Source organism: Erythrobacter neustonensis, from assembly GCF_001663175.1.
GTDB lineage: Bacteria > Pseudomonadota > Alphaproteobacteria > Sphingomonadales > Sphingomonadaceae > Erythrobacter > Erythrobacter neustonensis.
Genome location: NZ_CP016033.1, coordinates 905,427 through 1,356,564, shown reverse-complemented (window position 1 = coordinate 1,356,564; position 451,138 = coordinate 905,427). Strand labels below are relative to the sequence as shown.

At 66.2% G+C, this 451,138-nt stretch carries 435 protein-coding genes, 4 tRNA genes and 2 pseudogenes (2 of these 441 only partly in view); 212 read left to right on the top strand and 229 right to left on the bottom strand.

Annotated elements, in window-relative coordinates; translation table 11 throughout:
- On the top strand, positions 1-699 hold the 3' end of the coding sequence (locus A9D12_RS06415; RefSeq protein WP_068350550.1) for a hybrid sensor histidine kinase/response regulator. It extends 1,500 nt beyond the left edge of the window; the window shows 699 of its 2,199 coding nt (coding positions 1,501-2,199); its start codon lies beyond the left edge, outside the window; it ends in the stop codon at positions 697-699.
- Here the strand turns inward: A9D12_RS06415 and A9D12_RS06410 are convergent, their stop codons facing one another.
- The 4 genes from A9D12_RS06410 to pedF form a co-directional block, all read right to left on the bottom strand.
- A complete protein-coding gene (locus A9D12_RS06410; RefSeq protein ID WP_082925426.1) occupies positions 700-1,353 on the bottom strand; it encodes a response regulator in 654 nt (217 codons plus the stop codon).
- Positions 1,354-1,429: 76 nt separating this feature from the next.
- On the bottom strand, positions 1,430-3,175 hold the full coding sequence (locus A9D12_RS06405) for a methanol/ethanol family PQQ-dependent dehydrogenase (RefSeq protein WP_068353839.1): 1,746 nt from the start codon (positions 3,173-3,175) through the stop codon (positions 1,430-1,432).
- A 134-nt stretch (positions 3,176-3,309) separates the two neighbouring features.
- Positions 3,310-4,182 (bottom strand): substrate-binding periplasmic protein, encoded by an 873-nt coding sequence (locus tag A9D12_RS06400; RefSeq protein ID WP_068350549.1) that lies wholly within the window; start codon positions 4,180-4,182, stop codon positions 3,310-3,312.
- A gap of 1 nt (position 4,183) precedes the next feature.
- Complete coding sequence (gene pedF / locus A9D12_RS06395; RefSeq protein ID WP_082925624.1) at positions 4,184-4,594, bottom strand: cytochrome c-550 PedF; 411 nt, start codon at positions 4,592-4,594, stop codon at positions 4,184-4,186.
- Between the two features lie 171 nt (positions 4,595-4,765).
- Here pedF and A9D12_RS06390 point away from each other — a divergent pair, with 171 nt between their 5' ends.
- From A9D12_RS06390 to A9D12_RS06380, 3 genes are all read left to right on the top strand, one after another.
- The gene (locus tag A9D12_RS06390; RefSeq protein WP_068350547.1) at positions 4,766-5,734 is read left to right on the top strand and encodes a PQQ-dependent catabolism-associated beta-propeller protein; all 969 of its coding nucleotides are present in this window, start codon (positions 4,766-4,768) and stop codon (positions 5,732-5,734) included.
- Between the two features lie 51 nt (positions 5,735-5,785).
- Positions 5,786-8,119 carry a TonB-dependent receptor gene (locus A9D12_RS06385; RefSeq protein WP_068350546.1) on the top strand — a complete coding sequence of 778 codons (2,334 nt, stop codon included), beginning with the start codon at positions 5,786-5,788 and terminating at the stop codon, positions 8,117-8,119.
- 84 nt (positions 8,120-8,203) lie between these two features.
- Positions 8,204-8,599 carry a c-type cytochrome gene (locus A9D12_RS06380; RefSeq protein WP_068350545.1) on the top strand — a complete coding sequence of 132 codons (396 nt, stop codon included), beginning with the start codon at positions 8,204-8,206 and terminating at the stop codon, positions 8,597-8,599.
- Between the two features lie 61 nt (positions 8,600-8,660).
- Here A9D12_RS06380 and A9D12_RS06375 read toward each other — a convergent pair whose 3' ends face one another.
- Positions 8,661-8,954: an EthD family reductase gene (locus A9D12_RS06375; RefSeq protein ID WP_068350544.1), complete on the bottom strand. Its 294-nt coding sequence runs from the start codon at positions 8,952-8,954 to the stop codon at positions 8,661-8,663.
- A 1-nt stretch (position 8,955) separates the two neighbouring features.
- Positions 8,956-9,540, bottom strand: coding sequence for a rhodanese-like domain-containing protein (locus A9D12_RS06370; RefSeq protein WP_068350543.1), 585 nt, complete (start codon positions 9,538-9,540; stop codon positions 8,956-8,958).
- 68 nt (positions 9,541-9,608) lie between these two features.
- On the opposite strand from A9D12_RS06370, the gene A9D12_RS06365 reads away from it, so the two are divergent.
- The 5 genes from A9D12_RS06365 (at position 9,609) to A9D12_RS06345 (ending at position 15,620) form a co-directional block, all read left to right on the top strand.
- Positions 9,609-10,403, top strand: coding sequence for a quinoprotein dehydrogenase-associated SoxYZ-like carrier (locus A9D12_RS06365; protein WP_156522810.1), 795 nt, complete (start codon positions 9,609-9,611; stop codon positions 10,401-10,403).
- Positions 10,400-11,341 (top strand): quinoprotein relay system zinc metallohydrolase 1, encoded by a 942-nt coding sequence (locus A9D12_RS06360; protein WP_068350542.1) that lies wholly within the window; start codon positions 10,400-10,402, stop codon positions 11,339-11,341. The genes A9D12_RS06365 and A9D12_RS06360 overlap by 4 nt, the downstream gene beginning before the upstream one ends.
- A gap of 133 nt (positions 11,342-11,474) precedes the next feature.
- The gene (locus tag A9D12_RS06355; RefSeq protein WP_068350541.1) at positions 11,475-12,905 is read left to right on the top strand and encodes a porin family protein; all 1,431 of its coding nucleotides are present in this window, start codon (positions 11,475-11,477) and stop codon (positions 12,903-12,905) included.
- A 119-nt stretch (positions 12,906-13,024) separates the two neighbouring features.
- Positions 13,025-13,549 (top strand): cytochrome b, encoded by a 525-nt coding sequence (locus A9D12_RS06350; RefSeq protein ID WP_068353828.1) that lies wholly within the window; start codon positions 13,025-13,027, stop codon positions 13,547-13,549.
- Positions 13,550-13,586: 37 nt separating this feature from the next.
- Positions 13,587-15,620, top strand: coding sequence for a TonB-dependent receptor (locus A9D12_RS06345; RefSeq protein WP_068350540.1), 2,034 nt, complete (start codon positions 13,587-13,589; stop codon positions 15,618-15,620).
- Positions 15,621-15,876: 256 nt separating this feature from the next.
- Here the strand turns inward: A9D12_RS06345 and A9D12_RS06340 are convergent, their stop codons facing one another.
- Positions 15,877-17,127 carry an RsmB/NOP family class I SAM-dependent RNA methyltransferase gene (locus tag A9D12_RS06340; protein ID WP_068350539.1) on the bottom strand — a complete coding sequence of 417 codons (1,251 nt, stop codon included), beginning with the start codon at positions 17,125-17,127 and terminating at the stop codon, positions 15,877-15,879.
- Between the two features lie 56 nt (positions 17,128-17,183).
- On the opposite strand from A9D12_RS06340, the gene A9D12_RS06335 reads away from it, so the two are divergent.
- The gene (locus A9D12_RS06335; RefSeq protein WP_068350538.1) at positions 17,184-17,345 is read left to right on the top strand and encodes a DUF1674 domain-containing protein; all 162 of its coding nucleotides are present in this window, start codon (positions 17,184-17,186) and stop codon (positions 17,343-17,345) included.
- Between the two features lie 150 nt (positions 17,346-17,495).
- Here A9D12_RS06335 and A9D12_RS06330 read toward each other — a convergent pair whose 3' ends face one another.
- The 4 genes from A9D12_RS06330 to A9D12_RS06315 form a co-directional block, all read right to left on the bottom strand.
- Positions 17,496-18,899: a cytochrome P450 gene (locus tag A9D12_RS06330; RefSeq protein ID WP_068350537.1), complete on the bottom strand. Its 1,404-nt coding sequence runs from the start codon at positions 18,897-18,899 to the stop codon at positions 17,496-17,498.
- A 129-nt stretch (positions 18,900-19,028) separates the two neighbouring features.
- The gene (gene hemH, locus A9D12_RS06325) at positions 19,029-20,063 is read right to left on the bottom strand and encodes a ferrochelatase (protein WP_068350536.1); all 1,035 of its coding nucleotides are present in this window, start codon (positions 20,061-20,063) and stop codon (positions 19,029-19,031) included.
- Between the two features lie 79 nt (positions 20,064-20,142).
- Positions 20,143-22,416: a molybdopterin cofactor-binding domain-containing protein gene (locus tag A9D12_RS06320; protein ID WP_068350535.1), complete on the bottom strand. Its 2,274-nt coding sequence runs from the start codon at positions 22,414-22,416 to the stop codon at positions 20,143-20,145.
- Positions 22,417-22,420: 4 nt separating this feature from the next.
- Complete coding sequence (locus tag A9D12_RS06315; protein ID WP_068350534.1) at positions 22,421-23,428, bottom strand: Mrp/NBP35 family ATP-binding protein; 1,008 nt, start codon at positions 23,426-23,428, stop codon at positions 22,421-22,423.
- 75 nt (positions 23,429-23,503) lie between these two features.
- Between A9D12_RS06315 and hflK the strand changes: the two genes are divergently transcribed.
- From hflK to A9D12_RS06300, 3 genes are all read left to right on the top strand, one after another.
- Positions 23,504-24,667, top strand: a complete 1,164-nt coding sequence (hflK, locus tag A9D12_RS06310; RefSeq protein WP_231889712.1) for a protease modulator HflK — start codon at positions 23,504-23,506, stop codon at positions 24,665-24,667.
- Positions 24,668-24,671: 4 nt separating this feature from the next.
- Complete coding sequence (gene hflC / locus A9D12_RS06305) at positions 24,672-25,517, top strand: protease modulator HflC (protein WP_068350532.1); 846 nt, start codon at positions 24,672-24,674, stop codon at positions 25,515-25,517.
- A 177-nt stretch (positions 25,518-25,694) separates the two neighbouring features.
- Positions 25,695-27,248: a Do family serine endopeptidase gene (locus A9D12_RS06300; RefSeq protein WP_197489885.1), complete on the top strand. Its 1,554-nt coding sequence runs from the start codon at positions 25,695-25,697 to the stop codon at positions 27,246-27,248.
- 101 nt (positions 27,249-27,349) lie between these two features.
- Here the strand turns inward: A9D12_RS06300 and A9D12_RS06295 are convergent, their stop codons facing one another.
- The 4 genes from A9D12_RS06295 to A9D12_RS06280 form a co-directional block, all read right to left on the bottom strand.
- A complete protein-coding gene (locus A9D12_RS06295; protein ID WP_068350531.1) occupies positions 27,350-29,494 on the bottom strand; it encodes a transglycosylase domain-containing protein in 2,145 nt (714 codons plus the stop codon).
- 151 nt (positions 29,495-29,645) lie between these two features.
- A complete protein-coding gene (gene msrB, locus A9D12_RS06290) occupies positions 29,646-30,053 on the bottom strand; it encodes a peptide-methionine (R)-S-oxide reductase MsrB (RefSeq protein ID WP_068350530.1) in 408 nt (135 codons plus the stop codon).
- A 97-nt stretch (positions 30,054-30,150) separates the two neighbouring features.
- Positions 30,151-30,819: a glutathione S-transferase family protein gene (locus A9D12_RS06285; RefSeq protein WP_068353823.1), complete on the bottom strand. Its 669-nt coding sequence runs from the start codon at positions 30,817-30,819 to the stop codon at positions 30,151-30,153.
- 69 nt (positions 30,820-30,888) lie between these two features.
- Positions 30,889-31,254 carry a hypothetical protein gene (locus A9D12_RS06280; protein ID WP_068353819.1) on the bottom strand — a complete coding sequence of 122 codons (366 nt, stop codon included), beginning with the start codon at positions 31,252-31,254 and terminating at the stop codon, positions 30,889-30,891.
- A gap of 110 nt (positions 31,255-31,364) precedes the next feature.
- Here A9D12_RS06280 and A9D12_RS06275 point away from each other — a divergent pair, with 110 nt between their 5' ends.
- Positions 31,365-31,757, top strand: a complete 393-nt coding sequence (locus tag A9D12_RS06275) for a VOC family protein (protein ID WP_068350529.1) — start codon at positions 31,365-31,367, stop codon at positions 31,755-31,757.
- A 2-nt stretch (positions 31,758-31,759) separates the two neighbouring features.
- On the opposite strand, the gene metW is transcribed toward A9D12_RS06275, so the two are convergent.
- Positions 31,760-32,350, bottom strand: coding sequence for a methionine biosynthesis protein MetW (gene metW / locus A9D12_RS06270; protein WP_068350528.1), 591 nt, complete (start codon positions 32,348-32,350; stop codon positions 31,760-31,762).
- The gene (gene metX, locus A9D12_RS06265) at positions 32,347-33,444 is read right to left on the bottom strand and encodes a homoserine O-acetyltransferase MetX (RefSeq protein ID WP_068350527.1); all 1,098 of its coding nucleotides are present in this window, start codon (positions 33,442-33,444) and stop codon (positions 32,347-32,349) included. Before metX ends, metW begins: the two co-directional genes overlap by 4 nt.
- A gap of 106 nt (positions 33,445-33,550) precedes the next feature.
- Here metX and A9D12_RS06260 point away from each other — a divergent pair, with 106 nt between their 5' ends.
- The 3 genes from A9D12_RS06260 (at position 33,551) to A9D12_RS06250 (ending at position 37,779) form a co-directional block, all read left to right on the top strand.
- Positions 33,551-34,648, top strand: coding sequence for a pyridoxal phosphate-dependent aminotransferase (locus tag A9D12_RS06260; RefSeq protein ID WP_068353815.1), 1,098 nt, complete (start codon positions 33,551-33,553; stop codon positions 34,646-34,648).
- Complete coding sequence (locus tag A9D12_RS06255; protein WP_068350526.1) at positions 34,645-35,553, top strand: prephenate/arogenate dehydrogenase family protein; 909 nt, start codon at positions 34,645-34,647, stop codon at positions 35,551-35,553. The genes A9D12_RS06260 and A9D12_RS06255 overlap by 4 nt, the downstream gene beginning before the upstream one ends.
- A 207-nt stretch (positions 35,554-35,760) precedes the next feature.
- Positions 35,761-37,779: a putative bifunctional diguanylate cyclase/phosphodiesterase gene (locus tag A9D12_RS06250; protein WP_156522809.1), complete on the top strand. Its 2,019-nt coding sequence runs from the start codon at positions 35,761-35,763 to the stop codon at positions 37,777-37,779.
- 45 nt (positions 37,780-37,824) lie between these two features.
- Here A9D12_RS06250 and A9D12_RS06245 read toward each other — a convergent pair whose 3' ends face one another.
- From A9D12_RS06245 to ftsE, 4 genes are read right to left on the bottom strand one after another with little or no spacing between them, the layout of a single operon-like run.
- Positions 37,825-38,517 (bottom strand): lysophospholipid acyltransferase family protein, encoded by a 693-nt coding sequence (locus tag A9D12_RS06245; protein WP_068350524.1) that lies wholly within the window; start codon positions 38,515-38,517, stop codon positions 37,825-37,827.
- Positions 38,514-39,044, bottom strand: a complete 531-nt coding sequence (locus A9D12_RS06240; protein ID WP_068350523.1) for a YdcF family protein — start codon at positions 39,042-39,044, stop codon at positions 38,514-38,516. Before A9D12_RS06240 ends, A9D12_RS06245 begins: the two co-directional genes overlap by 4 nt.
- 11 nt (positions 39,045-39,055) lie before the next feature.
- Positions 39,056-39,997: a cell division protein FtsX gene (locus A9D12_RS06235; protein WP_082925423.1), complete on the bottom strand. Its 942-nt coding sequence runs from the start codon at positions 39,995-39,997 to the stop codon at positions 39,056-39,058.
- Positions 39,994-40,725, bottom strand: coding sequence for a cell division ATP-binding protein FtsE (ftsE, locus tag A9D12_RS06230; protein ID WP_068350522.1), 732 nt, complete (start codon positions 40,723-40,725; stop codon positions 39,994-39,996). The genes A9D12_RS06235 and ftsE overlap by 4 nt, the downstream gene beginning before the upstream one ends.
- A 167-nt stretch (positions 40,726-40,892) precedes the next feature.
- Between ftsE and A9D12_RS14990 the strand changes: the two are divergent.
- The 10 genes and pseudogenes from A9D12_RS14990 to A9D12_RS14450 all read left to right on the top strand — a co-directional run.
- Positions 40,893-40,949, top strand: a pseudogene (locus tag A9D12_RS14990) (zinc-ribbon domain-containing protein); the annotation flags it as partial.
- Between the two features lie 225 nt (positions 40,950-41,174).
- On the top strand, positions 41,175-41,948 hold the full coding sequence (locus A9D12_RS14860; protein ID WP_197489930.1) for a thioredoxin: 774 nt from the start codon (positions 41,175-41,177) through the stop codon (positions 41,946-41,948).
- A gap of 108 nt (positions 41,949-42,056) precedes the next feature.
- Positions 42,057-42,143 (top strand) — tRNA-Leu (locus A9D12_RS06220).
- A 485-nt stretch (positions 42,144-42,628) separates the two neighbouring features.
- Positions 42,629-43,153, top strand: coding sequence for a hypothetical protein (locus tag A9D12_RS06215; RefSeq protein ID WP_068350520.1), 525 nt, complete (start codon positions 42,629-42,631; stop codon positions 43,151-43,153).
- 179 nt (positions 43,154-43,332) lie between these two features.
- Positions 43,333-44,100: a hypothetical protein gene (locus A9D12_RS06210; RefSeq protein ID WP_082925422.1), complete on the top strand. Its 768-nt coding sequence runs from the start codon at positions 43,333-43,335 to the stop codon at positions 44,098-44,100.
- A 93-nt stretch (positions 44,101-44,193) separates the two neighbouring features.
- Positions 44,194-45,054, top strand: coding sequence for a hypothetical protein (locus A9D12_RS06205; RefSeq protein ID WP_156522808.1), 861 nt, complete (start codon positions 44,194-44,196; stop codon positions 45,052-45,054).
- 94 nt (positions 45,055-45,148) lie between these two features.
- Positions 45,149-45,943, top strand: coding sequence for a fimbrial biogenesis chaperone (locus A9D12_RS06200; RefSeq protein WP_231889711.1), 795 nt, complete (start codon positions 45,149-45,151; stop codon positions 45,941-45,943).
- Positions 45,940-48,579, top strand: a complete 2,640-nt coding sequence (locus A9D12_RS06195; protein ID WP_231889710.1) for a fimbria/pilus outer membrane usher protein — start codon at positions 45,940-45,942, stop codon at positions 48,577-48,579. Before A9D12_RS06200 ends, A9D12_RS06195 begins: the two co-directional genes overlap by 4 nt.
- Before the next feature lie 8 nt (positions 48,580-48,587).
- Entirely contained in the window at positions 48,588-49,547 is a 960-nt protein-coding gene (locus A9D12_RS14985; RefSeq protein WP_231889709.1) for a hypothetical protein, read from the top strand.
- Between the two features lie 136 nt (positions 49,548-49,683).
- Positions 49,684-50,043 carry a hypothetical protein gene (locus A9D12_RS14450; RefSeq protein ID WP_082925622.1) on the top strand — a complete coding sequence of 120 codons (360 nt, stop codon included), beginning with the start codon at positions 49,684-49,686 and terminating at the stop codon, positions 50,041-50,043.
- A gap of 234 nt (positions 50,044-50,277) precedes the next feature.
- Here A9D12_RS14450 and A9D12_RS06185 read toward each other — a convergent pair whose 3' ends face one another.
- Positions 50,278-51,372, bottom strand: a complete 1,095-nt coding sequence (locus tag A9D12_RS06185) for an aldose epimerase family protein (RefSeq protein WP_068350515.1) — start codon at positions 51,370-51,372, stop codon at positions 50,278-50,280.
- Between the two features lie 163 nt (positions 51,373-51,535).
- Here A9D12_RS06185 and A9D12_RS06180 point away from each other — a divergent pair, with 163 nt between their 5' ends.
- Positions 51,536-53,719, top strand: a complete 2,184-nt coding sequence (locus tag A9D12_RS06180) for a putative bifunctional diguanylate cyclase/phosphodiesterase (protein WP_156522807.1) — start codon at positions 51,536-51,538, stop codon at positions 53,717-53,719.
- A gap of 1 nt (position 53,720) precedes the next feature.
- Here A9D12_RS06180 and A9D12_RS06175 read toward each other — a convergent pair whose 3' ends face one another.
- A complete protein-coding gene (locus A9D12_RS06175) occupies positions 53,721-54,239 on the bottom strand; it encodes a DUF6702 family protein (protein ID WP_068350513.1) in 519 nt (172 codons plus the stop codon).
- Positions 54,236-56,662, bottom strand: coding sequence for a M1 family metallopeptidase (locus A9D12_RS06170; protein ID WP_231889743.1), 2,427 nt, complete (start codon positions 56,660-56,662; stop codon positions 54,236-54,238). Before A9D12_RS06170 ends, A9D12_RS06175 begins: the two co-directional genes overlap by 4 nt.
- A 145-nt stretch (positions 56,663-56,807) precedes the next feature.
- On the opposite strand from A9D12_RS06170, the gene A9D12_RS06165 reads away from it, so the two are divergent.
- The 5 genes from A9D12_RS06165 (at position 56,808) to A9D12_RS06145 (ending at position 61,726) form a co-directional block, all read left to right on the top strand.
- On the top strand, positions 56,808-56,993 hold the full coding sequence (locus tag A9D12_RS06165) for a DUF5522 domain-containing protein (RefSeq protein ID WP_231889708.1): 186 nt from the start codon (positions 56,808-56,810) through the stop codon (positions 56,991-56,993).
- A 19-nt stretch (positions 56,994-57,012) separates the two neighbouring features.
- Positions 57,013-58,125 (top strand): S-(hydroxymethyl)glutathione dehydrogenase/class III alcohol dehydrogenase, encoded by a 1,113-nt coding sequence (locus A9D12_RS06160; protein ID WP_068350512.1) that lies wholly within the window; start codon positions 57,013-57,015, stop codon positions 58,123-58,125.
- A gap of 89 nt (positions 58,126-58,214) precedes the next feature.
- Positions 58,215-59,279 (top strand): GNAT family N-acetyltransferase, encoded by a 1,065-nt coding sequence (locus tag A9D12_RS06155; protein WP_068350511.1) that lies wholly within the window; start codon positions 58,215-58,217, stop codon positions 59,277-59,279.
- The gene (locus tag A9D12_RS06150; protein ID WP_068350510.1) at positions 59,272-60,792 is read left to right on the top strand and encodes a lipopolysaccharide biosynthesis protein; all 1,521 of its coding nucleotides are present in this window, start codon (positions 59,272-59,274) and stop codon (positions 60,790-60,792) included. Before A9D12_RS06155 ends, A9D12_RS06150 begins: the two co-directional genes overlap by 8 nt.
- A 58-nt stretch (positions 60,793-60,850) precedes the next feature.
- A complete protein-coding gene (locus A9D12_RS06145; RefSeq protein WP_068350509.1) occupies positions 60,851-61,726 on the top strand; it encodes an alpha/beta fold hydrolase in 876 nt (291 codons plus the stop codon).
- A 42-nt stretch (positions 61,727-61,768) separates the two neighbouring features.
- Here A9D12_RS06145 and A9D12_RS06140 read toward each other — a convergent pair whose 3' ends face one another.
- From A9D12_RS06140 to A9D12_RS06055, 18 genes are read right to left on the bottom strand one after another with little or no spacing between them, the layout of a single operon-like run.
- Positions 61,769-62,137 (bottom strand): flagellar export chaperone FliS, encoded by a 369-nt coding sequence (locus tag A9D12_RS06140; RefSeq protein ID WP_197489883.1) that lies wholly within the window; start codon positions 62,135-62,137, stop codon positions 61,769-61,771.
- A 9-nt stretch (positions 62,138-62,146) separates the two neighbouring features.
- Positions 62,147-63,580 (bottom strand): flagellar filament capping protein FliD, encoded by a 1,434-nt coding sequence (gene fliD, locus A9D12_RS06135; RefSeq protein ID WP_068350507.1) that lies wholly within the window; start codon positions 63,578-63,580, stop codon positions 62,147-62,149.
- Between the two features lie 30 nt (positions 63,581-63,610).
- Positions 63,611-64,750, bottom strand: a complete 1,140-nt coding sequence (locus A9D12_RS06130; RefSeq protein ID WP_068350506.1) for an EscU/YscU/HrcU family type III secretion system export apparatus switch protein — start codon at positions 64,748-64,750, stop codon at positions 63,611-63,613.
- A 1-nt stretch (position 64,751) separates the two neighbouring features.
- Positions 64,752-65,546, bottom strand: a complete 795-nt coding sequence (locus tag A9D12_RS06125; RefSeq protein ID WP_068350505.1) for a flagellar biosynthetic protein FliR — start codon at positions 65,544-65,546, stop codon at positions 64,752-64,754.
- A gap of 13 nt (positions 65,547-65,559) precedes the next feature.
- On the bottom strand, positions 65,560-65,832 hold the full coding sequence (locus A9D12_RS06120; RefSeq protein ID WP_068350504.1) for a flagellar biosynthetic protein FliQ: 273 nt from the start codon (positions 65,830-65,832) through the stop codon (positions 65,560-65,562).
- Positions 65,832-66,647 carry a flagellar type III secretion system pore protein FliP gene (gene fliP, locus A9D12_RS06115; RefSeq protein WP_068350503.1) on the bottom strand — a complete coding sequence of 272 codons (816 nt, stop codon included), beginning with the start codon at positions 66,645-66,647 and terminating at the stop codon, positions 65,832-65,834. The genes A9D12_RS06120 and fliP overlap by 1 nt, the downstream gene beginning before the upstream one ends.
- Positions 66,647-66,952, bottom strand: a complete 306-nt coding sequence (locus A9D12_RS06110) for a flagellar biosynthetic protein FliO (protein ID WP_068350502.1) — start codon at positions 66,950-66,952, stop codon at positions 66,647-66,649. Before A9D12_RS06110 ends, fliP begins: the two co-directional genes overlap by 1 nt.
- A gap of 21 nt (positions 66,953-66,973) precedes the next feature.
- Complete coding sequence (locus tag A9D12_RS06105; protein ID WP_068350501.1) at positions 66,974-67,318, bottom strand: FliM/FliN family flagellar motor switch protein; 345 nt, start codon at positions 67,316-67,318, stop codon at positions 66,974-66,976.
- Complete coding sequence (locus A9D12_RS06100; RefSeq protein ID WP_082925420.1) at positions 67,315-68,289, bottom strand: flagellar motor switch protein FliM; 975 nt, start codon at positions 68,287-68,289, stop codon at positions 67,315-67,317. The genes A9D12_RS06105 and A9D12_RS06100 overlap by 4 nt, the downstream gene beginning before the upstream one ends.
- Positions 68,286-68,882, bottom strand: coding sequence for a flagellar basal body-associated FliL family protein (locus A9D12_RS06095; protein ID WP_068350499.1), 597 nt, complete (start codon positions 68,880-68,882; stop codon positions 68,286-68,288). The genes A9D12_RS06100 and A9D12_RS06095 overlap by 4 nt, the downstream gene beginning before the upstream one ends.
- Before the next feature lie 35 nt (positions 68,883-68,917).
- Positions 68,918-70,531, bottom strand: a complete 1,614-nt coding sequence (locus A9D12_RS06090; protein ID WP_156522806.1) for a hypothetical protein — start codon at positions 70,529-70,531, stop codon at positions 68,918-68,920.
- Positions 70,532-70,541: 10 nt separating this feature from the next.
- Positions 70,542-70,982 (bottom strand): hypothetical protein, encoded by a 441-nt coding sequence (locus tag A9D12_RS06085; RefSeq protein WP_068350497.1) that lies wholly within the window; start codon positions 70,980-70,982, stop codon positions 70,542-70,544.
- Entirely contained in the window at positions 70,972-72,339 is a 1,368-nt protein-coding gene (locus A9D12_RS06080) for a FliI/YscN family ATPase (RefSeq protein ID WP_418251575.1), read from the bottom strand. The genes A9D12_RS06085 and A9D12_RS06080 overlap by 11 nt, the downstream gene beginning before the upstream one ends.
- Positions 72,303-72,956: a FliH/SctL family protein gene (locus A9D12_RS06075; RefSeq protein WP_068350496.1), complete on the bottom strand. Its 654-nt coding sequence runs from the start codon at positions 72,954-72,956 to the stop codon at positions 72,303-72,305. Before A9D12_RS06075 ends, A9D12_RS06080 begins: the two co-directional genes overlap by 37 nt.
- Positions 72,949-73,989: a flagellar motor switch protein FliG gene (locus tag A9D12_RS06070; RefSeq protein WP_082925419.1), complete on the bottom strand. Its 1,041-nt coding sequence runs from the start codon at positions 73,987-73,989 to the stop codon at positions 72,949-72,951. Before A9D12_RS06070 ends, A9D12_RS06075 begins: the two co-directional genes overlap by 8 nt.
- Positions 73,986-75,662: a flagellar basal-body MS-ring/collar protein FliF gene (gene fliF / locus A9D12_RS06065; RefSeq protein WP_068350495.1), complete on the bottom strand. Its 1,677-nt coding sequence runs from the start codon at positions 75,660-75,662 to the stop codon at positions 73,986-73,988. Before fliF ends, A9D12_RS06070 begins: the two co-directional genes overlap by 4 nt.
- A 3-nt stretch (positions 75,663-75,665) precedes the next feature.
- A complete protein-coding gene (gene fliE / locus A9D12_RS06060; RefSeq protein WP_068350494.1) occupies positions 75,666-76,028 on the bottom strand; it encodes a flagellar hook-basal body complex protein FliE in 363 nt (120 codons plus the stop codon).
- A complete protein-coding gene (locus tag A9D12_RS06055; protein WP_231889707.1) occupies positions 76,025-77,374 on the bottom strand; it encodes a sigma-54 interaction domain-containing protein in 1,350 nt (449 codons plus the stop codon). Before A9D12_RS06055 ends, fliE begins: the two co-directional genes overlap by 4 nt.
- Positions 77,375-77,647: 273 nt before the next feature.
- Here A9D12_RS06055 and A9D12_RS06050 point away from each other — a divergent pair, with 273 nt between their 5' ends.
- Together A9D12_RS06050 and A9D12_RS06045 are read left to right on the top strand one after the other, a co-directional pair.
- Positions 77,648-78,469: a flagellin N-terminal helical domain-containing protein gene (locus A9D12_RS06050; protein ID WP_068350492.1), complete on the top strand. Its 822-nt coding sequence runs from the start codon at positions 77,648-77,650 to the stop codon at positions 78,467-78,469.
- 198 nt (positions 78,470-78,667) lie between these two features.
- Positions 78,668-79,903 carry a cation:proton antiporter gene (locus A9D12_RS06045; RefSeq protein ID WP_068350491.1) on the top strand — a complete coding sequence of 412 codons (1,236 nt, stop codon included), beginning with the start codon at positions 78,668-78,670 and terminating at the stop codon, positions 79,901-79,903.
- A 19-nt stretch (positions 79,904-79,922) separates the two neighbouring features.
- Here A9D12_RS06045 and A9D12_RS06040 read toward each other — a convergent pair whose 3' ends face one another.
- The 13 genes from A9D12_RS06040 to flgB are packed head-to-tail and all read right to left on the bottom strand — an operon-like array spanning position 79,923 to position 89,606.
- Positions 79,923-80,858: a flagellar motor protein MotB gene (locus tag A9D12_RS06040; RefSeq protein ID WP_082925418.1), complete on the bottom strand. Its 936-nt coding sequence runs from the start codon at positions 80,856-80,858 to the stop codon at positions 79,923-79,925.
- 1 nt (position 80,859) lies between these two features.
- Positions 80,860-81,723: a flagellar motor stator protein MotA gene (motA, locus tag A9D12_RS06035; RefSeq protein ID WP_068350490.1), complete on the bottom strand. Its 864-nt coding sequence runs from the start codon at positions 81,721-81,723 to the stop codon at positions 80,860-80,862.
- 13 nt (positions 81,724-81,736) lie between these two features.
- Complete coding sequence (locus tag A9D12_RS06030; RefSeq protein ID WP_068350489.1) at positions 81,737-82,657, bottom strand: flagellin N-terminal helical domain-containing protein; 921 nt, start codon at positions 82,655-82,657, stop codon at positions 81,737-81,739.
- Between the two features lie 15 nt (positions 82,658-82,672).
- Positions 82,673-84,013 (bottom strand): flagellar hook-associated protein FlgK, encoded by a 1,341-nt coding sequence (gene flgK / locus A9D12_RS06025; protein WP_068350488.1) that lies wholly within the window; start codon positions 84,011-84,013, stop codon positions 82,673-82,675.
- Positions 84,013-84,312: a rod-binding protein gene (locus A9D12_RS06020; RefSeq protein ID WP_068350487.1), complete on the bottom strand. Its 300-nt coding sequence runs from the start codon at positions 84,310-84,312 to the stop codon at positions 84,013-84,015. The genes flgK and A9D12_RS06020 overlap by 1 nt, the downstream gene beginning before the upstream one ends.
- Positions 84,309-85,424: a flagellar basal body P-ring protein FlgI gene (locus A9D12_RS06015; protein WP_068350486.1), complete on the bottom strand. Its 1,116-nt coding sequence runs from the start codon at positions 85,422-85,424 to the stop codon at positions 84,309-84,311. The genes A9D12_RS06020 and A9D12_RS06015 overlap by 4 nt, the downstream gene beginning before the upstream one ends.
- Positions 85,425-85,441: 17 nt before the next feature.
- Entirely contained in the window at positions 85,442-86,152 is a 711-nt protein-coding gene (locus A9D12_RS06010) for a flagellar basal body L-ring protein FlgH (protein WP_068350485.1), read from the bottom strand.
- An 8-nt stretch (positions 86,153-86,160) separates the two neighbouring features.
- Complete coding sequence (gene flgG / locus A9D12_RS06005) at positions 86,161-86,952, bottom strand: flagellar basal-body rod protein FlgG (RefSeq protein ID WP_068350484.1); 792 nt, start codon at positions 86,950-86,952, stop codon at positions 86,161-86,163.
- 18 nt (positions 86,953-86,970) lie between these two features.
- Positions 86,971-87,729 carry a flagellar basal body rod protein FlgF gene (locus A9D12_RS06000; RefSeq protein ID WP_068350483.1) on the bottom strand — a complete coding sequence of 253 codons (759 nt, stop codon included), beginning with the start codon at positions 87,727-87,729 and terminating at the stop codon, positions 86,971-86,973.
- A gap of 4 nt (positions 87,730-87,733) precedes the next feature.
- Positions 87,734-88,543 carry a flagellar hook-basal body complex protein gene (locus tag A9D12_RS05995; protein WP_068350482.1) on the bottom strand — a complete coding sequence of 270 codons (810 nt, stop codon included), beginning with the start codon at positions 88,541-88,543 and terminating at the stop codon, positions 87,734-87,736.
- 30 nt (positions 88,544-88,573) lie between these two features.
- Positions 88,574-88,894, bottom strand: coding sequence for a flagellar hook assembly protein FlgD (locus tag A9D12_RS05990; RefSeq protein WP_068350481.1), 321 nt, complete (start codon positions 88,892-88,894; stop codon positions 88,574-88,576).
- Positions 88,894-89,304, bottom strand: a complete 411-nt coding sequence (flgC, locus tag A9D12_RS05985) for a flagellar basal body rod protein FlgC (protein ID WP_068350480.1) — start codon at positions 89,302-89,304, stop codon at positions 88,894-88,896. The genes A9D12_RS05990 and flgC overlap by 1 nt, the downstream gene beginning before the upstream one ends.
- A 5-nt stretch (positions 89,305-89,309) precedes the next feature.
- Positions 89,310-89,606 carry a flagellar basal body rod protein FlgB gene (gene flgB / locus A9D12_RS05980; RefSeq protein WP_068350479.1) on the bottom strand — a complete coding sequence of 99 codons (297 nt, stop codon included), beginning with the start codon at positions 89,604-89,606 and terminating at the stop codon, positions 89,310-89,312.
- A 291-nt stretch (positions 89,607-89,897) separates the two neighbouring features.
- Between flgB and A9D12_RS05975 the strand changes: the two genes are divergently transcribed.
- Positions 89,898-90,572, top strand: coding sequence for a MotA/TolQ/ExbB proton channel family protein (locus tag A9D12_RS05975; RefSeq protein ID WP_156522805.1), 675 nt, complete (start codon positions 89,898-89,900; stop codon positions 90,570-90,572).
- Entirely contained in the window at positions 90,569-91,060 is a 492-nt protein-coding gene (locus A9D12_RS05970; protein WP_068350477.1) for a hypothetical protein, read from the top strand. Before A9D12_RS05975 ends, A9D12_RS05970 begins: the two co-directional genes overlap by 4 nt.
- 13 nt (positions 91,061-91,073) lie before the next feature.
- Here A9D12_RS05970 and A9D12_RS05965 read toward each other — a convergent pair whose 3' ends face one another.
- Entirely contained in the window at positions 91,074-92,150 is a 1,077-nt protein-coding gene (locus tag A9D12_RS05965; RefSeq protein ID WP_082925415.1) for a GGDEF domain-containing protein, read from the bottom strand.
- Positions 92,151-92,319: 169 nt separating this feature from the next.
- Between A9D12_RS05965 and A9D12_RS14855 the strand changes: the two genes are divergently transcribed.
- From A9D12_RS14855 to A9D12_RS05935, 6 genes are all read left to right on the top strand, one after another.
- Positions 92,320-92,868 carry a flagella basal body P-ring formation protein FlgA gene (locus tag A9D12_RS14855; protein ID WP_197489882.1) on the top strand — a complete coding sequence of 183 codons (549 nt, stop codon included), beginning with the start codon at positions 92,320-92,322 and terminating at the stop codon, positions 92,866-92,868.
- Positions 92,869-92,935: 67 nt separating this feature from the next.
- Positions 92,936-93,238: a flagellar biosynthesis anti-sigma factor FlgM gene (locus A9D12_RS05955; RefSeq protein ID WP_068350476.1), complete on the top strand. Its 303-nt coding sequence runs from the start codon at positions 92,936-92,938 to the stop codon at positions 93,236-93,238.
- A gap of 4 nt (positions 93,239-93,242) precedes the next feature.
- Positions 93,243-93,632, top strand: a complete 390-nt coding sequence (locus tag A9D12_RS05950; RefSeq protein WP_231889706.1) for a flagellar protein FlgN — start codon at positions 93,243-93,245, stop codon at positions 93,630-93,632.
- 106 nt (positions 93,633-93,738) lie between these two features.
- Positions 93,739-94,767, top strand: coding sequence for a transglycosylase SLT domain-containing protein (locus A9D12_RS05945; RefSeq protein WP_082925414.1), 1,029 nt, complete (start codon positions 93,739-93,741; stop codon positions 94,765-94,767).
- 98 nt (positions 94,768-94,865) lie between these two features.
- Entirely contained in the window at positions 94,866-96,899 is a 2,034-nt protein-coding gene (locus A9D12_RS05940) for a flagellar biosynthesis protein FlhA (protein WP_231889741.1), read from the top strand.
- Positions 96,896-97,648 carry a sigma-70 family RNA polymerase sigma factor gene (locus A9D12_RS05935; protein ID WP_068350475.1) on the top strand — a complete coding sequence of 251 codons (753 nt, stop codon included), beginning with the start codon at positions 96,896-96,898 and terminating at the stop codon, positions 97,646-97,648. The genes A9D12_RS05940 and A9D12_RS05935 overlap by 4 nt, the downstream gene beginning before the upstream one ends.
- 116 nt (positions 97,649-97,764) lie before the next feature.
- Here the strand turns inward: A9D12_RS05935 and A9D12_RS05930 are convergent, their stop codons facing one another.
- The gene (locus tag A9D12_RS05930; protein WP_068350474.1) at positions 97,765-100,548 is read right to left on the bottom strand and encodes a DUF3857 domain-containing protein; all 2,784 of its coding nucleotides are present in this window, start codon (positions 100,546-100,548) and stop codon (positions 97,765-97,767) included.
- Positions 100,549-100,626: 78 nt separating this feature from the next.
- On the opposite strand from A9D12_RS05930, the gene A9D12_RS05925 reads away from it, so the two are divergent.
- Positions 100,627-101,589 carry a bile acid:sodium symporter family protein gene (locus A9D12_RS05925; RefSeq protein WP_068350473.1) on the top strand — a complete coding sequence of 321 codons (963 nt, stop codon included), beginning with the start codon at positions 100,627-100,629 and terminating at the stop codon, positions 101,587-101,589.
- Here A9D12_RS05925 and A9D12_RS05920 read toward each other — a convergent pair.
- From A9D12_RS05920 to A9D12_RS05910, 3 genes are read right to left on the bottom strand one after another with little or no spacing between them, the layout of a single operon-like run.
- Positions 101,586-102,872: an acyl-CoA dehydrogenase family protein gene (locus A9D12_RS05920; protein WP_068350472.1), complete on the bottom strand. Its 1,287-nt coding sequence runs from the start codon at positions 102,870-102,872 to the stop codon at positions 101,586-101,588. The genes A9D12_RS05925 and A9D12_RS05920 overlap by 4 nt on opposite strands.
- Positions 102,872-104,215, bottom strand: a complete 1,344-nt coding sequence (locus A9D12_RS05915) for a phosphotransferase family protein (protein ID WP_068350471.1) — start codon at positions 104,213-104,215, stop codon at positions 102,872-102,874. Before A9D12_RS05915 ends, A9D12_RS05920 begins: the two co-directional genes overlap by 1 nt.
- A gap of 11 nt (positions 104,216-104,226) precedes the next feature.
- Positions 104,227-105,654 (bottom strand): aldehyde dehydrogenase family protein, encoded by a 1,428-nt coding sequence (locus A9D12_RS05910; protein WP_068350470.1) that lies wholly within the window; start codon positions 105,652-105,654, stop codon positions 104,227-104,229.
- A gap of 141 nt (positions 105,655-105,795) precedes the next feature.
- Between A9D12_RS05910 and A9D12_RS05905 the strand changes: the two genes are divergently transcribed.
- From A9D12_RS05905 to A9D12_RS05895, 3 genes are all read left to right on the top strand, one after another.
- On the top strand, positions 105,796-106,500 hold the full coding sequence (locus A9D12_RS05905; protein ID WP_068350469.1) for a glutathione S-transferase family protein: 705 nt from the start codon (positions 105,796-105,798) through the stop codon (positions 106,498-106,500).
- Positions 106,501-106,532: 32 nt separating this feature from the next.
- A complete protein-coding gene (gene mtnP, locus A9D12_RS05900; protein ID WP_068350468.1) occupies positions 106,533-107,399 on the top strand; it encodes an S-methyl-5'-thioadenosine phosphorylase in 867 nt (288 codons plus the stop codon).
- A gap of 248 nt (positions 107,400-107,647) precedes the next feature.
- Complete coding sequence (locus A9D12_RS05895; RefSeq protein ID WP_054118497.1) at positions 107,648-108,043, top strand: VOC family protein; 396 nt, start codon at positions 107,648-107,650, stop codon at positions 108,041-108,043.
- A gap of 154 nt (positions 108,044-108,197) precedes the next feature.
- Here A9D12_RS05895 and A9D12_RS05890 read toward each other — a convergent pair whose 3' ends face one another.
- Positions 108,198-108,935, bottom strand: coding sequence for an endonuclease/exonuclease/phosphatase family protein (locus A9D12_RS05890; RefSeq protein ID WP_068350467.1), 738 nt, complete (start codon positions 108,933-108,935; stop codon positions 108,198-108,200).
- Positions 108,936-108,984: 49 nt separating this feature from the next.
- Positions 108,985-112,113: a bifunctional proline dehydrogenase/L-glutamate gamma-semialdehyde dehydrogenase PutA gene (putA, locus tag A9D12_RS05885; protein WP_068350466.1), complete on the bottom strand. Its 3,129-nt coding sequence runs from the start codon at positions 112,111-112,113 to the stop codon at positions 108,985-108,987.
- Positions 112,114-112,266: 153 nt separating this feature from the next.
- Here putA and A9D12_RS05880 point away from each other — a divergent pair, with 153 nt between their 5' ends.
- Positions 112,267-112,554 carry a YciI family protein gene (locus A9D12_RS05880; protein WP_231889705.1) on the top strand — a complete coding sequence of 96 codons (288 nt, stop codon included), beginning with the start codon at positions 112,267-112,269 and terminating at the stop codon, positions 112,552-112,554.
- On the opposite strand, the gene A9D12_RS05875 is transcribed toward A9D12_RS05880, so the two are convergent.
- The 7 genes from A9D12_RS05875 to argB form a co-directional block, all read right to left on the bottom strand.
- Positions 112,551-112,847 (bottom strand): hypothetical protein, encoded by a 297-nt coding sequence (locus tag A9D12_RS05875; RefSeq protein WP_156522804.1) that lies wholly within the window; start codon positions 112,845-112,847, stop codon positions 112,551-112,553. The two genes, A9D12_RS05880 and A9D12_RS05875, sit on opposite strands and share 4 nt — an antisense overlap.
- Positions 112,844-113,896 carry a DUF475 domain-containing protein gene (locus tag A9D12_RS05870; protein ID WP_082925412.1) on the bottom strand — a complete coding sequence of 351 codons (1,053 nt, stop codon included), beginning with the start codon at positions 113,894-113,896 and terminating at the stop codon, positions 112,844-112,846. Before A9D12_RS05870 ends, A9D12_RS05875 begins: the two co-directional genes overlap by 4 nt.
- A 54-nt stretch (positions 113,897-113,950) precedes the next feature.
- Positions 113,951-114,574 carry a MarC family protein gene (locus A9D12_RS05865; RefSeq protein ID WP_068353786.1) on the bottom strand — a complete coding sequence of 208 codons (624 nt, stop codon included), beginning with the start codon at positions 114,572-114,574 and terminating at the stop codon, positions 113,951-113,953.
- Positions 114,575-114,616: 42 nt separating this feature from the next.
- Entirely contained in the window at positions 114,617-115,399 is a 783-nt protein-coding gene (locus tag A9D12_RS05860) for a Cif family virulence factor (protein ID WP_068350463.1), read from the bottom strand.
- Between the two features lie 27 nt (positions 115,400-115,426).
- Entirely contained in the window at positions 115,427-116,338 is a 912-nt protein-coding gene (gene folD, locus A9D12_RS05855; protein ID WP_068350462.1) for a bifunctional methylenetetrahydrofolate dehydrogenase/methenyltetrahydrofolate cyclohydrolase FolD, read from the bottom strand.
- Positions 116,338-116,619 carry a YggT family protein gene (locus A9D12_RS05850; RefSeq protein WP_068350461.1) on the bottom strand — a complete coding sequence of 94 codons (282 nt, stop codon included), beginning with the start codon at positions 116,617-116,619 and terminating at the stop codon, positions 116,338-116,340. The genes folD and A9D12_RS05850 overlap by 1 nt, the downstream gene beginning before the upstream one ends.
- Before the next feature lie 133 nt (positions 116,620-116,752).
- On the bottom strand, positions 116,753-117,676 hold the full coding sequence (gene argB / locus A9D12_RS05845; RefSeq protein WP_068353784.1) for an acetylglutamate kinase: 924 nt from the start codon (positions 117,674-117,676) through the stop codon (positions 116,753-116,755).
- A 152-nt stretch (positions 117,677-117,828) separates the two neighbouring features.
- Here argB and A9D12_RS14640 point away from each other — a divergent pair, with 152 nt between their 5' ends.
- Positions 117,829-117,999 (top strand): hypothetical protein, encoded by a 171-nt coding sequence (locus A9D12_RS14640; protein WP_156522803.1) that lies wholly within the window; start codon positions 117,829-117,831, stop codon positions 117,997-117,999.
- 54 nt (positions 118,000-118,053) lie between these two features.
- On the opposite strand, the gene A9D12_RS05840 is transcribed toward A9D12_RS14640, so the two are convergent.
- Positions 118,054-118,302: a YdcH family protein gene (locus tag A9D12_RS05840; protein ID WP_068350460.1), complete on the bottom strand. Its 249-nt coding sequence runs from the start codon at positions 118,300-118,302 to the stop codon at positions 118,054-118,056.
- A 108-nt stretch (positions 118,303-118,410) separates the two neighbouring features.
- Between A9D12_RS05840 and A9D12_RS05835 the strand changes: the two genes are divergently transcribed.
- The gene (locus A9D12_RS05835) at positions 118,411-119,061 is read left to right on the top strand and encodes a hypothetical protein (protein ID WP_068350459.1); all 651 of its coding nucleotides are present in this window, start codon (positions 118,411-118,413) and stop codon (positions 119,059-119,061) included.
- Positions 119,062-119,074: 13 nt separating this feature from the next.
- Here the strand turns inward: A9D12_RS05835 and A9D12_RS05830 are convergent, their stop codons facing one another.
- From A9D12_RS05830 to A9D12_RS05815, 5 genes are all read right to left on the bottom strand, one after another.
- On the bottom strand, positions 119,075-119,446 hold the full coding sequence (locus A9D12_RS05830; RefSeq protein ID WP_068350458.1) for a DUF1294 domain-containing protein: 372 nt from the start codon (positions 119,444-119,446) through the stop codon (positions 119,075-119,077).
- A 135-nt stretch (positions 119,447-119,581) separates the two neighbouring features.
- Positions 119,582-120,859, bottom strand: coding sequence for an ATP-binding protein (locus tag A9D12_RS05825; RefSeq protein ID WP_068350457.1), 1,278 nt, complete (start codon positions 120,857-120,859; stop codon positions 119,582-119,584).
- The gene (locus tag A9D12_RS05820) at positions 120,856-121,902 is read right to left on the bottom strand and encodes a ribonucleotide-diphosphate reductase subunit beta (RefSeq protein ID WP_068350456.1); all 1,047 of its coding nucleotides are present in this window, start codon (positions 121,900-121,902) and stop codon (positions 120,856-120,858) included. The genes A9D12_RS05825 and A9D12_RS05820 overlap by 4 nt, the downstream gene beginning before the upstream one ends.
- Before the next feature lie 73 nt (positions 121,903-121,975).
- On the bottom strand, positions 121,976-122,164 hold the full coding sequence (locus A9D12_RS14635; protein WP_156522802.1) for a hypothetical protein: 189 nt from the start codon (positions 122,162-122,164) through the stop codon (positions 121,976-121,978).
- 78 nt (positions 122,165-122,242) lie between these two features.
- Positions 122,243-124,276: a ribonucleoside-diphosphate reductase subunit alpha gene (locus tag A9D12_RS05815; RefSeq protein WP_068350455.1), complete on the bottom strand. Its 2,034-nt coding sequence runs from the start codon at positions 124,274-124,276 to the stop codon at positions 122,243-122,245.
- A 616-nt stretch (positions 124,277-124,892) separates the two neighbouring features.
- Here A9D12_RS05815 and A9D12_RS05810 point away from each other — a divergent pair.
- Positions 124,893-125,372, top strand: coding sequence for a MarR family winged helix-turn-helix transcriptional regulator (locus A9D12_RS05810; RefSeq protein WP_082925619.1), 480 nt, complete (start codon positions 124,893-124,895; stop codon positions 125,370-125,372).
- A complete protein-coding gene (locus tag A9D12_RS05805; protein WP_068350453.1) occupies positions 125,369-126,304 on the top strand; it encodes a CPBP family intramembrane glutamic endopeptidase in 936 nt (311 codons plus the stop codon). The genes A9D12_RS05810 and A9D12_RS05805 overlap by 4 nt, the downstream gene beginning before the upstream one ends.
- A gap of 55 nt (positions 126,305-126,359) precedes the next feature.
- On the opposite strand, the gene A9D12_RS05800 is transcribed toward A9D12_RS05805, so the two are convergent.
- The gene (locus tag A9D12_RS05800) at positions 126,360-127,967 is read right to left on the bottom strand and encodes an AMP-binding protein (RefSeq protein WP_068350452.1); all 1,608 of its coding nucleotides are present in this window, start codon (positions 127,965-127,967) and stop codon (positions 126,360-126,362) included.
- Positions 127,968-128,101: 134 nt separating this feature from the next.
- On the opposite strand from A9D12_RS05800, the gene A9D12_RS05795 reads away from it, so the two are divergent.
- Positions 128,102-128,911 (top strand): helix-turn-helix transcriptional regulator, encoded by an 810-nt coding sequence (locus tag A9D12_RS05795; RefSeq protein ID WP_068350451.1) that lies wholly within the window; start codon positions 128,102-128,104, stop codon positions 128,909-128,911.
- Between the two features lie 234 nt (positions 128,912-129,145).
- Here A9D12_RS05795 and A9D12_RS05790 read toward each other — a convergent pair whose 3' ends face one another.
- Complete coding sequence (locus A9D12_RS05790; RefSeq protein ID WP_068350450.1) at positions 129,146-129,679, bottom strand: VOC family protein; 534 nt, start codon at positions 129,677-129,679, stop codon at positions 129,146-129,148.
- A gap of 94 nt (positions 129,680-129,773) precedes the next feature.
- On the opposite strand from A9D12_RS05790, the gene A9D12_RS05785 reads away from it, so the two are divergent.
- From A9D12_RS05785 to A9D12_RS05755, 7 genes are all read left to right on the top strand, one after another.
- A complete protein-coding gene (locus A9D12_RS05785) occupies positions 129,774-131,201 on the top strand; it encodes an aromatic ring-hydroxylating oxygenase subunit alpha (RefSeq protein ID WP_068350449.1) in 1,428 nt (475 codons plus the stop codon).
- A gap of 6 nt (positions 131,202-131,207) precedes the next feature.
- Positions 131,208-131,960, top strand: coding sequence for an SDR family NAD(P)-dependent oxidoreductase (locus tag A9D12_RS05780; protein ID WP_068350448.1), 753 nt, complete (start codon positions 131,208-131,210; stop codon positions 131,958-131,960).
- Positions 131,961-132,115: 155 nt separating this feature from the next.
- Positions 132,116-133,057, top strand: coding sequence for a hypothetical protein (locus tag A9D12_RS05775; RefSeq protein WP_082925411.1), 942 nt, complete (start codon positions 132,116-132,118; stop codon positions 133,055-133,057).
- Positions 133,054-133,929 (top strand): HesA/MoeB/ThiF family protein, encoded by an 876-nt coding sequence (locus A9D12_RS05770; protein ID WP_068350446.1) that lies wholly within the window; start codon positions 133,054-133,056, stop codon positions 133,927-133,929. The genes A9D12_RS05775 and A9D12_RS05770 overlap by 4 nt, the downstream gene beginning before the upstream one ends.
- Positions 133,926-135,068, top strand: coding sequence for a hypothetical protein (locus A9D12_RS05765; protein ID WP_068350445.1), 1,143 nt, complete (start codon positions 133,926-133,928; stop codon positions 135,066-135,068). The genes A9D12_RS05770 and A9D12_RS05765 overlap by 4 nt, the downstream gene beginning before the upstream one ends.
- The gene (locus tag A9D12_RS05760; RefSeq protein WP_068350444.1) at positions 135,065-136,156 is read left to right on the top strand and encodes a GNAT family N-acetyltransferase; all 1,092 of its coding nucleotides are present in this window, start codon (positions 135,065-135,067) and stop codon (positions 136,154-136,156) included. Before A9D12_RS05765 ends, A9D12_RS05760 begins: the two co-directional genes overlap by 4 nt.
- Entirely contained in the window at positions 136,153-137,130 is a 978-nt protein-coding gene (locus A9D12_RS05755; protein WP_068350443.1) for a hypothetical protein, read from the top strand. Before A9D12_RS05760 ends, A9D12_RS05755 begins: the two co-directional genes overlap by 4 nt.
- Here A9D12_RS05755 and A9D12_RS15125 read toward each other — a convergent pair.
- From A9D12_RS15125 to A9D12_RS05730, 5 genes are all read right to left on the bottom strand, one after another.
- A complete protein-coding gene (locus tag A9D12_RS15125) occupies positions 137,127-138,731 on the bottom strand; it encodes a c-type cytochrome (RefSeq protein WP_068350442.1) in 1,605 nt (534 codons plus the stop codon). The two genes, A9D12_RS05755 and A9D12_RS15125, sit on opposite strands and share 4 nt — an antisense overlap.
- Positions 138,728-139,639, bottom strand: coding sequence for an alpha/beta fold hydrolase (locus tag A9D12_RS05745; protein ID WP_068350441.1), 912 nt, complete (start codon positions 139,637-139,639; stop codon positions 138,728-138,730). Before A9D12_RS05745 ends, A9D12_RS15125 begins: the two co-directional genes overlap by 4 nt.
- 33 nt (positions 139,640-139,672) lie before the next feature.
- Positions 139,673-140,605, bottom strand: a complete 933-nt coding sequence (locus A9D12_RS05740; protein ID WP_068353782.1) for a TraB/GumN family protein — start codon at positions 140,603-140,605, stop codon at positions 139,673-139,675.
- Positions 140,606-140,681: 76 nt separating this feature from the next.
- On the bottom strand, positions 140,682-142,289 hold the full coding sequence (gene nadB / locus A9D12_RS05735) for an L-aspartate oxidase (RefSeq protein WP_231889704.1): 1,608 nt from the start codon (positions 142,287-142,289) through the stop codon (positions 140,682-140,684).
- A 409-nt stretch (positions 142,290-142,698) separates the two neighbouring features.
- Complete coding sequence (locus tag A9D12_RS05730; protein ID WP_068350440.1) at positions 142,699-143,652, bottom strand: ABC transporter ATP-binding protein; 954 nt, start codon at positions 143,650-143,652, stop codon at positions 142,699-142,701.
- A 253-nt stretch (positions 143,653-143,905) separates the two neighbouring features.
- On the opposite strand from A9D12_RS05730, the gene A9D12_RS05725 reads away from it, so the two are divergent.
- Positions 143,906-144,160, top strand: coding sequence for a zinc-finger domain-containing protein (locus A9D12_RS05725; RefSeq protein ID WP_068350439.1), 255 nt, complete (start codon positions 143,906-143,908; stop codon positions 144,158-144,160).
- 76 nt (positions 144,161-144,236) lie between these two features.
- Entirely contained in the window at positions 144,237-144,725 is a 489-nt protein-coding gene (locus A9D12_RS05720) for a hypothetical protein (RefSeq protein WP_068350438.1), read from the top strand.
- Here the strand turns inward: A9D12_RS05720 and A9D12_RS05715 are convergent.
- From A9D12_RS05715 to guaA, 4 genes are all read right to left on the bottom strand, one after another.
- Complete coding sequence (locus tag A9D12_RS05715) at positions 144,683-145,201, bottom strand: hypothetical protein (protein ID WP_068350437.1); 519 nt, start codon at positions 145,199-145,201, stop codon at positions 144,683-144,685. The genes A9D12_RS05720 and A9D12_RS05715 overlap by 43 nt on opposite strands.
- Before the next feature lie 188 nt (positions 145,202-145,389).
- A complete protein-coding gene (locus A9D12_RS05710; protein WP_257737052.1) occupies positions 145,390-146,409 on the bottom strand; it encodes an NAD(P)H-dependent flavin oxidoreductase in 1,020 nt (339 codons plus the stop codon).
- 119 nt (positions 146,410-146,528) lie between these two features.
- Complete coding sequence (locus A9D12_RS05705) at positions 146,529-147,059, bottom strand: YceI family protein (protein ID WP_231889703.1); 531 nt, start codon at positions 147,057-147,059, stop codon at positions 146,529-146,531.
- A gap of 175 nt (positions 147,060-147,234) precedes the next feature.
- Positions 147,235-148,836 carry a glutamine-hydrolyzing GMP synthase gene (gene guaA, locus A9D12_RS05700; protein WP_068350435.1) on the bottom strand — a complete coding sequence of 534 codons (1,602 nt, stop codon included), beginning with the start codon at positions 148,834-148,836 and terminating at the stop codon, positions 147,235-147,237.
- A 268-nt stretch (positions 148,837-149,104) separates the two neighbouring features.
- On the opposite strand from guaA, the gene A9D12_RS05695 reads away from it, so the two are divergent.
- Complete coding sequence (locus tag A9D12_RS05695; protein ID WP_068350434.1) at positions 149,105-149,416, top strand: UrcA family protein; 312 nt, start codon at positions 149,105-149,107, stop codon at positions 149,414-149,416.
- A gap of 598 nt (positions 149,417-150,014) precedes the next feature.
- Here A9D12_RS05695 and A9D12_RS05690 read toward each other — a convergent pair.
- Together A9D12_RS05690 and A9D12_RS05685 are read right to left on the bottom strand one after the other, a co-directional pair.
- A complete protein-coding gene (locus A9D12_RS05690) occupies positions 150,015-151,565 on the bottom strand; it encodes a class I adenylate-forming enzyme family protein (RefSeq protein WP_068350433.1) in 1,551 nt (516 codons plus the stop codon).
- Between the two features lie 38 nt (positions 151,566-151,603).
- Positions 151,604-152,308, bottom strand: coding sequence for a ZIP family metal transporter (locus A9D12_RS05685; protein ID WP_068350432.1), 705 nt, complete (start codon positions 152,306-152,308; stop codon positions 151,604-151,606).
- Between the two features lie 81 nt (positions 152,309-152,389).
- Between A9D12_RS05685 and A9D12_RS05680 the strand changes: the two genes are divergently transcribed.
- The 4 genes from A9D12_RS05680 to A9D12_RS05665 all read left to right on the top strand — a co-directional run bounded on the left by A9D12_RS05680 (position 152,390) and on the right by A9D12_RS05665 (position 157,762).
- A complete protein-coding gene (locus tag A9D12_RS05680; RefSeq protein ID WP_068350431.1) occupies positions 152,390-153,139 on the top strand; it encodes a PIG-L family deacetylase in 750 nt (249 codons plus the stop codon).
- Between the two features lie 96 nt (positions 153,140-153,235).
- Positions 153,236-155,812 (top strand): DNA topoisomerase (ATP-hydrolyzing) subunit B, encoded by a 2,577-nt coding sequence (gene gyrB, locus A9D12_RS05675; protein ID WP_068350430.1) that lies wholly within the window; start codon positions 153,236-153,238, stop codon positions 155,810-155,812.
- Between the two features lie 19 nt (positions 155,813-155,831).
- Positions 155,832-156,971, top strand: a complete 1,140-nt coding sequence (locus A9D12_RS05670) for an AI-2E family transporter (protein WP_082925409.1) — start codon at positions 155,832-155,834, stop codon at positions 156,969-156,971.
- A 2-nt stretch (positions 156,972-156,973) separates the two neighbouring features.
- Complete coding sequence (locus A9D12_RS05665; RefSeq protein WP_068350429.1) at positions 156,974-157,762, top strand: M50 family metallopeptidase; 789 nt, start codon at positions 156,974-156,976, stop codon at positions 157,760-157,762.
- A 27-nt stretch (positions 157,763-157,789) separates the two neighbouring features.
- Here the strand turns inward: A9D12_RS05665 and A9D12_RS05660 are convergent, their stop codons facing one another.
- The 7 genes from A9D12_RS05660 to A9D12_RS05630 form a co-directional block, all read right to left on the bottom strand.
- Complete coding sequence (locus A9D12_RS05660) at positions 157,790-158,428, bottom strand: hypothetical protein (RefSeq protein WP_068353765.1); 639 nt, start codon at positions 158,426-158,428, stop codon at positions 157,790-157,792.
- A 128-nt stretch (positions 158,429-158,556) separates the two neighbouring features.
- The gene (locus A9D12_RS05655) at positions 158,557-159,354 is read right to left on the bottom strand and encodes a DUF1295 domain-containing protein (RefSeq protein WP_068350428.1); all 798 of its coding nucleotides are present in this window, start codon (positions 159,352-159,354) and stop codon (positions 158,557-158,559) included.
- A complete protein-coding gene (locus A9D12_RS05650) occupies positions 159,347-159,982 on the bottom strand; it encodes a 1-acyl-sn-glycerol-3-phosphate acyltransferase (protein ID WP_068350427.1) in 636 nt (211 codons plus the stop codon). The genes A9D12_RS05655 and A9D12_RS05650 overlap by 8 nt, the downstream gene beginning before the upstream one ends.
- 91 nt (positions 159,983-160,073) lie before the next feature.
- Complete coding sequence (locus A9D12_RS05645) at positions 160,074-161,681, bottom strand: carboxyl transferase domain-containing protein (RefSeq protein WP_068350426.1); 1,608 nt, start codon at positions 161,679-161,681, stop codon at positions 160,074-160,076.
- 10 nt (positions 161,682-161,691) lie between these two features.
- The gene (locus A9D12_RS05640; protein WP_068350425.1) at positions 161,692-161,997 is read right to left on the bottom strand and encodes an alkylphosphonate utilization protein; all 306 of its coding nucleotides are present in this window, start codon (positions 161,995-161,997) and stop codon (positions 161,692-161,694) included.
- 28 nt (positions 161,998-162,025) lie between these two features.
- The gene (locus tag A9D12_RS05635; RefSeq protein ID WP_068353763.1) at positions 162,026-162,430 is read right to left on the bottom strand and encodes a hypothetical protein; all 405 of its coding nucleotides are present in this window, start codon (positions 162,428-162,430) and stop codon (positions 162,026-162,028) included.
- 38 nt (positions 162,431-162,468) lie between these two features.
- A complete protein-coding gene (locus A9D12_RS05630) occupies positions 162,469-163,635 on the bottom strand; it encodes an isovaleryl-CoA dehydrogenase (RefSeq protein WP_068350424.1) in 1,167 nt (388 codons plus the stop codon).
- Positions 163,636-163,751: 116 nt separating this feature from the next.
- Between A9D12_RS05630 and A9D12_RS05625 the strand changes: the two genes are divergently transcribed.
- A complete protein-coding gene (locus A9D12_RS05625; protein ID WP_068350423.1) occupies positions 163,752-164,522 on the top strand; it encodes an ATP-binding cassette domain-containing protein in 771 nt (256 codons plus the stop codon).
- Positions 164,519-166,057, top strand: coding sequence for an ABC transporter permease/substrate-binding protein (locus tag A9D12_RS05620; protein WP_068350422.1), 1,539 nt, complete (start codon positions 164,519-164,521; stop codon positions 166,055-166,057). The genes A9D12_RS05625 and A9D12_RS05620 overlap by 4 nt, the downstream gene beginning before the upstream one ends.
- A 15-nt stretch (positions 166,058-166,072) precedes the next feature.
- Here A9D12_RS05620 and A9D12_RS05615 read toward each other — a convergent pair whose 3' ends face one another.
- From A9D12_RS05615 to lgt, 3 genes are read right to left on the bottom strand one after another with little or no spacing between them, the layout of a single operon-like run.
- Positions 166,073-166,501 (bottom strand): DUF2147 domain-containing protein, encoded by a 429-nt coding sequence (locus A9D12_RS05615; RefSeq protein ID WP_068353755.1) that lies wholly within the window; start codon positions 166,499-166,501, stop codon positions 166,073-166,075.
- Positions 166,502-166,506: 5 nt separating this feature from the next.
- Positions 166,507-168,663, bottom strand: a complete 2,157-nt coding sequence (locus A9D12_RS15150; RefSeq protein ID WP_335645790.1) for a class I SAM-dependent methyltransferase — start codon at positions 168,661-168,663, stop codon at positions 166,507-166,509.
- Positions 168,567-169,448, bottom strand: coding sequence for a prolipoprotein diacylglyceryl transferase (gene lgt / locus A9D12_RS05605; protein WP_068350421.1), 882 nt, complete (start codon positions 169,446-169,448; stop codon positions 168,567-168,569). The genes A9D12_RS15150 and lgt overlap by 97 nt, the downstream gene beginning before the upstream one ends.
- A 179-nt stretch (positions 169,449-169,627) precedes the next feature.
- Between lgt and A9D12_RS05600 the strand changes: the two genes are divergently transcribed.
- The 3 genes from A9D12_RS05600 to A9D12_RS05590 all read left to right on the top strand — a co-directional run bounded on the left by A9D12_RS05600 (position 169,628) and on the right by A9D12_RS05590 (position 176,565).
- Entirely contained in the window at positions 169,628-171,343 is a 1,716-nt protein-coding gene (locus A9D12_RS05600; RefSeq protein ID WP_068350420.1) for a class I adenylate-forming enzyme family protein, read from the top strand.
- Positions 171,344-171,353: 10 nt separating this feature from the next.
- Positions 171,354-174,113 (top strand): [protein-PII] uridylyltransferase, encoded by a 2,760-nt coding sequence (locus tag A9D12_RS05595; RefSeq protein ID WP_068350419.1) that lies wholly within the window; start codon positions 171,354-171,356, stop codon positions 174,111-174,113.
- A gap of 115 nt (positions 174,114-174,228) precedes the next feature.
- The gene (locus A9D12_RS05590; protein ID WP_068350418.1) at positions 174,229-176,565 is read left to right on the top strand and encodes a TonB-dependent receptor; all 2,337 of its coding nucleotides are present in this window, start codon (positions 174,229-174,231) and stop codon (positions 176,563-176,565) included.
- A gap of 96 nt (positions 176,566-176,661) precedes the next feature.
- Here A9D12_RS05590 and A9D12_RS05585 read toward each other — a convergent pair whose 3' ends face one another.
- Positions 176,662-177,132, bottom strand: coding sequence for a hypothetical protein (locus A9D12_RS05585; RefSeq protein WP_068350417.1), 471 nt, complete (start codon positions 177,130-177,132; stop codon positions 176,662-176,664).
- Positions 177,129-177,794: a YggS family pyridoxal phosphate-dependent enzyme gene (locus A9D12_RS05580; protein ID WP_068350416.1), complete on the bottom strand. Its 666-nt coding sequence runs from the start codon at positions 177,792-177,794 to the stop codon at positions 177,129-177,131. Before A9D12_RS05580 ends, A9D12_RS05585 begins: the two co-directional genes overlap by 4 nt.
- On the opposite strand from A9D12_RS05580, the gene A9D12_RS05575 reads away from it, so the two are divergent.
- The 5 genes from A9D12_RS05575 (at position 177,793) to A9D12_RS05555 (ending at position 184,050) form a co-directional block, all read left to right on the top strand.
- Positions 177,793-178,350 carry a thiamine phosphate synthase gene (locus tag A9D12_RS05575; protein ID WP_068350415.1) on the top strand — a complete coding sequence of 186 codons (558 nt, stop codon included), beginning with the start codon at positions 177,793-177,795 and terminating at the stop codon, positions 178,348-178,350. The genes A9D12_RS05580 and A9D12_RS05575 overlap by 2 nt on opposite strands.
- An 84-nt stretch (positions 178,351-178,434) precedes the next feature.
- Positions 178,435-180,888 (top strand): DNA translocase FtsK, encoded by a 2,454-nt coding sequence (locus A9D12_RS05570; protein WP_068350414.1) that lies wholly within the window; start codon positions 178,435-178,437, stop codon positions 180,886-180,888.
- Positions 180,889-181,069: 181 nt separating this feature from the next.
- Complete coding sequence (locus tag A9D12_RS05565) at positions 181,070-181,972, top strand: hypothetical protein (protein ID WP_156522800.1); 903 nt, start codon at positions 181,070-181,072, stop codon at positions 181,970-181,972.
- Position 181,973: 1 nt separating this feature from the next.
- Positions 181,974-183,146 carry a 7TM domain-containing protein gene (locus A9D12_RS05560; RefSeq protein ID WP_068350412.1) on the top strand — a complete coding sequence of 391 codons (1,173 nt, stop codon included), beginning with the start codon at positions 181,974-181,976 and terminating at the stop codon, positions 183,144-183,146.
- Entirely contained in the window at positions 183,139-184,050 is a 912-nt protein-coding gene (locus A9D12_RS05555) for a sugar-transfer associated ATP-grasp domain-containing protein (RefSeq protein WP_068350411.1), read from the top strand. Before A9D12_RS05560 ends, A9D12_RS05555 begins: the two co-directional genes overlap by 8 nt.
- 1 nt (position 184,051) lies before the next feature.
- Here A9D12_RS05555 and A9D12_RS05550 read toward each other — a convergent pair whose 3' ends face one another.
- The 3 genes from A9D12_RS05550 to A9D12_RS05540 all read right to left on the bottom strand — a co-directional run bounded on the left by A9D12_RS05550 (position 184,052) and on the right by A9D12_RS05540 (position 186,940).
- Positions 184,052-184,609 carry a GDYXXLXY domain-containing protein gene (locus A9D12_RS05550; protein ID WP_068350410.1) on the bottom strand — a complete coding sequence of 186 codons (558 nt, stop codon included), beginning with the start codon at positions 184,607-184,609 and terminating at the stop codon, positions 184,052-184,054.
- A complete protein-coding gene (locus A9D12_RS05545) occupies positions 184,606-185,757 on the bottom strand; it encodes a DUF2157 domain-containing protein (RefSeq protein ID WP_068350409.1) in 1,152 nt (383 codons plus the stop codon). The genes A9D12_RS05550 and A9D12_RS05545 overlap by 4 nt, the downstream gene beginning before the upstream one ends.
- 118 nt (positions 185,758-185,875) lie before the next feature.
- Positions 185,876-186,940, bottom strand: a complete 1,065-nt coding sequence (locus A9D12_RS05540) for a substrate-binding domain-containing protein (RefSeq protein ID WP_068350408.1) — start codon at positions 186,938-186,940, stop codon at positions 185,876-185,878.
- A gap of 240 nt (positions 186,941-187,180) precedes the next feature.
- Here A9D12_RS05540 and A9D12_RS05535 point away from each other — a divergent pair, with 240 nt between their 5' ends.
- Positions 187,181-188,923: a sensor domain-containing diguanylate cyclase gene (locus A9D12_RS05535; RefSeq protein ID WP_068350407.1), complete on the top strand. Its 1,743-nt coding sequence runs from the start codon at positions 187,181-187,183 to the stop codon at positions 188,921-188,923.
- A gap of 120 nt (positions 188,924-189,043) precedes the next feature.
- On the opposite strand, the gene A9D12_RS05530 is transcribed toward A9D12_RS05535, so the two are convergent.
- Positions 189,044-189,436, bottom strand: coding sequence for an acyl-CoA thioesterase (locus A9D12_RS05530; RefSeq protein WP_068350406.1), 393 nt, complete (start codon positions 189,434-189,436; stop codon positions 189,044-189,046).
- 99 nt (positions 189,437-189,535) lie between these two features.
- On the opposite strand from A9D12_RS05530, the gene A9D12_RS05525 reads away from it, so the two are divergent.
- Positions 189,536-190,195, top strand: coding sequence for a hypothetical protein (locus tag A9D12_RS05525; protein ID WP_068350405.1), 660 nt, complete (start codon positions 189,536-189,538; stop codon positions 190,193-190,195).
- Here A9D12_RS05525 and A9D12_RS05520 read toward each other — a convergent pair.
- The gene (locus A9D12_RS05520) at positions 190,167-192,407 is read right to left on the bottom strand and encodes a S9 family peptidase (RefSeq protein ID WP_082925407.1); all 2,241 of its coding nucleotides are present in this window, start codon (positions 192,405-192,407) and stop codon (positions 190,167-190,169) included. The two genes, A9D12_RS05525 and A9D12_RS05520, sit on opposite strands and share 29 nt — an antisense overlap.
- Before the next feature lie 137 nt (positions 192,408-192,544).
- On the opposite strand from A9D12_RS05520, the gene A9D12_RS05515 reads away from it, so the two are divergent.
- Positions 192,545-194,365 carry an aminopeptidase P family protein gene (locus A9D12_RS05515; RefSeq protein WP_068353752.1) on the top strand — a complete coding sequence of 607 codons (1,821 nt, stop codon included), beginning with the start codon at positions 192,545-192,547 and terminating at the stop codon, positions 194,363-194,365.
- A gap of 81 nt (positions 194,366-194,446) precedes the next feature.
- Positions 194,447-194,839 carry a VOC family protein gene (locus A9D12_RS05510; protein ID WP_068353747.1) on the top strand — a complete coding sequence of 131 codons (393 nt, stop codon included), beginning with the start codon at positions 194,447-194,449 and terminating at the stop codon, positions 194,837-194,839.
- A 143-nt stretch (positions 194,840-194,982) separates the two neighbouring features.
- Here A9D12_RS05510 and A9D12_RS05505 read toward each other — a convergent pair whose 3' ends face one another.
- Complete coding sequence (locus tag A9D12_RS05505; RefSeq protein WP_068350404.1) at positions 194,983-196,521, bottom strand: helicase HerA-like domain-containing protein; 1,539 nt, start codon at positions 196,519-196,521, stop codon at positions 194,983-194,985.
- A gap of 280 nt (positions 196,522-196,801) precedes the next feature.
- Here A9D12_RS05505 and pabB point away from each other — a divergent pair, with 280 nt between their 5' ends.
- The 5 genes from pabB (at position 196,802) to A9D12_RS05480 (ending at position 200,786) form a co-directional block, all read left to right on the top strand.
- Entirely contained in the window at positions 196,802-198,616 is a 1,815-nt protein-coding gene (gene pabB, locus A9D12_RS05500; RefSeq protein WP_068350403.1) for an aminodeoxychorismate synthase component I, read from the top strand.
- 42 nt (positions 198,617-198,658) lie between these two features.
- Positions 198,659-199,321 (top strand): RluA family pseudouridine synthase, encoded by a 663-nt coding sequence (locus tag A9D12_RS05495; RefSeq protein WP_068350402.1) that lies wholly within the window; start codon positions 198,659-198,661, stop codon positions 199,319-199,321.
- On the top strand, positions 199,314-199,736 hold the full coding sequence (gene arfB / locus A9D12_RS05490) for an alternative ribosome rescue aminoacyl-tRNA hydrolase ArfB (RefSeq protein WP_068350401.1): 423 nt from the start codon (positions 199,314-199,316) through the stop codon (positions 199,734-199,736). Before A9D12_RS05495 ends, arfB begins: the two co-directional genes overlap by 8 nt.
- Positions 199,737-199,870: 134 nt before the next feature.
- Positions 199,871-200,038 carry a 50S ribosomal protein L33 gene (gene rpmG / locus A9D12_RS05485; protein WP_017664380.1) on the top strand — a complete coding sequence of 56 codons (168 nt, stop codon included), beginning with the start codon at positions 199,871-199,873 and terminating at the stop codon, positions 200,036-200,038.
- Between the two features lie 79 nt (positions 200,039-200,117).
- Complete coding sequence (locus A9D12_RS05480; RefSeq protein WP_068350400.1) at positions 200,118-200,786, top strand: LolA family protein; 669 nt, start codon at positions 200,118-200,120, stop codon at positions 200,784-200,786.
- A gap of 242 nt (positions 200,787-201,028) precedes the next feature.
- Here A9D12_RS05480 and A9D12_RS05475 read toward each other — a convergent pair whose 3' ends face one another.
- On the bottom strand, positions 201,029-202,456 hold the full coding sequence (locus A9D12_RS05475; protein ID WP_068350399.1) for an alkaline phosphatase: 1,428 nt from the start codon (positions 202,454-202,456) through the stop codon (positions 201,029-201,031).
- Positions 202,457-202,769: 313 nt separating this feature from the next.
- Between A9D12_RS05475 and A9D12_RS05470 the strand changes: the two genes are divergently transcribed.
- Positions 202,770-203,558, top strand: coding sequence for an exodeoxyribonuclease III (locus A9D12_RS05470; protein WP_068350398.1), 789 nt, complete (start codon positions 202,770-202,772; stop codon positions 203,556-203,558).
- Positions 203,559-203,593: 35 nt separating this feature from the next.
- A complete protein-coding gene (gene ribA, locus A9D12_RS05465) occupies positions 203,594-204,634 on the top strand; it encodes a GTP cyclohydrolase II (protein WP_082925406.1) in 1,041 nt (346 codons plus the stop codon).
- 159 nt (positions 204,635-204,793) lie between these two features.
- On the opposite strand, the gene A9D12_RS05460 is transcribed toward ribA, so the two are convergent.
- Positions 204,794-205,756, bottom strand: a complete 963-nt coding sequence (locus tag A9D12_RS05460) for a right-handed parallel beta-helix repeat-containing protein (protein WP_068350397.1) — start codon at positions 205,754-205,756, stop codon at positions 204,794-204,796.
- A 156-nt stretch (positions 205,757-205,912) separates the two neighbouring features.
- Here A9D12_RS05460 and A9D12_RS05455 point away from each other — a divergent pair, with 156 nt between their 5' ends.
- Genes A9D12_RS05455 through A9D12_RS05430 form a run of 6 tightly spaced genes read left to right on the top strand, consistent with a single transcriptional unit; the run spans position 205,913 to position 211,025 of the window.
- Positions 205,913-206,206, top strand: a complete 294-nt coding sequence (locus A9D12_RS05455; protein WP_068350396.1) for a hypothetical protein — start codon at positions 205,913-205,915, stop codon at positions 206,204-206,206.
- Positions 206,207-206,218: 12 nt separating this feature from the next.
- Positions 206,219-206,464: a hypothetical protein gene (locus A9D12_RS05450; protein WP_068350395.1), complete on the top strand. Its 246-nt coding sequence runs from the start codon at positions 206,219-206,221 to the stop codon at positions 206,462-206,464.
- Positions 206,465-206,502: 38 nt separating this feature from the next.
- Complete coding sequence (locus tag A9D12_RS05445) at positions 206,503-207,705, top strand: acyl-CoA dehydrogenase family protein (protein ID WP_068350394.1); 1,203 nt, start codon at positions 206,503-206,505, stop codon at positions 207,703-207,705.
- A complete protein-coding gene (locus A9D12_RS05440; protein ID WP_068350393.1) occupies positions 207,698-208,930 on the top strand; it encodes a CoA transferase in 1,233 nt (410 codons plus the stop codon). The genes A9D12_RS05445 and A9D12_RS05440 overlap by 8 nt, the downstream gene beginning before the upstream one ends.
- Positions 208,927-210,168 (top strand): acetyl-CoA C-acetyltransferase, encoded by a 1,242-nt coding sequence (locus tag A9D12_RS05435; RefSeq protein WP_068350392.1) that lies wholly within the window; start codon positions 208,927-208,929, stop codon positions 210,166-210,168. Before A9D12_RS05440 ends, A9D12_RS05435 begins: the two co-directional genes overlap by 4 nt.
- Positions 210,165-211,025: an HTD2 family dehydratase gene (locus A9D12_RS05430; protein WP_068350391.1), complete on the top strand. Its 861-nt coding sequence runs from the start codon at positions 210,165-210,167 to the stop codon at positions 211,023-211,025. Before A9D12_RS05435 ends, A9D12_RS05430 begins: the two co-directional genes overlap by 4 nt.
- Here A9D12_RS05430 and ppk2 read toward each other — a convergent pair.
- Positions 211,022-211,798, bottom strand: coding sequence for a polyphosphate kinase 2 (gene ppk2, locus A9D12_RS05425; protein ID WP_068350390.1), 777 nt, complete (start codon positions 211,796-211,798; stop codon positions 211,022-211,024). The two genes, A9D12_RS05430 and ppk2, sit on opposite strands and share 4 nt — an antisense overlap.
- A gap of 54 nt (positions 211,799-211,852) precedes the next feature.
- Between ppk2 and phhA the strand changes: the two genes are divergently transcribed.
- Positions 211,853-212,794 carry a phenylalanine 4-monooxygenase gene (gene phhA / locus A9D12_RS05420; protein WP_068350389.1) on the top strand — a complete coding sequence of 314 codons (942 nt, stop codon included), beginning with the start codon at positions 211,853-211,855 and terminating at the stop codon, positions 212,792-212,794.
- Positions 212,795-212,872: 78 nt separating this feature from the next.
- On the opposite strand, the gene A9D12_RS05415 is transcribed toward phhA, so the two are convergent.
- The 5 genes from A9D12_RS05415 to A9D12_RS05395 all read right to left on the bottom strand — a co-directional run bounded on the left by A9D12_RS05415 (position 212,873) and on the right by A9D12_RS05395 (position 218,629).
- Positions 212,873-213,154 (bottom strand): hypothetical protein, encoded by a 282-nt coding sequence (locus A9D12_RS05415; protein WP_068350388.1) that lies wholly within the window; start codon positions 213,152-213,154, stop codon positions 212,873-212,875.
- Positions 213,155-213,245: 91 nt separating this feature from the next.
- Positions 213,246-213,512, bottom strand: a complete 267-nt coding sequence (locus tag A9D12_RS05410; protein ID WP_068350387.1) for a hypothetical protein — start codon at positions 213,510-213,512, stop codon at positions 213,246-213,248.
- 120 nt (positions 213,513-213,632) lie between these two features.
- Complete coding sequence (locus tag A9D12_RS05405; RefSeq protein WP_068350386.1) at positions 213,633-214,436, bottom strand: undecaprenyl-diphosphate phosphatase; 804 nt, start codon at positions 214,434-214,436, stop codon at positions 213,633-213,635.
- Between the two features lie 80 nt (positions 214,437-214,516).
- Entirely contained in the window at positions 214,517-216,679 is a 2,163-nt protein-coding gene (locus A9D12_RS05400; RefSeq protein WP_068350385.1) for a M13 family metallopeptidase, read from the bottom strand.
- Between the two features lie 111 nt (positions 216,680-216,790).
- Positions 216,791-218,629, bottom strand: a complete 1,839-nt coding sequence (locus A9D12_RS05395) for an ABC transporter transmembrane domain-containing protein (RefSeq protein ID WP_418251574.1) — start codon at positions 218,627-218,629, stop codon at positions 216,791-216,793.
- A gap of 178 nt (positions 218,630-218,807) precedes the next feature.
- Between A9D12_RS05395 and A9D12_RS05390 the strand changes: the two genes are divergently transcribed.
- On the top strand, positions 218,808-220,046 hold the full coding sequence (locus A9D12_RS05390; RefSeq protein WP_068350384.1) for a polyhydroxyalkanoate depolymerase: 1,239 nt from the start codon (positions 218,808-218,810) through the stop codon (positions 220,044-220,046).
- 12 nt (positions 220,047-220,058) lie between these two features.
- Here A9D12_RS05390 and A9D12_RS05385 read toward each other — a convergent pair whose 3' ends face one another.
- Both A9D12_RS05385 and A9D12_RS05380 read right to left on the bottom strand, forming a co-directional pair.
- The gene (locus A9D12_RS05385; protein WP_068350383.1) at positions 220,059-220,670 is read right to left on the bottom strand and encodes an LON peptidase substrate-binding domain-containing protein; all 612 of its coding nucleotides are present in this window, start codon (positions 220,668-220,670) and stop codon (positions 220,059-220,061) included.
- Positions 220,667-221,599: a tetratricopeptide repeat protein gene (locus tag A9D12_RS05380; RefSeq protein WP_068350382.1), complete on the bottom strand. Its 933-nt coding sequence runs from the start codon at positions 221,597-221,599 to the stop codon at positions 220,667-220,669. Before A9D12_RS05380 ends, A9D12_RS05385 begins: the two co-directional genes overlap by 4 nt.
- A gap of 214 nt (positions 221,600-221,813) precedes the next feature.
- Between A9D12_RS05380 and A9D12_RS05375 the strand changes: the two genes are divergently transcribed.
- A tRNA-Gly gene (locus A9D12_RS05375) sits at positions 221,814-221,888 on the top strand.
- 154 nt (positions 221,889-222,042) lie between these two features.
- A complete protein-coding gene (locus A9D12_RS05370; RefSeq protein ID WP_335645789.1) occupies positions 222,043-224,268 on the top strand; it encodes a TonB-dependent receptor in 2,226 nt (741 codons plus the stop codon).
- 67 nt (positions 224,269-224,335) lie between these two features.
- Here A9D12_RS05370 and A9D12_RS05365 read toward each other — a convergent pair whose 3' ends face one another.
- The gene (locus tag A9D12_RS05365) at positions 224,336-225,511 is read right to left on the bottom strand and encodes a saccharopine dehydrogenase family protein (protein WP_068350381.1); all 1,176 of its coding nucleotides are present in this window, start codon (positions 225,509-225,511) and stop codon (positions 224,336-224,338) included.
- A 140-nt stretch (positions 225,512-225,651) separates the two neighbouring features.
- Here A9D12_RS05365 and A9D12_RS05360 point away from each other — a divergent pair, with 140 nt between their 5' ends.
- Positions 225,652-226,323: a ferredoxin reductase domain-containing protein gene (locus A9D12_RS05360; protein WP_068350380.1), complete on the top strand. Its 672-nt coding sequence runs from the start codon at positions 225,652-225,654 to the stop codon at positions 226,321-226,323.
- 7 nt (positions 226,324-226,330) lie between these two features.
- Here the strand turns inward: A9D12_RS05360 and dcd are convergent, their stop codons facing one another.
- From dcd to A9D12_RS05325, 7 genes are all read right to left on the bottom strand, one after another.
- Positions 226,331-226,885, bottom strand: coding sequence for a dCTP deaminase (gene dcd / locus A9D12_RS05355; RefSeq protein ID WP_068350379.1), 555 nt, complete (start codon positions 226,883-226,885; stop codon positions 226,331-226,333).
- A gap of 82 nt (positions 226,886-226,967) precedes the next feature.
- Positions 226,968-228,143 (bottom strand): L,D-transpeptidase family protein, encoded by a 1,176-nt coding sequence (locus A9D12_RS05350; RefSeq protein ID WP_082925405.1) that lies wholly within the window; start codon positions 228,141-228,143, stop codon positions 226,968-226,970.
- A gap of 130 nt (positions 228,144-228,273) precedes the next feature.
- Positions 228,274-228,792 carry a pyridoxamine 5'-phosphate oxidase family protein gene (locus A9D12_RS05345; protein ID WP_068350378.1) on the bottom strand — a complete coding sequence of 173 codons (519 nt, stop codon included), beginning with the start codon at positions 228,790-228,792 and terminating at the stop codon, positions 228,274-228,276.
- A gap of 161 nt (positions 228,793-228,953) precedes the next feature.
- Complete coding sequence (locus A9D12_RS05340; RefSeq protein WP_068350377.1) at positions 228,954-230,135, bottom strand: acetyl-CoA C-acyltransferase; 1,182 nt, start codon at positions 230,133-230,135, stop codon at positions 228,954-228,956.
- 69 nt (positions 230,136-230,204) lie between these two features.
- Positions 230,205-230,654, bottom strand: coding sequence for a MaoC family dehydratase (locus A9D12_RS05335; protein WP_068353728.1), 450 nt, complete (start codon positions 230,652-230,654; stop codon positions 230,205-230,207).
- A 114-nt stretch (positions 230,655-230,768) separates the two neighbouring features.
- Positions 230,769-232,166 carry a putative O-glycosylation ligase, exosortase A system-associated gene (locus tag A9D12_RS05330; protein ID WP_068350376.1) on the bottom strand — a complete coding sequence of 466 codons (1,398 nt, stop codon included), beginning with the start codon at positions 232,164-232,166 and terminating at the stop codon, positions 230,769-230,771.
- A complete protein-coding gene (locus A9D12_RS05325) occupies positions 232,163-232,390 on the bottom strand; it encodes a hypothetical protein (protein ID WP_068350375.1) in 228 nt (75 codons plus the stop codon). The genes A9D12_RS05330 and A9D12_RS05325 overlap by 4 nt, the downstream gene beginning before the upstream one ends.
- A 93-nt stretch (positions 232,391-232,483) precedes the next feature.
- Here A9D12_RS05325 and A9D12_RS05320 point away from each other — a divergent pair, with 93 nt between their 5' ends.
- From A9D12_RS05320 to A9D12_RS05305, 4 genes are all read left to right on the top strand, one after another.
- Positions 232,484-233,698, top strand: a complete 1,215-nt coding sequence (locus tag A9D12_RS05320; protein ID WP_068350374.1) for a TIGR04063 family PEP-CTERM/XrtA system glycosyltransferase — start codon at positions 232,484-232,486, stop codon at positions 233,696-233,698.
- Positions 233,699-233,746: 48 nt separating this feature from the next.
- Positions 233,747-234,709 (top strand): hypothetical protein, encoded by a 963-nt coding sequence (locus tag A9D12_RS05315; protein WP_068350373.1) that lies wholly within the window; start codon positions 233,747-233,749, stop codon positions 234,707-234,709.
- A gap of 278 nt (positions 234,710-234,987) precedes the next feature.
- Positions 234,988-239,628, top strand: a complete 4,641-nt coding sequence (gltB, locus tag A9D12_RS05310; RefSeq protein WP_068350372.1) for a glutamate synthase large subunit — start codon at positions 234,988-234,990, stop codon at positions 239,626-239,628.
- Between the two features lie 25 nt (positions 239,629-239,653).
- Entirely contained in the window at positions 239,654-241,090 is a 1,437-nt protein-coding gene (locus tag A9D12_RS05305) for a glutamate synthase subunit beta (RefSeq protein ID WP_068350371.1), read from the top strand.
- A gap of 51 nt (positions 241,091-241,141) precedes the next feature.
- Here A9D12_RS05305 and A9D12_RS05300 read toward each other — a convergent pair whose 3' ends face one another.
- Complete coding sequence (locus tag A9D12_RS05300; protein WP_068353720.1) at positions 241,142-242,749, bottom strand: phytoene desaturase family protein; 1,608 nt, start codon at positions 242,747-242,749, stop codon at positions 241,142-241,144.
- Positions 242,746-243,909 carry an aromatic ring-hydroxylating oxygenase subunit alpha gene (locus A9D12_RS05295; protein ID WP_068350370.1) on the bottom strand — a complete coding sequence of 388 codons (1,164 nt, stop codon included), beginning with the start codon at positions 243,907-243,909 and terminating at the stop codon, positions 242,746-242,748. Before A9D12_RS05295 ends, A9D12_RS05300 begins: the two co-directional genes overlap by 4 nt.
- A gap of 39 nt (positions 243,910-243,948) precedes the next feature.
- Between A9D12_RS05295 and A9D12_RS05290 the strand changes: the two genes are divergently transcribed.
- Positions 243,949-244,545, top strand: a complete 597-nt coding sequence (locus tag A9D12_RS05290) for a TetR family transcriptional regulator C-terminal domain-containing protein (RefSeq protein ID WP_068350369.1) — start codon at positions 243,949-243,951, stop codon at positions 244,543-244,545.
- Here A9D12_RS05290 and A9D12_RS05285 read toward each other — a convergent pair.
- The 3 genes from A9D12_RS05285 to A9D12_RS05275 form a co-directional block, all read right to left on the bottom strand.
- The gene (locus tag A9D12_RS05285; RefSeq protein WP_231889701.1) at positions 244,542-245,762 is read right to left on the bottom strand and encodes an amino acid permease; all 1,221 of its coding nucleotides are present in this window, start codon (positions 245,760-245,762) and stop codon (positions 244,542-244,544) included. The genes A9D12_RS05290 and A9D12_RS05285 overlap by 4 nt on opposite strands.
- 76 nt (positions 245,763-245,838) lie before the next feature.
- Complete coding sequence (locus tag A9D12_RS05280) at positions 245,839-248,220, bottom strand: TonB-dependent receptor (protein WP_068350367.1); 2,382 nt, start codon at positions 248,218-248,220, stop codon at positions 245,839-245,841.
- Positions 248,221-248,373: 153 nt separating this feature from the next.
- A complete protein-coding gene (locus A9D12_RS05275; RefSeq protein WP_068350366.1) occupies positions 248,374-250,173 on the bottom strand; it encodes a tetratricopeptide repeat-containing sulfotransferase family protein in 1,800 nt (599 codons plus the stop codon).
- Positions 250,174-250,273: 100 nt separating this feature from the next.
- On the opposite strand from A9D12_RS05275, the gene fghA reads away from it, so the two are divergent.
- Complete coding sequence (gene fghA, locus A9D12_RS05270; protein ID WP_068350365.1) at positions 250,274-251,110, top strand: S-formylglutathione hydrolase; 837 nt, start codon at positions 250,274-250,276, stop codon at positions 251,108-251,110.
- A 46-nt stretch (positions 251,111-251,156) separates the two neighbouring features.
- Here the strand turns inward: fghA and A9D12_RS05265 are convergent, their stop codons facing one another.
- The 4 genes from A9D12_RS05265 to A9D12_RS05250 all read right to left on the bottom strand — a co-directional run bounded on the left by A9D12_RS05265 (position 251,157) and on the right by A9D12_RS05250 (position 254,930).
- Entirely contained in the window at positions 251,157-253,280 is a 2,124-nt protein-coding gene (locus A9D12_RS05265) for a TonB-dependent receptor (RefSeq protein ID WP_068350364.1), read from the bottom strand.
- Between the two features lie 37 nt (positions 253,281-253,317).
- Positions 253,318-253,515 carry a hypothetical protein gene (locus A9D12_RS05260; RefSeq protein ID WP_068350363.1) on the bottom strand — a complete coding sequence of 66 codons (198 nt, stop codon included), beginning with the start codon at positions 253,513-253,515 and terminating at the stop codon, positions 253,318-253,320.
- Positions 253,512-254,648 (bottom strand): PepSY-associated TM helix domain-containing protein, encoded by a 1,137-nt coding sequence (locus tag A9D12_RS05255; protein WP_068353718.1) that lies wholly within the window; start codon positions 254,646-254,648, stop codon positions 253,512-253,514. Before A9D12_RS05255 ends, A9D12_RS05260 begins: the two co-directional genes overlap by 4 nt.
- A gap of 205 nt (positions 254,649-254,853) precedes the next feature.
- Positions 254,854-254,930 (bottom strand) — tRNA-Arg (locus tag A9D12_RS05250).
- A 157-nt stretch (positions 254,931-255,087) separates the two neighbouring features.
- Here A9D12_RS05250 and A9D12_RS05245 point away from each other — a divergent pair.
- The 13 genes from A9D12_RS05245 to A9D12_RS05185 all read left to right on the top strand — a co-directional run bounded on the left by A9D12_RS05245 (position 255,088) and on the right by A9D12_RS05185 (position 266,843).
- A complete protein-coding gene (locus A9D12_RS05245) occupies positions 255,088-255,465 on the top strand; it encodes a hypothetical protein (RefSeq protein ID WP_068350362.1) in 378 nt (125 codons plus the stop codon).
- A 55-nt stretch (positions 255,466-255,520) separates the two neighbouring features.
- Complete coding sequence (locus tag A9D12_RS05240) at positions 255,521-256,015, top strand: MmcB family DNA repair protein (RefSeq protein WP_068350361.1); 495 nt, start codon at positions 255,521-255,523, stop codon at positions 256,013-256,015.
- 47 nt (positions 256,016-256,062) lie between these two features.
- On the top strand, positions 256,063-256,836 hold the full coding sequence (locus A9D12_RS05235) for a sterol desaturase family protein (RefSeq protein ID WP_068350360.1): 774 nt from the start codon (positions 256,063-256,065) through the stop codon (positions 256,834-256,836).
- A 17-nt stretch (positions 256,837-256,853) separates the two neighbouring features.
- Entirely contained in the window at positions 256,854-257,279 is a 426-nt protein-coding gene (locus A9D12_RS05230) for a DUF2141 domain-containing protein (RefSeq protein ID WP_068353709.1), read from the top strand.
- Positions 257,280-257,411: 132 nt separating this feature from the next.
- Positions 257,412-259,361, top strand: coding sequence for a PAS domain-containing protein (locus A9D12_RS15190; RefSeq protein WP_068350359.1), 1,950 nt, complete (start codon positions 257,412-257,414; stop codon positions 259,359-259,361).
- Positions 259,362-259,426: 65 nt separating this feature from the next.
- On the top strand, positions 259,427-260,794 hold the full coding sequence (locus A9D12_RS05220; protein ID WP_068350358.1) for a M48 family metalloprotease: 1,368 nt from the start codon (positions 259,427-259,429) through the stop codon (positions 260,792-260,794).
- A gap of 50 nt (positions 260,795-260,844) precedes the next feature.
- Positions 260,845-261,558, top strand: a complete 714-nt coding sequence (locus A9D12_RS05215; protein ID WP_068350357.1) for a DsbA family protein — start codon at positions 260,845-260,847, stop codon at positions 261,556-261,558.
- Entirely contained in the window at positions 261,555-262,544 is a 990-nt protein-coding gene (locus tag A9D12_RS05210) for a M48 family metalloprotease (protein WP_231889700.1), read from the top strand. The genes A9D12_RS05215 and A9D12_RS05210 overlap by 4 nt, the downstream gene beginning before the upstream one ends.
- Positions 262,545-262,653: 109 nt before the next feature.
- Entirely contained in the window at positions 262,654-263,856 is a 1,203-nt protein-coding gene (locus A9D12_RS05205; RefSeq protein WP_068350356.1) for a sensor histidine kinase, read from the top strand.
- A complete protein-coding gene (locus tag A9D12_RS05200) occupies positions 263,853-264,659 on the top strand; it encodes a LytR/AlgR family response regulator transcription factor (protein ID WP_068350355.1) in 807 nt (268 codons plus the stop codon). Before A9D12_RS05205 ends, A9D12_RS05200 begins: the two co-directional genes overlap by 4 nt.
- 198 nt (positions 264,660-264,857) lie before the next feature.
- Positions 264,858-265,733, top strand: coding sequence for a carboxylating nicotinate-nucleotide diphosphorylase (gene nadC, locus A9D12_RS05195; protein WP_068350354.1), 876 nt, complete (start codon positions 264,858-264,860; stop codon positions 265,731-265,733).
- Positions 265,730-266,155, top strand: coding sequence for a hypothetical protein (locus tag A9D12_RS05190; RefSeq protein WP_068350353.1), 426 nt, complete (start codon positions 265,730-265,732; stop codon positions 266,153-266,155). Before nadC ends, A9D12_RS05190 begins: the two co-directional genes overlap by 4 nt.
- Before the next feature lie 64 nt (positions 266,156-266,219).
- Positions 266,220-266,843: a ribonuclease T2 family protein gene (locus A9D12_RS05185; RefSeq protein ID WP_231889699.1), complete on the top strand. Its 624-nt coding sequence runs from the start codon at positions 266,220-266,222 to the stop codon at positions 266,841-266,843.
- Positions 266,844-266,880: 37 nt separating this feature from the next.
- Here A9D12_RS05185 and A9D12_RS05180 read toward each other — a convergent pair whose 3' ends face one another.
- Positions 266,881-269,322, bottom strand: a complete 2,442-nt coding sequence (locus tag A9D12_RS05180; RefSeq protein WP_068353699.1) for a TonB-dependent receptor plug domain-containing protein — start codon at positions 269,320-269,322, stop codon at positions 266,881-266,883.
- A 260-nt stretch (positions 269,323-269,582) separates the two neighbouring features.
- On the opposite strand from A9D12_RS05180, the gene A9D12_RS05175 reads away from it, so the two are divergent.
- Entirely contained in the window at positions 269,583-270,011 is a 429-nt protein-coding gene (locus A9D12_RS05175; RefSeq protein ID WP_068350352.1) for an SPFH domain-containing protein, read from the top strand.
- Positions 270,012-270,148: 137 nt separating this feature from the next.
- Here the strand turns inward: A9D12_RS05175 and A9D12_RS05170 are convergent, their stop codons facing one another.
- Positions 270,149-270,604 carry a nucleoside deaminase gene (locus tag A9D12_RS05170; protein ID WP_068350351.1) on the bottom strand — a complete coding sequence of 152 codons (456 nt, stop codon included), beginning with the start codon at positions 270,602-270,604 and terminating at the stop codon, positions 270,149-270,151.
- 132 nt (positions 270,605-270,736) lie between these two features.
- On the opposite strand from A9D12_RS05170, the gene rpmB reads away from it, so the two are divergent.
- Positions 270,737-271,024: a 50S ribosomal protein L28 gene (gene rpmB, locus A9D12_RS05165; protein WP_068350350.1), complete on the top strand. Its 288-nt coding sequence runs from the start codon at positions 270,737-270,739 to the stop codon at positions 271,022-271,024.
- Between the two features lie 145 nt (positions 271,025-271,169).
- Here rpmB and A9D12_RS05160 read toward each other — a convergent pair whose 3' ends face one another.
- From A9D12_RS05160 to xseA, 3 genes are read right to left on the bottom strand one after another with little or no spacing between them, the layout of a single operon-like run.
- The gene (locus A9D12_RS05160; RefSeq protein ID WP_068350349.1) at positions 271,170-272,225 is read right to left on the bottom strand and encodes an esterase-like activity of phytase family protein; all 1,056 of its coding nucleotides are present in this window, start codon (positions 272,223-272,225) and stop codon (positions 271,170-271,172) included.
- 12 nt (positions 272,226-272,237) lie between these two features.
- On the bottom strand, positions 272,238-272,441 hold the full coding sequence (locus A9D12_RS05155; protein ID WP_068350348.1) for a DUF2093 domain-containing protein: 204 nt from the start codon (positions 272,439-272,441) through the stop codon (positions 272,238-272,240).
- 24 nt (positions 272,442-272,465) lie between these two features.
- Positions 272,466-273,971, bottom strand: coding sequence for an exodeoxyribonuclease VII large subunit (gene xseA, locus A9D12_RS05150; RefSeq protein ID WP_068350347.1), 1,506 nt, complete (start codon positions 273,969-273,971; stop codon positions 272,466-272,468).
- Between xseA and purD the strand changes: the two genes are divergently transcribed.
- Positions 273,970-275,244 carry a phosphoribosylamine--glycine ligase gene (gene purD, locus A9D12_RS05145; RefSeq protein WP_068350346.1) on the top strand — a complete coding sequence of 425 codons (1,275 nt, stop codon included), beginning with the start codon at positions 273,970-273,972 and terminating at the stop codon, positions 275,242-275,244. The genes xseA and purD overlap by 2 nt on opposite strands.
- A gap of 55 nt (positions 275,245-275,299) precedes the next feature.
- Here the strand turns inward: purD and A9D12_RS05140 are convergent, their stop codons facing one another.
- Positions 275,300-276,574 (bottom strand): potassium/proton antiporter, encoded by a 1,275-nt coding sequence (locus tag A9D12_RS05140; RefSeq protein ID WP_082925403.1) that lies wholly within the window; start codon positions 276,572-276,574, stop codon positions 275,300-275,302.
- A gap of 143 nt (positions 276,575-276,717) precedes the next feature.
- On the opposite strand from A9D12_RS05140, the gene A9D12_RS05135 reads away from it, so the two are divergent.
- The gene (locus A9D12_RS05135) at positions 276,718-277,110 is read left to right on the top strand and encodes a hypothetical protein (protein ID WP_068353696.1); all 393 of its coding nucleotides are present in this window, start codon (positions 276,718-276,720) and stop codon (positions 277,108-277,110) included.
- A gap of 419 nt (positions 277,111-277,529) precedes the next feature.
- On the opposite strand, the gene A9D12_RS05130 is transcribed toward A9D12_RS05135, so the two are convergent.
- The gene (locus A9D12_RS05130; protein ID WP_068350345.1) at positions 277,530-278,531 is read right to left on the bottom strand and encodes an adenosine kinase; all 1,002 of its coding nucleotides are present in this window, start codon (positions 278,529-278,531) and stop codon (positions 277,530-277,532) included.
- A 125-nt stretch (positions 278,532-278,656) separates the two neighbouring features.
- Here A9D12_RS05130 and A9D12_RS05125 point away from each other — a divergent pair, with 125 nt between their 5' ends.
- From A9D12_RS05125 to A9D12_RS05115, 3 genes are all read left to right on the top strand, one after another.
- Complete coding sequence (locus tag A9D12_RS05125) at positions 278,657-279,337, top strand: EI24 domain-containing protein (protein ID WP_068350344.1); 681 nt, start codon at positions 278,657-278,659, stop codon at positions 279,335-279,337.
- Complete coding sequence (locus A9D12_RS05120) at positions 279,334-279,729, top strand: hypothetical protein (RefSeq protein WP_231889698.1); 396 nt, start codon at positions 279,334-279,336, stop codon at positions 279,727-279,729. Before A9D12_RS05125 ends, A9D12_RS05120 begins: the two co-directional genes overlap by 4 nt.
- Positions 279,730-279,790: 61 nt before the next feature.
- Positions 279,791-280,735, top strand: a complete 945-nt coding sequence (locus A9D12_RS05115) for a hypothetical protein (RefSeq protein WP_068350343.1) — start codon at positions 279,791-279,793, stop codon at positions 280,733-280,735.
- 289 nt (positions 280,736-281,024) lie between these two features.
- Here the strand turns inward: A9D12_RS05115 and A9D12_RS05110 are convergent, their stop codons facing one another.
- From A9D12_RS05110 to A9D12_RS05055, 12 genes are all read right to left on the bottom strand, one after another.
- The gene (locus A9D12_RS05110; protein ID WP_068350342.1) at positions 281,025-281,390 is read right to left on the bottom strand and encodes a HesB/IscA family protein; all 366 of its coding nucleotides are present in this window, start codon (positions 281,388-281,390) and stop codon (positions 281,025-281,027) included.
- Entirely contained in the window at positions 281,387-281,881 is a 495-nt protein-coding gene (locus A9D12_RS05105; protein WP_068350341.1) for a GNAT family N-acetyltransferase, read from the bottom strand. Before A9D12_RS05105 ends, A9D12_RS05110 begins: the two co-directional genes overlap by 4 nt.
- Positions 281,878-282,339 carry an SUF system Fe-S cluster assembly protein gene (locus A9D12_RS05100; RefSeq protein WP_068350340.1) on the bottom strand — a complete coding sequence of 154 codons (462 nt, stop codon included), beginning with the start codon at positions 282,337-282,339 and terminating at the stop codon, positions 281,878-281,880. The genes A9D12_RS05105 and A9D12_RS05100 overlap by 4 nt, the downstream gene beginning before the upstream one ends.
- A gap of 5 nt (positions 282,340-282,344) precedes the next feature.
- Positions 282,345-283,571, bottom strand: coding sequence for an aminotransferase class V-fold PLP-dependent enzyme (locus A9D12_RS05095; protein WP_082925400.1), 1,227 nt, complete (start codon positions 283,569-283,571; stop codon positions 282,345-282,347).
- Positions 283,568-284,317, bottom strand: a complete 750-nt coding sequence (locus A9D12_RS05090) for a SufD family Fe-S cluster assembly protein (RefSeq protein WP_068350339.1) — start codon at positions 284,315-284,317, stop codon at positions 283,568-283,570. Before A9D12_RS05090 ends, A9D12_RS05095 begins: the two co-directional genes overlap by 4 nt.
- Positions 284,314-284,877, bottom strand: a complete 564-nt coding sequence (locus A9D12_RS05085) for a DUF7010 family protein (RefSeq protein WP_068350338.1) — start codon at positions 284,875-284,877, stop codon at positions 284,314-284,316. Before A9D12_RS05085 ends, A9D12_RS05090 begins: the two co-directional genes overlap by 4 nt.
- Entirely contained in the window at positions 284,874-285,617 is a 744-nt protein-coding gene (gene sufC, locus A9D12_RS05080) for a Fe-S cluster assembly ATPase SufC (protein WP_068350337.1), read from the bottom strand. The genes A9D12_RS05085 and sufC overlap by 4 nt, the downstream gene beginning before the upstream one ends.
- 1 nt (position 285,618) lies before the next feature.
- Positions 285,619-286,170 carry an endonuclease domain-containing protein gene (locus A9D12_RS05075; protein WP_068350336.1) on the bottom strand — a complete coding sequence of 184 codons (552 nt, stop codon included), beginning with the start codon at positions 286,168-286,170 and terminating at the stop codon, positions 285,619-285,621.
- Complete coding sequence (locus A9D12_RS05070; RefSeq protein WP_156522798.1) at positions 286,167-286,508, bottom strand: hypothetical protein; 342 nt, start codon at positions 286,506-286,508, stop codon at positions 286,167-286,169. Before A9D12_RS05070 ends, A9D12_RS05075 begins: the two co-directional genes overlap by 4 nt.
- Complete coding sequence (gene sufB, locus A9D12_RS05065) at positions 286,505-287,986, bottom strand: Fe-S cluster assembly protein SufB (protein ID WP_068350334.1); 1,482 nt, start codon at positions 287,984-287,986, stop codon at positions 286,505-286,507. Before sufB ends, A9D12_RS05070 begins: the two co-directional genes overlap by 4 nt.
- Positions 287,983-288,450: an RrF2 family transcriptional regulator gene (locus tag A9D12_RS05060; RefSeq protein ID WP_068350333.1), complete on the bottom strand. Its 468-nt coding sequence runs from the start codon at positions 288,448-288,450 to the stop codon at positions 287,983-287,985. The genes sufB and A9D12_RS05060 overlap by 4 nt, the downstream gene beginning before the upstream one ends.
- A gap of 88 nt (positions 288,451-288,538) precedes the next feature.
- A complete protein-coding gene (locus A9D12_RS05055; RefSeq protein WP_082925399.1) occupies positions 288,539-289,465 on the bottom strand; it encodes a helix-turn-helix domain-containing protein in 927 nt (308 codons plus the stop codon).
- 320 nt (positions 289,466-289,785) lie between these two features.
- Here A9D12_RS05055 and A9D12_RS05050 point away from each other — a divergent pair, with 320 nt between their 5' ends.
- From A9D12_RS05050 to A9D12_RS05040, 3 genes are all read left to right on the top strand, one after another.
- Positions 289,786-290,820 carry a quinone-dependent dihydroorotate dehydrogenase gene (locus A9D12_RS05050; protein WP_068350331.1) on the top strand — a complete coding sequence of 345 codons (1,035 nt, stop codon included), beginning with the start codon at positions 289,786-289,788 and terminating at the stop codon, positions 290,818-290,820.
- An 11-nt stretch (positions 290,821-290,831) separates the two neighbouring features.
- Positions 290,832-292,547, top strand: a complete 1,716-nt coding sequence (ggt, locus tag A9D12_RS05045) for a gamma-glutamyltransferase (protein ID WP_068350330.1) — start codon at positions 290,832-290,834, stop codon at positions 292,545-292,547.
- 167 nt (positions 292,548-292,714) lie between these two features.
- Positions 292,715-294,514 (top strand): AMP-dependent synthetase/ligase, encoded by a 1,800-nt coding sequence (locus A9D12_RS05040; protein ID WP_068353686.1) that lies wholly within the window; start codon positions 292,715-292,717, stop codon positions 294,512-294,514.
- Here the strand turns inward: A9D12_RS05040 and A9D12_RS05035 are convergent.
- On the bottom strand, positions 294,502-295,071 hold the full coding sequence (locus tag A9D12_RS05035) for a hypothetical protein (RefSeq protein ID WP_068350329.1): 570 nt from the start codon (positions 295,069-295,071) through the stop codon (positions 294,502-294,504). The two genes, A9D12_RS05040 and A9D12_RS05035, sit on opposite strands and share 13 nt — an antisense overlap.
- A gap of 187 nt (positions 295,072-295,258) precedes the next feature.
- Here A9D12_RS05035 and A9D12_RS05030 point away from each other — a divergent pair, with 187 nt between their 5' ends.
- Positions 295,259-296,032 carry a helix-turn-helix domain-containing protein gene (locus A9D12_RS05030; protein WP_068350328.1) on the top strand — a complete coding sequence of 258 codons (774 nt, stop codon included), beginning with the start codon at positions 295,259-295,261 and terminating at the stop codon, positions 296,030-296,032.
- 26 nt (positions 296,033-296,058) lie between these two features.
- Here A9D12_RS05030 and phbB read toward each other — a convergent pair whose 3' ends face one another.
- A complete protein-coding gene (gene phbB / locus A9D12_RS05025) occupies positions 296,059-296,781 on the bottom strand; it encodes an acetoacetyl-CoA reductase (protein ID WP_068350327.1) in 723 nt (240 codons plus the stop codon).
- A 230-nt stretch (positions 296,782-297,011) separates the two neighbouring features.
- Positions 297,012-297,734, bottom strand: a complete 723-nt coding sequence (locus A9D12_RS05020; RefSeq protein ID WP_231889697.1) for a hypothetical protein — start codon at positions 297,732-297,734, stop codon at positions 297,012-297,014.
- A gap of 478 nt (positions 297,735-298,212) precedes the next feature.
- Between A9D12_RS05020 and A9D12_RS05015 the strand changes: the two genes are divergently transcribed.
- From A9D12_RS05015 to A9D12_RS04995, 5 genes are all read left to right on the top strand, one after another.
- Positions 298,213-298,632, top strand: a complete 420-nt coding sequence (locus tag A9D12_RS05015; RefSeq protein ID WP_068350325.1) for a DUF3576 domain-containing protein — start codon at positions 298,213-298,215, stop codon at positions 298,630-298,632.
- A gap of 48 nt (positions 298,633-298,680) precedes the next feature.
- Positions 298,681-301,200, top strand: a complete 2,520-nt coding sequence (gene leuS / locus A9D12_RS05010) for a leucine--tRNA ligase (RefSeq protein WP_068350324.1) — start codon at positions 298,681-298,683, stop codon at positions 301,198-301,200.
- Positions 301,200-301,715 (top strand): LPS assembly lipoprotein LptE, encoded by a 516-nt coding sequence (gene lptE / locus A9D12_RS05005; protein WP_068350323.1) that lies wholly within the window; start codon positions 301,200-301,202, stop codon positions 301,713-301,715. Before leuS ends, lptE begins: the two co-directional genes overlap by 1 nt.
- Complete coding sequence (gene holA, locus A9D12_RS05000) at positions 301,712-302,776, top strand: DNA polymerase III subunit delta (protein WP_068350322.1); 1,065 nt, start codon at positions 301,712-301,714, stop codon at positions 302,774-302,776. The genes lptE and holA overlap by 4 nt, the downstream gene beginning before the upstream one ends.
- Positions 302,777-302,882: 106 nt before the next feature.
- Positions 302,883-304,286 carry an exopolysaccharide biosynthesis polyprenyl glycosylphosphotransferase gene (locus A9D12_RS04995; RefSeq protein ID WP_068350321.1) on the top strand — a complete coding sequence of 468 codons (1,404 nt, stop codon included), beginning with the start codon at positions 302,883-302,885 and terminating at the stop codon, positions 304,284-304,286.
- Between the two features lie 57 nt (positions 304,287-304,343).
- Here the strand turns inward: A9D12_RS04995 and A9D12_RS04990 are convergent, their stop codons facing one another.
- Genes A9D12_RS04990 through A9D12_RS04980 form a run of 3 tightly spaced genes read right to left on the bottom strand, consistent with a single transcriptional unit; the run spans position 304,344 to position 306,223 of the window.
- Entirely contained in the window at positions 304,344-304,913 is a 570-nt protein-coding gene (locus A9D12_RS04990) for an LptA/OstA family protein (RefSeq protein WP_068350320.1), read from the bottom strand.
- Positions 304,913-305,578, bottom strand: a complete 666-nt coding sequence (gene lptC / locus A9D12_RS04985) for an LPS export ABC transporter periplasmic protein LptC (RefSeq protein WP_068350319.1) — start codon at positions 305,576-305,578, stop codon at positions 304,913-304,915. The genes A9D12_RS04990 and lptC overlap by 1 nt, the downstream gene beginning before the upstream one ends.
- Before the next feature lie 24 nt (positions 305,579-305,602).
- Positions 305,603-306,223: a ribonuclease D gene (locus A9D12_RS04980; protein ID WP_068350318.1), complete on the bottom strand. Its 621-nt coding sequence runs from the start codon at positions 306,221-306,223 to the stop codon at positions 305,603-305,605.
- Positions 306,224-306,304: 81 nt separating this feature from the next.
- On the opposite strand from A9D12_RS04980, the gene ung reads away from it, so the two are divergent.
- Positions 306,305-307,024 carry a uracil-DNA glycosylase gene (gene ung / locus A9D12_RS04975; RefSeq protein ID WP_068350317.1) on the top strand — a complete coding sequence of 240 codons (720 nt, stop codon included), beginning with the start codon at positions 306,305-306,307 and terminating at the stop codon, positions 307,022-307,024.
- On the opposite strand, the gene A9D12_RS04970 is transcribed toward ung, so the two are convergent.
- The 3 genes from A9D12_RS04970 to ald form a co-directional block, all read right to left on the bottom strand.
- On the bottom strand, positions 307,025-307,984 hold the full coding sequence (locus tag A9D12_RS04970; protein WP_068350316.1) for a PAS domain-containing protein: 960 nt from the start codon (positions 307,982-307,984) through the stop codon (positions 307,025-307,027).
- 147 nt (positions 307,985-308,131) lie between these two features.
- Entirely contained in the window at positions 308,132-309,967 is a 1,836-nt protein-coding gene (locus A9D12_RS04965; protein ID WP_231889696.1) for a DUF885 domain-containing protein, read from the bottom strand.
- Between the two features lie 101 nt (positions 309,968-310,068).
- Positions 310,069-311,163, bottom strand: a complete 1,095-nt coding sequence (gene ald, locus A9D12_RS04960) for an alanine dehydrogenase (protein WP_068350315.1) — start codon at positions 311,161-311,163, stop codon at positions 310,069-310,071.
- Between the two features lie 136 nt (positions 311,164-311,299).
- Between ald and A9D12_RS04955 the strand changes: the two genes are divergently transcribed.
- From A9D12_RS04955 to A9D12_RS04945, 3 genes are all read left to right on the top strand, one after another.
- A complete protein-coding gene (locus tag A9D12_RS04955) occupies positions 311,300-311,740 on the top strand; it encodes an Lrp/AsnC family transcriptional regulator (RefSeq protein ID WP_068350314.1) in 441 nt (146 codons plus the stop codon).
- A gap of 116 nt (positions 311,741-311,856) precedes the next feature.
- Complete coding sequence (locus tag A9D12_RS04950; protein WP_068350313.1) at positions 311,857-312,891, top strand: diacylglycerol/lipid kinase family protein; 1,035 nt, start codon at positions 311,857-311,859, stop codon at positions 312,889-312,891.
- The gene (locus tag A9D12_RS04945; protein ID WP_068350312.1) at positions 312,888-313,799 is read left to right on the top strand and encodes a hypothetical protein; all 912 of its coding nucleotides are present in this window, start codon (positions 312,888-312,890) and stop codon (positions 313,797-313,799) included. The genes A9D12_RS04950 and A9D12_RS04945 overlap by 4 nt, the downstream gene beginning before the upstream one ends.
- Before the next feature lie 10 nt (positions 313,800-313,809).
- Here A9D12_RS04945 and A9D12_RS04940 read toward each other — a convergent pair whose 3' ends face one another.
- A complete protein-coding gene (locus tag A9D12_RS04940) occupies positions 313,810-314,340 on the bottom strand; it encodes a DUF2141 domain-containing protein (RefSeq protein ID WP_068350311.1) in 531 nt (176 codons plus the stop codon).
- Between the two features lie 240 nt (positions 314,341-314,580).
- On the opposite strand from A9D12_RS04940, the gene rpe reads away from it, so the two are divergent.
- The 8 genes from rpe (at position 314,581) to A9D12_RS04900 (ending at position 323,054) form a co-directional block, all read left to right on the top strand.
- Positions 314,581-315,243, top strand: coding sequence for a ribulose-phosphate 3-epimerase (rpe, locus tag A9D12_RS04935; RefSeq protein WP_068350310.1), 663 nt, complete (start codon positions 314,581-314,583; stop codon positions 315,241-315,243).
- Positions 315,243-317,120, top strand: a complete 1,878-nt coding sequence (locus A9D12_RS04930) for a heparinase II/III family protein (protein ID WP_068350309.1) — start codon at positions 315,243-315,245, stop codon at positions 317,118-317,120. Before rpe ends, A9D12_RS04930 begins: the two co-directional genes overlap by 1 nt.
- 8 nt (positions 317,121-317,128) lie before the next feature.
- On the top strand, positions 317,129-318,727 hold the full coding sequence (gene purH, locus A9D12_RS04925) for a bifunctional phosphoribosylaminoimidazolecarboxamide formyltransferase/IMP cyclohydrolase (RefSeq protein ID WP_068350308.1): 1,599 nt from the start codon (positions 317,129-317,131) through the stop codon (positions 318,725-318,727).
- Positions 318,728-319,184: 457 nt separating this feature from the next.
- The gene (locus A9D12_RS04920) at positions 319,185-319,385 is read left to right on the top strand and encodes a hypothetical protein (RefSeq protein ID WP_068350307.1); all 201 of its coding nucleotides are present in this window, start codon (positions 319,185-319,187) and stop codon (positions 319,383-319,385) included.
- Between the two features lie 6 nt (positions 319,386-319,391).
- Positions 319,392-320,075 (top strand): peptide-methionine (S)-S-oxide reductase MsrA, encoded by a 684-nt coding sequence (msrA, locus tag A9D12_RS04915; protein WP_068350306.1) that lies wholly within the window; start codon positions 319,392-319,394, stop codon positions 320,073-320,075.
- Between the two features lie 52 nt (positions 320,076-320,127).
- Positions 320,128-320,592 carry a Fur family transcriptional regulator gene (locus A9D12_RS04910; RefSeq protein ID WP_068350305.1) on the top strand — a complete coding sequence of 155 codons (465 nt, stop codon included), beginning with the start codon at positions 320,128-320,130 and terminating at the stop codon, positions 320,590-320,592.
- Positions 320,593-320,681: 89 nt separating this feature from the next.
- Positions 320,682-322,613 (top strand): 1-deoxy-D-xylulose-5-phosphate synthase, encoded by a 1,932-nt coding sequence (dxs, locus tag A9D12_RS04905; RefSeq protein WP_068350304.1) that lies wholly within the window; start codon positions 320,682-320,684, stop codon positions 322,611-322,613.
- 6 nt (positions 322,614-322,619) lie between these two features.
- Entirely contained in the window at positions 322,620-323,054 is a 435-nt protein-coding gene (locus A9D12_RS04900) for a hypothetical protein (RefSeq protein ID WP_068350303.1), read from the top strand.
- Here the strand turns inward: A9D12_RS04900 and A9D12_RS04895 are convergent.
- The gene (locus tag A9D12_RS04895) at positions 323,038-324,081 is read right to left on the bottom strand and encodes an MlaA family lipoprotein (protein ID WP_197489881.1); all 1,044 of its coding nucleotides are present in this window, start codon (positions 324,079-324,081) and stop codon (positions 323,038-323,040) included. The genes A9D12_RS04900 and A9D12_RS04895 overlap by 17 nt on opposite strands.
- Before the next feature lie 117 nt (positions 324,082-324,198).
- Here A9D12_RS04895 and A9D12_RS04890 point away from each other — a divergent pair, with 117 nt between their 5' ends.
- Positions 324,199-325,005, top strand: coding sequence for a crotonase/enoyl-CoA hydratase family protein (locus A9D12_RS04890; RefSeq protein WP_335645788.1), 807 nt, complete (start codon positions 324,199-324,201; stop codon positions 325,003-325,005).
- On the opposite strand, the gene A9D12_RS04885 is transcribed toward A9D12_RS04890, so the two are convergent.
- The 5 genes from A9D12_RS04885 to A9D12_RS04865 all read right to left on the bottom strand — a co-directional run bounded on the left by A9D12_RS04885 (position 325,006) and on the right by A9D12_RS04865 (position 330,640).
- Positions 325,006-325,683 (bottom strand): NnrU family protein, encoded by a 678-nt coding sequence (locus tag A9D12_RS04885; protein ID WP_068350301.1) that lies wholly within the window; start codon positions 325,681-325,683, stop codon positions 325,006-325,008.
- Between the two features lie 31 nt (positions 325,684-325,714).
- Positions 325,715-326,209 carry an FKBP-type peptidyl-prolyl cis-trans isomerase gene (locus A9D12_RS04880; protein WP_068353677.1) on the bottom strand — a complete coding sequence of 165 codons (495 nt, stop codon included), beginning with the start codon at positions 326,207-326,209 and terminating at the stop codon, positions 325,715-325,717.
- Between the two features lie 11 nt (positions 326,210-326,220).
- Entirely contained in the window at positions 326,221-327,567 is a 1,347-nt protein-coding gene (locus A9D12_RS04875; RefSeq protein WP_068350300.1) for an amidohydrolase family protein, read from the bottom strand.
- Complete coding sequence (locus tag A9D12_RS04870; RefSeq protein WP_068350299.1) at positions 327,564-328,985, bottom strand: amidohydrolase; 1,422 nt, start codon at positions 328,983-328,985, stop codon at positions 327,564-327,566. Before A9D12_RS04870 ends, A9D12_RS04875 begins: the two co-directional genes overlap by 4 nt.
- 89 nt (positions 328,986-329,074) lie before the next feature.
- A complete protein-coding gene (locus A9D12_RS04865; RefSeq protein WP_068353674.1) occupies positions 329,075-330,640 on the bottom strand; it encodes a peptide MFS transporter in 1,566 nt (521 codons plus the stop codon).
- A 156-nt stretch (positions 330,641-330,796) separates the two neighbouring features.
- On the opposite strand from A9D12_RS04865, the gene A9D12_RS04860 reads away from it, so the two are divergent.
- Entirely contained in the window at positions 330,797-331,135 is a 339-nt protein-coding gene (locus A9D12_RS04860) for a GntR family transcriptional regulator (protein WP_068350298.1), read from the top strand.
- Between the two features lie 210 nt (positions 331,136-331,345).
- Positions 331,346-331,624, top strand: a complete 279-nt coding sequence (locus tag A9D12_RS04855) for an integration host factor subunit beta (RefSeq protein WP_017664490.1) — start codon at positions 331,346-331,348, stop codon at positions 331,622-331,624.
- A gap of 248 nt (positions 331,625-331,872) precedes the next feature.
- Here the strand turns inward: A9D12_RS04855 and A9D12_RS04850 are convergent, their stop codons facing one another.
- Positions 331,873-333,555, bottom strand: a complete 1,683-nt coding sequence (locus A9D12_RS04850) for a cation:proton antiporter domain-containing protein (protein ID WP_231889695.1) — start codon at positions 333,553-333,555, stop codon at positions 331,873-331,875.
- Positions 333,556-333,667: 112 nt separating this feature from the next.
- On the opposite strand from A9D12_RS04850, the gene A9D12_RS04845 reads away from it, so the two are divergent.
- Together A9D12_RS04845 and A9D12_RS04840 are read left to right on the top strand one after the other, a co-directional pair.
- Positions 333,668-333,749: transfer RNA gene (locus A9D12_RS04845), tRNA-Leu, on the top strand.
- 168 nt (positions 333,750-333,917) lie between these two features.
- Complete coding sequence (locus A9D12_RS04840; RefSeq protein WP_068350297.1) at positions 333,918-334,571, top strand: PilZ domain-containing protein; 654 nt, start codon at positions 333,918-333,920, stop codon at positions 334,569-334,571.
- Here A9D12_RS04840 and msrB (A9D12_RS04835) read toward each other — a convergent pair.
- The 4 genes from msrB (A9D12_RS04835) to A9D12_RS04820 form a co-directional block, all read right to left on the bottom strand.
- Positions 334,568-335,056: a peptide-methionine (R)-S-oxide reductase MsrB gene (gene msrB / locus A9D12_RS04835; protein ID WP_068350296.1), complete on the bottom strand. Its 489-nt coding sequence runs from the start codon at positions 335,054-335,056 to the stop codon at positions 334,568-334,570. The two genes, A9D12_RS04840 and msrB (A9D12_RS04835), sit on opposite strands and share 4 nt — an antisense overlap.
- Positions 335,057-335,136: 80 nt before the next feature.
- Positions 335,137-336,492: a cytochrome P450 gene (locus A9D12_RS04830; RefSeq protein ID WP_068350295.1), complete on the bottom strand. Its 1,356-nt coding sequence runs from the start codon at positions 336,490-336,492 to the stop codon at positions 335,137-335,139.
- A gap of 106 nt (positions 336,493-336,598) precedes the next feature.
- Positions 336,599-337,852, bottom strand: a complete 1,254-nt coding sequence (locus tag A9D12_RS04825; protein WP_068350294.1) for an ABC transporter permease — start codon at positions 337,850-337,852, stop codon at positions 336,599-336,601.
- Positions 337,849-338,859, bottom strand: a complete 1,011-nt coding sequence (locus tag A9D12_RS04820; protein WP_068350293.1) for an ABC transporter ATP-binding protein — start codon at positions 338,857-338,859, stop codon at positions 337,849-337,851. Before A9D12_RS04820 ends, A9D12_RS04825 begins: the two co-directional genes overlap by 4 nt.
- Before the next feature lie 48 nt (positions 338,860-338,907).
- Between A9D12_RS04820 and queG the strand changes: the two genes are divergently transcribed.
- The gene (gene queG, locus A9D12_RS04815) at positions 338,908-339,963 is read left to right on the top strand and encodes a tRNA epoxyqueuosine(34) reductase QueG (protein ID WP_068350292.1); all 1,056 of its coding nucleotides are present in this window, start codon (positions 338,908-338,910) and stop codon (positions 339,961-339,963) included.
- Here queG and A9D12_RS04810 read toward each other — a convergent pair.
- From A9D12_RS04810 to A9D12_RS04790, 5 genes and pseudogenes are all read right to left on the bottom strand, one after another.
- Positions 339,947-341,182 carry an NAD(P)/FAD-dependent oxidoreductase gene (locus tag A9D12_RS04810; RefSeq protein WP_068350291.1) on the bottom strand — a complete coding sequence of 412 codons (1,236 nt, stop codon included), beginning with the start codon at positions 341,180-341,182 and terminating at the stop codon, positions 339,947-339,949. The genes queG and A9D12_RS04810 overlap by 17 nt on opposite strands.
- A 94-nt stretch (positions 341,183-341,276) precedes the next feature.
- Positions 341,277-345,998 (bottom strand): NAD-glutamate dehydrogenase, encoded by a 4,722-nt coding sequence (locus tag A9D12_RS04805; protein ID WP_068350289.1) that lies wholly within the window; start codon positions 345,996-345,998, stop codon positions 341,277-341,279.
- Positions 345,999-346,124: 126 nt separating this feature from the next.
- A pseudogene (locus tag A9D12_RS04800) lies at positions 346,125-347,128 on the bottom strand (LLM class flavin-dependent oxidoreductase).
- The gene (locus A9D12_RS04795; protein WP_231889694.1) at positions 347,125-348,024 is read right to left on the bottom strand and encodes a tetratricopeptide repeat protein; all 900 of its coding nucleotides are present in this window, start codon (positions 348,022-348,024) and stop codon (positions 347,125-347,127) included. Before A9D12_RS04795 ends, A9D12_RS04800 begins: the two are co-directional and overlap by 4 nt.
- Positions 348,025-348,029: 5 nt before the next feature.
- Positions 348,030-348,764: an alpha/beta fold hydrolase gene (locus A9D12_RS04790; RefSeq protein ID WP_068350287.1), complete on the bottom strand. Its 735-nt coding sequence runs from the start codon at positions 348,762-348,764 to the stop codon at positions 348,030-348,032.
- A 100-nt stretch (positions 348,765-348,864) separates the two neighbouring features.
- Here A9D12_RS04790 and A9D12_RS04785 point away from each other — a divergent pair, with 100 nt between their 5' ends.
- A complete protein-coding gene (locus A9D12_RS04785; RefSeq protein ID WP_068350285.1) occupies positions 348,865-350,523 on the top strand; it encodes an alkaline phosphatase D family protein in 1,659 nt (552 codons plus the stop codon).
- On the opposite strand, the gene A9D12_RS04780 is transcribed toward A9D12_RS04785, so the two are convergent.
- The 3 genes from A9D12_RS04780 to A9D12_RS14630 are packed head-to-tail and all read right to left on the bottom strand — an operon-like array spanning position 350,508 to position 351,297.
- Complete coding sequence (locus tag A9D12_RS04780; RefSeq protein ID WP_068350283.1) at positions 350,508-350,711, bottom strand: helix-turn-helix transcriptional regulator; 204 nt, start codon at positions 350,709-350,711, stop codon at positions 350,508-350,510. The two genes, A9D12_RS04785 and A9D12_RS04780, sit on opposite strands and share 16 nt — an antisense overlap.
- Complete coding sequence (locus tag A9D12_RS04775; RefSeq protein WP_068350281.1) at positions 350,708-351,127, bottom strand: hypothetical protein; 420 nt, start codon at positions 351,125-351,127, stop codon at positions 350,708-350,710. Before A9D12_RS04775 ends, A9D12_RS04780 begins: the two co-directional genes overlap by 4 nt.
- Before the next feature lie 5 nt (positions 351,128-351,132).
- A complete protein-coding gene (locus tag A9D12_RS14630; protein ID WP_156522797.1) occupies positions 351,133-351,297 on the bottom strand; it encodes a hypothetical protein in 165 nt (54 codons plus the stop codon).
- Positions 351,298-351,634: 337 nt separating this feature from the next.
- Here A9D12_RS14630 and thrS point away from each other — a divergent pair, with 337 nt between their 5' ends.
- The 3 genes from thrS to A9D12_RS04760 are packed head-to-tail and all read left to right on the top strand — an operon-like array spanning position 351,635 to position 354,787.
- Complete coding sequence (gene thrS, locus A9D12_RS04770) at positions 351,635-353,644, top strand: threonine--tRNA ligase (RefSeq protein ID WP_068350280.1); 2,010 nt, start codon at positions 351,635-351,637, stop codon at positions 353,642-353,644.
- The gene (copM, locus tag A9D12_RS04765) at positions 353,641-354,039 is read left to right on the top strand and encodes a CopM family metallochaperone (RefSeq protein WP_068350278.1); all 399 of its coding nucleotides are present in this window, start codon (positions 353,641-353,643) and stop codon (positions 354,037-354,039) included. Before thrS ends, copM begins: the two co-directional genes overlap by 4 nt.
- A gap of 7 nt (positions 354,040-354,046) precedes the next feature.
- Entirely contained in the window at positions 354,047-354,787 is a 741-nt protein-coding gene (locus A9D12_RS04760) for a sulfite exporter TauE/SafE family protein (RefSeq protein WP_068350276.1), read from the top strand.
- Positions 354,788-354,797: 10 nt separating this feature from the next.
- Here the strand turns inward: A9D12_RS04760 and A9D12_RS15090 are convergent, their stop codons facing one another.
- From A9D12_RS15090 to A9D12_RS04750, 3 genes are read right to left on the bottom strand one after another with little or no spacing between them, the layout of a single operon-like run.
- Positions 354,798-354,932 carry a hypothetical protein gene (locus A9D12_RS15090; RefSeq protein ID WP_257737051.1) on the bottom strand — a complete coding sequence of 45 codons (135 nt, stop codon included), beginning with the start codon at positions 354,930-354,932 and terminating at the stop codon, positions 354,798-354,800.
- Positions 354,933-354,967: 35 nt separating this feature from the next.
- Positions 354,968-355,948: an agmatine deiminase family protein gene (locus A9D12_RS04755; RefSeq protein ID WP_082925615.1), complete on the bottom strand. Its 981-nt coding sequence runs from the start codon at positions 355,946-355,948 to the stop codon at positions 354,968-354,970.
- An 8-nt stretch (positions 355,949-355,956) separates the two neighbouring features.
- Complete coding sequence (locus A9D12_RS04750; protein ID WP_068350272.1) at positions 355,957-357,660, bottom strand: M28 family metallopeptidase; 1,704 nt, start codon at positions 357,658-357,660, stop codon at positions 355,957-355,959.
- A gap of 122 nt (positions 357,661-357,782) precedes the next feature.
- Here A9D12_RS04750 and glnE point away from each other — a divergent pair, with 122 nt between their 5' ends.
- The 8 genes from glnE to A9D12_RS04710 all read left to right on the top strand — a co-directional run bounded on the left by glnE (position 357,783) and on the right by A9D12_RS04710 (position 368,338).
- Positions 357,783-360,542 carry a bifunctional [glutamate--ammonia ligase]-adenylyl-L-tyrosine phosphorylase/[glutamate--ammonia-ligase] adenylyltransferase gene (gene glnE, locus A9D12_RS04745; protein WP_068350270.1) on the top strand — a complete coding sequence of 920 codons (2,760 nt, stop codon included), beginning with the start codon at positions 357,783-357,785 and terminating at the stop codon, positions 360,540-360,542.
- Complete coding sequence (locus A9D12_RS04740; RefSeq protein WP_068350268.1) at positions 360,539-361,012, top strand: peroxiredoxin; 474 nt, start codon at positions 360,539-360,541, stop codon at positions 361,010-361,012. Before glnE ends, A9D12_RS04740 begins: the two co-directional genes overlap by 4 nt.
- A 10-nt stretch (positions 361,013-361,022) precedes the next feature.
- A complete protein-coding gene (locus A9D12_RS04735) occupies positions 361,023-361,814 on the top strand; it encodes a ferritin-like domain-containing protein (protein WP_068350266.1) in 792 nt (263 codons plus the stop codon).
- Between the two features lie 108 nt (positions 361,815-361,922).
- Positions 361,923-362,663 carry a M23 family metallopeptidase gene (locus tag A9D12_RS04730; protein ID WP_068350264.1) on the top strand — a complete coding sequence of 247 codons (741 nt, stop codon included), beginning with the start codon at positions 361,923-361,925 and terminating at the stop codon, positions 362,661-362,663.
- A gap of 269 nt (positions 362,664-362,932) precedes the next feature.
- Positions 362,933-364,474 (top strand): acyl-CoA synthetase, encoded by a 1,542-nt coding sequence (locus tag A9D12_RS04725; protein ID WP_197489911.1) that lies wholly within the window; start codon positions 362,933-362,935, stop codon positions 364,472-364,474.
- Positions 364,471-365,763 carry a cytochrome P450 gene (locus A9D12_RS04720; protein ID WP_068350260.1) on the top strand — a complete coding sequence of 431 codons (1,293 nt, stop codon included), beginning with the start codon at positions 364,471-364,473 and terminating at the stop codon, positions 365,761-365,763. Before A9D12_RS04725 ends, A9D12_RS04720 begins: the two co-directional genes overlap by 4 nt.
- 116 nt (positions 365,764-365,879) lie before the next feature.
- The gene (locus tag A9D12_RS04715) at positions 365,880-366,509 is read left to right on the top strand and encodes an OB-fold-containig protein (protein WP_068350258.1); all 630 of its coding nucleotides are present in this window, start codon (positions 365,880-365,882) and stop codon (positions 366,507-366,509) included.
- 14 nt (positions 366,510-366,523) lie between these two features.
- A complete protein-coding gene (locus A9D12_RS04710; RefSeq protein WP_082925396.1) occupies positions 366,524-368,338 on the top strand; it encodes a flotillin family protein in 1,815 nt (604 codons plus the stop codon).
- 50 nt (positions 368,339-368,388) lie between these two features.
- On the opposite strand, the gene A9D12_RS04705 is transcribed toward A9D12_RS04710, so the two are convergent.
- Positions 368,389-369,267 carry a UTP--glucose-1-phosphate uridylyltransferase gene (locus A9D12_RS04705; protein ID WP_068350257.1) on the bottom strand — a complete coding sequence of 293 codons (879 nt, stop codon included), beginning with the start codon at positions 369,265-369,267 and terminating at the stop codon, positions 368,389-368,391.
- A gap of 155 nt (positions 369,268-369,422) precedes the next feature.
- Here A9D12_RS04705 and murA point away from each other — a divergent pair, with 155 nt between their 5' ends.
- Entirely contained in the window at positions 369,423-370,703 is a 1,281-nt protein-coding gene (gene murA, locus A9D12_RS04700) for a UDP-N-acetylglucosamine 1-carboxyvinyltransferase (protein ID WP_068350255.1), read from the top strand.
- Between the two features lie 103 nt (positions 370,704-370,806).
- Here murA and A9D12_RS04695 read toward each other — a convergent pair whose 3' ends face one another.
- From A9D12_RS04695 to A9D12_RS04680, 4 genes are all read right to left on the bottom strand, one after another.
- A complete protein-coding gene (locus tag A9D12_RS04695; protein WP_068350253.1) occupies positions 370,807-371,067 on the bottom strand; it encodes a ribbon-helix-helix domain-containing protein in 261 nt (86 codons plus the stop codon).
- Between the two features lie 81 nt (positions 371,068-371,148).
- Complete coding sequence (locus A9D12_RS04690) at positions 371,149-371,661, bottom strand: hypothetical protein (protein WP_068350251.1); 513 nt, start codon at positions 371,659-371,661, stop codon at positions 371,149-371,151.
- A 69-nt stretch (positions 371,662-371,730) separates the two neighbouring features.
- Positions 371,731-372,708, bottom strand: a complete 978-nt coding sequence (gene thiS / locus A9D12_RS04685) for a sulfur carrier protein ThiS (protein WP_068350250.1) — start codon at positions 372,706-372,708, stop codon at positions 371,731-371,733.
- A gap of 49 nt (positions 372,709-372,757) precedes the next feature.
- Entirely contained in the window at positions 372,758-373,147 is a 390-nt protein-coding gene (locus A9D12_RS04680) for a MerC domain-containing protein (protein WP_068350248.1), read from the bottom strand.
- A gap of 121 nt (positions 373,148-373,268) precedes the next feature.
- Here A9D12_RS04680 and A9D12_RS04675 point away from each other — a divergent pair, with 121 nt between their 5' ends.
- The 3 genes from A9D12_RS04675 to rpsI all read left to right on the top strand — a co-directional run bounded on the left by A9D12_RS04675 (position 373,269) and on the right by rpsI (position 375,535).
- On the top strand, positions 373,269-374,372 hold the full coding sequence (locus A9D12_RS04675; protein ID WP_082925614.1) for a COX15/CtaA family protein: 1,104 nt from the start codon (positions 373,269-373,271) through the stop codon (positions 374,370-374,372).
- Between the two features lie 168 nt (positions 374,373-374,540).
- Positions 374,541-375,020 carry a 50S ribosomal protein L13 gene (rplM, locus tag A9D12_RS04670; RefSeq protein ID WP_068350245.1) on the top strand — a complete coding sequence of 160 codons (480 nt, stop codon included), beginning with the start codon at positions 374,541-374,543 and terminating at the stop codon, positions 375,018-375,020.
- The gene (rpsI, locus tag A9D12_RS04665) at positions 375,020-375,535 is read left to right on the top strand and encodes a 30S ribosomal protein S9 (RefSeq protein ID WP_068350243.1); all 516 of its coding nucleotides are present in this window, start codon (positions 375,020-375,022) and stop codon (positions 375,533-375,535) included. The genes rplM and rpsI overlap by 1 nt, the downstream gene beginning before the upstream one ends.
- Before the next feature lie 84 nt (positions 375,536-375,619).
- Here rpsI and A9D12_RS04660 read toward each other — a convergent pair whose 3' ends face one another.
- The 4 genes from A9D12_RS04660 to A9D12_RS04645 all read right to left on the bottom strand — a co-directional run bounded on the left by A9D12_RS04660 (position 375,620) and on the right by A9D12_RS04645 (position 378,022).
- Positions 375,620-375,811 (bottom strand): hypothetical protein, encoded by a 192-nt coding sequence (locus A9D12_RS04660; RefSeq protein ID WP_082925613.1) that lies wholly within the window; start codon positions 375,809-375,811, stop codon positions 375,620-375,622.
- A 190-nt stretch (positions 375,812-376,001) separates the two neighbouring features.
- Positions 376,002-376,865 carry a metallophosphoesterase family protein gene (locus tag A9D12_RS04655; RefSeq protein WP_068350241.1) on the bottom strand — a complete coding sequence of 288 codons (864 nt, stop codon included), beginning with the start codon at positions 376,863-376,865 and terminating at the stop codon, positions 376,002-376,004.
- Positions 376,855-377,715 (bottom strand): diacylglycerol/lipid kinase family protein, encoded by an 861-nt coding sequence (locus A9D12_RS04650; RefSeq protein WP_068350231.1) that lies wholly within the window; start codon positions 377,713-377,715, stop codon positions 376,855-376,857. Before A9D12_RS04650 ends, A9D12_RS04655 begins: the two co-directional genes overlap by 11 nt.
- A gap of 34 nt (positions 377,716-377,749) precedes the next feature.
- Positions 377,750-378,022, bottom strand: a complete 273-nt coding sequence (locus A9D12_RS04645; RefSeq protein WP_068350229.1) for a hypothetical protein — start codon at positions 378,020-378,022, stop codon at positions 377,750-377,752.
- Between the two features lie 227 nt (positions 378,023-378,249).
- Between A9D12_RS04645 and A9D12_RS04640 the strand changes: the two genes are divergently transcribed.
- Positions 378,250-378,588 (top strand): UrcA family protein, encoded by a 339-nt coding sequence (locus A9D12_RS04640; protein WP_068350228.1) that lies wholly within the window; start codon positions 378,250-378,252, stop codon positions 378,586-378,588.
- A 128-nt stretch (positions 378,589-378,716) separates the two neighbouring features.
- Here A9D12_RS04640 and A9D12_RS04635 read toward each other — a convergent pair whose 3' ends face one another.
- The 3 genes from A9D12_RS04635 to fumC form a co-directional block, all read right to left on the bottom strand.
- Positions 378,717-379,487: a LytR/AlgR family response regulator transcription factor gene (locus A9D12_RS04635; RefSeq protein ID WP_068350226.1), complete on the bottom strand. Its 771-nt coding sequence runs from the start codon at positions 379,485-379,487 to the stop codon at positions 378,717-378,719.
- A complete protein-coding gene (locus A9D12_RS04630) occupies positions 379,480-380,721 on the bottom strand; it encodes a sensor histidine kinase (protein WP_068350224.1) in 1,242 nt (413 codons plus the stop codon). The genes A9D12_RS04635 and A9D12_RS04630 overlap by 8 nt, the downstream gene beginning before the upstream one ends.
- Positions 380,722-380,891: 170 nt before the next feature.
- Positions 380,892-382,304: a class II fumarate hydratase gene (fumC, locus tag A9D12_RS04625; protein WP_418251573.1), complete on the bottom strand. Its 1,413-nt coding sequence runs from the start codon at positions 382,302-382,304 to the stop codon at positions 380,892-380,894.
- A 214-nt stretch (positions 382,305-382,518) separates the two neighbouring features.
- On the opposite strand from fumC, the gene A9D12_RS04620 reads away from it, so the two are divergent.
- The 5 genes from A9D12_RS04620 to A9D12_RS04600 are packed head-to-tail and all read left to right on the top strand — an operon-like array spanning position 382,519 to position 387,822.
- Positions 382,519-383,130 (top strand): protein-L-isoaspartate O-methyltransferase family protein, encoded by a 612-nt coding sequence (locus A9D12_RS04620; RefSeq protein WP_231889693.1) that lies wholly within the window; start codon positions 382,519-382,521, stop codon positions 383,128-383,130.
- Positions 383,127-384,647, top strand: coding sequence for a TolC family outer membrane protein (locus A9D12_RS04615; RefSeq protein WP_068350219.1), 1,521 nt, complete (start codon positions 383,127-383,129; stop codon positions 384,645-384,647). Before A9D12_RS04620 ends, A9D12_RS04615 begins: the two co-directional genes overlap by 4 nt.
- 55 nt (positions 384,648-384,702) lie before the next feature.
- Positions 384,703-385,197: a DUF2497 domain-containing protein gene (locus tag A9D12_RS04610; RefSeq protein WP_068353658.1), complete on the top strand. Its 495-nt coding sequence runs from the start codon at positions 384,703-384,705 to the stop codon at positions 385,195-385,197.
- 40 nt (positions 385,198-385,237) lie between these two features.
- On the top strand, positions 385,238-387,400 hold the full coding sequence (locus A9D12_RS04605; protein ID WP_068350217.1) for a dipeptidyl-peptidase 5: 2,163 nt from the start codon (positions 385,238-385,240) through the stop codon (positions 387,398-387,400).
- A 23-nt stretch (positions 387,401-387,423) separates the two neighbouring features.
- Positions 387,424-387,822, top strand: a complete 399-nt coding sequence (locus tag A9D12_RS04600; RefSeq protein ID WP_068353655.1) for a (2Fe-2S) ferredoxin domain-containing protein — start codon at positions 387,424-387,426, stop codon at positions 387,820-387,822.
- Positions 387,823-388,021: 199 nt separating this feature from the next.
- On the opposite strand, the gene A9D12_RS04595 is transcribed toward A9D12_RS04600, so the two are convergent.
- Complete coding sequence (locus A9D12_RS04595; RefSeq protein WP_068353652.1) at positions 388,022-388,333, bottom strand: hypothetical protein; 312 nt, start codon at positions 388,331-388,333, stop codon at positions 388,022-388,024.
- 140 nt (positions 388,334-388,473) lie between these two features.
- Between A9D12_RS04595 and A9D12_RS15145 the strand changes: the two genes are divergently transcribed.
- The 4 genes from A9D12_RS15145 to xth are packed head-to-tail and all read left to right on the top strand — an operon-like array spanning position 388,474 to position 390,110.
- Entirely contained in the window at positions 388,474-388,701 is a 228-nt protein-coding gene (locus A9D12_RS15145; protein WP_335645787.1) for a CBS domain-containing protein, read from the top strand.
- A complete protein-coding gene (locus A9D12_RS15140; RefSeq protein WP_335645786.1) occupies positions 388,698-388,904 on the top strand; it encodes a CBS domain-containing protein in 207 nt (68 codons plus the stop codon). Before A9D12_RS15145 ends, A9D12_RS15140 begins: the two co-directional genes overlap by 4 nt.
- 40 nt (positions 388,905-388,944) lie before the next feature.
- The gene (locus tag A9D12_RS04585) at positions 388,945-389,277 is read left to right on the top strand and encodes a HesB/IscA family protein (protein WP_068350215.1); all 333 of its coding nucleotides are present in this window, start codon (positions 388,945-388,947) and stop codon (positions 389,275-389,277) included.
- 38 nt (positions 389,278-389,315) lie between these two features.
- Positions 389,316-390,110 (top strand): exodeoxyribonuclease III, encoded by a 795-nt coding sequence (gene xth / locus A9D12_RS04580; protein ID WP_068350214.1) that lies wholly within the window; start codon positions 389,316-389,318, stop codon positions 390,108-390,110.
- Positions 390,111-390,231: 121 nt separating this feature from the next.
- Here the strand turns inward: xth and A9D12_RS04575 are convergent, their stop codons facing one another.
- The 10 genes from A9D12_RS04575 to A9D12_RS04530 all read right to left on the bottom strand — a co-directional run bounded on the left by A9D12_RS04575 (position 390,232) and on the right by A9D12_RS04530 (position 396,798).
- Complete coding sequence (locus A9D12_RS04575) at positions 390,232-390,888, bottom strand: cell wall hydrolase (protein ID WP_068350212.1); 657 nt, start codon at positions 390,886-390,888, stop codon at positions 390,232-390,234.
- A 190-nt stretch (positions 390,889-391,078) separates the two neighbouring features.
- Complete coding sequence (locus A9D12_RS04570; protein ID WP_068350210.1) at positions 391,079-391,420, bottom strand: DUF1491 family protein; 342 nt, start codon at positions 391,418-391,420, stop codon at positions 391,079-391,081.
- A gap of 3 nt (positions 391,421-391,423) precedes the next feature.
- Complete coding sequence (locus A9D12_RS04565) at positions 391,424-391,903, bottom strand: PaaI family thioesterase (RefSeq protein ID WP_068350208.1); 480 nt, start codon at positions 391,901-391,903, stop codon at positions 391,424-391,426.
- A gap of 15 nt (positions 391,904-391,918) precedes the next feature.
- A complete protein-coding gene (locus A9D12_RS04560) occupies positions 391,919-392,380 on the bottom strand; it encodes a PTS sugar transporter subunit IIA (RefSeq protein WP_068350206.1) in 462 nt (153 codons plus the stop codon).
- A 172-nt stretch (positions 392,381-392,552) separates the two neighbouring features.
- On the bottom strand, positions 392,553-393,119 hold the full coding sequence (hpf, locus tag A9D12_RS04555; protein ID WP_068350203.1) for a ribosome hibernation-promoting factor, HPF/YfiA family: 567 nt from the start codon (positions 393,117-393,119) through the stop codon (positions 392,553-392,555).
- Positions 393,120-393,179: 60 nt separating this feature from the next.
- Entirely contained in the window at positions 393,180-393,884 is a 705-nt protein-coding gene (gene dnaQ / locus A9D12_RS04550; protein ID WP_068350201.1) for a DNA polymerase III subunit epsilon, read from the bottom strand.
- A gap of 49 nt (positions 393,885-393,933) precedes the next feature.
- Complete coding sequence (coaE, locus tag A9D12_RS04545; RefSeq protein WP_068350199.1) at positions 393,934-394,518, bottom strand: dephospho-CoA kinase; 585 nt, start codon at positions 394,516-394,518, stop codon at positions 393,934-393,936.
- On the bottom strand, positions 394,515-395,372 hold the full coding sequence (aroE, locus tag A9D12_RS04540) for a shikimate dehydrogenase (RefSeq protein WP_068350197.1): 858 nt from the start codon (positions 395,370-395,372) through the stop codon (positions 394,515-394,517). Before aroE ends, coaE begins: the two co-directional genes overlap by 4 nt.
- Complete coding sequence (locus tag A9D12_RS04535; RefSeq protein WP_068350195.1) at positions 395,369-395,956, bottom strand: Maf family protein; 588 nt, start codon at positions 395,954-395,956, stop codon at positions 395,369-395,371. Before A9D12_RS04535 ends, aroE begins: the two co-directional genes overlap by 4 nt.
- The gene (locus A9D12_RS04530; RefSeq protein WP_068350194.1) at positions 395,953-396,798 is read right to left on the bottom strand and encodes a pyruvate, water dikinase regulatory protein; all 846 of its coding nucleotides are present in this window, start codon (positions 396,796-396,798) and stop codon (positions 395,953-395,955) included. Before A9D12_RS04530 ends, A9D12_RS04535 begins: the two co-directional genes overlap by 4 nt.
- Positions 396,799-397,110: 312 nt before the next feature.
- On the opposite strand from A9D12_RS04530, the gene hemE reads away from it, so the two are divergent.
- The 5 genes from hemE (at position 397,111) to A9D12_RS04505 (ending at position 401,066) form a co-directional block, all read left to right on the top strand.
- The gene (hemE, locus tag A9D12_RS04525) at positions 397,111-398,127 is read left to right on the top strand and encodes a uroporphyrinogen decarboxylase (protein ID WP_068350192.1); all 1,017 of its coding nucleotides are present in this window, start codon (positions 397,111-397,113) and stop codon (positions 398,125-398,127) included.
- Positions 398,128-398,131: 4 nt separating this feature from the next.
- Complete coding sequence (locus tag A9D12_RS04520) at positions 398,132-398,575, top strand: CopD family protein (RefSeq protein ID WP_068350190.1); 444 nt, start codon at positions 398,132-398,134, stop codon at positions 398,573-398,575.
- Positions 398,576-398,766: 191 nt separating this feature from the next.
- A complete protein-coding gene (gene rho, locus A9D12_RS04515) occupies positions 398,767-400,032 on the top strand; it encodes a transcription termination factor Rho (RefSeq protein ID WP_068350187.1) in 1,266 nt (421 codons plus the stop codon).
- A 49-nt stretch (positions 400,033-400,081) separates the two neighbouring features.
- Positions 400,082-400,474 (top strand): BLUF domain-containing protein, encoded by a 393-nt coding sequence (locus tag A9D12_RS04510; RefSeq protein WP_068350185.1) that lies wholly within the window; start codon positions 400,082-400,084, stop codon positions 400,472-400,474.
- A 115-nt stretch (positions 400,475-400,589) separates the two neighbouring features.
- A complete protein-coding gene (locus A9D12_RS04505) occupies positions 400,590-401,066 on the top strand; it encodes a BLUF domain-containing protein (RefSeq protein WP_068350183.1) in 477 nt (158 codons plus the stop codon).
- Here A9D12_RS04505 and A9D12_RS04500 read toward each other — a convergent pair.
- Both A9D12_RS04500 and A9D12_RS04495 read right to left on the bottom strand, forming a co-directional pair.
- Positions 401,005-401,415, bottom strand: coding sequence for a nuclear transport factor 2 family protein (locus A9D12_RS04500; RefSeq protein ID WP_068350181.1), 411 nt, complete (start codon positions 401,413-401,415; stop codon positions 401,005-401,007). The genes A9D12_RS04505 and A9D12_RS04500 overlap by 62 nt on opposite strands.
- Positions 401,416-401,432: 17 nt before the next feature.
- A complete protein-coding gene (locus A9D12_RS04495) occupies positions 401,433-402,131 on the bottom strand; it encodes a dienelactone hydrolase family protein (RefSeq protein ID WP_068350179.1) in 699 nt (232 codons plus the stop codon).
- A 109-nt stretch (positions 402,132-402,240) separates the two neighbouring features.
- On the opposite strand from A9D12_RS04495, the gene A9D12_RS04490 reads away from it, so the two are divergent.
- From A9D12_RS04490 to A9D12_RS04465, 6 genes are all read left to right on the top strand, one after another.
- The gene (locus tag A9D12_RS04490) at positions 402,241-402,492 is read left to right on the top strand and encodes a DUF6489 family protein (protein ID WP_197489880.1); all 252 of its coding nucleotides are present in this window, start codon (positions 402,241-402,243) and stop codon (positions 402,490-402,492) included.
- Positions 402,493-402,496: 4 nt separating this feature from the next.
- Positions 402,497-403,783 carry a tRNA uridine-5-carboxymethylaminomethyl(34) synthesis GTPase MnmE gene (gene mnmE, locus A9D12_RS04485; RefSeq protein ID WP_068350177.1) on the top strand — a complete coding sequence of 429 codons (1,287 nt, stop codon included), beginning with the start codon at positions 402,497-402,499 and terminating at the stop codon, positions 403,781-403,783.
- A gap of 201 nt (positions 403,784-403,984) precedes the next feature.
- Positions 403,985-405,835 carry a tRNA uridine-5-carboxymethylaminomethyl(34) synthesis enzyme MnmG gene (gene mnmG, locus A9D12_RS04480; RefSeq protein WP_068350176.1) on the top strand — a complete coding sequence of 617 codons (1,851 nt, stop codon included), beginning with the start codon at positions 403,985-403,987 and terminating at the stop codon, positions 405,833-405,835.
- Complete coding sequence (gene rsmG, locus A9D12_RS04475) at positions 405,832-406,473, top strand: 16S rRNA (guanine(527)-N(7))-methyltransferase RsmG (protein WP_335645785.1); 642 nt, start codon at positions 405,832-405,834, stop codon at positions 406,471-406,473. The genes mnmG and rsmG overlap by 4 nt, the downstream gene beginning before the upstream one ends.
- 43 nt (positions 406,474-406,516) lie before the next feature.
- Positions 406,517-407,293, top strand: a complete 777-nt coding sequence (locus A9D12_RS04470) for a ParA family protein (RefSeq protein ID WP_068350174.1) — start codon at positions 406,517-406,519, stop codon at positions 407,291-407,293.
- Positions 407,290-408,261 (top strand): ParB/RepB/Spo0J family partition protein, encoded by a 972-nt coding sequence (locus tag A9D12_RS04465; protein WP_068350169.1) that lies wholly within the window; start codon positions 407,290-407,292, stop codon positions 408,259-408,261. Before A9D12_RS04470 ends, A9D12_RS04465 begins: the two co-directional genes overlap by 4 nt.
- A gap of 90 nt (positions 408,262-408,351) precedes the next feature.
- Here A9D12_RS04465 and A9D12_RS04460 read toward each other — a convergent pair whose 3' ends face one another.
- On the bottom strand, positions 408,352-409,239 hold the full coding sequence (locus A9D12_RS04460; protein ID WP_068350167.1) for a hypothetical protein: 888 nt from the start codon (positions 409,237-409,239) through the stop codon (positions 408,352-408,354).
- Positions 409,240-409,306: 67 nt separating this feature from the next.
- Positions 409,307-409,852, bottom strand: a complete 546-nt coding sequence (locus tag A9D12_RS04455) for a GAF domain-containing protein (protein WP_068350165.1) — start codon at positions 409,850-409,852, stop codon at positions 409,307-409,309.
- Between the two features lie 58 nt (positions 409,853-409,910).
- Here A9D12_RS04455 and A9D12_RS04450 point away from each other — a divergent pair, with 58 nt between their 5' ends.
- Positions 409,911-411,386, top strand: coding sequence for a PQQ-dependent sugar dehydrogenase (locus tag A9D12_RS04450; RefSeq protein WP_068350163.1), 1,476 nt, complete (start codon positions 409,911-409,913; stop codon positions 411,384-411,386).
- Here A9D12_RS04450 and A9D12_RS04445 read toward each other — a convergent pair.
- Complete coding sequence (locus A9D12_RS04445; protein ID WP_068350161.1) at positions 411,379-412,194, bottom strand: DUF815 domain-containing protein; 816 nt, start codon at positions 412,192-412,194, stop codon at positions 411,379-411,381. The genes A9D12_RS04450 and A9D12_RS04445 overlap by 8 nt on opposite strands.
- Before the next feature lies 1 nt (position 412,195).
- Positions 412,196-413,938, bottom strand: coding sequence for an acyl-CoA dehydrogenase (locus A9D12_RS04440; RefSeq protein WP_068350159.1), 1,743 nt, complete (start codon positions 413,936-413,938; stop codon positions 412,196-412,198).
- Between the two features lie 74 nt (positions 413,939-414,012).
- Here A9D12_RS04440 and A9D12_RS04435 point away from each other — a divergent pair, with 74 nt between their 5' ends.
- On the top strand, positions 414,013-414,930 hold the full coding sequence (locus A9D12_RS04435; protein ID WP_068350157.1) for an L-threonylcarbamoyladenylate synthase: 918 nt from the start codon (positions 414,013-414,015) through the stop codon (positions 414,928-414,930).
- Here the strand turns inward: A9D12_RS04435 and A9D12_RS04430 are convergent.
- The 6 genes from A9D12_RS04430 to A9D12_RS04405 all read right to left on the bottom strand — a co-directional run bounded on the left by A9D12_RS04430 (position 414,927) and on the right by A9D12_RS04405 (position 420,529).
- Positions 414,927-415,247 (bottom strand): hypothetical protein, encoded by a 321-nt coding sequence (locus A9D12_RS04430; RefSeq protein WP_068350155.1) that lies wholly within the window; start codon positions 415,245-415,247, stop codon positions 414,927-414,929. The genes A9D12_RS04435 and A9D12_RS04430 overlap by 4 nt on opposite strands.
- 41 nt (positions 415,248-415,288) lie before the next feature.
- Positions 415,289-416,089: a GIN domain-containing protein gene (locus A9D12_RS04425; protein ID WP_068350149.1), complete on the bottom strand. Its 801-nt coding sequence runs from the start codon at positions 416,087-416,089 to the stop codon at positions 415,289-415,291.
- A gap of 124 nt (positions 416,090-416,213) precedes the next feature.
- A complete protein-coding gene (locus tag A9D12_RS04420) occupies positions 416,214-416,747 on the bottom strand; it encodes a CarD family transcriptional regulator (protein ID WP_068350148.1) in 534 nt (177 codons plus the stop codon).
- 275 nt (positions 416,748-417,022) lie between these two features.
- A complete protein-coding gene (fdxA, locus tag A9D12_RS04415; RefSeq protein WP_068350147.1) occupies positions 417,023-417,361 on the bottom strand; it encodes a ferredoxin FdxA in 339 nt (112 codons plus the stop codon).
- A gap of 10 nt (positions 417,362-417,371) precedes the next feature.
- Positions 417,372-417,752 carry an RNA-binding S4 domain-containing protein gene (locus A9D12_RS04410; protein ID WP_197489879.1) on the bottom strand — a complete coding sequence of 127 codons (381 nt, stop codon included), beginning with the start codon at positions 417,750-417,752 and terminating at the stop codon, positions 417,372-417,374.
- The gene (locus A9D12_RS04405) at positions 417,749-420,529 is read right to left on the bottom strand and encodes a helicase-related protein (RefSeq protein WP_418251572.1); all 2,781 of its coding nucleotides are present in this window, start codon (positions 420,527-420,529) and stop codon (positions 417,749-417,751) included. Before A9D12_RS04405 ends, A9D12_RS04410 begins: the two co-directional genes overlap by 4 nt.
- A gap of 283 nt (positions 420,530-420,812) precedes the next feature.
- On the opposite strand from A9D12_RS04405, the gene A9D12_RS04400 reads away from it, so the two are divergent.
- The 6 genes from A9D12_RS04400 to A9D12_RS04375 are packed head-to-tail and all read left to right on the top strand — an operon-like array spanning position 420,813 to position 427,589.
- Positions 420,813-422,549, top strand: coding sequence for a M23 family metallopeptidase (locus A9D12_RS04400; protein ID WP_231889692.1), 1,737 nt, complete (start codon positions 420,813-420,815; stop codon positions 422,547-422,549).
- Between the two features lie 45 nt (positions 422,550-422,594).
- Positions 422,595-423,590 (top strand): porphobilinogen synthase, encoded by a 996-nt coding sequence (hemB, locus tag A9D12_RS04395; protein ID WP_068350144.1) that lies wholly within the window; start codon positions 422,595-422,597, stop codon positions 423,588-423,590.
- Positions 423,583-424,158 (top strand): GNAT family N-acetyltransferase, encoded by a 576-nt coding sequence (locus tag A9D12_RS04390; RefSeq protein WP_068350143.1) that lies wholly within the window; start codon positions 423,583-423,585, stop codon positions 424,156-424,158. The genes hemB and A9D12_RS04390 overlap by 8 nt, the downstream gene beginning before the upstream one ends.
- Positions 424,155-424,718, top strand: a complete 564-nt coding sequence (locus A9D12_RS04385) for a GNAT family N-acetyltransferase (RefSeq protein ID WP_068353636.1) — start codon at positions 424,155-424,157, stop codon at positions 424,716-424,718. The genes A9D12_RS04390 and A9D12_RS04385 overlap by 4 nt, the downstream gene beginning before the upstream one ends.
- A 50-nt stretch (positions 424,719-424,768) precedes the next feature.
- Positions 424,769-427,003 (top strand): spermidine synthase, encoded by a 2,235-nt coding sequence (locus A9D12_RS04380; protein WP_231889691.1) that lies wholly within the window; start codon positions 424,769-424,771, stop codon positions 427,001-427,003.
- A gap of 13 nt (positions 427,004-427,016) precedes the next feature.
- The gene (locus tag A9D12_RS04375; protein WP_068350142.1) at positions 427,017-427,589 is read left to right on the top strand and encodes a gamma carbonic anhydrase family protein; all 573 of its coding nucleotides are present in this window, start codon (positions 427,017-427,019) and stop codon (positions 427,587-427,589) included.
- Here the strand turns inward: A9D12_RS04375 and A9D12_RS04370 are convergent.
- The 3 genes from A9D12_RS04370 to A9D12_RS04360 are packed head-to-tail and all read right to left on the bottom strand — an operon-like array spanning position 427,586 to position 430,113.
- On the bottom strand, positions 427,586-427,885 hold the full coding sequence (locus A9D12_RS04370; RefSeq protein WP_068350134.1) for a (2Fe-2S) ferredoxin domain-containing protein: 300 nt from the start codon (positions 427,883-427,885) through the stop codon (positions 427,586-427,588). The genes A9D12_RS04375 and A9D12_RS04370 overlap by 4 nt on opposite strands.
- 54 nt (positions 427,886-427,939) lie before the next feature.
- Positions 427,940-428,458: a DUF1993 domain-containing protein gene (locus A9D12_RS04365; RefSeq protein ID WP_068350131.1), complete on the bottom strand. Its 519-nt coding sequence runs from the start codon at positions 428,456-428,458 to the stop codon at positions 427,940-427,942.
- A 41-nt stretch (positions 428,459-428,499) separates the two neighbouring features.
- Positions 428,500-430,113, bottom strand: a complete 1,614-nt coding sequence (locus A9D12_RS04360; RefSeq protein WP_068350130.1) for a cisplatin damage response ATP-dependent DNA ligase — start codon at positions 430,111-430,113, stop codon at positions 428,500-428,502.
- A gap of 98 nt (positions 430,114-430,211) precedes the next feature.
- Here A9D12_RS04360 and A9D12_RS04355 point away from each other — a divergent pair, with 98 nt between their 5' ends.
- Positions 430,212-430,523 carry a hypothetical protein gene (locus A9D12_RS04355; RefSeq protein WP_068350128.1) on the top strand — a complete coding sequence of 104 codons (312 nt, stop codon included), beginning with the start codon at positions 430,212-430,214 and terminating at the stop codon, positions 430,521-430,523.
- Between the two features lie 28 nt (positions 430,524-430,551).
- On the opposite strand, the gene A9D12_RS04350 is transcribed toward A9D12_RS04355, so the two are convergent.
- The 3 genes from A9D12_RS04350 to A9D12_RS04340 all read right to left on the bottom strand — a co-directional run bounded on the left by A9D12_RS04350 (position 430,552) and on the right by A9D12_RS04340 (position 434,347).
- Positions 430,552-431,586 carry a ligase-associated DNA damage response exonuclease gene (locus tag A9D12_RS04350; RefSeq protein WP_068350125.1) on the bottom strand — a complete coding sequence of 345 codons (1,035 nt, stop codon included), beginning with the start codon at positions 431,584-431,586 and terminating at the stop codon, positions 430,552-430,554.
- Between the two features lie 69 nt (positions 431,587-431,655).
- Positions 431,656-434,013, bottom strand: a complete 2,358-nt coding sequence (gene clpA, locus A9D12_RS04345) for an ATP-dependent Clp protease ATP-binding subunit ClpA (protein WP_068350123.1) — start codon at positions 434,011-434,013, stop codon at positions 431,656-431,658.
- A 130-nt stretch (positions 434,014-434,143) separates the two neighbouring features.
- Positions 434,144-434,347 (bottom strand): DUF1192 domain-containing protein, encoded by a 204-nt coding sequence (locus A9D12_RS04340; RefSeq protein WP_068350122.1) that lies wholly within the window; start codon positions 434,345-434,347, stop codon positions 434,144-434,146.
- 136 nt (positions 434,348-434,483) lie between these two features.
- On the opposite strand from A9D12_RS04340, the gene A9D12_RS04335 reads away from it, so the two are divergent.
- The 5 genes from A9D12_RS04335 to A9D12_RS04315 all read left to right on the top strand — a co-directional run bounded on the left by A9D12_RS04335 (position 434,484) and on the right by A9D12_RS04315 (position 440,242).
- Positions 434,484-435,470 (top strand): NAD(P)H-quinone oxidoreductase, encoded by a 987-nt coding sequence (locus A9D12_RS04335; protein ID WP_068353631.1) that lies wholly within the window; start codon positions 434,484-434,486, stop codon positions 435,468-435,470.
- A gap of 150 nt (positions 435,471-435,620) precedes the next feature.
- Positions 435,621-436,487 (top strand): UDP-2,3-diacylglucosamine diphosphatase, encoded by an 867-nt coding sequence (locus A9D12_RS04330; protein WP_068353627.1) that lies wholly within the window; start codon positions 435,621-435,623, stop codon positions 436,485-436,487.
- A complete protein-coding gene (locus A9D12_RS04325; RefSeq protein ID WP_082925390.1) occupies positions 436,484-437,590 on the top strand; it encodes a glycosyltransferase family 4 protein in 1,107 nt (368 codons plus the stop codon). Before A9D12_RS04330 ends, A9D12_RS04325 begins: the two co-directional genes overlap by 4 nt.
- A 99-nt stretch (positions 437,591-437,689) precedes the next feature.
- A complete protein-coding gene (locus tag A9D12_RS04320; protein ID WP_068350121.1) occupies positions 437,690-438,427 on the top strand; it encodes a DUF1013 domain-containing protein in 738 nt (245 codons plus the stop codon).
- Between the two features lie 135 nt (positions 438,428-438,562).
- The gene (locus tag A9D12_RS04315; protein WP_068350119.1) at positions 438,563-440,242 is read left to right on the top strand and encodes a long-chain-fatty-acid--CoA ligase; all 1,680 of its coding nucleotides are present in this window, start codon (positions 438,563-438,565) and stop codon (positions 440,240-440,242) included.
- A gap of 141 nt (positions 440,243-440,383) precedes the next feature.
- Here A9D12_RS04315 and A9D12_RS04310 read toward each other — a convergent pair whose 3' ends face one another.
- Together A9D12_RS04310 and A9D12_RS04305 are read right to left on the bottom strand one after the other, a co-directional pair.
- Complete coding sequence (locus A9D12_RS04310; protein ID WP_068350117.1) at positions 440,384-440,746, bottom strand: bactofilin family protein; 363 nt, start codon at positions 440,744-440,746, stop codon at positions 440,384-440,386.
- A gap of 37 nt (positions 440,747-440,783) precedes the next feature.
- Positions 440,784-441,929 carry a M23 family metallopeptidase gene (locus tag A9D12_RS04305; RefSeq protein WP_335645784.1) on the bottom strand — a complete coding sequence of 382 codons (1,146 nt, stop codon included), beginning with the start codon at positions 441,927-441,929 and terminating at the stop codon, positions 440,784-440,786.
- A 213-nt stretch (positions 441,930-442,142) separates the two neighbouring features.
- Here A9D12_RS04305 and A9D12_RS04300 point away from each other — a divergent pair, with 213 nt between their 5' ends.
- The 9 genes from A9D12_RS04300 (at position 442,143) to A9D12_RS04260 (ending at position 449,614) form a co-directional block, all read left to right on the top strand.
- On the top strand, positions 442,143-443,423 hold the full coding sequence (locus tag A9D12_RS04300; RefSeq protein ID WP_068350113.1) for a glutamate-5-semialdehyde dehydrogenase: 1,281 nt from the start codon (positions 442,143-442,145) through the stop codon (positions 443,421-443,423).
- Positions 443,420-444,085, top strand: coding sequence for a nicotinate-nucleotide adenylyltransferase (locus A9D12_RS04295; protein WP_068353622.1), 666 nt, complete (start codon positions 443,420-443,422; stop codon positions 444,083-444,085). The genes A9D12_RS04300 and A9D12_RS04295 overlap by 4 nt, the downstream gene beginning before the upstream one ends.
- Before the next feature lie 171 nt (positions 444,086-444,256).
- Positions 444,257-444,610: a ribosome silencing factor gene (gene rsfS / locus A9D12_RS04290; RefSeq protein WP_156522912.1), complete on the top strand. Its 354-nt coding sequence runs from the start codon at positions 444,257-444,259 to the stop codon at positions 444,608-444,610.
- 142 nt (positions 444,611-444,752) lie between these two features.
- Positions 444,753-445,175: a 23S rRNA (pseudouridine(1915)-N(3))-methyltransferase RlmH gene (locus tag A9D12_RS04285; RefSeq protein WP_068353616.1), complete on the top strand. Its 423-nt coding sequence runs from the start codon at positions 444,753-444,755 to the stop codon at positions 445,173-445,175.
- A 7-nt stretch (positions 445,176-445,182) separates the two neighbouring features.
- Positions 445,183-446,418: a murein hydrolase activator EnvC family protein gene (locus A9D12_RS04280; protein ID WP_068350111.1), complete on the top strand. Its 1,236-nt coding sequence runs from the start codon at positions 445,183-445,185 to the stop codon at positions 446,416-446,418.
- 97 nt (positions 446,419-446,515) lie between these two features.
- Positions 446,516-447,880 (top strand): S41 family peptidase, encoded by a 1,365-nt coding sequence (locus tag A9D12_RS04275; protein WP_068350108.1) that lies wholly within the window; start codon positions 446,516-446,518, stop codon positions 447,878-447,880.
- A gap of 13 nt (positions 447,881-447,893) precedes the next feature.
- On the top strand, positions 447,894-448,346 hold the full coding sequence (locus tag A9D12_RS04270) for a disulfide bond formation protein B (protein ID WP_068350105.1): 453 nt from the start codon (positions 447,894-447,896) through the stop codon (positions 448,344-448,346).
- Between the two features lie 22 nt (positions 448,347-448,368).
- Positions 448,369-448,890 (top strand): demethoxyubiquinone hydroxylase family protein, encoded by a 522-nt coding sequence (locus A9D12_RS04265; protein ID WP_068350104.1) that lies wholly within the window; start codon positions 448,369-448,371, stop codon positions 448,888-448,890.
- A gap of 157 nt (positions 448,891-449,047) precedes the next feature.
- Positions 449,048-449,614 carry a hypothetical protein gene (locus A9D12_RS04260; RefSeq protein ID WP_068350103.1) on the top strand — a complete coding sequence of 189 codons (567 nt, stop codon included), beginning with the start codon at positions 449,048-449,050 and terminating at the stop codon, positions 449,612-449,614.
- 3 nt (positions 449,615-449,617) lie between these two features.
- Here the strand turns inward: A9D12_RS04260 and A9D12_RS04255 are convergent, their stop codons facing one another.
- Positions 449,618-450,631, bottom strand: coding sequence for an NAD-dependent epimerase/dehydratase family protein (locus A9D12_RS04255; RefSeq protein WP_068350102.1), 1,014 nt, complete (start codon positions 450,629-450,631; stop codon positions 449,618-449,620).
- 6 nt (positions 450,632-450,637) lie between these two features.
- A protein-coding gene (gene fabI, locus A9D12_RS04250) for an enoyl-ACP reductase FabI (RefSeq protein WP_068350100.1) crosses the window boundary here: on the bottom strand, positions 450,638-451,138 show its 3' portion. 306 nt of this gene lie beyond the right edge of the window; 501 of the gene's 807 nt are visible here — the last part of the coding sequence; the start codon falls outside the window, past its right edge; its stop codon occupies positions 450,638-450,640.

Genomic DNA, 451,138 nt, shown 5'->3' with positions numbered 1-451,138 from the left:
TACACCGCCGAAGGCAGCGTCACCGTGACCGCGCAGGCCGATGGCGGGCGGGTGACGGTCGCCGTGACCGACACCGGCCCCGGCATCGCCGCGCATGAACAGCGCGTGGTCTTCGAGGAGTTCCGCAGGCTCGATGCGACCCGCAATATCCCCGGCCACGGCCTCGGCCTTGCGATCGTGCGGCGCAGCTGTGCAAAGCTTGGGCACGGCGTGACGCTGGAATCGGTGCCGGGCCGCGGATCGACCTTTGCGATCACACTGCCCATCGCCGAAGCGCGCGAGGCTGCCACCGCCCCGCCCGGGCCGCGCCGGAGCAAGCCTGCGCAAGGCGGCGGGGCGATCCTCGTGATCGACAATGACGAGACGATCCTTGCCGGAATGCGCGCCCTGCTGGAAAACTGGGGCCATGCCGCCATCACCGCCGTCGGGCCAGATCACCCCGATGTGCGCGCTGCGGCCGCCGCAGGGCTATCGCTGATCCTGGCCGATTATCACCTCGCCGATGATCTCACCGGCGATCAGGCGGTGGCGCGAGTGCGGGCGCTGCACGGCGGCGATCTGCCTGCCGCGATCATCACCGCCGACCGCAGCGAGGATGTGCGGGGCCAGCTTGCTGCGGCAGGGCTGCCGGTGCTGACCAAGCCGGTGAAACCTGCTCAGCTGCGCGCGCTGCTGCGCCGGATTGCGGCGGCGAGCTAATCAGCCGTCAAAGCCAATCCGGTTGGCAAGGATCACCGCCTGTGTGCGGCTGAACACGTTCAATTTGCACAGGATTGCCGAAACATGCGCCTTCACGGTCGTCATCGAGATATCAAGTTCATGCGCGATCTGCTTGTTGAGCCGCCCGGCCACGACATGGCCCAGCACCACGCGCTGCTGCGGAGTGAGGCTGTCGATCAGCTTGCGGATCTTCTCGTCCTCTTCATCGGCGGCCGGATCGCTTTGCAGTTCGCCGGGGACATAGATTTCGCCAAGCATCACCTGCTGAATTGCATCGAGGATCGTCGCGCGGTCCAAGGTCTTGGGCAGGAACCCCGCCGCGCCCGCGGCCAGCGCATCGCGCACGGTGACGCGGTCATAGGAGCCCGAGACCATCACCACCGGCAGGCTCGGAAAATCGGCGCGCAGCTGTTCGAGCGCGGAAAACCGGGATGCATCGGGAATATTGAGATCGAGCAAGACCAGATCGGGATCGGGCCCGGCTTCAAGCTGGCCCAGCGCCTCGGCAAAACTGCCCGCTTCGGCAATGGCGCAGGCGGGAAAGGCAGACGACAGGATCGCGCGCAGGCCATCGCGGATCAACCCGTGATCATCGACGATGAGAACGCTTTCAAGCGGCGGTGCGTCGGTCATGGCGGTGTCCTAGCGCGGCTCACGGCAAAGAAAAAGACGGGCGGAGCGCCGTGGCTCCGCCCGTCCCTGTGCCTGCTTACTTGGGCAGCTTGAACACCCAGAGCGACCCGCCCTGACTGATCTCCTTGAAGGTCTTGGCAACCTCCCCGCCCCACAGCGGCACCGCACCGCCCCAGCCGGACATGACCGCGACATATTGCTCGCCGTCCTGTTCCCAGGTGACGGGCGATCCGACCACGCCTGACCCGGTCTGGAACTTCCACAGCTCCTTGCCGGTCTTGGCGTCGAAGGCCTTGAGGTAACCTTCGGGCGTGCCCGTGAAGACCAGATTGCCGCGGGTCGTCAGCACGCCGCCCCACAGCGGGGCCTTGTTCTTGTATTCCCACATGATCTTGCCGGTCTTGGGGTCAACCGCGCGCAGCGCGCCGATGTGATCCTCGGCAATCGGCTTGATGGTGAAGCCCGCGCCCAGATAGGCCGCGCCCTTCTTGTAGGCGATGGGTTCGTTCCAGATGTCCATGCCCCAGTCGTTGGAAGGGACGTAGAACATCTCGGTGTCGGGCGAATAGGCCATCGGCATCCAGTTCTTGCCGCCGAGGAAGCTCGGCGTGGCAAATACCGGCTTGCCCTTTTCCGCCGTGCCCGGCGCGCCGGGGCGGTTTTCGGCATTATAGACGGGCCTCCCGGTCTTGAGGTCGATCTTGCTCGCCCAGTTGGGCTGCATCACGAAGGGCGTGGCGTTCAAAAGCCTCCCGTTGGTGCGGTCGAGCACATAGAAATACCCGTTGCGATCCGCCTTGGCGCCCAGCTTCATCTTCTTGCCGCCGAAGGTGCCGTCGAAGGGGATAAATTCATTGACCCCGTCAAAGTCCCAGCCATCATTGGGCGTGGTCTGATAGTGCCACTTGATCACGCCCGTATCGGGGTCGATCGCCACGGTCGAAGCGGTGTAGAGGTTGTCGCCGGGGCGCAGGTGGCTGTTCCACGGGGCCGGGTTGCCGGTGCCGAAGAAGACGAGGTTGGTGTCAGGATCATAGGTGCCGCCCAGCCAGGTCGCCCCGCCACCGGTCTTCCACATGTCGCCCTGCCAGGTGGCATTGATCTTGCCGGTGAGGCCGTTGTCCTTGCCGTTCAAGGTGCCCATGTGGCCCTCGATCACGGGCCGGGTCCAGACCAGCTCGCCCGTGTCGACATTGCGCGCCTGCACTTCGCCCACCGCGCCAAATTCGCCGCCCGAATTGCCGGTGATGACGAGATTCTTGACGATGATCGGCGCTGCCGTGGCAGAATAGCCCGCCTTGTAGTCGGCGGTCATTTTGTTCCAGATCACCTTGCCAGTCTTGCGGTTCAAGGCGACGAGCCGCGCATCGAGCGTGGCGAAGATCACCTTGTCGCCATGGATCGCCGCCCCCCGGTTGACCACATCGCAGCAGGGCATGATGCCATCGGGCAAGCGGTGGTTATATTCCCACAGCTTCTCGCCATTGCGCGCATCGAAGGCGAACAGGCGCGAGTATGATCCGGTGACATAGATCACCCCGTCATAGACGATCGGCTGCGATTCCTGCCCGCGCTGCTTTTCGCCGCCAAGCGATGCAGCAAAGGCGGGCACCATCCGCGCGACGTTTTCGGTATTGATTGCAGCCAGCGGGCTGAAGCGCTGCTGCTGCGGCCCGATGCCGTAGGTGAGCACATCGCCGGTGGTGGCGGCGTCGTTCATCAGCTGGTCCATGCTCGGCCCGTCCTCGGCCAGAGCGGGCGCCGTCAGCGCAACAGCAACAAGCGCAGCGCCTGCGGCCAGAATGTTTTGCATGCCCTTCATCATACCCTCCTCGTCTTGTTCTTGTCCCCGACCGGCCGCTGCAGGCCGCTGGCGGGTCACGCCCCCATCAGGAAATGTGAACCTAGCCCTCGGGGCAGGGGCAACAATTGCACCTTGGAACTAGGTCGAAAGGCTCAGAGCACCTTGGTCGCAGCCGCCGCCTGCCAAGTGACGCCGTGGCGGGCGAACAGCGCGGCCATGCGGCCATCGCCGGCCATGTTCGTGACGATATCCTCGACCGCAAAACCCAGTGTGCGGCTGTCCTCGCGCACGGCCATGCCGATGTCCCAGCCGGATGAGGGCATCAGCGGCAGGGGGCTGGTGCGATGCTTGGCCGCGCTGCCGCTGCGATCAGCTGTGGCCGCCTCGATCTGCGCGCGGGTGGCGACCGCCATTTCGATCTCGCCATCATGCACTGCGAGTGCGGCGGCGTGGCCGGTGGGATAGTGCTCAACATCCCCGCGCAGCACCCCGCCAAAGCTGCCCATCAGGTAGAAATCGGGGATCGAATCAAGCTCCGCCCCCACCTTGCTGCCGACAAAGCGCTGCGGCGGCATGTTGCAATCGCGCGTTTGGGCAGAGCAGACGGCGGTGAATTCCTCGCGGTAATAGGGGGCCACGAACACCACCTGATCCTCGCGCGAGGACAATTGCATGTCGAAGGGCACGTGCAGCATCAGATCGCAGCGCCGGAACCCCAACAGCCCGCCGCGCCAGACAACGTTGCGCAGGTCATCGGACAGGTCTTCGTCAGCGGTGAACAGGGCGATTTCGTGCTTCACGCCCAGCTGGTCGGCAATGGCCATCGCCAGATCGACGTCAATCCCTGCCGGCACGCCGCCACCCTTGTCCCACGACCAAGGGCGGTTGTCGGCATAAAGCCCGACCCTGAGCAGGCCCAGCTCCCTTACCTTCGCCAGCGGCGCGGCCCCCAGCGGGCCGCCCAATGCCAAAGCCGCGCCCGCACCGGCAACACCGGCGAGGAACCCCCTGCGCGTGCCGGCCACCTTATTCTTCCGTGTACTTGGTTTCGAGGAAGGCGCGGATCGCCCAGCCCGCCTTCTGCCCCAGCACTTCGCCGAAAGCCGGCATATAGACCTTGCCGTCATGGCTCGACCCGTTGCGGAAACGCTCCATATACCACTGGTCGCCGGTTTCGCCGAGTTCGAGATAGCGCAGGTCAGGCGCGATGCCCCCGGAAATGGCTTCGAGCCCGTGGCAGCGCGCACAGTTCTGGTTGTAGGCAGACGTGCCGATCTCAATTGCCCGGGCATTGCCGCTGTAGGGGTTCTTTTCCAGCCAGGCCTCGCCGATGTCGGGCAGGCTGGAGGTATCAACCGCCTGCGGGGTCACATCGCCATGCGCCATGATCTGCGGCGCGGCGGTCATCGCCAGCGCGGCAATGGCAGCGCCCAGCATGATGCGTGCGGTGGTGGTGGTGTTCATGTCCTCAGCCCTCTGCTTGATGGGTGCGGCGCCGATGTCATGCGGCGGCAGTGCCCCTTGCGATCAAATTACGCCCAAGTGGCCGTTTACCCATTGCACTTTGGTACAATCGGCAGGCTGTGCGGTGTCTGTAGGATGCGGGCCATGAGATGTCGTCCCACCCTGGCCGCTACGTTATCAGCCCTTTGGCTGGCCGCCCCGGCCGCCGCGCAGACGGCCTATGTCAGCAATGAACGCGGCAATACCGTAAGCGTGATCGACCTTGCCAGCGGCGCGGTGGTGGATACCTTCGCCGTCGGCCAGCGCCCGCGCGGGATCCTGCTGAGCAAGGACGGCAAGCACCTCTACATCTGCGCCAGCATCGATAATGCGGTAGAGGTGCGCGACGCCCAGACCGGCGCGCTGGTCGCGGTGATGCCGGCGGGCAATGATCCTGAACAATTCTTCCTCTCCCCCGATGGCCGCTTCCTGTTCGTATCGAACGAGGATGATGCCGCCGCCACCGCCATCGACCTTGAAGCACGCAAGGTCGCCTGGCAGGTCGAAGTGGGCGAGGAGCCCGAAGGCATTGCCGTCAGCCCCGATGGCAAGTGGCTGCTGGTCGCGAGCGAAGAAGACAACTCGGTCAGCTGGATCGACCTTGCCACCCGCCAGACCATCGTCGAGATGGAAACCGACCCGCGGCCCCGGCATATCGAATTTACGCCCGATGGACGCCAGGTATGGATCGCGGCCGAAATCGGCCAGACCGTCCACGTGGTCGATGTGGCGTCTCGCGAAATCACCCGGACCATCGCCTTCGCTCCGCCGGGCGCGATGGGTTACAAGGTGCTGCCCTGCGGCATCCGCTTTACGCCCGATGGCAAGACCGCCGTGATCGCCCTCGGACGGGCGGATGCCATCGCGCTGGTCGATGTGGAGAGCGGGCAAGTGACGGGCTATGTCACCACCGGCGGGCGCCCCTGGCACCTTGCCATCACCGACGACGGGAGCCGCGCCGTGGTCGCCAATGGCACGAGCGATGATGTCGCAGTGGTCGATCTGGCAACGGGCAAGGTCACTGCAAGGATCCCCGCAGGCGCAGGCCCGTGGGGGGTCGTGCTGGCGGAATAGCACATGCAACAAGCGAGGGCCGCAGCAAGCGGCTTCGGCAGGAGGGGTTCAATGCGGCGACGGAAGGGCCTGCTGCTCGCAGGGGCGGCGCTGGCCGCACCTGTGGCGGTGCAGGCGGAAAATGCGGCGGCGCCGGGCGATGATCTGCGCGAAGCCATCATCGTCACCGCGCCGGGCGGCGACATCGACCTCGACGATGCCCTGACCCTTGAAAAGCGCGACATCAGCATCGCAGGCGCGCCTGACCTGCTTGCCGCGCTGACCCGCAATTTCGCGGGCGTCACCTTGCAGGACGCGCAGAACAACCCCTGGCAGCCCAACCTCGTCTATCGCGGCTATGTCGCCTCGCCGCTGGCAGGGCAGGCGCAGGGCATAGCCGCCTATGTCGACGGTGCGCGCTTCAACCAGCCTTTCGGCGATACAGTCAATTTCGAACTGATCCCCGATGCCGCGATCCGCAGCGCCACCTTGCGCGATGCGAGCCCGGTTTATGGCCTAAACACGCTGGGCGGCGCACTGGTGATCGAGACCGCAACGGGCCGGACCGAACAAGGCGTCGAGGCAACGACCGCAATCGGATCCTATGGCGAACGCGACCTTGCGCTTTCAGCGGGCGGGGCAAGCGGCGGGCTCAGCTGGTTCGGCGCGGTGCAATATCGCGAGGAGGAAGGCTGGCGCGATTTCAGCCCATCAGACCTTGTCAACGGCTTTGGCGATCTCGGTTATGATGGGGAACGCGGCGGAGTGCATGTCAAGTTCATCGGCGCCGACACCGACCTTACCGGCAACGGTGTCGCTCCGGTCGAGCTGCTGGCGGCGCGGCGGCAATCGGTGTTCACTTGGCCCGACAACCAGCGCAACAAATATGGTCGCATCAGCCTCCACCCCTGGCTGGCGATCACCGACGGCGTGCGTTTCGAGGCGACGCTCTACCGCCAGCGCCGCAAGGCCGCGCTGCTCAACGGCGATGCCGCCGATATCGAGGAGTGCGAGGACGATCCGGCGCTGGAAGACCTGCTGTGCCTCGAAAGCGTCGGCGATGACGGGGACGAGGAGCAGGCGCTGCTGATCGCAGCCAATGGCGATCCGTTGGGCGACGTGCTGGACGGCGGCGATTACGGCGTCTTCAACCGCGGCACGATCCGTTCGCGCTCGGAGGGCTTCCTCGCCCAGATGATCACCGAACAGGATATGGGTTCGCGCCGCAACCGCCTTGCCTTCGGGGTAAGTTACGACTCAAGCGAGAACGATTTTGCCGCTTCGACTGAACTCGGCGCGCTCACCGAAGACCGCAGCGTCGAGGGGCTGGGCTTCTTCATCGACCAGCCCGACAACGCCATCGCCCCGGTGGCGCTCAAGACCCGCTCGCGTTTCTGGGGCGTGTTCGCCAGCGACACCTTGCCGCTGACCGACACCCTGACCGCAGAGATCGGGCTGCGCTGGAACCATGCGCGAATCGTGCTCGAAGACCAGATCGGCACCGCGCTGAACGGCGATCACAGCTTTAGCCGCCTCAATCCGGGGGTCGAGTTCGACTGGGCGGTCACGCCCGAGGTGTCCTTGCGCGCCGGCTATGCCGAATCGAACCGCGTACCGACCGAGGCCGAGCTCTCCTGCGCGGACGAGAACGCGCCTTGCAGCCTCGCCAACTTCTTCGTCGCCGACCCGCCGCTCGAACAGGTGGTCGCCAAAACGTTCGAACTGGGTGCATCGGGACGCCATCGCAGCGGTGGATGGGCATTCGACTGGCTCGCCTCGGCCTACCGGGCGACCAACGTGAACGACATCCAGTTCGTCGCATCGAGCATCCGCGGGCGCGGGTTCTTCGAGAATATCGGGCGCACCCGGCGGCAGGGCTTCGAAGCCAGCGTGAGCGCACAGCGCGGGGGCTTCCGGCTCGGGGCAAGCTATGCCTTCATCGACGCGACCTTTCGCCTGCCCGCCACGCTCAGCAGTCCGGCCAACCCCGAGGCGAATGATGAAGGCGAGATCGACGTCGCAGCGGGCGACCGCCTGACAGGCATCCCGCGCCACAGCGCGGCGCTGACCGCGGATTACGAAGGCCGGATCGGTGCCCGCGTCTTCGCTATCGGCGGCGACATGATCGCGCGCTCCAGCCAGCGGCTGGTGGGCGACGAGGCGAACCAGAACCCGGCGGTGCCCGGCTATGTCATCTTCAACCTGCGCGGGCGGGTGGAGGTGGTAGAGGGCGTCTCGCTGTTCGGCGAGGTGCGCAATGCCTTCAATCGCGAATTCGCGACCTTCGGCACCTTCAGCGAAGTCGACGAGGTCGAGCTTGAAGAGGCCCCGAACGCCTCCGACCCGCGCGCCTTCGGCCCCGGCGCGCCGCGGCGGTTCACGGTGGGGATCGGGCTGCGGTTCTGACATCGTCCGAAGGTGCAATGTAGGGACGGCGGGAAAGCTGACATAGTCCTGCCCAACAAAAGGCATTTTTCAGGGAGGATCATCATGATAGTGCGAAAGCTCACCGTAGGCGGCACACTGGTGCTAGCCTTGGCTTTCGCGGCAGGCTCGCCGCCCGAACAAGCCGCGAGAGCCCAAGCCAGCGCCAGCGCGCCGCCTGCCGCCTATGCCCGCTGCGCCGTGTGCCACACTGCCGATAAGGGCGGTAAGGACAAGCTCGGTCCCAATCTCCATGGCGTGTTCGGCTCGGCTGCCGGTCAGGGCAAGTTCGCCTTTTCCGATGCGCTCAAGCGTTCGGGCCTGAAGTGGAACGAGGCAACGCTCCACAAGTGGCTGGAAAACCCCAAGGCGCTGGTGCCGGGCAACCGGATGAGCTTCCCCGGCATCAAGGACGCGGCCAAGCGGCAGGAAATCATAAACTATCTCAAGAAGCAGAAATAAGGGTCGCAAAGGCACGGGGTGCGCGGCGGCGGGTCTGACCTGCCGCCGCGCCTCTCCCGCTTCAGGCCGTGCGGTAGATGCTCGGCTGGATATTCGTGAAGTTGGCGATGTCGGCCATGACCGCGCCCGTCGCAGGCGAGCCCATCGCCGCGTCGATCGCGGCAGCATCGCTGAAGCGCAGCACCACCATCGCGGCAACCGGCTGGGCGTCGTCGGCGGGCCACAGGATCTCCGCCCCGGTCAGGCCGCTCGGCCCCCAGCTGGTCTCGACCAGCGGGATATGGGTGTCGCGGTAATAGTCCGCATCAAATGTTGCACCGTCGTGCAGCGGGTAGCTTACCACCAGATTGGCCATGTCAGTTTGTCTCCTCGATGATCGTTGAAGCCGGGACAGCGATGGGCACTGCCGCCACCAGTGAGCGCCCTGCACCATGCCAGCCATCGATGCCCTCGGCCAGCCAGCGGATATTGGCCATGCCGCGCATGGCGAGGCGGCGGGCGGCGTTCCAGCTCATCCAGCAATCAATGCGGCAGAACAGGATCACCGTGGTGCCCGGTGCCTTGGCCCGCGCGGCGATGATGCGGGCTTCGAGCGCGGCCCACAAATCGGCATCGACCGGCGCGCGGCCCGTCTCTGGCAGCCACACTGCGCCGGGAATGGTGAGATGCTCGGCCCCCAGCGTCCAGACCCCGCTTGCGGGATCGCGCACCCCGCCTTCTGCCGGCGTCACATCGATGAACAGCGCGTCTCGTTCAGGGTCGAGTGCCAGCGCGGCGGCGAGCCGAATCGTTTGGGCGGGCGCGGGATCGACCTTGACGGGCGCGCGGTAGCGGGCGCTGCGGTAACCCTCGGCGTCGAACAGGGCGGGGTCATTGGGCGCGGGCGCAGGCGCCATGCCGGTCAGCGCCGCCGCAGCGACCAATATCAGGGCAGCGCGCATCCCCTCTCCTTCTCGTTCCTTGGTCCAATATGCACACGTGCAGGCACGGGAATACATTGTCCCTTGGTATGATACGCAAACTCCTCAGCCTTGCGGCCCTCATCGTCCCTGCTGCCGCGCTTGCCGAAGCGCCGCCTGCTGATCCGCTGGGATCGCCCATGTGGGCGCATCACGCAGGCAAGCTGTTCGGCGGCGCGCCGGTGATGTTCGATCCGCAGGTGAAGGTGGACTTGCCAATGCTGGCCGAAAACCAGCATGTCCTGCCCGTCACCGTCGATGCCCGCGCGCTGGGCAAGGTCACGCGGATCGTGATCTTTGCCGACTTGAACCCCATTCCCATTGCGGTCGAATATACCCCGCTGGCCGCCCACGCCTTTGTGGCCACCCGCATCAAGCTCGATCAGCGCACCCCAGTGCGCGCGGCGGTGCTGACGGCGGATGGCGTTTGGCATGTGGCGGGCGCCTGGGTCGATGCGGCGGGCGGCGGGTGTTCGGCCCCGCCCCTGAGCCGCGTGCGCGGGGACTGGGCCGATCACCTCGGAGAATTGCGCGGCGCGGTGTGGCACGGGGCAGACGGCGCGCGGGTGCGCTTGAGCCTGCGCCACCCGATGGACACAGGGCTGGTCGAGAATATCGCGGCCTACAACATCGAACAGGTCACCATTGCCGATGCGCAAGGCGCGCTGCTGGCGCGGATGGTGGTGCATGGATCGGTGAGCGAAGACCCCGCCTTCACGCTGATGCTTGCGCCCGTGACCTCCGGCGATCTGGCGGTGCGAGCGCGCGATACGGGCGGAATGGAATTTTCAGGCAGCCTTTCTGCCGCCAGCGGCCCGAGGATTGCCGCCGCGACCCTGCGATGATCACGCGGCGGGGGGTTCTGGCGGGCGCGCTGGCGGTTCCCGTCATGGCCCGCGCGCAGGGCTTTGCCGGGACCTACGCGCCTGAGGCGACAGCCATCGGTGACGGCATCTGGATGGTGCCCGGCGCGGATGAGGCGCTGGAATTTCGCAATGGCGGCGCGATTGCCAACAGCGTCATCATGGCGAGCGATGCGGGGGCCATCGTGGTCGACAGCGGGCCCTCGCTCGGCTTCGGCACGGCGCTGGCGATGCTGGCGCAAAGGCTGACAGGCAGAGCGGCGGCGCGGGTCTATATTACCCACCTCCACCCCGATCACAGCTTCGGCAATGGCGCCTTTGCCGGGGCCGAGATCCACGCACTGCCCGGCACCCGCGCCGATCTGGAGCGTGACGGGGCGGGGTTTTCGGACGCCATGTACCGGATGCTGCACGGCTGGATGGCGGGGACCGAAGTTATCCTGCCCCAGGCCGCCGCTGCCGAGGGCGCGGTCTCCTTCGGCGGGCGCAGGCTCAGCCTCATGGCGCTTTCGGGTCACAGCGCGGGCGACTTGGCGATCCTCGATGAGGCGAGCGGCACGCTGATCGCAGGCGATCTCGTCTTCCACAACCGCGCGCCCGCCACGCCTCATGCCGATCTGGCCAGTTGGTACGCAGCATTGGACCGCCTCGCCGCCACGCCGCACCGGCAATGCGTCCCAGGCCACGGCCCGCTCGACCGGGGGGGCATCGCCATTTCCCAGACCCGCGATTGGCTCCGCTGGCTGGATGAGGCCTTGCGCGAAGCGGTCGCAGGCGGGCTCGACATGGCCGAGGCTGCCAACCTGCCGATACCCGCACGCTTTGCCGGGATAGCGCAGGCGCGATATGAGCTGACCCGTTCCGTCTCACATTTCTACCCCCGGCTTGAGGCGCAGCTGCTCCCCCGGATTGACGGGTAATCAGCCGTCATCGTGCAGCGCGTCTAAGACCAAGGAACGAGAACCAAAGTCCAATTTCGGTCGCACGCGCCAAGGCGCAGCATCCCCCTGCCGCACGGGTCGGCATAAAAAAAGCAAGACAAGGGGGAAGGACATGAAATCCCATTATCTGCTGCACGCAGCAGCCGCGGCGCTTGCCTTGGGGGCGTTGAGCGCGCCCGCCCATGCGCAAGCGACCGCAACCCAGCAACTTCTTCAGCGTTTGCACGAAAAGGGCATCCTCACTGACGAGGAATACGCCCAGATCATGGCTGAAACCAACGCCCCGGCACCGACGCCCGAGCCCCAGGCCTCTACGCAGGAGGCCAAGCAGGAGGCCGTCGCCGCCGCAATCGACATGAACCGGATCGTGCGCATGACCGAGAAGGGCATCGGCCTAGAGGTCGGCCCCGCGACTATCAAGTTCTCGGGCTCGATCAACGCCTATTACGTCAACGACAACCCCGATAGCCCGGGCCCCGGCAAGACCGTCGCGGGCGGGATCGCTTCAGTGGCTACGGATTCCTCGAACGCGGTGCGCAACGGACTGCTACCGGGATTCCTGCTGATCGACGTGACCACCAAGCAGGCCGGGCTCGATATCGGGGCGCATTTCGGGATGTATCCGGGGATCAACTCGGCCAATTATGGCGCTCTGGGGGCCAATAATGGCGGCCAGCCGACCGCGTTAGCGACTGCGGGGCTCGATTTCCGTCAAGTCTACATGACGATCGGAGGCAAGTTCGGCACGCTCAAGCTGGGGCGCGATATCGGTCTGTTCGGTTCCGAGGCGATCCTCAACGACATCACGCTGCTGGGTGCGGGCCCTCCGGGCGGCAATGTCGCCCCGGCCAACACCACACTGGGGCGGATCGGATCGGGCTATATCTACACCGATTTCCAGCCGCAGATCACCTACACCACCCCCAGTTTCGGCGGCTTCCAGGCATCGGCAGGGGTGTTCCAGCCGCTGAAGTCGCTCACCGCTCCGGCCCAAACCAACACCGCGCCGGGCTTCCAAGGCAAGCTGACCTTCGATCGGAAGTTCGGCGATGTCGGGCTGCGACTGTGGACCTCGGCTACCACCCAGCGCCACACCACTATCGGCGCGGGCACCGGGGGGCTCGTCTCCTACACCGGCCGCGGGATTGACGCCGGGGCGAAGGTTACCGCCGGGCCGATCACGGCCGTCGCCAACTGGTACACCGCCAAAGGGCTGGGCACCACCGTGCTTAACCTGCTCGACACCGATGCGCTGGGCCGCCCGCGCGGGAGCGACGGCTTCTACCTCCAAGCCCTTGCCACCTTCGGCAAGGTGTCGTTCGGCGGCAGCTATGGCGAAAGCAATCTTGATCGCACCGCCTTCGAGATCGCGGCGGGCAACACGCTGGTAGCCAAGAACTCCAGCTATGTCGGGCAGGTGCGCTATGGCCTCACCGACTGGGTTACGCTGCTGGCTGAATACAGCAAGGCGAAGAGCGAAGCCCATGGCGGCAATGCTGCCGACAGCGACAGCATCGCAGTGGGCGCGATTCTCTTCTTCTGAGCCGAGCGTGGCTACCGAAGACCGGAAAGGGGGCCGGTGGACGCGGGAGTATGATGCTGCCACGGACACCGGCTATGCTGGTCGCAGCAAACCGCTGGCAGGGAATGGGACCGAACGACATGACGGATACCGCTCAACGCTACAACCGCGTCGCCCGGGCGCTGCACTGGATCATTGCGGCGCTGATCATCGGCAATCTTGCTGGCGGCCTGCTGCACGATGCGCTGGAGGACGTGATCAACCTCATGCCGCTGCACAAGGCGAGCGGGATGACGGTGCTGGCGCTGTCGCTGGTCCGGATCGCATGGCGCGTCACCTGGCGCGCTCCGGCGCATCCGAAGGGCATGAGCGGACTGGAAGTGCTTGCCGCCAAGGCCACGCATCTGTTGTTCTACGGCCTGATGCTGGCAATGCCGGTGACGGGCTGGATCATGTCATCGGCGGGCAAGTATCCGCTCTCGTGGTTCGGCCTGTTCGATCTGCCCAAGCTACCGGTGACCCGCGATTCGGCGCTGTATAATATCGGGCATGAAGGCCACGAACTGCTCGGCTGGCTGTTTCTGGCGCTGGTGGTGCTCCATGTCGGCGCGGCGCTGCGGCACCATTTCCTACTTAAGGACAATGTCTTGCGGCGGATGGCCTGATAGCCTGCCCGGCCAAGCACGATACGAAAGTTTTCCGATGACCCTGATGCCCCGCCTTGCCGCCAGCAGCCTTGCCGTGATGCTGGCCGCGCCCCTTGCCGCGCAAGAGGCTGATCTCCCAGCCGACGCGGAGGAGGCATCGCCTGCCGAGGCCATAATCGTCACAGGGCGCGGGCTGGAACCGGCGCTTTCGACCGGGATCTACGCCACCTCGATCCTCGAACGCGAGGTGATCATCGCCAGCCCCTCGGGCCGGATCGAGGATGTGCTGCGGAATGTCGCGGGCTTCCAGCAGTTCCGCCGTTCGGACAGCCGCTCGTCCAACCCCACGGCGCAAGGCGTGACGCTGCGCGCATTGGGCGGCAATGCCACCAGCCGCGCTCTGGTGTTGCTGGACGGGGTGCCGATCGCCGATCCCTTCTTCGGCCACATCCCCCTGTCGGCCATCGCGCCCGAAACGCTGGGCATGATCCGGGTCACGCGCGGCGGCGGATCGGGGCCGTTCGGCGCAGGCGCGCTGGCGGGCACGATCGACATGGAAAGCGCCGAGCCGGGGCAGACCGCCGGGTTCCTCGGCAGCGCGGCCATCAACAACCGCGCCGAGACCGAGGCAAGCGGAGTGCTGACCCAGCGCCTCGGGCGCGGGTTTGCCGTGGCGAGCGGGCGCTGGGACCGGGGACAGGGCTTTTTCACCACACCTGCCGATCAGCGCGTCCCTGCCACCGCCCGCGCGGCCTTTAACAGCTGGAACGCCGCCCTGCGCGCGGTCGCGCCGCTGAATGACGAAGTCGAAGTGCAGGCCCGCGTCGCGGCCTTCCGCGATGATCGCACGCTGCGCTTTGCCGGCGCGGATTCCTTCAGCAACGGCGAGGAGGCCTCGATCCGCTTTGTCGGGCGCGGGGCATTGCAGTTCGATGCGCTGGCCTATGTGCAGGCGCGCGATTTCGGCAATGTCGTGATCTCCTCGACCCGCTTCACTCCGACGCTTGATCAGCGCCGCACGCCGTCCACCGGCATCGGCGGCAAGTTCGAACTGCGCCCGCCGCTGCTGGAAGGGCATGATATCCGCATCGGGGTGGATTATCGCCAGGCTGACGGGGAATTGCAGGAAGAGGCGCTGAACGCTGTTACCGGCGCGATCACCGAACGCCGCCGCGCGGGCGGAGCGACCAGCAATCTGGGCATTTTCCTTGAGGATGACTGGCAGATCGGCCCGCTGATCATCAACGGCGGCCTGCGCGCGGATCGCACCAGCATCACCGATGGCTTTTTCACCGCGGTCAATGCCGCAGGCGCGCCGCTGCGCAGCCTTGCAGCGCCCGACCGCAGCGACTGGGCGGTAAATTGGCGCACGGGCGCGCTGTTCTATGCCACCCGCCGCCTTGATCTGCGCGCGGCGGCCTATACCGGCCTGCGCCTGCCCACCCTCAATGAGCTGTACCGCCCCTTTGCGGTCTTCCCCGTAACCACCGAAGCCAACGCCAGTCTCGTCAATGAACGCCTGCGCGGTTACGAGATCGGGCTCGACTGGCAGCCGGTCAATGCGCTGGTGTTCTCGGTCACGGCCTTCGACAACAAGGTGAAGAACGCCATCGCCAACGTCACCATCACTCCCACCCTGCGCCGCCGGGCAAACCTGCCCGCGATCGACGCGCGCGGGATCGAGGCGAGTTTGGGGGCAAAACTGGGCCGTGTCAGCATCGACGGTTCGCTCGCATGGACCGATGCCGAGGTTGCCGCGCCCGGCACCGCGCTTGACGGCAACCGCCCGGCGCAGACGCCGAAATTTGCCGGCACCCTGACCCTCGCCTGGCGCCCGGTCGATGGCTGGCAGCTAGCAGGCACGCTGCGCCATGTCGCTGCCCAGTTCGAGGATGATCTGGAGACTGACATCCTCGCCCCTGCCACCACCATCGACGCCTTCATCGCCGCGCCGCTGTGGGGCAAGCTGTCGCTGGTGCTGCGCGCGGAAAACCTCACGGATGAAGCGATCATTACCCGCAATCAGGGCGGATCGATCGATTTGGGCGTGCCGCGCACGGTCTGGGCGGGGGTGCGTTACGGGTTCTGAGGACAATATCGGTTACCACTTCAGGCCAACCGGATGTCACAGGCCATTCGCGCCAAGTGCGCCTCAGCCTCCGTTTGAAAAGTCCGCAGCACTTGACGCAACCATCGACTTTGACGCGACAGGGCTACCAAAGCCGCCATTCCGAAAACCACCCACAAGCTGACATCTCAGCCCGGCGTAGCGATGCTTGAAAGCGGACGGGGCGATCAACGCAACTATGTGGCCGGACGCTGACGCAAACCCGAGGGTGGGGGGATCAGGGCTTCACCCAGCGCCCCACGAAGAATCCGTCCAGCCCGCCCTTGTCCGCCAGCATGCCGGGATGCGTGCGCAGCCAGCCTTCCGGCGTGGGGGCAAGGCCTGCGGGGAGTTCCTCTGCTGTGATCGGTGCGGGCGTCAGGCCGAGTTCGGCGTCGATCCACGCCGCCTGCTGCTCGCCCTCCTCGGCCTCCAGCGAGCACACCGCATAGACCAGCACCCCGCAGGGGTTCAGCAATTCGGCGGCCTTGGCGACAAGCGCGCGTTGCAGTTCGACCATTTCGGCGATCTGCCCCTTGCCGATCCGGTGGAGCACATCGGGGTGGCGGCGGCAGGTGCCTGTGGCGCTGCACGGCGCGTCGATCAGGATCGCGTCGAAGCGGTGCTTGGGCTCCCATTGAAGCGCATCGGCGCGCACGGGGCTGGCCTTCAATCCTGTGCGCTTCAGGTTGTCTTTCAGCAATTCGAGCCGCCGCTTGCTCATGTCGAGCGCGGTAACCTTCCACCCGGCGGCGGCCAGTTGCATCGTCTTGCCGCCGGGCGCTGCGCACAGATCGAGCGCGTTTTTGCCGGCCCCCTCACCCAGCATTCGCGCGGGGATCTGTGCGGCGAGATCCTGCACCCACCATGCGCCGTCCTTGAAATCGGCAAGGGTTTCGACCTGCGCGCCGCGTGGCAGGCGGATGTGCGACGGCGCAAGGCTCACCCCGCCCATCTGCACCGCGCGGGGCTGCGTCTCGCTCGCATCGCGCACAGCGAGATCAAGTTCGGGCGGGAACACCAGACCGGGCGCGATCGCGGCGGTCTTTGCCTCGCCCCAACGCGCCACCACCCGTTCGGGCATGGTCGGCACCTCGGGGAGCTTGGCCCCCTCCTTGTCGAGCGCGGAGAACACCCCGTGTGCCAGCCGGCGCGGCCCGCCTTCGAGCAGCGCAAGGCCGGTCGCGATCACCGCATGCGCAGGCGTTTCCAGCCGCAGCGCCTGCGCCAGCATCATCCGCAACACCATCCGCGCCTTGGCATCGTCGGGCAGGCGCTGTTTGGTCGCGCTGTCGATCAGCGCATCGATATCGGTCAGCCAGCGCAGGCTCTCGCTCGCAATCGCGCGGGCCAGCGCACGATCGGGCGCCTTGCGCATGTCCCTGATCGCGGCAGGTTCCGCCTGTTCGAGCGTCTCGCCGCGCCGCAGCACGGCATCGAGCAGGCGGAGCGCGGCGCGGCGCACGGAAAGTCCGGGGGGTAAAGCCATGGCCCCGCGCCTAACCTTTATTGAAACCAAGCGCCAGCGCGCGCATTTGGACAGGCATGACCAAAGAGAAGTCGGAAGCCGCCAAGGCCTTCAAGAAGCCCGCTCACTGGACCAACGATCCGGTGCCCGCCCCCAAGCCCGTCACCAACGACGAGAAACTGTCGCCCACCCGCTATGGCGACTGGGAACGCGGTGACGGGATCGCGGTCGATTTCTAAAGAAGCGTGCATTGAAATCAGACCGATCTTAGCCGCGCGCAGGAAGGTCCTGATTCGCTTCTGGTCCCTTTCAGACCCCCTCCAGCCCGGTTCAGACCCCCTCTTGCGGCGCGCAAATCCAATGTTTCACGTGAAACATCTGCGCCAGCACTACAGCGGGGTGAAGGTCACTTTCAGGCCGTCCTTGGGCTGCGGGATCGGCCAGTCCTGCCAGTCGGGGTTGTAACCCGCAGGCGCTTCGATCCGGTAACGCTGGAGCAGTTGGGCAAGCAGGATCTTCACCTGCATATAGGCAAAGTGGAGGCCAAGGCACATGTGCGCGCCGCCCCCGAAGGGCACCCAGGCATACTTGTGCCGCGCCTTTACCTTGTCGGGGGTGAAGCGCATCGGATCGAAGACATGGGGGTTGTCCCAGTATTCTTCCGAATGGTGGGTCCAGTAGATATTGATCCCCACCATCGCGCCGGCCGGAATGCGGTATCCGCCATATTCGAATTCCCTGAGCGCCCGGCGCGGCATCGACGGCACCGGCGGGATCATCCGCAGCGATTCCTTGAACGCCATTTCAGTGAGATCGAGCTTGGCCAGATCGTCGTAATCGAGGGGGCGCGGATTGCCCTCTCCATCCGGGCCGCCGGTCACCGCGAAAATCTCCGCGCGCAGCTTTTCCTGCCACTCGGGATTGGTCGCAAGGTGATAGATCAGCGAGGTCGCCGAGGAGGTGATGGTGTCGTGCGCGGCCATCATCAGGAAGTTCATGTGATCGACCACCTCGTCGACCGGCAGCAGGCTGCCGTCCTCACGCGTCGCGGTGGCGAACTGGCTGAACATGTCCTGCCCGCCGCCTTCCGCACGGCGGCGCAGCGTTTCCCTGGTGAAATAGTCGACGAGGAAGGCGCGGCCATCCACGCCCTTCTTCATCTTGGTGAAGGGCAGCGGCTTGCGCACCGGCGCGACCGAGGCCTGCACCATGTCGACGAAGGCCTCGTTGATCCTGTCCGCTTCCGGCCCCCAAGGCAGGCCGATAAAGCTGTCTGCGGCCAGATCGAGCGTGAGCTTCTTGATCGCGGGATAGAACTCCTGCGGGCCTGCCCATCCGGCGACTTCGCGCGCGATCCCGCGATTGAGCGCGCCCGAATAGTGCCGCATCGGTTCAGGCTTGAACGCGATCGACAGCGCGCGGCGGTCGATCCGGTGATGGTCGAAATCCATCAGCATCAAGCCGCGCGGGAACAGCTGGTCGAGCACCGGCCCCCAGCCTTGCTCTGACGAAAAGATCTTGTCCTTGTTGAACAGGAGAAGCTCGTTCGCCTCTGCCCCGATCAGCGCGATCTGCCAGCCGCCAAAGGCGCGGTTCTTGTAGACCTTGCCGTGGGTCTTGATCATCCGCTCGGCAAAGGCGTGGGGGTTGGCGAGCATCGTAAAGGTGTTGCCAACCACCGGCCAGCCCGCATCGCCCGGGATATGCGCCAGATCGGCGTCGGTCAGGCGCCCCTCGCCCCAGTGCGCGGGCGGCGCGGCAGGTTCGGTCGGGCGTTGCGCGAGGGTGGCCATGGTATCGGGATGCTCCGGGCGAAGGTTCGGATTCGCAACTGACTCTGGTGTAAACAGGCCCTGCGGTCAATTCCGGCAAGCGCCGGATAGCATCATTGATACGGGGCGGTTGCGCGCCCCCGCCTCTGCCTAAATCCAGCCGCCCAGTTCGCGGCGCAACATCGCGTCGATCATCGCAAGGCCCGCATCCGAGGTGTCGAGGCAATCGAGCACCGCGTAATCCTCGCCCCCCGCCTCGCAGAATTCCTCGCGCCCTTCGATCGCGAGTTCTTCCAGCGTCTCGACACAGTCCGCGGCAAAGCCCGGCGCTGCGACCACCAGCCGCTTGGTGCCCTTGCCGCCTTCGGCAATCAGCGTCGTGTCGGTGGACGGCTCAAGCCACGCCGCCGGGCCGAAGCGCGACTGGAAGGTCGTCTCGAACCGCACGCCTTCGAATTCGGGACGACGCCCGAGTTCCTCGCGCAGCAGCCGCGCGGTTTTCATGCAGTGGCAGTAATAGGGATCGCCCTTTTCGAGCGTCTGCTGCGGCATCCCGTGGAAGCTGAGCAGCATCACTTCGGGCCGGAACGTGAGCCCGCGCACCTGGCGGGTAAGATCGTCCGCCAGCGCCTCCAGATAATTGGGATCGTCGTGATAGGGCGGCACGAAGCGCAGCGCGGGCTGCCAGCGCATCTTGCCAAGCACGCGCGCGATCTCGTCGAACACGGTCGCGGTGGTCGCGGCGCAATATTGCGGATACATCGGCGCGATCAGGATGCGGTCGCAGCCGTCGGCCATCATCGCCTTCAGCCGGCTTTCGATCGACGGGTTGCCGTAACGCATCGCCCAGTCGACGTGAACCTTCTCGCCGAACCGCCCCACCATCGCCTCGGCCTGCCGCGCGGTGATGTCGGCCAGCGGCGAGCCGCGGTCGGTCCAGATCTTCTGGTAGGCCTTGGCGCTTTTCTGGGGGCGCGTGTTGAGGATGATCCCGCGCAGGATCAGCTGCCAAGCGATGGGCGGAATTTCGACCACCCGCGTGTCCGACAGGAACTGCTTGAGATAGCGTTTGACGCTGTCCGGATCAGGCCCGTCGGGCGTGCCGAGGTTGATCAGCAGCACGCCGATCTTGCCGCTCGTAACAGGAGGATGGTCGCCCGGAAGGCGCTGGGTCTGCCAGGTCATAGCCCGCCTAACGATTGGCAGCGGTTTCGTTTCCGCACCACGGAACAAGCCGGGCGATTATGTTGCAAAAATGTCGGGATCATATGCCGTCCGAAAGTAGCGGGAGGCGGCGCAGGCGCAAGCCCGTGGCCGAAAACAGTGCATTGGCGATTGCCGGCGGGGCGACCACCGCGCCAAGCTCGCCCGGGTCGGCGGGGGCGGCATCGCTGGCGATGAATTCGATCCGCATATCGGGGCATTCGGCGAGCGTGGGCAGGCCCATTGCGGTGTCGTCCGCCATCTCGGGCAGGCCGGCGCGCAAGGCCACGCGGTTGCCCAGCGCGATGCCGACCCCGAACACGAGGCCGCCTTCGATCTGCTGGCGCGCGATGTCGTGGTTGACGATCCGCCCGATATCGACCGCAGCGGACAGCGCGACCACGCGCACCCCGCCCTCACCCTGCCGCGCGGTGGCGACACAGGCGATCCGCGGCGCATCGGGATCATCGCCCAGCCGCGCGCAGGCAAGCCCCTGTCCGCTCTGGTCGGCGCCCCCGTCCCATCCGGCCAGTTGCACCGCGCGCTGGAGACAGGCGGCGAGCCGCACGTCGCCCCCCAGCATCGCCATCCGGAACGAGAACGGCTCGCGCTTGGCCTTGGCGGCGATCTCGTCGATGAAGCTTTCGATCGCGAAGATCGTGGGGCCATAGGCATTGCCGCGCACCCGGCCCACCGGCAGGCCGATTTCGACCGGCACATGCTCGACCAGCACCGCCGGCACTTGATAGGGCGGCACCGCACCCTGGCAGGCGAGCGGATCGGGTTGCCCGGCGGTCTCGCGCATCGCGGCTTCGGGGGTGAGGTTGCCGAACAATCGCTGGCCGAATTCGCGCGCGGCCGGCGGGGCGGCGATCCGCACGCGCATCGCCTCGATCGCGCCGTCGCCGCGCTTGGCAAGCTGCGCGCCGAGCAGCATCCATGCCGGCGCACGCGGGCGGGCGCGGATCAGCTCGTCACGGCGCGGCCAGGTCAGCTGCACCGGACGCCCGAGAGCGCGCGCGATCAGCGCGATCTCGATCGCGTGGTCGTGTTCGAGCCGTGCATCGAAACTGCCGCCCGCAGGCACCGGGTAGAGCGCGACATTTTCGGTCGAAATGCCGATCGCCCGCGCCGCCGCGATGCGCGCCTGTTCGGGGGCCTGCGTGGCGATCCACAGGTCGAGCCGGCCATCGACGAAATGCGCGGTCGCGGTCGCGGTTTCGGCAGGTGCGGCGTAGGCCGCCTCGACCTCGTAACGCCGCCCGATATCGACCCGCGTCAAGGCCGCGCCGCCGAATCCGGTTTCCGCGATCGTGTGCGCCTGCCCCGACGTCAGCACCGCATCGAGCCGCGCGGACAGATCGGCACTGTTCACCGGCGCGGCGGTGGCGAAGCGCGGTTTCATCGCCGCAAGCGCGCTGTCGGCGCTCCACCACGTGTCTGCGGCGACTGCGAGCCAGCGCTTGCTCTCGACGATCCCGGCCAGTCCGCGAATTCCGGCAGCGGCCTTGGTATCGAACCCGGTCAGCTGCGAGCCGTCGACCGGCCCGTGGCGGATCGAGGCGAAGACCATGCCCGGCAGCCGCACGTCTCCGGCGAAGCGATAGGAACCATCGACCTTGGAGGGCAGATCGATCCGCGGATAGGCGGGGGCGGCATCGAGATCGGCGGGCAGCGGCTTTTCGCGCATCGGCTCGGGTCGCAGCGGTGCCGGATCGGGCGGGGTGCGCGATGCCGCAGCCTCGGCCAGTTCGCCGAAGCTGGCGCGGTTGCCGCCATGCGTCACCAACCCGTTCTCGACCTCGCACGCCTCCCACGCCACGCCCCAGCGCGATGCGGCCTCCTGGGCAAGCATCGCGCGCGCGGTGGCGGCAGCTTCGCGGCAGGGGCGTTCATAGGCGGCAAGCGAAGTGCCGCCTGCGGTCGCGTTGAACCGGCGGCGCTGGGCGAACCGCAAGGCGAGCAGATCGTCGCTCGACCGCGAGATACCAGCAAAGCTTGCATCCCAGATACCCATCCACGCCTTGGCGAGCGGGATATTGGCATAGGCCCCCGAAAGCGGCGCAGGCTCGACCGCGATCTGCCGCCAGTCCGCGCCCAGTTCGTGCGCGACGATCTGCGGCAGGAGTGTGGTGATCCCCTGCCCCATTTCGAGCTGCGGCACCGCCACGCTGACCACCCCGTCGGCGGCGATCTTGAGGTATGCACCGAATACGTGTTCGGCGCGCGCGGGCACCAGCGGCGAACGATAGCTGCGCGGCATCAGCCACCAGGCGACCACCAGCCCCCCGCCGGCCGCCCCGCCCGCCAGCAATCCGCGCCGGGTGATCGCCATCGGGTCAGATCGCCCCGGTATCGAGCCAGCGCGCCAGCTTCTGCGCGATTCCGTGGAACGGCGCGGCCGTGTCATCGTCCTGCGCAGCGGGCGGCTCGCCCCGGTCGCCCGCCACCCGCGTCGCCAGCGTCAGCGGCACCCGGCCCATGAAGGGAATGTCGAGCGCGCCCGCAAACCGTTCCACCCCGCCGCTGCCGAAGGGATCGCTTACCTCGCCGCAATGCGGGCAGGCGTATCCCGCCATGTTCTCGACCAGCCCGATGATCGGCACATCGCCCTGTTCGAACAATTGCCCAGCGCGCGCGGCATCGATCAGCGCCAGATCCTGCGGGGTCGATACCAGTACCGCGCCATCGGGCTTGTGCGCCGACAGCATCGACAATTGCACGTCCCCCGTGCCCGGCGGAAGATCGATCAGCAGCACCTCGGTATCGCCCCAGTCGGCATCGATCAGCTGGGTCAGCGCCTTGCCCGTCATCGGCCCGCGCCATGCCAGCGCCTTGCCCGGCGCAACGATGTGACCCATCGACAGGACTTTTACTCCATAGGGACTGTCGATCGCAATCAGCTTTGCCCCGTCGGCGGTCGCGGCAGGCTTGATGTTCTCGGTCTTGAGCAGCTTGGGCTGCGAGGGGCCATAGATATCGCCGTCGATCACGCCCACCCGGCGGCCCGTCTTTGCCAGCGCGACTGCGAGATTAGTGGTCAGCGTCGACTTGCCCACCCCGCCCTTGCCGCTGCCCACCGCGATCAGCCGGCGGCGGCGGCGCTCACCGGTCAAGGCGACGCGCACTTCGGTAACCTGCGGCAGTGCGCCAAGCTTTGCGGCGATCTCCGCCTCAAGCTCGGCCCGCGCGGCCTCGGACAGATCGCCGGCTTCGGCGATGATCACCGCGCGGCCGTCGGTTATCCGCGCCGAGCGCAGCCGCTGGTTGATTTCGGCGGTCAGCGCGGAGCGGATCAGCGCCTCGTCAGCGGGGCTTTGGCTCGGGGTGTCGGAAGGGTTGTCCATTGCGCCACGCCTCTAACACCAAATTCACGCAGCGAACCCCTGTTTTTCGCAGGAACCCGTGCCTATACATGAGCCATGCAGAGAACGGATGGCTGGAAATATCGCCTTGGCGCAGGTCTCAAGGGCCTCGCTATGGCCGGCAAGAACCCCTGGGGCGGCACGGGCGGCAACGAAGCGCCGGGGGGAGACGGACCATCCAGCGATGGCGGCGGGAACGAACCGCGCGGCCCGCGCAATCCTTGGCTCCCCGGCAGCGGGGCCGAACCCGGAAAGCGGCGTTCGGCCAGCATCGAGGACATCTTCAAGGGCCGCGGTCCCGAAGGCCCGCGCCGGACCGGCGGCAACGGCGGCGGTGGCGGGCCCGGTTTCCGCCTGCCCGAACGCGCCGACGGCAAAAGCTGGGTGCCGTTCATCATCGGCGGGGTTGCGCTGCTGTGGGTCGGCGTCACCAGCTTCCATCTGATCCAGCCCGGCGAACAGGCCGTGGTGACCTGGATGGGCGGCAAGTATTCGGGCACGCTCGACAGCGGGCTCCAGATCACTGCGCCTTGGCCGCTGCAGATGGTTGAAAAGGAAAACGTCACGCAGGTCCGGCTCGAGGAAGTGCCCGGCACCAAGACCGAAAAACTGATCCTGACGGGCGACCAGAACCTGGTCGATCTCTCCTATCTCATCCGCTGGAACATCTCGGACCTGGCGCTCTACAAGTATCAGCTCAACGATCCGCGCAATGCCCTGCTCGAAATCGGCGAGGCCGCGATGCGGGCCGCCGTGGCGCGGCAAAATCTGGACTCGGTACTGACCGGGGCCGGCCGCGCCGAAGTCGAACAGGACGTACGCGCCGCGATGCAGGCGCGGCTCGATGCCTATCGTTCGGGCATCAGTGTGCAGGGGATCGAAATCAACAAGGTCGACCCGCCCTCACGCGTGGAAGAAGCGTTCAAGGACGTATCCAGCGCCCAGCAGGACGCCGATGCCAACCTCAACCGCGCGCGCGCGGTTGCGCAGCAGGTGCTTGCCCGCGCGCAGGGCGATGCGAGCGAATTCAACGACATCTACGAGGAATACCGGATGGCGCCCGAAGTGACCCGCCGCCGGCTCTATTACGAGACCATGGAGCAGATCCTGTCCAAGACCGACAAGACGATTGTCGAATCCGGCAATGTCACGCCTTATCTCCCGCTTCCCGAACTCAAGCGGCGGGCCGAAGCCCAGCCCACCCAGCAGCAGGGGCAGTAAGGACATGAACCGCGTGCTTCAGAATCCGCGCAACCTCGTCATCGGTGCCGTCGCAGTGGCGGCCGCCTTGCTGGCAAGCATGGTGATCGTGCCCGAAACGCATCAGGCGGTAGTGATCGCTGCCGGTAAGCCGGTACGCACCTTCAACCAGTTCCGGCCCGAAGTGCCTTATGGCCAGACCGGTGCGGGGATCAATTTCCGCATTCCCGTCTACGAACAGGTGCGGATGATCGACCGCCGCGTGCTCGACATCGACATGGAGCGCACACAGGTGCTTTCGGCCGACCAGCAGCGCCTTCAGGTCGATGCCTATGCGCGTTATCGCATCATCGATCCGGTCAAGCTGGTCGAACGCGCTGGAACCGAGCGGCAGTTCGAAGCGCAATTGCTGCCGATCCTCACCTCGGTGCTGCGGCAGGAACTGGGCCGCATCCCCTTTGCCACGCTGATCAACGCAGAACGCGGCACCGCGATGACTAACATCACCGCCACGCTCGACCGGCAGGCGCGCAATTATGGCGCGCAGGTGCTCGACGTGCGGATCAAGGCGGCCGATCTTCCCGAGGGCAGCCCGCTCGATGCCGCCTTCACGCGGATGGAAACCGATCGCCAGGAACAGGCGGCCACGATCCGTGCGGCAGGCCAGCGCGACGCGCAGATCATCCAGGCCGAAGCCAGCGCGCAGGCCGCCAAGATCTATGCCGACGCTTATGGCAAAGACCCGCAGTTCTATGACTTCTACCGCGCGATGCAGAGCTACCGGCAGACCTTCCTTGCCGGCGAAGGCCAGAGCACGATGGTGCTTTCGGACGACAGCGAATATTTCCGCCAGTTCAAGGGCGAACGCTGAGCCATCGACCAAGTGACGATCCGGGGCGACCGGTGCGGCGTGTGTTCAATCGCCGTTAAGCCCCGGAAAGGCCATTTGGGGGGTGCTGACCGGGCCTTGTGGCCCGCAGCGCAAAGGGTTTTTCGGAACGCCGCAGGCCTCCTGCGCATTCCACCACAGGATAAGGACCAAGAGGACGTGAACAACGTGCGATACGTGTATGGACTCTCGAGTGCGCTGCTGGTGGGCGGTGCTGCGATCTCGCTGATCACCGGCTCGCCGCTCGGCGCGCAGGTGGCGCAGAACGATGGCGCGGTGATGAACCGCGTGGTGCCCGTGCAGGGCGCGCCGGCAAGCTTTGCCGATCTCACCGCGCAGCTCCAGCCTGCCGTGGTCAACATCGCCACCCGTCAGCGGGTCGAAGTGCAGAACAACCCCTTTGCCGGCACGCCCTTTGCCGAATTGTTCAACCGCCGTCAGGGCAACGCGCAAGGCGGCAACAACGCCCAGCCGCAGACCCGCGAGGCGCAGTCGCTGGGTTCGGGCTTCCTGATCTCGGCTGACGGGATCGTGGTGACCAACAATCACGTCATCAACCCGCCCGACACCCGCGCGAAGCTTGAATCGATCACGGTCACGCTGGCCGATGGCACCGAATACGAAGCCGACGTGGTCGGATCGGACGCGGCATCGGACCTGGCCGTGCTCAAGATCCGCTCGAACAAGACTTTTCCCTTCGTGCGCTTCGGCGATTCGGCAGCCACGCGCGTGGGCGACTGGGTGGTTGCGATCGGCAATCCCTTCGGGCTTGGCGGCACGGTGACCGCAGGGATCATCTCGGCGGTCTATCGCAATACCGGACAGGGCGGCGCCTATGACCGCTACCTCCAGACCGATGCCAGCATCAACCGCGGCAATTCGGGCGGCCCGCTGTTCGACATGCGCGGCAACGTGATCGGCATTAATAACGCGATCTTCTCGCCTTCGGGTGGCAGCGTCGGGATCGGCTTTGCGATCCCCGCCGAAATCGCCGCGCCGATCGTCGAAAAGCTGCGCGCGGGCCAGGAAATCCAGCGCGGCTATCTGGGTGTCCGCTTGCAGCCGCTCGACGAGGATCTGGCGCTGTCGCTCGGCCTGCCCAAGCGCCGCGGCGAATTGGCGCAGGTGGTCGAGGAAACCAGCCCCGCCGCGCGCGCGGGCCTGCGTTCGGGCGACATTCTCACCAAGGTCAACGGCAAGGACGTGACGGCGGATCAGACCGTCTCCTTCCTCGTCGCCAACCTGCAACCCGGCACCACCGTGCCGGTGGAGGTGCTGCGCGAAGGCAAGCGGCTTGCGATCAATGTCACGCTGGGCAAGCGCCCGAGCGAGCAGGAATTGCAGGCGCAGGTGCAGAACTTCGATCCCGATGCCGAGCAGCCGATGGCGCCGGGCACGTCGGACCAGACGATCGAGCAGAAGCTCGGGATGCAGGTCATGCCGATGAGCGCGGATATCGCGCGTTCGCTCGGCGTGCCGGTCGAAACCAAGGGCGTGGTGATCGCCGCGGTCGATCCCAACGGCGACGCCGCTGCCAAGGGTCTGCGGCGCGGGGACATCATTCTGTCGGCCAATTACCAGCCCACCGCTTCGGTCGAGGCGCTTCTGGCACAGGTCACCGCGGCATCGAACGAACGGCGCGAGGCAATCCTGCTGCGGGTGCAGCGCCGCAACACGCCGCCGGCCTTCATCGCGGTTCGCCTGCGTTCCTGATCGCCTCGGGCATATGATCGATTAAAAACGGCGCCGGGAGCAACCCCGGCGCCGTTTTTTTATGGTCGCTTTCAGCAGCAGCCTTGCCGCTCACCTGCGGCTCAATATTCGGGTGGTCGCAAGGCAGGCAGCGGCGGGGCCTTACGATATTCGCGCTGTGGCCGCTGGTTCTGCGGCAGCGCTCCTCCGGTGGCCTCTTCGAGGAAATCGTCGCTTGCCGCAGCCGGGTCCTCGGGTTCGGGCAGGGCCTGGTCGGGGTCGCGCCGTCCGGGCTCGACCATGTTGCCCTGCTCGTCGATGTAGTAATAGTCCTCGGGCTCGCCGAACATCGCCTCCTCGTCAGGCTCGAGCTGCCATTCGGGCAGGTTCAGCGTGGTGTCGAACTGTTCGACCGGGCGATCCTTCACCGCATAGCGCATATAGGCGGCGAAGGCCTGCGCAGGCGCACGCCCGCCCTGAAGGCCCGGCACCGCCTTCGCATCGTCGCGGCCCATCCACACCCCGGTGGTGACGCCGGACGAGAAGCCGATGAACCAGCCGTCCTTGTTCGACGAGGTGGTGCCGGTCTTGCCGGCCACCGGGCGCCCGATATCTGCCGCGCGCCCGGTCCCGGTCTGGACCGCGGCCTGCAGCAGATCGGTGATTCCGGCGACGACGTGATCGGGCAGCCCCGGCAACGGACGCGGCGCTTCGCGGCGATAGAGCACTTCGCCGCTCGCGCCGGTCACCTTGGTGATGCCATAGGGCGTCAGCGGCGTTCCGCGCGCGGCAACCCCGGCAAAGGCCTGCGTCATCTCGATCACGCGCATCTCGGATGATCCCAGCACCATCGAGGGGTTGGTGTTGATCTTCGAATTGATCCCGAACCGCCGCGCCATCGACGCCACCGTGCCGAAGCCGACTTCGTTGCCGAGCTGCGCTGCGACGGTGTTGATCGAATAGGCAAAGGCGGTGCGCAAGGATGTTTCGCCGACATTGCGCCCGTTCGAATTGCGCGGGCTCCAGCCATCGATCGTGACCGGGGTATCAACCACCTTGTCTTCGGGCGTGTAACCCGCTTCGAGCGCGGCGAGATAGACGAACAGCTTCCACGCCGAACCCGGCTGCCGCAGCGCGGATGTCGCGCGGTTGTAGTTGCTGGCGACATAATCGGTGCCGCCGACCATCGCGAGGATTGCGCCGTCGCGGTCGAGGCTGACCAGCGCGCCTTGCGCGCCGCCCGGCGTATTGGCCTCGATCGCGGCGGTGGCCGCACGCTGCATCCCGACATCGAGCGTCGTCCACACCTCGATCGGTTCGTAGGTTTCGGGCAGGATGATATCGAGCTGCGGCAGCACCCAGTCGGTGAAATAGCGCACTGAATTCTGCCCGTCCTGCTGCTTGAGCTGCACCGCGCTGACATCGACCTGCGCTTCGTCCGCGGTGATGTAACCTTGTTCGCGCATCAGCCCGAGCACCACCTGCGCACGGTCGACCGCGGCCTGGACGTCGGCGGTCGGCGAATAGGAGCTGGGCGCCTTGACCAGCCCCGCGATGATCGCCGCTTCGCCGACGCTGAGCTCGCTCGCGGGGTGGCTGAAGAACTTGCGCGCGGCGGAATCGATCCCGTACGCGCCCCCGCCGAAATAGACCTTGTTGAGATAGAGCTCGAGGATCTGCTCCTTCGAGAATTTCCATTCGAGCGCCAGCGCCAAGACCGCCTCGCGCGCCTTGCGGTCGAGCGAACGGTTGTTGTTGAGGAACAGGTTGCGCGCCAGCTGCTGGGTGATGGTCGACGTGCCGCCAACGCGTGCGCGGCTGCCGGTGACGCCTTCGACCAGCGCGCCGGTCATCCGGACGGGATCGACACCCCAGTGCGAGCGGAACCGCTTGTCTTCCACCGCGATCATCGCGTTGGTCATGGTGTCGGGAATGTCGCCGTAGCGCATCCATTCGCCGAAGCTCGGCCCGACTTCGACCAGCTCGCGCCCGTCACGGGCCCGGATCACGATGGTCTGTCCGGGCTGCGTCGCCTTCAGCGTGGCGTAATCGGGGAGCGACGAGGCGGCAAATGCAACCGCAAAGCCGAGGAACACCAGCGCCAGCGCCAGCAGCGCGGCGCTCCACACGATCACCCGCTTCAACCAGCGGCGCCCGCGCGAGGGCGCTGACGGCTCACCGCCACCCTGCCCCCCCGAACGCCCGCCTGCCGACCGGCTTTGCGCGCGCGCGCTCTTGTTTTGCAACTGCTCACCCCTTCTCGACATGACCTGCGCCCATCTGATACCGGACCCGCACCTTCACGCCGGAACCCTTGCACGTGTGCATAGGCAAGTTGTTAGCGCAGGTGAACCGGCTTTGCATGGCCCGGCCCCGCGGCGCGGACAACCCGCCGCATCGGTCCGCTATTTAAGGGCGTCAATCCGTATCGGGGGTGAACACCAGCGCGGCCGAATTGATGCAGTACCGCAAACCGCCCTGCTCGGGCGGGCCATCGGGGAACACATGGCCAAGATGGCTGCCGCACTTGCCGCAGCGCACTTCGGTGCGCACCATGCCGTAGCTGACATCGCGGTGCTCTTCGATCACGTCGTCATCGGCAGGCCTGGTGAAGGCCGGCCAGCCGCAACCCGAATTGTATTTCGCGGTCGAATAGAACAGCTGTGTCCCGCACGCGGCGCAGTGGTATTCGCCTTCGTCGTAGAACTTGTCGTATTCACCGGTGAAGGCGCGTTCGGTGCCCGCTTCGCGCAGGATGTGGTATTGTTCAGGGCTCAGCCGTTCGCGCCATTCGGCATCGGTCAGGCTGCGGGGATCGTCGGTCATGGAGCTTCCTCTCTGGCTGGCGCCAATATCGGGTCAGCCCCTGCGATCCGCAAGCCCGCCGGGCCGCGGTGCCTGTGCCGCAGGCTGATCTGCTGCCTTACCCGTCCAGAAGCGCGTAGTGTGCGGGCGGCTTGATCACATCCATCCGCTCGGTCAGCAGCGGACGGAAGCTTGGCCGGCTCTTGAACACCGCATACCAGCCGCGCGTCTGCTCGTGTCCGGTCCAGTCGATCCCGCCAAGGTAATCCGCGACCGAAATCTGCGCCGCGGCGGCCAGATCGGCAAGGCTCATCGTCGAACCGGCAACCCACGGGCGGTTGTCGATCAGCCAGTCGAGATAGTCGAGATGGCCATGCGCCATCTTCATCGCGTTGCGCAGCGCGCCGCTGTCCGGCGGCTGGCGCAGAATCCGCTTCTTCATCCGTTCGGACAACAGCGGCGCGGTGACATCGGTGTAGAAATTCTCGTCGAACAGCGCGACCAACCGCCGGATCTCGGCGCGCTGCGCGGCGCTGCCGTTGATCATCGGATTGCGATCGACCGTTTCCTCGAAATATTCGGCGATCGCGCGGCTGTCGGGGATGGTGAGATGCTTGTCCTGATTGACGATCACCGGCGTGCGCCCCGCCGGGTTGAGATTGTAGAACAGATCGGACCCCACCCACGGGTCTTCGCGCATCAGCTCGAAGGGGATGTTCTTCTCGCTCAGAAGCAGCCGGATCTTGCGGCTGAACGGGCACAGCGGGAATTGGTAAAGGAGCCACATAGGCGCAAAGCTGTGCCGCAAGTCGCGCATGAAATCCAGCACCGCGCGCGCGCGGCGGGGGACGAATTGCTAGAGCTTTGCCGCCTCGAGCATCAGCAGACATGACGGCATGATCCGCGGCACATCGCCGGACGCAGCCAGCGCCTGCGCCTCGCTGTTGGCGAGTGCGGCGATTGCCACCCGGTCGCGCCCGGTCTCGTCCATCAACTGCGCGAGCGCGCGGACAAAGAATTCGCGGCCGCGCACTGTCAGATCGGGCCATCCCTTGGCCTCTGCCTCGCCTTGCGTCTGCGCGCGTGCGACAAGCGCAAACGCCGAAGCACAGCGGAGCAGCGCGCGGTTGTCCTGCGACAGCGGCGCGGGTTCGGGAAGCGGCGCAGGCGCGGCAGGGGCAGCTTGCAGCGCCATGGCGGCGGACAGGATCGCGGTGAGCATGGCCCGCTTTATGGCGCGCCACCTGAACCGCTGGCTACCGAAATCGACATTGCCGCCTGTCGCCATCCGTCCTAATCCGCAACCGGTCTTATGAGAGGAGACGCATTTCCATGTTCAGTCACGTAATGGTCGGCACCAACGACTTCGACCGCGCCAAGGCGTTCTACGATGCGGTGCTCGCCACTTTGGGCGCAGGTCCGGGCAACATCAACGAAGCCTCAACCGGCCACAAGCGCGCGTTCTGGTTCCATAATGGCGGGATCTTCGCGATCAGCCAGCCGATCAACGATGAGCCTGCGGCCTGCGCCAATGGTGCCACGATCGGTTTTGCCTGCGACAGCCTCGAACAGGTGCAGGCGTTTCACGATGCGGCCGTGGCTGCGGGCGGCAAGTCGATCGAAGACCCGCCGGGTCCGCGCACCGGCGCGATGGGCACGCTGAACCTCGGTTATGTGCTCGACCTCGACGGTCACAAGCTCTGCATGCTGCACCGCGCGGGCTGATCTTACCGGCTTAATTGGAACACCGCGAATTCGGCGCGCCAGTTTGCCGCTGGCGCGCCGATCTGTTTCTCGTTCGAAAAGAACCACGCGCGTTCCACCTTCGCGCCCTTGATCCGCGCAAGTTCGCGAAAATCCTCGACCGTGACGTGGTGGATGTTTTCGGTTTCGTACCAGCTCACCGGCAGCGCGCGGGTCACTGGCATCCGCCCGCCGAACATCAGCGCGGCGCGGGTGCGCCAATGTGCGAAATTGGGGAAGGAGACGAAGGCACGGCGGCCCACACGAAGCAATTCATCGAGGATCAGGTCGGGCCGGGTCGCGGTCTGCAAGGTCTGGCTGAGGATCGCGTAATCGAACGCCTTGTCAGGGTAATTGGCCAGATCGAGATTGGCATCGCCCTGCACCACGCTGAGGCCGCGCGACACGCAGCGTTCGACCAGCGCGCCGTCCAGCTCCATCCCGCGCGCGTCGCAACCGCTGGCGCTTTCCAGCTCCGCCATCAACGCCCCGTCACCGCAGCCGATATCGAGCACGCGGCTACCCGGCACGACATGCGCAGCGATCGCGGCGAGATCGGGGCGCAGTGTGCTCACTCCACGAAACCCTTTACCACCCGGTCGAGCTGGTCGTGGGGTAGCAGGAAGCTGTCATGGCCATGCGGCGCGCTCAATTCGACAAAGCTGACCTTGGCGCCCGCCGCGTTCAGCGCGTGGACGATATGGCGGCTTTCGGCGGTAGGATAGAGCCAGTCGGTATCGAAGCTGACCAGGCAGAACCGCGCGCTCGTCCCGGCAAAGGCATCGGCGAGTTTGCCCCCGTGTTCTTCGGCGATGTCGTAATAATCCATCGCCCGGGTGATGTAGAGATAGGAGTTGGCATCGAACCGGCGGGTGAAGCCGCTGCCCTGATACCTGAGATAGCTTTCGACCTGAAATTCAGCATCGAAGCCAAACCCCTTGGCTTCGCGGTCCTGCAGGCGGCGGCCGAATTTCTCGGTCAGCCCCGCTTCGGACAGGTAGGTGATGTGCGCCGCCATCCGCGCCACCGCGAGGCCGTTGTCGGGCTTGGCATCGAGCGCATAGTAATCGCCCCCGGCCCACGCGGGATCGGCCATGATCGCCTGCCGCCCGACTTCGTGAAAGGCGATGTTCTGCGCCGAGTGGCGCGCGGTCGACGCGATCACCAGCACCCGCGCCGCGCGCTCCGGCCAGTTGGCGGCAAGGCTCAGTGCCTGCATTCCGCCCATCGATCCGCCCACCACCGCATGCAGCCGCGCAATCCCCATCCCGTCGAGCAGCGCGACCAGCCCGCGGACCATGTCGCGGATGGTGATTACGGGAAACCGCATCGCATAGGGCGCGCCATCGGGTGCAATGCTCACCGGGCCGGTCGATCCCATGCAGCTGCCGATGACATTGGCGCAGATCACGAAATGGCGATTCGTGTCGATCGGCTTGCCCGGCCCCACCATCCGCTCCCACCAGCCCGGCTTGCCGGTGATCGGATGCGGGCTCGCAAGATACTGGTCGCCGGTCAGCGCATGACACACCAGCACCGCGTTCGATGCGTCCGCCGCAAGCGTGCCGTAAGTCTCATAGCCGATTTCGCCGCCTTCGAGCACCTGCCCGCTGTCGAGCGTCAAGGGCGCAGGGATGCAAAAGACCTTGGAGAGCGGGGCGGCGTTCATCGGGCTTGCGAATTGGGCGAGGGCCGTCGGCATGTCAATCGCCGCACGCTTGCTGCGCTTTTTCGCGCTGTATTCGTGGGCGCAAACTGGTTATCGCGCCACGCACATGAACAAGCCCCAACCCAAGCCCTGGATCGCCGAGATCCATGCCTATGTCCCCGGCAAGTCGCGGTCGGCTAGCGGCGCGCCGCTGACCAAGCTTTCGGCAAACGAGAACCCGCTCGGCTCGAGCCCGGCGGCGCTCGCCGCTCTGGCACAAGCGCACGTGGCGGCGGACTATCCCGATCCCGATGCGCGGCTGCTGCGCGAGAAGATCGCCGAGGTCCACGGGCTCGACCCGGCGCTGATCGTGTGCGGCACCGGTTCGGGTGAATTGCTGCATTGCGCGGTGCAGGCGCTGTGCGGTCCGGGCGACGAGGTGCTGGCCTCGCGCTATTCCTTCTCGCTCTATCCGCTGCTCGCGCAAAAGGTCGGCGCGGTGCCGGTGTTTGCCGAGCCCGACGGTTACGGTGCGAGCGTCGACAACCTGCTTGCCGCCGTCACGGACCGCACCCGCGTGGTGCTGCTCGACAATCCGAACAACCCGGTCGGCACTTTCCTGCCCCCGTCCGAGGTCGCGCGCCTGCATGCAGGCTTGCCGTCGGACGTGCTGCTGGTGATTGACGAGGCTTATGGCGAATATGTCGATCCCGCCTTCCAGAGCGAGGCTTTCGCGCTCGCTGCGGCGCATGACAACGTGCTGGTCAGCCGGACTTTCTCCAAGGCCTATGGTCTTGCCGCCGAAAGGGTCGGCTGGGTAACGGGCGCGGCGCACCTGATCGATCTGATCAACCGGTTGCGTGGCGCGTTCAACGTGTCGGTCAGCGGCCAGAAGGCGGCGATCGCGGCGCTGGGCGATCAGGAATTTGTCGCCGCCAGCCGCGCGCACAACACCCGTGAACGCGCGCGGTTGGCCCGGGCCATCGCGATGCTCGGCAACCACGGGATCGCGGCCTGCCCGAGCGAGGCCAATTTCCTGCTGGTCGATTTCAGCGGCGCGGTGACCGCGGTGGCGGCGCTCGATGCGCTTTCCGATGCGGGCTATGCGGTGCGTCACCTGCCCTCGCAGGGCCTGCCCAATGCCTTGCGCATCACGATCGGCAAGACCGACGACATGACCCGCGTGATCGCTTGCCTGCGGACATTGTGCGGAGAAGCCGCGTGAGCGTGCGCTCGGTCGCGATCATTGGCCTCGGCCTGCTGGGCGGGTCGATCGGGCTGGCGATCGGCGCGCGCGGCCTGCCGATCACAACCACGGGTTGGGACCGCGACCCTGCCGTCCGCGCCCGCGCCGCGCAGCGCGGACTGGTGGCGACGGTGTGCGACACCGCCGAGGCTGCGGTCAGCGGCGCGGATCTGGTCATCCTGTGCGTGCCCGTGGGGGCGATGGGCGATGCCGCACGCGCGATCGCGCCCGGCCTTGCCCCGCACGCGATCGTCAGCGACGTCGGCTCGTCCAAAGCCGCGGTCGCCGATGCGCTTTCGCAGGCGCTTCCGGACGCGTGCATCATCCCTGCGCATCCAGTCGCCGGGACCGAGCAGAGCGGGCCGGACGCAGGCTTTGCCACGCTGTTTGCCGGACGCTGGTGCATCATCACGCCGCCCGAAGGCTGCGACGCGGGCGCATTGCAAGCTCTCTCGGAATTCTGGACTGCGCTCGGCTCGAAGGTCGAGCTGATGGACGCAGGGCACCACGACCTCGTGCTGGCGGTCACCAGCCATATCCCGCATCTCATCGCCTACACCATCGTCGGCACTGCCAGCGATCTCGAGGATGTCACCCAGGGCGAGGTCATCAAGTATTCCGCCGGGGGTTTCCGCGATTTCACCCGCATCGCCGCCTCCGATCCGGTGATGTGGCGCGATGTGTTTCTCAGCAACAAGGGCGCGGTGCTCGAAATGCTTGGCCGCTTTACCGAAGACCTGACCGCGATGCAGCGCGCGATCCGGTCGGCCGATGGCGAGGCGCTGTTCGACCTGTTCACCCGAACCCGCGCGATCCGCCGCGCCGTCATCGAACAGGGGCAGGATGACGGGCGGCCCGATTTCGGGCGCGAACACGGGGATTGACCATCCGTGCGTGCATTCGCCCGCAGCAATCGGCCAGATCATGGTCAATCCCGCCCACGGCGATGCCACGTGGGCGCCGCTTAACGCTTCATTTGCCCGGCGCAGGTTAGACTTTCGGTTCCCGCAGACAGGCAACCGGAGCTTCCTGTGTCGAACGACAAGGCAAGATCTTCCAACGCCGCGCACTCTGTCGAAACGCGGTCCGGCATGCCGTGGCTGCGCCGCGAAATCTGGGCCTTTTCCGACGATCCCGATGTGCTGATTGGGCAATACGCCAATCTCAAGCGGCAGGTGCCGCTGCTGTATCTCCTGCTCATCATAATCGCGCTCGCCAGCTTCTGTCTGATGGTGGGCAATGTTCCACTCTTGCTGGTCGGCGGGGTGTCGGCGGCCTTTGTGGTAATCGGCACATTCAGGATCGTCTCCTGGCTGTTTTTCCTGCCCGAACCAGACCGGATCAGCGTCGCCGAGGCCCGCAACCTGCTTCATCGCACGACGCTGGCGGTGATCCCGATCTGCCTCTCCTATCTGGCTTACTCGTTCCTGCTCGATGCCTATGGCGACCCGTCACAGCGCGCCGGTGTGGCGATCTGTCTGGTGATGACCGCAATTGGCTGCATGTTCTGCCTGATGCATCTGCCGCAGGCCGCCTTTCTGGTGAATCTGCTGACCATGGTGCCTTATGCAACCTACCAGCTGCTCACCGGCAATGAGACATTTCTGATCGTCGCTGTGATCGCCGGGACGGTAACCACGCTGATGATCCGGGTGTCGCTCAACGCTCACGAGGCATTCACCGAACTGATCACATCGCGCGCCGAGCTTGCGGTCCAGCGCGGCGAGGCCGAGCGGTTGGCGGGCGAGAATGCGAGCCTTGCGATGACCGATGCCCTGACCGGGATGCCCAACCGGCGATTGTTCCTCGGGCAACTGGCCGACCGGGTGCGGAACAATGCGCAAACCGGAAGGCCGTTCGTCGTCGGCATCCTCGATCTCGACCGGTTCAAGCCGGTCAATGACATTTACGGCCACGCCACCGGCGATCAGCTGCTGATCGATATCGCGCGGCAGCTGCGCGCGATGACCAACGACAGCCTGCTGATCGCCCGGCTGGGGGGCGACGAATTCGGGCTGCTGGTGGATGGCGATGCGGCCGAAGCTGCTGCGGTCGGCAATCAACTGATAGCGCTGCTCGATCAGCCGTTCGCGATCGACGGCCATCAATTGTCGCTTGGCTGCTCGATCGGATTTGCTGCGTTCCCCTATGAGGGTGCGACTGCAACGTCGATCTTCGACCGGGCGGATTATGCCCTTTATCATGTCAAGGCGGACAGCCGAGGTGCCTTTGCCTTCTTCACCAGCGATCTCGAAACCCGCCTGCGCACCGAAACCGAACTTGAAACCGCATTGCTGTCGGCCGGACTTGCCAGCGAGCTGCGGGTCGAATTGCAACCGATCATCTGCCTTGCCACAGCGCAGGTTCGCGGGGTCGAGGCGCTGGCGCGCTGGAACAACGCAGGCATCGGTGCGATCGATCCGGCCCGGTTCATCGACGCGGCCGAACGGCTCAATCTCATGGGCAGCATCACCACCACGCTGTTTGCCAAAGCCGTCGCGCACATGAAGGCGCTGCCATCGGGGATCGGTCTGTCGTTCAACCTGTCGACCTGCGATATCGTTACACCCAGCACCATCGACATGCTGATCGGCACGATCATCGAGCAGCAGATCGCGCCCAGACGGGTGACCTTCGAAATTACCGAAACCGCGCTGATGAAGGATTATGGCCGCGCGATCGCGCATATCGAGCGGCTGCGCGCGATGGGCGTATCGATCGCGCTCGACGATTTCGGCACCGGATTTTCGAGCCTGAGCTACCTCAGCCGCCTGCCGATCGACAAGATCAAGATCGACCGCAGTTTTGTCGCGAACCTTGCCGAACCGGGGGTGCGCAAGATTGTCGCCGCCATTCTGTCGATGTGCGACACGCTCGGGGTGGAATGCATCGCCGAGGGCGTCGAAACCACCGAGGACTGCCTCACCTTGCGCACCCTGGGTTGCACGCTTGCACAAGGATATGTCTTTGCCCGGCCGATGGGCATTCGCCGTTTTCGCGAATGGCTCGAAACCAACCGCGAGATCGGCGGAACGGCAGGCTTGCGATCCGGGCTCAAGATGCTTCCCGCCTTTGCCGAATTGCGGAAACGCTACCCCCACCGCGCCTGAATGCGGCAAGATTGAGCCGGCCTCCCGCGGGCAGCCGTCGCAGCGTCAGGCGTTGAGCGCGTTGATCGCGGCGTGCACGCGGGCCTCGACTTCGGGGCGCGGCAGGCCTGCCGGAATCGTTTCTCCGACCTTGTAGGTGATGTGTCCGGGACGTTTGATGACGTGGTGATAGGTCGCGCCGCTATCGACCGCGATCGGCACCACCGGCAGCCGCAGCAACTTGTAGAGCCCGGCAAAGCCCGCCTGCAGCGGAGGCCGTCTGCCATGGGCGACCCGGGTGCCTTCAGGGAAGATCACCAGCGCGCGCCCCTCGTCGACCCGCTGTTTGGCAAGCGCGAGCATGTGGCGCAGCGTTTTTGCGCCGTCTCCGCGGGCGACCGGGATCAGCCCGTAAACCAGCGCCGAATGGCCCCAGCCCGGAATACGGAACAATTCCTGCTTGGCAAAGACCGCCGGCGCAGTGAACAGGCGCGGGGTGTCGATCGCTTCGAAAAAGCTTTCATGCTTGACCGCGATCAGCACCGGCCCCGTGGGCAGAACGCCATCGAGCACCACCTTGATGCCGAGCAGGTGTTCGACGCACCACAAATGCCAGTGGCCCCATCGCGCCACCACGGCGCGCAATGCACTGGGGCGGGCGATCACCGCGATCACCGAAGCCAGCACCAGCACCGTGCTGCCGCCATAGAACAGGACATAGAACGCGAGCGATCGCAGCACGGCGACAAGCGTGCTCAAAGATCCGCCAATCCTGCCGCGCGGCTCGCGATCAGCTTGTGGTATTCGAGAAACAGCGTGCCGAGGTCGGGCTGCGACGGCACCGCATCGCGGATCACGGTGACATGGCCGGGCAGCATCCGGTCAAGCTCTCCCGCGGCGCGGCGCATGTGCCAGTCGGTGGTGACGAGGCGCAGCGAACGCACCTCGTTCTGCGCCACCCATTTGGCGGTTTCGGCAGCGTTCGACCTCGTGTCGACAGCGACAAAGCCCAGCGTCACGCAGCAGGCCATCCGCCGCGCGGACACGCCGAATTCGGCGGCGAATTCGCGCGGGCGAACCTCGGGATCGACCCCGCTCACCAGCATCTTGCCCGCCTGCCCGCTGTCGAGGACCTGCAGACCGCGCGCGATCCGTCCAGGTCCGCCGGTGGGGACGATCACCGCATCGGTTCGCACGCCATCGGCCGGTCGCGGCAGCGCGACGACAAACCACAGGAACCCGATGGCCCACACCAGAACAGCCAGAGAGATTGCACGCCGCACCATATCCCCAAGGCCTAAAGCATGGCCTTGAGGGCATAGGCAATGGTGATCCTTGCCGTCACCATTGCCAAAATCACACCAGCCAGCGGAATTGCGGCAATTATCAGCCAATCGGTCAGCAACAGCCCGCCACCACTCACCATCCCGCTGCCGAGCGCGGCAAACTGTTCGCCGAGCAGCCATACCGCTGCCACGCCCAGCCCAGCCCCCAGCAATGCACCCGCCGCAGCTTCGCGCAGCACATCGCGCAGGAACACTGCCGCAATCTGGCGCTCGCTCGCGCCGAGCAGGTGCATGATCTCGACTGTGTCGCGCGCGCCGGCAAAGGCATTGCGCGCGGCCAGCCACACCGCCGCCGCGGTCGCCAGCGCGACGAGCACTGCCAGCCCCAGCGCGAGCCACTGCAACGCTGCAAGCGCATCGCCGACTGGCTGCAGGAAATCACCCTGCGCGTCGACCCGGCTGCCCGGCACCTTTGCCGCAAGTGCAGTCCTGATACCGGCGATCTCGTCCGGACCTGCGGTGCGCGACAGTTCGACATCGATCAGTGCCGGGATCGGCACGTCCCCGCTGCGCGCCGCGTCACCCAGCCACGGCTCGAGCATGGCGACCAGTTCAGCCTCGGGAACGACACGCACCGAAGTCACCCCGTCGAGCGCGGTCAGAACCCCGACTGCGGCGTCGCTGCGCGCGGTGCGAAGATCGGGGTTCGGCTCGATCACCTGCACGCTTACCGCGCTGGCCAATTCTCCTGCTGCGGTCGTGGCAAGATTGCGCAGCGCGAGGCCCCCTGCTGCTGCCAGCACCACCAGCGCGATCAGGATGGCGATCACCCACGGGATCGGCCCGGTCAGGCGTGCGGGCGGCAGCAGCCGTGCTGCCGCGCGGCCGCGGGGACGTTCGGGCTCGGCTTCGGCGCCGTCGGTCTCGGCCGGAAGCGGGGGCAAGGTCGTCACAGACTGCCACCGCTACCGGCGCGCGGGGGATAGCGCAGTGCCCCGGTCGGATCGGACAGCTGGCCCTTGTGCAGCCGCATGATCAGCGAATCCGGCACCTTCTTGAGCAGGTGGACATCGTGGGTTGCCACCACGACGGTGGTGCCCACGCGGTTGTTCAACGCCTCGAACAGGCGCAGCAGCTTCAAGGCCATATCGGGGTCGACATTGCCGGTGGGCTCGTCCGCGATGAGCATTTTGGGCCGCGCAATCACCGCACGCGCAATCGCGACGCGCTGCTGTTCACCGCCCGACAGGCTCGGCGGGACGGCATGTGCGCGGTGCGACAACCCCACCCAATCGAGCATGTCGCCCACCGCGCGCTGCACCTTCTTCTCGTCGGTCCCCGCCAAACGCAGCGGCAACGCGACGTTGTCGAAGGCGGTGAGATAGGGCACCAGCCGGAAATTCTGGAACACCACCCCCAGCCGGCGGCGCAGTTCGGGCAGGCGGCTTTGCGGCATCGTCACCAGGTCGTGCCCGAACATCCGGATCGCCCCGCGCGACGGGGCCTGCGACAGGTAAAGCATCTTGAGAAGGCTGGTCTTGCCCGCCCCGCTCGCACCGGTCAAAAAATAGAAACTGCCCGGGTACAGCGTGAAACTCAGATTGCTCAGCACCTCGGGGTCGGTGCCATAGCGCAGCCCGACATTGTCGAATTTTACCTGGCCGGCCACAACATCGTTCATCACGTCGACCTAACAGCGGGGTGCGCAGCGGAAAAGCCGCCGGATGCCGCCAATGCCCCACAAAGCCCGATTTTCTGCGACGGAATGTGGAAAACAGCAGGTAAATAGACGCCGCGCGAATACTTGCTCTTGTGTGCTTGCACGCGAAAGCTATTGCAAAATGCGATATGATCATCGCTTGCCCAGCCTGCGGCACACGTTACGCGGTCCCCGATGCGGCCATCGGCGGGGAGGGGCGCACCGTGCGCTGCGCCAAGTGCAAGCACAGCTGGTTCCAAGATGCATCGGAACCCGCCGGGACCGCGCCCGCTGCGCCGGCACCCGCCTTGCACAGTCATCGCGAAGATACTCCGTCACCTCAGGCAAGATCGGCTCCGCCCGCGTCCGTGCGCCCACCAGCGCCGCAGCCAGCCTCCCCTGCTGCCACGCGCGAACAGGCCGCCGCGCGCATGGCGCCGCGCGTGCCGTCCGCCGATCAGTCAGCTGCGGGCCCATCGATCAGTCACTGGCGCACCCCCGAGGCTGCGCCGGATGCAACGCTGGCGCAGGATAGCGCGGCCCTCAACGACAGCGCCGCAATCGCAGCCCGCGCGCTGCGCCGCGGCCGCGGGCCGGAAGGCGATGCGCTGCCACAAGCCGATGCTCCGGTGCAGTCGCCCGTGCGCCCCGCTCCCGTCCCTTCCTCGCTCCCTTCCGATCATCCGGCCACGCCATCCTTCGATGATGACGTTTCCTATACCGATGCGGATGACGATGGCGGATCGCAGTTCGATTACCGCGCTCCCTTCACCCGGCGGCGCAACCCGCTCAGGATGTGGACATTGGCGGCGGTTCTGTTCGCGCTGCTTGCGACGGGAACGGCTGTGGCGGTCAATTATTACGGCCTGCCCGAATGGCTGCCCTTGCAGCGCCCCACCTTCGGCGTCGGCCAGCCCGGCCTGACGCTCGATTTCCCCAAATCCGAGCAGCGCAAGGAACCGCTTGAAAACGGCGAAGTGATTTTCCGCGTGCGCGGCACGATCACCAACACCGCGAGCGAAAGTCTCGATGTCCCCAATCTGCTGGTGGTTTTCAGCGACCGCCGCGATCGCAACATCGGTGACTGGGTGATCCAGCCCGCCAAGCGGCGATTGGCCCCTGGCGAGACAGTGACCGTTACCGAAGCGATCGCCAACATCCCCGCCAATGCTGCGGGAGCGGCGCTGGGATGGGCACCGCGCTGAAAGCTTTTTGATGTCGTGCGTCAAAGGGGTTGCACGCTACCGAACCCCTTGCTAGGGGCGCGCTCCTACCGCGGGAGCAGCAAGCTGGCTGCCCCGACAAACCCGAGTGCGGTCGTGGCGGAATTGGTAGACGCGCAACGTTGAGGTCGTTGTGGGCGAAAGCCCGTGGAAGTTCGAGTCTTCTCGACCGCACCATTTGAGAGTTTCGAGATTTCTGTCTCGCACCCTTCCGGCCTCGCGGTCTGTTAACCGCGCTCTAATCTCTCTTACCGCTTGTCACGCTGATGGCTTTCCTGCCAGCTTTTGCTGCTGCGCCGGCTTTTCGGATTGGCGACTGATCCATCGCGGAAAGAATATCAGTGCATAAGTTGGTCGACTTCGTCACGATTGCGTTCCGCAATCGATAGCGCAAAAGCCTTCGATGGCTTCCGAGACGCTCGCTCCGGTGCGCTTTGGCCGTGAACCAGGCCGAGAAGGCGCCTTTGTAACAGTTCATCCTTCGCGAGATGATAAGAGGGCCGCCCCCGAACGTTTCGTTTTGAAACGCTCACGCGGCCCCTCCCTCGACAAAAAATTTCCCAATGGTTAGTGAGTTGTTAACCGGACGACAAAGGCTCCAACGATTCGCCGATGTCGCCATGGCCAGGTCATGCGAAGGCCTTTTCAAATGGGGGGGAATAATGCGTCTGCTTGCCGGACTACTTGCTGCCGCGTGCCTTGCATCGCCTGCTGCTGCTGACGAAATCGACAACGCACGTACCGTCCAGATTGCGGTCGATGGCTCGATCCCCCAGCGCTGCTCAATGGGCAGCATCCCCAACATCGACTTTGGCGATCTCAACCGCGGCAATCTTTCGATGCGTGCAAGGGTCGCATTGGATTGCAACGTGCCCTTCACGATGGTCGTCTCCGGCTCGACCGGCGGATTGACGCACACCACGATGCCACTGGGCCAAGGCCCTTATTCGGGTGTCGTGCCCTACGCGCTGGGCATTTCCATGGCGGTTCGCCACCCTTCCGTTGAAACCGTCAACCGAGTCTTTGATAGCCGCGAGTTGCGGAGCGGGGGCACGCTCTCCTCCAATGGCGGCATCGCGACTGATGGCATGATGCTGTCGATCGAACTTGGCACGCCTTCAGGCGAAGCCGGGCTTCTCGCCGGCAACTACGCAGAAACAATCACCATCACGGTGTCCCCGATGTAGCGCGGGCAGAATTCTCTTGCGTCGAAGGACGGTCGATTGAGCGGCATCGCGGATGCCAAGCCGGCCAGAATTCATCCGATTGCGAGACAATAAAAGATGCGAGGCACCGACGCATCTGGGTTGCGAATATCGGTGCAAACGCAAAGCCCAAGGGCATATTTGAAAGAGGGAATACTACTATGAAGAGCGCACTTTATCTCGTTGCAGCCACCGCAGCCCTGATCGCTACCGGCGCCCAGGCCCAGTCGCACACCTCGACGCGCGTTCAGTTCAACAACCCTGTGCTCGGTGCGACGAACATCGATACGCCTTTCACCTTTGGCGAAGCTCTCGCCGGGGCAGCGAACAACGGCCTGCTGTTGTTCAACATCGGCACTCGAATCACCACGACTTCGACCGCTGCCGACGATACCGAAGCGGCCACCCCCACCGTGGCGAACACCTTCACGCTGACGGGCACCGTGAACCGTGACTGCTCGTTCTACGCCGGCAACACCGCTGCTGCGCGCTCGATCGACTTTGGCGTTATCGGCGTTCGCACCGGCAACAACGAGAACGTCAATGCCGCATTCGAAATGGCCGGCCCGGCAACTGCCAACGTCCAGACGCTGACCGCAGGCTGCAACACCAACAACGCCGTCGAAGTCAGCAAGGATGACATCCGCGGCATGGTCAACGCCAATCCGGGCGGCTACGACACCGACGAATTCCAAGCGAACATCCCTTACTCGGTGACCGCAACCTGGACCGGCGTGGGCCTCAACGCCGTGACCGCCGGTACGTCGCAGACATTGACCGTGGCTGGCAACGCAAACGCCGGTTCGCTGCAGCAGGGCGCATGGCGTTCGGCGATGAACATCGCCTTCAACGCACCCGCCATCACCGATCGCGGCCTGGTCGCCGGCACCTACACCGGCACGACCACCGTCACGCTGCGCGCACTCTAAGTACCCCGACGGAATGGGCGGTGCCAGCGCGCACCGCCCATGACATTTCCGAAAACGGCAGCGGGTGCTGCCACATCACGGGGGGGCATATTCATGAAACTCGTTCTCAAGACTTTAACTGCAACTACCGCTCTGATTGTTTTTTCAAGCACGGCCTATGCGCAGACGCACAGCATCATCAGTCCGGTGAATGAAAGCGTCACCATTCCCGTGACGACCACCAACACGATCACCACGATCGTCTCTCAACGTCCGAACCCTTCTTTCAATCAGGGTCAGAACAACCAGCCGCAGTTTACTACTAACGGTTGTCCATCAAACCCCAATTGCGTTGCTACGCCTGTTACAACCACGACGACGACAACAACGAATGTGGTGCAGACGTCTTTCACGATTTCCGGCTCGGCAGCAGATGACACCGAGGCGGCCACCCCCACCGTCACAAACAGCTTCACCCTGACAGGCACCGTGAACCGTGACTGCTCGTTCTACGCCGGCAACACCGCTGCTGCGCGCTCGATCGACTTTGGCGTTATCGGCGTTCGCACCGGCAACAACGAGAACGTCAATGCCGCATTCGAAATGGCCGGCCCGGCAACTGCCAACGTCCAGACGCTGACCGCAGGCTGCAACACCAACAACGCCGTCGAAGTCAGCAAGGATGACATCCGCGGCATGGTCAACGCCAATCCGGGCGGCTACGACACCGACGAATTCCAAGCGAACATCCCTTACTCGGTGACCGCAACCTGGACCGGCGTGGGTCTCAACGCCGTGACCGCCGGTACGTCGCAGACATTGACCGTGGCTGGCAACGCAAACGCCGGTTCGCTGCAGCAGGGCGCATGGCGTTCGGCGATGAACATCGCCTTCAACGCACCCGCCATCACCGATCGCGGCCTGGTCGCCGGCACCTACACCGGCACGACCACCGTCACGCTGCGCGCACTTTAAGCCATCAGCCAGAAGGAAGGGGAAAGCGCAATCTTTCCCCTTTTTTCACGTCTGATGCGCATGCTCGAATTTCAACAAACGAACGGGACTGCAGATGTTGACAAAATTCTGGCGTCGTAGCGCGGCAACTTTGGCAGCCTTGGCGCTGGTGTTGGGCCCGATGCCCGCATCTGCCATGCGGGTATCTCCGATGGTCGTTGAGATGGAATCGCAAGCGGGTGCTGCAGTCGCCCGGATCGAGGTTCAGAACATCAACAAAGGCGGCTTGGCGTTCGAAACGCGCATCTATCGTATGACGCTGGATGCGGACGGCAAGATTTCGGAAGTACCTGCTGACGAGGATTTTCTCGTGTTCCCGCCTCAGGGTGTCTTATCGCCGGGCGCACGGCAGGTCGTGCGGCTGCAATGGGCCGGGGCGCCGGACATCGCCGCTTCGCAGGCATATTATGTTTCCGTCAATCAGCTGCCGATCAAATTTGCCCCCACCGATGCAGGCAGCCTCGCCGCGCAAGTGCAGGTTGTTTACAACATGCGAGCACTTGTGGTTGTCGCGCCCCCCGGGGCGACACCCAATGTCAGTTCCAAAGCGGTGCGACCAGTAACCTACACGCCCGAAAGCCCGGTGGGATCAACCGAAGTGGCGCAAAGTGTGCGTGGACTGGAAGTCACTCTCACCAATTCCGGTCGGCGTCATGCGATGATGTCGGGCTACAACTGGCGTTTCGAAGGGACCGACCTTGAAGGCAAGCCCATGCGCGTCGATGTTTCGACTGAAGAGCTTAATCGCGCTGTAGGTACGGGTTATGTTCCCGCTCTGGGCCAACGCACGTTCCGGATACCTGTGCTTGGATTTTCGGATCAACCTGTCCGCCTAACGTTCTTCCAGTGACGCGCCTGATCATTTTATCGGCCGCAGTGCCGCTAATCTTCGCTTCGGGCGTCGGGGCTCAGGTCGTCGTGCCGCTTCCACGTTCAACGCCGGCCTCGCCGTCCGAAGGCGACACTGTCCCCCCCTTGCCGGTGTCTGTTGGCGAACCCGACGGTATCGCCGTCCCTTTGCCGGGAGCTCAGCCACCCGACGAAACAATTCAGCCAGATTTGCCCATCGGTCCGCACGGACGTCCGGATATCAATCCCTACGACCGTGATATCGATATGACGGTGCCGCTGACTTTCCTTACCCGCTCGCTGGGCGACATTCCCATGCGATTGACAGCGGATGATCGTTTCCAGCTCGAGTCAGAGACATTTCTCCGTCTCATGCGCACTGTCCTCAACGACGAAGCGCATGCCGAACTTTCGGCAACTCTTGCACCGCTACGCACTTTTGGACCAGACGATTTGGCAGAGACGGGCGTCAGTCTTACCTATGATCCAGCGTCGCTTGCTGTCGTGGTCGTTCAGGTCCGTCCCGATCAAAGAGCAGTGGAAGATTTGTTCGCCCCACCGCGCGATGACCTTAACGACGTCAATTTGGCGCCAGCGGCTTTATCTGCCTATGTTAACGTTAACGCATCACAGACGTATCTGTGGGGCGCGGAGGATCAACAGCGCCCGACAATCAATCTGGACGGGGCGATACGTTTCAAGAAAATCGTATTCGAAGCTGACGCTTCGCTCGGCGAAGAGTTCGGCTTGCAGGACACAAACTATCGGTTCGCACGCAATTATGCCCGGCTCGTCTATGATGAACCTGAGAAATATCGCCGGTGGTTTGCCGGAGACCTTGATCCGGAAGTACGCGGCCAGCAATCGTTCGTGCAGATGGGCGGGGTCGGCGTTGCTCGCCAGCAACGTCGGTTCAACACTTTTCGTGCCGCCGTTCTTCAAGGCAATCGCCAGCTAGTCGTCCAACGCGAATCCACGGTCAGGTTTTTTCGCAACGGCAGCCTGTATCGCGAATTGCGTTTGCAGCCCGGTCGCTACGATTTCAGCTCGCTTCCACTTCTTGCCGGCAGCAACGATGTTCGGGTGCAGGTGCAGGACACCACAGGCAGCGTGCAAGACTTGTCCTATTCGCAATATCTCGACCCAATCGACCTCGATCCGGGCGATTATGAATACGGGGCCTATCTTGGCGTAACGAGTCAGCAACTTGGGCGTGCACCGGATTATCGCGGCTCGCCGGCGTTCACGGGATTCTTCCGTAAAGCTTTTTTCAATCGGCCCGCCATCGGCATCGGCTTTCAGGCAAGCGAGGAAGTGCAGGCTCTCACGGGACAGACACAGTTCGTCCTGCGCGACGGTGCGCGCCTGCTGATCGACGCCGGGGCCAGCCGATCCAACTTCGCGGGAGCCGGCTATGCCGCCGGCGTTGCGTACGACAGGTTCTTTGATCGCGGGGGTCTTGCAGACAATTTCTCGATCAGGGCCGACTATGTGTCGCCCGATTTTTCAAACCTTTCCAATCCCGAAGGGTTCAATCTCACAGCGATTTCGATGACTGGCCAATATACCCGGCAATTCAGTCAAAATGTGCTCGCGACAGTAAGCGGTTCCTATCTCAAGGGAAGGCAGGACACCGGCGATACCTATCGCATCGGTGTGACCGCATTTTATCGCATCAGCGAACGTTGGACGGTACGTGCCGGTGCCGATTACGCCGGTTTCCCCAGTAATTTTGCCATCGGCAGCGGTTTCAGCGCCAATATCGGCTTGGTGTTCCAACCGGATTATCGCCGCCGTGCCGAAGCTCGCTATGAGTCCCGGGATAACCTTGCGGAACTTTCCTACGTTCAGAGCGGGCTCAACGAACTTGACAGCGTTGGCTTTGGCGGTGTCCTTACGCGCCGCGATGATGCCGTCCAAGCGCAAGGCTTCGCCAGTTATTCGGGTAACCGGTTCGACGCATCGCTAAGCCATGCTGCGTTCGGCCCATCGCTCTCCTCGATCGATCAGTTGCAAGCAACATCGGTTCGAGTCGGAACCACGATCGCATTTGCCGATGGTATCGTGGGCGTCGGACGACGTATCAACGACAGCTTCGCGCTGGTTCATGCCCACAAAACCCTGGGCGATCGTTCGGTGGTGGCAGGTGCGTCACTCGCGAAAAACAATTATCTCGGCAAGAGTGGTGCACTCGGCGCAGCGGTGAACAATTTCCTCGCGTCCTACGTGACGCAATCAGTGCAATACGACGTGGAAAATCCCCCGACGGGGTATGACATTGGTGCAGGCGTTGTTCGGGTCAGGCCTCCGTATCGCAGTGGCTATGCCCTGCGTGTAGGTACCGATGCATTTATCAGCGCCACCGGAACGCTGCTGCGAGGCGGAGAACCGGTCTCGTTGGCTGGTGGGCGCGTGACGCTTCTCGATCTGCGCGATGGCGAAAACCCGCAGCCGCTACCGTTCTTCACCAACTCCGTTGGCCGATTTGCGATTTCCTCGTTGATCCCCGGGCGCCGATATCGGGTGGAAACCTACGGTAACAATGGCACGATTGATCGCGGCTTCGAATTCACTGTTCCTGCCGATAACTCCGGACTTGTTGACCTTGGCAGCGTGGCTGCTGGTTCAACCCGATAAAAGGATCCATGATGGTGCGTCTCACGCAATTAGCCTTTGTCGTCGCGCTCGCGGTATCCGGTTGCATTGCTCCTGCCACGGCGCAATCCGTGCCGCGAGGAGACGGCTCCAATGGAAAGCCCCAAGTCACTCCGGCTGCCGATTGCCGGTTGCGGATCAACGCCACGCCGACGGCATGGATCATCAGAGGGTACGACCCATACGAGACGGTTCCACCCGAAGCCATTTTCAGCGCCACGTTCGTCAACGATGGCACCGCCGAATGTCGGTTCACGCCAATATTCGAGTTGGCCCAGCCACCTTTCGGTCTTTCGTCCGGCAAGGGAAAGCCGATCGGCTACGCGCTCATCAACCTTTCCGATTCGCAGGATGCAACACCGAGAGCGGGACGGTCGGTTCGCAATTCTTCCGAGCAACGCACAATCGAACTGGCCGCGAACGAAAGGCGCACGGTCACCTATCGCCTCGTCGCGTCGCCCGACGAGGTGAATAGTTCGGGAACCTTCACCCAGGACGTAATCCTCGAAGCGCGGGATCAGACCATGCGCACGCTTGGCGGAGCGCGGATCGTCCTCGGCCTTGAAGTTCTTCCTTCGGCGCGGATCGGACTGGCCGGCGCCTATCGCATTTCGGATGGACAGGCGATTGTTAGCCTGGGCGAATTGCGCGAGGGTCCGGCCCCCGTTCCTTTGCAATTGCGGGTCAGCAGTACAGGGCGGTATGACCTTAACGTCACTTCGCTGAACTCCGGCAAACTGCGACTGAATGGCACTGAATGGACAGTGCCTTACTCGCTGACCATTGGCGGAAATGCGGTAAATCTGTCAGGAATGGATCGTTTGCAGGGGCCATCGGAAAATGGTTTGATCCGCGCCGTCCTGCCGATCCAGTTTTATATTGGCGACGTTTCGCGCAAACGGGCGGGCACCTATTCCGATCTTATCTCGATCTCGGTCACCGCGCGATAGCAGGCGGCTTAACCAATCGAAAAACATTACGCACTAATGTCATCGTCACTGAGCCAATTCAAATGGTGGGGTGAAGGTGATACAGGCAACAAGAGCGATCTGCGCCGTTAGTTTGTTGGCAACGGCTGCGCCGGCGATGAGCACGGATGCGCGGTTCAATCTTCGTGCAGTGGTGCCAGTCTATTGCCAGTTGCAGCAGCGAGGCCCCGGCATACTTGAGGGGGAGAACGGCTCTTTCTCGCTTGGCACTTTTCGCGAGTATTGCAACGCACCAAGCGGATACACGCTCACCATTCGCTACGCCCCGGGTACATTGGAAGGCACGGTGATTACCGCCGGGCCCGATCGCGTGGTTCTGGATGGGTCAGGACGAACTGTCCTCAGCCGCTCACAAGGCCCCCGCTTTCGCAACCGGGATTTTTTTGCCACGCCCGGTGAACGAGGTTTCGATACCGACAGGATAACGTTCGACCTTGTTCCGACCTCCATCGGTTGAACTGGTCTTCACAGGCCATTTGGCGCCGAACCGCCAAATGCAGTGAACACCCGAAACCGGCGGATCCGGCTACTTGGCAAGATAAGTTAGAGCCGTGTTGCGCATCATAGCTCTGGTCGATCACCGCGCGAGTTATGTATTGCCGCGCTTGAATCCTTCAGACGTTGGGGCTGCACCGCCGACTCTCGCGTCCCTCTCGCTCGGACAACCTGCAATTGCGGAAACTTTGCGGGGTCACGTCGACCGCAGCGCAAAGATGATCCGGTGGCAATAGGCCTGCCCCGGTGCAAGCGCGATCGAGCCGAATGCCGGCTGGTTGGGCGTGTCGGGAAACATCTGCGGCTCGAGCGCGATGCCATCGCCCCTGCGATAGGCCCGCCCCGCTTTTCCGATTGCCTGCCCGCCAAGCGCGTTGCCGGAATAGAACTGCACCCCCGGCTCGGTCGAATGCACTTCCAGCACCCGGCCCGAAGCGGCGTGTGCCAGCCGCGCCACCAGCCGCGGCCTCTCGCTGCGGGCGCGGGCCACGGCCCAGCTGTGATCGAAGCCGTTTCCGATCCGGATTTGCGGGTCACTCGCATCGCCGAGACGCTCCGCGATAACGCTTGGGGTGCGGAAATCGAACGGCGTGCCGGCCACCGGCGCGAATTTGCCGGTCGGGATCGCGAAGGCATCGATAGGCAGATAATGGTCTGCCGGAATGGTTAGAACATGATCGAGCGCGGAGGTCGCAGCGCCCTCGCCCGCCAGATTCCAATAGGCGTGATTGGTCAGGTTGACGATTGTCGGGCGATCGGTCGACGCGCGGTAGGTGATCGCAAGGTCGCCCGTGTCACTCAATGCATAGGTCACTGTGACGCGCAGCGCGCCGGGAAAGCCCTGATCGCCGTCAGGGCTGGTATGCGCCAGCGTGACGCTGGGGTGCGCGCCAGAGGATACCGCAGCAATATCCCACAGCGCCTTGTCGAAACCATCCGGCCCGCCGTGCAGCGCATTGGGCCCGTTGTTGCACGGCACGGCATAGACCGCGCCATCGAGCGCGAACTGTCCGCCGGCGATGCGGTTGGCAACACGGCCCACGCTGGCCCCGAAATAGTGCGGATTGGCAAAGTATTCGGCCAGAGTTGCATGGCCCAGCGTGATGTCTGCCTTGGCCCCATCTGCATCCGGCATCATCACCGATTGCAGAATTGCCCCATAGGCAATCACCGTTGCGCTGATGCCGCGCGTGTTGGCGAGCGTGACCGCCTCCACGGCGCGGCCATCGGCGAGATGGCCGAACAGGTGCCGATGTGCGCCTGGGGCGGCGGGATGAGGTGGCCGTTTCATGCTATCCAGCGCTCAGACAGCAACTGGAGCCGTTCGGCAAGATGCCGTTTGGCCGCGATCCATGGCCCCATCACGGCACTGTCCCGAAAGGCCAAAGCGGTCCCGCGGCATAACCGCCGCACTTGCCCACACTTTGTTAAGCCAATCAAGGCAGTGAGTGTGCGTGACGCCGATCCCGCGCCCCGATTCTCTCCGCAATCTCGGTCTGGAGGCAATGCCCGACCGCGACCTGTTTTCGCGCATCACGGTCCTTGCCAGCACCGTGCTCGGGTGCCCGATCTCGCTCCTTTCGGTGGTCGAGGATGACCGTCAGTGGTTTCTGGGGCGCAGCGGCATCGATCTGGAGCAAACCCCGATCGATGCATCGTTCTGCGCACGGTGCGTGCGCAATTCGGCGCCCTTGCTGGTGGACGATGCGCATGCCGAACCCTCGTTCGCTCAATCGGCGCTAGCCATTATTGCACCTTTCCTGCGCTCCTATATCGGCGTGCCGGTACGCGGCGAGGATGGCACGGTAATCGGCGCGCTGTGCGGCATTTCCCCGGAGCCCGGCGCCTTCCGCCAAGACCAGGTCGCAATGCTGGAGATGCTGGCCGAATTGGCCGAGCAGAGCATCGCGCTGCACACCCGCACCCGTGCGCTCAGCAATGCCAATGCGGGGCTACGCCAGCAGACGCGGATCTTCCGGCAGGCCGAGCGTGCGGTCAACATCGGCAGTTGGTGGGTCGATCTGGCCACGCGGCAATTGCACTGGTCGGACCAGGTGTTTGCGATCGCCGGGCTGCAGCCCAGCCCGTCGATCAACCTGCGCGATGTCGTGCAGCTCTATCAGCCCGAGGACCGCCCGCTGGTCAGCGCGGCGATGGACGACACGATCGATGAAGGCAAACCCTTCATGTTCGAAACCACGTTCCACCGGGCCGATGGCGAGGCGCGGCGGATCAGGATGGTGGGCGAACGGGTCGATATCGATGGCCGGCCCGATTATGTCGCCGGGATCATTCTCGATTGCACCGAAGAGCACCTGCGCAATGCCGCATTGCAACGCGCTGCCGAACGCGACCGGCTAACCGGCCTGTTCAACCGCGCGAGCTTCGACCGGAAACTGGCCGATGCGATGCAGCTGGCCGGCACCGAACCGGTGACGGTCGCCCTCCTCGACCTCGACGGGTTCAAGGATATCAACGACACGCTGGGCCATCTGGTGGGCGACCGCGTGCTCGAAACGATCGCGGCGCAATTGCAGCTCCATGCCAGCGAAGGCGTCTATCTGGCGCGTTGGGGCGGCGATGAATTCGCGATGATGTTCCCGGCGCAGATGGGCCTGTCGGGCGTCACCCGCTTTCTCGAACGCCTGCTGCACGAACTGGGCGAGATCCCGCCGCTGGGCGCGTCGCAGCTCCGCATCGGGGCGACCTGCGGGGTGGCGCGAATGTGCGAGGCGGCCAGCAGCGAGGAGATCATGCGCCGCGCCGACCTTGCGCTCTATCGCGGCAAGGATTCAGGTCGCGGCAGCGTGGTGTGGTGGGACCAGCAGATCGAGGCCCGCCAGAGCGAACGCCAGCAGGCGATCGCGCGGCTGCGCAGCGCATTGGGCAACGGGCGCGCGCTGGCCGCCTACCAACCGATCATCGCGCTCGATACCGGGCGCGTGGTCGCGGTCGAGGCGCTGCTGCGCCTGCGTGCCGAAGATGGTTCGCTGATCTCCGCAAGCGAGGTGTTCTGCGCATTGCTCGACCCTGAATTGTCGCGCCGGGTAAGCCGCGTGATGCTTGACCATGTGGTTGCCGATGGCCCAGCATTGCTGGCGCTGTTCGGCCCGGACACCCGCATCGCGATCAACCTGTCCGATGCGGATCTGCGGCAAGGCGATTTCGTGCGCCATCTGATCGATGTGATCGACGACAGCCAGCTTGGCCCGCACAACATCACGATCGAAGTCACCGAAACGATGCTGATCGATCCCAGCGGGCACCTGCGCGCTTCGCTGGCGATGCTCGACGAATGCGGGTTTACCGTATGTCTCGACGATTTCGGAACAGGGTTCTCGTCGCTCACCCACCTGCGGGCCTTCCCGATCCATCAGGTCAAGATCGAACGCGATTTCATCGCCGCGATCAGCGAGGATCACCAGTCGCGGCTGATCATCCAGGCGATCGTCCAGATGGGCCACAGCCTCGGGCTCAACGTGGTGGTCGAGGGGGTCGAAACCGACGAGCAGGAAATCTTCCTGCGCGCGATGGGCTGCCGGATGGTGCAGGGCTATCGCTATGGCCGCCCGGGGCTGCTGGCCGAGGTCGAGGCAAGCTTTGCTGCGGCCGCGCCGCCGGCCCGCCGCCGCGCCTGAATTACCGCGTCAACACGGCCTCGGCCGGCGCGTCGCCCTGATGAAAGATTAGCGTGGCAACATTCGTGCCGCTGCCGATATTCACCCGGTTTTCCTGCCGCGCCCAGACATTGGTGAGGATCTGGGAATTGATCCGCAGTCTGCCCGGCGCGCCCGCCACAGGTGCCGGGACTTCCTGATAGACCCACAGGCTGCCGCCGATGATTTCGCTGCCGACATACGTCGGCTGCACCACAGTGCCATCCACTTCTAGCATAAACCGCGTGGTGACATAGGCGGCAAATGCCTCCCGGCTGTCGGCGCTGCCGACGATGTCGGGGTTTTTGCTCCCCTGAATGCGCAGGACGTGCTCGGCATCGTGGACGGGCACCTGATGCGCGATCTCTATCCCACCCGAACGCGGGTTTTGCGAAACCGTGCTGATCGCGATTTTCTGCTGGTGCGCCGATGCGCCCCCCGCTGCGGCGAGCGGGGCGAGCACAAGGGCAAGCACGGTGAGAAAGCGGCGCAGCAGCATCATTTCTTCTTCTTGTCCGGTTCGGCGCCCGCAGCCTCACCCATCAGATCGCGCGACACGCGCGACTTGGCGGCCTCGTCCTTGAAGGCTTCGATCCGGCTCGGGATGATGCGGCGTGGATACTGGTTGTTCTCGATATCGGCATCGCCGGTTTCCCATTCGGGATCGACCACCACCTCGGCCAGTTCCTTGCCCTTGGGATAGACCAGGAGCTTGGCCACCTCGCGCGAATTGCGGCGCCAGATTTCGGCCGGGATCGACAGCTTTTCCTTCGACCCGTCCTTGAACGTCAGCCCGAGGATGATCGGCATGACAAGCCCGCCCTTGTTGCTGAAATTGAGGACGTAATAATTGGCATCCTCCTTCACCGCACGATCGAAGGCAGCGCGTTCCCACGGGGCCAGCCCGGCGAGGAAATCGGTGTAGGCCTTGGTATCCTTGGGGGTGACGGTGAATTCGTCGTTCTTGTCGTAGAAATCGGTGACACCGGGATTTTCCATGACCCAGATCGGCAGGCCCTGTTCCTCGTTCAAGCGGACGCCGACCAGCCCGGGCTCGTCGGCACGCTCACGGCGGCGGCGGGCCAGATCGATGTCCGGATCCTTCGAATCCATCTTCATCCGGTAGATAGAATCGAGACTGATATCGACGTGATCGGTGGTGTAGAACCACCCGCGCCAGAACCAGTCGAGATCGGTGCCGCTGGCTTCCTCTATCGTGCGGAAGAAGTCGGCCGGCGTCGGGCGCTTGAACTTCCAGCGGCGCGCATATTCCTTGAGCGCGAAGTCGAAGCGTTCGCGCCCGATGATCGTGTCGCGCAGCAGATGATAGGCAGCCGACGGCTTGCCATAGGCGTTCGAGCCGAGGTCATTGACCGAATCCGACTGGGTCATGATCGGCTGCTGGGTGGTGGAGACCATGTAAGGGATCATGTCGCGCGGCAGGCTGCGGGTCCACGGCATGTTCGGGTCCCATTCGTAGCCCGCAACCGAATCGAGAAAGGAGTTGATGCCTTCGTCCATCCAGGTCCACTGGCGTTCATCCGAATTGACCGTCATCGGGAAATAGATGTGCCCGATCTCGTGGATCACCACGCCGACGAGGAACATCTTTTCCGCCAGCGAATAGGTCCGGGTGCCATCCTTGTTCAGCGTGGTGCGCGGCCCGTTGAAGGTGATCATCGGATATTCCATCCCGCCGACCGGCCCGTTGACCGACTGCGCGGTGGGATAGGGATAATCGAAGCTGAAGCGCGAATAGACCTTGAGCGTGTGGACCACGGCAGCGGTGGAATATTTGCGCCACAGCTCCCCGCCTTCCTTGGGCCAGAAGCTCATCGCCAGCACGGTCTCGTTCTCCGCGCCCGGCTGCTTCACCCCTTGCGCGTCCCACATGAACTTGCGGCTGGAGGCCCAGGCGAAATCGCGCACGTTGGCGGCGGCGAATTTCCACGTCTTGGTCCCGCGCGCCGTGCCGCTTTCGGCGGCAGCGGCTTCGGCGGGCGTGACGATGAACACCGGCGCATCGGCGGTCTTTGCGGTTTCGAGCCGCTGGCGCTGCGCGGAGGTAAGCACCTCGTCGGGGTTCTGCACCATGCCGGTGCCCGCGACGATGTGATCGGCAGGCACGGTCAGATCGACCGCGTAGTCACCGAATTCGAGCGTGAATTCGCCGCGGCCCAGAAACTCCTTGTTGTGCCAGCCCTCGTAATCCGAATAGGCGACCATCCGCGGGAACCACTGGGCAAGCAGGAAGATATCGTTGCCGCCCTTCTTGGGATCATCGGGGAAATTCTCGTATCCCGAGCGCGCGTTGACCGCGTCTTCCTCGACGATGTTGAACGCCCAATCGATCGCGAACTCGGTGCTCTGCCCCGGGGCAAGCGGCTGCGACAGGTCGATCCGCATCAAGGTGCCGACGATGGTGTGCGGCAGCTTCCCACCGTTCAGCGTGGTGACCGCGTCGATATCGTAGCCATAATCGTTGTCGGCCATCGCCTGCTGGCGGCGCAGTTCTTCCATCGACAGCTTGGTCGGCTCGGATCCCGAACCCAGCGTAACCTTGGGCCCGCGCCGGCCCGCGCCGCCGAAGGCATCGGTCAGCTCGGCCATCGAATCGCGCTTGAAGATGTTCTGGTCGAGCTGCATCCACAGCCACGGCAGGCTGTCGGGCGAGTTATTGGTGTAACGCACCGTGGCGCGCGCGGTCAGGCGGCGCCTGGCCTCGTCGAGCGTCGCGGCGATCCGGTAGTCGACCTTCTGCTGCCAGTACTGATGCCCCGGCGCGCCGCTGGCGTTGCGGGTGGCGCTGGGATCGGGCAGCACCTCGTCGAGTTGGCGGAACTTGTCCTCGTAATTGCCCTTGGTCTGCTGCACGCCCTGGGCGGCGGCAGGAGCGGCAAACATGAGGGCGGCGACGAACAGCACGAAACGCAAGGGCGTTCTCCGGAAGTGAAGCAGGCGCGTGAGAGAGCGCAATTCTGCCACCTGCGCAAGCCGTTAAGGTGCGCGGGGCAGCAATTTCCTGTCGTGCATGGCGCGAGCGCCACTTGTGCGGTATCGCGCGTTCCCGATGGCCCTGCCCGATTTCCATGTCCTGCACGAAGCCGCCTGCGCCGCCGGAGAAGCGACCTATCGCGATCCGGCAACGGGTTACACCGTGTTCACCCGTCTGGCGCATCTCAAGCGCGGCAAGTGCTGTGGATCGGCCTGCCGCCATTGCCCTTACGGCCATGAAGCCGTACCCAGCGGGCGCTGATCATCCGGAGACTCCAAGCATGAAGACCCGCGCCGCCGTTGCCTTTGCCGCCAAGCAGCCGCTTGAAATCGTCGAACTCGATCTCGAAGGCCCGAAGGCCGGCGAAGTGCTGGTCGAGATCATGGCGACCGGCATCTGCCACACCGACGCCTATACATTGGACGGCTTCGACAGCGAGGGCATCTTCCCCAGCGTGCTCGGCCATGAAGGCGCGGGGATCGTGCGCGAGGTCGGCCCCGGGGTGACCAGCGTGAAGCCGGGCGACCATGTCATCCCGCTCTACACCCCGGAATGCCGCCAGTGTAAGTCATGCCTCAGCGGCAAGACCAACCTGTGCACCGCGATCCGCGCGACGCAGGGCAAGGGGCTGATGCCCGACGGCACCACGCGCTTCAGCTACAAGGGTCAGCCGATCTATCATTACATGGGCTGCTCGACCTTCTCGAACTTCACCGTGCTGCCCGAAATCGCGGTCGCCAAGATCCGTGAAGACGCGCCGTTCCAGTCCGCATGCTACATCGGTTGCGGCGTCACCACCGGCGTCGGCGCGGTGACCAACACGGCAAAGGTGCAGGTCGGCGACAATGTCGTGGTGTTCGGCCTTGGCGGGATCGGTTTGAACGTCATCCAGGGCGCGCGGCTGGCGGGCGCGAACATGATCGTCGGCGTCGACATCAACCCCGACCGCGAGGAATGGGGCAAGCGCTTCGGTATGACCCACTTCCTCAACACCAAGGGGATGAGCCGCGAGGAGACGGTCGCAGCGATCGTCGCGCTGACCGATGGCGGGGCGGATTACACCTTCGATGCCACCGGCAACACCGAAGTGATGCGCACCGCATTGGAAGCCTGCCACCGCGGCTGGGGCACCAGCGTCATCATCGGGGTGGCCGAAGCGGGCAAGGAAATCGCCACCCGCCCGTTCCAGCTGGTAACGGGCCGCAACTGGCGCGGCACCGCGTTCGGCGGGGCCAAGGGCCGCACCGACGTTCCCAAGATCGTCGACATGTACATGACCGGAAAGATCGAGATCGACCCGATGATCACCCACGTCATGGGCCTCGAAGAGATCAACACCGCCTTCGACCTGATGCACGAAGGCAAGTCGATCCGCAGCGTCGTGGTGTTCTGACAAGAGCCGCGGGGGGCCTTGGTTAACCCGGTGGTTACGCGCTTGCGGTAAGGCCGGGCAACCGGCGCCTTTGCCGCAGCAGGTGACCAATGTACGAAAGCAGGATTGCAGCCGACCACCTGACGGTCGCAGCGGTTCCGGGCCTAGCGCCCGAGATCGATGCGCTGGCGGCGTGCAACGTGCCGGGTCGGCGGTTCCTGCGCCGCGCGTGGTATGGCGCAGGCGGCAACAAGGGCGCGCGCAGTCTGGTGCTGCGCGGCGGCGACGGCGCGGTACTTGCGGTGATCCCGACCGTCCCTTTCGGCCCTGCAATCGCGTGCGCGCGCAAGGTGCCCGGCCCGTACTGGCCGCTGCGCAGCCCGCTGCTTGCACGCGATTGCACGGCAGCCGCGCTGGCCCACGCGTTTGACGATCCCGCCGCGCATAGCCTTGGCCCGGTGTGGCGCGCAGGCCCGGCGCGGGCCGATGATCCGGCGATCATCATGCTGCGCGATGCCGCACGGCAGGCGGGATGGAGCGTTCTGGTGCGGCCTGCTGGCACAGGCTGGGTGGTGGACTGCAACGCTGCCCGCGCCGAAAACTGGCCGCGCGCCTCGACCGCCCGCCGTCTCGCCCGGCTGGAACGGCGGCTTGCACATCACGGCAAGTCCGAGTGGCGGATCGTGCGCGGCCGCGACTGGAGCGAGGCGGTGCTCGAAGAGCTGGCCGCAGTCGAGGCCGCCAGCTGGATCGCCGCCACAACCGATGGCAGCGGCGCAAAATTCATGGCCCCGCACCAACGCGCCGCGTGGCGCAGCGTGCTCGCCGATGCAGTGCTGGCCGACATGCTGTGCGCAACGATCCTGACCATCGATGGCACGGCGGTCGCCTTTTCCTTCGATCTCGACGATGGCCCGGTGCGTTACGGGATCGCGGGCACCTATCGCAGCCCCTTTGCCAAGGCCGAAGTCGGCAAGCTCGCCAACTACCGCGCGCTGGCCGATGCGATTGGCGCGGGGCAGGACGTGGTCGATCTGGGCGCAGGCGACAGCGGCTACAAGCGCGCAATGGGCGCGCGCGCCGGTTACGAACTTGGCGACTACCTCTTCGTGCGCAGCGCCGCCGCAGCGCGGGTGATCGCGCGCTTCTGGGGCCCGGCGGCAAAGCATGGCTGACGGCGTGCCCCCCGCCCCGCCGCGATCCTCGCTTGCCGCGCAGGTGCGCACTGCGGTGATCTGGCGGTCGGGCAGTCAGATCGGCACGCAGATCGTCTCGTGGGCCTCGACGCTGATCGTGATCCGGCTGCTTGCGCCGCAGGATTATGGCTTGTTCGCGATGGCGCAGGTGATGCTGGTGCTGCTCAACACGATGAATGGCTATGGCCTTGCCTCGGCGCTGATCCGCGAGGAGGAAGTCAGCGACGAGCGCCTGCGCCAGACGCTCGGCATGCTGATGCTGCTCAACGGCGGGCTGGCGCTGATCCAGTTTCTTGCCGCGCCGCTGGTCGCTGCCTGGTTCGAGCAGCCGATGGTTGCCAACCTGCTGCGCGTGCAATCGCTGCTCTATTTCACGATCCCCTTTACCGCGCTGAGCCACGCGATCCTGTCGCGGCGGATGGATTTCCGCCGTCCGGCGCAGGTCCGGCTGGTGGCGGCGATCGCGGGAGCGGGCACCGCACTTGCGGGCGCGCTGTCGGGCTGGGGCGTGTGGACGCTGGTCGCCGCCCCGCTGGCGATGCTGACGACCGAAGCGATCGGCATGGTCCGCGTCGCGCGCGCACCGCTGATCCCCGTTTTTCGCTTTGCCGGTGCGGGCCACATCGCCGGGTTCGGCGGGGTGATGACCGCAACGCAGCTGTTCTGGTTCGTCCAGAGCCAGGCCGACGTGATGATCGCGGGCCGCGTGCTCGACCCGCACGAACTGGGCGTTTACACCACCGGCCTATTCCTCGCGCAATTGCTTGCCGGCAAATTCGTGCCGCCGATCAACGAGGTCGCCTACGCCGCCTATGCGCGCCAGCATGCCGAGGGCGCGGCGAGCGATCTGGGCGCGGGCGCTCTCTTGGCGACGATCCGGCTGGTGATGCTGATCGCTCTGCCCGCCTATGCCGGGCTGGCGGTGGTCGCGCCGGTGCTCGTCCCGGTGCTGCTTGGGCGACAATGGCTCGAAATCGTGCCGCTGCTGCCGATCATGTCGGCGGCGATGGTGATGATGACGCTGCAAATCCTGTTCGCGCCCGCCACCAATGCGCGCGGCGTGCCGATGGCGGCGCTCAGGATCACGATGATCGGTAGCGCGGTGATGACCGCGGCCTATTTCATCGGATCGCATTTCGGGCTGATGGGTTTTGCCTGGGGCTGGGTCGGCGGAATGGCGGTTCTGACCGCGGTCACGATCCGGCTGTCGGGCGGTCTGCTGGGCCTGCGGCTCGGCGCTCTGGCGCGCGCGGTGTGGCCGCCTGCGGTCGCTGCGCTGATCATGGCGGGAGGCGCGGCATTGCTGCTGCACATCCTGCCGCCGCTGCCCGATCTAGCGGCGCTGGCGATCACGGTGACAGCGGGCATCGCGTTCTACGGCGCAGCGCTGCTTGTCATCGCGCCCGACCGGTTGAGCGAGGCGCTCAGCTTCCTGCGCAATCGCGGCGAAAGCGAGCCTGCCCCGCCCCCCGCTCCCGCCCCGGCGGAATAGCACCCCCTCTCAAATTGGCGTGATTGACACTGCGTGTCCGATGCTCTTGGGTCGCGCCATGGCATCACCGCGCGCTGCACCCGTCACCCGTTTCTACCCTGCCGGCGGGATCGATCTGGCGGTTCACGAATGGGCATCGGAGGGCGGCGGCGTGCCGCTGGTGTTCGCCCACGCGACGGGCTTTCACGGCCGCGTATGGGACACGATCATCGCCGCCTTTCGCGATCATCCCGTCTATGCGATCGACCTGCGCGGTCATGGCCTGTCGCGCGCCGGGCCAATCGGCGACTGGCGTGTGCTGGCGAGCGATGTCGCGGCGTTTCTGGCGCAGGCGGGGCTTTCGGGCGCGGTCGGGATCGGCCATTCGATGGGGGCGCACACGCTGTTGCAGGTCGCTGCCGACCGGCCTGCGGCGTTTTCGCGCCTCGTGTTGTTCGATCCGGTGATCCTCGCGCCCGATTATTACACCGCCGCCGAGACGCTGTTTACCGCAGACAACCCGCACCCCGCGATCCGCCGCAAGCGCGATTTTGCCAGCGCCGAGGCGATGAGCGAACGCTTTGCCGCGCGCGATCCCTATGACCTGTTCGATCCCCGCGTTTTCGCGGATTACTGCCGCCACGGGCTGGTTCCGGCAGCATCGGGAGAGGGCCTGGAACTGGCCTGCGCGCCCGAGGTCGAAGCCAGCGTCTATGCCTCGAGCCGCAGCAACGGGGCGATCCTCGATGCGGCGCGCGCGGTCGATATTCCGGTGCTGGTGGTGCGCGCAAAGCATACCAGCCTCAACGATTTCAAGAGCTCGCCGACCTGGCCCGGGCTTGCCGGGACCCTGCCCAAGGGCACCGATCTCTACCGCCCCGACATGACGCATTTCCATCCGTTTCAGGACCCGGAGGATGCGGCGCGGATCATCGCCGGTTTCATCGCGCACTAGCCGGCCCTTGACCAATGTTTCACGTGAAACATTGGCGGATTGTCATCCCGCTGCCTCGAGCAAATCGCTGACATCCTTGCGAATTTCCGAAAGCCTCTGATGGTCGGGCTGTAGGATTTGCCCGCCCAGCTGGGCTGCAAGCCCGCCATAGAAGGCCTTTAGGCTTGCCCCCAGCGGGTGGCCCGGCGCGACCGAGCTGGCGAGCCACAGCATGATCGTCTGCGCGCGCGAAATCGGTTCGCGAGAGGGGGTCTGCCCCCGGTCAAAAGCGATCAAGGCATGGGCTAAAGCCGCTTCGCACTCCTCAAGACAGATCCTGGTGAGGTCTGCGCTGCCCGATGCCGCGATCCGCGCATCGAGCGTGACGCGGCGATAGGCGGCGGCGGGGTTCTGGCTGAACATCTGCATCATCGCCCCCATTTACCGGTCGCTGTTCGACCACATGTCGACCTGCTGGCGCAGGAAGGTCAGCGTCGATTGCGCGGCCGAGACACGGCGTTCGGACGCGGTAAATTCGCCCGTCAGCCGCAGCCGCAGCGCTTCCTGCTGCTCGGCGATCCTGGCGAGCCGCTTTTCATTGGCCGCCTGCTGCATTTCATAGCGCTTCAACGATCCGCCCAGCGAGGAAGGATCGGTGGTCAGGCTGTTTTCGCGCGCAAAGCGGTCGAAGGTAGCGAAGACCCCGGTCGGCCCGGTGGTGAACATCGCCGCGACCGCATCGGGCGCGGTGTCGAGCGCGCGGTTGAGCCTTGCGGTATCGAGCTTGAAGGTGCCGTCGCGGTTCAGCGCGAGGCCCAGATCGCCCAGCGTGCGCGGGTCGTTTCCGGCCGCGCCGGGCATCACCACCCGCGCCGCAAGCCCCGCCAGATCGCGGCGCAATTCGCGCGCGCCCGGATCATTGCCAAGCTCGCCCCCGACCGGCGCGGCGAGATCGTTGATCTGGCCGACGATATCGTTGAGCGCGGTGACGAAATCCTCCATCACGCTGGTGATTGCCGCGGTGCTGGTGCCGAAGGTCAGCGTGGTGGGCGCGCCGGTGTTCGTTGCGGTGAGATCGAGGCTGAAGCCGCCCGGCAGCCCGGTTACGCGGTTCGATGCGCTGGTCATCGCCACCCCGTCGAGCGTGAAGGCGGCATCGCGCGCGCTTGCCTGCAACTGGGTAGCGCCGGTCGCCGCGCTCCAGCCGAAATATTCCAGATCGCCCGCCACCGCGCCGCCGCCCGCGCCGGTTGCCTCGATCTGGAAACCGTTGGCTGCGCCGTCCTTGCCCTTCATCACCAGCTGCGCGCCGCCGGTGCCGGTCGCGACATAGGCGCTCACCGCGCCGCCGCTGGCGGAGTTGATCTTGGCGGCGAGCGTGGCGAGCGTGTCGGTATCGGTAACCGTGATGTCGATCGCAGCGCGCGCCGCATCGGGGCTGAAGCTGCTGCCGCTGATCGTGCCGAACCGCAGCGACAGCGTGCCAGCGCCCACCAGCGCGGAACTGCTGGCAAGGGGGCGCGACAGCAGCGTCTGGCTGCGCGCAAGCTGGGTGACCTCAAGGCTGAAGCTGCCGCGCGGTGACAGGCCGGCGGGCACACTGACCTTGGCGATCGCCGGATTGGCCAGCTCGCCCTTGGGCGCAAGATCGCCGGTGCGCAGCCGTTCGCCCAATGCCGCCGACAGATCGGTCAGTCCCGAGCGCAGCTGCGCCGCAGCGGATACTTGCGCGGTCAGCGCGGTCTGGCGCGCGGTGATCTGGTCGCGCTGCGCGGCAAAGCTGGCGGCGGAAATGTCGCTCGCCAGCTTGATGAAATCAACGCCGCTGCCCGCGCCAAGGCCTGAGATGATGGAGGAGCCGGAGGTCGTGGTCATGACAGGGATAACGGACGGGGGCGGACAAGTTTAAGCATGGGTATCGGGCCTTCCATCGCCATCGAAACGCAAGGCACCCGGCACATCCACCACGGGCCGGCGCGGGCGCGCGCCGCGTTTCAATGCCAGCACGAAAGCGACCAGTGTGGCGAGCGCGACATAGAGTTCCTCGCGCACCATCTGGTTGGGCCGGGTGGTGAAATAGACCGCGCGCGCAAGGCTTGGGTATTCGAGCACGGGGAGCCCCAGTTCGGCGGCGATTTCGCGCATGGCGAGCGCGGTTTCGCCGCGCCCTTTCGCCAGCAGCAACGGCGCAGGCGCGCGCGCGGGATCGTATGTCAGCGCCACCGCGAAGTGCACGGGGTTGACGATCACGAACTGCGCGTCCTGCATTGCTTTCGCCACACCCCCGCGCGCCAGATCGCGCTGGCGCTGGCGGCGCGCCGATTTCATCTCGGGCGAGCCTTCGGACTGCTTGTTTTCGTCGCGCACTTCCTGAAGGCTCATCTTCAGCCGCTTGTCGCGCTGGAAGCGTTGCAGCGGATAGTCGATGGCAGCGATCACCACGAAGCCGATCAGGAGCGCGGTGCACAGCGAGGTGATCGCATCGAGCGCATGGGCGACCTGCGCTTCGAGCGGGAGCGTGCCCAGTGCGAGCAATTGCGGCACGCGGTCGCCTGCCCACACCCACGCGATTGCGCCGAGCAGACCAAGCTTTGCCAGCCCCTTGCCCAGCTCGATCAACCCCTGCACGCCGAAGATCCGCTTGATCCCCGACAGCGGGTTGATCCGCCGCGGCTTGAACCCGGCATTGCCCATGATGAAGCGCCCGTCCTGCCCCAGCAGCAATTGCGAGGCGGTGGTGAAGACCGCAACGATTGCGCCCAACGCCAGCACCGGGGGCAGCGCGGCAAGCGCGGCATCGCCCATCATCGCGCCGGGCGCAAACCCGTCGAGCGCACGGCGGTCGAACTGGAAGCCCGCGCGCGCGGTCGCGGCCATGCCGTCGGTCAGCCAGCCGCCCAGCGCCCATAGCGCCATCGCGCCCGCACCCGTTGCCGCCAGCGTCGCCAGTTCGCGCGAGCGCAGGACATCGCCGTTCTTGGCCGCATCCTCGCGCCGTTTCTGGGTCGGGGCGAAGGTCTTTTCCCCGGGGGTTTCCTCGGCCATCTTACGGCGCCCCTGTCGGCTGGATCAGCGCCGCCGACGCGTCGATCGCGTCCATGATGACCCCGCGCAGCTGCACGCTCATCACCGGCAGCGCGATGATCAGCGCGGCGATCCCGGCAAGCACGCCTGCGGGCAGGCCGAGCGCGAACAGGTTGAGCGACGGGGCCGAGCGCGCGATCAGACCGGTGACGATCTGCACCAGCAGCAGCACCAGCACCACCGGCAGCGCGATCGCGGTCGCGGCTGACAGGCCGAGCCCGAAGAACATCACCACCGCCTCGGCCCGCCAAGCGCCGAATGCGAATTGCCCGGCGGGCAGCAGGCGGTAGCTTTCGACCAAGAGATCGAACCACAAGAGATGCGCGCCGGTGGCGTAGAACAGCAGGCTGAGGACGAGGCCGAAGAACGTGCCCAGCGCGCCCGCCTGCGCGCCGCTGGCCGGATCGATGCTGGTCGCGATCGCGAGGCCCATCGTGCCCGAAATCTGTTCCGCGGCGATCAGCGGCACGGCAAAGGCGAGTTGCAGCACGAAGCCGAGCATCAATCCGACCGCGATTTCCTGCACCAGCGCCAGCACCGCAGCAAAGCTCATCATCGCAGGCGGCGCGGGCAGCGGCACCCAGGCGGCGACGAAATAGCCCAGAGTGATGCTGAGCAGGATGCGCAGTTGCACCGGCACCGCCGTCCCGCCGATCATCGGCACCGCCATCAGCGCCGCCCCGCAGCGCACCGACAGGAACAGGATCAGCCAGAGCTGGGCCTCGATGCTGCCGATCCCGAAGTCGAGGACGTTCATCCCGCCGCCCGCATCATGCTGAAAGGTTGGCGACCTGCGCCATGATCTCGCGCGTGAAATCGGCGAGCAGGCCCATCATCGCCGCGCCCAGCACCACGAACACCAGCGCGGTGATCGCCAGCTTGGGAATAAAAGACAATGTCTGTTCGTTGACCGAGGTCGCGGCCTGGATGACCCCGACGACGAGGCCCACCACCAGCGCCGCGATCAGCACCGGACCTGCGATCAGCGCGGTGACCCACAGCGTCTGGTCGGCCAGCGCGAGAAGCTGGGTATCCTCGCCCATCACGCGAAGCTCAGCGCGAGGCTGCCCATCAACAGCGCCCAGCCATCGACCAGCACGAACAAAAGCAATTTGAACGGCAGCGAGATGATCGTCGGCGAAAGCATCATCATGCCGAGGCTCATCAGCACGCTGGCAACGACAAGGTCGATCACGAGGAACGGCAGGAAGATCATGAACCCGATCTGGAACGCGGTTTCCAGCTCGCTCGTGACGAAGGCGGGAAGCAGGATCGAGAACGGCACATCCGCGCCGCTGGCGAATTTGCCCGCGCCGGCGATGTCGGTGAACATGATGAGGTTGGCCTCGCGCGTCTGCGTCATCATGAACGCGTGGAACGCTTCGCCCGCCTTGCCGATCGCCGCATCGGCGGGCAGGCTGCCGGCAGCATAGGGCGCGATCGCCTGCGCGTTGACGATGTCGAGTGTCGGCGCCATCACGAACAGCGACAGGAACAGCGCCAATCCGGCCAGCACCTGCCCCGGCGGGGAGCCTTGCAGCCCCAGTGCCTGACGCAGGATCGACAGCACCACCAGAATGCGCAGGAAACTGGTCATCATCAGCACCAGCGCGGGCAGGATGGTGAGCAGGCCCATCACCACCAGCAGCTGGAGCGACAAGCTCAAGGGGCTGTCATCGCCTGCGCCCTTGTCGCCCAGCGCGCGTTCGATCGCGCTGCCGACCCCGGCCTGCACCGGATCGGGCACGCCGACCGCCGGCGCCGAAGCGGCGGCATGCGCCAGATCGGGGCTTGCCAGAAACATGGTTAACAATGCGAGGCACAAGAGCCCTGCGCGCAGGAACGGACCGGGTTGCATCACACGGTCTCCGGCAGTGCGGGCGTGGGCAGCGCGGCGGTGGCGGCGGAGGTCTCTCCCAGCCGCACCAGACCCTGCCGCGTGCAGCCGAGCAGGATCTCGCGGTCATGGAACCGCACCACGGCGAGCTTCATTCCCGGCGCGATCAGGCTTGTCTCAAGCAATTGCAGACGGCGGGCTGCACCATGGGCGGACGGCGCGCCGTGCAGGCGGGTCTGGAGCCAGCGCGTCAGCCACAGGCTCCCCCAGATCAGCCCCGCCAGCACCGGCAGCAGCAGCGCCAGACGCAGGAGATATTCGACCATCGGATGCGACCCCCGGCCCGGTTACAATGCGTCGTCCGCGGGGACGACCGGATCAGCCATGCCCACCGGCGCAGCGGTGGCAGCGGCGCCGGGCGCGGGCGGAACGTCCTGCCCGTCCTCGCCCACCAGGCTGACGATCCGCAGGGCAAAACGGCCCTTGTCCGCCACCACCTCGCCGCGCGCGATCACGCGGCCATTGGCGGTGACATCGAGCAGTTCGTCGGTCAGCCGGTCGAGCTGCACTGTGCTGCCCTCCCCCAGCATCAGCACGTCGCGCAGCGGCATTTCGGTGCGGCCCAGTTCGACCGACAGGCGCACGGCGACATCGCCGAAACGCGCAAAAGCGGCGGGTTGATATGCGGTCATGGTGCGAGCCCTTCAGCGGTTGCGGAATGCGGATTGGGAAATGGTGCGGGGGAAGGCTGCGCGAGCCGGGTCAGACGCACCGCCATGCGGTCCTCGGCGGTGCCCACCGCGCCGTGCGCGACCAGCGTTTCGCCGATCAGCAGCGGCACCTGCCGGCCGACCGTCAGCGGGATCGTGTCTCCCGGCCGCAAGGCCTGAAGCCGGCCAAGCGACAGGTTGAATTCGGCCAGCACCACGTGGAGCGGCAAGGGCATGTCGGCAAAGGGCGCGGCCAAGCCGGTGGCGGACACGTGGCGCGTGCGGGGCCGCTTGCGCCGCTCCCCGCCGGGCAGGAGGCGCGCCAGGCGTTCCTCCGCCACCACCAGCGCCGCGCGCCATGTGCTGCCCTTGCGATTGGCGATCTCGATCACGCAGAACAGCGTGTCATCGTCCATCGCGAAGGGTTTCAGCCGCGCCGCGCTTTCGCTGCGCACGATCACCTCGCCGCGCGCGGCAAAGCCGGCGGGCGGGGGCATGTCGCCGAAGCTGGCCGTGGTGATCGCGCCCGCGATCATCGTTGCGGTTTCCTCGACCAGCAGTGCGGCCGAGCGCGGGAGCGTTTCGGGGATATTGCCCGTCACCCGCCCGTCCCCGCCGAAGCTGCGATCGGTCAAGGCGATCGCGGTCGCGAAATCGAAGCTCAGCAAGGCGGTTTCCGCCGAAGCGGCGCAGCGGATCAGCGAATTGGCCGCGAGCGGTCCGATCCGGCGCAGGGCCTCCGCCCCGCTCAGCCGTTCGGGCTCGGTGATGCTCACATCGAGCCGGTCGCCCGACAGCAGCGCGGACAGATCATCCGCCAGCAGCCGTGCCAGATCGCGCCGCCAGGCGGCGATCATGGCCGCCCGTTCCTCGGGCCGGGGGCCGCGCCTGATCAGCTCGTCGCAATGCACCGCCGCGGTGCGTGCGGGCGTGAAGTCCTGCGCCATCCTCATTGGACCAGGAACCCCTTGAAGTGGACCGCATCGATCCCGCCGAACCCTTCGTTCTCTTCGAGCACGTGGTTGGCCGCCTTGGTCAGCCGCGCGGAAAGCTTTTTCTTGCCTTCGACATCGTAGGCTTCGGCTTCGGTGGTGGCGGCAAGCTGCGCGATGAAGGCGGAACGGATCGCGAGTTCGTGGGTCTTGACCCATTGCAGCACGCGCCCGTCGCGCCGGGTCGAAACCGCCAGCTCGACCTGGATCAGCCCGGGCGAATCGGCGAGGTTCGCGGTGAAGGGCTCCTCGAAGGAATAATAGACCGTGCGATACTTGCTGCCGCCTTCGCCATAAACGGGCGCGGCGGCTTCCTTGTCCTTGCCGTCGCCGGCGGGGGCGTAGGGGTCTTCCTCGTCCTTGCGCACCAGCTTGGGCTCGTCGGGCTCAGCCTCGCCTTCCTTGTGGCCGAACACGCCCATTGCAAAGGCGCCGTATGCCCCGCCCGCGCCAAGGCCCAGCAGCAGCACCGCCCCCAGCACGATCTTGAGGATTCCGCCCTTGCCGGACTTGCCGCCGCCTTCGCCCTCGGCCTTGTCCTTACCTTTGGCCATGCCGTGTCAGCTCCCCGATATCCGTATGCGTGTGATCAGGCGAAAAGCCCGCCCTGTGCCCTGTGTGCGGCGCTTGCGTCGGAGCCCTCGTCGCCCTCGCTGCTGCGCCCGGCGAGGGTCGCAGTGGTGGAGGGGCGGCGGTGGTCCGGCGCAGCATCGCCGCCGTGTGATCCTGAATGCCCCGGGTATGGTTGAGACGATCCTTGACCCCCGTTAGGGGAAGCTCCGTAACGCTGGTCGCCAGCCCCATTCTGGGACGCACCGTGATGCTGCGCGAAGCTTGCCGAAGCGTCGGCGGCAGCGACGGCGCGGGTGTCCAGCGCGGCGTGGATCGCCGGGACGAAGCCCGGATCGCGGCTGGCGAGCACCGCGCGCCACTGGTCGGGAGCGGCCTGTTCGAGCCTGACCGACACCGCGCCGAATTCGGCATGCTGCACCGTCATCGCCGGGCGCGCCTCGCGCACCGCCTCGCGCAGCGATCCGACCTGCGCGATGGTCGATTCGATCGTGCCTGCGGCGGTGCGCTGGTCCCCCCCGCGATCGGCGGCGGCGGACGCGGCTGCGGCCTGCGGCTGCGTCTGCGTCTGCGTCGGGAATTGGGCTGGCGCGCTGCCTTGCGGCAAGGCAGCGGGCGCGGCCATTGCGGTGTCGCCAGCAGGCGCGGAGGCCAGTGCTGGTGCGGCGGTCGGCGCGGACGGCATTGACGGGGCGGCGGTCAGCGCAGCGTCATCGCCGCTATCCGCAGGACGAAGGGCGGCGGATGCCGCAGGGCGCGGCGGCCCGGATGGCGGCGCGGCAGCGTCGCGCGGCTCGCTGCTCAGGGGGGATGGCGCCATTGCCTTGGCGGCTGGCGCGGCCACGGCTTGGCCGATCGGTGCGCCCGGCAAAATGGGCTGACCCGGTTCGAGAGCGATCGCCTGCGTTGCCATGATCGGGGGCGGCGATACGGCGGGAAGCGCGGGGCCGGACAGCGGGCTCGTCGCCGCGCCGGAACGTTCGCTTGCGACACCGCTTCCGGCAGGGATCGCTGCAAGGGAGGCAACGGGAATCGCAGCCGGGATCGGCGCGAGGGGTGCGGCCGCGACGATGACCGGCGCAGCATCCGGGTCGGCCGCGTCATCGGTGCCTAGCCCTTCGTCTGCTTGGGCCATCTCGGGGGCATCGATGTCGGCGAGCGCGGGAACGGCAGGGCTATCGGAAACGATAGCCGGATCGGCCATGCCTTCGGACACGACATCGGCCAGTGCACGCTGCGGTTTCGGCGCGCTGCCTGACGCAAGCGGCAATCGCGCGCCCGTCCCCGGCAAGTCCTTGCCGGTCGGCAACAGCATCGCTGCCGCGCGCTCCGGAACGGATGCAATGGACAATTCGGCGGGAAGTTCGGGCGCTGCGCCTCCAAGCTGCGGCGCAGGCGGCAGTATCGGTGCAACCGGCGGCGCGGCGTCCGGGGCGGGGTCGGGCGCGCCGCCCTCGGGCATCCGGATCGCGGGCGTGCCCAGCGCTGCGGCATCAAGCAATCCGGCAAAATCCAGCGTCGCTGCCCCGCCGCCCGCTGGCAGCACCGCAGCTTGGCCGACAAGCGGCGAGGGCGCGGCGGACAATTCGGGCAGGAGCGGGAGGAAGTTGGGCACGGTGGGGGTCATCCTCATAGATGGGCGGTCAGTCGTTGCGGGGGCGATGCAACTTGCGTGCCAGCGGCGCGGCGTGACCTGCCTCGCGCCGCGCCGCCACTGCGGCCACGGCGCTCCGGGCCTCGGCGGTCATTTCGGCCAGCCGCCGGCTGCGCGTTTCGGCGCGGGTCAGCGTTTCGCCAGCCCAGGCGCGTTGCCGAGCGGCATCCTCGGCCGCCTCGGCCGCATTCATCGCCAACTGCGCGAGCCCTGCGGTAAAGACCGACCGCCGCTGCAAATCGGCGCCGCTCGTCACGCCCGCAGCAGGTGCGCTTCCCGCGACCAGCGCGCGGCTGCGCTGCGCCAGCGCCGCACCGCGCGCCTCGCTTTCGAGCGCTTCGGCAAGAGAGCGCAGCGCCTGCTTGCGCGCGACTTCGGCGATCAGGCTCTGGCGGCGCAGCAGCGCGAGCCGGCGCGCCTCACGCGTCATGGCCGCCCATCAGGCTGAGCAGTGCCGCATGGCTGTCCGCCAGCGTCACGGCATGGCCGCGCGGCTGGGTGAGGAAAGCATCGATCGGCCCGCTCAGCGCCAGCGCCTCGTCGAGCAGCGGATCGCCGCCCGCGCGGTAAGCCCCCATCATCACCAGATCGCGCCCGCTTTCGCGCGCCGCGATCAACGCTCGCAGCCGGCGCGCCGCATCGAGCACAGCGGGCGGCACCAGATCGTCCATCACCCGGCTCAATGAAGCGGGAATGTCGATCGCAGGATAATGCCCGCGCGCCGCCAGATCGCGCGACAGCACGATATGCCCGTCGAGGATCGCGCGCGCGGTATCGACCACGGGGTCGTTGGTGTCGTCGCCATCGGCAAGCACGGTATAGACCCCCGTCACCGCCCCGCCGCTGCGCGCCGAATTGCCCGCGCGCTCGACCAGCCGGGTGACCGCGGCGAGCGCGCTGGGCGGATAGCCGCGCGCCGCGCCCGGTTCGCCCAGCACCAGCGCCAGTTCGCGCGCGGCGTGCGCGACGCGGGTCAGGCTGTCGAGGATCAACAGCACACGCTTGCCCTGACTGCGGAAATATTCGGCGATGCTGCTGGCATATTGCGCCGCGCGCAGCCGCAGATTGGGCGCGTGATCGGCGGGCACCGCGACCACCACGATTCCGCCGCGCCGGTGCCCGCCCATGTGGCGACTAACGAAATCCGACACCTCGCGCGCCCGTTCGCCGATCAGCGCGACCACGGTGACATCGGCAACCGCATGTCCGGCGATGGTATCGACCAGCACCGACTTGCCCACCCCCGACCCCGCCATGATGCCGAGCCTTTGCCCGACGCCCATCGCGGCCAGCGCGTTGATCGCGCGCACGCCGCAATCGAAAGGATGTTCCACGCTCGCGCGTTCGAGCGCGCCTTCGCGCCGTCCGCCCAGCGGCCAGACCTGCGGCAGGTCGAGCCGCGGGCCGCCGTCGATCGGATCGCCCAGCGCATCAACCGCGCGGCCCAGCAGGGCGTCGCCGACGCGCACCTCACCCGGCTGCCCCAGCGCACGCACCCTGGCCCGCGGACGCAGCAGCATCGCATCACCCAGCAGCATCATCAGCGAATGGCCGGCACGAAACCCGATCACTTCGGCAAGGCATTCCGCGCCCGCATCGTTTTCGATCAATCCCAGCGAGCCGACGGGCAGCGGCAGCCCTTCGACCTCGATCAAACCGCCGTCGCAGGTCACCACGCGCCCGGTCAGCACCGGGCCGCGAACCGCGGGGGCGGCGCGCATGCGCGCCAGATCGAGCTGCAATTGCGCGATCATCCGCGCACCATCGCCGCCAGCGCGCGGCGCCATTCGGCCGGGCCATCCGAGGCGGTGCCTTCGGGCCCTTCGATCATCACGCTGCCCGGCGCGAGCGCAGGATCGGGCACGATCCGCATCCCGCCGCGTGCACTGTCGTCGATCAGCGCGATGTCATCGGGATGGAGATGGAGCGTGAGCCGGTCGGGCGCGCCGCCGATCCGTTTCGCCGCGGCCTCGGCCCGCGCGCGCAAACCCGCAGGATCGCGCGCCGCTTCGCCCAGCACCCCTTCGCACAGCGCCAGCACGGTGGCGGCCAGATCCTCGGCCAGAACCGCGCTCGCCGCTTCATCGAGACTGCGGAAATTGAGCCGCAGCGCGCGCTGTCGTTCGGCAAGCGCGGCGGCTTCGGCCTGCGCGGCGGCGCGGCCTTGCGCGGCCCCATCGGCAAAGGCGCGCGCGGTTGCCTCGGCCAGCGGATCGGGTTCCGGCGGGTCGGGCTCGGGCTCGGCTTCCACCGCCACTGCCGCCACTTCAGGGCTGAACAGCGGCGCGGCGCAAAACCCGCTGCCGCCGCCATCGGCAAGCCGTGCCAGCCACGCGGGCGCGGCATCGGCGGGCAGGATTTCGGCATCGGGGGAAGCGGCGAGCGCGCCAAGCCAGTCAGACAAATTCGCCGCTCCCGCTGCCGATCACGATCTCGCCCGCATCGGCAAGTCCGCGCGCAATCTCGACGATCGCCTTCTGCGCGGCGATGACCTCGCTCTTGGCCAGACGGCCGCGCAGTTCGATCTCGTCGCGCACGCCGTCGGCCGCACGGCTCGACATGGCCGCGAAGAAGGGCGCGCGGTCGGCTTCCTTGAGGCCCTTGAGCGCGTCGACCAGCTTCTCGTTGTCGACATCGCGCAGCAGCCGGCCCATGCCCATCGGGTCGAGTTCGAACAGCATTTCGAAGGTGAACAGTTCCTCCTCGATCTTTTCGGCCAGCGGGGCATCGCGTTCGGCGATCGCGGGCAGCACGGTGTTGCGCAGTTCGCCCGCGGCAAGGTTGATGAGGTTGGCCGCATCGCGCGGGCCGCCCAGCATCAGCGCAGCCGTGCCGAAAGTCGCGCTGATCCGCTGGGTCAGCAGCGTGTCGATCGTGGTGATCGCGGTCACCGAAATCGTCCCGCTGCGCGCCACGCGTTCGACCACCAGCGTCTGGAGTTCGAGTGGCAGCATCGCGAGCACCTCGGCGGCGGGTTCGGGATCGATCAGCAGCAGCAGCGCCGCGATCACCTGCGGGTGTTCATCGAGGATCAGCCGCACCAGCACCCCGGGCGCAAGCCATTTCGCCAGTTCCAGGCTGCGCGGCGGGGCATCGGGTTCGATCCGCTGCAACATGCTTTCGGCGCGCGCCGGGCCAAGCGCGCGGTCGAGCAGCGTGCGCACGCGGTCGGTGCGCCCGCGCATCGGCAGGATCTCTCGCGCCGCCTCGCCCGCAAAATCGGCGAGCGCTTCGGCCATGTGCGGGGTTTCGATCTCGCCCAGCGCCATCATCGCGCCGCCGAGCTTTTCCAGTTCGGCGGGCGAGAGGCGCGAAAGCAGCCCGCTCGCCTCCTCGTCGCCGAGCAGCATCAGGAACACTGCGGCACGGTCGACCCGGCTGAGCAGCGCGGGCGCAGGCGCGGGCGGCTGAAGCGCGGGGACGGGTTCGGCGGTCATGCGGCCTCCGCTGCGGGCTCGGGGGTGTCGGGGGCGTCGAGCATCCGCTGGAGCACTTCGACCGCGCGTTCGGGTTGCTGCGCGGCAAGCTGGCGGACCAGTTCGACCTGGCGCGGCAGATCATCGAGCGCGGTGCCGCTGTCGTCGCCCGGTGCGTCGAGCATCGCCGGATCGCGTCCGTCCACGGCGCCTTCGCCCTCGGCGGAAGCCTCTCCCAACGCCCCCGGGGCGCTGTCGGCCGCGGGCGATTTCTTGTCCCGGATCCTGCCGATCAGCGGCTTCACCGCCAGCAGCAACACCAGCAGCACCGCGATCAGCGCAGTGCCGTAACGCACCAGCATCGCAAACCACGGCTCTTCGTAGAAGGCGGGCGGTTCGAGATCGGCAGGTTCGAACTTGCTTGCGACGACCTGCACCGTGTCGCCGCGCTGGGTGTTCGCGCCCACCGCCGCGCTGACCAGCGCCTGCAATTGCTGCGCGGTCATGGGGGCTGCGGCTTTCAGCGCCTCGTCGCTCACCGCGACCGCGACCGACAGCTTCTTGAGGCTGCCCGGCCCGGCGGTGGTCACCGCCACCTCGCGGCCCAGTTCATAGGCGCGGTCGGTGGCGGTTTCGGTGTCGGTGGTGGCGGCATTGGCAGGCGGCGCGGGGTTGGGCGCACCGTCGACGAGCTGCGCCTGCGGCGGGGGCGTGTTGGCCGGAACACCCGGCACGCCGCCGGCGGGCGCGGCCCCGGTGCGCTGCGCATTGCGTTCGCTTTCGGAGCGCACCACGCCTTCCTTTTCGTAGGTTTCGCGCGCGGTCGTCACATCGCTGCGATCGAGTTCGACCTGCACCTGCGCGCTGAAATTGCCGCTTCCCAGCAAGGGCATCAGCAGCGCATCGAGCTGTTCGCGCAGCTTGGCTTCGTGTTCGCGTTGCAGGTCGAGCCCTTCGCCCGCCGCCACGCGCGGGTCGGACAGGAGCCGCCCGTTCTGGTCGACCACGCGCACTGCGTCGGTGCTCATCCCCGGCACGCTGGCGGCAACCAGATTGCCGATCGCGCTGACCTGTTCGGGCGACAGGCTGCGCCCGTTCACCAGCCGCACCATCACCGAGGCCGATGGCGCGCTGTTTTCGCGCACGAAGACCGAACGTTCGGGCGTGGCGAGGTGGACGCGCACGCTTTCGATGCCGTCGATCTCCTTGATCGTCAGCATCAACTCGCGTTCGCGCGCCAGCCGCAGCCGTTCGCCTTCGAGCGTGCGCGAAGTGCCCAGCGGCATCGCGTCGAGCATCGCCTCGGCGCCTTCGGGCGCGGCGATCCCGGCGTTGCTCGCGACCAGCATCTTGGCGCGGTACACATCGTCCTCGGCCACCGACAGCGCGCCGGTGCCGTTGTCGATCGCATAGGCGATCCCGCCGCCTTCGAGCGTTTCGACCACCTTGGCACGCTCGGCATCGGTGAGGCTGGTGTAAAGCACGCGGTCGGGGCCGGCAGAAATTGCCATCCACACCATAGCCGCCGCGCCGACTGCGGCAAGACCGCCCAAGGCCGGCAGGGCGCGGGCCAGCGCGGGCTGGCTGACGAAGCCGGCCACTTGCGGCGGCAGCATCGTGCGCCAGCCTGTTGCAGGCGCCGGGGCCGCGGGCAGGCCCGGCATATCGGCGGGAACGGGAAGCGCGTCGACCATCTATCAGCCCCCCATCCGCATGATGTCTTGATAGGCATTGAGCAGCTTGTTGCGCACCTGCAACGTCGCTTCAAAGGCGACACCGGCTTCCTGGCGGGCAAGCATCACCTGCGCGATATCGGTCACCGCGCCGCGTTCGTAGGCGACCTGCATCGCGCCCGAATGTTCCTGCACCGCATTGACCTGCCGCAGCATCACGTTGAGCGTATCGGCAAAGCCTGCCCCGGGCGCCTTGACCGGCGAAGCCGCCGCGCCGCTGGCCTCGCTCGCCGCGCGCACTTCGCGCAAGGCGCTGCTGCGTGCGAGCACCTGGCTGCGCAGCGCCATCACGTCGGCAACCCCGAACCCTGCCCCCAGCGCGTTCATGCCGCCCCTCCCGCGGCCAGCATCCCGGCCCCGCGCATCGAGGCGAGGCGATAGCGCAGCGTGCGTTCGGAAATGCCGAGGCTGCGCGCCGTGGCGAGCCGGTTGCCGCCGTGGCGGGTGAGCGTTTCGAGGATCGCCTGCGCTTCGGAGGCGAAGGCCACATCCGACAGCGAGCGCGGTGCGGCCGCCCGTGCGGGAGGCGCGTCCGCCGCCAGCGGCGCCGGGCTGGCAGCCGCGCGCACCGCGGTATCGAACACGATATGCGCAGCGGTCAGCATCGCCGCGCCGCCCGCCAGCAGGATCGCGCGGCGGATGACATTTTCCAGCTCGCGGACATTGCCCGGCCAGGCATGCATCTCAAGCGCGGCCAGCGCGTCGGACGAAAGCCATCCCGGCCCCGCGCCGGTCGGCACATGGCGCAGCAACATCGCAAAGGCGAGCGGGGCGATATCGCCCGGCCGGTCGCGCAGTGCCGGCAGCGCCAGCGGAAAGACGTTGAGGCGGTAAAGCAGGTCCTCGCGGAAGCGCCCTGCCTCGACCTCGGCGGCGAGATGCCGGTTGGTCGCCGCGACCACGCGGACATCGACCTTGACCGGCTTGGTCGCGCCAAGCGGCAGGATTTCGCCTTCCTGCAAGGCGCGCAGCATCTTCGATTGCAGCGCCAGCGGCAATTCGCCGATCTCGTCTAGCAGCAACGTGCCCCTGTCCGCCGCGCGGAACAGGCCCTCGCCCGCTTCGGCAGCGCCGGTGAAGGCGCCCTTCTTGTGGCCGAACAGCAGGGCTTCGAGCATCGCCTCGGGCATCGCGGCGCAATTGACCGCGACGAACGGCCCCGCCGCGCGCGCGGAGAGGCGGTGGACGAACCGCGCGAGCACTTCCTTGCCGGTGCCCGTCGGCCCTTCGAGCAGCACCGGAATATCCGACGCCGCGATCCGTTCGGCCAGCGTCAGCAGGGCCATCGTCTGCGGATCGCCTGCAACGGGCCAGCCGCCCTGCGCCGAGGCCGCGATCAGCGCCGCGCGCGCCTCGCCAAGCGCTGCCGGATCATAGGACAAGGCAACCTGGCCTTCTCCGGTCAACGCGAGGGCAGGCTGAGTGCGCGCATGATCGAGCGCGATCGCCACCCGGCCACTGCGCGCAATCCCCGCAGCCATCACCGGCGGCATCGCATCGCCCAGCACGATCCGGTCGCGCTGCCAGCTGCCACCCATCAGCGGCAAGGTCATGCTGGTCAGGATATCATGCCCCGACCGGCCAATCTGCGCCGGTGGCAGATCGGGAGGCGCGCAGCCTGTCATCCCCTTGGCAGTGTGGCTGTCGGCCGCCTGCTCCTTTGCAGCTTGCATCGTGATCGCCCCTGGTCGTTTGGTCTCGGCAAAGCTCTGCCGCATTCAGGCTGGACAGGAGGCAAATTTAAGCCCCCGTAGCTTTCCCTATTGGCGGCGCGACCAACACCTAGACGCGGATCACGCGATGCAGGGGCAGACCACACGAAACAGATTTATCCAATTGATTTAAGGTGATATATTTTCCCGCTTAAACATCCCGGAAAGCGACCGCTCTATGGGCCAGCAGCGACGGGCCCGTTCGTCCTGCCTGACCATTCGGGAGTTTGCACAATGAACGTCATCAACACCAACACCTCGGCCATGCGCGCCACCAACTCCGCTGTGGCTGCGGGCAAGATGCTCGGCACTGCGATGGAGCGTCTGTCGAGCGGCAAGCGCATCAACAGCGCCGCCGACGACGCCGCCGGCCTCGCCATCGTCAACTCGATGACCTCGCAGATCCGCGGCATGCAGCAGGGCGTGCGCAACGCCAACGACGGCATCAGCCTCGCCCAGACGGCGGAAGGCGCGCTGAACGAAGTGACCAACATGCTCCAGCGCGTTCGTGAACTGGCCGTGCAGGCCGGTTCGGACACCTACGCCGACACCGACCGCGACAACATCCAGGCGGAAGTCGACGAGCTGACCGCGCAGATCGGCCAGGTCGTTGCCAACACCGAATTCAACGGCGTGAAGCTGTTCGACGGTTCGGTCACCACCGTCACCGTGATGGCCGGCGCCAACGCTGCCGACACCGTCGACATCACCCTTGAGGACCTCAGCGCCTTGGACGGCACTGCCGGTACTTACGACGTCACCGGCACCGACGGTACCGCAGCGCGCACCGCCCTGACCGCCGTCGACACCGACATCGAGCTGATCTCGACCACCCGTGCAACGCTCGGTGCGAGCCAGAACCGCCTCCAGTCGGCGGTGAACAACCTCACCAACGTTTCGACCAACCTGTCGGATGCGCGTTCGCGGATCCAGGACACCGACTACTCGCAGGAAACCACCGCGCTCGCCAAGGCCCAGATCCTCGGCCAGGCCTCGACCGCGATGCTCGCTCAGGCGAACCAGTCGCAGCAGAACGTGCTCTCGCTGCTGCGTTAACCCGTTCGTCACGCGCACGCTTGCTCCTCCCCTGGGCGGCGGTGCACGAGAGCCCGGAGCCTTTTGGCTCCGGGCTTTTTCGTGTCCGCCAGCCTGGCGCGCCGAATGACGCCGACAAAAGGCTTTGCGCCCGCACCGAAAATCGCGGCATGGGAGCGCGGCAGACGGCAAATTCGCGTGCTCTGCCGATGAGGCTCGATGTACGAATTCAGTTCGACCCATATGATGCTCGCCGCGCTTGGCCTGGCGATCATCCTGTCCCACTGGCTGCCGCGTTTCATTTCATGGCGCGAGCCGGCTGCCTCTGCCCTGTTGCTTCTCACCGGGTTTGCCGCCTTTTCATGGTTGCCGGGGATGCCGCCCGCGCTCGATCCGCTTGCCGCGCCGCGCGTGTGGGAGGTCGCTGCGGAATTCTGCGTGATCATCGGACTGTTCGGCACCGGATTGCGGATCGACCAGCTGGGCGGAAAACGTCTGTGGAAGCCGACCATCCGGTTGTTGGCGGTGGCGATGCCGCTGACCATCGCAGCGCTCGCGCTGGTGGGATGGCAGGCTGCCGGATTGACCCTGGCGGGCGCTTTGCTGCTGGGCGCGGTGCTGGCGCCGACCGATCCGGTGCTTGCGGGCGATGTTCAGGTGGGCAGACCCTCCGAAGGCGGCGAGCACCCGGTGCGTTTCACGCTGACCACCGAGGCCGGTCTCAACGACGGGCTTGCCTTTCCCTTCGTGCATCTGGGCATCCTGATCGCGACCACCGGTGCGCTGAGCGCAGGGCTGATCGGCGAATGGATGCTGCGCGATGTGATCTATCGCATTGCGGTGGGGGCAGGCGCCGGTGTGCTGGTCGGCTGGCTGCTGGGGAAAATCCTGTTCGTCTGGCCGCGCAACAATCCGCTCGCCGCGACCGAGGCCGGCGTCGTCGCCTTTGCCGGGGTGATCTTTGCCTATGGCGTGACCGAACTGGTCGAAGGCTATGGTTTCATCGCGGTCTTCGTCAGCGGGATGGTGCTGCGCCGGCAGGAATCGGAGCATGAATTCCACACCCGGCTGCACGATTTTTCCGAATCGCTCGAACACACGCTGACCGCGCTGATCCTGGTCGCACTGGGCGCCGCGCTGCCTGGCCTGTGGCCCTATCTCGGCTGGCCCGAAGCGATCATCGCGCTGTCACTGGTTCTCGTGATCCGCCCCGCAGCGGCATGGGTTTCGCTCGCGGGGCTCGGGATCGCGGCGCGATCGCGTGCGGTCATGGCGTTCTATGGCGTGCGCGGGATCGGGTCGGTCTATTATCTCGCCTATGCCGCGCACCATGTCGAACTGGTCAATGAAGGGTCCTTGTGGGCGATCATCGCGGCAACGATCGCGCTGTCGACCATCGTCCACGGGTTGACCGCTGCGCTCGCGGTGGAACGGGTGACCGAACCGCAGGCCTGACCTCGCGCGCACGGGCGCCTCAATCGCGCGCCGCCAAGGCTTGCGGCATGCGCCCGCGCTTTAGCGGAGGCTCGGCTGCTGGCGGCATCGACCTTGCCAGTGGCGCGCCGCGTCCTTCGAGCAGCAACAGCGAAATGCGCCGGTTGCGGGGATCGGCGGGATTGTCGCCGATCAGCGGTTCGGTTTCGGCGACGCCTTCGATCCGGGCAAAGCGCGGCTGCGCCACCCCGCCCAGCACCAGCGCCTGCCGCGTGGCTTCGGCGCGGCCGGCGGAAAGCGACCAGTTGTTGGCCTTTATCCCGCCGCGCCATGGCAGCGAATCGGTGTGCCCGCGCACGATCAGCGGCGCGTTTTCTTCCGCCAGCGTATCGGCCATCACCTGCAGCAATTCGCGCGCCGGCTTGGTGAGGATCGTGGTGCCCAGTTCGAACATCGAGAAATCGGCATTGTCCATCAGATCGATGCGGATGCCTTCGGGCGCGCGCATCACGCGCACCTGCCGCGCAAGATCGCGCAACTGGCGGCGCTGCATCAGCTTGTTCTGGATCTTGTCGTGCAACTGCTTGAGCTTCTGCGTTTCGGCATCGCTGCCGCGTCCCGTTTCCGAAGGGCCGCCGGTCGCGCCGCGCGGGATCGTTATCGTGCGCGTCCCGGTCTGCCCCTGCCGGTTGGGGTAATTGTCGGCATCGGTCAGCGACGATCCGCCCAGCAAGCCGTCCGATCCGGCGCCATCCTTGCGCAGCTTGACCAGCGTGGGCGCGAAATAATCGGCAATGCCCTTGCGCTGCTTTTCCTCCGTCGCGCCGAGCAGCCAGAGCAGCAGGAAGAACGCCATCATCGCGGTCACGAAGTCGGCATAGGCGACCTTCCACGCGCCGCCGTGATGGCCGCCCTCGACGATCGTCACCTTCTTGACGATGATGGGCGCGGGGATGGCGCTGCCTGCGTCGGCCATGTCAGCGACCGCGCATCATGTCGAGCAGGTCGGTCAGCTTGGGCCGGTGCGCGGGCGGAAGGCCCGAACGCGCCGCTTCGAGCACCAGCGGCTGCGGATAGCCGTGCAGGCTGGCGATGATCACCTGCTTGATCGAATGGAAGATCTGCTGATCGTGAACGTTGATCTGCTTCAGCCGCGCACCCAGCGGGCCGGCGAGGCCATAGGCAAGCAGCACGCCGAGGAAGGTGCCGACCAGCGCCGACCCGATCATCTTGCCCAGGATCGCCGGCGGCTGGTCGATCGCGCCCATCGTCTTGATGATCCCGAGCACCGCCGCGACGATCCCCAATGCGGGCAGCGCGTCGGCGAGCGACTGGATCATGTGCTGCGGCTCGTCCATCTCGTGCATCTGGGTCTTGATCGAACTGTCGATGATGTCCTCGACCGCATGGGTATCGAGCGTGCCCGACGAGACCACCATCAGCGTCAGCGGATCGCAGATCATCGCGGTCACGACGGGATCGGCCTGAAGGCGCGGATACTCGGAAAACAGGGTCGAGGACGCAGGTTCTGTAACGTGGCTTTCCAGCGCCACCGCGCCTTCCGAACGCAGCAGCTTCATCAGCTTGGATGTCAGCGCGATCGCATCGATATGGTCCTGATCGGTGTATTTCGGCCCCTTGAACACGCGCCCGAAGCCCGCGCCCAGGAGCTTGATCTCGTGCATCGAGTTGCCGATCAGCGTCGCCCCGGTGGCGGCGCCGCCGATCATCATGAATTCGAGCGGGAGCGCGGCGAGCACCGGGCCCATGGCGCCGCCAGCGAGCATGAACCCGCCGAACACCATGACCAGAAGCACGACAATGCCGATAGCAGCAAACACGTCGGCAATCCTCCTAGCGCAGCGCGTCGAACAGCGTCAGCGAGCTGACACGGGCAAAGGCGGACTGGCTTGCTTCCAATGCGGTCAGCGATTGCTGGAGCCGCGCGATGGCTTCGGCAATGTCGGTATCGCCCACGCGGCTGCGCCGTTCGGCCAAGGCGACACGGCGGTCGGCCTGCTGGGTTTCGACCTGTTCGACCCACGCCATCCGCGTGCCGAGGATGGTGGTCGCGCGGTTGGCACTGTCGAGCGCGGCATCGATCCCGGCGATGCTGGCATTCGCGGCCGCCACCGGATCGCCCGCCCCGCCCTGCAAGGCGGTGGTCAAGGCACCCAGCACGGCAAAGGCGCTCGATGGGGTCCCGCCCAGATCGAATTCGAACACTTCGCTTCCCGGCAGCCCGCGTTCGATCGCGGTTCCGGGGGCGACCGGCACCGCGCCGCTTTCGGGCGTTCCGATGTAAGTGACATTGCCCGCCGCATCGCGGGTGAAGGCAGCGCCCGTCGATTGGCCGGCAAACAGCGTCTCGCCGGTGAGCGAGACCGCGTTGGAGCGATTGAACAATTCCTGCCCCAATTGCTCCAGTTCGAAAGCGATCGCGCGGCGACCATCGGCGCCCGTCGGGGTGCTCGCCGCTTGCACGGCAAGCTCGCGCGCGCGCTGAAGCACCGCGGTCACCGCCTGCACCTCGCTCGCGGCTGCGCCCAGGTCCTGGCCGAGCCGCGCGGCATTGTCGCCCTCGACCATCGCCAGCGCCTCGCGCCGGGCAACGCTGCGCAACTGCGCGGCTGCGGCCGGATCCTGCGAGCCGCGTTCGATCTTGCGGCCCGTCGCTATCTGGCTGCGGGTGCGTTCGATCCCACTGCGCAGATCGGCCATCTGGGCGAGCGAGCGGTTGAAGAACGAACCGGCGGAATTGGTGATGGAACCCATGTCGGCGCGCTCCCCTTATCTCAGATCAAGGACGGTATCGAACAGCTCGGCAGCGATCTGGATCACCCGGCTGTTGGCCTCGAAGGCCTGCTGCAAGCGAACCAGATTGGCCGCTTCGGTGTCGAGATCGACCCCGGTTTCGCGCAGCAATTCGGCCTCGGCGCTGGCGGCCACCACGGCGAGCCCGTCGGTGCGGGTTTCGAGCGCGGAGACCTTGCTTGCAAGGCCAAGCAAGAGCGCATCGGCACCTGTGATCGGCCCACTGGTATCGCCGAGCGCGGCGATCAGCGCCGCCAGATTGGCGGTATCGCGGCTGCCCGCTGGCGCACCTGCGGGGGCGGTGGCAAGTCCGTCTGCCGATGCGAGCACCATCGTGATGCTGCCCGCTCCGGTTCCGGAAAACAGCGGTTGGCCGGGCGTCCCGGCGATCCCCACGCCATTGGCCTGCGCAGTGTTCGACAGCGTGATCGCCGAGAGCGCTAGCGCATCGAGCCCGGTCTGCAGATCGGCCATTTCGGCCAGGGCGGCAGCGCGGCCTGCCATCCCGCCACTGGCAGGCACAAAGGCGCTGCCACCCAGCGTGAAGGTAACCGTGCCGTCGGCGGCAAAGCCGGTGGCAAGCGTCTGCGTGGTGCTGCCGGTGACCAGCGCGGTCGGCGGGGTGCCGTTGACGGTGACATCGGCAGTGCCGTTGGCGTTGATCGTCGGGGTGATCCCGAATTCCTTGGCGAGGCCGGCCAGCGCCTTGTCGCGTGCATCGAGCAGCGCGGCGCGGCCCGCGGTGCCTTCGCGCGCACCGACCAGATCGGCGTTGATCTTGGCCAGTTCGCCCGCCAGCTCGTTGACGGTCAGCGTCCTGGCGCTGACTTCGGCCTGCACCAGACTGCGCGCATTGGCGAGCGTGCCGTCGGCGATGCGGAAATTGCCCGCCATCTTGCGCGCCGCTTCCAACGCGGCGAGCCGCAGCGCAGGCTCGGTCGGGTTGTTCTGCAAGCGGGTAAGCGCGGCTTCGTAATCGACCAGACCGGTATAGACGCCCGAGGTTTCGAGCGCGCTTTCGGCTTCCTTCATGGCGAAGAACTGTTCTTCCGCCGCGGCCAGCGCCGAGGCCGAATCGCGCGCCTGCCGCTGGACCAGCCCGCTCTCGGCCCGCTCGATCACGCCCGGCCTCACCCCGCCCAGCGAATCCTGCGCGTTGTTGCCGATACTGCCGGTCATCACCAGCTCGCCCTGCGTCAGCGTGCGGCGCGAATAGTGCACGTTTTCGGCGTTCGCGATGTTTTGCGCCGTCAGCTCGAGGCTGCGGCGGGACGCGGTGAGGCCCGAGCGGGCAATGGTGAAGATCGCGGTTGGCATCAGCTGTCACCTTTGACGGGGAGATATTGCGCGAGGCTGGCTTCGATACTGCGGGCAAACCCCAAGGTGCCCGATGCAGCGGCGATGTCGGCGAAATGTTCGTCGCGCATCGTCTGGAACTGCTGCATCCCCCCGCCGGTCAGCGGGGTTTCCTGCGCAAAGCTCGCCGCGCGCGCGCTGGCGAGCATCTTGCGCACCATGATCGCCTCGAAGCCTTCCGCCGCTTCGCGCAGCGCAGCGCGTTCGGGCGAGAGCGCAGGCGCGGCCGCGCCGCGCACGGGGCCGAGCGGCCCGATCACAGCACCACCATTTCGGCTTGCAGGCTGCCCGCCTGTTTCAGGCTTTCGAGGATCACCACCAGATCGGATGCGCCCACACCCAGGAGGTTCAGCGCGTCGACGATCTCGTTCAGCGATGCGGCGCCCGGCATATAGGCGACGCGGTCGGATTGTTCCTCGATGGAAATGTCCGAGGATTCCTCGCGCGCCGTCTCGCCGTTGCTGAAGGGGGCGGGCTGCACGATCGCTGGGTTCTCGTCGATCCGGATCACCAGCTTGCCGTGGCTGACCGCCGCGGGCGCTAGCCGCACCGCATCGTTGATGACGACCGTGCCCGTCCGGCTGTTGACGATCACCCGCGCCGCCACAGGCGCAGGGGTGACGGCGAGCATCTCGATCTCGGCCATCATGCCCGATCGCACATCGTTGCCCGCCGGCAGCGCGAGCGCGATCGAAACCCCGTCGGCGATGCTCGCCATGCCCGGATAGCGCGTATTGATCGCATCGCGCACGCGGGCGGCGGTGAGGAAATCGGCCTTGTGAAGGTTGAACCGCAGCGCAGGCGCCGTGTCGAACCCGGTCGCGACCGCGCGCTCGACGCTGGCCCCGTCGGCGATCCGGCCCACGGTCGCGACATTGACGCTGACCTGCGACCCGTCGCGCCCGCTCACCCCCAGCCCCCCGACCGCGACATTGCCCTGCGCCATCGCGTAGATCTGTCCGTCCGCGCCATACAGCGGGGTGAGCACCAGCGCCCCGCCGCGCAAGGACGATGCCTGGCCCAGCGTCGACACGGTGATGTCGATCCGCTGGCCGGGCTTGGCAAAGGCGGGCAATTCGGCGGTGACGATCACCGCAGCCGCATTGCGCAGCGTCGGGCTGACACCCGGCGGCAACGGCAAGCCGAGCCGGCCCGAGACGCCGCGCATCGCTTCGGTGACATAGGCAAGGTTGTTGTCGCCCGTTCCGGCAAGGCCGACCACCACGCCGTATCCGGTCAGCTGGTTGGCGCGCAGGCCTTCGAACTGGCCAAGATCGCGGATCCGTTCGGCATGGGCGGGCACCGGGATCTGCCCGGCGGCAAAGGCCATCAGCACATAGAGCAGCGTGGCAAGGATGCGGGTGCGGAACATCGGGGCGGGCCCTCTCGTCAGAACGGCGAAATGAGGTTGAAGAAGCGGCTGAGCCAGCCCGGACGGCTTGCCTGCTGCACCGCGCCTTTGCCCGAATAGATGATCCGGGCATTCGCGACCTGCGAGGAGGCAAGGCGATTGTCGCTGTTGATATCGACCAGCCGGATGCGGCCGGCAAACTGCACCCATTCGTCTCCCTGGCTGAACATCATCTGCTTTTCTCCGACCACTTCGGCGGTGCCGTTCGGGTAGATCGCGGCAATCGTGACCGCGACCGCACCGTTGAGCCGGCTTTGCTGCGCGGCATTGCCTGCGCCTGTGAACGACCCTTCGGCCGCAGCTTTAAGGGCATCGGGCTTGAGGAAATCGAGCGGGCCGGAGGAGGGCGGGGTGATCCCGAAGCTGCCTTCGCGGCTGGTCTTGCCCGTCGTGCTCTTGACGGTGGTGGTGGCTTCGGTGAGGATGATCGTCACCATGTCGCCAAGACTGCGCGCGCGCGTGCCCGTCACCAGCCCGGCATAACCGTTCGACGGCTGGAAGATCGCGCCGGCGCTTGCGCCCTGCATTGCCGGCATCGCGGCGGCATAGGGATCGCCTGCCGTGGCCGCGGTGATCGCGGTGCCGGGCGGCGGAGGCGCGGCAAAGCCCGCTTGCGGCCCCTGCCCTGCGCCCATGCAGCCTGCCAGCAGCGCGGATGCCGCAGCAAGCGTGACAGCCGATTGCCTCATCGTGCGCCTCACAAGGTCTGGTTGGCGTTGCGCAGCATCTCGTCGACCGCGCTCACCATCTTGGAATTGATTTCGTACGCGCGCTGGGCCTCGATCATCTCGACCAGCTCCTCCACGACATTGACGTTCGATCCTTCGAGCATCCCCTGCCGGATCTGTCCGCGCCCGTTTTCGCCCGCAAAGCCGGTTTCGGCAGGGCCGCTGGCGGCGGTTTCGACGAGGAAATTGTCGCCGATGTTGCGCAGGCCCGCCGGATTGACGAAGCTGGAGACCGAGAGCTGGCCAAGCTGCGTGGGCTCGGCATTGCCCGGGGTCAGCGCGGTGACCGTGCCGTCGGGCGCGATGCTGATCGATTGCGCGCCCGCCGGAATCTGGATCGGCGGCTGCAGCGCATAGCCTTGCGCGGTGATCAGCGTGCCATCGGCAGAGCGCGTGAAGTTGCCCGCGCGGGTAAAGCCCGGTTGCCCCCCGCCGGGCAGTTCGACCTGGAAATAGCCATCCCCGTCCAGCGCCACGTCGAGCGTGTTGCCCGTGGGGTTCATCGTGCCTTGCGTCTGGATGCTGGTGGTGCCCTGCACCTGCACCCCGGTGCCAAGATTGAGGCCGACCGCATAAGCGGTCTGCCCGGTCGAGGCCTGGCCCGCGACGCGCTGTTCCTGATAGGCGAGCGTGGCAAAATCGGCGCGGTCGCGCTTGAACCCGGTGGTGCCGATATTGGCAAGGTTGTTGGCGATGACGCGCATCCGCATGTCCTGGGCTTCAAGACCGGTGCGGGCGACGTGGAGGGCGGATGTGGGCATGGGTCGGGTCTCCTGTGATTAGCGCAGCGCCATGAGGCCGCTGCCGGCTTCGTCGAGGCTGCCTGCGGTGGCGATGATCTTGGCGCGCTGTTCGAAAGCGCGCTGCGCCTCGATCATCTGGACGAGGGTGTCGGCGGTTTCGACATTGGACATTTCGAGCGCGCCGGTGCCGAGCCGCGCGGTAAGATCGGGTGGTAGCACGCCGGTGCCTCCAGCGGCGGCGGGGACCTTCAGGAATCCGTCGATCCCCTTGGCCAGCCGAGTGCCTTCGGAATTGACCAGCCGGATGCGGCCCACGGGTTCCGCCGCAGCGCCCGGCGCGGCGGGATCGGCGGCCAAGACGGTGCCATCGGCGGCAAGGCTGATTCCGAAGCCCGGCGGCAGCGTGATCGGCGCGCCGTTCTCACCCAGCACCGCCAGCCCCTCGCCGTTTTCGAGCACGCCCGTCGCGCCGACGCGCAGATCGCCGCGGCGCGAATAGACTTCGCCCTGCCGGTCGGGCGACTGGAACGCGATCAGCGCCTTGCCTTCGAGCGCGACATCGAGCGGATTGCCTGTGGGCACCACGCGCGCCGCCTTCATGTCCGCGCCGCGCACATTGCCGCGTGCAGGCGCGCGCGCTTCGAGCGTGCCGTCCTTGAGCGTTGCCGGGGTCACCGCGAAGATTTCCTGGCGAAAGCCCGGCGTCGAGGCGTTGGCGAGGTTGTTCGCCACCACCCGCTGCCGGTCCATCGCCGCGTTCATCGCGGTCATCGCGGTGTAGATCAGCCGGTCCATCGCCTTAGCTGCGCAGGTTCAGCACGGTCTGCGAAATCTGTGTCGCAGTATCGATCGCCTTGGCATTGGCCTGGAAATTGCGCTGCGCCGTGAGCAGCGCGACCATTTCCTCGGCCAGATCGACGTTCGAGCGTTCGAGCGCGCCGCTGATCATTTCGCCATAGGTGCCGATGCCCGGATTGCCGAACACCGCAGCGCCGCTTTCGCCGGTCGCCTGCCACTTGGTCTGGCCCGCGGCACGAAGGCCGTTGGGCGCGGGGAACGTGGCGAGCGCAACCTGCCCGACCGGCTGGGTCGAGCCATCCGAATAGGCCGCAATCACGATCCCGCGCACGTTGATCGTGACGTTGGCGAGCGTGGCGGTGCCGTTGGTGACCGGCACGTTGATATCCGCAGGCACAGCCGAGGTCGGGTTGCCCGCCGCATCGACCGGATAGGCCTGCAGGCGGTTGCCCCACGAATCCTCCATCTCGCCCACCGCGGTCAGCCGGAAGTTGCCATTGCGGCTGTAACTGACCTCGCCCGAAAACGGATTGGCGAGCGCGAAGAAGCCATCGCCGTCGATCGCGAGGTCAAGCGCGCGCCCGGTCTGTTCGAGCGGGCCGAGCACGAAGTCCTGCGTGATCCCGGCAATCGTCGCGCCGATGCCGGGGCTGCGGCGCGGGTCGGTGGCAGAGCCGGTGGCGACCAGATCAGCAAACTGGACCGAGCTTTTCTTGAAGCCCACGGTTTCGGCGTTGGCGATGTTGTGAGCAATGACGCGCAGGTCCGTATCGGCGTTCTTGAGACCGGACAGCGAAGTGAAGAACGACATATGGCTTTATCCTTCGGTTGAGGGGACGGGTCAGGGCGCAGGCGCGTTGACAGCGCGCACGGTGGCTTCCTGCGCCGAAATCAGGCGATCGAGCTTGGCCGAGATTTCTTCGAGCGTGGCGCCGCTTTCGGTGGTCGCGGCGAGCGCGGAAAACTGCGCCATCTGCGCCAGCATTGCCTGATTGTCGGTCGGCGCGAGCGGGTCCTGGTTCGACAGCTGCGTGGTCAAAAGCTTGAGGAAATCGGCCTGCCCCAGCGATTGGGTTGCCCCTTTCAGCCGCGAAGGCGTGTTGAGCCGGTCGAGCGTGGTCTGCGCGGCGGAATTGACGGTGGTGGTTGTGGTGGTGGTCATCACTGGCTCCTCAGGGTTTCGAGCATCAGTTGCTTGGCGGTCTGGAGCGCCTGCACCAGGTTCTGATATTGGCGCGCGCTTTCCATGATCTCGACCATCTCGGCGGTCTCATCGACGGGGGCTTCGAAGACGTTGCCGTCCTTGTCGGCGAGCGGGTGCGAGGGATCGTAACGCTTGGTCGGCGCGGTTTCGGCGCGCACCAGACCGCTGGTGGTGACCCCGGCGATGCCCGATGCGCGGTCGAGTTCGGTCGCGAACACCGCGCGGATCGGGCGATAGGCGCCTTCCTCGGTGGAGGAGACCGATCCCGCATTGGCAAGGTTCGAGGTGGCGGCATTCATCCGCACCATCTGCGCGCTCATCGCGCGGGTGGTGAGGCTGAACAGCGTGGTGGGGGTGCGTTCGGGCATTGGCCTCACTCGCCCTTCAGCGCGCGGGTGATGGTGTTGACCTTGCCCTGCACGAAACTGAGCGTCGCGGAATAGGCCACCGCGTTTTCGGCAAAGGCGACCTGCTCGCGGTTCAGTTCGACCGTGTTACCATCCAATGAGGGCATCGTCGGGCGGCGCCACACCATCCCGGCCTCGGGATTGGTGGCAACGCCTTTGCGGCCCTGATCCAGCCGGGCATCGAGCGCGGCGTTGAAATCGATGTCGCGCGCCTTGTAGCCCGGGGTCGCGGCATTGGCGATGTTCGAGGCGATCACCCCCATCCGCTGCGACCGCAAGGTCAGCGCCGCGCCGTGGATACCGAAAAGTCGCTCGTTCACCTGTTCGAACTCCTGTCTGCGCCGCGGGGTGGCCCGCAGGTCGCAAGACGATCAGCACGAACCGTGCCAATTTCGCAGCAACGCGCAAAACCGCACCATCGATACGGCGTGCGGCATGCGCAGCGGCAGGCTTTTGCCGCCATCGCTGCCGCCTCAGGGCAAACCCGTGCCGCGCTTAATCCGCGGTCAGCAGCGCCGTTCTGCAGCGGTGTCACCAGCCGGAGGGATCCCGTCATGCCGAGCCAGTTTTCCGTCCTGTTCGACCCCGGCGCGCTGGCGATCGTGGCATCCGGCACCGTGCTGGCTACCGTGGCGCGCTGCGGCTGGCGCGAGTTTGGCGGGGCTTTGCGGATGGCGGCGGGGACACTGGGCGGCGGGTTCTCCCCCGAGGCGAACCGCAAGGCCTTGGCGGTCGCGATCAGCGCGATCCAGCGCAATGGCCCGCGCCGCGCGGACCCGCCGCTGCCGCCCGACCGCGCGCTGGGATTGCTGCTGGAGACCTATCTGCGCCGCGGCGCGCATGATGCCTTGGCGCCTGTGCGCCGCGCCGAGCGGGCGCTTGCCGAGGCGCGCCGGATCAATGCGGCGCAAGTCTTCGCCTGCGCGGGCGAGCTGGCGCCGGTGTTCGGTCTGATCGGCACATTGTATGGCCTGACGCAGCTTGCGCCTGTCGCCGGGGGCAGCGCGGCAGCGGCGATCATGGGCGCGGTATCGACCGCGGTGCTGACTTCGCTGTATGGCGCACTGATCGCGCATCTGGTGTGTTTCCCGCTGGCCAGCGCGATCGAACGCCGCGGGCGGGCCGAAGAGCAGGCGCGCGATGCGCTTGCCGACTGGTTCATCGCCGGGATCGGCGGTGCGCCATCGCCTCCGCACGAACGCCGCGCACATTTGCGGGGGGTGGCATGATCCGCTCTTCCGCACTGCCCCGGCCGGGTCAGACGCGGATCGGGCATGGCTGGCAGCTGATCCTAGCCGATCTTGCGCTGATCCTGTTCCTGCTGTCGCTTTCCGCGCTGCCCGCTGCCGAAGCCGAGTCCGGTCGCCATCTGGCTGCGCGCGCGGTGCAGGAGCAAAAGACGCGCGAAACCGCCGAACCCGAAGTCGCCGCCGCGCAGGCCTTATTCCGCCCGGTTGCCGGCGGCCCGAGTCTGGGCGACTGGCTGCGCGCGCAGGCCCCCGATCCGCGCGCGACCGTGACGGTCTTCGCGATCCACACCCCCGGCGCAGAGGCCGCGGCTTGGGCCCGCGCCGAAACGCTCGCCCAGCAGGCGCGCGCCGCGGGCACGCAGGTCCGCACGATCATTGCCGCTGGCTCCGTCGACGAAGTCTACGCCAGCCTTGCCTATGACCAGACCATCGCCTTGGCGATCCGGCCCGCCCGCAGAGCATCCTAGGCGCTGGCGCGGTCTAACCCAGTTCGATGCGATTGCGGCCTTGCTGCTTGGCCCGGTAAAGCGCCGCATCGGCGCGGGCGAGCGCGGCGCGGGTGTCGGCATCGTCGTCGACCTGGGCAACGCCGCCCGAAAAGGTGATCCGCCCGAACGGCTGGCCGGTGTCGCGGTTCATCAGAATGCGGCCGGCCTGCGCGCGGCGGATCGCATCGAGCCTGCCCTTGGCGGCCTCCTTTGCGAGACCCGAGAACAATAGCACGAACTCCTCTCCGCCGTGGCGCGCGGTGAAGCAGTGGTCGCCCGCCATCTCGCGAAAACTCGCCGCCAGCGCGCACAGCACCCGGTCGCCTGCGGCATGGCCGTGGCGATCGTTGACCTGCTTGAAATGATCGACATCGCAAAACGCGATGCTCAGCGGCTCGCCCTTGTCGCGCGCCTCGATCGCGGCGGCGACCAGCTGGCGTTCGAACGCGCGGCGGTTGGGCAGACGGGTGAGATGATCGACATCGGCCTCGCTGCGCGCGCGGGCGAGGCTTTCGCGCAAGCGGTAGATCTCAAGCTCGCTGCGCGCCATCGCCGCTTCGATCTGTTCGATCCGGCTCAGCATCGCGCGCGACAGGTCGATCACCTGCGCGAATTCCTGCGGCCCGGCGAGCGCCTCGATCTGGTCGCCGATTGCGCCGCGGTGATCGCTGGTTTCGGTCTGCGCATCGCGTGCGGTCTGCGCAAAGCGGGTGAGCGCATATTCGAGCTTCTCCGAAAGCTGTTCGAGCGCAGCGATCCGCGCATTGCCATCGGGATCGTTGCGCAGGACCGTGTCGAGCCAGCGCTGGTCGATCGGCTCGCCGCAGGCCTCGCGCTGCACCAGTGCGCTGGCAAGTTCGGGGCTGCTACCCGACAGCGCGCCGCACACCGCCGCCATGTTGGGCGCGGTCACTTCCAGATCGTGGCGGGCAAAGAACGCGCCGATATCGTCGAGCAGTTCGGTTCTTGCAGCCTTGGCCCGCGTGCCGGTGGTATGTGCCCGGCGATCGGGTTTGTCGCGGATGCGGGTCGCACGCGAAGTGCGGGAGAAGCCGGTTGAAAAGGCCATTGTGATGAAACCCGAAACAAGGGGTGGGTGCCGAATGCAGCCACCCTATCGGCCTATGCCTAAGCTGCGGACCCAAGCGATCCGGGCAAAATACCTAAACCCGCCTTGGCACGCGTCTTGCTGCGGGCGAACGCGCGCCAACCGCGCTGCACACAAGGATTGTGACCCGATGACCGCTTCGATGACTTGGCACGATGGCTGGCGGCTGAGCCCGCTGGTGCTGCCGATCCTGCTGCCGCTGTGCGATCCGCCCGCCGCTGCGCAGACCCGCGCGCTGACCAGTCCGGCGGCGATCGATGCGGCCGTGGCCGAATTCACCAAGGCCCCGATCGGCGCGCCCGGCGGGGCACGCATGGCAGCCGATCCGCGGCTCGCGCTCGCCGCCTGCGATGGCCCGCTGGCAGTGCGCTGGCACACCCCCGCACACAGCGCGGTGCAGGTGGAGTGCCCGGGCCCGACCTCCTGGCGCATCTTCATCGCCACCCTGCCGCAGCCGGGTGTTAGCACCGCGGGGGCCGCCGCTGCCCCTTCCGCGGTCAAGCGCGGCGATGCCGTGACGCTGGTGGTGCGCGGGCGCGGGTTCAGCGTGCAGAAGCCCGGCGAAGCGATGGAGGCCGGGCGCGTGGGCGACTGGATCCATGTCCGCACCAGCGCCAAATCCGAAGGCCTGCGCGCGCGGATCGAACGGCCCGGCATGGTCGTGATCCCTGCCGGATAACACCCCCTTAAAGCCTGCCACCGCGTGCCGTTCTGGCCCGCATAGACCTGATCGAAGGACCACCGCCATGCCCTCTATCGAACTGAGCAAATTGCCGAGCGTCAGCGCCGCCCGCGCTGTCGCATCGGGCGAGCGCGCGCAGATCGAAGCCCGCCCCCGCAATGCCGCCCCTGCTGCCGGCGCCGCGCCGGGCGGGGTCAGCCTCGAGGTCAGCAGCGCAGCCGAAGCCGCCAGCCCGCCGGTCGATGCCGAACGGGTGAGCCAGATCAAGGCGGCGCTGCGCGACGGGTCATATCCGCTGGTCCCGACCAAGATCGTCGATGCGATGATCGCTGCGCAGGTCAGCCTGTCGATGCCGGAACGGGTCTGATCCAATGCCTGAAATCCTTGTCCCTGCCACCCGGCCCGCGCTTCATGCCGTGCCGACCCCCGCCCCTGCCCCTGCCCCTCTGGTGCCGCTGGCGGCAGGCTTGCGGCAGATGATTGCCGTTCTGGAACGCGAACGGCAGGCGCTTGCCGCGCTCGATGCCGATGGTTTGATCGGCGCGGCGCGCGACAAGGAAGCGCTGTGCGATGAACTTGCCGCGATCGGGCCGCAGATGCTCGACGGAGAGACCCGCACGCTGGCCGAAACCGCACGCCAGCTCAACGAGGTCAACCGCCGGGTGCGCAATCTCCTCGCGGCCAACGTCGCGGCACGGATCGAGGCACTGGCAGGATCGCGCCGGATGCCGCGCGCGACCTATACCCCCGCGCGCGCCTAAGGGTTCATACCTGGGCCGGAGCCATCCGCAACTGGCACGCGCCTTGCAAAACCCGCCTGTGAAAGCCCCGCGCCACCGCGGGCGCTCCCGTCAGGCGGAAAAGCGCATGAACCCCTCTCCCCTAACGTTGAATTTGCCCGCAGGCAGCTTGCGCGCCGGGTTCGATGCCGCCGCGCGCAGTCATGCCGCAGCACAGGCCGGGATCGCGGATGGCGGCCGTGTTGCCGCGCGGCAGATCGCGGGCGGGGGCGGTTCGGTCGAGGCCGCGATCGCCCGCGCGGCGCAGGCGACCAGCATCGATTTCAACTTCCTGCTTGCACAAGCCGAGGTCGAATCCGCAATGAACCCCGAAGCGCGCGCCGCCACTTCGAGCGCGACCGGGCTTTACCAGTTCATCGAAAGCACCTGGCTCGGCACGGTCAAACGCCACGGGGCGCGCTTCGGGCTGGGCGCGGTGGCCGATCAGATCGCGATGAGCGAAAGCGGCAATGCCTGGGTCAGCGATCCTGCGCAGCGTGAGGCAATCCTCGCCCTGCGCAACGATCCGCAGGTCGCCGCGCTGATGGCGGCGGGGCTGGCCGAGGACAACCGCGCGCATCTGATGCCGATCCTTGGCCGGCAGCCGAGCCACGGCGAATTGTATCTGGCGCATTTCCTCGGCGCGGGCGGAGCGGGCCGGTTCCTGAGCGAATTGCAGGCGAACCCCTCGCAAAGCGCGCCTGCGCTGTTCGCCCGTCCGGCGGCAGCCAACCGCGGGATTTTCTATGGCCCCGATGGCAGCCCGCGCAGTCTGGCGCAGGTGATGGATGTGATCGAAGGCAAGATCGGGCGCGCGCTCGACCGCGCCAGCGATGGCAGGGCGCCGCGCTTTGCCCGCGCCGATTATGTGCGCGGCAACACCGCTTCGGGCGGGTTTACCCCCGCGCCCTATCTGATCGCCGATGAAGGCGTGTTCGGCCCCGGCCCCTCGCCTGCCCTCACCCATACCGCGGCGAATTTTCCGCGCAGCAACGGCAGCCGGCTGCCGCGTGCGCCGATGTCGCAAATCCTCGGCAACACCTTCGGTTCGGACCCCGCCGCCGCCCCGCCGCAGGTTCGCCGCGCCTATGACCGGCTGAAGGCGCTCGGCCTGTGAGCGGAACCGCGCTGATCCCGCTTTCGCGCACGGCGCGGTTTGGCAATGCTTCGGTATCGCTGGCGCTGCCGGCGGGCATCTTCGCGCTGCTGGCGCTGATGGTGCTGCCCGTGCCGGCGATGCTGCTCGACATCTTCTTCGTGCTCAACATCGCGATCTCGATTGCGGTGCTGATGGTGGCATTGAACGCGCGCCGCCCGCTCGATTTCTCCAGTTTTCCCAGCGTCCTGCTGTTCGCGACGCTGCTGCGGCTTGCGCTCAATGTCGCATCGACCCGCGTGGTGCTGGTGCACGGGCACGAAGGCGGCGCGGCGGCGGGCCATGTGATCGAAAGCTTCGCCGCCTTCCTGGTCGGCGGCAATTTCGCCGTCGGCCTGTTCGTGTTCGCGATCCTGATGATCATCAACATGATCGTCATCACCAAGGGCGCGGGCCGTGTGTCCGAGGTGTCCGCGCGCTTCGTGCTCGATGCGCTGCCGGGCAAGCAGATGGCGATCGACGCCGACATCGCCGCCGGGCTCGTCACCGCCGACGAAGCGCGCGAACGCCGCCGCGAAGTCACGGTCGAGGCCGATTTCTACGGGTCGATGGATGGTGCGAGCAAGTTCGTCAAAGGCGATGCGGTGGCCGCGCTGCTGATCCTCGGGGTCAATATCGTCGCCGGTTTCGCGATCGGGATGATCAGCCACGATCTCACTGCGGCGGAGGCGGGCGAGGCTTACGTGACGCTGGCGGTGGGCGATGCGCTGGTGGCACAGGTGCCGGCGTTGCTGCTGTCGATTGCGGCGGCCGCGATCGTGACCCGCGTGTCGGACACCCGCGATCTCACCGGACAGATCGGCGGGCAGTTCGCCGATCCGCGCGGGTGGCTGCCGGTGGCGCTGATCCTTGGCGCGGTGGGCGTGGTGCCCGCGATGCCGCAGGCGATCTTCCTGCCCGCCGCAGCGGTCGCGGCAGGTATCTGGTGGACGCTCAAACAGCGTGCCGCCGCCCCCGAACCCGTTCCCGAGGTGATCGACGACACCCCTCCCGATCACATCGCGCTCGCCGATGTGGCCGACAGCACGCTGGTCACGCTCGAGCTTGGCTATGGCATCGTCGGGCTGGTCGATGCCGCGCAAGGTGCGCCGCTGATCACGCGGATTACCGGGATCAGGAAGCAATTGTCGCGCGATCTGGGCTTCGTCCTGCCGCAGTTCCGCATCCGCGATTCGCTCGATCTCGCGGCGCAGGATTACGCGGTGATGATGGGCGGCGTGAGCATTGCGCGCGGGTCGGTGCGGCCGGGCAAGCTGCTTGCGATCGACGCGGGCGATGTGCGCGCCGGGCCCGGTGGCTATGGCGGGCTGACGGGGGAGCCGACGCGCGATCCCTCGTTCGATTGCCCTGCCTTGTGGATCGCACCGGGCGCGCGCGATCATGCGGTGGCCGAAGGGTTCCTGGTGGTCGATCCCGCTTCGGTGATCGCCACCCACGCCAACCAGGCACTGCTTGCCGAAGCGCATCAGCTGCTCGGCCCCGACGAGGTGCGCGAATGGGTCGATGGGCTGAAAGCCCGCGCGCCGGCGCTGGTCGAGGCGGTCTATCCCGATCCGCTGCCGCTTGCCGCGCTGACCCGCACTTTGCGCGCGCTGATGGCTGACGGGATCGGGCTGTCGCACCCCCAGCCCTTGTTCACCTCGCTGGCTCTGGCAATGCAGAAAACCACGGATTTCGATGCGGTTATCGATGCGGTGCGGGCCGATATGGCGCAGCGCCTCGTCGCGCGGATCGCCGCGCCGGGCGAGCCATTGAAGGTCGTCACGCTCGATGCGGGGCTTGAATCGGCGATCCTTGGCGGGATGATCGATCCTGCCACCGGGCAGCCGCTGATCGAGCCCGATTGCGGCGGCATGATCGTGCGCGAGGCAGCGCGGATCGCGGACGAACAGGGCGGGCCGATCGCGCTGATCGTGCAGCCCCCTGCGCGCCGTGCGCTGACCGCGCTGCTCAAGGTGCGCAGCCCGCGCTGTCTGGTGCTCTCGATTGCCGAGCTTCCCGCCGCGCAGCCGATCGCGGTGGTCGGCGTGATCGGCGCGCCCGAAGAGGCCCCGCCACTGGCCCCGCCCCGGCATGAGGAGATCGCCGCATGAAGCACGATCACGCCGGATTTGCCGCGCCTTCGCAGACACTTGGCGCGCACCCCTATGCCCCTTCACGCGCCGAGGTCGAGGACCGCGTGCGCCGGTTTCTCCCGCTGGTGCGCCGCACCGCATGGCACATCAACGGGCGCGGGCGCGAGGGGTTGGAGATCGAGGATCTGGTGCAGGCGGGCATCCTCGCGCTGACCGAATGCGCGCAGCGCCATGCCGGGCCGACCGAGGACGGCTTTGCCGCCTATGCCAAGATCCGGGTGCGCGGGGCGATGCTCGACGAGGTGCGCCGTCTCGCCCATGACAGCCGCACCGCGCGCAGCCGCCGGGCGGAATACGAGCGCGCGCTGGCAAGCTTGCGCGGCACGCTGGGCCGGGCGCCGAGCCGCGCGGAACTGGCGCAAACCATGGGAATTTCCGATGCCGAACTGCTCGCGATCGAAGGTTCGGGCGTGCGGCTTACCCCGATCGACGATGCCTATGACGAGACCAGTCTCGCCTTTGCCAGCGACGATCCCGACCCGTTCGAGGCCTTGTGCGCGGCGGAGGATCGCGAGCGCTTGCTCGCGGCGATGATCGAGCTGCCAGACCGGCTCAAACTGGTGCTCCAGCTGTTCTTCGTCGAGGAACTCAACCTTACCGAAATCGCCGCCGTCCTCGATGTCAGCGTGCCGCGCGTCCACCAGCTGCGCGCCAAGGCGCTGAAGGATTTGCGCAGCCTGCTCGATGCCGCCGCAATGCCCGGCTGAACCGCGAGTGTTTCACGTGAAACACGCCCGCTAAACGCACCAAACCGGGGTCTGAAGGGGGTCAGACAGGGGTCAGGAGGGGGCAAGCGCAAGCACCGCCCCCGCGCGCCCCTCTCCTACAATTCCAGCCCCCATGCCTTGTAGGGCGCGGCAAGCGAGGGGCGCATCTTCAGCGCCATCGCGATGTCGTCCTTGCCCGCAGCATCGCCCATTGCCTTGCGGATCACCCCGCGCAGCAACCGCGTTTCGTGCTGGTAGGGCGAGGCCACCAGCGCCGCATCGGCATCCGCCAGCGCCGCGGCAAGATTGCCCATCCGGAAATGCGCCAGCGCCCGGCTGTCGAGCACCGCGGGGGAATTTTCGCTTTTCTCGACCGCGCGGGTGCAGGTCGCCAGCCGCTCTTCATCGATCTTTGCCCAGATTGCCGCCTGCCAGCACAGTTCCCCCAGCAACGCGCCGTCCGCCGGCCGTTTGGCGACCAGCGTTTCGAGCACGTCGATCCCCTCGTCGGCGGCGCCCTGCCAGCCCAGCGCACGCGCCATCATGATCGCCGCATCGACCGGTTCGGTGGTCAGCGCGCTGAAATCTTCGGCCAACGCCGTGCCTTCCCCGGCACGGTTCAGGAGCGCGAGGATTTCGATCTGGTCCGAATAGGTCGAACCATCGGGTTCGAGCGTTTCGGCCTCGACCAGATCGGCAAGCGCGCCATCGAGATTGCCAAGCTCGCGCCGCAGCCCGGCACGGGTGATGTAGAGATCGCGGGTTTCCTCGATTGCCATCGCCGCTTCGACATCGGCCAGCGCGCCGGCATGATCGAAGATCCCGGCGCGGAAACTGGCGCGGTTGGTCAGCGGCCAGGCCTCGTCGGGCTTGGCCTCGGCGATCCCCTTGGCATAGGCGGCCTCGAGCGCGGCGAGAGCCTTGCGGTCCTTGCCCATGTATTCCCACCTTTCCCGCACCCCGGTGCCGGCGCGCAGCACGGGCAGCTGGCGGTCGAAGCGGTTGAGATCGCGCCGCGCGGTCCCGATCCTGTCGGCGGGCAGTTCGCTGTCGAGCGAACGCATCGACTGGTCGATCACCAGCCGCTGCCCATCGAGCCGCGCGGTCGAGGCCAGTTCCACCCCGCCGATCATCGCGGTGACGGGCGCAGCCGCGCCTTCGAGTTCGAGCGCGCCGACATCATCCGGCAGCAGCACTTGGGCGGTGCTGGTGTAATAGACCGGGCCGCGCAGGGACAACGGCAGCGCGCGCCATGCGCTGCGGGTGCGATCGGCATCGAAGCCGACATCGCGCGCGGCCTGTGCGGGCGCATCGAACCGGTAGGCGGTGCCATCGCGTTCCCAGCCGCTGGCGAGGATGCCGCGCATCGTCACCTCGGCCAGACCCGATGCGGGATCGTAGCGCACGGTGTGATCGGTCATCTGCGCATTTTCGAGGATATCGCCGAGCAGATCGCTGGCCGCGTCGCGGCGCATGTCGGCGTTGCCCTGATCGGTGAGCGTGCGCCATTTCGCGCTCATCGTGCCGCGATATTGTGCGGTGAGCGTGAACAGGGCGGGCACACGCAGCCCCGCGCGGTGATCGATTGCCAGCGCGAGGCTGCGATCGGGGGTGGCCTGAAACCGCTCGTCAAGCGGCATCAGCCCGGCGCCGCCCTCGCGCAGCGGCAGCGCGTAAAAGAAGCGCGGCACCTCGTCGATGGTGTCGCGGCGCACGCCTGAGCTCGTCCCGTCGAGCCAGTAATTGGTGCCCGCGATATTGGCGCGCACGATCACGTGGTCGAAATTGCCCGGCATCGCCGCCAGGTCGGGCAGCGCATCGCCGCCCTTGGTGCGCACCAGCGTGGCTTCGGCCTCGATCCCGAGTTCGCGCAGCATCGTGAGCAGGAGCAGCGTCTTGGCCTTGCAGTCGCCGAACCGCTTCTCCCATGTGTCTTCGGGCGCCTGCGGGATGTAATTGCCGCCGTCCATCCCGTTCATCAGGTAGCTGATATCGTCCTGCACGGTCTGCAATGCGGCGGCCGCACGGGTCAGCGGATCGGGACTGGCAGCGGCAATTGCGGCGATGCGTGCGGCCAGATCGCCGCCGGCGGCAAGCTTGCCCGCAGTGGCATAATGCGGCGCGTGATTGCGCGATACCGCGGCATAGTCGGCATAGGTCGACACCTGCATCAATTCGCCCAGCCGGAACCGCGAAGGCGCATCATTGGGCAGTTCGTCGAGCTTGGCCACGGGCATCTTCGCGCTCCAAGTGAAATACCCGTCCTTCAGCACCGGCTCGGCCACCGCGGCCTTGCCGAACCGCTTGCGGGTGACGGCAAGGCTTTCGGGCCAGGACACCGCGACCCGCCCCTTGGCCAGCGGGAAGGGTTCGGCGATCAGGCCCTGTTGCCACTGGACGTTGTCGCCCATCGCCTGATCGCTGCTGGTGATCGATGCGGTAAGCCGCAGGATATCGCCAATCTTTGCCCCCGGCACCGCCATCGTCGCGGTGAGCGCGCCATCGACCAGCCGGTTTTCGAGCCCCTTCTCGCGCCGCAGCACCTCAAATTTCGCGCCGCCCGCCAGCACGTCGATCACCTTGCCATCACGCAGCAATTCGACCCGGTGGACGATAAGGTCGCCCTTGTCGGGCATCCAGCTTGCGGTCAGCGTGCCGAAGCGGGTGAGCGCCTCGGGGGAATCGAGCGCCATTGCGGTATCAACATAGGACCACAATTGCCCCGCCTCGATCCGCGCTTGCTGATCGAACAGGACGAGGATCGCGTTGGAGCCGGGGCTGGGTTTTTCGACCGTCGCGGGGACGACCCATGCCGGCACCTTGTCATATTGCACCGTCTCGCCGGCCTGTGCGGCGACAGCCGACGTCGATGCGAGCAATGCCGCAGCCCAAAAGCGCATGAAAACCCTCCCTGTTTCGCTGCAAGACTAGCGGTAGCGCGCGATATTGCTAGGGCTATCGCAGGAAGGGGCTGCGGCGTGCTGCAAAGGATCACCAACAATTTCGCCGCGCTGACGATTGCGGGCGTAATGCTGGCTTGGGTGTGGCCGCAGGGCTTTGTCTGGATGACCGACGGGCGCTTTGCGATTGCGGGCCAGCCATTGCTCAACCTTGCGCTGGGCACGATCATGCTGGCGATGGGGCTGACGCTCAGTTTCGCGGATTATCGCAGCCTTGCGCGGATGCCGCGCGCGCTGCTGGCAGGCGTAGGCTTGCAGTTCCTGGTCATGCCGCTGTCGGGCTTTGCCATCGCGCGCGCGCTGTCGCTCGAACCGGGGCTGGCGGTGGGGCTTATTCTGGTGGCCTGCTGTCCGGGCGGGACCGCGTCGAACATCGTCACCTATATCGCGCGCGGGCACGTGGCGCTGTCGGTGGCGATGACGATGGTCTCGACATTGGCGGCGGTGGTGCTGACCCCGCTGCTGACCGGCTGGCTGGCGGGGGCTTACGTGGAGATCGACCGCTGGAACCTGCTCGTCAGCATGATCGGCGTGGTGCTGGTGCCGGTGGTGCTGGGTACGCTCCTGAACCGCCTGTTCCCGCGCGCGGCGGCACGGGTGAATGCGGTGCTGCCGCTGGTGGCGATCGTGCTGGTGGTGCTGATCGTGGGCGGGATCGTCGGCGGGGCCAAGGCGCAGATCATGGAACACGCGGGCGTGCTCTTGCTCGCGACCTTCCTGCTGCATGCGCTGGGCTTTGGCCTCGGCTATGGGCTGGCGCGCATGCTGGGGATGGGCGAGGTGGAGGCGCGGACGATTTCGATCGAGGTGGGGATGCAGAACTCCGGCCTCGGCTCAGGGCTTGCCAAGACGCCTGCGTTTGCCGCGCAATTCGCCAATGCGGCGCAGGCCGCGCTCGCGCCCGTGCCTGCCGCGATCTCGGCGGTGTGGCATGTGGTGATCGGGAGCCTGCTCGCGGGGGTGTGGCGGCGGCGGGGTTAGCCGAACTGGCCCCGCTTCGGCCCGAGATAGCCGAACAGGTACGCCCCCACCTTCCGCATCTGGATCTCCTCGCTGCCCTCGGTGATCCGATACCGCCGGTGGTGGCGATAGATGTGTTCGAACGGCTTGTGGCGTGAATAGCCGATGCCGCCGTGGACCTGCATCGCCCGGTCCGCCGCCTCGCACACCAGCCGGTTCGCCCAGTAATTGCACATCGAGACCTTGTCCGAGATGGTCCGTTCGATCGCCTCGTGGGGCATGTTGTCCATTTCCCACGCGGTCTTGAAGATCAGGAGCCGCAGCATCTCCGCCTGCGTGGCGAGTTCCACCAGCGGGAACTGGATCGCCTGATTGCGGGCCAATTCCTCGCCGAAGGGCTTGCGCTCGCGGGCGTATTTCACGCTTTCATCAATGCAGTAGAGCGCCGCGCCGCAACTGCTCGCCGCCTGCCGGATGCGGTTCTGGTGGACGAAGCTCTGCGCCAGCGCGAGGCCGCGGCCCTCGACGCCGAGGATGGCGCTGTCGGGCACCCAGACGTTCGTCACGCTGAGGCGCGGGTGGTCGGTGGGCATGTTGAAGGTCCACATCCACTCCTCGATTTCGAGGCCGGGTGTGGGATTGGGGACGAGAAAACAGGTGATCCCGCTCGCGTCCCCTGCCTTGCCGCTGGTGCGCGCAAACATCGCGCAGTGGGTGGCGACGTGCATCCCGGTGATCCACATCTTCTCGCCATCGATCCGCCAGCCATCCACCCCGTCACGGGCCTCGCGCACCGCGACTGTCTCCATGTGTGTCGCGTCCGAGCCGTGGTCGGGTTCGGTGAGGCCGAAGGCGACGCGCCGCGTGCGCTCAAACCCTCCGGTGATGAATTCGGCTTTCTGCTCCTCGGTGCCCCACTGGTCGAACATGGCGACGAAGGGGAAGTTGCCCACGATCGAGTGCTCGTTCTGCAAGTCATTGTGGAGGCCGAGGCCCATTCGGGCAAAATGCTCGCGGATCACCGCCATCCAGAGGTTGCTGCCGTCCTTCCCGCCGTAACGCTTCGGCGCGGAAAAGCGCCAATGGCCCGCTTTGTCGGCGCGGGCCGTGGCTTCCTTGAGCAGCTCCTCCCACTCGTGCCGGGGCAGGCCGCCCGCTTCGAAATCCGTTCGCGCATATTCGCGGCGGTGGTCGAAGAAGCGGATGTTGTTGTCCTGCTGCTCCAAAGGCTTGATCTCGGCGTCGATGAAGGCGTCGAGTTCGTCGAGGTAAGCCTGAAGGTCGGCGGGGATGGCGAAGTCCATCAGTTCTCTCCGGTCCATTTTTTTCGCGCAGCGCTGAGTGCGGGGTATTTGGGGACGTCGGCGCTCAGCTTCTCGATAGCGGTCGCCCTGAGGTGACGAAGCAACCCCGGGCTGGCGAGTGTGTGTTTGCCAGCCAGAATGGCTTGCGCTTCGGGCCGCTCCACAATGCCTTGGGGCCGGATCGCATCATCCCGTGCAATCATTCCAAGAGCATTGCACGCCACCGCTAATTGGAACCGGTCATGTCCCGAAAGGTGGGGTTTGATCGTCTCCAGCCATTCAGAGATTGCGGTCGCTATATTGCCGTTGGTTGCCTCGCCACAACCGAGATGCATCTCCAGCATGGGATCAGCATACTTCCGCCGCTCCATCTCCGGCGCATCCTCCTCCAGCAGCAGCAACAGATCGAGTTCCTGCTCGCTCGTCCGGCGCGAGATCACCACGCGTTCGAGCATCCGGTCCGCGCCCGAGCGCCATTGGGCCGCCATCTTGAGGCAGCCGAGTGCCCACCACACCGTCCGATAAATCGTCCAGAAGCGGAAGCGCAGCGGATCGATAGCAACGCTCGCCTCGGCCTCATAGGCAGCGAGGTAATCCGCGATGCTCCCCAGCCCCAGCGCGGGCCGGTCGTAGCGGGCAAAGCGCCACACCGCCATGCAGCCAAAAGCGAGGTCCTCGTGGCGGTCGCCGAAATGGGCGAGTTCCCAATCGAGCACGCCCGTAAGGCGCGGGCCTTCGACCAGCAGATTGCCCATCCGGTAATCGCCGTGGTTGAGGACGGGCTCGGCCTCGGGGGGGCAGTTGTCCTCAAGCCATCTGAGCCCCAGCGCGATGATCGGGCGATCCCCGCCCGCCTCCATGAACTGCTGCTTGAGGTCGGCAATCGCGGCGCGGTAGTCCATCACCGGCACGCCTTCGGGCACATCGCCCTGCCGCAGCCGGTGGATTCGGGCCAAGTCACGGGCGATGCCGCGCAGCAGGCCCTCGGGGTCGTCGCAGGCCAGAATGACCTTGGGATCAGCCGTCCCCGGCAGCGCGCGCATGATGAAGCCGGAACCGAGGCCATCCGCCTCTTCCAGCACCGCGACCACTTCCGGCGCGGTGACGCCTTTGGCGCGGGCCGCCTCGATCAGCGCGGCCTCGACGCTATGCCCGTAAGGCCGCCCCTCCATGAAAGCGGCACTCGGTGCGCGGCGCAGCACGTAGTCGCATCCGCCAGCGGCAAACCGCCAGCTTTCCATCACCGCCCCGCCCGTCAGGCGCTGCGGCGGATACGACAGGGCGCCGAGGCCGACGCGGGCACACACCCGCGCCAGCCCGGCGCCCAATTCGTCAGCGGTCATCGCCACCGGCTTTACGCGGGGACGTTGTCCTTTTTCACGGTAATCACCTGCGCATAGGTGAATTCCTTGAGGCCTTCCTTGCCGTATTCGGCACCGAAGCCCGACTGCTTGTGCCCGCCGAACGGCGCGAAGGGCGAAAGGTGGAGGTATTCGTTGACCCACACCGTGCCGGTTTCGAGCTGCTCGGCGATCTTCACGCCGTTTTCCGGGTTGCCCGTCCACACCGCGCCCGCAAGCCCGTATTCGGAGGCATTGGCGCGCGCGATCACTTCCTCTTCCGAGGAGAACTTCATCAGCGGCATCACGGGGCCGAACTGTTCCTCGGCCACGATCCGCGCGTCTTCGGGCGGGTTGTCGATGATCGTCAGCGGCACGAAGTAGCCCGTGCCCGACGGATCGACATTGCCGCCCAGCAGAAACTTGTAGCCGTTGTCCTTGGCGTCCTCGATCAGTTCGAGCACGCGGTCATACTGCTTCTTGTTCTGGATCGGGCCGACCCCGGTGCCCTGCTCGCTGCCATCGCCCACGCGCACGGTCTTGGCATATTCGACGATCGCTGCCGAAAGCTCGTCATAGATGTCCTCGTGGATATAGACGCGCTTGGCCGCAACGCAGATCTGCCCGGCGTTGGAGAAGCTCGACCAGAACAATTGCTCGGCGACCTTCTTCGGATCGGCATCGGGCAGCACGATCGAGGCATCATTGCCGCCCAGCTCCAGCGTGATGCGCTTGAGGTCGGCTGAGGCGCCTTCCATGATCTTCTTGCCTGTCGCGGTCGATCCGGTGAAGGTGATCTTGTCGATATCGGGGTGGCTGGTCATCAGCGGACCCAGATCATCTTCACCTGTGATGATGTTGACCACGCCCGCGGGCACCACGTCCGCGATCAGTTCGGCAATCCGCAGAGTGGTGAGCGGGGTGAAGGGCGAGGGCTTCAAGACGATGGTGCAGCCCGAGAGCATCGCAGGCGCGATCTTCTGGACGGCCATCATCACCGGGAAGTTCCACGGCACGATCCCGGCAACCACGCCCACCGGCACGCGGCGGGTGCGGCTGAGGCGGGTGTCCGAATCCTCGTTGATCTCGTCATCGAGGCTCAAGGTCGATTGCGCCGCGCTCATCGCCGCCGCGCCGTAGATTTCGCCGCGCGCCTGATCGTGGGGCTTGCCCTGTTCGCTGGTGAGCAGCCGGAACAATTCATCGGCATTGGCCTTGATCGCGGCCGACATCGCCTGAATCGCGGCGCGGCGTTCCTCGATCGGCGTGTTCTTCCACGTCTTGAACGCGGTGCGCGCAGCGGCAACCGCACGGTCAAGCTCGGGTTTGCCGCAATGTGGCACCTGGCCGATCACCTGCTCGGTCGCGGGGTTCACCACATCGAGCCAGCGGTCGGTCGTGACCATTTCGCCGCCGATCAGGTTCTTGTATTGCGTGGCCATCTCTCGTGTCCTCTCGTCGAATGGGGAGTCGTCTCTCTCGCCCCCAAGGTTGGCGCGTTGCAATCCAAAACGCAATCGCTTGCTTTGATAGCGCGGCTGTGTGACCCACCCGCTCCCCGACACCGCAAGGACCTGCGCAATATGACCGAAGCCCGCCCCGATCTGGTGATTTACGGCAGCCCGATTTCGCCCTTCGTGCGCAAGGTCGCAGGCGTGTGCATCGCCAAGGGGGTCGATTACGCGGTCGAGCCGGTCAATGTCTTCAATCCGCCCGCGTGGTTCACCGACATCTCGCCGATGAAGCGCATCCCGGTGCTGCGCGACCGCAGCGTGGCCGAGGAAGGCCGCGCGGGCACGATCCCCGATTCCAGCGCGATCTGCGGCTATATCGAGAAGAAGCACCCTGCGCCCGCTCTCTTCCCGCACGACCCGGCAGCGCTGGGCGAAGCCCTGTTCATCGAGGAATTCGCCGACACCTCGCTGGCGGTGGCCGGCGGTATCGGCATCTTCCGCCCGATCTTCTTCGCGATCAGCAAGGGCGAGGCTCCCGGGCTCGACAAGGCCCGCGAGGCTTGGGCCGAGAAACTGCCGCCGGTGCTCGATTGCCTCGAAAGCCGGCTCGACGGGCGGGCGTTCTTTGCCGGCGATGCCGTGTCGATCGCCGATATCACGGTGGCCTGCGTGCTGATGCAGATCGCGCTGGTGGCCGAGATGCCGCTTGCGCGCTGGCCCGGCCTTGACGCGCACTTCACCGCGATGCGCGACCTGCCGATGATCGCAACGCCTTATGCGACCGCCGAAACAATCGTGCGCAAAGCCTTGCCCACCCCCTTCGACCTGACCTAAAGCCGGGCGCAAACAACAAGGGCAGGGGCCGCATGGCGAGCGAGTGGTGCATCGGGATCATCGGCGGATCGGGGCTTTACGCCATCGACGGGCTGGAAGATGCGCAGTGGATCGCGGTGGAGACCCCGTGGGGCGATCCCTCGGACGAGATCCTGTGCGGCACGATCGCGGGCGTGAAGGTGCGCTTTCTCCCCCGCCACGGCCGCGGGCATCCGGTGAGCCCGACCGAATTGAATTCGCGCGCCAACATTGATGCGCTGAAGCGCGCGGGCTGCACCGATATCCTCGCGATCAGCGCGGTGGGATCCTTGCGCGAAGAGCTTGAGCCGGGGCGTTTTGCCGTGGTCGAACAATTCATCGACCGCACCTTTGCGCGTCCCTCAACCTTTTACACCAGCGGGTTCGTGACGCACGTGTCGATGGCCGATCCGGTCTGTCCGCGGCTGTCCGACATGGCCGCGCGCGCGGTCGCGGCAGCACGCGGCAAGGTCGCGGTCGGCGCGACCTATCTGGCGATGGAAGGCCCGCAATTCTCAACCCGCGCCGAAAGCCGGATGTACCGTCAATGGGGCGCGGACGTGATCGGGATGACCGCGATGCCCGAAGCCAAATTGGCGCGCGAGGCCGAGCTTCCCTATGCGCTGGTCGGCATGGTCACCGATTACGACTGCTGGCGCGAAGGCGAGGCGGTGGATGTGGCCGAGGTGGTCGGCCAGATGCAGGCCAACGGCGCGCTCGCGCGGGCGATGGTCAAGAACTTCATCGCCGCGCTCCCCGAGAGCCGCGAACCCTCCCCCATCGACACCGCATTGGACGACGCGGTGATCACTGCGCCGGACGAACACGACCCGGCACTGATGGCGCAGCTCGACGCGGTGGCGGGACGGTTGTTCGGATAGGGGCGAGCGTCGGCTTTTTTGATTTCACGGACGAAAGCCGCCGTTCGGCTATCGACCCCATTGCGGACGTTTGCTTGCGAGCGGCGACTACTTGAAAGCGGCCACGTGTTGATGGGCCCGGAACCGTTACAATCGGAACTTTACGCCCATTCGGCCTAAGGTGTTCAACGGAATAGTTCGCAACGCGCCGCTTGCTCTGATCTATCACTGCCTCCACAAGCGTCCGCGAAATGATAGGGAGAAAGAGATTGCTGTTCCACACAATGGTAGGCTCAAACGACATCGAGCGGTCGCGGCAGTTCTACAACGCGGTTCTGGGTGTTCTGGGAATGCCAGAACCGATGAACAATATTGCTGGAAGCGGGCATATGCGCCTATTCTACCCCAACCCGGGCGGAACAAACTTCATCGTCACTCAGCCGATCAACGATGAACCGGCGACTGTGGCAAATGGGGCTACGGTTGCTTTCTCGTGCAATTCGCCCGAACAAGTTCAGCAATTTCATGATGTGGCCGTCGCCAACGGCGGAACGTCAATTGAAGACGCTCCCGGCCCGCGAGAGTCGGCGATGGGAACGATCCACCTGACCTACGTGCGCGATCCTGACGGCAATAAACTTTGCGGGATCCACATCCCCGGATAGGGTTTTCACCCTCCTTTGGACCGGTCCACCGAGCGACTGGACGTTCGGTAGGGCCGGGGTCAATCCTCGACAAATATGGTCAGACAGCTGACCACCCACTTCCCGCCATTCGCACCCAACAGGCTGATGCTCTAAAGCGGACGCTCCCGCCCCCTCACCGCATCGCAAATTCCGCCCACACCGGCAGGTGATCGGATGCGACGCTGGCGAGTGCGCTGCGGTGGACGCCGCAGTCGGTCATGGTGAGCCGGTCGCAGTGCATGATCCGGTCGAGCTTGCCGAAAGGGCGGCGGCTGGGGAAGCTGGGGCCGAGATCAAGCACGCTGAAGTGCTTGCCGAATTCGCGGAAACAGCCCGATACCGCGCGCCATTCGTTGAGGTCGCCCATCATCACCGTCGCGCGCTCGGCCCGCGCGGCCTCGCCCAGCGTGGCGATCGCGCGCGCCTGGCGCACGCGCCACAGGCCCGACAGGTCGAGATGCATCCCGAACACGCTGACGCTCGTCCCGCCGACATTGAGGCTGGCGGTCACCACCCCGCGCGGTTCGAGAAAGGGAATGTGGATGATATCGTGCCGCTCCACCGCAACGCCCGATTTGGCGAGGATCGCATTGCCGTGCCAGCCCATCGAATCGCGCTGCACGTCGAGCGGCACGGGCACATAGTCGGTGTGGCTTTCGATCAGGAAGCGCGGCAACACCGACGCGCGCGAGCCGAAGCGCAGGTCGGCTTCTTGGAGGCACACGATGTCGGCGTCGATCTCGTTAAGCACGGCAAGGATGCGCGCCGGATCGCGCTTGCGATCGGTGCCGATGCCCTTGTGAATGTTGTAGCTTGCCACCTTGAAGGGGGCAGGCCGGGGAGCGTTAGGGGCGGGCGCGTGATCCGTCATGGGCTGACAGATAGGCGCGCGCCCCGCCCTCGCCTAGATCGCTGCGTGCCTATCCTGCGGCGAGCAGGCTCGCATTGCCGCCCGCCGCTGTCGTGTCGACGCACATCACGCGTTCGGTGGCAAAGCGCGCTAGGTAGTGCGGCCCGCCCGCCTTCGGCCCGGTGCCCGACAGTCCTTCGCCGCCGAAAGGCTGGCTTTCGACCACCGCGCCGATCTGGTTGCGGTTGACGTAGAAGTTGCCGACGCGCGCATTGGCTTGCACGAACCGCCGCGTTTCCGCGATGCGGCTGTGCAGGCCGAGCGTGAGGCCGAACCCGGTGGCGTTGATATCGGCGACCACCTTGCCAAGCTCGCCCGCCTTGAAGCGGACGACATGAAGCAAAGGACCGAAATGCTCGTCGCTGAGCGCGCTGATCGCGGGCAGTTCGATGATCGTGGGCGCGACGAAGCAGCCCTTTGCCGCCGCCTCGGACAGCACGCGGCGGGTGACGGGGTAGCCGCGGGCCTCGCAACTCGCGACATGCGCTTCGAGCCGCGCGCGTGCGCTTTCGTCGATCACCGGGCCGACATCGGTGGCAAGCCGCGCCGGATCGCCGACGCTCAGCGCCTCGAACGCGCCGCGGATCATCGCCAGCATCGTGTCGGCGACATCTTCCTGCAAATAGAGCACGCGCAGCGCCGAACAGCGTTGGCCGGCGCTCTGGAACGCGCTCGCCACAACGTCGCGCACCACCTGTTCGGGCAGCGCGGAGCTGTCGACGATCATCGCGTTCTGCCCGCCGGTCTCGGCGATCAGCGTGGCGATCGGCCCCTCGCGGCCCGCCAGCGCGCGGTTGATCGCGCGTGCGGTGCCGGTCGATCCGGTGAAGGCAACGCCTGCCAGCAGCGGGTTCGCAGTCAGCATCGCGCCGACCTCGCTGCCGCCGGGGATCAGCTGCAGCGCCTCTGCCGGGATGCCCGCCTTGTGGCACAATTCCACCGCCAGCGCGGCAATCAACGGGGTCTGCGGCGCGGGCTTGGCGAGCACGGTGTTGCCTGCTGCGAGCGCGGCGGAGGCCATGCCGATGAAGATCGCCAGCGGGAAATTCCACGGCGCGATGGTGACGAACACCCCGCGCCCGTGGAGGGTGAGGCTGTTTTCCTCCCCCGTCGGCCCGGGCAGGATAACCGGCGCGGCGAACTGCCGGCGCGCTTCGGCGGCGTAGAAACGCAGGAAATCGACCGCCTCGCGCAGTTCGAGCACCGCATCCATCAACGTCTTGCCCGCTTCGCGCTGGCACAGGCTGAGGAACTCGGCCGTGTGCGCTTCGAACAGGTCGGCGGCTTCTTCGAGCAGCAGCGCGCGGGCCTCGCCGCCCAATGCGTCCCAGCCGGGCTGGATTTGGGCGGCGCGGGTGAAGGCATCGTCGATTTCAGCGGCGGTCGCCGCGCGAACGGTGCCGAGGGATTGCGCAGCATCCTGCGGCGCGGTGACGGTTTCGCTTTCCCCCGCGCCGCCAAAGGTCGGCGCGGCGTGCCATGTGCGGCTTTCGAGCGCGGCAAGCTGCGCCATCAACGGCTCGCGCACCAGCGGGTCGGACAGGTCCACGCCTGCGCTGTTCTTGCGCTTCCCGAAGATCGCGCCCGGCAACGGGATCGCCGGATTGCGGCGCGGCTGCATCGCGGCAAGTTCCGCCACGGGATCGCCGACCAGTTCTTCCGCTGGAATATCCGCATCGCCCATGCGGTTGACGAAACTGGTGTTCGCGCCGTTTTCGAGCAGGCGGCGCACCAGATAGGCGAGCAGTTCCTTGTGCCCACCCACCGGCGCATAGATGCGGACTGGCGTGCGCTGGTTGCCCTCGATCGCGTGGAGCGCGTCATAGACTTCCTCGCCCATGCCATGGAGGCGCTGGAATTCGAAGGGCTTGCCGGCGGCGAGGTGCTTGATCGCGCCGATGGTGTAGGCATTGTGCGTGGCAAAGGCGGGGCGGATCACGTCGGCATGCTCGAACAGGCGCGCGGCGCAGGCGAGATAGCTGACGTCCGTGGCGACCTTGCGGGTGAACACCGGATAGTCAGTGTAACCGCCAACCTGCGCCAGCTTCACTTCGCTGTCCCAGTATGCGCCCTTCACCAGCCGCACGAAAAGCTTGCGCCCGTGCCGCCGTGCAAGTTTGCCCGCCCAGTCGCAGACCCACAGGCCCCGCTTGGAATAGGCCTGGATCGCAAGGCCGAAGCCTTCCCACCGGCTGCCATCGGGGCGGCGGAACAGGTCGTCGTCGGCGGCGAGTTCCTCGATGATGTCCATGCTCAGTTCGAGCCGCTCGGCTTCCTCGGCATCGATCGTGAAGTGGATATCGGCATCGCGCGCACGGATCGCGAGCGCCTTGATCATCGGCACCATCGCGGCGCGCGCTTCGTCGGCGTGGAAAAAATTGTACTTGGGATGCAGCGCCGACAGCTTGACCGAGATCCCCGGCGATGCGGCAACGCCTGCGCCCGCCTCGCGCGCCAGACGGGTGAGCGCGGCTTCATAGGACAGGCGGTATTTCTCCGCATCGGCAAAGGTCATCGCCGCTTCGCCCAGCATGTCGAAGCTGTGCGTGATGCCGCGCGCACGCTCGGGCGCGGCGCGTTTCAGCGCCTCGTCGATGGTGCGGCCGAACACGAACTGGCCGCCCAAAATCTTCATCGCCTGACCTGTCGCGGTGCGGATCACCGGCTCGCCCAGCCGGTTGATCGCGCGCCGCAGCACGCCGCCCATCCCGCGCTGGCGGGCTTCGGGCGGGTCGAGCACTTCGCCCGTCAGCATCAGCGAGAAGGTCGCCGCGTTGACGAAGGTCGACGAGCTTTCCCCCAAGTGCTCGCCCCATTCGATGCTGCCGATCTTGTCCTTGATCAGCGCGTCCGCGGTCGCCGCATCAGGCACGCGCAGCAGCGCTTCGGCAAGACACATCAGCGCGATACCTTCTTCCGTGTCGAGCCCGTATTGCTGGAGGAAGGCGTCGATCCCGCTGGCCTTCTTGGCGCGCGCGCCTTCGATCAGGCCGATCGCGAGGCTTGCCGCCGCGGCATGCACCCGGCCTGCGGGCGCCGCCTGATCGAGCCGTTCGGCAATGCAGGCTTCCTCGTCCTGCCGGTAGGCACGGCGCAGGTCGGTGCGGTCGATTGCTGGGGCGGGAGAATAGTCGGCCATCTGGTTTCACCTGAAACGATTCGCGGGAAGTTGCCGCGCGCTCTGAACGCGGCAAGGCTGCGCTTCAAGCGCAGTCTTTGCAACGCCCCGCTTGCCCGCTGCGCGCACCGCGGGTAGCCTTGCGGGCTCGCGATCAACGGGGACCAAACGATCATGCGGATGTTCTGCTTTCACTGCCGCGACGGCGAAGACGGCGGACGGCTGCGCGGGGTCCACCGGCCCGCGCATCTCGACTTCGTCCACGCCAATGCCGAGCATTTCGTGATCGTCGGCCCGCTGAAGCGCAGCGACGGGTTGATCATCGGCTCGCTGCTGATCGTCAAGGCCGAAGACGAGGCGGCCGCGCGCGCGATTCTGGCCGACGATCCCTATCTTACCGGCGGGGTGTGGCAGGCGATCCGGGTGGACGAGTTCACCCCGCTGCTGGGCGACTGGGCCTAGACGATCGCCCCCGACGCGGCGAGGCTGACGGGGCCGGCAAGCAGGCCGACCAGCATCGCATAGGGCCTTCGGCGCAGCGCGAGCACTGCGCCCGCTCCCCACAAGACCGGGGCCAGCACCAGATAGGCGGCAAGTTGCCATCGCTTGTCCGCCAGGCACACCCGCAGCGCCGCGTCGGTATCGCTTGCCGCCGCGCAATCGCCCATCAGCAGCATCAATCCCAGCAGCGCCGCCAGCACCAGTCCGGCGGCCAGAACCGCCCCCGTCATCACCCCGAAAGGTGTGGCCTTCAAGCGCCGACCTCATCCTGCGCGTCGGCGGGATTGGCCTTGTTCCAGCGCACCGAAGACCAGAACGCCAGCCCGATCAGCACCGCGCCGATCAGCCCGGTGATGACTTCCGAAATATGCGCAAAGGTGTTGAGGTACATGATCACGGCCAGCGCGATGATCGCATAGAACGCGCCGTGTTCGAGATAGCGGTATTCGCTCATCGTGCCCTTCTTGACGAGGAAGATCGTCATCGAACGCACGAACATCGCGCCGATGCCGAGGCCGATCGCGATCACGATCAGGTTGTTGGTGAGCGCAAAGGCACCGATCACCCCGTCGAAGCTGAAGCTTGCGTCGAGCACTTCGAGATAGAGGAACGCGCCGAAGCCCGCCTTGGCGACATCGCCCGCGGTCGGCGTGGGCGGTTCGAGCAGGTGGTTGACGATCTCGACCGCGAGATAGGTGAGCAGGCCCGCAATCGCGGCGATCAGGAAGGTCAGCGCCTCTTCGGCGGGCAGCACGCTGGCCACAGCCCAAGTGCCCGCAAGCACCACGCCGATCGCGATCGCTTCGATATTGGCGACCTTGGCGAGCGGGCGTTCGATCGCGTCGATCCAGTTCACTTCCTTGTCGGCGTCGAAGAAATACTTGAGGCCGACCATCCCCAGGAATGCCCCGCCAAAGCCCATCAGCCCGACATGCGCCTCGGAAACGATGCGCTGGTATTCGGCCGGTTCGTTGAGCGCGAGCTTCATCGCCTCGACAGGGCCGAGGCTGGCGGCGACCATCACGATCAGCAACGGGAAGACGATCCGCATCCCGAACACCGCAATCGCGATACCCCAAGTGAGGAAGCGCCGCTGCCAGACCGGGTCCATGTCCTTGAGGATCGAGGCGTTGACCGCCGCATTGTCGAACGACAGCGACACTTCGAGCACGGCAAGCACCGCGCAGATCCAGACGATGCCGAGCATCCCGTCGATGGTGCCGGTCAGCTCCCAGCCATACCAGCCCCCGACCATCAGGCCGGCCAGAGTGAAAAGCAGCGAACCGCCGAAATGCTTGAACATCACGAATCCCGTCTGAAAACTTGTCGCGCCCTTAATCCGGCGCAGGCGCGCAGGCTAGAGCCCGAAACTGCCCTTCAATCCATCGATCACATATTGCGCCGCGAGCGCGGCCAGCAGCACGCCCAGCAGGCGGGTGATCACCGCCTCGACCTTGTCGCCCAAAAGCCTGATCAGCGGGCCTGCCGCAACCAGCGCCGCCGCCGTGATCGCCAGCACTGCGGCGAGTGCGGCGAGCACCTGGCTCATCTCGGCCCATCCATCGGCCTCGTTCATCAGCAGCATGATCGCCGCGATCGCGCCCGGCCCGGCAAGCATCGGCATCGCCATCGGGAAGACCGAGACATCCTCGACCTCCGGTGTCGCGGCGATCTTCTCTGCGCGCTCCTCGCGGCGCTGGGTGCGCTTTTCGAACACCATGTCGAAAGCGATGAAGAACAGCATCAATCCGCCCGCGATCCGGAAGGAATTGAGCTCGATATGCAGCGCGCCCAGCAGTTGCTGGCCGAACAGTGCGAAGATCAGCAGGATGATCGCGGCGATGAAGGTCGCACGCAGCGCCATGCTGCGCGCCTGCGCCGCGGTCGCGCCCTTGGTCAGCCCGGCATAGATCGGCGCGCATCCGGGCGGGTCGATCACCACGAACAGCGTGACGAAGGCGGAAAGGAAAAGTTCGGTCAGCACTGCGGGCTTCTTCTGGATGGTTCAGCCCATCCCCTCACATCAATCGGCCCCGCGCACAAGATTTTGTTCGATCGCGGTCACCCAGCGCCCCTGATAGAAGTAATCCGCAACGAACCCGCGCGTGCCGTTGCCGGTATGCGTCCAGCGCCAGCGCAGCGTGCCGTCCTGCGACAGGCTGGTGCCGCTTTTGCCCGCCTCGTCGGGGCCAAGCGCGGGCGGTGGCGGGATCGCCGCGCCGCCGCGCGGGCAGGAAGCGACCATGCCCTGCACCGCATCGATCTCGGTCACCACGATATCGCCGTCCTCGATTACCTTGCGCGGCGGCGGCTGCGGCACATCGGGGCCGCCCGCATCGAAGACATAGAGATAGCGCCCGTCCGCCTGCCGCTGCCACACGGTAACGAAATTGCCGACGATCCCATCGGGATCGCGCGACCGCCCCTGGCTGACCGCGAGCGCACCGTCGCAGCTCATCACCACGGCGCGCGGTTTCCAGTCGACGGCCTGCGCCGGATCGGTCTGCGTGGCGAGCCAGGGGAGGATTTCGAACGGCCCCTTGCCCCCGTGCAGCTGCGCACCGGGCGCGGCGAACTGGCGGAAGGCGGTCCATTGGCCCTGCTCCTTCGCCGCGCGGGCAAAGGCGATCTCAGTGGCGACGATGGTGCTGGGCTGTGCGGCCCCCGGCGCGCTGGCGAGCGCGCGGTCGATCATCGCGGCCTGCCGCTTGGTCGGCTTGGGCGCGCCGCCACCGCCGCCGACACACGCGCTCAACACCAGCGGCGCGGCCAGCAGAATGGCTGTGGCAGAACGGGTGCGGCGCATCGGTTTCTCCGTGATTGCGGGCGGGAATTACAGGTCGGCGGGCAGCTCCAGCCCAGCGTGGCGGTGTGCGGCGACCAGCGTGTTGCGCAGCAGCACCGCGATCGTCATCGGCCCGACCCCGCCCGGCACCGGGGTGATCGCGCCTGCGACAGCCGCAGCTTCGCCATAGGCCACATCGCCGACCAGCCGGCCCTTCGGCTTGTCATCGGTCGGGGGCAGGCGGTTGATCCCGACATCGATCACGGTCGCGCCCGGCTTGATCCAGTCGCCCCGCACCATTTCCGGGCGGCCCACCGCGGCGACCACGATATCCGCGCGGCGCACCACATCGGCGAGGTCTTTCGTCCGGCTGTGCGCCAGCGTGACCGTGGCGTTGGCATCGGTGAGCAATTGCGCCATCGGCTTTCCGACGATGTTCGAGCGGCCGATCACCACCGCGTCCATTCCCGACAGGTCGCCAAGCTGATCCTTGAGCAGCATCAGGCAACCCAGCGGGGTGCAGGGGACGAAGCCCTCCTGCCCCACCGCAAGACGCCCTGCGTTGATGACATGGAACCCGTCGACATCCTTGTCGGGATCGATCGCGGCGATCACCGCCTGTTCGTCGAGCCCCTGCGGCAGGGGAAGCTGGACGAGGATGCCATCGACCTCCAGATCGCGGTTCAGCCGCTCGATCAGCGTCAGCAGTTCAGCCGCGCTGGTGGTCGCGGGCAGGCGGTGCTCGAAACTGGCGATCCCGGCTTCCTCGCAGGCGCGTGCCTTCGCGCCGACATAGACCTGGCTTGCCGCATCCTCGCCCACCAGCACCACGGCAAGGCCGGGCCGGCGCGCGGCGAGCGGCGCGAAAGCCGCTGCCGCCGCGCCGATCCGCGCGCGCAGGCGTTCGGCATAGGCCTTGCCGTCGATCCGCACCCCGGCTTGTGCTGCGCCCTCGCCCATCAGTACGGCACCCGGCTGAGCAGCGAGCCCACGGCATTGAGCAGCAGGATGAACACCATCGGCGAGAAATCGATCGCGCCGGTATCGGGCATCACCCGGCGGATCGGGCGCAACACCGGCTCGAACAGGCGGGAAAGCGCATCATGCACCGCAAAAGCGAACTGGTTGCTCGGGCTGACCACGTTGAAGGCGAAAAGCAGCCCGATGATGAACCATACGATCAGCAGCATGTTGGCGGTGCTGATCACCATGCCGAGGATTTCAACCAGTGCTCCGGTCATTGCTGTCCATTTCCATTCATGGGGCCAGGCGCCCCTGATAAAGTCCCTGCCGGGCCGTATTAGCGGGTTAATACGCCTCGCGCCATATGTGAGTTCCCGCGCAGCGCTGTGCAAGCCGGCGGGACGGCGGGCCCTACACCCTGACCAGCGTGCCCGCACCGCGCGCGGTGAAGAATTCGAGCAGCATCGTGTGCCCCACCCGCCCGTCGAGCACCACTGCCGCCTCGCAGCCTGATTCCACAGCGGCGACGCAGGTTTCCAGTTTTGGCACCATGCCGCCGCGGATCACCCCGTCTTCGCGCAATTGCGCAATGTCCGCGGGGGTGAGATCGGACAAAAGTTCGCCATCCGCGCCCAGCACGCCTGCGACATCGGTGAGCAGGAACAATCGCGCCGCGCCCAGCGCCGCGGCGATCGCGCCGGCCATCGTGTCGGCGTTGATGTTGTAGGTCGCCCCGTCATCGCCGCGCGCGATCGGCGCGATCACCGGGATCATCCCGGCGGCGACCATCGTGTCGATCACCGTGGTATCGACCGCTGCGGGCTCTCCGACGAAGCCCAGATCGACCGCCTGTTCGATATTGCTGTCGGGATCGCGCGTGGTGCGCGTCACCTTGCGCGCGGTCACCAGCCCTGCGTCCTTGCCCGAAATCCCGATCGCCTTGCCCCCGGCAGCGGCGATCCAGTCGACCAGTTCCTTGTTGATCGCGCCCGACAGCACCATCTCGGCCACCTGCGCGGTCGCCGCGTCGGTGACGCGCAACCCGTCGACGAAGGTGCTTTCCACCCCCAGCCGCTTGAGCATCTGGCCGATCTGCGGGCCGCCGCCATGCACCACCACCGGGTTGATGCCGACCGCCTTCAGCAGCACGATATCCTCGGCAAAATCGCGCGCGGCGGCCGGATCGCCCATCGCATGGCCGCCATATTTCACCACGAAGGTGCGCCCGGCATAGCGCTGGAAATAGGGCAGCGCCTCGATCAGCACTTCGGCCTTGGAAAGATCGGGGGCATCCGCCCCGGAGCGGGGGGGCGCTTGAAATGGCTTGTCCGTCACTGCATCGGTTCCCGTGCGCGCGCGTGATGCGCTGTGGCCATGCGCCCTAGCGCGCTGCGGGCGCGGGGCCAAGCGCCGGGTTGCGCGGGGCAGCCGGCAACCTAGGCATGATGCCTGCGGGGTGATATCACCCGTGCAGGAGAGAGACCCACATGGCCGACACGGACGAAAAGACAGCCGGCGCGGACCCCGCCGGCGGTGGCCGCCGCCAGAGCGATCGCCGCCGCGCACAGGTGCCTTTCGAAGGCGAGGACCGCCGCAAGGGCGACCGCCGTTCGGGCGAAGACCGGCGCGCCACGCCGCGCGGCGAACCCGGCGCGTGAACGGGCGCGGGCGGCGCATCGCCTGCTACGCCGCCCACACAAAGGCATCGCCGCCTAGGCAGGCACCTGTTCGAGCATCATCGCAATCTCGTCGAGCAGGCGCAGCCGCTCCTTACGCAGCGCGCCGAGGCGTTCGTCGCTCGCCGCCTCGGCCTCGCATTCGATCCGGTGGACCGCGCGGTTGACCTCGTGATGCCGCCGCGCAAGGCGGACAAAATGCGCGTCATCGCGCTTCAGCCGTTGCAGCGCGTCGGCATCCTCGGGAAAAATATCGGCAAGTTCGTGCGGCGTATGCGCGGACATCGGCAGCTTCCTCGTGCGGGTCTGCGCGTGGTGTAGCGCCCGCCGCGCGCTGCGCCTTTGACCGGGATCAAAGGTGCGCGGCGGTAAAAACCGCGCTAAAGCGCGGCGATGACCACCCGCACCGCCTCCACCCGCGCCGCCTGCGCGCTGTTCGCTTCGGCAGCCCTGCTGGCCGCGTGCGCGACCCCCGCTGCCAGTCCCGATCCGCAAACCGCGTTCTGGGAAGCCTTGTCGAGCCATTGCGGCAAGGCTTACGCAGGCCGGATGGTCACGAACGACGCCGCCGACGCCGATCTGGCGGGCAGCGCGATGGTGATCGCGGTGCGCGACTGCACCGACAGCCGGATCGCGGTGCCGTTCCATGTCCGGAATGCTGATGGCACCTGGGACCGCTCGCGCACCTGGCTCATCACCCGCACCGCGCAGGGCCTGCGGCTAAAACACGACCACCGCCACGAAGACGGCTCTGCCGACCCGGTGACGATGTATGGCGGCGACACCGCCAGCCCCGGCACCGCGCGCACGCAAAGCTTCCCGGTCGACGCGGAGAGCATCGCGATGTTCCGCCGCGAGGGGCTTGCCGCATCGGTCACCAATGTCTGGACGGTCAAGGTCGACCCCGCAGGCACGCGCGGCGGCATCTACGCCTACGAACTGCGCCGCACGGTCGCAACCGGCGCGCCGGCCGAGCGGCATTTCCGGGTGGAGTTCGATGCGGCGAAGCCGGTCGCGTTGCCGCCCGCGGCTTGGGGGTGGTGAGGACGCGCGCGGATCAATCCAGCATGGCGACGTCCTGCGTGATACGATCCAGCGCACCCGATTCCAGCACGCGCGCGGTCAGCACATCACCATAGCTGTAACAGCCCAGCACCATCACGCCCGCGAACACCTGCAACACCGCGATGCTGCGGAGATTGGCGCAGAACGGCTGCTTTCGCGTCTTGTGCCGGAACAGCGCGCGCCCGGCATAGGCGCCCGGCGTCCCACCGAAAAAGGCGAGCCGGAGCAAGGTCCCTTGAGAAATTCGCCAAGCCCCCCGCTCGGCCCGGGCCTTGTCGATCCCGAAGGCGGCAAAGGCGAGGAAGTTCAAGGCGATCAGCGCGGTGGCAATACTGGCGGGGGTGAACAGTTCGGCAGACGTCATGCGCACGGGTCAGCGCAGGAGAGGTTGCGGGAGAGTTTCTGCGGCCCTTATCCGAGCGTCGACGTTCCCGCCTCCCCGGCTCTGAGCAAGGGGGGGCTACTGGCTATAGCAATATCTGGTTGAAAGAGAGTACGCTTACGCGGCTCGGCCACCAATGTGGTCTCGAGCCCACTTAAGAAAAAAAGCGAAGAACGGGTCGGTGATATGAAGTTTTTGCTCCTCGTCGTCCCAATCCAGCACCTTCACAGACATCTCCTCCTTTGAGGCAATCTGCGCCATCTTCTCGAGAACGCGTGTCACTTCGTGAGCTTGCGGTATGTCATCGGTCAGAATCTCTCGAATACTAGATCTCAATGTCTCGTAATCTATCTTGTTCATGCCGGGCGCAAGTCGAGCTAGTGCCATTAGCACCACGCGATAAATATCGGCTGATCCACCTGCAACAAGCGGACGCTGAATTCGGTCCGTTCTGGCACGAGGTCCAGACGCCAATTTGTCAAAAATTACTTTCCCAGTATGTTCGGCAATTACTCGGAAAACGTCCTCATCGAACACTTCATCAATTTTTCTGAACCCCCCATTCAGAGCCCGCTTTCCTAGCTCCTTACAGAATTCTTGTACAAGATGGGGGCTGCCATACGCCTCTTCGGCAAGGCGTTGCGCCAGTTTCTCACTTATTTCCAAATCTAGAAGGGGAAAGCCCCTCTCGGGTATAACGATTAACTCAACCACCGACCAATCGGGCACTTTGATGGGTTCAATTCGTCCGTTCATTTCACGTTCGACTCTGACAGCATCATATCGCCGATGCGGAATTGCTATCACAACTGCAGGAAAACCGTCGAACACTGCGCCCTTTAAAGCGCGCACGATCTCCCCTTGCAGCGATCGATCCAAGTAATGGAAGTCGTCGATAACAAGCGTAGCGCCAGCATCGCTCATGGCACGGATAGCTCGAGCGCGAAGCGCACCTACGAGAGCCTTCTTGGTAATCGTTTTCGAGTTGTGGCCTTGGCTATCATCGCCCCCGACAGTTGCCTTTATACCTGGGACGCCAATCTCAAGCTTGGCGTTAGTTCCAAGAGCGCTCGTTGAGCCAACTTCGCTAACTCTTTCTACTTCAACAAAATCAGAAATTTTATGTAGACATTCGGACCAGAAATCGTCCTCAGATTTAATCAATCCACCATCTATCCACACCAAGTTTGTGTCAGACCGGAGAACCTTCCTGACTAGGACTGTTTTGCCGGTCTTTGTAGGCCCTGTAACGACAACAAGCTTGCACAAGTTGTCCCTCACTTCGGAGAGCCGTCGCTCTAGGTCACGTTCAGTGCGAGGGACATAGGTCAAGTCGGGCATGCCGCCGGGCACAAACACTCGACCAAGAGTGGGCTTCTTCGTTGCGGTAATCATTCCGCAGCCTCAGCCCCAAACAGCCCAATCTCAGGCAGCTCAACGCCGTCCTCGTTCACCGCCTTCGCCTTCTGTCGCTTGTCGAAGCTTGACCACACGGTGTTCCAGTCGCCGCGCGTCGCGCCCTTCGAGTATTCCGTCGCGCGCTGTTCGAAGAAGTTGGCGTGTTCGACGCCGTTCAAAAGCGGGGCGAGCCAGGGGAGCGGGTGCTCCTCGATCATGTAGATTTCCTGCAAGCCCAACTGCTTCAAACGCCAGTCGGCGATGTAGCGGATGTAGCGCTTGATTTCCTTCGCGCTCATCCCGTTGATCGGGCCCATTTCGAAGGCGAGGTCGATGAACGCGTCTTCGAGGCGGACGGTCTTCTGGCAGATGTCGATCAGGTCTTCCTTGACCGCCTTGGTGAGGCACTGGCGTTCTGCACAGAAGGTGTGGAACAGCTTGATGATGCCTTCGCAGTGCAGGCTCTCGTCGCGCACCGACCAGCTAACGATCTGGCCCATGCCCTTCATCTTGTTGAAGCGCGGGAAGTTCATCAGCATCGCGAAGCTGGCAAACAGCTGCAAGCCTTCGGTGAACCCGCCGAAGGCGGCAAGCGTGCGCGCAATGTCCTCGTCGGTGTCGACGCCGAACTGGCCGAGGAAGTCGTGCTTGTCCTTCATTTCCTCGTATTCGAGGAAGGCGCTGTATTCGCTCTCGGGCATCCCGATGGTGTCGAGCAGGTGCGAATAGGCCGCGATGTGGACCGTTTCCATGTTCGAGAATGCGGCGAGCATCATCTTGACTTCGGTCGGCTTGAACACCCGGCCGTAGTTCTCGTGATAGCAGTTCTGCACCTCGACATCGGCCTGCGTGAAGAAACGGAAGATCTGGGTGAGCAGGTTGCGCTCGTTCTCGGTGATCTTCTGCGCCCAGTCGCGGCAATCCTCGCCCAGCGGCACTTCCTCGGGCATCCAGTGGATCTGCTGCTGGCGCTTCCAGAAGTCATAGGCCCAGGGGTACTGGAAGGGCTTGTAGGTGTTGCGGGCTTCGAGCAGCGACATGGGCGGATACTCCTGAGATTGATCTTCAAACGGGATACGCGCGCGGGGCGCATTTGGATTCAGACGGACGCGGTCAGGCGTTCCAGTAGGCGATGATCACGATCACGCAGAACGGCACGAACAGCGCCACCATCGCGATGTGGATCATCGCGGCATTGTGCGAGTGGCCGGGCTGATCGCGCTTCAGTTCGCGCAACGCGCCGATGCCGAACCACAGGCTGATGGCGAGGCCGAGCATTGCTGCGGCGACGGGTATATTCATGGCTTCTCTCCCCCCCTTGATCCTGATGCCTTGCGGCGGGCGCGCAGGGGGACAGCCCCCCGCGCGCCCGGCCAGCACTTACTGGCAGCTCAGGCATTCCTCGTAATCGGTCTCGGCGGAGAGCTCGATCTTGGGGGCTTCGGAGGTGTTGTCGGCCTCGACCCCACCGGCAAATCCGGCGCGCTGCACCGACTTTGAGCGGAGATAGTAGAGCGACTTGATGCCCTTTTCCCACGCCTGATAGTGCAGCATCATCAGGTCCCACTTGTCGACATCGGCGGGGATAAACAGGTTCAGCGACTGCGCCTGATCGATATAGGGCGTACGGTCGGCGGCGAATTCGAGCAGCCAGCGCTGGTCAATCTCGAAGCTGGTCTTGTAGACCGCCTTTTCCTCCGGCGTCAGGAAGTCGAGATGCTGGACCGAGCCGCCGCGCTCGAGGATCGAGTTCCAGACATTGGTCGAGTTCTTGGCCTTCTTCTCGAGCAGCTTTTCGAGGTACGGATTGCGCACGATGAAGCTGCCCGACAGCGTCTTGTGGGTGTAGATATTGGCCGGGATCGGCTCGATGCAGGCGCTGGTGCCGCCGCAGATGATGCTGATCGACGCGGTCGGCGCGATCGCCATCTTGCAGCTGAAGCGCTCCATCGCGCCCATGTCGGCGGCATCGGGGCACGGCCCGCGCTCCTGCGCAAGCAGCATCGAGGCTTCCGAGGCCTTCGATTGGATGTGCTTGAACATCTGCAGGTTGAAGGCTTTGGCCATCGCGCTTTCGAAGGCGACGCCCTTTTGCTGCAGGTACGAGTGGAAGCCCATCACGCCGAGGCCCACCGAACGTTCGCGCGCGGCTGAATACTTGGCCCGCGCCATCTCGTCGGGCGCGCGGTCGATATAGTCCTGCAGCACGTTGTCGAGGAAACGCATCACGTCCTCGATGAAGCGCTTGTCACCCTTCCACTCTTCCCAGGTTTCGAGGTTCAATGACGACAGGCAGCACACCGCGGTACGGTCATTGCCCAAGTGGTCGATGCCGGTCGGCAGCGTGATTTCCGAGCACAGGTTCGAGGTCGAGACCTTGAGGCCCAGATCGCGATGATGCTTGGGCATCATGCGGTTCACGGTATCGTTGAAGACGATGTAGGGCTCGCCCGTGGCCAGCCGGGTTTCGACCAGCTTCTGGAACAGCGAGCGCGCATCGACCGTGCCGCGCACGCTGCCATCGCGCGGGGAACGCAGCTGGAATTCGGCGCCATCGCGCACGGCTTCCATGAACTCGTCGGTGAGCAGCACGCCGTGGTGCAGGTTCAGCGCCTTGCGGTTGAAGTCGCCCGAAGGCTTGCGGATTTCGAGGAACTCCTCGATTTCCGGGTGGCTGACATCGAGATAGCACGCCGCCGAACCGCGGCGCAGCGAGCCTTGCGAAATCGCCAGCGTGAGGCTGTCCATCACGCGCACGAAGGGAATGATGCCGCTGGTCTTGCCGTTCAAACCGACCGGCTCGCCGATCCCGCGGACATTGCCCCAATAGGTGCCGATCCCGCCGCCCTTCGACGCAAGCCAGACGTTCTCGTTCCAGGTGCCGACGATCCCTTCGAGGCTATCCTCGACCGAGTTCAGATAGCACGAAATCGGCAGACCGCGGTTGGTGCCGCCGTTCGACAGCACCGGGGTTGCGGGCATGAACCACAGGTTCGAGATGTAGTCATACAGGCGCTGCGCGTGCGCTTCGTCGTCGGCATAGGCATCGGCGACGCGCGCGAACAGGTCCTGATAGACCTCGCCGGGGAGCAGGTAGCGGTCGGTCAGCGTGTCCTTGCCGAATTCGGTGAGACGCGCGTCGCGGGCCGGATCGGTGACAATCGTGAAGCGGCGGTCGTTGACCTTCTTGCTGTCGGACGCGGCGGCCTTGGCAGCGGCATCGGTGGCGGCAGCCGCCATCGCGCCCGCCAGCGCTTCGCCCGCCTTGGCTGCGATCAGCGCATCGGAACCGGTATCGGAGGTCTTCATCGTTACAGCCTTTTCATCACCCGCGCCTCGGCCGGTTTCCAGTTCCATCGTCACGTCGCTATTTACTGCATCACCGGGCACGTTTTCGCTCGCCTTGAAATCCATGTGTCAGCCCCACTTGTCCCCCGAATCGGGAGCATCGCACAAGAGCCGATGTTCCGATTCTGTTCTTTACCGGCGGGTCCACAGACTTGCCAACAGGCAGCCCGGTTTCCGGACGTGCTGGCAGGTCGGTCGATCCCGTTGCAGCGTTGCAGCGAACCCTTGGGCGGGCATGGCGCTCCCGTGTGGCGCCCTGTGACAGAGCGGCGGAAGATCACCAAGGCTTGGGGGTCCGATTTGCGCCGAACCACTAGATGATGAATCACCCGCGGGATGAGGTCAACGCCCGATTAAGGCCCCGGTTACCAAATCGGGGATTGTACGCAGGCCCGCAAAACCCGCGACGCGTGGACAAAGCTTGAGTCGCGCGGCCTGCAACCCCCAAACTGAATCTGTGAAGAAATATATGGGGAGCGATCGGCGCTTATCCAACCATGCGTCTTTTGCATGCGACCTGCTGCGATTGTTGCGCCTCTCGATGGGCGCGCGGGCAGACGATCGATGCCGGGGTGCGTTTTTGCCACACCACCGGAAAAACACGAGCATCCTGCAACCCATGCCATCGCCGGCACGTCATTTGCGGCTTTACCGATTTAGATAAGTGCTTATATAGATGCCTATGCAAATGACGCTTGGAACCCAGTTGAGGCATTTGATCGAACTACTCGATGGCGCAGTGCAGCGCAATTACGCGGCGATGGGCCTGGCCTACCGGCCCCGCTACACCCCGATCATGCGCGCGCTGATGGCGCAGGAACCGTCCAGCCTGGGAGACGTCGCCCAATGCGCGGGCATCACCCAGCCGGCTGCAAGCCAGACAGTGGCCCTGATGATCGCAGATGGCCTCATCGAGACGGCACCCTCCACCGACGGCCGGCAGAAGCTGCTGCGCCTGTCTCCCGCAGGTCGAGCCATCGCGGACGAATTACGGAAAGCCTGGGCCTGCACCGCAATGGCGGCGCAAAGCCTCGACGATGATTTGCCGACGCCGCTCACCGGCCTTTTGGCGGAGGCCATCAAAGCTCTCGACGCGAAAAGCTTCGACGAGCGCATTCGCAGCGCACAAGCTTTGAAGAACGCACAAAAGGACGCAAAATGAGCGGTATTGCAACGTATTCCGGGTCGCTGGATCTGGGCGACAAGGGGATCTTGAAACCGGGCCCCCTGCTCTGGCTTCGCAGCATCGCCTGGATGGTCGGCTTCAGCATCCTGCTGGTCCTGTCTTTCGGCCCGCTCGGACAATTCATGAGCGACACGCTGCCAAAAGACGCGCCCGAATTGCGTTTCATGGCCCGGGTCTTCGGCGCGCTCGTCGCGCTGGCGGTTTACGTCCTGCTTGTCCGCTGCGTGGAAAAGCGCGCCGCGACCGAGCTTTCGATCGGCGCAGCGCCGCGCGAACTCGCGCTCGGTCTATTGCTCGGGATGGTCATGTTCTGCGCAGTCATGGCGATCCTGACAGGCAGCGGGCTTTACGAGGTAAGCTTCAAGGGGTTCGAGCCAGCCTGGAAATCGGCGGGAGCTGCTATCGAGGCCGGGATCGTCGAAGAACTGCTGGTGCGCGGCGTCATTCTCCGCCTGCTCTGGCGCGCGTTCGGACCGGCTGCCGCCTTCGTGGGTTCGGCGATGCTGTTCGGGGCGGGCCATCTGCCGAACAATGGTGCAAGCCTGTTCGCCGCCATCTGTCTGGCGATCGAGGCGGGCGTGATGCTCGGCGCATTCTATGCGCTGACGGGGCGGCTTTGGATCTCCATCGGTATCCATGCGGCCTGGAACTTCACGCAAGGGTATGTGTTCGGCGCGGCGGTTTCCGGGGGGAGCCTGGGCGCCTCGTTCGCGACCAGCACAGCGGTCAGCGGCCAGCCCGATTGGCTGACGGGGGGCGCGTTCGGACCGGAAGCCTCGCTGGCCGCGCTTGCGGTCTGCGGAACGGTCGGCCTGGCGGCGATGTGGCTTTCCTGGAAAGCCGGTAGATTCGGCACGCGCCCCGCATCCCCTGCGGACGAAAGCCACGCGGCCTTGGCCACCGCCTGAAAGCGACGCCCTCAGCCGATTGACCTAAACAGGCACCGCAGACCGGACGCTCTCCCTACGCTTCGTCAGCAATCGCCTGCGCGGTCTTGTAATCGGGCTTGCCGTTGTTGAGCCGGAGCGAGCGGTCGGTGAGGACGTAGCGCCGCGGGATCTTGTATCCGGCCAGCCCCGCGCGGGCATGCGCATCGAGCGCGGCATCATCCACCGCGCCCTCAGGCTGCACCACGGCAACGATCTTGCGGCCGAACCGCGGGTCGGGGAGGCTGACGACCCGCACATCCTTGACCCCCGGATGGGTCAGAAGCACCGCTTCGACCTCCTCGGGGAAGACCTTTTCGCCGCCGGTGTTGATGCACATGTTGTCGCGGCCGATGAATTCGAGGCCGCCGTCCGCCGCCCAGCGTGCACGGTCACCGGTCATCAGCCAGCGCTGGCCGCCGATCACGGGGAAAGTGGCGGCGTTCTTTTCGTCCTCGCCGAGATAGCCCAGCGGCAGCGGCCCGGTGCGCGCGACGATGCCCACGCCCTCGCTGCCCGGTGCGATCTCGTTCAGCCCTTCATCGAACAGCTTCGTCTCGCGGCCCGGCAGCGGCTGGAACTTGCCCCCGCCGCTCGAACCTGCGGCGGTGGTGATGACGACGCCCGTGCCCGAACTTTCGGATGATCCCAGCGCGTCGACGATCGTAAGCTGCGGCAAGTGCGCGATTAGGCGCTGCTTCAAGGCGGGCGAAAAGACTGCGCCCGAGGAGACGATCTGGCGCAGCCGCGACAGGCCCTGAGCCAGTTCAGGCCGCGCATCAAGCCGGTCGGCGAGCGGCAACGCAAAGGCATCGCCGACGATGAACATTCCCCGCGCACCGAGCCGCGCGGCTTCATCCAGTGCCAGATCGGCATCGAACCTGGGCGCGGGCAGCAGCGCCAGCGTGCCGCCTTTGAGCAGGTGGATCACCGCGGTAAATTGCCCCGCCCCGTGCATCAGCGGCGAAAGCAGCAACAGCGGCGAGGTGCTGGCGGGGTGATCAGGCGTGATCCGCACGGCTTCGGCGATCTGATCGTCGAGCGAGCCGGCCACCAGCGGCGGTGTGCCCGGCGGGCGCTGCCAGACGCCGATGTTGAACGCTTGCCACGCCTGATCCATCGGCCACATGACCGCCTTGGGCATGCCGGTGGTGCCGCCCGTCGCGGTCAGGAACAAGGCGGCGGGATCATCGTGGACCGCGAAATCCGTGCCGACACGCGTGTCGCACAAACCCGCCCAGTCCGCGCTGCCCACCTCCACGGTCAGCGCCCCTTGCGGCATGGCGGCGCGCGTGTCGCCGGCAAATTCGGCTTCGGTGAACAGCGCCTTCAACCCGAAGCGGGTGAAGATATCGGCCAGTTCGCGCGGGCGGTAATGGTAGTTGACGTTGACCGGCACCACCCCTGCCTTCACGCAGCCGAACCAGGCGATGAGATAGTCGGGCGTGTTGCGCAGCGCCTGTCCGGCAATGTCGCCGGGGCGCAGCCCGCGCGCGGCGAGCCCTGCGGCGATGCTGTCGCTCAGCGCGTCGAGCTCACCCCAGGTGACGACGCGGTCCCCGTGCACCAGCGCGGGTCGACCGGGCGCGATCGCCGCCGCCAATGCTTTCAACACCCCGCCGAAATTCGCGCCCGAAAATGCCATGCCCGGTATCTCTCCCTGTCTCTTTCGCTAGCCCCGGTGCGGCCCGCTTTCCCCTAGGTAAATGATCAGGGACAATGCGGATCTTTCCGTTACACTCCCGAATCAGAAAACAAAGAGAGGAGCAAGGCCCGGCAATGGCTACGAATGTTGTCGAACTGCGCACGCCGCAAGGTCGCGAATCGCTCGATCTGCTGCTCGAACAGGTCACGATCACCTGCACCGAAGACATCCACGATGCCGCAGTCAATCTGGCCCGGATCGCGCAGGAACGCGGCATGCAGATCGCGGTGTGCGACGACATCTCCTCGAAGGAGCCGATGGTCGATGCCGACGGCACGATCCTCAACGCCGACATCTTCCGCTGGCTGGATGACGGCGCGCGCTGGTGGGAGGATCACCGCCTTGCGCTCCATTCGCCGCTGCCGCGCGCGTGCCGCTATGAAAGCGAGCCGTTCTGGGTCAGCCGCCACGGGTTCAACACGCGCTGGCGCAATCACTATCTTGCCGAAATCGAACTCAACGATTTCGAACGGCGCGCGCTGTGCAAGGCGGCGATCGTGATCCCGGTGCATCTGCCTTTCGGCCAGATTTCGGCCAGCAGCTTCATCAGCATGGACAAGGAAAAGGAAGACCTCTCGGCCGAGTTCGCCGAATATGGCGCGCTGTTCGCGATGGTGACGCGCTGCTTCGTCGCCGGCTACGTCCAGGCCAACCGCACCAAGCGGCGCATCCCGTCGGACTGCGTGCTGTCCAAGCGCGAGGTCGAGTGCCTGCGCTGGGCGGCGATCGGCAAGACCGACAAGGAGATCAGCATGATCTTGAGCCGGTCGCACGCGACGATCCGCTACCATATACACCGCGCAGGCGAGAAGCTGGACAGCGTCAACCGCGCGCAGACGATCTTCAAGGCGGGGCAGCTGGGATACCTGGGGGCGAGCGATTGATTTGCGACCCCGCCTCCGCGGGGTCTTCCTCGGTGCTGTTTCCTCCGCTTCGCTACGGAGCACCTGCGGCTCGCGCGCGTGCGCTCGCGGCCCTGCGGGCCGATACAGCGCTTCCATAAGCGGGTGGGGATGGTTCGACGCCGCAGGCGTCGCAAGCCCGAACGGGCGCCCGCAGCGACGCGACCGTCAGGTCGCATGAGCGAGGACCGCGCGCCCGCAAGGGCGTGCGGAAAGTCATAAACGCCGCAGCGGCTCCGATCCATCCCAGCCCACGCCCGCGGCCTTGATCATCCCGAACAGGTCGGGGCCGTCCTTAGCCTGCTGGAGTATCTCAACCAGCGTCCCCGGCCCGCCCCCGGCATCGACATAGATCACCTCGCTGGTGCCGAACGCCCCCTCGATCACCACCTCGGCCCCTTCCGCCTCACACACGGCGCGGGCGTGGGCGAGGTCGTCGACCAGGATGCACACGTGGTGCAGCCCGTTACCGGTCGCGCCATATTCCCCGCGGTAGATCGAGGGGTGATCGTCCCGCGGGCGGATCAGTTCGATCTGCATGTCGCCCCAATAGGCGAGCGCCAGATCGAATACCGCCTCGGTCGGTGCCCCGCGGTATTTCATCCCTTCAAGATGGATGCCTTCGATGAGGAAGAACGGCCCCACCCCCATCACTCCCGTCCAGTGCCGCACCGCCGCGTCGAAATCTGCCGGCACGAAGGCCAGTTGCATGATCGCCCCAAGGTCTGCGATCTTCCCCTGAAGGCCCATCTTCCTCTCCAATCCGCTAGGGTGTCCTCGCGCCGAAGCTGTGTGATATTCCGTTTTCGAGACACTCTGCAAAGTGCGAGGACGAGCGAGCAGGATGAACGAGATCAAGGATATCGCCCGCGGCGATCGCTGCCCGGGGCTCAGCTATACCGACATGCTCAACGGCGACACCCGCCGCGCGCCCGATTACCTGTTCGAAGAATCGCATATCGACATGGGCGACCATCCGCTGCCCGTGGCGCCCTATATTTCCGAGGAATTCGCAAGGGCCGAACGCGAGCGGATGTGGCCCAATGTCTGGCTGTTCGCCGCGCGCGAGGATGAAATGCCCGATGCGGGCGATACGGTGGTGTTCGACATCGCGGGCAAAAGCTTCCTGCTGGTGCGCCAGAAGGACGGCGGGGTGAAGGCCTTCTACAACGCCTGCCTCCACCGCGGGCGCAAGCTGCGCACCGCAAGCGGGCCGTCGGTGCAACTGCGCTGCCCCTTCCACGGCTTCACTTGGAGGAACGACGGGTCGTTGAAGGAAATCCCCTGCGCATGGGATTTCAAGCACCTCGCGGCCAAGGACATGGACTTGCCGCAAGCGCGCGTCGAGTTGTGGCAGGGCTTCGTGATGCTCACCGAGAACCACGATCTGCCCGATTTCAAGACCTGGCTTGGCCCGGCGGCTTCGCATTACGAACGCTACGACTTTGCAAACCGCTACACCGGGATGTGGGTGCAGAAGAAGATCCCTGCCAACTGGAAAGCCACCGCCGAGGCCTTCATGGAAGCCTGGCACTCGATCACCACGCACCCGCAGCTGCTTGCCTTCCTCGGCGATGCCAACACGCGGTATGATCTGATCGGCGACCACTTCAACCGCGCGATCACGCCCTCCGGGGTTCTCAGCCCGCACGTGAAGGGCAAGAATTCAGACTATGTGCTCGAAAAGATGAACGAGTTTTCGGGCGGCGACGATGCCAAGACCAACCGCCGTTTCAACGCCAGCGAACAGCCGGTCGACGGCTACGACGCCGACGATCCGCTCGCCGCGCGCAAGGTGCTGGCCGAAGCCGGGCGCAAGGGCTTTGCCGAGAATTACGGCCATGACTATTCGGACGCCGCCGACACCGAAATCCTCGACAATTTCACCTACAACATCTTCCCCAATTTCGCGCCGTGGATCGGCTTCCTGCCAACGCTGGTCTACCGCTGGCTGCCGGGCGACACCCCTGACTGGTGTATCATGGAAATCCGCCTGCTGTTCCCCACCAAGAAGGGCGAGCAGCGCCCCCGCGCGGTGGCGCCGACCTATATCCCGGACGATGAGCCCTTCGCCTGGGCGAACGACATCATGGGTCCGCAGCTTGCCAATGTGTTCGATCAGGACATGGCCAATCTGCCCTACGTGCAGGAAGGCATGAAGGCGATGAAGGACGGGTTGATGGAGCTGGGCCACTATCAGGACAGCCGCGTGCGCCACTTCCAGACCACGCTGATGAAATATATCGACGGAACGCTGCCTGCGGTCCAGTAAGCGCGCATGGGCTTTTCGTTCGATCTTCAGGGGCGCACCGCGCTCGTCACCGGCGCGTCGTCGGGCCTTGGCACCCGGTTCGGGCGCATGCTTGCCGCGAGCGGCGCGAAGGTGGCGCTGGGCGCACGGCGGGCCGACCGGCTGGCGGCGCTCGCGGCGGAAATCGGCTCGGCTGCCGCCGCGGTCACGATGGATGTCGCGCGCGAGGCGGATATCGTCGCCGGCTTCGATGCGGCCGAAGCGGCGTTCGGGCCGGTCGATACCGTGATCGCCAATGCCGGTGTGGACGGCGCAGGCATGGCGACCGCCATCTCCGAGGAGGAGATCGAACGAACGCTCGCGATCAATCTGAAAGGCGCGATCCTGACCGCCCGCGAAGGCGCGCGGCGGATGCTGGCGCACAAGGTGACGAACGGCCGGATCGTGCTGATCGCCTCGATTACCGCCACCGAACCTTCGCCCGGCCTCGTCGCCTATGCCGCGAGCAAGGCAGGTGTGGTGCAGGCGGGGCGCACGCTGGCGCGCGAATGGGCGCGCAGCGGCATCAACGTCAACACCGTCTCGCCCGGCTATATCCGCACCCCGATCAACGATGCCTGGTTCGATACCGAGGGCGGGCAACGCCAGATCGCCAAATTCCCCAAGCGGCGACTGATGGGCGAAGACGGGCTGGATGCGATGATCCTGTTCCTGTGTTCGGAGGCGTCCGAGTTCGTCACCGGCGCCAACTTCGTGCTCGACGACGGGCAGACGCTCTGATCCCCTGTCAGGGCCGGTGTCGGGGCCGGACGGCGTGCTCGCGCCCCGATTAACCACATCTTGTGCAGATCCTGCCATGATCGCGTCCGGGGCCATTGCAGCGACACGGGCATGAATGCCATGTGTGCTGTCATGAAAAGCGCGGGAGGGGTGCTTTGCTGGAATTGCTGGGCGCATTGGCGGGGGAGACCCTGTCGCTCTCGTTCAAGCCATCGCGCCAATACCGCGTGTGGATCGTCGAGCGGCCGGGCACCAGCCTGCCCCCGCCCGCACTTGCGCGGCTGAAACAGGATTGCGAGGCCGTGGTTCGCGCCTGCCTTGGCGGGGAGAGCCTCGATTATGGCCTGTTCGCCGAAGACGGAAGCGCGTGGGATCGCAGCGTCATCACGCTGGTCACCCGGCTGTCCGACAACCGCGCGGTCGCTTTCAACGCGATGCCGCAGCTTGCCGTCACGCGTGCGGGCGGCGAGGATTGCGTGCTGCATCTGGGGCTGGTGATGGTCGATCCCGAAGAACGCAGCGGCGGATTGTCGTGGATCCTCTACGGCCTCACCTGTTTTGCGCTGTTCCTGCGGCAAGGGATGCGCCCCTTGTGGGTAAGCAGCGTGACGCAGGTGCCCGCGGTGGTCGGCATGGTCGCCGAAACCTTCAGCAATGTGTTCCCTGCGCAAGGCGGCACCCCGCAAAGCTTCACGCACAAGCATCTGGCGCACCAGATCATGCGCCGCCACCGCCATGCTTTCGGCGTGGGGAAGGATGCCGGCTATGATCCCGATCGGCAGGTGATCACCAATGCCTATACCGGCGGGTCGGACAATCTGAAGAAGACCTTCGCCATCGCCGCCAAGCATCGCAAGGTGGCCTACAACGCCTTTTGCGAGACCGAACTCGATTATGCGCGCGGCGACGACGTGCTGCAGATCGGGTCGATCGACCTTGCCGCAGGCCAACGTTTCCTGTCGCGCAGCGTGCCCCGCAGCGCCTTGCCGCAACTCGCCGTGCAGGCGGCAATGGTGCTGGCCGGCGCGGTGCTGGCCCCGCTGATCCAGTGGCTCGATCCAACCCGCCGCTACAACCGATTGAGGCCGCTGCCATGACCGCCTTCACCTATGCCGAGATGACCACCCGCAACCGCGGCTTCGTGAGCGAGGCCGAACAGGCGCGCCTTCGCGAAGCCTGCGTATTCATCCCCGGCGTCGGCGGGATGGGGGGCGCTGCCTTCATGGCGCTGGTGCGCGCGGGCGTGGGCCGCTTCGTGATCGCGGATCTCGATGTGTTCGAAGTGTCGAACCTCAACCGCCAGCTGTTCGCGCGCGCGGACACCATCGGCCAGCTCAAGGCCGAGGCCGCCGCGCGGCTCGCGCACGAGATCAATCCCGAATTGCAGATCGAAGTGCTGGGCCGCGAATGGACGGGTCGCCTGCCCGACATCCTCCCGCGCGTCGCGGTGGCGATCAACGGCACCGATGATGCGGCGGCGGGGGCGGAGTATTACCGCCAATGCCGTGCGCATGGCCGCACGCTTATCGATGCCTATGCCGCGCCGCTGCCGTCGGTCACGGTGGTGCGCCCGGGCGATCCCCGGCTCGAAGAACGGCTCGGCTACCCCACCGTGGGCGTGCCGTGGCAGGCGATCACCAAGGATATGGGCGTCGAATGCCTGATGAAGGAGATCGAATATGTCCTCGTCCATTCCTCCAGCCACAAATATGTCGATCTGGATGTTGCGGGCGAGGTTGCGGCGGGCAAGCGGTCGCGCTTCAGCTTTTCGACGATAGTGACGTTTGCGGGCACCATGATGGCGGAGGAAGCGATCCGGGTGATCCTCGGCCGCCCGGGCGGCACCGATTATCGCGGCTATTTCTTCAACGCGCACGCCCAGCGGGTCGAGCGCCCGCTCAGTGCCCCGCTCGCCTTTGCCAAGCGCGCGCTGGTGCGGCGCTTCATGGCACGGCTGCTCGCCGAATGACCGCGATCGGCGCGCTGCTGACCGCGATCGGCATCGCTGCCGCAGTGATTGCGCGCGTCGGTGTGGCGCGCGCGGCACGCGGCGGCGGGGTGGCAGGGCATCTGGCGCGGCTGCTGACGCTGATCGCGCTGCTGCTGGCGCTGCGGCTGGCGGGTTTTGCGCTGCCCTCGCCGGTGGTCACCGCACTGACGATGGCGGTCGCCGCATGGCTCCCGCTGATGACACTGCGGCTTGCCGAGGAACTGGTGCGCCGCCACGCACCGCGCGCGGTCAAGCTGCTGGCGTTGGGCGGTGCGGGCGCCTTCACGTTCCTTGCAGTGACTTTCGGACTGGTGTGGACGGGGCCTGCGCTGATCGCGCTCGCGCTGTTTCAGGCGGCGGTCATCGCCGCGATCCTGCTCCATCTGCTGCGCCAGCGCGCCTCGGTCTCGCTGGCAGAGCGGCGCGCGGCCGATATGCTCGCGCTGGCCTTCGGACTGGCGCTGCCGCTGCTGGCGACCGATTTTGCCTGGGCCTTTCCGGGCCTTCCCTTTCGCGGCGGGCCGTTTGCCGCGCTGGTCTTCGTGCTGGCCTGTTCGCGCCTTGCGGGACGCGCGAGCCGGCCCTTGCGGCTGCTCGGCGATCTGGCGCTCGCGGTGGGGGCTGGCGGGCTTGCCGCGCTGTCTGCGCAGCTTGCCGCCGCCCCCGCTGCGCTCGCAATCGCGCTAGCCGCCACCGCGGGCGCGGCTGCGGCGCTGGTGCTGCTCGCCGAACGGTTTGCCAGCGCCGGCACGCAGGGCGAGGCGCTGCTTCCTGCGATTGCACGCGCCGCGCCCGATGAAACCGCGATCCTTGCCGCGCACCCGCTGCTCGCCAGCGCGCAGTCTGTCAGCCCCGAGGCGCTGGCCGATCTGCCCGGCGATCTGGTCTGCGCGCTCGCGGCCAGACCCGTGCTGACCGCCGCGCGCGATCCGGCAAGCGACGCGGCGACGGGCGCGGCGCGCGAGTTGCTCGCCCGCTACGGCGCGAGCCACCTCCTGCGCCTGGCGCCCGATGCCACCGGCCCGCGCTTTCTCGCGATATCGGGCGGCGCGCTGGGCGAAGCGCAGCTGACCCAGGAACTCACCCTCATAGCTCGGCTCCTGGAGCGCGCCCCATGACCCTGACCCTGCGCGAAGGCGATGCGAGCGCCTTTTTCGAAGCGCCCTTCAACGCCTATCCGCGCAGCGTCGGCTATGTCTCGCCGATGCGCGGCGACATCCTGCGGATGCTCGATCCGAAGAAAAACCCGCTGTGGACCAGCGGCAATCCCTACCGCTTCTGGACCGCGCACCGCGATGGCAGGCCGATCGGGCGGATCATCGCGCACATGCACCATCAGTCGAACCAGCGCTGGGGCTGGAACCGCTGCCAGTTCGGCTTCTTCGACTGCGCCGACGATCCCGAAGCCGCGCATCTGCTGCTGGACGCCGCCGAGGGCTTCGCGCGGGATCAAGGCACCACAGAGTTGGTCGGCAACTTCAACCTCACCGCGATGCAGCAATGCGGGGTGATGACTGCCGGCTTCGACGAGCCCGCCTATACCGACATGATTGTCGGCCCGCCGTGGCTGCCGGGGATCCTGGAGGCGAACGGCTTTGCGCGGCTGTTCCCGATGACCACCTTCGAAATCGATCTCGCCGCCGCCGCGCCGCCGCCTGCGCGGCTGGACCCGGCGCATTTCACCTTCGCCCCGATCCGCAAGGCGGCCTTCCCCGAACGGATGGAGGAAGCACGCCTGTTGCTCAACGATGGTTTTGCCGAGAACCCGATGTTCGTGCCCCTGACGGCGGAGGAGTTCCGGTTTCAGGCGGGCGAACTCAGCACGATCCTCGACCCGCGCCTGTCCTCCGTGGTCAAGCAGGACGGGGTGCCCGTGGGCGTGATCATCGCGATCCCCGATTTGAACGGTTTCCTCAAGGCGACCCGCTCGCGCATCGGGCTCACAACCCCGTGGCATTTCCTGCGCTACCGCATGAACCGCCGCCGCGCGGTGATCATCTTCTATTCGGTCGCCCGCGCCGCGCACGGGCAGGGGATCATGAGCGCGATGCTCGCCGAGACATTGGGACGGGTGCGCGCGGCGGGATACGAAAGCATCGGCGGCACGTGGATCGCGGACGAGAATCCCGCAAGCCTCAGGCAGGTCGAGAAGATGAACGGCCGGTGGCTGCACAAGCTCCACCTGTTCCGCAAGGCCATCGCATGACCGCCGAAATACTCCGCCAGATCGTAGCGAGCGCGACCGCTGCGCCCAGCGTCCACAATGTCCAGCCCGCGCGCTGGCGGATCGAGAGCGCGGATCTCGTGCTGCTGGAGGACACCAAGCGGCGGCTCGCGGTGGGCGACCCGCGCGGCAATGACGCCGCGATCAGTCTGGGGGCGGCGGCAGAGGGCGCGGTGATTGCAGCCTCGGGCTTTGGGCTGCGCGCACATGTTACGCGGCTTTCGGGCGATGATCGCAGCGGGTTGCGCCCCGTTGCAAGGCTCGTCTTCAGCCCCGGCGCTTCGCCCGATCCGCTGCTCGCAGTGCTGGGAAAACGCGCCTCGTGGCGCGGCGGGTTCCAGCCGCCATCGGCGCAGGACCACGCCGCAGCCTGTGCGCTGGCGGGGGAGGACCGGACGATCATCACCGATCCCGCCGCGATCGCCGCCGCTGCCGCGCTGTATGACCGGGCGAGCTATGCAATCATGCGCGGCGGTGCCTTCCGCGCCGAACTGCGCCACTGGATGCGGCTCAACCGGAGCCACCCGAGATGGTCGCGCGACGGGCTCAATGCTGAGGCGATGCGGCTTTCGCGGATCGAAGCGATCGGCGCCGGCGCGGTGCTGGGGCCGCTGTTCGCCCCGCTGGCCGCGCTGCGCCTTGCGCCCGCATTGCTCGCCGAGGCCAAGGGCTTTGCCAACGCCGCCGCGCTCGTGCTGTTCCACCGCGCCGCAAGCGAAGACCCATTCGAAAGCGGGCGCGCGTTCCACCGGCTGTGGCTGGAAGTCGATGCGGGCGGGCTTGGCGGCAATGTGCTTGCCGCGCTCGCCGATGATCCGGACGCCGCAGCATCGCTTTGCCGGACACACGCGATCCCCCCGCGCCGCCGCCTTGTCAGCGCGCTGCGGATCGGCCGCCGTGACGGCGCGCCTTTCGCGCGCGCGCGGCTCCCCTTGACCGAGGTGCTGGTGCGTTAAAGCAGCTTGAGAAATTCGAGCAGCGCCGCCCGATCCGCCGTAGAAAGCGCGCTGCCGTAGCTGTGCCCCCGGTTGCCGAGACCCGGCGCGCGCGTTTCGACCCATTGCGGCAGCGCGAAAGGCACATAGCCCGCCGGATAGCGCCCCTCTGCGGTCAGCCTGATCCCCACCGTCTCCCAGTCGAGCGCATGGCCGCCAACCATGAAACGGGCCGGGCGCAGCACAGGATCGAGCAGCGCGGCAAGGCTGGGCACCGACCCGTTGTGAAGATAGGGCGCCGAGGCCCACAGTCCGGCGAGCGGCGGCGCGGCATAGCCCTCCCCCCGCCGCACCGAAATCGCCGCGCGATAGGCCGAGGTGCGGATCGCACCCGCCAGCCCTTCGTCCAGCGCCTGCGCGCGCAAGGGGTCGGTGCCGACATCGCCGACCCAGTCGGGGAAGGAGGCCAGCCGTGGCGCGCCGCCGTTCCAGTCGAACCTGCCGTGGCACGCGGCGCAGCCCCGTTCGTAGATCGCAGCGCCGCGCGCGGCGGCGGCCATGTCGCGCGGGCCGGGGAAGGCTTGCGGGCGGTAGTCGGCCAGCCACGCGAAAATCGCGCGGGCTTGCGGGATGTGGCGCTGCGCCTCCTCCGGCCGCACCCCCATGCTGGGAACGGTGAAGAAACTGGTGATCGCGGCCAGTTCGCGCCGATCGGCCCGGCCCGACGGCGCGGCATAGGCCCCGTCGGCCAGCAGGCGGCTGCGATGATGGCGTAAGCCAAGATCGGGGATCGAGACAAACCCGCGATCCCCCGCCCCGCCGCCCAGCAACGGCGTGCCGGTCTGCAATTTCAGCGCGGCCACCCCGTTGGTCGCACCCGGCAGCCCGTTGGGAAAGGGAAGCGCGCGCGGCGCTGCGGCGAGCCCTTCGAGCCTGCTCTTCGCCAGCGGCAGCACGATCCAGCGCAGCGAGGCGCGCTCCTGCCAGCCCATGTCCGGGAACAGCGTGTCGGCCATGTCGAGCAGCGCCGGATCGCCCGCATGGCGGCGCAGCGCCACGAAGATCGCCTGCGTGTAGCCCTCCAGATCGAGCGAGGTGTTCGCCATTCCCAGCACCGCGCGGTCAGGCTGCGGCGTGCCGTCGGGCGCATAGGCGACCCCGGCATGGCACGCCGCGCAGCCCAGATTGGCGACCTCGACCCGCGCGCCGCCCACCGGCGCGATAAACCCGTGGGTCATGCCCAGCGGCTTTTTGTTCAAATTCAGGCGCGTGCCCGGCGGCAGGCCCCGGATCGTGGCGGGATAGAGGAACCCGAAGCGGGCAAGCACGCGGCGCAAGGTGGCCATATCGGCAGGCGCGCTCGGATCGCTTTGCCGTTCTTCGAGCACCAGCGCGGCCGCGACCAGTTTGAACGGAACCGCATTGGTTTCCAGCGCGGTCTGCGAAATCCCGCCGAAGCCATGCCCGGCAAAGGCTGCCGCGCCCTGCTCGGCGATGCCGGCAGCGGCGGGAAGGACCGGTGCGGCGCGCGATTCGCCGTCGGGCTGGCGGGCCAGCAGCGCAAAGCCGGCAAGGCCGACAATCCCGGCCAGCCCCGCCAGCGGCAGCCTGCCCAGCCTCACGCGTTGCGGGCGTGGGCGACGATCTCGCTGGCGATGCGCGGGATCAGCGGGACGGGGATATCATGGCCCCAGCCCGGATAGGTCACCAGCCGCGCGCCCGAAATCGCCTTGGCGGTGGCCTCGCCGCCCTCGCGCTTCACCAGCGGATCGGCCTCGCCGTGCAGCACCAGCGTCGGCGTGCGAACGGCGGCGAGCCGCGAAGTGCGGTCGCCATCGTCGATGATCGCGGCAAGCTGGCGCGGGAGCCCGGCGGGATAGACGCTGCGGCGGATATTGCGCAGCACCCGCTCGCGCTGTGCCGCCTCGTCGAAGGGGAACTCCGCGCTCGGCGGCGAGCCGATATTGCGCACGATGTTGAGCCCGTGCGCGATCACGACCTCTTCCTCCATCCCTGGCAGCGGCGCGGTGAGCGCGTCGATCGCGTGCTTTTCGGCCTGCGGCAGTTTGCCGCTGCCGGTGGTCGACATGATCGAGGTCATCGACAGCAGGCGTTCGGGGTGGTGGATCGCCATCAGCTGGACGATCATCCCGCCCATCGAGGCGCCCACGACATGCGCCTTGTCGATCCCGAGACCAGACAACAGCCCGATCCCGTCGTCGGCCATGTCCTTGAGGGTATAGGGCACGCGCGCGGGGAAGCCGATCTTCTTGCGCAGCACCTGGATCGCCGGGCTGGGCGCGCGCGCGCCGTCGAACTTTTGCGACAGGCCGATGTCGCGGTTGTCGTAACGGATCACGCGGAAGCCATCGCCCACCAGGGCTGCGACCAGTTCGTCGGGCCACAAGGTCAGTTGCGCGCCCAGACCCATCACCAGCAGGATCACCGGCGCGTCAGGCGCGCTCCCCTGCGGCAGATTGTCCTCGTAGAAAAGTTCGATGCCGGTGTTGGGCGTGACGAGCGTTGGCATGGGCGGTTCGGGTCCTCTCTCAGCCTGCGCGGTTCACTTCCATGCAGGTCCTGCGATATCGAAGCCGCGTTGCTCCAATTGGTCAAGCACCCCTTGCTTTTCCGCCAACACCCTGAGCGGCACGACCGCGAGCGTGGTGCCGCTGGCGGCGCTGGCTTCGGCGATGCTGGTGACCCAGATCGTGCGCAATTCGCTGCCCAGCGTGTCGTCCGCCCACGGCCAGCACTGGCCCAGCGCGCCTTCGAGCGGGTTCGCCATCACCGCCGCGATCCGGTAGCGCCGCCAGTCGGCCGCGCGGCTCTCGACGATCTGCGGCCCGGCCTCGACCGCATCCATCGCGGCATCGAGGCAGGCGATATGCGCTTCTGGCGGCGCATCGGCGAGGTTGTCGATGATATCCTCGCCGCGCAAGGTGGCCGCGCGGGTGGTGGGCACCTTGGCCTTGTCGGCGGCCTTGCGCACCACGTCCGAAGGCTCGTCCGCAGTGTCGCGGTTGAAGCGGAGCTGTTTTCTCAGCATCTCGAACGCGGTCAGCAGGAAGGACTGGCGCGCATAATCCTCGCCATGCGCGGTGCCGAGCGCTTGCAATCGCGCCCATTGTTCGGGCGTCAGGTATTGGCTCGCCTGCGATTTGTCGGGCAGCCTGGTGAACTTCGATCCCGAAAAGATCAGCCGCAGCACATCGCCCGGCGACACCTTGGGCCGCGCGCCAAGGATCACGCGGTCGGCGGCGCGGGTCGCTTCCTCCAGCCGCGCAGGCTCCCACGGGGTGGACTTGGGGATCGCCCGGATCTCGCCGACGAGGATGACGGTGCCGGTCGCGGTATCGATCGTCCACATCGGCGCGCCCGAGCGTTGCGCGGTGACGACGATGGCGTTTTCGGATTCGGTCGGCGCGGGCTCTTGTGCGGCAAGAGGGGTGGCCAGCAGCGCCGCAACACCCGCAGATACACAGAACCGTTTCATCGCCAGCGCCCCCATTCGTTCAATCGTTTACCCTGTGCCCGCCAGGCTGTGAACGCTGTCCGAACGCCCTCGCGCGCTAAGGCACCAGCACCGTATCCTTGGCCTCATCCGCGAGCGCGGGGTAATCGAGCGTGTAGTGCAGCCCCCGGCTCTCCTTCCGGCGGAGCGCCGACTGCACGATCAGCTCGGCGGCTTGCAGCAGGTTGCGCAGTTCGATCAGATCGGTCGTCACCCGGAATGCGCCGTAATAATCCTCGACCTCGCGTTTCAGCAGTTCGATCCGGCTCGCCGCGCGTTCCAGCCGCTTGGTGGTGCGCACGATACCGACATAGTTCCACATGAAGCGGCGGATTTCGGTCCAGTTCTGCTTGATGACGACCTCTTCGTCCGAATCGGTCACCCGGCTTTCGTCCCACGGCAGGATGGCGGGCGGCGCTTCCAGCGTGTCCCAGTGCGCGAGAATGTCCTGCGCCGCCGCCTCGCCGAAGACGAAGCATTCGAGCAAGCTGTTCGACGCCAGCCGGTTCGCGCCGTGCAGCCCGCTTTCGGTGCATTCGCCCGCGGCCCACAGCCCCGGCACATCGGTGCGCGCGGCAAGATCCACCACCACCCCGCCGCAGGTATAGTGCTGCGCCGGCACCACCGGGATCGGCTGCTTCGTCATGTCGATGCCCAGACCCAGCAGCTTTTCATGGATCGTCGGGAAATGCCCGCGCACGAAATCTTCGGGCTGGTGGCTGATGTCGAGATGGACGTAATCGAGGCCGAACCGCTTGATCTGGTCGTCGATCGCGCGGGCGACCACATCGCGCGGCGCAAGCTCCATGCGCTCGGGGTCGTAATCGACCATGAAGCGCCTGCCCGTTTCGGGGTGGAGCAGATGCCCGCCCTCGCCGCGCACCGCCTCGGTGATGAGGAAATTCTTGACGTCGAGATTGTAGAGGCAGGTCGGGTGGAACTGCATCATCTCCATGTTGGAGACGCGCGCGCCTGCGCGCCAGGCCATCGCGATGCCATCGCCGGTTGCGCCGCGCGGCGCGGTGGAGAACTGGTAGACGCGGCCCGCGCCCCCGGTCGCCAGCACCGTCGCGCGCGCCAGATGGCGTTCGACATGGCCGCTTGCCTCGTCGAGCGCATAGACGCCCCACACGCGCCCGGCGGCCGAGAACGCCTCGCGGTGGCGGTCGGTGATGAAGTCGATGCAGGTGCGCCCGGGCAGCAGCGTGATGTTGGGATGATCCTCGGCGGCCTTGAGCAGCGCCGATTGCACCGCCCAGCCGGTCGCATCGTCGACATGCACGATCCGGCGGTGCGAATGGCCGCCTTCGCGCGTGAGGTGGAGCGCGTGCTCCTCGCGGTTGAACGGCACGCCAAGCTCGCACAGGCGGTCAATCGATTGCGGCGCGCGTTCGATCACGAATTCGACCGTCTCGCGGTCGTTCAGCCCGGCGCCCGCCACCATCGTATCGCGGATGTGGTCCTCGAAGGTGTCGCCGGCATCGAGCACCGCGGCGATCCCGCCCTGCGCCCACGCGGTCGACCCGCCGGTCAGCGATCCTTTGGCGAGCACCAGCACCCTGACGCTCGGTGCGAGCGCCAAGGCCGCTGTCAGCCCCGCCGCGCCAGAGCCGATTACCAGCACATCGTAGGGCTCGTTCCGTCCGCCGTGTTTTGCCATGGCCATGCCTTGCCGTGCAAACACGGCACGAGCAAGAGCCAAGCCAGTCACACGGGCGTAAGCTCGCATCCCCAAAGCAATTCTGCGCGGTTTGCGGCACAGCAAGATACTATTTGATCAGAGCAACGCGATCCGGCCGGAGAGCCGGGCGCACGGGTGAGAGGATCGATCAGAATATTCCCCCCTTCAAAAGGCGAGGAGGATTTGTCGATGTCAGTTCTCTCTCAAGTTCTTTGCCGGTTAAATCGGCACAGCCCCGTTCGCCGGGATGTTGTCTGGAATGGCCGCAGTTACATCGGCCTGTGCCGGGACTGCGGTGCGCCGATCGCGCGGATCAGCCGCAACAACTGGCATCGCCACGAAACCGATCAGGCACCATCCGGCAATACCGCCGGGCGGTAACCGCCGCGCCCGGTCAGGCCGCCGCTGCGGTCAATTGGACGAACACATCCTCCAGATCGGCTTCGCGGGTGGTGACATCCTCGATCACGATCCCCTGCGCCTGGAGAATGCCCAGCACCTGCCCGGCGTTGAGGCGGTCTTTGTCATAGGTGACCTCGACGCTGCGCGCCCCGTCCCATTCGACCTTGCCCAACGCGTCGTGATGCGGCGCGGATGAAAGATCGGATGCGGCGGTGACCACCACGATCTTCTCGCGCGCCATGTCGACCAGTTCGCGGGTCGGCTTGTCCGCGATCACCCGGCCATGGTTGATGATCGCGATCCGGTCGCACAGTTCCTCGGCCTCTTCGAGGTAATGCGTGGTCAGCACGACGGTCACGCCTTCGCGGTTCAGCTCGCTCACCAGTTCCCACAATTGCCGGCGCAGATCGACATCGACCCCGGCGGTGGGTTCGTCGAGCACGAGGATCGGCGGCGAATGGACCATCGCCTTGGCGACCAGCAGCCGCCGCTTCATGCCCCCCGACAATGTGCGCGCATAGGCATCGCGCTTGTCGGCCAGACGCACGGCTTCGAGCAGCGCCTGCGACCGGCGCAGCGCAGCCGGGATGCCATAGAAACCGGCCTGGTTTTCCAGCACCTCGAAGGGCGTGAAGAACGGGTCGAACACGATTTCCTGCGGCACGATCCCGATCGACCGGCTGGCATTGCGGCGATGCCGGTCGATGTCGAAGCCCCAGATATCGATGTTTCCGCCGGTCTTGTTGACCAGCCCGGCCATGATGTTGATCAGCGTCGATTTGCCCGCGCCATTGGGGCCGAGCAGACCGAAAATCGACCCCTGCGGCACATCGAAACTGACCCCGTCCAGCGCCAGTTTGCCCTGCGAGACCGCGCCGTTCGCGGCCTTTGCGGGGGCATAGCGTTTGACCAGATTGTCGATGCGGATCGCGGGCTGGGATGACATGGCTTGCGGCCCTACCGCCTTTGCAGGCTGCGGGGCAAGCGCAACCATGCCGCCGCTTTCCTACTGCCATCGCGACTGGCAGGATCAGGGGCATGGTCTTCGTCTGCACCGCCTTCGCTGTCCCGCCGCTGCCGCGTCTTCATGCAGGGGCCGGTTTTTGCGTTCTGGACACTGTCTCATGTGTCTCCAACACTCGCGCGGCGGGCGTTGCAAAGCGATTGAACTGGCGCTTGGGGAAGAGTATCGGCGGGCCATGAGCATTCCACCTCCTGAAACCCTGTTGGTCGAAACCCGCCGCGTCGCCTGCGACGGGGCCAGCGGCATCCGCGGCATGGCAGGCTTTCGCCCTGCGGCGCTCGGTCATCCGCGCGTGTTCCTCGAAATCGACGAGCGCGGTTATGTCGACTGCGGCTATTGCGACCGGCGCTTCGTGCTGAAAGGCGGCGTGGCCGATGGCGCGGATCAGGCGCGCCTTCCCGATATCGCAGAGGGTGCCAGCCCGGGTTGAATGCCGTCCTGCGGTCAGGCCCGGTTCAGCCGCCTTGTGACAGAGTGATGCCCGCAATGCTTGGGGAGAATCGCCGATGATCCGCATGTCCCATCACTCGAAAGCCCTGATCGGCTGTCTTGCCGCCGCGCTTGCGATGGCGGGCGGTGCAAGCCTTTCGGCACAGGCCACCGCGCGGGCGCAGGGCGATCTCGAAGCCGAGGTTTCCGAAGAGGCGCCGAGCGCGGGCGAGCAAAAGCTGGCCAAGCTGCTCGAAGGCCGCGTCGCGGGCGCGCCGGTGCGGTGCATCAACACCCGGCCCTCGCAGCCGATGCGGACGATCGAGGGCGTTGCCTATGTCTATGGGTCGGGCAACACGATCTATGTCCAGCGCACCCGCGATCCGGACGAGATCCGTGACAGGAACATCCTGATCAGCGACCGCGTGACCGGTTCGCAGATGTGCCGCACGGATCTGCTGCGCGCTGTCGATCAGTTCAGCGGCTTCTTCATGGGCCCGGTGTTTTTCGAAGACTTCGTGCCTTATACGCGCGTCAAGGCGGCAGGCATGTCCACCGGCGGGTAAGCGCCGCGTTCTGCCATCACCACGCGCGCGGTGTGCCGGCATTCGGCGAAGCAGTCGTGCTCGCCGGGTGCGGGATCCGGGATGCCTTCCGCGGATGCGGGCTCGCATTCGCCAGCCCCCTCTCCGGAGGACAGCGCGATCTGGTGAAGCGCATCGCTGCTCAGATCGCACAGGATCTGCTCGGCCCGGCGATAGGCCGAGATCTCCTCGTGCATCGCCCCCAAGGCGCTTGCACTGGCGAGTTCGTCTCCGCGATAATCGGCATTTGCGCAGGCGCTGCAATGACACGACGGGCGCGCGGGCGCATCGTGCGGCCTGATCGCGAGCGCCAGCCGCGCTGCGGCCTCGCCGGTGACCGCAGCGGCGCGATCGACCACCGCCATGGCATTCCCCTGCCACCGCCCCAAAGTCCATGCCGCGAGCCCCACGCACATCATCATGCCGGCCAGCGCTGCTGGGCCCCCTGGAATATCCATCACCACCGCTCCGTCCAAGTCAGCCGGCAAGCCTCCCGAAGCCGACCGGTATCATGCAAACCGACGCATGCCATCGACTCCCCCCGGAATGGATGCAGCGCGCGCGCCATTGTGACGCAAGGATGCGGTTCAGATAATGCGTTGAACTACCTAGCGGACATTGCGTAGGTGCGCAGTGGAGCCCGCGATCAGGCGCGAGCCATGGCATGCATCCGGGCGATGATCTCCTCGGCCTGCAGCATGATCCGGTCGATCAGTTCCTGACAGGTGGGAATGTCGTTGATCAACCCTGCGACCATCCCGCAACTCCACGCGCCGGCATCCATCGTGCCTTCCTGCATGATCTTCGGATACACCCCGGCGACCTCGGGCAGAATGTCCTGGATCGTGATCGCATCGCCCAGCGCGCGCTCCTTTTCGAGCAGCCGCTCGACCGCGGCATTGTTGAGCACGCGCTCGGTGTTGCGCAGCGGGCGCATCACCAGCCGGGTGTCGAGTTCGCTCGCCGCCAGGATCGCCTGCTTGACGTTTTCATGCACCGGAGCCTCCTTCGTGGCGATGAAGCGGGTGCCCATGTTCATCCCCTGCGCGCCCATCGCGAGGCTGGCGACAAGGCTGCGCCCGTCGGCCATCCCGCCGCTCGAAACGAAGGGAATTTCCAGCTCGTCCGCCGCGCGCGGCAGCAGGATGAAGTTGGGCACATCGTCCTCGCCCGGATGCCCGCCGCATTCGAACCCGTCGACGCTCACCGCATCGCAGCCGATGTCCTGCGCCTTCAAAGAGTGGCGCACCGAGGTGCACTTGTGGATCACCTTGATCCCGGCATCCTTGAGCGGCGGGAGCAGATCGACGGGGTTGCGCCCCGCAGTCTCGACCACCTTCACCCCGCCATCGATGATCGCCTTTACCAGCCCCGGATAATCGGGCGGGGTCAGCGTCGGCAGGATCGTCAGGTTCACGCCGAAGGGCTTGTCGGTCATGTCCTTGCACCGCGCGATCTCGTTCGCGAGCTTCTCGGGCGTGCCCTGCGTGAGCCCGGTGATCACCCCCAGCCCGCCGGCGTTGGACACAGCAGCCGCCATTTCGGCAAGGCCGACATGATGCATGCCCCCCTGGATGATCGGGTGCTGGATGCCGAACATTTCGGTGATGGCGGTCTTCATGGCGGTATCTCTCCGGTGGCAATGGCGTGTTTGAAAGCCAGACAAGCGGAGTTGCGCGGAGCTTTCAAGCCCGCTTTTGGCAGTGCGCCGGCGCGATGCGCGATGTCGTAGCGTCAGGGCGCGGACGATAGGCTGAAAGTGGGCACGCAGCCCGAGGCGCGCCGTCAGCCGCGGGTAAATACCAGCGTAAAGGTTACCGGGACGGCCGGCGTGATCGACGGCAATTGCGCCAGCGCGCGCAATTCGCCTAGTTCGTCCGTCAGCCCGAACATGTCGGTCGAAATGATGACCGGCGCAGCGGAGAGCACCATCACGCGGTCCTCGCCCGTGCGGGTCACCAGCACCTCTGTCACGATGTCGGCAGAAGCGCCCTTGATCGTGACACTCGCCTGCAACGGTCGGCTGACCGTCTGCCCAACCATCAGCCCGCCGAACCGTGCCGGATCAAGCTTTGCGGTGATCGTCGCGGTCGGATTGTCGGCAACCGCAAAGAACACATCGCGCATTCGCTCGTTGCGGACCGCAACTCCGGTGTTGACCGAGGCCAGCGACACATCGACGCTGGCAGTGCCATCCGTAGCGACCTTGCCCGACAGCGTATCGAAGCGATTGTTTTCGGCAACCTCTCCCGCCTTGATCGAGACATAGCCAAGCCGCGAGGCGGTGGGATCGAGCGTCCAGGCGCTGTCGGTCACGGCTGCGCTGGCGCTGGCATCGGGCGCGGGCGGCGCATCCGCCTCCGGCCCGGCGCACGCAGCGAGACCGAGAGCAAGGATGGCTGAAAACGAAAGGGAAGCAAGCGACCGCATAAGCGATGCGATATGCGATTTGCCCTGTGTGCGGAAGGGGTCGATCACGCCCGACTTATCGTCATTCCCACTCGATCGTGCCCGGGGGCTTCGACGTGTAGTCGTAGACCACGCGGTTGATGCCCTTGACCTCGTTGACGATACGGGTGGCCACGCGGGTCAGGAAGCCGGCATCATAGGGGAAGACATCGGCGGTCATCCCGTCGGTCGACGTTACCGCCCGCAGCGCGCAGACCGAATCGTAAGTGCGCCCGTCGCCCATCACGCCGACGGTCTTGACCGGCAGCAGCACGGCAAAGGCCTGCCAGATCGCGTCATACAGCCCGGCGTTGCGGATTTCCTCGAGATAGACCGCATCGGCCTTGCGCAGGATATCGCAGCGTTCCTTGGTGACCTCGCCCGGAATGCGGATCGCAAGGCCCGGCCCGGGGAAAGGATGCCGGCCGACGAAGGCATCGGGCAGGCCCAGTTCGCGGCCCAGATCGCGCACCTCGTCCTTGAACAATTCGCGCAGAGGCTCGACCAGTTGCATGTTCATGCGTTCGGGCAGGCCGCCGACATTGTGGTGGCTTTTGATCGTGACGCTGGGCCCGCCGGTGAAGCTGACGCTTTCGATGACGTCAGGGTAAAGCGTGCCCTGCGCAAGAAAATCCGCGCCGCCGATCTTTCTGGCTTCGGCCTCGAAGACGTCGATGAAGGTCTTGCCGATGAACTTGCGCTTGGCTTCGGGGTCGGTGAGCCCAGCAAGCCCGCCGAGGAACAGCTCTTCGGCCTCCACATGCACCAGCGGGATGTTGTAGTGATCGCGGAACAGGGTGACGACCTGCTCGGCCTCGTTCATGCGCATCAGCCCGTGGTCGACGAAGACGCAGGTCAGCTGGTCGCCGATCGCCTCGTGGATCAGCACCGCAGCCACCGCCGAATCGACCCCGCCCGAAAGACCGCAGATCACCCGCTTGTCGCCCACCTGCGCACGGATTTCGGCGATCTTGGTCTGGCGGAATTCGGCCATCGTCCAGTCGCCTGCTAGCCCGCAGACGTGACGCACGAAGTTGGCGATCAGGCGCGCGCCATCGGGGGTGTGGACCACCTCGGGGTGGAACTGGGTGCCGTAGAACTTGCGCGCCTCGTCCGCGATCACCGCGAAGGGCGCGCCATCGGAGGTGGCGACAATCTCGAAGCCGGGGGCAAATTGCGTAACCTTGTCGCCGTGGCTCATCCAGACCTGATGCCGTGTCCCGACCTCCCACAACCCGTTGAATAGCGCGCATTCGGCGGTGACAGTCAGGAACGCGCGGCCGAATTCGCCGCCTTCGCCGGTTTCGTGGCCCGGCTTGACCTCGCCGCCAAGCTGGTGGGTCATCACCTGTTGACCGTAGCATATCCCGAGGATCGGCACGCCCGCATCGAACAGGGCTTGCGGCGCGCGCGGCGATCCGTCGGCAGGAACGCTGGCAGGCGAGCCTGACAGGATAATGCCCTTGGGCTTCATCCGGTGGAAGGCGGCTTCGGCCTGCGTGAACGGCGCGATCTCGGAATAGACACCGGCCTCGCGCACCCGCCGGGCAATCAGCTGGGTCACTTGCGAACCGAAATCGACGATCAGGATCGACTCGGAGACGGCGGAATGGCCCGCAAGGGCCTCGGAGGGGTGCGCGCTCATGGCGGCGGATTACGGAGCGCATCCGCGCCTGTCCAGCGCATGCAGGCGATCACGCGTGATTTTTGCGCCGCCTCTCAAAAAGTTTTTCGCAACGCCAGCGGGTTCCCGAATTCTTGCGCGCGGCCGTTGCAAAGTTTGGAACCGATTCCGAGCATTTCGCATTTGCACATTAATCTTGTGCGCTGCACCATAGTTTCAAACAGAGACTGAATGCCGGTCACGGCATCGCCTCACCTTTCACCCTCTTTCAAATTTCCGGAGTATCCCGATGCGTTTCGTTTTTCCGCTGATCGCGCTTGCCACCATCGCCGCACCCGCTGCGGCTGAAAAAGTCAGCACTGTCCGGGTCGACTATGCCGACGTCGACGTGGCCTCGAACGAAGGGCGCGCTGCGCTGGAAACGCGGCTTGAAAGCCGTTTGCGCAAGGCCTGCACCTTCGAAGGCACCGCACGCTACACCTTCAGCCGCGATGCGGTGGACAGCAAGTGCCTGGCCGATGCCCGCCTCGCAGCACGCGCCGAAATCGATCGCGTGGTCGCGGCGGCAGCGCGCAGTGGCCGCGAAGTTGCCGCCAACTGATTAAAATCGTTTGCAAGACTAGCGGCCGTCGACAGATCCCGGCGGCCGTTTTGCGTCAAATGACACGCCTACTGTTGCGCAAAGTGCAATTGCGGGACGCGTTTTCGCATTTGAAAAGGCGCGTTCGGGATCCCAATTGCGCAATCGTGTGATGTGCCGCAGGGACCTCCTCTCCACCTCTGCGATCCGCAAGGACACATTGCCGGCGACCCGGGCCGAAAACGGCCTTGTCGCCCTCTGCCGACCAACAAGGACGTGCCAGCTTCCCCCCTTGCTTGGCTGCCTTGATGGTGATCGCTCCGCCCTTGCGGCGGGCAAGCAGTGAAAGAGACGCGGCCACCGCACTCCCCCCCCTCTAATGGTGGCCGCGTCTCGATCTGCGGTCCGTCGTCACAAATCATTTGTGAAACGGGTCGTTGGACGCCGAAGGCGATAGGTGATTGCGCCGCAAAATTTTTTCCGGTCGCATTTGTGATTGATTATTGCGCAATTGCGTTTATATCGTGCGCCTGCCGGAGCGGTTGTCCCTCTCCCCCCTAGCTGCCGCTCCGGTCACTCCCCCTATTCATGCAAGCCTGTGCGTAGCGATATCGGGCGGTTATCCGCCTGAACCCAGCTGCTCGGCCATTTCGCGCAGGTCGGTCTTGAGCAGCTTGCCGATATGGCTGCGCGGCATCTCGTCGATCCTGTGCAGTGCGGAGAGCCGCTGCGTCTTGCCGAGCCGGGCGTTGACTGCGGCGAGCACGGATCCGGGCTCGCGGTCACCGCGCAGCACCACGAAGCCCACCGGCGTCTCCCCCCAGCTGCGCGAAGCGACACCCACGACCGCCGCCTCGGCCACCTCGGGCTCCTTGAGCAATTCGGCCTCGAGATCGCTCGGGTAGATATTGAACCCGCCCGAGATGATCATGTCCTTGGCGCGGCCCACCAGCTCGACGAAGCCATCGGCATCGACCCGGCCGATATCGCCCATCCGCATCCAAGCCTCGCCCGTTGCAGGATCGATCCACTGCGCTTCGGCGGTCTTGCCGGGCTGGTTCTTGTAGCCGCTCATCATGGTCTGGCTGCGCCCGACCATATTGCCCGGCGTGCCGGGTGGGACTTCGCGGTCGTCATCGCCCAGCACCTTCAATTCGCTGCCCGGTGCGGGGCGGCCCACGGTGTGGAGCTTGTCGGGAAATTCGTGCGCGGGCAGCAGGCAGACCACGCCGCCTTCGGTCATCGAATAGATCTCGATCAGCCCGCCCGGCATCCGGCTCAGAACCTCGCGCTTCAGCTCGGCGGAGAAGGGCGCCGACGTGCAGTATTTGAGCCTGAGCGCCGACAGATCGAAATTGCCGAAATCCGCAAAATCCATCAGCCGCTGGTATTGCACCGGCACCAGCATGGTGATCGTGGTGCGGTCGGCTTCAGCATAGCCGAGCCAGCGCGCGCAGTCGAACTTGCCCATCACCCGCACGCATCCGCCCGCCAGCAGCACCGGCAGGAAGGCCACCATCGTGGTGTTCGAATAAAGCGGCGTCGATGCCAGCGAGCGCACCGCGATGCCGGCATTGAGATAGCTGAGCGCAGTCGGCGCGAACTGCCGCCAGCGCATTCCGTGCGCATGCACGATACCCTTGGGAATGCCGGTGGTACCCGATGAATAGATGATGTTGAATGGATCGGACGGTGCGGGCGCAAACTCCGGTGCGCGCGCGCCCGGAGGCGCCATCCACTGGCCGATGCTGTCGAGCGGAATGCGGACCAGATCGGCCATGAAATCCGGCCCCAGCTCCGCCGCCTTTGCCGCGTCGATGAACAGGTGGATCGCGCCCGAATCGCGCGCCATGCCTTCAAGCTGCTCCGCGCTCGCACTGGTGGTGAGTGGTGCGGCGACCCCGCCCGCGCGCACGGCGGCAAGAAACACCAGCGCATATTCCACGCTCGATGTGCCGAGGATCGCGACCGATTGCCCGCGCTGCAATCCGGTTTCCACCAATCGCGTCGCCAGCCGTTCGACGAGGCCGACAAGTTCGGCCCAGTAAACCTCGCGGTGATCGTCGATCAGCGCCAGCGCGTCGCCCTTCACGCGCGACCATTGCATCAGGATCTCGGGGAAATTGCCGAAGGGTTCGGCAAGCGCGGCTTGCGGATCGAAGTGGGTCATGGCCTGCACTTTATGGCGCTACGCACACTTGTCGACTATCAAGTCCCCGCCAGCGATCCCAATCCGAAGGCGAGCATCACGCCCAGCGCGGTCGCAATCCCGGCGAGGTGGTGGTCTTCCTTGTAGGCCTTGGGAAAGACCTCGGTCGCGAGGCTGGCAACCACCGCGCCCGCCGCAAAACAGCGGATCAGCGCAAGCCAATGCTCGCTGACCCCTTCAAGCGTGACATTGCCGATCAGGGCCGCAGCGGACAGCGCCAGCGCGGTTCCCGCCCAGACCAGCATGATCCTGGACTTCGATTCGCCATTGTCCTTCATCTCGCGCGCGCTGCCCGCGGCTTCGGGCAGGTTCGACAACAGGATCGAACCCGCCAGCGCGGCAACTTCAAGCGGGGTCGCGGCGATCAGCGCCACGCCGAGCGCAAGGTTTTCGGGCAATCCGTCGAGCGTTACCGCCGCGAGGAGGCCGCCACCCGATGTCTCGCCCCACTTTTCGTCGATCCAGTAATCGAGCGCGGAAAACACGATCGCGCCGGCCAGAACACCGGCCATTGCGACCATCACCGAACTTTTCTCGATCGAAGGGACGATCAATTCGCTGACCGCGGACAGCAGCAGCGCGCCGCCGGCAAGCGCGACCAGAAAGCCTTCGGTCTTCTTGCCGAGCCTGAAATAGGCGCCCCATGCTGCCCCGGCGAGGAGCGCGCCCGACACCACGGCGATCACGATCAGGGTCAGCATCATGCAAGGCTCAATCGGTTTTCCGGCCGAATGTTGCACGCCTGCGCACATGCATGGCAAGGATGGCCGCGGGGAGAGATATCGATGACCATGAAAGGCAGCATTGCCGCGCTCGCCGCGCTAACGGTCGCATCGGCCGCGCATGGCAAGGTGACATCTCCCGAACCGGAAAGCGTGGTCGTTGTCCTCGCCCATCCCGATGACGAGTTGCTGATGGCACCCGCGATCGCCGCGCTGGCGCGCGAGGGCCGGTTTGTCAGCATCGTCCACGCGACGCCCGGCGATGAAGGCCCCGGCGTATCGGGCATGGAAAAGGGCGCAGCGCTCGCCGCCGTCCGCCGCGCCGAAGCGCAATGTGCGGGAAAAGCGCTGGGCGCCACCGAGGTGGCAAATCTGGAATTTGGCGACGGCACGCTTGCCGATCATGCGCGCGGCGGATCGCTCGCCGAGGCGCTGGCCCTGCGTATCGGGGAGGCGGCAATCGTGCTGACTTGGGGACCGGATGGCGGATACGGCCATGCCGATCACCGGATGATAAGCGCGGTCGCCTCGCAGATCGTGCAGGCGATGGCGCCCGAAGCGCGGCCCCGGCTGCTCTATGTCGGCATTCCCGCCGGAAGCCTGCCGCCGGTGCCGGACATGGCAGGGTGGGCCACGACCGATCCCGCGCTGCTCAGCGAAACCATCCCCTACACCCCCGCCGATCTCGCCGCCGCAAAGGCCGCGGCGATGTGCCACGAAACGCAGTTCGACACCGCCACGCGCGAAGGCATGATGGCGCTGTTCGATGCCACGATGTGGCGCGGAAAGGTCCATTTCCGCCCGGCCTTCTGACCTGCGCGCGCAGGCGGCCTGATCACTCGGGGAAAAGCGCCGCTTGCGACCCTATCTTGGTTGGGTTTCCCCGCCGTAGCCCCTATATGATGGGCCATGGACGAGAACAATTTGAACGCCGCCGGTCAGGCGCCTGCCAAGCTTCCCAATGCCAATGAATATGGCGCCGATTCGATCAAGGTTCTGAAGGGCCTCGATGCGGTCCGCAAGCGGCCCGGCATGTATATCGGCGACACCGACGACGGATCGGGTCTGCACCACATGGTGTTTGAGGTCAGCGACAACGCGATCGACGAGGCGCTGGCGGGCCATTGCGACCTCGTGCTGATCGAATTGAACCCCGATGGCTCGGTCTCGGTCGAGGATAACGGGCGCGGCATCCCCACCGGCATGCACTCCGAGGAAGGCGTGTCTGCGGCCGAAGTCATCATGACGCAGCTGCACGCGGGCGGGAAGTTCGAGAACACCTCGGACGACAACGCCTACAAGGTGTCGGGCGGTCTGCACGGCGTGGGCGTGTCGGTCGTCAACGCGCTGAGCGAATGGCTCGAACTGACGATCTGGCGCGAAGGCCATGAACACTGGATGCGGTTCGAACACGGCGATGCGGTCGAAAGCCTGCGCGTGGTCGGCGATGCGCCGCCGGTTACGGGCAACGGCGATGCCAATGGTCTCAAGAAGGGCACCCGCGTCACCTTCAAGGCGAGCCACGACACCTTCAAGAACGTCACCGAGTTCGATTTCGAAAAGCTCGAACACCGTTACCGCGAACTGGCCTTCCTCAATTCGGGCGTGCGCATCCGCCTGCGCGATCTGCGCCACGAGGACGTGGCCGAGCACGATCTCTATTACGAAGGCGGCATCGCGGCTTTCGTGAAATATCTCGACCGCAACAAGCAGCCGCTGATCCCCGAGCCGATTTCGGTATCGGCGGAGAAGGACGGGATCGGGATCGATGTCGCGCTCGAATGGAACGACAGCTATTACGAGAACGTCCTCGCCTTCACCAACAACATCCCGCAGCGCGACGGCGGCACGCACCTGGCCGCCTTCCGTGCGGCCCTCACCCGCACGCTCAACAATTATGCCGAGCGTTCGGGGATGCTGAAGAAGGAAAAGGTCAGCCTGTCGGGCGAAGACATGCGCGAGGGCCTGACCGCGATCGTCAGCGTCAAGCTGCCTGACCCGAAATTCTCAAGCCAGACCAAGGACAAGCTGGTCAGCTCCGAAGTGCGCTCGCCGCTGGAATCGCTGATGAGCGACAAGATGACGGAGTGGCTTGAGGAAAACCCGAACGAGGCCCGCGCGATCATCCAGAAAGTGATTGACGCCGCCGCCGCACGCGAAGCCGCCAAGCGCGCCCGCGAAATGAGCCGCAAGGGCGCGATGAGCGTCGCTTCGCTGCCGGGCAAGCTGGCCGATTGCCAGGAACGCGATCCGGCCAAGTCCGAACTGTTTCTGGTCGAAGGCGATTCGGCGGGCGGTTCGGCCAAGCAGGGGCGCGATCGCAAGACGCAGGCGATCCTGCCGCTGAAGGGCAAGATCCTCAACGTCGAGCGCGCGCGGTTCGACCGGATCATTTCGTCGAAGGAAGTCGGCACGCTGATCCAAGCGATGGGCACCGGGATCCGCGACGAGTTCAACCTCGACAAGCTGCGCTACCACAAGATCGTCATCATGACCGACGCAGACGTCGACGGCGCGCACATCCGCACGCTGCTGCTGACCTTCTTCCACCGCCAGATGCCCGAGATCATCAAGGCCGGGCACCTGTTCATCGCCCAGCCGCCCTTGTTCAAGGTGTCGAAGGGGCGCAGCGAAGTCTACCTCAAGGATCAGGGCGCGCTCGACCGCTATCTGGTCGATGCCGGGCTCCAGGGCCGCGTGCTCGAAACCAGCGGCGGAACGCGCGGCGCGGAGGAACTGCGCAGCCTCGTCGACAGCGCGCTGCGATTGAAGAACCTGCTCGCCTTCGTCCCGCGGCGTTACGACAGCGGGATCGTCGAACAGATGGCGCTGACCGGCGCGCTTGAGCCCGGTCTCGAAGGCGATGCGCTGGCCGCTGCGCTGGCGCGCGCGGCCGCGCGGCTTGGCGCAGGCGACCGCGAGGCGCGCTGGTCGGCAAGCCAGCGCGAGGATGGCACTGTGGTGTTCGAACGCCTGTGGCGCGGGGTCACTGATGTCCACGAGATCGAGGGCCGGTTCCTTTCGAGCACCGAGGCGCACAAGCTTCACAGCCTCGCCGCCGCGCAGGCCGAAGCCTATGCCGAGCCGGTCAGTCTGGTGCGCGCCGGTGCCGAGCCCGAGGAGCCCGAACCCGAAGCCGTCCCCGTCACCGAAGAACCGCTGGCAGGCGAGAGCGAAGATGGTGCAGCAGCGCCGGTCGCCGCCTTCGACGGCACGATCAGCCGCCCCAGCCAGCTGCTCGAGGCGATTTTCGCTGCGGGGCGCAAGGGTCTGGCGATCGCGCGCTACAAGGGTCTGGGCGAGATGAACGCGGAACAATTGTGGGAAACCACGCTTGACCCGGAAGCCCGCATCCTTCTGCAGGTCAAGGTCGAGGATGCCGATGTGACGGACGAGATTTTCACCCGTCTGATGGGCGACATCGTCGAGCCGCGCCGCGAATTCATTCAGGACAACGCCCTCAACGTCGCCAACCTCGACGTCTGATCCTTCTTGACGAGACGCCATGACCGTTCAGCCGACGACCCGTACCGAGGAACTGCAACAGACCAGCTTCATGACGATCCTCGTGGTCGTCAGCCTGCTGATGGCCGTTATCGTGCTGCCCTTCGCGCAGCCCCTGCTGTGGGCGGCGCTGGCGGCAATCATGTTCCAGCCACTGTATCGCTACACGTTGCGGCAGATGAAGGGGCGCCGCAATCCCGCCGCCGGGGTTTCGTTGCTGACCATCTTCATCGTGGTGCTGGTTCCGGCTGCATGGATCACCAGCATGGTGATCGAACAGGCCTTCGTGCTGATGGAGACGCTGCAACAACAGCCGATCAATCTCGCGGTGGTCTATGACCGGGTCTACGGCATGCTGCCGCAGTTCGCGCAGAATGCGGTCGACCGCAGCGAATGGGCCAATGTCACGATGGTCCAGGCCCGGCTGCAGGAACTGCTCGCCCAGAGTGCCGGCGTGATCGCCTCGCAGGCGGTGCTGATCGGCAGCGGTGCATTGAGTTTCTTCCTGTCGCTTGGCGTCGGGCTTTATGTGATGTTCTTCCTCTTGCGCGATGGCGAGCGGATCGGGCGGCGAATCATGAATGCGGTCCCGGTCGAACGCAGCATCGCCGAACGCCTCGCCGAACGGTTCCTCGGGATCGTGCGCGCAACGATCAAGGGCACGGGCGTTGTCGCGCTGGTGCAAGGCGCGCTGGGCTGGATTTCGCTGCTGATCGCGGGCGTGCCTTCGGCGCTGCTGTTCGGCGTGCTGATGGCGATCTTCGCGCTGGTCCCGGTGATCGGCGCAGGCGCGGTGTGGCTGCCTGCGGGCCTGTGGCTGCTGATCGTCGGCGACACGTGGCAGGGGATTTTTATTCTGCTGTTCGGCTTGATCGTCATCTCGTCGGCGGACAACGTTCTGCGCCCCATCCTCGTTGGCCGCGACACGGGCATCCCCGACTGGATCATCCTCGTCACCACGCTCGGCGGGATCAGCCTCGTCGGCTTTTCGGGGATCGTGCTTGGCCCGCTGGTGGCCGGGCTGTTCCTCGCCAGCTGGTCGATCCTGCGCGAGCAGCGCGAGGAGGATGAGCTGTCCGTGCAGGAAGAGAGCGACGGCATCAACGTCGATTCCTCGGGCCACGCTTCCGGCAGGGCATAGACATGGCTGGCCCGATCGTCAGACCCGGCTCGCAAGGCGAGGCGATCGGCCGGCTGGTTGTCGCAGGCATCGTGGTCGCGTTGCTGCCGGCGCTGCCTTTCGGGCAATACCTCGCCTATCCCTTCTTCATCCTGACCACATGGTTCCACGAAATGGGCCACGGGCTGACCGCAATCGCGCTCGGCCAGAACTTCGAACAACTGGTGATCTTCCCCAACGGATCGGGTGTTGCTGCCAACCAGATCGCGGGCGATGCGCCGCGGGTGTTTCAGGCCCTGATCGCTGCCGGGGGCCCTTTGGCACCGGCGGCTGCCGGCGCGGGCATGATCGTCGCCAGCGCGCATCCCAGAGCGCGGCGCATCGTGCTTGGCCTGGTCGCCTTGGCGATCCTTGCCAGCACCATCATCTGGGTGCGTTCGGCGACCGGCTGGTGGGCTTTGCCGCTCGCCGCCGCGATCATCGGCGCGGTCGCATGGCGCGGCTCGGACGCCTTCATGCGGTTCAGCCTTCAGTTCCTCGGTCTGATGGCGGCCTTCAGCGCGCTGTCGGACTGGCGCTACCTGTTCACCGAGGAGGTCGTTCTGGGCGGGCAGGCGATGCTGTCCGACACCGGCGCGATCGCGGCGGTGATGGGCCTGCCGCACTGGCTTTGGGCCGGCGTCTTGCTGGGACTGTCGGCGCTGATGATCGGCGCCGCGCTCAGATACGCGCTGGCGGCCAAGCGGCTGCGTCCCCCCGGCCCCAGGCTTCCGGCCAATGTTCTGCAATTCCGCCGCGATCCCCGGCAGTAACCGCAAAGCCCCGCGCCGCCGCTAAGGCTAGCCTGCGACTTTCAGCGTGTTGACGCCCGACGCATCCGCCCCGGCTTCTCCCGACAGGCCGATGAACATGGTGTCGACGATCCGCGCCAGTTTCGCCTCGGTCAGCTTGTCGCCGAGATAGATCAGCGCATCGGGGAGCGTGTAATTGCTGATCATCTGGTTGATCAGCGACAATGCCTCGTCGATCTCGAGCCCGGCAAAGAAGCCTTCGGCCTGCGCTTCGGCGATCAGTTCGCACAGGTAATGGTCGGCAAGATCGACGTAGGAGCGCACACGCTCGAAATTGGCCGCACCCATTTCGCACAGGATCGTGAAGAAATGCGGATCGGCGCGGAACCGTTCCTGCGCGATCACGAAGCGGCGGCGGAAAAATTCGTACATCTTGCGCTGCGGCGGAAGGTTCGAGGCGAGCACCTCCTCCATCACCGCCAGTTGCGGCGCCAGCCAGGTCTGCGCGACGGCATCGAACATGTCGTCGTAATCGGCGAACAGCGCTTCGAACCGGGCGCGGGTGAGGCCGCTTTCGGCCATGGCGACCGTCCAAGGCACCTCTGCGCCGCGTTCCTTGACCAGATCGAGAACGTGGCGCGCCACGCGCTCACGCTCGGCCTGCCGGGCGGGTTCGGTCAATGACATGTCGCTCACGCCTCCTCGCGCAGGGCCCATCATAGGCGAGAGGCGGGCAGGCATAAAGGGCCGCTCGTCGATTTTTGCGCGGCGCAGCAAGGGGAAAGACATGTGAAGTGAGACGATCGCACAGTCTTTCAGTTCCGCGGCGGAAGCGGGAAAAATGCCGATGTGCGGCGCTTGTAATCGGCGTATTTGTCGCCCTTGGACTTGTCCATGCCCTTTTCCAGCAGCGTCACGCCCGACCAGCGGGTGAGCGTGAAGCTCAGGAACAGCGGGCCGATCACGGTTGCGGCAGCATATTCCCATCCGGCCGCAGCGCAGGCAAGCCAGATGCCCCACCATGCGGCGAAATCGCCGAAATAATTGGGGTGGCGGGTATAGCGCCACAGCCCGGTGTCGAGCACCTTGCCGTGATTGGCCGGATCGGCCCTGAAGCGCGCCAATTGCCAGTCGCCGACCCATTCGAAGAACACGCCGACGCTCCACAGCGCAAAGCCCGCCCATGCCAGCGGCGGGATCGGGGCAGGCGCACCGCTGGCAAGGATGCCGACCTGTGCAGGCGATGAGACCGCAAACAGCAGCACCGCCTGCATCAGCCACACCTTGGTCAGCGCGGCGCGGGCGAAGTGGCCCTGTTCACGCGCCTTTTTGAGGATCAGCTTGTAACGCTTGTCCTCGCCTTCGCGCTGCCAGCGCCGGAACAGATGGATGCCGAGCCGGAAGCCCCACGCCGCGGTCATTCCCATGATCAGCGTGGCGAGCGCGCCCGGTCCGCCGGGAACATGCAGCCAGCTTGCGAGAGCGAGAATGCCCATGCCCGCGCCCCAGAAGGCATCGATGAAGCTGACATCGTTGATCTTCACGCTGATCGCCCACTGGATCAGCACCAGCACCAGAAGGATCACGGCGTTAAGGGCGAGCAGCTCAAACATCGTTCTTGCCCGCGATAATGTCGCGCGCCTGCTGCTCCAAGACCTTGAACCGCTCGTAATCGGGCAGTTTCGATCGGAACCATTCGGCGATCTTGAGCAGATCCTCGCCGTAATTGCCCGTCGGCATCATCGGCGGGCCGAAGCTGACGATCCGCGTGCCGTGGTCGGCAAAGGCAGGAACGATCGGCACGCTGGCAGCGCGCGCGATGTGGTAGAAGCCCGACTTCCACTTGCCGTCCGATTTGCGGCTGCCCTCGCAGGCGATCACCAACGCCAGTTCATCGCGCGCGGCAAATTCGGCGGCGACCTGTTCGGTGGCATTGAACCGACTGCGACGATCGACCGGGATGCCGCCCATGTCGAACATGAAATTCCGCATGATACCGGTGAACAGCGTGTGCTTGCCCATGAAATTGGGCTTCACGCCTTCCTCGTGGGTGGCGCCGGTAAAGAACACGAAATCCCAGTTCGAGGTGTGCGGCGCGCCCGCCAGCACGTATTTCTTCAAATGCCGCGGCAGCGGATCGACCACCTTCCAGCCTTGCGCATACCAGAAGACAAGGATGATCCGCCGCACGATGCGCGACAACAAGGTGGGCGCGCGCGTGGGCGCAGGGGTGGTTGGCATATGCGGCAAAATGTTGCCCTCTCCCAAAAGGCTTGGCTGCTTGTGGCCTAATCGAGGTTAGTTACGCAAGGGGGCGGGAGAGGGTTTCAGATCACATCCGGAACACGCCGAAGCTCGGACGCTCGGCAATCGGCGCTTCGAGCGATGCCGCCAGCGCAAGGCCCAAGACATCGCGGGTCTGCACCGGGTCGATCACGCCGTCATCCCACAATCGCGCAGTGGCATAGTAGGGGTTGCCTTCGTCCTCGTATTTCTGGCGTATCGGGGCCTTGAAGGCTTCGGCCTGCTCGGCGTCCCACGTATCCGCGTCGCGGTGGACGGTAGCGAGCACGGACGCGGCCTGCTCACCGCCCATCACCGAGATGCGGGCATTGGGCCAGGTGAACATGAAGCGCGGCGAATAGGCGCGCCCGCACATCCCGTAGTTGCCCGCGCCGAAACTGCCGCCGATCACCACGGTGAGTTTGGGAACGGTGGCGGTGGCGACGGCCGTCACCAGCTTCGCGCCATGCTTGGCGATGCCTTCCGCCTCGTATTTCCCGCCGACCATGAAGCCGGAGATATTCTGCAGGAACAGCAAGGGCACGCGCCGCTGGCAGGCAAGCTCGATGAAATGCGCACCCTTCTGCGCACTTTCGGAAAACAGCACGCCGTTGTTGGCGAGGATCGCGACCGGCATCCCCCAGATGTGGGCAAAGCCGCAGACCAGCGTGGCGCCGTAATGCGCCTTGAATTCGTGGAACTCACTGCCGTCGACCAGCCGCGCGATCACTTCCTTCACATCGTAAGGCGCGCGAACGTCATCGGGGATCAGCGCGTAAAGGTCTTCCGCATCGAACTTGGGCGGGCGCGGGTCTTTCAGCGCCACGTCCTTGGCCGCGCCGGTGTTCGCGCCGAGATGCGACACGATGTCGCGCACGATGGTCAGCGCGTGTTCGTCGTTCTCGGCCAAGTGATCGACCACGCCCGATTTCTTGGCGTGCAAGTCGCCGCCGCCCAAGTCCTCTGCGCTGATCTCCTCGCCCGTCGCGGCCTTTACCAGCGGCGGGCCGGCGAGGAAGATCGTGCCCTGGTTGCGGACGATCACCGTCTCGTCGGACATGGCGGGAACGTAGGCCCCGCCCGCAGTGCAGCTTCCCATGACGCAGGCGATCTGCGGGATGCCCAGCGCAGACATATTCGCCTGATTGAAGAATATCCGCCCGAAGTGATCGCGGTCGGGGAAGACCTCGGCCTGATGCGGCAGGTTCGCCCCGCCGCTGTCGACCAGGTAAATGCACGGCAGGCGATTCTCCTGCGCAATCTCCTGCGCGCGCAGGTGCTTCTTGACCGTCATCGGGTAATAGGTGCCGCCCTTCACGGTCGCATCATTGCACACGATCATGCATTGCCGACCCGAGACGCGGCCCACGCCGCAGATCAGCGATGCGCCGTTGACGTCGCCTTCATACATCCCGTTGGCAGCGAGCTGACCGACTTCGAGGAAGGGCGAGCCCGGATCGAGCAACCGCTCCACCCGCTCGCGCGGGAGCAGCTTGCCGCGCGACACATGCCGCTCGCGCGATTTTTCCGTGCCGCCAAGGGCAGCCTCGGCCACGCGGGCGCGCAGGTCTTGTGCCAGCGCGTGATTGTGCGCGAAGCGGGCCTTCGCCTCAGGGCTCTCGCGGTCGAGTTTGGTCGTAAGCGTGGGGGCAGTCATGATGAAGTCCTCAGCGTTTCCGCACGAATTCGGCCCGCAGGACGAGGCCCTTGATGCCGGGATATTTGCAGTCGATCTCTTGGCTGTCGCCGGTCAGGCGGATCGACTTGATGAGCGTGCCCTGCTTCAAGGTCTTGCCTGCGCCCTTGACCTCGAGATCCTTGATCAGCGTCACCGCATCGCCATCGGCCAGCAGGTTGCCGACCGCATCGCGCACCTCGACCGTGTTCTCAGCCGCCTGCTTGGCGGCAAGTTCGGAGGCTGGCAGCCACTCGCCGCTGGCCTCGTCATAGACGTAGTCTTCGTCGCCGCTCATCGCCCGTTCCCCATTTTAAGCTTGGCGGTCATACCGAAGATGGCTTCATGTATCGCCACGATTTGGCGATCCCGACGGCAAAGGCCAGACCCATGATCCCGGTGATCGCAGATGTCACTGCCATGAAAGCAAAGCTCGCATCCGGCCCCCAAGTCGCCGGAAAGGCGAGACAGGCTGTCCGCGCCAGCAGCACGACAGTGATGGCGATGAGACCGGTGCGCAGCAGCGGCACCCGGCGTACCATGCCTGCCCCGGAAAGCGCGTAGAGGCACCACCCGGCAAGGATGATCGCGATGACGCCGGTGATGATCGCAGGCTTCCACGAACCGGCTTCGTCGAGCCGGGCCATCTGCTCGCCAGCCCCGAAGAAGCGGTACCAGTCACCGCCCCCGATGATCGAGGCAACATGGAGCAGCGCGGTGAGCAGGCTCATGACGGCGGCTGCGACCAGCCAGTTTTTGCCAGCGGACTTCACCCTGCCGCCCCGATCAATTCGCGCCCGATCAGCATCCGGCGGATTTCGTTGGTGCCCGCACCGATATCGAGCAGCTTGGCATCGCGCATGTAGCGTTCGACCGGCCAGTCGGTGGTGTAGCCCGCGCCGCCCAGCGCCTGCACGCTTTCAGCGGCGACCTTGAAGGCGTTCTCGCTCGCAAGCAAAATCACGCCCGCCGCATCGAAGCGCGTCGTCTGGCCGGCGTCGCAGGCCTTCGCCACCGCATAGGTGTAGGCGCGCGCGGATTGCAGCGCGACATACATGTCGGCGACCTTGGCCTGCATCAGTTGGAAGCTGCCGATGGGTTTTCCGAACTGCTTCCTCTCGCGCAGGTAGGGGATCACCGTGTCGAGGCAGGCCTGCATGATGCCGAGTTGCAACCCGGCGAGCACCACGCGCTCGTAATCGAGCCCGCTCATCAGCACGCCCACACCGCCGTTCAGCGGTCCCATGATGCGCTCTTCGGGGATGAAGCAGTCGGTGAACACCAGCTCGGCGGTGGGCGAGCCCTTCATGCCGACCTTGCTGATCTTCTGGCCGATGGCAAAGCCTTCGTCGCCCTTCTCGATCAGGAAGGCGGTGATGCCGCGCGATCCGGCGGCGCCATCGGTCTTGGCATAGACCACCAGCGTGTCGGCCTCGGGCGCGTTGGTGATCCAGAACTTGGTGCCGTTCAGCACATAGCCGCCCTGAACCGCCTCGGCCTTCAGCTTCATCGAAACCACGTCCGACCCTGCACCCGCTTCGGACATGGCGAGGCTGCCGACGTGTTCGCCGCTGATCAGCTTGGGGAGATATTTCGCCTTCTGCTCGTCATTGCCCCAACGGCGGATCTGGTTGAGGCAGAGGTTCGAATGCGCGCCGTAGGAAAGGCCGATGCTGGCCGATGCGCGGCTGACTTCCTCGACCGCGATCACGTGTTCAAGGTAGCCGAGGCCCAACCCGCCCCATTCTTCCTCGACCGTAATCCCGTGCAGGCCCAATGCGCCCATCGGCTCCCACAATTCGCGCGGGAAGCGGTCTTCGCGGTCGGTGCGGTCCGCCAGCGGCATGATCTGCTCATCGGCAAAGCGCGCCGTGCTTTCACGGATCATCTCGGCCGCTTCGCCAAGCTGGAAGTCGAAATCGGGGGTGGCGCGCATGAATTGTTCCTCGCCGCGTAATGATTGTTCTGCGGCTGCGCATAGCAAGCCAACACGCAAACGCCAATCGGAGACGCTGGCGCGGCCGTATCATTCTCGCTAATCCTGCTCCCTGCATGGACATCGCCCAGCCCCTTCTCCGCTTCGACGGGGTGATCTGCCGCTTCGGCGATGTGACCGCGGTGGACGGGGTCACCTGCGATATCGCCGCCGGCAGCTTCGTGGCGCTGGTGGGCGCATCGGGATCGGGCAAGTCGACATTGCTAAAGACGGTGAACACGCTGGTCGCGGCGACCGAAGGGCGCGTGCTGTTCGCGCAAGCCGATGTGCGCGATCTGAGGCCCGCCGCGTTGCGCCGCCGGGTGGGATACGTGTTTCAGGGCATCGGCCTGTTCCCGCATTTCTCGGTCGCCGAGAACATTGCGATCGGCCCGCGGCTGGCAGGGGAAAAGCTTGCGCCATCGCGGATTGCCGAATTGCTCGAACTGGTCGAACTCGATCCCGCCTTTGCCACGCGGATGCCCGACGAACTTTCTGGCGGACAGCGCCAGCGGGTCGGCGTGGCGCGCGCGCTGGCGGGCGGACCGGAACTGCTGATCATGGACGAGCCTTTCGGCGCGCTCGACCCGATCACGCGCGACGCGCTGGGCCGCAAGGTGCGCGAGTTGCACGATGCGCTGGGCCTTACCACCGTGATGGTCACCCACGACATGGCCGAGGCGCTGTTGCTGGCCGACCGGGTGCTGGTGATGAACGCGGGCGCGCTGGTTGCGGACGAAACCCCGCGCGCGCTGCTGGCAGGTGCAGGCGGCGCAATCGCGCAGGGGCTTGTCGCAGTGCCCCGCCAGCAGGCCGAACGGCTCGCCGCGATGGAACGCGCGCCGTGAACGCCATCTGGGACATTCTTCCCGGCCTCGGCGACAAATTGTCGGCGCATGTCGTGCTGTCGGCCAGCGCGATCGGGCTGGCGATCCTGATCGCACTGCCGCTGGCGGTGTGGGCGGGCCGTTCGGCGGTGGTCTCGCGCGTGGTGCTGAGCCTGGCGAGCCTCGTCCAGACGATCCCCGCGCTTGCGCTGCTGGCGCTGTTCTTCCCGCTGCTGCTGTCCTTGCGCAGCATCTTTGGCGAAGGCCTGCCGACTCTGGGCTTTCTGCCCGCGTTGATGGCACTGACGCTTTATGCGTTGCTGCCGATCCTGAGAAACGCGGTTACCGCGCAGGCCAATCTCGATGAAGGCGTGCTTGAGGCCGCCGACGGGGTGGGCATGACCAAGTGGCAGAAACTGACACTGGTCGAAGCCCCACTGGCGGCACCTTTCATCATGGCCGGCATCCGCACCGCGAGCGTCTGGACCATCGGGGCGGCAACGCTCGCCACCACGATCGGCCAGCCCAGCCTCGGCGATCCGATCTTTGCCGGGCTGCAAACCCAGAACTGGGCGCTGGTGCTGGCCGGGTGTCTGGCGAGCGCGGGCCTTGCGCTTGCCGCCGACAACCTGCTCTGGGTGATCGAGGTCGGTCTGGCCCGGCGCAAGCGGTGGATGACGTTGGGCGGCGTCGCGATCGTCGTGCTCGGTATCCTCGCCGCGCTATGGGGTCAGCGCCCCGACAGCGAGGAACGCCCGATCGTGATCGCGGCCAAGCAATTTTCCGAACAATATATCCTTGCGCAACTGATTGGCGCGCGGCTGGAGGCGGCGGGATACCGCGTGATCTACCGCGACGGGCTGGGCAGCGCGGTCGTCCATTCTGCGGTGGCCGCCTCGAGCGTCGACATCTCGGTCGATTATACCGGGACGATCTGGGCCAACTATCTCAAACGCGCGGACAATCCGGGCCGCGAGGCGATGTTCGAGACGATCCGCGACTGGGAGCAGCGCGAAAACGGGATCAAAGTGCTGGGCCGGCTCGGGTTCGAGAACGCTTATGCCTTTGCGATGCGCGCCGACCGCGCGCGCGCGCTGGGCGTCACCAGCCTTGCCGATCTGGTGGGCAAGGGCCCGGGCCTGACCGTTGGCGGCGATCCCGAATTCTTCGAGCGGCCCGAATGGCTCGCGGTGCGCGATGCCTATGGCCTCAGCTTCGGCAGGACGCGCAATTTCGCGCCGACCTTCATGTACAATGCGCTCGCCTCGGGCGAGGCGGATGTCATCAGCGCCTACACCTCGGACGGGCGGATCGCGGCGGACAGGCTGGTGGTGCTCGCCGATCCCAAGGGCGCGCTGCCGAGCTATGATGCGCTGCTGATCCTCTCCCCGCGGATTGCGCAGGACGCAGGCGTGACCGCCGCGCTTCAGCCGCTGCTGGGTGCGATCAGCGTCGAAGCGATGCGCGAGGCGAACTACGCGGTCGACCGCGAGGATGCGGGCAAGCTTACGCCCAAGGCCGCCGCGGCCGCGTTGGCGAGGAAGATCGGGCTTTAGCCGCGCGCTGTCCGGTCAGGACGCGCGCTTCCACACCTGTGCCTGGCAGAACGGGCCGAGACAGCCCTTCACTTCCAGCGTCCCGTCAGGCTTGCGGCGCAGTTTCGCCGTATAGGTCTTGCCCTTCTTGGGGTCGTAAACCTGCCCGCGCCATCCGTCTCCGTCGGCAGCAAGGCCGGACAGAATTGCGGTACCCAGCAGTTTGCGTGTGCGCTTGGCGGGATCGGGGTTGTTGACATCGCGCTGGTCGTTGCCCTGCGCCGCGGGAACGAGGAAGCGTTCGATCCGGCCGCACAGCGCCGCGCCGCATGGTGCAATGGCAACAACGGCGGCCTTGTCCTGTGTCACCCAGCGGCCCGTGATCGGCTCGGCCGCCCACGCGGGCAGCGCGAGCGCCGCTGCGCCAAAGGCGATCGCCGCACCGGCGATCCGCGTTTTGATCATCCCCATCATTCGAACCCCGCACCGAACGGCCAGCGCCGCCCGCAGATCCCCAGCACCTTGAACAAGGTGCCCATCTGATTGTCCTCGACCAGCCGGTCGCGCTGCCGCTTGATCACTTGCCCTTGCGCGGGATTGCGGCGCTGCAACGCCTCCATCCGCGTGTCGATCCCCATCTGGCGCAGCCATTCGCCCTGGAATTGCAGCCCCATCAGGTCGGCGCCGTTGTCCTCGGCAACCTGTTTCAACAGTTCAAAATCGACATGCGCGGTGATGTCGGCATCGCCGGGATGGGCGAACACATCGACCTTCTGGTGCGCCTTCAACGCCTGCAAGGTCGACCCCGAGCGAAGTTCCATGTGCCCGTAATCGATGATCAGCGCGGCACCGCCCTGATCCTTCAGCCGGCGGGCGATATCGGCCATGAGCGCAACGCTCGCAGGGCTGGTTTCGATCATCGCGCCTTGGGCAGCGCTGCGCCAGCTTGGCGGGACGAGGTGATCCATCCGCTCGCGGCCCGCCATCAAGGTGAAGGCCTCGCCGTCCAGCCCGACCAGCCGGTCGAACCAGCCATCGGCGCTTCGCACCAGCTGATGGATCGGCAGCGCATCGAAAAACTCGTTGGCGACGATCAGCAGCGGGGCATCATCGGGCAGGGTCGAGATATCGTGGTGGTGGTGACAGCCCGGAAATGCCTCGCGCTGGATCTTGCGCAAGGATGCCGATGTTTCGACGAAATGGATCTCCGGCGCGAACTGGTAGCGCGCGGCCGCGCCCAGCGCATCCTTCGCCAGCGTACCGCGCCCCGGGCCAAGCTCGACATAGTGGATCCGCTTGCGGCTGCCCATACGCACCCACAGATCCGCCAACCATAGCCCGATCAGCTCGCCGAACATCTGGCTGATTTCGGGCGCGGTGATGAAATCGCCCTGCGCGCCCAGGGGATCGCGGCTGGCGTAATAGCGCGCGTTGCTTTCGCCCATGAACTGCGCGAGGCTGATCGGCCCGGTTTCGCGGATCAAGCGCCTGAGCAGCTTGGGCACGTCGACATTCGCGCGGGCGATGACTTCGGCTTCAAGCCGCGCCTGTTCGGCTGCGGCGGCTTCCTCGGCCTCGCGCCGCGCCCGCTCTTCGGCAGCGATCCGCGCAGCTTCGGCCTCGGCGGCAAGCCGTGCTTCTTCCTCTGCTGCCAGACGGGCCGCTTCGGCGGCGGCTTCGGCCTCGCGGCGGGCCTGTTCCTCGGCGGCTTGCCGAGCGGCTTCCGCCGCTACGTGGCGTGCGCGTTCCTCGGCTTCGGCGCGGGCGCGGGCTTCGGCTTCGCGGCGGGCCTGCTCCTCTGCGGCAGCCTTGGCGCGCGACTCGGCTTCGGCGCGGGCGCGGGCCTCGGCTTCGGCCTTGGCACGCGCCTTGGCCTCGGCACGGGCTCGCGCTTCGGCCTCCTTTTTCAGCCGGGCTTCCTCGGCGGCCTTGGCGCGCGCTTCGGCTTCGGCGCGGGCGCGGGCCTCGGCTTCGGCCTTGGTGCGGGCAGCAGCTTCGCGGCGGGCCTGTTCTTCGGCAGCGGCCCTCGCAGCGGCTGCGGCAGCCTCGGCCTCGCGGCGAGCGGTCTCTTCAGCCTCGCGGCGCGCCTTTTCCTCGGCCTCGGCGCGCGCCTTGGCTTCTTTGGCCGCCTTTGCCTCGGCTTCGGCGCGGGCCTTGGCTTCCTTGCGCGCCTGCGCTTCGGCAGCGGCTTTGGCACGCGCTTCGGCCTCGGCACGTGCCCTTGCTTCGGCTTCGGCAGCCTTGCGCGCCCGCGCCTCGGCGGCGGCTTTCTCGCGGGCCTCGCGTTCGGCTGCAGCGCGCGCTTCGGCCTCGGCCTTTTCGCGCGCGCGGGCTTCCTTGATCTGACGGGCGCGCTCTTCCGCGGCGGCAGCGCGCGCCAGGCCTTCCGCCTTCTGGCGCAGCATCGCGTCGGTGCGTGCCCGCGCAGCCGCACGCGCCGCTTCGCTCGGCGCGGGCGCGGCGACCGGTTCGGGCGCGGGATCGATCAGCCTGAGCGCGCTGCGCCAGACCCCGGGCCCATCCGCCGCCTTCAGGCCGGAGTCGGCGTCGTCGCCGCGAGCGCCGGCTTGCGCAGCGCGAAGATCACGACAATCAATCCAGTCAGGATAAGCGGTATCGTCAGCCATTGCCCCATCGATAGCCCGGTCCGGGCCGCAAAGTCAGCCAGTTGTTGATCCGGCTGGCGGAAAAACTCGTTCACGAACCGCGATACGCCCATGCCTACGGTGAACACGCCGGCGAGCAGGCCCGGGCGATAGCGCGCGCGGGTGAACCAGAACAGGCTCAGCATGATAACCAGCATCGCCAGCCCTTCGAGCCCGGCCTGATAAAGCTGGCTGGGGTGGCGCGCCAGCGCATCGGGATCGCGCGGGAATACCATCGCCCATGGCACATCGGTCACCCGGCCCCACAGCTCGCCATTGACGAAGTTCGCCAGCCGGCCAAGCAGCATCCCCATCGGCACGCCGACGCTTACATAGTCGACCACGCGGATGAAGTTGAGCTTATCGCGCCACGCGACATAGGCCATCGCCAGCGTCACGCCCATCAGCCCGCCATGGAAGCTCATTCCCCCGTCCCACAAACGCAGCAAGCGCCACGAAACGATGCCGTCGCCCGAAAAATCGGTCCACAGGCTGGTGTCGTAGAACATCGCGTAGCCAAGCCGCCCGCCGAGAATGACGCCCAGCGTGCAGTAGAAGAACAGATCGTCGGCATGCCGCTGCGCCATCGGCGCGCCGGGCTGCTTCAGCGCTTTCGACGTGTGCCAATAGGCAAAGATCACGCCCAGAAGATAGGCCAGCGAATAGTAGCGCAGGGTGAAAGAACCGATCTCGATCCCCGGTTTCAGCCCCAGACTGGCCCATTGGATCGGTTCGGCAACGCCGCTTGCGGCAAGTAGTGACAGCACAGGGCGAACCTCTTAATGACAATGATATGCCGTATCGGTGTGCCCGACACGGCCCCGCTCGCGCCGGCGCTTCTGGCACAGCGCGCGGGGCAGGGGAAGGGGCGCGGCGCACGCCGGGAGGAATGGGACAGGCGGCCCGATCAAGGGCCGCTGCAATGAAGAGAGAGGAATCAACCCGCATGCCCACCCAGCTGGACAATGCGCTCGAAGCGATCATCACCGGATTGACCGCCGAGGGACAGCCTTTTGCCACCGTGCCTTTCACCCGCGACGGTGTGACCATGCCCGCCTTTGCTGCAGCGCCCCCGACGCTGGCCCATTATTTCGCGCATTTCTGCAACCAGAACAAGGATATCCCCTTCCTTGTCGATGGCGATATCCGGCTGACCTTCGGCGAAGCCTATGCCGCGGCGACCTGCGTTGCCGAAAGCCTGGTGCGCGATCACGGCATCGAAAAGGGCGACCGCGTCGGCATCGCCGCGCGCAATTCGGCCAACTGGATGATCGCTTACATGGGGATCATCATGGCCGGCGGCTGCGCGACCCTGCTTAACGGTTTTTCGAGCGGTGAGGAGCTCGCCTACGGGCTCGATCTGGCCGAAGCCAGGCTGCTGCTCGCCGACGAAGCCCGCGCCGCGCGGCTCGAAGGCCATGCGCACCCGGCCAAGGTCGTGCTGTTCACCCATGGCAATCCGCCCGCCGAAGGGCTGGTCGCGGTCTGGGCGACGCCGCAGGGCGCGCCTGCCGCGATGGCGATGCTCGCCGAACTCGGCCCCGACGACATGGCGACGATCCTCTACACCTCGGGTTCGACCGGCAAGTCCAAGGGCGCATGGTCCGATCACCGCGGCGTGGTGAGCGGCGTGATGAATTACGTCGCGCAGTCGGCGATGGCCAAGGTGCATCTCGAAAGCGGCGGCGAGGTGATCACCGATCAGCCCTGCGCGCTGGTCGCAGTCCCCTTGTTCCATGTGACGGGCGAAGTGCCGCTGTTCCTGCAAAGCTTCGCGATCGCGCGCAAGCTGGTGCTGATGCCCAAGTGGGATGCGGGCCTAGCGATCCGGCTGATGGCGGAAGAAAAGGTCAGCTATTTCGTCGGCGTGCCGTTGATGAGCTACGAAATCGCCAACCACCCCGACCGCGAGAATTACGACCTGTCGGCCTGCAAGAGCTTTGCCGCCGGCGGTGCGCCGCGTCCGGTCGAGCATGTCACCCGGATCAAGGAAGCCTTCCCCGGCGGTTTCCCGCTGCTGGGCTATGGCCTCACTGAAACCAACGCGGTGGGCTGCGGCAACCTGAACGAGAACTATCTTGCCAAGCCCGGTTCAACGGGGCGCCCTTCGAAGCCGCTGGTCGACATGGCGATCCTCGATGATTTGGGCCATCCGCTGGCGCAAGGCCAGGTAGGCGAGGTCTGCATCCGTTCGGTGGCCAATTTCCGCGGCTACTGGAAAAACCCCGAGGCGACCGCTGCCGCCTTCACCGATGACGGCTATTTCCGCACCGGCGATCTGGGCTATCTCGACGAGGACGGCTATCTGTTCATCGTCGACCGCAAGAAGGACATCATCATCCGCGGCGGGGAGAACATTTCCTGCATCGAGGTGGAAGACGCGATCTACGCGCATGACGATATCGGCGAATGCTCTGTCTTCGGCCTGCCCGACGAGCGGTTCGGCGAGGTGCCCGCGGCGGTCTACACCATGAAGGAAGGCCGCCCGGCGATCAGCCCCGCAGACCTGCGCGCGTTCCTCCTCGAACGGATCGCGCCGTTCAAGGTGCCGCTCGAATCGCAGATGTGGATGGCGGGCGAAGCCTTGCCGCGGCTGGGCACGCAGAAGATCGACAAGCGCACGGTCAAGGCGCGCTATCTCGGTCAGACCGCCGCCGCATGAGCGCGCCCGCGTGACCATCCGCCGCGTCCCTTCGCAGCGTGCGATCATCGACCGGCGGGCGCTGGCCGAACAGATCGCCGCGCTGCACGGGGCGGGCGGCGCGTCGGCGCGCGCGGCGATCGTCGCGGCGCTGCGCGCGGCGCTGGACGAAGGACGCAGGGAACTGAACCACCGGCTGGAGGAGACGCCCTCTGCCGGGCACGAGGTTACCGCCGGGTTCAGCTTCCTGATCGACCAGTTGCTGCGCGTGATCCACGATCACGTCACCACCCACCTCTACCCCGTCCCCAACGCGACGCAGGCCGAACGGCTCGCGATCCTCGCGGTGGGCGGATATGGCCGCGCCGAGATGGCGCCGCATTCGGATATCGATGTCGCCTTCATCACCCCGGGCAAGCGCGCGCCGTGGTGCGAGCAGGTGATCGAGACGATGCTCTACCTGCTGTGGGATCTCGGCCTCAAGGTCGGCCATTCCAGCCGCACGGTCGCGGATACGATCCGCATGGCGCGCGAGGATCTGACGATCCGCACCGCGCTGCTCGAAAGCCGGTTGGTGTGGGGCGAACAGGCGCTTTACGAAGAGCTGCGCACCCGCTTCTGGAACGAAGTCGTCAAGGGAAGCGAGCGCCAGTTCCTCGCCGAGAAACTGGCCGAACGCAACGCCCGTCACAAGCGGATGGGCGACAGCCGCTATGTCGTCGAACCCAACGTCAAGGAAGGCAAGGGCGGTCTGCGCGACCTTCAGACGCTCTACTGGATCGGCAAATATGTCCACCGCGTCGGGAGCGCCGCCGAACTGGTCGATGTGGGGCTGTTCACGCAGAACGAATATCGCACCTTCCGCCGCGCCGAGGCGTTTCTGCTCGCCGCGCGCTGCCACATGCACATCCTGACCGACCGCGCCGAGGACCGGCTGACCTTCGATTTGCAACGGCAGGTGGCCGAACGCATGCAGTTTGCCGATCGCCCGGGCAAAAGCGCGGTCGAACGCTTCATGCAATACTACTTCATGCAGGTGAAACGCGTCGGCAGCCTGACCGGCGTGTTCCTTGCCCACCTCGACGAGGAAATGGCGAAAAAGCGCAGTCGCACAGGCTTTTTCGCCGGCTGGACGCAGCGCCCGCGGATGTTCAAGGGCTATATCGTCGAAGGCGGACGGCTGCGCGCGCCGGGCGACGCATGGTTCCGCGCCGATCCGGTGCGGTTGATCGAGGTGTTCCAGCTGGCCGAGGCCGAGGGGCTCGAAATCCACCCTGAAACCATGCGGCAGGCCGGGCGCGATGCCAAGCTGATCGACGGCAAGCTGCGACGCGACCGCCGCGCCAATGCGCTGTTTCTCGATCTGCTCAGCGGAAGGAAGGACCCCGAAACGAGCTTGCGCTGGATGAACGAGACGGGCGTGTTCGGCCGCTTCGTGCCCGATTTCGGCCGGGTCAATGCGCAGATGCAGTTCGACATGTATCACCACTACACCGTCGATGAACACACGATCCGGGCGATCGGCTTGCTCAGCCAGATCGAGCGCGGATTGCTTGCCGGCGACCATCCGCGCGCCACCCGCGAATTTCCCAAGCTCGCCTCGCGCCGCGCGCTGTATGTCGCGGTGCTGCTGCACGATATCGCCAAGGGGCGCGGGGGCGACCATTCGGTGCTCGGCGCCGATGTCGCCTACAAGCTCGGCCCGCGCTTCGGCCTCGACGAGAAGGAAACCGATCTGGTCGCCTGGCTGGTGCTGCAACACCTGCTGATGAGCCGCACCGCGCAGAAACGCGACCTGACCGACCCCAAGACGATCGAGGATTTCGTCACCGAGGTGCAGAGCCTCGAACGCTTGCGCAATCTGGCGATCCTGACCGCGGTCGATATCCGCGCGGTCGGCCCCGGAACGTGGAACAGCTGGAAAGGCCAGCTCCTGGGCGAGCTTTACGATGCCGCACAGGAACGTCTGCGGCTGGGCCACAAGGGCAATGGCCGAAAAGGCCGCGTCACCGCGAAGAAGGACGCGGTCCAGCGCCTGCTGGGCGATGCCGATCATCTGGTCGACACCATCGGCGCGCAGCTTGGCGATGCCTACTGGATCGCCGAACCCGAAGACATCATCGCCAGCAATCTCGTGCAATACGACGCCGCGATCGCGAGCAAGAACCAGCTGTCGATCGCTTGCGAGGTCGACGAGACCCGCGGCGCGACCCGGGTGAGCGTGATCGCCGCCGACCATCCGGGCCTGTTCTACCGCATGGCGGGCGGCATCCATCTGGCCGGCGCCAACATCATCGATGCGCGGATCCACACCGCGCGCAGCGGCTATGCGGTCGACAATTTTCTGGTGCAGGACCAGAATGGCCAGCCCTTCCGCGAAGCGGGCCAGATGGCGCGCATCGAAAAGGGCATCCGCGACGCGCTGTTGGCGCAGGTCGAACTGGTGCCGAAACTCGCCGCGCGACCGCTGGCGCACTCGCGCGCAAAGGCGTTCGATGTCGCCCCGCGGGTCGATTTCGACAATGACGCATCGAACCATTTCACCGTGATCGAAGTCACCGCGCGCGATCGCCCGGCGCTGCTCAACCGGCTGGCGCACGCCTTGTACAAGGCCAACCTGATCGTCCATTCGGCGCATATCACCGCCTATGGCGAGGCCGCCGCCGATACCTTCTATGTGACCGATCTGACCGCATCGAAGATCAAGGCGCCCGACCGGCTTGCCGAGATCGAGGCCGCGTTGCTTGCCGCCGCAAGCGACCAGCGCCAGCAACAGCTGGAAAAGGCCTGAGCGTGGCTTTCTGACCACAGCGGCAAATGCGCTGCGGCGAGCCGAGTGTGCGATAGGTTGCATTGGCAAAACGTATTGCCTAGGCAGCGGCCCTCAACTCAGGGAGAGTTACTTCATGACAATCGCATCCCCCGTGTCGGGCCGCCTGCGGCTCGGCAAGCTGGCGCTGCTGCTCTCGGCCGCCACCCTCGCCCCCTTCGCCGCGGCCGCGCAGGACGCCGAAGCCCCGGCTGAGGAAACCTCGACCAGCGCGCTCGACCAGATCAACGAAATCCTCGTCACCGGCACCAAGACCAAGGATGCTGAAAACGTGCAGGACGTGCCGCTGGCCGTCACCGCGTTCAACGCCGGCACGCTCGAAGCCTACAAGATCCGCGACATTTCGGGTCTGTCGTTCCAGGCCCCGACCGTCAGCCTCGACCAGGTCGGCACCAGCCGCGGCACCGCCAACTTCACCGTCCGCGGGCTTGGCATCAACTCCTCGATCCCCTCGATCGACCCGACCGTCGGCGTGTTCGTCGATGGCGTCTATCTGGGCATCAACGGCGGCGTCGTGTTCGACCTGTTCGACCTTGAAAGCGTCGAAATCCTGCGCGGCCCGCAGGGCGTGCTGTTCGGCCGCAACGTGACCGGCGGCGCGGTGGTGATCAACACCGGCAACCCGACCGAAGATTTCAGCGGCAAGTTCCGCGCAGCAGTCGACGGCCCGCTGGTCGATGGCGGCCGCGGCGGCGCCAACTACACCGTCAGCGGCGTGCTCTCTGGCCCGATCATCGAAGACGTGCTGCTGTTCAAGGCCGGCGCCTATTACAACAAGGACGAAGGCTACTTCACCAACCTGTTCAACGGCGAAAACCAGGGCGCAGCGGAAACCAAGATCTTCCGCGGCGCCCTCGAAGCCCGCCTCGGCGCGCTGACGCTGCTCGGCAAGCTCGACTACTTCGAAAGCGACGGCGACGGCCCGGCCGCACAGAACCGCGGCTTCTTCGATCGCAACAGCTACGACCTGTCGATCGACGAGCCGGGCTTCTATGCCAACGAAATCTGGACCGGCTCGCTCACCGCGACGCTCGACATCGGTGCGGGCACCCTGACCAACGTGTTCGGTTATCGCGATTACAAGGCCGCCACCCGCGGCGACATCGACGCGACCCCGCGCTTCCTGTTCCACTCGAACACCGCAACCGATCAGGACCAGATCTCGAACGAACTGCGTTACGCGATCTCGACCGGCGCGCTCGACCTCACCTTCGGCGGGTTCTACTTCAAGCAGAACCTCGCCTATGACGAGAGCCGCGAACTGCGCCGCGATCTGCCGGTGAACCTGCGTCCCCCCGTGTTCTACGGCGGCGGTCGTCAGGAGCATGAAGTGCTTGGCGTGTTCGCCAATGCGCAGCTCGAAATCGCCGATGGCTTCTCGCTGATCGGCGGTCTGCGCTGGAACCAGGAAACCAAGGACGCGGCCGTCACCTACGTCACGCCGCGCGCGCCTTGCTCGGTGGTAGCAGGCACCTGCCCGACCGGCACGCAGCCGTTCAACCCGGCGACCGAAACCGCCGGCTTCACCGACGATGTCCGGTTCCGCAACCTGTCGCCCAAGGTCGGCGCGCAGTATGAATGGGCCAACAGCCAGCTTTATGGCCACTGGAGCCGCGGCTACCGTTCGGGCGGTTACAACTTCCGCATCACCAACGTCGCCGTCTTCAACCGCGCCTTTGCCGCCACCGGCGAACTGGGCTTCGGCGAAGAGAAGGTCGACAACTACGAGATCGGCGGCAAGTTCCAGACAATGGACCGCTCGTTCACGCTCAACGTCGCCGGCTACATCACCAAGGTCGGCAACATGCAGCGCGAAGTGAACCTCGCCGATCCGGGCGCGGGCGTGGTGCAGAACATCCTCAACACTGCCGATGCCACGATCAAGGGCTTCGAAGCCGAAGCGCGCATGCGCGTGTCGGAATCGCTCGCCTTCAGCGCGAACGTCGGGATCACCGATGCCGCCTATGACCGGGTGCTGTTCGACATTTCGGGCGATGGCCGCATCACCGATGCCGATCTTGCCCTGTCGCTGCCGCGCGTTCCCCCGGTCACCGTCGGCGTGGGCTTCATCCACGACCTCGACCTTGGCACCGGCGGCGCGCTGCTGACCCGCGTGAACTACCAGTATCGCGACCGCGCGGCCTACACCGACGACAACTTCGGCTGGCTGAACGACCTCAGCAACCTCGAAGCCAACATCAGCTGGACCACCCCGGTCGATGGCCTGACGCTGTCGGTCTATGGTCGCAACCTGATCGACCAGGTGCAGGAAGGCGGCGATACGCAGGTTCCCTTCGGCGGCCCGCTGTCCGACGGCGTGCAGCAGCCCTTCCAGCAGCGTCCGGGTGCCGGCACCTTCTCGCCGCTGATGCGCGGCCGGAACATCGGTATCGAAGCGCTGTTCGAATTCTGATGACGTGATAGCGGTCGCCCCCTTGCGGGCGATCGTCCTCGCCTATCTGCCACAAGAAAAAGGGGCGCTCCGGCAACGGGGCGCCCTTTTTGCGTGTCAGTCCGCGTGCGTCGCCAGCAGCAGCGCTGTCGCTTGGTCATCGAACGCGACAAAGGCCCATTCGAAGGCTGCATCGGTGACCGGGTTCCAGCCGAAATACATCCGGTTGGTGACGATCTGGCGGATTGCCGGATCGAAGCAGGCGAGGAACTCCGCGCCCATCGTCAGCGCGTCGGCCTCGCCCAGCCACGGCGTGCCGGGCTTCACCATGTCGGCCGCAAACGCATCGCGCAGGCTCCCGAGCGCGGCGCGCGGATCGCCGGGCGCCGCCTCGGTATCGAGCAGTTCCCAGTTCTGGCCGATGGGAAGAAGGTCAAGCTCTGTCATCAACGCATCGGCGCGGGCGGTGTGGAGCAGCGGCGGATTCACCGGCACGCGCGCCTCGATCCGCACGCTGCCCGAGCCCGCATTCAGCCGCGCCTGCCACCGCGCGGCGAAATCCGCGATCCGCGCGGCCGCGGGTTTCATCCCCGCACGCCGAACAATGCGCTGCCGACCCGCACATGGGTCGCGCCCAGCATCACCGCGGTCTCGTAATCGCCGCTCATCCCCATGCTGAGGCCGCCGGCCACGCCATTATCCGCGGCAAGCTTCGCCAGATAGGCGAAGAACGGCGCGGCCTCGGTGTCGGCGGGGGGAATGCACATCAGCCCGGCGAGCGGAATGGCTGCCGCGCGCGCCTCGGCGAGGAACGCGGGCAGTTCGCTGATCGGGCACCCGCCCTTCTGCGCCTCGTCACCGATATTGACCTGCACGAAACAGGGCACCTGCCGCCCGGCCTTGTCCATCGCGCGGGCAAGCGCGGTCAGCAGGCTCGGCCGGTCGAGCGAATGGATCGCGTCGAACAGCGCCACGGCTTCTTCGGCCTTGTTCGATTGCAACTGGCCGATCAGGTGCAGCGCGATGTCGGGATGGGCTTCGCGCAAGGCGGGCCACTTGCCTTGCGCTTCCTGCACCCGGTTTTCGCCGAACACGCGCTGGCCGGCATCGATCAGCGGCTGGATCGCGGGCGCTTCGTGGGTCTTGCTCACCGCGATCAGCGTCACGTCTTCGGGCTTGCGGCGTGCCTGTTTGCACGCGCGCGCGATATTGGCATGAATGTCGGCGAGGCGGGTGGCTGTATTTTCCATGGCTGCGCTCTATAGCGCCAAGGTGGCCCGCGCAAAGACCCTCCCCGCCCTGTGGCTGATATCGGATGCGCGCAACGATGCCGCGCTTGAAAGCGCGCTTGCACGGCTTCCGCGCGGCAGTGGCTTCGTGTTCCGGCACTATCATCTGGGCGCCGCCGAGCGCGGCGAGCGCTTTGCAACCTTGGCCGCAGCCGCGCGGGCGCACGGCCACTGCGTGATCCTGTCGGGCAGCGCGGCACTGGCGCAGGACTGGGGCGCGGATGGCATTTACGGCCCGCCAACAGCGCTGGGGGAACCCTGTAGCCTGCTACGGCTCGCGACCGCGCACGATCCGCACGAAATCGCGCTCGCCAACAGCGCGGGCGCCGACGGCATCTTCCTGTCGCCCGTGTTTTCGACCCGCTCGCACCCCGGCGCAGATTGCCTTGGCGAAGCCCGCTTTCGCGCACTCGCGGCTCAGGCCGCTGCACCCGTCATCGCGCTGGGCGGAATGACCGCGCAGCGCGCAAGCCAGCTTGACTGGCCGCGCTGGGCTGCCATCGACGGGCTGAGTTAGTAGGCGCCGTCCGTTCATCGCTCTTTCCTTGACCCTGAACCTGTCAGGATTCATGGTGTGTTCCGCACAGGAGACTCCCCCGAAATGGCCACCCGCGCGGCCCCATCCGTCACTTCCGCCCGCCCACCCGCCGGCCGCCAGACCGACGCCGAATGGCGCGCGGGCCTGCGCCGTTCGCTGCGCCGCGCGTTCCAGATGAGCGGTGCGGGCCTGTTGCTGGGTGCGTGCGTCTTCCTTGCGCTGGCGCTGGCGAGCTACACCCAGACCGATCCCAGCCCCTCGACCGCAGCCGACCCGGCAGAAGTCGCCAACTGGATGGGCGCGGCGGGCGCGTGGGCGGCGGACCGTGTGCTGTTGATCTTCGGGCTGCCGGGCGTGCTGCTGCTGCCGCTGCTCTATGTCAGCGCGCGCAAGCTGTGGCGCGATGTCGAGAATGGCGACGAGCCCGAAACCACCGCGTGGTGGATGCCGACCGCGCTACTGTTGCTTGCGATGACGCTGATCGCCACCGTGCTTGCGCTGGTGTTCGACGGGCCGGGCGGAACGCTGCCCGCGCAATCGGGCGGATTGTCCGGGCTGATCGGCGCGGGCGCGATCCGGGCGGTCGCCGCGCGGTTCGGGGAAAGCGCCGAAGGCTGGGTGATTCTCGGGCTCGCGCTGGTCAGCCTCGCCGCCGGCGTTGCGCTGCTCACCCGCATCTTCGCGATCGACTGGCGCGTGCTGATGAGCCTGCCCGACTTCCTCGGCGGGGGCAGCCTTGCGGGCCTCATGCGCCGCCTGCGCAGCGAGCGCCCCGGCACGGCGCCTGCGCTTGGCTATGCCGGCGGGATCGATGCCGATGACGAGGACGAAGCTGACGCAGACGCCGCTGCGCGCCCGCGCCGTGCTGCCAGGACGCCGATCGTCGCCCCGCCCGCCGCGCTCGAGGAAACCCCGCGCCGCGCGCCCGAAATCAGCGATCCTTCCGCCCCGCCCAAGCGCGCGCCCAGCGGCAAGACCGCGCAGCGCGACATGTTCGCGCCCTTCAACCTGCCCAGCCTCGACCTGCTTGCCGAACCGCCGACCGACAAGGGGCCCAAGCTCGACAAGCTGGCGCTGGAACGCAACGCGCGCCTGCTCGAAAACGTGCTCGACGATTTCAATGTGAAGGGCGAAATTACCGCGGTGCGCACCGGGCCGGTGGTGACGATGTACGAACTCGAACCCGCGCCCGGCATCAAGGCCAGCCGCGTGGTCGGCCTTGCCGAAGACATCGCCCGCAACATGAGCGCGATTTCCGCGCGCGTCTCGCCCATTCCCGGGCGCACGGTGATGGGGATCGAACTGCCCAACCAGGATCGCCAGACGGTGATGCTGAAGGAACTCGCCGCGGCGGCCGATTTCGTCGATGCCAAGGGCAATCTGCCGATCATTCTGGGCAAGGATATCGCGGGCGAACCGGTGATTGCCGATCTTGCCGCGATGCCGCACTTGCTGGTCGCGGGCACCACCGGATCGGGCAAGTCGGTCGGGCTGAACGTGATCCTGCTTTCGCTGCTCTACCGCTTTACCCCGTCCGAACTGCGGATGATCCTGATCGATCCCAAGGTGCTCGAACTCAAGACCTACGACGACATCCCGCATCTGCTGTCGCCCGTGGTGACCGAGCCGGCCAAGTCCGTGCGCGCGCTGAAATGGGCGGTCGAGGAAATGGAGCGTCGCTACCGGATGATGAGCGCGATTTCCTCGCGCAACATCAACTCCTTCAACGAGAAAGTCAGCGCCGCGATCGCCAAGGGCAAGCCTTTGGGCCGCCGGGTGCAGACCGGGTTCGACCCCGAAACCGGCGAGCAGTTGTTCGAGGAAGAACAGCTCGATTACCAGCCGCTGCCGCAGATCGTGCTGATCGTCGACGAACTGGCCGACCTCATGGTCACGATCGGCAAGGAAATCGAAGTACTGATCCAGCGTCTCTCGCAAAAGAGCCGTGCGGCGGGCATCCACCTGATCATGGCGACGCAGCGCCCGTCGGTCGATGTCATCACCGGCGTGATCAAGGCCAACCTGCCGACCCGGATCAGCTTCAAGGTGACCAGCCGGATCGACAGCCGCACGATCCTTGGCGAACAGGGGGCAGAACAACTGCTGGGCAAGGGTGACATGCTCTACAAGCCCAACACCGGCGCGATGGTGCGCGTCCACGGGCCCTTTGTCTCGGACGAAGAGGTCGAGGCGGTCGCCGATTTCTGGCGCGCGCAGGGCTCGCCCGAATATGTCGATGCGGTCACCGAGGAACCCGAGGAAGGCTTCGGCGGGTTCGGCTTCGATGATGAACTGACCGCGTCCGACAACCCCGAGGAACGCAAGTATCGGCAGGCTTGCCAGATCGTGTTCGAAAACCAGAAGGCATCGGGAAGCTGGCTGCAACGCCAGATGGGCGTGGGCTACAACACCGCCGCCAAATGGATCGAACGGATGGAGGAGGACGGTTTCGTCGGCCCTGCCAACCATGTGGGTCGCCGCGAGATCTACCGCGACAAGGATGGCAATCCGCTCTGACCAGGAGGATGGTTGAACCCGCCGCCTCCCAACGAACTACGGTTTTACAACGACATGGCCGACCTGCCGGAATAACCCCCGGGTTTTGTAATCAAGGTTAGTATTTTCTAAAGATCAGCCTCCGTAAACCGTCATGGTAAACGGGGGTTAGTCAACGATGTTAAACACGATGGCGCGATATGTGCGTGCGCAGTGCGCCGCCTTGTGGCTTGCGGCGGTTTGCGCGCTGGTTGCGGGTCCGGTCTGCGCGCAAGACGGATGGACGCTCGAACCTGCCGCGCGGATCGAGTTTCAGGCTGTCAGCGCGCAATCCACCACCCGCGATGAAGACCTCGTTGTCGAAGGCGAGGCGCTGTCGGTGCGCGGGCAGGCGAGCCTCGGGCTTGAAAGCAAGCGCACCCGCGTCCGCGTCGAAGCCGACCGGATCGAGGTTTTCCGCCTCGGCAAGGGGCGCGCCGATGTGTCGCGCGACCGGTTGACCGCGGCGATCGAGCACGATCTCACCCGCAGTTTCGAATTGCAGGCGCAGCTTCGCCGTTACGACGATCTGGTCACGGTAGAGGCGGCCGATACCGATGCCTGGGAATACTCCGCGCGTGCCACCTTCGAGCCTACGCGCGCCAACCGTTTCCGCCTGCAAGGCACATGGCGCGAACGGCAATACGACAGCGTGGCCGCTCCCCCGACCACGGGCGAGGGCGAAAGGATCGATGCGCAATACCGCCGCCGTTTCGGCGCCTATCACTACCTCGCCTTCGACCTTCGCAGCGAAGCGATCCGCTCGGACGATCCGCGGCGCGGATACGAGCGCGAATCGGCCGGCGTCGCCTACACCCGCCCGGTTGCGAAGGACCTGCGCCTGCGCCCGGCGGTCGAGGTGATCCGCACCCGTTTCGATGGCCGCATCGCCGACAATGGCGCGCTGCGGCGCGACCGCCAGACCGTCCCCGAATTAGAGCTGCAATGGTGGCCCGGCCCATGGCGGATCGAGGCCGAGGCGAAATACATCTTCTTTTCCAGCAACGAGGCCGCGCGCGAGCGCGAAGGCTATCGTCTAACGCTGTCGGTGGGCCGCGTGTTCTGAAATGATCGCCCGCGTCGGCCAGATCTGGGCAAACGCAACCCCGCAGGTCCGCCGCCCGTTCTACATCGGGCTGGCGGTGGCGGTGGTGCTTGCCGTTCTGGTCGGCCTCGGGGTCGCCAATACCGAAACTTTCGTTGCGCTGCCTTCGACCTTCGAAGGTGTCGCCGCCTCGCAGGCGATCTGGGGGCTGAAGCCGTCGAACCTCTTGATGGTGCTGCCGCTGGGCTCGTTCCTGGTGGTGCTGGCGAGGAGCTTCATCGGGCTCAAGGCCTTCGGTCTGTTCACCCCGATGCTGATCGCGCTCGCCTTCCTGCAGATCGGGCCGGTGATGGGGCCGGTGGTGCTGTGTTCCTCGGTGCTGGTCGGGATGATCGTCACCCCCGGTCTGCTCAAGCTGCGGATGACGCGCGTGGGCTTTCTGGGCGTGCTGATTTCGCTGATCGTGCTGGTGCTGGTCGCCTTGCAGATGGTGCTCGACACCAATCTTCAGGTCGATGCCTTTCCGGTGATCGTTTGCGCGCTGTGCGTCGAACGCTGGTGGAAGCAGTGGGGCAAGGACGGGGCGAAACCGGCGGCGAAGATGGCGGCCAACACCTTCGTTCTGGCGATCGTGATCGAATTCGTGATGGTGTCCGATTTCGCGATGGCGCTGATCGAATGGTCGCCGCTGCTGATGCCCGCGACCGCGGCGGTGGCGATTGCGCTGCTCGGGCGGTATCGCGGCCTGCGCCTGTCCGAAATCGGGCGGTTCGCGCCGATCTGGCTCGAACGACGGCGCAAGGCGCGCGCCGCGCGGGCCGACCCGCTTCCCGAAGGGGTGGAGCATGATCGCCGCGTTGGCGCGCCCAACACGCGCCGCGTGGCGGCGCGCCCGCTTGCCCCCTACCGCAAGCCTGCGCTGGTTCCTTTGCACCGCAATCACGCCATGGTGCTGACCGCGATGGCACGGCACAAACGCCCGGTGCGCGGCATGTGGGTGATCGGTTCGGCGGCAGAGCTGATGGCGGGCGCGCGCCGGCGGGTTCCGCAACCACTCCCCGAATATCGAATGCGCGCGCGCCCCCGCCTTGTCGCATCGGGCGGGCGCATGCTCGCGGACTGCACCGATGGCTGGCCCGAAGCACGCCCGCCGATCCACAACGCCTGGGTGATCCGCAAGGTGGACGATGTTTAGCGCGCTCGGCCGTTGGCTCGGGCTCGACGAGAATGCGCTCACCGGGGGCGAGGTGCTCGGCATCAACATGCGCAATGCGCTGATCCAGAAATACAATCCGCGCCACGCGATCGAACGCGCGCGCGACAAGGTGGCGGCCAAGCGCGCGCTGGAGGCGGCGGGAATTTCCTGCACCGGCACCGTCGCGGTGCTCGAAGACAACCAGCAGGTCGCCAATTTCAAGCCCAGCCGCGACATGCCCGATGCCTGGGCGATCAAGCCTGCGAGGGGATCGCAGGGCGACGGCATCCTGCTCGCGGTGCGGCGCGAGGGGAACACGTGGTTCAAGGGATCGGGGGCGCCGCTGCCCGAAGACATGGTGATGCACCACATCCAGAAGGTGGTCGACGGCGGCTTTTCGGGCGATTCGGCGGCAGAGGACGCCGCGCTGATCGAACCGCTGATCATCGCCGACCCCGCGCTGTCGCGGATCGTGCCCGAGGGCCTGCCCGATCTGCGCGTCATCAGTCTCCACCACACGCCGCTGATGGCGATGGTGCGGCTGCCGACGATCGAGAGCGATGGCAAGGCCAACCTCCACCAGCGCGCGATCGGGGCGGGGATCGACATGGAAACCGGCTGCATCACCCGCGCGGTGGTGAAAGGCGTGCCGATCACCCATCACCCCGATACCGGAGTCAACCTGATCGGCTTCGAGATTCCGGGCTGGAAGCGGGTGCTCGAACTCGCCTCACGCTGCGGGCCGGCGGTGGGCCTCGGCTATTGCGGGGCGGACATCGTGCTCGACGTGAACGACGGGCCCTTGGTGATCGAGGTCAATGCCCACCCGGGGATCGAGATTCAGAACATCTGCCAGGCGGGCCTCAAGGCGCGGATCGCCGCAACGGGGGAGGATTTCCGCTGAGCTATTGCCCCATCACCGCGGGCGGGCCGAGCGGATCGAAACCTTCGCCGCGCAGCGCATCGCGTTCGGCGATCTCGGCGGGGGTGAGCGGGCGGAAACGGATCGCGACGGGGGTGAAGCTGCCATCTTCGCGCTGGCGGATGGTCACGATCCCGCGCTGGTCGCGGTTCTGCAATTCGCGCTGCAATTCGGCAGCGCGCACCTGTCCGATGTAGAGGCGGCCCCGGTTGAGGCTGTCCCAGCCGTAAACGCCGCTGCTGTCCGACCGCACCCAATAGGCGCCGCAAGGCTGGTCGGCCGGGATTGCGCTGACCCGCGCAAGCGTCGGCGCCTCGCCTTCGAGGCACAGGGCCGACGGAACGATGTCGCTTTGCGGGAGCCCCGGCCAGTCGTAGGAAAACTCGACATAATGCCCGCGCAGGTAATCGCGTGGGTCGTATCCCTGGATCGGCACCTCCCATTCGGTGCCCGAACGGAAGGTGCGGTCGCTGATGCCCCATAGGGCTGCGAGACCCGCGATCGGCAGGAGTGCGGCGACAAGGCGCGCGGTGCGGATCATGCCTCGCGCTCCGCAGCAGGGGCGAATCGGCGCGATACCCGCACCGCAGCCCAGGCGACGGCAAGGATCAGCACGCCGGCGAAAATCAGCCCGAACCCGCTGGTCAGCAGATCGGCGGCGAGTTCGAAGCTGAGGATGATGAGCCGCAGCGCGATTGCGGCGACCGCCAGCTGGAACACGCCGCGCCATGACGCGGCCAGCGCGGCGGCCGCAATGCCTGCCCACAGCATGAAGAACAATAGCGCGGCAAAGGCGGTGCTCTCGCCTGCGGCCGCGGCGAGGGCGATGACGACACCCGCTCCCGACAGGATCGCCCCCGTCATCTGCCCCGACCGGCCCGGGCGCGCAGCCAGATGGGCGACCCCGGCAAGCGCGATCACCGCCCCGCAGGCAAGGCTCGCGGTTCCCTCTCGAGGCCAGCCCCCGCCGCCGAAACCGCCCGCACTGGCAATCGCGCAGGCCAGCGAGGCGAGCGCGGCGGCATAGGCGAGCGCGATCTGCTCCAGCCGCTGCCAGAAATCGGGCCGCCGGCTGCGCGCGCGCATCCATCCGCCCGCCGGCGCGAGGATCGCGGGCAAGGCAGCCACGACGCCCAGCCACAAGCGCCACGCGGTTCCCAGCCCCGGGGTATCGCCGTAAGCGGTGATGTGGGTGACATACTCCCACGCGGTCCACGCCGCCCCCCCGACCAGCGCCAGCGCGGCAGGCCAGCCGCGCCCGGTCAGCAGCAGCAGCGGCGCGAACAGCGCAAGCCACAAGCCAAGCGGCTGCCACAGCGGCGAGGATGTCTGATAGACCTGCCCCAAATGCCCGAAGAAGGTAAGGCCGAGCGCCGCGGCGACGAACATCAGCGCCTCGGTCGCCCAAGGGGACTTTGCCGCCAGCGCTTCCTCGCGGACGGACAGCAGCGCCAGCAATCCGGCGATCAGCGCCAGATGGAAACCAAGGCGCGCGAGCCCCGGAATTTCCTCCCAGTTCGCCGCCACCACCGACACAAGGCCAAGCCCGATCGCAAGCGCGCCGATCCCCCACACCGCCCACAACAGCAGCGGGCGGGCATGGGCATCCTCGTAGGTAAGCAGCGCATCGCGCGTCGCGGCGTCGATCACGCCGGCTTCGTGCCACTGGACGATCTTGCGTGCGCTCATGGCGTGCAGCCTAGAGCGTTTCAGGCGCGGCTTGCAACACGCCCGCACCCGCAAAGCAAAAACGGCCGACCCCGGGAGGGCCGGCCGCTTTCATGTCGGCGCGATCAGGCGCGCGCGCTTACTTGGCTTCGAGTTCGGCCTTGGTCAGCACCGGCATCGCATCGACCTTGGCCGCGTTCGCGGTCATCGTGTCGGCGGGCATCGCGACCATCCCGATCTTGGCGAGCGGGCCGTCCTTGCCCCAGCTCTTTACCCATTCCTTCATGTAATCCTGAAGGCCGGGGATCGCGCGCATGTGCGCCTTCTTGATGTAGACATAAAGCGGGCGCGCGCCGGGATAGGCGAAGCTGGCGATGTTATCGTAAGTCGCCTCGACCCCGTTCATCGGCAGGTCCTGCACCTTGTCGAGGTTTTCCTCGAGATAGGAGAAGCCGAAGATGCCCACCACCTTGGGATTTGCCTGGATCTTCTGGACCACCAGATTGTCCTGCTCGCCCTGATCGACATAGGCGCCGTCGTCGCGCACTTCGGTGCAGATCTGCTTGTACTTGTCCTCGTCGCTGTCCTTCAGCGCCTTCATCGCGGGGTCGGCCTTGCAGCCGGCTTCGAGGATCAGTTCCTTCAATGCATCGCGCGTGCCCGAGGTGCTGGGCGGGCCATAGACCACGATCGGTTCGGCCGGCAGCGCGGGGTCGACATCCTTCCAGGTCTTGGCGGTCTGCGGCTTGCCATAGGGCTGGGCTGCCAGCGCCTTGTAAACGGTTTCGGGCGTCAGGTTGAGCATGATCCCGCCCTTGGCCGAAGCAAAGGCGATCCCGTCGAGACCGACCTGAAGTTCGATGATCTCGTCGACCTTGTTGCTCGCGCAGCTGTCGAATTCGGCCGGCTTCATCCGGCGCGAGGCATTGACCATGTCCGGGGTGTTGGGGCCTAGCCCTGAACAGAACAGCTGGATGCCGTTGCCCGTCCCGGTCGATTCGATCAGCGGCGAACGCATATCGGGGAAGCTGCGCGAGAAATTCTCGGCGACCAGCTTGGCAAAGGGATAGACCGTCGAGGAACCGACCGCGTGCACCGATTGCGCCGCCGAACCGCCGCCCGTGTCCCCGCAGGCGGCAAGCGTGGTGGCGGCAAGCGCCAGAGCGGCGCCGGATTTGAGAACTGCTGCAATGCGATAGGCCATGGTGTTTCCCGATAAATGCTTGAACCGATCGCGCTTGGGCAACCGGCTTCCGGCGGCTGCGTTAGAAGCGTTTCGTGACACCTGTGTGACTGCAATATGACCCCTCGCCGCAACATTTCGGCGCAAGCCCGCAACGTTTTGCCGTCGGTGCGACAAAGCGTTGAGAAACCGTCGGTTTCCGATGAAGGCGAATTCAGCCTTAACAGCATGGTAAGGGGTTGCCTGCTAAGCGCGGCGGCAATGGAGTTCCTGCGCCTCTTCTTCCGGCTTGGCCTGATCGCTGCGGTGGCGATGCTGCTGGCTGCCCGACCGGCAGCGGCGGACGATCACACCGTGCCGAGCTTTGCGCCGGCGTGCCATGCAGCGAGCGCGGCGGGAGCGGATGCCCGCAAGATGGACGCGCGCGGGCCATGGATCTGCGACGACAGCGGCTGGGATTCGGGCGCGCCCGCCGTCTGGCTCAGGTTCGATGCGCGCGCCTGGGCGGGTGAAAAGCTGCCGCGCTACTTCTACAGCCGGATATCGCGGTACGACACCATCGCATTCCACGCGGTCGATACCGATGGCGCGGTGCGTTCGGTGCGCCGAAGCGAAGCCGAAGGCGCACCCTTTGCGTCGGGTCCGGTGTTCCAGTTGCGCCTGCCCGACGTCACCCGCGACACCCGCCACCTCCTGGTCGAGATCGCCGGGCCGCATTCGGTCCCGCTGCTGACCGAGGCCCGCATCACGCACGATCCGGGCAGCGCCGAATGGTCGCAGTCCGAAATGATGCTGCTCGCATTCGTCGCCGGGATGCTGATCCTGCCGCTTTTGTTCGACATCAGCTTTTTCGTGGTGCTGCGCGAACGGTTCGTGCTGCTCCATGCCGGGCTGGTGAGCGCGATGATGCTTTACGTGCTGACCGCCGGCGGGCTGGCATCGGCCTTCGCGGCGATCCCTCTGCCGGTGATGGCGGTGGTCGGCGCGGTGTCCTATGCGGTGGGCGGCGGGCTGTCGCTGCTGTTCGTCCACGCCTTCCTCGAACGCGGCGCGCAATCACCCGCGATGCGCAATCTGACCCGCGCGACCGGCTGGTTCACGATCATCGTGCCCAGCCTGTTCGGCCTGCAATTGCCGGCCACGCAAGGCTTCGACGATGCGGCCTATTTCATCGCCTTCGTGCCGTGTCTCGCGGTGCTGACGGGCGCGGTGATCGAGGCGGTGTCGCGCGGCAGCCGTTCGGCGCGCTATGTCGCGGCAGCCTGGCTGCCGATGATCGCGGCTTCGACCGAACGCTGGCTGCGCGGACTGGGCTGGCATGTCGGTTCCTCCACGCTCGACCAGATGCTCTATGTCGCGATCGGGATCGAGGTGGTGGTCATCAGCCTTGCGATCGCCGACCGGTTCCTGGCGCTGCGGCGCGAACGCGATGCCGCGCTGACCGAGGCGCGGATGCTCGAACACCTGTCGACCCGCGATCCGCTGACGGGCCTGATGAACCGGCGCGCGATCGAGGCGCGGTTCGACGAGCTTTTGGCGCAGGGCTTCGATACCTTCGCGCTGGTCGATCTCGACCGGTTCAAGGCGATCAACGATCTGCACGGCCACCAGGTCGGCGATGCCGCGCTGATCGCCTGCGCGACCGCACTGCGCGCCGCGGGCGACCGGGACACGGTGGCGGTGCGGCTGGGGGGCGAGGAATTCGTGGTGCTGCTGCGCGGCGAACGCGGGATCGAGCGCGCCGAAGCCCTGCGACAGGCGATCCCGATCCGTATCGCCAATGATGTCCCCGGCCTCGACCTGCCGGTCACCGCCAGCATGGGCGTGGTGCGGGTCGGCGATGCTGGCTTACAGAAGATGGCCTTTGCCGAATTTTATGCCCGCGCCGACGCGCTGATGTATGAAGCCAAGGCATCGGGCCGCAACCGCCTGTCCTATGAACGCCTGACCGTGTTTCGCAAACCGCCTGGATCGCGCCAGAGCGGACGGGGTCAGGCGGCTTAGCTCGCCTTTGGCCGCCCTGCCGGCGGCGTAGACCTCCCACCCCGCCTCCCCACCCGGCCATCATAACATAGTGGTACTATTGGTGGCCGGGTGGGGAGGCGGGGCGGGAGGTCTGCCTCTCTACAGAAAAGCCTCAAGCACTTCGGGCCGCACGCGGGCAAGGCGCCCGGTCGCGCGGTCGATCATCGCCCATGTGGTCGCCGCGCTGACGAGGCGCTTGCCGGACGCATCGGTGAATTCCACCCGCCGCAGCGATTTTGCGCCCTGCGCGCCGCCTTCGATCCATGTCGTTGCGGTGACTTGCGCCCCCTCGGAGACATTGCCGCGGTAATCGATCTCGTGCCGGATCACGACCCAGAAGAACGCCTCGCGATCCTCGGGCCGTGCCGCCGCATCCCAGTGCGCGGTCGCCATGTCCTGGATCCACTGCACCCACACGGTGTTGTTGACGTGGCCGAGTTCGTCGATGTGTTGTGGCTCGGCGCGGAAGGTGCGGGTGAAGGTGTTGGCCATGGCCAACCGCGTAACGGCTGCGGCGCCCTTGCCGCAAGCACTTGTTAGCACGCCTGCCCCTATCCTGCCTTTCGCACAGGCGCGTGAAAGGAGCACCCCATGCCCGATGACGAGGGCGAAGAACGCAGGAAACGCGGCTTTCGCCCGTCGTTCGAATATCGCCAGCCCGAAGGCAGCAAGGGCAAGAGCTTCATCCTCATTCCCGAAGGCGCGTTCACGGCCGAAAACGGCGCGGTGACGCCGATTGCCGATGCGGTCGATTTCTTCTGGACCGCAGTCGCCGCCGATCCGCGCCGCTGGAATGCCAGTCTCAAGGGCTATGACTGGCTGCTCGCGCATGCCGCTTATGCCAGCCGTGAGGACTTGCGCCGCACGCTCGGCTGGCTGGAGGGTGCGATCTCCTTGCGCGACCGGGCGGGCGCGGTGGCGGCCTGCCGTTATCTTGCGGCAATGCCGCTTGTCCTGCTGGCGAGCGACCACGGGCGCCTGTCGGCGATCTTCAACAGCCGCAAGGTCGGGATGGTGTGGCAGATCACCCCGTTCCTCGACAAGACTCCGCTGCCCAGCGGCCCGATCCCCAAATTCGGCGAGGAAGCGGGCTTCGGCCTGATCCGTTCATCGCCCGAACTTTACCTCAAGCTGGCGATGCTCAGCCCCGAAATGGAAAGCATCGTCAGCCTGCTTGCGGCCGAAGCGATCCGCTACAACGTCTCGCTTCCGCCGCCGCTGGTCACTCTTGCGCAGGCTGATCGCCCTTAGGCGCCATCCCCATCTGCCACAGGATGAAGGCGAACTCCTCCGCGGTTTCCTTCAAGGCGTTCCAGCGGCCCGACTGCCCGCCGTGGCCTGCGCCCATGTTGGTCTTCAAGAGCAGCAGATTGTCGTCGGTCTTCAGCTCGCGCAGCTTGGCGACCCACTTGGCAGGCTCCCAATAGGTCACGCGAGGATCGTTGAGGCCTGCCGTCACCATCAGCGGCGGATAGGCCTTCGCGGTCACCTGATCATAGGGCGAATAGGACAGCATATAGGCAAACGCCGCCTTGTCGGTGATGGGATTGCCCCATTCCTGCCATTCGCCGGGCGTCAGTGGCAGCTTCTCGTTGAGCATCGTGCCGACCACATCGACGAAGGGCACATGGGCCACCACCGCGCCATATTGCGCAGGGTCCTGATTGATCACCGCGCCCATCAACTCGCCGCCCGCCGAACCGCCGCTTGCGGTCACCTTGCCTTCGGCGGTGTAGCCCGCAGCGATCAGCCCGCGCCCGGCATCGACGAAATCGTTGAAGGTGTTGGTCCGCTCGAACAGCTTGCCCTGCAGATACCAGCGCCGCCCCAGATCATCCCCGCCGCGGATATGCGCGATCGCATAGGCGAAGCCGCGATCCACCAATGACAGCCGCGAGGTCGAGAAGCCCGGCGGCACGGCATAGCCGTAGGCACCATAGGCATAGAGATGCAGCGGCCCCGGTCCTTCGATCCCGGCCTTTTTCAGAATGTCCGCGCGGTCGCGGCGCATCAGCACGCTGACCGGCACCTGCGTCCCGTCGCGCGCGGTGATCGTCAGCCGTTCGGAAACATATTTCGAGGCGTCATAACCGCTCGGGATTTCCTGCGTCTTCAATGTCGTCAGCTTGCCGGTCGCAACGTCGTAATCATAGACCGTCCCCGGCGTCACCATCGACTGATACGACAGCCGCAGCACGTCCATGTCGTATTCGGGGTTGTTGCCAAGGCCTGCGACAAAGCTGGGCTCGGGGAAGGTGATCGGGGTGATCTTTGCCGGGTCGGCATATTGCCGAAGCTGAATCTGGTCGAGCCCGCCCAGCCGCCCTTCGGTGACGAAGAAGCCCTTGAACAGGTCGAAATCGGTCAGATAGAAATCGTCCGATCCCGCGATTACGGTCTGCCATTCGCCGGGGGCGTCGAGCTTCGCCTTGGCGAGCCGGAAGTTGATGTGATCGTCGTTGGTCAGCACCCACAATTCGCCATCACGCACATCGACGCTGTATTCGACACCCTTCTGGCGCGGGCGCACGATGATCGGCGCGGCGGTGGGATTGGCGGCGGGGACAAGGCGCACCTCGCTCGTCTCGTTGTCGCCGGTGGCGATGATCAGCCAGTCTTCCTGCGCGGAAAGCCCGGTGCCGACACCGAAGGACTGATCTTCCTCCTTGTAGAGCGTGACATCGCTGTCCGTGGGCGTGCCGATCACGTGGAGCCTGGCCTCAAGCGTGCGCCATTCCTCGGTCGAGGGGCCATAAACCAGCGCGGTGTCGCCCATCACCCAGGTCAGCCCGCCGCGCAGGTTCTCGATCACGTCGGGCAGATGCTCGCCGGTGGCCAGATCCTTGATCCGCGCGGTGTAACGCTCGCCCCCGCTGGTGTCGGTCGAATAGGCAAGATAGCGCCCGTTCTGGCTGATCGAGGCCGCCCCGAGGCTGAAATATTCATGGCCTTCGGCCAATGCATTCTCGTCGATCAGCAGTTCGTCCGGGCCGCCGGCGGCGGGCTTGCGCCAATGCTTGCGATACTGCGCGCCTTCCTCGAACTCGGACCAGTAGATGTAATCGCCATCCTTCTGCGGCACGGTCGAATCGTCCTCCTTGATGCGGGCGCGCATCTCGGTGAACAGGGCTTCGGTCAGCGCCTTCTGGCCCGCCATCTGGCTTTCGAAATAGGCGTTCTCGGCCTTGAGGTGGTCGAGCACTTGCGGGTCGTCGACCGTGGGATAGGACTTGTCGTAAAGCCAGTCATAGGGGTCTTCGACCGTGATCCCGTGCACGGTGTAGGTGTGCGGGCGCTTCTGGGCGACCGGGGGCTTGATGGCGGTTGCAGAGGCAGCGGAAGTGGGCGTGTCGGTCACGGAAGCGGAATCCTTGGGCTGGGCAGACGCGGCATGCGCGCCCGCGCAAAAGGTGGTGGCGGCAAGTGCGGTGGCAAGAGCCAGCTGGCTGATCGGACGAAGCATGGTCGATTATGTCCCCTCTCGCGGCCCCGCAAGCTGTGCAGGCGGGTGGAAAGACGCGCGCGCAGGGCCTATGATGGCGGTTCTACTGCCACAATCCTGCGCGGCAAGCCTTGGCGCAGGGCCAAAGGATCGACACGATGCTGATGCAAACCCACGAAGCCCGCCTTGCTGCCCTGCGCGAGGAATTGAAGCGGCGCGGGCATGACGGTTTCATCGTCCCCATCAGCGACGAGCACATGAGCGAATATGTCGGCGATTATGCCCAGCGCCTTGGCTGGCTGACGGGGTTCGGCGGATCGGCGGGGTTTGCCTGCGTCACGCTGACCCACGCGGCGATCTTCGTCGACGGGCGCTATACTGTGCAGGTGCGCCAGCAGGTCGATGAAAAGCTGTTCGAATACCGCTCCGTTCCCAAGGACACGCTCGCCGGATGGCTGGGCGAGGTGTGCGAAAGCGGCGCGAAAATCGCCTATGATCCCTGGCTGCACACCTGGGGCTTTGTCGAGGCGCTGGAAAAGCGCGTCGCGGACAAGGGCATCACGCTGGTCCCGGCGGCAGGCAACCCGATCGACGCGGTGTGGGCCGATCGTCCCGCGCCCTCGCCCGCCGCGGCGCTGCCGCATGACGATAATCACGCAGGCCGCTCCTCGGCGGAAAAGCGCGCTGCGGTGGCCGACTGGCTGACGCGCGAAGGCCATGATGCGGTGGTGATCCCCGCGCTCGATTCGGTCGCATGGCTGCTTAACATCCGGGGGAGCGACGTGGCGCACACCCCGGTGGCGCTGTCCTATGTCATCGCGCACAAGGACGGCAGCGCCGACTTGTTCATCGCGCCCGAAAAGGTGACGCCCGAGCTTGCCCGCCATCTGGGCAACGCGGTGACGGTGCGCGACCGTGCCGCTTTCGAAGGCGCGCTGACAGGCGAATTTGCAGGCAAGAGCGTCGCGCTCGATCCTGATTTTGCGGTGGTCGCCATCGCGCAGGGCCTGCGCAGCGGCGGCGCGCGCTTCGCCTTCAAGCAGGACCCGACGATCCTTGCCAAGGCGGTCAAGAACCCGGCCGAACAGGCAGGCCAGCGCGACGCGCAGGCGCGCGACGGGGCGGCGGTATCGAAATTCCTGCGCTGGCTCGAAATGACCGCGCCCTCGGGCGAGGTCGACGAACTCGCCGCCGCAGCACGTCTGCAAGCCTTTCGCGAGGAAGACCCGGGCCTGCGCGATCTCAGCTTCGATACGATCTCGGCCGCCGCGGGCCATGCCGCGCTGCCGCATTACAAAGTGGGCGAGGACAGCAATATCCCGATCCCGCCCTCGTCGATCTACCTCGTCGATTCGGGCGGGCAATATGTCGGCGCGTCCGGCAGCGGCACCACCGATATCACCCGCACCGTCTGGATCGGCCCGGGCGAACCCTCGGCGGAAATGCGCGATCGCAACACCCGCGTGCTCAAGGGCCATATCCAGCTTGCCCGCGCGGTCTTCCCGCAAGGCACCTGCGGCGCGCAGCTCGATGTGCTCGCGCGGCAATATCTGTGGGAAGCGGGCGTCGATTACGCGCACGGCACGGGCCACGGCGTGGGCAGCTTCCTTGCGGTGCACGAAGGCCCGCAACGGATCGCCAAGCCGGGCGGCGGGCAGGCGGGCACGGGGCAGGAACTGCACGCGGGCATGATCCTCTCGAACGAGCCGGGCTATTACAAGCCGGGCGCCTTCGGCATCCGGATCGAAAACCTCGTGCTGGTCGAGGAACGCGCCATCCCCGCGCAGGAAGGCAGCTGGCTCGGGTTCGAGACACTGACCTTCGTCCCGCTCGACCGCAAGCTGATCGCGCGCGATCTGTTGACCGCCGAGGAGATCGCATGGGTCGACACCTACCACGCCAAGGTGCGCGAACTGCTCAGCCCGCGGCTCGGCGGCGAGGATCTGGCCTGGCTCGAACGCGAAACGCAGCCGCTGTAGGAAACGCGCGCCGCACGCTTGTTGGAATGGCTTTGTTCCTGTATTGTTCCGGACATCGAATCACAGAATCGGAGCATGGGCATGATCGGCTACGTAACCCTCGGCACCAATGATCTGCCGCGCGCGGCGGCGTTCTACGATGCTGTCGCGGCGCATTTCGGGCTGGGACGGATGATGGAATTCGACAGCTTCATCGCCTGGGGCGAAATCGGCGGCGCGGCCGGGATCGCCGCGACCGTGCCCTTCGATGGCCAGCCGGCCACGGTGGGCAACGGGGTGATGGTCGCGCTGGAGGTGAAAACCCCCGAAGAAGTCCACGCGGTCTATGACACCGCGATCGCGCATGGCGGCACCTGTGAAGGCGCGCCCGGACCGCGCGGCGGCGACGGGTTTTACGCAGGCTATTTCCGCGATCCCGATGGCAACAAATTGAACGCCTTCTGCATGGTCGCACCCGACAAGTCCGAAGGCTGAAGTGCGCGCGGGCGCTGGCAGCGCGGTTTCGGCCGCGCCCAGCGCCCTTTCGCCCCCGTCCTGACCCGCTCCAGCCCCCGTTCGAAGGGCTGTTACAGCGGTGTTTCACGTGAAACATCCGCGCCGCGGCAGGCGGGCACCGGTCAGCGCATCAGCCCGCCGATCAGGTTGCGCACGAAAGCGGTCGCGCCGGTCTGGATCGGGCTGGCGGACGATTTCTTGCCCAGCACCATCGCCACCGCCATCGAAGCCAGCGACCCGCTCGCCGCGGTCATCGCGCTCTTGCCGGCCTTTTCCCACACCGAAGGCGTCTTGCGCTCGCGCTTGCCAACCTCCGCCTTGCCCTTTGCGGCAACCTCCTCGGCGGTGGCTGCGGCATCGGCGGCCTTGGCGGCCAGCACCTCGGCCGCGCTTTCGCGGTCGACCCGGGTGTCGTATTTGCCTTCAAGCGGACTGACCGACTGGATGATCGCGCGCTCCTTTGCGGTCAGCGGCCCCAGCCGCGAGCGCGGCGGCTTGATCATCGCGCGCGCCACCACCGTCGGCGCACCTTCTTCGTCGAGCGTGGAAACCAGCGCCTCGCCCACCTTCAACTCGGTGATCACGGTTTCGACATCGAGCGCGGGGTTGACCCGGAACGTCTCCGACGCTGCCCTGATCGCCCGCTGATCGCGCGGAGTGAAGGCGCGCAGCGCATGCTGCACGCGGTTGCCCAGCTGGCCGGCGACCTTCTCGGGGATGTCGATCGGGTTCTGGGTGATGAAATAGACCCCCACCCCCTTCGACCGGATCAGCCGGACGACCTGTTCGATCGTGTCCATCAGCGCCTTGGGCGCATCGGCGAACAGCAGGTGCGCCTCGTCGAAAAAGAACACCAGCACCGGCTTTTCGGGGTCGCCCACCTCGGGCAGCGCCTCGAACAGTTCGGCCAGCAGCCACAAGAGGAAGGTGGCGTAAAGCTTGGGGCTGCGCATCAGCTTGTCGGCAGCAAGCACGTTGATATAGCCGCGGCCATTCTCGTCCACTTTCAGGAAATCGCCGATTTCCAGCGCCGGCTCGCCGAAGAAATGGTCCGCCCCCTGCGCTTCGAAGGACAAGAGCTGCCGCTGGATCGCGCCCACAGATGGCTTGGTGACGTTGCCGTATTTGCCCGACAATTCGGCCGCATTCTCGTTCGCCCATGCCAGCAGCGCCGAAAGATCGGCAAAATCGAGCAGCAGCAGACCATTCTCGTCGGCATGGCGGAAGATGATCTGCAACACGCCTTCCTGCGTCTCGTTGAGATCGAGCAGGCGGGCGAGCAGCAGCGGGCCCATTTCGGACACCGTGGTGCGGATCGGGTGGCCCTGTTCGCCGTAAAGATCCCAGAACACCGCGGGGTTGTCCTCGTAGGCGTAGTCGGTGATCCCCAGTTCGGCGGCGCGCGCCTCAAGCTTGGCGGCGTGTTTGAAGGTGGGCGATCCGGGCATCGCGATCCCCGACAGATCGCCCTTCACATCGGCAAGGAACACCGGCACGCCCGCCTTGGAAAAGCTTTCGGCAATCCCCTGCAAGGTCACGGTCTTGCCCGTTCCCGTTGCGCCCGCAATCAATCCGTGGCGGTTCGCGCGGCTCAGCAGCAGCGACTGGCGCGTGCCATCGCCGCCCAGCCCGAGAAAGATGTCACCGCTCTGTTCGCTCATCCCGCGTTCCCCACCGTTTGGCCTTGCCTTCCCATATCGCAATTGCTCCGCCTGTCGAGCGCAAGCGGCACGCGTTTCCTACGCGCCGCCGGTCTGATAGGGAAACCGCCATGACCCGCCGCCCGCCTTGCCAAAGGAGCCTGCCGCCCGCCCGCCGGGTGCAGGGCGCGCAGGGCAAGTTTTTTCGCTTCTGGACAGTGTCTCATGTGTCTCCAACACGCCGGCGTGATGCGGCACATGCTCGACAGGCTGGCGCGATTGGGCCAAGGCTGGGCGGGTGATGGCTCCGCACGCTCCGTTCGTCCTGCTCGATGATGCCCGCGCCGGCGAAGGCGCCGCCGACGCGCTGCTTTACGACACGCTGCGCGCGCAGTTCGTGGCGCACCGCCCGGACGAGGTCGAAGGCGCGCTGGCCGCTGCCGATGCCGCGCGCGTGGCGAATGGCGGAACGCTGGCGGGCTATATCGCCTATGAAGCGGGCCTTGCGCTCGAACCCAGGCTTGCCGCGCATGCCGCGCTGCGCAGCGGCGCAGCCGGGCCGCTGGTCTGGCTCGGCCTGTTCGATCCTGCGCGCCGGATCGCCGCTGCCGACGTGCCCGCATGGCTCGCCGCGCGCGCCGAAGCGCCGGGCACGCTTGGCCCGATGGAGCCGCAATTGTCGCCCGGTGGCTATGCCGCGGCCTTTGCCGCGCTGACCGAAGCGATCCATGCAGGCGACATCTATCAGGCCAACCTCACCTATCCGCTGGCCGGTTCCTATCGCGGCGATCCGGTGGGGCTTTACGCCGCGCTGCGGGACGGGGCGCAGGCGGGTTATGGCGGGCTGGTGTTCGACGGGTCGCACTGGCTGTTGAGCTTCTCGCCCGAACTCTTCGCCGCGCTCAACGGGGCGGAAGCCAAGGTCAAGCCGATGAAGGGCACCCGCCCGCGCATGACCGATGCGTCCGCCGATGCCGCGATGGCCCGCGATCTTGCCGCCTCTGTCAAGGACCGCGCGGAAAACCTGATGATCGTCGACCTGATGCGCAACGATCTGTCGCGCGTGGCCGAACCCGGCAGCGTGCGGGTCGATGCGCCCTTTGCGGTCGAAAGCTATCCGACGGTGCACCAGATGGTCTCGACCGTGCGTGCGCGGCTCGCCCCGGGCCGCACCGCGATGGACATGGTGCGCGCACTGTTCCCCTGCGGCTCGATCACCGGCGCGCCCAAGATCCGTGCAATGGAATTGCTGACCAGCGCAGAGCGCGATGCGCGCGGGCCCTATTGCGGGGCGATCGGGCGGATCGATGCTGATGGCAATGCCGCCTTCAACGTCGCGATCCGCACCTTGCGGCTGACCCCGATCGAGAACGGTCAGGGCAGCGCGGTGCTCGGCATCGGCTCGGCGATCGTCGCGGATAGCGATGCGATGTCCGAACGGCGCGAATGCGAGGTCAAGGCCGGCTTCCTGCGCCGTGCCGCGCCCGGGCTTGCCGCGCCGCAATGCGACCTGATCGAAACGATGCGCTTCGATCCCGACAGCGGCATCCCGCATCTCGAAGCGCACCTTGCGCGGATGAAGGCGAGCGCCGCCACGCTCGGTTTCGTGTTCGACCGCCATGCCCTGCGCAACCAGATCCAGGCGCTGTGCTTCGAGCTTGAAACCCCCGCCAAAATCCGGCTGATGGTGGCAAGGAGCGGGGCCAGCGCGCTGGAAACCGCACCGCTGCCGGCACCGCTTGGCGAGCCGGTCAAGGTCGCAGCCCTTCCCCACCCGCTCGATCCCACCGACTGGCGGCTCGCGCACAAGACCTCCGATCGCGGATTTTACGAGGATGCGCTGGCCGCCGCGCGCAGCTTCGGCGCGGACGAGGCGCTGCTGGTGCGCAAGGATGGTCAGGTGACCGAGGGCTGCTGGACGAGCGTGTTTGCGGAAGGTTCGGACGGCGTGCTTGTCACCCCGCCGCTTGCCCTCGGGCTGCTGCCCGGCGTACTGCGCGCGCACCTCATCGAACAGGGCCGCGCGCGCGAAGGCGAGGTAACGCTGGACATGCTGGCAGGCGGGTTCTGGCTCGGCAATGCACTGCGCGGTCTGATGGCTGCGCAGCTTGTCTGACGCAGCCTTCGACATTGTGCGTTGCAACGGCTAACGGGGCGCATGGCTGACATTACGATACTCTACGAAGACGGCGAAGCGCTGGTGATCGACAAGCCTTCGGGCATGGCTGTGGACCGGCCGCGGAAGGGCGGGATCTGCCTCGAAGATCACCTCGAACGACTGAAGCTGGGCTTCCAGCGCCCGCCTGTTGCGGTCCACCGCCTCGACACCGACACCAGCGGCTGCCTGCTCCTGGCGCGCAACCCCAAGGCGCTGGCGCGGTTCAACAAGGCGTTCGAGGAGCGGCTGGTGGGCAAGACCTATCTCGCGGTGCTCGCCGGCCGGCCCGAGGGCACCCAAGGCACGATCGAGCTGTCGCTGTCGAAGATCTCGTCGGCGGAAAAGGGCTGGCGGATGATCCCCGCCAGGAAGGGCAAGCCTGCTGTCTCGCACTGGGAACTGGTCGAGGAACTGGGACCGCACAGCCTGATTCGCTTCCGCCCCGAAACCGGGCGCACGCACCAGCTGCGCGTGCACGCGCTGGCCGGGCTTGGCGCGCCGCTGCTGGGCGATCCGGTTTACGGCGCGGGCAATGCGCCGGGCGCGAAACGCACGATGCTCCACGCCGAAAGCCTGACCGTCACCCGCCCGGGCAAGACCGCGATCGAGGCGCGCGCCCCGCTGCCGCGCGATTTCCTCGCGCTCGGCATCACGGATGCATGACGACGAACCGCTGACCGCGCGCGCGCTGCGCCTGGCCAGCGAAAGCTTTCTGGCAGGTTCGGGGCCGGGCGGGCAGAACGCGAACAAGGTTGCCACCGAAGTCGAACTGCGGGTCAACATCTATGCCCTGCGCTTAAGCCCTCCGGTGTTTGCGCGGCTGCGCGAACTGGCGGGGAGCCGGATCGCGGGCAATGGCGATCTGATCGTCACCTCCAAGGCGCACCGCACGCAGGACGCCAACCGGCAGGACGCGCGGGCGAAACTGGCCGCGCTGCTCGATGAAGCGCAGGTTCAGCCCAAACGCCGTGCCAAGACCCGGCTCAACCGGGTGGGCAAGACCGAGCGGCTGAAGGTCAAGAAAGGGCGCGCCGCGGTCAAGGCCAACCGCGGAAAGCCCCGCGCATCGGATTGGTGAGGCTTATTGACTTTTGCCGGTGAATCGGCGAATGGCGCGCCCATGTGGCGGTGTGCCGGGCCTACCGGGCGCGCCGCTATTTGCTTTTCTAGCCCTGCTTGCGCCGGGCCGACCCAGTTGACAGGATACCCGCCATGGCGAAGCCCACCACCGTCAAGATCCGCCTCGTCTCAAGCGAAGGCACCGGCTTTTTCTACGTGACCAAGAAGAATCCGCGGAACATCACCGAGAAGATGAGCTTCCGCAAGTATGACCCGGTTGCACGCAAGCATGTCGAATTCAAGGAAGCCAAGATCAAGTAAGATCGGCTTTGCGCCCCCTGCCATGGCCGGGGGCGACAATTCATCGACAGTTCAAGCCGGCGGGTCTAATCGCCCCGGCATGAACAAAAACACATCTTTCGTGAGCAAGCTGGGGCTTGGCCTTGGGGCCGGGGCGCTGGCTTTTGGCCTTGCCCCCATGGCAGCCCCCGCCTTCGTCCCCGCAGCCGCCGCGCAATCGGCGAGCGAGATCGACGCGGTCGTGGGCGCGCTGCGCGGCATCTCCACCATGAAGGCCGACTTCACCCAGACCGACCGCCAGGGCACCACCTTGCGCGGCACGATGACGCTGAAGCGTCCGGGCAAGATCCGCTTCGACTACGGCAAGAGCGCCGATTTCCTAGTGATCTCGAACGGCAAGTCGCTCTACATGGTCGACTACGAAGTCGCGCAGGTCGAACGCTGGCCGATCGGCAATTCGCCGCTGGGCGCGCTGTTCGATCCGAACAAGGACGTAAAACGGTTCGGCAAGATCGTGCCGACGGGCAATCGCAACGTGATCAGCGTCGAAGTGCGCGATCCCAAGAAGCCCGAGTTCGGGATGATCACGCTGATCTTCACCCGCAACGCGTCGGCCCCGGGCGGCTGGCAGCTGACCAACTGGGTTGCGCTCGATGCGCAAAACAACCGCACCCGCGTCAATCTCTCGAATCAGCGGTATGGCCTTGCCGTGTCGGACAGCACGTTCACCTTCAAGGACCCGCGCCGCTCGACTCGTCGCCCGGGATAAACGCCGATCCGACGAACGGTTGTATGAAAGCGACAAAAATATTCACGTGTTCATGGGAATGAAAGGCAATATCGGCTAATCATTCTCAACAAGGCGGGCCGAAGGGAGGTTTCCCCCCTGTTGCCCACCCTTCGAATTGGGCCTGTCTTGTACAAGCGTGACGAACGCTCCATGGAACCCTCGACCCACCGCCCCCGGGTCGAGGGTTTTCCTTTTTCCGGGCCGACCGCAGTGCAACGGTCCTATTTCTCCCAGCCCAGCGCCTTGCGGATGATGCTGTAGATCACGTTCTGCTCGATCACGCCGCGTGCCCGCGCCGCGCCCGGGCCTGTCGCGAACAGCGCGACATCCTCCCCGCCATGCGTTTCGCTGCCCAGCGGCACCAGCGCCTGCTGACGCGCCTTGATCCCGGTCTCGGGTGCCGGCCGCGCGTGATCGTGGTCGGTCGCATCGGGGTCCAGACGCAAGCCCCCCGGCCCGTTGGCATAGCCGAGCGTGGTATAGGGTTTCCCGTCCGCTGCCAGCAACGGCGAGGCGCCGTCGCCGCCATCCTCGCCCGAACCTTGCGGCGGGACGACCACCCCGAGGATGTCGTTCCCGCGCTTGGGATAGCCGGCGATCGTGAACACGTGGCTGTGATCGGCGGTCACCATGATCAGCGTTTCGGCGGGATCGGTATGATCGACCGCATATTGCACCGCGCGCGCAAATTCGACCGCTTCCTCCAGCGCATAGCCGGCCTGGCCTGCGTGGTGCGCGTGATCGATCCGCCCGCCCTCGACCATCAGGTAATAGCCCTGCGGATCGGCCTTGAGCCGCGCGATTGCCGCGGCGGTCATCTCGGTCAGCGTAGGCTCGGGCGAATCGGCCTTGCGATCGGCCATGAAGGTGAGGTGGCCGGGCGCGAACAGCCCGAGCACGGGCCGGTTCTTCGGCGCTGCGGTCAGCTCGGCCGCGCTGCGGACGACCGTGCCGCGATTGGCCGCCGCCCACTGCGCCGGCAAATCCGCGCCAGCTTCGATCCGCCGCCCCGCGGCGTCCTTGTCCTTCCCGTAGAACACCGATGTCCCGCCCCCCAGCGCCACATCGAACCGCGCCTCGGCCAGCTGGCGCGCGATATCCTTGCATCCCGCCGGCTGCTGGTCGGCGGGGATCGCGGTGTCGCTCTCCCAGTCGCGGTCGGCGCTGCGGGCATAGACGCTGGCCGGGGTTGCGTGGGTCAGCCGCGTGGTGGTGACGATGCCGAGCGCCAGCCCCCGCGCCTTCACCTCCTCGCCCAACAGCGGCAGCGGGTGCGTCAGCGCATCGCGGCACACGCCCTTTTCCGCCGCCGGCCCGATCCCGAGCACGCCGATCCGGGTCTTCACGCCCGAATGAATCGCGGTTGCCGTGCCCGCGCTGTCGGGCACCTGCGCGTTGGTGTTGTAGGTCTTGACCAGCGCCACGTTCGGGAATTTCTCGAAGCTGAGCCGGTTCTCCTCCCCCGTCTCGCCGCGCTTCTGGCCGTCGTAGATCCGCGCGGCGGTGATCGTCGAAATCCCCATCCCGTCGCCGATGAACAGGATCACGTTCTTCGCGCGCGGTTCGGCGGCGGGTTTGCGCTCCCTTGCCATCGCCGGGGTAGCGGCGACGCTGGCGAGAAGCAGGGCGGTGAGGATCGTGCGGGTCATCGGGCGTCTCCGGGAAAGCGTGCCCGGCCCTATCGCGGGGTGATTTGACGATAAAGTGAAAGCTGGAAGTTTTGCGTTCTTGCCGCCCTATCGCTTCGCTACTTGAGAGCGTTCTTGCCGCCCTATCGCTTCGCTACTTGAGAGCGTTCTTGCCGCCCTATCGCTTCGCTACTTGAGGGCGTTCTTGCCGCCCTATCGCTTCGCTACTTGAGGGCGTTCTTGCCGCCCTATCGCTTCGCTACTTGAGGGCGTTCTTGCCGCCCTATCGCTTCGCTACTTGAGGGCGCGGGCTTCTCCCCCTAAGTCCGCCCCCATGCTGTCTGTTGCCACCTGGAACATCAACTCGGCCCGTCTGCGGGTCGGTCTCATCGAAAAGCTGCTGACCGAGGCCGCGCCCGACATCCTGTGCCTGCAGGAGATCAAGTGCGAAAGCCACCTGTTCCCGGCCGAAGCGCTGGCGAGCCTCGGTTACACCCATCAGGCGGTGAGCGGGCAGAAAGGCTATCACGGCGTCGCCACGATCAGCCGCGTCCCGATCCGCGAGGTTACCCGCCACGACTGGCAGGACAATGGCGAGGCGCGACATATCGGGGTCGAGGTGCTGGGCCGCGACCTCCTGATCGAGAACGTCTATGTCCCTGCCGGCGGCGACGTTCCCGACCGCGCGGTGAACCCCAAGTTCGGCCAGAAGCTCGACTTCCTCGGCCGGATGACCGCGTGGGCGGACACGCTTGACCGGCCCTCGTTGATCGTCGGCGATTTCAACATAGCCCCGCTCGAAAGCGACGTGTGGAGCCACAAGCAGTTGCTCAAGGTCGTCAGCCATACGCCGGTCGAGGTCGAGACGCTGAAGCGCTTTCAGGACGCGCATGGCTGGGTCGATCTGGGCCGCCAGCATGTGCCCGCGCCGCAACGTTATTATTCGTGGTGGAGCTACCGCAATCCCGGCTGGCAGGAGAACGACAAGGGCCGCCGGCTCGATCATATGTGGGCCTCGCCCGAGGTCGCACGGCAGGCGACCGCGCACCGCGTGATCGAGGAAGCGCGCAGCTGGACGCAGCCGTCCGACCACGTGCCGCTGGTGACGGAGTTCGATCTCTGAGCGCACCCTCGCCCGAACGCCGCGCCGCGCAGGCGGTGGACGCGCTGCGCCACGGCTGGCCGCTCGCCTTTGCGGGCGGGCCCCAAGGGACGATAACGCTGCTGCCGGTCGAGACCGCCGCGCTTGCCCACGCAACCGCGCCGCAGATGCTGATCTCGGCGGCGCGCGCGGCGACCCTGAAGCTTGCCAACCAGAAAGAAGCAGCCGTGCCGCACGCCCCGGTGCTGATCGCAGGGGGTGAGGATTTCGCACTTCGCGATGCGCTGCCGATTGCCGACCCCGCGCTCGATCTTGGCAACCCTCTCAAAGGACCGTTCAAGGCAGTCGCGCTCGATTGGGCCGAGGCGGCGGTGGCCGCGCTCGAACTGGCGCGGATCGCAGGCATCCTGCCCGCCTTCATGGTCGATCCGCAAGGCGCGGGCGAGGCACTGCCGATCGCGGCGAGCGACCTTGCCGCCTATGCCGATGCGGGCGCGCTGAAGATCGTCACCCGCGCACGGCTGCCGGTGAGCGCCTGCGAGGATGCCGAGATCGTCGCCTTCCGCTCCGCCGCCGACCTGCGCGAACATGTCGCGCTCGTCATCGGCAAGCAGAACGGCGACCGCCAGCCCCTGGTGCGCCTGCATTCCGAATGCCTGACCGGCGACATCCTCGGCAGCCTCAAGTGCGACTGCGGGCCGCAGCTCGATGCCGCGCTCCACGCGATGGCGCACGAGGCGCGGGACAGCGGTGGCTGGGGCGTGCTGCTCTACATGCGGCAGGAGGGTCGCGGGATCGGCCTTGTCAACAAGCTGCGCGCCTACCGCTTGCAGGACCAGGGGTTCGACACGGTCGAGGCCAACCAGCGCCTTGGCCTGCCCGACGAGGCACGCGATTTCCCGGTGGCGGCGCGGATGCTGGAGCTGCTGGGGGCGACGACCATTCGGCTGCTCACCAACAACCCGGCGAAAGTGCGCGCGCTGGAGGATGCGGGGATCACGGTGAGCGAACGGGTGCCGCATCAGCTTCCCGATAACCCGCACAACGCGCGCTATCTGGCGACCAAGCGCGACCGGTCAGGGCATTTGCTGATCTGACAGCCGCCGCGACGCGCGCCTGTTGGAGACACATGAGACACTGTCCAGAAGCAAAAACTTCTGCTTCGCACGCGGGCCCAAAAGCAGCGCAGAGCGGGAGGAAAAGGGGGCGATCCATCCGGCGACGTTGTCAGACGCCCTGCAAGTAGGAAAGCGGCCTCAGCGCTGCTCGTATTGCTTGATCCCGCCCGCGATCCTGTTGCCCTGCATCACCACGCGGCTCGCGGTCCAGTCGGCGAGGAAGGCGCTGCTGCGCGATACGCCGGGGACGAAGCGGGCTTCGTTGTTCACGACCTCGAGCCCGTCAGAAGGATGGAGCAGGTCTTCGGCACCGAGCGCGATAAAGGCCGAATAGTTCTCCTTGTCGCGCCCCTGCACGAACCAGTTGTCGGCGATCCGGCCCACGCTGCCGGCGGGCAGGTCGATCATGTAATTGGTCGCCTTGCCGTTCGCGTCATCGAAACTGTTGTTTTCGATCACCACTTCGCGGCTCCGGACCTTGACATAGTGGCCGCCCATCCCCCGCTCGAACCGGCTTTCGCGCACCGTGAGCGATCCGTAATTGCCGATATAGATCGAATGCGCGCAGCCGGCCGAATTCTCGCAGGTGCCAAGCCCGGTGAAGGTCGACCGGGTGATGTAGATGCGGCCCGTCGGATCATCGGCGGTCAAAATGCCCTGCTGGCTGTTTTCGAACCGCGCATGGGCGACATTCAGCGCGCCCTTCTCCAGCCGGATGCCTGCGCCATTGCCGTCGGGCACGCGCATGTTCGAGAACGTGATCCCCCGGATCTCGGCACCGATCCCGCGCAGCACGAAGGCGGCCTTGCCCTCGCACGAGCGGGCGATGAAGGTGACGCTGCCGGGACGGGGCGCTTCGTAGACGATCACACCCGCGTTCTGCACCGCGCATTGGCGATAGGTGCCTTCGGCGATGCGGATCGTGCCGCGCCCTTCGCCGATCGCGTCAACCGCTTCCTGCAAGGTCGCGAACCGCGCGCCGGTTTCGGCGATGGTGAAGGCATCGGGAACGGGCTGTGCGCTCACCACCGCGACCGGCAGGATGGCAGCGGCGACAAGCGCAAGGGCGCGCAGGGGCGAAGCGGGGGCGGGCATGGTCATGACCCGAATATTATCATGCCAGCACGCGCCCACCACCAAGCCTGCGGCAGGTGTGCCCATTTGGCACTTGGCGCGCACCCCCAGCCGTGGCTAAACCCTTCGCGACACACGGGCCGGCCGACGCCGGCACCATTCCATGCGAGAGGAACCTCCCCGATGCGCAAGCTTGCCGCGATTGCCGCCCTGACCGCCGCCACCCTTGGCCTTGCCGCCTGCGGCAGCGCCGACGATGCCTCGACCGAGGCGAGCGCCGACACGGTCGAAATGCCCGCCGATGCCGCGCTCGCGCCGATTGACGCGGTGCCGGTGGCCGACCCTTCGGCAACCGCGACCGACACGCCCGACGCGCTCGAAACCCCCGCCCCCGATGCCAGCGCGACGGCTGCGGCCGATGCAGCCGCCGACGTTGCCGCGCAGGCCGCCGCGGCCGCCGAAGAACCCGCCGAGTAAGCGGGCGCCGCGATGATCCGGCGCCCCCGCCTTGCCGCAGCCGTCCTCGCCCTGCCGCTGGCAATGCTGCCTGCCGCCTGCGGCGAGGCCGAACCCACCCCGCCGGGCGAAGTGAGCCCGGGCGAGGCCAAGGCGCTCGACGATGCGGCGAGCATGCTCGACGAGCGCCGCCTGCCGCCCGAAACGCTCGCCACCGACACCCCGCCCGCATCATCGCCCGCCGATTTGACAGGCGACGCTGCCGACGCACGCCGTTAGGCAGGCACGGCGCGCGCCCATTGCCAAGGAATGACATCATGAACGCCCCCGCCAACCTTTCGGCCCCGATCAACCCGGGGATGGACGCAGACACCTTCGAACAATTCGCCGAGCAGCTTACCCGCTATGTCCGCGAACGCCTGATCCCCGCCGAAGCGCAGGTGATCGCCGAAGACCGCGTGCCCGAAGAGATCGTCAACGAGATGCGCGAGATGGGCCTGTTCGGCCTGTCGGTGCCCGAGGAGTTCGGCGGCGCGGGCCTCAACATGACGCAATATGCGCGCGTCGTGAACATCATGGCCTATGCCGCGCCCGCCTATCGTTCGATCTTCTCGATCAATGTCGGGATGTTCGCGAGCGCATTGAAGAACGGCGCGACGCAGGCCCAGAAGGAAGAATGGTATCCCAGGATCGCCGAGGGGCGGATCGCGTGCTTCGGGCTTACCGAACCGGGTTCGGGCAGCGACAGCGCGGGGCTCGCGACCTCGGCGGTGCCCGATCCGGATGGCAACGGCTGGATCCTGAATGGCACCAAACGCTACATCACCAACGCGCCTTACGCCGATGTCGCGCTGATCATGGCGCGCACCAACAAGGAAGCGCTGCCCAAGAACGCGCATGTCAGCGCCTTCCTCGTGCCGATGGACAGCCCGGGCATTTCGCGCGGCAGCCCCGACAAGAAGATGGGGCAGGCCGGCAGCCACATCTGCGACATCATGCTCGACGATGTGCGCGTGCCCGGCGACGCCCTACTCGGCGGAGAGACCGGCAAGGGTTTCGTCTTTGCGATGAAGAGCCTCGACAACGGGCGCATTTCGGTGGGCGCAGCGGCGACCGGCTATGCCCGACGCGCGCTCGATTCCGCGCTGCGCTATGCCAATGAACGCAAGGCCTTCGGCGAGCCGATCGCCAATTTCCAGCTGATCCAGCAGATGCTCGCCGACAGCGAGATCGAGATCTACGCCGCCGAAAGCATGATGGCTGATGTCACCGCGCGCGCCGACCGGGGCGAGAACATCCTCGTGAAAGCCGCCGCCTTCAAGGTCTTCGCTAGCGAGATGTGCGGCCGCGTGGTCGACCGCGTCGTGCAGGTCTATGGCGGTGCTGGCTACCTTGCCGAATACGACGCCGAACGCTTCTTCCGCGATGCGCGCATTTACCGCATCTACGAAGGCACGACGCAGATCCTCCAGCTCCAGATCGCCAAGCACATGCTGCGCGAGTGGAGGGAGAATGTATAACCTCCTCGATGATCTCTCGATCGTAGAGGTTTCCAGCTTCGTCGCATCGCCCACCGCCGGGCTCTATTGCGCGCAGATGGGCGCGGAAGTGATCCGGGTCGACCACAAGGCGGGCGGGCTCGATTACAACCGCTATATGCTGACCGCCGAGGGGCGCTCGCTCAGTTGGGAGAACCTCAACCGCGCCAAGAAATCGGTCGCGCTCGATCTTACGTCGGGCGAGGGGCGCGAATTGCTGGTCGAACTGGCGGGCGCGGTGGGTCAGTGCATCACCAACCTGCCCGAACGAAGCTTCCTGAGCCACGCCGCGATGGCGGCGAAGCGCGCGGACATGGTCAGCTTGCGGGTCATGGGCTGGCATGACGGGCGGCAGGCGATGGATTTCACCGTCAACGCCGCTGCCGGCTACCCGCTGATGTGCGGACCGGAGGACTGGGACCCGGCGACCGCCCCGCCCGTCAACCAGGTGCTTCCCGCATGGGATTTCATCACCGGAGCCTACGGCGCTTTTGCCATGCTCGCAGCGCTGCGCCACCGCGACCGCACGGGCGAAGGCAGCGAAGTGCGCCTGCCGCTGGGCGATGTCGCGATCGGCACGATGGCGAACGCGGGTCTGCTGGCCGAAGTGCTCTACCGCGGCGGGGATCGCGAGCGATTGGGCAATGCGATCTGGGGCGCGTTCGGACGCGATTTCCGCAGCCGGGACGGCGTCAGGTTCATGGTCGCGGCGCTCACCCCCAAGCAGTGGGGCGGGCTGGTCAAGGCATTCGCGGTCGAGGACGGTATCGCCGCCTTGGAAGCCCGCCACGGCGTGCGCTTCGCCGATGGGGATACCCCACGCTTCCGGCACCGCGCCGATCTGTTCGCGCTGTTCCAGAGCGCGGCCGACGGCATGGATTATGCCGACATCGCAGCGCGGCTGGCGGCCGAGACCTGCACATTCGAACGCTACCGCACCGCCTATGAAGCCGCCAATGATCCGGCGCTGGTCGCGGACAATCCGCTGTTCGGCCCTGCGCCCGCGAACCCCAGCGGTTTCGATTACCCCGCCACGCGCTCTTTTGCGAACCTGCCGGGCCGGGAGGCGGGCGATCCCGCACCTGCGCCTTACCTCGGCGAACATTCCGAGGAAGTGCTCAGCGACAAACTCGGCCTCTCCTCCGGCACGATCGGCAAGCTGGTCGATGCGGGGACGGTGGCTCTTTCGGACAAGGACAAGACATGACCAGACGCCCAGAAGCTCGCAGGGCCGCCATCGTTTCGCCCCTGCGCACCCCGGTGGGCAAGTTCCTCGGCGGGCTCAGCAGCATGAATGCAGGCCAATTGGGCGCGGTGATTTTGAAGGCGCTGGTCGAGCGTTCGGGCATCGACCCCGCGCGGGTCGATGATGTCGTCTTTTCCCAAGGTTACGGCAATGGCGAGGCGCCCGCGATCGGCCACTGGTCGTGGCTCGCAGCGGGCCTGCCCATCGAAGTCCCCGGCTTTCAGCTCGACCGGCGCTGCGGATCGGGCGTGCAGGCGGTGGCGACCGCGGCGATGATGGTCGAAACGGGCATGGCCGATGTCGTTGTCGCGGGCGGCGTGGAGTCCATGTCGAATGTCGAACATTACACCACCGACCTTCGCGGCGGAGTGCGGATGGGCGACATGACGCTCCACGACCGGCTCAGCCGCGGACGCGTGATGAGCCAGCCGGTCGAGCGTTTCGGTGTCATCACCGGGATGATCGAGACGGCGGAAAACCTCGCCAAGGATTACGGCATCACCCGCGAGGAGGCGGATGCCTTCGCCGTCCGCTCGCACCAGAACGCCGCGCGCGCCTGGGTCGAGGGCAAATTCGCCGAGCAGCTCGTGCCGGTCACGATCCCGCAGCGGCGCGGCGACCCCGTGGTCTTCGAACATGACGAGGGATACCGCGCCGACGCCTCGATGGAGACGCTCGGCAAGCTTGCCCCCATCGACCTGCGCCGCGACGCGCAAGCCATCGTCACCGCAGGCAATGCCAGCCAGCAGAACGATGCCGCCGCCGCCTGTCTCGTGGTGGCCGAGGACAAGCTCGAAGAACTGGGCCTCACCCCGATGTTGTGGTTCGGCGGCTGGGCGGCGGCGGGCTGTGACCCTTCGCGCATGGGGATCGGGCCGGTGCCTGCGGTCGAGCGCCTGTTCGAACGGCGCGGCTACAAGTGGGACGATATCGGCATGGTCGAATTGAACGAAGCCTTCGCTCCGCAGGTGCTCGCTGTGCTCAAGGGCTGGGGCTGGAGCGACGACGATTCGCGCCGTGAAATCCTCAACGTCAACGGATCGGGGATCAGCCTCGGCCACCCGATCGGCGCGACCGGCGGGCGCATCCTTGCCGACATGGCGCATGAAATGCACCGGCGCGGGGTGCGCTATGGCCTTGAAACCATGTGCATCGGCGGCGGTCAGGGCATCGCGGCGGTGTTCGAGCGCGCGCAGTGACCTACGCGGCGTGGATCGGGCGCGAGGTGCGCGCAGCGGACCGGCTTGACGAGGGGCTGGCGGCGCGCTGGCTGGCCACCTTCGATCTGCCGCGCCCGCACCCAGCGATCATGCCGCAGGGCATCCATTTCGCGCTGTGCACCCCGCAAGCACCGACCGCGAGCTTGGGCGAGGACGGGCATCCGGCGCGCGACGACAGCGCCGACAGCTTTCTGCCGCCCTTTCCCCAATTCGGCGCTGGGCCGCGCCGGATGTGGGCCTCCTCGACAATCGCGTTTCATGCCCCCATCGCCATCGGCGCGGCGATCACGCGAAGCAGCCGCATCGCCGCGATCAGCGAGAAAGAGGGCTCGACCGGACCGCTTGCCTTCGTCGATGTTTCACATGAAACATTCGCCAATGGCACGCTGGCGGCGGTCGAAACGCAGTCTATCGTCTACCGGGAGGGGGCAAGCGGGGGTCAAGCGCTGTCACCGCCGCCGCTGGGCGAGGGCAGTTTTATCCCGAGCGATTGGGACGCGCACCGCGTTCTCACGCCCGATGCGCGGCTGTTGTTCCGCTATTCGGCGCTGACCTTCAACAGCCACCGGATCCATTACGATGCGCCCTATGCTCACGACGTCGAGCGGTATCGCGGGCTGGTCGTCCACGGGCCGCTGATCGCGAGCCTGCTGTTGCAACTGGCCGCGCGCGAACTGGGCGAGAACCGCGTGCGCAACTTCGCGTTCAGGGGCCTTTCCCCAGCGATCGCAGGCGAACCGCTGCATTTGGTGATGCGGGCGCAGGGCGACGGTTACGAATTGGCCGCCTTTGCCGATGATGGCCGGCAGATCACCAGGGCGAGCGCCAGCCTTTAATCCGCGGTCCAATCGGCAATCGGCTTCAATGCCTTGTATTTTTCCTTGGCAGGTTTGCGGCCGAGCGCGGGAAAATCGATCAACTCGGGCTCGGCATGCGTATCGGGGATGCGGCCAAGCAGATCGCGCACCAGTGTCAGCCGCCCGCGCCGCTGATCGTTGAAATCGACGATCGTCCACGGCGCATGCGCGGTGTGCGTCGCCTTGATCATTGCCTCGCGCGCGCTGGTGTAATCGTCGTATTTGTCGCGCGCGGCCAGATCGATCGGCGACAGCTTCCAGCGTTTGAGCGGATCGTCAAGCCGTTCGCGCAGGCGCTCCTCCTGGCGTTCCTGATCGGCGGCAAGCCAGTATTTGAACAACAGGATACCATCTTCGACCAGCAGCTTTTCGAACAGCGGCGCGGCTTTGAGGAAGGCGGCAACCTCGGCTTCGCTGGCATAGCCCATCACCTTTTCGACGCCCGCGCGGTTATACCATGACCGGTCGAACAGCACGATCTCGCCCGCCGTGGGCAGATGCGCGATGTAACGCTGGAAATACCACTGGCCCGCTTCGGCCTCGGTCGGCTTGGGCAAGGCCACGGTGCGGCACTGGCGCGGATTGAGCGCATCGCGCACCGCTGTGATCGCCCCGCCCTTGCCCGCAGTGTCGCGGCCCTCGAACAGCACCACCACGCGCGCACCCGCCGCCTTGACCCAGCGCGCCATGCTGACCAGTTCGAGCGTCATCGGTTCGAGCGCGGCCTCGTATTCCTTGCGCTTCATGCCCATCACCAGCTTCCCTCCGTTTGTCCTCGGCGCGCGAAAGTAGTATCACCTGTAACCATGGCCACACTCGCAGATCCCAAGCCCGATTTCGCCACCTTGCCCCAGATGGCAGCCGAAGTCTTTACCGCTCCGCTCGCCCGCCCCGCGCATGTCGGGGAGGATTGGCTGGAGCCCGCGCAGACCGCCTATACCGCCGAAGATCATGGCGTGTGGGACGATCTGTTCGCACGCCAGATGGAAGTGCTTCCCGGGCGTGCGTGCAGTGCCTTCATGGCGGGGCTCGAAAAACTCGATCTGGGACGCGGGGGCATCCCCGAATTCGGCCTGCTGTCGCAGGAACTGGGCGCGCTTACCGGGTGGAGCGTGGTGCCCGTGCCGATGCTGATCCCCGATCACGTGTTCTTCTGGCATCTGGCCAACCGCCGTTTCCCGGCGGGCAATTTCATCCGCACGCGCGAAACCTTCGACTACATCCAGGAACCCGACGTGTTCCACGATGTCTTCGGCCACGTCCCGATGCTGACCGATCCGACCTATGCCGATTACATGCAGGAATATGGCCGCGCCGGGTGGAAGGCGATGCGTTACAACCGGCTGAAGGCGCTGGGCGCGCTGTACTGGTACACGGTCGAATTCGGGCTGATCGAGGAAGCGCCGGGCGATGTGCGGGCCTATGGCGCGGGCATCCTGTCAGGCCCTACCGAAGCGAAATTCGCGGTCGAGGCGCAAAGTCCCAACCGCATCATGCTCAACGTCGACCGCGTGATGCGCACCGATTACGTCATCAGCGACCTGCAACCGACCTATTTCGTGATCGAAAGCTTCGGCGATCTTTACCGCCAGACGGTCGAGCGCGATTTCGACCGGCTGTATCAAAGCCTTCCGGCTGGCTTCACCTATGCCAATTCGGCGGTGATCGATGTCGACAACGTCCTGCACCGCGGCACGCAGGAATATGCCTTGCGCGGCGGGCGCGGCAGCGGGGCGGCGCCGGTCTAGGACAAACGAAAACGGCCCGGAACCGAAGTTCCGGGCCGCCAATCTGCGCTTGGGCTGTAACAGCCGGCAAGCGAAAGATTACATCGCTGCCGGGGTCGCGGCTGCGGTGCCGTTGTCCATGGCTTCGCCCTGGGCTTCCATGGCGTCGGCCTTGTCTTCAGCCTTGTCGACCATTGCGTCTTCCTGCGCGTCGGTGATCTGGCCAGCGTCTTCCATGGCTTCAGCCTGGTCGGCAACGGCTTCAGCGTTGGCTTCGCCGGCGTCTTCCATGGCGTTTTCGTTCGGGCCTTCGCAGGCTGCGAGCGACAGACCGAGGGTCGCGGCGAACAGGGTGGCGGTGTGCTTGGCAGTGAACTTCATGACGCTCTCCATAAAACTGGGCGGCAGGCATTGGCCGGCCGTGCAGCCCTTAATAGAGATGCTTCACCATTGTTCCAGTCAGAAAAAAGAATCAGGTTTCCCGTCCGGCTCGGCGGCGCTTCATCGCAGCGTGATATAATGCGAGCGCGGCCATCGTCGCGATGACCCCGGCACCAAGGCCCAGCAGCGAAAGGCTGCCGACCATCGTGCCCTCGTTGGCAACCACGCCCGCGATCACGCAGATGACAATCCCCAGCCCGATCTGGCGCAGGATATCGCCCGCCGCCTCTGTCCGCCCGAGGATCGAGGCCAGCCAGCCCAGACTTGCCCCCAACACGATCAGCACCAGCAAGGCCATTTTGTCACAAATCTCCCAAGAGGTCGCCGGCCCGTATCATCCGGGCAGGTCCACTCCCCTAACCCGTGGGAGTGCGGGTGGTTCCAAGCCCGGCCGCCTGCAGGCGCAGCCGCGGCCGCCTTATCGCAAGGTCAGCCAGGCGAGCCCTGCCGCGCCGACCGCGATGCGATACCATGCGAAGGGCGCGAACCCGACCCGGGTGATCACCGCCACGAACAGCTTGACCACCACCAGCGCGGTAACAAAGCCCACCACCGAACCGATCCCGATCAGCTCCAGATCGCGCGGGGTGATCGCGTCGGCATGCTTGGCCAATTGATAGACAGTCGCGCCTGACAGCGTCGGCACTGCGAGGAAGAAGCTGAATTCGGCCGCGGTCTTGCGGTCGACGCCGAAGGCCATCGCGCCAAGAATCGTCGCGCCCGAACGGCTGACGCCCGGGATCATCGCGACGCATTGCACCAGCCCGATCAGGATCGCGGTGCGCAGCGGCACTCCGCCAACACCCGGCCCGGTGGCGGGCGGATTGGCCCAGCGTTCGATCGCGAGGATCGCGATCCCGCCGATGATCAGCGACCAGCACACCAGCACCGCATTGCCCAGCATCGTCTCGATCGCATCACCGAACGCAAGCCCCAGCAGCACTGCGGGAAAGAACGCGACCAGAAGGTTGCGCACGAAGGCGATCGCGCCCTTCTCGAACCCGAACAGGCCTTTGGCGACATCCCAGAAGGTGCGCCAATAAAGCACCACGATCGCAAGGATCGCGGCGGGCTGGATCGCGATGTTGAAGATTTCCCAGTCGGACTGGTCGAACCCGAGCAGTTCGGTGGCAAGGATCAGGTGTCCGGTCGAGGACACGGGCAGGAACTCGGTCAGCCCTTCGAGGATGCCCAGCAGGATCGCGGCAATGGTATCGGTCATGGCCGCAGCGCTTCGACGAGGCGGGGTCTCAAGTCAAACCAAAAGGCCCGCTCCGTGCACGGAGCGGGCCTTCTTAACCCTTACCAGATCCGGACGCGCTGTTCGGGCGGCAGATACATCGCATCGCCGGGCTTCACGCCGAAGGCTTCGTACCATTCGTCGAGCTGGCGCACGACGCCGTTGACGCGGTATTCTTCGGGGCTGTGCGGGTCGGTGCGCAGGCGGTTGCGGTAATTGTCCTCGCGCTGGGTCGAACGCCATACCTGTGCCCAGGCCAGGAAGAAGCGCTGGTCGCCGGTCAACCCGTCGATCACCGGCACATCCTTGCCCTTGGTCGCCAGCTTGTAGGCGCGGTAGGCCATCGACAACCCGCCGACATCGCCGATGTCCTCGCCCAGCGTCAGCCGGCCGTTGACGCAGGTCTTGCCGTCGTCGAGCGGGCAGAACGCGCTGTATTGCGCGACCAGCCGGTTGCCCAGTGCATCGAACGCCGCGCGGTCGGCATCGGTCCACCAGTTGCGCAGCGCGCCCGATGCGTCCGACTTCGAACCCTGATCGTCGAAGCCGTGGCCGATTTCGTGGCCGATCACCCCGCCGATCGCACCGTAATTGACCGCGATGTCGTTCGACAGAGCGAAGAACGGCTGTTGCAGGATGCCTGCGGGGAAGACGATCTCGTTCTTCACCGAGTTGTAATAGGCGTTCACCGTCTGCGGCAGCATGCCCCATTCGGTGCGGTCGATCGGCGCGCCGAGCTTGGCGACGTTGTCGGCCAGCTGCCACTTGGCCGCAGCCATGCGGTTGGCAATCGGATCGCCCGCGGTGATCGCCAAGCCCTCATAGGTTTCAAGGTTCGGACGATAGCCGATCTTGGGATCGAAGCTCGCCAGCTTGGCGCGCGCCTCGGTCTTGGTCTGTTCGCCCATCCACTGGATTTCGTTGATCGATTCGCCCAGTGCCAGACGCAGGTTGGCGACCAGTTCGTCCATTGCCGCCTTGTTCTCGGGCGGGAAGAAGCGCGCGACATAGGCTTTGCCGACCAGTTCGCCGATCAGCCCTTCGGTTTCGGCAATCGCGCGCTTCCAGCGCGGACGCTGCTGCGGGGTGCCCAGCAGGGTCTGGTTGTAGAAGGCAAAGCGCGCATCGTCGAACCGCTTGGGCAGCACTGCGGCCTGACCCGAGAGGAATTCCTTCGCCATCCACGCCTGCAAGGTGGCGGGCGCGGTTTCGCCGAGCAGCGCGAACATGCCCGGCATCCCGGTGCCGATCTTGGCCAGCGTCGCGGAATCGAGCTTGCCCGCGGCGATTTCCTCGGGCGTGGGGGGCATCAGGCTGACGACGAAGCCGGGGCTGTCCTCGATCCCGATCTTTTCGAGCATCGCTCCAACCGGCACCTTGCCCGCAATCGCGTTCAGTTCCTCAGCGGTGAGCAGGTTGTAGGTCAGATCGCGGTTGCGGCGCACTGCGCGGTCCCACGACACTTCGCGGGCGATGCGGTCTTCGAAGGCATAGACCGATTCGGCTGCCGCCGCCGGGTCCTGATACCCGGCTTCGCCCAGCAGGAAGGCAAGATAGGCCTTGTATTTGGCCTGGATCGCCAAGCCCTTCTCGGTGGTGTCGAGATAGTAATCGCGGTCGGGCAGGCCCAGCCCGCCAAAGCCGACGCTGGCGATGTGACGGTCGGGCTGCTTGGAATCGATGGTCACAGCGCCGCCGATCGGGCTGGCATAGCCGGGCTCGGCCCACAGCATGGCCAGCTGGTCGAGCGTGGTCGCGCCGTAGATCCGCGTGAGATAGGGATAGGCCGGCGCCAGCCCCTTGGCCTCGATCGCTTCGGTGTCGAGATAGCTGCGATAGGTGTCGAGGATCCGCGCCTCGTCCGCCGACAGGTCGGCAGGCTTTTTCGCCGCCATCTCGTCGAGCAGGGTCTTCACGTCATAGGTGCTCTTTTCGCCGAGCAGCGTGAAGGCACCGATCCGGCTGAATTCGGGCGGCAGCGGGTTCGCGTCGATCCACTTCTTGTTGGCATAGGCGTTGAAATCGTCGCCCGGCTTGATGTCGGTCGAAAGATATTGCGGATCGAAGCCCCAGGTGCCGAAGCTCATCGTCGGCAGCGCGGATGCCGGGGTCTCGGCGCTCTGCACCATGTCGTGCGCGTCGCCGTGCGCGTGATCATCGGCAAAAGCGGGGGTCGCCAGCGCGATAAGGCTCGCGCCGATAAGGGCGGCGGTCTTCTGGATCATGTGGTTTTCTGGTCCCTGTGACGTCACGACACAATGTCGGCTGATGGTCACACTAACGCAGGCCACCGGCAAAGGGTTGCACTTCGTCCGCGCACAGATGCGTTTCGTCGATTAGGCGGCAGCGTCGGCGAACTGCAACCGCGCCAGCCGCGCATAAAGCCCGCCCGCCTTGATCAGCGCGTCATGCGTGCCCTGTTCGGCGATCCGGCCATCGTCGAGCACCACGATCCGGTCCGCCGCGCGCACGGTAGCGAGCCGGTGCGCGATCACCAGCGTGGTGCGGTTCTGCATCAACGCCTCAAGCGCCTGCTGCACCAGCTGCTCGCTTTCGGCGTCCAATGCGCTGGTCGCCTCGTCGAGCAGCAGGATCGGCGCATCGCGCAGCAGCGCGCGGGCAATCGCGACGCGTTGCTGCTGACCGCCGGACAATTGCGTGCCGCCTTCGCCCAGATGCGTGTCGAGCCCTTGCGGCAATGCGCGCAGGAAGCTTTCGGCATTGGCCGCGCGGGCGGCCTGCCAGATCTCCTCGTCACTGGCGTCCCACTGGCCATAGCGCAGATTGTCGCGCGCATCGGCGCTGAACAACACGCCGACCTGCGGCACCAGCGCGATCCGCGACCGGATTTCTGCAGGGTCCGCGCTGGTCAGCGGCACCCCGTCGATGCGGATCGTGCCGCCTTGCGGATCGTAGAACCGCTCGACCAGATGGAAGATGGTCGATTTGCCCGCGCCCGAAGGCCCGACGATGGCGACGGTCTCGCCCGGCTCGATTTCGAGCGTGAAGTCTTTGAGCGCGGCGGTTTCGGGCCGCGCGGGATAGCGGAAGGTCACATTGCGGAACGACAGGCTGCCGCGCGCAGGGGTCGGCAAGCGCTCGGGCCGGGCGGGGGCTGCGATATCGGGCCGTGCTTCGAGCAGTTCGGCCAGCCGGCTCGCCGCGCCCGCGCCGCGCAGGAGGTCGCCGTAAACTTCGGTCAATGCGCCCAGCGCGCCTGCTACCAACCCGCCGGTGAGCACGAAGGCGGCGATCGTGCCGCCGCTGATCTCGCCCGCCGCCACCGCCAGCGCGCCGCGCCACATCACCAGCACCACGCCGCCGAATACCAGCAGGATCACCACCGTGGTCATCGCCGCGCGCAGCAGGATGCGCCGGCGCGCGGTTTCGAAGGTGCCTTCGACGACGCTGGCAAACCGTTCGCTCTCGCGCCGTTCCTGCCCGAAGCTCTGGACGATCTTCATCGCCGAGAGGACTTCGGTGACATAGGCGCCCACATCCGCGATCCGGTCCTGGCTGGTGCGCGACACGGCGCGGATCTTGCGGCCGAAGAACACGATCGGCAGGATGATGACCGGAATACCGATGAGCAGACCCATCGTCAGCGACGGCGCGAGATAGACGAGGAAACCGATCCCGCCGATCCCGGTAAGCAGATTGCGCAGCGCGACCGAAACCGTGGTGCCCACCACGTTTTCGATGATCGCGGTGTCGCTGGTCATCCGGCTGGAAATTTCCTTGGGGCTGTTCACCTCGTAGAAGCCGGGCGACAGGCGCAGCAGGTTTTCCTGCACGCGCAGCCGGATGTCCGCGACGGTGCGTTCGCCGATCCAGCTGACGAAATAGAACCGCATCGCGGTGCCCAGCCCGAGGATCGCGACGATCATCAGCAGATACTGGAACGCATGGCCGATCTGTTCGGGGTCCGCGCCGCCGGAAAATGCCTCGTCGATGATGACCTTGAAACGGTAGGGGATCGCGAGTGTCGCGGCCGAGGTGATGACCAGCGCGATCAGCGCGAGCGCGATCTGGCGCGGGTATTGCAGCGCGGTGCCGAACACCATCCGCAAGGGGCCAAGGCTGCGCGATCGGGGCGCGGCGTCTTCGCCTGCAATCTCCACCGCGGACGGCACAGGGGTGGCGGAAAGGTCGCGCGGCTGGGTTTCGGGCTGCATGGTGCCTCGGCTCTAGCCCGCTGCGCAGCGGATTTCACGTGCAAAAAAGCGGCAGCCCAGGCCCGGTGCGCGTGTCCCGCAATATTGTGCGTTGCACAATGGAAAGTGAAGCGCCATCTTGTCCGGCAAGGCGCCGTAGCGACAAGGCGCCAATCGTTCGCCTGCACGAAGGAAACCGATGCTTTATCACGCCTATGAGCTTCAGCGCAGCTGGATGAACAGCGCCAGCGCGCTCGCGTCGATCGGTGCCGGGATGATGGCGAACCCCGCCAATCCGCTGTCGGCCCTCGCGGTCGGCCCGCTGGCCGCCAGCGCGCTCGATGTGTTCGCGCATGCGACCGCGCATTACGGCAAGCCCGCTTTCGGGATCACCGAGGTCGCCATCGACGGCCAGCCGCACGCCGTGACCGAACGCGTGGCGATGCATCGTCCCTTCGGCGATCTGCTGCAATTCACCGTCGAAGGCGCGCCTGCGGGCCGCCCGCAGCTGCTGATCGCGGCGCCGATGAGCGGGCATTATGCCACCCTGCTGCGCGGCACGGTCGAACGGATGCTCGAAAGCGCGGATGTGTTCATCACCGACTGGGCGGATGCGCGGATGGTGCCGGTCGAGGAGGGCAAGTTCGATCTCGACGATTACATCGACTACCTGATCGCCTTTGCCGAGCACGTGCATGCCGGTGCAGGCGGCGCGCGGATCCACATGATGGCGGTATGCCAGCCCTCGGTTCCCGCTTTTGCCGCGACCGCGCTGATGAACCTGCACAAATCGCCCGCCACCCCGGCAACGCTGACCATGATGGGCGGCCCGATCGACACCCGCGAATGCCCGACGGTGGTCAACAACATGGCGATGCAGCGCCCTATCGCGTGGTTCCGGCAAAGCGTGATCGCGACCGTGCCGATGCAGTATCCGGGCGCGGGCCGCCGGGTCTATCCCGGCTTCATGCAGCTTTCGGCGTTCATGACCATGAACCTGGCGAGCCACATGATGAGCCACTACGAGATGTTCAAACACCTCACCGTGGGCGACGAGGAAAGCGCGCAGGCGACCAAGACCTTCTACGACGAATACCGCAGTGTCTGCGACATGACCGCCGAATTCTACCTCCAGACGGTCGAGGAAGTATTCCAGAAGCACTCGATCCCCAAGGGCGAGTTCCGCCACAAGGGCGAACTCGTCGATATCACGCAGATCACCGACACCGCGCTGCTGGCGATCGAGGGCGAGCGCGACGATATCTCAGGGCTCGGCCAGACGCGCGCCGCGCTTAACCTCACCCCCAACCTGCCCGAAGACAAGAAACGGTATTATATGGCCGAGGGCGCCGGCCACTATGGCATCTTCAACGGCAGCCGCTGGCGCACCAAGGTCGCCCCGGTGGTGGAGGAATGGATCGCCGCGCACGCCGGGTGAGGCGGCGCGCGCCTATTGCAGCGTGACGATTTCCTCGCTGCCGTCATGGCGGCCGAAGAACTGCATCAGCTGCACCAGCAATTCGCAGCGGTCACCCAGTGTTTCGGCTTCGAGCAGCGCCTGCTTGCTCGCCGGATCGAAGGGCGCGATCTGCGAGACACCGTTGATGAGCGAGCGATCGTCGAGCCGCTCGACCGAATCCCAGTCGACCGCATAGCCCTGTGCATCGGCAAAGGCGCGCGCCTCGCGCTCGAACCCGCCACGCTGCGCGTGGGATAGCGTTTCGCTCTCGTCCTCGTCGAAGAATTCGGCATCGACCTGCCGATAGGCGGTCGCCGCATCGCGTTCGCGCAGCATCCGGAACCGGGTCGTGCCTTCAAGGATGAGATTGTAGCGCCCGTCGTCCATCGCCTGGATCTCGCCGATCCGCCCGACACAGCCGACCGCGTAGAGCGGCGCGCCCTCTTCGGGACGCTGCGGCTGGATCATCCCGATCAGCCGGTCGCGGATCAGCGCATCGCCCACCATCGCGCGGTAACGCGGCTCGAAGATGTGGAGCGGCAGCTGCATTCCGGGAAACAGCACCGCGCCCGTCAGCGGAAAGATGGGAAGTCTTTTGCTCATCCGAACAATACGCGCGACAGGCGGCGGCGGACGCCGACGACCCATTCGTCTTCCAGCCCGGTCGCCTCGAACATCTTGAGCAGCTTGGCACGCGCCGCGCCCTCGTTCCATTCGCGGTCGGCCGCGATCATGGTCAAAAGCGTATCGGCCGCCGCGTCGCGCTGCCCGGCGGCAAAGGCGGCTTCGGCATAGGCGAGGCCTGCATCCATATTGGCAGGATCAGCCTCGGCGGCAGCGCGCAGGGTTGCCAGCTCGCCGTCATCGACCCGCGTTCCGGCAAGTTCGAGCGCACTGCGCGCGGGCGCGATCGCGGGATCGGTTGCCAGCCGCGGATCGCTGTCGATCACTGCCATCACCTGCTGCGCCTGCTCGATCTCGCCCAGCATCACCAGCGCGCGAACAAGCCCCGCGTGCGCGGGCGCGCTGTCTTCGGCAAATTCGGTGACCTGCGCAAAAATGCCCGCCGCGCGCTGCGCGTCGCCCGCAGCCAGCGCATCGTCGCCCATCTTCACGTATTGCGCGAGCTCTTCGGGCGTCGGCCCCTGCGGCGCGCCCGGGGCCGCGCCTGCACCGGCCTGCACCGGCAATTGCGCGAGCAACTGGTCGAGCATCGCCTTCAGCTGCGATTCGCCGCGCGCATTGGTGAGATCGGCGACCGGCTGGCCCTGGAACATGGCATAGACCGTCGGGATCGAGCGCACCTGGAACTGCCCGGCGATGAACTGTTCCTCGTCGACATTGATCTTGGCCAGCACCACGCCCCTGTCGGCATATTCCACGGCGACCTTTTCGAGCACCGGGGTCAGCGCCTTGCACGGCCCGCACCATTCTGCCCAGAAGTCGAGAATCACCAGTTTGGTCTGCGAAGGGTCGACCACGTCCTTGCGGAAACGTTCAACGGCCTTCTGTTCCTCGATGCTCAGTCCCATGCTGGCCAAGATATCTGCTCCTGATGATGTGTATGCGCCCCATGTGGGGTTTTGCGCGAGGATGTGAAGCGCGCAATTGCACCGCTGGCCAAGGCAAATGCGATCATTGGCAAATGATGTCAAATTAGCGCTTGCAGGGTGCAAAGGTCGCTGCTAACTGCGCCGCCTCCCGACAGGAACGCCGCACTTCGCGGCCTCCCGTCAACGCCAGTGAGCGGGCGTAGCTCAGGGGTAGAGCACAACCTTGCCAAGGTTGGGGTCGAGGGTTCGAATCCCTTCGCCCGCTCCATCGTTACCGAAAATTTGCGGATTATCGCGGCCGTGCCTTTCAAGGCGCGGCCCGCGCCGTGTGCGCGTTGCATGCGCCGCCAACAACACCGGTCGACGCAATTCGGCGGCTCGCGCAATTTGCGCTTGCAAACATCGGTGCCCGCGCTAGGCGCGTGATACGTTATTACATTCAGGCGATGGAACCGCACATGAACTTCCGCAAGCCCTCCCTTGCTCCCTCCCGTCTGGCGCTTGCCGCCGGGATCGGCGTCGCCGCAATCGCAGCGCCCGCCGCTGCGCAAAGCGCGGCAGACCGCACCGTCACCACCGCCGCGCCTGCGCCGGTCGAGGACGATGTCCACAACCGGCAGGGCGAATACGACGGCAATATCATCGTCAGCGCGTCGGGCGTTCAGGAACTCGATCTGCTCGCCGGCACTGCCGTGGTCGAGATCAAGGATGTCCAGCGCGACGCGGCGACCGGTCAGATCGGCGATCTGCTTGCCAAGCTTCCCGGTGTGTCCGCCACCAGCTTTGCCCCCGGCTCCTCGCGCCCCGTGCTGCGCGGCCAGCAGGGCGAGCGCGTGCGCGTGCTGGTCGATGGTGTGGGCACTGCAGATGTTTCCAATACCTCGGTCGACCACGCCACCACGATCGAACCGATCACGATCGAACGGATCGAAGTGCTGCGCGGCCCCGCCGTGCTGCTCTACGGCAGCCAAGCGATCGGCGGCGCGGTCAACGTGATCGACAAGCGCATCCCCACCCGCATGCCCGATGAAGCGTTCCACATCGACGCCTTTGCCGGGGTCGACAGCGCATCCGATCTGCGCACGGGGGCCGCTTCGATTGACGTCGGCCTTACGGACAACCTCGTCGCCCACGTCGATGGTTCGTGGCGCAAGACCGGCGACATCCGCATCGGCGGGTTCCAGGTTGCCCCGGCGCTGCGCGCCGATCTGCTTGCCGATGCCGGTGAGGAAGAGGAAGAGGGCGAGCTCGAGGAAGCCGCCGAACTGCGCGAAGCCGCCAACCAGCGCGGCCGGGTGCCCAACACCGCGATGGAAAGCTGGACGGTCAACGCCGGCCTCGGCCTCGTGCTGGGCGAAAGCACCTTCGGCGCGTCGCTCGGCTGGTATGACACCAACTACGGCGTCCCCACCCGCCCCGGTGCCGGCCATCACCACGGCGAGGAAGGCGCGGAAGAAGGCGGCGAGGAGGAGGGCGAAGAGCTCGTCACCATCGGGCTCAAGCAGTTCCGCGCCGACTTCAAGGGCGACGTCTTCCTTGGCGAAGGCGCGTTCGAGCGCCTGAAGCTGCGCGTCGGCTATTCCGATTACACCCATACCGAATTCGAAGGCACCGAAGTCGGCACCGTGTTCGATTCGACCGGGCTCGAAGCGCGCGCCGAACTGGTGCAGAACACCGGCGGAACCCTGCGCGGTTCGACCGGCCTGCAATACAACCACCGCGATTTCTTCGCCGTGGGCGCGGAAGCCTATATTCCGCCCAACCTGACCGATCAGGTCGCTCTCTTCACGCTGCAGGAATACGGCACCGGCCCGTTCCAGCTTGAAGCCGCCGCGCGCGCTGAATTCACAAAGGTCAAAGCGCAGACACTCGGGATCGAGAACGATTACGACACGTTCTCGGGCGCGCTCGGCGCGGTTTACAGCGGGCTTCCCGGCATCCGCATCGGCATCAACGGTTCGCGCGCCGAGCGTGCGCCGAGCGCCGAGGAGCTGTTCGCCAATGGACCGCACATCGCCACGCAGGCGTTCGAGATCGGCGACCCTGACCTGCGCACCGAACGCGCTTGGGGGCTCGAAGCCTATGCCCGCGGCAGCATCGGGCGCGGCACCTTCGGCCTCACCGCCTATCGCCAGTGGTTCGACAATTACATCTTCCTCGAAGAAACCGGAGCGGAGGAAGACGACCTGCCGGTGTTCCGGTATCTCCAGCAGGATGCCGATTTCTGGGGCTTCGAGGCAGAGGTCAGCTATCCGGTGGTCGACACCGGTAGCTTCCGCCTGCTGGCCGATGCCAGCGCGTCCTATGTCGAGGCGGAGCTGGGCGATGGCACCGCGGTCCCGCGCATCCCGCCGCTGAGCCTGCTCGGCGCGCTCGAAGCGCAGACCAACGCCTTCGATGTCCGGGGCGAAGTGCAGTGGTTCGACGACCAGAACCGCGTCTCGGGCGTCGAGACCCCGACCGACAGCTTCACGCTGGTCAACGCGCTGGTTGCCTGGCGCCCGCTGGCCGACAACCAGAACGTGACGCTGCAGGTTGCGGCCGACAACATCTTCGATGTCAACGGCCGCCGCCACGCCAGCTTCACCAAGGACTTCGTCCCGCTGATGGGCCGCAATTTCCGCGCGAGCGTGCGGTTGAGCTTCTAAGGCACCTCAGCCGCTGCAAGCGCAAGGAATGGGGGCAGCCGCATCGCGTGGCTGCCCCTTTTTCGTGTCAGCTTTCGACCGCGAAGGTGAGTTCGGCGTGCTCTTCGAGCCGCTTGACGAGGTCTTCGCCGAGGAAGCTGCCGGGCGTGCCGATCCCGCCCGGTTTGTCGCACGACAGCAGCGCGATCCCGGTCTCGCTCAGCATCCGGCTGGTCGAACCGTAACCCGGATCGAACCGGCCCTTGACGCCGTATTGCAGCCGCTGCCCGTCCTCCATGTCGGCGACGAAGACGACATCGTAGAAGCCGTTGTCGCGTTCCTCCTTGGTCGGGCCTTCGCCGGGCTTGGGGGGCTTGGCCCCGAACGGGTTCTTCATGAATTCGAGCGCGGCATTGGCCGCCGCCTTGCCCGCTTCGCCGGGGCTGGTCAGCATCATCTCGTCATAACGGAAATCGGTGCCGTGGGGGTGGCCGAGCAGGAAGTTGGTGCGGTGGACGTTCTTGGTATTGATCGGCGCCATCACGAAGGGCGCGGACCACTTGCCCAAGTCGTCTTCATACGAAGGGATCATGCCCGAAGGCTGATCGGGTCCTTCGAAACCGGGGGTGAGCGCAAAGGGGTTCCGGAGCGCGGCGATCACCGACATGTCCTTGGCTGCAGCCTTCATCGTCGCGCCGAGGCTTGCCGCGGTTCCGCCCGAGAACGTCCCCTGCATCGCCCGCACCCGCCCGCGGATGCGCGGTGCAGGCTTGCCGAAGCGTTCGCGCGCGGCCTTCTGGGTCATCATCACACCCAGATCGAAGGGGATCGAATCGAACCCGCTCGAAAAACAGATACGCGCGCCCGATGCTTGGGCAGCGGCCTGGTGCTCGGCGATCTTGGCCGCCATCCAGGCCGGTTCGCCGCACAGGTCGGCATAATCGGTGCCGGTGGCGACGCAGGCGGCCAGCAGCTTGTCGCCGTAAAGCTGGTAGGGGCCAACCGTGGTCAGCACCACGCGGGTGCGGCGGCACATCGCTTCCAGATCGGCGCTGTCATCGGCATCGGCGACCACCAACGGGGTCGAAGCCGGCGCAGCAATCATGTCGCGCACTTCTTCGAGCTTGGCCAGGCTGCGGCCCGCCATGGCCCAGCGCGGCCCATCCGTGCGTGCGCCATAATGATGCGCCAGATATTCCGCCACCAGCCGTCCGGTGTATCCGGTGGCGCCATAGACGATGATGTCGAATTCGCGGGTGCTCATAAGCTCTCTCCTTCGTGCGCCGGAATGGGGGCGCAAAGGGTGCTTGTCAAAGGCCGAACGGACAGGGTCGCCACTGGGCGGGGAACATTGCCCGCGCAATCCGCATTCCCATCGCAACCCCGCTTTGCAGAAAGAGCCCCATGCCCCACACGCTTGCGCTTCGCACGATCCGCCCGGTCACGCACGATGTCCACGAACTCACCTTCGACCGGCCCGAAGGCTACGATTTCGTCCCCGGACAGGCGACCGATCTTGCGCTCGACCGGGACGGGTGGCGCGATGAAAAACGCCCTTTCACCTTCACGTCCCTACCGGGCGCGGAGCATCTGCAATTCACGATCAAATCCTATCCCTCGCACCACGGCGTGACCGAGCAGATCGGGCAGATGCAGCCCGGTGACAGCGTCATCATCGATGCACCGTGGGGTGCGATCGCGGACAAGGGGCCGGGCACGATCATCGCCGGCGGCGCAGGCATCACCCCCTTCCTGTCGATCCTGCGCGCCCGGCAGGCAAAGCACGGCAATCTCGAAGGATACCGGCTGATCTTCTCGAACAGCACCGCGCGCGACATCATCCTGCAAGAGGAATTGGAGGCGATGCCCGGCCTCGCGCTCGATCTCGTGCTGACCGACGGCGGTGCGCCCGGAATGCTCCACGGCGAAATCGACGGCGCCATGCTCGATGCGCTAGGGATCGACACCAACGGCATCGTTTATCTGTGCGGCCCGCCTCCGATGCAGGACGCGCTCGTGGCCGCGCTTACCGCGCGCGGTGTGACCGAAGACCGGCTGGTGATGGAGGACGACTGACCGCGCGCTACAGCCGCGGCAGCGTCACCCCGCGCTGGCCCATGTATTTGCCCGCGCGGTCCTTGTAGCTGGTCTCGCAGCGTTCGTTGCCCTTGAGGAACAGGAACTGGCACGCGCCCTCGTTGGCGTAGATCTTGGCAGGCAGCGGCGTCGTGTTGCTGAATTCGAGCGTCACGTGCCCTTCCCAGCCCGGTTCGAGCGGGGTGACATTGACGATGATCCCGCAGCGCGCATAGGTCGATTTGCCGAGGCAGATCACCAGCACGTCTTCGGGCACGCGGAAATATTCGACCGTGCGGGCGAGCGCGAAGGAATTGGGCGGGATCACGCAGACATCGGTTTCGCGATCGACGAAGGAGTTCGCGGCGAAATCCTTGGGATCGACCACCGCCGAATCGACATTGGTGAAGATCTTGAATTCCGGCGCGACCCGCGCGTCATAACCATAGGACGAAAGGCCATAGGAGATCACCCCGTCGCGCCGCTGGGCTTCGACGAAAGGCTCGATCATGCCGTGTTCAAGCGCCTGTGCGCGGATCCACTTGTCGGAAAGAATCGCCATGCACGAGGGATTCCCTATGCGGCGCAAAGGAGCAAGGGGAGGCGGGGACATATCCCCCCTCCCCTTGTGTTTCGGCAATCTGTTACTTCTGGAACGTCACCTTGGTCGACGGGCTGACCATCAGTGCCAGCCGCGCCGCATCCCAGTTGGTCAGCCGCACGCAGCCATTGCTTTCCGCGCGGCCGATAGTCTCGGGCGAAGGCGTGCCGTGGATGCCGTAGTGATCCTTGCTCAGATCGATCCATACCACGCCGACCGGGCTGTTCGGGCCGGCGGGCAGCTGGTGCTTGCCTTCGCTGGCATCGACATCGCGGAGCAGTTCGGGGTTGAAGGCATAGGTCGGGTTATAAGCCTTGCCCTTGATCTTCCAGTCGCCGATCGGCAGCGGATCGTGCTTGGAGCCAGTAGTCACGGTGAACATCGCGACCAGCTTGTCGCCCTCGTCGTATGCTTTGAGCCAGCCTTCGGATTCGTCGACGAGGATGCGTGCAACCTTGGGCTGCTCGGTCCCGACACCCAGCGACCGCAAAGTGTCGCGCCATGCGTCGTTGTCGACCAGCGAGGCGTCGATCCGGTCCGCGCCGACATTGGGCACGCGGATCTGCTGGCCTGCGCCGAACGTGGGCACCGCAGGCTCGCCGGTGGCCTGATTGGCCGAAGGGGTCGCAGCCGGCGTTGCTGCCGGGGCCGCACTGCCCATGCCTGCAGGCATTCCGCCGGGATTCAGCTGTGCCAGAACGGCGGGCGTGGTGTGGAATCGTTCGGCCAGCTTTTCGGCCATGCTTTCGTAAGCCATCGATTCCAGCTTGGCCTTGTCGGCGGCGGCTTCGGGAAGCTTGGCAAAGGCGATCTGGCCCCAGTCAGCCGGGATCGTGACGATCCGGGTTGCGGGGATCTTGCCGAATTCACCCAGCGCGCTGCGGGTCGCATCGTCGAGCGTGCCAGTCACGGGAAGCCCGCGCGATTCCTGGAAGCCCTTGAGAGCGTTGGACAGCGAGGCGCCTTCCTTGCCGTCGATTACGCCCGGCGCAAAGCCAAGGCGTTCGAGCACGACCTGCATCTGCATCACCGGACGCGGCTCGGAATCCGCAACGGCATCGGCGGGCGCGTTGTCGTTCGATGCCATCGTGTCCGCGCCGTTGTTATCTGCGGCCTGCGCACCTGCTTCGGCCGGCCGGTCTGCCGCGCCGCTATCGGGATCGCTGCACGCAGCGGCCAGCACGCAAAGCGGGATCAGGGTGGCAAAGATCAGGCGCATGGAATTTCCTTGAGGTAGTAGGGAGATGACAGCCGGCGCGGTCGCGCTGTGTCGTTCGGACAACGCACAAAGCGACGCGGGACACCATGTGTTCCCGCGCCGCGGCGCTTTTGAAAGGATTGCCGACGCCTTACAGGCGGACTTCGGCGACCTTGTCCTTGTAATCTTCCTTGGGATCGATCCCGATCAGCATCTTGATCCCGGCGATCACCGAGGACGCATCGATCCAGATTTCCGCATCTTCGGCATCGAGGCGGATCAGCGCGATCTTGGGATCGTCCTTACCTTCATACCAGGCCGCGACGAAGCGGTTCCAGAGGCGGTCGATCGTCGCGCGGTCACGCGTGGTCGAAAGGCTCCCGTGGACGGTCGCCCAGACATCGTGGCCCTTCGAAACGAAGTGCGCCATCGCGCGCGGCCCGGTGGCGGCGAGTTCCTGCTGCTGGATCTGCTGGTAAAGGTTGTTGTCGGTCGAGGTGAAGAACCACACCGGGCCCCGGTATTCACCGTCGTTGAACAGCTCGTCCTCAAGCTGGGCGGTCATCGGACGGGCGTGGCCATCCTCGCCCTCGGCCAGACCGAGGAACATCGTCATGTCACTTTTCAGCGACTTCCAGAACTTGCTGCGAATTTCCGCGTCGGTAGCCATCATCGTCTCCGTTTATTCCTTGAACGGGAGACGCAAGCGGGGCGGGCCGGATAATGTTCCGGAACGCAGGCGGCCATGTCCGCCGGACAAGACCAACCGCGCCGGGATCGTGATATCGTGTTGTCCGGGCCGCGAAATGTCCGCGGCCCGGACAGGCCGGATCAGAAGACTTCGAACAGGCCGGCTGCGCCCATGCCGCCGCCGACGCACATGGTGACGACCACATACTTGGCACCGCGGCGCTTGCCTTCGATCAGAGCGTGGCCAGTGCAGCGTGCGCCGGTCATGCCGTAGGGGTGGCCGATCGAGATCGAGCCGCCGTTGACGTTGAGGATGTCGTTGTCGATCCCCAGCTGGTCGCGGCAATAAAGCACCTGCACGGCGAAGGCTTCGTTGAGTTCCCACAGGCCGATGTCGTCCATCTTGAGCCCGGTCTGCTTCAGCAGCTTGGGAATCGCGAAGACCGGGCCGATGCCCATTTCATCGGGCTCGGTGCCGGCAACCGCCATCCCGACATAGCGGCCGAGCGGCTGGAGGCCCTTCTGTTCGGCGAGCTTGGCTTCCATCAGGACGCTTGCGGACGAACCGTCCGAAAGCTGCGAGGCGTTGCCCGCGGTGATGTTCATGCCCGGGCCCATCACGGGGTTGAGGCTCTTGAGGCCCTCAAGCGTGGTTTCGGGGCGGTTGCCTTCGTCCTTCGACAAAGTGATTTCGCGCTGCGAAACTTCCTTCGTTTCCTTGTCCACCACGTTCATCGTGGTGGTGACTTCGACGATTTCGTCATCGAACTTGCCTGCGGCCTGCGCGGCGGCGGTGCGCATCTGCGACTGGTAGGCGTATTCGTCCTGCGCATCGCGGCTGATATTGTAACGCTTGGCGACCGTTTCGGCGGTCTGCAGCATCGGCATGTAGACATTGCCGTGCATCGCGAGCAGCGACTTGTCCATCGCGACGCGCATCTCGGGGGTCTGCACCATCGAGATCGAATCCTGGCCGCCGCCGACGACGATATCCATGTTGTCGACGATGATCTGCTTGGCCGCGGTCGAAATCGCCATCAGGCCCGAAGAGCACTGGCGGTCGATCGTCTGGCCGCTGACGGTGACGGGGCAACCGGCGCGCAGCGCGACCTGACGGGCGATGTTGCCGGCCTGCGTGCCCTGCGTGAGAACAGCGCCCCAGACGACATCGTCGATCGCGCCAGCGTCGATCCCGGCGCGCTCGATCGCGGGGGCAAGCGAAAGCGCGCCAAGCGTCGCGCCCGGCGTGGCATTGAAAGCGCCCTTGTAGGCACGCCCGATGGGGGTGCGGGCGGTGGAAACGATTACGGCGTCACGTGCCATGATAGGGGGTATCCTTGTTGTCGTTTTTCAGCCGCCGCCCCGACACCTGCCGGAGCGGCGATAGGGATGTCACACGAAGTACTGCGTGATCCATTCGCACATCAAAGCGGGCTTTTCCTCGCCTTCGATCTCGATCGTAATTTCGCAGGTCTGCTGCCACTGGCCGGGGCGCTTTTCGACCATTTCGGTCAGCTTCCAGTGGCCGCGGATACGCTTGCCCGCGCGCACGGGGGCGATGAAGCGGGTCTTGTTGCCGCCGTAATTCACGCCCATCTTCACGCCGTCGATCCGCGGCGCGCCGCCGTTGGCGCCCAGATAGGGGATCATCGACAAGGTCAGGAAGCCGTGCGCGATCGTCCCGCCAAACGGGGTCATCTTGGCCATTTCCTCGTTCACGTGAATGAACTGGTGGTCGCCCGTCGCTTCGGCGAACTGGTTGATGCGTTCCTGGCTCATCTCGACCCAGTCGCTGGTGCCGATCACTTCGCCGACCTTGGCGGCCAATTCCTGCGGGTTCATCAGGTGTCCTCCTTCGCGTGTCCGGCGGCGGAAACTGCTGCCCGCCGCGCCGTTTTGCGGGGGCTTCATGGCGCAACACTCAAGGGAGCGCAACGCCCCGAAAGGCGGCCTGGCCTATGCCGCTACGGCACCCGCGACCGGCGTGGCGACAGCGGGCTTGCGCCGGGTGCTGCGCGCCAAGGTGGCCTGCGCCGAATCGATCCGGCGGCAATAGGTGTGAAGCCCGATTTGCAAGGCCACCAGCATCAGCATCACCGGCTGATAGGCGATTCCCTGGAATAGCGCGCCGACCAGATAGATCACCGCGCCCATCTGCAAGGCGGCGGCGAGCGGCGCGATCCAGCGGGTCGCCCCGTCCTCGTCTGCATCTGCGTCCGCGCCCTTCCAGCGCCGCTGCAACCGCTCCATCTGCCACATCCCGGTAAGGTGGAGCATCAGCCACATGATGAGGCCCGGCCACCCCTGTTCGCCCAGCATCTCGAACACCGAGGAATGGTAGGCGCGCGCCTTGTCCTCGACCTCGGTATAGGTGACGCTGGTGGTGTTGCCCTCGGTCTTGGTCACCGGCATGGTGTAGGTGAAACTGTTGGAACGATAGGCATCGAAACCGCCGCCAAGCGGGTTGGACTTGGCGTAATCATACGTCCATTCCCACACCGCCATCCGGGTCGAGGCGCTTTCGTCGCCGCCCGGCTGGGTGATGGTCGCCATCCGGTCGTAATAGGATTGCGGCAGGAACGGCAGCGCGACGAGACCGAGCGCGGCTGCGCCCGCGATGAACATCAACCGGCGGCGGGTATAGCGCAGCAGCAGAACCGCCAGCGCGGCGATGCAGAGGAGCCCGGTGCGCGCTTCGGTCCCGACCGGGACCAGCAGCGCGGCAAAGGTCAGTGCCGCGGCGAACACCGTCACCGTCCAGTGCCTGGGGAAAATCGTGCCGTAGCGCACCAGCCACCACAACAGCGGAATCATCCCGATCGCAACGGTTGCCAGCGTCGAGCTTTCATAGATCCCCGAATTGTCGTCGACGAAGAAATTGAGCTCGCCATAACCGCCCCCGCCCGTCACCACCTTGAGGCCGGTCGCAATGACGATCATCGCCACGCTCAGCACCAGCGACAGCGCCAGCCCCTCGATCCGCGCGCGGGTGGTGAGCGTCAGCGGCAGGAAGATCGCAAACAGCAGCGCCTTCCACACCCAGTCCCACTTGGTCAGCGCCTCGACCGGGAAATCGGCATTGCGCGTGGTCCACCAGCAATAGCCCAGCAGCCCCAGCATCAGCCCTTGGCGCAGCGTAAAGCGCGCACCTTCCTTGCGGTCGATCACCAGCCAGCCGCCGAAGGCTGCGGCAAAGGCGATCAGCGACAATGGCAGCGTGGTGATGATCGAATAGCCGATCCGCTGCGGCGCAAGGATGTCGATATAGGTGTAAAGCAGCACCCAGATGAACGGGCGCCTGAGGCCGAGCAGCAGCACATAGGCGATGAAGACGAGGAAAAAGAGATCCTTCACCGCGCCCGCCCGCCGCTTGCCTCATCGGCGGACCCACCCGGAATGGTGCGCGCGCGGCGAGCAGCGCTGCGGCCCGCTGCGCTGCCTTGCTGCCGATGGCTCTTTTCCTCCGCCCTGATGCTGCCGATCAGCGGGTCCTCGTCGAGGCCCGCGCGCATCGCCAGCCGCCACAGCGCGACCGCAAGCAGCCCGTGGCCGAGCGCAAGGGCAAAGGTGTCGATCATGGGTAAGGCGGGTTCCGGCGCGGCATCGAGCGCCTGCAATACCGGGTTCCGGTTGACGCGGCGTTAAGCACGCGCGGGGTAAGCGGCTTGCCCATGACCCGCATTCTCCACGTGCTCGACCATTCGCTGCCGCTGCACAGCGGCTATACCTTTCGCACGCGCGCGATCCTGAAAGCGCAGCAAGGCCACGGGCTCGAAGTGCGCGGAATCACCGGGCAGCGGCACAACCTCGAAGCGGTGGTTTCCGGGATGCGCGAGGAGGCCGACGGGCTGATCTTCCACCGCACGCCCGGCACGCCTTCGGGGCCGCCATTGGTGCGCGAGCTCGGGGAGATCGAGGCATTGACTGCGGCGATCGTGGAGGTTGCCGAAGACTGGCGGCCCGATATTATCCACGCGCACAGCCCGGCGCTGTGCGGCGCGGCAGCGCAGCGCGCGGCGCGGATCCTTGGCGTGCCCTTCGTCTATGAAATCCGCGCATTCTGGGAAGATGCCGCGGTCGGCAATCTTTCGGGCACCGAGGGCAATCTCAAATACCGGCTGACCCGCGCGCTCGAGACGCGCGTAGCGCGCGCCGCCGATGCCTTGTTCACGATCTGCGACGGGTTGAAGAGCGATCTGGCGACACGCGGCATTCCGCCAGGCCGCATTCACGTGATGCGCAACGGGGTCGATCTCGACCTGTTCGGCGATCCGCCGCCGCGCGACGATGCGCTGGCCGACACGCTGGGTATTCCCCAAGGCGCGCCGGTGATCGGCTATATCGGCAGCTTCTATGCCTATGAAGGCGTCGACGATCTGATCGCGGCAATGCCGATCCTGCGGCAATCGCATCCCGATGCGCGGCTGTTGCTGGTGGGCGCAGGGCCGATGGATGCCGCGTGGCGCGCGGTGGCCGCTGCGCTGCCCGAACCGGGCGCGGTGATCTTTGCCGGACGCGTCCCGCACGATACCGTCGAGCGTTATTACTCGCTGGTCGATGTCCTCGCCTATCCGCGCAAGGGGCAGCGCCTGACCGAACTGGTCACGCCCTTGAAGCCGTTGGAGGCGATGGCGCAGCGCCGGCTGGTCGCCGCTTCCAGCGTCGGGGGGCACCGCGAACTCATCACCGATGGCGAAACCGGCACCCTGTTCGCACCCGACGATCCGGCCGCCTGCGCCGCCGCGCTCGCCGGTCTGCTCGAACGGCGCGCGGACTGGGAAGCGATCCGCAGCCGCGGCGTCGCGCATGTCCGCGCCCGGCACGACTGGTCGGCCAATGCGCGTGATTATCTTTCTGTTTACCATCTCTTGCTAGCCCGTTCGTAACACCAGCGGCACCGGGGAGCGCCGCGACAACAACGGGGCACAATGGGCATGACATCGGGGCAGACGCGTCGCACGGCAGGCAAACGCAAACGCGGGGGCAAGCCTGTCCGCGCGCGCCGGACACTTGCCGCGCACCGCGCCTATGCGCCTTTGCTGGGCGTGTGGGGCGCAGCGCTGGGCGGGGCGGTGATTGCCGTGATGCCCTACCCTCTTATCGGCGCGATGCTTGAGGGAACTTTGCTCGGCAGTTGGGGGGCGGCCTCGCAAATACTGTTTGCCGCGATCCTGGCAACGCTTGCAGGCTCCACCCTGTTCGCGATTGCGATGCTGCAACACCGCAAGGCGGTGAGCGGGACCAAGCCTTCGATGGTCGAACTGGCGATGCGGCAGGTAACGCCGATCAATCCGGCGGTCGATCTGGGCAGCCGCCGGCTGGACGATCCGGTCGACACGATGCCCTTTTCGACCCCCGCGTGGCGCGATGCCGATCTGGATACGGAGCACCCGGTGCGCCGCCGCGAACATGCGCCGGTTGCCGGGACCGAGGTGGCCGAGGAGCAGACTCCGCCGGCACCGGCAGCGCCAGCCGCGCTCGATCTTGCCGCGTTCGACGAATTGCTGCTCGACCAGACGGCCGAACCGGAACCCGCGATCCAGTCAAAACCCATGAGCGCGCCGAGCGTCCCGCACCTGCGCGCGGTCGAAACCGACCCAATGCCGCTGCCCGGCACTGCTGCACTTGCCCGGCTGCGCGCAACCCCGCCGGAAGCCCTTAGCCTCGCCGAAATGGTCGAGCGGTTCGCCGCAGCACTGCACGACCATCGCGAGAGCCCGCCCACCGATTTGCCCGCCGCCGCCGATCTTGCCGCCCGCGAAGCTGCGCTGGCCGAAGCATTGCGCGCGCTCGCCGCGCTCAGCGGCGGCACCGGCACCGCACGCAGCGCGGTTTCGGCGACCGGCTCGCTGCGCGCGGCCCTCAGCCAGGCCCACCCGCGGCGCGGTGTGGGCTGATACGATCAATGCGCGCAAAAGCTGCAACCCATCGTTGGGTCGAATGCAAGCTGCGCAATCAACCTAAAGTCTGAATAGGTCTGCGAGAAATATTACTTCGCCCGCAGCCCTTGCCAAACCCGCTTCCTGTCGGCATGAGAGGCCCGAAAACGGGTCGCACACCCCCTGAACAAAGGGGGGCGCGCCCCGCTCGACCTGCCACAGGCGTGTTCCTTGCACGAGCGATCGTGCATCATGGGTTCGCGCCTGTCGGCATCTGACAGAACGGACCTTTGCCAATGGGATACCCTTCCTCCCAGGGTCTCTATGACCCCGCCAACGAACATGACGCCTGCGGTGTAGGCATGGTGGCGCATATCAAGGGAGAGAAAAGCCACGCGATCATCGCGAGCGCGCTCGAGATTCTCGAAAATCTCGACCATCGCGGCGCGGTGGGGGCCGATCCGCTGCTCGGCGATGGCGCGGGCATCCTGATCCAGATCCCCGATCCGCTGATTCGCCGCTGGGCGAACGCCGCGGGCCACGAACTGCCGCAGCCGGGCGATTATGCCATCGGCATGTGCTTCCTGCCGCAGGACGAGGCCGCGCGGGCCTTCGTCAAGAGCCGCATGGAGGCCTTTGTCGCAAAGGAAGGGCAAGCCTTCATCGGCTGGCGCGAAGTGCCGACCACGATGGACGGCCTTGGCAAGGCGGTGGTCGCCTCGATGCCGGTGATCGAGATGGCGGTGATCGGCCGCGGCGCCAATTGCGCCGATCAGGACGCGTTCGAACGCAAGCTGCTGACGATCCGCAAGCAGGTGCAGAATCCACTCGCGCAACTGGCCGAAAAGCATGGCCTGCCGCAAGTGACCGAGACCTATATCCCGAGCTTTTCGACCCGCACCATCGTCTACAAGGGGCTGTTGCTGGCGACGCAGGTGGGCAGCTTTTACGACGATCTGCGCGATCCCGATTGCGTGTCCGCACTGGGCCTCGTCCACCAGCGCTTTTCCACCAACACCTTCCCCAGCTGGCGGCTGGCGCACCCGTTCCGCTTCATCGCGCACAACGGCGAAATCAACACCGTGCGCGGCAACGTCAACTGGATGAACGCGCGCCGCCGGACGATGGAAAGCGAGCTGCTCGGCCCCGATCTCGACAAGATGTGGCCGATCATCCCGCACGGGCAATCGGACACCGCCTGCCTCGACAACGCGCTCGAACTGCTGATCGCGGGCGGTTACAGCCTCGCCCATGCGATGATGATCCTGATCCCGGAAGCCTGGGCGGGCAACGCGATGATGACGCCGGAACGCCGCGCGTTTTACGAATATCACGCCGCCTTGATGGAGCCGTGGGATGGCCCGGCCTCGGTGTGCTTCACCGATGGCCGCCAGATCGGCGCGACGCTCGACCGCAACGGCCTGCGCCCGGCACGCTTCTGCGTGACCAGGGACGATATCGTCTGCCTCGCATCGGAAAGCGGCGTGCTGCCGTTTGCGGAAGGCGACATCGTGCGCAAGTGGCGGTTGCAGCCGGGCAAGATGCTGCTGATCGACCTCGAACAGGGCCGCATCATCGAGGATGACGAGCTCAAGGCCGATCTGGCGAACGCCCAGCCCTATGCCGAATGGCTCCGGCAGGCGCAGTACAAGCTCGCCGAAATTACCGATGTGGTGCCCGAACTGGAAAGCATTCCGGCCGAAGCAGCAAGCCTGCTCCAGCGCCAGCAGGCCTTCGGCTATACGCAGGAAGACATCAGCCGCTTCCTCGAACCGATGGCGGTCGATGGCGACGATCCGATCGGCTCGATGGGCACCGACACGCCGATCGCGGTGCTGAGCGACCGCGCGCGGCTGCTCTACGACTATTTCAAGCAGAACTTCGCGCAGGTCACCAACCCGCCGATCGATCCGATCCGCGAGGAGCTGGTGATGAGTCTCACCTCCATGATCGGCCCGCGCCCCAATCTGCTTGGCCGCGATGCCGGGACGCACAAGCGGCTCGAAGTCGACCAGCCGATCCTCACCAACGAGGATCTGGCCAAGATCCGCTCGGTCGAGGAAGCGCTCGACGGCGCATTCCGCTGCGCCACGATTGACATCACCTGGGATGCGGCGAGCGGGGCTGAGGGGCTCGAACTGGCGCTGAAGGAGATGTGCTGGGCGGCGACCGAAGCCGTGCTTCAGGACCACAACATCCTTGTCCTCAGCGACCGCGGGCAGAGCGAGAGCCGCGTGCCGATGCCCGCGCTGCTGGCAACCGCAGCGGTGCATCATCACCTCGTGCGGCAGGGTCTCAGAATGCAGACCGGGCTCGTGGTCGAAACCGGCGAGGCGCGCGAAGTGCATCACTTCTGCGTGCTGGCGGGCTATGGCGCGGAAGCGATCAACCCCTACCTCGCCTTCGAGACATTGGAAGCGCTGCGCGCCAAGCGTCACCCGGAACTGCCGGGTTACAAGGTGCAGCAGAATTTCATCAAGGCGATCGGCAAGGGCATCCGCAAGGTCATGTCCAAGATGGGCATTTCGACCTACCAGTCCTATTGCGGCGCGCAGATCTTCGACGCGGTGGGGCTCTCGACGGCTTTCGTGGAGAAGTATTTTACCGGCACCGCCACCACCATCGAAGGCATCGGTCTTGCCGAAGTCGCCGAGGAAGCTTTGCGCCGCCACGGGCAGGCTTACGGCGACAACCCGCTCTATGACGGGATGCTCGATGTCGGCGGGATCTACCAATACCGCCTGCGCGGCGAGGAGCATGCCTGGACCCCGCAGAACGTCGCGCAATTGCAGCACGCGGTGCGCGGCAATGATCCGAAGAACTACGAGGAATTCGCCAAGTCGATCAACGAGCAGTCCGAACGGCTGCTGACGATCCGCGGACTGCTCGAATTCAAGAAGGCCAGTCAGCCGATCCCGCTCGAAGAAGTCGAACCGGCGAGCGAAATCGTGAAGCGTTTCTCGACCGGCGCGATGAGCCTCGGTTCGATCAGCCACGAAGCGCACTCGACCATGGCGATCGCGATGAACCGCATCGGCGGGCGTTCGAACACCGGCGAAGGCGGGGAAGAGCCGTTCCGCTTCAAGCCGCTCGCCAATGGCGACTCGATGCGCAGCCGGATCAAGCAGGTCGCCTCCGGGCGGTTCGGCGTGACGACCGAGTATCTCGTCAATTCCGACGACATCCAGATCAAGATGGCGCAGGGCGCAAAGCCCGGTGAAGGCGGTCAGCTTCCGGGTCACAAGGTCGACAAGCGCATCGGCGCGGTGCGGCACTCGACCCCGGGCGTGGGCCTGATCTCTCCCCCGCCGCACCACGACATCTATTCGATCGAAGACCTCGCGCAGCTGATCCACGATCTCAAGAACGTGAACCGGCAAGCGCGGATTTCGGTCAAGCTGGTGTCCGAAGTCGGCGTCGGCACGGTCGCGGCGGGCGTTTCCAAGGCGCGCGCGGACCATGTGACGATTGCGGGCTATGATGGCGGGACCGGCGCATCGCCGCTGACCTCGCTGACGCATGCAGGTTCGCCATGGGAGATCGGCCTTGCCGAGACGCAGCAGACACTGCTGCTCAACGATCTGCGGGAGCGCATCGCGGTGCAGGTCGATGGCGGCCTGCGCACCGGGCGCGACGTCGCCATCGGCGCGCTTCTGGGCGCGGACGAGTTCGGCTTTGCCACCGCGCCGCTGATCGCAGCCGGCTGCATCATGATGCGCAAGTGCCACCTCAACACCTGCCCCGTAGGGGTCGCCACGCAAGACCCGGTGCTGCGCGCACGCTTCACCGGCCAGCCGGAGCACGTGGTCAACTACATGTTCTTCGTCGCCGAGGAACTGCGGGCGATCATGGCCGACATGGGCATCCGCACCGTGGCCGAGATGGTCGGCCGGGTCGACCTGCTCGACACCCGCCGGATGGAGCGCCACTGGAAGGCGCGCGGGATCGACCTGTCGAAGATCCTGCACCAGGTGCCGCTCAAGGAAGGCGCATCGCTGCGCCAGAACGGCACGCAGGACCACGGGCTCGAAAGCGCGCTCGACAACCGGCTGATCGCCGATTGCGCGGCCGCGATCGAGGCAAAGCAGCCGGTGCAACTCAGCTACGAGGTGAGGAACGTTAACCGGACGGTCGGCGCGATGCTCTCGGGCGAGATCGCCAAGGCGCACGGGCACGAGGGCCTGCCGACCGATACGATCCGCATCAACCTGACCGGCGTGGCCGGGCAGAGCTTCGGCGCGTGGCTGGCTCACGGGGTGACGCTCGATCTGGTCGGCGATGCCAACGACTATGTCGGCAAGGGGCTTTCGGGTGGCCGCATTATCGTGCGCCAGCCCGCCGAGGCTCCGCGCGCATCGGACGAGAACATCATCGTCGGCAACACCGTGATGTATGGCGCGATCGCGGGCGAAGCCTATTTCAACGGCGTCGCGGGTGAACGCTTCGCCGTGCGGAATTCGGGCGCGATCGCGGTGGTCGAGGGCACCGGGGATCACGGCTGCGAATACATGACCGGCGGCGTGGTCGTGGTGCTGGGCAAGACCGGGCGCAACTTTGCCGCAGGGATGAGCGGCGGGGTCGCCTACGTCTACGATCCCGACGGCGGCTTCGACAAGCTGGTCAACCATGCACAGGTCGATCTGCTGCCGGTGTCCGCGACGCCCGATGCAGAGGAAGGCACGGGCCGCCCGGCGCAGCGTCCGCGCGGGGTCAACGATTTCGGGATGGGCGATATGCTGCGCCACGATGCCGAACGGCTGCGCATCCTCGTCGAACGGCACCAGCTTCACACCGGGTCGAAACTGGCGGGCGCGCTGCTCGCCGATTGGGACGCGGCGCTGGGCAAGTTCGTCAAGGTGATGCCGCGCGATTATGCCGGTGCGTTGAGGCGCCTAGAGGCCGAGCGCAACGAAGCCGCCAGCGTCGCTGCCGAATAGATTTTACGGGAACGAGACACAGATCATGGGCAAGGAAACCGGATTTCTCGAGCTGGATCGCCGCGAGCGCGATTATCTCGACCCGCAGGAACGGCTGAAGAATTACCGCGAATTCATCATCCAGCCGGACGATGCGACGCTGACGGGTCAGGCCTCGCGCTGCATGAATTGCGGCATTCCCTACTGTCACAACGGCTGTCCGGTGAACAACCTGATCCCCGACTGGAACCATCTTGTCTACGAGGCGGACTGGAAGCGGGCGCTGGACATGCTCCACTCCACCAACAACTTCCCCGAATTCACCGGCCGCATCTGCCCCGCCCCGTGCGAGGCGGCGTGCACGCTGAACATCGTGGACCAGCCCGTGACCATCAAGTCGATCGAATGCGCGATCATCGACCGCGGGTGGCAGGAAGGTTGGGTGCGGCCACAGATCGCCGCGAAGAAGACCGGAAAGTCGGTCGCGGTGGTCGGGTCTGGGCCTGCGGGTCTTGCCGCTGCCCAGCAGCTTGCGCGCGCGGGCCATTCGGTGACGGTGTTCGAGAAGTCCGACCGTGTCGGCGGCCTGCTCCGCTATGGCATCCCCGACTTCAAGATGGAAAAGCATCTCATCAACCGCCGCTGTGTGCAGATGGAAGCCGAAGGGGTGACGTTCAAAACCTCCAAGGAGGTCGGCGTCGATATATCCTTCAAGTCCTTGCAGGAAAACTTCGATGCGGTGGTGCTGGCGGGCGGCGCGGAAGATGCGCGCGCGCTGCAGATCCCGGGTGCGGAGATGGCGGGCGTACGGCTTGCGATGGAGTTCCTGACGCAGCAGAACAAGCGCGTCGCGGGTGACGATGAACTGCGCGCCGCGCCGCGCGGCAGCCTGACCGCGACCGGCAAGCATGTCGTCGTGCTGGGCGGCGGGGATACCGGCTCCGACTGCGTGGGCACTTCGAACCGGCAGGGCGCGTTGAGCGTCACCCAGCTCGAAATCATGCCCAAGCCGCCGGAAAAGGAAGACAAGGCGCTGACCTGGCCCGACTGGCCGATGAAGCTGCGCACTTCGACGAGCCATCAGGAAGGCGTCGAGCGTGACTGGGCCGTGCTGGCCAAGCGCGTGATCGGCGATGGCGAAAAGGTCACCGGCCTCGAATGTGTGCGGGTCGAATGGGCGCAGGGCCAGATGCAGGAAGTCGCGGGTAGCGAATTCGTGATCCCCGCCGACCTCATCCTGCTGGCGATGGGCTTTGTCGGCCCGAAAAAGGCCGGGCTGCTCGAACAGGCGGGGGTCGATCTGACGGCGCGCGGCAATGTCGATGCCGACACCGTCAAGTATGCAACCAGCGTTCCGGGCGTATTCGCCTGCGGCGACATGCGGCGCGGGCAGAGCCTGGTTGTCTGGGCGATCCGCGAAGGCCGCCAGGCCGCCCGCGCGGTTGACGAGGCGCTGATGGGGGTTTCCGAACTCCCGCGCTGAGGCTTTCAGGCGAAAGGTGCGGGCCCATCCGGCGTCCGCACCCCGCCGGTTTCAGACGCTGGCGAAGCGGCGGAAATTGCCGCGATCGGCGATGACTTCGCGCGCGCAATTGTGGCCCGGTGCGCCGGTCACGCCGCCGCCGGGATGGTTGCCCGCGCCGCACATGTAGAGCCCCTTGACCGGCCCGCGATAGGCACCGTGGCCGAGCACGGGCCGCGCGCTCCAAAGCTGGTCGAGGCTCATGTGCCCATGCATGATGTCCCCGCCGACGAGGCCGAATTTCCGGTAAAGTCCCTTGGGGCTCAAGACCTGCCGCCCGAGGATCGAGGCGCGGAAGCCTGGCGCGTGGGCTTCGACCGTGTCGATGATCGTGTCGGCGGCAGCGTCTTCCTCGTCGTCCCAGTCGCGGCCATCAGGCAGCTCGGGTGCGAATTGCTGGCAGAACAGGCTGGCGACGTGTTGGCCGGGAGGGGCGAGGCTGTCATCCACCGTCGAGGGGATCAGCATCTCGACGATCGGCCGCTTCGACCAGCCATGCGCCTTCGCATCGAGGAAGGCCTTGTCCATGTAATCGAGCGTCGGGGCGATGATGATCCCGCTCTGGTGATGCTCGCCGGGTTCGGGGAGCGCGGTGAAGCGCGGCAATTCGCTGAGCGCCACGTTCATGCGGAAGGTGCCCCCGCCCGCCTTGTAACCACGCATCCGGCGGCGGAAATCCTCGGGCTGGTGCGCCTCTGCGAGCATCTTGCCGTAGAGCAGCTTGGGCCCGACATTCGCGATCACGCGCTTGGCCACGATCTCCTCGCCGCTTTCGAGCCGCACCCCCGCGACCGTGTCGCCATCGACCAGCACCTCGGCAACCGGAGCCTCAAGGCTGATTTCGACCCCCGACTTGCGGCAAACCTCGGCCATGATCTGCGTGATCGTGCCCATCCCGCCGATGCAGTGACCCCACGCGCCCTTCTTGCCATTGACCTCGCCGAAGACGTGGTGGAGCAGCACATAGGCGCTGCCCGGCGTGTCGGGGCTGGCGTAATTGCCGACCACCGCGTCGAAACCGAAGGCAGCCTTCACCGCCTCGCTTTCGAACCATTGGCCGAGGAAACTGGTGGCGGACTTGACGAAAAGGTCGAGCACGTCGCGCTTCGCGGCCAGATCGAGCTTCGACAGCCCCCAACCTTGCGAGGCCCCGGCGATCAGCGTGCGCAAGCCCTCGCCGACATTCGGCGGAGATTTCAGGGCCAGACTGCGCAGCACCTCCGCGACGCCTTCGAGCGCTTCGTAATAGGCAGGCAGCGTCGCGGCATCGGCAGCCGAAAACCGCGCGAACTCCGCCTGCGTGCGCTTCAGCCCGCCGCCGAGCTTAAGATAGCCGCCATCCTCCTGCGGCAGGAAATTGCTTATAGGGCGTTCGATCACGCGGTAGCCATGTTCGGCCAACCGCATGTCGGCGATCACCTTGGGCTGGAGCAGGCTGACGGTGTAGCTCGCGACCGAATTGCGGAAACCGGGATGGAATTCCTCGGTCACCGCCGCACCGCCGACCACGTCGCGCCGCTCGACAATCCGCACCTTCAAACCGGCCTGCGCGAGGTAGAAGGCGCAAGTAAGGCCGTTGTGGCCCGCGCCGATGATCAGGGCGTCGTATTTCTGGGTCATGCGCGGGCGCTCCATCCGGCTGCGGGTTGGTGTTCGAGGCGGGCCTCGGGGATCGCCGCGCGGATGCGGCGGCAGAAGTGCTTGAGGCATACTTCCTTGTCGCTCAGCGGGCCCATCGAGAAGCTGCGGCTCGCCATGCCCTGCTGGACGCGGGTGATGAGCGCGGTGTCCTCGGCATTGACTTGGCGGTTGATGCGCCAGTTGAGATAGCGCGCGGCGCGCATCTCCCTGCGATCGTCGGGCAGGACATAGCTGATCTCGCGGATCAGGCAGGTGGTGGGGCCGGTTGGCAGCCACTGCATGAAGTCGATCTGGTCGGGATAGATGTCGAAGGCGACATTGGGCCAGAGCTTGAAATAGAGCCAGAAGCGCTGCTTGTCTTGCGGCAGGTGCGGCACTGGCGGCAGCAGCCGCTGGTACATGCGCTCGGACCAGTTGGCGCTTTCGCGGTCGATCATCGCGCCCCACATGCGGTCGACATGGGCCTCGGCCTCGATCCCGTAGCCCTTGCCGAACAGGCGGGTGAGGCCGGGGTGCGCGACGGGGATGTGGAGACCATCGGAATAGTTGTCGCCGACGTTCTTCCAGTTCACCTCGCGCGGGCGCAGAGTGACGCGGCCCAGCGCTTCCAATTCATCGAAGCGGTAGGGGGCGACCATCGCCTCATAGGGTGCCATCTGCTCCGCCACCGTCGGGCCGCCGTCATCCTCCAACCGGACGAAGATGAACCCGCGCCAGATTTCGAGTTCGACCGGGACAAGGCCTGCGCGATTGCGGTCGAGCGTGGGATAGCTGGCGCTGTCGGGCACGCCCGTCAGCCTGCCGTCGAGATCATAGGTCCAGGCGTGATAGGGGCAGACGAGCTTCTTGGCGCAGCCGCTCGCCCCGTCGACGAGCCGCGAGCCGCGGTGGCGGCAGACATTGGTAAAGGCGCGCAACTCGTCGTCCTGCCCGCGCACCACGATCACGCTTTCGTCGCAGTAATCGAGCGTATGCCAGTCGCCCGGCCCCGCAATGTCGCTGATGTGGCAGACCACCTGCCAGCTCGTGCGAAACACGCGGTCCAGTTCAAGCCGGTGAAACTCCTCGTCATGATAGGTCCAAGCCGGCAGGCTCCAGCCGTCGAGCAGGTCGGTATCGTGAACGGGCTGCGTTGCCATCGGCGCTTCCTTGCTTTACGATCGTATAACAAGCCGAAGATGACCGCACAACCCGCCTTTACCCGCGCCGATCCCGATGCGCGCCGCCAGAGCCTGATCGAAGCGACCGCGCGCGTGCTGGCCGCAAAGGGGGCAGCAGGTGTCTCGGTGCGCGCGATCTGTGCCGAAGCGGGGGTATCGGCGGGGCTGCTGCGGCACTATTTCGCGAGCGTCTCCGATGCGATCGCAGAGACCTATCGCTGGACCGGCGCGGAGATCGACCGCGCGCTCGCAGCGGCGGTTGACGCGGCTGACCGCGAACCGCGCGCGCGGCTGATCGCCTACCTCGCGGCAAATTTCCGCGCGCCGATCGCTACCCCCGAACTGCTCGCCACCTATGTCGCCTTCTGGAGCCTGACCCGCTCCGACCCGGCTGTCGCATTGGTGCGGACCGGGGTTTACGGAAGCTTTCGCCAAGGGCTGGAAGATCTGCTTATCGCCTATCGCCCCGATCTCGCCGATGTGCGGGTCACCGCGGTCGCGCTCACCGCGCTGATCGACGGGCTGTGGCTCGAACTCTCGCTCGGGCAAGCGCCGTTCAGCGCAGAAGAAGCCGAGGGGCTTGCCGCGCGCTGGCTCGACGCGCTGACCGGCTAGACAGCCGCTCCGCGCCGCGCCCACCAGTAAAGCGGCGCGCCCGCCGCCATCAGCACGAGGCTCCACCCGCTCGCCGCGATCCCGGCGCCCCATAGGGTCCACAGCGCATAGACCGCGCCGATCAACGCAAAGCCGCGCGCCACCTTCATTTTCCACGCCGCCAAGGCACAGGCGAGATACAGCCACAGCGCCGCGCTGGTCGAAAGCAGGAGCACGAATTCGTAAATCCCCTGCATATCGCGGCTGGCGTTGAACATGAGACAGATCGTCGCAATCACGCTCGACACCAGCAGCGCGGCGCGCGGGGTGCCGTTGCGGTCGGTCGCGGAAAGCCAGCGCGGCAGCATCCCGCGCATCGCCATTGCGCGCGGCAACTCGCCTTGCAGCAAAACCCAGCCGTTGACCGCGCCGACGCAGCTGACAATCGCGAACACCGTCACCAGCGCCGCTGGCCCGGCGCTCCAATAGCGTTCGACAAAGGTCGCAAAGGGCGCAGGGCTGGACGCGGCGACCGCCTCGGGCAGCATCAGCGCGATCGCCGAGCAGACCAAGAGGTAAAGCGCGGCCGTCAGCCCCGTGCCCCACATCGTTGCCCGCGGCACGTTGACCGCGGGGTTTTCGACCTGTGCTGCGGCAATGCTCGCACATTCGAAGCCGAGCAGCGCAAAGAGCGTCAGCGCCGCCGCGCCGCGCAAGTCGATCCCGTTCAACTCGCTCATGGCAAAGGGACGGACCTCGGCGGTGCCATTGCACAGTGCGAGGGCGGCGATCACGATCACAGCGATCAGCGGGACAAGCTTCAAAAGCAGCGTCGCGATCTGGAAATTGCCCGCTGCCTGCACGCCGCGCAGGTTCAGCAGCGTCATCGCCCAGACCAGCGCGATCGCGCAGGCCGCGGGCAACAGCGGGGTGGCACCGATCACCGGGACGAAGGCCGACAGGTAACTAACCGCCGCCACCGCGATCGAAACCACCGCGGTCCAGACCGACACCCAATAGACCCAGCCGACCAGAAACGCGGGAAACTCGCCGAACGCCTCGGCAACGAAGCCTGCCGGATCGCCCGCGCCCGGCGATGCGCGGGTGAGCGAAGCGAGCACCCAGGCCAGCACCAGCGTTCCTGCGGTGGTCACGATCCAGCCCGCCACCGCGTTCCAGCCGAACGGCGCAAGGCTCGCCGGGAGCAGGAACACCCCCGATCCGATCATGTTGCCCATCACCAGCGCAATCGCGGCGAACAGGCCGAGCTTGCGGCCCGGCCCATTCCCTGTCGGCGCAGGCGGTGTCAGCGGGTCAGAAATCGAAACCCGCCTTGATCCCGATCAGCCGGGGCCGCGTGACGACATCGTAGAACGCGCCGCCGCTGTCGGTCAGCCCCTCGGCATCGCCGCAAATGACCTCCACGCACTGCACCCCGCTGTTGATCACCCCGCGTTCGTCGAACAGGTTGGTGGCGAAGATTTCGAAGCGCAGATTGTCCTTCTTGATGCCGAAACTGAGATCGACTGTGGTGTAGGGGTCGAACTCGCCCTTGATCGCGTTTTCCCCGTCGCGCAGGTCGCTGCGGCGGCGGCCGATATAGGATGCCGCGCCCTGCGCATGGCCATCCCATCCGCCAAGGGGGAATTCGTAGCGCGCGATCGCATTGCCCTTGAACTTGGCGGTGATGGGCAGTTGTGTGCCTGCCGGCGCCAGCAAGTCATTCTCCGGCCCACCGTCGGGATCGAGCGCGCAGTCGAAGGCCGGGTTGGCGATACGGCAGAAATCGCGCCGGATCGTCGCATCGTTGTAACTGCCCGACAGCGTCAGCGAGAGCCCGCCCGAACGGTAATTCAGATCGGATTCGATCCCCCTGATCCGCGCAATCCCGGCATTGCGGATTTCGGTCAGCCCGTTCGCGCCGAGGAAGGACAGCTGGATGTCGTTCCAGTCCTCCTGATAGACCGCGCCGTTGAAGGTGACGGGGCCGAAACTGGTCTTCCAGCCAAGCTCGTAATTGTCGAGCGTGTCGGGCAGGTAGGGCGGCAATGTGCCGCGCCGGTTGACCCCGCCCGGGCGGAAGCCCTGCGACCATGTGGCATAGACCAGCACGTCGGGATTGATCTTGTAGGTCGCGTTGAGCTTGTAGATCGCATCGGTGTCCGAAGTGACCTTGTCGAGATTGGTGCAGGGCGAGCCTTCGACCACTGCGGGCGCAAAACACGCCGCCTCGCCCGTCCGGCTCGAATAGCCCGCGCTGTAGCCGAAGAAGCCGACCAGCGAATTCTTGTAATTGTAAAGCCGCGCGCCGCCGGTCAACGTGAGGCTGTCGGTGACGTCAAAGCTCAGCTCGCCAAAGGCGGCATAATCGCGGTCGACGCGGGTCTGGCGGGTCAACCAGATATTGCTGTCGGTGCCGGTGACGGTGATCGCATCGGCGATATCGTCGATGATGTAATTCTGCGTGATCTCGTGCGTCTGGCGCTGCGCAAACACGCCGCCGATAAAGCGCAGCGGCGCTTCCTGCGGGCTCGAAATCCGGATCTCGCCGAAGGAGCGGCGGTAGCGGTCGTTCGCCTGGATATACTGGTTCGGGTTCACCAGATCGCCGGCATTGTCGTAGAAATAATTGCCGTAACCCGCGATCGCATCGTAGAAATAGGCATAGTCGGAATAATCCGACGCGGTCTCGGTCCGGCGCCACAGCTGGCCGCCGGTCGCGACCAGATCCCAGCTGCCGATCTTGCCCTCGATCGTCATCGCCGCCTGCAGCCAGCGGTCCTTCGAGAATTCGGGATTGTATTGCACCGTCTGGAGCGAGCGGTCGACTGCGGTGCTGCGTTCCTGCGCAAAGCTGCCGTCGGCGTTCTGGATCTGGCCCATCACCGTGGGGCGCAGCGTCCAGCTGTCGTTGAGCTCGATCCCCAGCGCGACGCGCGCACCATAGGTGTCGACATCGTTGTAATCGTCCTCGACCAGATCGGCGTTGTTCTGGGTAATGCCCGAGGTGGGATAGGTGCGGCTGCCCGCGATATTGTCGATATAGCCGCCGTCGCGGCGATACCATGCGACCACGCGCAGCGCCGCGGTGTCCGAAATCCGCGCGTTGTAGAACCCTTCGGCGATCCCGCCGAAATCACCGCGATGGACGCGGTTCAGCTCGAAATCCATCGCGCCGTAGCTGTCCTTGGTGTCGGGCGCGTTGGTGACCATCTTGATCGTGCCCGCCATCGAGCTTGCGCCGTAAAGCGTGCCCTGTGGCCCGGCCAGCGCCTCGACCCGCGCAAGGTCATAGGCGTGGATATCCAGCGCGCCCTGGATCGTGGTGATCGGCATTTCGTCGAGATAGATTCCGACCGTGGGGAGCGAAGCGGAGTGGTTCGCGTTCTCGCCGCTGGCGACACCGCGGAAATAGACCTGGCTGAAGCCCGGCCCTGCGGTCTGCACCGTGACTGAAGGAAGGAACTTGGCAACATCGCGCAGTTCGTTGACCTGCAATTCGCCCAGCGCCTCGGTGCCCAATGCGGTGATCGCAATCGGAACGTCCTGCAGGTTCTGCGAACGCTTCTGCGCAGTGACGATGATGACGTTGCTGTCGTCGGCGGCGTTGTCCTGCGCGGCGAGCGGCATCGCTAGCGACATCGCCGTGCCTGCAAGAAGCGCGGCGGTGGTGGTGCGGACCCTGTTGCATGTCATGTTCGTCAACGCTGCCTCCCGATGGCAATCTGTCACAACTGCGCAACAAAGCGCCACAGCACGGCCTGCTTGCCAAGCCATTGCTGCGCCAGAGGGCCGCGCATGCGAACTTTGCTTGCCCGCTATGATAAATTTATCACATGTTAGGACGCGTCAATCAGGGCGATCTGCATAGGTGTCGATCAGGTCGCCGAGGCTCTCGCGCAGCGGGCCGAGCCACGGGTCGAACGGCTGCCACTGCCCGGCCCCGTCGCGGTTGATCGGGCGGCGCACCTGCTCGGACGAGGCAGTCCGCACCGCGCGGGTGTTGCGGTGGAACTGCATGCACGCCTCCTGGAACGGCAGGCCGAGATAGGCGAGCATCGCGCGCACTTCGGCTTCAGGATCGTCGAGCACGCGTTCGTGGATCACCCGGTGGATGCGCCCGGGCAGCACGCGGTCGTAATAGTCCATCGCGCGCACGTAATCCGCATAATATTGCCCGATGTGGTCGAGCGCATAGGTGAAGGCCTGCCCCTTGGCGAAATGCTGGCGGAAGTTCGAGAAACAGCAGTCCATCGGATGCCGCCGCGCATCGATGATCTTCGCGTTGGGCAGGATCAGGTGGATCAGCCCCGCATAGGCCCAGTTGTTGGGCAGCTTGTCGATATAGAACGGCTTGTCCGTCTTGCGCTGCACCCGCGTGCGGTCGAGAAATTCGGCGCCCAGTTCGGCCAGCCGTTCGCGCGGCATCGCGGCCAGCGCACCCGTCCAGTCGCGCGTGTCATCGCCCGCGGCCTTGGCTTCGCGCATCGCGATGGCGGGGATGTCGGGCAGTTCCATCGTCCCTTCGATCGCCGAATGGCTCGCAAGGATCTGTTCGAGCAGCGTCGATCCGGCACGCGGCAGGCCGAGAATGAAGATCGGATCGGGCGCGGGATCGCCAGCGCCTTCGCGTTCGGCAAGGAAGGCCGGGGTGAAGACTTCGATCATCCGGTCGACCGCCTGCGTGGTGGCCGCAGGATCATAACCCAGTTCGCGGCTGCGCAGGTCGTTGCCGGATGCGTAATGGGCAAAGCTTTGCGCTGCGTCCTTGCGGTCGCCCCACGCCTTGCCCAGCGCGAAATGGAGGTGCAGCGCATCCTCGCCCGAAACCCCTTCGGCAAGCGCCGCTTCCATCGCCGCGATGTCCGCATCGGTGAATTCGACCGTCTTCAGGTTCGCAAGGCTCCACCACACTTCGCCCAAGTGGGGCTCGATGGCGAGCGCGCGGCGATAGGCGGCGATGCTGTCTTCAAGACGGCCGACTGTCTTGAGCAGATGGCCATAGCTCATCCACAGCTTGGCATGACCTGGGAAGGAGCCGGTGAGGTCGCCGTAAAGCCGCAGCGCCTCGTCATAATCGCCTGTCCGACCGAGCGTTGCGGCCAGAAGGTTGCGGCTGCTGGCGTTGGCGGGTTCCTGTGCCAGCACGTCTTCGAGCACCTCGCCCGCTTCGGCAAAGCGGTTCTGCCGGTAGAGCGCAATCGCCAGATTGGCGCGGGCGGCGGTGAAGGCCGGGGCCAGTTCGACTGCGCGGCGCAGCAGGTTTTCGGCATCGCGGTAACGGCCCAGCCGTCCGGCGAGTTCGGCCATCATCCGGATCGCGGCGACATCGGTGGGCTGGCGCGCCAGCCGGTCGCGCAGCCGCGCTTCTGCGCCGGGCAGGTCATTTGCGAGCAGCGCCTCGGCCGCGGCGATCATTGCCGGATCGTAAGCCGTAGCGCGCACCGCGGCGAGTTCGGCGCGCGCTGCCTCGTCATCGCGCCCCAGTTGGCGCAGCACCCGGCCCAGCATCCGCTGCGCAGCCGCATCGTGGGGATTGCGCGCGGTCACGGCGCGCAATCGCACTGCCGCCGCGGCGGGATCGGCCTTCGCCTGTTCGGCGATCGGCGAAGGTGCGCGCGGGGTTTGTCGTGGCTCGCTGGTGTCCATGGCGACGGGCTAACACGCAGGCTCGGTGGAAGGTAGAGGCATTGCCCTTCGCGCTGCGCGGCCCTACCCAGCCGCAGCGCACCAACCGGAGAACGCCGCCATGGAAACCCTGTCCGAAATCCGCAGCCATTCGGGCACGCAGGGCGTCTATCGCCATGCCTCGTCCGCGACCGGGACCGAGATGACCTTTGCTGTGTTCGTTCCCGATCATGCGCCGGGCGAAACGCTGCCGGTGCTGTGGTATCTTTCGGGCCTTACCTGCACCCATGCCAACGTGATGGAAAAGGGCGAATACCGCGCCGCCTGCGCTGCGCACCGCGTGATCCTGGTCGCCCCCGACACCAGCCCGCGCGGGGACGACGTGCCCGATGCCGCCGGGGAATACGACTTCGGCAAGGGCGCCGGCTTCTACGTCGATGCGACGCAGGCGCCGTGGGACACGCATTACCGGATGCGCTCCTATATCGAGGACGAGCTGCCCGCGCTGATCGCCGCGCAGTTCCCCGCCGACATGGCGCGGCAGGGCATCACCGGCCATTCGATGGGCGGGCACGGCGCGCTGACGATCGCCCTGCGCAATCCGGACCGGTTCCGTTCGGTCAGCGCCTTTGCACCGATCTGCGCGCCTGCGCTGGTGCCGTGGGGCGAAAAGGCGCTTGGCCGCTATCTGGGCGAAGACCGCGCGGCGTGGAGCGAATATGATGCGGTCGCGCTGATCGCAGGCGGCGCGCGATTGCCCGAACTGCTCGTCGATCAGGGGCTGGCGGACAATTTCCTCGCCGACCAATTGCGGACCGAGCTGCTCGAGGCGGCCTGCGCTGCGGCGGGCATTCCGGTAACGATCCGGATGCACGAAGGCTACGACCATTCCTACTTCTTCATCTCGACCTTCATGGCCGAGCATGTCGGCTGGCACGCGGCGCGGCTGACGCGCTAAGGCCAGTCCAGAAGGGCCGCGTCCTCTCCGACGCGGCCCCTCCCTGTCAGAACGCGACCGAAGCCGAAGCGCGCACCGTGCGCGGCGAACCCTGCAACAGCGCGGGCGCAAACACGTCGAAGGCCGAGGCCCAGTAGCCCTTGTCGAACAGGTTGTCCGCAGTCAGCCGCAGCGTCACCGGCGCACCGCCCGCGGCAAAGACATACCGTGCGCCCAGATCGACCGTGGTCCAGTCATTCAGCGTCAGCGTGTTGGCCGCATCGGCGAATTGTTCGCCGGTGTGGGTGATCCGGCCCGTCAGCGTGAACCCGGGGAAGAACGGCAGATCCCATTCGACATTGCCGTTGAAGGTCACCTCCGGCACGCCGACCACGCTGCGGCCCCCTTCGAGTTCGGCATCGTTGAAGGCGATCCCGGTAATCAGCCGCAGACCGGGGATGATCTCGCCATTGAGCGTCGCCTCGATCCCCTGATGGCGCTGGTTGCCGACATAGCCGAAGCGGCGGTCGCCCCCCGTGCCGATCACGCCTTCGCCGGGCCGTTCGATGTCGTAGAGCGCAAGGCTCGCGAACATCCGCCCGATCGCATATTTCGCGCCAAGCTCGAACTGCTGCGACACGCGCGGGGCCAGGACTTCGCCCGAATTGGCAAGCAGCGGATCGACCGGTGCGCTCGGCCCTTGTTGCAGCGCCTCAATGTAATTGCCGTACAGCGACAACCCGTCGACCGGTTTGACCACGATCCCGGCCACCGGTGTCCAGCGATCCTCGTCATAAACGCTTTCGCGCGCGCCGCCGAAATAGCTGAAGCCTTGCGTGCGTATCGACTGGTAACGCACCCCTGCAGTCACCAGCAGCTTGTCTTCCAGCAGGCCGATCGTGTCCGAAACGAACAGGCTCGACAGGCGGTTCTTCGCGATCGGATAGGGATTGTCGAGATCGCCGCCGACCAGCGTCGAAGCGGGCAGCGCGAGTTGCGGGGTATCGTAAAGGTTGGTGGCGAACCCGGCGAACCCGGGACCGTAACGGAAATCATAGGCGTTGCGGTTGACCTGCCAGTTGATGTTCCCGCCCGCGTTCAACTCGTGGCTGGTGCTGCCCAGCATCACGCGCCCGCGCACGCCCGCCTCGATGCTTTCGTTGTTGTCGGTGCGCGGCACGAACAGGGCATTGCCATTGGCCGCGCCCGTCGCGGCATCGAGCGCGGTGATCCCGCCATAAATCCCGTCCTCGCGCCCGTCGCGCGCGCCTGCCCGGGCATAGAGCATGGCATTTTCACCGAGGTCGTATTCGAGGTTCAGCGTGCCGAAGATGTCGCGCAGTTCGGTAAAGGTGTAATCCTGCGCATAATTGGCCTCGCCATAGGGCAGGCGCGGGATGAAGCTGGTGATCGTGACCTTGGGCCGCAGACCATCGACGCGCACTTCCTGATAGGCAAAGTCCAGCGCCGCGCGGAAGGCCCCGCCATCATAGTCGAGCGCCGCGCCCAGCACCTTGGTGCGGCGGTCTTCGCGGTCAATCGCGACCTCGCCGTCGCGATAGGCGGCGTTGACCCGCAGGCCCCAGGCATCATTGGCCCCGAAGCGGCGCGACACGTCGATGCTGCCGCCGAAATGCGCGTCGCCGACGAAGCCTGCGGTCACCCGCGTCAGATCGCGGCGTCCGGCGCGCTTGAGGCCTAGATTGACGCTGCCGCCCAGCCCCGATCCGCCCGGCGCGGCGCCGTTGATGAAGGCGCTCGGCCCGTTCAGCACTTCGACCCGGCCGAACAGTTCGGGCGCAATCAGCTGGCGCGGCGCGATCCCGTAAAGCCCGTTCACCCCGACATCGTCACCGAACAAGGCAAAGCCGCGGATCACGAACTGTTCGGCGGCATTGCCGAAGCCGTAGGTGGTGCGCACCGTGGGGTCATTGTCGAGCACCTCGCCCAGCGTCAGCGGCTGCTGGTTGGTGATGAGGGTTTCGCCATAGCTGCGGATCGCGAACGGCAAGTCCTCGGCCGGCATCGGGCCGAACACGCCCGCATCGCCGCCATTGATCACCTGCGTCGCATTGTCGCGCTGTGCAGTGACGACGATGGCGTCGGCGGATTGCTGATCCTGCGCGGCAAGGGGCGCGGCAGCCGCTGCGGCAAGCAGCGAGGCGGAAAGAAGAAAGGGGGTCTTGGTCATCAGAAGGCTTTCCAGAGGATATCAATGCTAAAATGGTTCAGCCACGCCGGTGCCAGGCAACGGCAACAGCAAGCAGCGGAAGAAACAGCAGGAAGCTGGCCGCAAGATCGGGCCAGCCATCGCCGGCAAGCCCGATGACGAGCCCGGCAAGGCTCGCCGCGAACAGCAGCATCGGGATCGCGAGAACTTCGGCGGCGCTGCGGCGCGCGATGCGTATGGGCGTGTCGGGCTTCATGCGACAGCTTCGATTCCGCGGCCACCGCCGATCCGCCCCGGTTCGCGCCGCAACCACAGCAGGATCCCGGTCCACAGCACCCAGATCGTCGCCAGATCGAGCAGCGCCCACAGCAGCTTCAGCGCCAGCCCGCCATAATCGCCGAAATGCAGCGGCTTCGACAGCATCAGCGCCTGATTGAGCGCGGGCATCTCGCGCGCATCGGTCAGCACGGCTTCGCGCGCGTCGATCAGCGCCGGGGTCAGCAGGAATTGCGTCAGCGGGCGGTCGCCTTGGAAAAACACCGCATAATGGTGCGCGGTGCTGAAGGCGCCGCCCGGAAAGGCGATGAATTGCGGCGCGCGTCCCGGCAGCGCAGCTTGCGCCGCGCGCATCGCGGCATCGAGCGAACCATATTGCGCCGGTGCGAGCGGCGCGGCATTGCCGTACCGCGCGGTCATCGCCGCAAGCTCGCCGTTCTGCCACTGCGCGGTCAGCGGATCGGCCAGCGTGTTGATCACCCCCGTCAACCCAACCACCAGCGCCCAGCCGAGCGTGACGATGCCCAGCAGATTATGCTGGTCGAGCCGCCGCACCCGGTGGCTGCGGCCGGTGCGCAGCGTCCCGAACACGAGCCGGCGCATAAAAGGCACATAAAGCACCACGCCCGAAACCAGCGCGGCGACGAACAGCACGCCCATCGCGCCGAGGAACAGCATCCCCGGAAGGCCGAGGAACATGTCGGTGTGGAGCGTCAGGATGACATCCATCACCCCGCCAGCCGGGGCCGGGCCCAGCGGTTCGCCCGTGGCGCGGTCGAGGAACAACAGCGTCATCTCGTCCTCGGGCGCATCCGCGCGCGGGCCGGTGGTGACGGTAAGCAGCGGGCTGTCGTTGCTGAACGCCATGAACAGCGGCACTTCGCCCGGCCGCTGCTTAAGGGCCGCCTCCAGCATGGTGTCGAGCGGCAAGCCACCTTGCGCGGAAGGCGCACCGGCCAGCTGCGCCTCGGCATCCTCGCCCAGCAGGCGGTCGATTTCGTCATGGAAGATCAGCGGCAGGCCGGTGACGCAGAGCATCAGCAGGAACGCGGTCGAGGCGAGCCCCGTCCATTTGTGGACCAGTGTCCAGATCCTGATGTTGGATGGCTTCACCCGGAGCCCCTCACCTGCATGGCCGTGCACTTCGCGCACCCGGTGGGCCGCAGGGCCGCTGCTAGAAAGCGCGGGCGGTTCCGTCAATGATAATCATTCGCAAGTAAGCGATGCCGGGCGGCCTGTCGGCAATTGCGGCGAGGCACACGGAAACGCGTCAGCCATAAGTGGCGACGCCTTTTGCAAACATGGGAACGGGAAAAGCTGGCGCACCCGACAGGATTCGAACCTGTGACCTCTGCCTTCGGAGGGCAGCGCTCTATCCAGCTGAGCTACGGGTGCATGGTGCCATGCGGTGCGCAGCCATTGTGCTGCGCGGGCGGGCGCTTAGCAAGAGGTGGAGGCACGCGCCAGTCAATTGTGTCGCATCGACGGCACAGCGTCGCTCCGGTGGGCGCGTTTAACCAATCGGAAAGGACGCCGCCCTAGCCTTCGGAGCATGGCAACACACCTGCCCGAAACGATTCCTTCGCCGCGCAACGCGCGCGCTGCCGACGATTCGCAGCCGGAGGTGCTCGCCGAAGCGCTGGTGGCGCTCCACGGGCAGGCCTCGGCGCTGGCGCTGCTCGCGCGGCTTGCGCCCGAACCGGTCGAGATCGGCGGCGAACTGGGCGCGGTGATCGCGCGCGCGCAGCCCTGGCAGCGCGTGGTGGTGGCGCAAACCGTCAGCGATTGCCGCGCGATGCTGGGCAGCGGGCTGGCCGCGCTTGCCACGCTGATCCGGCGCGGGCAGGATCCTTCCGCCCCGGCGCTGGTGCTGTGGCGCGAATTTCACGCCGCGCGCGCCGCGATGGTGAACGTCCTCAGCGACGCCTGACCCCTCCGCCGCACGCGGGCTTGACTGCGTTCCGCTTTCGTTCCAACGCTGCGGCATGACCATCGCTTCGCTGCGCCCTGCCGAATCGCCCGTTCTTGCCGCCGGCGATGTCGCCCGCGGGATCGGGCGACTGTTCGCGCGCAACGACATCTGGTGCCTGCGCGAAGTGCCGCTGCGCAACGGACGGCGCGCCGATCTGATGGGGATCGATGCCAAGGGGTTGGTGGTGATCGTCGAAATCAAGGTTGCCCGCGCCGATCTCTTGGGCGATGCCAAGTGGCCCGATTACCTCGATTATTGCGACCGGTTCTACTGGGGCCTGCCGCCCGCGCTCGACCGCACGCCGCTCGATGGCGAGGCCTATCGCCCCGATACCTGCGGGGTGATCGTGGCCGATGGCTATGATGCCGAAATCCTGCGCCCCGCCGCGCTCGAGCCGCTCGCCGCGGCGCGCCGCAAGCTCCAGGTCGAGCATCTGGCGCGCATCGCGATGCGGCGGCACATGGCGCTGCTCGATCCGCTGGCCCGCGCAACCGGGGCAGAGGACTGAGATAGGCCTGTCGCGCCGCGGGAATTTGCGGCATAGCCGAGGCCGAAATGCTGCCCGCCGACACCCCCGTCCCCCTCGCCCTGCTGACCGCTGCGCTGTCGGTGACATTGATCGTTGCGCTGCGTTACGTCGTGGCAAGCTGGCTGTTCGCATGGGCGACCGCGCGGGTTCGGCCCGGGCTTTATGCCGGAAAGGCTGCGCAGATCCGGCGCGAGATCGGCTGGTCGCTGCTCTCGGCGGCGATCTACGGCGCGCCGGCGGGGATCGTGCTGTGGGGCTGGCAGCACCGCGGCTGGACCCAGATCACCGCCGATGCCGCTGCGCTGCCTCTGTGGTATCATCCGGTCAGCCTGCTGCTTTACCTGTTCGTGCAGGACACCTGTTTTTACTGGAGCCACCGCTGGATGCACAAGCCCAAGTGGTTCCGGATCGCGCACGCGGTGCACCACCAAAGCCGCCCGCCCACGGCGTGGACCGCGATGAGCTTTCATCCCATCGAGGCGCTGACCGGCGCGGTGGTGATCCCGGTGCTGGTGTTCCTTGTCCCGATCCACATCGCCACGCTCGCCATGGTGCTGACGATCGCGACGGTGATGGGGGTGACCAATCACATGGGCTGGGAGAGCTTCCCGCGCTGGCTCGTTCATTCCGCGTTGGGAAACTGGCTGATAACCGCCAGCCATCACGAGCGCCATCACGAGGAATACCGATGCAATTACGGGCTCTATTTCCGGGTATGGGACCGGCTTTGCGGGACGGACAAGGGCCTGTCGCGGCGGATCGTGGCCGAGGCCGGGCACGCCCCCGGCGTGCGCGCGTGATGTGGCGGGCAGGCGCCATGGCGCTTGCCGGCGCAGGCGCGAGCATGGTTGCCGCCGCGCCTGCGCATGCGGGCGAGGTCGTGGTCTCGGTCACGGGCCTCAGGTCGACCAAGGGCGTGGTGCGCGCCTGCCTGACCGCGCGCGAGGATGTCTTTCCCAAATGCATCAAGGACCCGTCCTCGCACCGTCTGGTCGTGCCCGCCGGCGGCAAGGTCGAACTGCGCTTTACCGGGGTAAAGCCGGGCAATTATGCGATCGCGTTGCTGCATGACGAGAACGACAACGGCAAGGCCGACCGCGCGATGGGGATGATGCCCAAGGAAGGCTACGGTTTTTCGCGCGATGCGCCGGTCAACATGGCTCCGCCCAGGTTCCGGGACGCGGTGATGCCGATCGGCGATGGCACCCAGCGCATGACCATCAAGATGCGGTATTTCCTCTAGGTTTCCGCCGCAAGCGCATCCCCGCGGCGGCAGACGGCGGCAACGGACAAACTGCCGCGCGGTTTAACGCGATTTTTACCACGCCTCTCCAGAACGTCCCTGACAAGATTTACCAAGGGGCGGATGACAGCCATGGACACTCTGCGCGGCAGTTTCGGTTCGGACACGGCCGGGGATCGCGGTTGGGAAGAGAGCGACGAGGATTTCGGCAGCGTGCCGGCCCGCACCCGCGACCTTCCGCCGCAGGCGATCGGCCAGGACGAACGCCGCATGCAGGTGCGTGCCTACAACCACTGGGCCAGTCTGCTGGGTGACCGCATGTTCCCCGATATCGAGGATCTCGACCCGGCTATTCTCCCCGATTTCGGCCCCCATTCGGTGCTGCTCGATTTCTCCTACGGGATCGACAATCCCGCAGTGCGATTCCTTGGCGAAAGGCTGGCGCAGGAATGCGGCGCGCAGGGCGTGATCACGCGCCTGTCGGATGTGCCGCCGCGCTCGCTCCTGAGCCGGATCACCGATCATTACATGCAGATCCTCGCCAATCAGGCACCGATCGGGTTCGAGGCCGAATTCGTCAATCATGCCGGGATCGCGATTCTCTATCGCGGGATCCTGCTGCCGCTGTCGAGCAACGACGAAACGATCGATTTCATCTACGGCGTCATCAACTGGAAAGAGATGGCCGACCAGCTGACCGCGGACGAGCTGCTGCTCGAAATCGATCAGGCGCTCGAAATCGGTAGTGAGGCCGAAGCGGAGGACCAGCCCGGTCTGCGCGGCACCGAACCCGTCACCGACTGGGCCGATTCGCCCGCGCACGAAGCCGACGAGACTCCGCTTGTGCTGCACACGCCCGCCGCCGACTTCACCGAGGATTTCAGCGCCCTTTCCGCGCACGGCAATGCCGCCGATGACGGGATCGCCGATCCGCTGATGCCCGATTTCAGCCACTATGCGCTCGGCGACGACGACGAGGAATATGACGAGGACGCGGGCGAGGACGACGACGACGTCGGCTACAGCTTTGCCAGCCTTGCCGATTACATCGAGGCGCCCACCAAGAAGGCGATCGACCTGAGCGGGATCGAGGCGCTGCCCGAAGAACCGCTCGACGGCTTCGGACACGACTTTGCGCAGGATGAAGCGGTATTTGCCGATACCGGCGCGGATGCCGGGTTCGAAACCGAAACCGCCTTTGCTGCCGAAGCCGATATTTCCGAGGAGGAGGAACCGGCTTCTTTCGCGGCATTCGATGCCGTGCCGCAGGTCGCACAAGAGGCTGAGGATCGTCATGCTGCGCCCGCATGGTTGCCAGCCGGCAGCGGGATTGCGGAAGAACCGGTCGCAGCAGAAATGCCGGACTGCGAAGCCGCGCCCGGTCCGGACAGCGCCGCATCTGACGATACCGCATGGCCGGCCGCGGCGCCCGCCGCCGACAGCATCGCCGCGCCGATCGCGGACGACGTGGCCGCCGATGCCGGCCTCTACGATTGCCTTGCCGCCGCGCGCGAACTGGCGCGGGCCGCGGACAACACCGAGGATCGCAGCCGCAGCGCGCTTTATGCCGCGGTCAGCCGCGCCTATGATTTCAGCCTCGCGGCCCATGCCGCCCCGCAGGACTATGCCGAACTGATCGAGGATGCCGGCCTGACCGTGCAGGACCGCGCGCCGATGACCCCGGTGGTCAAGCTCGTGTTCGGGCATGATTACGACAAGACCCGGCTGACCGAATATGCCGCGGTGCTCACCCATGCACACCGCCTGCGGCTCGAACGCGGCACGCTCGCGCGGCTGCTCGCCGAGACCGAGGGCGGGATCAAGGCGATCGTCAAGGCAGAACGCCGCCTGCGCCGCGAGGAACAGGGCAAGCCGGTCGAGGATGCCCATGCGGTGCGCGAGGCGCTGGCAGCGCAACTGCGCGCGCTCGAGGCGATCACGCTCGAACATCTCGACGGGGCGGGGCCCGAATTCGCGCTGGTGCTGGTCCGCCGCGACGAGATCGGCTGCGCCGAAATCCTGGCCGAAGTGCCCGAGGATGTGGCGCTGATCGAACGCGCGGTCCGCCGCCTGGCGGGATAGCGCAACCGCCCGATCAGCGGCGCTTCACATTGCGTTCAGCCGCGGGGCTTGTAGAGGTGTCGTCAATGCGCGCCTCGCACCATCCTCTGGCGGTCTGCCTTGCCCTGCTGGCGAGCCTGATCTTCGCCGCGCAGCCGGCTGCGGCGCAATCGATCCTGCGCGATGCCGAGACCGAGGAATTGCTGCGCGACATGCTCGCCCCGCTGGTCGAGGCGAGCGAATTGTCGCCCGGCAATGTCGAGGTGGTGCTGATCAACGACGGTTCGGTCAACGCCTTCGTCGCGGGCGGGCAGGCGATCTATGTCCATTCGGGCCTGCTCGGCACCGCCGACACCGCGAACGAGGTGCAGGGTGTGCTGGCGCACGAACTCGGCCACATCACCGCAGGCCACGCGGTGCGGTTCGACGAACGCAGCAAGGCGGCCAACGGGATTTCGATCCTTTCACTGCTGCTGGGTGTCGGCGCGGCGCTGGCGGGGGCGGGCGAGGCGGCGATGGGCGTGATCGCGGCGGGACAGCAGGCCGCGGTGGGCAGTTTCCTGTCGTTCAACCGCAACCAGGAAGCCGCCACCGATCTTGCGGGCGCACGCTATCTTTCGGGCGCGGGCATCACCGGCAAGGGGATGATCTCGTTCTTCGAGAAGCTGCGCGGCAACGAAATCCGCGCCGGATACAGCCAGGCCGACGAAGCCGCCTATGCGCGCACGCACCCCCTTTCGGGCGACCGTATCCAGGTGCTGCGCACCCTGCTCGAAGAAGACCCGGCGTGGAACGCGCCCGAGGATGCCGGCCTGCAGGAACGCTTCGTGCGCGCCAAGGCCAAGCTGTTCGGTTATCTCGCCGAACCGCAGCGCACGCTCGCGGCCTATCCGCCGTCCGATACCAGCGCGCCCGCGCGCTATGCCCGCGCCTATGCCTATCACAAGGACGCGCGGATCGACATGGCGCTCGCCGAAACCGACGCGCTGCTCGCGGCAGAGCCCGACAATCCGTGGTTCCTTGAGTTGAAAGGGCAGGTGCTGCTCGAAAGCGGGCGCGCGGCCGATGCTCTGGTGCCGCTGCGCCGTGCGACCGAACTGACCCGCGCGCAGCCACTGGTCGCAGGGTTATTGGGCCACGCGCTGATCGCGACCGAGGACAAGGCCAACTTCGCCGAAGCCGAAGGCGTGCTGCGCGCCTCGGTGCAGAAGGATCGCTACAATCCCTTTGCCTGGTATCAGCTCGGCGTCGTCTACGAAGCACGCGGCGATACCGCGCGCGCGCGGCTGGCGAGCGCGGAGGTGCAGGTGATGAACCGGCAATATCCCCAAGCGCTCGCCAATGCGCAGGCCGCCGAGGCCTATCTGCCCTATGGCTCGCCCGACTGGATTCGCGCGCAGGACGTGGGCCTCGAAGCCCGCGCCGAACTGGAACGGGTGCGCAAGCGGCGCTAGGCGGCATGGCCCCGCCACGCTAGAAGCGCCGAGACAGGAACGATTGCCCCATGCCCAGCGACACCCCCGCCCCGCCCGCAACCCTGCGGCACACGCTGCTGACCGCGCTGCTGGCGCTTGCCTTCGGCTTTCTGGGCGCGGCGCTGTGGAGCTATTCGGGCCTCGCCGACAACCGCACGCGCAGCTTCCTGCTGGGTAACCCCGACTTGCTGCCGCAGATGGCGCAAGCCTACGAGGAACAGGAGGCCGTCAGCAGGCTGGCGCAGATGGGGGGCGAGGTGTTCGCCCCCTTCCCCGGCGTGGTGCTCGGCAATCCGCAGGGCAAGACAGTGCTGGTCGAATTTACCGATTACAATTGCCCCTATTGCGAGGCGAGCCTCAAGGACGTGAACCGGTTGATCGCCGAAAACCCCGATCTGAAGGTCGTGATCCGCGAATGGCCGATCTTCGAAGGCTCCGACACCGCCTCGCGCATGGCGCTCGCGGCGGGGATGCAGGGCAAATACCGCGCGTTCCACGATGCGATGTTCCAGAGCGGCGATGTGACCGCCGCGGCGCGCGCCGCCGGGCTCGACATGGACCGCGCCGCACGCGATGCGGCGTCCGATGCGGTATCGACCGAGATCGCGCGCAATCTCGAACTGGCACGCGCGCTGGGCTTTACCGGCACGCCCGCCTGGGTGGCAGGCAAGCGGCCCTTTGGCGGCGCGGTGGGGTATGAGAAGCTGAAGGCGGCGCTCGCGGCGGCCGAACCGGTCGCTTGAGCCGCGCGCTGCGCGGCGCAGGCTTGCTCGCCGGGCTGCTGGCAATCCCGGGGCTGGCCCAGTCCGCGCCGCGCGCACCGGTCGATTATGCGGCCGAACGCGCGGCGATCGCGCGCTATCAGGATGCCGACCAGCGCCTGCAGGACGCCGGCTGGCGGCTGGCGCGCGCCAATGCGCCGTTCTGCCCGGTGGTGGTGCAGGCCATCGGGCTGCAATTGCAGGACATGGCGAGTTACGGCGTGCCCGCAATTGCGCGCACCGCGCTGGGGCTGAGGCGCGAGATCGCGGTGCAGACCGCCGCGCGCGGATCGCCTGCCGCTGCTTCCGGGGCCTTCACCCGCAACCGCGAGATCGCCGCGCTCGGCCCGCTCGACCCCAACAGCCTTGCCGCCGCGCCGCAGTTCGAGTGGCAGCGGCTCGCGCGGCTGCACAACCATATCGAAGCGATGCTGACCGAACATGGCGGGATCGCGGTCGTCTTTGCCGATGGCGAAACCGCGCGGGTGGCCCCGGTCGAGGTCTGCGCCAGCCGGTTCGAACTGATGGGCGACGGCGACAAGGCGGTGGCGGACGGCGCGAGGGTGGTGATCGGAGTGGGCTTTCCCGCCTTCGCCTATCCCGAAGACGAGATTTTTGCCGCGCTGGTCGCGCACGAATTGGCGCATAACGTGCTGGGCCACGACGCCTGGCTCGACCGCCACGGACGCAGCGACCGCAATGTCCGCCGGATCGAGCGCGAGGCCGACCGGCTGGTGCCGTGGCTGCTGGCCAATGCGGGCCATGATCCGGCCGCCGGGCCGCGCTTCATGCGCCGCTGGGGCGCGCGCCACGATGCGGGGCTGCGGATGCGCCGCAAGCACGAAGGCTGGGACGAGCGCGCACAGCATATGGAGCGCGAACTGCCCGCAGTGGCCGCGCTGCTGGCCGCTACGGGGAAGGCCGACTGGGCCGTGCATTTCCGCCGCGAAATCAGCATCGCGGATTGATCTTTCGGCGATTTCCGACGTCCCGCTTGCGTCAGGCCGTGGCTGCCCCGCGCCGGCATGCTCGATTCATCGTGCCGTTTGCGACGAAATGAGTTAGACCCGTCGGCCTATGGCAGTGCTTCAGATCCAGGCGGCGCCGTTCTTCGCCAGCAAGAACCGGGCGTTCTGGAACCTCCAGCTGGCAGGCTGGGGCGCGGCGTTCCTGCTGCGCGCGGTCTCCGCGCTCGCCAACCAGCAGCCGCTCGATATCCTTGCGCTGATCCTCGTCACCACGATCACCGGCTTTTCGATCAGCCTGATTCTGTCGGTGATCTATCGCCGGCTGATTCACCAGATGCCGCTGGTGACCTGGGGCCTGACCGCGGTGGTCTTGTTCTTCGCGGTCCTCCTCCACGCCTCGATCGATGCCTGGGTGCAGGGCGTCTATTACGCGGGCATGCGCGATGTGACCTTTGCGCAGCGGCTGATCGGGCTTCTCTATCTCCCGCTGACGCTGCTCGGCGGGTGGAGCGCGCTTTATTACGCGATCAACTTCTTCCTGACGGTCGAACAGCAGGCCGACCGGCTCGAACGACTGGAAGCGCAGGCCACCGCCGCGCAGCTCGCCATGCTGCGCTATCAGCTGAACCCGCATTTCCTGTTCAATACGCTCAATTCGATCAGCACGCTGGTGCTGCTGAAACAGACCGAGCCTGCCAATGCGATGCTGACCCGTCTGTCGGGGTTCCTGCGCCACACGCTGATCGCCGAACCCGGCAGCCAGGTCAGCCTTGCGCAGGAGGTGGAGACCTTGCAGCTTTATCTCGATATCGAGCGCATGCGGTTCGAGGAACGGCTGCGCACCCGGTTCGAAATCGAAGACGACGCGATGCACGCGCAATTGCCCGCGATGCTGCTCCAGCCGCTGGTCGAGAACGCGATCAAATATGCCGTCAGCACACAGGAAGAAGGCGCCGAAATCGCGCTCACCGCGCGCGTGGTCGGCGGGCGGTTGCGGCTGACGGTGGCGGATACCGGGCCGGGCGCGGACGACGGCGCGCCCGGCACCGGCAGCATGTCTGCACCGGCCCGCCCCGTTTCGACCGGCGTCGGTCTTGCCAATATCCGCAACCGGCTTGCACAGGCCTACGGCGATACACACCTGTTTGAAACCCGTTCGGAAGCTGGGGGCGGCTTTACCGTGATGATCGAAATCCCCTTCACCCGGGCCGACGCACCCGAGCCTGTTGCACTCGCCCGCAAGGCCCCTGCAACACCCGGCCATGTCGCACCCCTGTCCCCTGCGCCACAAACCATCGGAACCCCCGCATGACCATCAGAACCATCCTCGTCGACGACGAAAAGCTCGCCATCCAGGGCCTGCAACTGCGCCTTCAGGCGTTCGAGGACGTCGAGATCATCGACACCTGCGCCAACGGGCGCGAGGCGATCCGCAAGATCAAGACCGAGAAGCCCGATCTCGTCTTCCTCGACATCCAGATGCCCGGTTTCGACGGCTTTTCGGTGGTGAAGGGCGTGATGGAGATCGAGCCGCCGCTGTTCGTCTTCGTCACCGCCTACGAGGAACACGCGATCCGCGCGTTCGAGGCCAATGCGGTCAATTACCTGATGAAGCCGGTCGACGAGCAGAAGCTCGCCGACACCATCGAACGCGTGCGCCAGCGCCTTGCGGAAAAGAAATCGTCCGAGGACGCGGGCCAGTTGCTCGAAGTGCTCTCGGAAATCGCGCCCGACCGTGCGGCCGATTTCGTCGAGACCGCAGCGCCTGCCGCCGAAAGCGCGGACCGTTTCGAAAAGCTGATCAACGTCAAGGACCGCGGCCAGATCTTCCGTGTCGAAGTCGACACGATCGAGCATATCGAGGCCGCGGGCGATTACATGATCATCTCCACCGGCGACAATTCGCTGGTGCTGCGCGAGACGATGAAGGACCTGGAGCGCCGCTTGGACCCGCGCAAGTTCCAGCGCGTCCATCGCTCGACGATCGTCAACCTCGACCTCGTCCGGCAGGTCAAGCCCCACACCAACGGCGAATGCTTCCTCGTGCTCGACAGCGGCGCGGAAGTGAAGGTTTCGCGCTCCTACCGCGATGTGGTGGCGCGCTTCGTGCATTGATGTTTTTGATGGCGAGCCCGCCTCCGCGGGCTCGTCCTCGGCGCTGTTCCTTCGCTTCGCTACGGGCGCCTGCGGGCGGCCGTTCGGCCTTGCGGACCCTGGCGGGTCCGATATGGCTGACCCGTTGCCGGCAGACATTGTCATGGCATCGCGTGTCTCCCCTCGACGAGGCTCGTTGCAAACGGCTAGGGTGAACCCATGACCCCGTTCACGCTCCCCGGCTTCGATCTTCCCAAATTCATCCGCGAAACGCTCGCCGAAGACCTCGGCGAAGGGCTGGCTGGCGGCGGGCGCGATGTGACGTCCGAAAGCGTGATCCCTGCGGACGCGCGCTTTACCGGCGTCATGGACAGCCGCGACGGGATCGTGGTCGCGGGCCTGCCGCTCGCCGAGGCGTTCTTCCGCCATCTCGACCCCGATTGCCGCATCGAAACGCTGGTGCGCGACGGCGACAAGGTTGCCCCCGGCACCGATCTGATGCGGATCGAAGGCACCGCGCGCGCGCTGCTGACTGCCGAGCGCAGCGCATTGAACATCGTCCAGCACCTCTCGGGCATCGCCACCAAGACGCAGGACTATGTCACCGCGATGCGCGGGCCCGGCGGCAATCCCGCCTGCACACTGCTCGACACGCGCAAGACCATCCCCGGCCTCCGGTTCCTCGAAAAATACGCGACCCGTCAGGGCGGCGCGCAAAACCACCGCATGGGGCTGTGGGATGCGGCAATGATCAAGGACAACCATGTCGCGGTTGCCGGCAGCGTCGGCGAGGCGGTGCGCCGCGCGCGCGAGGGGGGCGTTGAACGGATTATCTGCGAAGTCGACAGTCTCGACCAGATCGAGCCCGCGCTCGCCGCCGGCGCGCATCACCTGCTGCTCGACAACATGGACGCCGCCACGCTGGCCGAGGCGGTGAAGCTGGTCGCGGGCCGCGTGCCGACCGAGGCGAGCGGCGGGGTCAATATCTGGACGATCGCCGAAAAGGCCGCGAGCGGGGTCGATTACATCTCGGTCGGGCGCATCACGCAAAGCGCGCCGGCAGCCGATATCGGGCTGGATTTCAAGCCGCTATGATCCCGCTCGCGCGGCGACGGCCGGGCAGCATCACGGGCTTTGCGGTGCTGTTTTTCGCCGGGGCGCTGCTGACATTCGCCCACGGCATCACCGATCTGGCCGCGCGGCAGACGGCGCTCGAAGCGTCCCTCCCCGCGGTCCCGTGGTCGGAAGATGCGGTGATCGTGTGGCAGAGCATGTGGCTGTCGATTGCGCTGATCCCGGTGGCGATGGTGTGGCTTTCGGGGGTGCGTTTTGCGCGTTGGATGGTGACGGTGATGGCGCTGGTCAAACTGGCCAACCTGCTGGCAACCGGGGGGGGAGGCATGATTGATTGGGCGGCGATGCTGCTCGGCCTGATCGCGGTCGCGCTGTTGTTCACCCCTGCGAGCAGCCGCTGGTTTGCGCAGAGAGCGGAGGCGAACCCTGCGCCGCTTCGCTAGCCTTCTTGCCGCGCTCGCGCTGGCGCTTCCCGCTGCGGCCCATGCGCAGGCCTATCAATGCCGCGTGCCGCAAATCTCGCGCGTTCCCACGGTCACCCCCGACGGCCCCCGCCGGAATGCTGCGATCACCGGCTACACCCTCGCCTTGAGCTGGAGCCCGGAATTCTGCCGCACGCGCAAGTCCGATCCCGCGCACGCGGTGCAATGCGGCGGCGGCAATGGCAGCTTCGGCCTCGTCGTCCACGGGCTCTGGCCCGAAAGCGCGAAGGGCTGGCCGCAGTGGTGCACGGCGCGGCGCGCGCTCACCCCCGCCGAAGTGCGCGGCGCGATGTGCCGGATGCCCTCGGCGCGGCTGGTCGCGCGGCAATGGGCCAAGCACGGCAGCTGCATGGTCAGCCGCCCGCAAAGCTATCTGAAAGTGATCGCGATCCTCGAAGGCGGGCTGCGCCTGCCCGATTACGACCGCATCAGCCGCGAGGAGGGCCTCACCGCAGGCCGCATCCGGGCAAGCTTTGCCGATGCCAACCCCGACTGGCCCGAAAGCGCGGTGGCAGTCGAATTGAACCCGCGCGGCTGGCTCGAGGAAATCCGCCTGTGCTATTCCAAGCGCTTCCGCCCCGCCCCCTGCCCGGCGGGCCGCCGCGGCGCACAAGGCAGCGCGCCGGCGAGGATCTGGCGCGGCTTGTAAAGGGCCGCCGGAACCGCTCCGGCAGCCCCCGCCTTCATCAGAACGCGTAACGCGCCACCACCTGGAACACCGGGCCGGCGCGTTCGCTCTCCAACTCGTATTCGTCGAAGTCGCGGGCGATCTGGTCGCCGGTGGTGGCGAACTTGTTGAAGTCCTCGTCCTTGGTCCCGTCGAGCAGGTTCGATCCCACCGCGCGGATCGTGAAGCTGTCGCCGAAGCGTTTCTCGACGAAGATTTCGAGATCCGCGCCATAGCGCGTGGTCACTTCCTCGCCCACCACGCGGCCATAGGCTGCGCCCTGCTTGCGGTAGGTCGCGCCAAAGGCCGCGCCGAAATCGGGCAGGTTCTGGATCGCGCCGAAATTGTAGACATATTTGGACTGGTCGTTGAACCGCCGCTCCCCGAATTCATCGGTGATGGTGCTGTCGAGCAGCGCGAGGTTTCCGAACACGCCGGTATCGGGCAGGCCGATGAACGCGAGGCTGAACGAGGCGTCGAATTCGATCCCGTAAACCTCGCCGCTGCCGGTGTTGCGCGGGGTGTAGATGAAGGTGCGCGATCCGGTGCCGGGAATGGGGTTGCCATTGGCATCCAGCGTGGGCGGCCTGTCCTCCGAGCCGCGGCTGGGAACGCCATTGGCATCGAGTTCGGTCGCCAGTTCGGTGAGATTGCCGATATCGCGGTAGAAGACGTTGACCCCGATGATGCCGGTCTTGCCGATCTTGTGTTCGTACCCCAGATCGCCGCCCCAAGCGGTTTCGGGCAGCAGCAGCGGATTACCGCGGAAATCATTGTCCCCCAACTCCGCTGGAAGCAGGCCGGGCGTGATGAAATCGAAGTTCGGGCGGCGCAGCGTGCGTGCGGCCGATGCCGTGATCCGGCCAGCGCCAAGGTCGAGCTTGAACGATGCCGAGGGCAGCAACACGTCGTAATCATTGCGGAAGGTGCCCAGCCCCCCGGGCGTCAGATCGGTGACGGTGACATCGGTGTTTTCCCAGCGCACCCCGGCCTCGAAGGTCAGCGCGCCGCTGGTCCCCTCGATCAGCGCGTAAAGATCGCGGCGATCCTCGGCGATGGTGTTCGATGCGGTCACGCCCAGCGCGGGGAAGGGATCCGGCGCGAATTCGCCCGGATTGCGCGCGAACTGGTCATAGCCCTGCCGATCGGCGGCGGTCAGGTTGAAGCGGCTGCGCACCTCCTGAAGATCGAACCGGCGGTCCTTGTCTTGCGCAAACCCGCCCACCGCCAGCGTCAGATCGTCGCCCAGCGCAAAGCCCTGTTCGAGATTGACGAAAACCTCCTTGTCGGCGGTGTCGCGCAGCGTCAGGTCGCCGGTGAAGCGCGGCGCGCTGCGGTCGAAATCGACCTCGTATTCGAACTCGTCCTGGCGGTCGTCGAAGCGCGAGAAACCCGCGCGAAGCTTCGTCTCGCCAAAGCCCCAGTCATGGTCGAGCTTGCCGATAATCGCCCAGCTTTTCGTGGTGATATCGTTGACGTTGGCATTGTCGGTCAGAAGGTTGCCCGCCGGCACCGCGCGCACCGGGCCGTTGATCGCTGAGGGATCGTTGTATTCGAACGACCGCTCGGTCTCGGTCCGTTCAGTCCGCACGACATTGCCGAGCAGTTCGAAGGTGGTCGTCTCGCTTTCGATCCCCCAGCTGGCATTGAAGGCATAATCGGTGCCGTCGCGGGTATCGGTCTGGTCTTCGCGGTTGTCGAAATCATCCGTCGCGAAATCGGGGTTGTTCTCCGGGCTGTCGCCATAGCGCAGGCTGGATTTGCGCTTGGGGTTGTAACGCCCCTGCACGTTCGCACCCAGCAGCACCCGCCCGCCTGCCAGCGCGCCGCCATAATAGAACCCGCCCGAAGGCTTCACCTCGCCATCGTCGAAGAACAGCCCGCCTGCGCGCAAGTATCCGCCATCGAAGGTGTAGCCATCGCGCAGCTTGATGTTGAGCGATCCGGCCACCGCGTCCCCGGTGCGCCGCGCGGAGGAGGAGCGCACGATCTCGACCTGTTCGATCAGTTCGGCCGGGATGCGGTCGAGGAAGAACGAACGGTCGGCCTGCCCGCCGGGCACGCGCTCGCCGTTGATCAGCACCTGCGTGTAACCCGGATCGAGCCCGCGCAGCCGCGCGCCGTCGCTTTCGATCACGTCGGACAGGAAGGTGACGCCCGGCACGCGCTTCAAGGCATCGCCCGCGGTCAGCGGTTCGAAGCGCTGGAAATATTCCTCGTCATAGACCAGCACGGGCTCGGCATTGTCCGAGCGGTTGCGGAACCCGATGCCGCCCTGCACCACGATTTCCTTCGCCGACTGGATTTCGCCGTCATCGCCCTCTGCGGTCTGCGCGATCGCGCCGCCGGCCTGTGCGGTGACCGCGGGCGTCTGGGCAGGGTCGTTCGCCAGCGCGGGGCTGGCCAGTGCAAGCGAGAAGGCCGACACGGCAGCGCCGGCAAGAAGCCTGTTGCGGATCATCATCTTTGTCCCTGTTCGGTCTCCGCATGCCGGAGCCGGTCGCCGCGGGCCCTAGGCAGGCTCGGTGACAGGGGCATGTCCGCAAGGCGACGGTTCGGTGACAGGCGCGACTGTTGCAAAACTGCCGCATCGGGGCGCTGTGCGGCGGATGCGGCAGCGCCCCGTGGATTGCGCCCGCACCGCGCTTGCCGGCCCCTTCCGGGCATGGTCTATGCTCTGAATATTGCTGCAATTTTCAGCTTGGGGGAGCCGCGCCGTCCATGAAAGCCAATTCCGTCTGGTCGCTGGCTCTGGGGCTTCTGGTTCTGCTGGCCGTGGTGGTCGGCGGCGGGCTGGGATCGTGCGCCGCCTATAACTCGATGCGCGTCTGGAACGCCCAAACCGCGGGCGAGGCCGAACTCGCGCAGGCACGCCAGAACCGCCAGATCGCAACGCTCGAGGCCGAGGCCAAGCTCGAAAGCGCCAAGCTTCTCGCCCAAGCCGAGGTCGAGCGGGCCAGGGGCGTGGCCGAAGCCAATCGCATCGTCGCCGACGGGCTCGGCGGGCCGGAGGGCTATCTGCGCTACCTCTATATCGAGAACATCGCGCAGTCGCAGGGGCAGATCATCTATGTGCCCACCGAAGGCGGCCTGCCGATCCTCGAAGCCGGGCGGCTGCAACCGCGCCCGCTCGCGCCGGTCGAGGAATAAGGCAAGACCGCCGATCCGCGCCTTGCCTGGCACCGGTCAGGCGCCTTTTGCCCCGCGTTTGGCCCCCGCCAGACCCCCTTCAGCCCGCTTTTGATCGGCTCTTGCGGCGATGTTTCACGTGAAACATCGCAGTCGGTTCAGCGCCGCTCACGGAAGAAGGCGCGCAGCATTGCCGCCGCCTCGGCCTCGCCGATGCCGGTGTAGATTTCGGGGCGGTGCAATGTCTGCGGCTGGTCGAACACCCGCGCGCCGTGTTCCACCGCGCCGCCCTTGGGATCGCTCGCCGCGTAATAGAGCCGGGCGATGCGCGCGTGCGCGATCGCGCCGGCACACATCGCGCAAGGTTCAAGCGTGACCCACAATTCGCACCCCGTCAGCCGTTCGTCCGCCAGCGTCTTTGCCGCAGCGCGAATCGCGCGCATTTCGGCATGCGCGGTGGGGTCGTGATCGGTGCGCGGGGTGTTGTGCGCTTCGGCGATCACCACGCCGTCCTTGACGATCACCGCGCCGATCGGCACTTCGCCCGCAGCCGCCGCGCTGCGCGCCGCGGACAGTGCGCGTTGCATCGGCAGGGGGAGCGGCCACTGGGTCATGCCGCATCGGCTAGCCCGCGGCGCCGCCCCGCGCAACTTGCTTGACGATTCGCACCTCGCCCGTTATGCGCGCCGCTTTCCTTGCCTAGCCTCGTGCTTGGGCGTTCCGATTTTTACGAGAAGAGACACACCATGTCGCGCATCTGCGAATTGACCGGCAAGGGTCGCCAGGTCGGCCACAACGTGAGCCACGCCAACAACAAGACCAAGCGCGTGTTCCTGCCCAACCTGCAGAACGTGACGCTGATGAGCGAAAAGCTCGAGCGCAGCTTCAAGTTCCGCGTGTCGACCCACGGTCTGCGCTCGGTGGAACACAATGGCGGCCTCGACAACTGGCTGCTCAAGACCAGCGACGACAAGCTGTCGACCGCGGCCCAGAAGGTCAAGCGCGAGCTGGTCAAGGCGCAGGCCGCAGCCTGATTGCCGCTGCCCTCGCAGGGCAGACGCTGAACGATCGAGCGTCCGGGTGACCGGGCGCTTTTTCGTGTTTGACTGGCGATCGCGCTGACGCGCGATGCGCACCGCCCGCCCCACCTCCCCGCCCGGCCACCATAACATAGTGGTACTATTGGTGGCCGGGCGGGGAGGTGTGGCGGGAGGGCTGCGCCACCGATGGTGGCCCAAAATCAAAACGCACCAGCAGGCTGCGCTGGAAGATCGAGAAATTGTCGTCCGAGACGACCCACAGGCTCCCGCGTGCGGGGTCTTGGGGTGAGGGGACGAAGGCCAGCCCTTCGAAATTGTCAGCGAAGATCCCGCCTTCGAGCCGCGCGATGACCCGGACCGGCCAGTCGCCACCGGCGCGAATCGCAGCCGGATCGGCAATCGCGATCGCGGTGTCGAACCTTGCAGGGATCGCATACCGCACCCGCCGCAGCAGGATCAGCACGCGCCCGTCGGGCACTTGTGTCGCATCCACCGGATCATACCCCGCAGGCGCCGCCAGCGCGAAGGTGAGCGGCTTTCCCCCGGAGAGCGGGTCGCGCGGGAACAGCAGCGCCTCGTGCCGCGGGGTGTCGTCATCAGTGCCCCCTTCGGCGATCACAAGGAAGCGGCCATCGGCCAGACGCTCCATCGTCTCGGGGCCGCTGTTGATGCTCCACTGAGCCATTGATGGCGGCGCGGCAACGCGGCGCGTGCCGTCGGGGGCATAGCGCACCACCAGATTGTCGAGCTCGAACCCTCCCCACAGCGTGCCGGTGGCAGGATCGCGCGCGAGCGATTCGAGATCGACCCATTCGGTTCGCCCGCGTCCCGTGATCCCGGCAAAGCGGAAACTGCCCGGCACCGCGCGCGGCGTGCCTTCACCGGAAATCGCAAGGTCGAGCAGGAACCCGCGATCGGTGCCCGCCACCAGCCCGCCGCTGCCCTTGGCGACCAGCGCGGAAAAGCCGCCGAACCAGCCGTGCGCGGAAGACATCCGCCACACCCCCGTCACCGCCAGCGCGCCCGACACGCCGCTGCGGTTCTGAAGCGGGGTCAGCGTCACCGACGCGGCATCGCGCCTTGTGCCGATATCGCTGCGCACACAGGTGCCCGGCGCCAGCCCCAGCGCGATCAGCGCCGCCAGCCCCGCACGCCAGCGCCGCGCAATAAGCGCGGCCGATGCGTCACGCGCCATCGGTGAGGAAAATCAGACCTGGCCGAGCAGGCGGCGGGTCGCGATCTCGCACGAGGCATAGGCCTCCTGCCGCTCCGCGCTCCAATAAAGCAGTTCGGGCAGCGGGATCGGCTCCCCCGTCACCGCGCACAGCACATGGCTTCCCGGGCGCAGCACACGAAAGCTGGACGGGGCGTAGTAAAGTTTGGCGGTTTTATCGGAGGAGGACATCAGCATGGCAACCACGATAGCACTCCGGGCCTAGCTGAACAAATCATCTTGCACGGGCGAGGCCGATCGCTTTGCCGGTTTGCGCGCCGGCGCAGACTGCGGCGGCGGAATGGGCGTGGATGCGGCGGATGGCGGCGGCGCGCCCGTATCAGCCGCGGGAGCAGCGGTGAGCGTCCCGTCACGGAACTGGACGCGCAGCAGCGGCTCTGCGGCGGCATCGGCGCGAGCCGTCAGCGCACGGCCCGAGCGATCACGGATGATCGCATAACCGCGTTCGAGCGGCTTTTCGGGGTGAAGCTGGCTCATCACCCGCGTCAGCGCGGCGAGCCGCTGGGCGCCATCGCGCAAGGGGCGCTCGGCCAGCGCAGGGGAAAGCCGTGCGCGGTCGAGCCGGCGCTGCGCTTCGGCGGCGGCGCGCGACAGCAGGCTGGGGGAGAGGCGCGCGGCGGTGCCCGCCAACCGCTCGCGCCCTCTGGCCGAACGATCCCCCAGCGCGCGGCGCAGGCGTTCGGACAGTTCGTCGAGCCGCTGCGCCTGCGGGCTGAGCAGGTTCTCGGGCCGCGGCAGCATCCGCACCCGTGCCGCCAGCCGCTCGCGCCCCAGTTCGACCGGTCGATAGACCGCGCGCCGCTGACGGGCGGCAAGATCGGTGAGCGTAAAGGCGAGGTCGGCGCGCACCGGCACCGCCATTTCGGCCGCCGCGGTGGGCGTGGGCGCGCGGCGGTCGGCGGCGAAATCGGCAAGCGTGGTGTCGGTCTCGTGGCCTACCGCGCTGATCACCGGGATGGTGCATTCGGCGATTGCGCGGACCACGGCTTCCTCGTTGAAGCTCCACAGATCCTCGATCGACCCGCCCCCGCGCGCGACGATCACCACATCGGGGCGCGGCACCGGCCCGCCCGGCTGGATGGCTGAAAACCCGCGCACGGCGGCGGCCACCTGTTCTGCCGCGCCATTGCCCTGCACCAGCACCGGCCAGACCAGCACGTGGACCGGGAAGCGGTCGGCAAGACGGTGGAGGATATCGCGGATCACCGCGCCGGTGGGCGAAGTGACCACCCCGATCACCTGGGGCAGAAACGGCAGCGCGCGTTTGCCTTCGCTGGCGAACAGCCCTTCGGCAGCCAGCCGTGCGCGGGTCTTTTCCAGCAGCGCCAGCAGCGCGCCTTCGCCCGCCAGCTCCATGCTGTCGATCACGATCTGGTATTTCGAACGGCCGGGATAGGTGGTCAGCTTGCCGGTGGCGATCACCTCCAGCCCGTCCTCGGCGCGGAAATTGAGGCGGGCGGCATTGCCCTTCCACATCACCCCGTCGATCACCGCGCCTTCGTCCTTCAGCGCGCAGTAGAAATGACCCGAGGCCGCGCGCTTCACGCCCGACAATTCGCCGCGCAGCCGCACGAAGCCGAAGCGGTCCTCGACCGTGCGCTTGAGCAGCGCGGAAACCTCGCTGATCGAGAGGGCTTGCGCATTGTCGCCGTGCCGCTCACGCGCTACCAGCCCGGCGTTGCGATCATCTGAAGGCGAAGAGGCCATGAATATCCTGCTGCTGGGCTCTGGGGGCCGCGAACATGCGCTGAGCTGGAAGCTGGCGCAATCCCCGAGCCTCACCAAACTCTACGCCGCCCCCGGAAATCCGGGCATCGCCGAGGAAGCCGAACTGGTCGCATTGGATGTGACCGATCACGGCGCGGTGATCGCCTTCTGCGCGGAGCACGCAATCGGGCTCGTCGTGGTCGGGCCGGAAGCTCCGCTGGTCGATGGGCTTTCGGACAGCCTGAGGACAGCAGGCGTGCCGGTGTTCGGCCCGTCGCAGGCGGCAGCGCAGCTCGAAGGCTCCAAGGGGTTCACCAAGGACCTGTGTGCGCGCGCAGGGATCCCCACCGCCGGCTATGTCCGCACCCACAGCCTCGACGAGGCGCGCGCCGCCCTCGCCCGCTTTGCCGCGCCCTATGTGCTCAAAGCCGACGGGCTGGCCGCGGGCAAGGGCGTGGTGATCGCCGAAACCCTCGCCGAGGCCGAGGACGCGCTCGCCGACATGTTCGGCGGGGGCTTCGGCGAAGCGGGCGCGCAGGTAGTGATCGAGGAGTTCATGGCTGGCGAGGAAGCGAGCTTCTTCGCGCTCACCGATGGCACCACGATTCTGCCCTTTGGCAGCGCGCAGGATCACAAGCGCGTGGGCGACGGGGATACCGGCCCCAACACCGGCGGGATGGGCGCCTATTCGCCCGCCCCGGTGCTGACGCCGGAATTGCAGGCGCGCGTGATGGCCGAGATCATCGAACCCACGGTGCGCACGATGCGCGAAGACGGCACTCCGTATCAGGGCGTGCTGTTCGCCGGGCTGATGCTCACCGCCGATGGCCCCAAGCTGATCGAATACAACGCCCGCTTCGGCGATCCCGAATGCCAGGTGCTGATGATGCGGCTGAAAAGCGATCTGGTGCCGATCATGCTCGCCTGCGCGCAAGGCACGCTGGACGACGGCGAAATCGCGTTCAGCGATGTGACCGCGCTGACCGTGGTGATGGCCGCCAGGGGCTATCCCGGCACGCCGGAAAAGGGCGGCGCGATCGTTCTGGGCGACGCGGAGAGCGCGGGCGTGAAGATCTTCCACGCCGGCACCGCGCGGAAAGACGGCGCGCTCGTGGCCGCCGGCGGCCGCGTGCTCGCGGTCACCGCGACGGGTGCCAACGTGACCGAGGCGCAGGCGCACGCCTACCGCGCGGTGGACGCGATCAATTTCCCAACCGGCTTCAGCCGCCGCGACATCGGCTGGCGCGAAGTGGCGCGCGAGGCGGGGGCCTGACGGTGGTTGCGGGCAAAACCTCTGGCGGGATGCCAGCGCAAGGCTGACCTTCTGCCTAGGGCTGACGCGCGGCCTGTTCCGGGCGTGCCGCCGCGTCCGCTGGGCTCGCGCGCGCTTCGCGCTCGGCCACCCGCCTGTCATGACCCGCAATGTCGAGCTTGCGGGCAAGCCAGTTGATCGTCGGCCCCTGAATGATGCTCGACAGCAGCACCACGAAGAACACGATGTTGAAGATCGTGAAGGCGCCCGGCACGCCTGCGACCATTGGGAAGGTTGCCAGCACGATCGGCACCGCGCCGCGCAGGCCCGCCCACGACACGAACAGCTTCGATCGCCACCCGAACCGGCGGAAGGGGGCAAGGCACAGGAACACGCTGACCGGGCGGGCGATGAACATCAGCACCACGGTCATGATGATGCCGGGAAATATCACCGGCGCCAGTTCGCTGGGGGTCACCAGCAGGCCGAGCGTCAGGAACATCGCAACCTGCGCAAGCCAGGCCATCCCGTCCTGGAATGTCGAGACCGTCCGCTTTGCCGCATAGCGCTGGTTTCCGGCGACCAGCCCGGCAAGGTAGGCCGCAAGGAACCCGTTGCCCGACAGGATCTGTGCGAGGCCAAAGGCGATCAACGCGGTCGCGATCGAGATCACGAAGGCAAGACCGCCCTGGCGATAGCCGCCGCGTTTGAGCAACCCCACCATGGCATAGCCCACCACCACGCCGACGATCGCCCCCATCACCATCTGCACCGCGAATTCGGGTACCAGCGCGAGGGGGCTGGCATCCGGCGCGGCGATGAACAGCAGGACCGCCCCGACGAGGAAAATCGCCATCGGATCGTTCGAGCCGGACTCCACCTCGATCAACGCCGGCACGTCGCCGTGGAGATCGAGCCCGGTCGAACGCAGGATCGCAAAGACCGCGGCGGCATCGGTGGAGGCAATGATCGCGCCGAGCAAGGCCGCTTCGAGCGGGGCGGCGCCGATCAGCAGGATCGCCGAACCGGCAACGATCCCGGCACTGACGAACACCCCCAGCGTGGCGAGCATCAGCGCCGGCGCGGCGACCCGGCGCACATCCTGCCATGCGGTGTCGAGGCCCCCCGAAAACAGGATGAAGATCAGCGAAGCCGTGCCGACCGACTGCGCTAGCGAAAAGTCGCTGAAGACGATTGCGCCCGGCCCGTCGACCCCGGCGAGCATCCCCAGGCCCAGAAAGCCGATCAGCGCGGGCAGGCCGAACCGACTGGAAAGGCTCCCGGCCAGCACCGTGGTGAGCAGCAGGATGCCGATGATCAGCAGAACGGATTCGATATCGAGCGGCGCCATGAGCCGCGATTAGCACGGCACGCGGCTTTTGCATCATTCGGGTGAGACAAGCGTCTTATCGCATCTCACGGGAGCGCCGCTCGGGCCCTGCCAATTTGATCCCGATCAATGATGACGTGCAGCGAGGGGCGCAAAAGGGCCGCATGAAACATCGCCCCTACCGCTCGCTTGCGCTCGTCGTTCTGCCGTTTCTGGCGCTGGCGGGCTGCACCGCGCCCGGCACCGACAATCCCCGTGCGATGCTGGGCAAGGCGACCTCGCCCTCGCCCGACACGCGCGCGCCGGCCTTTATCGAAGGCGCGTGCGGGGGATGCCATGCGGTCGAGCCGCTGTTTCTTTCGCCCAACCCCGCCGCGCCCAGCTTTGCCGGGATCGCCAATCGTTCCGGCCTGTCGCAAGCCTCGCTCGCCGCGTGGCTGGCCGACGCGCACAATTACCCCGAGGACATGGATTTCACGCTGACCCAGCGCCAGATCGACCAGATCGCAGCCTATATGGTCACGCTTCGCGGTGCGGGATACGTGCCCGAAGGCTGAGCTTTCCTACAGGCGGCGCGAGCGGTTAGACATGCTCTGCGCTCCTTGCCATCGTCAGATCCCACCCCCGCACGCGGTAAGCGGTTTTTCCCGTTCTGGACACTGTCTCTTGTGTCTCATGCGACAGGAAACCGGCGGCAATGCTGAACGAGGAAGCCGCCGATTTGGCCCTGAGCGCAAGTCCGCGCGCGCAGCAACCGCACGCGCCCCGAGGCGAGGCGAAGGCACCCCGCCCTCAAGCAGCGAAGCGATAGGGCAACGAGGACTCGCCGAGGACGCTTCGCCCGGCTGGGCGAGCGAAAAACCAAAGGCTTCCCCGGCTGCCCAGCAGCCGCGAGGCCACGCGGCCGAGCCGCAGGCGCTCGAGCGCAGCGCGAAACGCGCCGAGGACGCTCGCCCGGAGGGGCGAGCGAAAAGCCTTAAAGCCGCTCGTCCATCAGCTTGAGCATGTCGGCTTCGGGCCGCGGGCCGTAGTGCGAAATCACTTCGGAGGCGCAGATCGCGCCGCGCTTGAGACAGCGGGTCAGCGGCTCGCCCTTGACGAAGCCCGACAGGAAACCGGCGGCGAACTGGTCGCCTGCGCCGGTGGTGTCGACCACCTTCACGACCGGCACCGCGGCAACCTCGGCACGCTCGCCATGCGCGATAGCGACCGCGCCCTTCTCGCCCTGCGTCGCGACCAGCACTGGCACCTTGCCCGCGATCGCGGCGAGGCCGGTTTCGAAATCGTCCTCGCCGGTGAGCGTAGCAAGCTCGGTCTCGTTGACGAAGAGGATGTCGATGATGCCGTCGTCGATCATGGCGCGGAAATCATCGCCGTGGCGCGCAATCACGAAGCTTTCGGACGCGGTGAAGGCGACCTTGCGGCCCGCATCGCGCGCAACCTCGATCGCGCGGCGCATCGCGCGGCGGGGTTCTTCCGGGTCCCACAGATAGCCTTCGAGATAGAGGATCGCGGCCGATGCGATCAGCTCCTCGTCGAGCGCGGTAGCGGGCAGGAACTGGCCGGCCCCGAGGAAGGTGTTCATCGTGCGCTCTCCATCGGGCGTAACGAAGATCAGCACGCGGCCCGTCGCCGGCTCGCCTTCGCGCGCGGGCGTGTCGAAATCGATCCCCGTCGCGCGCATGTCATGGCGGAACACCTTGCCGAGCTGATCGTCGGCGACCTGGCCGATGAAGGCGCATTCGAGCCCGAGCGTGGCAAGCCCCGCCAGCGTGTTCGCGGCCGAACCGCCCGAAATCTCGCGCGCGGGCGGCATCGCGTCATACAGCGCGTCGGCACGCGCCTCGTCGATCAGCGTCATCCCGCCGCGATTGAGTTCGAGTTCGATAATTAGCTCCTCCTCGCAGGAGGCGATCACATCGACCACGGCATTGCCGATGGCGATGACGTCGTAGCGGGGCGGGTTGGCTTCGGGCACGGGATTTTCCTCAAGTGATGTCTGGCAGCGCGCCTAGCCGCCTTCGCCGCCTGCGCCAAGCGATCTGTGTGCGGTGCAGCAGCGCTGCGTTGACTTCGGCGGCGGGCCTGCGCAGGAGACGCGCGATGTCCGCCGTTCCCGCTGCAATCGTGAAAGCCATCGGCCAGCTGGGCGACCGCGCCGTGGTGCGGGTCGCGGTCAAGAGCATCGCGGTGACGCTGGCGGTGTTTGCCGCGGCGGGAACCGGGCTCTATGTCGGGCTCGCCGCGCTGGCACAGGACTATGCGCTGGACACCCGCTGGGCTGGGGTCGCGGCGGTGATCCTCGTGCCGCTGGGCATGTGGTTCACCTTCCGGATCGTGGCGCTCGCGGTGCTGCAGTTCTTCGCCGACGATGTAGTTTCGGCGGTCGAGGCGCGGCATTATCCGGTGATGGCTGCAAGTGCCCGGCCCTTGCCGCTGCCGGGCGAAATCGCCGCGGCGGCACGCGGGTTGCGGCGCGCGCTGGGCTACAACCTGCTGGCGCTGCCGGTTGCTGCCGTGCTGGTGTTCACCGCGATCGGGCCGGCGGCGGTGTTCCTCGCGGTGAACGCGGTGCTGCTGGGGCGCGAGCTGACCGACATGGCGTGGCTGCGGCACTGCAACGGCGATCCGCGCGGCAATCCGGTCCCGTTGGCCGAGCGGATCTTGCTGGGCGCGGTGGTGGCCGGGATGATGCTGGTGCCCTTCGTGAATTTTCTCGCCCCGCTGATCGGGGCCGCGGCCGGAACCCATCTGGTGCTGGGGCGGACAGGAGCGCGCGCGTGATAACTTCCCGGATGATCGCGAGCGCGATGCTGGCAGGGTTGCTTGCGGCGTGTGCGGGCGGCGGTGCGCCTGCCCCAGCGAGCCGCGCCGCCGCTGCGCCGCGTAGCACGGTGGTCGTCGTGCCGCAGGTAATGGCACCCGCCGGGCTTGGCGGGGTGATCGGCTCGCGCGCCGATGCGCTCACCCGCCGGTTCGGCGAACCGCGCATCGACCTTGCCGAAGGTGATGCGCGCAAGCTGCAATTCGCCGGATCAAGCTGCGTGCTCGATGTCTTCCTCTACCCCGTCGCCGCAGGCACAGAGCCCACCGCGACCCATGTCGCCGCGCGCTTGCGCCAAGGCGGGACGGCGGTCGATGCAGGCGCCTGCATCCGCGAGGTGGAGCGCCGGTAACGCGGCTTTAAGCCTGTTCGTGGCATGCCCCCCGGCGAAAACCTCAGGGGACCCAAGGGCGATGACCACACAGTTCATTGACATTGCGCAGCGTGCAGCAGCCGATGGCCAGATCACCGCCGACGAATTGCTCGCCCTGCGCCGCGAAGGCTGGGGTGACGGGATCATCACCCGCGAAGAGGCCGAGGCGCTGTTCGCGCTCAACACCGCGCTCGACGTGCGCAGCAGCGAATGGTGCGACTTCTTCGTCGAGGCGATCGGCGAATTCGTGCTCAACGCCGCGCCGCCGCGCCTGCAATGCTCCGCCGAGGAAGCCGAGTGGCTGATCGCGCAGATCGACCGCGACGGCATCGTCGAAAGCGCCGCCGAACTCGAAGCGGTGGTGCGCATCATCGAGCGCGCCGAGAACGTGCCCGAGCGATTGAAGGACTACGCGCTTGCCGTGGTCGAGCGCGAGGTCCTCACCGGCACCGGCCCGACGCGCTGCGGCGGCGCGCTCAGTGCGACCCATATCAGCGCTGCCGAATGCCGGATCATCCGCCGCGTGATCTTCGCCAGCGGCGGCTGCGCCCCGGCGGCAGTGTCGCGGTTCGAGGCGGAAATGCTGTTCCGCCTGAAGGACGCGACGCTTGCCGACGAGAACGCGGCCGAATGGGACGACCTGTTCATCGACGGGGTCGCCAATTTCCTCAAGGGCTTCGTGCTTCCGAGCGCGCAGCTCGACCACGCGCGCCGCCGCGAGCTTGAAGCCTTCGTCGCCGACAACCGGGCGAATGTCGGACGCTTCATGGGCCGGGTGATGCGCGAGGTGCCGCAGGTCGCCAACCATTTCGGCAAGGTGTTCGGCAAGAAGAAACCCGCCGCCACCGACTATGCCGCGCTCGCGGCCGAGGGCGAGAAGGTCACCGCCTATGAAAGCGAATGGCTCGATGCGATGATCGCCGCCGATGGCGAGGTCGATGCGCTCGAAACCCGGCTGATCGCGCGGATCGCCGAGGAAGGCTGACCGGGCTTAGCGATCGGATTGCAATTCAGCCGCTGCCCCGCCGTTTTTGGGCAACGGACCGCGGGGCGGGACAGCGGGAGACGCGATCCCGGCCTCGGGCGGTTTCCTGCGCGAACCCTGCGCGCCGCGCCGCAACGCATCGAGCGAGCGCGTTCCTGCCTGCCGATCATGCTTGAGAGATCGGGCTTGGCCCGCGATCGCCGCAGCGGCCACCGCCCCCAGACCCAGAGCCAAGCGGCCCATTAGTGTCAACATCGGCTGCTCCCGTGACGGACTGCGATGTGGCTGATTATACCATGAAACTTTCCCCGCAGCCACAAGCACCCTTGGCATTGGGGTTTTCGAACACGAAGCCGGCGGTGAAATCATCCTCGCGCCAATCCATGACGCTGCCGACCAGATAGAGCACCGACGCGCCGTCGATATAGAACACGCCGCCGGGCGTGACGATCTTCTCGTCGAACTTCGCCTCGGTGGTGACGTAGTCGACCGAATAGGCGAGGCCCGAACAGCCCCGGCGCGGGGTCGACAGCTTGACGCCGATCGCGTCCGCAGGCGCCTTGCCCATCAGCTCCGCGATGCGCGCCTCGGCAGAAGGTGTGAGGATCACGGCCGCCTTGGGCGCAGGACGCGTGGTGGTGGTCGTGTCGGTCATGTCAGCCTCTTCTGCCAGAACAATGCGTGGCCCGTGCCGGGATCGAGCTGGTAATCGCCAAAGCCTTCGCGCGCATAGAGATGCCGCGCCGGATTGCCGGTCAGCACTTCCAATGTGATCTTGCAGGCCCCGCGCTTCAAGGCCTCGGCCTCGACCCCGCCGAGCAGCGCCTTGCCGATGCCTGCGCCGCGGTGTCCGGGCAGCACGGCCAGATCGTGGATATTGACCAGCGGCGCAGCGGCAAAGGTCGAATAGCCCACGAAGCAATTGGCCAGCCCCACCGCGTCGCCGCCCAGCCGCGCGATCAGCGAGAATGCATGGGGGTTCTGCGCCAACTCGCTCGGGAGCCGTGTCTTGACGTCCTCGGGCAAGGGCTCGCTGCCGCCCATCGGATCGCGGGCATAGGCATCGAGCAGCGCCACCACGTCCGCCGCATCGCGGGGGTCGCGGTAATCCGCGAGCGTGATCGCGAGGGCCGGCGCGCTGGTCACAGCATTCCCAGTTCGAGCCGTGCCTCGTCGCTCATCTTGTGCGGGCCCCACGGCGGGTCCCACACCAGATTCACCTCGGCATCGCGGATCCCCGGCACCGAAGCGACGCGCAGTTCGACCTCGCCCGGCATCGATTCGGCGACCGGGCAGTGCGGCGTGGTCAGCGTCATGGTGACGGTGGCGTCGGCATTGTCATCGACCTCGACCCCGTAGATCAGGCCGAGATCGTAGATGTTGACCGGAATTTCCGGATCGAAGATTTCGCGCAAGGCGGCGATCACTTCGGCCTGCAGATCGCTGCCCGCCCCGCCCACGCCATCGGCAGCGGGCTTGGCGGCGAGAAACCCATCGAGATAGTCGCGGGTGCGCGGCGTCCCGGCTTCAGGGGTAGCGGCACCATCGGTGTCGATCGCGTCTTCCACACGGGCGCGGGGCGGCTTTTGAGTCGAGCTGTCCATCGCTCTTATCCTCTTCCAAAGATCTTGCGGGTGCGGGCGATTCCGGCGAGCAGCGCGTCGACATCGGCCTCGGAGGAGTAGAGGCCGAAGCTGGCGCGCGCGGTGGCGGGAACGCCGAGATAGTCCATCAGCGGCTGGGCACAGTGGTGCCCGGCGCGGATCGCGACGTTGCTTTCGTCGAGGATTGTGCCGAGGTCGTGCGGGTGAATGTCGTCAATCGCAAAGCTGACGATCCCGGCGCTGTCGTCGGGACCGAACAGCGTGACATCGTTCATCGCGCCAAGCTCGCGGCGCAGCCTTGCGACCAGCCCTTGTTCGTGCGCGTGGATGTTGTGCGGCCCGAGGTTGCGGACATAATCGGCGGCAGCGGCAAAGGCGATCGCTTCGGTGATCGCAGGCGTTCCCGCCTCGAAGCGCTGCGGCCCGCTGGCATAAGTCGTCTGCGCAAAGGTGACGCGGTCGATCATCGCTCCGCCCCCCTGATAGGGGGGCATCCCGGCGAGCAGTTCTGCCTTGGCCCACAGCGCGCCGATCCCGGTCGGGCCGTAAAGCTTGTGCGCGGAAAAGACGTAGAAATCGCAAGCCAGCGCTTCGACATCGACCCCCATGTGCGGTGCCGACTGGCATCCGTCGAGCAGCAGCTTTGCGCCGACCTTGTGCGCGATTGCAGCGGCGCGGGGCGCATCGAGCAGCGCGCCGGTGACATTCGAGACATGGCCCAGCGCGACCAGCTTGTGCGCTTCGGTCAGCATGGCTTCGGCGGCGTCAAGATCGATCCGGTGATCGTGGGTCAGCGGGCAAACGTCGATCTGCGCGCCCACTTCGGCCGCAACCATCTGCCACGGCACGATGTTCGAATGATGCTCGGCCTGCGAGAGCAGGATACGGTCCCCGGGTTTGAGGGTCGCGCGGCCCCAAGTCTGCGCGACGAGGTTGATCGCCTCGGTCGCGCCGCGGGTGAAGACCAGTTCGTCCTCATGCCCGCCGATGAAATGCGCGACGGTGCGCCGCGCCGCCTCGTAAGCCAGCGTCATTTCCGCCGAGCGGGTGTAAACCCCGCGGTGGACGGTCGCGTAGTTATCGCCCAGTGCGCGCGCCATCGCGTCGATGACGGCGCGCGGTTTCTGCGCGGTCGCGGCGGTGTCGAGGTAATGCCACGGCGTTCCGTCGGCCGTGACCATGCCGGGAAAGTCGCTGCGAAGATCGCGGGTGATGGTGGCAGGCGCGTTCACAGCTTGGCCCCCTCCAGCGCGGCCAGCGCGGCATCGAGCAGCGTCTCGCGTTCGGCCTCGTCCTCCAGCGCCACAAAGGCATCGCCGATGAAGGCCTGCACCAGCAGCCGCTGCGCGGTGGCGGGGTCGAGCCCACGCGCCATCATGTAAAACCGTGCGGCCTCATCCAAGGCGCCCACGGTCGCGCCGTGCGCGCACTTTACATCGTCGGCAAAGATTTCGAGCTGCGGCACCGCATTGGCGCTCGCCCCGGCTTCGAGCAGCAGGCCCTTGAAATCCTGCGCGGCGTCGGTTTTCTGCGCATGGCGCGCGACCTTGATTTCGCCGAGGAAATTGCCGGTCGCGCCTGCCCAGTGAACCGCGCGGATCGTCTGGTTGCTGGTCGCCTCGGGTTCGGCATGGACGACCTGCGTGACGAACTCGCGAGTCACGCCCGCTCCGCCGATGGTCACACCCCCGAATTCGAAATGCGCGCCCTTCGCAAGCCGCACTTCGATTTCCACGCGGGTGTAATCGCCGCCCGCATTGGTGGCAAAGAAGGCAGCCTTCGCGCCCTCGCCCAAGGTCACGCGCAAGCGGTGGAGTTCGGGTGCGTCCGATCCCACGATAAGGCAGCGCGTCACGCTCTCGCCCGCAGCCACATCGATCGTCTGCCACCGATCGAAAGCATCCGCGCCGAGCCGCGCCACGCCATCCATGTCGGCATAGCGCCACGCTTCGTCGCGGCGGGTGGGGAGCGCGGTCATGCGCGCACCTGCCCGCGCACGAACAGGATCGCGTGAACATAGCTCAATGCCACCGCAGCCGCGATGGCCGGCACCTTGAGGCCCGAGGGCGCAAGAAAGTATGCCGCAAAGCACAGGACGGCGCGCAGCAGGAACTGCACCATCCCCGCGCGCGATCCGGTCGACCAGCCGTGCGGCACCCAGATCAGGCCCGAAACGATGCCGATCCCCAGCGCCAGCGCCGCCGGCCCCTTGGCAATCGCGATCACGAGGAAAACGAATACGCCGATCACGCTCATGAACTGCAGGAACAGTCCGGTCATCGGGTGCGAGGCGTCGCCGTCAAAGATGGTCGGCCGGCCGCGCGCCTTGTCGATCAGCACCGCAAGCGGCAGCGGCGCTGCCGGCGCGACCAGCACGGCCCAGTAAGGCAGCGCCGGGCCCAGCCAAAGCGCGAGCAGCGCAAGCACGCTCCAGGCGATCACGCCCGCGATCGGCATCGCATCGGTGCTCGATGCGACATAGCTCGCGCGCAGGTCGGTCAGACTGGTGCGACCGTGATCGATGGTCTGGCCGGTCACGCGGAAATCCCCGCATAGCCTTCGCGTTCAAGTTCGTGCGCGAGTTCCGGCCCGCCGGTCTCGACGATGCGGCCGCCCGCAAGGATGCTGACCTTGTCGGGCTTCACCACGTCGAGCAGGCGCTGGTAATGGGTGATGAGAAGCACCGCCTTGTCCGCGCTGCGCATGATCGCGTTGATGCCCGCGCCGACGATCCGGAGCGCATCGATGTCGAGGCCGGAATCGGTTTCGTCGAGCACCGCGAAGGCGGGGTCGAGAATGCCCATCTGCACCATCTCGGCGCGCTTCTTCTCGCCGCCCGAAAAGCCGACATTGACCTGCCGCTTGAGCATTTCCATGTCCATCTGGAGCAGCCCCGCCTTGTCCTTGGCGAGCTTGAGGAACTCGCCGCCGTTAAGGGGCTCTTCCCCGCGGGCCTTGCGCTGCGCGTTCAATGCCTCGCGCAGGAACTGGACGTTGGAGACGCCGGGAATCTCGACCGGATACTGGAAGCCGAGGAACAGGCCCTTGGCCGCGCGTTCATGCGGTTCGAGCGCAAGCAGGTCCTCGCCGCGGAAGATCACACTCCCCGCGGTCACCTCGTAGCCCGGCTTGCCGCCCAGCACATTGGTGAGCGTCGACTTGCCCGCGCCGTTGGGCCCCATGATGGCGTGGACTTCGCCCGCGGGGACGGACAGCGTCAGACCCTTGAGGATCGGCTTGTCGCCGACGCTGGCGTGAAGATCGGTGATTTCGAGCATGTCAGTTCCTGTGCGGGGGGCGCTTGGGCTTGTCGCCATCGCCGCTGCGCTTGGGGCGGTCGTAGGTCTGGTTGGGATTGGCCGCCTTGTGCGCGCGGGCGGCGGCCTTGCGCTCGGCGATCCGCTCGCGCATCACCTGGGTCAGCTGCTTCAGCACCCCGTCGATATCGGTAAGGATATCGCTCGCTGCGATCCGCATCACCTTGATGCCGACGCTTTCCAAGCTCTTGTCGCGCCGCTTGGCGAGGACATCGTTCTGCCCTTCCTCGTCGATCGACAGCGCGAGGCCCATGGCATGGCAATTGAAATCGACAATCGCACTGCCGACCACCGCGTGCCGGGTGAAGGTGTAGCGGCCCAGATCAGCCTTGCTGAACTTCTCGGCCAACGCCTTGTGCGCCTCGGACGAATGGCGGCGGAGTTCACGCGCCTGTTCGTGCAGCGCGTCGAGCCGCTTGTCCGAAATCTCCCACCCGCGGCCCTTCTTCTTGAGCACGGGGGCTTCGGCGGTGGCAGCCTCGGGGTTGAGGGCGAGGGTTTTGCGGGTGGTCATCCTTTGAAATCCCCCTGACGAGGCGAACGAAATCCACCGTCGAAAAAGCTTGAATTCAGTATTCGCCTTCCGGCTTCTTCACGGGCCTTCCTGAGTTCCAAATGACGCATTCCGTCAAACATCGTCTCAGATTTTTCCGAGTGCAGGCTGTCCAAGAGCACTCTCTCTTCATCGAATTGAGGATCAATTTCATAGAGATATTCACGAAGGCCATCGAAGGCCTCTAGAACGCGATCCAGCTTTTCGTGAACAAGCTTTAAACGCTCATTCAAATACCATCCTGTTGCAAACCAGAGCGCAATAGCGATTAGGATCGCGGTTCCAGTGAGCAACATCACCCCACGCTCCCCTCAAGCGAAATCGCCAGCAGCTTCTGCGCTTCGACCGCGAACTCCATCGGCAGCTCTTTCAGCACGTCCTTGGCAAAGCCGTTGACGATCAGCGCCACGGCTTCCTCTTCGCCGAGGCCGCGCTGCATCGCGTAGAACAGCTGTTCGTCGCTGATCTTGCTGGTGGTCGCCTCGTGCTCGATCTGTGCGCTGGGGTTCTTCACCTCGATATAGGGCACGGTGTGCGCGCCGCATTGATCGCCCAAAAGCAGGCTGTCGCATTGGGTGAAGTTGCGCACCCCGCTCGCGGTCGGGCTGACCCTCACAAGCCCGCGATAGGTGTTGTTCGACTTGCCAGCCGAAATTCCCTTGGAAATGATCGTCGAGCGGCTGTTCTTGCCGTTGTGAATCATCTTGGTGCCGGTGTCGGCCTGCTGGTAATTGTTGGTGACCGCGACCGAGTAGAACTCGCCCACGCTATCTTCGCCGTTGAGGACGCAGGAGGGATATTTCCACGTCACCGCCGAGCCGGTTTCGACCTGCGTCCAGGAGACCTTGGAACGGTCCCCCTGACACAGCGCGCGCTTGGTGACGAAGTTGTAGATCCCGCCTTTCCCTTCCGCATTGCCGGGGTACCAGTTCTGCACGGTCGAATACTTGATCTCGGCATCGTCCAATGCGACCAATTCCACCACCGCGGCGTGAAGCTGGTTCTCGTCGCGCATCGGTGCGGTGCAGCCTTCGAGATAGCTGACATAGGCGCCCTTGTCGGCGATGATCAGGGTGCGTTCGAACTGGCCGGTGTTTTCGGCATTGATGCGGAAATAGGTCGAAAGCTCCATCGGGCAGCGCACGCCTTCGGGCACGTAGACGAAGGTGCCGTCGGAGAAGACCGCGCAGTTCAGCGCCGCGAAGTAGTTGTCGCGCACCGGCACGACCTTGCCGAGCCACTTTTTGACGAGGTCGGGATACTCGCGGATCGCTTCCGAGATCGAGAGGAAGATCACGCCCGCGCGCAGCAATTCCTCGCGGAAGCTGGTGGCGACGCTGACCGAATCGAACACCGCATCGACCGCCACCTTCTTCGCGCCCTTGACCCCGGCGAGCACTTCCTGCTCGCCCAGCGGGATGCCGAGCTTGTCGTAGACGCGCTTGATCTCGGGATCGAGGTCATCGAGGCTGTCCAGCTCGATCTTCTTCTTGGGCGCGGCGTAGTAATAGGCGTCCTGATAGTCGATCGGGGGATAGCCGATCTTGGCCCAGTCGGGCTCTTCCATCGTCTGCCACAGGCGAAAGGCCTTCAATCGCCATTCGAGCATCCACTCGGGTTCGTTCTTCTTGGCCGAGATATAGCGCACCGTGTCTTCGGTGAGGCCCTTGGGCGCAAATTCGGTTTCGATGTCCGATGACCAGCCATGCTCGTAATCGGCGACCTTGGCGGCGGCGTCGCGCGCCTCACGGTCTTGAATGTCGATCTCTTCGCTCATGCCGGATGGTCCTCGGGGATTTCCTGTTGGGCGACAGGGCCGCGCAGCTGGGCAAGGGAAATGCCCGCCAGCGCCCCGCGCAGCGCGTTGTTGATGATCGGCCAGTGCGGCTTCATGGTGCACCCCGCCTCGTAATCGCACGCCGTATGATCGACACAGGCGGTGAGCGCGATGCGGCCCTCGATCGCCTCGACGATGTCGGCCACGGTGATTGCCGCCGCCGGGCGCCCCAGTTGCAGGCCCCCATGTGCGCCGCGCACAGAGCGCAGCAAGCCTGCCGCGGTCAGCCGCGACACCAGCTTCTGCACGGTCGGCACGGGCAGGCCGGTTTCTGCCGCCAGTTCGGACGCGGTCAGCCGGCCGCGCTTGCCGTGCTCGGCGTCGACAAGCGACGCCGCGCCGCAATGCGTGGCGGCCTGGCACATCGTGATGACGGCATAATCGGCAAGGTTGGACAGGCGCATGTTGCGAGCGGTTCTCAATTCGGACGGATTCGATCCGAATTGCAATTAGGACCGTTTCATTCGCATTTCAACCGCGAAAGCCGAAGGCTCACATGTCCAGTTCGCGCAGATTGCGGGCGGCGATCATCTCGGCGAGATAGGGTTTCGACTGATCGCCGAGCCGGGCCGGTGTGCGGCCGACGAACTGGGCGATCTCGCGGATCATGTGCGACTGGTCGAAAAACGCCTCGGCGATCGCCGCTTCGTCCTCGAACGACAATTCCGGCGCGGACAGCAGCGCCGCGGCCCGCAAAGCGCGATACTTGCGCGCCAAGGCGCGCGGCGTCAGGCCGAAATAGCGTTCCACTAGCCGTTGCACCTGGCGCGCGGAATATCCCTCGATCCCGGAAAGATCGCTGACCGCAGGATTGAAGGACCCGCCAAGCCAGCGGCCGGTCGCCGCAATCAGCGCTAAATGGCGCGGATTGATCGGGCGCACATGCCCGGCAATGAAATCCGCCACCGCCAAGGCACAATCACGCCCCGACATCGTGCCATTGCGATAGGCCGAAAGCAGCGCCTGCCCGAGTGTTTCGAGATCGGGGCCAAGGATTTCCGGGGCCGGCAACAAGCGATCCCGGTGGTCTCCGGCATGCAACCCCGTCAGCGCCGCCCACCCCACCGGCGTCAGCGCAGCGCCGAATGCATGGAACGGACCGACGACTTCGATCGGTGTCGCGCATGAGAGCGGGGTCATCAGCCCGATTTCGTGATTCGGGTCGCGGTAACCTCCGGCAAATTGCATCTCGCCCTTCCCGTGGGGAAAGAAGCACAGGTTGCCGATTGCTGCGGGCTGGATATCGCGAATCACCGCTTCATCGCAGCGGAAATGATAAAGCGTGGTCACGAACGGCGTGACGGTGGCGGGCGGCGGAATGTAATCTACGGCAATTAATGCTTGCGGCGTAAAGCCTTGCGCGGCCTCCGCAGCGGGCAGCACGGCATCCGATGCCAAGGAGGATTGCTGTGTGTCCATGATCTTTCGACCGGTCTGATGGCATACTTTACGCTTCCAGAGAACCGGCACAAAAATAGGGCGGCATCCCGCAAGAGGAATGCCGCCCCATGAGTTGAGGAACTCTTTGCATCGCTGCTCCGAGCCCTTCGGGTCGCACGATAGGTATTACTCCGCGAATCATTTTAAGGATTGTATGCAAGCGACAGGATCATTGGTCATTGCAGTATTACCTGCTGCCGTTTGTCCCGCATCTGCAACTTCTTGAAGATTACATGACGCGCAGGCCGCACACCGGACGGCACCTCGACACGCGGGCACGGCTGGCATAGGCGGGGCCCATGTTGTTTCGCCTTATCCGCCCCGCACTGTTTGCCCTCGATTCCGAGACCGGTCACCGCATGGCGCTGCGCGGGCTTGCCGCGCTGCCCGCCCGCGCGCCTGCTGCGTCAGGCCCGCTGGCCGTCGAAGTGGCCGGGCTTGCCTTCCCCAACCCCGTCGGTGTCGCAGCCGGGTTCGACAAGGATGCCGAAGTGCCCGATGCGCTGCTGGGCCTCGGCTTCGGCTTCACCGAGGTTGGCTCGATCACGCCGCTGCCGCAGGCGGGCAATCCGCAGCCGCGCCTGTTCCGGCTGGTCGAAGACCACGCGGTGATCAATCGCATGGGGTTCAACAATGGCGGAGGTGCGGCGGCGCTCGCGCGATTGCAGGCGCGCGCCGGCAGACTGGGGATCGTCGGAGTCAATATCGGCGCCAACAAGGACTCAGCCGACCGCATCGCGGATTATGCGGTGATGGCGCGGATGATGGCCGCACACGCGAGCTATCTGTGCGTCAACATCTCCAGTCCCAATACCCCGGGCCTGCGCGCGCTTCAGGACGAGAGCCAGCTTACCGGCCTGATCGATGCGGTGATTGCCGCGCGTGACGAGACGGGCGCGAGCCCGCCGATCTTCCTCAAGGTCGCCCCCGATCTGGATCCTGCGGACATCGACGCGATCGCCCGCATCGCGATCGACAAGCGCCTTGGCGCGTTGGTGGTGTCGAACACCACGATCTCGCGCCCCGCCTTGCGCTCGCAGCACGCGGGCGAGACCGGCGGACTCTCGGGCGCGCCCCTGCGGGCCCTCGCCACGCAGCGCCTGCGCGACTTCCGCAAGGCGACCGGGGCTGCAATTCCGCTGGTCGGCGTGGGCGGGATCGCCACCGCCGAACACTCGTGGGAGCGCATCCGCGCCGGCGCCAGTCTCGTGCAGCTCTATTCCGCGATGGTCTATGAAGGCCCGGGCCTCGGCGCGCGGATCGCGCGCGGGCTGGAAGCGCTGATGCGGCGCGATGGCTTTGGCAGCATTGCCGAAGCGGTGGGAAGCGAATAGCACCGCCCGCGATGCGTTTTTTCCCTGCCCTGATCGCCCCGCTGGCGCTGGCCCTTTCGGGCTGCGTCACAACCCCCGTAACCGAGACGAGGCCCGCCGCCCTCGCCGCGACCGGTGCGGTCAGCAGCGCCGACCCGCGCGCCACCGCAGCGGGCGAGGCGATCCTTGCAGCAGGCGGCTCGGCCACCGATGCGGCGATTGCGGTGATGCTCGCGCTGACCGTGGTCGAGCCGCAAAGTTCAGGCATCGGCGGGGGCGGGTTCATGCTGCGCGCCGATGGCAGGACCGGTGACCTGGTGAGCTATGACGGGCGCGAAACCGCGCCTGCCGCCGCCACGCCGACCCGCTTCCTCGATGCTTCGGGCAAGGTGCTGGGCCGCGACACGCGCGTCTTCTCGGGCCTCAGCGTCGGCGTGCCGGGCAACGTCGCGCTCGCCGCCAAAGCGCATGCCGCCGATGGCCGCCTGCCGTGGGCGACATTGTTCGCCCCCGCGATCGCGCTTGCCGAACAAGGCTTCGTGATGAACCGCCGGCTTTACGATTCGCTGGCGCAAAACAAGGGCCGCGCGGACAAGAGCGCTGCTGCCAAGACAGTGTTCTTCGGAGCCGACGGCGCGCCCCTGCCGGTGGGCAGCGTGGTCAAGGTGCCGATGCTGGGGACGACATTGCGGGCGCTGGCGAAAGACGGCCCGGCGGCGATGTATGGCAGCGCGGCGGCGGAAAAGCTTGCCGCCTATATCGCGGCAGCCACTCCGCAGGATGGCCGCATGACCGCCGCCGATATCACCGGTTACACCGCCAAGACGCGCGAGCCGGTCTGCACGCGCTACCGGGTCTACCGGGTGTGCGGCATGGGCCCGCCTTCATCGGGCGGCACGGCGGTGGCGCAGATGCTGGGCCAGCTCGAACGCTTCGATCTGGCCGCGCTTGGCCCGAACAGCCCGCAATTCTGGCACCTGTTCATCGAAAGCCAGCGCCTCGCCTACGCCGACCGCGAGCTCTATTCGGGCGATGCCGATTTTGTCGCGGTGCCCACCCGGGGCCTGATCGATCCCGGCTATATCGCCGCCCGTTCTGCCTTGATCGATCCTTCCGCCACGATCCCGAAGGCGGAAGCCGGCACGCCCCCGGGCGCCCCGCTCGCACGCGGCGACGGGCCGGAGGAGCCCGAACGCGGCACCACGCATTTCGCCGTGGTCGATGGCGGGGGCAACGCGGTCAGCTACACCTCGACGGTCGAAGGCGCGTTCGGATCGGGGCTGCATTTCGCCGGGTTCTATCTCAACAACGAATTGACCGACTTCACGCTCACCCCCGAAGAAGATGGCAAACCGGTCGCCAACCGCGTCGAAGGCGGCAAGCGTCCGCGGTCCTCGATGGCGCCGACGATCGTTTACGACCGCGCGGGCCGGATCGTGCTCGTGATCGGTGCCGCTGGCGGGCCGACGATCCCGGTCACGGTGGCGCGGGCGATCATCGGCGTGCTCGATTTCCGCATGGGCGCGCAGCAGGCGCTCGCGATGCCCTTTGCGATGGCAATGGGCGATACCGTGCTCCTCGAGGAAGGCACCAGCCTTGCCGCGATGAAGGACGCGCTCGCCGCGCTGGGACACAGCAGCATCCGCATCGGCCCCGCGCCGATCAAGGCCAACGCACTCGGTCGGCGCAGCGATGGCACGTGGGAGGCGGCGACCGAGCCGCGGATGGCGGCGATGGTCACGCCCTGACCCATCTTGCCGCTACGGCGCACACGCACTAACCATATCCGGGACAAGAGGGCCGCACCCTGGCCTTCCCGGACAAGACAACCTGAAGGGACCAGGAGCCTTTGCCAGTGCATTCCCCAAGCTTGCCCCATGCTGCGCGCGCGGTCGCCAACCCGGCCGACCCGCAGATCCTGCAGGACATCGACAACGCGCAGAACCTTGTCGCGCTGTTCCTGAACCGCGCCGATGAAAAAGGCGATGCGCCCTTCCTCGGGCACAAGGCCGGCGGGCAATGGGTGACGCAAAGCTGGCGTTCGGCGGCGGAGCACGTGTGCCTGCTCGCCGAGGCGCTGCGCGCCATGGGGCTGTCGGATGGCGACCGCGTCGCTCTGGTCAGCGAGAACCGGCCCGAATGGTGCATCGCCGATCTGGCGATCATGGCCGCAGGGTGCATCACGGTGCCGACCTACACCACCAACACCCGCCGCGATCACGCGCACATCCTCGACAATTCGGGCGCGCGCGCGGTGGTCGTTTCGAACGAGAAGCTGCTGACCCCGCTGGTCGGTGCGATCGGGCAGACCGGTCTGGTCGAACATGTGATCGGGATCGACAATCTGAAGCGCCAGCAATCGGGCAGCTTCGAATATCATCACTGGGCCGCGCTGGTCACGGGCGATGCCGCCGCGGCGCGCGCCGCGGTCGATGCCCGGATCAAGGACATCGCGCGCGAAGACACCGCGTGCCTGATCTACACCAGCGGCACCGGCGGCGCGCCGCGCGGGGTGATGCAGCACCACGGCATGATCCTGTGCAATGTCGCGGGCGCGGCCGAAGTGCTGATCGAGGATTTCGGATTGAAGGACGAACGCTTTCTGTCGTTCCTGCCGCTCAGCCACGCCTATGAACACTCGGGCGGACAATATCTGCCGATCGGGGTGGGCGCCGAAATCTACTATTCCGAAGGGCTGGAAAAGCTCGCCTCGAACATCGAGGAAACCCGTCCGACGATCATGGTCGTCGTCCCCCGCCTGTTCGAGGTGCTGCGCACCCGGATCATGAAACAGGTCGAAAAGCAGGGGAAGGTCGCAGGCTTCATGATGGACGCCGCGCTCCGGATCGCGGGCAACAGCACCGAGGGCAAGACCCGGCTGATCGACAAGCCGCTGGACTTCGTGGTCGAACGCACATTGCGTCCCAAAATCCGTGCCAAGTTCGGCGGGCGGATCAAGGCGATGGTTTCGGGCGGCGCGCCGCTCAACCCCGAAGTCGGCAATTTCTTCGACGCGATGGGCCTCACCATGCTGCAAGGCTACGGCCAGACCGAAGCGGGGCCGGTGATCAGTTGCAACCGCCCCAAGGTCGGGCTCAAGATGGACACCGTCGGGCCGCCCTTGCGCGGGGTCGAGGTTCGCATCGCCGAAGATGGTGAAATCCTCGTGCGCGGCGAGCTCGTCATGCACGGCTACTGGCGCAACGATGCCGAGAGCGCGCGCACACTCAAGGACGGCTGGCTGCACACGGGCGACATCGGGCATTTCGACCACAAGGGCCGGATCAAGATCACCGACCGCAAGAAGGACATGATCGTCAACGACAAGGGCGACAATATCGCCCCGCAGAAGGTTGAAGGCATGCTCACGCTCCAGCCCGAAATCGCGCAGGCGATGGTGAGCGGGGACAAGCGGCCCTATGTCGTCGGCCTGATCGTCCCCGATGCCGAATGGGCGGTCGAGTGGGCGCGCGCCAACGGGGAAAAGTTCGATCTGAAGGGCTTGCAGGATTTGCCCGCGTTCAAGAACGCGGTGCGCGCTGCGGTCGATCGCACCAATGCCGATCTTTCGGTCACCGAAAAGGTGCGCCAGTTCGCCTTTGCGGATGAGGCTTTCACCATCGAGAACGAGGAAATGACGCCGAGCATGAAGATTCGCCGTCACAAGATCCGCGAGCGGTATCAGGAACGGATCGACGGCCTTTATCGCGGCTGATCGCCGCCGCCCGCTGCATTGGCGGCGGGCGTTTTGCCCGACTTCAACGGCTTGGCCTGCGCGGCGAGCGCCTTGATCTGGCCCAGCTGGTGATGCAGCTGGATTTGCACCTGTTCGAGCTCGGCCAGCACGGTAAGCATTTCGACGCGGCTGAGCTGGCGCGGAGGCTGGCGTTTGCCGGTCTTGCCGTCAAAGGCGACAAGCTGGATCACTGCGCCGCTGCCCGATGCCTTGACCGTGCCATGCGCCAGATAGGCGCGCAGTTCATGGACCTGTTCCCAGCGCCCGATCCGCATTTGTGCGACCTTCCCGTGGCCGCCGAAATCATGCGCCGCGATGCAGGCGCTCAGCGCTTTCAACCGCGTACCCGCGAAGGGGTCGCGTGCATCCTTGCCCAGCGTCACACCGGCCTTTTCCAGCGCTTCGAGGCAGTTCGCCACCGATTGTTCGGCGCGCGCGAACACTTCGAGGCAGCATCCGCGCCAAGCACACACCGCCACCGACCAGTCGTCGAGACCGAAGAAGCTGATCTTGTTGACATCAAAATGGACCGACATGGCCTCAGCATACCCGCCAAGCCCTTAAACCTTTGTCACTGCTTTATGAAAAGTCGCCTGCGGGATTGTCCGCAGCGATGCTCCGCATGGCGCAGGCGGGTGCCGGTGCAGCCGCAATCGGGCACGGCGGGAAACCCCGAAAAATTCGGGGTGGCCGCGTTTTGCGGGCGGGCGTAGCTCTCGTGGCATGACGCTTTCGATCGATGCCCTGACCGAGAAGGAAAAGGATGCGCTGCGGCTGCTGCTGCGCGGGCATGATGCCAAATCCTCCGCGCAGGCCTTGGGATTGTCGGTGCACACGGTCAACGAACGCCTGCGCGAGGCGCGCCGCAAGCTTGGCACAACCAGCAGCCGCGAGGCGGCGCGGCGGCTGCTGGCGGAAGAAGGCGAGACCCCCAAAAGCCTTGGGGACAAGGGTTTGGGGGATGCGCCGCCGCCGGACTGCGCGGCAGACATGTCGGCATCCGCTACCCGGCGGCTGGCAGGTTTCGGCCGTGCCCTTCCCCTTGTCGGAGTGATTGCCATGTCATTGATGCTTGCCGCGCTGTTGCTTCCCGCCTCGCCCGTGTCGGTTGCACCGGCCTCGCTGATCGAAACGGTGACAGGGGCCGCGCCCCTCACGAACACGCAAACCGAAAGCGCCGCGGCGGCTGCGGCAGAGGCATTTCTGGGCGATATCGATGCCGGGCGCTGGGCGGAAAGCTATGCCGCGACCAGCGCCGAATTCCGCCGGCTTAACACGCTGGCGGTCTGGGCCGAGGTGTCGGCCCGTGTGCGCCCGCCGCTCGGCGCGGTGATGACCCGGAACATCACCGGCAACGCGTTCGTCCCCGCGCCGCCCGCCGGCTACAGATTGGTCACGTTCCGTTCGGCCTATGCCAATGGCACCCAGCAGACCGAAAGCGTATCACTGACGTGGGAGGATGGTGGCTGGAAGGTCGCCGGAATAAGCTTCGACTGACGCGCCCCCGGGGCGCGCCCGGCCGGTCAATACATGTGCTGGCCGCCATTGATGCTCATCGTCGAACCGGTCACGAAGCCGCCGTTGTCGGAGGTGAGAAACGCCACACCGCGGGCGATTTCCTCGGCCATGCCGAGCCGGCCGACGGGGATTTTGGCGACGATCTTTTCAAGCACCGGCGCAGGCACTGCGGCGACCATGTCGGTGTCGATATAGCCCGGCGCGATCGCATTGACCGTGACCCCGAATTTCGCGCCTTCCTGCGCCAAGGCCTTGGTAAAGCCGTGAATTCCGCTTTTCGCCGCGGCGTAGTTGACCTGCCCGTATTGCCCCGCCTGCCCGTTGATCGAGCCGATGTTGACGATCCGCCCCCACCCGCGTTCGCGCATGCCGGGAAAGGTCGCCTTGGCCATGTTGAAGCACCCGCCAAGGTTGATCCGCATCACGTCGTTCCAGTCCTCGAACGTCATTTTGTGGAGCGTGCCGTCGCGGGTGATGCCGGCGTTGTTGACCACGATATCGACGGGTCCGAATTCCTCCGCGACTGCGGCACAGCCGGCTTGCGCGGCTTCGAAATCGCCGACATCCCAGCGTCTTGCGGGGATGCCGGTGGCCTCGGTAAAGGCGCGCGCCTTTTCGTCATTGCCCGCGTAATTGGCGATCACCGTGTGGCCCTGGCGCTGCAACCGCTTGCAGATCGCTTCCCCGATCCCGCGCGTGCCTCCGGTGACGATCGCTACCCGGCCCATCGCAATTCTCCCCCAAGTCCAATGACGTAACCCGCCGAAGACTAGCGGTGACGTAAGGGAAGGGGAAGATGCGAATAGCTATGCCGCAAAGCGCCGCAAGCGGGGGTCTGGAGGGGGTCGAAGGCCGGTCTAAAGCCGGCAAACAGGGGGCAAAGCGCGTCTGGGCAGGGCCTAAAACGGCGTGAAATTTGCCTGATCTTCAATCTTTACAGCAACTTGGCCGCAAAAAATCAGAACTTGATCTGCGTTCCGACGTAAACCGCCTGGCTATCCTTGACCGAATTGGTCAGCGGGTCGAGCCGTTCGCGTTCCTGCGAATAGCGCACCCCGGCCATCACGTTGAGGTTCTGCGAGAGGCGGAAGCTGCCACCCAGACCCACGGTCTGCTGCGCCACCGAATCGAGCGTATTGGGCGAACGCCCGGCGATTTCGCGGTCTTCGAGTTCGATCCGCGGCTGGAGACGCGAAGGCTTGTCCGCTGCGGTGGGGGCCGAAGGCTTGAACTGCGCCAGATCGGGGGCCGACAGGCTGCGCACGTTCGCCGAGAGATCGACGTTGCGGGCAAAGCTCTGATAACCGCGGGCGGCGCCAAGCTGGAACTTGCCCGCATCGATACGGGCCAAACCGATCCCGCGGCCCGGCGCGGCGTCGAGCACCTTGCGCACCGAAATCGCGCGCGCAGTGTCATTGTCGACGCGCACCGCGACCGTCACCGTACGCTTGCCAGTGGCAAGCGGCGCGCTGGCGGGGGTAAAGTGAATGCCGCGCATCCGCGCCTTGTCGGCAACGCGGGCGGCCAGCGCCGGATCAACCGTGGCGGGGGTAAACATGCCCAGACCGACCGCATCGACCGATGCAGCGCTGCTTGCCGGCGAAAACTGCCCCGCCAGCGCCATGCCCGCGGTCGGCACGGCAAGCGCAAGGACGCCGGACAGCGCAAAAAGCGGCAGCAATGCCTTCGCTCCTGCTTTTCTGTCGGTAATCCGCGCCATGATTATTGCCTTCTGCCGTCCACCTCGCCGGGGTCCGCATGGGAATCCCGCCATTCTGCCCAAGCAGACGAAACCTTAACCGTGCCTGACAAAGAAGGTTCCAGACCGCTTGCTGGACCGCATCCTATCCCCGCACGAATCGTCTGTCCGCTGGTCATTTGGATGTAGGGTGCTTGCAATCGCTTGCAACGATCTTGCGCCGCGCCCCGGGGAATCCCCGATGACCTGTTGCCCGATGCACACATATCCGCGGCGGCCACGGGCGAATTCAGCTTGCGTAAAGCCGCCCGGCGGTCAACGCTTTTCGCCGCGGGCCAAACCCTGCTTCAAGCGATGATGCTTGCCGCGAGGGGGCTTGGAGCTATAGAGCGGCCCCTGCACACATGATGAGGATGATCCGGCAGTGACACGCGCCAATTCCGCCACTTTTCGCCGCACGATGGGTTTTGCGCTGCTCGGGGCTTCGCTGATCGGGCTCAGCGCCTGCGGCGGAAGCGAGCGTCCGCGCACCGAACTGGCCGCAGCCCAGCTCAACACGATCGGCGTCAACGCCTATCTGTGGCGCGCTGCGCTCGAAACCGTCAGCTTTGCCCCGCTGCTCCAGACCGACAGCAACGGCGGCGTGATCGTGACCGACTGGTATGCCAACCCCGCCAATCCGGGTGAGCGGGTGAAGCTGACTGTCACGATCCTCGACCAGGATCTGCGCGCCGATGCATTGCGCGTCGCGGCCAGCCGTCAGGTCAACGACGGCGGCACCTGGGTCGAAGCCCCGGTGCAGGCCGCCACGGTGCAGAAGCTCGAGGACATCATCCTCACCAAGGCGCGCGACCTGCGCCGTCAGGCACTCGCTTCGTAACGCATCGCGTTCCGCCACACCCCAACGCCCTTCCACGGATAGGCTTCCATGAATGAAACCCGCTTCGATCCGTCCATTGCCGACGGGCGCTGGCAGCGCGCCTGGGACGAGGCGGGCACCTTCACCGCCGATTCGGACAGCCCCAAGCCCAAAAGCTACATCCTCGAGATGTTCCCCTATCCTTCGGGGCGCATCCACATGGGCCATGTGCGCAACTACACGATGGGCGACGTGCTTGCGCGCTACCAGAAGATGCGCGGGTTCGAGGTGCTCCACCCGATGGGCTGGGACGCCTTCGGGATGCCGGCGGAAAACGCGGCGATGGAAAAGGGCGTGCATCCGGGCGGATGGACGCGGGCGAACATCGCGCAGATGAAGGCGCAGTTGCAGCGCATCGGCTTTGCATTGGACTGGACGCGCGAATTCGCCACCTGCGATCCCGAATATTACGGCCACGAGCAGGCATTGTTCGTCGACCTGTACGAAGCCGGCCTCGTCTACCGCAAGGAATCGACCGTCAACTGGGACCCGGTCGACATGACCGTGCTGGCGAACGAGCAGGTGATCGACGGCAAGGGCTGGCGTTCGGGCGCCGAGGTCGAGAAGCGCAAGCTGAACCAGTGGTTCCTCAAGATCACCGATTTTGCCGATGATCTGCTGGCGGGGCTGGGGAGCCTTGAGGACTGGCCCGAGAAAGTGCGCCTGATGCAGGAGAACTGGATCGGCAAGTCGCAGGGGCTGGAGTTCAGCTTCGACCTGTCCGACGGCGGCAAGCTGGCGGTCTACTCGACGCGGCCCGACACGATCTTCGGCGCGAGTTTCTGCGCCATCGCCGCCGATCACCCGATCGCGCAGGGGCTGGCGGGTGACGCGCAAGTCGCCGCCTTCATCGACCAGTGCAAGAAGGGCGCGACCACCGCGGCCGCGCTCGAAACGGCAGAGAAGCTGGGCTATCGGACGCCGATCACCGCGAAGCACCCGTTCACGGGCGCGGATTTGCCCGTCTTCATCGCCAACTTCGTGCTGATGGAATACGGCACCGGCGCGGTGATGGGCGTGCCGGGGCATGACCAGCGCGACTTCGAATTCGCGACGAAATACGAACTGCCGATCCTGCGCGTGGTCGCTGCCGATCCCGCGCGCGCGGACGAACCCTTCAAGGGCGAGGCCGAAGCAGGCGACGGGGTAATCGTGAACAGCGATTTCCTTAACGGGATGACCGTCGAGGACGCCAAGGCCGAAGTCATCGCCCGCGCCGAAAATGGCGGCTGGGGCGAAGGGCGCACCGTATGGCGCCTGCGCGATTGGGGTGTGAGCCGCCAGCGTTACTGGGGGACGCCAATCCCCTTCATCCATTGCGAGACTTGCGGCGTGGTGCCGGTGCCCAAGGAGCAGCTTCCGGTCACCTTGCCCGAGGATGTCAGCTTCGACATCCCCGGCAACCCGCTCGAGCGCCACCCGACGTGGAAGCACGTCGATTGCCCCAAGTGCGGCGCAGCGGCGCGGCGGGAAACCGATACGCTCGACACCTTTGTCGATTCCTCGTGGTATTTCCTGCGCTTCGCCAGCCAGCCCGCCGACCGTCCGTTCGACCCCGAAGAGGTCGCCAAGTGGATGCCGGTGCAGCACTATATCGGCGGCATCGAGCACGCGATCCTGCACCTGCTCTACGCCCGCTTCTGGACCCGCGCGCTCGCCCACATCGGCAAGATCACTGTGACCGAACCCTTCGCCGCGCTGTTCACGCAAGGCATGGTGACGCACGAGACCTATAGCCGCCTTGACGCCGCGCGCGGCGTGCCGGTGTTCTTCGGCCCCGAGGATGTGAACCGCACCTCGGACGGGGCAACGCTGCTGGCGGATGGCGATGCGGTCGATGTCGGCCGCGTCATCAAGATGTCGAAGTCGAAGAAGAACGTCGTCGACCCCGATGCGATCATCGCTCGCCACGGCGCGGATGCGGTGCGCTGGTTCATGCTCTCCGATTCGCCGCCCGAGCGCGATCTGCCTTGGTCCGATGCGGGGATCGAGGGCTGCGCGCGCTTCGTGCAGCGCTTGTGGCGGCTGTTCAACGCCTATGACGCGGGCGCGGCGGGCGAGGACAAGAGCCTCGACCGCAAGACCCACCAGACCATCGCCGCGGTCGCCGCCGATATCGAGGCGCTGGGCTTCAACAAGGCCGTGGCGCGGATTTACGAACTGACCGGCGCGGTCGAGAAAGCCGCCCCTTCGGCGAGCCGCTCGGCCGCGATCCGGGCGCTGGTGCACCTCGCCGCCCCGATGATGCCGCACCTTGCCGAAGAGGCGTGGGCACAGATCGGGGAAGGCCTGATCGCCGACGCCGCATGGCCCGAAGTCGATCCGGCGCTGCTGGTCGATGACGAGGTCACCATCGCGATCCAGCACATGGGCAAGCTGCGCGACACTGTGACCGCGCCCAAGGGTGCTTCGAAGGATGCGCTGGAGGCTCTGGCGCTGGCATCGGCGAACCTGCAACGCTCGGTCGATGGCGCGGCGATCCGCAAGGTTATTGTGGTGCCCGACCGTTTGGTGAATATCGTCACCTGATGCGCAGCCTTCTCGCCCTTCTCGCCTGTCTTGCTCTGTCCGCCTGCGGCTTGCAGCCGATGTATGCCGGCACGGGCGGCGCGTCGGTTGCGCAAGGCATGGCCGCGGTCGAGATCCCCGCGATCCAGGGGCAGGGCGGCTGGCTGGTCAAGAACGCGCTCGAAGACCGGCTCGGCGTGGCCCGGCAGGGCGGGGATTCACCCGCGCCGCGCTACCGGCTCGACGTGCGGCTCGACGATTCGCTCGAGGCGCTGGGCGTGCTCAACGACGACACCATCAGCCGCGAACGCCGCATCCTGCGCGCGCGCTATCAGCTGGTCGATATCGCCAGCAATGCGATCCTGCTCGATGCCACATCGGGTTCGGATGCCGGGATCGATGTCGTGAGTTCGGAATACGCCACCATCGCGGCCGAACAGAAGGCGCTGGAAAACCTCGCGCTTTCGCTGGCCGATCGGATGGCGACCCAGATCGCGCTCGCGCTGCGCCGGCAGGCGAACGTAGAACAGCCGTGAAGGCGACGCAGAAGGATTTCCTGCGCGGCGCCCCGGCAAGCGCGCGCGGATGCCGGATCTTCTTCTTCTGCGGCCCCGACGAGGCCGGGGCCAGCGCCGCCGCGCAGCGCGTGGTCGAAGCGCTGCCCGATCCGGGCGAGCGGGTCGAGCTCGCCGGCGCGGACCTGCGCCGCGATCCGGCATTGCTGGGCGATGAGGCGCGTTCGACCTCGCTGTTCGGCGGCAACCGCCATATCTGGGTGCGCGCCAGCGGCGACGAGGCGCATGACGCGCTGCAATTCCTGATCGAGACCGCGGCTGCGGGCGCAGGCGAAGCGGCCCCGGTGATCGTGGTCGCAACCTCGGCAACCGACAAGTCGCGCACCGCCAAACTGCTCGAAAAACGTCCCGACGCGCTGGTGGCGATGTTTCATCCGCCCGACCTGCCCGCCGTGTCGCAGGCGGTGCGGGCGATGGCGGATGCCGCCGGTCTGAGGCTTGGCGGCGATCTTGCCGAACGGATCGCGCGCGGCGCCGGGCTCGACGTGCGGCTCGCACAGTCCGAGATCGACAAGCTGGCGCTCTATGTCGGCGCCGATCCGCAGGCCCCGCGCGCGGCAACGATCGAGGATCACGCCGCGATCGGCGCCTCGACCGAGGAAGACGGGCTTGCCCCGCTGGTCAACGCGGTGCTGAGCGGCGAGCTGCCCAGGATCGCGGACGAGGTGCGGCGGATGCGCGAGCTGGGACTGAACCCGGTCGGTGTCGCGCTCGCACTCGAACGCCGCGCCGGCCAATTGGCGCAGATTGCGGCCTATCTCGGCCCCAACGGCCAGTTCGACCGGATCGATCGCGGCGCGGAGATGCGGCTCGGGATCTTCTTCAAGGAACGCCGCCACATCGAAACGCAGTTCCGCCGCTGGACCATGCCCGCAGCGCGCGGCAGCCGCGAAACCCGGCTCGACCGGCTGATCCCGCGACTCGTCGCCTTGCATCGCAATCTGCTTGCAAACAGCCAGGCGGCGGAGCTGTTGCTGGCGCAGGAGCTGGCGGAGATCGGAAGATTTGCTGCGAGGCGGTAGCAAAATGTGACAAGCCGCTTTTCGCAGTCGCAACATTGCTTAAAATATATGTAATAAGCCGTATGGTACTGGAGCAAAGGGTTCTGCCTCTGGGGGAAGGTCGCCAATGAACCGCCTAACGTCGCAGCTGGTTGATGCGGTCAAGCATCAATCCGTCGACAGCCGCATGGCCCGCTCGCTCGAGCGGCGGCGTTTGCGCGCCTACATCATGCTGCTGCTGTTTGATGGCGTGCTGTTCAATGTCAGCTTCATGCTTGCCGCCAACATCTGGGACACCCACTGGACCCATTACCGCGCGATGATCGCCGCGCAGGCGATGCTGCCGGTGTTCTTCACGATCGCGCTCTATAACGGCACCTACGGCATGCGCGCGCTGAGTGATTGGGTATTCGCTTCGCGGCAAAGCGTGCTGGCGGTGGTGATCTCGGCGGGGCTGATCAACTTCCTCGGGTTCTACACCAAGACCAACGAGGAATTTTCGCGCGGTGTGGTGACGATCGGTCTGTTGTTGACCATGGTGCTGCTGGTCGCTTCGCGCCGTCTGATGGCGATGGTGATCGAAAAGCGCTGGGGCGGACGGGTGAGCAACCGGCTGGTGATCGACGATGGCGGATCGAGCTTCGCCTTCGCCGGCGCCGATCATATCAGGGCCGCCGATTACAATCTCGATCCCGCGAGCCACGATCCTTTCATGCTCGACCGGCTGGGCAAACTGCTGCGCAATCAGGATCAGGTCGTGGTCAGCTGTCCGCGGGAACGCCGTCAGGACTGGGCCTTCCTGCTCAAGAGCGCGGGTGTCTATGCCGAAATCGTCAGCGAACCCGCGCACCAGCTGGGCGCGGTGGGCGTTCACCGTTACGACGATCTGGAACGCACGACGCTGGTGGTGTCGACCGGGCCGCTGGGCTTGCGTTCGCGCATTCTGAAGCGCGGCTTCGATGTCGTGGTGGCGGGCGGGGCGCTGGTGGCATTGTCGCCGGTGCTGCTGATCACCGCGCTGCTGATCAAGCTGGAGGACAACGGCCCGGTGTTCTTCATCCAGCGGCGGCTGGGGCGCGGCAACGAATTCTTCGACATGTTCAAGTTCCGCTCGATGCGCGAGGACAAGCTCGATCATGACGGCAACCGGTCCGCCGGGCGCGAGGATGACCGGGTCACGCGCGTCGGAGCCTTCATCCGCCGCACCAGCATCGATGAACTGCCGCAGATCATCAATGTGCTCAAGGGCGACATGTCGATCGTCGGCCCGCGTCCGCATGCGCTGGGTAGCCGCGCGAACAACAAGTTCTTCTGGGAAGTCGATCGCAGCTACTGGCAGCGCCACTGCCTCAAGCCGGGACTGACCGGGCTGGCGCAGGTCCGCGGGCATCGCGGCGCGACCGAGCACGAGAAGGATCTGACCGACCGCCTGCAATCGGATCTCGAATATATCGCGGGGTGGTCGCTGATGCGCGACATCGAAATCGTGCTGCGCACCGCGCGGGTGCTGACGCACAAGAACGCGTTCTGATCCGCCGCTGACCGATAGCCGACCGGCCGGCGGACCGATGCCGGCTTGTCAGTTGCGCTACGGCACGTTGAAGGTGCCCGTCACGCGGCCCCGTCCGCCCGGCGCACCGGGCACGGCGCTGCTGCCGCCCGAACTGCCATCGACGGTGGACAGCCCGCTGTCGAGATCTATCGTCAGCCGTCCGCCGTTCAGCGTATCGGTTCCGCGGCGCAGTGCGACATTGCCCGCCATCGTGATCACGCGGCGGTTGAAATCATAGACCGCGTTGTTGCCGCTCGCCCGCTCGTTGCCGCGGGTGACGACAACGCCACCGGTCGCGGTGATGCGCTGGATTTCAAGCGCACCGCCCGCATCGGAGAAATTGACAAGCATCCGGTCCGACTGGACGCGCAGACCCGCCTGCGTGACGATCACCCCGCCGCTGGCGATCGCCTGATTGGCGCGGTCGTCGAGCACGAACTTGCCCGCGTCATAGGTGACCGGCGCGCGCGTATCGTGGCGCGCGATGCCTTGGGCGGCAAGGTTCATCCCGCCCGCCAATGCGGCGGTCAACGCAAAGCCGCCGATCCCCCAGACAAGCGCGAGACGGGCAAAGGGCGTGCGGGCAGAAGCGTTGTGTTCGGGCATCACGGCATCCTCAACTGGCCGGGAATCATCGTAAAGCGGGCATTGCCCTCGAGCGTGATCGTGCGCGCCGACAGGTCGGCTTGCAAGGTGTTGGCGGAGAACGAGCCGGCGGGAATCTGCCCGCTGACCCCGGCATCGCCGCGCATCGTGCGCGTCTTGAAATCGAGCGCGACGCCATCGGCGGTCATCGCATAGCCATCCGATGCGGTCAGCCGCAGCGGACCGGTCACCGCAACGCTTTCGCGGTCGATATCGTAAACCCCGCCGTCGGCTGCCAGCCGGGCCGGGCCATCGCTCAAAAGCATCTGGGCCAGCAGCGAATCCATCCGCACCAACCCCTCGGCGCTCGACCGCTGCACCGCTTCGCCCGCCAGCAGCGAGAACGGCCGGCCCTGATTGTCGCGCCCGCGGTACATCGCGTTGTCGACGCTCAGCCGCTCGTCGATCTGCGCGACCTTGTTGCGGTCGAGCAGGAAGCTGACCTCGCCGCGCGGAGACAGCGGAGTGATGACCATCAGCGCGGCGAGCACGCCCACGCCCATCGGCAAGGCGCGCGCCAGAAACCGCACCAGCCGGTCATGCGATCCGCCAGGGGCTGCGAAACGCTGGCGGCGGCTGCGCAGGGCGCTCGCCTCGCTGGTTTCGATGGAGGTTTCGGGTGCCATGATCGCAGCTTGCCTTGTCCAGCCTTACATGTGGCTGAAGATGTCGCTTTCGGCCCAACCGGCGATATCGAGCGCGGCGCGGGTGGGCAGGAAAGCAAAGCACGCCTCGGCGATTTCGGTGCGACCCTCGCGTTCGAGGCGCAGCGTCAGTTCATCGCGCAGGCGGTGCAGATAGCGCACGTCCGAGGCGGCATAATCGCGCTGCGCATCGGACAGCACCGGCCCGCCCCAGTCGCTCGATTGCTGCTGCTTGGAAATGCTTTCGCCCAAGAGTTCCTCGACGAGGTTCTTCAAGCCATGACGATCGGTATAGGTGCGCACCAGCTTGCTTGCGATCTTGGTGCAGAACACCGGCCCGGCGGTGACGCCGAGGTAATACTGGATCGCGGCCAGATCGAAGCGGCCGAAGTGATAGATCTTCACCCGGTCGGGATCGCTCAGGATCGCGGTGAGATTGGGCGCTTCGTAGGTGCTGCCCGGATTGAACCGCACCAGATGTTCATCGCCCGTCCCGTCCGAAATCTGGACGACGCACAAACGGTCGCGCGGGGTGATGAGGCCCATCGTCTCGGTGTCGACCGCAAGCGCGGAGGTTCCGGCAAGGACGCCGTCGGGAAGGTCTTCTTCGTGAAAATGCACAGCCATGCCCGCCGCCCTACGCGCATTGGGGAAAGAGGGGAAGGGCCCTGTGGCGCGCGGCGGCGCAGCGGCCTAACCCCTCAGCCCATGACCGAACCTGCATCCGAACCGATCCCCGAAAGCTGGCGCGCGGTGCTTGCGCCGGTGCTCGCCGCGCCCGAGGCGCGCAAGCTGGGCGGCTGGCTCACGGCCGAGGAAGCCCAGGGCAAGGTCATCTATCCCCCGCGCGGACAGCGGCTCGCGGCGCTGGCGCTGACCCCGCTCGAGGAAGTGCGCTGCGTGATCCTGGGGCAGGACCCCTATCACGGCGCGGGCCAGGCGCATGGCCTCGCCTTTTCGGTCGAGCCCGATGTCAGGGTGCCGCCCAGCCTCGTCAATATCTACAAGGAGCTGGAGGCCGATTGCGGCCTGCCGCGCAGCGCCAGCGGCGATCTGCGCGGGTGGGCGCGGCAGGGCGTGCTGCTGCTCAACAACACGCTGACGGTCGAGGCCGGGCAGGCGGGCAGCCATGCGGGACGCGGGTGGGACGCGATCACCGATGCCTGCGTGGCAGCGGTGGCGGCGCGCGAAGAGCCCACGGTGTTCATCCTGTGGGGGAGCCATGCCAAGAAGAAGGCTGGCCGCATCCCCGCGCTCGCCCGGGCGCAGGCGGGGCTGGGGCCGCACTTGGTGCTGACCTCGGCGCATCCCAGCCCGCTGTCGGCGCACAACGGCTTCTTCGGATCGCGTCCGTTCAGCCAGACCAACGATTTTCTGCAAAGCCACGGCCGCGGCACGATCGACTGGCGGGTCGGGCCGCCGCGCTGATCAGAAGTCGATCGGCAGGCGCGCTTCGACCCGGGGGCCGTGGCTCTCCCATTCGGTCGACACCGTGCCGCGGTGTGCTTCGACCATCATCGCAATCAGGTTGAGCCCCTGCCCGCCTTCGCGCGAATGCGCCTGCACCGGGCGGTTGGCGGCCTCGTTCCAGTTGAGCACCAGCGCGGCGTCTTCTTCGCGCGCAGTCACCGCCAGCGTTCCCCCATGACAGAGCGCACCGTGCTTGGCCGAATTCATCGCCAATTCGCCGATGATCAGCGCAACCGCATCGGCCAGCCCGCGGGTTACCAGCACCGATTCGACGCTGTCCAGATCGACCTTGCAGGCGGGCGAGACGAACGGCTCGACCAGCGGGCCGATCAGCACCTGCACATCGCGCGGCGCATCCGAAGCGGTGAAGAACGACTGCGCGGTGCCCAGCGCAATTAGCCGCGCGTTCATTTCGCGGGCAAAGGTTTCATGCTCGGCATTGCCCATCGCAAAGGTGTTGAGCAGCCCGCAGACCATCGCATAGGTGTTCTTGAGCCGGTGGCGCAATTCGCCCGCCGCCACCGCCAGCGCGCGGCGCTGCATTTCGGCTTCGGTCACATCGCGCGAAATCGACAGGTATCCGATATTCTCGCCTTCGAGCCCGGTCACGCGCGATACGGTGACATTCCACCAGCGCGGGGTGCCCTTGGCCGTGGGGCAGAAGGCTTCGAAGCGCACGGTTTCGCCGCCTTGCGCCGAAGCCAGCGAATCGGAGACGATCTTGCGGTTTTCCTCGGGCCAAAGCCCTGCCCATTCGCGGCCATAGATCGCGGTGTGATCGTCGATCTCCATCGCGCACAGGCCGTTGGTGTTCATCCAGAGCACATCGCCGCTGACGTTCAGCAATTTCACGCAATCGACGCTTTGGTCGATTACGTTTGCCAACGCCTCGGCTGAGATCTGTGCGGCAGCAAGCATCAAGGTTAGCCTATCTGGGACCCGGGTTATCCCGTCCGGTAGCCCTGCTTGCGCCTGTCACGCAAGGCAAACCGGCAAAATCAGCGGGTTTGCCCTGGGAATCGCGCGATCCTCGCTGTGTGGCCGCGGCGGTGCGCCGCGCGGCAATCAGCGCGCCGTGGCGGCGATCCAGTCGTCCACCCGGCGCTCGAGGATCAACAAGGGCTGCGATCCGCTGGCGATCAGCAGATCGTGGAAGCCCTTGATATCGAAGCGCTTGCCCAGTGTCTTTTCGGCGCGGGCGCGCAGTTCCATGATCTTGAGCATCCCGATCTTGTAACCTGTCGCCTGCCCCGGCAGCGTGATGTAGCGCCGCACTTCGGAGCGTGAGCGTTCGATCGGCTGGCGGCCCGTGGTGTTCATGTAGGTGGTCGCTTCGTCCTCGGTCCAGCCCAGCGCGTGGATGCCGGTGTCGACCACCAGCCGCGCGGCGCGGAACAATTCTGCATCCAATCGCATGAAATCGGCCGCGACATCGGGAAAGGCGTTCATCTCCTTGCACAGGTTCTCGGCATAAAGCGCCCAGCCTTCGCCGAAGGCGACATAGCCGGTGACGGCGCGGAACCTGGGCCCGCCCTGCTGGCGCACCTGGATATCGCCCTGCATGTTATGTCCGGGCACCGCCTCGTGGCACATCAGCGTGTACATTGCCGCCGGATCGGGAACGGTGCCGACGAGGTGGACATAGGTCCTGGCTGGACGCTTGCCATCCGGGCTCGGCGCGGAGGCATGGGCTGCGCCGCCCGCAACTTCCGAGAAGGCGGGCTCGCGCACCACTTCGATCCCGTAGGCGGGCAGCGTGCCGAAATAGGGTTCGAGCAGCGTGCGGGTGTGCGCGACGAAGGCGTTGGCGGTATCGAGATATTCCTTGCGCGCCGCGTCGTCATACTGGCGCGGCGGGTTGAGCCGCTTGCGCTCGGCATAGAAGGCATGGCGATCGGCGAACCCGGCCTGTTTCGCCAGCGCGTCCTGTTCCGCCTCGATCCGCGCGACTTCGGCAAGCCCGACCTGATGGATCTGCGCCGCGGTCATGTCGGTGGTGGTGACGAGCTTCAGCTCGCTTTCGTAATAGGCGAGCCCACCGGGCAGCGTCAGCGCGCCGACCTTGCCCGATGGCGCGGTGGGCAGGCTTTCTTCGGCCCAGGCGATGACGCGGGCATAGGCGGGCTGCGTGGCAAGGATCGCCGCCTTCGCTTCTTCGAGCAGCACGTCGGCCTCGTCCTGCGGCAGCTTGCCGCCGCTGACGAGGGCTGCGGTCTTGGCCTTCACATCGGCCCACAGCGCGGCATCCGCCCCCTCCCCGAACGGCGCGCCGCTGGTCAGCTTGCGGCTGCCTTCGATGATCGTCTCGATCTGGAAACGCGGCGGATTTATGCCCGCCTGCTGGCTCGCCCGCGTGCGTTCGAGCGCGATGTCGAGCACCGCGGGCAGGCCTTTCAGCCGCGCGATGTAGTTCCTGAGGTCGGTAACATCGGTGACCGAATGCGTGTTGATCAGGAAGTCGGGCAGCTGGCTGTGCGCCGAATAGAGCCGCGAATAGAACGGCGGGCGATAGATGCGGTTGGCATAGGACTGCTCGGCCCGCTCGGCCTCAAGCGCCCAGATATCGAAGTTGACCTGCGCCTCGGGCGAAAGCTTCGCGCGGTCGAACTGCGCCTTCATACGCGCCGCGCTCGCCTTGCGCCATTCGACATCGGCGCGCGCGCCCTCGTCCGAATTTTCGTTCCAGCGGTCCCCGCCTTCCTTGATCCCGAGGCGGGTCGCCAGTTGCGGCTGGGTTTTCACATATTCGGCAAATTCGGCATCGAGGAACGCGGTGAGGCGCGCGTCCTCGCTTTGCGAAGGCGCTGCGGCAGGCGCGGGCGCGGTTTGCGCCAGCGCTGCGCCTGCCGGAACCCATGCAGACGCCAGCGCGCATGCCGCGGTGAGAGTGAGCCGGTGCATCATCATCTGTCCCCTTCGCGCGCGTAGAAGCCGCGTTGACCCCTTGCGTAGCGGGGCAGGGACAGACGATGAAGGGGCGTTCGTCGAGTGTGGTCAGCCGTTCAGCCGAGCGGCAGGCCCAGCGCCTCGGCGACAGCGGCAACGTGCAGCTTGCCGCCCGAGACGTTGAGCCCTTCGGCCAGATGCGGATCGGCGGCCATCGCAGCCTCGGCGCCCATGTTGGCGAGCTTCATCACGAAGGGCAGCGTCGCATTGCCCAGCGCAATCGTCGAAGTGCGCGCGACCGCGCCGGGCATGTTGGCGACGCAGTAATGGATCACGCCGTCGACGGTGAACACGGGGTCTTCGTGCGTGGTCGCGTGGCTCGTTTCGAAGCAGCCGCCCTGATCGATCGCGATATCGACCACCACCGCGCCCGGGCGCATCGAGGCGATCATTTCGCGCGTCACCAGCTTGGGCGCGGCCGCGCCCGGCACCAGCACCGCGCCGATCACGAGGTCGGCGCCCGCGACCGCCTCGGCGATCGCTGCGGTCGAGGAGAACGCGGTGCGGATCTGGTTGCCGAACTGCGCGTCGAGCTCGGCCAGACGGCGGTTCGAGATATCGAAAATCGTCACGTCGGCGCGCAGGCCCACCGCCATCTGCGCCGCGTTGACGCCCGCAACCCCGCCGCCGAGGATCACGACCTTGCCCGGTTCAACCCCCGGAACCCCGCCGAGCAGCACGCCGCGCCCGCCCTGATGCTTTTCGAGATAATGCGCGCCGCACTGCACGCTCATCCGGCCTGCGACCTCGGACATCGGCTTCAACAGCGGCAGCGAGCCGTCATTTGCAGTCACGGTTTCATAGGCGATCGCGGTCGCGCCCGAGGCCATCAGGCCTTCGGTCTGCGGCTTGTCGGCGGCAAGGTGGAGATAGGTGAAAAGCACATGATCGGGGCGCAGCATCGCGACCTCGCCCGCCTGCGGTTCCTTGACCTTGACGATCATTTCCGCCGTTTCGAACACGCTCGCGGCATCGGGCAGGATCCGCGCACCGGCGGCTTCATAGGCGGCATCGACGAAATCGACGCCCAGCCCGGCGCCGCTTTGCACCACGACCTCGTGACCCGCACGGGTCAGTTCGGCGACCGCCGCCGGGGTCAGGCCGACGCGGTATTCGTTGTTCTTGATTTCCTTGGGGACGCCGACACGCATGTTCTCTCTCCAGCAATTTTTATGCGCCGGAGTGTAACATAAAGCGTCTGCGCTTTCTTGGCGTTGATGGCGCCGGCGGGGCCGCGCGGCAGGAAATTCTTGCGCCGACTTCCACTTTCTCGCAAAATATCCGCCAATGGACCGGATCGACCGAAAGATTCTTGAGCTTTTGTCAGCCGACGCGCGGATGACCGGAGAGGCGCTGGGCGCACGGGTCGGGCTGTCGCCTTCCGCTGCGCACCGCCGGGTCAAGGCGCTGGAGGAGGCCGGCGCGATCGCCGGATACCGCGCCCGCCTCTCGCGCGCGGCGCAGGGCAATCCCTCGACCGTTTTCGTGCAGGTCACACTCACCGATCAGCGGCAGGCAACCATGCTCGCCTTCGAGGAGGCGCTCGCGCGCACCCGCCAAGTCGCCGAAGCCCACCTGATGAGCGGGCCGTCGGACTATCTCATCAAGGTGCTGGTGCGCGACGATGACAGTTACGAACGCATCCACCGAGAAATCCTGTCCGCATTGCCCGGGGTTCAGCGGCTGGTGAGCCAGTTCACGATCCGCACGCTCGAAAGCGGCGAGTAGCGCGGCATCGGCAATCGCGCGCATCAGGGCGCTTGCGCAGTTCCCATCCCGTTCGGTTACAGTTCAGGGTCAGGATTGCAGTGGCAAAACACCTTCGCGCCACCTATAGGACCAGCATGCCACCGCAGATCTTCGAATTTGCCCAGATCCCGCGGGTCGATCCCGCCGCGAACCCGCGCGTCCGCGTGCGGCGTGTGCGCGATGCGGGGCAGGCGCCGACCGTGGGGGTGATCTACAACCCGCGCAGCCACCGCAATCTGGGTGCCGATTTCGACTGCGGGGTGTGCCCGCACGTCCATATCGCCCAGCCGCGGGAGCGCGGGCAACTGCCGCTGGCGCTGACCGAATTTGCGGAAAAGGGCATCGACCTGCTCGTCATCAATGGCGGCGACGGGACGGTGCGCGACGTGCTGACCTGCGGACAGGCGATCTTCGGCGACGATTGGCCCGCGATCGCGGTGCTGCCCAAGGGCAAGACCAATGCGCTGACCGTCGATCTCGGCGTGCCCGACGACTGGACCCTGCAGGACGCGATCGAGGCGCTCGATCATGGCAGCCGCATCCACCGCCGCCCGATGACCGTGTCGACCGCGGACGAGCCGGGCAAGCGCGTGGCGGGCTTCATCCTTGGTGCAGGCGCCTTTACCAAGGCCACGCAGGCCGGACAGAGCGCGCACAAGCTCGGCGCGTTCGACAGCATGGTGGTGGCGGTGACCGCAGGCTGGGCGCTGCTGCAATCGCTGTTCGCGACGCGCAACAACCCCTGGCGGCAGGGCGCGCCGATGCAGATCGGGCTGGGCGCAGGAAATGTGCCGATGGCGCACAGCGGTCACGGCGATCCGGCGATGCGGCAGCTCCTGTTCGCCTCGACGCTCGAACGCCTGCCCGCCGGGATCAGGCCGTTCGGTCCGCTGAAGGGCGGGTTGAAGCTCGCCGCGATCGACCAGATTTCGCGCCGCAGCACCGCGCTCATCCCGCTGGTGCTGACCGGCGTGGTCAAGCACGGCCTGCGCGAACGCGGCATCCATCAACTCGCCGCGACCCAGTTCAGCCTATCGATCGGCGACCAGTTCATCCTCGATGGTGAGGCGTTCCCGGCAGGCGATTACCTGATCGAGCAGGGGCCGGAGCTCGCCTTCGTCGCGCCATGAGCGCCGCGCCAGATGCGGCGCTGCTGACCGAACGTATCGCCGCACGACTGGCGGTGCGGGTCGATCCGGCCGTCGAGGATTTCGCCCGTGCGCTTGCCGATGCGGCAGGGGCGGTCGCTGTGCTGTTCTATGGATCGAACCTGCGCACCGGATCGCTCGACGGGGTGCTCGATTTCTATCTGCTGATCCCCGGCAAGCGCGAGGCCGCGATCTGGCCCGAAGTGTCCTACCACGAGCGCGCGAATGAGGGCGAAACGCTGCGCGCCAAGGTCGCGACGATGCGGTTGGCGACATTTGCCAAGGCGGCGAGCGGCGAACTGGCCGACACCACGATCTGGGCGCGCTTCGTCCAGCCGTCGGCGCTGATCTGGACAGCGGACGAAACCGCGCGCGCGCAGGTGATCGCCGCTGTCGCGTCGGCAGCGACCACCGCCGCCCGGCTGGCCGCAGCGCTCGGCCCTGAAAACGGCACCGCCGAAGATTACTGGCGCGCGCTGTTCCGCGCCACCTATGCCGCCGAATTCCGGGTCGAGAAGGGCGGACGCGAGAACGATATCCTCAGCGTCAATGCCGATCACTTCGCGGGGCTTCTGCCGCTGGCGCTGGCGGCGGGCGGGATCGATCCGGGGCTGGAGGGCGCGCGCCTCACCCCAAAGCTTGGCGCAAGCGAACGCGCGCGGATCCTGCACTGGTGGCAGCGCCGCCGCAGGCTGGGCAAACCGCTCAACCTGCTGCGGCTGGTCAAGGCAAGCACCACATTCGAGGGCGCAGCGCGTTATGCGGCGTGGAAGATCGAGCGCCACACCGGGATGCCCGTAAAGGTCACCCCGTTTCGCGAGCGTTTCCCATTGCTCGCCGCGCCGCAGGTGTTGTGGGAGCTCAGCCGCCACCGCCGCCAGCGGCGCTAGGCCGCGCGCCTTACATATACTGCATCGAAATCGTCATCCGGGTCACACCCGGACCTGCCGAAAAGCGCGTCTTGTCGACCGTCGGCGGGCGCGGGACGAGGCCGAGCACCTTCTTGATCCCGGGATTGTTCGACATCCCCGCCCCGTCGGACAGATCGGTCTGGCGGTTGCCGTTGACGTCGTGCTGCACCGCGATCGCAAAATCGCCTGCAGCGGGTAGCGGCACGCACACGGTCATGCTGCCCGCACGCGGCTTGGCATCGACGCGCATCACGTAACGCTTGCTCACCAGCCAGTCGGCCTTGGTCGCGGGGTAGGCGCGCACGAACAGGTTGCCGCTGGCGGACTTGATCCCGGTGACATTGATCTGCACCGCCGGCCCCTTGCCTGCGGCGCATTGCCCGGCATCGTTGCCCGCCGAACGGCCATAGGCGTAACCCTGCGCCGCACCCGGCGCAGCGATCAGGCCGGCCAGTGCCAGCCCCGCCGCAGTGCGGCGGGCAAGAGTGGACAGGCGGGAGGGGGCAGCACGGGCAATCATCGGCAAAACCTTAAGGTTGGCAGCATCTTATAAAAAGGGAATCCGTGGACACGCAAGCGATGCTGGTCATCAAGGCGCATCCGGCCAAAGCGGGGTAATGCCCGGTTGCGTCTGAATTGCGGCTTAATTGGCGCATCGCCTGCCGTTCACCGTGGAAAAGCCTCGCCTTGCGCCTTGCTCTGCGATTCGCGCGGCATCTATGGCTGGTAAAGCGTCCAGGAAAGGCCAACTGCCCGCGCCATGACAACCCCCCTTATTTCCCCATCGATCCTGTCTGCCGATTTTGCCCGTCTGGGCGAGGAAGTCCGCGCGGTCGATGCTGCCGGTGCCGACTGGATCCATATTGACGTGATGGACGGCCATTTCGTGCCCAACATCACGATCGGTCCCGATGTGGTCAAGGCATTGCGCCCGCACAGTGCCAAGCCCTTCGATGTCCACCTGATGATCAGCCCGGTCGACGCCTATCTCGAAGCCTTCGCTTCGGCCGGCGCGGACATCATCACCGTCCACCCCGAAGCGGGGCCCCACATCCACCGCACGCTCCAGGCGATCAAGGCGCTGGGCAAGAAGGCAGGCGTGGTGATCAACCCCGGCACGCCGGTCGAGGTGCTCGACAACCTGATGGATCTGGCCGATCTGGTGCTGGTGATGAGCGTTAATCCCGGCTTTGGCGGGCAGAGCTTCATCCCCTCGCAATTGGACAAGATCGCGCGGATCCGGTCGATGATCACGCGATCGGGCCGGGCGATCCACCTGCAGGTCGATGGCGGGGTCAACGCCGAAACCGCGCGCATGTGTGTCGAGGCGGGCGCCGATGTGCTGGTCGCAGGGTCTGCCACCTTCAAGGGCGGCGCGGATCACTACGCCGCCAATATCGCCGCGCTCAAGGCCGGCAGGTAATGGCGACAGTGCTGCGCCCACCCGCCGCAGCGCGCGCCGATGCACTGGTAGCGCGGGTGGATGATGCAGCCGCGCTGCCGCTGGGCAATGGGCCCGAGGCGGGGGCCTTGCCCGCTGCCGCGACCGCAGCGCTGCCTGCGCTCGAGGAGCCATCGCGGGCGCTCGCGCTGTCGGATATCATCACGGTCAAATCGGGCCCGGGCGAAGCGCTGATCCGGCTGGCCTACCGGCTGGGCATTCCGGGGCACGCGATCGCCGCCCCCTTCCGTCGCCCGCAGGCGGTGCGCGTGCTGGCCACGGTCGACAGCCCGAATCGCGGCGACCGCGCGGCGGGCACGGCCTTGCGCGCGGGATATTTCCTGATCCACGGCACGCGCCTGCCGGTGGCGAGCTTCGATTTCTCCCCTTCGGCGCACCACCCGCCGGGGGTCGAGCGGGTGGTCCATTCCTTCAGCTGGCTCGCCGATCTGGCCGCAAGCACATCGCGCGCCGAAGCGGCGGCCGAACAGGTCGCCGCCCGCTGGCTCCACGCGCACGGCGCGGTGGGCAAGGGGCCGGCATGGGATACCGAACTGGCGGGCCTCCGGCTACTGGCATGGCTGGTGCACGCTCCGCTGGTACTCGGCGGCAATGACAAGGCGCTGAAATCGCGCCTGCTTGCCGCGATTGCCGAAACCGCGACCTGGCTCGACAAGCGTAGCCCGGGCGAGCCGGCAGGTTTCGGGCAGGTTGCCGGATTTGCCGGCGTCGTGGCGGCAGGGCTGCTGCTTCCCCACGGCAAGCCGCGCCGGCTGTTCGGCGAGGCCGGGCTGGTCGCCGCGCTGGGCGATATGGTGGGCGAGGATGGCGGCGTGCTGTCGCGCTGTCCCGCCGCGCAACTGGGTGCGATCCGGCTGCTGACCGATCTGATCGCCTGCTATGACGCTGCCGACATCGCCCCGCCGCCCGCGCTCGGCGTGATGCGCGAATTGCTGGTGCCGCCGCTGCTGGCGCTGCGCCACGCCGACGGCACGCTGGGCAGCTGGCAGGGACAGGGCGCGATCGGCGCGGGCGAAGTCGCCGCGGTGATTGATGCCAGCGGGGTGCGCACCCGCCCGCTCGCCACGGTGGGGGGCTGGGGCTACAGCCGGATCAAAGCGGGCGAGACGCTGGTGCAGTTCGACACCGCCCCGCCGCCGCGCGCCAAGCATGCGCGGGTCGGCTGCGCCTCGACGCTGGCCTTCGAACTGTCCGATGGGCCGCAGCGGATCATCGTCAACTGCGGCGGCGCGGCGCTGGCAGGCGGACAGGTGCCCGCGCGCATCGGGCAGGGCCTGCGCGCCACCGCGGCGTTTTCCACGCTCGTTCTCGACAATGCCAATTCGACCGCGGTGCTGCTCCACGGCAAGCTCGGCAAGGGGGTCGAGACGGTCGATGTCGATCGCAAGGTCATCACCCGCCCCGGGATGCGCGAAGCGGTGCGGATCGAGGCCGCGCATGACGGCTATGCCAGCCGCTTTGGCCTGACCCACCAGCGCATCCTCACGCTGTCGGGCGACGGCACCGAACTGGCGGGTGAAGATATCCTCGTCCCCACCGCACGCGGCGGCAAGCGCGGGCGGATCGCCTTTGCGCTGCGGTTCCATCTTGGCCGCGGGGTCGAGGTGCAATTGTCCGGCGACAAGCGCGGCGCGAGCCTGATGCTGCCCGACGGGCGGCTCTGGCAATTCCGGCTCGGCGGGGATAGGGCTGGCACCGGCGAGATCACGCTGTCAGCCGAGGACAGCCTGTGGGTCGACGGCGACGGCCGACCGCATGGCACCTCACAGCTGGTGATCGAAGGACTGGCATCGCGCGGCGGAGGACAATTCTCCTGGCGCTTCAAGAAAACGGGATAGTTTCAAGCATGAGCGAAGGTGCAATCAAGCGGGCGCTGCTGTCGGTGTCCGACAAGAGCGGTTTGGCCGATCTGGGCGCTGCGCTGGCCGCGCGCGGGGTCGAACTGGTCAGCACCGGCGGCACCGCCAAGGCCCTGCGCGATGCGGGGCTCAGCGTGAAGGACGTCTCGGACCTTACCGGCTTTCCCGAGATGATGGACGGGCGGGTCAAGACGCTGCACCCCACGGTCCACGGCGGGCTGCTCGCGCTGCGCGACAACCCCGAGCACGTCGCGGCGATGGAGGCCCACGGGATCGGCGCGATCGATCTGGTGGTGGTCAATCTCTATCCCTTCGAGGCCACGGTGGCAAAGGGCGCAAGCCGCGCTGAGATCATCGAGAACATCGACATCGGCGGGCCTTCGATGGTGCGCTCGGCGGCGAAGAACCACGGCTTTGTCACGATCCTTACCGATCCTGCGGACTATGACGCACTGCTTGCGGAAATGGACGCGAACGGCGGCGCGACCACGCAAGGCTTCCGCACGCGCATGGCGGGCAAGGCCTACGCCCGCACCGCTGCCTATGACAGCGCGATCGCGAGCTGGTTTGCCTTTGCCGATCCCGAAGGCGAACACAGCGCCTTCCCCGACACGCTGCCCGTCGCGCTGAAGCGTGCGGACACGCTACGTTACGGCGAAAACCCGCACCAGTCGGCGGCGATCTATCTGCCGCAGGTGGCAGGCACTGCGGGCGTCCCGCAGGCCACGCAGCTGCAGGGCAAGGAACTGAGCTACAACAACCTCAACGATGCCGGTGCGGCGCTGGAACTGGCCGCGGAATTTGCGGGCCAAGAACCAGCGGTCGTGATCGTCAAGCACGCCAACCCCTGCGGTGTGGCGCAATCGGGCTCGCTGCTCTCGGCATGGGAAGCGGCGTTGGCCTGCGACAGCGTTTCGGCGTTCGGCGGGATCGTCGCGGTCAACACCGAGCTCGATGCCGCGACCGCCGAAGCGATCAGCGCGATCTTTACCGAGGTGGTGATTGCGCCAAGCGTCTCTGCAGAAGCCCGCGAGATCTTTGCAAGGAAGAAGAACCTGCGCCTGCTCGAATGCGGCACGCTTCCCGATCCGCGTCGTCCCGGTCTTGCGATGAAGACCATCGCCGGCGGGGTGCTGATCCAGTCGCGCGACAATGGCGCGATTGCGGCTTACGATCTCAAGGTCGTCACCAAGCGCGCGCCGACACAGCAGGAACTCAAGGACTGCCTGTTCGCCTGGACCGTTGCGCGCCATGTCAAATCCAACGCGATCGTCTATGCCAAGGACGGCGCGACCGCCGGGATCGGCGCGGGTCAGATGAACCGCCGCGATTCGGCGCGCATTGCCGCGATCAAGGCGAGGGAGGCGGCCGAAACCCACGGCTGGGCCGCACCGCGCACGCAAGGCAGCGCGGTAGCTTCGGATGCCTTCTTCCCCTTTGCCGACGGGCTGATCTCGGCGGCCGAGGCAGGCGCGACTGCGGTGATCCAGCCGGGCGGCTCGATCCGCGACGACGAAGTGATCGCGGCTGCCGATGCGGCGGGTCTGGCGATGGTCTTCACCGGGATGCGGCACTTCCGGCATTGAGGGTGCAAGGGCAGGCGTTTCGATCCCGTCCCGCACAGCGCGCTGCCGGCGCTTCGGGCGGGGTCAAACGCGGCCTGGGGGTGGCTGAACGGGGGTCTAAGCCGGTCTAGCCGCAGCCTGAAACGCGCCAAGAAATCTGTTAATCCATTGAACCTTAAGACTTTTCCTGATTCATCGGGAGGTGTTTGCGGGCAGAACCGGCAGTTTCATCTGTCGCGCTGCTCCTGCTCCCGTAAACGCGTGGCAGAACTGTAGAAAAGCCCGACAACCGGCCTTTTGATCCACCCGCTCGTCGCATCCTGCGCACGGCCTGCCCCACCCTGCATCCATCGGCCAAAGCTTACGTAACTATTACAGGCAGATAGGCGAAAACCCCGGGACTGCCAGTTCATCCCACTGCAATCCGGCGGCGGGCATGACTTATCGGCTCCTATCGCAACCATTACGAGTTTTTCCCATGCGTCTCTTCTCCACCGACCTCTATCGCAACTTCGGCATCGGCTTCGTGCTGGGTGCGGTGGCGATCGTCGGCTTGAATGCGGACGATTGGGCGGGCGCGGTCGCTTCCCCGGCGCACGCTGCCGAAATTGCGGATGGGGCAAGCGTCATCCCTGCGCCGACCGCCGAATTCGTCATCCCCTCCGCCGCGAAGGACTGATCCGCCATGCACAAGCTCGCCGCCCTGCTCGCCGCCGCCTCGCTGACCCTGTCGGCGTGCAGCGGCACGGCAATGGCGGCGGAAGAGGCGGTCAAGGCGCCCGCTGCCGCCCGCACCGCCGCCGAAGGGAAGGGGTTGAAGACCGCGATCTTCGCCGGCGGCTGCTTCTGGGGGGTCGAGGCGGTCTTCAGCCACGTCAAGGGCGTGACCGGCGTGGTTTCGGGCTATCATGGCGGCGACCGGCGCAGTGCGACCTACGATCTGGTGTCGAGCGGGGTCACCGACCATGCCGAGGCGGTCAAGGTGACCTATGACCCGGCGGTGATCCGTTACGATCAATTGCTGCGGATCTATTTCTCGGTCGTCGCCGATCCGACGCTGAAGAACCGGCAGGGCCCCGATGTCGGCGCGCAGTATCGCAGCGCGCTGGTGCCCACCAATGCCGAACAAAGCGCGGTCGCCAAGGCCTATATCGCGCAGCTTTCCAAGGCGGGGCTGTGGCCGAGGCCGATCGTCACCCGGATCGAGCCGATGAAGGCGTTCTATCCGGCAGAAGCCTATCATCAGGACTTCATGCTCAACAATCCGCGCCACGGCTATATCGTCCGCTGGGATGCGCCCAAGGTCGCCGCGCTGAAGGCGATGTATCCGGGCGTCTGGCGCGCTGCTTTCCTCAAGGACGCGGGCTAGCCGCGGCGCACAATGCTGGCGCTCGGACAGCTTGCGCATTATATCGTGTTCCATGGGACAACACGCTCACAGCCATAACGAACTTGCCGGCGCCGACCTCGTCGCCGAAGCCGCACGCGCGCTGGTTGCCAGCGGGGAACAGTGGACGTCGATGCGCGAGGCGGTGTTTGCCGAGCTGGCGCGGCACGAACGCCCGGTTTCGGCCTATGACATTGCCGACAACCTTTCGGCCGCGCGCGGCAAGCGGGTGGCGCCCAATTCGGTCTACCGCATCCTCGATGTGTTCGTGGCGGGCAATCTGGCGATGCGGGTCGAAAGCGCGAACGCCTATCTTGCCAACACCCATCCGGGCTGCGCGCATGACTGCATCTTCCTGGTCTGCGACGAATGCGGCGAGGCCGCGCATGTCGACGACGAGGAGGTGAGCCGCGCGGTGCGTGCGATCGCGGCGCAGCGCAACTTCAAGGCAGAACGCCCCGTGCTCGAAATCCGGGGGCTGTGCAAAGCCTGCGCCTGACGGGCACCTGCGCAACAATCATTCGGCGCATTGACATCAATCAAGCCTTACATCGACAGGGCGATTTTCCGGGTGTAAGGCCGGACGTTATGAATCAACCGCCGCACACACCGCTTCTCGATCTCGTCAACACCCCCGACGATCTGCGCCGCCTCAAGCCCGAACAGCTGCGCCAGCTTGCCGATGAACTGCGCACCGAGATGATCGACGCGGTCAGCACCTCGGGCGGGCATCTTGGCTCGGGCCTCGGCGTGGTCGAGCTGACGGTCGCGATCCACTATGTCTTCAACACGCCCGAAGACAAGCTGGTGTGGGACGTCGGGCACCAGTGCTATCCGCACAAGATCATCACCGGACGGCGCGACCGCATCCGCACGCTGCGCCAGGGCGGCGGCCTGTCGGGCTTCACCAAGCGCAGCGAAAGCGAGTACGATCCCTTCGGCGCGGCGCACTCCTCCACCTCGATTTCGGCGGCGCTGGGCTTTGCGGTGGCGAACAAGTTGCAGAACCGCCCGGGCCGCGGCATCGCGGTGATCGGCGACGGTTCGATGAGCGCAGGGATGGCCTATGAGGCGATGAACAACGCTGCGCAGGCGGGCAACCGGCTGGTGGTGATCCTCAACGACAATGACATGTCGATCGCGCCGCCGGTGGGCGGGCTGTCGGCCTATCTGGCGCGGATGGTGTCTTCGAGCGAATATCTCGGCATCCGCAGCCTCGCGAGCCGCGCGGTCAAGAAGATGAGCCGCCGCCTCCACGACACGATCGGCAAGGCCGAGGAATTCACCCGCGGCATGGTGACCGGCGGGACGCTGTTCGAGGAACTGGGTTTCTACTATGTCGGCCCGATCGACGGACACAATCTCGATCACCTGCTCCCCGTGCTCGAGAATGTGCGCGACACCTCCGAAGGCCCGGTGCTGATCCATGTCGTCACCGAAAAGGGCAAGGGCTATGCTCCGGCTGAAAATTCGGCCGACAAGTATCACGGCGTGCCCAAGTTCAACGTCATCACCGGCGAAAAGGCCAAGAGCGCGCCGTCTGCGCCCGCCTATCAGGACGTGTTCGGCTTGACGCTGGCAAAGCTTGCCGAAACCGACGAGCGCATCTGCGCGATCACCGCCGCGATGCCTTCGGGCACGGGGGTCGACAAATTCGCCAAGGCGCATCCCACCCGCACCTTCGATGTCGGGATTGCCGAACAGCACGCGGTGACTTTCGCTGCGGGCCTCGCGGCGGAAGGGATGCGGCCCTTCGCGGCGATCTATTCGACCTTCCTCCAGCGCGCTTACGATCAGGTGGTGCACGATGTGTGCATCCAGAACCTGCCGGTGCGCTTCGCGATCGACCGTGCGGGTCTGGTCGGCGCGGACGGAGCGACACACGCAGGCTCCTTCGATATCACCTATCTTGCCACGCTGCCCAACATGGTCGTGATGGCCGCCGCGGACGAGGCCGAGCTGGTCCACATGACCTATACCGCCGCCGAATATGACGACGGCCCGATCGCCTTCCGCTATCCGCGTGGCAACGGCACCGGCGTTCCGCTGCCCGAGGTTCCGGTGAAGCTCGAAATCGGCAAGGGCCGCGTGGTGCGCGAAGGCACCAAGGTCGCGATCCTCTCATTGGGTTCGCGTCTGGCCGAAGCCTTGAAGGCCGCCGACACGCTCGAGGCCAAGGGATTGTCGACCACGGTCGCCGACCTGCGCTTTGCCAAGCCGCTGGATGAAGACCTGATCGCCCGGCTGATGCGCAGCCACGAGGTGATCGTCACGGTCGAGGAAGGCGCGGTCGGCGGGCTCGGCGCGCATGTGCTGACCTTCGCCAGCGACACGGGCCTCACCGACAACGGCTTGAAGGTGCGCACGCTGCGCCTGCCCGATACCTTCATTGATCACGACGATCCGATGAAGCAGTATGACGAGGCGGGCCTCAACGCGCCGCAGATCGTCGATACGGTGCTGAAGGCGCTGAAGCACAACAGTGCAGGGATTGCGGCAGGCGAGGAAGCGCGGGCGTAAACGCCTGTGGGCGAATGGCTCGGCGTTCCGGAATGGCTGGCGGTAACGGCATTCGTTATCGGCGGATTGGCGATCTGGCTGACGCGCGGGTTCGTCATGCTCCGGCGGGCGCATCGCCGGGTGGCCGCGCGCCGTCCCAACCCCACCGATGCCGAATTCTTCGCGATGATGGCGCAGGATTGTTCGCCTGAAGCGGCGCGCTTTGTGTGGCAGCAGGCGCTGATCTATATCGCACCGCGGCTGACACCGCACCCCGACGACCATCTGCTCGATGATCTTTGCATCGACGATGACGATATCGACACCGATTGGGTCAGCGAATGGGCCGACCAGCGCGGTGTGCTCCAGAAAACTTTGCCCGACTGGCCGAAGGATTGGCCGCTGACGGTGCGCAATTTCGCACGATGGCTCGATCTCGTGCCCGCTAGCGCGGCTGCGTGATCGACAGCATTTCCGGGTTGGCCGGGGCCTCGACCGGGGTGCCGGCAGGGATCGCAGGTTCGGGCTCGGGTGCGAAATCGCCCGTGCCTTCGAGTTCGTCGAGCCACATCTGGTCGCGTTCCGAAATCGGCTCGCCCTTCAGTTCGGCGATCGCGCGGCGGCGCTGCGCCAGATAGGTTTCGCGCCGCATCCGGTAGGGATCGTCCGAGGCCGCGATCTTGGCCAGATCCTCGTCGAACTTCAGACGCTGGTCGAGCCCGTTGACCACGAAATAGGTCGCAGCATAGGCGGGTTTGTTGAACGGCTTGCCGAACAGGAAGGGCAGCAGCGCCTGATCCAGCGTGCTCCCCGCCAGATCGCGCACCGTTGTCGCGCCGGTGACCGGCAGATAGAGATAGGGCCCCGCCCCCACGCCGTAAAACCCCAGAGTGTTGGCAAAGCCGTTGCGGCGATAGGGCAGCCCGGCGCGCTTGCCCGCGACATCGAACAATCCGCCGATGCCGACGGTGGTGTTGATCGCCATCCGGCCCAGCGTCTCGAACGCCTTGCCGACCTTGCCCTGCAACAGGAAATTGAGCGCGACCGCCGGTTCATTGAGATTGCGCACAACATTGCCCAGCCCGTCGCGCACGGGTTCGGGCAGGCCGTCGCGATAGGCATCGGCAACCGGCTCGATCACCGCCGCGTCGACCGCCTGCACCGCGCGGTAGCTCTGTTCGTTGACGCGTTCGATCGGATCGCTCTTGGGCGGGCCGATCTGGCCTTCAATGACAATTTCGGTGACCTCCTCGCCGTCGGTGCTGTCGCTTTCGGCAGGGGGCGCCGTGTCGGGATCGACGGGCGTATCGTCCTGCGGGCCGGGGGCCTGCGCGGGCGCAAGCGTCCAGTCCTGCGGAGCGACCTGTTCGGGGGCAGGCGCGGACGTGGCCATGGGGACCGGCGCTTCTGCCGCTTGCCGCGCAGGCGTGCCTGCCAGCGCGGCGGCGATCATCGGCGAAGTGGCGGCAAACAGGGAAAGGCTCGGCAAATCGTTTCTCCGCACGTTCCCTATCATAACCGCATCTGCGGGCCGGGCCGGGTTGCCCTTGTCATGGGCCCCCTATACGCAGGCTTAATAAATCACACCATCTGCACAAGGTTCCCCATGTCCGAAATGTCGCTGATCGAAGTCACCAAGGAAGGCCCCGTCACGATCCTGACGCTGAACCGCGCGGAGAGCATGAACCCGCTCGGCGCGCCGGGCGACGGGGACGAATTTCTTGCCGTCGCCAATGCGATCAACCGCGACATGGAATGCCGCGTGGTGATCCTGACCGGCGCGGGCCGCGCGTTCAGCGCGGGCGGCGATGTGAAGGCGATGCAGAACAAGACCGGCACCTTCGGCGGCACCACGCCCGCGATTTCGGATGGCTACCGCGACAATATCCACATGATGCTGCGTGCCCTTTACGGGTTGCGCGTGCCGGTGATCGCGGCGGTCAACGGCCCGGCGATCGGGCTGGGCTGCGATGTCGCCTGCCTTGCCGATATCCGCATCGCTGCCGATACCGCCAAGTTCGGCGTGACCTTCCTCAAGCTCGGAATCATCCCCGGCGATGGCGGCACCTGGATCCTGCCCCGCGTGATCGGGATGAGCCGCGCGGCCGAACTGTTCTACACCGGCGACGTGATTGATGCGGCCACCGCAAAGGACTGGGGCCTCGTCAGCCGCGTCGTTCCCGCAGACTCGCTGATGGACGAAGCGCGCAACCTCGCGGGCAGGATCGCGCTGCTCCCGCCGCATTCGCTGCGGCAGACCAAGAATTTGCTGCGGCAGGGCCAGCAGACCAGCTACGACACCGCGCTGGAACTCGCCGCCAACACGCAGGCGATGATGCACACCACCGCCGACCATGCCGAAGGCGTCGCCGCGCTGATCGAAAAGCGCGCCGCCGTGTTCAAAGGCGAATAATCAGCCGAGCCAACGCCACACGCCCGCCGGAATGCCGGCGTGCCACAGGTGGATTGCCTGTGCGATCAGCCACAGCGCGGTGCCCGCGACAAGCGGCACCGCGCCCACGCGCGGCAGTTGCGCAAGGCGCGGCCAATAGGCAGTTTTGGCAGACCATTCGCGCCAGCTTGCCCCCATCAACACGGCTTTCTTGCGATCCTGCAGCCGCGCGCCGACCAGCGCGAGGATGCCCATCGCGCCCGCGGTGATCATCGTCCGCACGCTCCAGAACAGCACGAGGTGCGAAAGCGCCCACAGCCCGATCGCCCACATCATCGGATGACGGGTGACCCGGAACACGCCGCTGGGCTCGGCCCTTGCCTGCGCCTCGGCCTGCGGGGTGGGCAGCGCGGGATTGCCGATGAAGGAGCCGGCGAGCAGCACCATCGCCAGCCAGGTGAGGATCGTCGCGGCAATCCAGCCGTGATCGCCCGATCCGGGCAGATCGCCGCCGGGCGCCGCGGCAAAGGCGCGCGCAACCCAGAACAGCGCGGCGAAGCTGATCGCGGTATAGGCCAGCGCAAAGCCTTTTTCGCCCAGCGCCTTGACCATCGGCGCGCGCAAGGGATGCGACATCGCAAAGTGCGAGCCGACAAAGGCGACATTGGCCGCGACCAGATTCCAGAGTGCGAAGGTCATCCCCGGCCCCTCCCCCGGGCCGGGAACGAAGCTAGCCGCCGATCGCGATCAGTTCCACCTTGAACAGCAAGGTCGCATTGCCCGGGATCGGCCCGCGCCCGACCGGGCCATAGGCCATGTCGGCGGGGATCGCGATTTCGATGATCTCGCCCACCCCCATGTTCGGGATCGCGACCTGCCAGCCCTTGACCAGCCGGCCCAGCGGGAAGGTTGCAGGCTCTCCGCGTTCATAGGAACTGTCGAACACCGTCCCATCGAGCAGTTTGCCCTCGTAATGGACGGTGACCATGTCCGAGAGCAGCGGCTTCTGCTTTGATGCGAGATATTTCGACCAGCGCCAGCGCACGCCGCCTTCCGACTGATGCCACCCATCCTGCGGCGTCAGGCCGAGGAGGTAGGCCTGCTGCCGGCTGTGCCAGGCAAGGCTTTGCGCGTTGGGATCGGCGGGCGCTGCCTCGCCCGCCTGTGCCAGCGTGGGCACAGGGGCGAGGGCCAGCACTGCGGCCAGCAGGGCTGCGGTCTTCATGATGCGCGCCATTACCAGTCGTAGGCCTTGGGCCGTGCGCTTTCGTCGAGCGTCTTGTAACGATCGCGCAGGCGGGTCTGGTGGTTGGTCAGATCCTGCGCGCGGCCGGCGATGAACACCGCCGATGGCACCGCGCCCGCTTCGAGCGGATCTTCGGTCCAGATCACCACATCGCCCACCGCGCCGGGTTTGAGCACGCCCGCCTTGCCGCCCATGCCGCTGATCTCGGCGGGGACCGAACTGATCGCGGCAAAGGCCTGGCCCCAGGTCATGCCCGCAGCGCCCGGCATCTTTGCGAGTGCGACGAGGTTGCCCGCCACCTGCTGCAAGCGGCGCGGGTTCTGCATCGTCGCGGCATTGATCGCGACCTTCACCCCTGCACGTGCCAACCGGCCCGCGTTGGATTGCGTCGCGCCCAATTGCTCGAAGGTTTCGGGCAGATCGAGGAGGCCGTTGGCGATCACCGGAACGCCCGCAGCGGCGATGTCATTCGCCACCAGCCAGCCCTCGGTCGCGCCCACCAGCACCAGATCGAGCCGCGGGTACTCCGCCTTCAGCGCCAGCACCGCGCGGATATCGGCCATGCGCTCGGCCTCGACGTAGAGCTTCTGGCGGCCGGTCACGACCGGGACCAGCGCCTCGGCATCGAAGCGGCTGAGGAGCACCTCGTCGGCCTTGTCGATCGCGGTGGTCTGGGGAATGCCGGTCTTGCCCACCAGCGCCTGCGCTTCGCGCAAGGCCGCGCGCAGCAGCGCATGGGCAGCCGGACGGCTGCCGCCCGCCTGCGCCGCGCCCGCTTCGCCCAGATTGATCATCTGGAACGCACGCGCCTGCATCACGGGGTTGGCATCGCCATCGAGATCGATGATCGCGCCCTGCCCTGCAAAGATCGAGCCCGACGGCATCATCGCCGTGGCCGCGCGGGTGATCCCGGCGACCTTGTGGACGAGGATGTGCTGCGAGGTGGGATTGATGCTGGTCGAGGCATCGAGCGCCGCGCTGAACGGCGTGCCGCGCGCGGCGATATCGTTGGTTTCCTCCACCGCGGTCACATCGGCAAGCCCGAGCGTGGTGACGGTCGCGAAGATGCCGGGGGTTACGAAGGCCCCGCCCGCATCCACTGCCGTGCCGCCACCCGCAGGCGCGCCGCCCGCGGGGCCGGCGTAAACGACATTGCCGCCGCGCACGACAACGGTGCCGCCGCTGATCGGTTCGCCCCCGTCGCCGATCACGAGGCGGGCGTTGGTGATGGTCACATCCTGTGCACTGGCATTGTAGCCGACGAACGCTCCGGCAAGGCCGAGCATGATGCCCAGCGCACCGACCGGGCGCAGGCGGGTCTTGGATGCGCCGATCATTTCACATCTCCTTCACCGGGCTGGCCAAGCTCGAAATCGCTGACGGGCCGTGTCTTGGGGTTCATCGCATCGAACATCAGCGCGCCGTCGATCCAGACCTTTTCGGGCCGCGAATAGACGCTCAAGGGATCGCCATTCCACAGCACCACGTCGGCCATCTTGCCCACCTCGAGACTGCCGGTCATGTCCTCGATCCCCATCGCCTTGGCGGGGTTGTAGGTCAGCCAGCCGATCACGGTCGCATCGGGAATGTCGATCCCGGCGCGGCGGCCCGCGGCCTGCGCCTTGGCGGCTTCCTGATTGAGCCGCTGGATATCGTTCTGATCGTCCGAGTGGATCACCACGCAGGCGCCTTCGCGCTGCAGGAAGGCGGCGTTTTCCTGGATGCCGTCATAGCTTTCCATCTTGAAGCCGTACCAGTCGGCCCAGATCGCGCTGCACACATCGTTTTCGCGCAGCAGATCGCCGATCTTGTAGGCCTCGACCGCGTGGTGGAAGGCCGAAACCTTGTAACCCATCTCCGTGGCCATATCGAGCACCAGCGCCATTTCGTCGGCGCGGTAGCAGTGGTTCTGGATCAGGATATCGCCCTTGAGCACGCCGACCAGCGTTTCCTTGCCCAAATCGCGCTTGGCCTTGGGATCGTTGGCATAATCGATCGCGGCGAGCCAGGTTTCGCGGTTGACCGCGAAATTGCCCATCCGGGTCGACGGCATCCGCCCGCGCCCGCCATAGACGCGCTTGGGGTTCTCACCGCAGGCCATTTTCATCCCGTAGGGCGCGCCGGGGAATTTCATCCCCTGCACCGTGCGCGCGGGCACGTTCTTCAGCGTCACCGAACGCCCGCCCATCAGGTTGGCCGAGCCGGGAAGGATCTGGAGCGCGGTGATCCCGCCATTGGCCATCGCGCGGCTGAAACCGGGGTCCTGCGGCCAGACCGAATGTTCGGCCCAGACTTCGGGCGTGGTCGGGCTGGTCGCCTCGTTGCCGTCCGAATGCGCTTCGACCCCGGGCGAGGGATAGTCGCCGAGGTGCGAGTGGATGTCGATGATCCCAGGGGTGACGAACTTTCCGGTGCCGTCGAAGACCGCGATGTCGGCGGGGATTGGGGTATCGGGGCCGCCGATCGACGTGATCTTGCCGCCGCTCATGAAGACGACGCCGTTCTGGATCGTCCCGCCGCGCCCGTCATAGATCGTCGCCCCGCGGATCGCGGTGGCGGCATTGGGGTAGGGCTTGTAGGTCGAGGCGAAGACCGGCTCGCCCGCCGGGGTGGCCGCGTAGGTCTTGTCCGACTTGGCCGAGGCGCTGGCCGGCTTCGCATCGTCGCCGGTGGTGGTGCAGGCTGACAGCGCGATGGCGCTGACAAGGGTGGTCAGCGCGGCAAACCGCCCCCGCATTTGTGTATCTGCGAACATTCAAACCTCGCGTTTATCCGATCCGGCGGTTGGAACGGAAAACGCGAGGCTTGTCCATGCAGCCCGTCGATTTTGACGTCCGTTTTCGCTTACTCGGCCGGGCGGATGCCGGCCTGTTGCGCTTCGGCATCACCAAAGACGCGCTCTGCCTCGGTCGATGCGCTGTCATCGCGCAGCGTATCGAGGTGCATCAGCTTCTTGATCAGCGGGCTGACCACCAGCACGCCGACGCCGACCGCAATCGCGATCCAGCCGATCTGGCTGTAGACGTCGAGCACGACCTGCTTGCCCGCACCTTCGCCCGAAGCCGCTTCCGAACCGGTCGCCGCCGCGATCAGACCGGCGGCAAAGTTGCCGGTGGCCGATGCAAAGAACCAGGTGCCCATGATCAGCGATGCCATGTGCGCCGGCGCCAGACGGTTCATCGCCGACAGGCCCACGGGCGACAGGCACAGCTCGCCAGTGGTGTGGAGCAGGTAGATCAGGAAGATGAACAGCACCGGGGTCAGGTTGCCGGTCGCAGCGCCCGCCACCAGCACAAGGAAGCCCGCGCCCAGCTGCATCAGCGCCAGGCCGAACTTGGCCGGGGCCGAAGGCTCAAGCCCCTTGCGCCCGAGCCAGGTCCACAGCGTCGCGAACACCGGAGCCAACAGCACGATATAGATCGCGTTGATCGACTGGAAGGTCGACGCGGGCCACAGGATGCCAAGGAATTCGCGGTCGACATAGCGGTCGGTGTAGAGGTTGAGCGACGAGCCAGCCTGTTCGAACAGGGCCCAGAACAGGATCGAGCCGACAATCAGGAACATTGCGGCAAAGATCCGGTCGCGGTCTTCGCGCGGCAGTTTTACCACTGCGGTGAACAGCACGTAGATGACCAGCGCGGCCCCTGCGAGGCCGAGCAGCGTGCCGACCACCGACTGGTTCTGCACCATCCACCAGCATGCGCCGACAGCGGCGACACCGATCGCGTAGAGGCCCCATTCGGTTCCCTTCGCAAGCGGCTTGGGCGGTTCGCCCCGGCCCAGCAGCAGCGGCTTGAACACGGTGAAGACGACGAGGCCGAGCAGCATCCCGAAGCCTGCCGCACCGAACCCGTAGGACCAGCCATAGGTTTCGCCAAGGTAACCGCACAGCAGCGAACCCAGCGCCGCGCCAAGGTTAATCCCCATGTAGAAGATCGTGTAGGCCCCGTCGCGCCGCACGTCGGTGCGCGGGTAAAGCTGCCCGACGATCACCGAGATGTTCGCCTTCAGGAAGCCCGATCCGACGATGATGAAGGCCAGCGCCAGCCAGAAGATGTTGAGCGCAGCCGCATCCTGTCCGCCGTTGCCTTCGAAGCCCATCAGGAAGTGGCCGAAGGTGAGCAGCAGCGCACCGTAGGTTACCGCCTTGCGCTGACCCAGATAACGGTCGGCCAGATAGCCGCCGAGCACGGGGGTGATGTAAACCAGCGCGGTATAGGCACCATAAATAACGCCGGCCTGTGCATCGTCGAACAGCCAGTGCTTGGTGAGGTAGAAGATCAGCAGCGCCCGCATGCCGTAGTAGGAGAAACGCTCCCACATTTCGGCAAAGAACAGAACGAAAAGACCCTTGGGGTGGCCGAGGAAAGTCCCGGCGCTGTCCCCGTGCGGAAGATCGGCGGTGGCCATGAAAAGCATTATCCCTAAAACGCGCCTCTCTTGCGGGGCGCGGACCCATGGCGCGGCAACCTAACGCCTCATTCGGTCATGTGAAGCTTTTGTTGCGTGTGAAACCTTATTCCGCCCAACTTGACCGCATGGCTGTATTATGGCACTGATGCACCTATGAGCGCGAACCGTCCCGTCTATCTCAAGCTGCGCGACCAGATCGCAGCGGCGATAATCGATGGGATTTACCCCGAGGGTGCGATGCTGCCATCAGTGCGTGCGCTCGCAGCGGAACAGGGCGCAAACCCGCTCACCGTCGCCAAGGCCTATCAGCAGTTCCAGAACGACGGCCTCGTCGAAGTCCAGCGCGGGGTGGGGATGTATGTCGTGCGCGGTGCCGCGGAACGGCTGCGCAGCGCCGAACGCGCCGCTTTCCTGCGCGACGAATGGCCCGAAATCCGCAGCCGGATGGCGCGGCTGGGGCTCGATCCTGCCGATCTCGCGGTTACCCCCTGACCGGAATACGACTTACATTGCTGTAGGTTGCGCCGTTTCCCGTTTTGTGACAGATTGCAACCGATTGCCGGCGACGGGATTGCACAAGCACCCGCGCTGCGATTAAAGGGGCTGCCTCACGGGTCGGGGGCGCATGATAGAAACGACGGGGTAACCCGCATAACGGTGTGACACGGCGGCTTGGCCTTACGTGTGCGCCGGGAGATCGGCATGATCAGATCCGAATTGCTGCAGGAACTGCACAAGGACAACCCAGACCTGCGCGCCGACGAGATCGAGCAGGTGGTCGACATCTTCTTCGATGAAATCGCGCAGCGGCTGGCCGAAGGCGGGCGCGTCGAATTGCGTGGCTTTGGCGCCTTCTCGACCCGCGAACGCGAAGCGCGCAGCGGCCGCAACCCGCGCACCGGCGAAACGGTCGATGTGCCCGAAAAGCGCGTGCCCTATTTCAAGGCGGGCAAGGAAATCCGCGAGCGGTTGAACAAGTAGGTTTGCGTGCCCGCCTCCGCGGGCACGTCCTCGGTGCTGTTCCAAGCCCGGCGGGCTTGGGCACCTGCGGCTCGCGCGCGTGCGCTCGCGGTCGCGTGCACGACCGGAATTACCGCTGATAATCGGGGATGGCGAAAGCGCCGGCCCGCCTACCGGCGGGCCGCAAGGCCGAACGGCCGCCCGCAGCGACGCGCCCGCAGGGCGTGTGAGCGAGGATTTCGCATCGCGGAGGCGATGCGGACCACAAGTCACGCCGCGCGCGGCATCGCGTCGTCGCGCGCGAGGCCGGGGACGGGCACTTCGCGCGTCATTCCAAGCGCCGAGAACACCAGTTCGATCAGCCGCGCGGTCCCGCCCGATTGGCTCATGTCGACCGGCACCAGTCCCAGATCCGCCATCTCGGCAAGTTCGCCGGCCTGCGGCACGGCGATGATCCGCACGACATCGGGCATCCGTTGCTGTGCGAGCGGGGTGACCTCGCGCGAGACATCGGTAGCGCCGGTCGCGACCACCAGCACCTTGCGCCGGCCCACCCCGATCGCGTCCCAGCTGCGCGGATCGGCGGGGTTGGCGCGGTGCACGTGATAGCCATCCGCCAGCGCGGTCTGGAAGCGGTCCTGATCGGCCTCCAATGCGAGATAGCCGATATCGTTGAAATCCAGCGCATCGGCGAGCGCACGGCCTTCGGGCGTCAGGCCGATGATCAGCACGGGCGCATCATCACCGGCCAGCTTGGTGTCGGGCGGGCCCTGCCGCAGCCGTCCGGCCAGCTTGCGGCCCATGTTCGAGACGAACGGCGTCACCGCAAGGCTGATCGCGATCGCGGTGACCATCGCGGAGACCAGCCGCGCTTCGGCCAGCCCCGCGACCGCGGGCAGCGCGAGCAGCACCAGCGTGAACTCGCTCCCCTGCCCCAGCAGGAACCCCAGCTGGATCGATCCCGGCACCGACCAGCGGTTGAGCACGCCCGCGATCACGTTGAACGCGCATTTCAGCGCGATCACGCCGGCCGTCATTATCGTGACCAGCTGCCAATCGGCCACCAGCAGCGCCGGGTCGATTCCGAGCCCGACCGAAATGAAAAAGAAGCTCATGAACAGCCCGCGAAACGCGTCGATCTCGGTCTGCACCAGAATGCGATAGCGCGAATCGGCGACAGCCATCCCGCCCAGAAACGCCCCCAGCGTCAGCGACAAGCCGGCCATCCCGGTCGCCCATCCGGCCGCCAGCGCGATGAACAGCGCGGTCGCGGTATAGACCTCGGTGGTGCCCGCGCGCGCGATCAGGCCGAACAGGGGCTCTGTCAGGAAGCGTGCGAACAGCACCGCGATCCCGAACGCGGCGAGCGCCTTGGCACCTGCGATCCCCAGCGCCGGCGCCAGATCCCCGCCGCTCGCCAAGGCGCCGGCGGTGACCAGCAGCAGAATCGCGGCAATATCCTGAAAGATCAGGATCGATTGCGCCGCGCGGCCCACCGGGCAATCCTCCTGCCCGCGCTCGCGGATCAGCCCGATCACCACCGCGGTCGACGACAGGCCCATCCCGAAGCCCGCGATCACCGCAAACATCACCGGCAACCCCAGCGCCCAGAACAATACGGCAAACCCCCCGCCCGCGACCAGCATCTGCAGGCTGCCGAAGCCGAAGATATTGCCCGCTTCGGCCCGGATCCGCCCGAGCGAGAAGTGCAGGCCGAGGTTGAACAGCAGGAACATCACCCCCGCCTCGGAAATCGCGGCGACCAGCGGCCCGCTGAAGTCCGGTGCAAGCCCGAGGCTGGCGAGGGCCAGACCCAGCCCGAGATAGCCGACGATCGGGTTCAGCCGCAGCGCGCGGCTGGCCAGCGCCGCGCCGATCCCGAGGCCAAGCAACGTGATCGCCGGCTGGATCGTCGCCACCACCGAATGTGCGTCTGCCGCTTCGCCCGCCATCAGCCCGTCGCTCCTGTTTGCATGAGCGGCAGATGCAGCCTCGATCAAGGTCTGGCAAGCATCACGGGCGCTCTGGTCATGGCGTGGTGTTCTGTGCCAAGGCGGCGCGCATGCGGGCGTGGCGGAATGGTAGACGCCGGGGACTTAAAATCCCCTGAGCTTTGCTCGTGCGGGTTCGAGTCCCGCCGCCCGTACGTTGCCCGCGCACCAAGCAGCGCGCCCCGCGCATCTCCCCTGCCATCATTAGCTTTGCCTTAAGGGCTTGCTGCGTAGTCCTTTTGATCAGGAGTGCGGGGCAGATTCGGCCTTGCACACGTCTCGCCAGCGCCAGGACCAGGGGCTGTCGGTTTGGGACATGATCGATGGATGCAGCGCCTCTCCCGGCCCCCCGCGGGCCGCTCGCAGAGCCTTCCGGCGAGGACCAGCGCGCCGCCCCGCGCTTCACCTTGTTGATTCGCGCGGCAAAACTGGTTTCAGCGCAGGGCGAATTCGTCTGCGTGATCCGCGACGTGTCCGAAACGGGGGTGAGCGTCCGGCTGTTCCACGATCTGCCGGGCTGCAAGGCGTTTGCGCTGCACATGCCCGCCGGAGCGATCTACGAAGTCGCGCAGGTCTGGCACCGCGGCAACGAGGCGGGCTTTGCCTTTGCGCACAGCGTCGAAGTGGCCACGCTGGTCACCGAAGCGAGCGAATATCCCAAGCGCGGTTTAAGGCTGGGGCTGTGCTTTCCCGTCACGATCGCGATGCTTGCAGGCCGGTTCGATGCAGTGGTCGAGAATTTTTCGCAGCAGGGCGCGCGGCTGTCCTGCAACCATCTGCTGGCAATCGACCAGTCGCTGCGGATCGAGATGCCCGGCCCCGGGGGCCAGATCCGCGAAGTGCGCGCCAAGGTACGCTGGCGCCGCGACAACAATTACGGCGTGGTGTTCGACGACACCTTCACGCTGGGCGATTTTGCGCGGATGGCCGCCTTGCTGCAGGCACCCGCGCTCCTGGACGATGACGCCGCCGGCTAGGCAGGCACGAACTTGAGCGCAGCGCCGTTGATGCAATGGCGCTTGCCTGTGGGCTTTGGCCCGTCGCCGAAGATATGTCCCAGATGCCCGCCGCAATCGGCGCAGTGCACTTCGGTGCGCGGATAGCCGATCAGATAATCGGTGCTGGTTCCCACTGCTCCCCGGTCGATGGCCTGCCAGAAACTGGGCCAGCCGGTGCCGCTGTCGAACTTGTGCGCCGAGGCATAGAGCGGGTTGGCGCAGCCCGCGCAGACAAAGGTGCCCTTGCGCTTTTCCCTGTCGAGCGGCGAGGTAAAGGCGCGTTCGGTGCCTGACTGGCGCAGTACGTAATATTGCTCGCGCGTCAGCAGCTTCTTCCATTGCGCATCGGTCTTGCCCTTGGGATAACTGCGCGCTTCGGCCGGGTCGGCGCCGCACGCCGCGACGAACGGCAGCGCGGCAGCCGCGGCAAGCAGGCGGCGGCGGTCAAGCGTGGGCAGGGGCATCGCGGCATTCTCCTTCAGGCGCAGCGGTTGAAGCCGCGCCCTTCCAGTTACGTTCCACGCGCCCTTGCGGTTTCACCCCGTCAGAAGGTGGTGATCTCGACCTCGAGCTTGCGGAAGCCGTGGACGAAGTTGGCGCGTACCCGTTCGACATCGCCCGCGACATGCACGCGCATCCGGCGCTTGTGCATTTCTTCGAGCAGCACCCGCAATTGCAGTTCGGCCAGCCGCGCACCGACACAGCGGTGGATGCCGTAACCGAAAGCCAGATGCCGCCGCGCATTCTCGCGGGTGATGTCGAGCGTATCGGCGTTTTCGAACACCTCCTCGTCGCGGTTGGCGCTGATATACCACAGCACCACCTTGTCGCCGGCCTTGATCTGCTGGCCGAACACCTCGGTATCCTGCGTGCAGGTGCGCCGCATATGCGCCAGCGGCACCTGCATCCGCAGGATTTCCTGCACCGCGTTGGGGATGAGGTCGGGCCGTTCCTCGTAAAGCTTGCGCTGATCGGGGAAGCGGTCGAGCGCGTGGATGATCCCGCTCATGGTGTTGCGCGTGGTGTCGTTGCCGCCGACGATCAGCAGGATCAGGTTGCCCATGAATTCTTCCGGGCGCATCTGGTTCATCGCCTGCGAATGGATCATCATCGAGATGAGGTCATTGCCCGGCTCGCTGTCCATCGTCCGCTCGATCCAGAGCGACTGGAAATAGGCCGCCATTTCCTGAAGGATGCCCCAGCGCATCTCGTCGAGTTCGCGCACGGTGGCCAGTTCGGTGTCGCCCGACCAGTCCGACCAGAAAGTCAGCAGGCGGCGGTCTTCCCAAGGGAAACCGAACAGGATCGCGAGCATGCCCGTGGTCAGTTCGATCGAAACCGTATCGACCCAGTCGAACACTTCCCCGCGCGGCAGGCGGTCGAGCACTTCGCCGGTGCGCGCGCGGATTTCGGCTTCCATGTCGGTCATCGCCGAGGGCGTGAACTTGGGCGCGACGGTGCGGCGCTGCCCGGTGTGCTGCGGGCGGTCCATCGCGATGAACATCGGCAATTCGCGCGGCGCATCAATCCCGGCAGCGGCGGCTTCTTCTTCGGTCAAGCGGTTGAGGATCGTGATCCCGCCATGCTCCCAGCTTGACGAGAACAGTTCGGGCAGCGCCTCGATATGCTGGATCGCCTTGTGGCCGACCACCGCCCAATAGGGGCCGAAGGGACTTTCGGGAATCCAGTGCAGCGGGCCCGCGGCACGCATTTCGGCAAACACCGGCTGCCAGCGATCCTCGGCATAGATGTCCGAGCGGCTGACATCCCACTTATGCGGGTGGTGCAGGCGTTCTTCGGGATGGCTTTCAAAATGGGCCTTGAGCGCGTCGTAGGCCGACGGCTCGCGCCGCACCTGCGGACGCTGGATTGCGGGCGGGGTGGGGGCGATGGTGGCCATGACTGTCTCCCGTCGGGCGGCCTCTTGATGGGGCCGCTCCTGAACGAGTCGCAGTCTGCCTCAACTGACAGGCATGTCAATAGTGGGTTGCGTTTCGGGACTGACCTTACGCAGTCGCGCGAGGGCGCCGCTTTACCCTGTCGCGCCCCGCCCCGCCCGATTTCATCACCCGCTTGCGGAACAACAGCGACCCGCCCTTGACCAGCGCCAGCACCGCGATCCCCTGCCACACCAGCGCCAGCGCGTGGGTCCACAGCTCAGGCTCCATCGCCGCGCGCGCCAGCATCGCGAAGGGCGAGGACAGCGGGAAGGCGATCGCGGCCAGTTCAAGCCCGCTGCCGGGCTGCTTGATCGTGTAGGCGGCGAGGAAGAACACCATCAGTTGCAGCATCGTCACCGGCATCGACAGGGTCTGCACCTCGCGCACCGAACTCGCCATCGAACCGATCGTCAGGAACAGCGCGCCAAGCAACAGATAAGCCATCGCGAAATAGACCACGCCCAGCACCGCGAACAGCGGCCAGCCGACCGCAGGTGCGGGCAGGTTGGCAGGGTCGAATCCGGTCACCTGCGTGATCGCACCGCCGCCTGCTGCCCACAGGCCGAAGCCTGCCAGCCCCCACACCGCAATCCCGACGAAGGAGACCGCCAGCATCGCGAACAGCTTGCCCATAAAGACAGCGTCCATCGGGATCGCTGCGGCAAGGATTTCGATGATCTTGTTGGCCTTTTCCTCGACCAGATTGGACAGGACCATGCCGGCGAGCAGCATCGTCAGCAGGAACAAGAGCATCTGCGCGATCTGCGCGGTCTGGACGCGGGTCGAGCGTTCGGACGCGGCGCTGATCGCGACCGCCTCGGTGCTCACCACTGGGAAGGCCGCGGGCCGGGCTTCGCGCGCATGGCCCGCGATCAGCCCCACCGGCCCTTGCCAGCGGGCGATCTGTTCGTCGGTGCCGACCAGACGCGGTTGGCTGAGCGTTCCGGTGAGGATCGCGGCATAGTTGCCGCGGCGGCCTTCCATGAAGCCACGCGCGTCGAAGGCAGGATCATCGGCCGCTTCGGGCACGGCGCGCAGATCGGGGAGTGCGTAGGGCAATTGCGGCGCAAGGGTCTGCGCTGCCGCGATCATCGCTTCGTTGTCCTCCGGGGTCATCGCCAGGCCGACCTCGACGCTCACCGCATCGCGCTGCACCTCGCCGCCGATGCTGCCCGCAAGCCCGCCGACGATCACCGGAAACAGCGGTCCCAGAAGGAAGAACAGGAAGGCGCGGCTGAACAACACGGCAACAAAATCGCGCCGCGCTATCACCCAGGCCGCTTCGATCGCGGAGAGCCGCGAGGGGGTGTGAGCGGTCATGCCCGCGCTCCTTCGGCATCTGCGGCAAGCGCGGCAGCGGCGGCCTCGCCCGCGATCGCGACAAAGGCATCGTGCAGACCCGCGCGTTCGATCGAAAGCGAGAGGATGCCCGCCTCGCCTTCGATCAGGCTTTTGAGCAGCGGCTCGATCCCGGTTTCGGGGAGCGGGAACTGGAAGAAATCGCCATTGCGGCGGGTTTCGGGCGGGAGCGCGGCCATCCATGCGCCTTCGCGCGCACGGGTTTCGAGCCGCACCTGCGCCGGGATCCGGTCGCGCGCCGCCTCGACGCTGCCGGCATAGGGCACCTTGCCCCCAGCGATGATCGCCACGCCTTCGCACAGGCGTTCGGCATGGTGAATGACGTGGGTCGAGAAGATCACGGTCACCCCGTCATCCGCCAGCGCGCGGATCATCAGTTCCAGCTTTCCCTGGTTGATCGCGTCCAGCCCCGAAAACGGCTCGTCGAGCACCACCAGCCGCGGCTGATGCACCAGCGTGCCGAGCAATTGCACGGTCTGTGCCATGCCCTTGGAGAGCTGGCGGATCTGCCGTCCCGCGGCATGGCCGAGCCCGTGGCGGTCGAGCAGATCGGCCGCGCGGCGGCGCCCTTCGGCGAGCGGCAGGCCGCGCAGCGCACCCATGAAGGCGATCGCCTCGATGCATTTCATCGAGGGGTAAAGGCCGCGTTCTTCGGGGAGATAGCCGATCAGCCGGCCGATATCATGCGGGCGGTCATGCCCGAACACGCGGCGCACGCCCGCATCGGGATCGATGATGCCGAGCAGCATCCGCAGCGTCGTGGTCTTGCCCGCACCATTGGGGCCGAGGATGCCGTAGATCGCGCCTTCGGGCACCGAAATGTCCACCCCGTCGACCGCGCGCGTGCCGTCGAAGCTCTTGACCAGCCCGCGCGCTTCGATGGCGAGGGGGCGTGCGTCGACCGGGATCGCGCCGAAACGCTGTGCCGCATTGCCCGCCGTGATGTGATCGCTTACCGCCATGTCCATAGGGCTTACGCGATTAGCGCGCAGGATTGAACGGGAGCCTCTCCAGACATGGTTAACACGGCCGCAAGCCTTGCCGACCGGATCGGTGCGCAGGCGCTGGCCGAAGGCTTTGCCGTGTGCGGCTTTACCGGCGCGCGCGAAAATCCGCTGCGCGCCGCGCGGCTCGAACAGTGGCTGGGCGAAGGCCACCACGGCAGCATGGAATGGATGGCGACGCGGCTGGAACACCGGCGCTCGCCGCAAGGTCTGTGGGACGAGGCGCGCAGCGTGATCGCGCTGGGGATGAGCTACGCGCCCGCGCATGATCCGCTCGCGCTCGAAGGATCGGACAGCCACGCGCGGATCTCGGTCTATGCGCAAGGCAAGGACTATCACGATGTCGTCAAGAAACGGCTGAAGGCGCTGGCCCGCTGGCTGGTGGCCGAGGTGCCCGGCGCAGGGGTCAAGGTGTTCGTCGACACCGCCCCGGTGATGGAAAAACCGCTGGGCGAGGCCGCCGGGATCGGGTGGCAGGGCAAGCATACCAACATGGTCAGCCCGACGCATGGCAGCTGGCTGTTTCTGGGGGCGATCTACACCACGCTCGATCTTGCTCCGGCGACGCCGCACCGCGACCAGTGCGGAAGCTGCCGCGCGTGTCTCGATGCCTGCCCCACCAATGCCTTCCCCGCGCCTTACCGATTGGATGCGCGGCGCTGCATTTCCTACCTCACGATCGAGCACAAGGGGCCGGTCGACGAGGATCTGCGCGCGGGCCTCGGCAACCGCATCTATGGCTGCGACGATTGCCTTGCGGTGTGCCCGTGGAACAAGTTTGCCAGCCAGGCGCAGGCGATGCGCGAATTCCTGCCGCGCGCCGAACTGGTCGCGCCGCGGCTGGGCGAGTTGCTGGCGCTCGACGATGCGGGGTTTCGGGCGCTGTTCTCGGGCTCTCCGATCAAGCGGATCGGGCGTGACCGCTTCGTGCGCAACTGCCTGTATGCCGCGGGCAACAGCGGCAACGCCGGGCTTGCGGTGCAGGTGCAAGCCTTGACCGCCGACCCTGACCCGGTGGTTGCCGATGCCGCCCGATGGGCGCTGGCGCGGCTTACATCAGGTCTTTGAGCGCCACCTCGGGATCTGCCAGCAGCGCCGGATCGACCTTGCCTACCCCGCTTTCGAGCAGCTTTCGCGCCTGCACGTAATCCTTCATCGTGCCCACGCAATCGAAGGCAATCGGCTTGCCGCCCTTCAGATAGACCACGGTGAACTTGCGCGTCGCCGGATCGCCGCGCAGCACGGTCTGGTCGAAACCGAGGCTGAGCCCGGCGGTCTGCAATTTCAGATCATACTGGTTCGACCAGAACCACGGCAGCGCGTGATAGGGCGTCTTGTCGCCCATGATCGCGCGTGCGGTGGTGGCGGCCATGTCGTGCGCGTTCTGGACCGATTCCAGCCGGATCACCGCATTGTCGGCAAAGGCGTTGGCGTGCGCGGCGCAGTCGCCGATCGCATAGACATCGTCGAGCGTCGTGCGGCAGCAGAAATCGACATCGACCCCGTTGCTGCCCGCCGCGCCCGCAGCGATCAGCGGCGCGACCGCGGGCACCACCCCGATCCCGACGACGACCATGTCGCAGGCGATTTCCTCGCCATTGTCGAGCCGGACGCCGGTGACCCGCCCCTCGCTTTCGCCGAGCACTGCACTGACCCCGGTTTCGAGCCGCACATCCACCCCCTGCCGGCGGTGTTCCTCGGCATAGAAGTCGGACAATTCCTCGCCGGCCACGCGCGCCAGCAGACGCGGCAACATTTCGACCAGCACGACCTCGCAGCCGAGCTTGCGCAGCACCGCGGCGGCCTCCAGCCCGATATAGCCGCCGCCGATCACCACCGCGCGCCGCGCGCCCGCGTCGAGCGCGCGCATCATAGCATCGGCATCACCCTTGTCGCGGACATAGAACACCCCGGGCAGCACCGCACCCGGCACGGGCAGGCGGCGCGGATCGCCCCCGCCCGACCAGATCAGCTTGCCATAGGTCACTTGCCCGCCATCGGACAGCGTCAGCGCATGGCGCACCGGATCGATCGCGGTCACCGCTGCACCGAGACGCAGGGCGATATCCTTCTCGGCCCAGAATTTCTCGGGCCGGATCATGATCCGCTCGAACCCCTTGTCGCCCGCGAGATATTCCTTTGACAGGGGCGGGCGTTCGTAAGGCGGCGCAGTGTCGCGCCCGATCATCAGGATCGAACCTTCGAACCCGTGCTGGCGCAGCGCGATCGCGGCCTGCGCGCCGCCGTGGCCGGTGCCGACGATCACGACATCGGCGTGTTGGTTCATTGCTGCCATTGCGTCGCTATGCCCTTCAGGTGACCCTTGGCCCTTGATGTGCCGCAAATCGGCCAAGGGTCAACCTGATGGTTTCAACCTTTGCCTACCGTTCGAGCAGATTGCGCGCCTGGCTGGCGATCTGGGCAAGCATCGCCGCGCCCACGGGGGGACGCGATTGTGCGCGGGTGATCATGCTGCGGAACTGCGCCACCCCGGCGGCGTTGCGCGCCGCCCAGTCGGCCACCGCGCCGCGCGGATCGTCCTTGCCTGCCTTGGTCCGGGTGAGCCGGCGCAGGAATTCGATCCGCATCTGCTGGAAATCGCGCGCCAGCCCCGAAACGAGCAGGCGTTCCCACACGTCCGACGGGCTCATGTGCGCCGCGGTCCCCTGCGCCCAGTCGAGACCCAATGCGGTGCCGATATCGGTAAAGGCGTGGGTCAACACTTGCGGCGCGATTCCGCCGGCCAGCGCGGCCTGCGCCAGCCCCACCGCCCCGTCGAAATCGAACAGGTTGGCGACCTTGGCGGCCAGCGCCTCGGGCGCACCCAGCGCGACGAAGCCATCGCGCAAGGCTTTCGAGCGGGCGCGCGGTTCGGCGGTGAGCAGATCCTCGCGCGCTGCGACCAGCGCGGTGACGCCTTCGGCCAGCTCGCCGATCATCGCACCGGCGGTTACCTTGCCCGCCGCGGTGCGCAGCACGTCGCTCATGAGGTTGCCGATGGCCGCTGCCAGCCGGTCGAACAGCGCAAGGCGTGCAGGCTCGGGAATGTCGGCGTTTTCAAGCTCGCGCCACAGCGGTTCGAGCCCGAACAGCCTTTCGGCCACCACGAAGGCCGCGGCAACTTCGGCAAGGCCCACGCCTTCCTCTTCGGCAAGCTCGAAGGGATGGACCATGCCCAGCCGGTTGACGATCCGGTTCGACAGGCTGGTCGCGATCATCTCGCGCCGCAGCCGGTGATGGCGGATTTCCTCGGCATAGGTCTTGCGCATCGCCGCCGGGAAACGCGCCATCAGCAAGGGCTCGAGCACCGGATCATCGGGCAGATCGCTCGCCTCCAGCGCGGCCTGCAAGGCCAGCTTGGCCGAAGACAAGAGCACCGCCAGTTCGGGCCGGGTCATGCCCTGACCGTCCGCCGCGCGCCGGGTCAGCGTCTCGCCATCGGCGACGCCTTCGGTGCGGCGGTCGAAATCGCCGACTTCCTCGAGCCGTTCGATCAGCCGGACATAGGCGGGTGTCGCCGCCGCGCCGCCGCTTTCGGCGATCGACAGCGCCAGCGCCTGCAGGCGGTTGTCCTCCAGCACCAGTTCGGCGACGTCGTCGGTCATGCTGGCGAGCAGCGTGTTGCGCTTCTTTTCGGACAGCTTGCCGCTGGCGGTGGCAGCGGCCAGCGCGATCTTGATGTTGACCTCGTTGTCCGAACAATCGACGCCGGCCGAATTGTCGATGAAATCGGTGTTGATCCGCCCGCCGTTCATCGAGAACGCGATGCGCCCCGCCTGCGTAACGCCAAGGTTCGCGCCTTCGCCGATCACGCGTGCGCGGATTTCGGTCGCGTCGACGCGCAAGCCGTCATTGGCCGGATCGCCGACCTGGCTGTGGCTTTCCTGCGGCGCCTTTACATAGGTGCCGATCCCGCCGAACCAGAGCAGATCGACCGGCGCCTTGAGGATCGCGGTGATCAGCGCCTCGGGCTCGATTTCCTTGGCCTCGATGCCCAAGGCCTCGCGCGCCTGCTTGGGCAGCTTGATGAGCTTGGCGCTGCGCGGGAACACCCCGCCGCCCTTGGAAATCAGCGCCTTGTCGTAATCGTCCCAGCTCGACCGGGGGAGCGCGAACATCCGCGCGCGTTCCTTCCAGCTGGCCGCCGCATCGGGGGACGGATCGATGAAGATGTGGCGGTGATCGAAGGCGGCGACCAGCTGGATGCTTTTTGACAGCAGCATCCCGTTGCCGAACACGTCGCCCGACATGTCGCCGCAACCTGCCACGCGGACCGGATCGGTCTGCACGTCGATCCCCATTTCGCGGAAATGGCGCTGGACCGAAACCCAGGCGCCGCGCGCGGTGATCCCCATCGCCTTGTGGTCATACCCGTTCGACCCGCCGCTGGCGAAGGCATCGTCGAGCCAGAAGTTGCGCCCCTGCGCGATCCCGTTGGCAATGTCGGAGAAGGTCGCGGTGCCTTTGTCCGCGGCGACCACGAAATAGGGGTCCTCGCCGTCGCGCACGACAACGGCATCGGGATGCACCACGCGGCCATCGACGATGTTGTCGGTGACCGACAGCAGCGTGCGGATGAAGATTTCGTAGGCCGCGCGCCCTTCGGCGGCCCAGCCTTCGCGGTCGAGCGCGGGGTTGGGCAATTGCTTGGGATAGAACCCGCCCTTGGCCCCCGTCGGCACGATCACCGCATTCTTGACCCGCTGCGCCTTCATCAGGCCGAGCACTTCGGTGCGGAAGTCGTCGCGCCGGTCGGACCAGCGCAGGCCCCCGCGCGCGACCGGGCCGGAGCGCAGGTGGATGCCTTCGACCCGGCGCGAATAGACGAAGATCTCGCGCCACGGCAGCGGCTTGGGAAGCCCCGGCACCTGATGCGAATCGAGCTTGAAGGCGAGCGCCTCGGCCGCGGCCGGCGCAAAGGCGTTGGTGCGCAGCACCGCGCCCAGCACCGCGCGGTAAAGCCGAAGCAGGCGGTCGTCGTTGATCGCGGTGACTTTCGCCAACCCGCGGGTGAAGGCGGATTGCGCGGCGGCGACCGCCTCATCGCGCTCACCGGCAAAATCGGGATCGTGGGTCGCCTCGAACAGCGCGATCATCGCCAGCGTCACCTGCGGCGCGGCGGCCAGCGCATCGACCACGGTGTAGATCGTGTAGCTGACCCCGGTCTGGCGCAGGTAGCGATAGACTGCGCGCAGCCAGTTCGCTTCGCGCAGGGCGAGGCCGGCGGCGGGGATCAGGCGGTTGAAGGGATCATCCTCCGCCGCGCCATTCAACACATCAGCGAGCGCGCCTTCGATCAGCGCGGCACGGTCGAGCAGCGTGTCGGCATCGTGGCCCGCGGGCAGCGTCAGGATGAAATCGTGGATCGAGCCGAGAGTGGCATCGGTCAGATAGGTCGGCACCTCGGCAATCACACGGAAGCCGAAATTCTCGAGCGCAGGCACCGCATCGGACAGTGCCAGTGCGCCGCGATGCAGATAGACCTTGAGCCGCAGCGTTTCGCGCCCGTCCCCGGCAAGCCGGAACAGGCGCACCGCGCGCTCCGGGGCCTTGGCAATCTGGCTTTCGCCCTCGGTCAGCGCCAGCGCGCGCAGCTTGGCGATGTCGCGCGCGGCCTCCTCGGGGCCATAGGCAAGCCGGTATCCGGTCGGGAAGGCGGCGGCATAGCGGCTGGCGAGCGTTGCCGCCCGGCCCTCTTCCTCGCTGGTGGCGAGATGGGTCGCGACCGCCTCGTTCCAGCCGCGCAGGAGATCGGCCAGTTGCGCTTCGATCGCGGCATCATCGGGCAGGGCTGCGCAGGCGCGCACGTCGATCAGGAAGCGCAGCAGCGCCAGGTTCGACCCTTCGACCTCGAGGCTCCAGTCGAGCAGCGCGGCGCCGGGCGATTGCAGCAGCATCGCCTGGATCTGCAAGCGGACATCGGTGCTCAACTGGTCGCGCGGTAACCACACGAAGGCAAAGACATGGCGTTCAAGCAGCGAGGGCACGGTGATGACACGGGTGCGCGGACGGTCGATCAGCGCCATCTTCGCGGTCACCAGATGCGCTGCACGGTCGGGCGCAAAGGCGGTCAGCAGATCGTTGGGGAGCGAGGCGAAGGCATGGACCAGCGCCTTGCCGTTGTGGCCGTTCGGATCGAAGCCCAGCTTGTGCGTCAGATCGGCCACCATCGCGCGCAGCACGGGCACTTCGGCGGGGCGCGCATTCATGGCTGCGCTGGTCCACAGCCCGGCATGGATCGACAACGCAGCAATCGTGCCGCCCTCGCGCACCGGGACGATGAACAGGTCGAGCGGGCTGGCGCGGTGAACGCGCGACTGCACGTTCGACTTGATCGCCAGCATCGCCTTGGGCGCGCCGTCCTTTTCTGCGGCATCGAACCATTCGAAGGCGCGTTCGTAGGAAATCTCGGCGAGCAGGTCCTGCGCCGAAGCGCGGCAGATGCCCAGCCGCGCCTCGCTGGTGCCGTCGCGGCGGCGGGTGATGTGCCCAAGCTGGGTCAGCATCCCGTCGCCCAGCCATTCGAGCAGCGCGCCCGCTTCGGCGTCGATCGCGGCGACGGCCCCTGCATCCTCGCGGATCGCGGTCTGCATCGCGGGCCAATCGGCGACCGCAGCGTGGACATCGCCCAGCGCCGCCTCGATCGCCTCGTGCAGTTCGCGCCGCTGGCGGGCGTCGCCGCGCGGGGTTTCGATGTAGATGATCGATTCGCGCTGCGCCGCGCCGTCCTTGCCGATTGCGGTGATTGCACCCGATTCGTCACGGGCAACCTCGACCACCGGATGCAGCATCCGGTCGATGCCGAACCCCTGCGCCGCGATCGCCGCCGCAACCGAATCGACCAGAAACGGCTGATCGTCGTTGATGATGGCGATGCGCAAGTGCCGTTTTTCGCGCGCGGCGGATTCGATCAGGACGATGGGCTCGCCCGGGGCGCGGGTGGCAGCCGCCGCGATCAGCCAGTCGGCAGCGTCATCGAGCGCCGCCTTGTCGGCCGGGGCCTCGCCCGGCAGCAGCGACGCTTCAAGCTGGCTGCGAAGCGCCTTGGTCAGCGCCTGCGCATTGCTGCGCACGCCCTTGGCGGCGACGGTCTTAGACCCCATTTTCGGCTCCTGCTCATCCTGCGGATCCGGCGTGCGGCTGTAATTATATTATGCCGGATTGTTGTTATCGTGTCGGATGGCGATAGGCCTTTCGGTGCGCCTTGTGCAAGTGGGATGATTGCCGAACTAGGCGTCAACCATCGCAGCCTCCGCACCCATCGCCTCCATCGTCAGCGCCAGACTGCGAATGCGCGCTTGCGGATCGTAGGTCGCGCCCGACAACAGGATTTCGTCCGCTCCGGTTCGGGCCACGAATGCGCTGATCTGTTCGCGCACCTGTTCAGGCGTGCCGACCGCGGCGGCCTGTCCGATATGCGCGAGCATCGCTTGCGCAGGCGCGGGCAGCGTGTCCGTGTAATTCGCGATCGGCGGGGGCATGCGTCCCGGCTGCCCGGTACGCAGCCGCACGAAGCTTTGCTGCTGCGAAGAGGCGAGCAGCCGCGCCTCGGCTTCGGTGTCGGCGGCAAAAACGTTCATCGCGACCATTACATGCGGGCGATCGAGCGTGGCCGATGGCTGGAAATCGCGGCGATAGACCGCCAGCGCGGTGTCGAGGTGATCGGGCGCGAAATGCGCGGCAAAGGCATAGGGCAGGCCGAGCTTTGCTGCGAGTTGCGCACCGAACAGGCTCGACCCGAGCATCCACATCTCGACATTGGCACCGCGTCCCGGAGTGGCGGTGATCGGCAGATCGAGATCGCCCGTCAGCAGCGCGCGCAGTTCGATCACGTCCTGCGGGAAATATTCGGCCGCCTGGTTGAGATTCTTGCGCAAGGCCCGCTGCAACTCGGGCCCCGCCCCCGGCGCGCGGCCGAGCCCGAGATCGATCCGGCCGGGGAACAATGCGTCCAGCGTGCCGAACTGTTCGGCGATCTGGAACGGGGTGTGGTTGGGCAGCATGATCCCGCCCGATCCGATCCGGATCCGGCTGGTCGCATTCCGATATGCGCTAGCACCACCGAGGTCGCGCCGCCGGCAATTCCGTCCATCGCGTGGTGTTCGGCCACCCAGAAGCGGTCGCAGCCCAGGTCTTCCGCCGCGCGGGCAAGCGCGGTGGTGGCGGCAAAGGCTTCGGCCAGCGTGCCGCCTTCGCGCACGGGCACCAGATCGAGAACGGAAAAACGGGTCATGGCGGCGGTGTCTCCTCGGGCGTCGGCACCGCAATGTCGGGAGCCGGGGCGAGCTGCGCAAGGTATCCGGTGGCGGTCGCGGCCTCAGGCGTGCCGGGCGCAAGGTCGATCACCGACTGCCAGCTTGCGCGCGCCGCCGCATCGCGCCCGGTCAGCACCGCGATCACGCCCGCTTCAAGCCCGACAGCGGGGTTCGACGGCGCCAGCGTTGCCGCGCGCTCGATCGCGGTCTGCGCTTCGGGCAGGCGCTCCAGCCGGCGCAGCAGCGTGGCTTTCAGCAACCAGCCTTCGGCGCGGTCGGGAACAAGCGTGGTGGCGTTGTCCAACGCGGCGAGCGCCTGATCGGTGCGGCCCAGTGTCACCAGCGCGCGCGCGCGGTCGGTCGCGGCGATCGCTTCGAGCAGCGAAGCCCGTGCGGCGCGGGCATCGGCCTCGGCTTCGATCAGCAGGCGTTCGGCACCCGCCGCATCGCCGCCCGCCAGCGCGGCATTGCCGGCCAGTGCGCCAAAGCGCGCGCGAGTGCGCGATTCGGCTGCCGGGGTTTCGGCGCGCGCTGCGGCAAAGGCGGTGCGCGCATCGTCCCACAGGCCCAGTTCGGAGGCTGCCGTGCCGAGGCAGTGGTTGGCGAGCACGCGGTCGGTGCCGGTGCTCTCGGCGCGGCGGATCTGCGCCATGGCGTGGGCGCGCGCAGGGTCTTCCTCCAGCTGCGACAGGCACCCCTGCAACCACGCGCTGGTGGCATTGAGCGGGGCTTCGGCGGCAACATCGGCGGCACTCGGCGGCGGCGCTGCGGCATCGGCGCGCGGCGGGCGGTCGCGCACCAGATCGTCGTTGGGCATCGCGCCGCCCAAGGGATTGGGGCCGACCTGAAGGGCAAGGGCAAGCAGAAGGGACAAGGGCGCTATCCGTAGAATTCGGCCACGATGGCCTTGAGAAGGGCAATGTCGCTTTCCCGCGACAGGCGGTGATCGCCGTCTTCTACCAGCGTGACCTGAACATCGTCCGACCGCAGCATCGCGGCAAGCCTTTGGGAAATCTCCCACGGCACATCGGCATCCTGTTTGCCGTGGATCAGCCGCACCGGGCAGGACAGGTCGATCGCGGCCTCCAGCCGCACGTGGCATTCGGCATCGGCAAAGAACTTCGCATGAGTAGGGGTGGGTTCGGGGCCATAGGGATTGGCTTCGAACACCGTCTCGCCCGCAGCCAGCATCGCGCGCTGGTCATCGCTGTAGCCCCAGCGGGTGAAATCGGGCGCGGCGGCGATCCCGATCATGCCTGCGAGGCGGTGCTTGAGATGTTCGGCCACCAGCAGCATCAGCCACCCGCCCATCGACGAGCCGACCAGCAGCACCGGCCCGGTGACATAGCTGTCGACCAGCGCCAGCACCTCGTCGCGCCAGACCGACAGCATCCCGTCGGCAAAATCGCCGTCCGACTGCCCGCAGCCCGAATAATCGAGGAGCAGGCAGGCGCGCCCCTTGGCTTTCGCCTCATCGAACAGCGCGGTCGCCTTGCTGCCGCTCATGTCGGACATGTAACCGGGCAGGAAGACGAAGCACGGCCCCGTCCCGTCGGTGTAACGGAAGGCGACGCGCGGCCCCTGGTAGAGCGTGTGGTGCATGATCGTGGTCATGCGCCGACCATGCCTTGCGCAAGGGCGAAAGGGCAAGCATTGTGCGTGGCCTTCGCGACTGTCACAGCAGCGCAACCGGAGAGAGACAAGGGACGCCGCCATGACCACCAATGCCTCCGCGGGCCTGCCAGCCGCCACCGCGCTCACCCGGCGCTCGCTGTTCACGCTGGCAGGTGCGGGCGCGGCCTTGGCGACGGTCCCGGCGCGGGCGACCGGGTTCGGCAACGGCTTCACGCATTGCGTTGCCAGCGGCGAGCCTGCGGCGACCTCGGTGCTGCTGTGGACCCGCTATGTCGGCACTGCCGAAACCGTGCTGACCTGGCAGGTGAGCGAGAGCGAGGATTTCGCCCGCCCCGTCGCCGAAGGCAGCGTCACCGCCGCCCCGTCGCGCGACTGGTGCGCCAAGGGCATCGCGACCGGATTGTCGCCCGACCGCTGGTATTTCTACCGCTTCCTTGCCCCTGATGGCACGCCCTCGCCAACGGGGCGCACGCGCACGCTGCCGCAGGGCCCCTCTGCTGGGTTCAAGATGGCGGTGTTTTCCTGCGCGAACCTCGGGTTCGGCTGGTTCAACGCCTATGCCCACGCGGCAGCGGCGAACGACTGCGATCTGGCGGTGCATCTGGGCGATTACATCTACGAATATGGCGCTGGCACCTATCCCAGCGGCGGACAGGCGCATCCCGACCGCCCGGTCGCGCCGGCAAGCGAGATCGTCGCGCTCGCCGATTACCGGCTGCGCTATGCCACCTACCGCGCCGATCCCGATCTGCAGCGGCTGCATCAGGTGCTTCCGATGATCACCGTGTGGGACGATCACGAAACCGCGAACGATTCGTGGAAGGGCGGCGCGCAGAACCACCAGCCCGCCACCGAAGGCAGCTGGGATGCGCGCAAGGCGGCCGCGACACAGGCTTACCGCGAATGGCTACCGGTCGCCGACACGCCCTATTCGGCCTATCAGGTCGGCGATCTGGCGACCCTGTTCCGGCTCGACACCCGGCTCGAAGGGCGCGAGGAGCAATTCAGTCTCGAAAAGATGATGGCCGGCAAGACCGATCCCGAAGCGCTGACGGCGACGCTTTCGGCCTTCCGTGACGGGGACTGGGCCGGTGCGGACCGGCAGATGCTGGGCGCGACGCAGGAAGCCTGGTTGAGCGAGGCGCTGGCCGCATCGACGCGCGCGGGCACGCATTGGCAGGTGCTGCTGCAAGGCGTGCTGATGGGCAATCTCAAGACACCCAAGGACCTGATGCGGCAGGCGGGCAGCGGATTGCCCGAATTCATCCGCACCCGGCTTGAAGCCGCCGCCGCCGCAAGCGAAGCGGGGTTGCCGTCGAACATGGACGCATGGGACGGCTACCCCGCCGCGCGCACCCGGTTGTTCAAGGCCGCGCTGAACGCCGATGCCAACCTCGTCGTGCTGGCGGGCGACACGCACAATGCCTGGGCCTTCGATCTGGCGCATGACGGCACGCCGGTGGGCGTCGAATTCGGCGGCAATTCAGTGAGCTCGCCGGGCTATGAAAGCTATCTGACCTTCATCAAGCCCGACACGCTGGCATCCTCGCTGGTGGCCGAAAACCCGCAGCTCAAATGGGCCGAAACCTCGCAGCGCGGTTACATGATGGTCGCGCTGACCCCGGCAAGCACGGTGACCGAATACCGCTTCACCGGGGGGATGCGGCAGCGTTCGGCGCAGCTTGCCGGAAGCAAGCGGATCACGACCGCGAAAGGATCGCGTCAGCTGGTCGTCTGATCGCGGCTGAAGATCGCTTCGATCGGCAGCGCGAACAGATCGGCGATGGTGAAGGCGAGCGGGAGCGAGGGGTCATACCGCCCGGTCTCGATCGCGTTGACGCTTTGCCGCGACACGCCGAGCCGGTCGGCCAGATCCTGCTGGCTCCAGCCCCGCTCGGCGCGCAGCACCTTCAGGCGGTTGTTCACGGACAGCCTCCGGTATCATCGCCGCCGAAGGCAAAGCGGTTGACCAACTGGCCGACGAACAGCCCGGCGCACCAGATCGGGAAGACATAGAACACCGGCAGGCGCGGCAGGCTGTCCGAATAAAGCTCGAGCAGCCCCCAGACGCTGGTGATTGCCAGCGTCACCCCGGTCGCGACGATGATCTTGCGCACTTCGAGCATCCGCAGATATTCGTCCGGAAGCTCGGCGACGAAGCGCCCGATCGCGCCGATCGCCGCGAGCATCGCCGCACCGGGGATCAGTGCCAGACCGATTCCCAGCAGGCCAAGCGGGGCGCCGGGGTCGATCACCATGCTCGCCAGCACGATCCCTGCGACATAGACCGCGGCGATCAGCAGCATGCGCCGGGTATAGCGCGCGGCAGCAACATTGCGCATCGGCTTCAGGCCCGGCGTAGAGTGCAGGCTGCGCGGCGACCGGCGACGAACGGCACAACCGCGAGCGGGGCGAACTGCGCAACCTGCGCGGGCACCACGTCGAACACCGCAAGCAGCGCAACGGCGAAAATCACGGCGGAAAGGCAGAGTGCCTGTTGAATGGCGGTCATGGAAAGCTCCTTTTGCTTATTGGCAAGGACCCTTTACACACCTGCCGATCACCGTGTCAAGCAGGCTTTCCATCACTGTCTTCACTTTCGCGTGACTCGCAGCCATACGCCGCCTATGGCTTGCGCCATGGCCATGCTGCTTGCCACCCTCACGACAACCACCACCACCCGGACTACCATCCGGGGGCGGCGGCGTTCGGGCTGAGGCCAGCGCCCCGCCCCCCGGATCGGGGCGGCGCGGTGTCCTTCCCGGTTCGGCTTTCGCACAACACCGCTCTTCCGGTGCCTTGCCCTTTGTGGCAGGGCGGGCCGCAAACCAGACGGACCTGCGATTATCATGACCGAATTGCTCAAGATCAGCCTGCCCGATGGCTCGGTGCGCGAAGTGCCTCGCGGCAGCACCCCCGCCGATATCGCCGCCGCGATCGGCCCCGGCCTTGCGAAAGCCGCGATCGCCGCGCGCGTCGACGGGGAGCTGCGCGACCTCACCCGCCCCTTCGATGGCGATGCGAGCCTCGCGCTGGTCACCAGCCGCGACGAAGCCGATGCGCTCGAACTCGCCCGCCACGACTACGCGCACATCCTGGCCGAAGCGGTACAATCGCTGTTCCCCGGGACCCAGATCACCTTCGGCCCGGCGACCGACGACGGCTTCTATTACGACGTGAAAGCCCCCGAGAATCGCGAGCCGTTCTCGATGGACGATCTTCCCGCGATCGAGGAGGAAATGCGCCGTCTGATCCGCGCGGACAAGCCGCTGCGCCGCGAGGTGTGGAGCCGCGAAGACCTGATCGCCAAATGGGCGGGTGAGGGCGAAACCTTCAAGGCCGAGTGGGCGAAAGAACTGCCCGAGGGCGAGGAACTGACGGTCTACTGGTCGGGCAACGACTGGCTCGACATGTGCCGCGGGCCGCACCTGCCCTCGACCGGCAAGCTCGATCCCGATGCCTTCAAGCTGATGCGCGTCGCCGGGGCCTATTGGCGCGGCGACCAGAACAATGCGCAGCTCACCCGCATCTACGGCACTGGCTGGCTCAACAAGAAGCAGCTCAACGCGCACCTTACGCGGCTGGAGGAAGCGGCCAAGCGCGACCACCGCAAGCTGGGGCGCGAAATGGACCTGTTCCACCTGCAGGAAGAGGCGCACGGCAGCGTCTTCTGGCACCCCAAGGGCTATCGCATCTGGCGCGAGCTTGAAAGCTACATGCGCCGCAAGATGGACGGCGGCGGCTACCGCGAGATCAAGACCCCGCAGCTGATGGACGTGCGCCAGTGGACGCAATCCGGCCACTGGGGGAAGTATGCGCAGAACATGTTCGCCGTCCCCGACATCGTGCCGGACGTCGATGAAGAATCAGGCGTCGCCTCCCCCAAGGTGGCTGACGATGCCGCGTGGATGGCGATCAAGCCGATGAACTGCCCCGCGCACGTGATGGTCTTCAAGCAGGGGATCACCTCCTACCGCGACCTCCCCATTCGCCTCGGCGAAATGGGCTGCTGCCACCGCAACGAACCCCACGGCGCGCTCCACGGACTGATGCGCGTGCGCCAGTTCACGCAGGACGATGCGCATATCTTCTGCACCGAAAGCCAGGTCGTCGCCGAAGTGCAGGCGTTCATCGCGCTCGCGGACAGCGTCTATCGCGACTTCGGCTTTACCTATGACATCAAGCTCGCGCTGCGCCCCGAAAAGCGCTTCGGCAGCGAGGCGGATTGGGACAAGGCCGAGCAGGAATTGCGCGATGCGCTCACCGCCAACGGCCTCGAATGGGAGGAACTCCCCGGCGAGGGCGCCTTCTACGCCCCCAAGCTCGAATGGCACCTCACCGACGCGATCGGGCGGACGTGGCAGGTCGGCACGATCCAGTCCGACCGCGTGTTGCCCGAGCGGCTCGATGCCAATTACATCGGCGAGGACGGCGAAAAGCACCGCCCGGTGATGCTCCACCGCGCAATCTTCGGTTCCTACGAACGCTTCATCGGCATCCTGATCGAACACTTCGCCGGCAAGCTGCCGACGTGGCTCGCCCCGGTGCAGGCTGTGGTCGCCACCATCGTTTCGGATGCCGACGGCTATGCCCACGACGTCGAAGCCCAACTGAAGGCGGCGGGCATCCGCGTCGAGACCGACACCCGCAACGAGAAGATCAACTACAAGGTGCGCGAGCACAGCCTTGCCAAGGTTCCGCACCTCTTGGTGGTGGGCAAGCGCGAGGCCGAGGAAGGCACCGTCGCGGTCCGCACCTTGGGCGCGGAACATCAGAAGGTGATGTCGCTTGATGAAGCGATCGCGTTGCTCAAGCGCGAAGGCACCCCGCCCGACCTGATCACGGAGAATGCCCAGTGAAGAACGCTCTCATATTGCTGGCCACGACTGCGCTGCTGGCCGCCTGCAACGCCGAACCCGCCAAGGATGAAACCGCTGCGGTCGATCACGCCGCGATGGGCCACGACATGGGCGCAATGGCCTCGCCGGCGGGCGACCTCACCGAAGCGCAGGCAGCCTACAAGGCAGTGAACGACAAAATGCACGCCGACATGATGGACATTCCCGCCGATGCCGATCTGGCCTTCATGCAAGGCATGCTCGCGCACCACAAAGGCGCGGTCGCAATGTCCGAAGTCGCGCTGAAATACGCCAAGGACGCGCAGGCGCGCGATCTCGCAACGCGGGTGATCGCGGCGCAGAAGGCCGAAATCGAAGAGATGGAAACCTGGCTGAAGGCACGCGGCGCACAGTAACCCGCCCGTGCTGATCGCAGGCTTCACGCTGGCGCAGATCGCCTTTGCGCTGGCGGCGGCGCTCGGCTCGGCCTTTGTGCGCGGGCTGACCGGGTTCGGGATGGCGATCCTGATGGTCCCCGTGCTCGCGCTGGCGTTGCCCCCGGTCGAGGCGGTGCTTTTGACCAATGCGCTTGCGCTCATGCTGGGCGCGACCGAGATCCGCAGCCTTGTGCGCGATGCCGAAAGGAGCGCGTGGGTGATCGGCGCGCTGGTGGTGCTGGCGACGCCTCTCGGGCTCTATGTCTTGTCGATCACCGACAGGAACACCGCGCGGGCGGTGATCGCGCTGATCGCATTGTCCGCCTTTGCCGCGATTTTGTTGCCCAAGCGCGGCGCAGGAATGCCGGGCCGGCTGACGACGGGCGCGGTGGGCGTGGTAAGCGGACTGCTGACCGGTTACGCCGGAATGCCCGGGCCCCCGGTGGTGCCCTATTATGCGGGACGCGACCTGCCGCGAGCCACGATCAAGGCATCGATGCAGCTGATCTTCACGATTGCTGCCAGCGCCGGGCTAGCGAGCGCGTTGTGGCTGGGCATCCTGCGCTGGGAACTGCTGCTGTTTGCACTGGCGATGCTGCCGATGATCATCGCGGGCAACCGGCTGGGCGCGCGCGTATCGGGCCGGGTGAGCGATCCGGTGTGGCGCGTGTTCGTTGCGCTGGTGCTGGGCGGCGCGGCGGCCGCGGCGCTCGCGCGGCTGGTCTAGACGGGCGCGATCAGAAGGGCAGGGCTTGTCCTGCAAAGATCAGCGCCGCTCCGCAGCCGAGCACGATCGCACGGCGCGCCAGATCGAGCGAATCGATGCGGGCCAGATCGGCTAGCGGCAGGGCAAGAGCAAGGGCGCGGGTCATGGCGATGCTTGTCCTCCCAATTCCCTAACGAAGCGTTAAAGCGCCGAGGGCATCTGCTGGCTGGCACAGTGGAAGCCCCCGCCGCCCGCCAGCACCGCTTCGCCCGGCAGGCCGACGCAATCACGGTCGGGGAACAGCGCAGCAATCGCGGCGATGCCATCGGCATCGTGCGGGCTGCCGAAGGTCGGCACCACCACCAGATGGCTGGTGATCGCGAAGTTGACGTAGCTGGCCGGTTCCACCACCCCGTCGCGGGTCATGAGGCCCGGTGAAGGGATCCGCACCACCTCGACACCCGCGGCCACCGCGCGCGCCGCGGCATCGGCATAAATCGCGGCATTGGGATCGTCCGCGCCGGTCGCCTCGGGCACCACCAGCCGGTTAGGGCCGACGAAGCGCGCAAGATTGTCGACATGGCCATCGGTGTGATCGTTGATCAGCCCATCGCCCAGCCACAGCACGCGGGTAAAGCCCAGTTGCGCGGCGAGTTCGGCTTCGATCTCTTCGCGCGACATCGCGGGGTTGCGATTGGGGTTCAAAAGGCATTGCTCGGTCGTCGCGACCAGCCCCGTGCCGTCGCCATCCACCGCCCCGCCTTCGAGGATCATCGGCGTATGCGTGACCGCAAGCCCCGCATCGCGCGCGATTTCGGCACCGATCTCCTGATCGCCTGGCATCAGGTATTTCTCGCCCCAGCCGTTGAAGGCAAAGCGCCGCGCGATCCGCTCGGCCCCGTCATGCACCACCAGCGGGCCGGTATCGCGCAGCCAAACATCGCCATAGACGCGCCGTTCCAGCGTGACCTTGCCGCTGACCAGCGCGCGGGCGCGGGCTTCGTTGGCCTCGTCGCGGACCAGCAGGCGGACTTCCTGCCCGCTTTCGGCAACCGCGCTGGCGAAAGCCGCCATCTGCACCTGCGCAGCCTCAAGCCAGCCGGGCCATTCTTCCGCCAGATGGGGAAAGCCGATCCAGATCCAGTCCTGCGGCGCCCATTCGGGGGGCATCATCATCGTCATCGCGCGTCTCAGCAGCCCTTGGCCGCAGCCTTGCACGAGGCATCGCGCACGCCGCGGAATTCGTCGCCATCGTTCCAGTTGGGCCAGCTCGTGCTCATCGCCAGCGTGCGGCCAAGCCGGTAGTAAAGCTGCAGATCGGTCATCACGCCCGACCAGTCCCAGCTCTCGTTGAACTCGTCCTTGGGGCCGTGATAGCGGTTTTCGGTATAATCGGCCGCCACCGCTTCGCCCGCCGCGCGCCCGCCCGCGATCAGATCCTCGCCGCCTTCGACATAGATCATCGGCACGCCAAGCTTGGCAAAGGCGAAGTGGTCCGAACGGTAGTAATAGCCTGCCTCGGGCTTGGCATCGGGGGTCGCGGTGCGCCCCGCCGCCTTCAGCGCCGAATCGAGGAACGCGTCGAGCTGCGACTTGCCCCCGCCGATCACGGTCACATCGCGTGCGGGGCCGGCGAGCGAGAGCGCGTCCATGTTTACCCCGCCCACGGTCTGCGCGAGCGGATAGACCGGGTTCTGCGCATAATAGGTCGCACCCAGCAGACCCGATTCCTCCGCCGTCACTGCAAGGAACACGAGGCTGCGGCGCGGCGCGCCCGCCTTGGCGTGGGCTTCGGCCAATGCGACGAGCGCGGCGGTGCCAGTCGCATTGTCGATCGCGCCGTTGCAGATATCGTCGCCGTCTGCCGCGGGCGTGCAGCGCCCGAGGTGATCCCAGTGCGCGGTATGCAGCACGTACTCATCGGGCTTCTCGCTGCCCGGCAGGATGCCGATGATGTTGTGCGAGGTGAAGCTGCGCACATCGCTCGCGAACCTGGTCGACAGCTTGAGACCGAGCGGCACGGGCTTGAAACCCTTGGTCCGCGCGGCGCGGGTCAGCGCGTCGAGATCCTGTCCGGCAGCGGCCAGCAACCGGCGCGAGGCATCCTCGGTCAGCCAGCCGTTCATCTGCGTCAGCGGCGGTGCGCCCGCACCGCGGCGGGCATAGGCCTGCGCCCCGGTCCACGAGCTTTCGACCACGTTCCAGCCATAGGCCGCCGGCGCGGTCTGGTGGACGATCAGCGCCCCCGCCGCCCCCTGCCGCGCGGCCTCTTCATACTTATACGTCCAGCGCCCGTAATAGGTCATCGCCTTGCCGTTGAACGGCCCTTCGAGCCCTGCCGATTGCCAATCGGGGTCGTTGACGAGGATCACCACCGTCTTGCCCTTCACATCGAGCCCGGCGTAGTCGTTCCAGCCCTTTTCGGGCGCATTGATGCCGTAGCCGACGAACACCAGTTCGCTGTTCGCCAGCGTGGTCGCCGCATCCTCGCGGTAGGTGACGCCGACCCAGTCCTTGCGGAAATCGAAGCTCAATGGCGCGGTCGCGCCGCTAATGGTCAGCGGGGCGTAATCGCGGCCCGTGATCTCGACCAGCGGGACTTCCTGCACCCACGAATTGCCATTGCCGGGCTTGAGGCCCGCCGCCTTGAAGCGTTCGGTCATCAGCGCGATGGTCTTCTCCTCGCCCACCGTGCCCGGCGCGCGGCCTTCGAAAGCGTCGCTGGAGAGCGTGCGCGTGACATCCTTGATCGTGCGTTCCGAAATCGCGCCCGGTGCGGTGGCGGGAATGTCGAGCGCGGCGCTGGCCGTGCCGGGCGCAGGCGTGGTCTGACAGGCGGCAAGCCCGAACGTGGCGGCAAGCAGCGTTCCGAATGCCAGTGGCCGGATGTTCATGGCGCAATCTCTCCTGTCCCGCGCGATAGGCCGCTGCCATCGCAGAGCCGCGCGCGCTGCGCAAGCACACGCCCGTCAGCCGATGCTTGCAGCCGCCGCGCCGCAAGGCCAGAGAGGCTGCGATGAAGAGAGCCGGCAATATCGACTGGGGGGATGCGCTGCGCCGTGCGCGCGCCCACGCGCCGTTCCTCGCCCGCGCGCTCGACCGGCAGCCCGATCTCGAACTGCTGCTTACCGCAGGCGCGGCCGAGGCGGCGCTGCTGTGGGCGCGCGCGCAGGGCGACCATCCCGATCCCGAGGTCGGCTTGCGGCGCGAACGGCTTGCGCTGGCCGCCGCGCTGGCGGTGGCCGATCTGGCGGGCGCTTTCACCTTGCCCGAGGTGGTGGGCGAACTCACCGACTTTGCCGACCGCGCGCTGGACCGCGCGATCCGCACCGCGATTGCCGAACGCACCGGGACGGACAGCGCCGATGGCATGATCGCGCTCGCGCTGGGCAAGCAGGGCGCGGGCGAGCTGAACTATTCCTCCGACATCGACCCGATCCTGCTGTTCGATCGCGAGCGCCTGCCGCGCCGCCCTTCCGACGATCCGGGCGACGCGGCGCAGCGTTATGCCCGGCGTGTGGTCGCGTTGCTCGCGTCGAACACCGCCGATGGCTATGCCTTGCGGGTCGACCTCAGGCTGCGTCCGGCAAGCGAGGTCAATCCGCTGGCGGTGCCGGTGGGTGCGGCGCTGACGCATTATCAGGGCGCGGCGCTGGCGTGGGAACGCGCCGCCTTCATCCGCGCGCGCGCCGCGGCGGGAGATATTGCCGCCGGCGAGGACTTCCTCACCGCGATCTCGTCCTTCGTGTGGCGCAGCCAGCTCGATTTCGGCGCGATCGAGGAAATCCGCGCGCTCACCATGCGCATCCGCGACAGCCACGAAGGCCCCGCTGCCCCCGGCCCCGGCTTCGATGTAAAACGCGGGCGCGGCGGGATCCGCGAGATCGAATTCTACGCGCAGACGCACCAGCTGATCCACGGCGGGCGCGATGCCTCGCTGCGCGTGCGCGGCACCCGCGCGGCGCTCGATGCGCTCGCCGCGGGCGGGTGGATCGCGTCCGAAAACGCGGTGATCCTCGGCGAAGGCTATGACCGGCTGCGGCAGATCGAGCACCGGTTGCAGATGGTCAACGACCGCCAGACCCACGCGCTGCCCGAAGGCGCCGCGCTCGACAATGTCGCGCGGCTGGACGGGCTGGCGAACGGCGCGGCGCTGGTCGCGGAACTTGCCGAACTGACCGCGCGCACGGGCCGCATCTATGAAGAACTGATCGGTCGCACCGAAACAACGCAGGTCCCCGCCGCGATGCCCGCCAGCGCGCTGGCTGCAAGCCTTGCCCGGTGGGGCTTTGCCGAACCCGACGTGCTGGCCGAAAGGATCGAAAGCTGGCGTGACGGGCGTCATGCCGCGATCCGTTCGCCGCAGGCGGTCGAGGCGTGGGACCGGCTCGCGCCCGCGCTCCTCGAAGCGATCGCCCGGAGCGACGATCCGATGCGCGCGATCACCCGCTGGGAACGCATCATCGAAACCGTGCCGTCGGCGATCACCACCTTCCGCCTGCTTGCCGCGCGGCCCGATCTGACCGAGCGTCTGGTCGCCGCGCTGACGCTCGCGCCGGTGCTGTCGGACGAGCTAGCGAGGAAGCCTGAACTGCTCGACACGCTGGTCGACCGCCACGCGCTCGACCTGCCGGGCGATGTGCCCGCGATCATCGCGCGGATGCAGGGCGCGGCGGTGCGCGACGATTACGAGGCGCTGCTCGATGCGATCCGGATCGTGACGGGCGAGATCCGTTTCGCACTCGGCATCCAGCTGATCGAAGGGCTGGCCGATCCGCTCGCCATCGCCCGCGCATTGTCGCGCACCGCCGAGGCCGCGCTGCAACTCGCGGCGGATGCGACCATCGCCGAGTTCGCCGCCAAGCACGGACGGATCGCGGGGAGCGAACTGCTGATCCTCGGGCTCGGACGGCTCGGCGGCGGGGCGCTGACCCATGCCAGCGATCTCGATATCGTCTACCTCTTCACCGGCGATTTTTCTGCGCAATCCGATGGCCCCCGCCCGCTGGGGGGCACGGTCTATTACAACCGCCTCGCCAGCCGGGTCAGCGCCGCGCTTTCGGTGCCCACCGCGCAGGGCGCGCTCTACGAGGTCGACACGCGGCTGCGCCCGCAAGGCAACCAAGGGCCGATGGCGGTGTCTTGCGAGGCTTTCGGCAAATACCAGCGCGAGGCGGCGTGGACGTGGGAACACATGGCCCTCGCGCGCGCACGCGTGCTCTACGGCTCATCGCCTGCGCGTGCGGCGCTCGACCGGGTGCTGGCCGAAGTGCTCCACGCCCGGCGCGATCAGGATGCCTTGCGCGGCGCGGTGCTGGCGATGCGTGCGGAGATGGCACGGCACAAGCCGCAGGCCGGCCCCGTCGATGCCAAGCTTGCGCGCGGCGGGCTCGTCGATATCGAGTTCCTGGTGCACTACCTCCAGTTGCAGGGCGAGGCCGCGGATGGCCGGCCGCTGGCCGAAGCCGCACCGCAGGCGCTGTCGCCCGATCTGGCCGAGGCGCTGGCGGGACTGACTGCCGCCGGGCTGATCCCGGCAACACTGGCGGCGCCCCATGCGCTGATGAGCCGGATGCTGGTTGCCGGGCGCTTGCTTGCCCCCGATGGCCGCGAACCGCCGCCCAGCGGCGCGCGCGCGCTGGCGCGGGCGTGCGGGCATGAAAGCTACGGCGAATTGCTGGCCGCCTTTGCCGCTGCGCGCGCGGTGGTGGCGGGCGAATGGAAACGAATCCTCGGCACAGACATTCTGGCAGACGAACAGGAGAACCCCGCATGACCGCTTTTCCCGGCGTTGGTGACGCCGTCCCCGACATCGCGCTCGAAACCCCCGAAGGCGGGCGGGTGAAACCGTCCGACTTTGCGGGCGAGAAGCTCGTCATCTTCTTCTACCCCAAGGACGACACCCCCGGCTGCACCACCGAAAACAAGGACTTCTCAGCCCTGAAGGCAGATTTCGCGGCCGCCGGCACCAAGCTGCTCGGCGTGTCGAAGGACCCGGCCAAGAAACACGCCAGGTTCATCGCCAAGCACGATCTGACCGCGCCGCTGGCGAGTGACGCCGAGGAAGGCGGGCTGTCCGATGCGCTCGGCGTGTGGGCCGAAAAGCAGATGTACGGCAAGACCTATATGGGGATGGTCCGCGCGACCTATCTGATCGACGCCGATGGGAAGATCGCGCGCATCTGGGACAAGGTGAAGGTCAAGGGCCACGCCGAAGAGGTGCTCGCCGCGGCGCAGGCGTTGTAAGACGGCTACCATGACCACGCTTGCCCGCGCGATCCGCGCTGCCCTGCTTACCGCCGATCCGCGGCAGAAATGCTTTGCCACCCGCCAAGTCGCGCGCGACTGGCGCAGCGACAAGCTCGCCTTCGTGTTCGATGTGCCGATGCCCGACCAGCCCGCCTGGCCCGATGCACCCGAATTGCTCCCGCCCGCGCAGATGCCCAAGCGGCGCAAGGGCGGGAGCGAGCGCGGGCGGATCGCCTTGTGGCACGCGCTGGCGCATATCGAATTCGTCGCGATCGATCTGGCTCTCGACATGGCGGGCCGCTTTGGCGCCGAAATGGGCGAGGATTTCGTCAGCGACTTTCTGGCGGTCGCCGCGGACGAGGCGATGCATTTTGCGCTGCTGGCGCGCAAACTTGAAAACCTCGGCAGCCATTACGGCGCGCTGCCCGCGCATGCCGGCTTGTGGGAAGCGGCACATGCGACCCGCGGCGATGTCGCGGCGCGGCTGGCGGTGGTGCCGATGGTGCTTGAAGCACGCGGGCTGGACGTAACCCCGGCAACGCTCGAACGGGTCGCGGCGAGCGGCGACGACAACGGCGCGCGAATCCTCAAACGCATTCTTGACGACGAAATCCGCCATGTCGGATTCGGCACCAAACACTTTCTTGCATGCGCTTCATCGCGCGGCTGCGAGCCGGAATCCTATTGGCAGGAACTGGTAAAATCGCACTTTCGCGGTTTTGTTCGGCCCCCATTCAACGACTCGGCGCGTCTTGCAGCCGGTTTGTCGCGCGGATTCTATGCGACGATTGCCTATTAACGATTGGCCCGGATAACCAGTCTCCAGCGAAGGCGCGCAAGAGACGTGCCGGAATATTCCAAGGGCTCAGGCGAAAATCGCCGGGCTGCATTCGGGACCGGGTCGATTATGAACTTTGCCGTGCGTCAGGTTATCAAGCTCGCAGTAACGGGCTGTGCCGCCATCTTTGTTTCCGCCGCTTCGCCAGCATTTGCCAACACCGCCAATTCGGCCAGCACCGCAACCTCGGCCGCCGATGTCACCGCGCCGCTGCGCGATGAAGGCGATGCCGCCGCCAACAGCGACGCACGCTTCAAGTCGCTGTTCGCCAGCTTTGTCGCGATCGAGCGCAATGCGCCTGTCGCCGGCACCGCCGAAGCGCTCCCCGCCTATTCCTCGCCGATCCCGCAGCGCGCCATTTCGGTGCCCTCGCGCATGCCGCTCGAAGGCGCTGCGCTGACCAGCGGTTTCGGAATGCGCACCCACCCCGTGCTCGGCGGTCGCCGCGCGCACGCAGGCATCGATCTTGCCGCACCCACCGGCACCCCGGTATATGCCACCGCCAACGGCGTCGTCGGCCGTGCGGACTGGTTCTCGAGCTACGGTCTGTTCATCAGCCTCAATCACGGCGCATCGACCGAAACGCGCTACGCCCACCTGTCGCGCCTCGCGGTTGCCGCAGGCGACACGGTAAAGAAGGGCGACCTGATCGGCTATGTCGGTTCGACCGGCCGTTCGACCGGCCCGCACCTCCATTATGAAGTCCGCGTCGATGGGGTTGCAGTCAATCCGATTCCGTATATGGTGGAGAGCGAAGCACAGCTGGCCTACGCCCGCGATGCGAAGCTGACCGGCCAAGGCGGCGATTGAGCCCAGGCTGAAAGCCACGAGTTTGCCCGTGCAAACGGGCCGGACATTGGAGAGGGTGTCCGAACATGGGCGGCGGGTTATCCCGCCGCCTTTTTTCTTGCGCCCCGTCCGCGTGACCGTGCCCTGCGCCCCGCCGAACCGCATTTTCGGTAGCACTTCGCATACGCTTTTCGCTTGCGGGCGTTCCCTTCCCCGCTAGATTTTCTCCCGAGAGAGATGTCGGCACGCTGCCTTGGCAGACGATGCCGCTGGGGAGAGAAATCATGGCCATGCATCCGATCGCGCACGCGGCGTCCCGTCCCGATCACCCGGCGGTGATCATGACCGGGTCGGGCAAGCAGATGACCTACGGCGAAATGGATGCCGCGGCGAACCGCTTTGCCCAGCTTTTGCGCGCCCGCGGGATCGGTGCGGGCGATGCCTTTGCGGTGCTGCTCGAAAACCGGATCGAATATTACACGCTGATCTGGGGATCGCAGCGCGCCGGCACGATGCTGGTGCCGATCTCCAGCCGCCTGACCGCGCCCGAGGCGGCCTATATCATCCGCGATGCCGAGGCCCGGCTGCTGATCACCAGCGGCTATTTCACCGGAATGCTGGATGCGATTCGCGCCGAATGCCCCGGCCTCGACGTGCTGGTGATGGATTCGGGCGACGCCGAAGATTTTGCCGCTGCGCTCGGCGCGCAATCGGCAGAACCGATCCCCGATCAGAGCGCGGGGATGGTGATGCTCTATTCCAGCGGCACCACGGGCCGCCCCAAGGGCATCCGCCCCGCGCCGCCCGAAGACCCCGATCCGCAGGCGACCGTGCCGCTGGTCGGGCTCGCGGTCATGGGCGCAGGCATGCCGACCGACGGGTCGATGGTCTATCTCTCGCCCGCCCCGCTGTATCACGCGGCACCGATCGGCTGGTCCTCGGTCGTGCACCGGCTGGGCGGGACGGTAGTGATGATGGAGCGGTTCGATCCCGAAGAGGCGCTCGCCGCGATCGAGAAATACCACGTCACCGACAGCCAGTGGGTGCCGACCCATTTCGTCCGCTTCCTGAAACTCGACCCCGCGATCCGCACGAAATATGATCTTTCCAGCCACCAGCGCGCACTCCACGCCGCCGCGCCCTGCCCTGTCCCGATCAAGCAGGAGATGATCGGCTGGTGGGGCGAGATCGTGAACGAATATTACGCGGGCAGCGAAGGGATCGGGATGACGCTGATCCGCAGCGGCGACTGGCTCACCCACCCCGGCAGCGTCGGCCGTGCGATCTACGGCACGGTGCATGTCTGCGGGCCCGATGGCGCGGAGCTTGGCCCGGACGAGGACGGCTTGATCTATTTCGAGAACGCGCTGCTGCCCACCTATCACAACGATGCCGCCAAGACCGCCGAGGCGATGCACCCCAAGGGCTGGATGACGCTGGGCGATATCGGGCATCTCGACAAGGACGGCTTCCTGTTCCTGACCGACCGCAAGAGCCACATGATCATCAGTGGCGGCGTCAACATCTACCCGCAGGAGATCGAGAACCTGCTCGTCACCCATCCCAAGGTGATGGACGCTGCGGTGATCGGCGCGCCCTGCCCCGACCTTGGTGAGAAGGTGGTCGCGGTGGTGCAGCCGCGCGACATGGCAGATGCCGGGCCGGGGCTTGAGGCGGAACTGCGCGATTTCCTCAGCGCCAGCCTGTCCAAGATCAAGATGCCCAAGCTCTTTGATTTCCGCCCCGATCTCCCGCGTGAGGCGAACGGCAAGCTCTACAAGCGCGAATTGCGCGACGAATTCGCCGCCCGTGCCAAGGAAGCGGCAGAATGACCGCGCCCGCCATGCTTTCGGGCGATCTGGCGCGGCGGGTGATCGATCCGCACGCCTATGCCGAGTGGGACGGGCTGCTCGACACTTTCGATCAGATCCGCGCGGCAACCCCGGTGGCGCGGGTGCAGCCCGATACGCCCGGCCTGTTCGATCCCTTCTGGCTGGTCACACGTTATGACGACGTGATGCGGATTTCGAAGGACAATGCCGCCTTCCTCAACAATCCCAGGCCCGTCGTCTTCAGCTTCAATCAGGCGATCGAATTCAGCCGCGCGGCGACGGGGTCGAACATGCTGGTCGATTCGCTGGTGGTGTTCGACGCGCCGATCCACCCCAAGTACCGCAAGCTGACGCAGGAATGGTTCATGCCGCGCAACCTCGCCAAGCTCGAAGGCGAGCTGCGCACGCTGGCAGCGGCCACGGTCGACCGGATGATCGCGCAGGGGCCAGAGGTGGACTTTGTGAAAGAGGTCTCGGGCCCCTATCCCTTGCGCGTCGTCATGCAGATCCTCGGCGTGCCGCCGGAAGACGAGTTCCGGATGCAGATGCTCACCCAGCAATTGTTCGGCGGACAGGACAAGGATCTGTCCGGCACCGGCATGGATCAGATGACCCCCGAACAGGTCGTCCAGATCGTCGCGGGCGCGGTGAAGACCTTCGAGGATTATTTCGCGGGAATCGCCGAGGACCGCCGCAAGCATCCCACCGATGATGTCGCCAGCGTCATCGCCAACGCGACGGTGGATGGCGAGCCGCTGCCGCCGCGCGACATGGCGGGCTATTACATCATCGTCGCCACCGCCGGGCACGACACCACCAGCGCCAGCACCGCAGGCGCGATGCAGGCGCTGGCGCGCGATCCCGAACAATATGCCCGCGTGCGCGCCGACCGCTCGCTGCTCCCCGGCATTGTCGAGGAAGCGATCCGCTGGACCAGCCCGGTGCAGCACTTCATGCGCACCGCCGCCGAAGACTGCGAGATTGGCGGGCAGAAGATCGCCAAGGGTGACTGGCTGATGATCAACTATGTCGCGGCGAACCACGACCCTGCGCAATTCCCCGATCCGCGCCGCTTCGATGCCGCCCGCTCGCCCAACCGCCACCTTGCGTTCGGCGCGGGCGCGCACCAGTGCCTCGGCCTGCATCTGGCGCGGCTGGAGATGAAGATCCTGTTCGAAGCGATCCTCGACCGGGTCGCGGCGGTGGAACCGGCGGGCGAAGCGGCGCGGGCAAGCAGCACATTTGTCGGCGGATTGAAGACCTTGCCGCTCAAGGTGACGCCGGCCTGAAAAGGCGGGCAAAACCGGCGCGCAGGCGTCCGATTGTGCTAGGGTTTTGCGGGTCTTTGCCTTAGCTTTCGAGGCATGGGATACGCCTTCCTCCTCGTTGCATTGGCGGGTGCGGCATGAGCCTGCTCGCCGCTGAGAACCTGCCTTTCGTTATCGCGCTGGGCTGCCTTGCGCTGATTGCGCTGTTGCAGGTCACCGGGATCGGCGACGTGATCGAGGACGCGGGCGATTTCGACACCGTTGACGGGCTCGATGCCGGCGGCTTCGGCGCGGCGCTGACCGCGCTGCTCGGGCTTGGCCGGGTGCCGCTGATGATCTGGACGGCGAGCCTGCTGCTGATTTTCGGCACTATCGGCCTGATCGGGCAGGCGTGGATCGCGGACATCTTCGGCGCGCCGCTCGCGCCGCTGTGGGCGATGCTGGGCGCGGGCGCGGCGGCGCTCCCGCTCAACAGCCTTGCCGCGCGGCCGCTGGGCGCGATCATGCCGCGCGACGAGACGACGGCGATCGACCTCGACGATCTCATCCGCCGCGATGCCGAAATCCAGATCGGCACGGCGCGCGCAGGCTCGCCCGCTCGTGCGCGGGTGATCGACCACCATGGGCAGGCCCATTTCGTCATGGTCGAGCCGAGCGACACCGATCAGGAATTGCGCACGGGCGACACCGTGCTGCTGGTGCGCCGCGAAGGGCAGACCTTCTACGGCGTGCATTATCAAAGCCCGCTTCTGGGGCTGGGGACTTAAAAGGGGAACGCACAATGAGTTTGACCACCACCACCGGGACGGTGCCCGTGACGGCCGAACCGTCATCGACCGCCGATCTCATCACCTATGGCGCGGGCGCGGTGGGCGCGGTGCTGTTCGTGGTGATCGTGCTCACCTTCCTCATCCGGCTCTATCGCCGCGCGACCAAGGAAACCGCCTTCGTGCGCACCGGCTTTGGCGGCGAAAAGGTGGTGATGAACGGCGGCGCGTTGGTCTTCCCGGTGTTCCACGAGGCGATGCCGGTCAACATGAACACGCTGGTGCTCCCGGTGGTGCGGCGCGACACCGAGGCGCTGATCACCCTCGACCGGCTGCGGATCGACGTGAAGGCCGAATTCTACGTCCGCGTGCGCCCCGATGCGCAGGCGATCGCGATGGCGGCGCAGACGCTGGGCCAGCGCACGATGCAGCCCGAGATGCTGAAGGATCTGGTCGAGGGCAAGTTCGTCGACGCGCTGCGTTCGGTCGCGGCCGGCATGACGATGAACGAACTCCACGAACAGCGCGCCGACTTCGTGCAGAAAGTGCAGCAGGTCTCCTCGAACGACCTCGCGATGAACGGGCTTGAGCTGGAGTCGGTCTCGCTCACCGGGCTCGACCAGACCAGCATCGAACATTTCAACGCCAACAACGCCTTCGACGCCGAGGGTCTGACCAAGCTGACCGAGCAGATCGAGGCGCGCAAGAAGCTGCGCAACGATATCGAACAGGACACCCGCGTCCAGATCGAGACCAAGAACCTCGAAGCCAGCAAAAGGAGCTTCGAGATCAGCCGCGATCAGGAATATGCGCGGCTTGAGCAGGAACGCGAGGTCGAGGTGCGGCGCGCGGCCCAAGCGGCCGAAATCGCGCGTGAACAGGCCGAGCGCAGCCGCGAGGCCGATGTTGCGCGGATCGAGGCGAAGAAGCTCGTCGATGCGCAGCAGATCGAGGCCGACCGGCTGGTCGAGGAAGCCCGCATCGTCCAGCAGCGCGCGCTCGAAATCGCGCGGCAGGAACAGCAGATCGCGGTGCAGAACAAGTCCCGCGAGGAAAGCCAGGCCAAATCGCAAGCCGACGAAGCCCGCGCCAAGGCAGTCGAGGCCGAGGAACGCGTCGCCACCGCGCGCGAACGCGAGATCGCCGAGCGTCAAAAGACCATCGAACTGATCGAAGCCGCCAAGCAGGCCGAACGCGACGCGATCGGGATCAAGGTGCAGGCCGAGGCCGAGAAGGACGCCGCTACCAACCGCGCCGAGGCGCTCCGGCTCGAAGCACAAGGCGAGGCCGAGGCCGAAAAGCTGCGCGCCGAGGCTGCCGCGGTGCGGTTCGAGGTCGAGGCCGCGGGCCAGCGTGCGATCAACGAGGCGGCCAATATCCTTTCGAACGACCAGATCAGCCTGCAGACCAAGCTGGCGCTGCTGAAGGTGCTGCCCGAGGTCATCCGCGAAAGCGCCAAGCCGATGGAAGCGATCGATTCGATCAAGATCGTGCAGGTTGACGGGCTCACCGGCGGCGGGCGCGCCGCCAGCGATGCACAGGGCGGTGCGGGCGGCGGCGCGGGATCGGGCAATCTGGCGAGCGACGCGGTTTCCGCTGCGCTCGCCTACCGTGCGCAGGCCCCCGTGCTCGACGGGCTGATGAAGGAGCTGGGGCTCGACGGTTCCTCGCTCTCGGGACTGGTCAAGAGCGCGGCGGAGGCTGAAGCCGAGGCGCGCCCGGCAGCAAAGGCGCCCGCTCCCGCACCCGCGGCCCAGCGGCAGACCCGGCTGGCCCGGCCGCAAGGCAACGACGCAGGCCTGGCGCAGTCCGGCGGGGCCGCAGAGTAACCGGCGCGCGGGGGCGGCGCTGCGCTGCCCCCGTGCCTCTCGTCTAACGCCTATTTCAGCAGGTCGAGCGCGATCGCGCGCACCTGATCGCCCATGTCCGCGCGGGCCAGCGCGATCGCCAGCGTCGCTTCGACAAAGCCGACCTTGCTGCCGCAATCATAGCGGTTGCCATCGAAGGTCACCGCGTGAAACGGCTCTTCGCCGATCATCCGCGCCATCGCATCGGTCAATTGCACTTCGCCGCCCGCGCCCTTGCCCTGGTTTTCGAGCACGCGCATCACTTCGGGCTGGAGGATATAGCGGCCCGAGACGATCTTGTTCGAAGGCGCTTCGGCCACCGGCGGCTTTTCCACCAGCCCGCGCACTTCGGTAAGGTTGCCGCGCTCTACGCCCGGATCGATCACGCCGTATGACGACACCTGTTCGTGCGGGACTTCGAGCACGCTGATCAGATTGCCGCCGACCTGTTGATAGGCCTCGACCATCTGCTTCATACAGCCCGTGCCGCCTTCGCGCGCGACCATCAGTTCATCGGGCAGGAAGATCGCGAAGGGCTCATCCCCCACGATCGCGCGCGCGCACCAGATCGCGTGGCCAAGCCCCATCGGCACCTGCTGGCGCACCGCAATGATATCGCCGGGCGTGGCGCGGGTGCATTCCAGCACCGACAAATCCTTGCCGCGCTCGGTCATCGTCTGTTCGAGTTCGAAGGCGATGTCGAAATGCTCGACGATCCCGGTTTTGCCGCGCCCGGTGACGAAGATCATCTGTTCGATCCCCGCCTCGCGCGCTTCATCCACCGCATACTGGATCAGCGGGCGGTCGACCACGGGCAGCAGTTCCTTGGGAACGACCTTGGTGGCGGGAAGGAAACGCGTGCCAAGCCCGGCGACGGGAAACACGGCTTTGCGGATCGGCTTGGGGGACATTCGGTGTTCTCGCTGGGATGGATCGAAAAGGTCGGACGGCCCGTTATGTTCTCGTTATCGGCCGTGCCGTGCCGCGCGCGCAGGCCAAGGTCAATCTTTGTTGTTCGCACGTGGCCACATGTTGCGCCAAAATCACTTTTCGCTAAGGCAGGGCCATGGACAAGCTGATCATCAAGGGCGGCAACCGCCTTCAGGGCACAATCCCGATTTCCGGCGCGAAGAACGCCGCGCTCACATTGATCCCGTGCGCGCTGCTGACAGAAGAACCGCTGACGCTGCGCAACCTGCCGCGGCTTGCCGATATCGACGGATTCCAGCACCTGATGAACCAGTTCGGTGTCACCACCGTGATCCAGGGCACGCGCCCCGAGGATTTCGGCCGGGTAATGAGCATGGAGGCGACCCGGATCACCTCCAACGTCGCGCCCTATGATCTGGTGCGCAAGATGCGCGCCTCGATCCTCGTACTGGGGCCGATGCTCGCGCGCAGCGGCGAGGCGACGGTGTCGATGCCGGGCGGATGCGCGATCGGCAACCGCCCGATCGATCTGCACCTGCGCGCGCTCGAAGCCTTCGGCGCGAAGATCGAACTGGCCGCAGGCTATGTCCGCGCGATCCAGCCCGATGGCGGGATGCCCGGCGGCGATTACGATTTCCCCGTGGTCAGCGTCGGCGCGACCGAAAACGCATTGATGGCCGCGGTGCTGGCGAACGGCACCTGCCGCCTGTTCAACGCCGCGCGCGAGCCCGAGATCGTCGACCTGTGCAACATGCTGGTCGCGATGGGGGCCGAGATCGAAGGGATCGGCACGTCGAACCTGACGATCCACGGGGTCAAGCGGCTGCACGGCGCGACCTACCGCGTGATGCCCGACCGGATCGAAGCGGGCTCCTATGCCTGCGCCGCGGCGATTACCGGCGGCGAAGTGCGGCTCGAAGGCGCGAAGGCCGACGACATGATGTCGACCATCCATGCGCTGCAGGCGATCGGCTGCGAGGTGTCGTGGGATGCGAAAAGCGTCACCGTGGGTGCGAGCGGCAGATTGAAGGCCACCAACCTCACCACCGCGCCCTATCCGGGCCTTGCCACCGACATGCAGGCGCAGTTGATGGCGCTGCTGTGCAAGGCCGAAGGCGCGAGTGTGCTCAAGGAAACGATCTTCGAGAACCGTTTCATGCACGTCCCCGAACTGATCCGCATGGGCGCGGACATCACCACCGAAGGCCGCACCGCGGTGGTCAAGGGCGTGGAAACGCTGACCGGCGCCGAAGTGATGGCAACCGACCTGCGCGCCTCGATGAGCCTGGTGATCGCCGCCTTGGCGTCCGAAGGCGAAACGACCGTGCGCCGGCTCTATCACCTCGACCGCGGGTATGAGCGGCTGGAAGAAAAGCTCCAGCTGGTCGGCGCGGATATCGAGCGGGTCGACGACTAGGCTTGGTGGGCGCGGGTTCGACCGCGTCCAGATCGTGGTTAGCTGCGTTCTGCGCGGCCTTTGCCCGTTTCAGACCCCTGCCAGACCGGTGTTTGCGGCGGGCCTATCGCAATGTTTCACGTGAAACATTTTCGGGCGCGCCGTTCACCACCAGCCAGACCCGGATTGCGCTCGCCAGACCCGGCGGGGTCGGCGACTTGATCCGCTCGGCATCGATCCGCGCGACCAGGGCGGCGACCGCCACGCCTTCGCGCACCGCCGCAGCCTTGAGCATGTCCCAGAACAGCGGTTCGAGGCTGATCGAAGTCTGGTGGCCCGCGATACTCAGCGAGCGTTTGACCGGGGGGTGATAGGGCGACGTCATCGCCGCACCCCTAGCAGCTATTTGTGGTCGCATCGCTGATTACAGAAAACCGGTTCCCAATTTTTCGCGCGATGCTCCGGCTCAGGCCGCTTCGAAGTCGTCCACATATTCGGGAACGAACACCGGCTCGCGCTCGGACCAGCCGGGTGCGGTGGCGGCGGCTTCGGAGAGCGATTGCAGCAGCAGCTTGCGGCGCTGCGGCGCGATGACCGGCAGCGCGCTGGCGGCGCAGAACGCGGCCGGGAGATAGGGGCGGGCACTGGCGCCCAGCAGGCGTTCGTAGAGGAACCGGAACGCGGAAAAGCTTTCCAGCCGCTCCTGCTCCAGATCGAAGGCGGCAAGCCGCACCAGTTTGCCGAGGAAGCGCTCGATCTCGAACGGTGTGCCGTCCTGCGGGATCAGACCGCGCAGCGCCTTCAGGTCCTGATAGGCGACATATTGCCGGCGGATCGCGATGTTCTCGCTCTCCGAGCGGCCCCAGCGCCGGAAGGCATCGGTGCGCGCCAGGCCGATATCGAGACTGCGCTTGATGTAACGCTGCTCTGCGGGTGCGAACCCGGCAAATTCCCGCATCTCGGCAATCGGCATCATCATGGCGCGTGTCTCCTTCGGACAGGGAGAACGTCGCACGGGATGGTTAATTTAGAGTTATAGGGTTTTAACCTAGATCAACCCTGCCAGCGGGCTCGACGGATCGGCATACATCCGCCGCGCCATCCGGCCTGCAAGATAGGCCTCGCGCCCGGCCTCGACGGCAAGCTTCATCGCGCGGGCCATGCGGACCGGGTCCTTCGCCTCGGCGATCGCGGTGTTCATCAGGATGCCATCGCAGCCCAGCTCCATGCCGACCGCCGCGTCTGATGCGGTGCCGACCCCGGCATCGACCAGCACCGGCACCTTCGCGCCTTCGACGATCAGGCGGATCATGACCTGGTTCTGGATGCCCAGACCCGAACCGATCGGCGCGCCCAGCGGCATGATCGCGACCGCGCCCGCGTCCTCAAGCTGCTTGGCCGCGATCGGATCGTCGGCGCAGTAAACCATGGGGAGGAAACCCTCCTTCGCCAGCACCTCGGTCGCTTTCAGCGTCTCGCGCATGTCGGGGTAAAGCGTGCGCGCCTCGCCCAGCACTTCGAGCTTGACCAGATCCCAGCCCCCCGCCTCGCGCGCCAGCCGCAGTGTGCGCACCGCGTCCTCGCCGGTGAAGCAGCCCGCAGTGTTGGGGAGGTAGGTGATCTTCTTGGGGTCGATGTAATCGGTCAGCATCGGCGCCTTGGGATCGGAGACGTTCACCCGCCGCACCGCAACCGTGACGATCTCCGCCCCGCTGGCAGCAACCGCCGCCGCGTTCTGCTCGAAGCTCTTGTATTTCCCCGTGCCGACGATCAGCCGGCTGCGGAAGGTGCGGCCCGCGACGCTCCACGTGTCCTCCGCGTGATCGCCGCCGCCGACGAAGTGGACGATTTCGAGCGTGTCGCCCTCGGCCAGAGGCGCTTCACCCAGCGTCGAGCGCGGGACGATTGCGCCATTGCGTTCGACCGCGACCTTTTCGGGAGCGAGGTCAAGTTGGCGCACCAGATCGGCGATGGTGGCTGCGTCGCTGCGGTGCGGCGCGCCGTTGAGGGTGATGCTCTTGGTCATGGCGCGTGACATAGTCCCTCGCGCCCGTCAGGCAACCCGCGCGTTTTGATCAGCGCGCGGCGCGCAGGTTCAGCCAGTGCGCGAGCGAGACGATTCCCACGCCGACCAGCGTGAGCACGAATTCGTTGGTCCCATGCGGCACGATCAGCGCCGCGCCCATCAGCGCCAGACCCGCCAGCGCCACCGCGAAAGGCAGCATCCGCCCGTGGCGCAGCATCCCCCAGCCAATTGCGACGCCTGCCACCACCAGCGCGAGCATCAGCCCGATGCGGTGGATATTCTCGTCGAGCAGGAAGTGTCCTCCCAGTCCAAGCGCCGAAATCACCACCAGCGTCAGCAGGCAATGCACCGCGCACAGGCCCGCCAATGCGATTCCCGCCTGGTCGAGTCGGCGCCGGAGCGAGGGGCGACTCGCGGAAGGGTGGGTGTCGGGGGTCATGTCTGCTGGCTAGATATGTAATGTTGTTACATTGCGCAAGGGCGACTTGCATTGGCCGCACCGGGCGATGCGGCGAATCGGCTTGCGCACGCGGCGGGTGCGCGACAAAGAGACGCGCATCATGGCCACATCCGCCCCCAAATGGTCCAGCGTGTCGAACCTGTTCCGCCCCGCCGCCGCCGGCCCCGCCCGTCCGCTGGCGATTGCCCGCTGGCTCGAATGCGTCGCCGTGCTGGTGGTGATGATCGTGGTTGTCGGCGGGATTACCCGACTTACCGAAAGCGGGTTGTCGATCACCGAATGGAACGTGGTGAGCGGGATCCTCCCGCCGCTGACGCAAGGCGCGTGGGAAGCGGAATTCGCCAAGTATCGCGCCACCGCCGAATTCCGCATGGAAAGCGGCCCCGCGGGCATGGATCTGGCCGCGTTCCAGTTCATCTTCTTCTGGGAATGGTTTCACCGCATCCTTGGCCGCGTGATCGGGGTGGCGTTCCTGCTTCCCGCGCTGGTCTTTGCCCTGCGCCGCGCGGTCCCTGCCGGTTATGGCTGGCGCCTCGCCGCGATGTTCGCGCTGATCTGCGGGCAGGGCGCGCTGGGATGGTATATGGTGTCCTCGGGTGTGGGGAACACGGATCTGACCGATGTGAGCCATTTCCGCCTGTCCGCGCACCTGCTGACCGCGCTGTTCCTGCTGGCGGGGCTGGTGTGGACCGCGCGCGATCTGCGGCAGCTGGCGAAAGATGCGGGCGCGCGTCCGGCGCGGCTGACTGCAGGGACTGCAGTCGTTGTCGCCGTGCTGTTCGTCCAGGTGCTGCTGGGCGCGTGGGTCGCCGGGCTCAACGCTGGCCACGCCGCCTATGACTGGCCGCTGATGAACGGCCGGCTGGTGCCGGAGGTGGACTGGTCGCAAGGGGCGGTGTGGACGGTGACACACGATCCCTTCCTGCTGCAATTCCTCCACCGCTGGTGGGCCTTTGTCGCGGTCGCCGCGCTGGTCTGGCTGGCGCGCCGCGTGCGCCCGGTTGCGCGCTTCGACAGTCTCGCGGTCAACATCGCCTTCGGCACGATGGTGCTGCTCGGTATCGCCACCGTCATGAGCGGCGTGTCGCTGTGGGTCGCCGCCGCGCACCAGCTCGTCGGCGCGCTGACCGTGGTGGCAACCGTGCGCGCGATGCATACGCTCGGATGGGCGAACCGCGGCGCGGCGACGCCCGCCCAAGCGTAGCGGTATTATTTTACCGCATCCGAAAACGGCGCTTTTGCTTGACTTCGCGGGCCTGCGGCGACATTTGCGCCCCACTTCTCCACCCGGCACCAGTCGGGGGGCGATTCTCGTCAGGTTTGCCTTCGGGTGTGGCCCGGCCGGAAAAATTCAGAACCAAGGACACATGCCATGAAGGCGCTCAGCAAGCAGACCCGGTCGATCAAACCGGCCGAGGTCGAAAAGAACTGGCACATCATCGACGCCGACGGTCTCGTCGTGGGTCGTCTTGCCTCTCTCATCGCCAACATCCTGCGCGGCAAGACCAAGCCGACCTACACCCCGCACGTCGATTGCGGCGATCACGTGATCGTCATCAACGCGGACAAGGTGAAGTTCACCGGCAAGAAGATGGCCGACAAGATCTATTACAAGCACACCGGCCACCCCGGCGGCATCAAGGAAACCACCCCCGCCAAGGTGCTGGGCGGCCGTTTCCCCGAGCGCGTGCTCGAAAAGGCTGTCGAGCGCATGATTCCGCGCGGCCCGCTGGGTCGTCAGCAGATGAAGGCACTCCACCTCTATGCCGGCACCGAGCACCCGCATGACGGCCAGAAGCCGCAGACGCTCGATGTCGCTTCCATGAACCGCAAGAACAAGGTCGTTGCATAATGGCTGACGAAACCCAGACCGTCTCGGATCTCGCCGATCTGAAGGACATCGCCGGCAACGCCCCGCAGGGTGACGCAGCCGAAATCGCGCGCGTCACCGCGCCGCTGCGTGATCGCGAAGTCGATGCGCAGGGTCGTTCCTACGCCACCGGCCGCCGCAAGGATGCGGTTGCCCGCGTGTGGGTCAAGCCCGGCACCGGCAAGATCACGATCAACGGCCGCGACCAGGAAACCTATTTCGCGCGTCCGACGCTGCGCCTGGTGATCAACCAGCCCTTCACCATCACCGACCGCGATGGTCAGTACGACGTGGTCTGCACCGTGCGCGGTGGCGGTCTGTCGGGTCAGGCGGGCGCCGTGAAGCACGGCATCGCGCAGGCGCTGAGCAAGTACGAGCCCGAACTGCGCGGCGCGGTGAAGGCCGAAGGCTTCCTCACCCGCGACAGCCGCGTGGTCGAGCGTAAGAAGTACGGCAAGGCCAAGGCCCGCCGCAGCTTCCAGTTCTCGAAGCGTTAATCGCGTCTTCCGGAACACCGGTTACACGAAAAAGGGCGGCCCCGGAGACGGAGCCGCCCTTTTTCTTTGCCCGTTTGCCGCCGCCTATCGCTGCATCAGCGACAGCGCGAAGAACAGACCCGTCGCCGAAAAGAACATCGGCCACGACCAGAACAATCGCACGTCGCTGATCGCGACCGGGTGGATGGCCAGCGGGCCCGCGCTGGTGCCCTGCGAGCCGATGACGATCGCGATCGCCGCTGAAACGACCGCGCCGAAGATCACTGCCTTGATCACGTCGGTTGCCTTTCCTGATGCGCGCAGTCCCTCGTCTGCGCTCGCCCATTGCCCCATGCGCCCGCGCCTGTGGTATCCGGCGCGCGCCGGCCCCCGCGCAGGTGCGCGGCGGCATATCACCAACAACATCTTAAAGCCGGTGATAGAGAAAAGGTTAAAGCGTGATTCCGGAAATTGCCCGGAGCGCGTCTCAATGCACCGGCGGATCGACCGGCGGCACCTGACCCACCGGCGCGACCGGTTCGCCGGGGGTGCGCGGCGGCATCGCATCGGCGGGGACATCATCGATCAGCATGTCGGCGGTGCGCACCTGTTCGAGATTGCGCACCCTCACCATGAGCTGCGCGCCGTCCCACGTCAGTTCGTTGAAGCTTGCCGGGGTCGAACGCGTGCGCTGCGACAAGGTGCCCGCACCGATCATCCTGACCGGGCCATGCGCGGTCGGCTCCTCGATGTCGAAGGCGTCGTGGACATGGCCCGACAGCACCCCGATCACGTTGCGCTTGGCGAGTTCGGTCAGCGCGTTCTCGCCCCCGTGGGTCAGCGCGGTGCCGTGCGTGCCGACCTCGCGAAGCGGGTGGTGCACCGAAATCAGCACGCGCGTGCCCGCGGGCAGGCGGTCGATCATGTCGAGGCAGCGGTCAAGCGCAGGCTGCGTCACCCAGCCTTTGGACCAGTTGGTGCGCGGCTGCCAGCGCCGCACCGATTTGAGCGGCACCACCGCAAGGCCCGGCAGATCGATCTCGCGCTCGACCAGCGATTTCAGCCCCTCGAACCGCTTGTAGGGCGTGGTGAACCGCTCGAAGAGGTTGAAATAGGGCATGTCGTGGTTGCCGATCGCGATCGTCACCGGCACGTCGAGCGCGTTGATCCAAGCCGTTGCCGCGGCGAATTCGTGATGGCGCGCGCGCATCGTGTGGTCGCCGGTGATCACCACCGCATCCGGGCGGCGCGTCGCGATCTCATCGGCGACCCAGGCGATCGCGCGCTTGTCCTCCAAGCCGAAATGGATGTCGGAGAGGTGGAACAGCGTAAGGGGTTTGTCAGAAGTCATGCGAGGTCGCTAGCAGATCAACCCCGCATGGCTCCACCACGAAGCGCGATCCCGACGCACATTCTCCCGGTTCGCCGTCGATCAGGCAGGACAGCGGGCTGCCGTCGATGCTGTCGATCACGAAGCTTTCGGAAAGGCCGAGCTTGTCGTGCGGCCCTTCGCGGAAGCGGCGGCGCAGCGTGGCCCAGGCTTGCCCCGCATAATCGAGCGGTGCCTCGGCGTAATAGCCGAGGATTTCGGCGCCATGTTCACCCGGCTGGATTTCGACCAGCGGATAGCCCCCCTCGCGCGTTGCCCGATGGTTCCTGATCACCACCCCCGGCCCGGCGGCGGTTTCGCGCAAGGCGGCGACCGCTTCCTGTGCCATCGTCAGCAATTCGCCCGACCGCATCGATTCGCGCACCCGGCTCCACGCCGTGCCCGGCCCGACCATCAATCCGCCGAACGCGACCCCTGCCGGACAGCGCAGCGAGGTGGGCCGGCGCGCAACCGCCCCGCCGCCTGCGACAATGTCGAGGATGGCATCGAGATCGCAGCTGCGGTGGAGGCGCAGCGGAAACAGGTTCATCGTCCCGCCCGGCAGCACCAGTACCTGCCCGCCCCAGCCCGCAAGCCCGTTGACCAGCGCATTGATCGTCCCGTCGCCGGTATAGACCGCAACCTGGCGCACGCCCGCAGCGTCGAGCATCGCGGGATCGGGCAAGGGGTCGTCGGGAAAGGCGATCACGCGTGTCACCGCCCACCCGCGCGTCTCGAGCGCGGCGGTGACAGTTTGCGTCGTGTTCTCATCGTTGCTGCCGCTCGCGGGATTGACGACGAGCCAAAGAGGCGTGGGCGCTGCTGTGGTCATGCTTGCTCCGGCGCCGCAGCGTGCGGCAGGTGATCTATAGGCGTCCGTTGAGAATAAGCCATGCGGCGCCCGCGTTGACCAGCGTGTAGACGCCGTAGGCCCAGGCATAGCCCGGCCAGCCCTTGACCGACAGCAGCAGCGCGAAGAACAGCACCGCAAATTCGCTGACCAGCGCGGCGCGGCGGCCCATCGTCTGGCTCGCCTGCGGCAGCCGCGCCAGCATCGGGTGACCGCGCGCGAACACAGCGGCATTCAGCGCGAAATTGGCAACGCCCAGCACAAAGATGATCGCAGTCGCGAGGCCCATGCGCGCAATATGGCGCTGCGCCGGTCGATTGGAAACCGCCATTTGTCGCGCATGGCGCGGCGTTGGTCATCGGCCCGCCACCCCGGTCGACGCGCGCGGCGGGGTTGATCGACGCGCGCATGCAGCGCCGCGGGCAGCGGCGTATCAAGGGATCGGCAGGACGCCGAGAACACACCGGACCGGCCCCTACCCGGTCGCAAGTCCCCGCACTCTTGGAGAACAACGCCATGACAACGCTTGCAAAAACCTTCGCCTTCACGCTTGCCGCCGCCGGTCTGACGGGTGCTGCGATCACCCCGGCGCTGGCCGCGCCTGCCGGCCCCGCGCCGGCAGAGCGGATGACAATGTCGATCGCGACCGCCGATCTCGATCTCGATACGCCCGCCGGGCAGCGCACGCTCGACCGCCGGATCAATGCGGCGGCTCGGCAGGTCTGCCGCACGGTCAGCGTCCGCACGGGCACCCGGATCGTCGATGCCGAAGCCACCAACTGCCTCGCCAAGGCGCGCGCCGAAGCCAAGCAGCAGGTCGCAGCCCTGATGAACGCCGAACGCCGCGGCGGCTGACCGGCGGCCCCTCCCGTGTCCTGCGGCGTCCGTCACCGCCGCAGGCACCGCGGCCCGAACCCTTCCAGTCCCTGGGGTTCGGGCCGTTTTGCGTGGTGATGAAAGCGCGGCGTTGACTGTGCTGCGTTTCAGCGCCCGGCCATCGCCTTGACCCGCGCCAGATAGGTTCGCCCGATCCGCAGCGCCTCGCCGTTGACGAGTTCGGCCGACCACACGCCCAGCCCGTCGTGGCGCAGGCCGCGGATGTGGTCGCGGCGCAGGATGGTCGAACGGTGGATACGGATGAACTGTTCGGGATCGAGCCGTTCTTCCAGCCCCGCGATCGTCTGAAGCAAGAGGTAGGACCGGCCGCTGTCCGCGCCGCCGACATGCAGCCGAACGTAATCGCGCTCGGCATCGATCTGGTGCACCTCGCTCACCGCGATGCGCAGCAGTTCGGAACGGTGCGGCACCCACAATTCCTCGAGATAGCGGCTGTTTTTCTGGCGGCCCCGATCCTTGTCCAACTGCCCGCGGCGGGCCACGGCGCGTTCGATCGCGCGTTCGAGCCGGTCGGCAGCGACGGGTTTGAGGACATAGTCGACCGCCTCGAGATCGAAGGCTTCGACCGCGAAGTGATCGTGCGCGGTGACGAAGATCACCACAGGGGCCTGCGGCTGTGCGGCAAAATGCCGCGCGACGCCCAGCCCGTCGAGTTCGGGCATGGTCATGTCGAGCAGCACCAGATCGGGTTCGAGCTTTTCCGCAAGCCGCAGCGCCGCCGCGCCGTCGCTCGCGGTGCCGACCACGCGCACGGCGGGAATTTCGGCGCAGATCACCTGCACGCGTTCGACCGCGAGCGGTTCGTCGTCGACGATCAGCGTGCGCAGGGCGGTGGTCTGGGTGTCGGTGTCATGCATGGCGGGGTCTCGACAAGGGGATGCGGATTTCGGTGCAGTAACCGTTTGCGACAGGGGCAGAGGAAAAGCCGATATCGGAGCCGAAACGTGCTTCCAGCCGGTCGCGGACATTGGCCAGCCCGATGCCGAAGCCATGCGTGGTGCCCTGCGGCACGCCTGGGCCATCATCGCCCACGGTGATTACCAGCCGGTCGAACTCCTCGCGCGCGGCGAGCGTGATCGTGACCGGGCGCGAGACGGGCGAGACCGCGTATTTGACCGAGTTTTCGACCAGCGGTTGCAGGATCATGCCGGGGACGCGGCATTCCTCCAGATCGGGCGGGAGATCGAATTTCGCTACAAGCCGCGTGGGAAACCGCACGGTTTCGATATCGAGGTAAAGCTTTTGCAGGTCGAATTCGTCGCGCAAGCTGACATCGGCGGTGGGTTCGGTCGCGAGGGAATGGCGGTAGAAGCGGCTGATGGTCTGGATCATCCGTTCGGCGCTGTCGGCCTTGTTCGTCATCACCAGCGCGGACAGCGAATTCAGCGTGTTGAACAGGAAATGCGGGTTCACCTGATAGCGCAGGGATCGCAGTTCGGCGGCCTTGGCGGCGGACCGGAACTGTTCCTCGCGGTGCTGCGCCGCGCGCGCCTGCACCCCTGCCAACAGCGCAAAATAGGTCGAGGCCCAGGCCAGCAGCAGGAAATAGCGCCCCAAGGCCACATCGAGCAGCTTGCGCCAGAAATCGCCGTAGGTTTCCGCCGGCTCGATGATCACTGACCGGGTCGAACCACCCGCCGCGGGGCCCGCCGCGCCATCCTGCTGCAAGGGCACATCGACAAGCAGGTTGCCGCTTTCGTCGCGCCGCAGATTGATGTTGTTCTTCTGCGCATAGGCCTGTTCCATCGCCGAGGACATGTCCTTGAAGATGAGATAGTTGACCTGTCCGATCGCCAGCGCGACCGGCAGCGCAAGCCCGATCGCGGCGAAGATCTTGAGCCACAAAGCGCGGTTGTCGAAAAGGCGCAGCAGCAGCCACAGCACCAGCGTCAGAAGCACGCCGAACCCGGTCACCACCAGCCGCCGCCAGCCCAGCTCGAACTGGAGCCCGAAATCCATCACCAGACTGCGGAAGGTGGTGAGGATGAAATAGGTCGCCCACAGCACGACCATCGAGAACAGGACCGTGCGGAACGACACGGTTGCGGGCGGCTCGCCGGGGGCGGCCTCGCTGTGCGGGTTTTCAGGCATCACGCCGATCAGCGATACCGCGCCCGCGCAGGGAAGAAAACCGGGCGGGGCGCGTATCGTCGGGCAGGGTCGCGCCTTGGTCGAAAGATGAACGCCCGTTCATCCCCGACCAACGACGCAAGGGGCCATCGTCGGCGCACGCCGGATGAGGCGTGCGCCGACCGGGCCGATCAGTCGCGCGGACGGATCATGTCCGAAGGCACCACCCATTCGTTGAACTGCGCTTCGGTGAGCAGGCCGAGCGCGAGCGCCGATTCCTTCAGCGTGGTGCCTTCGGCGTGGGCCTTCTTGGCGATCTTGGCCGCGTTGTCGTAACCGATGTGCGGGTTCAATGCGGTCACCAGCATCAGGCTTTCGTTCAGAAGCTGGGTGATGCGGGCGGTGTTCGCCTCGATCCCGACCACGCAATTGTCGGTGAAGGCATGCGCCGCATCGCCGATCAGCTTCATCGATTGCAGCACGTTGTAGATAATCACGGGCTTGAACACGTTGAGTTCGAGGTGCCCGTGCGATCCGGCGACCGTCACCGCGACATGGTTGCCCATGACCTGCGCTGCCACCATCGTCATCGCCTCGCACTGGGTCGGGTTGACCTTGCCCGGCATGATCGACGAACCTGGCTCGTTTGCGGGCAGCGACAGCTCGCCGAGCCCCGAACGCGGGCCGGAACCCAGCAAGCGGATGTCGTTGGCGATCTTCATCAGGCTGACGGCGAGCACATTGAGCGCGCCCGACATTTCGACCATCGCGTCATGCGCGGCGAGCGCTTCGAACTTGTTGGGCGCGGTGACGAAGGCATGGCCGGTCTCGGCAGCCACCTCTGCCGCAAAGGCGGTGTCGAACCCGACCTTGGCGTTGATCCCGGTGCCGACCGCGGTGCCGCCCTGCGCGAGTTCGAGCACGCGCGGCAGCGCGGCTTCGACGCGGGCGATGCCGTATTCGATCTGCTTGGCGTATCCTGAGAACTCCTGCCCCAGCGTCATCGGGGTGGCATCCTGCAGGTGGGTGCGGCCGATCTTCACCAGCGGCGCAAACTCGGCCGCCTTGGCATCCAGCGCGCCGTGCAGCTTCTTCAGCGCCGGGATCAGGTGATCGAGCGCCTCGACCGCGGCGGCGATGTGCATCGCAGTGGGGAAGGTGTCGTTCGACGACTGACCCATGTTGCAGTGGTCGTTGGGGTGCACGGGGCTCTTGCCGCCCTTCTTGCCGGTCAGGATCTCGTTCGCACGGCTCGCAATCACTTCATTGGCGTTCATGTTCGACTGCGTGCCGCTGCCGGTCTGCCACACCACCAGCGGGAACTGGTCGGCGAGCGTCCCGTCGATCACTTCGCGCGCGGCCTTGACGATCGCCTCGCCGATGCCGGCATCGAGCACGCCCAGCTTCATGTTCGCCTTGGCCGCGGAAAGCTTCTGCACGCCCAGCGCACGCACTAGGGCAGCGGGCATCTTTTCGCCGCCGATGGGGAAGTTGACGATGCTGCGCTGGGTCTGCGCGCCCCAGTGCATATTGGCCGGAACCGCCACTTCGCCCAGCGAATCGGTCTCGATCCGCACGTCTTGCCCGTTCGTCATGTCACTCATCGAAGCCATCCTTCATTAAGTCGAATTGCGCCCCACAGGGTTTGGCGGCCGCTTAAGCACCGGCATGCGATTTGGTCAAAGGCGTAAAAATGCCCGGACCGGCCGCAAGGCACGCGCCGGCACTTCGGGCAAAGCGCTTGGAACCGGGCGCATGCACGTTTATGGAGAGGCTTGACGGACTGTGTTGCATGCATAATACAGTCGCCCAGAGAACATGAGCACCACGACCATGACCCTTTCCGATAGCGCTTCGTCCACCCTTGTCGCCCGCCGCGCGATGATCGACAGCCAGCTGCGCACCAGCGGCGTGAACGAGGAATATGCCCTTGCCCGGATGCTGGCCGTCCCGCGCGAGGATTTCCTGCCCGCCGACAAGGCCGCGCAGGCCTATATCGACCGCGCAGTGATGCTCGGCGAAGGGCACCTGGCCGCGCCGCTGTTCTACGGCAAGGCGCTGCTCGAAGCTGCGCCCACGCCTTCGGCGCGCGTGCTGGTGGTAAGCGGCGGCACGGGATACCTCGCCGCGCTGCTCGCCCCGCTGGTGAGCAGCGTGACCGAGATTTCGGCGGCCGAGGCTGCGGCACTGCAGGGTGCGGGCGAGTATGATCTCGTCATGATCGACGGCGCGATCGAACAATTGCCCGATGGGCTCGCTGCAGCGCTGGCCGATGATGGCCGGATCGTCACCGGGCTGCTGCTGCGCCAGGTCACGCGGCTGGCCAGCGGACGCAAGGTCGCCGGCACGGTCAATCTCCAGCCGGTCGAGGACATGGGCATCCCCGTGCTGCCCGCCTTCGCCGCGCCGCGCCGCTGGACCTTCGCATGAACCACGCCGCAGCCCTGCTGCACCGCGCCGCGCCGGTCAGCGTGCTGGCGCTCGCGCTGGCGCTGGCAGGCCCCGCCCGCGCCGATACGCTGCGCGAGGCACTGGCTGCGGCCTACAACACCAACCCGACGCTCGAAAGCGCGCGTGCGACGCAGCGCGCCAATGACGAGAACGTGCCGATCAACCGCGCGCAGGGCCTCCCCTCGGCTACGGTCACGGCGACGCATATCGAATTCATCCAGCAATCGGCCAATGCCTTTACCGCGCCCGATCGCAATCTCGGCGTCAATGCGCAGCTGCTCGTGCCGGTCTATTCGGGCGGCGCGGTGCGCAACGGGATCGCCGCGGCCAAGGAGCGCGTTCAGGCCGGGCAGGCCGATCTGCGCAATTCCGAAAGCACGCTGTTTGCGCAGGTCGTCGCCGCCTACATGGACGTGCTGCGGACCGAGGCGCTGGTCGCGCTTGCCACCAACAATGTCGCGGTGCTCGGCACCAATGTCGAGGCGACCAGCGACCGCTTCCAGATCGGCGACCTGACGATCACCGATGTCGCCCAGTCGCGCGCGCGCCTTGCCGTGGCGCAGGGCGACCTTCAGACCGCCGAGGCCAATCTGATCGCCGCGCGCGAAGCCTATGTCCGGCTGGTGGGCAATGCGCCGGGCGAACTGGCTGCGCCGCCGCCGCTGCCCGGCCTGCCCGATACCGTGGGCGAGGCAATCGTCACCGCCTTGGACAACAACCCCAACCTCGATGCCGCCAAACAGCGCGCCGAGGCCGCCGGGTTCGATACCCGCGCCGCGGGGGCAGGGCGCCTGCCGCAGGTCAGCCTGTTCGTGAACGGCGATTACAGCGACTTCTTCGGCACGCTCGGCGGATCGCTCGCCAACCAGCCCGCCGATCCCAATGATCCCAATTCGCCCGCGGTGCAGTTCCAGCAGCGCGAAAAGACCGCCAATGCCGGCGTGCGGGTGACGATCCCGCTGTTCCAGGGCGGGCTTCCCGCCGCGCGCCAGCGGCAGGCAGGCGCGCGCGAATCCGCCGCGCTCGAGGATGTGATCGCCGCCGAACGCCAGATCATCGCCGAAACCCGCGCGACCTATGCCAACTGGCAGGCCGCCAACGGCGTGATCCGCAGCGCACAGGCCGCGGTCGAAGCCGCCGAGCTCAGCCTCGAAGGCGTGCGTGCGGAGAATTCGATCGGCAACCGCCAGATCCTCGACGTGCTCAACGCCGAACAGGAACTGGTCAACGCACGCGCGCAGCTCGTTACCGCGCGGCGCAATGCCTATGTCGCGGGCTTCAACCTGCTCGCGCTGATGGGCAAGGCCGAGGCGCGCGATCTGAACCTCGACACGGGCGGGCCGCTCTACGATCCGCAGGTCAATGCCGACCGGGTCAGCAGCAAGCTCAACGACTGGGACCGCGACGAGCAGGCTGCCCCGAAATCGACCAGAACCGTTGACATTCCCCCCGCGACCGCAACAATCGGGCCGCAATTGCTTCCCGGCGAACAGTAACGATCCCGATTCGGGACATTCCTGCGGCTTTGAGGCGGACAATACGGGGCGGATGATGGGCCAGGAAAACGAGGCTTCGGTCGAGGAAATCCTCGAATCGATCAAGAAAGTGATCGCGCGCGACAATCGTGCCGGTGCCTTGGAAGCCCGCCGGCGGCGCACGCTGGTGTCGGGTGACGATGCGGCCGAACCCGCACCGCTCGCCCGCACGCACAAGGTGCGCGACACGCAGGACGTGCTCGACCTGTCCGAACTCGAAGAAGCCGCCGATGTGCCGGCGATCCCGCTCGAATCCGCCGCGCAAGAGGAAGCGCCGCTGATCGCCGACACGATGCGCGATGCGATGCAGGAAAACCTCGCCGCGCTCGCGATGCTCGCCGAACCGCCCGCGCGCCCGCAGATCGTGCGGCAGGGCGAAACCTCGTTGGAAGGCATGGTGCGCGAAATGCTGCGCCCGATGCTGGCCGATTGGCTCGAAGCGAACCTTCCGGCGATGGTCGAAAACCTCGTGCAGGCCGAAATCGCGCGGATCGTCGGCAAACGCCGCTAAGTGGTGGCGCAGGTGCAGCGGGCAGGCTAGTCCTGCCCATATGCGCACCTTCACAGCCCCCGCCGCCCTCGCTTTCGCCCTGCTTGCAGCCCCGCTCGCAGCGCAAGATGCCCCCGCTACCCCGGGCCTGACCGCGCCGCCGATGAGCGCGCAGGATCTGGTCACGCTGCCGCGCCTCGGCGCGCCGGTGGTGAACGCGGCGGGGACGATGGCGGTCTATACCGTCACGCTCACCGACCCTGCGACCCTGAAGCGCAGCCCGGCGCATTACCTGATCGATCTGGCCAGGCCCGAGGTGGCCGCAAGCCCGCTCGATCTCACCTTGCGCGCCTCGGATCTCGCTTTCGGCAGCGACGGCGCGCTCTATTTCCTCAGCGGCGAACACACCGACACAAACGCCAAGCCGCTGGGCCGCGTGTGGCGCGTGGCCTTGGGCAAGGACGGGGTGGCAGGCCAGCCGCAGCTAGTCGCCGGTTTCCCCGACACGGGCGTTGCCGGGTTCAAGCTCGCCCCCGATAACAGCCGGATCGCGGTATGGGGCGAAGTGCCGCGGGATTGCCCGACCTTCGGCTGCGCGGATGCGAAGCAAGCCTATCTCCCCGGCCCCGGCACCGGGCGGCTGTATGACGGCGAAGACGGTTTCGTGCGGCACTGGGACCGCTGGGCGACCCCGGGCCTGCACAACCGCATCTTCGTCTTCCCGCTGAAAGGCGGCGCGGTGTCGGGGGAGGGCGTGCCCGCCGATGGCGCCGATCCTGCCACCGGGCTCACCGCCGACACGCCCACCATGCCATTCGGCGGGCCGGAGGAACTGGCCTTCGGTGCCGATGGCAGGACGCTCTATTTCACCGCACGGCTTTCCAACGCGCAAGAGCCTGCATCGACCAATCTCGACATCTACGCTTCGGACCTTACCGGCGCAGCCCCGCGCCTGTTGACTGCGGACAACAAGGCCACCGACACCACCCCGGTGCCGTCGCCCGACGGGCGTTACCTCGCCTGGCTTGCAATGGCGCGTCCGACCTACGAGGCGGACAAGCTTGCCGTGCAGCTGATGGATCTGAAAACGGGCCGCACGCGCAATCTTACCAAGGACACCGACCTATCCTTTGCCAGCATCGCCTGGGATGCGAGCGGCAGGCACCTTATCGCCACCGCGCAAAAGGTGCTCGATACCCCTGCCTTCCGGATCGACATCGCCACCGGCAAGGTGACCGAGCTTAACCTGATGGCGGGCAACGAAGCGCACATCGCCAACCTCGTGCCGCTGCCGGGGGGCCGTGCACTGTTCACGCGCGATTCGCTTGGCATGCCGGCGGAACTGTTCCTGTCGGGCGACATGGGGCAGGCCCGTCCGCTGACCGATGTCGCCACCACGCGGATGGGCGGGATGGCCAATATCGTTACCCGCCGCTTCAGCTTCAAAGGCGCCAAGGGCGACACGGTGTGGGGCCAGATCACGCGCCTTGCCGATCAGACCGGGCCGATCCCCGCGCTGCTCTACATCCACGGCGGGCCGCAGGGGAGCTTCAACGATAGCTGGTCGAACCGCTGGAACCCGCGCGTTACCGCAAGCCAAGGCTATGCCGTGATCTCCGTCGATTTCCACGGCAGCACCGGATACGGGCAGGCTTTCACCGACGCGATCAACAAGGACTGGGGCGGCGGCCCGCTCGAAGACCTGCAAAAGGGCCTCGATGCCGCGCTCGCGCTCGACACCCAGATCGACGGCACCCGCGCCTGTGCGATGGGGGCAAGCTATGGCGGCTACATGGTCAACTGGATCGCGGGCAACTGGCCCGACCGGTTCAAGTGCATCGTCCAGCATGACGGCATCTTCGACATGCGCTCGATGTATTATTCGACCGAGGAATTGTGGTTCCCGCGCTGGGATTTCGGCGGCTCCTACGAGGAAGCACGCGAAACCTACGAGAAGTGGAACCCCGCCAACCACGTCGGCAAATGGAAAACCCCGATGCTGGTCGTCACCGGCCAGCAGGATTTCCGCGTGCCCTACAGCCAGGGGCTGATGAGCTTCACCGCATTGCAGGAACGCGGCATCCCCTCGCAGCTTCTGGCCTTCCCCGATGAAAACCACTGGGTGCTGGGCGCAAAGAACTCGCTGCAATGGCATGCCACCGTGTTCGACTGGCTTGGCCGCTGGCTGAAGACGGAAAAGCCGCAGGAAGGCGGCGGAAAGTGAGCGATACCGACGCCGAAACCGATCTGCTGTGCGCGCGAACCAATCTTGCGCGTCATTTCGGTGATCCGCAAAAAGGCACCGCGATCGCGCGCCACATCATGCTGTGCGCGATTTCGGAAAAGCAGAAATGCTGTTCGCGCGAAGCGGGGGAGGAAGCATGGGGCTTCCTCAAATCGCGATTGAAGGAACTCGGCCTTGTCGGCCCGCAGCGGCGCGAGGACAGCAAGCGCGGGGCGGGCGGCGGCGTGCAGCGCACCAAGGCCGATTGCCTGCAGCTGTGCGCCGCAGGGCCGATCGCGGTCGTCTGGCCCGATGGGGTGTGGTATCACTCGTGCTCGCCCGCGGTGCTCGAACGGGTCATCCAGGAACACCTGATCGGCGGCGTGCCGGTCGAGGATTTCCGGTTGAAGCCCGCAGTATAGGGACAGCCTGCGCACGGCTCGCGGCAGAAAAGGCGCTTTCCTACAGCCGTTGCCCGGTGTCAGCCTGGCGGCCATGACCCGCCGCAAAGCCTTCTTGCACCCCCCCGTTCGCGCCCCGATGCGCGGGAAGAGTTTTTGCGTTCTGGACAGTGTCTCATGTGTCTCCAACACGAAGACACCGACGCGCAAGCCGGGGGTGTCAGTCCTCTTTCGGGCTCCAGAATTCGTCCTTCGCCGGCATCTGGTTATCGACCGATTCGTCGTGGCCCGTGCCGTTCGACAGGAACACCAGCCCCATCAACGCGCCGCCCAGCAGCATCGTCAGGCTGATCCCCAGCGCCACCGCGATGTAGAAATGCACCGAAATCATGCCGTTATAGGCAAACAGCAACCCCATCGCGAGCGCCACGGTCAGCGTGGTCGCGGCGAGCAGCCATTTCATGATCTGGCGATACCGCGCCCAGGCGTGCGCGGCATTGGCAGGATCGTCGAGCGGGGACTTGCGGGTCATGGCCACCGACATGGCGCGCTGCCTTGCGCTTTGCAACGCGCAAAGGCTGCAAGGCCCCGCGCATCGGCTGCAATGATCGCGATTCGCCTTTTGCCGCGAAGCATGGCATTTTCGCGATCTGGAGAGAGAGGGAGTCCGCCATGACCATTGCCCGCATCATCGCCAATCGCGCCTCCGCCGACATCATCGCCTGCGATTGCACCACCCCCGTCGCCGAAGTCGTGCAGACACTGGCCAGCAAACGCATCGGCGCGCTGCCGGTGCTGCGCGATGGCAGCGTGGTGGGGATCGTCTCCGAACGCGACATCATCTACCGGCTTGCCGACCACGGGGGGCGTGCCTCGATCAGCCGGTCGAAGCCATCATGACCTCGCCCGCCGTCACGGTCGAACCCGCCACCGCGGTTGACGAGGCGCTGTCGATGATGACCCGCCGCCGGTTCCGCCACTTTCCGGTGGTCGAGAACGGGCAGCTGATCGCCTTCATCTCGATCGGCGACCTCGTGAAGCACAAGATGGACGCGGTGCAGCACGAGGCCGAGGCGCTCAGACACTACATCACGGTTGCCTGACCGCTTGAGGATGGGGGCTCGACACCCTAGATTGCAAGGCATGAGCGCCGAGCCCCTGATCCTCACCCCGTCCGCCGCCAAGCGCGTGGCTTTCATCGCGCAGAAACAGGCGCGGCCCGCGATCCTGCGGCTCGCAGTCGAAGGCGGGGGCTGTTCGGGTTTTCAATACAAGTTCGAATTGGCCGACAGCGTCGATGGCGAGGATTCGGTGTCCGAGACCGACGGCGTGAGGCTGGTGGTCGATCCGGTCAGCCTCGATCTGATTGCGGGCAGCACGGTCGATTTCGTCGAATCGCTGGGCGGCGCGGCCTTCAAGGTCGAAAACCCGCAAGCGGCGGCGGGATGCGGCTGCGGCGCGAGCTTCGGGATTTAGGTTAGACCCTTGGGCTCCTTTCGGGCATCAGCACGGCCATGAAAATCGCCACCTTCAACATCAACGGCATCAAGGCGCGGCTGCCGCACCTCGTCGAATGGCTCGAAGACACCCGCCCCGCGGTCGCCTGCCTCCAGGAAATCAAGACGCAGGACGAAGGCTTCCCCGCGGCCGACTTCGAAGCGATCGGTTACAGCGCGATCTGGCACGGCCAGAAAAGCTTCAACGGGGTCGCGATCCTCGCCGACACGCGCGCAGGCCACACGCTGACCGAGGTGCAGCGCGGGTTGGGCATTGCGGGCGTGAACGAGGGCGACGACGAACAGGCGCGTTATCTCGAAGCCGATGTCGATGGCGTGCGGATCGCCTGCCTCTATCTGCCCAACGGCAACCCGCATCCCGGCCCCAAGTTCACTTACAAACTCGCCTGGATGGCGCGCCTGCGTGAACGCATGGCGGAGCTTTGGGCGCAGGAAATCCCCGCGGTGGTGCTGGGCGATTTCAACGTCATCCCGCACGACGACGATGTCTGGTCGGTCAAGGCGATGCAGAACGACGCGTTGATGCAGCCCGAAAGCCGCGCCGCCTATGCGCGCCTCCTCGCCGATGGCTGGACCGACGCGATCCGCACGCACAATCCGCGCGGGGGCGTGTGGACCTATTGGGATTATCAGGCAGGCGCCTGGCAACGCGATCACGGGTTCCGGATCGACCACATCCTGCTCTCACCCGAATGCGCCGACCGGATGGAAGCCTGCGGGGTGGACAAGGCCTATCGCGGACGCGAGAAATCCAGCGACCACACGCCCGTCTGGGTGCGACTTTCTTTGTAATCCTCGCCGCGTTCGCGCTACGCGCGAGCGGCTGCGGGCGGGCGTTCGCCCTTGCGGCCCTCCGCGCCGGATTCGCGCCCTCAAGTAGCAAAGCGGTAGGGCGACAAGGACTCAGCGAGGATCACCTGTAAAAAATATGCGTGTCGATCTGGGCAAGCCGCGTCTTGGTGCGGCTCCAGCCCGGTTTGACGTAGCGCGCGTGGAAGAACACCGCACCTTCGGCTTCGGATTCCCACAGGCCCTTGTCGGCGATTTGCGCGACTGCGACCGCACGGTCCCATGCGGCTGTCCCTTCGCGCACCGGCGGCATCTGGCTGCCGCGCATGAAGGAAAACTGCCCGGGCTGGGCTACCACGCCGCAATAGGACCGCGGGAAGCGCCCGTCTTCGGAGCGGTTGACGATCACCTGCGCCACGGCAAGCTGCCCGGCGAGCGGTTCGCCGCGGGCTTCGAAATAGACCGCGCCAGCTAGACAGCGCATCTCGGCGCTCAGTGGTGCATCGGTGTCGACCATCGCGACCAATTCGCCAAGCGAGCCTGCTTCGGTGAGCGTTGCAGGTTCATCGTCGGCTGGTGCGGCGGGCACGGGCTGCACCACCTCTTGCGCGACATATTCGATGGATTGGGGAACCAGCTCGGGCGCGTCGACCATGGCGGGAGCGGAGAGCTGTTCTTGCGCGGCCTGGGCCAGCGCGGCGGCGTTGCGGCCGCTCGGAAACATCGTGGTTGCGAACGCCAATCCGGCAATCGCAGCAATCGTAACAGTCTTGCGACTCATCAACTCGTCTTATTCGGCGGTGAGCGCGCTCAGACGCAGGCGGGAACCTTTTTCCATGTCTTGCGATTATGGTGTTCTCGAAAGCCTGCCGGCCGCTCCCCGTCTGCGTGCAGGCGATGCGGCCGAATTGCCGCGGTGCCTGCCTGCGCTCAGGAAGTGACCGCGCCCCTGACGTTGGTTGACGTAAGCGTCAAATCATTTCGTCCAGCGCTGCGACGAAGCGTTGTGGATCCGCGATATCCACCTCGATCAGCCATGCATCGGGATCCTGCGCGCGCCGGCGCGTCAGATAATCTGAAAATTCCGGTCTTTTTTCAGCGTTTTCCCGCTTTGCAGCAACAAACTTGCGCGAGCCATCAAGCTGCGGCATCCGTTCGAAAAGTACCGCATCGGCGCCGCGACACAGAATGACGATCAGGATCGTCCCGGCATCATGCTCGCCCTTGGCCAACACCGTGCCGAACCCGCCTTGCGATTCGGCCAGCCGCAGGATCGCGCCCGCTTCGAGATGCGCCTGCAGGCGCGCGTCCATCGCTCAGAGCCCGTCCACAGCGTAGCCAGGCAGGCTCGACAAGGCGATCCGGCTGCGCATGAAGGTGCCCGTGCCGCGACCGATTTCATCGCCGTCCGCGTCCACCAGCCGCGCTTCGGCGACGAACACGCGCCGCCGCCCGCTCACCCAGCGCCCTTCGGCGGTGACCTGCCCTGCGCGCACGGGCTTAGAGAAGAAGAGGTTGAAGCCCGTGGTCAGCAGGAAACGATCGGTGACCAGCGAATTGGCCGCATAAAAAGCCGCATCGTCGAGCATCTTGAAATAGATCGTCCCATGCGCCGCGCCGGCCGCGTGGTAATCCTCGGGCGTCACCGTGAATGTCAGCTGCGAGCGGCCATCACCCGGGATATGCAACCGGCTGGCAAACTTGGCGTTGACCGGCGCCGAGGCATAGAGCCGTTCGAGCGCGCGGTAGTGCTGGTCGGCCCCGTTGGCTGCGGGCAATGCACCGTCTGCGATCATTGCAAGGTCGCGCGATCAGGCTGCGTTTTGCAGCAACTGGTTGGTGAGCAGCGCATAGACCGCCTCGGTATCGGGCGAATCGGCAAGCATCTGCAACGTCGCCTCGTCGCGCGTCAGCCGCGAAATCGCGGCCAGCGCATGAAGATGCGTCGCGCCCGCGTTCTCGGGCGACACCAGCCCGCACACCAGCGAGACAGGCCGCGCATCGGCGGCAGCAAAATCGATCGGCTGTTCGAGCCGCAGCAGCGCAAGGCTGGGCCGCCGGATCGATGTCGAGCGGCAGTGCGGGATCGCCACGCCGCGGCCGAACCCGGTGCTGCCCAGCGCCTCGCGCGCCTCGAGGTTTTCCAGCACTTCGCTCTCGTCGATCCCGTAAGCCGTGCTCAGCAACTGCGCCATCCGCGCGAGCACCTTGGGCTTCGTGTCGAGCCGCGCAAAGGCAATCGCCTGCGGGGAAAGAGCCAGATTGACGTCCATGAGAAAGCTGATCCCGAAAGAGTCCGGTTCGCCGCATCTGGCAAACCGGTTTTGGTCCAGACCGGCAATGCCCCCCAAGGCATTCCCGGTCCGAGGCGGTGCCCCCTCCTGCTACCGCCGCGTGAACCTTGAAGTAGCGCGCCCTGCCGTTACGACAAGGCGGGCTGCGGCCCTATTTCGGCTCGACCCATCCGATCGAGCCGTCGGCGCGCCGATAGACCATATTATGCCGCCCGGTGCCAGCATTTTTGAAAAACAGCGCGCCGGTGTTCCTGAGATCGAGCATCATCACCGCGTCGGCGACGCTGGCGGTGGGCACGTCGACCCGCGTTTCGGCGATCACCAGCGGGGCATCGGCGACGACTTCTTCTTCCTCGTCCTCCTCGACCGCGAAGATCGTGTAGGCGGCCTCTTCTTCGTCGCGGGCGTGGTCGGCCTGTTCATGGCGGTCGGTCAAACGGCGCTTGTAGCGGCGCAGCTGTTTTTCGATCTTGGCGGCGGCATTGTCGAAGGCGACGTGAACGTCATGCGCAGTGCCTTGCGCCTTGAGGATCAGCCCCTGCATCACATGGGTGATGATATCGCAGCTGAAAGCGCCGCCGGGCGCCTTGCCGAAGGTCACGTGGCTGGTGATCGCGCGGTCGAAATACTTGTCGACGATCGCGCCGAGCCGATCGGTCGCGTGCGTCTGCAACGCGCTGCCGGTGTCCATCTGGTGGCCTGAAATCCGAATATCCATGAAGCGTAGTCCTCCGTCGCTGATGAGGATGCCAAAGAAGTGGTATTGGCGCGCCGGGCTTCAACTGGTCCAGATCGCGCCCTTGATGTCCGCGATGAACGCGGCGTGGCGTTCCAGCTCCTCCGGGCTGGCAACATGCAGGCGGGGTTCGCGCCGCGGCCTGTCCGTGGATGGACGGTGCCAGGGCGCATTGGGGGTGAGCGGGGCAGGGCCGAGCGGATCGGCCGGCGCATCGGCAAGACCCAGACCGATCTGCCGCCCGCCGGTCAGTTCGACATAGACCTGTGCAAGCAGTTCGGCATCGAGCAGCGCGCCGTGCTTGACCCGGTGGCTCCGGTCGATCCCGTAGCGCGTGCACAGCGCATCGAGGCTGAGCTTCGCGCCGGGATGCTTCTTGCGCGCGATCGCGACCGTATCGACCATCCGGCCCATGTCGATCGGATCGCGGCCCAGCAGCTGCAATTCGTTGTTGAGAAAGCCGAAATCGAAGGTCGCATTGTGCGCGACGAGCGGCGCATCGCCGAGGAAGTCGAGCAATGCGTCGACGCCTTCGGCAAAACGCGGCTTGGACGCGAGGAAGGCCGCGCTCAAACCGTGGACGCGTTCGGCTTCGGCGGGCATGTCGCGGTCGGGATTGTAATAGGCGTGGAAGGTGCGGCCCGTTTCGACCCGGCCGATCATTTCGACGCACCCGATTTCCACCATCCGGTCCCCTGTCTTGGGATCGAGTCCGGTGGTTTCGGTGTCGAAAATTACTTCACGCATTTGCCGGACTATCTGCGCAAGTCGGGGCTCTTGCAAGGGCTGGTTTCGATCACAGCGCCGCAATCAGCGCTTCTACCTGTGCGCGCGTTTGCGCCATCGAAAGGCTGGTGTCGATCACGTGATCGGCGCGCGCGCGCTTGTCGGCATCGGGTAATTGCAGGCCCAGAATGTGTTCGAATTTCTCCGTGGTCATCCCCGGCCGCGCCAGCACCCGCGCACGCTGCACATCGGCAGGTGCGGAGACGACGACGACCAGATCGACCGCTTCGTGCCCGCCGCGTTCGAACAAGAGCGGGATATCGAACACCACCGCGCGCTTGCCCGCATTCGCCGCAAGAAAGGCAGCACGTTTTGTCACCACCGCTGGATGGACGATGGCCTCGAGCCGGGCGAGCGCCGATTTGTCGGCAAACACGGTCTTGCCCAACGCATCGCGGTCGACCCCGGTCGCGCCGGTCGATCCGGGGAAGGCCGCTTCGATCGCGGGCAGCAATTCGCCGCCGGGGCCCTGCATTGCGCGCACCTCGGCATCGGCATCGAACACCGGAATGCCGGCCTCTGCAAACATCGCGGCGACGGTCGACTTGCCCATGCCGATGCTTCCGGTCAGGCCGATGATCTTCGGCCCGCTCATCGGGTGAGCATTTCGCGCAAGGCCGCATCATGTTCGCGCGGCGGGGATTTGCCGAAGAACTTTTCGAACGCCGCGGCGGCCTGGCCGATCAGCATGGCGAGCCCGTCGACCGTGCGTAGCCCCTTCGCGCGCGCGCCTTGCAGGAACGGCGTGTCGCGCGGCGCGGTGACGATGTCATAGGCGATGCTGCCGGGCGGGGCGTGGCTCCAGTCGAAGGGCAGGGGGGGCTGCCCCACCATCCCGAGGCTGGAGGCGTTGATAACGAGATCGAGACACGCCTCGCGGTCGTCGAAGGCGAAGTCGGTGGGATCGGCAAAATGGCTGAGCGCGATCGCGTGATGCTCTCCGCCCGCGGCAAGTTCATCGAGCAGCGCGCGCGCCTTGCCCGGATCGCGGCCCGCGACCACCAGCGTAAAGCCCTTATCCGCCAGCGCCGCGATCACCGCGCGCGCCGCGCCGCCGGTGCCGATGATCCGTGCCATGCGGAAATAATGCGTCGCGGCAAGATCGTCGGCGAGCGGTTCGAGAAAGCCTGCGGCATCGGTGTTGCTGCCTACCAGCGCACCGTCGCCCGCGCGGGTAATGGTGTTGACCGCACCGATGCTCTGCGCCAGCGGATCGATCCGCCCCAAGAGCCCGATCACCGCCTGTTTGTGCGGCATGGTGACATTGCACCCGCGCCAATCGGGATCGCCGCGCCGCGCGGCAAGGTAATCGGGCAATTGCTCCGCTGTGACATAGCACGCGCGATATTCGGCATCGATCCCGAGCTTTTCGAGCCAGAACCCGTGGATCGCGGGCGATTTCGATTGTGCGATCGGATCGCCGATCACCTCGGCATAGGGCCTGGTCATGCGATCAGCACTCCCTCTTCGCGCAGCGCGCCGAGCAGTGGCAGCAGTGGCATGCCGAGCACGGTGAACTGGTCGCCCTCGATCGAATCGAACAATTGCACCCCCGGCCCCTCGATCCTGAACGCGCCGACCGTGTGGCCGATCGCGGGCCATTCAAGGCCAAGATAATGTTCGATGAATTCCTCCGAAAGCGCGCGCACCCGAAGCCGCGCGAGGCTCGCATGGCTCCACACGCAGCCGCCGTCCTTCACCAGTGCCGCTGCCGAATGAAGCTCGATCACCCGGCCCGAGAAGAACCGCAGATGCTCGGCGGCCTCTTCACGGCTTGCAGGCTTGTCGAAGCGGCGGCGATCGCACACCACCAGCGAATCCGACCCCAGCACCAGCGCATCCGGGTGATCTGCGGCCACCGCCGCCGCCTTGGCGACGCTCAGCGCCTCGGCAATGTCGGCGGGCAGGGCGCCGTGCAGCCCGGCTTCGACCGCGCGCTCGTCGATATCGGCGGGGATGCTCAGATAGGCGACCCCTGCGGCGTCGAGCATCGCGCGGCGCGAAGCGGATTTGCTGGCAAGAACAAGTGTCATATCGGTTTTCCCGTGCCGCCTTCGCTGGCGGGTTTGCGGTCGCGGTCCTGCGCCAGACGGATGATCGCCGCGGCGGTCTCCTCGATCGAGCGTCGGGTGACGTCGATCACCGGCCAGCCATTGTCGCCGAACAATCGCCGCGCGAATTGCAGCTCGGCCTTGACCTTGTCGTTGTCGACATAGGCGGTTTCGGTCGCTTCGTTGAGCGACAGCAGACGGTTGCGGCGGATCTGGATCAGCCGTTCAGGGCTGGTGGTCAGGCCCACCACCAGCGGATGCCGCAGCCGGTACAAAGTCTGGGGCGGGGGGCTTTCAACCACGAGCGGAATATTGGCGACCTTGTAGCCGCGGTTGGCGAGATAGATCGAGGTCGGCGTTTTCGATGAACGCGATACACCCACCAGGAGGATATCGGCTTCCTCCCAATCCTCGTGCGCAAGGCCATCGTCATGCGCGATCGTGTACTGGATCGCCTCGACGCGTTTGAAGTAATTCTCGTCCATCATGTGCTGGCGACCCGGGCGCCCCTGCGCGGCCTGGCCAAGCTGCGCCTCGAGCGCGGCGGTGACCTGATCGAGCACGGGGACCGCGGGCAGGCCCAGCATGCGGCAATGCTCCTCCAGCCGCGTGCGCGTGTCGGGGTTCACCAGCGTATAGAATACCAGCCCCGGATGCGCGGCGAGCTCGGGAACGATCCGATCGAGATGCTGGAGCGAGCGCACCATCGGCCAGAAATGGCGGCTCACTGTCGGGTTATCGAACTGCGCCAGCGCCGCCTTGGCGATCATTTCGAGGGTCTCGCCGGTCGAATCCGACACCAGATGCAGATTGAGTCGGTTCATGCAGGGCAGCCTGTGGACAGATCGCGGCATAAACCACGGGAGGAGGATGCGGACAAGCTGGGGACGCTTTTTCATACCCGCTCCCGGCCTTTTCACAGGGGTATTTGTGCACACGGGACAAGTTTTGTCGACAGCCTGTGAAGAACGAGGATAAAGCCAGCTTGACGTCCAATCCGTGCGGATTCGATGGGGCAGGAGTCAGGGGGACATTCTGGGGGCAATCGGGCAGAGCCCGGTAATTCCCGCTTTCCACAGGGCCAACAGACTCCATCAATCCTTTAAGAATCTCTTTTTTTTGTTTTAAGGAGCCCTATGCCCGGTCCGCTTCTCGACACGCTCAAAGGTCACCGCCAACCTGTGCCGCCCGTATGGCTGATGCGTCAGGCCGGGCGCTATCTGCCTGAATATCGGGAACTTCGTGCGGACAAGGGCGGCTTTCTCGAGCTCGTCTATGACAGCGAGGCCGCTGCCGAGATCACGGTTCAGCCTCTGCGGCGGTTCGGGTTCGACGGGGCGATCCTGTTTTCCGACATCCTGATCGTGCCGCACGCGATGGGGCAGGGGCTGCAATTTCTCGCCGGGGAAGGGCCGCATCTCTCACCCACCCTGCTCGAGGTCGAGCTCGACAGCTTCACCCCCGCGTTCGAGCGGTTCGAGCCGGTTTACGAAACCGTGCGCCGCACGCGGGCGATGATCGGGCCGCAGGTGACCATGCTCGGCTTTGCGGGGAGCCCCTGGACGGTCGCGACCTACATGATCGCAGGTCAGGGCTCCAAGGATCAGGGCGCAGCGCGGCTGCTTGCCTACCGCGATCCTGCGCGGATGCAGGCGATCATCGATGCGATCGTCGAGGTGTCGGTGGTCTATCTGCGCGGTCAGATAGATGCCGGCGCGGAAGCGGTGCAATTGTTCGATAGCTGGGCAGGGAGCCTCGCGCCCGACCAGTTCGAAAAATGGGTGATCGCACCCAACGCCGCGATCACTGCCAAACTGAAGCAGTCGCACCCCGATACGCCCGTGATCGGCTTCCCGAAAGGTTCGGGCGCGAAGCTGCCCGCCTATGCGCGCGAAACCGGGGTGGACGCGGTCGGGCTTGACGAGACGCTCGACCCCGCCTGGGCCCATGCCAGCCTGCCTGCCGGAATGCCGGTGCAGGGCAATTTCGATCCGCTGCTGCTCGAAGCGGGCGGCCCGGCAATGGCCGCGCGGGTCAAAACGATCGTCGATGCCTTCGAGGATCGCCCCCATGTCTTTAACCTTGGCCACGGAATCGGGCAGTTCACCCCCATTCCCCACGTCGAGGAATTGCTTCGCGCGTTAAGAGGCTGAAACGATGCAGGAATTGCTTTCGTCGATCTATCTGTTCCTGAAATCGGGCCATGTGATCTTCATGGTGTTCTGGCTTGCCGGGCTGTTCATGCTGCCGCGCCAGTGCATCTACATGCTCGACCACCTGCCCGGTTCGCCCGGCGAAGCAAAGTGGGCGACGCGGATGGGCAAGCTGCGCACAATCATCCTCACGCCTTCACTGATCATCGTCTGGGTGCTTGGGTTGAGCATGGCTTACGGCGGCGGGTGGTTCGCCTCGGGCTGGCTGCACGCCAAGCTGACGCTGGTGCTGGTGCTGACCGGCTATCATGGCTGGCTGGTCGCGCAGACGAAGAAGATGGCGCGGGGCGAACGCCCGCTGTCCGAAAAGACGCTGCGGATGATCGGCGAGGTGCCGGGCCTGTTGCTCGTGCTGATCGTGCTGCTGGTCTATCTCAAGCCCTTCTGACGCACCCCATTTGGACAATTGACCTCGAACGCGGGGGCATCTATTTCGATCACACCTTTCCGGTAGGCGGAGCGTCAACCCGCGCGCCTATGGTCTGCTTTCTCCAAGCCCAGCCCCGCCACAGGGGCACCGCCTGCCACGGGCGGCACTGACCGACCGGCCAATTTCAAGACTTTCGGAACACTGACACAATGCATCTCAAAGACCTCAAGCGAAAGACCCCGGCCGAACTGGTCGCGATGGCGGAAGAACTCGGCGTCGAGGGCGCCTCAACCATGCGCCGGCAGGATCTGCTCTTCTCGATCCTGCGCGAACTGGCCGAGGACGAGGAATACGAAGAAAAGATCATGGGGATCGGCACCATCGAGGTGCTGCAGGACGGCTTCGGCTTCCTGCGCAGCCCCGAGGCGAACTACCTTGCCGGGCCGGACGATATTTATGTCTCGCCCAACCAGGTCCGCCGCTGGGGCCTGCGCACGGGTGACACGGTCGAAGGCGAAATCCGCGCGCCGCGCGAAGGCGAACGCTATTTTGCGCTGACCACGCTCGCCAAGGTCAATTTCGACGATCCCGAAGCGGTGCGTCTGCGCACCAATTTCGACAACCTCACCCCGCTCTATCCCGACAGCAAACTGAGCCTCGACACGCTCGACCCGACGGTGAAGGACAAGAGCGCGCGGGTGATCGACATCATCGCGCCGCAGGGCAAGGGCCAGCGCGCGCTGATCGTCGCACCGCCGCGCACCGGCAAGACCGTGCTGCTGCAGAACATCGCCAAGGCGATCACTGACAACCACCCCGAGGTGTTCCTGATCGTCCTGCTGGTCGACGAACGCCCCGAGGAAGTCACCGACATGCAGCGTTCGGTGAAGGGCGAGGTGATCTCCTCGACCTTCGACGAGCCGGCCAACCGCCACGTGCAAGTTGCTGAAATGGTGATCGAAAAGGCCAAGCGTCTGGTCGAGCACAAGCATGACGTGGTCATCCTGCTCGATTCGATCACGCGTCTGGGCCGTGCTTACAACACCGTGGTGCCGTCCTCGGGCAAGGTGCTGACCGGCGGTGTCGATGCCAACGCATTGCAGCGGCCCAAGCGCTTCTTCGGTGCCGCGCGCAACATCGAGGAAGGCGGCAGCCTTTCGATCATCGCCACCGCGCTGATCGACACCGGCAGCCGCATGGACGAAGTGATCTTCGAAGAGTTCAAGGGCACCGGCAACAGCGAAATCGTGCTCGACCGCAAGGTTTCGGACAAGCGCATCTTCCCCGCATTGGATGTCGGCAAGTCGGGCACCCGCAAGGAAGAACTGCTGGTCCAGAAGGACAATCTGTCGAAGATGTGGGTGCTACGCCGCATCCTGATGCAGATGGGCACCGTAGATGCGATGGAATTCCTGCTCGACAAGATGAAGGATTCCAAGACAAACGAAGATTTCTTCGCGACGATGAACCAGTAAATCATCAACGGGCCGGGGGGTCGGGCCGCAGACGGACGGACGGGATTACGTGCTCAGTCAGTATCTTTACATCAGCACCGCGCCGACCCTGCCGCGCGAGGAGGTGGACGCCATCCTCGCTGCGAGCGCGCGGAACAACCCGGAACGCGGGATCACGGGGCTGCTGCTGTTCAATGGCCGCAACTTCCTCCAACTGCTTGAAGGAGAGGAGCGCGAGGTGACCGCGTTGATGGACACGATCACCGCCGATCCGCGCCATTCGGGGGTCTCGGTGCTCGACAAGCGCACGATCGAAGCGCGCGCCTGCCCCGATTGGGCGATGAAACGCGTGTTGATTGCCGAAAGCATCGCCAATCGGCGCGATATGCTCGAACGCGAATTGCCCGAAGGGCTGGAGCCCGATCTGCGCAAGATGATCGTCAATTTCGCGGTTCTGAACTGACCCCCGGAATGAAACGTCCGCCGGGGAGCATAGGGAATTGTCCCTAGGCCCCGGAAAGGCACCTTGCAGCGCTGCTGCGCGTAAAATCCCCCTCGGATCAGCAAGGGGGCCTGCCATGCGCAGAATCATCTATCAGAGCCTCGCGGCGCCCGATCTCGACCGGGTGGAGATGTTTCGGCTCGTATACTTGATCCGTGCCGCCAACGAAACGCGCGGACTGTGCGGTTTTATGCTGCGGATCGACGAGCGGATATTCCAGGTGCTCGAAGGCGAGGCTTTGAAGCTCACCGCCGCATTCGAAAGCATCCGCCGCGATCCGCGGCACCGCCAGATCGAAATGATCGACGACCGGCCAACCGAGCGCGCGGCGTTTGCCGCTTGGCGGATGCGGTTTTTCGACGGGCGCAATATTCCGCGGATGTTCGCACAGATCACCGAGGCGGCGGGCGGGGATGTGCCGCATTCGGTGCAGAATGCGATCCTCGATTTCCTCGGCCCCGATCTGATCCGGCCGGTGACCGAGGCGGTCGCTACGCCGGCTTTGCCGTTGCTGACTGAAGCTGCGCCGCCATTGTCTCCCAGACCTTGTTGATTGCCTTCAGCGGACGCACCATCACCTTGAAATCGGCAATCCGTCCGTCGCCATCGAAGTGGATGATATCGACCCCGTTGATCGCAATCCCGTCGATCTCGGTAACGAATTCGAGCATCGCCTCATCCCCGTCGATCAGTTCGCGCACATAGCGGAACCGGTCGTTGCCCAGAACCTTTGCCGCCGCGACGAGATAGGCCATCACGATCGCCTTTCCCGCCTGCGGTGTGTGCACCACAGGTGAGTGGAACACCGCGTCCTCGGCTAGCAGCGCGGCGAGCAATTCGGGGTCGCCCCCCTGCTGCATATAGGCGTGCCACCGGGCAATTCCGGCATGGGCGGTCGTCATGAGCGTGTCTCCGCGTGTCAGCCGATATGCTCGGCAAAGAAGGCTGCGGTGCGGCTGTCGGCGAGATTGGCCGCTTCCTCGTTGCGGCGCTTGCCATGCTCGGTCGCAAAACCGTGGTCGAGCCCTTCATAATCGTGGAGCGTCACCTTGGGATGATCGTCCAGCCCTTCGTGCATCGCGGCCTGTGTTTCACGTGAAACAAACCCGTCGGCAGTGGGAATGTGCAGCATCAGCGGGTGCGCGATCGCATGCTTCTCCCCAAGCAGGCCGTCGATTCCGACCCCGTAATAGCCGACGCTCGCATCGATATCGGTGCGCGATGCGGTCATAAAGGCGAGTCGGCCGCCGAGGCAGTAACCCACGCTGCCGACCTTGGCGACGCCGTGCGTGCGGCGGATGTGGTGAATGGTCGCCTCGATATCGCGGATGCCCGCATCCTGATCGAACTTGCCCATCCAGTCGAGAGCCTGCTGGAACTCGGTTTCAATGTCGGGATCGAGGCTGATCCCCGGCTCCAATCGCCAGAACAGATCGGGCGCGACTGCCAGATAGCCATCGGCGGCCAGCTTGTCGCATTTCTGGCGGATGCCTGGATTCACCCCGAAGATTTCCTGGATAACGATGATCGCGCCGCGAGGGCTACCTTGCGGCTTCGCGACGTAGGCGCCGAAGCTGGCGTCGCCTTCGAGCGTGGTGATCGTGTGGTTGAGGCTCATCGCTTGTCTCTCTTTCCGCTGGGGGGCAAGCCTATGCTCTATCGCTTGCCTTGGCGGTGTGCCAAGCGCAAATGAGGGGAGCCGCCAGGGCTGACAGGAGCGCCGCACCATGAAGATCACGATCGAAGTCGACTGCACGCCCGAGGAAGCGCGCAGCTTCATGGGGTTGCCCGATGTCAGTGCGGCGAACAATGTCTATGTCGACACGCTGGCGAAGGCGATGCAGGGCGTTTCCAGCCCGGACCAGTTGCAGCAATATGCCGCAGCGCTCGCCCCGATGGGGCAGGTGGGGCTGAAGCTGTTCCAGAATTTCGTCGATGCCGGGATGAAGACGGGCTCCGGTTCCAGAGCTACCGATTGAACCGGTGAACCCGCCGCGCACGATCTTTGCCCTGTCGAGCGGTGCGCCGCCCGCGGGCGTCGGGGTGATCCGCATTTCCGGGCCCGATGCGCGCGGAGCGCTGATGACGTTGGCGGGCCGGGTGCCCGAACCGCGCCGCGCCTCGCTTGCACGGTTGCGCAGGGCCGATGGCGCCTTGCTGGATGAGGCGCTGATCCTGTGGTTTCCGGGGCCGAACACGGCGACGGGAGAGGATCTGGCAGAGTTGCATTGTCACGGCGGCCGCGCGGTGATTGCGGCGGTCGAAGCTGCGCTTGCCGGATGCACCGGGCTGCGCCGTGCAGAAGCGGGCGAATTTACCCAGCGGGCCTTTGCCAATGGCCGGATCGATCTCGCCGAAGCCGAGGGGCTGGGCGACCTGCTGACGGCCGAAACCGAATGGCAACGCGCCGCCGCACTGGCGGCCGTGGGCGGCGCGGTGTCGCGGCAGGTCGAAGAATGGCGCGCCGCCGTTCTCGCGCTTTCCGCGCAAATCGAAGCCGTCCTCGATTTCTCGGACGAGGAAGACGCCGCAGATCTGCCTGAATGTTTCACGTGGAACATTGCCGCGCTCAGCGACGCATTGGCGGTGTGGCTCGCGCGCCCGCGCGCCGAGCGACTTGGCGAAGGGTTCCGGGTTGTCCTCGCAGGGCCGCCCAATGCCGGCAAGTCCACCTTGTTCAACGCGCTGGTCGACAGCGAAGCGGCGATCACGTCGCCGATTGCCGGAACGACGCGCGATGTGATCGAACGCTCGGTCGCAATCGCCGGGGTGCCGTTTACCTTCCTCGATACAGCAGGCTTGCGCGAGCGCGAGATCGCCGACCCGATCGAGGCGATCGGGATCGACCGCGCGCATGACGCGGTGGCCCGCGCCGATGCCGTCCTTTGGCTCGGCGCAGAGGGCGCCGGTCCGGGCGATGCGTGGGAGATCGCGGCGCAATCCGACAGCGCTGCGTTTGTCCCCAAGACTTCGGCCAGGTTTACCGTATCGGCAGCGACCGGCGAAGGGATTGCCGCCCTCAAGGAGGCTTTGGTCGGGGCGGCCCGTAACAGTCTGCCCAAGCCGGGCGAGGCGGCACTCAATGCCCGTCAGCACGCGCTCCTGTCAGAAGCGGCGGCGGCTTTGGCAGCTGCGGGTCGCCTACCCGATGCCTTGCTGGTTGCAGAAGAATTGCGCCGCGCACGGCTCTGCTTCGACCGGCTGATCGGCCGCGCGACGACCGAGGACATGCTCGACACGCTGTTCGGGCGCTTCTGCATCGGGAAGTAGCCACTGCGATTTGGGCGCTGAATGTTTCACGTGAAACATTTGGGCCAAATCGCTGCCAATGTTTCACGTGAAACATTTTTGGCCCAATCCGCGTGGCAATGTTTCACGTGAAACATTTCGGGATACGAATGCCGCACGACTCCAAGGGCGCTTCACCGAAACATCTTTGACCATTCCCCCTCTCACGCCTATCTGCATGCCATGCACAGCTTCGATGTTCTGGTTATTGGCGGCGGTCACGCCGGGGTGGAGGCTGCCTGCGCCGCAGCCCGGATGGGCGCGCGCACCGCGCTCGTCAGTTTCGACATCGCAACGATCGGCGCGATGAGCTGCAACCCTGCGATCGGCGGATTGGGGAAAGGCCACCTGGTGCGCGAGGTGGATGCGCTCGACGGCGTGATTGGCCGCGCTGCCGATGCCGGGGCGATCCATTACCGCATGCTCAACCGCTCCAAAGGCAGCGCGGTATGGGGCCCCCGCGTGCAGGCCGACCGCAAGCGGTTCAAGGCATCGGTGCAGAATGCCGTTCGCAGCCAACGCAATCTTGCGCTGATCGAAGGTGAAGCCGCAGCCTTGGTGTTGCAGGGCGGAGCGGTCGCGGGGCTTGAGCTCGCGGACGGCACGATCCTTGCCGCGCCGCGCGTGGTGCTGTGCACGGGCACGTTTCTTGGCGGGGTTCTGTTCAGGGGCGAGGAACGCTTCGAAGGCGGGCGGATCGGCGAGAACGCCGCGCAGCGGCTGGCTGCCCAGCTGCGTGATGCCGCCTTGCCGATGGCGCGGCTGAAAACCGGGACACCGCCGCGGCTCGACGGACGAACGATTGATTGGGCGGTGCTCGAAGAACAACCCTCGGATGGCGAGCGCTGGACGATGTCGCCGCTTACGCCCGAGCGGATCAATCCGCAGGTGTTCTGCGCGATCACGCGCACCACCCATGCGGGGCATGATGCAATCCGGGCGAACCTCCATCGTTCGCCGCTTTTCTCCGGCGCGATTGCTGCGGCAGGGCCGCGCTACTGCCCTTCGATCGAGGACAAGATCCACCGCTTCGGTGACCGCGAGGGGCATCAGGTCTTCCTGGAACCCGAAGGGCTGGACAGCCACGTCGTCTATCCCAACGGGATCAGCACTTCGCTGCCCGTCGATGTCCAGGAAACCGTGGTGCGCACGATGCCTGGCTGCGCGCGTGTCGACATCGTGCAGCCCGGCTACGCGGTCGAATATGACCATATCGATCCGCGCGCGTTGACGACCGATTTGCAGGTCCGCGCCATCCCGGGCCTCTATTGTGCTGGCCAGATCAACGGCACCACAGGGTATGAGGAGGCGGCTGCGCAAGGGCTTGTCGCAGGGCTTGAAGCGGCCGCTGCGGCGCTGGGCAGAAGCGCGCCGCAACTTGACCGCGCCAATTCCTATATTGCGGTGATGCTCGACGACCTCACCTTGCAGGGGGTGTCCGAACCTTATCGCATGCTCACCGCGCGCGCCGAATATCGGCTGCGACTGCGTGCCAACAACGCCGCGACGCGGCTGACGGGGTTGGGGATCGCAGCGGGCTGTGTCGGCACGCGCCGGCGCGAATGGTGGGAGCGGCGGGAAAATATGCGCGAAATGTTTCACGTGAAACATTCGGAGACGATCCACGCGCGCGAACTTGCCGACGCGGGCCTTCCGGTGCGGCGCGATCATGGTGAAAAGTCGATTGCGGAGTGGCTGCGGTTTGATGGGGTCACGCCGCAGGCTTTGCAGCCTTGGCTTGGTGACCTGACAGCGCGCGATCCGCTGTTGGCCGTAGAGATGGCGGAGGATGCCGCCTACGCCCCCTATCTGGCACGGCAGGATGCGGAGCTGCGCGATCTGCGCGCGAGCGAGGCGCTGCCATTGCCAGCGGACTTTCCCTATGCCGAGGTTCCCGGATTGTCGAACGAGATGGTAGAGCGTTTGAGCACCGCCGCGCCGGGCACGCTGGCTGCGGCAGGACGTGTTCCCGGGGTCACCCCTGCGGCGCTTTCCGCGCTCTTGGTTCACGCGCGCCGGAGGACGGCCGCATGAGCGCGCACCGGATGATTGCCACGGAAACCGAGGCCCGGACCTATGTTGCGGGCCTGACTGACTCTGCCGGCATGGCGCGGCTCGAACAGTTTGCCGAGATGGTGCTCGATGAGAACGCCCGGCAGAACCTCATCGCCAAGGCGACGGAGCCGCACCTATGGCAGCGCCATATTGCCGATTCGGCGCAGCTGATCGAAAATGTTTCACGTGAAACATTGGGGCCAAGTGCTTCGGGGCCGTGGCTTGACTTGGGCAGTGGCCCCGGCTTTCCCGGCATGGTCATCGCGGCGATAGCGCCCAATATGCCCGTCGTGCTGGTCGAATCGCGTGCGCGCCGCGCCGAATTTCTGGAGCGGGTTATCGCAGCGCTGGGTCTGGCCAAATGCCGGGTCGAAGCACAGCGGCTTGAACGCGTCACGCCGTTTACCGCCCGCGCCATTTCGGCACGCGCCTTTGCGCCGTTGCCCAAGCTGCTCGAACTATCCGCACCATTCTCCACAAAGGCGACCACCTATGTCTTGCCCAAGGGGCGGTCGGCGGCGCAGGAACTTGAATCGCTCAAGCCTTCGTTGCGGGCAATGTTTCACGTGAAACATTCCTTGACCGATCCCGATGCCGGGATCATCGTGAAAGCCTGACACGCGAACACCGCGCCGACGCGCGAAAAGGACAGGATCTGCCATGTTCATCATCGCGATTGCCAATCAGAAGGGCGGGGTGGGGAAGACCACGACCGCGATCAATATCGCAACGGCGATGGCCGCGACCGGATGGCGCACCTTGCTGATCGATCTCGATCCGCAGGGCAATGCCTCGACCGGGCTGGGTGTGCATGCAGCATCGCGCGAAGTTTCGAGCTACGATCTGCTGGTCGACGAGGTTACGCTCGACAGTGCGATCGTGCCGACTGCGATCCCGCGGCTCGACCTGATCCCGGCCACGGTCGATCTTTCGGGCGCGGAGATCGAACTGGTATCGGTCGAAGGGCGCACGCACCGTCTGGACAAGGCTTTGTCGGCGCACACGGGGCATGACATCTGTTTCATCGATTGCCCGCCGTCGCTGGGCTTGCTGACGCTCAATGCGCTGTGCGCTGCCGATACCTTGCTGGTTCCCTTGCAGTGCGAGTTCTTCGCGCTTGAGGGGCTTTCGCAACTGCTGCAGACCGTCGATCAGGTGCAGCAGAGGTTCAATCCCGAACTCGGGATTATCGGCATCGCGCTGACCATGTATGATCGCCGCAACCGGCTGACCGATCAGGTGTCGGATGATGTTCGCGATTGCCTCGGCAAGCTGGTGTTCGACACCGTCATCCCGCGCAATGTCCGCCTCTCCGAAGCGCCGAGCCACGGGCTCCCCGCGCTGATCTATGACCAGCACTGCACCGGCAGCCGCGCCTATATGTCCTTGGCGCGCGAGCTGATCGGACGATTTCCCGCAGAAAGACAGGCCGCATGACCGAAAATACCGCGCAAACCGCTGATCTGGCAGCACAAACCAAGTCGGACGACAAGCCGCGCCGGTTGGGGCGGGGGCTGGGCGCCTTGCTCGGGGAAACGCGCCGCGAAGAACCGCTGGTGCGCCGCGAAGACGGTCCCTCACCCGAATCCATCGCGCCGAGCAGCGGTTCGTCGCTGCGCTCGCTTGCGCTGGCCACGATCAAGCCGCTGCCGGGCAACCCGCGCAAATATTTTGATGAGGCGGCACTCGAGGAATTGGCGGCATCGATCGCGAGCCGCGGGGTGATCCAACCGATCATCGTGCGCCCGCATCCCGGCGGCAACGGGTTCGAACTGGTCGCGGGCGAGCGGCGCTGGCGCGCGGCGCAAAAGGCGCGGCTACACGAAATTCCGGCGCTGGTGCGCGATCTGACCGATCGCGAGGTGATGGCGCTGGCGTTGATCGAGAACCTCCAGCGCGAGGATCTGAGCCCGGTCGAGGAAGCGCGCGCCTATCACCGCCTGTCCGAGCAGGAAGGCATGATCCAGGTCGACATCGCCAAGATGGTCGAGAAGTCGCGCAGCCACGTTGCCAACATGATGCGGTTGATGACGCTGCCCGATCAGGTGCTCGATCTGGTCGATCAGGGCTCGCTGACGATCGGTCATGCCCGCGCGCTGATCGGCCGCAACGATGCGCGCGATCTTGCCGCGGTGGCGGTGGCCGAAGGGCTCTCAGTGCGCGACATCGAGACGCTGGCGCGCAAGACGTCGAAGCGGGCCGAAGAAGATCCTGCACCGGCACCCTATCAGACTGCCGAAAGCGCGGATATTCTGGCGGTGCAGCAACACCTCGAGGAATTCCTGGGGCTGAGCGTCCGGATCAAGCCCGAGGTCGATCCGCGAAAGGGGACGATCACGATCCGTTATACCACGCTCGACCAGCTCGATCTGGTGTGCCAGCGGCTGACCGGGGACGAGATCTGAGCTCACGCGTCGCCTGAAATCCATACGAAAAAGCCCCGCAAACCGGACCAGGTCTGCGGGGCTTTTCAATGCGTGTGTGGGCGCGATGCCTTACCGCTGCTTGATCAGTTTGGGTGAGGGGCGCGGGCCGCTATCTTCGATGATGCGGGTCGCACCGGGCACGCTGTAGCTTTCCTCGCGCACGGTTTCGCGCACGACGACCTGCTGCGGCACCTGCGTTTCGACCGCGACCATCACCACCGACTGCGGCGCGTAGGCATAGCCGTAGTTATACGGATAAGCGCCGGGATAGGCTGCGGGCGCGGCATAGCCATAGGGCGCCGGAATCTGGCGGCTGGCAATCCGGGTGGCGGGCATTGGCTGGCCCGACAGATAGGTGTCGAGCGCAGCCTCGCAGTCATAGAGGTTCTTGCGCCGCTCGCCGCCGAACAGGCTGCCCAGCAGTCCGCCGAGCAAGCTGCCGCCACCAACGCCCAGTGCGGTGCCGAGCACGCGGTCGCCCGCGCCGGCGATCTCGTATCCGGCAACCCCGCCGGCAATCGCACCAAGCAAGCCGCCGATGATCGCGCCGGTGTTGTCGCGGTTCTGCCCGCGGGTGCGGCGGCGGCATTCGTCGATCCACTGATCGCGTTCGAACACCACCGGCGCGCCATAGGCAGGCGCATAGCCATAGGCCTGCCCGGCGTAATAGGGCGCGGGATAGCTTGCCTGCGGTGCGGGGGCGACCGCGGCGCGGGCGACGGGCGCAGTGATGAAGCGCGTGCGCGTGATCGTCTCGACCCCGTCGACCACGGACACCGTTTCCGACGGCTGCGGGGCCATGACTGGGCCAGCGCGCATGTCAGCCGGAAGCTGATCGACCTGCGCCGCGCCCATCGGGGCGAGCGGAGGGAGATCGGCGTAATCCTGTGCCTGGGCGGCTGTGGGCAGCGCAATCGCCAGCGCGGCGAGTGAAATCGTGTGGAACGGCGTGAACATGGGCAAATCCCCCTGAATCAGCCACGTTAGCTGACGGTTAGCAAAAGCCTACCACCGCCACGCCATTTCACCCAAGGCGCGCGTCATCGCTGTCCCGTTTCGGGAACGCCTGGATCCGCGCGGAGAGCATCGCGGCGAGCGCCTCGATCCCTGCAGCATCCTCTTCGGTGAAGCGCGCAGGCGTGGGGCTGTCGAGATCGATCACCGCGATCACCGCGCCATCAGCGTCCGTCACCGGCACCACCAATTCGCTTGCGCTGGCAGCGTCGCAAGCGATGTGCCCGGGGAAGGCGTGGACATCCGTCACAAGCTGCGTTTCGCGGCTTTCCGCTGCGGTGCCGCACACGCCCTTGCCGAGCGGGATACGGATGCACGCCGGGCGGCCCACGAACGGTCCGAGCACCAGTTCCTTCGCGCCGCCCGTCTTGGCGGGTGCGATCCGGTAGAACCCGGCCCAGTTGAGATCGGGCAGGAATTCCCACAAGAGCGCCGCGACATTCGCCATGTTGGCGACCGCATCGGGCTCCCCCGCCGTCAGCGCATCGGCCGCGACGACGAGGTCGCGATAGCGTTCGGCGGTGGGCTGGGCGGCATCGGGCTTGAAGTCGTACATCGGTCGGGCAATCTTTCGTTGCTTGCCGCCGGGGCGGGCGGGCTCTATCCCGGTGCACATGGCTCTTTTTCGCAAAATCGCAATCGCTCTCGTCGTCGTCCTCGTGATCGCCGGCGGCGCTTTCTGGTATTTCAGCCGGGGAGACACCGCCGAACTTTCAGTCGAGGAGGTTGCCGGCACCGACCCGGTGCTGCGTGAAGGCAATCCGCAGACGATCCCCACGATCCAGATCGCCGAACCGGTGGGCTGGCAGCCAAACGAAGCGCCCACCGCTGCCGAGGGGCTGGAGGTCGTGCGCTTTGCCGAAGGGCTGTCGCACCCGCGCACGCTGTTTGCGCTGCCCAATGGTGACATTCTGGTTTCGCTGACCGGCGCGCCCAAGACCGAAAAGCCGGCCGCGGGCATCTTCCAGAAGATCAGGAACTGGGTCGAAGGGCTGTTGATGGCGCAGGCCGGCGCGAAGGGCGGATCGCCCAACCAGATCGTGCTGCTGCGCGATGCCGACGGCAATGGCTCGGCCGAGGTGAAGCAAGTGATCCTCGAAGGGCTCGATTCGCCCTCAGGTCTGGCGTGGAAGGACGGCACGCTGTTCGTCGCCAACCACAATGCGGTGCTGGCCTATAATTACGCGCTGGGCGCCGAGCGGGCGACCGGCACGCCGCGCAAGCTGATGGATCTGGCGCCGGGCGGCGGGCACTGGATGCGCAACCTCGAACTCTCGCCCGATGGGACGCGGCTTTATGTCGCGGTGGGTTCGGTCAGCAATATCGGCGATGCCGGGATGGCGGTCGAGGAAGGCCGCGCGATGATCTGGGAATATGATCTCGCCAAGGGCCGCGCGCGCCAGTTCGGTGCAGGCCTGCGCAATCCCAACGGGCTCGATTTCAGCCCGTGGTCGGGCGAGCTGTGGACCACCGTGAACGAGCGCGACATGCTCGGCAGCGATCTGGTGCCCGATTATCTTACGAACGTGCCGGTGGGCGCGCAGTACGGCTGGCCGTGGGTCTATTACAAGACCAACCGCGACCGCCGGGTCGATGCGCCGATGCCGCGCTTCCTGATGGAATATGTTCGCAACCCCGAATATGCGCTGGGACCGCACGTTGCGGCGCTGGGGATGGTGTTCAGCAAGGAAGGCGACCGGATGGGGCCGAACTTTGCCGGCGGTGCCTTCATCGCGCAGCACGGCTCGTGGAACCGCAAGCCGCCTTCGGGTTACAATGTCGTGTTCGTCGACTTCGACGATCGCGGCAATCCGGTGGGCAAGCCCAAGCCGGTGCTGACCGGTTTCCTCAAGGCCGACGGCACCACGCGCGGCCGTCCGACCTGGGTCGAATGGGCAGGCGATGGCGCACTGCTGGTGTCGGACGATACTGCCGGGATCATCTGGCGCGTGCGCTCGCCCTCGGCGGCACCCGCGGCTGCGATTGCGGCGCTGACGGGCAAGTCGTTGCCCCCGAGCGAGCTGCGCGATCCGCGTGCCGAATTCGAGGCCGATTACCTGCGCAAGCAGGCCGGGCAGCGCGTCAACTGATCGGCTGACCCGCGCGGCCCGCAATCTCGGTCGCGAATTGCAGCGCGGTGCGCCCTGACCGGTTGCCGCGCTGGATTGCGAAGGCCATCGCTTCCTCGGCCGAAAAATCGAGGCCGAGCGGGCGGAGCAACCCGGCGATGATCGCAAGGTAGGTGTCCTTGTCCGCCGGGTGAAAACCCAGCGTCAGCCCGAACCGATCCGCCAGCGCGAGCGCATCGTCACGCTCGTCGCGTTCATGGATCGCGGCGGACGTATCCTCGCGCTCGACAATGCCGCGCCGGTTCGCCGTCACCACAAGGCGGATATGCGAAGGGCGCGGTGCAATTCCGCCATCGAGCAGGCTGCGCAGCGCCAGCATCTCGGCGCGCCCATCCGCGCCAAAGCCCAGATCGTCGATGAACAGCAGGAAGGCGCGATCCTGCGGGGCGAGTTTGGCGATCAGCGCAGGAAAGCTCGTCAGTGTGCCGGGGGCGAGCTGGACAAGCGCCAGCGCTTCCGTATCGCGCTGAATATCGGCGACACAGGCGCGCACCAGCGCCGATTTGCCCATCCCTCTCGCGCCCCACAGCAGCACGTCATGCGCCGCCGCACTGCGAGCCAACCGGGCGCAATTGTTGCGCAGCGCAACTTTCTGCGCGTCGATCCCGTGAAGCGCATCGAGCGGCAAGGCGTCCAGCACCGGGATGGCCCGCGCGGTCTCACCCTCCCACACATAGGCGGGTGCGCCATGCCAATCGGTCGGCGGCGGGAGGGGCGGGGCGAGCCGTTCGAGCGCGGCTGCAATCCGCTCCAGCGCAGCCCCGTCCACCTCAGCCCACCAAGACTGCGGCGGGCAGGGCGTAGAGCAGATCGGCCCCTGCGACCGCGCCCGCCTTCAAGCCGGCAGCCTCGGGCACGATCCGGTCGAGGAAGAAGCGCACCGTCACCGGCTTGGTCTCGGCGAGCGCGGGGGCAGCGCCTGCGGCCACCGCTTCGCCCTGCTTCATCAGCTGCCACCCGGCCACGCACACCGCCGCCATCGTGCAGAAGGGAACGCTGCCCGCCAGACGATCATCAAGGCTCGCTTCGTCCTTCATCCAGCAGGCGATGGCGATGCAGTCCCGCGCCAGACCGGCCAGCGCGGCTTCGCCCGCCGCTTCGCGGGCAATGGTTTCGAACAGCGCGATCAACGCCGCCCCGCCATCGAGCCCCAGCTTGCGGGTAACAAGGTCGGCGGCCTGAATGCCGTTGGTGCCTTCATAGATCGGCGCAATGCGCGAATCGCGCCAGTGCTGCGCCGCGCCGGTTTCCTCGACGAAGCCCATCCCGCCGTGGATCTGAATGCCGAGCCCTGCGACCTCGACACCGATATCGGTGCCCCACGCCTTCAGCATCGGCACGATGATCTCGCCGCGCATGCCTGCGGCCACGTCGCCCAGATTGCCGCGATCGACCTGGCCTGCGCAGTAATAGAGCAGCGCGCGCGCGCCTTCGGTCAGTGCCTTCATGCGCAGGATCATCCGGCGCACGTCGGGGTGTTCGATGATCGCCACCGGGGTCTTGTTGGGCGATCCCGCGCGGGCGGACTGCACCCGGTCGCGCGCATAGGCGAGCGCCGCCTGCGTGGCGCGTTCGCCGATCTGGACGCCCTGGTTGCCGACATTGATCCGCGCGTTGTTCATCATCGTGAACATCGCGGCGAGGCCCTTGTTTTCCGCCCCGACCAGCTCGCCGATGCATTCCCCGTTGTCGCCATAGGACATGACGCAGGTGGGCGAGGCGTTGATGCCCAGCTTGTGTTCGATGCTGACACAGCGCAGATCATTGTGCGGCCCCAAGCTGCCGTCGGCGTTCACATGATACTTGGGCACCACGAACAGGCTGATCCCGCGCGATCCTTCGGGCGCACCCGGCAGGCGGGCAAGGACGAGGTGGACGATGTTGCTCGCCAGATCATGTTCGCCCCAGGTGATGTAGATCTTCTGGCCGGTGATCCGGTATTTGCCTGCGTGCTCGCCGCTTTCGATCGGCTCCGCGGTCGAACGCAGCGCGCCGACATCGCTCCCGGCGGCAGGCTCGGTGAGGTTCATCGTCCCCGACCATTCGCCGCTGACCAGCTTGGGAAGATACATCGCCTGCTGCGCGGGCGAGCCGTGATGCTCCAGCGCCTCGATCGCGCCGACGCTGAGCATCGGCAGCAGCGTGAAGGCCATGTTGGCCGCACCGAGGTTTTCGAGCACGTTGCACGCCAGCGTGAAGGGCAGGCCCTGACCGCCGTGCGCGATGGGCGAGGCAATCGCGTTCCAGCCCTGTTCGACATAGGCCTGATAGGCCGCCTCGAAGCCTTCGGGCAGACGGACACGGCCATTCTCGAGCCGGGCGCCTTCCAGATCGCCCTTGCGGTTCAGCGGCGCAAATTCCCCGGCCGCGAACTGGCCGACGCCTTCGACGATGGCTTCGACCAGATCGCCCTCGGCATGGACGAAGCGTTCGGTCGTCGCCAGTTCCTCGATCCCGGCATTGACGCGGATGGCGAGCAGCTGGTCGGCGGTCGGCGGGGTAAAGGGGGTCACTTCGGGGGGCGTCCTTCAGATGGAAAGGGGGCTGCGCTCTTGGCAGCGCGGGCAAACGAATATAGCGCCGCAGCATGAGCGGCAAGAACGTTACGGAAGTGCGGCTGGCGGACCTCGCCGGGATCGCGGAGGCCGCGCGAATCCTCGAATCGGGCGGACTGGTCGCGGTGCCGACCGAGACGGTTTACGGGCTCGCCGCGCGCGCCGACAGTGCCGATGCGGTGGCGAAGATCTATGCCGCGAAGGGGCGTCCCGATTTCAACCCGCTGATCGTGCATGTCGCAGGCCTGGCGCAGGCCGAGCGTTATGCGCAGGTCTTGCCCGAAGCGCGCGCGCTGGCGCAGGCGAATTGGCCCGGGCCTCTGACGATGGTGTTGCCGCGCCGCGCAGATGCGGGGCTTGCCACTGCGGTGAGCGCAGGCTTGCCCACCATCGCCTTGCGCGCGCCGGCACATCCGGTGATGCAGGCGTTGCTGGAAAGGCTCGATTTCCCGCTCGCCGCGCCTTCGGCCAACCGCAGCGGTTTCATCAGCCCCACCACGCCCGCGCACGTGCTCGCCTCGCTCGACGGGCGGATCGCCATGGTGCTCGATGGGGGGGCGTGCCCGGCGGGGGTGGAATCGACGATCGTGGCGGTGCGCGCCGATGGAAGCGTCGAGGAACTGCGCCCCGGCCCGCTGCAACTTGGCACGCGGGGCGGGGGGGAGAGTATCGAGGCTCCGGGGCAGCTCGCCAGCCACTATGCGCCGGGCAAGCCCGTGCGGCTGAACGCAGCGGCGGCGGCGGCGGATGAATTTCTGATCGGCTTTGGTGCCGTTGAAGGCGACATTACGCTGTCAGCCAGCGGCAATCTCGACGAGGCCGCATCCCGCCTTTACGCCGCCCTCCACGAAGCCGCCACCGCGCCGCAGCCGCGCATCGCGGTCGCCCCGGTGCCGGACGAGGGCGTGGGCCGCGCAATCAACGATCGCTTGCGCCGCGCCGCAGCCTAGTCGCCGCGTTCGTCGGCAATCAGCGCTTCCCATTCGGCATTGAGGCTTTGCGCCTTGTTGCACGCCTCGGTGCTGCCGTCGCGGCAGCGTTCGATCTGCTTGTTGTATTCGCGTTCGAGCTTGCCGATGCGTTCCTCGCGCTCGCGGATTTCGCGCCCGCGTTTCTCGTCCGCTTCGGACTGGCTGGTGGTGGCGAGATCGACGCCCTTGCTCACCACCCGCACGGGCAAGGTCACCACATCGACCGCGGCGCGGGCAAGGCAGCCCTGCAAGGCAAGGCCCGCAGCGGCAAGGACGAGAAGGCGCAAGGGGTTCATCACCCGCGCATTCTCGCCCGCCGTATGCGGAATGGCAAATGCTATTGTGCGGTTCGCGCCGGAGCGACCGGCACGGCGGGCGCTGCCGCAGCGGCCGGCGCAGGCAACGCGGCGGCGGGAGAGCAGGTCAGCGTGCCCGAGCCGAAGGAATTGACGGTGCATTTGGCACTGCCCGAAACCTTCACATCGCCTGCGCCGCCGATATTCGCCTCGACCGTGCCGTCCGACGCGAATTCGACATCGCCGTTGCCGCCGATCGAAACCTCGGCGCTCTCGGCCTTGAGGCCCGGCATCGCGACATCGCCCGTCCCGCCGATCAGCACTTCGAGCTGACGCGCAGTGCCTGCACCGCGCACCGTGCCGCTGCCGCCGATATTGATCCCGAGCTTTTCCGCCGCGACGCGCCCGAATTCGACCGTGCCCGCGCCGCCGATGCTGACATCGGCGGTCGGCGCGAGCGATTGCGCGCGGATCGTCCCGCTGCCCGCGATCACCACTTCGCGCGGCGGGGGCATGGTGATTCGCACGGTGGCGTTGGGCTCGCCCTCCCAGCCATCGACGCGGGTGACGCCGATTACCGCGCCATCGCGGACGAACCGCAGCGAATCGGTGTCGGTGCCTTCGACCTTTACGCTGAAGGTGGTGCCATCGCTGACGATCACCGTGTCACCCGATGCCAGCACGACTTCGCTCGGCACGGCGCCGGTCATTTCGAGCTGCGACAGGGGCACGCCTTCCTGTCCGTTGATCTGCATGTTGCCGCCCTCGCACGCCGACAGCGCGCAGGCGGAAACGGCAAGCGACCCGAACATGGGGATGCGGTGGACGAGCACGGATGTCATGGCCTGGTTCTCTCCCGTAAGCCGGTTGGCGTATTGTTTGTATAATACACCAATCTTGCGCGCACAAACAAAAAGGGCCGCCCGCACGGGGCAGCCCTTCGTGTTCATGATACGCCAGAAAGGCTTAGGCTTCTTCGGCGCTGTCGTAATACTGCGGGGCGTGTTCGCGCAGCACGTCGAGAATCTTGTTCAGCGCGGTCGGCTCGTCGGTTTCTTCCATCGCGGCCAGTTCGCGCGCGAGGCGGCTCGAGGCGGCTTCGAAGATCTGGCGTTCCGAATAGGACTGCTCGGGCTGGTCTTCGGGGCGGAACAGGTCGCGGGTGACTTCGGCGATCGACACCAGGTCGCCCGAATTGATCTTCGCTTCGTATTCCTGCGCGCGGCGCGACCACATGGTGCGCTTGACCTTGGGCTTGCCCTTCAAGGTTTCCATCGCCTGCTTGAGCGTCTTGTCCGAGGACAGCTTGCGCATGCCGATCGCTTCGACCTTGTTCGTCGGCACCCGCAGCGTCATGCGCTCTTTCTCGAAGCGCAGGACATAGAGTTCGAGCTGCATCCCGGCGATCTCTTCCTTCTGGAGTTCGATCACGCGGCCCACGCCGTGCTTGGGATAGACGACATAATCGCCCACGGTAAATGCGTTCGCGGTGCTCGCCATGCACGTTCCTTTCAATCGCCCGTTCCAGCAACACAGGGGGGAGGGGAGGACAAAGGCCCCGGCGGCGCGACCCAACCCCTCACGGGGCGAGCGCCGGGTGCGGATCATCCGGTTGCGGGGTTGCTGGTGACAGGCCTTTCTGGTTTCAACGCCTGCGCAGGCCAACGGCCCGGCGCGGTCGCACCATTATATAGCATGCCTGCAAGAAAATTGCGAGTCGGCGATTGCGCAGGCGCGCAAGGCTTTCACAAAAGCGTGATCGCGCGGGTCGAGGATCAGTCGCCTTCGCCCGGTTCGGCGCTGAAATAGAGCTCGAACTTGCCCTTTTCGCCCTTGTGCGCATCGGCATCTTCGGGCGGGGCCTTCTGGCTGGTGATGTTGGGCCAGATCGCCGAATACTGCGTGTTGAGCTCGAGCCACTTTTCAAGGCCGTCCTCGGTATCGGGGAGGATCGCCTCGGCCGGGCATTCGGGTTCGCACACGCCGCAATCGATGCATTCGCTGGGGTTGATCACCAGCATGTTCTCGCCCTCGTAGAAGCAATCGACCGGGCACACTTCCACGCAGTCGGTGTACTTGCACTTGATGCAGTCTTCGGTGACGACGTAAGTCATTGCGGCTCTTTCACGAGAAGTCTTCGGGATCACCGGGCGCGCGGCTCGGCACAGGCGCTCCGCCTATGGTGTTTTGCCCGTTAGGGTCAAGCCCTGCCCCGGCAATCTCATGAAAAACGTCGAGCGCGCGGTAATGGCTGCGCGCCTCGGCGGGTGACCCGCGGCGGGCGGGCAGGGTGAGCAGTTCGATCACCCTGACCTCGGCGCCGACCATCACCGTCAGCACATCGCCGCAGCGCGCACATTCCGCCCCGCGCAGCACGTGCCGGCGGTTGCGGCGCACCGCAGCGCGCGCGATCAGCGCATCGGCGGCAGAGCGGGTGCGGGCAAAGCGCAGATAGACCAGCAAGCGGTCGATCCTGAGCATTTCGCCCGCACCCTCGCGGCTCATCCCTTGAGCAGGTCCGCCAGTTTGTCGAAGGCACCGCCGGCACGGGCCGGGCCGGTGTCGACGGGGGGGCGAGACGGGGTCTGGGCGGATCTTGGACCGCGCTTGTCGCCATCACGCGGGGGTCTGGGGCCACGCTGCCCGCCGCGCTTCGGATCGTCCGATCCCTTGCCGCGCGGGCCACCCGATTTTGCGCGAGGCTCACCGCGGGGCTGGCCGCGCTGGCCGCTGCGTGTGTCCTTGCGCTCGCCGCGGCGTTCGTCCTTTTCGCCCGGACGGCGCGGGCGCCAATACCAGCGGTCGGGCGCGGGTGCACCTTGCGCGCCTTCGGCCAGCGCGCGCGCGCGTTCGACACGGAAGCCCGCGCTGCCCAGCAGGCGGCGTGCGTTCTCCGCTTCGAGCCCGACCGACACCGCCAGCGCCAGATCGACCCGGAACGGACGGTTGCGCTCCTTGGGATGCGCCGCGGTCACGAGGCTGCGCGCATCGAAGGCGGCGCGGAAGATCTTCTCGGCCAGATCGACCCGGATCGCTTGGCTTCCGGCATAGCGGTATCCGGCAGGCAGGCGGCCTTTGGCCCAGCTGCCCTCGGCCAGCACGGGCAGCATCGCATCCTGCACGGCGCGGGTATCCAGCCCCAGCGCGTGCAGCAGTCGCCGCGGCGCGGGCTTGAGCAGCGGCGCATCGAAGATGTCGAGCGCGCCGAAAGTGATGCCGAGCTTGCGCAGATAGGGGCGCATTTCCTTGGGCAGATTTTCGAGCCCCGCATCCTCGCGGCTGATCACGCCGCGCGCCTCGATCAGCGTGATCACCAGCGCGCGCGCCTGCGATCCGGCTTCGGGATCGCGTGCGGCCTCGGCCAGCTTGCGCAAGGGTTCGAGCGGTTCGAGCTGCTTGTCGAGCCACGCGGCAAGCCCGGCTTCGAGCTTCGCCTTTGCCGCCTCGGGCAAGAGCGCCAGATCGCGGCTCAGCGTCAGGCGCGGGGTGCCGAAATTGCCCGAACCGGGATGGCCGGGGAAAGTGATCTCGGCCAGCGCGCGGTTCTGCCAGCGGATCGCGCCGCCGCTGATTTCAAGCTCGCCCACGCCTTCGGCCAGCAGCCATTCGGCGCGGCTTGCGAGGATTGCAGGCAGGGCCTTCTCGCCCGCGGCGAGCAGCATCCGGCGATCGGCCACCCCGGCATCGGGATCGACCTGGAAGCGGAAACCATCGAGCCGGCCGATGCTTTCGCCCTCCACGGTGACATGGCCATCGGGTTCGAGCGTGACGGGCAGCGCAGATGCATCCTGCCCCAGCGATTTCATCAAGAGTGTCGTCCTTCGATTCACGAACCTTTCGGTCAGCCGCGCATGCAGCGCATCCGAAAGCTTTGCTTCGACCGCGCGCGCCCGCGCGGCCATTTCGTCCCGCGCCAATACCCAATCCGGGCGCTGGCAGATATAGGCATAGGCGCGAATCGCCGCGATTCGCCCCTGCAGCGTGTCGATGTCGCCCTGCATCCGGTCAAGTTCGGCGATGCGCGCGGCGATAAAATCCGCGCCGATATATCCGCCGCGCAGGTCGTCCCACAACCGCGCGATGAAGCGGGCGTGCTGTTCCACCCCGACATTGCGGAAATCAGGCAGCGAGCAGACCTCCCAGAAGCGCCGGACATTGCCCGGTCCGCGCACGGTGTCGGCAACGGGATCGGCCGCCAGGCGGCGCAGCACCGCGAGGTCGATCGCCTCGGGCGCGGCTTTCAGGGCCGGATGGGCAGGGCGCGATTCGAGATCGGCGATCAGTTTGGCAAGCGAATCGAACCGCGGGGTCGCATCGCGCCAGAACAGGTGGGTCAGCGGCGCGAACTTGTGTTCCTCGATCGCGTAGACTTCCTCGTCGGTGAAGGCGAGCGGTTCGCCGTCGCCCTTGCCGGTGCCCGACAGCGTGCCGAAGGTGCCGTCGCGCTGGTGCCGCCCGGCGCGGCCCGCGATCTGCGCCATCTCCGACGGGGTGAGGCGGCGTTTGCGATGCCCGTCGAATTTCGCCAGCGCGGCGAAGGCAACGTGATCGAGATCGAGGTTCAATCCCATCCCGATCGCGTCGGTGGCGACGATATAGTCGACCTCGCCCGACTGGAACATTGCGACCTGCTTGTTGCGGGTTTCGGGCGAAAGCGCGCCCATCACCACCGCCGCGCCGCCGCGGAACCGGCGCAGGGCTTCGGCCATGGCGTAAACCTGTTCTACACTGAAGGCGACCACGGCGCTGCGTTTGGGCAGGCGCGACAGCTTGCACACGCCCGCATGGGAGAGCGTGGAAAAGCGCGGGCGGCTGGTGATTTCCGCGCCGGGGATCAGCGCCTTGACCATCGGTTCCAATGTGGCGCTGCCGAGGATCATCGTCTCCTCGCGCCCGCGGGCGTGAAGCAGGCGGTCGGTGAAGATGTGCCCGCGTTCGGGGTCTGCGCCCAATTGCGCCTCGTCGAGCGCGACGAAGGCGTGCTGTCCGGCGGTGCGCGGCATGGCTTCGGCGGTGCAGAGGAAATAGCGTGCTTCGGGCGGTTCGATCCGTTCCTCGCCGGTGATCAGCGCGACCTGCTTGTCGCCCTTTATCGCGCGCACCCGGTCATAGACTTCGCGCGCGAGCAGGCGCAGCGGAAAGCCCATCATTCCGGACGAATGGCCGCACATCCGCTCGATCGCGAGGTGCGTCTTGCCCGTGTTGGTGGGGCCGAGCACCGCGCGCACGCGGCGATTGTCTTCGGCGCCCCTGGACGGGCGGGGGTTGGCGGGGAAGGTCACGACCCGACCGCTTGTGTCAGGCTTGCCCGCCGGGAGCAAGCGTGGCGGCAATGGGAGCCAGCGCGCAGCATGGGGCAACGCCTTGCCGCTTGTGCGCCGCGGCTCGTCGCTGGTTAACGCCGGTTTTACTTTGTTCGGGTAGCAAAATGCGGCAGGGCGACGCCTTGCGACCCGCCCGGTGGCGGCTCACGTTCGCCCCGACAGGGCATTGCCACGGGGCAGGATGTTGGACCACGCGCGCACAGTGACCGACGCAGACGGCCCGGACGGGGATCCCGCTGGCATGTCTGGATTTGGCGCGCCCGACGACGCGGGCCGCGCGTTGGCGATCCGTCCGGGCACCGCAATCGTCCCGGTGCCGGTCGATCCGGCAACCGCGCGCGAACTCAAACGCTATCTCGACAATTCGCGGCAGTTTGCCGAACCCACCGCTGCCCAGCGGCTGAAGCGGCGGTTGGTGGCGCAGCGTGACCGTGCGATCGCGCGCTTCGATGCGCGGCGGCAGGACGCCTCGCGCTGGTTCGACCGGCTCGATCTCGCCCCCGATCTGGGCGAGAATATCGGCAGCCGCCGCTGGCTGCGCGGGCTCGGCACGATGGTCGGCCTGGGGGTGGCGGCGATCGCGTTCTGGCCCGATCTCACCCCGCTCGAAGCACGGCCGGCAATGCCGCTCGACCCCGCAGTGAACAGCGAAATGCGCAGCCAGATGGTGCTGCCGCTGGCGCTGGGCGCGGACAGCGGGCGGCGGATGGGGCCGACCACGGCGGTGATCCCGCTGAAAAGCGCGCCCGAACGCCCGCAGATCGCGATGGTGGTGACACTCGCCCCAGGAGACAGCTTCGTTTCGATGCTGCGCCGCGCGGGCGTGGCAGCGGAGGATATCGACCGCGCCGCCGCGCTGGTGGGGCAGGCGGTTGCCGTGGGCGATATCGCGCCGGGCACGCAGATGGACCTGACGCTGGGCCGCCGCGCCGCCGCCGGTGCCCCGCGGCCGCTCGACGCGCTGTCGTTCCGCGCGCGCTTCGATCTCGAACTTGCGCTGGCCCGCCCCGGCGTGGGCCAGGTTGCCGCCGATGGCACGCCGGTGATCCCGAACGGACCGCTCGCGCTGCAACGCAAGCCGATCCGGGTCGATGAAACCCCGCTGCGGGTGCGCGGGCTGGTCGGCTCCAGCCTCTATCGCTCGATGCGGCAGGCGGGTGTCCCGGCAAGCGCGGTGCAGGACTACCTCAAGACGCTCGACGAACAGATCGATATCGAGCGCGAAGTGCGCGCGTCGGACGAATTCGATGTCATCCTGTCCTATCGCCGCGCCGCGACGGGCGAACGGCAGGCGGGGCAGCTGCTTTATGCCGGGATCGACCGCGCCGGCCGGGCGCGCACGCAGCTGATGCGCTGGGGCACGGGCGGGCGGTTCTACGAGGCATCGGGCGTGGGCGAACAGCGCCGCGGGCTGCTGGCCCCGGTGCCGGGCGCGATCACGTCGAATTACGGGATGCGGCGGCACCCGATCCTCGGCTATTTCCGGATGCATTCGGGAATGGACTTCAAGGCGTCACACGGCACCCCGATCGTCGCGGTCAGCGATGCGCGGGTGAGTTCGGCCGGGCGCGCGGGCGGCTGCGGGATCGCGGTGCGGCTGGAGCATGGCGGCGGGTTGTCGACGCGCTATTGCCACATGAGCCGGATGGCGGTGGCGCCGGGCATGACCGTGCGGCGCGGGCAGGTGATCGGCTATGTCGGATCGACCGGCCTGTCGACCGGCGCGCACCTCCACTACGAAATGTATCGCGGCGGGCGGCCGATCAATCCGGCAAGCGTCCAGTTCGTCAACCGTGCGCTGCTGTCGGGGACCGAGCTTATTGATTTCCGCCGCCGCCTGCTGATGCTGAAGGAGGTCGTGCCGGGCGCGGCGCTTGCCGATCTTGCCCCGCAGGCCGGCGAAACGCGCGAACCGGTGCGCGAGATCGAGAAGATCGACACGGCGCGGCAAGGCCCACCCGCTGCGCGCGCGCCATAACCAGCGCTTGAAGCGGCGCGGCGAATGGGCGTAAGCCTTGCGCCCATGACCGCATGCTATCCCAACACCCGCCTTCGCCGCACCCGCGCCCACGCGTGGAGCCGCAACTTGCACCGCGAAACGATGCTCACCCCGGCCGATCTGATCTGGCCGCTGTTTGTCACCTCGGGCAAGGGCGTCGAGGAACCGATAGCCAGCCTGCCCGGCGTCTCGCGCTGGTCGGTCGACGGGATCGCCGCGCGCGCGAAAGAGGCGGTCGATCTGGGCATTCCGGTGATCGCGCTGTTCCCCAACACCCCGCATGACCTGCGCTGCGAACAAGGGGCCGAAGCGCACAATCCCGACAACCTGATGTGCCAGGCGATCCGCGCGATCAAGGACGCGTGCGGCAACGAAATCGGCGTGCTGACCGATGTCGCGCTTGATCCCTATACCAGCCACGGGCAGGACGGGCTGATCGACGCAGGCGGCTATGTCCTCAACGACGATACGGTCGCGATGCTGGTCGATCAGGCGGTCAATCAGGCCGAGGCGGGCGCGGATATCATCGCGCCGTCGGACATGATGGACGGGCGGATCAAGGCGATCCGCATGGCGCTGGAAATGAACGGGCACTGCAATGTCCAGATCATGTCCTATGCCGCCAAATATGCCAGCGCCTTTTACGGCCCGTTCCGCGATGCGGTGGGCAGCGGCGGGCTGCTGAAGGGTGACAAGAAGACCTACCAGATGGACCCCGCCAACACCGACGAGGCGATCCGCGAAGTCGCGCTGGACATCGCCGAGGGCGCGGACAGCGTGATGGTGAAGCCGGGGCTGCCCTATCTCGACATCGTCGCGCGGGTGAAAGCAGCGTTCGACGTGCCGGTCTTCGCCTATCAGGTGAGCGGCGAATACGCGATGATCGAGGCCGCCGCCGCCGCCGGAGCGGGGGACCGCGATGCGCTGGTGCTGGAGACGCTGCTCGCCTTCAAGCGCGCGGGCGCGAGCGGGGTGCTGACCTATCATGCCGCCCATGCGGCACGGCTCTTGAATGGGTAAGCCCGGCGCAGCGTTCCGCCACGACACCGCCCGGCTGACCTTGCGCGACTGGCGCGATGAGGACTGGGCGGCGTTCTGGGAGGGCACCAACACGCCGGCGGTGATGCGCTGGCTTGGCGGCGTGGTCGACGCGGAAGGACGCGCCGCGGTGCGTGCGCGGCTCGAAGCCTATCGCGCCGACCACGGCCACACCTTCTGGGTGGTCGAACGCCGCGCGGACGGCGCGCTGCTCGGCTTTTGCGGGCTCAAACGCTCGAACCAGCCGGGCGGGCCGCAGGGACTGATGGAAGTGGGCTGGCGGCTGCGCGAGGACGCCTGGGGGCAGGGCTATGCCAGGGAAGCCGCCGCCGCCTCGCTGGCGCTCGCCTTCGAACATTTCGGCGCGGACGAGGTGATTGCGCTGACGGTGCAGGGCAATGCCCCAAGCTGGGGGCTGATGCTGCGGCTGGGAATGGAACGGCGCGAAGACCTCGACTTCGACAGCGCCGATTTCGACCCCGAAAACCCGCGGATCATCGCCCATGCGATCACCCGGGCGACGTGGAACGCGCAAGGCCCGGCTGCGTGACGGCACCCGTGCTGACGACCGAGCGGCTGATCCTGCGACGGATCGGCGCGGACGATCTGGAACCGCACATGGAATTGCTCAACACGCCCGAGGTCATGCGGCATCTGGGCGGGGTGCAACCGCGCGAGGTGATCGCGGCCAAGCACGCCGCCTCGCGCGCCAGCTTTGCCGCGAACGGCTATGGCTTCATGATTGCCGAGGAACGCGACGGCGGCGCGATGGTCGCGCATTGCGGGCTGCGCCGCGTCGCGCACCCGGCTGCGCCCAATCCGGAAGACTTCGAGATCGGCTGGGTGGTGCGCGCGGATCGTTGGCGGCAGGGCTACGCCTTAGAGGCGATGCGCGCGGTGATCGACTGGGGATTTACCGCATTTGATGCGCCGCGGATCGTTGCGCTGACGATCGCCAGCAATGTCGGCAGTTGGCGGTTGATGGAAAAACTCGGCATGACCCGCCGCGAAAACCTGGATTTCGCCGACCCCGACGGGGGCGAGCGGCATATCCAATACGCGATCACCCGGAGGGCGTGGGAGGGGCAGGGCCCGGCGGCGGATACGTGATATTTACCATAAGCCCGTAGGGCGAAGGTTCGTTTTTCAACGCCGGGACGATGATGACCAACCCTCGCCGCTCGCTTTTCGTTGCCGCCATTTTCGCAGGGAGCTTCCTGCTGTTTCTCGTGCAGCCCCTGATGGCGCGCCTTGCACTGCCGCGGCTGGGCGGGACGCCCAACGTCTGGAACAGCGCAATGCTGGTCTATCAGGCGCTGTTGCTCGGGGGTTATGCCTATGCGCATCTGATCGGCAGGCTGACGTTGCGGCGTCAATTGGGGCTGCATATTGCGTTGCTGATCGCGGCCGCGTTGACCTTGCCGCTGTCGCTTGCCGACCTCTCCGACTTGGGCGCGGGCATGGAAGCCTTGTGGGTGCCTGCGCTGCTGTTCGCCTCGGTCGGGCCCGTGTTCTTCCTGATTTCGGCACAGGCCCCGCTAATCCAGCGCTGGTTCTCGGCCGATCCGGGCGCGGGCGACCCCTATGGCCTTTATGCGGCTTCGAACATTGGCAGCTTTGCCGGATTGCTCAGCTATCCCTTGCTTATCGAGCCGCTGCTTGGCCTTGGCGACCAAAGCCTGATCTGGAGCATCGGTTACGGTATCATGGTGCTGCTGTTGCTGTCGGTAGCGGTTGCGCGGTGGCATCTTGCTGCGCCCGATAATGCCGCGTCTGCCATGGACAGCGCGGATGGGGCACGATCCCCCGCGGCGCCGATTGCGGGGCGGCGGATGGCCGTGTGGCTGGTGCTCGCTGCCGTGCCATCAGGCTTGATGCTGTCGACGACGACGCATCTGACCACCGATATCTTTGCGATGCCGCTTTTGTGGGTGATCCCGCTTGGCCTTTACCTTCTCAGTTTCAGCGTTGCCTTCGCCGAGAACCGCAAGCCTGCGCGGCTGATTTCGCGCGCGGCGCCTGCGGTCGTGGTGATCGCCGGTGGGACTGCGATGATGTCGCAATCGGGTGAGAACCTGTGGCTGCTGGGTGCGTCGGTGGCGCTCCTGTTCGCCGTTTCGGTCGCGCTTCACGCCCGGATGTACGATCTGCGCCCCGATCCCTCGCGCCTGACGCTGTTCTACCTCGTGATGTCGGCGGGCGGCGCATTGGGCGGGATGTTCACCGCACTGTTTGCGCCGCTGCTGTTCGACTGGGTGTGGGAACACCCGCTGCTGGTGATGGCGGCCGCCGCGCTGGTGCCGCTGCGTTCGCTCACCCCTTGGCAGGACCGGCTGGCGGCCGATACCAGGCTGCGGTTGCCGGTTCTGGCAGTGGGGCTGATGCTGGCGATGTTGCTGTCCTGGCACCTCGTTCTCGCCGCCGATCAGGGCCGCGAAGCGATCGTCTGGCCGCTTTATGGTGCGCTCGCCGTGGTGGCGGTGGGGGTGATGTTCAACCGCGCCGCGTTTCTCGCCGTATTCGGGCTGACGATGGTGGCGATCGGCCTGCCCGGGCATGTGAATGCCTACCGGACCGGGGAGCGGGTGCGCAGCTATTTCGGCGTCTACACTGTCAGCGATTCGAAAACGCATGGCTTGCGCGTGCTGGCACATGGCACGACCGATCACGGTCGCCAGTTCCTTGCGCCTGCAAAGCGGCGCGAACCGACAGCCTATTATGGCCGCGAAGCCGGGGTGGGGTTGCTGCTGCGCAATGCATCGGCGCTATACGGTACGGAGGCGCGGATCGGGGTTGTCGGTCTTGGAACGGGAACGCTCGCCTGTTACCGCACGCCCGGTCAGACCTACCGGTTCTACGAAATCGATCCTGCGATCCTCGAATTCTCGCGCCGCGGGCGGTTCACGTTCCTGTCCGATTGTGCCCCCGACAGCGAGATCGTGATTGGAGATGCCCGGATTGCGCTCGAAGACGAAGCGCCGGGCCAGTTCGATATTCTGGTCGTCGATGCTTTCTCGTCCGACGCGATCCCGCTGCACCTTTTGACGCGCGAGGCGCTAGAGGCCTATCGCCGTTCGATCGCGGCGAATGGTTCGGTGGCGATCCACATTTCGAACCGCTTTATCGATCTGGAACCTGTGATCGCCGCGCTCGCCCGCGATGCCGGGATGCAGGCGATGCTGCGCTGGGACAACCCGGACCGGACAACCGGCCTGACCCCGTCGATGTGGATCGTGCTCTCGCAAAGGGCCGAAACCCTGGCCGCGCTCAGGCAGGCCAGCGGTAGAACCGAATGGCGCGCACTTGCCACGCTGTCCGATACGGTCTGGAGCGATCAATATGCATCGACTTTGCCGCAATTTCGGTGGAACACGCTGCTTGGCGTCAAGCCCTGATCAGAGGTCCGTCATGAATTCTTCCTCCAGCCGCCCGGGCGTCAACATCGTGCCGATCCACGGCAAGACCCCGCGCATCCACGACAGCGCCTTTATCGCGCCGGGCGTCACGATCATCGGCGATGTCGAAATCGGCGAAGGCTCGTCGATCTGGTATAATTGCGTGCTGCGCGCGGACGTGTCGCGGATCGTGATCGGCCAGCGGAGCAATGTGCAGGATGGCAGCGTGCTCCACTGCGACCCGCCGCGTCCGGGCGATCCCGATGGCTCGCCGCTGATCATCGGCGACGATGTGCTGATCGGCCACATGGCGATGGTGCACGGCTGCACGATCCACGACCGCGGCTTTGTTGGCCTTGGCGCGATCGTGATGAACAAGGCGGTGATCGGTTCGGACGCGATGCTGGCCGCCGGCGCGATGCTGACCGAGGGCAAGGTGATTGCGCCGCGCGAATTGTGGGCCGGCCGTCCCGCCAAAAAGCTGCGCGATCTCGATGATGCGGCGGTGATGGGCATGCGGATCGGCACCGCGCACTATGCCGAAAACGCACGCGCGCATGCCGAGGCGGTCGCCGCCGCGCTTTAGCGCAAGGCCTCGACTGCCTCCTCGAATGGCGCATCGGGGGTGATGATACGCCATTCTTCCGGGCGGCGGCTGTCGATGACAACCACACCGCCCTTGGGGCAGATGTCGAGACATGGTACCTCGATCACGCCGACCGCCGCCTTGCGCCCTTTGCCAGCGCCGAGTTCCCGCTTGAGCGCGGCGGCCAGCCGCTTGTCGTCAGGCCCGAAGCCCAAGTCCTTCTTGTCGAGCTTCTTCGAACATTTGGCGCAGACCAGAACGGCATGCGACCAGTTGGCGCGGATCTTGGTTTTCATGGCCCGTATAAGCGATGACGGCGCTTGTTTGATCCGCCGGGCATGCCGCGCGCGTCAGGCCGCCGGCGCCGGCTGTTTGAGATAGCGCAGCATATGGCCGACATAATCGATCTTGCCGATCGCCACCCCTTCGGCCCGCAGGATCGCATAAGCCGCCATCAGGTGGAAATAGACCTGCGGGATCGCCCAGTCGCGGCAATATTCGTGCGCCTGCATCGCGAAGGCCATGCCGTTGGGCAGCGTGAATTCAACCGTCTCGCCGCTTGCGGGCCAGCTTTCCGGATCGGTCGCCGCAACCGCGGCGCGCACCGCGGCGATGCGTTCGTGCGCCTGGGCAAAGCTGGTGATCTCGCTGTCGTCCGTTGCTGCGCCGTCTTCGCCCAGCCGTTTCAGCGCGGTCAGCACCTGATCGAGCGTGAAGCGGATCTGCGTGGATAGCGGGAACATATCCTCGGCAAGCCGTGCGGCGAGCAGCGCTTCACCTTTTTCGTGATTCTCGGCCTTGGTGACCAGCGTATCGAGCGTTGCGAGTGCATTGGCATAGGTCGCAAGCGCGGCGGTGGCATAAGACATGGCGTATCTCTCCGCTTGTTTCGCGAAGGGGTAGGCCGCGTTCAGTCCTTTATCAATTCCTTGAGGCTGTCGAGCCGGTCCGCTTCGTGCGCGGGCTTGTCCCAGCGGATGCGGTGGATCCGCGGGAACCGCATCGCCACGCCCGATTTGTGGCGTTTGGAGGTGTGGACGCTGTCGAAGGCGACTTCGAACACCAGTTCGCGCTTCACTTCGCGCACCGGACCGAAACGGTTCAAGGTGTTCTGGCGCACGAACCGGTCGAGCTTCTTCAACTCCTCGTCGGTGAAGCCCGAATAGGCCTTGCCGACGGGCAGCAGTTCGGCGCCCGCATCGGGATCGCCGTTCCAGCAGCCGAAGGTGTAATCGGAATAGAAACTTGACCGCTTGCCGCTGCCGCGCTGGGCATACATCATCACGCAGTCGATCAGCAGCGGATCGCGTTTCCACTTGTACCACAGCGCGACCTTGCGCCCCGCCACGTAAGGGCTCTCGCGGTGCTTGAGCATCAGCCCCTCGATCGCCTCGTCGCGCGCGGTATCGCGCACGCGGGCGAGTGCGGCAAAATCCTCGGCCACGACCAGCTGGGACAGATCGAAATGGCTGTCGGGCAGCCGCGCCATCAGGCTTTCCAAAGTCGCGCGGCGCGACTTCCATGGCTGTTCGCGCCAGTCGGTCCCATCGAGCAGCAGCACATCGTAGAGCCGCACGAAGGCCGGGTAATCGCGCAGCATCGCCTTCGACACGGTCTTGCGCCCCAGCCTTTGCTGAAGCGCATTGAAGCTCGCCGCGCCGCCCGTCTCGCCGCCCTGCGCGCGGCCCAGTTGCGTGTGCGCGCGGACCAGCAATTCGCCGTCGAGCACCGCGTCCATCGGCAGCACATCGAGCAGTTCGGGGAAGGTCGCCGAAATATCGTCGCCCGAACGCGAATAGACCCGCGTTTCCCCGCCCGCGCGCACCAGCTGCACGCGGATGCCGTCCCATTTCCATTCGGCGGCATAGTCCTTGAGATCGACCACTCCGTCTTCGAGCGGGTGGGCGAGCATGAAGGGGCGGAAATGCGGCGCGTTGGCAAGGTCGGGGGCGGGGCCGCCGTCTGCACCCCAGGCGAAGAGTTCGGCAAAAGGCGGGGTCAGGGCGTGCCAGTATTCCTCGACCTCCTCGACCGCGACATCGAAGGCCTGCGCAAAAGCAACCTTGGCCAGCCGCGCTGACACGCCCACGCGCATCCCCCCGGTCGCCAGCTTGATCAGTGCATAGCGGCCCTTGGCATCGGTGCGGTCGAACAAGGCGGGCAATTCGCGCGGGGCGGTAGCGCGGGTCAGCGCGGAAAGGCGCTCGACCATTTCGGTGAGCGAGAGCGCGGGCTGCGGCGCGGCACCTTCGGGCTCGGGCCACAGCAGGCTGGCGGTTTCCGCCGTGTCGCCGACGAAATCGCGGCTCAGCGTCCACAGCACCGGGTCGACCCGCTCCATCATCAGATTGCGCACGGTCGAGGATTTCACCGAGGGAAAATCGAGCCCGTCGGTCAGCGCGGCCAAGGCCCAGCCGCGATCGGGATCGGGCGCTTCGCGCAGGTATGCCGCGATCAGCGCCAGTTTGCGGTTGCGGCTGGTGGTATAGACCAGCGCGTCGAGCAGGGCGGCAAATTCCTCCATCAGCGCGGCCCCATCTGTTCATTGCGCTTACATGCGAAAGCGTTACACGCGCTTGCTGACATGCGTGTCAGTCCATTTTGCGATGAGGATACCGTTCCATGAAGCTTGCGCCCTTTGCTGCCCTTGGTCTTGCCCTTGCTGCCGCCACCGCGCCGGTCGCTGCCAGCGCGCAGGAAGCGCCCGCCGCGGCGCCCGCTGCCACGCTGTCGATCGACACCCCGATCGCCGCGCTGGTTGCCGATGCACGTGCCAAGGCGGTGCTCGACAAGCACCTGCCCGGCATCGACCAGCACCCGGCGTTCGAACAATTCAAGGGCATGAGCCTCAAGGTCCTTGCGCCCTATTCGCAGGGGATGATCACCGACGACCTGCTCGCCAAGATCGGCGCCGATCTGGCCGCGATCAAGTAAGCCTTGCCGATATGCGGGGGCGGGGATGTCAGTCATCCTCGTCCTCGTAGCCTACCAGGGCTAGCGCGCGCGCGCGGCGCTGCGACAGCGCGCACCAGCGCAGCAGCGCTTCCTCGCGGCCGTGGGTGATCCACGTTTCCTGCGGGTTCACCTCGCCAATCGTGCGGGTGAGTTCGCCCCAGTCGGCGTGATCCGAGATGATCAGCGGCAGTTCGACCCCGCGCTGGCGCGCCCGCCCGCGCACGCGCATCCACCCGCTCGCCATCGCAGTGATGGGCTCGGGCATCCGGCGGCTCCAGCGGTCGTTGAGCGCCGAGGGCGGGGCAACGATGATATGCCCGCGCATCGCATCCTTCGAAGGCGCATCGCTGACGAGCTTGAGATCGCCCAGCGGTATGCCGTGGTCTTCGTAAAGCCGGCACATCCCTTCCATCGCGCCGTGCAGCCAGATCGTGTCGTGGTGGCCTGCAGCGCGCAGTTCCGCGATCACCCGCTGCGCCTTGCCCAGCGCATAGGCGCCCACGATCACCGCCGAATCGGGATTGTCGCGCCGTGCCTCGATCAGCTTGCCGATTTCCTCGCCGATCGGGGGATGGGTGAAGACCGGCAGCCCGAAGGTCGCCTCGGTGATAAAGATATCGCAGGGGGTCACCTGAAACGCCGCGCAGGTGGGATCGGGCGCACGTTTGTAATCGCCGGTGATGACGACCCGCTCGCCCGCGTGTTCCAGCAGGATCTGCGCAGAGCCGAGCACATGGCCCGCGGGAATATAGGTCGCATCGACATTGCCGGGCAGGCGGATCGTCTCGCCATATTCGACCGGGGTGGCCTTGTGCAGAACGGTTCCGGAAGCATCCGAAGCGCCCGTGCGATAGCGCAGCTCCATGATCGCCAGCGTCTCCGGGGTGGCGATGGTTTCGCCATGCCCGCCGCGCGCGTGATCGGCGTGGCCGTGCGTCACCAGCGCGCGCGGCACCGGGCGCGAGGGATCGACCCAGGCATCGGCGGGGACGATGTGAATGCCCCACGGCTCGGGCTTGATCCAGGAAAAGGGCGCGCTCATGCAAGGCTTAACAGAAAGGGCGCGGAAGAGGTTCCTCTCCCGCGACCCAATTGTTTTATCGCCTTGGCCTCAGCCCTCGTCGGTTTCGGGGGCGGGGTTGGTTTCGGGATCGGACTTGCGCGCCGCGGTCTTCTTGACCGGCTTCACCTTGGGCGGGGCCGGGGTCATCTCGAAGGCGGGCTTGTTGTCCTTGATGCTGACATGCACCTCGCCGCCTTCGGCGAGCTTGCCGAACAACAGCTCCTCGGCGAGCGGCTGCTTGATCTTTTCCTGGATCAGGCGAGCCATCGGACGCGCACCGTAGAGCTTGTCGTAACCCTTGTCGCCCAGCCATGCACGGGCATCGCTGTCGAACTGGATGTGGACGTTCTGTTCGGCCAGCTGCAGTTCGAGCTGGAGGATGAACTTGTCGACCACGCGAGCGACGATGCTCTTGCCCAGATAGGCGAAGGGCACGATCGCATCCAGGCGGTTGCGGAATTCGGGGGTGAACATCTTCTTCACCGCCTCGTCGCCCGCATCCGCCTTCGACACATCGCCGAAACCGATGCCCTGACGCGCCATATCGGAGGCGCCGGCATTGGTGGTCATGATCAGCACCACATTGCGGAAATCGACCGTCTTGCCGTGGTGATCGGTCAGGCGCCCGTTGTCCATCACCTGCAAGAGGATGTTGAACAGATCGGGGTGCGCCTTCTCGATCTCGTCGAGCAGCAGCACGCAATGCGGGTTCTGGTCGATAGCATCGGTCAGCAGGCCGCCCTGATCGTACCCGACATAGCCCGGAGGCGCGCCGATCAGCCGGCTGACCGAGTGACGCTCCATGTATTCAGACATGTCGAAGCGCTTCAGTTCGATTCCCATGATGGTGGCGAGCTGGCGCGCGACCTCGGTCTTGCCGACGCCGGTGGGGCCGGAGAACAGGAAGCTGCCGATCGGCTTGTCCGGATCGCGCAGCCCTGCGCGGGCCAGCTTCATCGCGGTCGAAAGCCGCTTGATCGCCTCGTCCTGACCGAAGACGACGTGCTTCAGATCGCGTTCGAGGTTTTCGAGCGCCTTCTTGTCGTCCTTCGACACCGATTTCGCCGGGATGCGGGCCATCGTCGCGATGACCTGTTCGATCTCGCGCGCGGTGATCGTCTTCTTGCGGCGGTTCGGCGGCACCAGCATCTGCATCGCGCCGACTTCGTCGATCACGTCGATCGCCTTGTCGGGCAGCTTGCGGTCGTTGATGTAACGCGCCGACAATTCGACCGCGGTCTTGATTGCATCCGAGGTGTATTTGACCTTGTGATGATCCTCGAACGCGCTGCGCAGACCTTTAAGGATCTTGACCGTGTCCTCGATCGTGGGCTCGTTCACGTCGATCTTCTGGAACCGGCGCAGCAGCGCGCGGTCCTTTTCGAAGTGGTTGCGGAATTCCTTGTAGGTGGTCGAACCGATGCAGCGGATCGTCCCGCCCGACAGGGCCGGCTTCAACAGGTTCGAGGCATCCATCGCCCCGCCGCTGGTCGCGCCCGCGCCGATCACGGTGTGGATCTCGTCGATGAACAAGACCGCATGCGGCATCGCCTCAAGCTCGGTGACGACCTGCTTCAGCCGTTCCTCGAAATCACCACGATAGCGCGTGCCGGCGAGCAGCGCGCCCATGTCGAGCGAGTAGATCACCGCTTCGCGCAGCACTTCGGGCACGTCGCCTTCGATGATCTTGCGCGCCAGGCCCTCGGCAATCGCGGTCTTGCCTACGCCGGGATCGCCGACATAGAGCGGGTTGTTCTTCGAACGGCGGCACAGGATCTGGATCGTCCGGTCGACCTCCGGCCCGCGGCCGATCAGCGGGTCGATCTTGCCGTTTTCGGCCTTGGCGTTGAGGTTTACCGTGAACTGGTCGAGCGCGGTTTCCTTCTTCGCGCCGCCCGTCTCCTTGGTCTGCGCGGTGTCTTCGGACTTGTCGGTGCCCTGCGGCGACTTGGGTTCGACCTGGCGGCCGCCCTTGCCGATCCCGTGGCTGATGAAGCTGACGGCATCCAACCGGCTCATGTCCTGCTGCTGGAGGAAATAGACCGCGTAGCTGTCGCGTTCGGAGAACAGCGCGACCAGCACGTTGGCGCCGGTGACGGTGTCCTTGCCCGAGGACTGGACGTGCAGGATCGCGCGCTGGATCACGCGCTGGAAGCCTGCCGTGGGCTGCGGATCGGCGCCGTCCTCGGTCTTGAGGGACTGGTATTCCTGATCGAGATACTGCTTCACCACCTCGCCCAGTTCGGCAAGGTCGACCCCGCAGGCGGCCATCACGGCGGCCGCATCCTCATCGTCGATCAGCGCCAGCAACAGATGTTCGAGCGTGGCATATTCGTGCCGCCGTTCGGACGCGTTGCCGAGCGCATTGTGCAGCGTGCGTTCGAGGTTCTGGGCGAAGCTGGGCATGGGAGAGGCCTTTCAGCAGGGGTGAAGCCCGTGGCCAAGGGGCGAAGACAGGCCATTTCCTCACAATATGGGAGAGCACCCGCGAATTGCGAATCCCCTGTGTCAGATACGCAAGGCCGGGCAGCGCGGATCAACCACCGCGCTTGCCGAACAATGCGTCGGCCGCGGCGCGGTGCGCGGCGGCCTTGTCGCGGTGCGCCCTGACCCGCGCGATTTCCGCGTCGAGCAGCGCGATCCGGTGATCCAGTTCTGCCTGCGAATAGGGGCCGAGATCCTCCGTAGCGAGGCGGGTCGCGGCGTCTCCGACAGGCCGGGGGCGATCGGGTTCTTCCATTGCCGTCGCAGCATCCGCCCCAAGCGGCTTGCTGTCAATCGGTGTCGCGGTTATTCGCTGCGCCAAGTTGGTTAATATGCAGGTTCAAGGGGCAGACGGAATGGTGTTCAGCAACGGGTCCGATTTGCCCCAAACCATGCAAGCCATCGGGTTCGAGGCACCGGGCGGGCCCGAGGTTCTCAAGGTGCAGGAGATGCCGCTGCCGCGCCTGCGCCCTGACGATGTGCTGATTCGCGTTGCCTATGCCGGGGTCAATCGGCCCGATTGCCTCCAGCGCGCGGGCGCCTATCCGCCGCCTAAGGGGGCCTCGCCGCTGCTCGGGCTTGAAGTTTCGGGCGAGATCGTCGCGGTCGGCAGCGAAGTCCCGCGCGAGATGGTGGGGCAGGTGGTCGCCGCATTGACGCCGGGCGGGGGCTACGCCGAATATTGCGCCGCGCATTGGCAGCACTGCCTGCCCGTGCCCGAAGGCATGATGCTGGCCGATGCCGCCGCGCTGCCCGAAACGCTGTTCACCGTGTGGCACAACCTGTTCGAACGCGGGCTTGCGCGCGAGGGCGAGACCGTGCTGATCCACGGCGGCACCAGCGGTATCGGGACAATGGCGATCATGCTCGCCAAGGCGTTCGACATGACGGTGATCGTGACCTGCGGCGATGCGGCCAAGTGCGCCGCCGCCAGCCGGATCGGCGCGGATCTCGCAATCAACTACCGCGACACCGATTTCGTCGAAGCGGTGATGGCGCACACCGATGGCAAGGGCGCGGACATCGTGCTCGATATGGTGTCGGGCGATTATGTCGCGCGCAACCTCAAATGCATGGCCGAAGATGGCCGCCACGTGACGATCGCGGTGCTGGGCGGGGCCAAGGCCGACATCAATATGGCGGTGGTGATGATGCGCCGCCTGACGCTGACCGGATCGACGCTGCGCCCGCGATCGGACAGCTTCAAGGCCGCGTTGGCCGACGAGATCGCCACCAACGCCTGGCCCTTGTTCTGCGACGGGGAACTGGCCCCGGTGATGGACAAGACCTTCCCGCTGGCCGAAGCTGCCGCGGCCCACGCGCGGATGGAAGCGGGCGATCATATCGGCAAGATTGTGCTCGAAGTGGCCGGTGGATAGGCCGCGCATCGGCCTGACCCCGCGCTGACCGGAAACTGTCGCGCAACCGTCACCGGCTTGCGGCGCTGGTGTCACATTCTGCTGCCACAGGCTGCCTGAGAGACCCTGCTCAGGAGCCTTGCGATGACCAGCGCCGACCGCAGCGACCCGATGGCCGACAGGATCGCGCGCCTGCCGCGCAGGCCTTCGCGCCGCCCCGAACCCATAGATGCGGCGCGCCGCCGCTATCGCACTGTCTGGATCAGCGATGTCCACCTCGGCACCAAAGGGTGCAACGCCGAGCTGCTGATCGACTTCCTCGACCATGTCGACAGCGAGACGATGTATCTGGTCGGCGACATCATCGATGGTTGGCGGCTGAAGAAGAAGTTCTACTGGCCCGCCGCGCACAACGACATCGTCTGGCGGATCATGAAACGCGCCCGGCGCGGCACGCGGGTGGTCTATATCCCGGGCAACCACGACGAGATGTTCCGCCAGTTCACCGGCCTCAACTTCGGCGGGATCGAGATTCGCCGCGCGGCCTTCCACGACACCGCCGACGGGCGCCGGCTGATGGTGCTGCACGGGGACGAATTCGATGCCGTCATGCTGTCGCACCGGTGGCTCGCCTTCGTAGGCGATCATGCCTACCACCTGATGATGCGGCTCAACCTTGTGGTGAACGCGGTGCGCCGCGGGCTGGGGCTGCCCTACTGGTCGCTCAGCAAGGCGGCCAAGCACAAGGTCAAGAACGCCGCGCAGTTCATCGGCCGATACGAGGAAGTCGTCGCGCGCGCTGCGGGGGAGCGCGGGGTCGACGGGGTGGTGTGCGGCCACATCCACACCGCCGAATTCCGCAGCTTCGAACACAATGGCCGGACCATCGAATACTGGAACGATGGCGACTGGGTCGAGGGCTGCAATGCGCTGGCCGAACATCACGACGGGCGCATGGAAATCCTCCACTGGCCCGAGGAAATGCAGCGGCGCATCGCGGATGCGGCGCCAGCCGGCGAAGCCCGCGCGGCGGCATGAACAGCCTGTCCGTCATCGGCCTCGACGATGCAGAGCCGCTCGGCGTGCTGCCGCAACCCGCCTCGATCGCGATCGTTACCGATGCGTGGCACCCGCAGACCAATGGCGTGGTTCGCACGCTGACTGCGACCTGCGACCAGCTGCGCGCGTGGGGCCACCGCGTGACGGTGATCAGCCCCGAAGGCTATCCGTCGGTGCCTGCGCCGACCTATCCCGAAATCCGGCTTGCGCTGACACTGCCCGGCGCGGTCGGACGCCGATTGGCGCGCGCCGCGCCCGATGCGGTGCATATTGCCACCGAAGGCCCACTGGGGCTTGCCGCAAGGGCCTGGTGCCTGCGTCGGGGGGTGCCGTTCACCACCGCCTATCACACGCAGTTTCCCGATTATGTCGCACAGCGCACGGGCCTGCCTGCCGCATTGTTCTGGCCCTATATCCGCTGGTTCCACCGCCCTGCGCAAAGCGTCATGGTCGCCACCGAAACGATCCGCAGCCAGCTGCGCGAACAGGGCCTCACCCGGCTGGCCCACTGGAGCCGCGGGGTCGATCTGGCGAGCTTTTCGCCCGCCGCGCCGCCGCCGCCCGAATATGCGGGTCTGGCAGGCCCGATCCTGCTCTATGTCGGACGGGTCGCGGTCGAAAAGAACATAGCCGCCTTCCTTGCCTGTGATTACCCCGGGACCAAGGTCGTGGTGGGGGATGGCCCCGCGCGCGCCGCGCTGGAGCGGCAGTTTCCGCACGCATTGTTCCTCGGCAAGCGCACCGGCGAAGCGCTGGCGGGATGTTACGCGCACGCCGATGTCTTCGTCTTCCCGAGCCGCACCGATACCTTCGGGCTGGTGATGATTGAGGCGCTGGCCTGCGGGACGCCGGTCGCCGCGTTCCCGGTGGCGGGGCCGCGCGATATCGTCACCGAGGAAGTGGGCGCGCTGTCCGAAGATCTGACCCGCGCGATCGATGCCGCGCGCTATTGCGACCGCGCCGCGTGCCGCGCCTATGGTGCGGGCTTTTCATGGGCCTCAGCGACGCGGCAGTTTCTTGCAGGCCTCGCGCCGCTGGGCGAAGATCGGGCGCACATCCTTGCGGCCCCGCCCGGATTTTGAATCCATTTCTTGCCGTTCTTCGCCGTTTGGCCTATCTAAGCTCCCAAGGCGGCCGCTCCGAAAGGGGCGGCCCTTTCATTTTCAACGGAGATTCCCCTCATGGCTATCAAGGATCAGCCCAAGCCGCTGATGCCGCATGCCACGGCGACCTGGCTGGTGGACAACACGGCGCTGTCGTTCGAACAGATCGCCGAGTTCTGCGGCCTCCACATCCTCGAAGTGCAGGCGATGGCCGATGACCTTGCGGGCAGCAAGTATACCGGCCGCGATCCGGTGCATTCGGGCGAGTTGACGCAGGCCGAAATCGAAAAGGGTCAGGAAGACCCGGCCTATTCGCTCAAGATGCACAAGGCCCCGGTCGAAGTGACCCGCACCAAGGGCCCGCGCTACACCCCCGTGTCCAAGCGTCAGGACAAGCCCGACGGCATCGCCTGGATCCTGCGCCATCATCCCGAAGTGTCGGACGCGCAGATCGGCAAGCTGATCGGCACCACGCGCAACACCATCGGCGCGCTGCGCGACCGCACGCACTGGAACATCGCGAACATTACCCCGAAAGACCCGGTGACGCTGGGCCTGTGTTCGCAGCGCGAGCTTGATGCGATGGTCGCCAAGGCGGCCAAGCGCGCCGGGATCAGCGAAGGCGGCGATGCCGCGCCCAAGGCCGAACGCAACGACCGCGAGAACCTGATCGCCGAACTGCGCGCCGAACGCGAAGCGCAGACCAAGGCCGCCGGCGCCGCTGCGCAGGAAGCCGAGGCCGAAGCCTGGCTCGCCCGCAAGCGCGAAGCCGAAGCCGCCGAACAGAAGATCGATCCGGAAAGCGGGTTCATCTGATCCGCCTTTCCTGCTGACCAACAACCCGTCGCCCCGGATCGCTTCCGGGGCGATGGTGTTTCCGGCAGCGCAAAATCGTCGCAAATCCGGCGGTTTCGCTTGTGCCTTGGGCGATTGTTCGGCACAATTATTGACATGACTGTCAGTAACTTTTCCCCCGCCCGATCCGCCGCCTATCATCACCCCACACCGCTCGGCACGATCTTCACGCCGGCGAGCCTGCCCGCGCTGTTCGAACGCACGCTGCACCGCAACCCGGATGCGCCGTTCCTGCATTTCCTCGGGCGCACCTACAGCTACAAGCAGATTTACGCGCAGGCACAGGCCTTTGCGCTGGGTCTGTCGCGGGCCGGGATCGTCAAGGGCGACCGGGTCGGCCTGTTCCTGCCCAACGTGCCGATCTATGCCGCCGCCTATTACGGCTCGATGATGGCGGGCGCGGTCGTGGTGAACTTCTCGCCGCTCTATTCGGTCGAGGAACTGTCCTGGCAAGTCGGCGACAGCGGCACCAAGGTGCTGGTGACGGTCGATGTGCCCGAACTCTACAAGACCGCGAAGAAGGTGCTCGATGCCTCGACGCTGGAAACGCTGGTGGTTGGCAGCCTCGCGGACCAGCTTCCACGGCTCAAGGGCGTCGCGATGAAGCTGCTGAAGCGCAGCCAGATCGCCGATGTTGCTTATGGCGCCAAGGTCAAAAGCTGGGCCGGGATGACGCCTGCGGGCACGCCGCCCAAGGTCGCGGTGGGGCCGGAAGACCTCGCCCTGCTGCAATATACCGGCGGCACCACCGGGCGGCCCAAGGGCGCGATGCTCGGGCATGACCAGCTGTCGGTCAACGCGCAGCAGGTCGCCGGCATCAACCCCTTCGGCAATCCCGCGGGCGAGGTGTTCGTCGGCGCGCTGCCGTTCTTCCACGTCTTCGCCAACACCGCCCTGCTCAACCACGCGATGGTGACCGGCGGGTCGATCGCGATGGTGCCGCGGTTCGATGCGGGCCAAGTGCTGGCGATAATCCAGAAATACCGCTGCACCGGTTTTCCCGGCGTGCCGACGATGTTCCAGGCGCTGCTCGACCATCCCGATCTCGCCAAGACCGATCTGTCGAGCCTCAAGGTCTGCATCTCGGGCGGGGCGCCGATGCCAGCGCCGGTGCACGAACGCTTCGAGGCGGTTACCGGGGTGCGGATTGCCGAAGGCTATGGCCTGACCGAAAGTTCGGGCGTGGTCTCGGCCAACCCCTATCAGGGCACCCGCAAGCGCGGGACGATCGGGCAGCTGGTGCCGGGCACCGAAGTAATTCTGCTCGACAAGGAAAACCCCGAAAACCTCGCCCCCGAGGGCGAGCCGGGCGAGCTTGCGGTGTGCGGGCCGCAGATCATGCGCGGCTATTGGCAGCGACCGGAAAGCGATGCCGACACTTTCGTCCGGCGCGACGGGAAATGCTATCTGCGCACCGGCGATGTCGCGCGGATCGACGAGGACGGCTTCCTCGAGATCGTCGACCGGATCAAGGACATGATCGCGGTCAATGGCTTCAAGGTCTTCCCCAGCGTGGTCGAGGACGTGATCCTCGAACACGCCGCGATCAAGGAAGCGCTGGTGATCGGCGTTCCCGACGATGCCCGGGGCGAAGTGCCGCGCGCCTATGTCACCTTGAACGAAGGCGCGACCGAAACCGGGGCCGAGCTGGCAAGCTGGCTCAACGCGCGGATCGGCAAGCACGAGCGCGTGGATCAGGTGGTGGTGCGCGACAGCCTGCCCAAGACCATGATCGGCAAGCTCGACCGCAAGACCCTGCGCGCCGAGGTGCTCTGACACGGACACAAAAACGGCCCGAATGTTTCACGTGAAACATTCGGGCGAAGGCGTGAAAATGCCTGTCTGAGAACGGCCTCAACCGGGCTGGAGGGGGCCTAAGGCCCCGCTAACCCCGATCGAAACGCCGCGCGGCGGTGCCTAACCCGCGATCGCCACGCTCGGCACGGCCATCACCGCGGCGCGTGCGTTGGGAGCAAAACGGCCATCGACCTGCGCGCCCTGTTCGATGGTCAGAGCATCATAATGCACATCGCCTTCGATCCGCGCGGTCTTGAGGATCACCAGCTCGCGCGCGGTGATCGATCCGGTCACCTTGCCCGCCAGCCGCGCGGTTTCCGCCGTCACCGCGCCGTTGATGGCGCTCTTGTCGCCCTGCACCAGCGAAGCGCAGGCGATGTCGCCATCGATCGTGCCGTCGATATGCAGATCGGCCGAGGCGCTGATATTGCCCGTGATCGTCACATCCGATCCGATCACCGAAAAGGTCGAACCTGCCCCCATTGCATTGCCCCTGATTGCGGGCCGGATCCCGGCCACGTTACTTTGCTCCGGCTGCGCGGACTTCCTTGAGAACATTGGGTGCGGCCTCCAGAAACGGGCGCGGATTGACCGCGCGGTCATTGATGCGAACTTCGAAATGGAGGTGCGGCCCGGTGGAACGCCCGGTCGAGCCGAGCCCGCCGATCGTGCTGCCTGCGCCGACGCCCTGGCCGACCTTCACGTCGATCCGCGACAGGTGGGCATAGCGGGTCAACATCCCGTTACCATGCGTGATCTCGATCGCATTGCCATAGCCCGACTTGACCCCGGCAAAGGTCACGCGGCCATCGGCAGCGGCGAAGATCGGCGAGCCGATGGGCCCGCGAAAATCGATTCCCGCATGCATCGCGCCGCGCCCGTGGAAGGGATCGTGGCGGAAGCCGAAGCCCGAGGTGATGTTCTGGATGCTGGCGGGGACGACCTGCGGGATGCCGTCGATCGCGCGTTCGAGCACCGCCATGCGCGCAAGGCTGAGGCCGAGGCGTTCAAAGCGCGGGTCTTCTGCGCCCTTCATCGCTTCGAACGGGCCGCCCATTGCGGCCTGCGTGTTGCGGGTGAGCGTGCCGGGATCGAGGTTCAATTTGCGGATCGCGGCTTCGGCGCGGCGGGCGCGGGCTTCGGCAAAGCGGGTCAGGCGTTCGGCAAAGGCGATCTGGCGCGCTTCGATCGCGGCAAGCCCGCTGGCACCGGGGACCATCGCGCTGACCTTGCGGATCGTGGCGGCGGTTTCGGCAGCGGCAGGGGTGGCGGGAGCGGGCGCGGCGGCAGCGGCCTCGACCATGTCCTCGGGCAGCATCCGGGCCATTTCCTCGAGGAACTTCTGGCGTTCCTCAAGCTCGCCCACCGCCTTGCCCAGATCGCCGCCATAGGCATCGATCCGCTTGCTGGCGCTGGCGACGCGGGCCTTTTCCTGTGCAAGCGCGGCAAGGTCTGCCTCGGCGCGGTAGGTGCCCCAGGCCATCACGGCGAGCGCGACCAGCCACAGCGCGAGCAGCACGGCGATGCTGCCCGCCACACGCTTTTGCAGCGTCGAGGATACCTTGATGAAGCGCACTTCGCCATCGGCGCGCATGAAGAACTCGCGGTCCGGGAACCATTCGCGTACCCGGTCACCCCACGACTTCGTGGATATTTCGTCTGACAATTGCGGCCCCGATTTTTTTATATCTATGCCCGATGGCAGCGCCGTTATCAGGCCCGATGGGGCCGGTCGAATCCCCGGACGCGCAGTTTGGCCGAGTGGACAGCGAATCGCGATGAAACGCCAAAACGGGCGGGTTCGGGCAGGCTTCGGGTGCCGGCGACTCGACCCGCCTTGTGGCCTGACAGGGTGTTTGCGGCCTGCTAGAACGCGGCCATGACCACGATTGCAACCGCATCCGCGCCCGCTGATCCCTCAGCACTTGTGACCACGCTGGCGCAGGCCGCGCGCAGGGCGCAGCGCCAGCTTGCCGCGCTTTCGAGCGACGCGCGTGCCGCCGCGCTGGTGCGTGCCGCCGATGCCTTGCGCGCCGCCGCGCCCGCGGTGCTTGCAGCCAATGCGCGCGATCTTGCGGCGGGCGAGGCCCGCGGACTGTCGGGCGCGATGCTCGACCGGCTGATGCTCGACGAAGCGCGGCTTTCCGCAATCGCCGATGCGGTCGCGGCGGTCGCGGCGCTGCCCGATCCGGTGGGGCAGGTGATCGATACGGCAGCGCGGCCCAATGGCCTTGCGCTGAGCCGCGTGCGCGTGCCGATCGGGGTGATCGGGATCATCTACGAAAGCCGCCCCAACGTCACCGCCGATGCCGCCACCTTGTGCGTGCGCGCGGGCAATGCTGCGGTGCTGCGCGGCGGGAGCGAGGCGGTGCATTCGAACACCGCGATCCACGCCGCGCTGGCCGAAGGGCTGGTGGCTGGCGGCGTTCCGGCCGAAGCCGTGCAGCTTGTCCCCTCTCAGGACCGCGCCTGTGTCGGCGCGATGCTGACCGCGAGCGGCCTCATCGACATGATCGTGCCGCGCGGGGGCAAGAGCCTTGTCGCGCGGGTGCAGGCCGATGCGCGGGTCCCCGTGCTCGCGCATCTCGACGGGATCAACCACACCTATGTCCACCACGCTGCCGAGCCGGCGATGGCGGAGCGGATCGCGGTCAACGCCAAGCTGCGCCGCACGGGCATCTGCGGGGCGATGGAAACGCTGCTGATCGATTCGGCCTATCCCGCAGCGCCGGCGCTGGTCGCCGCGCTGATCGATGCGGGGTGCGAAGTGCGCGGCGACGGGCGCGCCGCCGCGCTTGACCGCCGGGTGATCGCGGCGAGCGACGAGGACTGGGACACCGAATATCTTGACGCGGTGCTGTCGGTCGCGGTGGTCGACGGGTTGGAGGATGCGCTGGCGCATATCGCGCGCCATTCTTCGGGCCACACCGATGCGATCGTCACCGCTGATGCGGAGACTGCCGAACGCTTTCTGGCCGAAGTCGACAGCGCGATCGTGATGCACAATGCCTCCTCGCAATTTGCCGACGGGGGCGAATTCGGGCTCGGCGCGGAAATCGGGATCGCCACGGGGCGGCTGCACGCACGCGGGCCGGTCGCGCTGGAGGGGCTGACGACCTACAAGTGGCAGGTGCGCGGGGCGGGGCAGACGCGGCCTTGAGCGCCGCCGTGCTGACCGGGCTGCTCGGCGGGAGCTTCAACCCCGCGCATGGCGGGCACCGGCGAATCACGCTGTTTGCGATCGATGCGCTGGGGCTGGACGAGGCGTGGTGGCTGGTCTCGCCCGGCAATCCGCTGAAGCCCAAGGCGGGGATGGCGCCCCTGAAAGCGCGGCTGCTCGCCGCCCGCCGGCAGGCGCGGCGCGCGCGAATCTTGCCCACCGCGATCGAGCAGCAACTGGGCACGCGCTACACCGCCGACACGCTGGCAAAGTTTGTCCGGCGCTATCCCAAGCGGCGCTTCGTGTGGCTGATGGGGGCGGACAATCTGGCGCAGTTTCACCGCTGGAAGGACTGGCGCCGGATCGCGCGGACAATGCCGATTGCGGTTATTGCGCGTCCGGGCTATGATGCGGGCGCCATGACGAGCCCCGCCATGGTCTGGTTCAGGCGCTATCGTGTGTCTGGTGCCAGCATTCGGAAACGGGGGCAATGGAGCGCACCGGCACTGGTGTTACTGCGTTTCGATCCAGACCACCGCTCGGCCACGGCGATCCGCCGTGCCAATGCGGATTGGGCCGAGGCCCTGCTCGGGCCGGATCGAGATGTGCCGCTGCGCGATCGGCTGACATTCCGTACTGTCCGGCCAGAGGATGCTGCATGAGGCGCGGTTTGCGTGGCTCGGCTGCATCGCTTGCCGGTGTGCGGACGTGCTGGCTTCATCGCCCCGAACTCTGGAGAATTGTGATTGCCGATCCCCGAAGCCCTCGCCGCGGCGCTGCCGCTGGGCGCAGTGCAAGCCGCCGCCAAGGCACCCTCGCTGGTGCGCGCTGACATGGGCGCCGATAGCCTGCACGCGCTCGTGATGGCGCAGCTCGACGACGATCAGGCGCAGGAAATCGTCTCGATCCCGCTCGAAGGGAAAAGCTCGATCGCCGATCACATGGTGATCGCCAGCGGCCGTTCGACCCGTCAGGTCGCGTCGATGGCGCAGAAGCTGGCCGAGAAGATCAAGCATGCGGGCTTCGGCCATGCGCGCGTCGAAGGCCTGCCGGCCGCCGACTGGGTGCTGATCGATGCGGGCGACGTGGTCGTCCACCTGTTCCGCCCCGAAGTGCGCACGTTCTACAACCTCGAACGCATGTGGAGCTTCGAGGGGTCGGAGACGTCGATGCAGGGTCGGAATTAGTTATTGTTGCGGGGGCACCTTCGCGCCCCCGTCCTCGGCGCTGTTTCGAGCTCTGCGGGCTCGAGCGCCTGCGGCTCGCGCGCGTGCGCTCGCGGGGCGCAGCGCGCCCCGAAATCGCTCTGTCTTGCTTAGGGTGGCGCTTATTCTCCTCCACATCATCGCGCGCGGGAAGATCGGACGGTCGCCGGAGGGCGATCTGGTCGATCGCTATGCCAAGCGGCTGACGTGGCCCGTCAAGATCACCGAATGGCCCGACACCGGCGCAGGCAAGGTGGCAGAGCCCATCACCCCGCACCGCACCGTGCTGCTCGACGAGCGCGGCAAGGCGATGTCCTCGGAAAGCTTCGCCGTCCTGCTGGGCCGCTGGCGCGATGACGGGGTGCGCGAGACCCGCTTCATGATCGGCGCGGCGGACGGGCATTCCGATGCCGAGCGCGCCGCGGCCGACCTCTTGTTCGCCTTTGGCCCCGCCACCTGGCCGCACATGATCGCGCGCGCGATGCTGATGGAACAGCTCTACCGCGCCACCACGATCCTTGCAGGACATCCCTATCATCGGGCATGACGGCGCCATGCGGGGGCGAACAATCCTGATATTGGGCGCGGTGATCGGCGTGGCGGCAGCGCTGACGCTCGCGATGCCGCGTCTGCCGCACGCCGCCCCGGTCATTGCGCTTGACGATCCCGCCGAGGCGGAGGCCGCGCTCGCCCGCGCGACCCGCGAAAGCCGGCTTGCGGAAAGTCGCGCCGCGCGACTTACCCGCGCCGCCGACAGCGCCACCGAAGCCGCGCAGAAAACCGCAAGCCAGGCCGCCGCGCTCGCCGCGCGGATCCAGCAGGCCGAAGCCGAGATCGAAGCGAGCCGCGCGCGGCTGACGATCGCGCGCAGCCGCCGCGCCGCTCTGTCCGCCCGGCTGGCCGAAAAACGCGAACCCACCGCCCGGCTTGCCGCCGCGCTCCAGACCGCGGCGCGCCGTCCGCTCGCGCTGGCCGCGCTGCAACCCGGATCGCTTGCCGATGTCGTCCACGTGCGCGCGGTGATGGCGAGCGCGGTGCCGCAGATCGCGGCGCGCACCGCCAGCCTGCGCCGCGATCTCGAACGCGGGCGCGCGCTCGAGCGGCAGGCCGCAACCGCGCTCGCGCAGTTGCAGGGCAGCGAGGCCGAACTGCGGGGCCGCCGCGCCCAGCTTGCCGCGCTCGAACAGCAGCAGCGCACCGCCTCGCGCAGCGCGCAAGGCGCGGCGCTGCGCGAAGCCGAACGCGCGCTCGCACTGGCAGAGGACGCGCGCGATCTCGACGGGCTGGTCGACAAGCTGGGCGAGGTTGCGCGGCTGCGCAGCGAATTGGCCGCATTGCCCGGGCCGATCCTGCGCCCGGCCGATCTGGCCGCGCCGCTGCCATCGCAGCCCGCGCCTGCCGCCGCCGACCCCGCCGCCACGCCGCCACCGGCCGATTTCCAGCTGCCCGTGCAGGGGCGCACGCTGGTCGGCTTCGGCGCAAGGCGGACAAGCGGGCTGGCCTCGACCGGGCTCACGCTGGCGCCCGCCGCCCAGGCGCAGGTCGTCGCCCCGGCGAGCGGACGGGTGGCCTTTGCGGGCGAATATCGCGGGTTCGGGCGGATCGTCATCATCGAGCATCCCGGCGGCTGGACCAGCCTTGTCACAGGGTTGGCGCGGGTCGATGTGATGGTGGGTGCGGGCGTGATCGGCGGATCGCCGATCGGCCGCGCCAGCGGGGGCGCGGTGCCGGTGACGATCGAGCTGCGCCGTGCGGGCAAGCCGGTCAATCCGTTGCAATATCTGCGCTGATCTGTCCCGCCTTGCGGGCTTTGCCAAGGCGCACGAGTTATCTGGCGTTCATGCGGCCGAACCTATACATTGGCCGCCTTAAGGAGCCTTGCCACCCATGAAGTTTGCCGCTCTCCTCCACAGTGCAGCGCTGGTCACCGCCATCGCGCTGATCCCGGCGACCACCGCCACGATGGCGCAGGTCGATGGCCGCGCGGGGCCCGAATTTGCCAAGCTGTTCGCGGTCTTCCAGCGGGTCAAGGCGAGCTATGTCGAGCCAGTCGACGATGAAAAGCTGATCCGCGGCGCGATCGACGGGATGCTCGCCAGCCTCGATCCGCACTCGGCCTATCTCGACGGGAGCGATCTCCAGCGGCTCGAAACGATGATCGACGGCAAGTACTCTGGCCTCGGCCTGTCGGTGGTGATGGAGGATGGCGCGGTCAAGGTGATCTCGCCGTTCCGCGGCAGCCCGGCCGAAACTGCCGGGATCAAGGCTGGCGATTTCATCACACACCTCAACGGCAAGCTGATCGTCGATACCAAGCTCGATGATGCGGTCGCGCAGATGCGTGGGCCCAAGGGCACCTCGATCCGGCTGACGATCTTCCGCGAGGGCCGCGATGCGCCGCTCGAACTCGACGTGATGCGCGGCGTGATCGAGCTGGAACCGGTCACCTCGGAACTGGCGCCGGGCAATATCGCGATGATTTCGGTCAACGAATTCAGCGCCAATGTTGGCGCGGACGTGTTCGCCGAATGGCAGGCGCTCAAGAAGAAGGCGCCGGGCGGCAAGATCGCCGGTCTGGTGCTCGATTTGCGCAACAATCCCGGCGGCAGCCTCGACGAATCGGTCGCGCTGTCGGACCTGTTCCTGACCAATGGCCGGATCGTCAGCCAGCGTGGCCGCGCGCGCGGCGAAACGATGCTCTACGATGCCGAGACCGTCTATCGCGGCGACATGGCCGAAGGCGTGCCGATGATCGTGCTGATCAATGCCGGCTCCGCCTCGGCCTCGGAAATCGTCGCGGGCGCCTTGCAGGACCACCGCCGCGCGCTGGTGATGGGCGAGCGGAGCTTCGGCAAGGGCAGCGTGCAGTCGCTGCTGCCGCTGGGCAATGATGCCGCGCTGAAGCTGACCACCGCACGCTACTATCTGCCCGCGGGTCGTTCGGTGCAGGAAGGCGGGATCAAGCCCGACATCATGGTGCCGCAGATTTCCGATCCCGATTATGTGCTGCGCCAGAAATACCAGACCCGCGAAAGCGATCTGCGCGGCCACCTGATCAACGAGCTTGGCATGAAGGACGAGCAGATGGAGGCCGACAAGATCGCCGATCCGCGCTTCCAGCTGACCGCCGCCGAACTGGAAAAGCAGGGCATCAAGGATTTCCAGCTGAACTACGCGATGGAAACCTTGCGCCGCACCACCCGCAGCACCGTGGCACTGCGCCCTGGCAAGCAGCCTGCGGCCAAGCCGTAACCGGACAGCGTTGATGGACAATCTTGCAAAGGCGCGGATGCTCGCCGTGCTGGTCCCGGCTGCACTGCTCGGCGGGGCCTATGTGGGGCAATATGCCTTCGGGCTCTACCCGTGCGAGATGTGCTGGTGGCAGCGTTACCCGCACTTTGCCGCGCTGGTGCTGGGCGTGATCGCCTATGTCGCCAAACCGCCGCAGGTGTGGACGGCGCTGGCGGGGCTGGCGATCCTGACCTCGGGGCTGATCGGCGGGTTCCATGCCGGGGTCGAATATGGCTGGTGGGAAGGCATCACCGCCTGTTCCAAGCCGGGTGCGGGCGTCGACATCATGGATTTCAACGCCGCGCCGCTGATCCGCTGCGATGTCGCGCCGTGGACGCTGGGCGGAATCAGCCTTGCAGGCTTCAACTTCCTGATTTCGAGCGTGGCGGGTGCGGCCATCGTGGCGCTCGCCGCGTATCGCAAGTGAGACTGCTTTCAAGGAGCCGATGATGGACCGCAAAGACATCCACCGCATGATCCGGGTCGACCAGGCCGGCGAATTCGGCGCGACCCGCATCTACGAAGGCCAGCTTGCCGTAATGGGCGACCGCGGGCCGCAATCGGCCGAGATCCGGCACATGGCAGCCCAGGAAGCCGTGCACCGCGCGAAGTTCGATGCGCTGATGGCCAAACGGGGCGTGCGCCCGACCGCGCTCCATCCGATCTGGTCGGCGGCAGGCTATGTGCTGGGTGCAGGCACCGCGCTGCTCGGCCCCGAGGCGGCGATGGCCTGCACCGCCGCGGTCGAGACCGAGATCGACAAGCACTATTCGGATCAGCTCGACGCGCTGGAGGCGACCGGGGCCGACCCCGAGCTTGCCGAAATGATCGCCGAATTCCGCGAGGAAGAGCGCGAGCACCGCGATGCCGCCTTCGCCCACGGCGCCGAACGCGCGCCGGCCTATCCGCTGTTGTCGGGGGTGATCCGGCTGGGCTGCCGGATCGCGATCAAAGTCAGCGAGCGGGTCTGAAGGGCGGCGGCCCGCCCCGACGCCGGAACATTGCCGGCAGGCGGCGGGTTTGTCCTGCCTTCACACCCGGTTCAGCCCCCCGGGACTAGACAAGGCCGCAGCACCGGGGGCATGGTTTTGTCCAGCCCCGCGCCCCGATAGAGGATTACCGTCCGCCATGAAGCATCTGTTCGCCTCCGCCCCGCTTGCCGTTCTCGGCGCGCTTGCCGCGATCGGTGCCGGATCGGTCCCGGCCGTCGCGCAGAGCGCAGGCGAAAAGGTCAACATGGTGATCGCCTATGATCCGGCCGAATGCCCCGTGGCGCAGCCGGGCGAGGTTGTGGTGTGCGAAATCCTCGTCCAGGAAGACCGCTACCGCATCCCCACCAACCTGCGCTATTCGGACGATCCCGCCAACCGCGCGCGCGCGCGGCAGGTCGAGGAAATCAAATATGTCGGCGATTTCGGCACGATGAGCTGCTCGCCCGCGGGCGCAGGGGGTTTCACCGGATGCAACCAGAAGTTCATCGAAGCCGCCTACAAGGACAAGTCCGAGGCTGACGCGGTGCGCTTCGGTCTGCTGATCGAGCAGGCGCGCGCCGAACGTCTGTCGACGATCGACGCCGATGCCGCGGAAGAACAGAGCCGCGTCGAGATGATCGAGCGCGAATACATGCAGCGTTTGGAACGCGAGCGGCAGGCCGAGCTTCCGGGCGAGGGCGCCTTGCCCGCGCCGCCCAAGTAAGCCTCACACCCCGTAATATTCGCGGTACCACGCGACGAACTGCGCCACGCCTTCGCGAAACGGCGTTTGCGGGGCGTAGCCGGTGAGCGCCCTGAGCAGCGCGGCATCGGCCCAGGTCGCAGGGACGTCGCCTTTCTGCATCGGCAGGTAGTTGCGGATCGCGGCGCGCCCGCATTCGGCCTCGATCGCCTCGACGAAATCGAGCAGCCGCACCTTGTCGCCATTGCCGATATTGACCACGCGGTAGGGCGCAGCCGGGGAAAGGCTGTCGCCCTCCGCGATGTCCTCCGCGCTCTCGGGCCGCACCGGGGCGGCATCGATCAGCAGCCGGATGCCGCGCACCAGATCGGTGACGTAAGTGAAATCGCGGTACATCGCGCCGTCGTTGTAGATGTCGATCGGCGTGCCTTCGAGGATCCCGCGGGTGAACTTGAACAGCGCCATGTCGGGCCGCCCCCAGGGCCCGTAGACCGTGAAGAACCGGAACATCGTGGTCGGCAGGTTCCAGAGGTGCGCGTAGGAATGCGCCATCGCCTCGTTCGCCTTCTTGGTCGCGGCGTAGAGCGTAAGCGGCGTGTCGACCTTCTGCGCTTCGCGGAACGGCATGTCGGTTTCCGCGCCGTAGACCGACGAGGTCGAGGCCATCAGCAGATGATCCACGCCAAGCTCGCGCGCGCATTCCATCACGTTGAACGCGCCCACCAGATTGGCTTCGACATAGGCGCGCGGGTTTTCGAGGCTGTAACGCACCCCCGCCTGCGCGGCGAGGTGGACGATCACATCGGGCTTTTCCGCGAGCGCCAGCGCGTGCAGTGTCTCGAAATGCTCCAGCAGCCCCTCGGTGCAGGAGAAATTCGGATGCTGTAGCAACATCTGGTGGCGCCGCTGTTTCAGCCGGACATCGTAATAGTCCGTCATCCCGTCATAACCGACGACGCGGAACCCCTCGGCCAGCAGCAGCGCCGACAGGTGATAGCCGATGAACCCGGCAGACCCCGTGACAAGGACGGTGCGCACGCCCGGTCAGGCGAGCGCGATGTCGGGTGCGTCTTCCTGCTTCATGCCGACCACATGATAGCCCGCATCGACATGGTGCGTTTCGCCCGTCACGCCCGAGGCGAGATCGGACACGAGATAGAGCCCCGCACCGCCGACATCCTCGATCGTGACGTTGCGGCGCAGCGGCGCGTTGTATTCGTTCCACTTCAGAATGTAGCGGAAATCGCCGATCCCGCTTGCCGCCAGCGTCTTGATCGGGCCTGCACTGATCGCGTTGACACGGATATTGCGCGGCCCCAGATCATTGGCGAGATATTTCACACTCGTCTCCAGCGCCGCCTTGGCGACGCCCATGACGTTGTAATGCGGGATCACCTTTTCGGCGCCGTAATAAGACAGCGTCAGGATCGCGCCGCCGCTTTCGGGCATCATCGCCGCCGCGCGCTGGCTGATCGCCACCAGCGAATAGGCCGAGATGTTCATCGTGTTGAGGAAGTTGTCGAGGCTGGTGTCGACATATTTTCC

Bases quoted from the DNA above. Each gene is read 5' to 3' on its own strand.
- A9D12_RS06410 (WP_082925426.1), bottom strand. From the start codon at position 1,353: ATGACCGACGCACCGCCGCTTGAAAGCGTTCTCATCGTCGATGATCAC.
- A9D12_RS06405 (WP_068353839.1), bottom strand. From the start codon at position 3,175: ATGAAGGGCATGCAAAACATTCTGGCCGCAGGCGCTGCGCTTGTTGCT.
- pedF (WP_082925624.1), bottom strand. From the start codon at position 4,594: ATGCTGGGCGCTGCCATTGCCGCGCTGGCGATGACCGCCGCGCCGCAG.
- A9D12_RS06390 (WP_068350547.1), top strand. From the start codon at position 4,766: ATGAGATGTCGTCCCACCCTGGCCGCTACGTTATCAGCCCTTTGGCTG.
- A9D12_RS06385 (WP_068350546.1), top strand. From the start codon at position 5,786: ATGCGGCGACGGAAGGGCCTGCTGCTCGCAGGGGCGGCGCTGGCCGCA.
- A9D12_RS06380 (WP_068350545.1), top strand. From the start codon at position 8,204: ATGATAGTGCGAAAGCTCACCGTAGGCGGCACACTGGTGCTAGCCTTG.
- A9D12_RS06375 (WP_068350544.1), bottom strand. From the start codon at position 8,954: ATGGCCAATCTGGTGGTAAGCTACCCGCTGCACGACGGTGCAACATTT.
- A9D12_RS06370 (WP_068350543.1), bottom strand. From the start codon at position 9,540: ATGCGCGCTGCCCTGATATTGGTCGCTGCGGCGGCGCTGACCGGCATG.
- A9D12_RS06365 (WP_156522810.1), top strand. From the start codon at position 9,609: ATGATACGCAAACTCCTCAGCCTTGCGGCCCTCATCGTCCCTGCTGCC.
- A9D12_RS06360 (WP_068350542.1), top strand. From the start codon at position 10,400: ATGATCACGCGGCGGGGGGTTCTGGCGGGCGCGCTGGCGGTTCCCGTC.
- A9D12_RS06355 (WP_068350541.1), top strand. From the start codon at position 11,475: ATGAAATCCCATTATCTGCTGCACGCAGCAGCCGCGGCGCTTGCCTTG.
- A9D12_RS06350 (WP_068353828.1), top strand. From the start codon at position 13,025: ATGACGGATACCGCTCAACGCTACAACCGCGTCGCCCGGGCGCTGCAC.
- A9D12_RS06345 (WP_068350540.1), top strand. From the start codon at position 13,587: ATGACCCTGATGCCCCGCCTTGCCGCCAGCAGCCTTGCCGTGATGCTG.
- A9D12_RS06340 (WP_068350539.1), bottom strand. From the start codon at position 17,127: ATGGCTTTACCCCCCGGACTTTCCGTGCGCCGCGCCGCGCTCCGCCTG.
- A9D12_RS06335 (WP_068350538.1), top strand. From the start codon at position 17,184: ATGACCAAAGAGAAGTCGGAAGCCGCCAAGGCCTTCAAGAAGCCCGCT.
- A9D12_RS06330 (WP_068350537.1), bottom strand. From the start codon at position 18,899: ATGGCCACCCTCGCGCAACGCCCGACCGAACCTGCCGCGCCGCCCGCG.
- hemH (WP_068350536.1), bottom strand. From the start codon at position 20,063: ATGACCTGGCAGACCCAGCGCCTTCCGGGCGACCATCCTCCTGTTACG.
- A9D12_RS06320 (WP_068350535.1), bottom strand. From the start codon at position 22,416: ATGGCGATCACCCGGCGCGGATTGCTGGCGGGCGGGGCGGCCGGCGGG.
- A9D12_RS06315 (WP_068350534.1), bottom strand. From the start codon at position 23,428: ATGGACAACCCTTCCGACACCCCGAGCCAAAGCCCCGCTGACGAGGCG.
- hflK (WP_231889712.1), top strand. From the start codon at position 23,504: ATGCAGAGAACGGATGGCTGGAAATATCGCCTTGGCGCAGGTCTCAAG.
- hflC (WP_068350532.1), top strand. From the start codon at position 24,672: ATGAACCGCGTGCTTCAGAATCCGCGCAACCTCGTCATCGGTGCCGTC.
- A9D12_RS06295 (WP_068350531.1), bottom strand. From the start codon at position 29,494: ATGTCGAGAAGGGGTGAGCAGTTGCAAAACAAGAGCGCGCGCGCGCAA.
- msrB (WP_068350530.1), bottom strand. From the start codon at position 30,053: ATGACCGACGATCCCCGCAGCCTGACCGATGCCGAATGGCGCGAACGG.
- A9D12_RS06285 (WP_068353823.1), bottom strand. From the start codon at position 30,819: ATGTGGCTCCTTTACCAATTCCCGCTGTGCCCGTTCAGCCGCAAGATC.
- A9D12_RS06280 (WP_068353819.1), bottom strand. From the start codon at position 31,254: ATGCTCACCGCGATCCTGTCCGCCGCCATGGCGCTGCAAGCTGCCCCT.
- A9D12_RS06275 (WP_068350529.1), top strand. From the start codon at position 31,365: ATGTTCAGTCACGTAATGGTCGGCACCAACGACTTCGACCGCGCCAAG.
- metX (WP_068350527.1), bottom strand. From the start codon at position 33,444: ATGAACGCCGCCCCGCTCTCCAAGGTCTTTTGCATCCCTGCGCCCTTG.
- A9D12_RS06260 (WP_068353815.1), top strand. From the start codon at position 33,551: ATGAACAAGCCCCAACCCAAGCCCTGGATCGCCGAGATCCATGCCTAT.
- A9D12_RS06250 (WP_156522809.1), top strand. From the start codon at position 35,761: ATGCCGTGGCTGCGCCGCGAAATCTGGGCCTTTTCCGACGATCCCGAT.
- A9D12_RS06240 (WP_068350523.1), bottom strand. From the start codon at position 39,044: ATGGTGCGGCGTGCAATCTCTCTGGCTGTTCTGGTGTGGGCCATCGGG.
- ftsE (WP_068350522.1), bottom strand. From the start codon at position 40,725: ATGAACGATGTTGTGGCCGGCCAGGTAAAATTCGACAATGTCGGGCTG.
- A9D12_RS14860 (WP_197489930.1), top strand. From the start codon at position 41,175: ATGGCGCCGCGCGTGCCGTCCGCCGATCAGTCAGCTGCGGGCCCATCG.
- A9D12_RS06215 (WP_068350520.1), top strand. From the start codon at position 42,629: ATGCGTCTGCTTGCCGGACTACTTGCTGCCGCGTGCCTTGCATCGCCT.
- A9D12_RS06210 (WP_082925422.1), top strand. From the start codon at position 43,333: ATGAAGAGCGCACTTTATCTCGTTGCAGCCACCGCAGCCCTGATCGCT.
- A9D12_RS06205 (WP_156522808.1), top strand. From the start codon at position 44,194: ATGAAACTCGTTCTCAAGACTTTAACTGCAACTACCGCTCTGATTGTT.
- A9D12_RS06200 (WP_231889711.1), top strand. From the start codon at position 45,149: ATGTTGACAAAATTCTGGCGTCGTAGCGCGGCAACTTTGGCAGCCTTG.
- A9D12_RS14985 (WP_231889709.1), top strand. From the start codon at position 48,588: ATGATGGTGCGTCTCACGCAATTAGCCTTTGTCGTCGCGCTCGCGGTA.
- A9D12_RS14450 (WP_082925622.1), top strand. From the start codon at position 49,684: ATGAGCACGGATGCGCGGTTCAATCTTCGTGCAGTGGTGCCAGTCTAT.
- A9D12_RS06185 (WP_068350515.1), bottom strand. From the start codon at position 51,372: ATGAAACGGCCACCTCATCCCGCCGCCCCAGGCGCACATCGGCACCTG.
- A9D12_RS06175 (WP_068350513.1), bottom strand. From the start codon at position 54,239: ATGATGCTGCTGCGCCGCTTTCTCACCGTGCTTGCCCTTGTGCTCGCC.
- A9D12_RS06165 (WP_231889708.1), top strand. From the start codon at position 56,808: ATGGCCCTGCCCGATTTCCATGTCCTGCACGAAGCCGCCTGCGCCGCC.
- A9D12_RS06160 (WP_068350512.1), top strand. From the start codon at position 57,013: ATGAAGACCCGCGCCGCCGTTGCCTTTGCCGCCAAGCAGCCGCTTGAA.
- A9D12_RS06155 (WP_068350511.1), top strand. From the start codon at position 58,215: ATGTACGAAAGCAGGATTGCAGCCGACCACCTGACGGTCGCAGCGGTT.
- A9D12_RS06150 (WP_068350510.1), top strand. From the start codon at position 59,272: ATGGCTGACGGCGTGCCCCCCGCCCCGCCGCGATCCTCGCTTGCCGCG.
- A9D12_RS06145 (WP_068350509.1), top strand. From the start codon at position 60,851: ATGGCATCACCGCGCGCTGCACCCGTCACCCGTTTCTACCCTGCCGGC.
- A9D12_RS06140 (WP_197489883.1), bottom strand. From the start codon at position 62,137: ATGATGCAGATGTTCAGCCAGAACCCCGCCGCCGCCTATCGCCGCGTC.
- fliD (WP_068350507.1), bottom strand. From the start codon at position 63,580: ATGACCACGACCTCCGGCTCCTCCATCATCTCAGGCCTTGGCGCGGGC.
- A9D12_RS06130 (WP_068350506.1), bottom strand. From the start codon at position 64,750: ATGGCCGAGGAAACCCCCGGGGAAAAGACCTTCGCCCCGACCCAGAAA.
- A9D12_RS06125 (WP_068350505.1), bottom strand. From the start codon at position 65,546: ATGAACGTCCTCGACTTCGGGATCGGCAGCATCGAGGCCCAGCTCTGG.
- A9D12_RS06120 (WP_068350504.1), bottom strand. From the start codon at position 65,832: ATGGGCGAGGATACCCAGCTTCTCGCGCTGGCCGACCAGACGCTGTGG.
- fliP (WP_068350503.1), bottom strand. From the start codon at position 66,647: ATGCAACCCGGTCCGTTCCTGCGCGCAGGGCTCTTGTGCCTCGCATTG.
- A9D12_RS06110 (WP_068350502.1), bottom strand. From the start codon at position 66,952: ATGGTCGAATATCTCCTGCGTCTGGCGCTGCTGCTGCCGGTGCTGGCG.
- A9D12_RS06105 (WP_068350501.1), bottom strand. From the start codon at position 67,318: ATGACCGCATATCAACCCGCCGCTTTTGCGCGTTTCGGCGATGTCGCC.
- A9D12_RS06100 (WP_082925420.1), bottom strand. From the start codon at position 68,289: ATGAGGATGGCGCAGGACTTCACGCCCGCACGCACCGCGGCGGTGCAT.
- A9D12_RS06095 (WP_068350499.1), bottom strand. From the start codon at position 68,882: ATGGCCAAAGGTAAGGACAAGGCCGAGGGCGAAGGCGGCGGCAAGTCC.
- A9D12_RS06090 (WP_156522806.1), bottom strand. From the start codon at position 70,531: ATGAGGATGACCCCCACCGTGCCCAACTTCCTCCCGCTCCTGCCCGAA.
- A9D12_RS06085 (WP_068350497.1), bottom strand. From the start codon at position 70,982: ATGACGCGTGAGGCGCGCCGGCTCGCGCTGCTGCGCCGCCAGAGCCTG.
- A9D12_RS06080 (WP_418251575.1), bottom strand. From the start codon at position 72,339: ATGGCGCCGCGCGCTGGCGGCGATGGTGCGCGGATGATCGCGCAATTG.
- A9D12_RS06070 (WP_082925419.1), bottom strand. From the start codon at position 73,989: ATGACCGCCGAACCCGTCCCCGCGCTTCAGCCGCCCGCGCCTGCGCCC.
- fliF (WP_068350495.1), bottom strand. From the start codon at position 75,662: ATGGTCGACGCGCTTCCCGTTCCCGCCGATATGCCGGGCCTGCCCGCG.
- fliE (WP_068350494.1), bottom strand. From the start codon at position 76,028: ATGAACGCGCTGGGGGCAGGGTTCGGGGTTGCCGACGTGATGGCGCTG.
- A9D12_RS06055 (WP_231889707.1), bottom strand. From the start codon at position 77,374: ATGCAAGCTGCAAAGGAGCAGGCGGCCGACAGCCACACTGCCAAGGGG.
- A9D12_RS06050 (WP_068350492.1), top strand. From the start codon at position 77,648: ATGAACGTCATCAACACCAACACCTCGGCCATGCGCGCCACCAACTCC.
- A9D12_RS06045 (WP_068350491.1), top strand. From the start codon at position 78,668: ATGTACGAATTCAGTTCGACCCATATGATGCTCGCCGCGCTTGGCCTG.
- A9D12_RS06040 (WP_082925418.1), bottom strand. From the start codon at position 80,858: ATGGCCGACGCAGGCAGCGCCATCCCCGCGCCCATCATCGTCAAGAAG.
- A9D12_RS06030 (WP_068350489.1), bottom strand. From the start codon at position 82,657: ATGGGTTCCATCACCAATTCCGCCGGTTCGTTCTTCAACCGCTCGCTC.
- flgK (WP_068350488.1), bottom strand. From the start codon at position 84,013: ATGCCAACCGCGATCTTCACCATTGCCCGCTCGGGCCTCACCGCGTCC.
- A9D12_RS06015 (WP_068350486.1), bottom strand. From the start codon at position 85,424: ATGTTCCGCACCCGCATCCTTGCCACGCTGCTCTATGTGCTGATGGCC.
- A9D12_RS06010 (WP_068350485.1), bottom strand. From the start codon at position 86,152: ATGAGGCAATCGGCTGTCACGCTTGCTGCGGCATCCGCGCTGCTGGCA.
- flgG (WP_068350484.1), bottom strand. From the start codon at position 86,952: ATGCCCACATCCGCCCTCCACGTCGCCCGCACCGGTCTTGAAGCCCAG.
- A9D12_RS06000 (WP_068350483.1), bottom strand. From the start codon at position 87,729: ATGGACCGGCTGATCTACACCGCGATGACCGCGATGAACGCGGCGATG.
- A9D12_RS05995 (WP_068350482.1), bottom strand. From the start codon at position 88,543: ATGTCGTTCTTCACTTCGCTGTCCGGTCTCAAGAACGCCGATACGGAC.
- A9D12_RS05990 (WP_068350481.1), bottom strand. From the start codon at position 88,894: ATGACCACCACCACAACCACCACCGTCAATTCCGCCGCGCAGACCACG.
- flgC (WP_068350480.1), bottom strand. From the start codon at position 89,304: ATGCCCGAACGCACCCCCACCACGCTGTTCAGCCTCACCACCCGCGCG.
- flgB (WP_068350479.1), bottom strand. From the start codon at position 89,606: ATGGGGGTGATCGCCTCGAACATCGCCAATGCCGCGACCCCGGGCTAC.
- A9D12_RS05975 (WP_156522805.1), top strand. From the start codon at position 89,898: ATGCCGAGCCAGTTTTCCGTCCTGTTCGACCCCGGCGCGCTGGCGATC.
- A9D12_RS05970 (WP_068350477.1), top strand. From the start codon at position 90,569: ATGATCCGCTCTTCCGCACTGCCCCGGCCGGGTCAGACGCGGATCGGG.
- A9D12_RS05965 (WP_082925415.1), bottom strand. From the start codon at position 92,150: ATGGCCTTTTCAACCGGCTTCTCCCGCACTTCGCGTGCGACCCGCATC.
- A9D12_RS14855 (WP_197489882.1), top strand. From the start codon at position 92,320: ATGACCGCTTCGATGACTTGGCACGATGGCTGGCGGCTGAGCCCGCTG.
- A9D12_RS05955 (WP_068350476.1), top strand. From the start codon at position 92,936: ATGCCCTCTATCGAACTGAGCAAATTGCCGAGCGTCAGCGCCGCCCGC.
- A9D12_RS05950 (WP_231889706.1), top strand. From the start codon at position 93,243: ATGCCTGAAATCCTTGTCCCTGCCACCCGGCCCGCGCTTCATGCCGTG.
- A9D12_RS05945 (WP_082925414.1), top strand. From the start codon at position 93,739: ATGAACCCCTCTCCCCTAACGTTGAATTTGCCCGCAGGCAGCTTGCGC.
- A9D12_RS05940 (WP_231889741.1), top strand. From the start codon at position 94,866: ATGGTGCTGCCCGTGCCGGCGATGCTGCTCGACATCTTCTTCGTGCTC.
- A9D12_RS05935 (WP_068350475.1), top strand. From the start codon at position 96,896: ATGAAGCACGATCACGCCGGATTTGCCGCGCCTTCGCAGACACTTGGC.
- A9D12_RS05930 (WP_068350474.1), bottom strand. From the start codon at position 100,548: ATGCGCTTTTGGGCTGCGGCATTGCTCGCATCGACGTCGGCTGTCGCC.
- A9D12_RS05920 (WP_068350472.1), bottom strand. From the start codon at position 102,872: ATGGACTTCGCCATCCCCGCCGACCTTCAGGCTTACCTCGACGAACTC.
- A9D12_RS05915 (WP_068350471.1), bottom strand. From the start codon at position 104,215: ATGACCGCTGACGAATTGGGCGCCGGGCTGGCGCGGGTGTGTGCCCGC.
- A9D12_RS05910 (WP_068350470.1), bottom strand. From the start codon at position 105,654: ATGGCCACGCAATACAAGAACCTGATCGGCGGCGAAATGGTCACGACC.
- A9D12_RS05905 (WP_068350469.1), top strand. From the start codon at position 105,796: ATGACCGAAGCCCGCCCCGATCTGGTGATTTACGGCAGCCCGATTTCG.
- mtnP (WP_068350468.1), top strand. From the start codon at position 106,533: ATGGCGAGCGAGTGGTGCATCGGGATCATCGGCGGATCGGGGCTTTAC.
- A9D12_RS05890 (WP_068350467.1), bottom strand. From the start codon at position 108,935: ATGACGGATCACGCGCCCGCCCCTAACGCTCCCCGGCCTGCCCCCTTC.
- putA (WP_068350466.1), bottom strand. From the start codon at position 112,113: ATGGCCGACTATTCTCCCGCCCCAGCAATCGACCGCACCGACCTGCGC.
- A9D12_RS05880 (WP_231889705.1), top strand. From the start codon at position 112,267: ATGCGGATGTTCTGCTTTCACTGCCGCGACGGCGAAGACGGCGGACGG.
- A9D12_RS05870 (WP_082925412.1), bottom strand. From the start codon at position 113,896: ATGTTCAAGCATTTCGGCGGTTCGCTGCTTTTCACTCTGGCCGGCCTG.
- A9D12_RS05860 (WP_068350463.1), bottom strand. From the start codon at position 115,399: ATGCGCCGCACCCGTTCTGCCACAGCCATTCTGCTGGCCGCGCCGCTG.
- folD (WP_068350462.1), bottom strand. From the start codon at position 116,338: ATGGGCGAGGGCGCAGCACAAGCCGGGGTGCGGATCGACGGCAAGGCC.
- A9D12_RS05850 (WP_068350461.1), bottom strand. From the start codon at position 116,619: ATGACCGGAGCACTGGTTGAAATCCTCGGCATGGTGATCAGCACCGCC.
- A9D12_RS14640 (WP_156522803.1), top strand. From the start codon at position 117,829: ATGGCCGACACGGACGAAAAGACAGCCGGCGCGGACCCCGCCGGCGGT.
- A9D12_RS05840 (WP_068350460.1), bottom strand. From the start codon at position 118,302: ATGTCCGCGCATACGCCGCACGAACTTGCCGATATTTTTCCCGAGGAT.
- A9D12_RS05835 (WP_068350459.1), top strand. From the start codon at position 118,411: ATGACCACCCGCACCGCCTCCACCCGCGCCGCCTGCGCGCTGTTCGCT.
- A9D12_RS05830 (WP_068350458.1), bottom strand. From the start codon at position 119,446: ATGACGTCTGCCGAACTGTTCACCCCCGCCAGTATTGCCACCGCGCTG.
- A9D12_RS05825 (WP_068350457.1), bottom strand. From the start codon at position 120,859: ATGATTACCGCAACGAAGAAGCCCACTCTTGGTCGAGTGTTTGTGCCC.
- A9D12_RS05820 (WP_068350456.1), bottom strand. From the start codon at position 121,902: ATGTCGCTGCTCGAAGCCCGCAACACCTACAAGCCCTTCCAGTACCCC.
- A9D12_RS14635 (WP_156522802.1), bottom strand. From the start codon at position 122,164: ATGAATATACCCGTCGCCGCAGCAATGCTCGGCCTCGCCATCAGCCTG.
- A9D12_RS05815 (WP_068350455.1), bottom strand. From the start codon at position 124,276: ATGGATTTCAAGGCGAGCGAAAACGTGCCCGGTGATGCAGTAAATAGC.
- A9D12_RS05810 (WP_082925619.1), top strand. From the start codon at position 124,893: ATGCAAATGACGCTTGGAACCCAGTTGAGGCATTTGATCGAACTACTC.
- A9D12_RS05805 (WP_068350453.1), top strand. From the start codon at position 125,369: ATGAGCGGTATTGCAACGTATTCCGGGTCGCTGGATCTGGGCGACAAG.
- A9D12_RS05800 (WP_068350452.1), bottom strand. From the start codon at position 127,967: ATGGCATTTTCGGGCGCGAATTTCGGCGGGGTGTTGAAAGCATTGGCG.
- A9D12_RS05795 (WP_068350451.1), top strand. From the start codon at position 128,102: ATGGCTACGAATGTTGTCGAACTGCGCACGCCGCAAGGTCGCGAATCG.
- A9D12_RS05790 (WP_068350450.1), bottom strand. From the start codon at position 129,679: ATGGGCCTTCAGGGGAAGATCGCAGACCTTGGGGCGATCATGCAACTG.
- A9D12_RS05785 (WP_068350449.1), top strand. From the start codon at position 129,774: ATGAACGAGATCAAGGATATCGCCCGCGGCGATCGCTGCCCGGGGCTC.
- A9D12_RS05780 (WP_068350448.1), top strand. From the start codon at position 131,208: ATGGGCTTTTCGTTCGATCTTCAGGGGCGCACCGCGCTCGTCACCGGC.
- A9D12_RS05770 (WP_068350446.1), top strand. From the start codon at position 133,054: ATGACCGCCTTCACCTATGCCGAGATGACCACCCGCAACCGCGGCTTC.
- A9D12_RS05765 (WP_068350445.1), top strand. From the start codon at position 133,926: ATGACCGCGATCGGCGCGCTGCTGACCGCGATCGGCATCGCTGCCGCA.
- A9D12_RS05760 (WP_068350444.1), top strand. From the start codon at position 135,065: ATGACCCTGACCCTGCGCGAAGGCGATGCGAGCGCCTTTTTCGAAGCG.
- A9D12_RS05755 (WP_068350443.1), top strand. From the start codon at position 136,153: ATGACCGCCGAAATACTCCGCCAGATCGTAGCGAGCGCGACCGCTGCG.
- A9D12_RS05745 (WP_068350441.1), bottom strand. From the start codon at position 139,639: ATGCCAACGCTCGTCACGCCCAACACCGGCATCGAACTTTTCTACGAG.
- A9D12_RS05740 (WP_068353782.1), bottom strand. From the start codon at position 140,605: ATGAAACGGTTCTGTGTATCTGCGGGTGTTGCGGCGCTGCTGGCCACC.
- nadB (WP_231889704.1), bottom strand. From the start codon at position 142,289: ATGGCCATGGCAAAACACGGCGGACGGAACGAGCCCTACGATGTGCTG.
- A9D12_RS05730 (WP_068350440.1), bottom strand. From the start codon at position 143,652: ATGTCATCCCAGCCCGCGATCCGCATCGACAATCTGGTCAAACGCTAT.
- A9D12_RS05725 (WP_068350439.1), top strand. From the start codon at position 143,906: ATGAGCATTCCACCTCCTGAAACCCTGTTGGTCGAAACCCGCCGCGTC.
- A9D12_RS05720 (WP_068350438.1), top strand. From the start codon at position 144,237: ATGATCCGCATGTCCCATCACTCGAAAGCCCTGATCGGCTGTCTTGCC.
- A9D12_RS05715 (WP_068350437.1), bottom strand. From the start codon at position 145,201: ATGGATATTCCAGGGGGCCCAGCAGCGCTGGCCGGCATGATGATGTGC.
- guaA (WP_068350435.1), bottom strand. From the start codon at position 148,836: ATGAGCGCGCACCCCTCCGAGGCCCTTGCGGGCCATTCCGCCGTCTCC.
- A9D12_RS05695 (WP_068350434.1), top strand. From the start codon at position 149,105: ATGCGTTTCGTTTTTCCGCTGATCGCGCTTGCCACCATCGCCGCACCC.
- A9D12_RS05690 (WP_068350433.1), bottom strand. From the start codon at position 151,565: ATGACCCACTTCGATCCGCAAGCCGCGCTTGCCGAACCCTTCGGCAAT.
- A9D12_RS05685 (WP_068350432.1), bottom strand. From the start codon at position 152,308: ATGATGCTGACCCTGATCGTGATCGCCGTGGTGTCGGGCGCGCTCCTC.
- A9D12_RS05680 (WP_068350431.1), top strand. From the start codon at position 152,390: ATGACCATGAAAGGCAGCATTGCCGCGCTCGCCGCGCTAACGGTCGCA.
- gyrB (WP_068350430.1), top strand. From the start codon at position 153,236: ATGGACGAGAACAATTTGAACGCCGCCGGTCAGGCGCCTGCCAAGCTT.
- A9D12_RS05670 (WP_082925409.1), top strand. From the start codon at position 155,832: ATGACCGTTCAGCCGACGACCCGTACCGAGGAACTGCAACAGACCAGC.
- A9D12_RS05665 (WP_068350429.1), top strand. From the start codon at position 156,974: ATGGCTGGCCCGATCGTCAGACCCGGCTCGCAAGGCGAGGCGATCGGC.
- A9D12_RS05660 (WP_068353765.1), bottom strand. From the start codon at position 158,428: ATGTCATTGACCGAACCCGCCCGGCAGGCCGAGCGTGAGCGCGTGGCG.
- A9D12_RS05655 (WP_068350428.1), bottom strand. From the start codon at position 159,354: ATGTTTGAGCTGCTCGCCCTTAACGCCGTGATCCTTCTGGTGCTGGTG.
- A9D12_RS05650 (WP_068350427.1), bottom strand. From the start codon at position 159,982: ATGCCAACCACCCCTGCGCCCACGCGCGCGCCCACCTTGTTGTCGCGC.
- A9D12_RS05645 (WP_068350426.1), bottom strand. From the start codon at position 161,681: ATGACTGCCCCCACGCTTACGACCAAACTCGACCGCGAGAGCCCTGAG.
- A9D12_RS05640 (WP_068350425.1), bottom strand. From the start codon at position 161,997: ATGAGCGGCGACGAAGACTACGTCTATGACGAGGCCAGCGGCGAGTGG.
- A9D12_RS05635 (WP_068353763.1), bottom strand. From the start codon at position 162,430: ATGAGCCTGCTCACCGCGCTGCTCCATGTTGCCTCGATCATCGGGGGC.
- A9D12_RS05630 (WP_068350424.1), bottom strand. From the start codon at position 163,635: ATGCGCGCCACCCCCGATTTCGACTTCCAGCTTGGCGAAGCGGCCGAG.
- A9D12_RS05625 (WP_068350423.1), top strand. From the start codon at position 163,752: ATGGACATCGCCCAGCCCCTTCTCCGCTTCGACGGGGTGATCTGCCGC.
- A9D12_RS05615 (WP_068353755.1), bottom strand. From the start codon at position 166,501: ATGATCAAAACGCGGATCGCCGGTGCGGCGATCGCCTTTGGCGCAGCG.
- A9D12_RS15150 (WP_335645790.1), bottom strand. From the start codon at position 168,663: ATGGCTGACGATACCGCTTATCCTGACTGGATTGATTGTCGTGATCTT.
- A9D12_RS05600 (WP_068350420.1), top strand. From the start codon at position 169,628: ATGCCCACCCAGCTGGACAATGCGCTCGAAGCGATCATCACCGGATTG.
- A9D12_RS05590 (WP_068350418.1), top strand. From the start codon at position 174,229: ATGACAATCGCATCCCCCGTGTCGGGCCGCCTGCGGCTCGGCAAGCTG.
- A9D12_RS05585 (WP_068350417.1), bottom strand. From the start codon at position 177,132: ATGAAACCCGCGGCCGCGCGGATCGCGGATTTCGCCGCGCGGTGGCAG.
- A9D12_RS05575 (WP_068350415.1), top strand. From the start codon at position 177,793: ATGGCTGCGCTCTATAGCGCCAAGGTGGCCCGCGCAAAGACCCTCCCC.
- A9D12_RS05580 (WP_068350416.1), bottom strand. From the start codon at position 177,794: ATGGAAAATACAGCCACCCGCCTCGCCGACATTCATGCCAATATCGCG.
- A9D12_RS05570 (WP_068350414.1), top strand. From the start codon at position 178,435: ATGGCCACCCGCGCGGCCCCATCCGTCACTTCCGCCCGCCCACCCGCC.
- A9D12_RS05560 (WP_068350412.1), top strand. From the start codon at position 181,974: ATGATCGCCCGCGTCGGCCAGATCTGGGCAAACGCAACCCCGCAGGTC.
- A9D12_RS05555 (WP_068350411.1), top strand. From the start codon at position 183,139: ATGTTTAGCGCGCTCGGCCGTTGGCTCGGGCTCGACGAGAATGCGCTC.
- A9D12_RS05550 (WP_068350410.1), bottom strand. From the start codon at position 184,609: ATGATCCGCACCGCGCGCCTTGTCGCCGCACTCCTGCCGATCGCGGGT.
- A9D12_RS05545 (WP_068350409.1), bottom strand. From the start codon at position 185,757: ATGAGCGCACGCAAGATCGTCCAGTGGCACGAAGCCGGCGTGATCGAC.
- A9D12_RS05540 (WP_068350408.1), bottom strand. From the start codon at position 186,940: ATGGCCTATCGCATTGCAGCAGTTCTCAAATCCGGCGCCGCTCTGGCG.
- A9D12_RS05535 (WP_068350407.1), top strand. From the start codon at position 187,181: ATGGAGTTCCTGCGCCTCTTCTTCCGGCTTGGCCTGATCGCTGCGGTG.
- A9D12_RS05530 (WP_068350406.1), bottom strand. From the start codon at position 189,436: ATGGCCAACACCTTCACCCGCACCTTCCGCGCCGAGCCACAACACATC.
- A9D12_RS05525 (WP_068350405.1), top strand. From the start codon at position 189,536: ATGCCCGATGACGAGGGCGAAGAACGCAGGAAACGCGGCTTTCGCCCG.
- A9D12_RS05520 (WP_082925407.1), bottom strand. From the start codon at position 192,407: ATGCTTCGTCCGATCAGCCAGCTGGCTCTTGCCACCGCACTTGCCGCC.
- A9D12_RS05515 (WP_068353752.1), top strand. From the start codon at position 192,545: ATGCTGATGCAAACCCACGAAGCCCGCCTTGCTGCCCTGCGCGAGGAA.
- A9D12_RS05510 (WP_068353747.1), top strand. From the start codon at position 194,447: ATGATCGGCTACGTAACCCTCGGCACCAATGATCTGCCGCGCGCGGCG.
- A9D12_RS05505 (WP_068350404.1), bottom strand. From the start codon at position 196,521: ATGAGCGAACAGAGCGGTGACATCTTTCTCGGGCTGGGCGGCGATGGC.
- pabB (WP_068350403.1), top strand. From the start codon at position 196,802: ATGGCTCCGCACGCTCCGTTCGTCCTGCTCGATGATGCCCGCGCCGGC.
- A9D12_RS05495 (WP_068350402.1), top strand. From the start codon at position 198,659: ATGGCTGACATTACGATACTCTACGAAGACGGCGAAGCGCTGGTGATC.
- arfB (WP_068350401.1), top strand. From the start codon at position 199,314: ATGCATGACGACGAACCGCTGACCGCGCGCGCGCTGCGCCTGGCCAGC.
- rpmG (WP_017664380.1), top strand. From the start codon at position 199,871: ATGGCGAAGCCCACCACCGTCAAGATCCGCCTCGTCTCAAGCGAAGGC.
- A9D12_RS05480 (WP_068350400.1), top strand. From the start codon at position 200,118: ATGAACAAAAACACATCTTTCGTGAGCAAGCTGGGGCTTGGCCTTGGG.
- A9D12_RS05475 (WP_068350399.1), bottom strand. From the start codon at position 202,456: ATGACCCGCACGATCCTCACCGCCCTGCTTCTCGCCAGCGTCGCCGCT.
- A9D12_RS05470 (WP_068350398.1), top strand. From the start codon at position 202,770: ATGCTGTCTGTTGCCACCTGGAACATCAACTCGGCCCGTCTGCGGGTC.
- A9D12_RS05460 (WP_068350397.1), bottom strand. From the start codon at position 205,756: ATGACCATGCCCGCCCCCGCTTCGCCCCTGCGCGCCCTTGCGCTTGTC.
- A9D12_RS05455 (WP_068350396.1), top strand. From the start codon at position 205,913: ATGCGCAAGCTTGCCGCGATTGCCGCCCTGACCGCCGCCACCCTTGGC.
- A9D12_RS05450 (WP_068350395.1), top strand. From the start codon at position 206,219: ATGATCCGGCGCCCCCGCCTTGCCGCAGCCGTCCTCGCCCTGCCGCTG.
- A9D12_RS05445 (WP_068350394.1), top strand. From the start codon at position 206,503: ATGAACGCCCCCGCCAACCTTTCGGCCCCGATCAACCCGGGGATGGAC.
- A9D12_RS05440 (WP_068350393.1), top strand. From the start codon at position 207,698: ATGTATAACCTCCTCGATGATCTCTCGATCGTAGAGGTTTCCAGCTTC.
- A9D12_RS05435 (WP_068350392.1), top strand. From the start codon at position 208,927: ATGACCAGACGCCCAGAAGCTCGCAGGGCCGCCATCGTTTCGCCCCTG.
- ppk2 (WP_068350390.1), bottom strand. From the start codon at position 211,798: ATGGGCATGAAGCGCAAGGAATACGAGGCCGCGCTCGAACCGATGACG.
- phhA (WP_068350389.1), top strand. From the start codon at position 211,853: ATGGCCACACTCGCAGATCCCAAGCCCGATTTCGCCACCTTGCCCCAG.
- A9D12_RS05415 (WP_068350388.1), bottom strand. From the start codon at position 213,154: ATGAAGTTCACTGCCAAGCACACCGCCACCCTGTTCGCCGCGACCCTC.
- A9D12_RS05410 (WP_068350387.1), bottom strand. From the start codon at position 213,512: ATGGCCTTGCTGGTGCTGATCGTGTTGGGGGCAAGTCTGGGCTGGCTG.
- A9D12_RS05405 (WP_068350386.1), bottom strand. From the start codon at position 214,436: ATGACCGATACCATTGCCGCGATCCTGCTGGGCATCCTCGAAGGGCTG.
- A9D12_RS05400 (WP_068350385.1), bottom strand. From the start codon at position 216,679: ATGATCCAGAAGACCGCCGCCCTTATCGGCGCGAGCCTTATCGCGCTG.
- A9D12_RS05395 (WP_418251574.1), bottom strand. From the start codon at position 218,629: ATGCAGCCCGAAACCCAGCCGCGCGACCTTTCCGCCACCCCTGTGCCG.
- A9D12_RS05390 (WP_068350384.1), top strand. From the start codon at position 218,808: ATGCTTTATCACGCCTATGAGCTTCAGCGCAGCTGGATGAACAGCGCC.
- A9D12_RS05385 (WP_068350383.1), bottom strand. From the start codon at position 220,670: ATGAGCAAAAGACTTCCCATCTTTCCGCTGACGGGCGCGGTGCTGTTT.
- A9D12_RS05380 (WP_068350382.1), bottom strand. From the start codon at position 221,599: ATGGGACTGAGCATCGAGGAACAGAAGGCCGTTGAACGTTTCCGCAAG.
- A9D12_RS05365 (WP_068350381.1), bottom strand. From the start codon at position 225,511: ATGAGCACCCGCGAATTCGACATCATCGTCTATGGCGCCACCGGATAC.
- A9D12_RS05360 (WP_068350380.1), top strand. From the start codon at position 225,652: ATGCCCCACACGCTTGCGCTTCGCACGATCCGCCCGGTCACGCACGAT.
- dcd (WP_068350379.1), bottom strand. From the start codon at position 226,885: ATGGCGATTCTTTCCGACAAGTGGATCCGCGCACAGGCGCTTGAACAC.
- A9D12_RS05350 (WP_082925405.1), bottom strand. From the start codon at position 228,143: ATGCGCCTGATCTTTGCCACCCTGATCCCGCTTTGCGTGCTGGCCGCT.
- A9D12_RS05345 (WP_068350378.1), bottom strand. From the start codon at position 228,792: ATGGCTACCGACGCGGAAATTCGCAGCAAGTTCTGGAAGTCGCTGAAA.
- A9D12_RS05340 (WP_068350377.1), bottom strand. From the start codon at position 230,135: ATGGCACGTGACGCCGTAATCGTTTCCACCGCCCGCACCCCCATCGGG.
- A9D12_RS05335 (WP_068353728.1), bottom strand. From the start codon at position 230,654: ATGAACCCGCAGGAATTGGCCGCCAAGGTCGGCGAAGTGATCGGCACC.
- A9D12_RS05325 (WP_068350375.1), bottom strand. From the start codon at position 232,390: ATGATCGACACCTTTGCCCTTGCGCTCGGCCACGGGCTGCTTGCGGTC.
- A9D12_RS05320 (WP_068350374.1), top strand. From the start codon at position 232,484: ATGACCCGCATTCTCCACGTGCTCGACCATTCGCTGCCGCTGCACAGC.
- A9D12_RS05315 (WP_068350373.1), top strand. From the start codon at position 233,747: ATGACATCGGGGCAGACGCGTCGCACGGCAGGCAAACGCAAACGCGGG.
- gltB (WP_068350372.1), top strand. From the start codon at position 234,988: ATGGGATACCCTTCCTCCCAGGGTCTCTATGACCCCGCCAACGAACAT.
- A9D12_RS05305 (WP_068350371.1), top strand. From the start codon at position 239,654: ATGGGCAAGGAAACCGGATTTCTCGAGCTGGATCGCCGCGAGCGCGAT.
- A9D12_RS05300 (WP_068353720.1), bottom strand. From the start codon at position 242,749: ATGACCCAGAAATACGACGCCCTGATCATCGGCGCGGGCCACAACGGC.
- A9D12_RS05295 (WP_068350370.1), bottom strand. From the start codon at position 243,909: ATGGCAACGCAGCCCGTTCACGATACCGACCTGCTCGACGGCTGGAGC.
- A9D12_RS05290 (WP_068350369.1), top strand. From the start codon at position 243,949: ATGACCGCACAACCCGCCTTTACCCGCGCCGATCCCGATGCGCGCCGC.
- A9D12_RS05285 (WP_231889701.1), bottom strand. From the start codon at position 245,762: ATGGGCAACATGATCGGATCGGGGGTGTTCCTGCTCCCGGCGAGCCTT.
- A9D12_RS05280 (WP_068350367.1), bottom strand. From the start codon at position 248,220: ATGACATGCAACAGGGTCCGCACCACCACCGCCGCGCTTCTTGCAGGC.
- A9D12_RS05275 (WP_068350366.1), bottom strand. From the start codon at position 250,173: ATGGACACCAGCGAGCCACGACAAACCCCGCGCGCACCTTCGCCGATC.
- fghA (WP_068350365.1), top strand. From the start codon at position 250,274: ATGGAAACCCTGTCCGAAATCCGCAGCCATTCGGGCACGCAGGGCGTC.
- A9D12_RS05265 (WP_068350364.1), bottom strand. From the start codon at position 253,280: ATGACCAAGACCCCCTTTCTTCTTTCCGCCTCGCTGCTTGCCGCAGCG.
- A9D12_RS05260 (WP_068350363.1), bottom strand. From the start codon at position 253,515: ATGAAGCCCGACACGCCCATACGCATCGCGCGCCGCAGCGCCGCCGAA.
- A9D12_RS05245 (WP_068350362.1), top strand. From the start codon at position 255,088: ATGGCAACACACCTGCCCGAAACGATTCCTTCGCCGCGCAACGCGCGC.
- A9D12_RS05240 (WP_068350361.1), top strand. From the start codon at position 255,521: ATGACCATCGCTTCGCTGCGCCCTGCCGAATCGCCCGTTCTTGCCGCC.
- A9D12_RS05235 (WP_068350360.1), top strand. From the start codon at position 256,063: ATGCTGCCCGCCGACACCCCCGTCCCCCTCGCCCTGCTGACCGCTGCG.
- A9D12_RS05230 (WP_068353709.1), top strand. From the start codon at position 256,854: ATGGCGCTTGCCGGCGCAGGCGCGAGCATGGTTGCCGCCGCGCCTGCG.
- A9D12_RS15190 (WP_068350359.1), top strand. From the start codon at position 257,412: ATGGACACTCTGCGCGGCAGTTTCGGTTCGGACACGGCCGGGGATCGC.
- A9D12_RS05220 (WP_068350358.1), top strand. From the start codon at position 259,427: ATGCGCGCCTCGCACCATCCTCTGGCGGTCTGCCTTGCCCTGCTGGCG.
- A9D12_RS05215 (WP_068350357.1), top strand. From the start codon at position 260,845: ATGCCCAGCGACACCCCCGCCCCGCCCGCAACCCTGCGGCACACGCTG.
- A9D12_RS05205 (WP_068350356.1), top strand. From the start codon at position 262,654: ATGGCAGTGCTTCAGATCCAGGCGGCGCCGTTCTTCGCCAGCAAGAAC.
- A9D12_RS05200 (WP_068350355.1), top strand. From the start codon at position 263,853: ATGACCATCAGAACCATCCTCGTCGACGACGAAAAGCTCGCCATCCAG.
- nadC (WP_068350354.1), top strand. From the start codon at position 264,858: ATGACCCCGTTCACGCTCCCCGGCTTCGATCTTCCCAAATTCATCCGC.
- A9D12_RS05190 (WP_068350353.1), top strand. From the start codon at position 265,730: ATGATCCCGCTCGCGCGGCGACGGCCGGGCAGCATCACGGGCTTTGCG.
- A9D12_RS05180 (WP_068353699.1), bottom strand. From the start codon at position 269,322: ATGATCCGCAACAGGCTTCTTGCCGGCGCTGCCGTGTCGGCCTTCTCG.
- A9D12_RS05175 (WP_068350352.1), top strand. From the start codon at position 269,583: ATGAAAGCCAATTCCGTCTGGTCGCTGGCTCTGGGGCTTCTGGTTCTG.
- A9D12_RS05170 (WP_068350351.1), bottom strand. From the start codon at position 270,604: ATGACCCAGTGGCCGCTCCCCCTGCCGATGCAACGCGCACTGTCCGCG.
- rpmB (WP_068350350.1), top strand. From the start codon at position 270,737: ATGTCGCGCATCTGCGAATTGACCGGCAAGGGTCGCCAGGTCGGCCAC.
- A9D12_RS05160 (WP_068350349.1), bottom strand. From the start codon at position 272,225: ATGGCGCGTGACGCATCGGCCGCGCTTATTGCGCGGCGCTGGCGTGCG.
- A9D12_RS05155 (WP_068350348.1), bottom strand. From the start codon at position 272,441: ATGCTGATGTCCTCCTCCGATAAAACCGCCAAACTTTACTACGCCCCG.
- purD (WP_068350346.1), top strand. From the start codon at position 273,970: ATGAATATCCTGCTGCTGGGCTCTGGGGGCCGCGAACATGCGCTGAGC.
- xseA (WP_068350347.1), bottom strand. From the start codon at position 273,971: ATGGCCTCTTCGCCTTCAGATGATCGCAACGCCGGGCTGGTAGCGCGT.
- A9D12_RS05140 (WP_082925403.1), bottom strand. From the start codon at position 276,574: ATGGCGCCGCTCGATATCGAATCCGTTCTGCTGATCATCGGCATCCTG.
- A9D12_RS05135 (WP_068353696.1), top strand. From the start codon at position 276,718: ATGAAACATCGCCCCTACCGCTCGCTTGCGCTCGTCGTTCTGCCGTTT.
- A9D12_RS05125 (WP_068350344.1), top strand. From the start codon at position 278,657: ATGTCCGCCGTTCCCGCTGCAATCGTGAAAGCCATCGGCCAGCTGGGC.
- A9D12_RS05115 (WP_068350343.1), top strand. From the start codon at position 279,791: ATGACCACACAGTTCATTGACATTGCGCAGCGTGCAGCAGCCGATGGC.
- A9D12_RS05110 (WP_068350342.1), bottom strand. From the start codon at position 281,390: ATGACCGACACGACCACCACCACGCGTCCTGCGCCCAAGGCGGCCGTG.
- A9D12_RS05100 (WP_068350340.1), bottom strand. From the start codon at position 282,339: ATGGACAGCTCGACTCAAAAGCCGCCCCGCGCCCGTGTGGAAGACGCG.
- A9D12_RS05090 (WP_068350339.1), bottom strand. From the start codon at position 284,317: ATGACCGCGCTCCCCACCCGCCGCGACGAAGCGTGGCGCTATGCCGAC.
- sufC (WP_068350337.1), bottom strand. From the start codon at position 285,617: ATGCTCGAAATCACCGATCTTCACGCCAGCGTCGGCGACAAGCCGATC.
- A9D12_RS05075 (WP_068350336.1), bottom strand. From the start codon at position 286,170: ATGACCACCCGCAAAACCCTCGCCCTCAACCCCGAGGCTGCCACCGCC.
- sufB (WP_068350334.1), bottom strand. From the start codon at position 287,986: ATGAGCGAAGAGATCGACATTCAAGACCGTGAGGCGCGCGACGCCGCC.
- A9D12_RS05060 (WP_068350333.1), bottom strand. From the start codon at position 288,450: ATGCGCCTGTCCAACCTTGCCGATTATGCCGTCATCACGATGTGCCAG.
- A9D12_RS05055 (WP_082925399.1), bottom strand. From the start codon at position 289,465: ATGGACACACAGCAATCCTCCTTGGCATCGGATGCCGTGCTGCCCGCT.
- A9D12_RS05050 (WP_068350331.1), top strand. From the start codon at position 289,786: ATGTTGTTTCGCCTTATCCGCCCCGCACTGTTTGCCCTCGATTCCGAG.
- ggt (WP_068350330.1), top strand. From the start codon at position 290,832: ATGCGTTTTTTCCCTGCCCTGATCGCCCCGCTGGCGCTGGCCCTTTCG.
- A9D12_RS05035 (WP_068350329.1), bottom strand. From the start codon at position 295,071: ATGTCGGTCCATTTTGATGTCAACAAGATCAGCTTCTTCGGTCTCGAC.
- A9D12_RS05030 (WP_068350328.1), top strand. From the start codon at position 295,259: ATGACGCTTTCGATCGATGCCCTGACCGAGAAGGAAAAGGATGCGCTG.
- phbB (WP_068350327.1), bottom strand. From the start codon at position 296,781: ATGGGCCGGGTAGCGATCGTCACCGGAGGCACGCGCGGGATCGGGGAA.
- A9D12_RS05015 (WP_068350325.1), top strand. From the start codon at position 298,213: ATGGGTTTTGCGCTGCTCGGGGCTTCGCTGATCGGGCTCAGCGCCTGC.
- leuS (WP_068350324.1), top strand. From the start codon at position 298,681: ATGAATGAAACCCGCTTCGATCCGTCCATTGCCGACGGGCGCTGGCAG.
- lptE (WP_068350323.1), top strand. From the start codon at position 301,200: ATGCGCAGCCTTCTCGCCCTTCTCGCCTGTCTTGCTCTGTCCGCCTGC.
- A9D12_RS04995 (WP_068350321.1), top strand. From the start codon at position 302,883: ATGAACCGCCTAACGTCGCAGCTGGTTGATGCGGTCAAGCATCAATCC.
- A9D12_RS04990 (WP_068350320.1), bottom strand. From the start codon at position 304,913: ATGCCCGAACACAACGCTTCTGCCCGCACGCCCTTTGCCCGTCTCGCG.
- lptC (WP_068350319.1), bottom strand. From the start codon at position 305,578: ATGGCACCCGAAACCTCCATCGAAACCAGCGAGGCGAGCGCCCTGCGC.
- A9D12_RS04980 (WP_068350318.1), bottom strand. From the start codon at position 306,223: ATGGCTGTGCATTTTCACGAAGAAGACCTTCCCGACGGCGTCCTTGCC.
- ung (WP_068350317.1), top strand. From the start codon at position 306,305: ATGACCGAACCTGCATCCGAACCGATCCCCGAAAGCTGGCGCGCGGTG.
- A9D12_RS04970 (WP_068350316.1), bottom strand. From the start codon at position 307,984: ATGCTTGCTGCCGCACAGATCTCAGCCGAGGCGTTGGCAAACGTAATC.
- A9D12_RS04965 (WP_231889696.1), bottom strand. From the start codon at position 309,967: ATGCACCGGCTCACTCTCACCGCGGCATGCGCGCTGGCGTCTGCATGG.
- ald (WP_068350315.1), bottom strand. From the start codon at position 311,163: ATGCGTGTCGGCGTCCCCAAGGAAATCAAGAACAACGAATACCGCGTC.
- A9D12_RS04955 (WP_068350314.1), top strand. From the start codon at position 311,300: ATGGACCGGATCGACCGAAAGATTCTTGAGCTTTTGTCAGCCGACGCG.
- A9D12_RS04950 (WP_068350313.1), top strand. From the start codon at position 311,857: ATGCCACCGCAGATCTTCGAATTTGCCCAGATCCCGCGGGTCGATCCC.
- A9D12_RS04945 (WP_068350312.1), top strand. From the start codon at position 312,888: ATGAGCGCCGCGCCAGATGCGGCGCTGCTGACCGAACGTATCGCCGCA.
- A9D12_RS04940 (WP_068350311.1), bottom strand. From the start codon at position 314,340: ATGATTGCCCGTGCTGCCCCCTCCCGCCTGTCCACTCTTGCCCGCCGC.
- rpe (WP_068350310.1), top strand. From the start codon at position 314,581: ATGACAACCCCCCTTATTTCCCCATCGATCCTGTCTGCCGATTTTGCC.
- A9D12_RS04930 (WP_068350309.1), top strand. From the start codon at position 315,243: ATGGCGACAGTGCTGCGCCCACCCGCCGCAGCGCGCGCCGATGCACTG.
- purH (WP_068350308.1), top strand. From the start codon at position 317,129: ATGAGCGAAGGTGCAATCAAGCGGGCGCTGCTGTCGGTGTCCGACAAG.
- A9D12_RS04920 (WP_068350307.1), top strand. From the start codon at position 319,185: ATGCGTCTCTTCTCCACCGACCTCTATCGCAACTTCGGCATCGGCTTC.
- msrA (WP_068350306.1), top strand. From the start codon at position 319,392: ATGCACAAGCTCGCCGCCCTGCTCGCCGCCGCCTCGCTGACCCTGTCG.
- A9D12_RS04910 (WP_068350305.1), top strand. From the start codon at position 320,128: ATGGGACAACACGCTCACAGCCATAACGAACTTGCCGGCGCCGACCTC.
- dxs (WP_068350304.1), top strand. From the start codon at position 320,682: ATGAATCAACCGCCGCACACACCGCTTCTCGATCTCGTCAACACCCCC.
- A9D12_RS04890 (WP_335645788.1), top strand. From the start codon at position 324,199: ATGTCCGAAATGTCGCTGATCGAAGTCACCAAGGAAGGCCCCGTCACG.
- A9D12_RS04885 (WP_068350301.1), bottom strand. From the start codon at position 325,683: ATGACCTTCGCACTCTGGAATCTGGTCGCGGCCAATGTCGCCTTTGTC.
- A9D12_RS04880 (WP_068353677.1), bottom strand. From the start codon at position 326,209: ATGAAGACCGCAGCCCTGCTGGCCGCAGTGCTGGCCCTCGCCCCTGTG.
- A9D12_RS04875 (WP_068350300.1), bottom strand. From the start codon at position 327,567: ATGATCGGCGCATCCAAGACCCGCCTGCGCCCGGTCGGTGCGCTGGGC.
- A9D12_RS04870 (WP_068350299.1), bottom strand. From the start codon at position 328,985: ATGTTCGCAGATACACAAATGCGGGGGCGGTTTGCCGCGCTGACCACC.
- A9D12_RS04865 (WP_068353674.1), bottom strand. From the start codon at position 330,640: ATGGCCACCGCCGATCTTCCGCACGGGGACAGCGCCGGGACTTTCCTC.
- A9D12_RS04860 (WP_068350298.1), top strand. From the start codon at position 330,797: ATGAGCGCGAACCGTCCCGTCTATCTCAAGCTGCGCGACCAGATCGCA.
- A9D12_RS04855 (WP_017664490.1), top strand. From the start codon at position 331,346: ATGATCAGATCCGAATTGCTGCAGGAACTGCACAAGGACAACCCAGAC.
- A9D12_RS04850 (WP_231889695.1), bottom strand. From the start codon at position 333,555: ATGGCGGGCGAAGCGGCAGACGCACATTCGGTGGTGGCGACGATCCAG.
- A9D12_RS04840 (WP_068350297.1), top strand. From the start codon at position 333,918: ATGGATGCAGCGCCTCTCCCGGCCCCCCGCGGGCCGCTCGCAGAGCCT.
- msrB (WP_068350296.1), bottom strand. From the start codon at position 335,056: ATGCCCCTGCCCACGCTTGACCGCCGCCGCCTGCTTGCCGCGGCTGCC.
- A9D12_RS04830 (WP_068350295.1), bottom strand. From the start codon at position 336,492: ATGGCCACCATCGCCCCCACCCCGCCCGCAATCCAGCGTCCGCAGGTG.
- A9D12_RS04825 (WP_068350294.1), bottom strand. From the start codon at position 337,852: ATGACCGCTCACACCCCCTCGCGGCTCTCCGCGATCGAAGCGGCCTGG.
- A9D12_RS04820 (WP_068350293.1), bottom strand. From the start codon at position 338,859: ATGGACATGGCGGTAAGCGATCACATCACGGCGGGCAATGCGGCACAG.
- queG (WP_068350292.1), top strand. From the start codon at position 338,908: ATGGTTAACACGGCCGCAAGCCTTGCCGACCGGATCGGTGCGCAGGCG.
- A9D12_RS04810 (WP_068350291.1), bottom strand. From the start codon at position 341,182: ATGAACCAACACGCCGATGTCGTGATCGTCGGCACCGGCCACGGCGGC.
- A9D12_RS04805 (WP_068350289.1), bottom strand. From the start codon at position 345,998: ATGGGGTCTAAGACCGTCGCCGCCAAGGGCGTGCGCAGCAATGCGCAG.
- A9D12_RS04790 (WP_068350287.1), bottom strand. From the start codon at position 348,764: ATGACCACGATCATGCACCACACGCTCTACCAGGGGCCGCGCGTCGCC.
- A9D12_RS04785 (WP_068350285.1), top strand. From the start codon at position 348,865: ATGACCACCAATGCCTCCGCGGGCCTGCCAGCCGCCACCGCGCTCACC.
- A9D12_RS04775 (WP_068350281.1), bottom strand. From the start codon at position 351,127: ATGCGCAATGTTGCTGCCGCGCGCTATACCCGGCGCATGCTGCTGATC.
- A9D12_RS14630 (WP_156522797.1), bottom strand. From the start codon at position 351,297: ATGACCGCCATTCAACAGGCACTCTGCCTTTCCGCCGTGATTTTCGCC.
- thrS (WP_068350280.1), top strand. From the start codon at position 351,635: ATGACCGAATTGCTCAAGATCAGCCTGCCCGATGGCTCGGTGCGCGAA.
- A9D12_RS15090 (WP_257737051.1), bottom strand. From the start codon at position 354,932: ATGACCCGCGCCCTTGCTCTTGCCCTGCCGCTAGCCGATCTGGCCCGC.
- A9D12_RS04755 (WP_082925615.1), bottom strand. From the start codon at position 355,948: ATGACGATGATGATGCCCCCCGAATGGGCGCCGCAGGACTGGATCTGG.
- A9D12_RS04750 (WP_068350272.1), bottom strand. From the start codon at position 357,660: ATGAACATCCGGCCACTGGCATTCGGAACGCTGCTTGCCGCCACGTTC.
- glnE (WP_068350270.1), top strand. From the start codon at position 357,783: ATGAAGAGAGCCGGCAATATCGACTGGGGGGATGCGCTGCGCCGTGCG.
- A9D12_RS04740 (WP_068350268.1), top strand. From the start codon at position 360,539: ATGACCGCTTTTCCCGGCGTTGGTGACGCCGTCCCCGACATCGCGCTC.
- A9D12_RS04735 (WP_068350266.1), top strand. From the start codon at position 361,023: ATGACCACGCTTGCCCGCGCGATCCGCGCTGCCCTGCTTACCGCCGAT.
- A9D12_RS04730 (WP_068350264.1), top strand. From the start codon at position 361,923: ATGAACTTTGCCGTGCGTCAGGTTATCAAGCTCGCAGTAACGGGCTGT.
- A9D12_RS04725 (WP_197489911.1), top strand. From the start codon at position 362,933: ATGCATCCGATCGCGCACGCGGCGTCCCGTCCCGATCACCCGGCGGTG.
- A9D12_RS04720 (WP_068350260.1), top strand. From the start codon at position 364,471: ATGACCGCGCCCGCCATGCTTTCGGGCGATCTGGCGCGGCGGGTGATC.
- A9D12_RS04715 (WP_068350258.1), top strand. From the start codon at position 365,880: ATGAGCCTGCTCGCCGCTGAGAACCTGCCTTTCGTTATCGCGCTGGGC.
- A9D12_RS04710 (WP_082925396.1), top strand. From the start codon at position 366,524: ATGAGTTTGACCACCACCACCGGGACGGTGCCCGTGACGGCCGAACCG.
- A9D12_RS04705 (WP_068350257.1), bottom strand. From the start codon at position 369,267: ATGTCCCCCAAGCCGATCCGCAAAGCCGTGTTTCCCGTCGCCGGGCTT.
- murA (WP_068350255.1), top strand. From the start codon at position 369,423: ATGGACAAGCTGATCATCAAGGGCGGCAACCGCCTTCAGGGCACAATC.
- A9D12_RS04695 (WP_068350253.1), bottom strand. From the start codon at position 371,067: ATGACGTCGCCCTATCACCCCCCGGTCAAACGCTCGCTGAGTATCGCG.
- A9D12_RS04690 (WP_068350251.1), bottom strand. From the start codon at position 371,661: ATGATGATGCCGATTGCCGAGATGCGGGAATTTGCCGGGTTCGCACCC.
- thiS (WP_068350250.1), bottom strand. From the start codon at position 372,708: ATGACCAAGAGCATCACCCTCAACGGCGCGCCGCACCGCAGCGACGCA.
- A9D12_RS04680 (WP_068350248.1), bottom strand. From the start codon at position 373,147: ATGACCCCCGACACCCACCCTTCCGCGAGTCGCCCCTCGCTCCGGCGC.
- A9D12_RS04675 (WP_082925614.1), top strand. From the start codon at position 373,269: ATGGCCACATCCGCCCCCAAATGGTCCAGCGTGTCGAACCTGTTCCGC.
- rplM (WP_068350245.1), top strand. From the start codon at position 374,541: ATGAAGGCGCTCAGCAAGCAGACCCGGTCGATCAAACCGGCCGAGGTC.
- rpsI (WP_068350243.1), top strand. From the start codon at position 375,020: ATGGCTGACGAAACCCAGACCGTCTCGGATCTCGCCGATCTGAAGGAC.
- A9D12_RS04655 (WP_068350241.1), bottom strand. From the start codon at position 376,865: ATGACTTCTGACAAACCCCTTACGCTGTTCCACCTCTCCGACATCCAT.
- A9D12_RS04650 (WP_068350231.1), bottom strand. From the start codon at position 377,715: ATGACCACAGCAGCGCCCACGCCTCTTTGGCTCGTCGTCAATCCCGCG.
- A9D12_RS04645 (WP_068350229.1), bottom strand. From the start codon at position 378,022: ATGGGCCTCGCGACTGCGATCATCTTTGTGCTGGGCGTTGCCAATTTC.
- A9D12_RS04640 (WP_068350228.1), top strand. From the start codon at position 378,250: ATGACAACGCTTGCAAAAACCTTCGCCTTCACGCTTGCCGCCGCCGGT.
- A9D12_RS04635 (WP_068350226.1), bottom strand. From the start codon at position 379,487: ATGCATGACACCGACACCCAGACCACCGCCCTGCGCACGCTGATCGTC.
- A9D12_RS04630 (WP_068350224.1), bottom strand. From the start codon at position 380,721: ATGCCTGAAAACCCGCACAGCGAGGCCGCCCCCGGCGAGCCGCCCGCA.
- fumC (WP_418251573.1), bottom strand. From the start codon at position 382,304: ATGAGTGACATGACGAACGGGCAAGACGTGCGGATCGAGACCGATTCG.
- A9D12_RS04620 (WP_231889693.1), top strand. From the start codon at position 382,519: ATGAGCACCACGACCATGACCCTTTCCGATAGCGCTTCGTCCACCCTT.
- A9D12_RS04615 (WP_068350219.1), top strand. From the start codon at position 383,127: ATGAACCACGCCGCAGCCCTGCTGCACCGCGCCGCGCCGGTCAGCGTG.
- A9D12_RS04610 (WP_068353658.1), top strand. From the start codon at position 384,703: ATGGGCCAGGAAAACGAGGCTTCGGTCGAGGAAATCCTCGAATCGATC.
- A9D12_RS04605 (WP_068350217.1), top strand. From the start codon at position 385,238: ATGCGCACCTTCACAGCCCCCGCCGCCCTCGCTTTCGCCCTGCTTGCA.
- A9D12_RS04595 (WP_068353652.1), bottom strand. From the start codon at position 388,333: ATGACCCGCAAGTCCCCGCTCGACGATCCTGCCAATGCCGCGCACGCC.
- A9D12_RS15145 (WP_335645787.1), top strand. From the start codon at position 388,474: ATGACCATTGCCCGCATCATCGCCAATCGCGCCTCCGCCGACATCATC.
- A9D12_RS15140 (WP_335645786.1), top strand. From the start codon at position 388,698: ATGACCTCGCCCGCCGTCACGGTCGAACCCGCCACCGCGGTTGACGAG.
- A9D12_RS04585 (WP_068350215.1), top strand. From the start codon at position 388,945: ATGAGCGCCGAGCCCCTGATCCTCACCCCGTCCGCCGCCAAGCGCGTG.
- xth (WP_068350214.1), top strand. From the start codon at position 389,316: ATGAAAATCGCCACCTTCAACATCAACGGCATCAAGGCGCGGCTGCCG.
- A9D12_RS04575 (WP_068350212.1), bottom strand. From the start codon at position 390,888: ATGAGTCGCAAGACTGTTACGATTGCTGCGATTGCCGGATTGGCGTTC.
- A9D12_RS04570 (WP_068350210.1), bottom strand. From the start codon at position 391,420: ATGGACGCGCGCCTGCAGGCGCATCTCGAAGCGGGCGCGATCCTGCGG.
- A9D12_RS04565 (WP_068350208.1), bottom strand. From the start codon at position 391,903: ATGATCGCAGACGGTGCATTGCCCGCAGCCAACGGGGCCGACCAGCAC.
- A9D12_RS04560 (WP_068350206.1), bottom strand. From the start codon at position 392,380: ATGGACGTCAATCTGGCTCTTTCCCCGCAGGCGATTGCCTTTGCGCGG.
- hpf (WP_068350203.1), bottom strand. From the start codon at position 393,119: ATGGATATTCGGATTTCAGGCCACCAGATGGACACCGGCAGCGCGTTG.
- dnaQ (WP_068350201.1), bottom strand. From the start codon at position 393,884: ATGCGTGAAGTAATTTTCGACACCGAAACCACCGGACTCGATCCCAAG.
- coaE (WP_068350199.1), bottom strand. From the start codon at position 394,518: ATGAGCGGGCCGAAGATCATCGGCCTGACCGGAAGCATCGGCATGGGC.
- aroE (WP_068350197.1), bottom strand. From the start codon at position 395,372: ATGACCAGGCCCTATGCCGAGGTGATCGGCGATCCGATCGCACAATCG.
- A9D12_RS04535 (WP_068350195.1), bottom strand. From the start codon at position 395,956: ATGACACTTGTTCTTGCCAGCAAATCCGCTTCGCGCCGCGCGATGCTC.
- A9D12_RS04530 (WP_068350194.1), bottom strand. From the start codon at position 396,798: ATGAACCGACTCAATCTGCATCTGGTGTCGGATTCGACCGGCGAGACC.
- hemE (WP_068350192.1), top strand. From the start codon at position 397,111: ATGCCCGGTCCGCTTCTCGACACGCTCAAAGGTCACCGCCAACCTGTG.
- A9D12_RS04520 (WP_068350190.1), top strand. From the start codon at position 398,132: ATGCAGGAATTGCTTTCGTCGATCTATCTGTTCCTGAAATCGGGCCAT.
- rho (WP_068350187.1), top strand. From the start codon at position 398,767: ATGCATCTCAAAGACCTCAAGCGAAAGACCCCGGCCGAACTGGTCGCG.
- A9D12_RS04505 (WP_068350183.1), top strand. From the start codon at position 400,590: ATGCGCAGAATCATCTATCAGAGCCTCGCGGCGCCCGATCTCGACCGG.
- A9D12_RS04500 (WP_068350181.1), bottom strand. From the start codon at position 401,415: ATGACGACCGCCCATGCCGGAATTGCCCGGTGGCACGCCTATATGCAG.
- A9D12_RS04495 (WP_068350179.1), bottom strand. From the start codon at position 402,131: ATGAGCCTCAACCACACGATCACCACGCTCGAAGGCGACGCCAGCTTC.
- A9D12_RS04490 (WP_197489880.1), top strand. From the start codon at position 402,241: ATGAAGATCACGATCGAAGTCGACTGCACGCCCGAGGAAGCGCGCAGC.
- mnmG (WP_068350176.1), top strand. From the start codon at position 403,985: ATGCACAGCTTCGATGTTCTGGTTATTGGCGGCGGTCACGCCGGGGTG.
- rsmG (WP_335645785.1), top strand. From the start codon at position 405,832: ATGAGCGCGCACCGGATGATTGCCACGGAAACCGAGGCCCGGACCTAT.
- A9D12_RS04470 (WP_068350174.1), top strand. From the start codon at position 406,517: ATGTTCATCATCGCGATTGCCAATCAGAAGGGCGGGGTGGGGAAGACC.
- A9D12_RS04465 (WP_068350169.1), top strand. From the start codon at position 407,290: ATGACCGAAAATACCGCGCAAACCGCTGATCTGGCAGCACAAACCAAG.
- A9D12_RS04460 (WP_068350167.1), bottom strand. From the start codon at position 409,239: ATGTTCACGCCGTTCCACACGATTTCACTCGCCGCGCTGGCGATTGCG.
- A9D12_RS04455 (WP_068350165.1), bottom strand. From the start codon at position 409,852: ATGTACGACTTCAAGCCCGATGCCGCCCAGCCCACCGCCGAACGCTAT.
- A9D12_RS04450 (WP_068350163.1), top strand. From the start codon at position 409,911: ATGGCTCTTTTTCGCAAAATCGCAATCGCTCTCGTCGTCGTCCTCGTG.
- A9D12_RS04435 (WP_068350157.1), top strand. From the start codon at position 414,013: ATGAGCGGCAAGAACGTTACGGAAGTGCGGCTGGCGGACCTCGCCGGG.
- A9D12_RS04430 (WP_068350155.1), bottom strand. From the start codon at position 415,247: ATGAACCCCTTGCGCCTTCTCGTCCTTGCCGCTGCGGGCCTTGCCTTG.
- A9D12_RS04425 (WP_068350149.1), bottom strand. From the start codon at position 416,089: ATGACATCCGTGCTCGTCCACCGCATCCCCATGTTCGGGTCGCTTGCC.
- A9D12_RS04420 (WP_068350148.1), bottom strand. From the start codon at position 416,747: ATGGCGAGCACCGCGAACGCATTTACCGTGGGCGATTATGTCGTCTAT.
- fdxA (WP_068350147.1), bottom strand. From the start codon at position 417,361: ATGACTTACGTCGTCACCGAAGACTGCATCAAGTGCAAGTACACCGAC.
- A9D12_RS04410 (WP_197489879.1), bottom strand. From the start codon at position 417,752: ATGAGCCGCGAGGGTGCGGGCGAAATGCTCAGGATCGACCGCTTGCTG.
- A9D12_RS04400 (WP_231889692.1), top strand. From the start codon at position 420,813: ATGTCTGGATTTGGCGCGCCCGACGACGCGGGCCGCGCGTTGGCGATC.
- hemB (WP_068350144.1), top strand. From the start codon at position 422,595: ATGACCGCATGCTATCCCAACACCCGCCTTCGCCGCACCCGCGCCCAC.
- A9D12_RS04390 (WP_068350143.1), top strand. From the start codon at position 423,583: ATGGGTAAGCCCGGCGCAGCGTTCCGCCACGACACCGCCCGGCTGACC.
- A9D12_RS04380 (WP_231889691.1), top strand. From the start codon at position 424,769: ATGATGACCAACCCTCGCCGCTCGCTTTTCGTTGCCGCCATTTTCGCA.
- A9D12_RS04375 (WP_068350142.1), top strand. From the start codon at position 427,017: ATGAATTCTTCCTCCAGCCGCCCGGGCGTCAACATCGTGCCGATCCAC.
- A9D12_RS04370 (WP_068350134.1), bottom strand. From the start codon at position 427,885: ATGAAAACCAAGATCCGCGCCAACTGGTCGCATGCCGTTCTGGTCTGC.
- A9D12_RS04365 (WP_068350131.1), bottom strand. From the start codon at position 428,458: ATGTCTTATGCCACCGCCGCGCTTGCGACCTATGCCAATGCACTCGCA.
- A9D12_RS04360 (WP_068350130.1), bottom strand. From the start codon at position 430,113: ATGGAGGAATTTGCCGCCCTGCTCGACGCGCTGGTCTATACCACCAGC.
- A9D12_RS04355 (WP_068350128.1), top strand. From the start codon at position 430,212: ATGAAGCTTGCGCCCTTTGCTGCCCTTGGTCTTGCCCTTGCTGCCGCC.
- A9D12_RS04350 (WP_068350125.1), bottom strand. From the start codon at position 431,586: ATGAGCGCGCCCTTTTCCTGGATCAAGCCCGAGCCGTGGGGCATTCAC.
- clpA (WP_068350123.1), bottom strand. From the start codon at position 434,013: ATGCCCAGCTTCGCCCAGAACCTCGAACGCACGCTGCACAATGCGCTC.
- A9D12_RS04340 (WP_068350122.1), bottom strand. From the start codon at position 434,347: ATGGAAGAACCCGATCGCCCCCGGCCTGTCGGAGACGCCGCGACCCGC.
- A9D12_RS04335 (WP_068353631.1), top strand. From the start codon at position 434,484: ATGCAAGCCATCGGGTTCGAGGCACCGGGCGGGCCCGAGGTTCTCAAG.
- A9D12_RS04330 (WP_068353627.1), top strand. From the start codon at position 435,621: ATGGCCGACAGGATCGCGCGCCTGCCGCGCAGGCCTTCGCGCCGCCCC.
- A9D12_RS04325 (WP_082925390.1), top strand. From the start codon at position 436,484: ATGAACAGCCTGTCCGTCATCGGCCTCGACGATGCAGAGCCGCTCGGC.
- A9D12_RS04320 (WP_068350121.1), top strand. From the start codon at position 437,690: ATGGCTATCAAGGATCAGCCCAAGCCGCTGATGCCGCATGCCACGGCG.
- A9D12_RS04315 (WP_068350119.1), top strand. From the start codon at position 438,563: ATGACTGTCAGTAACTTTTCCCCCGCCCGATCCGCCGCCTATCATCAC.
- A9D12_RS04310 (WP_068350117.1), bottom strand. From the start codon at position 440,746: ATGGGGGCAGGTTCGACCTTTTCGGTGATCGGATCGGATGTGACGATC.
- A9D12_RS04300 (WP_068350113.1), top strand. From the start codon at position 442,143: ATGACCACGATTGCAACCGCATCCGCGCCCGCTGATCCCTCAGCACTT.
- rsfS (WP_156522912.1), top strand. From the start codon at position 444,257: ATGGGCGCCGATAGCCTGCACGCGCTCGTGATGGCGCAGCTCGACGAC.
- A9D12_RS04280 (WP_068350111.1), top strand. From the start codon at position 445,183: ATGCGGGGGCGAACAATCCTGATATTGGGCGCGGTGATCGGCGTGGCG.
- A9D12_RS04275 (WP_068350108.1), top strand. From the start codon at position 446,516: ATGAAGTTTGCCGCTCTCCTCCACAGTGCAGCGCTGGTCACCGCCATC.
- A9D12_RS04270 (WP_068350105.1), top strand. From the start codon at position 447,894: ATGGACAATCTTGCAAAGGCGCGGATGCTCGCCGTGCTGGTCCCGGCT.
- A9D12_RS04265 (WP_068350104.1), top strand. From the start codon at position 448,369: ATGGACCGCAAAGACATCCACCGCATGATCCGGGTCGACCAGGCCGGC.
- A9D12_RS04260 (WP_068350103.1), top strand. From the start codon at position 449,048: ATGAAGCATCTGTTCGCCTCCGCCCCGCTTGCCGTTCTCGGCGCGCTT.